This is a genomic window from Flavobacterium luteolum, assembly GCF_027111275.1.
Classification (GTDB): Bacteria; Bacteroidota; Bacteroidia; order Flavobacteriales; family Flavobacteriaceae; genus Flavobacterium; species Flavobacterium luteolum.
Genome location: NZ_CP114286.1, coordinates 4,425,926 through 4,887,298 on the forward strand (window position 1 = coordinate 4,425,926; position 461,373 = coordinate 4,887,298).

Genomic DNA, 461,373 nt, shown 5'->3' on the forward strand with positions numbered 1-461,373 from the left:
TTGTCGTCTCGTATTGCTTCAGAAACTTTATGAATGTATTCTGGGTTTAAAAATCCAATTCCAGCTTTATAATTAAAATCAGTTTTATCCTCAGCAAGTTCAAAACCCACTACACCATCAATTTCATGAGTTTCGTTCCATTGTTTATTAAATAAAGCTTGTCCTTGCCAGTTCCATTTGGTAGAATTTCTCTGATTGATAACACGACGTCCCCAAGCTGGACGCGAAATTCCATCTAACATAAAAGTACCGTTAGGCTGGCCGCTTTCATTTGCTGCTGAAAAATAGCGATCCTGTTCTTTATCGGTATAATCCATTCCAAAAAGAGTCGAAAATCGAATATTTTTATTGAGTTTATAAGACAAATTCAAACTCCCTAAAAGACCAAAAGTCTGTGCTTCGTTTTTATTTTGCTCAATTGCCGCCAAAGGATTTCCTCTTGTTGTACCGCTTACGCCCAAATTGGCATAAGAACCATCAGCATTATACAAGGCAAGGGTTGGAAGGTAGGCGAAACTATAAAAGATATTCGGCGCATCTTTTTGGACATAACTAGGATTCAGCATCAAGTTAATGTCCCATTTGCCAGAATTGTAACCCAAATTGATTCCCGCGTTTAACTGTTTGGTTTCATTGCCAATCTGCGGTTCATCGATTTTGGTGTAACTTACATTAGTTCTATACGAAAATTTAGAAGTAGAGCCCGAAACATTAAAATTATACTTATTGTATATTCCTGCACGATTTAATATATTAAACCAATCGGTATTGATACCATTATAAGAAACAGGAACATAACCTGGAGTAGTGTTTTTCATGAACTCATTTCGCAGTTCTGTATATTGTTCTCCGTTTAAATATTTAATCTGATTTATGGCAGAAGAAACTCCAAGCTGATTGGAGAAACCAAATTGTGTTTTTCCTTTTTTCCCCTTTTTGGTTGTAATCAAAATTACGCCATTCGCTCCGTCAGCACCATAAATACCAACCGCTGCAGCATCTTTTAAAACAGAAATAGTTTCAATATTCTCTGGAGCAATTTTCATTAACGGATTCGCCAGATTTTCGGCATAATCGCCATTTCCATTAAAGTTGGCGCTGTCAATTGCATATTCTTCGCTCATAACCACACCATCTACAATAATAAGAGGCTGAGACGAAGTTCCAGTAATGGCACCGCTTAAAGAAGACAAAGTACCTTGTCCGCGAATATTGATTTTAACCGGACCACCAATGCCAGAAGTATTTTCAACCATAACTCCAGCAATCTGACCTGTAATCATTTTGTCAAAACTTTCAGAAGCCTGTTCAACCGCAATATCTTTTGCCTGTAAAGTCGAAATACTTCCAACAATTTCCTCCTTCAATTTAGTAGTGCCATAAGAAGAAGTAATCACAACAGGATTCAGCTCATCGGTAGTTTCCTGAAGATAAAAAACAAACGTTTTTTTGTCTTCTGCTTTTTGCGACTGAGTTTCCATTCCTAAAAATCCAGCTTCAAGAACCAGATTTTCGATATTGCTTCCTTTTAACTGATAGACAAACTTTCCGTTAAAATCGGTTATAGCGCCCATTCCAGTTCCTTTTATGCGAATAGAAGCGCCTGGAAGAGGCTGTCTGTCTTTTGCATTGTAAACCGTTCCGCTAATCATTCGCTGCGTTTCCTGAACAGTATTATTTGGAGCGTCAGAAATTGAACTCGTTAAAAGAACTTGTTTTTTCTGAATGTAAAATGAAATATTTTTGTCTTTTAATAACTGCGTTAAAGCCGTTTCTAAACTGACATCATTTACATCTAAATCACCAAGCTGATCGGCATCAATTTTTCTAGCATTATAAATGATCCTGAAATCGGTTTGCTCTTCAATAGATTTGATAATTAGGCTTATAGGTTTGTTTTTTGCATGTAATGTTATGAGTTTATTCTGAGAAAATCCTTTAAATCCAGATATGAGGAGGGCTAAGAAAAACAGAATTTTTCTTAAAGCGGGCTGTATCGTAAATGTCATGTTTATTTATTTATCGCGGATTGGTGATGGTAATCGTTTTTTGTTTAATGGAATAATTAAAAGGCGTGTCGCGTTTTAGCAGATCTAAAATGTTTTCGACACTAGATTCGCTAGTATTTATTGTACCAGTAAAATTCTGTCTGGCCAAATCAGAATTTTCATTGATAATTTCAACGTCGTAGGTACGCTGAATAATTTTAGCGATTGTAGAAAATGGGGTGTCTTTAAATGCCAGTTCTCCTTTTGTCCAGGCTGAGTAAAGGGAAACATCAACATTTTTGAGGGTAATTTTTTTAGCATTATTTTGCCAAGTTGCCATTTGATTTGGCTCAAGCAAAATAACATTCGAAGGATCTGCGGTTTCAGACATCTGGATGCTTCCTTCTATTAAAGTGCTGTTAACAGTAGGGTTTTCGGGATAAGCGCTCACATTAAACTTTGTCCCAAGAACCTTAATATCAACCTGATTGGCGTTTACAACAAACGGATGTTCTTTGTCTTTGGCTACTTCAAAAAATGCTTCACCGGTTAAGTATACATTTCTGTTTCCGTTTAAGCCAAATTGTTCCGGATAACGCAAAGAACTGCCGGCATTTAAACTCACAATAGTACCATCTGAAAGTTTAAGTTTAAAGCGTTTTCCGTACGGAACCGAAAGCGTATTGTAAATCACTTTCTGATCCTGAACTTTACCAAAATAAATAATTTCAGTCGGAAATTTTTTGGCAATCAAATCACCTTTGTCATTTAACAATGCAGTTTCTTTTTTTCCAGATATATATTCCAGACGGCCGTCGCCCAATTCCAGAACAATTTCTTTTGGAGTTTCAGATTTGCTGTTAAATAAGTAAAAAGTTGTTCCTAACCCCAAGAACACTAAAAATATCGCAGCATATTGTAAATACTGTCTAATGCTATTTTTTGGTTTCATCTGGATTACTGGAACCGTTTCAATAGATAAATCAGAAGAAAGAGTGGTCAATGCCCAAATCTTCTTCGCTTTTATAAATTGTTTTTTGTTTTCTTCTGATGCTTCGATCCAATCAAAAAGTGCCTGAACTTCTTGTTCTGAAGCTTCATTAGAAAGGTATTTATGTATTATTTCCGATGTCATATTTGCGTTTTAAAACTTCTCGCCATTATAAGTACACCTCAGAATTAAAATACCCTACCTTTTATTCTTAATTATTATAAATAAGGATAAAAATTAAGAACAAATAATCAGATAATCGGGTTTTTAAAATCTTCAAAGCCTTTGTCATATGGGCTTCGACAGCTTTTAAAGAAACTCCCATTTCTTCGGCGATTTCTGCATTTTTTTTATTCTCGAAACGTTTTTTTATAAAAACTTCTCGCGTTTTTGGTGGCAGATCGCTGATAGATTCCTGAATTATACGTTCTAACTCGGTTAATTCTAAAGTGTCGAACTGAATGGAGTTTAAAACCTCAATATCCAATTCTCGCTCTTTGTGGTTTAAGAGGTCATTTTTGAATTTATCCTTCACTTTATTGTGGCGAATTAAATTCAAACATTTTGATTTGGCATAGGTAAACAAGAAAGCCTGAATTCCGTTAACAGATTCCACATTTTCTCTATTTTGCCACAAGTGTAGTAAGGCTTCCTGAGCCAGATTTTCGGCTTCGTCCTGATCGTAAATGAACTGAAGGCTGAAAGACTGGATTCTTCTAAAATATTTATCGTAAAAAAACTTAAATGCAGTTTCGTCGCCTTCCTTAAAGGAATGGAAAAGATCTAATTCGAAACGGGCATTATCATTCATTAAACGAAATTTACTTTGAAAAAAGCAATATTAAGTAAATTTAAAAAACAACTCAATTTTGCTCAGAAAGCGGCAAATATAAAAGTTTATTTATATTAATTCTAAATAAAATAAAATTATTGAGTGTTTGAAGAAAATTTATTCAGAATAAGTTTATTTACGTGTTTATAGCTAACCGCAAAGAGCGCAAAGGTTTACGCAAAGTTCGCAAAGTTTTTTACCAAAGCTTTGCGAACTTTGCGTTTTAATAAAGCTTTGTATAGAATCAATCTTTGTGCTCTTTGCGGTTAAATAAGCGGTTTCAAAAAATATCAAAGATTGCTATATAATAATTGCAGTGTATGAAAATCGGATGAACCATCAAAGTGTTTGTGAAGCACTTCCTGAAAAATTGGTTCTGTATTTTGAACGCTCGCAAATAATGTCATACAGGATTGAAGATTTTCTAAGTCGATGCTTTCAAAAATATCAGAAACATTTTCTTCCTTTTTGACTAGTTCAGAAGTGATTTCTATAAGATGTTTTCCTAGAATTGGATGCTCTAGAAAAGCAATTGCTTCATCGGCATTTTTGATTTCGTAAAATTTGGAAGTATCATTAGAACCCATTCCTTTTATCTGCGGAAATATAAACCACATCCAAGGAGATTCTTTTTTACCATTTTTAATTTCGTCCAGAGCTGTCAAATACAATTTATTCTGAGCATCTAAAAAACGAAGCAGTCCATTATTGTTGTAGGCCATTACTTACTGATATTTATTTGGGGTATCAGGCCATAAATCTAGTCAAAATATGTTTACTTGTATAGAGGGAGATTCTTTTTTTAATGCCATTTTTTAACATTTTAAACAGAATAATTTAGAAAAGCGATTCGGTGTAAAATTGGATAGATTTATTTTGCATTAACAGATAAAATCGTATTAATAAATGATTTTATTGTTATAAAATGAAGTTTTAGTTGGTAATTCTGTTATGATTTTCCTATTTTTATGAACAAGCGGTTTCTAAAACTGCTGTATTCTTTAAAATTAGAATTGATATTTACTTCTTTATAATATCAATATTTTTCAACGGGGCAGTCTCGCCCATAAAAAATAACATGCTTATGAAAATAGGATTAATCGGATTCGGAAAAACTGGAAAATCAGTAGCTTCAATATTATTAGAAAATAAAAAATTCTGCTTAGAATGGGTTTTAAGACAAAGTACAGTTTTGGAACACAGATCGGTACCAGAATTCTTTGGAGTGCAGTCAGAAGAACCCGGCTTAATCTATTCTAGTTCCAAAACTTCTATCGAGGAATTATTAGATAAACATCCTGTCGACGTTATTATTGATTTTTCATCACATCAGGGAATTTACACGTACGGAGAAGCGGCAGCCAAAAAAAATATAAAAATCATTTCGGCAATCTCACATTATAAAGATAAAGAACTAGATTTTTTAAAGAAACTGGCTAAGAAAACTACAGTATTTTGGTCGCCTAATATTACTTTAGGAGTAAACTATTTATTATTTGCCGCTAAATTTTTAAAGAAAATTGCACCTTGGGTTGATATCGAAGTAAACGAAGAGCATTTTAAAACCAAACAGGGAACATCTGGAACAGCAGTAAAAATTGCCGAAGCACTAGACGTTGACAAAGAAAATATTAATTCGGTTAGGGCAGGAGGAATCGTTGGAAAACACGAAGTTATTTTTGGTTTTCCTTTTCAAACCGTGCGTTTAATTCACGAATCGATTTCGAGAGAAGCTTTCGGGAACGGAGTTATTTTTGTGGCCGAAAATCTAAAAGAGAAAGAAAAAGGATTATATAATTTTGAAGATATTCTGACGCCTTATTTTACGGTTTAATTTTTTTTTGCCGCTAAGACACAAAGGCACTAAGTTTTTTTAATCTCGCAATCCCGATAGCTATCGGGAGCAGAGGCGCAAAGTTTTTTATTGAAAATAGTTGAATTGCTATTTGTCTTCCTGAGCGAAGTCGAAGGATAAGCGCAATGTATATTTTAATCTCGCAATCCCGATAGCTATCGGGAGCAAAGACGCAAAGTTTTAAACCTAAAAAACTTAAAAAAAGAAAAACTTTGCGCCTTAGTGTCTTAGCGGCAAAAAAACTTATTTCCTAAAAGTCAAAGCCTTCATATATTCTAAATTCATTTTAGCAATAGAAAGCACCGAAATCCCCTGCGGGCATTCGATTTCGCAGGCTCTTGTATCAGAACACGCTCCAAAACCCTCTTCATCCATTTGTTTTACCATCGAAACCGCACGTGTTTGTGCTTCTAATTTTCCTTGTGGCAAAAGGGCTAAATGCGTTATTTTAGCACCAACAAACAAAGCGGCGCTCGCATTTTTGCACGAAGCCACACATGCTCCGCATCCTATACAGGCCGCAGCATCAAAGGCAGCTTCTGCAGTTTCGTATGAAATCGGAATACTGTTTGCTTCTGGCGCCTGCCCCGTAGCCGCGCCAATAAAACCTCCCGAAGCGATAATGGAATCAAATGCTTTTCGGTCAATTTTTAAATCACGTAGAACAGGAAAAGCTTTAGCACGAAAAGGTTCAATATAAATAGTGTCTCCATCCTTAAAACTTCTCATATGAAGCTGACAGGTTGTAGTATTTTTTAAAGGACCATGAGCGCGTCCGTTTATCATTACACCACATTGCCCACAGATTCCTTCACGACAGTCGTGATCAAACTCGATTACGCGTTCTCCATTTTGAATTAGAGATTCGTTTAAAAGATCCAGCATTTCTAGAAACGACATGTGTTCTGATACTCCATCAATTTCATAATCTGTCATTTCTCCTTTGGTTGAAGAATTAAACTGGCGCCATATTTTTAGATAAAGTTTCATATATAATTGTTAATTATGAATTGTTAATTATGAATGAGTATTGTGAATTAATAATTTACAATTAACAATTCACAATTAATATTCACCATTTATTTATAGCTTCTCACTGCAAGTTCCACCGATTCAAAGGTTAAAGGTTCTTTGTGAAGTTCTGGTTCGTTATTTAAACCTTTCCATTCCCAGGCAGAAACGTAGCAGAATTCATCGTCGTTGCGGACAGCTTCTCCGTCGGCGGTTTGATATTCTTCTCTAAAATGAGCACCGCAGGATTCTTCACGTTGTAAAGCATCGTAACACATTAATTCGGCTAATTCTATATAATCGGCAATTCGGCCGGCTTTTTCAAGTTCGCTGTTTAACGTATTATCACCAGTGATTCTGAGATCTTTTTCAAACGAAGCTTTCAGTTCACGAATTTCGATTAAGGCTTCTTCTAATTTTTGTCTGCTTCGCGAAAGACCGCATTTTTCATACAAAAGTCGTCCAATTTTTTTATGGAAATAATCTGCAGAAAGCGTTCCGTTCGTATGTAAAAAGCGATCCAGCTGTCTTCTCACTACTTTCTCCGCTTCTTCAAATGCAGGATGCGAAATATCAGATTTTGGTAAATTCAATTCGCCAGCGAGATAGTTTGGAATTGTATAAGGAGCAATAAAATAACCGTCGACACAGGCTTGAAGTAGTGAATTTGCTCCTAATCGATTGGCACCATGATCGGCAAAATTGGCTTCGCCTAAGGCAAACAAACCAGGAATAGTAGTCATAAGTTCATAATCAACCCAAAGTCCGCCCATGGTAAAATGCGCTGATGGCGAAATCAGCATTGGTTCCTTATAAGCGTTTATGCCTGTAATCTTTTCGTACATCGCAAAAAGATTGCTGTATTTGGCTTCGATTTTATCTTTTCCCTGTGCTTTTATAGCATCCGAGAAATCGAGATAAATCGCATTTTTCATAGGCCCAACACCATGACCGGCATCAATTCTTTCTTTTGCTGCTCTTGACGAAATATCTCTTGGTGCTAGATTTCCAAAGGAAGGATAACGGCGTTCTAAGTAATAATCGCGTTCTTCTTCGGGAATGGCGTTTGCAGTTCGTTCATCTGCGGCTTTTTTAGGAACCCAGATGCGTCCGTCATTTCGAAGCGATTCCGACATTAAAGTCAGTTTTGACTGGTTTTCACCATGTTGCGGGAGCGAAGTAGGGTGAAACTGAATCCAGCTTACGCCTGCCATATAAGCGCCTTTTTTGTGCGCGCGCCAAATTGCAGAGCTATTGCAGCCCATAGCCAAAGTAGACAGATAATATACTTTTCCATAACCGCCAGAAGCCAAAACGACAGCATCGGCGGCATGACGCTCTAAAATTCCAGTTTCGAGATTTCGTGCAATTATGCCTTTGGCTTTGCCATCGATAACAACGAGTTCAAGCATTTCGTGACGGGTATACAAAGTCACTTTTCCTAAAGACGCCTGACGTTCTAAGGCTTGATAAGCGCCCAATAAAAGCTGTTGTCCGGTTTGGCCTCTCGCATAAAAAGTTCGAGAAACCTGAACGCCTCCAAAAGATCTATTGTTTAAATATCCTGCATATTCCCTTGCAAAAGGAACACCTTGTGCAACTGCGTGATCTATAAGATGTGCAGAACATTCGGCTAAACGATAAACATTGGCTTCACGAGATCTAAAATCGCCACCTTTTATAGTGTCATAAAACATTCTGTAGGTGCTGTCTCCATCATTTTTGTAGTTTTTGGCAGCGTTTACTCCGCCTTGAGCGGCAACAGAATGTGCGCGTCGTGGAGAATCCTGAAAGCAGAAGGATTTTATATTATAACCTTGTTCAGCAAGAGAAGCCGCGCATGAAGCACCTGCAAGACCTGTTCCGACAACGATTATATTTAGTTTTTTTCGATTTGCGGGATTGACCAATTTGGCTTTAGACTTGTAAAGACTCCATTTATCAGCAAGAGGACCTTCGGGTATTTTTGATTCCATCATTTTTAGTGGTTTAAAATGAATTGATACAAAAGCTTTAATAGAAAACTAAATTTAGTATAAAATATTGATATTTAGCTGTTTTTGTATGAATATATTTAAACAAAAATGAACTTTAAGTATACAAATAGCTGTATTTTAAATTCAAACCCGACAGGTTTTTAAAACCTGTCGGATTTAATTGATAGAGACAAAAAAATCTGCTGAATCTGCTAATCTGCGGGAGTAATTTTGCTCGCAGATTTAGCAGATTCAGCAGATTTATAAAATTGAATTGAAATATTTTTGAAAAATTATTTCTCGATTATCATAGTAACTCCTTGACCACCTGCGGCACAGATAGAAATTAAGCCTCTTCCAGAATCTTTTTCGTTAAGTAGTTTTGCCATTACGCCAATAATTCTTCCACCAGTTGCAGCAAAAGGATGAGCGGCCGCCAAACTGCTGCCTTTTACATTCAGTTTATTTCGATCTATCGCGCCTAATGGTTTCTTTAATCCGATTTCGGCACTTAGTTCTGGGCTTTCCCAGATTTTTAAAGTTGCTAAAGTCTGAGCAGCAAAAGCTTCGTGAATTTCGTAATAGTCAAAATCTTGCAAGTTTAATTCTGCTTTTTCCAACATTCTTGAAGCTGCAAATAAAGGTGCTAACAGAAGATTCTGCTGATTTTTAACGTATTCAATAGCAGCAATTTCTGCGAAAGTAATATACGCCAAAATAGGAAGTCCTTGTTCTTTTGCCCATTCTTCGCTAGCCAGAAGAATACAAGAAGCTCCGTCTGTTAAAGGTGTTGAATTTCCTGCGGTTAAAGTACCATTTACTTTATCAAACGCTGGTTTTAATTTCGCTAGTTTTTCAATTGTACTATCTCTTCTTAGATTATTATCTTTTTCTAATCCGTTAAAAGGAATAATCATATCATCAAAGAAACCTTCATCATAGGCTTTTGCCATATTTAAATGACTTCTTAAAGCAAACTCATCTTGATCCTCACGCGAAATTTTATAATATTTTGCTGTAATCTCAGTATGTCCGCCCATAGAGAGTCCAGTTTGAGATTCCTCATTTTTAGGAACTAAAGGAGAGAAATCTTTAGGACGAAGCTTTAGAAATGTTTTGATTTTTCCGCCCAACGATTTTGCTTGTCTGGCTTCTAATAATACTTTTCTAAGTTTTTCGCTTACAGCAATCGGCATATCACTGATTGAATCTACACCTCCAGCAATTCCAGAATCAATTTGTCCAAGTGCAATTTTATTGGCAATATAAATAGCGCTTTCAATTCCGGTATCGCAAGCCTGCTGTAAATCGCATGCAGGTGTTGCAGGATCTAGACTGGTTTGCATGACGCATTCTCGAATCAAATTGTTGTCATAAGTATGTTTAATTACTGCGCCTCCAGCAACTTCGCCTAATAATTTTCCTTTTAGATCGTATTTATCAATAAGACCATTGAGTGCTGCGATCATCATATCTTTATTTCCCACATTAGAATAGGCCGTATTAGCTCTCGCAAAAGGAATTCTGTTGTAGCCTACAATGGCGACTTTTCTTATTGTATTTGATTTCATATCAGGAAGTTATTTGTTTTTGGTTTTGAAATTTCGAAATATAAAGATAGAAATAGATTTTGGTTTCCTGCTTAATGCAGATTAAGATTATCGGCAAATAGGAGAGAAATGAATGTCTCAGATTTTATTTTAACTGATTTAGTATAATTAATTGCATTTATTTAGAATGAATTAAAATAATTTGGAAATGTTAAGATTAGCATATACTTTTGTCGCTCAATTTAAAATCAAAACCAAATGAAAATAATTATGAATGCCAAAGTTTATCTTTTTGTGCTGTTTTTGAGCTCATTAAATATGATGGCGCAACAGCTTGGAACTGTAAACGGAAAAGTTTCTTTGAGTGGCAATAAACCTGCAGAAAACATTGCTGTAGCTTTAAAAGGAACAAAATATTCAGATATTACAACTGTTTCAGGACATTATGAGATTAAAAATGTAAAACCAGGAACATACACTATTGTATTAAATGGAGTAGGAATTCAGCCTGTTGAGGATAAAATCGTAGTTAATTCAAAACAAGTAACAACTAAGAATTTTTCTCTTTCAGAAAGTCAGCAAGATCTTGAAGAAGTGGTAATTAAAAAGAATAAGTACAAACAAGATAAACCTTCATTATCATTACGTCTTCAAACTCCAGTTTTAGAAATTCCTCAAAACATACAAATTGTAAGCGGTCAAACCTTAAAAGATCAGCAAATTACAAGTATGAGCGATGGTGTAATCCGAAATGTGAGTGGTGCTGTACGTTTGGAGCATTGGGGAGATTTGTACACCAATATTACCATGAGAGGTTCTCAAATCCAGGCTTTTAGAAACGGTTTTAATGTGGTTTCTTCTTTCTGGGGACCATTAACTGAAGATATGAGTTTTGTTGATCATATCGAGTTTGTAAAAGGTCCAGCGGGTTTTATGCTTTCAAGCGGTGATCCAAGCGGATTGTATAATGTTGTGACTAAAAAGCCAACGGGAGTAACAAAAGGAGAGGTGAGTGTGCTTGGCGGAAGCTACGATTTTTATAGAGTGAGTGTCGATCTTGATGGAAAATTAGATAAAAAAGGAAAATTATTATATAGATTCAACGGAGCAGCGCAGCAAAAAGGATCGCATCGTCCGTTTGAACACAATAATCGTTATGTAATTGCTCCAGTAATTTCGTATCAGATTGATGATAAAACAAAAATTACAGCCGAATATAACTTTCAATACGCAAATATGACTGAAGTAGGTTCTTACTATGTTTTCGGGCCTAAATCTGATGGATATGCAACTTTGCCTCGTAATTTTACAATGACACAGCCAGGATTGCCGGATACTAATATTCAAGATCATAGCGGTTATCTTCAGTTCGAACATAAGTTTGACGAAAATTGGAAGCTTACAGCTCAAACGTCTTATTTTAAGTATATTCAGCAAGGATACAGCTCTTGGCCAAGTTTAGTTGGACCAGCTGAAATAGATACGGATGGAGACAAAATTCCAGATGTTTTTCTTGATAAAGGAGATATCATTAGAAATGTTGGTATTTGGGATGCGGAAAGTAATATGTATTTAGGGCAGATCTTTTTGAATGGAAAATTCAGTACAGGAAATGTTTCTCATAAAGTATTGGGTGGAGTAGATTTAGGAAGTAAAGATTATATAGCAGATTGGGGACAATCTCATGATTTGGATACTTATGCAAATCCGTTTAATGTTTACAATCCAAATTATGGTACGCCTTCAAATGGTTTACCGCAATTTGATCACGATACTCCTTTAAGCCAAAGAGCTGGTGGGCTTTACGGTTCGAAGTATGCGGCTGGATATGTGCAAGACGAACTTGGTTTTTTAGAAAATAGATTGAGATTGACTCTTGCTGCAAGATATACTTGGATTAGTCAAACGAGTAGTTATGATGAGCCACAAGAAGATAGCCATATTACACCTCGTGCGGGTTTAAGTTATTCTATTACTGATGATTTTGCGGTTTACGGGTTATACGATCAAGCTTTTACGCCTCAATCGGGTGTAGTAAGAAGTGGTGATGTAAAACCGCTTACAGGAAACAATGTTGAATTTGGACTTAAAAAAGATTGGTTTGATGGTTCTTGGAATACAAGTTTATCGGTTTATAATATCTTAAAGAAAAATGAGCTAACGGGAGATCCTAATAATCAGCCAAATGAACAATATAAAATAGTTTTGGGTGAAAAAAGAGCGCGCGGTGTTGAATTCGATTTAAGAGGAAAAATATTTGACGGACTAAATCTTATTGCAAATTATGCGTTTACAGAATCAATTGTAACTAAAATTGATCCAGCTGTTTCTGAAGCTAATAAAATTAATGTAGGAGATGTTGTGCCTGGTTATGCTAAACATACGGCTAATGCATGGTTAAATTATACGCTTCAAAATGGTAAACTGAAAGGTTTTGGTGCTTCGATTGGAGGAACTTTCCTTGATGGACGCCAGACTGATACTTGGAGTCCAGGGGTTGTAAAACTTCCAACTTACTTTAAACTAGACGGTGGATTGTCTTATGAAACGGGTAAAATTAAAGTTACGGCAAACGTATTCAATATTTTAGACAGATATCTTTACAGCGGTTCGTATTACGAGTGGTTAAGTGCTTACTACTGGCAAACTGAAGCGCCAAGAAATTTTAGAGTTGGTGTCACTTATAAATTTTAAAGGTGCTAAGGTTCTGAGGGACTAAGATTCTAAGGTTTCAAGGTTCAAAGCAACAAAGTATTTTGAGATATATAGTTCTTTTGAATTGCCTCCAGTCTTAACTGGAGGTAACAGATAAAGATTTAAAAAAAGGCTTTAGCCAAACTATTGAGGTTTGGCTAAAGCCTTTAATATTTGTTCTATATTTTCATCCAGCTAAAGCTGGACGCTATTCAATTTCTAAAAAAAATCCTTCTAATCTGTGGAATCTGTGGCTTTAAAAAAGGTTTTGCGTCTTAGCTCCCTATAACTATCGGGATTGCGAGATTAATTATTATGCCTTGCGTATCAAAGGAATCAATTTTGTACCAATCAATTCAATCGCATTCATTAATTGTTTATGCGTTAATCCAGCATTATCCATTTGGAAAGTAAATCGATCTACACCTCCAAGTGCTTCACTATGACGAAGAATTTTTTCTGCAGCTCTTTCGGGACCTCCAACAATTAAAACACCCAAATCATCAATTAAACCGTCAAATTTGCCTTTTGTTACTGGTGGCCAGCCTCTTTCATATCCTAATTTGGTCCATAATTCGGCATAACCAGGATAATATTCTTCAATTGCTTTTTCAGTTGTGGTGCCAACATATCCAGGTGAATGCAAACCGACTTTTAATTCATTTGGTTTATATCAAGCAGCTTTTCCAGCTTCTCTATACAAATCGACTAAAGGTTTAAAACGATGTGTTTGTCCGCCAATAACAGCAACCATTAACGGAAGTCCAAGTGATCCAGCTCTTATAAAAGATTCAGGAGTTCCGCCAACGCCAAGCCAAATGGGTAATTTTTCTTGTATTGCTCTCGGATAAACAGGCAAATTATTTATGGCAGGGCGAAATTTCCCTTCCCAGTTTACAAACTCGTTGTCACGAATCTGCAAAAGCAAGTCCAGTTTTTCGCTGAAAAGCTTATCATAATCATTCAGATTAAATCCAAAAAGGGGATAAGCTTCAATAGAAGAACCGCGACCCACTACAATTTCGGCTCTTCCTTTCGAAATTAAATCTAAAGTCGCAAAACTTTGATAAACTCTCACAGGATCTGCAGCGCTTAAAACCGAAACAGCACTTGCCAGTCGGATATTTTTTGTTCTTGCCGCTGCAGCACTCAAAATAACAACCGTAGCAGAATCTAAAAACTCTTTTTTATGATGTTCTCCAATTCCGAAAACATCTAGACCAGCCTGATCTGCAAATTCAATTCGCTGTAAAAGCTGTTCCATAGCATCAACACTGCTCAGAGTATTGTTATCACCGTACATTGCCGAAGCAAAACTGTCTATTCCTATTTCCATATTTTTAAATTTCAATATTTAAATTCCAAATTCTACAATCTTAAATCTAAATTCTACAATTTTTTTAATGTGAGAAACCAAAGGATATACTGATAATGATAATTATGATTACAATTAATGTAATGCCAACGTATAAATAATCTTTTTCCAATAAAAATGAAAATAACGAAAGCAGCACACGTAAAACAGGTGTCATGAACAAGAAAATAATTCCTGTAAATATTAATGATTCTCCGTTTCCTTGAATTGCTCCGTTGTAAATTGCAGCGATTACTTCAAATATATTTCGGTCGTTTTCTTTAAAAACAGAATAATCCTCAATCTGATTTCCGTTATGAAGCAAATAAACAATTCCGCCAATAAAAGCTACCGATAACGAAATCCAAACTCCGTAACGAAGTAAGTTTCCTATAATTGTCTGAAAATCTTTTTCTCCAAATTTTTCTTCCTGTACCATATTAGATTTTTCCATTTAGTCCGTTATAAATCATATTTATTGCCAAAACAAAAATCAAGCAGGCAAAAAATATTCTCAATTTCTTCGGATTTGTTCGTACCAATATTTTGGCTCCAGCCATAGCTCCAAACAAAACTCCAATTACAACCGGCATACAGATTCCAGGTTCAATATATCCTTTCTGAATATAAATTACAGAACTCGCCATTGCCGTAACACCCATCATAAAATTACTGGTTGTGGTAGAAACTTTAAAAGGAACACGCATAATATTGTCCATTGCAATTACTTTAAAAGCACCAGAACCAATTCCGAGCAATCCAGACATCATTCCGGCAACACCCATCATACTAAAACCGCCAATTACATTTTTGGTTCCGTATTTTACAACTTCGCCGTCGTGAGTAGGATAAGTTCCGTCCAATTTTAGCTTTTTAGCCAGCGGACTAGATTCTAAAACAATATGTTCTTCTTTTTTTCGAAGCGAATTAATAGCAGAGAAAATCAGCGTTAAACCAAACAAAACGGCTATAAAAGAAGTAGGGGCAATAGTCGAAAGCAAAGCACCGCAAACCGCTCCAATTGTAGTGGCGATTTCGAGGAAAATTCCCATTCGCATATTAGTAATTCCTTCTTTTACATAAGCTGCGGCAGAACCCGAAGAAGTAGCGATAACAGAGACTAAAGCAGCTCCAATGGCATAATGAATATCGACACCGAGAATAATGGTGAGAAGCGGAATGATGATAATTCCTCCGCCCAAGCCTGATAATGAACCGATAAAACCAGCTAAAAAAGCTCCTAGAATCATTATAAGCGTAAAGGTAAGTATTGTCATTTAAGATATGTTTTTGTATTTGCTAATTTACGAATACATATTTGTTCGAAACAGCTTTATGACCTTAAATATACCTTAAAAATATTTTTAGTGTTCAGTGTTCAGTTTTTTAGTTTTCAGTCTTAGTCTCAGTTAGTTTTAGAGTCGAGAAGCTTTAGCAAAGTTTCAAACTTTGACAAGGACACCTGTTCTTATCGCAAAGACTGCAACTAAAACTGAATACTGCGACTGAAAACTGAACACTAAAAAAAGGTATATTTGAAATGATAATGATTACAAAAAAAAGCAGTCTTGAAGAATAAAATCCTCACTTATTCCTTAACGTATCATAAGAGTTTGTTTTCTAATGCAGATCAGAAAGAATATTTCTATATACAGACAAGTGAGCATCCTTATATTAGCGAACCTTATCGTGCAGAAAGTTATGCAATTGAGTTTCTGAGAAAAGGAAGCATAATCATGCAGACTGGACTCGAGAGGAAAGTAATTCATGCTCCAGCCCTTATTACTTTGGGACCATCTGTCATTAGGAGTTTTTCTAAAAATGATGACGAAATTTTAATTGATATTATATTTTTTAAGCCGCATTTTTTTCTCGAAAATCAGACAAATGTGTTTTTTCTTGCCCAATATGATTTCTTTGAAAACAATCATAGTCATTTGTCACAACTTGCCAAAACAGATGAAAATAAATTTGAACGCATTTTTAATTTAATTAAAGAAGCATCAGAAAACAGATCTAAGAATCAAGCTTCTATTTTGAGAAGTTATCTGTATATTTTAATTTATGAAATTGATGCTATTCAGGAAGAAAAGAGCATTACAGAAACGCACAATCCTTTATTTGAACAGTTTAAAGAACTGCTATTTAAGGATTTTTTGAATTTTAGAACGGTACAACATTATGCTGATAAACTAAATGTAAGCCGAAAGTATTTGTCTGAAGTCATTAAAAAACACAGCGGTAAGACTGCGAGTGACTGGATTAGTGAAATGGTGATTCTGGAAGCCAAAGTTTTATTGCAGCATAAAAAAATGTCCATCAATCAGATAAGCGATTTGCTCCATTTTACTGATCAATCTGCTTTTGGAAGATTCTTTAAAAACTACGAGAGAATTTCGCCTTTAGAATATCGGAAAAAACAAAACGATTAAAATAGGGTTACCGACATTTTGCACAATTTTGAAGCCGTATCGCTCTTTTTTTAGACCTACAATCAATACAACTTTGCTCTTTTATTAAAAAGGAAAAGAAATGAGTAAAATTGCAAAATTTGTTGTCATCATTAACGATAACGTCTCTTGGATGGAAGACAAAGCCGTTCAGTTTTATACCAATTTATTTAGGGAAAAAGATTTGGGAGAAAAATATGCAGAGCAGCATCTTTCTCAAAAAGAATTGTTTAAAATTCAGAATGATTTTTCGATCGAAATTCTGATGGCATATCTTGGTGAAACACCACAATCGTATTTAAAATTGGATTCGTCAAGAATATTAAACGAAAATCTAGGAGCGTCAAAAGCAATTAATCTAAGTGAGATTATTTATTTTGATGAAGAAGATTTAAAAGCGCTTATTAAACGTGCCGAAGAAATTGCTTATCAGCGAAAACATGATCTAATCTGGGTGAAAGCTTTTGCCATAGACAATGCTTTAATCGATATATTACGATTATTGAATTACGAAGAATTTGATTTGGAAGAAAGTAGGGAAGATCGATTTCCAAAACGAATTTATTTCCGAAAAAAGATGTGAATTGATTTTTTTGGTTGATAGTTGATAGTTTTGGTTGTTAGGAAAAATTTTTAACCCATCAACTATCAACCAAAAACCATCAACCTAAAAAACTATATTCTATTGTCAACAGCATAAGATGTTTTTCCAATATTAGCCAATAGTAAAGCTGCCGCACAACTTGTCCAAACAGAATAATCAAGAGGCGCTTTTACAGAAACGGAAACCGACATGGCAAAAGCAAAAAAGAACATTAAAATGGTAGTTCCTAAAGCGGCAAGTCTGGTTTTGAAACCAAATAATAGTAGAAGACTCAGTAAAACTTCAAAGAAAGTGGCAACTCCTGCAAGAACTTCTGCTGTGGCTCTGTTGGCAAAAGAATTTAGGGTTTGTGTGTAGATAACAAAGTTTTCCCAATTTCCCCAGGCGACTGCGTTAGATCCTGGTGCGCCCCAAACTCCAAATCGGTCTGCTACGGCCGAAAGCATTGTGATTCCTAAAACTATTCTTAAAATTAAACCTGCTTCTAATATTGTGATGTTTTTCATTCTATAATTAATTTTTGATTTGAAGATGTTCCAGGTTCTTCTTAACCAAAGTTTTGTTTCCAACTACTTTAAAACCAAGCTTTAAATACAGTTTTTTAGCACTCGGATTGTCCTCTTCAACCAGTAGACCTAAAACCTCTTTATTTTTATGAACGTATTTATCAATCAAAAATTGCAATAATTGAGAACCAATTCCTTTTCCCTGATATTTCGGATTCACGCCTAAAGAATCAATATAATACTCTCCAGCACGGGTTTCCAATTCTGGATCAAAGTCAGGATTGTGGTGTTTGCGAACATATTCGATTATAGGCGCGCGCAATTCTTCAATGTCTGCACCATTATAAATATTTACTGCACCAATAATTTCGTTATTCTCTTCTGCTACAAAACAGTTTTGATAAGAATACTGATTGTTTTCACTTTCGACAAAATGCTGCAGAAAATCTTTCGCTACAGCGTAATCTTCCTTTGCAATAAATTTATAGATAATGTCTTCCATTGCTAATAATAATATAGGAGCAATATATTTTGAGTCTGATTTTTCGGCTTTTCGTATATTCATAGTGTAGTATTTTTAGCAAATTTAAGGCTTTATTTAAATACATAGAAACATAGCTTTTCTTTGTGTTGAAAGGCGTTTCACATGTTTAAATGCACATAGCTTTGTGTGTTCAACTTTGACAAAGTTTTAAACCAAGGATGTAGGGAACTTTACTATCACATAAAGTAACCACAATCATTGTCATTTCGACGAAGGAGAAATCTTCGCAAGAAGCTCCGTAACGAAAGGCCAATCTTTGTCGAGTTTCTTGTGGAGATTTCTCCTTCGTCGAAATGACAAAAATGCGTAAACTAACTTTATAATTTATCTTTTGTAAAATCTGCGTGAAACAAAAAACACAATATGCTTAATATATACAAATATACGCTCAATATATACCAATTTTGAAATTTCAACTCGGCTTATCTTTGTAGTATAGTTTTAATTTAAATATTAAAAAGAAATGAAAGCAATAGGATTTAAAACATCATTACCCATAGAAAACCCAGAAAGTTTTATCGAATTTGAAGCCGTAAAACCAATTCCTGGACCACACGATTTATTAGTTAAAATTGATGCGATTTCAGTAAATCCAGTCGATTTTAAGATTCGCCAGAATAGTGCAAACGATACCGTTCTTGAAACTCCCAAAATTATTGGCTGGGATGCTGTCGGAATCGTTCAGGCGGTTGGACAAGATGTTACTTTGTTTGAAGTTGGAGATCCTGTATATTATGCAGGAGATATTACCAAACAAGGAAGCAATGCCGAATATCAGATTATCGACGAAAGAATTGTGGGCAGAAAACCTAAATCACTAAGTGTGGAGGAAGCAGCTGTAATTCCGTTAACCGCTTTAACCGCTTGGGAAATTTTATTTGACAGAATCAGAATTACAGCAGATAAAGACAAAGGAAAAACGATTCTGATTATTGGTGGAGCAGGAGGAGTGGGGTCGATTGCCATTCAATTGGCTAAGAAAATCGCTGGCTTAACTGTTATTGCAACAGCGTCGCGTTCTGAAACGATTGATTGGTGCAAACAGCAGGGCGCTGACTTTGTAGTAGATCACAAAGACCTTGTTTCATCTGTTCGTGAAGCTGGTTTTGAGTATTTTGACTTTATTTTAGATTTTGTAGATACCAATGCGTATTGGGACATAATGACTGAATTGATAAAACCTCAAGGACATATTGCTTCAATTACGGGTAGCAGCGATCCTGTTGCATTAAACAAACTAAAAAGCAAAAGTGTTTCTTTTTCGTGGGAGTTGATGTACACGCGTTCGATGTATCAAACGGAAGATATGGTAGAACAGCATAATATTTTGAATATCGTAGCCGATTTATTAGATGACGGCATCTTAAAAACAACTTTAAAGACAACCTTAAACGGACTTTCGGTTGAAAATCTAAAAAAAGCGCACGAACTTTTGGAGTCTGGGCGAACAATTGGAAAGATTGCTATTAAGTTTTAAAAATGCAAAATCGGCTTTGTGATAGCTTAGAGAGGTTATTTGGAATTGATTTAAATAATATTGTTTTTAAATAGGAAATTTTTGTATTTTAGTCGGCTTACAAACCCAATTTGGATAAATTATTAACCTAAAGACAAAATTATTTATGATTTCAAAAAACACTGACCTTGGATTATTGTTATTGCGTTTAAGTACTGGTGGATTAATGCTTTTTCACGGTGTTTCTAAACTGATTCACGGAATTTCGTTCCTTGTAGATAACATGGGCGCATTTGGCTATGCCGTTTACATTGGCGAAGTTTTAGCTCCAATTGCTATTTTATTAGGATTCAGAACTAGAATTGCGGCGGTTCTTTTGGCAATAACTTGTGTGGTTGCAGTTGCAACGGCTCACGCTCAGGACATTTTCACCATTAGCGATCATGGAGGTTATGCGTTAGAATTGTTAATGCTTTATCTTTTTGGTGCCCTTGCATTGTTCTTTACAGGAGCTGGTAAATTTGCCGTTTCTAAAAACAATCAGTGGGACTAAATTTTAAAAAATATACTTGATGTTAAAAAGAGCCCTGAATTTTTTGATTTAGGGCTTTTTTTATTGATAGTGTTTTTATTATGCTATTTTTGCGCCTAAATTACCCAAATAATTAACAAAATAGCAATGAAGTTCTTATTCTCATTTACCCTTTTTATTTTTTCTTTCGTAATTAATGCACAATCTTTAAATGGTATTGTAAATGATTCTGATGGAAAAGCATCATCAGAAGTCTTAATTCGAAACCTAAATTCAAAAACACATGCGCATACCGATGTAAACGGAAAATTTACCTTAGAAGGTGTGCAAGTAAACGATAGTTTAGTCATTACTAAAAAAGGATTCTCTACTCAAAAAATAAAACTAGCTTCTTTAGATTTTCTGACTATTTCTTTAGAAGAAAAGCCATTTTTGCTTGAAGAAGTTAAGATTGGCAATAATCTAAAATACCTAAATACTATTTCTAAAATTGATTTTGAAATTCAGCCTATTTCAAATTCTCAGGATTTACTGCGTAAAGTTCCAGGACTTTTCATCGGTCAGCATGCGGGCGGAGGAAAAGCCGAACAAATCTTTTTAAGAGGTTTTGACTGCGATCACGGAACCGATATCAATATTACCGTAGACGGAATGCCTGTAAATATGGTTTCGCACGCACACGGACAAGGTTACTCCGATCTGCATTTTGTGATTCCTGAAACAGTTGATAATATTGATTTTGACAAAGGAGCTTATTTTGTCGATAAAGGCGATTTTACAACTGCTGGATATGTTGGTTTTAATACCAAAAATGCTTTGCAGAATAGTTCTATTTCTTTTGAAGGTGGACAGTTTGATACTTTTCGTACGGTTGCCATGTTCAATTTGTTGAATAAAGAAAACCAGTCGGCTTATTTTGCGGGAGAATACATGATGACCGATGGTTATTTTGATGCTCCGCAGAACTTTAACCGAATTAATTTATTTGGAAAATACAATGCTAAAATGGAAAATGGAGATCGTCTGGCTATCTCGGTTTCGCATTTTAAAAGCCAGTGGGATGCTAGCGGACAGATTCCGGATCGTGCTGTAAACGACGGAACAATTTCGCATTTCGGAGCAATCGATTCAAATGAAGGTGGAAATACAGATAGAACCAATTTCAATTTGCAGTACGATGCAAAAATTGACGAAAATACACATATCAAAAGCAGTGCATATTTAAGCAAATATGATTTTGAGCTGTATTCTAATTTCACTTTTTTCTTAAACGATCCTGTAAACGGCGATCAGATCAAACAGAAAGAGAATAGAACCATTGTAGGTTTTCAGTCTGAATATGATCAGAAATTAAGCGAAAAATGGCGTTTTAAACTGGGCGCTGGACTTCGAAATGATAATAATAAAGATGTTGAATTATCGCATACATTAGACAGAAAAACAGTTTTAGACTATTTGAGTTTAGGAACTGTAAATCAGACCAATTTATTTACGTATTCAAGTCTTGATTTTACATCGGGAAAATGGCTGGTAAACGGAGGTTTGCGTTTAGATTATTTCAAATTTGGTTACGAAGATCAATTGGCGGCAACGTACACGAATCAGACACAGACAAAAGCAATTGTGAGTCCGAAACTGAACTTTTTGTATACTCAAAATGATAAATTAAACTATTTCTTGAAATTAGGAAAAGGATTTCATAGCAATGATACGCGTGTAGTAGTGGCGCAAAAAGGGGAAAAAATTCTTCCAGAAACCTACGGAGCAGATTTAGGAATCAACTGGAAACCATTTCCGCGTATGATTATTAATTCGGCAATTTGGTATTTGTATTTAGCGCAGGAATTTGTTTATGTTGGAGACGAAGCTGTAGTTGAACCAAGCGGCAAAACAGAAAGAAAAGGTTTCGATTTTGGTTTCAGATATCAATTGACCAATTGGTTGTTCTGGAATACCGATTATACGTACACGCACGCAAGAGCAATAGATGAGCCTAAAGGAAACGATTATCTGCCATTGGCTCCAAAAAATACTTTAATGAACGGAATTTCGGTTAAAGATTTAAAAGGTTTCTCAGGAAGTTTAAGAACTCGTTTCTTAGGAGACAGACCAGCAAACGAAGACAATTCGGTTGTGGCAAAAGGCTATTGCATTACCGATTTCTCTGTGAATTATCAGATTAAGAAAATTTCAATTGGCGTAAACATCGACAATATTTTCAACACCAAATGGAAAGAAACACAATTCTTAACCGAATCAAGACTGGCAAATGAAACGGATCCTGTAGAAGAAATTCATTTTACAGCAGGAACGCCGTTTAATGCAAGATTGATTTTGAAATATGCTTGGTAGAAATTGATCAATGTGCCAATTAGAAAATGTGCCAATTAGATAATTACTCTCATTATCTAATTGGCACATTTTCTAATTATCTAATTCTATTATCGTCTAAAATGACATTTTCACCGAGTAGATTCTTCATTCTACCGATCACAATTTTAATTGATATACTCCCGATATACTTTTGATCAAAATTAAAACCTTAAAAATCAAAATTATGTCATTATTTACGCCACTTCTTTGGATTTTGTTAATCGCTCCGCTTATTGTTATTGCGTATTTCAAATCGGAAAAAACAAACTTAAAGTATTTACTATTTTTCATTTTATATTTCCTTGCCGATGTGTTTTTACAGGCTTCAGGGAAACAATTAATAGATCTTGATTTGAAATTCAATTGGTCGGGAAAAGTTCTGAGTTTAATATTAGGATTGATTATAATCTTTTCGGTTTCAAAAGAAGAAAGAATCAAAATCGGATTTACTTCTAAAACCAATTCGCCAGCAAGCTTGAAATTTGGACTATTGGTTTTCTTCGGGTTTACTTTGTTTGATATTATTTTTAAGCTCATTTTATTTCCAAAAGGAAATGCTTTTAATCTAGAAACTTTTCTTTTTCAAGCTACCATGCCTGGTTTAACGGAGGAAATCCTTTTTAGAGGAATCTCTTTATGGCTTTTAGATAAAGCTTTTGCGCCAACTTGGAATTATCGAGGCATTAAATTTGGCTGGGCGTTTGTTATTGTAACGGTTTTGTTTGGTGTTTCTCACGGAGCAGTTTTAGACCAAGATTTGCATTTGAAATTTGATATTATTACAATGGTCTACTTAACATTAATTTCTTCTTTGAGCGTTGGTATTTTAAGACAGTTTTCAGGAAATCTTATTTATTCTATCCTGGGTCATAACACGATTAATTTGATCAATGCTGTGATTAGAATTTTATAAAAAAGGAATTCAATATCTAATTAATTTTAAACACATAGAAACATAGAGTTTTTTATTTCGAAAAAGAAGAGAGAAAGAAACTGGTTTCTCACACATAGATGTAAACCTTTGCAAGTATCTTCAAAACGACTATGTGTATTAAAACAAAGTGAAACGTCTTTAAGCGCAAAGAAAATCTATGCTTCTATGTGCTAAATATATTTTCGCACTCAATGGAAAAAAAATAAATTATATTTGAAACTGCTTTACAAATCTATAACATGCCAAATAGCACATCAACTTCGGGATATTTTTTAGATAAAATTACTTCGCTGAATTTTGATCACTTTTTTACCAGAAGAAATCGAATTCTACTGCACGTTTTTATGTGGTTAGGTTTTTCTATTTTGCTTTTTTTGAGCTATGTAATTGGTTATAAATTAGTTTATTTTGATGCTGTTTTGCTAACAATAAGAATGGCATTAGTAAATATGATTGTATTTTATATGCTGTTTTATTTACTATTGCCAAAGATATTTTCAGGCAGCAAAACTCGAATTATAATATTGCTGCTATTGGTTTTTCCAGTTTCAATATTTGTCTGGATGGCGTCAACGTATTTTATTTCACTGATTTATTATGCTTTAGGTCTTGAAATTACTTTTGGAGAACTGAAAGGTGTCATTAAAATGAGCGCCAATCAAACTTTTCTGGAAGCGGTTTCTCCAAAAAGAATGCTTTCGCAAACCATAATTATTATCTCATTGCTTTCGCCTTTTTGCTTTGCTAAAATATTGGTCGAAATCACAAAATTGTACAACAAGAAATTTCAAATTGAAAGAGAAAAAACAGCTTTAGAAATTCAGAATATTCAAATTGAAAAAGACTTTCTAAAAGCGCAGTTAAACCCGCATTTTTTATTTAATACCTTAAATAATCTTTACGGACTAACGGTTAGAAAAGACAATCTGGCTCCAGAATTAATCCTGAATCTTTCTGATATTATGAGCTATACGCTCTATGAATCGAATACCGAAATTGTCCGTTTGGAAAAAGAATTGGATTTTATCAAAAATTATATCGCTTTAGAAAAAATGCGTTATGCCGATGATACCAATATTCACGTTACTATTGACGGACAAACTGCAGGACTTTTTGTTGCACCACTTCTAACATTTACCTTCATAGAAAATGCTTTTAAATATGGTTTAAAAAGCAAAAATGCTTTTATAAAACTTGACATTAAGATTGAAAACCATACTTTTTGGTTCAGCTTAGAGAACGATTCGGAAGCAACGGAAAACGATTCTGATTTTGGCGGAATAGGAGTAGAGAATGCCCGTAAACGTTTAGAATTGCTATATCCCAATCAATATAAATTAGAAATTGAAAGAGTGCAAAATTCGTTTAAAGTTGATTTAAAAATAGTTTTAATAAAATAATGGAAAAACTAAAATGCATTGTTGTTGACGACGAGCCAATTGCAAGAGATATTATCGAATCTTTTATTGCTGAAATTCCGTTTTTGGAACTAAAAGAGTCGTTTGCAGAAGCTTCTAAAGCATTATTATTTCTGCAGGAAAATGAAGTTGATATTGTTTTCAGCGACATCGAAATGCCTAAATTTAATGGTTTAGAATTGGCGCAGTCGCTTACGAATGCGCCAGTTATTATTTTCATCACAGCACATCGCAATTTTGCTCTAGAAGGATTTGAAACCGGAGCAGCCGATTATCTCTTAAAACCCGTTCGTTTTGACCGTTTCCTGAAAGCGGTAAATCGTGCCAAAGAATATCTTTCCTTAAAGAAAACAACTTCGGTTCATCAAATCAATCCCGATCGTATTTTTATCAAATCGGAAGGAAAGCTGATTAAGATTCTTTTGAGTGAAATTTTTTATGTAGAAGCGCAGGGCGATTATCTGAAATTTGTCATTAACGGCGGATCTTATACAACTCTAGGAACTTTGAAGTCAATGGAGGAAGTTTTGAAACTACCAATGTTCTTTCGTGTACAGCGTTCTTTTATATTAAATTTAGAATCTGTGAGAAGTCTTAATGGAAATGTTGTAGAATTGATTGATGGGAAAACTATTTCTGCTGCTTTGAATAAAAAAGAGGAATTGTATCAACTGTTAGGCATTAAATAATGTGCTAATGAGTCAATTAGATAATTAGATAATGAGAGTAATTGACTAATTATCTAATTGACACATTTTCTAATTATCTATTCGCATTGATATAATCTGTTGGCGACATATTAAAATGCTTCTGGAAATTACGTCCAAAACTCGTTTGCGATTTATAGCCTACCATTTCTGCGATTTCGTACATTTTGTAATTTTCGTTTAAGAGTAACTCTGCGGCTCTTTTTAATCGTACGATATTGATTAATTCGTTTGGACTCAAGTTTGTGATGTCTTTAATTTTTCGGTATAAAGTCGAACGGCTCATATTCATAATTTCGGCAAGCGATTCTACACTCAAATCCTGATCGGTGATGTTTTTAAGAATTTCATCGTCGAGTTTTTTCAAGAACTTTTCGTCGGTTTTGTTGTGAGCAATGCTTTTAATGTGAGAAAGGGGAGAACTCGCATAATAATTCATAATCTGTCTGCGGTTTTCAATCAAGTTATTGGCTTGAACTTTCAGATAATCCATAGAAAAAGGTTTTGCTACATAAGCATCGGCACCAACTTCAAGTCCGTCGATTTGAGATTTTAGCGAATTTTTTGCAGTCAATAAAATAACCGGAATATGACTCGTTTCCAGATTTGTTTTAATCTTTTTGCACATTGTAAATCCGTCCATAACAGGCATCGTCACATCTGAAATAACAAGTTGAATGTTTTCGTTATGAATGATTTTCAGTGCTTCCTCGCCATTTTCTGCTTTTAGAATCGTGTATGTTCCGGCCAATTCGGTCGTAATAAAGCTCAAAAGATCTTCATTATCTTCTACAACCAAGACCTGCGCTTTTTCGTTTTTAATTTCAACAGCTTCTTTTGGCGTTTCATTTTCTGTCTGTTCTTTTTCAGCATCGGCATAAAGCATAAATTCTTCTTCCTGATGTAACGGAACAACCAGTTCGAAAATATTGTAATTAGCATCTTCAATCAATTCTAAACTTCCGTTATGCAATTGTGCCAAAGAATGCGCTAACGAAAGTCCGATTCCAGTTCCTGAAGCCGTACTGCTATCATCAACTCTAAAAAACGGTTCGAAAATCTTATCTTTTAAATGAATCGGAATGATGTTTCCGTCATTTTTTACAATCAGATGCAGTTTCTTTTCATCTCTAAATAAGGAAATGGAAACTTTTTTATTCGAATATTTAATCGCATTGTTGATCAAATTGCTGAGAATCTTTTTAAAAGCTTCTTTATCTACAAAAGCATGAATGTCTTTTTCGCCCAATTCCAATTGAAATTCCAGTTCGCGTTCTTCAATTAATTGGCTGAATCTCAAATGGAAATTTCGAACCATCGAAGAAATATTCGCTTCGACGAAAGTCAATTTCAAACCGCCAATTTCCGATTTTCTAAAATCAAGCAATTCATTTACCAGTTTTAATAAGCGCGAAGTATTTTTCTTCATAATCGAAAGATGCTGAGGCACTTCTTCTGATTCGTATTTCATGCCCAAAAGCTTTTCTAGCGGACCTTTAATCAAAGTCAGAGGCGTTCTGATTTCGTGCGCTACATTGGTAAAAAAGTCAATTTTTGCCTGATAGATTTCTTTTTCTTTTTCGTCGTTTAGATGCTTTATTTTGCGGTTATTCTTAATCTGAGTTAGATTTTGAGAATATCTGATAATGTAATAAAGTCCGGCGCAGAATAATAGAAAATACAAGACATAGGCGTAATTGCTTGCATAAAACGGAGGAAGAATGGTAATTTTGAGTTTTACTTCTTTACTCCAAACTCCAAAACTATTCAAGGATTTTACTTTAAAAACATAATCGCCAGGTGCCAGTTCGGTAAAGAAGACTTTGTTGTTTCTTCCTAAATAAACCCAATCATTATTAACGTTTTCGAGCTGAAACCAATATTCGGTCAATTCTGGCGCAGTATAGTTTAAAGAAGCAAATTCCAGATTGAAAGTTGACTGATTGTTGTTGAGCTCCAATTCGTCCAAAAATGAAATAGATTGCGAAATAGGCGAGTCGGGGCTGTTAACCTCGATGTCTTTATTATTAATTTGAAGATTAGTAATGTAAATAAAAGGCGTGTATTTGTTTTTACTAAAGTGCTTCGGATTAAAACTGATCATTCCGTTTAGGTTTCCAAAATACATATCGCCATTTGCATCTTTAAAAGCCGAATTGTAATTGAATTGATCGCTAAGTAATCCGTTTGCGGTGGTGAAAATCTTGATGGTTTTATGATCTGGACCAAATTTCACCAAACCTTTAGAAGTTGTCAGCCAGAGATTTTTAGAATCGTCTTCCAAAATAGAATAGAAAACATTGCTCGGCATTCCATTTTTTGTTGTGAATTTGGTAAAAGTGTGATTCTTTCTGTTTACGAGATTCAACCCGTTTTCGGTGGCGATCCACAGATTTTTAAAGCTGTCTTCAAAAATTGCGTTGATGGTATTGTTGCTAATTCCTTTCGGATTTTTATAATCATACGTAAAAACCTCTTTTTTCTTGGTTTTCGGATTATAAAATAACAATCCGTCACGATAACTTCCCGCCCAAAGATTGCCATCGCTGTCTTCTTTCATATTCGTATAATGATACGTTTCTGGAAAGAACTTTAGTATTTCAAAATTATCAGCCTGTTCGTTATAGCGATAAAGTCCTGATGTTGTTACGACAATCAGGTCATTATTTTTCATTTCATAAAAGGAAAAAATAAAATTGCTATGAAGTCCGCTTCGTCCATCATTTGCGCTGTAATGTTTTAAAACTGCACCAGAATTTCTATCCAAAACATCCAAACCATGCTCAAAAGTTCCCACCCAGATTTTGTCTTTTCGAGGCATTAGAGCATGAATATTATAATAAGAAACATTATAAGAAGTAAACTTTTGCGTTTTCGGATTAAAACGATTCACGCCGGCATCTTCGGTTCCAATCCATAAATCGCCATGATCGTCCTTATGAATTTCTCTAACAGCGCTTCCGCTAATGGAGTTCTGATTGTTCTGCGGAAAGTACTTTTTAAACTGCGTGTATTGTTTTTGATGGTAATTGACACCGCCAAAATACGTTCCAATCCAGATTCCGTTTTCTTTGTCAATTGTGATCGAATAAGCTGCATTGTCTGAAATCGCATACGGATCGTTGTAATTTTTCTTCAGATTTACAGCCGTTTTGGTTTTCAGATTATACACATAAACACCAGATTCGCTCGCAATCCAGAGTTCGTCGTTTCCTTTTTTTCTGAATTGACGCACGAAAACCGGTTCTTTAATTCCAAATTTAAGTTCGCTTGTTGTTTTATCTTTTCTATTATATAGGAGTACGCCGTGATCTTGTGTGCCGATTACAATATTTTCTGAATCGACTGCATAAATGACCGTAATTCTAAAATTAGCTTTATTCGCTGCCGGATTTAATGGGATATTTTCAAAAGAAAGATTTTCGTCAGAATAATGATAGATTTTATTTAGAGAAGAGGCCCAAATTTCTCCTTTGTAATCCTTCGTAATTGAGGTCGTAATAAAATATTTGTTCGGATTAAAAGTCGTCGTTTCTTTCTTTTTTGGTGCATACTTATACAATATGTTGCCCGAAACAAACCAAATGTTGTCTTTTTGGTCGTGATTGATATCGTTGATACGATCATTTATGGCTTCGTTCAAAATCGTAAAACGATCCAGTTTTTTATCATAATGATACAAACCTTTGTCCGTTCCAACCCAAATCGTGCCGTTGTGTTCATGTAGCGATTGTATATAATTGCTTCCTAAACTATGTATAGGGTCTCCGTTGCTTCTGTAGGTTTTAAAACGATAGCCGTCAAAACGATTTAGACCATCTTTGGTTCCAAACCACATAAAACCATCATTATCTTGAATGGAGGTTAAAACGGTATTGTTAGAAAGTCCTTCTTCAACCTGAAAATGTTTAAAATAATAATCTTGCGCATTCGAAAAATTTATCGAAAAAAAGCTGAAACATAAAAAAAGAAAGAATTTACGCATAGGTCTATTTATAAGGCTTAAATCAATATTTCTGCATATCGTCTCAATATTCTACAAAATGTTGCATCTGAATGAAAACGGACTGTTTTTAATACAATTTGAATCATTTGAGAGAGATATTGACACAAATGAAGCATTTTATTTTGAATAAAAAGCGCCTAATTTGAATTTTCAAATAAACGATATTGATAAAATTTTAAGGTTAAAAATATACTATCAATAAAATTAAGTTTGAAAAATCTAACCATTAATAATTTTGAAACAAAATGAACAATTTATTACAACCAAAGAATATTAGTTCTTTTTTTGCCCGTATTCCAGACGGATAAAAAAGAGCAATATTTCATTAAACCAAACCACAAAAAGAAATAAAACTATCTAAAATGCAAAAATCAATGAAAACAAAGTTCACTCACTTTTTAACGAAGAGATATTACCTCTTGGTTTTCTTTAGTTTATTACTGCAGTCCGCTTTTGCCCAGCAGATTACTGTTACGGGAAAAGTTACCACCGCAACTGGCGAATCGGTTCCTTTTGCGAATGTTTTAATAAAAGGATCCCAAAATGGTGCCGTTACAGACTTTGACGGGAGCTATAAAATTACAGCCAGTGGAAATCAGACACTAGTTTTTAGTTCGCAAGGCTACAAAACAATCGAAATTGCAATCAACAACAAAACTTCTGTAAATGTTACTATGGAAGAAGATGCCATGAAATTGGACGAGATAGTTGTTGTAGGTTATGGATCGCAACAGAAAAAAGACCTTACAGGAGCTGTTGCATTAGTTAAACCAGACGAAATTCAGAAAAGACAAGTTACAACAGTTGCAGACGGACTTCAAGGCTTGGTTACGGGAGTTAAAGTTCGAGGTGGCGGACGCCCTGGGCAAGAAGCCAATGTTGAAATTCGTGGTCTTAAAAATCTTCAAAACACCAATCCATTATACGTAATTGATGGTTTGGTAACTTCTGCTAACAGAGATTTTAATCCAAACGATATCGAATCGATTCAGGTTTTAAAAGATGCTTCTGCAGCAGCAATCTACGGTTCTAGAGCGGCAAATGGTGTCATTATAATTACGACTAAAAAAGGTAAAAAAGGACCGCTTCAAGTTGAAGTTTCTGCAAAAAGCAGTTTTCAAATCATGCCTCGCTATGATTTGATGGGAACTGAGGAGTTTGCCAAATACAATAATATGGCGTATGACAATGCTGGACTTCCGAGACAAAATTTGAATATGGCTGTAAATACAGATTGGCAAGATGCCACTTTTCAAACGGGAATGATTCAGGATTACAATGCTAGCTTTTCTGGCGGAAATGAGAATTCAAGCTTTTTTATGTCTGGAAATTATTTTGGAAATGAAGGAACAGTTATCGGAACAGATTTTGACAGAATTTCATTCCGTGTAAACTCAAGCGGTACAAAAGGAATTTTCAGCATTGGAGAAAATTTAGCGATTAGCAATGCTAAAACAGACGAAATGTCTGGAAATCCAATTATTGATGTGTACAGAATGACGCCAACAATTCCGCTTTACGATCCATCTAACCCTGGAGGATATGGCTACGGAAAACAAGGTGTTGCTGATACTTTTGGTACAAACCCTTTGGCATTGGCTGATTTTTCTAATGTAACGAATCAAAATTTTAGAATTAGAGGAAACATTTGGTCAGAATTAAAGTTTGTGCCTTGGCTGAAATACCGTTTTAATTTTGGATATGAAACGAGCTTCGATTCTTATAAATACATGAGAAAAAAAGGAAGCTGGACATTAAATCAGCCTCAAGATCCTTCTCAAACGGATCAAAATAAAGGAAGATCAGAAACTTTATTATTTGAAAACACACTGACTTTCAAAAAAGAATTTGGCAAACATGATATTACACTTTTAGTAGGTCAGACCTATCAAAAAGATAATTATGACCAGATTTACGGAACAAAAAGAAATCTTCCGATGAATTCTGGAACTGGAGAATATTATGAAGTTTTAAATCAAGGAGATTCGCCAGTTGTTGGAGGTTTTATTAATGAAGCAGCTTTAACGTCGTATTTAGGAAGGTTAGAATACAATTATGATAATCGCTATTTATTTAATGCCGTAATCAGACGTGACGGTTCTTCTAGATTCAGCGATGGCAATAAATGGGGCAATTTCCCTTCTATTTCTGCGGGATGGAGAATAAGCAATGAATCTTTCTTTAAATCAGAATTCATTAAAGATTTAAAATTAAGAGCAAGTTATGGAGAATTAGGTTCTGGAAATATCAGAGAATATGAATCTAAAAGCTTCATTAATAATTTCGGACAGGTTGTTTTAGGAAAAGACCAGACTTTGTATCCTTCTGCAACTCAGGTGAAATTATCAAACTCACAATTACGCTGGGAAAAACTAAAACAAACCAATATTGGATTAGATTTAGGAGTTTTAAATAATGATTTGCGTTTAACAGCAGATTATTTCATCGCTCGTACAGAAGATGTATTATTTGGTTTCCCAATCTTATTGACTACAGGAAACGATGGCGGAAACCCAATTTCTAATGCGGCAACGGTAGAAAATAAAGGCTTTGAGTTGGAATTGTCTTACAGCAAAAAAATCAATGAGTTTTCTTTTAATGCATCTGTAAACTTCACGAAAGTAAATAACAAGCTGCTTTCTTTAGGAAATGGACAAAACGAAAACATTATTGGAAACACAATGACTAGAAGCGGTAGCCCGGTAGGAATGTGGTATGTTTTGGAAACTGACGGATTATTCCAAAATCAGCAGGAAATTGACAACTACAAAAATGCTAACGGAAAAGTAATTATGCCAAATGCAGTTCCTGGAGATATTCGTTTTAAAGACAATAATGGAGACGGGCAAATTACAAACGAAGATAAAGCAATTGTGGGAAGTCCGTGGCCAGAATTTGAAATGGGTTTGAATGCTGGAGCTGAATATAAAAACTTTGATTTTTCTATGAACTGGATCGCTTCAAACGGTGCTACAGTTTACAACGGATTTAGAAGTGTGGTCGATCGTTTTGATGATAATAGTAATTACAGAAAAGGTATTCAGCCTTGGACGCCAGAAAATCCAAATACCGATTTTCCTAGAGTTACAAAAGGTTCAACTTTAAATTCAAGAGGAGATAGTGACCGTTTCTTAGAAAGTGGCAACTTCATTAGACTAAAATACATTGGTTTTGGATATAATTTGCCAAGCACTGTTTTAGAAAAATCAGGAATTACAAGAGCAAGATTGACTTTATCTGCACAAAACATTCTAACCATCACAAAATACAAAGGTTTAGATCCTGAGTTTAGTAATACGGGCGATAACAGAATTTTTGAAAGAGGTGTTGATAACGGTTCTTTCCCGAATCTTAAGACGTATTCTTTTGGTGTTGAATTTAGCTTTTAATTAAAAAAAACAGCGTAATGAAAAAAATAATCATATTAACAGCAGCTTTTTTAGGTCTTGTTTTTACCGCTTGTGAAAACGAATTAGACTTAAACAGCCCAAATGATATTACAGTAGACCAATATTGGAAAACTGAAAGTGATGCACAAGCCGGTGTAAACTCTATTTATGCCATGTTTTATAAAGACGGTTTGTGGGCAAGATGGATTTATTTCCGTCTGGATTTAACTTCTGACGAAGGTTATAGCGTGAGTCCGTGGACAGAATTGGCAGATTGGACTAGATTCAATTATATCAATTATAATTTTTGGGAAGGAAATGCCGTAACGTGGAGAGATACTTACAAAGCTATTTTTAGATGTAATCAGGTTTTGGCTAATGTTCCGAATATCACTTTTCAGAATGAAGATGATAAAAAGAAAATTATCGCGCAGGCAAAATTCTTTAGAGCATTGCACTACTATTATGCAGGTGTAATTTGGGAAGATGTGCCGTTGGTTTTAGATCCGTCCACGCCAGCAGATTTGCCAAAACAAGTAAAGGTAGACGAAATATGGGCTCAAGTAGAAAAAGATTTGAATGAAGCTTTTGAAGATTTGCCAAGAGATTGGTCAGCTGATCAATTAGGAAGACCAGATAAAGGTGCCGCAAAAGCCTTTCTTGCCAAAGTATATATGCAACAGCACAAGTGGAATGAAGCAAAAGGAGCTCTTGAATTTTTAATTTCGGGAGCAGGAGCGAAGTACAGTTTGGTATCTAACTACAGAGATAATTTTACGGATACAAATGAGAATAATGCCGAATCTGTTTTTGAAATCCAATTTGGAGACCAAAGAAAAGGAGGAACTGATGAAGCGCAAAATGCAGCTGTTTCTAGCAACCGTTCTCAGTTCTTTGCACCAAGAGGAATTGGATGGTCTGACGGACAAGCGCGTATCTGGTTAGTAGATGCTTTTAAGCAAGAAAACAATAAAGACGGAAAATTGGACGAAAGGTTAAGATGGACTTTATTCTACCCTCAGTTATTAGCCGATTTTGGAGACAAAACATACGGAAGAAACTGGGAATGGAACAATAATGAAGCTTGGTTTAGAAAAGGAAGCCGTGATTATTACAGAAATAATGAGGATTATTATAGCCAGGTAAACTATAGATTGGTTCGTTATGCTGATATTTTATTGCGTTACGCGGAAGTCTTAAACGAATTAGGAAATACTGCTCAAGCGTATCAGTATGTTGATTTAGTAAGAGCTCGTGCAAATATGAATGCATTGGCAACAGCACATCCAGAAATTGGAAACGATCACGACAAATTCCTAGAACGTTTGAAAATGGAAAGAGTTTTGGAATTGTGTGGCGAAAGCGTTCGTTGGGAAGATTTAAAACGTTGGGGAGATTTAAATTCTCAAGCTTCTGTTGATAAAATTGCGCTTCGTGATTCAGATTTTAAAAACTTCACAGTTGGTAAAAATCACAGAATGCCAATTCCGCAAAGTGATGTAGATAATAATCCAAATCTAGAGCAGAACTCTGGATATTAACAATATGCATTGGATGAAATTGAACAGAATTTATTTTAACACATAGAGACATAGTCTTTAGGAATCTATTAAAGGCGTTTCACTTAGAATAATAGACATAGCACTATGTGTTAAAGCTTGCTTTTTCTATAATCTTAAGCAGAATAATAAAAATCTATGCTTCTATGTGTTAAAAATAATCTCACCCAATGAATTAAAACTGATTTTTTGAGGGGATCAGATGTAAAAGTCTGGTTCCCTTATCATAAAGAACGATTGTTCAAAAAAATAAAATTGAAATGAAGAAAGTAAAATTGTGTCTGACATTTATGTTAGCAGGACTCGTATTGCTTAGCTGCAACAATAAAAAAAATAATCCTGAAGAAAAGGAAAGCGAAGTCGCCTCAATAGAAAAAAGAGAAATCTGGACAAAAGATCAGGCCAATAAATGGTACGCAGAACAGCCTTGGTTGGTTGGCGCAAATTATTCTCCTAGCACAGCTATAAATCAGTTAGAGATGTGGCAGGAAGATACTTTTGACCCAAAACGAATTGATCAGGAATTGGGCTGGGCCGAAGGTCTTGGTATGAATGTAATGCGCGTATATCTGCATGATTTATTGCATCAGCAAGATGCGGAAGGACTTTATAAGCGCATGGATCAGTTTTTAGAAATCGCTGATAAACATCACATAAAAACCCTTTTTGTTTTGTTTGATTCTTGTTGGGATCCGTTTCCAGCTTTAGGAAAACAGCGTGCTCCAAAGCCGCATACGCATAATTCAGGTTGGATGCAGGCTCCGGGACAAAAGGCGCTTCAGGATAAAACGCAATATCCACGCTTAGAGAAATATGTAAAAGAAACGGTTTCTCATTTTAAAGATGACAAACGTATTTTAGGCTGGGATGTTTGGAACGAACCAGATAACATGACGGGACCATCTTATGAAAAAGTAGAAATTAAAAACAAAGTCGATTTGATTTTACCGCTTTTAAAAGATGTTTTTGTGTGGGCGAGAGAAAGCAATCCTTCTCAGCCATTGACTTCTGGCGTTTGGGTAGGAGATTGGAGCAACGAAGCGAAGATGAAACCAATGCACAAAATGCAGATCGAGCAGTCTGATATTGTTTCTTTTCATAATTACAACACACCTCAGGATTTTGAAAAAGTAATCAAACAATTACAGCGTTACGGAAAACCATTAATCTGTACAGAATATATGGCTAGACCAAACGGAAGCACTTTTGAAGGGTTTCTTCCAATTGCTAGAAAATACAACGTAGGAATGATCAATTGGGGATTTGTAGACGGAAAAACACAAACGAAATACGCCTGGGACAGTTGGACAAAAACATACACCGCAGAGCCAAAATTATGGTTTCACGATGTATTACACACAGATGGAACGCCATACATTCAGGCGGAAACCGATTTGATTAAAAAGATGACTGCTGAGGCGAATAAGAAGAATTAGATAATGTGTCAATTTGATAATTAGATAATTCTTGAAATGTGTTAATTGACTAATTTTCTAATTACCACATTTTCTCATTTTCTAATTATCAAATTGACTAATTATCACATTAAAAAATAACTTATGAAAACAACAAAGAACTTATTTTTTCTAATGATGATTCTGGTTGGATTTTCCACGAAAGCGCAACAACCAGATCCTCCTGGACAGGTAAAAGGAAATGAAAAATCAAAAAACGAAGCCTATCTTTTTGCGCATATGACGCATAACGATTACGGCAGATTATATTATTCTGTTAGTTTGGATGGACTTCATTGGGAAAATCTGAACAATGGAAAACGCGTTTTTGAAGATTACAAAGGACATCCCGATATCTGCAAAGGCCCAGACGGGAAATATTACATTGCAGGAAATACAGGAGACGATGCCAAAAGCATTAATATTTGGGTTTCGGATGATTTAATCACTTGGAAAAAACATTCTGATTATACGCCCGATTTAAAAAGTACGCCAGATTATTCAAACGCTTTGCAGAGAATTGGTGCTCCAAAATTGTATTACGATAACGATTCTCAAAAGTTCATCATGACTTGGCATACGCCACATTTGGAAGGAACCAAAGAAGATGGAGAACGTTATTGGGCAAGCCAGCGTACCTTGTATGTTTTGTCTAAAGATTTAAAAACTTTCGAAGGAACGCCAAAACGTTTATTCGATTGGGATATGGGAACGATTGATGTTTTTATTCGTAAAGTTGGTGATTCTTATTACGCCGTGATTAAAGACGAAACGTATCCAACTTTGTATTGGACAACCGGAAAAACCATCCGAATTGCCAAATCAAAAAATCTTTTAGGACCTTATTCTTTGCCTCAGCCATCTATCAGTCCAAACTTTAGAGAAGCGCCAATGTTAATTCCTTCTCCAGATGACAAAATATGGTACATGTATTACGAGCAATATCCAGGTGTTTCCTACGGATTATCGATTGCAGATAACCTAAACGGACCTTGGTTTCAAGCCTCAGGCTACACTTTTTTCTCAGATTGGGACAAATACAGTCTCCCAGAAAAAGTACGCCACGGCTGCATGATTACAATCTCTAAAAAAGAATACGACAGTTTGGTGAAGAAATTCGGGAAATAATGGTGAATTGTAAATTGTTAATGGTGAATTATTTTCAAACTTCATTTTTGCAACTCCATATAATTCACAATTCACAATTTACCATTCACAATTAAAAAAATGGTTAGTTAAGTTAGTTTAGTTCAGCAATTATCGGGCTTATGTGGAGATGAGCCCGGTAATTCATTTTGATTTAGAAGAAATATTACGGTAAATATCTTCACCATATAAGTTACATAAGTTCATATTAAGTCTTGCCTTAAGTAAAAGTAAAAACTTATATGCTCTTGGCATTTTTTTTTAGCGAGTTAAACTAAAATGAACTTACATGACTTATATGGTTTAAAAAACTTACAAGTATAAAAATATAAAGCATGAAAAGAAAAAGTATCCTTTTTTTAGCCTTGTTATCCATGTTTGCAGTAAATGCGCAATGGAAACCACAAGGTGATAAAATCAAGACCAAATGGGCAGAGCAGGTTGATCCGAAGAAAACTTTACCCGAATATCCCCGTCCGATTATGGAGCGCGGCCAATGGAAAAATCTGAATGGTTTGTGGAATTATAGCATTCAAGAGTTTGGAAAAGCCGCGCCTTCAAAATATGACGGGCAGATTCTGGTTCCGTTTGCAGCCGAATCGAGTTTGTCTGGCGTGATGAAAGAAGTTGGTGCTAAAAATGAACTTTGGTACGAAACTCAATTTTCGATTGAATCGGGCTGGAATGGAAAAAACATCCTTTTGCATTTCGGAGCTGTCGATTGGAAAACAGAAGTTTTTGTGAATGATGTAAAAGTGGGTTCGCATACGGGAGGTTATACGCCGTTTTCGTTTGACATTACGCCTTTCATCCAAAAAGGGAAAAATCAAAAGCTAGTTGTAAAAGTTTGGGATCCTTCCAACGATGGGCCTCAACCAAGAGGAAAACAAGTTAAAAATCCAGAAGGAATTTGGTACACGCCTGTTACCGGAATCTGGCAAACGGTTTGGATTGAGCCTGTTAATGCTAAAAACATTGCAGCATTAAAAACAACGCCAAATATTGATCAAAATACGATTAGTATAAAAGCTGAGGTAAATGGAGCAGAAAAAGGCGATTTAGTAGAAATTTCTGTTTTCGATAACGGAAAAGAAATCGCTAAAGAAAAAGCGGTTGTGGGAGAAAGCAATGATATTGTTTTGAATAATCCGAAACTGTGGTCGCCTGAAAGTCCGTTTTTATATCAGACTAAAATTCGCTTAATCAGCAAAAACAAAGTGATTGATGAGGTGAAAAGTTATTTTGCGATGCGAAAAATTTCGTCTAAACGCGATGAAAATGGAATCGTGAGAATGCAGTTAAATAACAAAGATTATTTTCAATTCGGACCTCTTGACCAAGGCTGGTGGCCAGATGGCTTGTACACCGCGCCAACTGACGAAGCTTTGAAATATGATATTATTAAAACCAAAGAACTAGGATTTAATATGATTCGTAAACACGTAAAAGTCGAGCCGGAGCGCTGGTATACGCATTGCGATCAGTTGGGAATTTTGGTTTGGCAAGATATGCCAAGTGGAGACGATCAGTCAGTTTGGCAAAATAGAAAGTATTTTGAAGGAACAGAATTACAGCGTTCGGCAAAATCAGAAGAAATCTACAGAAAAGAGTGGCGCGAAATTATGGATCATCTGTATTCCTACCCAAGTATTGTGGTTTGGGTTCCGTTTAACGAAGCTTGGGGACAATTTAAAACTGTTGAAATTACAGAATGGACAAAAAATCATGATGCAACACGTCTGATTAATTCTGCGAGTGGAGGAAATCACTTTCAAACGGGAGATATATTAGATTTACACAATTATCCTGGTCCAGATATGTATTTGTACGATGCGAGAAGAGTTACAGTCTTGGGAGAGTATGGCGGAATCGGTCTTCCGTTAGAAGGACATCTTTGGAAAGCAAATGACAACTGGGGTTATATCAAATTTAAAAATGAGGCAGAAGTTACCGCCGAATACAAAAAGTACGCGGAAATGCTTCGAAAATACGTTAAAACGGGATTCTCGGCTGCAGTCTATACTCAAACAACCGATGTTGAAGGCGAAGTAAACGGTTTTATGACCTACGATAGAAAAGTGGATAAAATGGATTTTAAAGCTGTGAACAAAATTAATACGGAGGTTATCAATGCTTTGAATTAGAGTTAAATTTATTTCTCCCGCAGATTTGGCAGATTGCGCTGATAAAAAAGATCTGTAAAATCTGCGAGAGAAAATTCAAAGACTAACAAAAAACTAAAAATGAAAAAATATCTAATCCTTTTCCTGTTCACAACGATAAGTTTTGCGCAGCAAAAAACATTCACTAATCCAATCCTTCCATCGGGAGCAGATCCTTACAGCACATATTACAAGGGTTATTATTACTACACCAACACACTTGGAAACAAATTGGTTTTGTGGAAAACAAAAGACCTTTCGGATATTAAAAATGCAGAAAGCAAAGTGATTTGGACACCGCCCAAAAACACCAATTATTCAGCAGAACTCTGGGCGCCGGAGTTTCATATTATCAACGGAAAGTGGTATTGCTATTTCGCGGCAGATAATGGCGATAACAACAATCACAGAATGTATGTTTTAGAAAATAAATCTTCAGATCCGTTTAAAGGGAAGTTTGAATTTAAAGGCAAAATCGCTGCGAAAACCGATAAATGGGCAATTGACGGAAATGTTTTTGAATATAAAAAACAGCTATACATGATTTGGGCAGGCTGGGAAGGAGACAAAAACGGTCAGCAGAACATTTACATTGCCAAAATGAAAAATCCGCTTGAGATTGATGGCGATCGCGTTATGATTTCTGCACCAACAAACGATTGGGAGACACACGGCGCATTGCATGATGAGGTGAATCCGCCACAGGTAAATGTGAACGAAGGGCCACAGTTTTTAGAAAGAAACGGAAAAATCTTCATTGTGTTTTCGGCAAGTGGATGCTGGACCGATTTCTATGCTTTAGGCTTGTTAACCTTTAACGGTACAGATAATTTGCTAGATGCAAATGCATGGAAGAAATCTCCTGAGCCTATTTTCAAGCAATCTTCAACCAACAAGGTTTATGCGCCAGGACATAATTCATTCTTTAAATCTCCTGATGGAAAAGAAGATTGGATTTTGTACCACGCCAATTCAAACCCAGGAGAAGGATGCGGTAACAAAAGATCGCCAAGAATGCAAAAAATAGAATGGGACGCCAACGGTTTTCCAGTTTTGGGCGAACCGGTTAGTGAAGGAACGCCATTGGCTATTCCGTCAAATTAAAATCATTTCAAAAAAGATAAAAATGAAAAATATTCAAATTGCTGCAGTTTTGTTGCTTGCACTTTTCCAATTTAACTGTAAAGACAATAAAAAAGAAAATACGACTTCAAAAGAAAGCTTAGAAACCAAATCAGATTCGATAAAAACGGTTTTAGAGACTAAAAACTTCGATACCATAATCGATGGTAAAAAAGTCGGTTTGTATTGGATCGAAAACAAAGATATAAAAGCTGCTTTTACTAACTATGGCGGGCGATTAGTAGGTTTGTGGGTTAAGGATAAAAAGGGAAAGCCAACCGATGTCGTAGTCGGAATGAATAGCGTAAAAGGCTTCAAAAACTCAACAGAACCTTACTTTGGTGCTACAATTGGAAGGGTTGGCAACAGAGTTGCATTAGGCAAATTTACGCTCGAAGGAAAGCACTATCAGATTCCGCTTAATAATGGAAAAAATGCGCTGCACGGTGGTATAAAAGGGTTTCAAGACGTTGTTTGGAATGCTGAAAAGACAAATGAGAATACGCTGGTTTTTACGTATGCTTCGCCAGATGGAGAACAAGGTTTTCCTGGAAATCTAAATGTAAAAGTAACTTATTCTATTACAGATGATCATGCGGTAAAAATGGAATATGAAGCTACAACCGATAAAACTACGATTGTCAATTTAACCAATCATGCCTTTTTCAATTTGAATGGAGAAGGAAGCGGAACAACTTTAAATCATGAATTACAGATTTACGGAGATAAATTTACACCCGTTGATGAAGGTTTGATTCCGACTGGAGAATTGAAATCGGTAAAAAATACACCATTCGATTTTACATCAAAACATAAAATTGGCGAAAGAATAGAAGCCAAAGACGAACAGCTGAAATTCGGAAAAGGTTATGACCATAATTATGTGCTTAATGGGACTAAAAAAGACGGATTTATACATGCGGTAACGATTAAAGGTGATGTTTCAGGTATTACTTTAGATATTTACACAGAAGAGCCTGGACTACAATTTTATAGTGGAAACTTCATGCAAAGCAAAAATACCTTTAAATCAGGTGCTAAAGATGATTTTAGGACTGCTTTCGCCTTAGAAACACAACACTTCCCAGATGCGCCAAATAAGCCAAAATTCCCTCAAATAACTTTAAAAGCAGGAGAGAAGTACCATACAGTTTCTTTGTATCAATTTTCGGCAAAATAGTAATGAGTTTTGAGTTGGAAATTAAGAGTTGAAAAACGTTATGTGAAAGACTTTTTTGTGAAAAGTAAAAAGGGCTTTTTTGAAGCGAAATGACGGATTTTTAACAAAATTTGCGTCATAGAGGTTTTCTATAGTGTTATTTTAACTAATTGATTTTTAGCTTTTAAATTGATTTAATTAAATAAAAAGTTTAACAATGAAAATAAAAAAGTATTTTACGCTTTTAAGTATGTTTTGTGTCTTTATTTGTTGTTCTCAAGACAAAGAAACGGTTAAAAAAACGACTTCAAAAGAGCAACCAATCTTGTTGGCAGATCCAACTATTTTTTATGAAAATGGAGTTTATTATTTGTACGGAACAACCACGGGAGATTTTCCTAATGGAGAAGGTTTTCAAGTGTACACTTCTTCCGATTTGAAAAAATGGAAAGGTCCTGTTGGAGCGCAAAATGGACTGGCATTAAAAAAAGGAGATGCTTATGGAACGAAAGGTTTTTGGGCGCCGCAAGTTTTTAAAAGCAACAATAAGTTTTATATGATTTATACTGCCGATGAGAATATAGCCATTGCAAGCAGCGATAGTCCGCTTGGACCATTTAAAAACGATTCTAAGGCTTCAATGTTTAATTCGGGCAAACAGATTGATCCTTTCTTTTTTGTTGATCAGGACGGCAAAAAATACCTTTATCACGTGCGTTTGACTAATGGAAACCGAATTTTTGTGGCTGAATTGAATGATGATTTCTCTGGAATAAAAGAAGAAACGCTGAAAGAATGTATTTCTGGTGTTCTTCCGTGGGAAAACACACAGAATGTTTCGTGGCCAGTTACAGAAGGTCCGACAGTTTTAAAACACAATAATCTGTATTATATGATTTATTCTGCAAACGATTTTAGAAATCCCGATTATGCAGTGGGTTATGCGACAGCTACAAGTCCAATGGGACCTTGGGAAAAAGCAGCTGAAAGTCCGATGATTAGCAGAAAAGATGTTGGCATAAATGGAGTAGGTCACGGTGATGTTTTCTATGATAAAAACGGAAAAATGAAATATGTACTGCATACGCATTATAGCAATAGCGGTGTTTCTCCAAGAAAAGCGGCAATAATCGATATTGGTTTTGAAGGAAATAAAATCAAAGCAGATGCGAAAAGTTTTGTTTTGCTAACGGAATAAAACTTGTGATTTTAGAGTTGATAACGTGGGCTGACTTGTTTTTGAGTCAGCCCTTTTTTTAACATTTTAACCTGCTTTTAACATAGATGCAACTTTAATATTGTCTATTTCAGTTCAGATTCGTACATTGTTGAAAATTATAAATCATGACTAAAAAAATAGAAGACTTAATTCCGCATCGTGCTCCCTTTCTTTTTGTTGATGAAATTATCTCTTATACAGCAGACACAATCATTGGTTTAAAGACATTTACAGATAAAGATGCCTGGCTTCAGGGCAGTTTTCCAGATTTTAATTTTGTTCCTGGAACTATTTTGATCGAAGCTATGGCGCAATGTGGTGGTGCAGGAATAAAGCTTTTAGGAATCGCAGATGGAGTTTTTGGCTTAGTTAGCTTAGATAAAGTGGAGTTTTTTGGAGGTGTTGAATTCAATAAACTCGTTAAATTTGTGGTAAAAAACATTCGTACAAGCGAAAAAATCATAAAACAATCTGGAGAAGCTTTTGATGAAGATAAATTGATTATGAAAGGTGAATGGATGTGTGTGAAGCTTCAGTGAGAGAATAGATAATAGAGGAGAGAAGCAAGAAGCAAGAAGCAAGAAGCAAGAGGAAAGATAAAAGAGTAAAGAAGTAAGATTATAGAAAAACGCCTTAAGATTGGATTCTTAAGGCGTTTTTTTTACATTTTTGTTATGATGAATTCGCTTCGGCGATTGACTTGATGTTGCGCTTCTGTACATGGAACTCCGTTAGAACAATTATTGATTAGCTGAGTTTCTCCATAACCAATTGCGCTTTCTATTCGTTCGGGAGCAACTCCTTGAGAAATGAGATAATCTCTTGTGGCTTTTGCTCTTCGATCAGAGAGTTCGAGATTGTACTGGTCGTTGGCGCGGGAGTCGGTATGCGATTCGATTTTGATTACAATGGTGTTGTACTGATGCATTAAGAGAACTACTTTATTTAATTCTATAGCAGCATCATAACGTATATCTGATTTGTCTAAATCAAAGAAAATAATTCCAATTTTTATTTTCAGAACTCCATTTTCTCGTGCAATCAAAGCAGGATCCAAACCTACCAGAGCTTCTGTTTTTCCAGAGCTGTTTGCGGTAACAATTGCCTTGTTATTTGCGTTATAATTTTCTTTTGTAACCTCAATTGTATAAGGAGTATTGCAATTTACGTTATTGTTAAAATCATATTTTCCGTCGAGCTGAGAAACGGTTTCTGCCACTTTTATCCCATTTGCGTTTTTCAGCGTTACCATAGCACCTGCAATTCTGTTGTTTGAAATAGCATCATAAACATAACCGCTTATGGCTTGATTGCATGATCTTTCAAAAGAGTAAATATCATCATCACCTTTTCCTGTTTTTCTGTTAGAGCAGACAAAACCTTTGTTAGTTGCTTCGTTAACGATATATCCAAAATCATCTCTATTGCTGTTTAAAGGTGCACCGAGATTGGCTGGTGTGTCAAAAACGCCATCGTTTAATCGGCTTTCGAATACGTCTAAGCCTCCTAAACCTAAAAATCCGTCAGAAGAAAAATACAACGCTTGATCAGTAATGTATGGGAACATTTCACGTCCTGTCGTATTTATTTTTTCGCCTAAATTTTTGGGTTCCGAGAATTGATTATTGCCCAAAATATCAACCACAAAAATATCGGTAGAACCAATTGTCCCTGGCATATCTGAAACGAAATACAGCTTTTTACCATCTTTGCTTACAGAAGGATGTCCAACTGAATAATTATCGCTGTTAAAAGGGAGTTCTTTAATATCTTTCCAAGAAACTGTACCATTACTGTTCTCTGTTGCTGTAGCAGAAAAGATTTTCAGGTTGTTAATGCCTTTGCTGTCACGTTTCAGTTTTCCGTTATAATTATTTCGCGTAAAATAAATGGTCTTTTCATCTGGAGAAAAAGCGATGCAGGCTTCGTGATATTTTGTACTGATATCTTTGCCGAAACGTTCTTTAAAAGTAACATTCGATTGCGTTTCGCTTATTTTTCCCAATTGCATATTTAAATAGGGTTGATCATTCCAGCCGTATTTGTCTGTTTTCCAATATGAAGAATCGATTGTTGTAGAGTAGACCAAATCGCCTTTGTAGAACATTGGACCAAAATCAGAATAAGCAGAATTAATTTCTAAGTTTTCAAGCAAAAAAGAGGGTTTTATATTTTCAATATCTTCGAGTGTGACATTCTTAAGCGAAAAATTCTTAGCTCGTGTCGCATCGATTGATTTTTCTTTTTCTGCAAAAGCCTTCATCCATTTTTTTGCCAGTTCATAATTTTGAATTCCTTGCAGCGACTGTGCGTAACGAAATAAATATTCGGCTGAAACTTCATTAGGGTATTCATTAATCAGTTTTCCATACCATTTTGAAGCACTAGACATTTTTGTATTGAAATAATAAGCGTCTCCAAGTCGCTGAAGCGTTTCTTTGGAAGCATCTCCATTATTAATGGAAAGTTCATACGATTTTGCAGCTTCAACATAATACATCTTATCAAAAAGAGCATCGGCAGTTTTGTTTTTGGTTTGCGAATAAATTAGCTGTATAACCAATAATGCGAGTATAGTAATTGTTCTTTTCATAGACTATCCGTATTAAAAGAATCTTGGTGATTTTAGTCCTTTTTTGCGTGAAACCAGTTCAAAACGAAGCATAATTTCGTGCGTACCGCTGTTGTAATTCTGCAATGCGGTTGTAGTGTAATCGTAAGCGTAACCTGCCATAATCATTGGCGTAATCTGTATTCCAACCAAACCGCTCACAGAATCAGATGTACGATAAGAAACACCCAGCGTTAGAGCATTGTTAAACATAAAATTGGCTGATATATCGCCAATAATTGGTGCGCCAGCCACATATTTTACCAAAACAGCTGGTTTGAATTTGGTATGTGCCGAAAGATCAAAAACATAACCTCCAATAAGATACAAGTGAATTCTCTCATTGACTAGATCGTCACTGATATCATCATAAGTATAACGTTCGCGGGTCATAAAATTCGGAATCGAAAGTCCGATATAATCTCTCTCTCCATGCCAATACAATCCAGCTCCAATAACAGGCAGGAATTTGTTTGTAATGTTTTCACGAAATTGTACATCGGGATCTTTGTAACTTCCTTTAGACCAATCGATATTGATGACACGTCCGCCTCCTTTTACTCCAAAAGAAAGTTTATGATTTTCTCCAGATTTAATGGTATAAGAGAAATTGGCATCTAGATATTGCTCATCTGTTGGCCCAATTTCTTCGTTTACGATTGAAATTCCAAGACCCACATTTTTCCCGACAGGAGTATCTAATGAAAAACTTTGTGTGTCTGGAGCACCTTCAATACCAACCCATTGAGTTCTGTAAATTCCTGTTATAGCTAAATGTCCCAGCGAACCGGCATAAGCCGAGTTTACGGTGAGTGTGTTGTACATATACTGCGTGTATTGCGGGTCTTGCTGTGCAAAGGCTCCATATACCGAGAATAGAGTTACTATCGCGAAAACCTTTTTTATATTTTTAATCATAGCCAATTTTATTTTGGTTAATCCTATTCTTAAATTTTCTTTTTTCTGGATGGTTTTATTTGAGGTAAACCCATCCAGAGGTTTTTTTAGATCCGTCTCCTAAATCAAGGATATAGAAATAGGTTCCTTCAGGAAGCGTTTTGGCAGAACCTTCCGCTTTTCCGTCCCAGGTATTTTTATAGCCTTTTTGGTAGTAAACCAGATTACCCCAGCGGTTAAAGATTTCCAGCTGATTATTTGGATATCTTTCAATACAGTCAATGTAGAAGAAATCGTTTTGGCCGTCATCATTTGGTGAAAACTCATTATAAATTTTCAGACAGTTTGGCGAAACGGTAGCGCTATCCTGATTGTTTGCCGAATTGGTGTCTATCTGATCTAATTTAACCAAATGGGCATTATTCAAATAATCATTAAAATCAATAACCTTAACTGTTAGGGTTAATGTTTGGGTAGTTCCTTTATTAATCGTTGGAATACTCCATATTCCTGTTTTAGAATCATAGGTTCCAGAAGTTGTCGCTGAGTTTACTAATGAATATCCTTTAGGCAATGCATCTTGAACTTCTACGTTTGTTGCAGTTAAATTGCCTAAATTCTCTGCTGTTATGGTAAAGACTACTTGGCTATCCATTGGAACATCTGTTTTATCTACTTCTTTATTGATGGCTATATCAGTAGAAGGGATGTTGATAGACTCAGAATCTTCATCATCTTCACTCTGGTCTCCGTTATCATTGTTTGGAGTTGAGTCTGGATCAAATTGATTGCTGGCAGTTACTTGAGCAATGTTAACATAATCCACACTTTCCAGTCCAAACGGATTGGCTACAGTTGCTTCGTAGGTTAGTGTAATACCTCCCACAGGAACAGTTAGATTCACCCATTTTATAATATCCTTGCTGAAGATGCCTCCATTATTGATATTTGAGATGTTCTTGAGTCCAAGCGGTATTAAGTCTTCAACAGCGACACCAGTAGCAACGCTCGGGCCTTCATTGTTAAGCTGTAAAGTGAATGTGACAACTTCGTTTACATTTGCATTTTGGTTGCTAGCTGTTTTTTCTAGACTTAAATCGGCAACTGCAATTTTGATCTGTAAGCTGTCATAATCGTCTTCTGTTGTGACTCCGTTATTTGGAGTCGAATCTGGATCGGGCAGATTACTGGCAATAACCTCGGTGATATTTGTATATTCGCCTGGTATTCCTGACGGCTTATTTACGGTTGTATAAATATCTAGTGACTGATCTGTTCCAGTAGGAATATTTCCGACATTCCAAATACCTGTAATGTAGTTGTATAAACCACTTGTAGGACTGCTAGTCTGATAGGTAAATCCAGGAGGCAGCAAGTCTTTAACTCTTACACCAGAAGCATCCGCTGGCCCATCATTGGTAACAGTGACGGTAAAAATAACTGTTGAACCAACATCATGAACTGCATCCTGGTTAAGTGCTGTTTTTTTAATCGATAAATCTGCCATTACAATTACTGGTGTGACAGAAATACTGTCATAATCATCTTCAGTCGTAATTCCGTTTCCTGGTGTACTGTCCGGATCATGCTGATCTGCAGTCATGATTTCTGCAGTATTTAAGTACTCATCAGGAGTGCCAGTCGGATTTTTTACAAAAACGTTTAAAACCAAAGTATGGCTATTTCCTGGCAGTATAATTCCAGGAGACCATTCACCAGTTGCAGTATTGTAAGCTCCCGACGTCGAATTATAGAAAATATAATCGTATCCAGAAGGTAATACGTCTTTTATGGTAACACCTGTAGAAATACTAGGCCCCGAGTTGGTTACAGTAATTGAGAATGAGATCTGCGATCCTACTGCCGGATTGAGAATGTTGTTAATTACTTTTTTCTCTATCGAAAGATCGGCTACTGCTGGAACTGGCGTTAATAATACAGAACTCATATCGTCTTCACCGCTGACATTGTTATTTGGAGTAGAATCAGGATCCAATTCGTTAGAAGCATAAACTTCTGCAATGTTTTGGTAAACACCTGTAGTTTTTACTCTAGCTCCAATTAATAATGATTCAGAGCTTCCCGTTGGAATAGTTCCAATATCCCATATTCCAGTACTATTGTAATATTGCCCGGCTGTAGAGCTGTATACTATATATTCGTAACCGCTTGGCAGCATATCTATTACTTTGACACCTGTTGCATTTTGTGGTCCACTGTTTTTTACTGTTATTTCAAAAGTAACAGTAGCACCAAATATAGGATTAAGATTACCGCCAAGTACGGCTTTTGTTAATGATAAATCGGCCGTAGGAACAACGGGAGTTGTTGCAACTTCTGCATAATCATCTTCTGTTGTGATTCCATTATTCGGAGTCGAATCTGGATCAGGAAGACTGCTGGCAGTGACTTCTGTCGTATTTAAATAATTACCTGTCGCGTTTACAGTAGCAGTTAATTGAAGTGTTTGTGCGTCTCCGCTCGCTAATGAACCAATAATCCATTTTCCATTTGTATTGGTATAGGTTCCTTTTGTTGCTGTGAAATTACTAAAAGTATAACCAGAAGGAAGTAAATCGGTTACTTCTACGCCTGTTGCATTCTGCGGCCCTTGATTGGTTATGACTATTTCAAAAGTTACAGGTGTTCCAATTAATGGAGTGGTATTGTTAACTGTTTTAGTTAAAGATAAATCGGCTGCTTGTCCTAAAGGAGAAGTAGTTGCTGTACCATAATCATTTTCGGTTGGAACGCCGTTGCCAGGAGTTGAATTAGGATCTGGTAGGTTACTAGCAGTTACTTCGGCAATGTTCACATAATTTCCTGTTGGATTTACAATAGCAGTTATACGTAATACATGCGAATCTCCGTTTAAGAATGTGCCAATTGTCCATTTTCCAGTTGTGGAATTGTAAGTTCCTTTTGTAGCACTGTAATTGGCAAAAGTATATCCAGAAGGCAATAAATCGGTAACTTCAACTCCAGTCGTATTCTGAGGGCCATTATTAGTTGCAATTACTTCAAATATTACTGATGACCCTACTAATGGTACCGTATTATTAACTGTTTTAGTTAAAGATAAGTCTGCCGCTTGTGGGTTTGGAGTAACAGTCGCTGTTGCGTAATCGTCTTCTGTGGTAACTCCATTATTTGGCGTTGAGTCTAAATCAGGAGCATCTGCAGCAGTTATTTCTGCAATATTGAGATAATTCCCAGAAGTATTTACGGTAGCTGTAATTTGAAGTGTTTCTGATTTTCCGCTTATTAAGTTACCAACATTCCAAATTCCTGTTGTAGGGTTGTAAGTTCCTGTAGATATATTGTAAGAATTGTAAGTGTATCCTGAAGGAAGTAGATCAGTTACTTCTACGCCTGTATTATTACGTGGACCGTCATTTTTTACAACGACTTCAAAAACTACCTGAGAACCTACAAGCGGTGAAATAGCATTGACTGTTTTCGTTAATGATAAATCAGAAAATAGTCCTGATCTATCAGGAGTAACGATAGCTGTTGCATAATCATCTTCTGTCGTAACACCATTATTTGGAGTAGAATCTGGATCAGGAAGTGCCGCTGCTGTTATTTCTGCAATATTCTGGTAATCGCCTATTTCTTTAACAAGCGCTATTACTTGAAGCGTTTCTGATTGACCCATTGCTAAATTACCAACATTCCACAATCCGTTAGTCGTACTGTATATTCCTGTTGAATTACTGAAACTGACAAGCGAGTACCCAGAAGGCAGTAAATCAGTTATTTGCACTCCATTGTTATCTTGTGGTCCATTATTGGTCACTACAATTTCAAAAGTTACAAGTGAATCTACTTCGGGAATAGTGTTATTTACTGTTTTGGTCAAAGACAAGTCAGAAGATTGAGATGTCGGGGTAGTTGTCACGGTCGCATAATCGTCTTCTGTAGTAACTCCATTATTTGGCGTTGAGTCTGGATCCTCAAAATCAGCAGCAGTTACTTCTGCAATATTGGTATAATTTCCAGTTTCATTTACAATGGCTGTAATGTGTAGAGTTTCAGATTTTCCATTTATAATATTACCAATGTTCCATAAACCTGTTAAAGGTGTATAGGTTCCTGTAGAAATAGTATATCCAGTTAGTGTATATCCGGAAGGAAGCAAATCTTTAACTTGAACACCTTTATTATCATCTTTTCCGCTGTTGGTGATTATAACTTCAAAAGTTACTTGAGAACCGACTAATGGTGTAGCATTGTTGACTGTTTTAGTCAATGATAAATCAGAAACTGGGGGTGGTGGCGGTACTTCATCTTCTATTTGCACTAACACAGTTGCATAGTCGTCCTCAGATATTATTCCGTTATTTGGGGTTGAATCAGGGTCAGGGAGACCAGCTGAGGTTACTTCTGCTTTATTCGCAAAATTTCCAACCGTATTTGCTACTGCGTTGATTTGCAAAGTTTCAGATTGGTTTTTTGGTAAGTTTCCTATATTCCATAAGCCTGTAACAGGATCATAAGTTCCTCTTGAAACGGTATATCTGGTAAAGGTAAACGCTGCTGGTAGTAAATCAGTCACCTGAACACTTGTATTATCCTGTGGCCCGCCATTAGTAATAATTATTTCAAATGTAATTTCTGTATTAACAACAGGAGATGAATCACTAACCGATTTTGTTAAAGAAAGATCAGAAGAAAGAGCTGTTGGAGTAGTTGTGGCTGTTGCATAATCATCTTCCGTTGCAACTCCATTATTTGGTGTTGAATCTGGATCGGGCTGATTGCTTGCTGTGATTTCAGCAGTATTGGTATAATTTCCTGTCGCATTTACCAGCGCTGTGATTTGTAAGGTATGAGTAGCACCAGTTGCTATGTTTCCAATTGTCCATAAACCTGTTGCCGAATCGTAATTTCCGGCTGTTGCACTATAAGAAGCATAAGTATATCCAGAAGGCAATAAATCGGTAACAGCAACACCATCTGCGGTTTGAGGTCCAGCATTGCTTATCTGAAGACTGAATATCACCTGAGAACCTACAAGTGGAGCAGTATTACTAACAGTTTTGGTTAAAGATAAATCGGCTGATGTTGGCACGGGAACCGTTGTAGATGTTGCGTAATCATCTTCTGTTGCAACTCCATTATTTGGTGTGGAGTCTGGATCGGGCTGATTGCTTGCTGTAATTTCGGCAGTATTGGTATAGTTTCCTGAAGCGTTAACCGAAGCCGTTATTTGCAAAGTATAAGAATCTGAAATAGGCATGTTTCCAACGGTCCATAGACCTGTTGTCGGATTATAACTTCCTGTTGTCGCGCTATACGATACGTACGTGTATCCAGAAGGCAGTAAATCGGTAACAGTAACTCCATTAGCTTCCTGTGGTCCAGAATTAGTTACCTGAATGCTGAAAATTACTTGCGAACCAACAAGCGGAGCAGCATTATTTACGGTTTTAGTTAAAGATAAATCTGCCGATGTAGGAACAGGTGTTGTTGTAACTTCTGCATAATCATCTTCTGTAGTAACTCCATTGTTTGGAGTAGAGTCTGGATCTGGAAGATTTGCAGCGGTTATTTCAGCTTTGTTTGTATAATCGCCGCTCGGATTTACTCTTGCCACAATCTGAAGTGTTTCTGCATCACCCGTTACCAAATTGCCAACATTCCATATTCCTGTAGCGGTGTCATAAGTTCCTGTAGAAACGGTAAATCCAGTAAAAGTATATCCAGACGGAAGCATATCTGTTACTTGTATGCCAAGATTATCTTGTGGGCCATTATTGGTCACAACCACTTCAAAAGTGACTAATGAACCCACTAATGGTGTAGTATTATTAACCGTTTTAGCCAAAGATAAATCTGAAGACTGCTGAATAGGAGTGGTTGTAGCGGTTCCATAATCATCTTCTGTTGGCACTCCGTTATTTGGAGTAGAGTCTGGATCAGGAGTATCACTATTGGTAACTTCTGCAATATTAGTATAATCTCCCGTTGCGTTGACTATTGCATTTATCTGTAAGGTTTCGGACTCACTGTTTTTTAGTATATCCAGAGTCCATAAACCAGTTGTGCTGTCATAAGTTCCGCTTGTTGCATTAAAAGTAGCAAAAGTATATCCAGAAGGTAATAAATCGGTTACCTGAACTTGAGCAGCATCTTGCGGACCACTATTAGTGGTGATAATAGTAAACGTTACAACAGAGCCTACCAAAGGAGTAGCATTGCTCACCGTTTTTGTCAATGATAAATCGGCAGCTGGAGGTATAGGAGTCAGGACAACATTATCTTCATCATCTTCGCTTTGATCTCCATCGTCATTGTTAGGTGTACTATCAGGATCAGGAAGATTACTGGCAGTAACTTGTGTGATATTTTTGTAATCTCCTGTTGGTAGTACTTTGGCATCTAGAATAAGAGCTTCTGTAACACCAACATCAACTGTTCCAACGTTCCAGATTCCGGTAGTACTGTTATATGTTCCAGCAGACGAACTATAATTTACGTATTGAAAACCAGTAGGCAATAAATCGGTTACTTGTACTCCGGTTGCATTATTTGGACCATCATTGGTAATCTTAAGTTCAAAAGAAACTTGGCTCCCAACCACAGGACTTGTATTGCCTGTGACTACGTTTTTGGTTAAAGACAAGTCAGCAGAAGGGCCTATGAAAGTGATTTCTGCATCATCCTGATCATCTTCAGAAGCAACGTTATTATTTGGAGTACTGTCAGGATCTGGTAAATCGCTCGCTGTTATCTCTGCAATATTGAGATAATTTCCTAAAGGATTAACAAAAGCATTAAAAGTAAGATTGACATTGGAGTTTGCTGGCAATACTAGATTTCTCCATTCTAGTGTCGCCGTTGCAACTTGGTAGGTTCCACCAGCAGATACTGATCCAGGGATAAGCGTATATCCTACTGGAATAACATCTTTTACACCAACGCCAGTAGCATTTCCGGGACCTTTGTTTACTACGTTAATTGTAAAGCTAACCTCATCTCCAGCCGCGGCAGAAGTTGGAGTTACGGATTTAGTAAGCTCTAAATCGGCTTGTTTTAAGGTAATATTGGCACTAGCCATATCATCTTCCGGTAATCCATTTCCAGGAGTACTGTCTGGATCAAACTGATGAGCTGTTTCTATTTCAGCAGTATTAATATAGTCATTTGGTGATGAAACGACGTTTACTTTGGCTGTAATTTGTAAGGTAAGAGAGTTTCCGTTGTTTAGATTACCCACATTCCAAATCCCTGTTGCATTATTATATTTTCCGCCTCCATTATCGCTTACATAAGTGTATCCAGGAGGCAGATGGTCTGATACTGTAATTCCAGTTGCATTATTTGGCCCACTATTAGTTGCTCTAATTGTAAATATAACATTGTCGTTTATGCTTACCGTTGCAGGTGAAACTGTTTTTTGTAATGACAAATCAGCTACATCAAGTACTACTGTCGCACTGTCCTGATCGTCTTCTGAAGGATTCTGGTTGTTAGGCGTACTGTCAGGATCAAATTGATCTGATTTTACAACTTCTGCATTATTTACATAAGAACCGCCATCTAGAATTGTGGCTTTGAAAGATAAACTTAAGATACTGCCACTTGGAATTGTTATACCACTCCAAGTAATCGTATTATCACCAACATTATATATTCCGCCCGAAGTAACCGTTCCGGCAACAAGTGCAAAGCCGAACGGAATGTAATCACGTATGGAAACATTAGTTGCAGTAGCAGATCCGCCCAATGCATTGTTATTAAAAACATTAATATTGAAAGTAACAACATCGCCAATGCTTCCTGTTGTTGGTGTTACTGTTTTGGTCAATTCAAGATCGGCAATTGACAAAATAGTTAGGTTCATAGTGTCTGACGAAACAGCACAAATACCATTGCTTACAGTCCATTGCAGTGTATATATTCCAGGAACAGTTCCTGTTACTGCTGTAGTAGGAGATGTAGGAGATGTAAAACCAACAATACTTGGTCCTGAAACTTGAGTCCACTGACCAGTGCCAACAGTAGGTGCAGTGGCATTCATATTTACAGGTGAAAATTGAGGAATGGTCTGGTCTGGACCTGCGTTAGCAGTTGATGGCAAACCATAAATTGTAATAAGAACTGTATCCCTAGAAGTACAGCCGGCTGTTGAAATCGTCCACTCAAATTCATAAGTTCCAGCAACTAATCCTAACATCAAGGTGTTTGGATTGTTTGGAGATGCTATTGTGGCAGTTGGTCCAGAGAGTTGAGTCCATAATCCATCACCACTAGTTGGCGTATTAGCGGCCATAGTGACTGAGGTAGCATTACATAATTCCTGATCAGGACCAGCATTTGCTACAGTTGGGGGATTGTCGTTAAAAGTAATACTTACAGTATCTGAAGAAGGCTGACATGTTGAAGGACTTGTAAATGGCCCATTTGTTACAGTCCATCTTAAAATATAAGTTCCTAGAACCGTTATATTTGATAAAGTTGTTATTGGATTGTTAGGCTCATCAATTACCGCTGTTGACCCTGAAGGGACACTATCAAATGTCCATGTTCCGATACCTATTGTTGGTGCTACTGCTGCAGTTTTATAAGAAGTTTGACAGGCTACATTGTCATCTGGCCCCGCATCTGCATCACTTGGTGGTTCGTTCATTACAATTCTGACAACATCAGATAATGGTCGGCAAGAAGTACTTTCAAAAACCCATTGAAGAATATAGAGTCCAGGAACGGTTAAATTTGTAATTGTTGAGGTAGGTGATGTAGGAGTCGTAATTACAGCAACACTTCCATTAGGTTGTGATAAGAATCGCCATTCAGAAGTTGTTACATCAGCAGGAGCTACGTTTCCAGCCATAGTAGCTGTAGCGCTAACATCTGTAATACATAAAGTTTGGTCAGGTCCAGCATTTGGGGCAACACTTGCTCCGCTATAAATGGTAATATTGACAGAATCAGATGAACCAGGACAGGTTGAATTATCTGGAAATGTTGTTGATGTAGTGGTGTAAGTAAATTCGTAAGTATTTCCGGGAACTACTGTTGCATTTGCAATATAGCTGTCTGCCGGACTTTGAGTAATGGTAACACCAACAGGATTACCACTTGTAAGTGTCCATGTTCCAGTTGAATTTTCATTTCCTTTAAGTTGTACACTTGTTACATCACAGTAGGTTTGATCTGTTCCTGCATTAGCAGTTGGACTTACAACAACTATCATATCATCAAAAGTAGCAGGACATAAAAAAACGCTCTTTCCTGATATTGTCCATCTAAAAGTATAGGTTCCTGCTACAAGACCGTTAATAACAGTATTTGGATCAGCTGGGTTAACAATATTAGGCGCATTTGGTGAGCCAGTTAGTACTGACCATTGTCCAGCTTCATAAAAAGCATCGTAAGTACTTCCGGCCATTGTTACGCTTGTACTGGAACAAATATTTTGGTCAGGTCCTGCGACTGCTTGAGTAGGCGGTATTCCAATAGTTAAGCTTACATCATCAAATGCTTCACCACAGACTTCTGCATCAACAGTCCATCTAAAAATATAAAAACCACTATTAGTAAAGGTAAAAACAGCATTGGGATCATGAATGTCGCTGATGGTGTAACCCCCAACACCTGAAATTCTAGTCCAGGTTCCTATCGCACCGCTGCTTCCTACAGCCGCCATAGTTAACGTTGTACCGCAAATATCTTGATCTGGTCCCGCATCTGCTGTTGGTGGTGTATCGGCAATTGTAACCGAAACACTACTAGTATTTGCATCACAAAGTCTAGTAATTGTCTCAATTGACCATGTAAAAATATAAGTGCCATTTCCAGGAACGGTTACTAAACTATTAGGATCACTTGTATCTGCAATAACAACTCCTGTAGCAGGAGTTACGGACCAAAGCCCTATTTCGAAAATACCAGGTGTATTTCCACTAAGATTAAATGATGTTGTCCCTGAAGGATAGCAAGAGTCAGGACCTGCATCAGAAGTAGAGGCGGCACTTGAGTTATTTGTTATGATAGTAATATCATCTTGTACTGATGATGAACAAGAAGGACCAGGATGAAGATAAGATACAGTCCATCTTAATACATACTGAGAAGTATTGGCTGTAAATCCAAGTGCTATTGCATTTGGATCGTTTACATTTGAAAATGTTATCGTGCTTGGGCCGGAGACTTGGCTCCATACTCCAATTTCATCTGGGTCAACCGGTGAGGCAGCTAGTGTCACTTGAGAATTTGTACAGACTACACGATCTGGACCTGCATTGGGAGTACTCAATGTGGTGTCAGATACATAAATTGTAACTGTTGCGACAGAGAAACCACAGGTAGCACCTCCGCCTTTTGTTATATATTGAAAAACGTAGCTTCCTGGTACAAGCCCGCTTACTTGGGTATCGACAGCAAATTTATCGGCAATTACAGCATCATTAGGACCACTAAGCTGATTCCAAACATGTAAACCTTCGCCTCCAGTTGCTACACCAGATAGTAATGTACTGGTATCTCCGCAGGGCAAACTTACATCAGAGCCTGCGTTTGAAGGTGTAGGTTCTCCTGAAACTAAAATGTTTAAAGTATCAAAACCATAATCACAACCAACTGGGAGCGAACCATCTTGACTTCTTATAAATTCAACATTATATTCTCCAGATACTGTAAGTGTTAAGGTTAATGAATTTTCAACAGTTTGTAATGCCGTCGGAAAAGGAGCCAATGGAGAAGCGGCAGGGCCACTTATTATTCTGTACTGATTGATACCAGTGCCAGTTACGGTAAGTGGAATCGTAAAAACGGTCGCATTACATGCGCCAACTATATCATTCCCATTATTGGCAACAATAGTTCTTGTTGCACCATTATATTGAACATTATAATCTTTAGTAAAGACGCAGCCAGTATTATTGTTTGTTAACGTATATCTAAATTTATAAGGATCGCCAGCATCTGAAATGCCTGTTACTAATGTTGTCGGATTTGTTGGAGATACAATTGTGGCAGAACCCCCGCTAATTTTCGTCCATTGTACCGTTTCTCCTGCGTATAATGGCGTTTGAGCAACCAATGTAACTTGATTAATAGTGTTGTCGCAAAAGAAAATATTTTCATCTCCGCCTGGTAGAGTAGTAACATCTTGTGTTGCAGGCGGAACAGTTATAGTTACAGTGTCATTTCCAGAAGCGCAAGACCCAGTAACAGTCCATCTAAAAGTATAAGTACCTTCTACAAGATTAGAAATCTGTGTATTATTCGAATTAGGACTTCCAATAGTTGGTGTATTTGGACCGCTTACAAATGTCCATTGACCGTTTTGCCCATTAAGACCGCAACCTCCGTAAGTTCCATTAAGATTTGTAGATTGAGTAGTAGTGTAACAATTACTTAAAGTTTGGTCTGGACCAGCAGAAACGGGCGTAACACCACCATAGTTTGTTACTGTAATCTGCGAAGTAGTTCTGCAGCGTTGACCTGGAGCATATTCTGGCCCTTCAATAACCCATTGAAGTGTTGTTACGCCACAGCTTGTTGCAGGTAAACTTATTGTTGAGGTTGGCAAATTGGGAAAGTTAATTACAACTCCTGCATTATTAGCGCCCACAATTTCCCAATAACCTGTTTCTCCTGTATTTTGCGGAGCATTTGCGGTAATAGATAAATTTCCAGAGCTATTAGGACAACTTGCTATGTTTCCTCCTGCGTTTGCAATAGTAATGGGCTGTACATTAACCACTTTATCTTGATATGCCAATATTCCGTCACTGCAAGTGGCGCTATATCTAAAAATATAGGTATTGCCTCCTGTATATCCTGTTACTGTTGTGCTGGAAGCATTGGGTGAATTAATAACAACCGTTGGACCTGAAATTTGTGTCCATAAAACAGAGCCAATTATCGGAGAAGGATTATTTCCCTCTAGTACCAAAGCATCAGTTTCGCAAATTGTAATATTTAGCACTCCAGCATTTACAGTACAGTTTTGCGCGTTTGTTTGAAAAATGGAAAGAAAAATTAATAAAATGGCAAAAGCCAGTTTTTTTGATAAAGTGCAGATTCTCCAAGAAAAATAAAATTGTGCCATAAGCAATCAGGAATGAAAAGGCAGCACAGCAAATTTATAACTACCTTAAATTAATAAATTGATTTTGAGCATTAATCGTAGTTAAGATTTAGAATATATTTTGGGGTTACTTCAAATTTAAAGAAAGATAGTTATGATTTTTTTTTTTGTATGTTGCAGATTATAAAATGAAACATAAAAAACAGGTTTTGAAACAATAAACTGCTTTATAATAGCGTCAATAAGCGTTTACTGTAATAGTGAACTTAGTCTTATTTTTACAAAAAAAGTTTAAGCAGTGTGAAATATTTTAATCCAATTTAGTTTTCAAACTGTCAAAAAAGACTTTGGAAAGAGATGCAGAATGTGAATTCTGATATAAATAAGAAAGGGCTGCCTTTTTAAGACAGCCCTTCGTTTTAATCTTTTTCTGAAAATTAAAAAGCTTCGCCAATTCTAAAATAAACTCCCCAATCTCCTTTACCAACTGCACCGTCTAGACCAACATTGAATTTTGATTTTTTGAATGGATTGTATCGATATCCAACACCACCGCCAGGATACATTTTCCAATCAAAGCTTGGAGTATCAGAACCATAAATAGTGGCAATACCGAAAAAGCCGACCAATCCCATTTTCTGTCCAAAGTTATATCGGTATTCACCCTGAATATCCATTAATCCTGCACCTCTATATTTTCCTTCAGAATAACCGCGAATATCTGTTCCACCGATGGTGCTCTGCTGTTCAAAAGCGACATTCCCAAGTCCGAATTTGCCAAAAGCACGAACTGCAATGACATCTTTATTATCTCTAGTAGGAATATATCTATTGGCTTGAAAGGATATTCTATTAGATGCTAGATCATTATCTAAAAAATCGGGATAAGTAGACCAGTCCAATTTAATTTTGTATCCTGTTGTAGGGTAATAAACGGCATCCCTAGTATCATATAATAAGTTTACAACTAAAGCATTGCTATGTGAAACCGACGATGGAGAAATATTATCTTCATATACTGTGTTGTAATGGGAATAGGTATACGATAGACCTCCATAAAATTTACCAACAATTTTTCTTTGTCCACCGATGCCTAAAATAGTTGTTTTGGTTCCATAATCATAAAAATCTGGCTGATCTACATCATCAACATAAAATTGAGAATTCTGATTTCCTGTAAAAAAGAAAAGTTTGAAACGCCATTTGTCTTCTTTCAAATACCATCTATTAAAGAAAGCCAAAACATAAGATTTATTAGTGGTATAAATGGCCGACATTCCAGACAATGATTTAGGAGAAATAGTATCGGCATGATTAACTTTATACATCGCCATTGGAATAACACCAAACATAAAATCAAGATTTCTGTTATAACTCAAATATGGCATTACCCTTAATTCAATTTTCTTTTCTTTAGATTTTTCGGTAACAGAATCTTTAATTTTTTGACCGAAACAAGAAGATATAAAAGCTGTAAAAAAGAATAGGAGTAGAAGATGCCTCATTGTATAAATTTGTTTGGTGAAACTTATATTGGCGTATAATTACTTAAAATTACGCTTTTCCGATACTTGTAAATTTAAACAAAAAATGTAAGTGTTTGAAATAAAAACAATTAAGTTTTATTCTATCGGTTAAATATTGCAAGTAATCTTTGTAAAGCATTTTTTGAATGAAGCTCTTCACTGTTGTTTAAAGTATCGGCTAACGCCTTTGATGCTCTTTCCAGCATACGATTTTCAAAATAAGAAATAGCAGTTCTCCTGTCAGAAAATAGATTGTTCGTTAAGCAATCTGCCAATTCAAAAGCATCAAGCATAGCTAGATTGGCGCCTTTTCCTGCAAAAGGAGGCATTCTGTGCGCTGCATCGCCAATAATAGTTAGGTTTTCTTGTGTTTTCCAAGATTGATTAAAAGGAAAATAATACTGCGGACGCGGAATAAAATACAACTCTTTACTCATAAATAGCTCGTGCCATTCAGAACTCCAATCTTGATAAATGTCTTTAAACCATTCAAAAATCTCCAGATTGTCATTAAAATCCAAATCATTTTCGACGATCCAGTTTTCAGGAATTTTGCTGCTGAGTAAAAACATCAGCGAGCCATCTCCTTTTGTGCCGTACATAATGGTTTGTTCATTTCCCATGGCAAGAACTTTTCCGCCTTTCGAAAACTCAAAAAGTTTTGAAGCATTTTCTTTGGCGTTATAAATAGTGCCTTCAATCATAGTAATTCCCGAATAAATGGGCTTTTCTGTACTTATATAAGGACGCACTTTAGAATTTGCACCATCTGCGGCGATAACCAGATCGGCATAAACAGCTGTTCCGTTTTTGAAATACAATCTCCAGCCTTCATTTTCTTTTTCCATAGAAATAAATTGACTGTCCCAAACAATGGTTTCAGGCAGGAGAGAATTCAATAAAATATTGCGAAGAACTGAACGGTCTATTTCTGGACGCGGTTTTGAAATGTCTTGAAGCGAATCTTGATTGTTTTCTGAATTTGTTTGAGAAACGTTTTTCTGAATAGCATGTTCGTCAAATTTTAATTCGAAATTCTGATTCACAATTCGAGCTTTGCTGGCGTTAGGGCGAATGTTTTTATAAAATTCGTCCAATAAATCGGCATGTTTCATGGCTATCAAACCCGAATCTTCATGCAAATCTAAAGGAGAACCTTGAACACGTACTTCTGAGTTGAGGTCTCTTTCATAAACTTTTACATTAATATTCTGCAATTGTAAAAGACGAGCTAATACTAAACCGCCCATTCCTCCGCCAATAATAGCGACTTTCTTATTTTTAAGTAACATAGTTTTGTATTTAAAATCTATGTTGCAAAATTATTGTGATGAAAGAGCCGATAATAGTATAAATCGGTCGTTTTTGTTTTGAAAAAGTTCTTTGGGAAGTGAGCCCGATATTTTTTTGATTTCTTTGATGAAATGTGTCTGGTCAGAAAAATTCTCTTCAGGAAACAATTTCCCTTTTGCAATATGCTCCAATGAAGCGCGAAAACGAAGAATCGAACAATATCCTTTTAATGAAATTCCGAAATACTGATTGAAATACCTGTTAATCTGACGACTGCTCCAGCTAGATTGTTCAGATAATTCTTTTACAGTCATTGCTCCATGAGTTTCATAAATAAGGTGGAATAGCTTTTGTTTTCGGGGATCAACTTCCTTTATTAATAAGGAATTGATTTTTACGGCCGCTTTCTCGCAGAACAATTCAAAATTTTCCAGATCACTTTCTTCGAAATCCCAAAAGCCAGATTCGAGTATTTTTCCTGAATTTAAAAGATCAGCAATGCTTTCATGAAAAACATATTCAGCAGCAAGAAGTTTAAAACTAATCACAAACGTCAAACTGTTAGCTGGAATTATTCCTTTTTCATACTGTTGTGTTCCTAAACCCAGAAGTCTAATTTGAAAAGGATTTTCAGCTGTTTTTATAAGTGATAAATCAATTCGTCCGTCGGGAAGGCCAATTGTTTCTAGTGTTTCATCCGATTTATTTTCCATACACCAAAAACTATCCACAAAATCTGAAAGGTTTTTGTTGGGTTTAATGTATTGATAGGATAAATCTTGGTGCATTTTATCAAATTTTAAAGTGAAATTAAACAAAATGTACTTTATTTCTATTAAAAGTATCCCTTATAGAAAGCTTACAAGAGACTTTCTAATTCAACAAAAAGTGTGATAAAAAACTTAACATTGGGTAAGTTGTTGTTTTTTAGTATATTAGATGTTTTTTTTTCTTGCAATGAAAAACTTAACATTGGCGAATGTCTTTTTCAATCTATCTTTGTTTATTATTTTTTGATGTTAATTTAATGATTTAATAACATTAAAAATTAGTTTAATTAAAAATAAATTTAATCAATTTCTTAAAATTAACAGAATAATGGCAAAAGAAATACTTGTTGATGAAATCAATCAGGAGGCAGAAGCTGTTTCGGTTATTTCAAATGACGAAATCGAACAAAAAGAGACTCCAGTTCTAGAATCTGCTGAAACTCCAGAAGCAAAACCAAAACCTAAAAGAGCTCCAAAAAAAGTAGCAGAAAAAGAGGATAATGCAGTAGAGGAAACAGTGCAAGAATCAACACAAATAGAAGAAATTTCATCTGAGGCTGAAGAAGAAACATCTGAAGAAAAGGAAAATCAGCAAAAATCTAAAAAGAGTAAAAAAATGAAAGAAAAAGAAAAGGAAAAAGAGAAAAAAGAGAAAAAGAAAAAAGCTGTTGCTAAGAAAAAAGAAAAAGCAAAAGACAAAAAGAAAGAGAAAGCTAAAAAAGCAAAATTAAAAGCTAAAGCTAAAAAGAAAGCAAAAGCTAAAAAAGCTAAGGAAAAAGCAAAAGCAAAAAAGATCGCTAAAAACAAAGCAAAAAGATCTAAAGCGAAAAAGAATAAAAAGAAATAATAATTGTGAATTGTGAATGGTTAATTGTAAATTTTTCCAAAGCAATTGTAACAATAGAATTATAGAGCCACAGATTACAGGATTAGCACTGATTTAAAATCATTTTAATCTTGTAATCTGTGGCTTTTTTATTCAAAAGTTTTTTCATCTCACATCTCACATTTCAAATCTCACCATCATTCAGTTTTTGCTTTTTTTTCTGCATGGCAAGTTTATCTATTTTCTGGAGAAATTCGGGGTCAAATTCGGAGTAAGCTCTTAATCGGTATTTCTCATCTCTAATTTTCATTACCAGACGTATTTTCTGAACCATCAGCCAGATCGGTTCGTATCTTTTATGTCCAAGTAAATATTGAATTTTAAGAATCGACATTTTTCTATGCGAAAGCGTCATCAATTCAATGCAGATCATCCAATAACGAATAGGAAGATTAGAATTTTCCATTACAGTTCCAGAGCGAAGACTAGTACGGCTGCCACATTTTCTACATTGAAATTTTAAATCATTTTGTCTGAAAGAATGTACGTCGTGCCCGCATTTCCTGCACAAAAGCCCGTTTTCTAAACGCTTGTTTTTGAGCTCTTCAATACAGGTTGCTTCGTCAGAATATTTTTCGAAATAAGCGCGTAATTCCATTTATTCAGTTCCTTGTTAACATTTCGAAATATAGATTATTTTAAAAGAACCGAATAACAATTTATATAAAAATAGAAAGGTTTTTTGTGATTTCTTGAATAGGGAGATTTCTAGAAAAAGATTGTTTCTATTTTAGAAGAGCCTCAGAGAGACGAAATATGTATAGAAAGAAATAGCGTAAAGGAATAAAGTTCCAGAGGAGTGGCAGATTTTATAATAGGTCTAAAAAATAAAAAGGAATATTCAAGAGCTGAATATTCCTTTTTATCAGGGGCAAAATTGTGTTATAATTTAGCTGCGATCTCTTTTTTATACTTATTAAGGATAGATTTTGTCATACCTAAATTAGCTTTAGTTGAGTCTACCGCTAAGTAAATAAAGTATTCCTGATTGTCAGAAACATCAATAATGTGAATTTGAGAACTTAAGGTGATCATGATATTATCAATAACCTGACCCTTTAATCCTAGAGCTTTAATAGCATTCATTTTTGCTTTAACTACTTCAAGGTTGTATGCAGATGCCAATTCTGGATCAAAATCTGCGACAACAGACTGAGAATAATAGGACATACCGCTCGCGATTTCAGCTACCGAAACGGCAATAAAACCTGGGACGTTCTTTTTTAGGTCTTCCCCAAATTGCGTTAAAAAATCAGACATAATGTTAGAATTTTAAATGTTGTAAATAAGATTGAATTGTTTTGGATAAAGGCAAAATTAGGGATACAATATTATTTAATTATCCGTAATATGTACCTTTTTTTATACAATAATTAAAAAATAACATAAGTCTTCTAAAACTAGTTTTTTGTTATTTTAAACTGAATTTGTTTTTTGTTTTGAAAATGAAATATTTAAACTGAAAATGCTTCTGAAAAAGCACTGTTGTGCCATTTCAAAAGCATTTTTATTTAAGCAAAAATTAATTTTTTACTTGATTTCTGTTATAAATTCTTCTTGAGCAGTTCTTACTTTTTTAAGATTTACCAACCAGTCATTTGCATCATCTCTATAACCAAGAGGTAAAATTAAAACGCTTTTTAGACCAAGTTCGCCTAAACCTAAAAGTTTATCTACTTCAGCAGGAATAAATCCTTCCATTGGAGTTGAATCTACTTGCTGTTCGGCAGCAGCAGCGATTGCAATACCAAACGAAATATAAGCTTGTTTTGCAGCATGGTTAGCATGCCATTCTTGTCCAAGAGGCTCGTACATTCCCCAAAGTCTTTGTTTGTACTCGTCCATTGCATCAGCAGGAATTCCTCTTTCAGCAATTGTTTTGTCAAATACAGTAGAGATTTTCTCTAAATTATAACCATCCCAAGCAGCCCAAACCAAAACGTGAGAAGCATCAGTAACTTGGCTTTGGTCGAAACTTACCGCTCTAAGTTTTTCTTTAACTTCTTGGTTTGTAATAACAAAAATTTTATAAGGCTGTAAACCAGAAGAAGAAGGAGCTAGCTTTGCAGCTTCAAGAATATAATCTACTTTTTCTTGCGGAACCGCTTGTCCGTTCATTTTTTTTGTAGCGTAACGCCACTTTAGTGCATCTATTAAGGCCATTTTTTTTAAATTGATTAAAATTGTATTCAAATGTAAAAAAACTTAAGTGTATTTTTGTCATCAGATTACCAAAAGTAACTGTAACATCGAGGTAACTTACTAACAGAATATGATAAAAGAACCAATACACGATAAAAAATCGTGCAATCAGCATATTATGGCAGTGCATGACGCCATGTATATTTTAAACGGAAGATGGAAAATTTCTATTATAGCATCTTTATGCTTCAATACATTGAGGTTTACCGACTTATTAAGAGAAGTGGAAGGCATTTCTGGAAAAATGCTTAGCAGGGAATTAAAAAATCTAGAAGAAAATCAGTTGGTTACAAGAACTGTTCTCAATACACAGCCTGTTACGGTTGAGTATGAGTTAACAGAATACGGACATACTTTAAAAGAAGTGATAGATTCTCTAGCAAAATGGGGACACAACCACAGAAAGAAAATTACAGGAAAAGATTAGTCTTTGTCTTTTAGTTCAATTGCTTTTTGAAAAAAGCTTTGACGCGTCAAATTATCTTCTGCTTCTTCAATTGCTCGAAGAAGGTTATTTTGAGGATTGGTAATTTCGTTTAAAGCTTTTGCCATAATCGCCCAAACCGGTTGCATTTTAGAAACCAATTCTTTTCCTTTTACAGTTAAGATAATCAATCTTTTGCGTTCGTCTTGTTTGTCTTTTTTAGAACTGATAAGTTTTTCTTTTTCTAATTCCTTTAATAAACTGATGGTTGAAGGATGGCTATAACCAATTTCGCTGGCAATTTCGACCACACTCAGCATTTCTTTTACATGCAGAGTGTAGATTACGGGGAACCATTTCGGTTCAAAATCAATATTAAAATAAGAATAAATCTGTGCTCCGTCTTTACGTAATTGTTCGCTAAGGCGCTGTAAGCGAGTTGATATGGCCAAAATGCCAATTTCGTCAATTATATTCATTGCTATGGATTTAAGTTTAAATGACAAAAAACGTTGTCGGGTTTCATTAACGGAAAATCTACAGGAAGTGCTTCTTTTTGTATGGTAATAAAATTGTTCTTTTCGTAAAAGCGTAAAGCCGCCTGCAAAATAGAAACCGTTCCTAAGTATAAGTCTTGAATTCCATTTTCTTTACTGTATTTAATCAACTCTTCTAGTAAATGCTGTGCAATATTGAACTCTTTTCCTCGAAATTCTTTCTTTACAAACATTTTTCTGATAGCTCCGCCTTCTTTACTAAATTTTACGAGAGCAATAGTTCCAACAAGTTTTTCGTCTATAAACGCACCCAGAAAAATCCCGCCTGGCTTATAGTAAAAGTTTGCAATATCCTGTAAATCGGGTTGATCTTCTAAAGTAATAGGAACATTAAATTCCTTTTGCTGAATGTTTAAAATCAAATCTACGATCTGGTTTTCGTACTCATTTTGTATGGGCTGAATCTGCATGGTATTTCAAAAATTAAATAACAGTACAAAACTACGTAGTTGACTACATATATGCAAGAAAAAAACTGCCGAACTCAGCAGTTTTAAGTGTTTTTTATGATTTATTACAATTTTTTATTTCTGATTTTATTCTTTAATTAATACAATAACAGCTTTATATCCTGTTCCAACATTCCATTCGCTTGATGAAATAACCTGGCCTTTATCATCATAAACCTTGAATTCGGCTGTATTTGGAGAAGCAAAACCTTCGTTTAAAGCTTCAATATCAATTTTATTAATTCCTTTTTCCAAGTTTATTTTGACGCTTTTAAAATCTCCGTTCAAAAAGACTTCAGGCTCAATAACTTTATCGTTCAAATATACTTTTACTTTATCGCCATCTACAAAAGCGGCATCACGATACATAATAGTTGAAGTAACCGCAGTTGTGTTGAAATTGCCTAAGAATTGATTTCTTCTATAAAATATCCCTTCAACATTAGCTTCTGGCTTATATAGGTTTGTGTTTTTAAATAATTCATCTGGATTAACCTGTAATGGTGCAGGCTTCTCTATAGGCGCTGGCGGATTTTCTTTCGGAGCAGCTTCTGCTGGCGGAATAACTTCTTTTACTGGAGATTTTTTTGCCGGAATCGATTTGAATTTATTATCAAGTTCTTGAGCAAAACTATGCAGTGAAAAGGAAGCAAAGGCAATTATAAAAAATACTTTTTTCATGTTTTTATACTATTAATCTTGTGTGGTATTGATTAAAAAAATTAGATGCATCATAATCTTTTATATATAAACATTTTATGAAACCAAATATTGCATCGTTAAGATTTTTTTGTCGAAAAATTAACTTCTTTGCGAGTAAAAATCTAATATTTTCTGCCGAAACTGACTTATCTTTATGTTCTCTTGAAGTTTTGAAGATTCTATCTTTTAAAAGATTCTCTTCAAACAATAAAATCAAATATCATGGAATGGAAAAATGTTTTGACTGATTTATTTAAAACGGATTATCCGATAATACAAGCGCCAATGTTAGGCGTTACAACTCCAGAAATGGTTGCGGCTGCAAGTAATGCTGGAGTTTTGGGATCATTGGCATTAGGCGATCTTCCCGCAGAAAAATGCATCGAATTAATTAGGGCTACAAAGAAATTAACCAATAAACCTTTTGCCGTGAATATTTTTGTTCACGCAATAGATCCAATTACACCAAAATTGGAAGCCGATTATGCTAAAACGAAAAATCATCTGGAAAAGTTTGCTGAGAAAACGGGGATTAAAGCCGATTTTCCACCTATAAACGAAATCAAACTCACTGATTATCACGATCAGATTGAAGCTATCTTATTGGAAAACTGCAATATCGTAAGTTTTACTTTTGGAAATTTGGATAACGAAAGTATTTTGACTTTAAAAGAAAATAAAGTGCTTTTAATTGGAACCTGTACTTCGGTTCAAGAGGCTATTGTATTGGAAAATAGTGGCATTGATATTATTTGTGTACAAGGTATTGAAGCAGGAGGCCATCGCGGAAGTTTTCTAGAAGAAACCATTCCGCAGATTGGAGGATTATCGTTGCTTTCTCAGGTAGCCGAAACTGTAAATACGCCCGTTATTTATGCTGGCGGAATTTATAACGCAAAAACGTTGCTAGCATCTAAAACTTTGGGCGCAGATGGTTTCCAGATTGGAAGTTTGCTTTTAGGATCTGCTGAAAGTGCCTTGCAGGATTTTGAAAAGCACCGTCTTAGAAATTTAAAAGAAAATGAAATTGTATTAACCAAAAGTTTTACAGGAAGATACGCGCGCGGAATTCGAAATGCTTTTATAAAAGAAATTGAAAATTCTGAGTTTGTGCTACCGTATCCGTATCAAAATAAACTGACTGCGGAGTTGAGAAAAACAGCAAAACTGGAACAAAAGACTGATTTTGTTAGTATTTGGACCGGACAGTCAATTGGCAGTTATAGTGAAGTTTCAACTGAAATTATTATCCGAAACTTAATAGAAGAAACAGAAAATTTTGTCTGAAATTTCAGTTTAGAAATGATTCAAAAACGTACTATTTGTCATTTCGACGAAGGAGAAATCTTCACGAGAAACTCGACAAAGATTTGTGATTTTTTTTAAATTATTTAAAGAATGAAAAATAATTAATTGGAGTTCTTTTTTGTATCTATTTGTAAGGTAAGTTATTGAATAGTAATATTTTGTATATTAGTTGTTCAATTAAATAAGCCCAAATATGAATAGGTTAAGTTTTATCTTTTTCCTTTTTGCATTCAGTGCTTTTGCTCAGGGAAATAAAATCGATTCGGTTATTAAGAAACAGATTGAAGAGTACAATTCTTCATTTGCCAGTGCTTTTATAAAAGGAAGTAGGGGCGATTTGGTAAAAGCTTACACCGATCAAACCATATTTATGCCAGAGCATAGTAGACAGCGAGTGGGAAGAAAAGCGATTGAAGACTTTTACAAACAATGGCTTACTCAGGCAAAAATTGTTTCTTACGAAAGAAAAAATCTGGAATTACAAGATTTTGGAAACTATATTCTGGAAATTGGAACTTTTGATGAAACCTTAAATCTAACCGAACAAAATCCATTCTCATATATTGGAAAATATGCGGTTTTATGGAAAAAACCTTCGCAAAGAAGTCTTCCTTTAACAATTGCTGCTGAAATATGGGGCTCATCAAGCAATTTTGATGATAGAAATATTCCTAATATTGATGATTCTTCTGTTCCAGAAACAGAAGTTTATAGCGTCTCAGACAAATTAGCATCAGAGATTAAAGAGCGAAATAAAACCATTAAAGAGTTCGTTCAAAATAGGCAAGGAGCAGAACATGCTAAAATGTTTATGCCAGATGCCATGTACCTAACATATTATACTCCGATTCTTTCTGGTGAAAAGGAAATAACAGACTATTTTATAGAACATGAAAAACCCGGAACATTAAGTATAGATAAGATTTCGATTCTGACTTCTGGAATCATCTATGCTAGAACAGCAATTATAGAATTTGGTTTTTATAGTGTGGATTGGCATGATGGTGAAAATCACGGAAACGTAAAAGGAAAAAGCATGAACGTTTGGAAAAAAGATAATGACGGAACATTACTGCTTTTTCGCCAAATCGTAAATCATGATTAACTTTTAAGTTTATTCAGAATAATGTTTATTTTATCTGTTTGTTGTTAATTGCTGATAATTTTCTATAATTTTGCCTCCATCTTTATCATTTTTACACACGATGGGTCGATTACTTTGCATATTTTTTATTCTCACCAATTTTTATATTTATCCACAATCTTCAACAAAAGAATGGATTGATAGTTTAAATACTATTGATAATCATGAGAAAAAAGTGGATTTAGCTCTCAAAATTGCTTCCAAGCTCCAGGATTCGGATTGGGAACGAGCCGTAAAATATATTGAATTGGCTGAAGCCGAGGCAAAAAAAAAAGAGAAAACTGATTTAACATTAGCGAAAGTTTATGCACAAGCAGCTCAAATCTACGATGCAAAAGATGTTATAGATATTACTTTGCAATATTATCTAAAAGCGTATGAAATTTACAAAAGCAATAATGTTGTAGACGAAATTGCTCGAGTAGAAAATAATCTTGCCATTGTTTATGCTAAAAGTAATAATGAAGAAAAAGCGCTTAAATATTTCCTGAAAGTATATCGTTATCAAAAATCTAAGAATGAGTCTGATAAGCTGGTAAAAATCTTAAACAACATTGGTACGACTTATCTGGGCAAAAGTGTAGATTCTTCACTCTATTATTATCATAAAGCCGATGCGATTGCAAGAACATTAAACAATAATACTTTAAAAGTTTATGTTTATACCAATTTGGCACGAGCTTATGGTTTAAAAAAAGATCATAAAAATGCCGATTTTTATTTTCAAAAAGCTTTTTCACTAATTGATACTCCAATCGACAATTCCTTAAAAGCATTTGCCTATGAGTCGCTTTCTGCTTACAATCTGGAGGAAAAAAAGCTAGATGAAGCAATTTTATATGCAAAGAAAGCTTTAGAATTGGATAAAGACAAAGCCTTTGGTTTTGCAAGCATGCGACTCAATAAGATGCTTTATGAAGCTTATTTGAGCAAACAGGATTATAAAAATGCGGTATATTATTTTCAGCAATACAATAAAATCAGCGACAGCATTAATATTGAGCAGAAAGCGGTAAATCTGGAAAGAATAAGACTCGAACAAGATTATAAAGTGCGAAGCCAGATTAGAACTTTAGTCGAGGAGAAAACTAGGTTTAAATATTATGTTGTCGGGTTAATATTGATTATCGGAATTTTGATTTTGATTCTTTTGCTGATTCGTTATCGAAACCGAAATATTACCAATCAGCTGGAAAAGGAAAAGCTAAAAGCAAAAGAGCAGGAATTGAAACAAAGCCTTGAGGCCAAGAATATGGTTTTGGTTGGCAAAGCAATGTCAGAAATACATAGAACAGACAATATCAATGAAATCCTGACGGATCTTAAAAAAATCAAACTTAAAACACCAAATAAAGAATTACAGCAGGCAATTGATATTGTGTTAAAGCGTCTTGAAAAAGATTTGAATACCGATATCTGGCAAGAATTTGAAATTAGTTTTGAGCAGGTTCATAAATCATTCTTCGATAAATTGACCATTGATTATCCTTTACTTACTCCAAAAGAGCGCCGCCTTTGCGCTTTGTTATATTTAGATTTAACAACAAAAGAAATTTCTCAAATTACAGGACAATCGTTCAAGTCTATAGAAAATGCCCGAACCAGATTGCGTAAAAAGTTCGATTTGACCAACGAAAAAGTAAATCTTTCCACTTATCTCAACTCTTTTAAAATAGAAAACATGTAAATTAAACTTTAATATAACGTTTTGATTTTGTTAAGTTTAAAATGAAATGAGTGTTTTTTTGGTGATACATTTTTGCCTGCGAGTGTTTTTGCATTAGTCCTTTTTTTTTGAGCTTTACAGTTGCGTTCTACTTTTACCAAACGATTGTAATAAATACGTTTGATGAATACCACAAAAAAAGAAGAACCGAAGAAAAGCCTTGAAGAGCTTTTGGAAGAAACAAAAACAAAAAAGAGTGCGCTCTTAAAAATTCTACAAAAAATAACGAAAGCAAGTTCTAAGAATCAACCGCCGAATTGATTCTAAGGACTTGCTTTTGTGGTTTTCTGCGAACCCTTGTACCTATTAACTCGCAGCCTTAATACTAATTTTAAATTTAAAAAAATGAACCAAATTTACTTTAAACCCAGGTATTTGTTTCTAGTGTTAGGTTTCTTGATCTGTTCCGTCGGGATGGCTCAGTCACCTTTGCCAAAAAACAAAACATCGAATGCGCAGACGGCCATACAATCGCCAAATGCCGTTCAGAAAAAGGATCAGGTTTCTCAGAAAACAACTGACCAAAGTCCTAATCAAGAAAATGATTCTAATATACTTTTAGCTCAAAAAAGTATAAATGGAACCCCACTTTCGAAAGAAGAAACAGAAGCTGTTAATAAGCGTGTACAAACAAGCCAGAAACTTTTTGATAAAAGCTTAAGCAGTTCAACAGCTAAAAATGTTCAAACGGCTGACAGTACAAAAGTGAGATCTTTTGCAAAATCGTCTAATTTAACAGTTAGAAATGTATTTGAAGTTAAAAAAGCAGATTTTGAATTGTCTAATGCAGACAAAATGCAGCTGAAATCGGTTTCAGATAAACATGGCAGAAGTTTGGCCACCTATCAGCAGATGCATAATGCTGTTCCTGTTGAAGGTGCAATTTATAAAGTTAGAGATAATAAGAACAAAATTGAGGCATTTGGAAATATCAGTAAAAAATTGCCTGCAAACAGCAGTTATAAAGTAAATGCATCGGCGGCTTTACAAAATGCTCTAAATACTGTAAATGCTAAAGAATATGTTTGGCAGAGCAAAAAACTATCAGCTTTAGTTCATAAAAAAATCAGTAAAAAACCAGAGGGTGAATTGGTTTATGTAGGGCCAAATTTCTCTTCTCAATTAACAGAATATCACTTGGCTTGGAAATACGATATTTTCGCAACAAATCCGCAGTCAAGCCAGACTATTTATGTAGACGCCAATACGGGGAAAGTCATTTTAAAAATTGATTTAAGTAGAGACCTTCGTTCGACTTCTTCACCTTATGCAGACGGAAGAGCAGCTATCGGTAAAGGAAAAGCAAGATTTGCAGGAGATGTTACTTTTGGAACTACTCATTATGCAGACGGTTACAGATTGGAAACTTTAGAAGGAAAATACAAAGTGCCAATTTATACTTTAAACATGAATCACGCAGAGCACGCATCTGATGAAGTGCTTACAGAATATATCGATGAAGATAACAACTGGAATGATTTGTACAATAAGGACCACGATGAAGCGGCAATTGATATTCATTGGGGATTACAAAAGACTTTAAATTATTACGAAGAAAAATTTAATCGTAATAGTGTAGATGATAAAGGAATGACCATTTTTGGTCTTGCGCACTTAGGAACTAATGTTCAGAATGCTTCTTGGACAGGAGGTTGGGCTCAGTTTGGAGATGGAGACAAGCAGCCTTTTGTAAGTTTAGGAATTACTGGACATGAAATGACTCATGCCGTAACACAATTCTCTGCAGGATTAATTTATTTGGGAGAATCTGGAGCAATGAACGAATCTTTCAGTGATATTTTTGGAATTTCTATTGAGCTTTATGCTGGTAAAGATACTAAAAACGATATCTGGATGCTGGGTGACGAATTGTACTCTCACGGAAGTTTGAGAAGTATGGCTAACCCAAAAGCAGCTGGTCAGCCAGATACTTATGGAGGAGAATTTTGGGCAAACCCTGCAAATAGCAGTTATGATAATGGCGGTGTACATCAGAACAGTGGAATTACCAATTATTGGTATTATCTTTTGGTTGAAGGTGGAGAAGGAGTGAATGACTTAAACAACAGTTACAGCGTAAAAGCTATTGGTTTAGAGAAAGCAGAGAAAATTGCTTATACTACGCTTACAGAATACTTATCACCATCTTCCAACTTTATGGCAATGCGTCAGGCGAGTTTGATGGCAACAGAAGATTTGTACGGATTAGGTTCTGAAGAATACAAACAAGTAACTAATGCTTGGTACGCTATTGGTGTTGGACCTGCTTACGGAGAAAAGCAGATACTTTTAGTTTCTTATGAAAACCCTTCTGTTCCATGTGGTCCATTAAAAGGAGAAGAGTCTTTTTATGTGAAAGTTAAAAATACAGGAAGCACTGTAATTAAGAGCGATGAGAATTTAAACTTCAAATTGAGAGCTATGGCAAGTGCTCTTGGAAGTTTAATTACGTTTTATACCTATGATGGAAAAGTTGCTTTTGGCAGAGCCTTAAATCCAGGTGAAGAAGCAATTGTGGAATTAAAAAGTAAAATTCCATATCAGACAGGAGGAGCAATAAACTACATAGAAGTAAAAGTAGATTTAGATCCTATAACCGAATTTGGAGCAAAAGAAGGTTACACTTTTATATCACAGATAGTTGTTCCGACAGCTCAAAAAGATTATGATCTTAAAGCAAAAGTATTAAGCATGCCGTATTATACAGGTGATGCACTTTCTTCAAATTATCAATCTTCAATTACGATCTTTAATTTAGGGTGCGCGGCTATTCCGGCAGGAACAGTAATTAAAGTAGGTTATGCTGATACTACACCAGGAAGTACGACAATTTGGAAAGATGTTACGTTGGCGGCAGATTTCAAAGGAAACTCAGAAATGACAATTGCTTTTGATAATACTATCGATTTATCTGGACTTGGTCTCCATACTTTTGAAGGATATGTAACATTTGCTCAAGACCCAGATACGGCTAATAATAGTATTTTAAATGCGGCTTACAGCGGTATTGTAACACAGCTTCCTTATGTTGAAGGTTTTGAAAGAACTCCTGGCGGATGGAATACAAGATCATTGAACGCAAGCAGTCAAACGTTTGTATTTCAAAATTATCCTGGATCTTTTAGAAACATAAAATCACAATACAACTGGTCAACAGTAGATTTTAGAAGAAATGACAGAATGGCTCTTAATTCTGATTTTGTATTAGAATCTCCAATATTTGACTTTACTAATGTAGTATCTCCCTATATTGAATTTGATTTATATTATTTATTTCATGCAGGATATGACGGTTTAATCGTAGAGTATTCGGAAGATAAAGGTAAAAACTGGAAGAAAGTCGAAAATGTAAATTATCCGTATACCGAACATTATGATGATACAGAAGGAGGCTGGTTTACAGCGGTTAATACGAATCTTAGAAAAGATCCTTATCAAATGCGACTGAATGATCTTGCTGGGAAAAAAGTAGCTATTCGTTTCCGTATCAGAACAGATGACTATAATGACGGTTTTTTAGGAGGATTTGTAGATAATATTCGTGTAAGCGATGCACCATACGATTTAGCACTGCTATCATCAAAACTAGAGGCTGGGAAATGTACTGTAGATAATAATAATGTTACAATAGTAAGTAAAATAAGCAACAACTTCGCAACAACTAGCCAGCGCGTAAATATTACAACTAAAATTTTAGACGCCGCAAAAAATGAAGTTTTCTCAAAAACAGAATTGACTACTTTGAATTTTACCAAATTTAGAGATACTATTAGTTTTTCTACATCAAATATTAGTTTAAAAACTGTTGGAACACATACAGTTTCTGTTTCAGTTTTTCCAGAAGATATGACTATGGATGTTAAACAAGGCAATAATGCTTTGACGTTTACTTATGATAATTGGAACAATGAAGACTTAAAAGTTTCTGTTCTTCCTTATAAAATGGATTTTGAAGATGCTAGTAAATACAAAGGCTGGAGAACATCTGAAAATAATGGTTCTGCAGGATGGAATCACGGAGTTCTTACAGATTTAGGTTCTCCAGGCTGGTTTATTGCAGATCATACTAAGTTTATGGCGAGCAATGATGATAAATGTAATTGCGATGCAGGAAACGATATGCTGGTTTCGCCTGTATTTGATTTAACAAATTACAAAACAGCACATTTAACTTTTGACGGTTTTGGTGATGGTCAGCACCTTTCAGATGGATATGTAAAAGTAAGTACTGATGGTGGTGAAACTTGGAAAGAAGTATTCCACATGCCTTATTATGGAGCTTGGTGGGAATATGGTGTAGATTTGACTGAATATGCAGGAAAATCTTGTGTAATGGTAGCATTCGTCCATAATGATAACGGATTTTTTGCAAATGGTTTTGCAGTAGATAACATCGAAATTAAAGAAACAAAATCGAATGTAAGATTGTCTAATCTAAGTGTTGCAGAAAATGTAAACGAAGATTCGGCTTCTCACGAATTTGTGGTAAGTGCTAGAAACTCTGCTTACCAGCCGATAAATAAAGTAACAGTTGAGTACCAAATTTCTCAAAACGGAACTGCTGTTGGAGCGCCAGTTTCTTTAGAGAGAAATGATGAAGTATTAGTTGGTCAGACAATTACCTATAAAATTGATGGTTTGCCAAAATTGGCTGCAGGAAATTATGAAATTGCTGTAAAAGCATTTACGGCAGATGAACCAAAAGATCAGGCACAGGTAATAAAAGGCGTTTTTCAAGTTGTTGCAAACGCACCAGAATTAAATCTTGAAGATTTTTCAAATATGCCAGAAGGTTCTTTGTTTGGAGCTAAAGGATTTGTTTCAAGTTTAAGTGATGATAACTATCCATGGAGAGTCGTAACTACTCCAGATAATGCGAACTTGACCGTTCCTAAAAAAGACCATACAGGAGATTCTTCAACAAAAATGCTTTACAGTCAATTGGAGAATTTATCTTATTACGGAGAATTAATTTCGCCAATGTATAAATTGTCTCAAAGCGCTTCTGCAGTTGAATTTTATTATGCAATGCAGAGTAATGTTAACGACATCTTATTGGTAGATATTAAAGCTGCAGGAGGAGAATGGACAGAATTATGGAGAAACAATAGAAAAGGAAGTTTTGTTGATACAGATTGGAAAAGAGCGGCATTAAACATTAGTAAATACAAAGGCAAATCGGTCATGTTCCGCTTCAGACATGCAAAAGCAGATGGATATTCTTATATGGTTTTAGACGATTTAAAAATCTTTAATGATGCCGTTACAGACGTGGCTATGGAGATTTTATCGCCAAAAGATGTTTGCGGAAGTCAAGAATATAAAGTAAAACTGTCAAATGAAGGACAGATTGCGATTAAAGAAAACTCAATTCAGTTAAATTTAGAATATTTAAACACTTCAGAAGCTATTTCTGAAACTGTACAAGCAGGAATTCCTGTTGGAGGAAGCATTGAATATACCTTCAAAAAACAGCCAAAATTAGATGATAGTGCAGATTCTCACGTATTTAATTTTACAGCTAAATTAGAAGGTGATATTATTGATCAAAATAATATTATTGAAAATTATACTTATCAGGGAGTTTCAGGTGATTTTAAATTGTTCGACAATGCATCAATTCATGGTTATGCCGGTAAAAGCATTTACATTAATGCTGAATCTAAATTATTAATGAATGAATTAGAAGCAGTTTCATACAAGTGGAATACAGGAGAAGCTACAAATGCTATCGAAGTAACTAAACCTGGTGATTACATTGTTACAGCAGTTCTTGACAACGGATGTACATTAACAGAAAAAGTAACGGTAACATTCGACAATTTCGAATCTGATCTTCCAAGTGGTGACGTTTGTGGACCAGAAGTAGTTTTAAATCCGGGGAATTATGCTGCTTACGAATGGTTTGATGGTTCAACAGATCCAACTTTCACTGCAACAGAAAGCGGTGAATATTATGTAACAGTTTACAACGAACACGGATTAGGTAAAATTTTTACAACGACAATCAATGTTCTTGAGAATACAGTTCCAGAAATTCAGGCATTAGAAGGAAACAAAATAACAGCTTCTGCTGATGCGGCAGGTTATCAGTGGTATTTGAACGGAAGACCTTTGCCAAATGCAACCGAAAAAATGGTTTCTACAATTTGGGAAGGAAGCTATAGTCTTCAAGTAACAAATGCACACGGTTGTACAAATATGTCGGCTCCAATTGATTCTAAAGGTCTTCTTATTGGAAAACTGACCAATTCTTTCAGAGTGTTCCCAAATCCTGCGGCAGACAATGTAAACATCTTCTTGGCTGAAAAAGCAGAAGGTCAAGCAGAAATGAAAATTTATTCTATGGAAGGCAATGCAGTTTGGAGTAAAACCTATTCTGCTGTTCCGTCAAGCGTAAATGTAAGTCAGCTTACAACTGGAGTTTATATTCTAGATTGTACGGTACAAGGTAAAAAGTACACGGCTAAGATTATTAAAAAGTAACAAATTACAGATAGAAACGGCAGTTCTCGCGTAGAACTGCCCTTCTAAAAAACAAAAACATACGATGAAAAAATCAAAGCTGATAATTTGTGCACTAATGATGTGTGCAGGTGCAATGGCTCAAACCGAAAAGGTTAAACTGGGCGTAAAAGCAGGATTAAATGTTGCGAGCCTTACATTTGATGAAAATGAATTGAACTCATCTGCAAAAACAGGATTTACTGCCGGTTTAATGGCTGAAATTCCTTTGGCAAAAAACTTTTCAGTACAGCCAGAATTACTGTATAGTCAGCAGGGAATGAAATTATCTTATTCAGATCCAGAGGTTCAAAACTCGCATTATAAAAGCACTCTTGCCTTAAACTATTTAAACATTCCTGTAATGTTGAAGTATTATGTTGTAAAAGGTTTAAGTATTCAAGCAGGACCACAAGTTGGAATTTTACTAAAAGCAAACAACAAATATCAGGACAACTTTTTGGGTTATGAGAATAGCGAAAAAATGAATTTGTCAGACTATTCAAATGGAGTAGATGCTTCTGTAAATTTCGGATTAGGGTATCAGTTTAAAGACAGGTTTTATGCAGATGCAAGATATAATTTGTCTTATACCAATGTGTTTAAAGACGTAACAGCAAACACAAATTATATTATAAACAGCGATATGAAGAATAAAGTTTTTCAAATAACAATCGGTTATTTTTTTAATTAGAGTTAGTAACCTTTATCACTGTTAAAAACCACTCTTTTTTAAGAGTGGTTTTTTGTTTTTTGCAAAAAATCAAATTCTAACTTGCAGACACCATACCTGAGTTATATCTTTACCCCAGATTTTGGTCTGCTTTTTCAAACCGAAAAAGCAGTTAAAAGGGAATCAGGTGCAAATCCTGAACAGACCCGCTACTGTAAGTTCTACACAAAGTCTTTAAACATTACCCATGCCATTGTTCCGTTTTGAGGGATGAGAAGGCCGTTTAAAGATAGAATAAGTCAGGAGACCTGCCACGATCACATAGTTTAAAACTTTCGTGGTATGAAGTTGATGACAAGAGAATAACCTGCTATTGCATAGCGGGATTACTACTGTTATATAATTACGGCATCACGCAAAGTTTATTTAATTAAATCGTGATGTATAATTTTAGAAAAACGCTTCTTGCAACTTTTTTTTTATTGATTCCTTTTTTGCTTCATTCCCAAGCAGTGACTGATAGTTCGCGGGTTTTAAAAGAAGTGGTTTTAAAAGGAAAACCCTATCAGGAAGTCATTCCCGTGCAAAGTCTTTCGGGTGTTCTGCTAGAAAATCTTTCCAGTCACAATGTTGCCGATGCACTTCGTTATTTTGCGGGAACTCAAATTAAAGATTATGGCGGAGTCGGCGGACTCAAGACAGTTGATGTTCGAAATATCGGAACACATCATGTTGGTGTTTTTTATGACGGAATTCAGCTGGGAAATGCACAAAACGGAGTAACCGATCTAGGAAAGTATTCGCTTGATGATATGGAATCGCTTACGATGTACAATGGACAGAAAAGCGAAATTTTCCAGTCAGCAAAAGACTTTGCGGCTGCTTCTACGATTTATTTGCGAACCAAACGCCCTGTTTTTATTGGCAATAAAAAAACAAATCTGCTGGTTCGTTACAAAACAATGTCCATCAATTATCATGATCCTTCTTTTAGATGGGAACAAAAGCTGAGCGATAAAGTGAGTTTAAGCGTAAGTTCTGAATACATCAAATCAAACGGACAGTATAAATTTAGATACAAAAGAAAAAACCAAGACGGAAGCACGGCTTATGATACCACAGCTACACGATGGAACAGCGATGTAGAAGCATTCCGATTTGAATCTGGTTTGTATGGAAAAATTAATAATGGAACTTGGGATGCTAAAGTATATTATTATGATTCTGAACGCGGTGCACCGGGAGCAATTGTAGAAAATAAGTTTAAAGACGGTTTTAGACAATTTGATAAGAACTTTTTCGGACAGTCTTCTTTAACGAAAGACGTTTCAGAAAAATATAAATTCCAGCTCAAAGGAAAATTCGCTTACGATTATACCCATTATATAGCACGAGATACTACCAATGTTTTAGGTGAAACCGTAACCGAAGGAGCACAATCTGATGATAGTTATTATCAGCAGGAAGCTTATTTCTCTGCAGTCAATATGTACAGCATTTTGCCCACTTGGGATGTTTCGCTGTCAACCGATTTTCAATACAATAAACTAAATGCGACAAGAAGAGGAATCCAAACACAATTCTCTTTTCCGCAGCGATATACAGCGCTTGTTTCTCTTGCAACTTCGTATCGATATGAAGGTTTTAAAGTTTTAGGAAATGTATTAGGAACTCGTGTCATTGAGGAAGTAGAATACAATGCCAAAGCACCCAATAAAACCGAATTTACACCTGCATTATTTCTTGGTTATACTCCGTTTAAAAAATACGATTTCAATTTAAGAGCTTTCGCTAAACGTATTTTCAGAATGCCAACTTTCAACGATTTGTATTATACCATGATTGGTTCTAGCACTTTGAGGCCAGAATATATGAATCAGTACGATGTTGGTTTTACATATAATTTCCCCGTAAGGGAAAGTTTTTTCGATAAATTTTCTTTTCAGGCAGATGCTTATTATACCAATACAAAAGACAAAATTGTTGCCGCTCCAACCGGAAATTTATTTCGTTGGATGATGACCAATATCGGTCAGGTTAAAGGAAAAGGAATCGAAACAGTTCTTAATATGGGAACTCATTTTAATAAGTTAAAACTAGATGCTAATCTAACGTACACATATTCTCAAAGTCAAGATTTTACAAAAATTGTTGGTTTAGAAATGTCTTCTTACGGAGATCAGATTCCGTACACACCTTGGCACAGCGGATCTGGAATTTTAAACGCCAATTACGAATCTTGGAACTTCAATTACAGCTTTATTTATGTCGGAAAACGCTACAACGGAAATGTCAATAATATTAAAGTGAATGAAGTACAGCCGTGGTACACACATGATTTGGCGGTTCAGAAATCTTTCACATTCAGCACCTACAAATTAAACGGAACAATTGAAGTCAACAACGCTTTCAATCAGCAATATGAAGTGATTTACAATTATCCGATGCCAGGGCGAACATTCAAATTTATAATCAGTTTTGAGTTATGAAAAAGAGCTTTTTTAAAATAGTATTTGGTTTAAGCATAGCTGTTTTGCTGGTTTCCTGCCGTGAAGACGAAACTGTATTTCTTTCTTCTGACACCGCTGTTGCCGCGCCAAGAAGCGACGGAAAGATTGAAGGTTTTTATCTTCTAAACGAAGGCAATATGGGAATGAATCGTGCGAGTCTGGATGTTTTTAATTACAGAACTGGAAATTATACTACGGATGTATATTCAGAACGAAATCCGAGTGTGGTAAAGGAATTGGGAGATGTTGGAAACGATATTAAAATCTATGGAAATAAGGTTTATGCAGTTATAAATTGCTCTAACAAAGTTGAGGTTTTAGAAAAATGGACCGCAAAACGCATCAAAAAAATAGACATTCCGAATTGCCGTTATGTGGCTTTTTATAAAGACAAAGCCTATGTGAGTTCTTATTCGGGACCAGTTGCGATTAATCCGAATGCAGAAATCGGTTTTGTGGCCGAAATTGACACCACTTCATTAGAAATAAAAAGAAAAGTAACCGTTGGTTATCAGCCAGAACAAATGGTTATTCATAACGGAAAATTATATGTGGCCAATTCTGGCGGTTACAGAGTTCCAAATTACGATAGAACCGTTTCAGTTATTGATCTGGTGACTTTCACAGAAATCAAAAAAATAGACGTAGGCATTAATTTGTACAGCATGCAGATTGATAGCCGCGGTGATATTTACGTGAGTTCACGAGGCGATTATTACAATACGCCATCTAATCTTTTTGTGATTGATACACAAACAGACGAAAAGAAAATGCAGCTCGATATTCCTGTTTCTGGAACTTGTCTGGTAGATGATTTACTGTATTACTACAGCGTTTCTTGGAGTTACTTATCAGGCAGTAATAAAGTGAGTTACGGAATTTTAGATACTAAAACTAAAAAAGTAGTTACGAATCAGATTATCACGGACGGTACCGATAAAAAAATCATGATTCCGTACGGACTTCAAGTCAATCCAGAGACCAAAGAAATCTACATTACCGATGCGCAAAACTATGTAGTAACGGGCTATATCTACTGTTTTACGCCAGATGGAAAACTAAAATGGAAAACAACCGCAGGAAATATTCCTGCCCATATTGCTTTTATAACTAAAAAATAACCCTTAAAAATGATGAATAAAAATCTTTTTAAAATCGCTTTGTTTTCAATTCTCTTTTTGGGATTTGCAGCTTGTGATAAAGACAATGATAATGAAGAAAATCTGCTTCCCGCAGAAGTGCTGAAGGAAAACTACACGATTGATCGTTTTAAAGTTCTGAATATAGCAACAGATCTTCCAAGTACGGCAAAACTGACTTGGAGCATTAAAGATTCGATTATCTCTGAAAACACAGATTTAGATTTTATAAGTCCGTTTCAAAAAAACTATCCACTGACTTTAAAAGTTGAAATAAACGGAGAAACCAAGATTTATAACGCATCCATAAATGTTATAAAAGAAACAGGAACATACAGTAAATATATTTCTCATGTATTTGATTTTCGTCCTGCAGTTGGACAATTCACAAACGAAATTCCGCAATATACCGCAGGAAATACAGAAGCCAGCATAATTTCTGCAGCGAAAAAAGCAATTGTGGGTTCCAACACCACAATGATTTCGTTGGGCGGTTTTGGTGGTTATGTGGTTTTTGGTTTCGATCACACTATTCCGAACATGGGCGGACGAGATTTTAAAGTTTTAGGAAATGCTTTTTGGGGAAATGAAGCCAACGAAGCGCGTGCAGGATCTTGTGAACCCGGAATTATTATGGTGGCTTATGACAAGAATAAAAATGGAAAACCTGACGATGACGAATGGTTTGAAATAGCTGGAAGCGAATACTTTAAAAACACGACTACAAAAAATTACTCGATTACTTATTTCAAACCAGATCCAAACAAATTGCCAGTTGTAGGAAACGAATTTTGGCAGGTTAATACCGAATATATCAAATGGCAGGATAATGCTGGAAATTCAGGTTATAAATCGCAAAATGTGTTTCATGACCAAAGTTATTACCCGCTCTGGATTGCAGATGCGTCTTATACTTTAAAAGGAACTCGAATAGCCGATAATTTCTACGATCAAAGTGGCGAAGGCTCGTATTGGGTAGGCAAATCTTTTGAATTTGGTTATGCCGATAATGCACCAAATAATGATGAAGCTTCGAATATTGATATTTCTTGGGCAGTCGATAAAAACGGAAAATACGTAAAACTTCCTGGAATAGATTTCATAAAAATATACACCGCAATCAATCAGGAAGCGGGCTGGCTTGGAGAAGTTTCTACAGAAGTTTCAGGCGCTTACGATTTACATCTTAACTAATACAACACTTTAAAATCAATACAATTATGAAGAAAAACTACTTTATAGTAATAATGCTATTTTTTACATTTCTAACCCACGCGCAAATAAAAGTGCAAGGCGTTCCTAGAAATGACATTAAACTAAAAACAGCGACGCAAAAACAACTAGCAGCAAAAAGTTCTAATGCAACCACTTTTGATGATATTCAGTTTTGGGTTGGTAGCGGTGCCAATAAAGCAGCATTTGCCGTGCAATGGAACGATGGAAAAAATGCAGACGCTTTAATCTGGGGATTTAAATGGGATGGAAATGCAACTGGCGAAGATATGATGAAAGCCATTGCCAAAGCTGATCCTCGTTTTTACATTCTTTTATTGCAGGGAACTCAATTTGGAACTGCAATTGGAGGATTCGGCTTCGATTTAGATGGAGCCAACACAATTGGATTGTACAAAAGCGGAAACCTAACCTATCCTTATTATCCTGTAAGTGGTATTGTAAATACAACTGTTTATGATTTTGACGAATACACAACAATTGATGCTTCAGATCATTGGCAATCGGGCTGGACAACTAAAGGATATTGGTCCTATTGGGTAAGAGATGATGTTAACAATGGTTTTGATTATTCTGGATTAGGCGCATCGAGCCGAGTTTTACAAGATGGCTCTTGGGACGTCTGGAATTTTAATGTTTCGTTTGCAGAAGAACCTATCGCAGCATTTACGCCTGTAACGCCTTATTCAAATGCCATAGATTTTACAAAAGGATATTTCATGGTAAATGAAGAATGGTTTGGCCACACTAATGGATCTGTAAATTTTGTTACCAATGATGGGAAAATTAATTATAGAGTGTATAGTGATGTAAATGAAAATAAAGCTTTTGGCGCTACAACGCAATACGGAACTATTTATGGAGATAAATTTTATTTTGTTTCTAAACAAGCTAAAGATGGAGGCGATACACAATATACTCCAGGCGGAAGGCTCGTAGTTGCTGATGCTTTAACGATGAAAACCCTTGCCGAATTTGATAATGTAGGTGGAGGAGATGGACGTTCTTTTGTTGGAGTTGATGAAAAAACGGGATATATAGGCGCTTCAAATGGAGTTTTTACTTTTGATATTGCCAATATGAAAGTGGGAACTCTCATTGCAGGAACAGGAGGCGGAAGTCAGTATGCGGGGCAGATTGGAAATATGATTCGTACTTCTCAATATGTATTTGCAGTAAAACAAAATGGTGGAATTTTGGTCATTGATCCTAAAACAAATAGCGTTGTAAAAACAATTGCTGGTGCGTTTCATTCGGTTACGCAATCTAAAGACGGTAGCATCTGGGGAATTCAAAATAAGAAAATAATTAATATTGATCCGTTGACTTTTGTAACTATTGAATATGCTATTCCAACCACTCAATATTTAGGTTCTTGGGGAGCATGGAATGCTGGTAGTTTTACGTACAGCAATAAGGAGAATGCTTTGTATTGGATGAATTCTGTCAACGCATTTACATCGGGAGTTCAAATTGTAAAATTTGATGTAGCAACCAAAAAATTCAATGAAAGTTTTGCTACACTTCCGGGACAAACGGGAAGCTTTAAACAAATTCCTTATGGAGCAGCGTTAAGAATTGATCCTGTTTCAGATCAGATTATTGTAAACACAACCGAAAGCGGTTTTGGGGCACATTACCAAAAAAACTGGATTCATACTTTTGACAATACAGGAAAATTGATCGATACAAAAACGTTAAACGATTATTATTGGTTTCCTGCTATGACGGTATTTCCAGATAATGCAGCGCCAGTTGTAAATGCAATTCTGCCTTCAGAAATTTCAACGGGAAGCCCAACAATTATTGATTTAAAAACAGTAGTTTCAGATGAAGATAATCTGTCTGCAGCGATTGTAAAAACGATAAAATCAAACAGTAATGAAACGATTGTCTCGGCAGAAATTAATGCAAACGAAGAACTGATCATAACCCCGAAAATAGGAGGAACTTCGACAATTGTAATCAGTTTTAATTCTAATGGTAAAATAATCGAAAAATCGATTCTGGTTGATACAGCGGTTTTAGGCAGAGACGAATTCACGAAAGTGCAATTATCTATTTATCCAAATCCAGTTTCAGATTATTTGAATATCAGCACTGAAGACGAAATTACCGATGTTGTGATTTATGATGTTAATGGAAGAACGATCAATACTAGATTAAATAACAATCAAATTGACGTAAGTAATTTTGCCAAAGGATTTTACATTATCAATATTGCAACCGACAAAGCGAAATATACTCAGAAATTTATTAAAAGATAAAATTTAAAATTGTAATAATTTGAGGCTGTCACAAAAGTGACAGCCTTTTTTTTAAATGCTTCGTAGGAGCATCGAGTTGTTGGCAACATATCGGTAACAATCATTATATTTACAATACAAAATTTCGAACATTATGAAAGCATTGGTAATTGGAGCGACAGGCGCGACAGGAAAAGAACTGGTTAATCTGCTATTGGAAAATAATGATTATGAATCAGTTTCAATTTTTGTGAGACGTTCAACAGGAAAATCACATCCAAAATTGACCGAGCATGTTGTTGATTTTTCGAATATAAATTCATTTCAAAGCGCCATTACCGGAGACGTGCTTTTCTCTTGTTTAGGAACTACCTTAAAAGATGCGGGTTCAAAAGAAAAACAATGGAAAATCGACTACGATATTCCTGCCGAATTCGCAGCTGCCGCAAAACAAAACGGAGTTAATTCTTTGGTTTTGGTTTCTTCTTATGGAGCATCAGCAAAAAGTAACGTATATTATTCTATGATGAAAGGAAAATTAGAAGACCATCTTCAAGAGCTTCATTTCCCGCAATATATTATTTTCAGACCTGGGCCTTTAATTCGAGAAAATACAGATCGTTTAGGCGAAAAAATTTCAGTCAAAGTCATAAAATTCTTTAATGCAATTGGACTTTTCAAAAATCTGAAACCAATTACAACCGCATTTTTAGCCAAAAAACTAGTAAAAGCACCGAAAGTACTTCCGTCAGGAACAACAGTCCTTGAATTAAATCGAATTCTGCAGCTTTAACTTGTAATCTTTTTATAGCATCGAGAATGAATTCGGTATCTTTTTAAACAAGAATTTTTGCTAATTAGAGGTTTTAGACGAATTTGCCTTACCTTTATACCTTTACCACGCCAAAGAAATGAACAAAGATTACCCAATTCCAGAAAACGAACTACAACGTTTAGCTGCCCTTAAACGTTATAATATACTTGACACGCTTCCAGACAATGCTTTTGACGATGCTACAAAGCTTGTTTCTTATATCTGTGGCGTACCAATTGCCCATATTTCTTTTATCGATGAAGACAGACAATGGTTTAAATCGGAGATTGGAATTGGAGTTTCTGAAGTGCCAAGAGAAATAACTTTCTGCAATTACACTATTTTAGATACAGAAATTGTAGAAATCAATGATACCCATGTCAATGAAAGATTTAAAGACGATCCCAATGTTACTGGAGGTTTCAATGTGAGATTTTATGCTGGTGTACCGCTTACAACGCCAGATGGCTATAATATAGGAACATTATGCGCTATTGATCACGAAGTTAAAGAATTGAATGAAAATCAGCGTAATGCACTTTCTATTATAGCGAAACACGTAATCGCACAGCTGGAATTAGGCACAAAAAACAGTCAATTATATACACAGAGAAAAATTGCCGAGCGTGCCGTTTTGGCGAGAGATAGTTTTTTGGCCAATATGAGCCACGAAATTAGAACTCCGTTAAACGCTATTATCGGATTCACAGATTTGCTTGCGCAAACCGAACTCGACGATACACAGCGCGATTATATTGGAAGTGTACAGATTGCAGGCGAAAATTTGCTTCTGATTGTAAATGATATTCTAGATCTTTCAAAAATTGAATCTGGAAATTTACCTATCGAATCTGAACCATTTAATCTGAAGAAAACACTTAAACATGTTTATAGTTTACTCAAAGTAAAAGCACAGAAAGACGTTGAGTTTAATCTTTTTCTTGATGCCGAATTGCCAGATTTGGTTGTTGGCGATCAAGGAAGATTAAATCAGATCTTGGTAAACCTTATAGGTAATGCGCTTAAGTTTACAAATGAAGGAGAAGTAACCGTTTCGGTAAAGAAAATAGAGGAAACGGAAGATGGCTATTCGTTTAAGTTTTCTATAAAAGATACCGGAATCGGAATCCCAAAAGATAAACTCGAAACTATTTTTGAACGTTTTACGCAAGGCGAAGAAAGTACGACACGAACATTTGGCGGTACCGGACTCGGACTGAATATTGTAAAACAATTAGTAGAACTTCAGAAAGGAGAAGTTCACGTAAAAAGTACTCTAAATCGCGGTTCGGAGTTTTTCTTTACCCTTTCATACAAAAAATCAAACTTTGAGGAAACAACGGTAAAAACAGTTTCTAAAAACGATTTAGGAAATCTTAAAATATTGCTTTGCGAAGACAATGTTCTAAACCAAAAGCTTGCAAAAAGCGTAATTAATAATTTTGGTTTCGATTTGGATATTGCACAAAATGGTGAAGAGGGTATTGAGCTTTTGTCTCAAAATGAATATGATTTGGTTTTAATGGATTTGCAGATGCCTGTAAAAGATGGCTACCAAACCACAGAATACATCAGGAATGAAATGAATTCCAGCATACCAATTATTGCCATGACAGCACATTCTTTGGTAGGAGAGCAGGAGCGATGCTACAAAGTGGGAATGAATGCTTATGTACCAAAGCCTTTTAAACAGTCGATACTTTTAAAAGCCATAAAAACGGTAATGACACCAGACAGTGATGCACATCATAAAAGAATTATCGATATGTCTTTTTTGGATGAAATGTCTGGGGGCGATCCCGAATTTAGGGAAGATATGATAGGTCTTTTTATTGAAAAAATTCCAAGTCAATCGGCACAGTTAGAAGAAGCTTTTAAAAACACCGATTACGACAGCGTAAAAAAACTGGCTCATAATATGAAATCAAGCATGGATATTTTTATGCTGCAAGATTTAAGCAATTGTTTGTCGATTATCGAAGAAGAAGCGTCATCTGGCGAGTTTACTTCCGAAACATTAGATAAAGTGAATATTTTTCACTGTGGAATCGAAGAAGTCGTTAAAATTTTGAAAGAGCTATGATATAAAAGAAATATGCAGTAGCTTTATAATAAAGATGTTATAATTTTGAATATCCCCCAGATAAAAAAATAATAAAAATGAGAATTATTGTAGCCGAAGATAATGATATCCTACGCAAATCGTTATCTTTTTTCTTAGTGTCTAAAGGATTTAGTGTTGACCAGTTTTCTGACGGAAAAGAGGCGCTTGAAGCGATCGAAAAGGAAAACTATGATTTAATATTGACAGATATAAATATGCCGGGTGTGAGCGGAATGGAAATTACGCAACACGTTCGAGAGAACCTTAAATCTGATATTCCCGTAATTATATTGACTTCTTCGGGTGTCGAGCAAACCGAGCTTGATTCTTTTGATATTGGAGCAAACGAATTTATTGCTAAACCAGTAAGTCCGGCAGTACTTTTAGTGAGAATTAATAAATTACTAAAAAACCGAATCTGATGAAGTTTATTTATTATTCTATTTTCCTGCTTTTTATTTCCTCAGCTGCAATTGCGCAAGAAATCAATGTAGACGAAGCTTTGGCCAATGTAAAGCGCGAAGTCGAAAAAGAAAATTTTGATAAAGCCTTATCTATTATTGAGCCTCTGCGTGCCAAATATCCTGAAAATGAAGATATTCAGACTTACGCAGGACGTATTTACAGCTGGAAAAAAGAATATAAAACTGCCATAAAAATTTTGTCTCCAATGGCAGACAGAAATAATCCTAATCCTGAAGCTTTGCAAGCACTTATAAATGTTTATTTCTGGACAGAAGATTATGAAAAATGTATTTTGTATTGTGATAAATATTTGGCTATTGATCCAAAATCTATCGATGTTTTAAAGATTAAAGCCACTTGTCTGGAAAAATTAAACCGCGATCAGGAAGCTTTAGATTTAATCGAAAAAGCATCTTATATTGATAATAGTACCCAAGCTTTTAGTGGAATACGCACACTTATTGGACGTAAAGCAAAAAATACAGTTTCGGCTTCCTATTTAAATATCTCGACTTCAGATCCTGGACAGCAGCCATTTCATTATGGGTATGTTGAGTATTCGCATAAATTCAGCAAATCGGCAATCGTAGGAAGAGCCAATATTGGAAATATTGGCAATGAAACCCAAATGTTATTTGAAACCGATTTCTATCAGACTTTTTCAAACAAAAGCTACCTGTATGCAAATGCTGGCGTATCAACAGGAGAAACAATATTTCCTGTAGCCAAAGCAGGTTTAGAATATTATTTTAAGCCACAGAAAAAGTTCGATTTTTCGCTTGGAGGACGATTCATGCATTTTGATACAGACGATATTACGTTGCTAACAGGGCAAGTTGCGTATAATGCTGGAGTTTACAGTTTTGCGTACAGACCTTATTACGATATTTCAAACGAATTGTTTTCCCATGTTTTGAGCGTTCAGCGAGTAAATGAAGAAAAAGAACGCCTTATAAGATTAGAATTGCAGTATGGAAATGTTCCTTATCTCTATTTATACAATAATTTTACGCAGCCTCTAAAAGCGTATCGTGTTGGAATTCAGTATCAGCATCGTTTTGGCGATTCGTTTTTTGTACGTCCAATTTTTCTTTACGAATATGAAGAATATATTCCAGGAGAATATAGAAACAAGTTTAATGTGCAGTTAATTGTAACGAAACGTTTTTAATATGATAGAAATCTGGAATCTATATAAAAACAGTCAATGGGAAGTGCCTTTTCTTACCTTTTCTATTTATCTGTTCGTTGCGGCCTCACTTTTTCTGTATCTTGTTATTGTGGCCAGCAGAAACAGTAAAATTAAAAAGGAACGCCTTACTAAAGAATACAGTTTTATAATAGACAAAGTAATGGCGGCTGTTATTTTTGAGGATACTCTCTTTGCTGAAGTAAAAAAAGACAAAAATTTTCTAGTGCTTTTTGATACTGCTTTTTTCAGAGAAGTTTTAACCGAATCGATTATAAACCTCCATAAAAATTACGAAGGCATTTATGCTCAGAAGCTAGAAGAGTTTTATAAAGATTCTGGATTGATAAAAGATTCATACAAAAAGCTCAAAAGCTTGAAATGGGAAGTGAAATGTAAAGGAATTACAGAGCTGGCAGAGTTTAATATCAAAGAAGCATTTGATCAGATTATTGTTTATTCTAAAGCTAGAAAGAAAACATTAAAAATTGTTGCACTCAATGCGGCGATAAAACTAGAAGGAACAGAAAGCGTAAAATATTTGGTAGAACATTCAGATCCTATAGACGATTGGATGCAACTGAATATTATTGGAGCTTTTAAAAAACATGATATTGGCGATACAGAAGGAATCGAACATTTATTAGAATCGCAAAATACAACGGTAATTACGCTTGGTTTAAAACTTATAAAAGAACTTAAACTAACACAGAAGCTTCCTTATGTGGCTCAGTTGGCAGAACATACTTCAAGCAATGTAATTAAATACAAGGCGCAGAATCTTTTGCAGACATTAACGCTATAATTGAACAAGAAATGACTTTTTTTAATTCTGAAATAATGTGGTTTTTGGAGATTTATATACTCCTTATTCTCGGTTACGCCATGCTTATTATGTCTTCTTATCTAATCTTGGCTTATCTTTCTACAAAAGAGCTAAGGAATTATCTTAAGAGAAATAGTTTTGTCGATTATGATGTTTTATTGACCAGCGAATTTGCTCCACAACTTTCACTAATTGCTCCGGCTTACAATGAAGGTCTTACGATTGAAGAGAATGTAAAATCGCTGCTTTCGCTGAATTACAATAATTATCAGGTTATTGTCGTCAATGATGGAAGCAAGGACAATTCGATGGAAATACTGATCAAAACATACGATCTTGTGTTAAACGATTTGGAATTTCATCCGAAAATTGAAACCAAAAAAATCAGAGGAATCTATACTTCAAGAAATGCGGCTTTCAAAAAACTGATTGTCGTTGATAAAGAAAATGGAGGTAAAGCAGATGCTTTAAACGTCGGACTTAATATTGCGCAAAATCCGTACGTGGTTTGTATTGATGTCGATTGTATCTTAGATAAAGACTCACTTTTAAAACTGGCAAAGCCATTTTTAGAATCGTACGGAAAACGTATTATTGCAACGGGAGGTGTAGTTAGAATTGCCAACCAATGTGTTATTAAAAACGGACGTTTGGTCGAAGTAAATGTTCCAGATGTAATGCTATCGAGAATTCAGGTTTTAGAATATCTTAGAGCTTTTCTATTAGGAAGAATGGCCTGGGGAAAACTAGATGGATTACTGCTTATTAGCGGTGCTTTTGGAGCTTTTGATAAAGAAATAGCCATACTTTCTGGCGGTTACAGTACCAAAACGGTGGGAGAAGATATGGAACTCATTGTAAGAATGCGCCGTTATATGATGGATAATAAACTGCCTTATTCAGTAAGTTATATTCCAGATCCGCTTTGTTGGACAGAAGCGCCAGAAGATTTCAAAATATTCAAAAAACAACGCTCTCGTTGGATGCGAGGAACTATAGAAACGTTAAGTTTTCATCGCGGAATGTTCTTAAATCCGAAATACAAACTACTCGGAATGTTAAGTGTGCCCTATTGGACTTTGTTTGAATTTCTGGCTCCTGCCATAGAATTTATTGGTTTGGTCATCACTGCAGTGTTTATAATATTTGGTATTTTAAATTGGCATTTTTTCTTTTTACTGCTGCTTTTTGTGTATACCTTTGCAGTGTTCTTTTCGGTGATTGCTTTATACAGCGAAGAAAAAACCTATCATAAATATCCAAAACAAGTTGATTTTTTTAAGTTGCTAATGGCCGCTTTTATAGAACCGTTTTACTTTCATCCGCTTACGGTTTATGCCGCTTTAATTGGATATAAAGAAAAAATTATGGGAACCAAAGGTTGGGGCGAAATGACCAGAAAAGGATTTACCAAGAAATAACGAAGATGACAAAGAAAATCTTAATAGTAGATGATCATTTGGTAGTGCGAAATGGAGTTGCCATGATTTTGGAGCGACAATTTGAAGATGTTGCCATTTCGAATGCCGAAAATTTCTTTGAAGCGATTACACTTTTAAAAAATCTTCCTTTTGACTTGGTAGTTTTAGATATTAATATTCCAGGTGGAAAAAATACCGATATGATAACCGACATTAGAGCCATTCAGCCCGATGTAAAAATATTGGTTTTCTCTGCTCACGAAGAAGAACAATACGCTTTAAAATACCTTTCTTCTGGCGCCAACGGTTATGTCGACAAATTGTGCAGCGAAGAAAAAATCATGTTTGCCATTACTTCAATTTTTGAATCTGGAACTTATATTTCGTCTGAATTAGTTAGCAAATTGGTCAATATTCAGACTAGCAAAAAGACATTAAATCCGTTGGAAGGTTTGTCTAAAAGAGAACTTCAAATAACAGATCTGTTGGTTCAGGGAAATGGCAATTTAGAAATTTCAAACAAACTCAATATTCACATGTCAACTGTGAGTACCTACAAAGCAAGGGTTTTTGAGAAATTAAAGGTCAATAATTTGGTAGAGCTTATCAACTTTTATAAAACGTTTAAGAGTTAGTTATACTCAACCATAATCTCGATCGTAGTTCCTTTATCTAGGTCGCTGATAATGTTAATATTTCCTTCAATAAGAATAAGAAGCTCAATAATCATGTGGAGTCCTAGATGATAATTTTTTGAAATCGGATTTTTATAAAAATTGTGATAATAATCAATAAGTTCTTTACTCATTCCTTTTCCATTATCGATTATTTTTAAGTTTAAAATGTTATTATGAGTAGTGCATAATAGCGCAATTCTTCCGTTTTTGGTATTTTTTATGGCATTATCAATTAAATTATGAATAATGATCGAAAGTGCTTTTTTGTTTGTTTTCACAAATAAAGCCTTAGGCACATTATTGATAATGATATTGTTTTCGGCTTCTGCAATCTTTTCAAAAATCTGAATACTTTCTTCGATAAGTTCATATAAAGAATAACATTCATCTTCTAATTTTTTTCCTTCAATAAAAATAGAAGAATATTTGATAAGATTTTCAACATACTCATACAGTTGGGAAGTTGATGTCTGTAAAGTGCCTAATTGCTGTTTGAGTTTTTGGTCTTCTTGTATGGTACTGTTTTCAAAAAGATGTTTTATAGAAGAAGACAAGAATTTTAGCGGACTTTTGATATCATGGCTCATACTTTTAACCAACATTTCATGCTGTTTAATTTCTTGTTTTAAGTTGTTTTCTGCTTTTTCTAGCTTTTTAACGGTAGAAGCTAATTTTTTTGTTTTTTTAGCAATTACTTCTTCCAGCTGTCTTCTTTTCATTCTTTGGTAATACAATCGTATATGCCAAAGTGAAATTACAAAACCAGCACTAAGGAAACAGCAAAGAACAGTAAACCAGATGGTCTGATAAAATTTTGCTGGCACAACAAGAATCACAGTTTTGTAAGCATAATTGGCATCAAAACCAGATAAACTCCTAAAGGTAAGCGTATAATTTCCAGGAGGCAGCGTTGTAAAAGAGATTGATTTATCGGCTTTCAATCGTTCCCAGCGATCACTGCCAATTTTGTCCATTTTTGCTTCGATGGTCAGGTTTTTAGGATTGCCGTAATAAGGATACGAAACCAGAAAACTGACCCTTTGAAAATTATTTTTTAAGATGATAGTATCTTTTGGTGAAAGTATTCTCTGGTCTAAAACTACCCGGTCAATAAAAAGATCTTTGGTAGGCAATAAAGGAGAAACTTTGTCGGGATTAAAAAACACGATACCATTCATGGATGGAAAAACAATATCATTATTTTTTAGAAAATTTCCGCATGGCTGACAACCGCCGTTAAACTCGTTAATCAAGAAACCATCCGATTTATTGTATTGATGGTAGTATATTACTGCATTTTTATTTTTAGAATATTGTATCAGTGCTTTCCTAGAAACCTGAAAAAGTCCTTTGTTGGTTGATATCCAGAAAAAGCCATTCTTATCCTCAATGATGCAGTGCGCACTATTAAGTGAGTATTCTTCGTCTGTTGGGAAAGAATGTAAAACATGATCGGAATAGAGATAAAAACCTTTTTCGTATGTGGTAAGCCAGATTTTCTGCTGGCTATCTATAAGAACACTTCTAATGTTTAATTTTTCAGTATTTTTTTCAAAATGTATTTTTTTTGTTTTTAGATTGTATTGAAACAAGCCTTGATCTCCAGCCAAATAAAGAACATCTTTTTGTTGGAGAATATAGTTGATGTTCTTTTTGAAAACAACTTTTAAAGTTGCCGTTCCGTTTTTTATAGCATATAATTTGGGTTTATGAAATTCATCTATACCCATAGAAACCCAGATAGTATTGCTGTTATCCTTGAATATTGTTTTCGGATTTTGATTAAAACGATAACTGAGATATTTTTTGTATCCCGAATTTTTTAGATAACAAAGCACATTTAAACCTCGGCTGATCCATATATTTCTTTCATAATCAAGAGCAATATTCAGACGCTCTTCCAAAAAAACACTTTTAGGAAAAGAAATACTGTCAATAACTTTTTTACTGCTAATGATAAGTCCTTCAGAAGTAATGACTGTACTGTCACTAAAAGCTTGTGCGGCATAATACACTTCGGCTCTTCCTGTATTTTTGGTTATCGATTTAAAAGCAGGAAAAGAAATGATGCACAATCCATTTGTACTGCTTCCCAAATACAATTTCTTATTTTTCTGATCGAAATAAACCGCAATAATATTGCTGGTTTCAAAATCTTTGTATTCTACAATTAATTGTGCTGTTAACTCACCATTTTGATTTTTTAGCTGATATATTTTATTTTTTAAGCAAAGAAAAATTTGCCCAGTAGTAATATTCCAAAATAGCTTACGATTGTTTATTGATGCTGATATATTTAACTTTCCAGACGATGTGCCTTTTTGTGAGAAGCAATGATAATTACCATTTTCTGTAAGGTAAAAGAGAGAATTATTGAGAGCAAAGAAATTAAAAACATTATCGTTTTTAAAAGGAGTTTTAGAAATGCTTTTCATTTTTGAATCGCATAATTCAATCCTTTCATTATCTATAAAAAATGTATTTCCAGTAGATAATTTGATATAGTATGGTTCATGCTTATTGATAGTGTAGTTTGAAGGAAGACCATCGTGAAAAAAGAAACGTTTGCCGTTTCGGATTAAACTAGAATTGGGAGCATTTTTTTTGAGTATGTGGATTTTGGCATTTCTGATAAAGGCAAGCTCTTGTTTACTCTCATTATAACTTGTAAGACTGTCTTTTTCGATACTACCAAAAATATCTGTAAAACGAGTATGTTGTAAAGAAGTGTTGGACGAATTGAAAGCAAGAAAATTATTTCCGTCATAACGAACAATGCCATTTTCAGTTGTCATCCATATAAAATTGTGTTTGCCTTGAACTATTGCTTTTATGCTATTCTGCTGCAGTTCGTTATTATCCGCAGTGTACCATCTGGCCGTGTAGTTTTGTTGGCAGACCATTTTGGTTGTAAGGAGCAATAGCAAAAAACAACAATAACGAAAGGTAACAAAAAACGTTATTTTGGACATCTGACTAGTTTTATACGATACAAAGTTAAAGAAACATAAAGCACAAATTGTTCTTTGTAGTTTTAAATCTACAACGTTGTAGATTTATTGAGACAGACAAGATAAGCTTTCTAATAGTCTATAAGACTATATTTGCTTTATAAGGTTAAAGGCAAAGTTTAGAAGTATGAAAATAGGAGTAATTGGTTTATGTAGTTTTACAATGGATTTTGTAAATAAAGCAGTTGACGCTGGACATCAGGTACTATTAAGTTCTACACGCGAAAATCGCCAGTTTCAAGATTTGGAAAAGAAAATGGGAAAGAATGTAAAATTGGTAAGCAAATACGAAGCTGCAAAAGCCAATATATTGATACTTTTTATTCCGCGTGAAGATGTTGCGCTATTTTTAGCAGACTTGCCAGAAATGGAAGAAAAGGTACTGATATATGCAAGCAATCCTATTTTTAGTCTAGAATGCTTGAAGCCAAATGTGAAATCATCGGGCGAAATCATTGCATCGCTTTTGCCAGAATCTCATGTTATAAAGGTCCTTAATATAGTTAACCCAGAAGTGCTGACGATGGTAAACCAAGAGCAAAATGGCAATGAAATATTTTACACTGGATTGAATAAACAGGCAAAAAATAAAGTCAAAACATTTTTTAAAAGCCTAAATCTTGCTGGAATCGATTTTGAAGAACTATACCAACTTCCAATGTATTCTTGTTTCATGAATTAGAAAATATATTACGCGAAACCAGCTTTGAATAATTAGAATTGTTCAACCCCCCGAAATGTTCCCAGAAAAGCTAACTTTCTGGGACATTTCTTTTTGGGATTTTTTTAATTTTTTAATCTAAATCTGTTTTCAAGACAGCTCCAGTACTTGCATTAGTTACTAATGCTCTGTATTGTGAAAGCCATTTTGAATTTAATGGTTTTTTTAATGGTTTGAAAGCAGCTCTTCTTGCTGCGATTTCTTCATCGCTTAAATTAACCGATAAAATATATTGATCTACATCGATATGAATTTCGTCACCATCTTTTACCAAACCAATCATACCGCCCTCAGCAGCTTCAGGAGAAACGTGGCCGATTGATGCGCCTCTTGTGGCACCGCTAAATCTTCCATCTGTAATTAAGGCAACAGAACTTCCAAGTCCCATTCCCATAATTAAACTCGTAGGAGAAAGCATTTCCTGCATACCAGGTCCGCCTTTTGGCCCTTCGTAACGAATAACCACTACATTTCCGGCTTTCACTTTTCCCATCATAATTCCTGCAATCGCTTCGGCTTGACCATCAAAACAAACTGCGCTACCAGTAAACACGCGATCTCCAGTTAATCCCGCAGTTTTAATAACTGCACCTTGTTCAGCAAGATTTCCGTATAAAATGGCCAATCCGCCAACTCTGCTGTACGGATTATCGATAGTATGAATAATAGTGGTGTCTTTAATTTCGGCATTAGCAATTTTTTCTAATAAAGTTTCACCACTAATCGTAAGATTATCAATTAAAACGCCTGAACCTCTTTTGTTTATTTCCTTCATAACTGCATTTACACCACCAGCTCTGTTAATGTCTTCCATATGAACCGTGCTTAAACTCGGTGAAATCTTAGCAATATGCGCCACATTTCCAGAAATGGTATTAATGTCTTTTAACTTAAAATCAACATTAGCTTCGTTCGCAATTGCAAGCATATGAAGAACAGTATTTGTACTTCCGCCCATTGCCATGTCTACAGCAAAGGCGTTGCGAACGGCATTTTCGTTCAAAATATTTTTTAATTTGAATTTTTCAATAGCCTGCTGGTCTTTTGCAATATCACAGATTCTTCTTGCTGCTTGGCGATACAATTGTTCACGTTCTGGAGTTTGAGCCAAAATTGTTCCGTTTCCAGGAAGCGCAATTCCCATTGCTTCCATCAAAGTGTTCATAGAATTTGCAGTAAACATTCCAGAACAGCTTCCGCCGCTTGGACAAGCGTTGCATTCAATATCGTATAATTCTTCGTCAGAGATTTTTCCTGCTTCGTGTTTTCCAACTGCTTCAAAAGCTGTTGCTAAGTCAATTGCCGTTCCGTTTTTAGTATATCCTTTAGACATTGGGCCTCCGCTTACAAAAATGGTTGGAACATCTACACGTAAAGCGCCCATGATCATTCCTGGAACAATTTTATCGCAGTTTGGAATCGCAATCATTGCATCCAGTTTATGAGCATTCATTACACTTTCTATAGAGTTGGCGATAATTTCACGACTAGGAAGCGAGTACAGCATTCCGTCATGTCCCATTGCAATTCCGTCATCAATTCCGATTGTGTTAAACTCAAACGGAACACAGCCATTGGCGCGAATTTCTTCTTTGATAATTTCAGAGACTTTGTTTAGGAAAAAATGTCCTGGAATGATTTCGATAAACGAATTTGCCACTCCAATAAATGGTTTGCTAAAATCTTCATTTTTCAAGCCCGTAGCTCGCAATAAGGATCTGTGAGGAGTTCGCTGAACGCCTTTTTTTACTTCATCACTTCTCATGATAGAAAATGTTTTTTAATGTTGTTTTTTGCTTTTTTTGATAGTTAACAGATTATAATTAAATCTGTGATTTTATTCTGCTTAATGTTTCTGGCGAAATATTAAGGTATGCAGCAAGATTGGCATTAGACAATCTCTGAATAAGTTCGGGGTTGTTTTTGAGAAGATTTCTATAGCGCTCAGCTGCATTTTGTGTCAATAAGCTGCTGAGTTTAGAAGTAATTACCGTAAGACCATATTCGAGAATATAGATGTACATTTTATCCCATTGCGGAATGGTGTTTCGGAGATGAAAAAAATCTTCATAAGAAATAGCCAAAAGCTCTGAAGCTTCAACCGCTTCAATGTATTCGGTGCTTGGTTCTCTAGATATAAAACTGACAATCGAAGTTAGAAATGTACCTTCAAAAGCCATAAAACGTGTAGTTATATTATGATCTTCTGTGCTGTAATACAATCGCAGACAGCCTTTTTTTATAAAAAATATTTTATTGGCAACGGTTCCGCTTTTAAGCAACTGCTCATTCTTCTTTACTTGTATTAATTTAAAGCAGGATAAAATGGTGTTAAGTTCATCATTTTCCAATTGTAATCTGCTCTGAATTAAAGCCTCAAGTTCACTCATCATTTCTCAAAAATTAATCATTATCAAAAGTAAAGTTAATCAAGGAAAAAAACATTGACGAATGTCAAAATCGGTTTAAAAATGAATATAAATAACTTTGCGCTTTAGCGACTTTGCGAGCAATTTTTCAAAGGAAGGAAAAAGATACTTAAAATATAATCTCGCAAAGTCGCTAAGGCGCAAAGTTTTTAAGTTTTAATCTGCTCAAATTTGCAGAATCTGCGTGAAACAAAAACAAATCTGTAATTTTTATAGCGATGAGATATTCCTAACGGAATATAATTTTTAAAAAAAGCTGCGCAAAGGCTCAGACTTGCACAGCTTTTTACAAAAACTCAAAACTAATTATTCATATTTTAAATATTTCAGCACATCGACTTTTGTTGCCTGATACGCTTTTGCTAAAACAATGCATAGCGTTAAAAACAATAAAAGCAAAAAGGAAAGTAGAAACGGCAGCATCGGAATTTCGATCCTAAAGGCAAAATTATTCAGCCATTTCTGCAATAAAACATAGGCAGGAAATACAGCAATAAGAAAACCTATTGCACAATAAACTACATATTGTTTAGACAGCTCTTTCAATAAGATATTGGTCTCTGCACCCAAAGTTTTTCGAATCGCAATTTCTTTCATTCTTCTTTGAATGGAATAAGATGCGAGAGCAAAAAGTCCGAAAAGGGCAATAAGAATCACAATAACATTGAGCAGAGAAAATAAATTTTTCTGCTTTACATAAGACTCGTAAGTTCGAGCATATTCTTTATTGGCAAAATCATATTGAAACGGATATTCGGTATCGACTTTTGTTTTCCAGAATTTTTCAATTGCAGCAATACTGCTTTGAATCTGATCTGCTTTTAATTTTACATAGATTCGATTCATTTCATTGGCCATATCTAAAGATTTTATATGATAAAAAGTAATCGGCGGAACATCGACTTCTGGACTTAAAAGATTAAAATCTTTTACGACGCCAATAATCCTCATTTTTTGATTCCCAATTTTGATCTCTTTACCAATAGGATCTTTTATCTGCATTAAACTCAATGATTTTTCATTAACTAAAACAGAGTTTATAGTGTCTGAAGCTATATTTGGACTAAGATTTCTGCCTTTTATTACTTTTATATTAAGAAGATTTAGCATGTCATAATCAAGTCCGATTGCTTTTTGTTTGAAAAGCACATCTCGATACCAAATTGGCCATTGTGAATTGTCTGCTCCATCAAAAGAAAGAAGACCAGTTGAAACTTTTTCAACGCCTTTAATTTTTGAAAGTTCCTGTTTTATAGTGTTATATCTTTCAAAAATATTCTTTCCAACATTTTCTCCCTGATAATAAGAAGAAGGAAGATTTAACGAAATTGCCATAACCTGATCGCCTTTAAAACCAAGATCTTTGTTGTTTAGATATTTAATTTGCTGATAGACAACAACAGAACCAATAATAAAAAAGGAAGCAATGGCAAATTGAAAAATCAGCATTCCATTTCTAATCCACACGCCGCTTTTGCTTCGAGCATAATTGCCTCTTAAAACTTTTAAAGTCTCAAAATTAGCAACATATAAAGCTGGAAATATTCCTGCAAATACAATGGTTATGAAAAAAACTAGTATCAACTGAAGATAAAATTGACTTTCGATTATTCTTAAATTTTTCTCCAAAAAAGAATTGTAATAAGGAAGCGCAATTTCTACAATCATTAATGCTAATAAAACTGAAAAAGCAGTCATCAAAACGGTTTCAAAAATGAATTGCCAAACAATCTGTTTTTTGGAAGCGCCCAATACTTTACGAACTCCAACTTCTTTAGCTCTTTTAATCGAATTTGCTGTTGCCAAATTGATGTAATTGACAATAGACAGAATAAGAATTAGAACCGATAAGCAAGCCATAATTACCAGAAACTGATAATTTCCTCTTCCTTCAGGATATCCATCAGTAACAGAATGCAATCTAGCAGATGAAAGCGATTCCATCAAAACCTTGAAACTTCCCATTTTCTTGACCATTTCGGCAGGTGTAAAACCGGCTTGTTTGGCAGTTCTTACAATAACCTCGTTATAAAATACTTTATCAAGCATTTTTCTGGTCGATTCTACTTTTGATGGATCTTTTAGTTTTACCAATACTTTTAGAACAAAAAGGCCTGGGTTTTTGTCAGGATCAGCCAAGTCTTTCATGTGATTTATCACTATGTTTGGTGCGATCGATGAATTTCCTGGAATGCGATAAACAGCTGAAATTGTAAACGTAGCATCCAAACATTTGATTTGTTTGCCTATTGGGTTTTTATTTCCAAAAAAACGTTCTGCTAGTTTCTCTGAAATGGCAATACTGTTTTCGTCTTTTATAGCCGATTTGGCATTTCCATAAATAAATTCAAACGGAAAAAGAGAAAAGAAATCTTTTTCGGCATTTACGATTTTATCTACAAATTCTTTTTGGCCATTGTAAACCACTTTGTCTTTTTGATACCATTCATCTGCATAAACAACAGCTTCTACGTTGGGATCATTTTCTAAATGAGGTTTTAAACGTACAGGATTATTTGCAGTTACAGGCATATCGCTTAATTGCGCTAAAACCTGATAAACTTTATCTTTTTCTGGATTCCAAGCATTGTAGCTGTGTTCGTCATTCCAATATAGAAGCGCAAAAATTAAACCTGAAATTCCTATTGATAATCCGAGAATATTGAGAGTAGTAAAAAGCTTACTGTGTTTGATTTGATAGATAAATATATTGATCCAGTTTTTTAGCATTTTATTGGTGTTTTTTGGTTTTGGAGTTTAGTTTACTCGTATTTTAAATATTTTAAAACGTCTACTTTGGTCACTTGATAAGCTTTTGCTAAAACAATGGTCAGTGTTAAAAACAACAGTGATACAAAAGCAACTATGAATGGCAAAAACGGAATATCGATTCGAGAAGCAAAGTTTTCTAGCCATTTCTGCATCAATAAATAAGCAGGAACAATTCCGATAAGAAAACCAATTACGCAGAAAATTACATACTGTTTTGACAATTCTTTTAGCAGTATATTGGTTTCGGCACCAAGCGTTTTTCTGATGGCGATTTCGCGCAATCTTCTTTCCATAGAAAAAGAAGCCAAAGCAAATAATCCGAAAACGGCAATTAATATTACGACCACATTCAGTAAAGCAAATAAGTTTCTTTGATCTTGATATTTTTTATAAGTTCGAGCAAAGTTTTTATCTACAAAACCATATTCAAACGGATATTCCTGATCGACCTTAGATTTCCAGAATTTTTCAATTGAAGCAATCGTTTCTGGCATTCCGTCAGGTGATATTTTAACCGTAATAAACTGCAAATAATTTTCCATCCAGGAAACAGATTTAATGTGAAAGAAAATCATAGGCGCCACGCTATATTCCATTCCGATATAATGAAAATCTTTAACGATGCCAACAACTTTATATTTTTGACCGCCGAAAGTAATTTCTTTGTTTATGGGATCTTTTACCATAAGAGTTTTTGCAGCAGTTTCATTCAATAATGCACTTGTAATACTATCTGTTGCCAGTTTACTGCTTAAATCTCTTCCTTTAACTATTTTAATTCCTAGTAGATCTAATTGGCCAAAGTCAAGTCCCAATTGCTGAGTAATAACTTCTTTATTAGATTTATAATGAAGTCCTTGCCAAGAATTGAGATTGCTTCCAATGGAAAAAACTCCAGTAGAAACAGCTTCAACACCTTTAATTTTTGAAAGTTCCTGTTTAATAGTTTTATATCTTTCATACTGAATCTTATCTTTTACAGGTCTAAAAGCAATGTCCATAACTTGCGCACCATTAAAACCTACATCTTTGGCAATCATGTAATTTACCTGTTTATGAACAATAAAAGATCCTATGATAAAAAGAGTAGCAATAGAGAATTGTAAAACAAGCATTCCGTTACGAATCCAGACACCGTTTTTACTTCTCGAAAAATTGCCTTTTAAGACTTTCAGTGTTTCAAAATTTGCAATGTAAACAGCAGGAAAAACGCCCGAAACGATAATTACAAAGAAGAAAATTAAAATAAGTTGGAAGTAAAATTGATTTCCAATTAGCATTAAGTCTTTGTTTAAAAAAGCATTATAGAAAGGAAGCGAAAGCTCTACAATTACCATTGCCAGTAAAACCGAAAACAAAGTAATAAGCGTGGTTTCAAAAACAAACTGCATAACAATTTGCGATTTCGTAGCACCCACTATCTTGCGAACTCCAACTTCTTTGGCTCGCTTTACCGCATTTGCAGTAGCCATATTAATGTAGTTTACAACCGAAAGTATTAAAATTAAGATGGATAAACCCATTACAATTTTTAGAAATTGCAAATTGGCATTCTGTTCTGGAAATGCATAATTTCCCTGACGAAGCCTTGCTTTTGAAAGAGGAAGAAGCCTTGATTTTATAGGATCTCCATATTGTTTTATAAACTGTTCAATAGATAACCCCTCAGCTTTTGCCTGTTTTTTGTAGTTGTCTTCAAGAAATATTTTGTCTAAATTTTGAATAACTGCTGTAGTGTCGATTGGCTTTTTGAGCTTTAACATTAATCCGTAACTAAAACCCCAGTTATCTTTGTTTTGTTCTAATTCCTCTTCTACAACAGGAGTAATTACCGAAGGCATTACTGACGATTTTTCAGGCATTTTATATACACCGCGAACAACAAAAATGCGGTCGGCATATTTGACCTGTTTCCCCATTGGGTTTTCGTTTTTAAAAATACGCGAAGCAGTCTCTTTAGAAAGCACCATGCTGTTGCGGTCACTAAAAGCTGTCTTAGCATCACCCTGAATAAATTCAAAAGGGAAGAAAGAAAAGAAACTCCTTTCGGCTGAAAAGATTTTGTCCACCAATTCGATTTTTCCGTTATACTGAATAGTTTCTGTGGTATAGTTTACTCTGAAATAACAGTATTTGTCCAAATATGAAGTAGTTGCATTAAGCATTCTACCTGGAATTGGAGAATTTGTTGTCCAGATATTTCCACCTCCAAAATCATTCATTGCAATGAAAATTTTATCTTTCTCAGGATTCCATTGATCGTAAGAATGTTCGTCGTTCCAGTATAGAATTGCAAAGATTAAACCTGCAATTCCTATGCTCAAGCCCAATATATTAAGGGCTGTAAAGAATTTGTTGTTCTTTATATGATAAACAAATATGTTTGTCCAATTCTTCAACATGACTTTAGCAGTTAGAATTAACTAAAACATCAACATTTCTATGATTTACTTTTTCAGAAAGGATTTCGCCATCTTTCATTAAAATTGTTCTTTGCGAGAAAGAAGCATCGTAATCTGAGTGTGTTACCATTAAGATTGTCGATCCGCTGGCATGAAGATCGGTCAACAATTCCATTACTTCATTTCCGTTTCTGCTGTCTAGATTTCCTGTTGGCTCATCGGCCAAAATAATTTTAGGATCATTGATTAAAGCTCTTGCTACGGCTACACGCTGCTGTTGTCCGCCTGAAAGCTGTTGCGGAAAATGCTTCAATCGGTGTGCGATTCCCAAAATTTTTGCCATTTCGTTTACTCGCGATTTTCTTTCGGCAGAAGGAACATTGTTATAAATTAAAGGCAGTTCGATGTTATCAAAAACCGATAATTCGTCAATTAAATTGAAGTTCTGGAAGATGAATCCGATGTTTTCTTTTCTAGCTTGCGATTTTTGCTTTTCCTTCAAACCCACCATTTCCTGATCCAAAAGCTGGTAACTTCCGCTTGAAGCGCTGTCTAGAAGTCCAATGATGTTCAATAAAGTCGATTTTCCGCTTCCAGACGGTCCCATAATAGAGACAAAATCGCCTTGATTAATGGTCAGTGAAATTTCACTTAATGCTTTGGTTTCTAATTCCTCAGTTCTAAATACTTTTGAAAGTTTTGTAATGGTAATCATAATTTGACTGTTTTAATTTTTGATTGATTTTCTTTTAAAATTTTTATGCCCTTTGGAAATGACAGAAACAAGTCTGAAAATTAAGATAAATTATTTTTAATTTATCGCTATTTATTTTGTTATTTGTACTTCCGAAAGAGGTTAATTATTAATGATTTACAAGTTCTAATGTGATTTTCGTGCCAGTAAATTAAACCTTGTAAATACCTTGTTTTTAAGGGATTATTTTTCTGAATAAATTTAAACTGTCCATAAGTGGACACCTTTCGTCCAAAACTGAACAATAATGAAAAAGACCAACGCATCTATTTTAATCATCGATGATCAGGAAGACATTCTTTTTGCATCAAAAGTCTATCTGAAAAAGTATTTTGAAAACATTTATACGCTCAATAATCCAAAAAACATTGTCGAATTATTGGCAAAAAATGCCATTGATGTTGTATTGTTAGACATGAATTATAGATTAGGTTTTGAAGATGGAAGAGAAGGTTTGTATTTATTGAAAGAAATAAAAACGCTTTCGCCTAAAACGGTGGTAATTCTAATGACCGCTTTCGGGAAAGTAGAAACAGCTGTTGAAGGCTTAAAATCGGGTGCTTTTGATTATATTCTGAAACCTTGGGAAAATAAAAAGCTTTTAGAATCGGTAAAACAAGCAGTTGATAAAGCCCGAAAAGAACAGAAAAAGACTAAAGACGTTGAGATAAAAGAGGAATTTTTTGTTGGTAGTTCTGAGATTATAAAAAAGGCTTATTCTTTGGCAGATAAAGTTGCAAAAACTGATGCTAACGTTTTGATTTTGGGCGAAAACGGAACTGGGAAATTTGTTCTCGCGCATCATATTCATACACAATCCGAAAGAAAAAATCAGCCGTTTATTGCAGTTGATTTGGGTTCTTTGAATTCAAATATTTTCGAAAGTGAATTGTTTGGTTATGCCAAAGGCGCTTTTACCGACGCCAAAACCGATACAGCGGGACGTTTTGAAATGGCACAAAACGGAACCATTTTTTTGGATGAAATAGGAAATGTACCGCTTTATTTACAATCAAAACTATTGCAAGTTATTCAAACTAAAACGGTGACAAGATTAGGAGAAACTAAAGCAAGACCTTTAAACGTTAGAATTATTACAGCAACAAATTTGAACTTAAAACTAGAAGTTGCTGACAAAAACTTCCGTGAAGACTTGTATTATCGTATTAATACGATGGAAATTATTTTGCCACCGTTGAGAGAACGTCACGAAGATAAGATTCCGCTTGCCGAATATCTTTTGGATAAAATGATTGAGAAATATGGTCGTGACGAAATTACTTTTGATAAAAAAGTCTTAGAACAGATTGAAAAACATGCTTGGAACGGAAATATCCGTGAAATGGAGAATAAGATTGAACGTGCTGTTATTCTTTGCGAAAACAACACCATAACGGTGTCTGATCTGGATTTACAAACGATTACGCCTTATGAAGAAAACTCAGATGATATTCAGCTTTCTTCGGTTGAAAAAGCAACGGTTGAAAAAGCACTGCTTAAAAACAACAATAATATTAGTAAAACTGCCGAAGAATTGGGACTTTCAAGAGGCGCGCTGTACAGACGTTTGGAGAAATTTAATATCAATATCGACTAATTATGCTAAGGACTTTACAAACTTATAAACTCCTTTTTCTGCGATTAATTTTTATCGTGATCGGAATCGAATTGTCGCTGTATTTCTTTAGAATTGGCTTGCTTTTTACGGGAGTTTTTGGTCTCTGCATGGTTTTTCTGCTAGGAAGGGAAATGTATTTTTATGTTAGAAATATGGTTCTGATTTATAATAAAACCATTTCTTCGATATTGCAGGATGATTTTAGTTCCGATTTCTCAAAACATAAATTCAATAGTACGTATAACGAACTTTTTACCTTGTATGAAACTTTAAAAAGTAAACAAAACGAGCAAGTTACAAGAGATATTATTTACCGTTCGATTTTAAATAATATAGAATCGGGTGTAATTATTTTGCAGAAACAAGAAAGCGATTGGAGTATTTTTTTGATGAACGATTATTTTTCGAGTCACTTTAATGTTCCGAAAGTTTCAAAATGGAAATATCTTAAAAATCAGTTGCCATCTTTGTGTGAAATTATCGAAGAAGATGATTTTCATGAAATTAAAACTTCAATCGAACTTAGTATAAACGAACAAAGTAAACAGACGTTTGTTTTGCAGGCTTCACGAACCGAAATTTTCGGTCAGGATTATTTTATTGTTCTATTAGATTCCATTCAGAATGTAGTAGAAAAGAAAGAAAAAGATGCATGGATTAATTTGATGAAAGTGATTTCGCATGAATTGCTAAATTCTATAACACCAATTCGTTCGATTTGCCAAAATCTGGAAGATTTAGTAGAACAAGATTCACTTTCGACAGAAGACTTAGAAGATATCAAACATAGCGTTCATACAATGCTGAGACGAAGTGATCATTTGCAAAAATTTGTAGAAGGTTACAGAAAATTGGCAATGCTTCCTTCGCCTAAAAAAGAAAAAGTATCATTGCAGCAAGTAGTTGAAAATTGTATTCAGATTATGAATCCGTTGTTTAGGAAAAATAGTATTGAAGTTACCAATTCCGTTACTCAAAATTATCTAATAAATATAGATTCGCAGCAGATAGAACAAGTAGTGATTAATTTATTGACAAATTCGATTAACGCTTTAGAAAACAGTAGTCTGAAACAAATTTCGATTTCGGCGGAGGCCAAAAACAATCGCATTTTTATAAAAGTTTCGGACTCCGGAAAAGGAATCGAAAAAGAAATTGAGGACAAAATATTCCTTCCGTTTTTCACCACCCGAACAGAAGGAGCGGGAATTGGACTTACTTTATCTAAAAATATTATTGAAGCACACGGGGGTTATATTTCGCATAAAACCGAAAATGGAAAAACGATTTTCGAGATTTCTTTGATTGAGGATTGATAGATATACTCTAAAGTTAGTTTGCGCATTTTTGTCATTTCGACGAAGGAGACCCGAGCGATAGCGAACAGGCGAAGCAAATCTTCGTTAGAAGCTCGACAAAGATTGGAATTTCGGTACGGAGTTACTTATGGAGATTTGCTTCGCCTGTTCGCTATCGCTCGGGTCTCCTTCGTCGAAATGACAATGATTGTGGTTACTTTGTGTAATGTTCATAGAGATTTAGAAACTCTAGTAAGCTATGTTTGTGTTAAAACTAATAAGAGTATTAGTCTTTTCTAATAAACAGTTTTAATCTTTCGCTTTTAAAATTGACTTCAGAAATAATGGTAGCAGAAAAAATCAAAGTTCCGCCTAAAAGTAAACGCCATGATAAGTTTTCTCCCAAAATAAAAAAAGCTCCAATTGCGCCAAAAACAGGCTCAAACAAATAAATAACCGCTACACGTTCTGCCGATAAATAGCGTTGTGAAATGTTTGAAACCGTATACATAAAAGCGGTAGAAAACAAAGCGCAATAAATTACGCCCATCCAAAACGTATTATTTTGAGGCAACCATTCTGATGTAATGTCTGTTATCGCTATAAAAAAAGTGAAAAGCGCACAAAACGCAAACATTGGCACAATAGAATACAAAAGGTTTTTGGTGGCCGAATGTTTTTCAACAGCTATTAAATAAACTGCAAAAGCAAAGGCTCCCGCAATGGTAAATAAATCCCCGAAGTTTATGGTAAATTTATCTTGAATGGCAATAATAAATAATCCAGTTAAAGCCGTCAAAGCGGCAATCCAGATTTTTAGTGAAGCGTTGGTTTTATAAATTGCTAGTTTTAATAGCGGAATAATAATAACTGTTAATCCCGCAATAAAAGAGCATTGAGAAGCATCTGTATATTTAAGCCCAACAGTTTGGAGCTGAATGCCTAAAAACATGGGTACAGCAAGCAAAAAGCCTGTTTTAATAGCTTCTCGATTAATATCTTTGACATATTTCCAAAAAATAATACTCAATACCACAACAGCCAGCAGGAAACGATAAAATAAAAATACGTTTAGCGAATAATGACCAATTGCCATTTTGGTAACGGAATAGGATACTCCCCAAAATGCAGTGCCAAGAATTAATAAAAACAATAAGAGCTGTCTTCTTTCCATTTTAAATCAATACTTTTTTCATCATTAAATCGGTTTGCTCGTCGTTGCCTAATCTAAAAATATGGGTGTCAAATTGTACGAAACCATTTTTAGTGTAGAAACTTACTGCTCTAAAATTCTTTTCCCAAACGCCAAGCCACATGTACGTAGCTTTTATTTCTTGGGCAATTTCTTCTGCTTGAGCGTATAGTGCCTGCGCGACTTTTTTGCCATGAAATTCCTTTGCCACATAAATACGTTCTATTTCTAAGGCATTTAAATCTTCTTTTTCGGTTTGTGCATCAGCTGTATTCAATTTTAAGTAACCAATTATTTTTTCATCTAAAACGGCTAAATAGAAATACGATGAAGAATTGCTCAATTCGGTCGTAAGTTTTGCTGTAGCGAAGCTTTCGTCCAGATATTTTTTCATGTTTTCTTCGCTGTTTACATCGGCAAAAGTTTCAGAAAAAGTTTGTCTTCCAATTGATTGCAATTTTAAAGCGTCTTCAGTTGTGGCTTTGGTTATTTTTAGCGTATTCATTTTTTATTTCTCTAATGCATTAAATGCTGTTTTTTGTTTTTGATAAATGCGTAAATTGCATCAATGGATTTACAGCAGATTAAATATTTTTTGGCTCTTTCGCGAGAACTTCATTTCTGGAACACCGCCGGAAAGATGAATATCACACAATCAGCACTTAGCCGTCAGATTCAGTCTCTTGAGAATCAGCTTGGCGTGCAGCTGTTTGAGCGTAATAAACGCAATGTAAAACTTACTGCTGCTGGCCAATTCTTAAAAGAAAAATGGGAGGTTGAATTGAGTAAATTGGAATTCATTCATCAATCTGCCCGCCAGATTCAGCTAGGCGAGAGCGGTACGATTACCATTTCTCATCCCGATTCTATTTCGGCTTCTCTTATGCCCGAAATTTTGTCGCGTATTTCAGAAGCTTTCCCAAAACTAAAAATCAAACTGGTTCAAGTGCTGTACGAGAATCAGCAGGATTTTCTGCGAAATTATAAAATAGATCTGGCGATTACCAGAGATATTAATAATTCAAAAGATATTCAATCTCAAAAAATATATACCGATCACTTAGCAGTTGTTGTTCCAGAAGATCATCCATATCAAACGCCAGAGGATTTTACTAAAGAAACCCTTGCTTCTCAAAAGTTTATTTTGCCAACCAATGACGAAGGCAGCAGTTATAGCGATCTTATTCAGAGATTATTCAATTCTTTGGATAACGCGCCAGAAGCTTATCTTCAGTCTGAATTTGGTTCTTCTATAATCGCTTTGGTTCGAAAAGGACTCGGAATCGCGATTTTACCCGATTCGTATGTCTTTCATGAAATTCCAGGAATCCGATTTATCAAATTACCGCTAGAAACCGATCTTTATGTCAATTGGAGAACCGAAGATCATAATCCTGTGTTGGCCAATGTTTTGAAATTGATTATTCCGTAAATCGTTAAGCTCTAAGCATTCCGATATGCGGAATTCCGTCTTCATCATAGACTTCTCCTTGTTCTACAAATCCCAAAGACTGATAGAATTTGGATAAATGGTATTGCGCACTAATTCGGATCGGACCTTTTCCGAATTTATCTTCACAGCCTGCAATCGAAGCTTCCATTAGTTTTACTCCTAAACCTAATCCGCGATGCGATTTTGCAATTACAACTCTTCCAATTGAAACTTCATCATACGATACTCCTTTTGGAAGTAAGCGCGTTACACCTGCCAATTCGTTATCGACATAATACAATAAATGAAAACCTTTCTGGTCTTTATTGTCTAAATCGAGATAAGGACAATTTTGTTCGACTACAAAAACATCGCTTCTTAACCGAAGCATATGTACATTTCGTGATTGGTTAATTCGTCAAAAGATTTAATGGAATGGCTGAATGTCATTTTTTATTTTAGGCTTTAATTTTTGACAAAGTTAAAGTAGAGAATAATGATTAAAAATGCTATTTTTTTATCATGTGATGCTGGAATTGCATTAGTGTATGAAGTCGAAAACTTTGACAAAGTTCAAGCAACAGTTTGTCATTCCTGTAAATGTTAGATAATTCGGTAACAAAATTTAACTTTAATAAATTTTGTTACGATGAGAAATAATAGTCAGGATTCGACATTAGAGCGGAACTATTTAGAGAAATATCGTTTTCTAATAAAAGAATATGAACAGGTAAAAAGCAAAACTCATCCGCTTTATAAAAAAGCAATGGATTTTTATACAGCCAATGACACCTGCAGAAAAAGTTTTTTAAAGTATTACAATCGCTATAAGCAGAGCGGAAAGCCAATAGATTTACTGCCCCAAAAGCGGGGTTCAAGATATAAAACCAGACGCCCTTTGCCTTTTATAGAACAAAAAGTAATCGAATTAAGAGAAAAAGGAAACAGCAGATATGAAATTGTTAGTATATTGAGTCCCAAATTAGGAAAGCATACGCCTTCCTATTCAGGAGTTTATAATATTTTAAAACGTCATAAAATAAACAGATTAACTCCGAAGATTAAAAAGAATCATCAGAAAATAATCAAGGAAAGAATGGGACAGCTGGGTCATATTGATTGCCATTATTTAAGCAAAAGCATAATTCGCGGAGAAAACAAAAAGCTTTATTTAGTCTGTGTAATTGATGATTACAGCCGGATTGCCTGGGCAGAATTAGTTTCAGATATTACCAGTTTAACCGTAATGTTTGCTTCATTAAAATGTTTAAATATCTTAAGCAGCCATTATGAAATAAAATTTGAAGAGATATTATCTGATAATGGAGCTGAATTTGGACCTAAAACAAGCAAGGTAAAAAACAATCATCCTTTTGAAAGAATGCTAATGGAATTAGGCATAGTGCACAGATATACAAAGCCATATAGACCACAGACAAATGGTAAAGTCGAAAGGTTTTGGAGAACTCTGGAAGAGGATTTATTGAGAGACACAGATTTTGATTCTCAAGAAGAACTAAAAGAGGAATTGCTCCAATATTTATATTATTACAATCATGAAAGACCACATCAGGGAATTGATGGAAAAAAGCCAATCGAAATGATAAATCCGTTACCGAAATAAGTAACTTTTACAATTCCGACGAAGGAGGAATCTCCGTAAGTAGCTCCGTTCAGAATAGTTGCCAATCTTTGTAGAGTTTCTTGTGGAGATTCCTCCTTCGTCGGAATGACAAGATTACGTGAAAATTCTATGTGTTAGAAACTAGTTTCTTTCAATTGCCTTTTTTGAGAAAGGGAAATCTATGTTTCTATGTGTTTAAAAACAAAAAAACTTTGTCAAAGTTCGAAACTTTGACAAAGTTGAGTATAATCGTAAAATATATTTTTAGTGAGAAACTGCCTTTAAACCAACAATAGAACCAACTAAAGTAGCCAAGAAAAACAATCTCCAGAAAGCTGCAGGTTCTTTAAAAACAAAGATACCCACTAGAACCGTTCCAACAGCTCCAATTCCTGTCCAAACAGCGTAAGCGGTTCCCAGCGGAAGGGTTTCTGTAGCTTTCATTAATAACAGCATACTTACAGTTAATGAAATAAAGAAACCAATATACCAATAGTACATTTCAGTTCCAGTAGTTGCTTTTGCTTTTCCAAGGCATGATGCGAAGGCTACTTCAAATAGACCCGCGATGATTAAAATAATCCAGTTCATATAGTTAAAATTTTGTGATGCAAAGTTCTTTTATGGAAATCAGAAAAAAATTAACAAATGATAAAAAATGAAGTTATTTTATTTCTGCACGTATTCTGCTTAAACTGACTTGTGTAATTCCTAAATAGGAAGCAATATGTCCTAGTTGAACTCTTTGCAAGAGTTCGGGATGATCTTTCATTAATTCCAAATATCGTTCAGACGCATTTTTGAACTGTTTAGAAATCAAACGTTCTTCTGTTTTTATCAATTCCTTTTCTGCAAATTTTCGTCCCCAATTGGCTATATGAACATCTTCATTAAAGAGTTTTCTTAGATTTTCCGTTTTGAGTTCGTACAATTCACAGTCTTCCAAAAGTTCGATGGTTTCATAACCAGGCTGATCTTCCACATAACTTTTCATCGAAATAATGGTTTCGCCTTCTTTTCCAAACCAAAACGTAACTTCATTATCTCTTTCTACATAAGCTCTTACCAATCCTTTCTTTATAAAATAAATATTAGATTCTACTTTATTGGCTTTTAGCAAAATATGCCCTTTAGCAAAAGCAATTTCAGTGACATTGTTTTGCAAAGCAAGCTTAGATTGCTCAGGAAGTTCGTGTATGTAATCGAGAATTTTGGAAATATCCATTTTTTGTTTTTTGGAATAAAGATAATAGTTGTTAAATGTAACCGAAAAATTTCGATAAAAAAACAATAGCTTTCCTGTTGAAGGGCATAAAAATTAACGCAAAGTTCGCAAAGACATTTTTATTTTGAGACTAATCCTAATCGATATTTTAAGTTCGCAAAGCTATGTCTGCACAAGGCTTTGCGAACTTTTTCATTATAATGATTCTACAAAAACTTTGCGCACTTCGCGTAAAATCTTTTGCGGACTTTGCGGTAAAATATATGGCTTTTATCTATGTGTTAAAAATAATTTATTCCTACGGGGCATGTTTTAATAAAAAAATCCCGTTTCAAAATAGAAACGGGACTTAAAAACAACCTCTGCGATGAGCTATTATAAACAGAAGCCATTTTTGACCAACATATAAACTAATTTATTCCTCCGCCTAAAGCTTTGTAAAGCAATACTTGTGAGTTTGCATTTCGAAGCTGGATATCAACAAAATCCAATTCGGCCTGCAATTTATTTTTTTGCGCATTGATGATTTCCAAATAATTGGCATAACCGCTCAAATACAAGTCGTTTGAGACATTTACGGCAATTTCTAGGTGATCAATTTCATTTAATTTATATTTTAAAACATCTTCGTAAGCTTCATTTCGGTGTAGTAAAGCACTTAATTCGTTGAACGCTGTCGTCACTGCATTTTGATAGTGAAGGAATGAGATTTCCTGCCTTCTGTTCGAAACATAAAATTCCTGTTTAATTTGTCCTTTATTGAAAACAGGAGCAGTTAATCCGCCCAATAATTGCCAAGCAAAAGAACCTGCATCAAAAAGAGTGTTGAATGAGAATGAGTTGAAACCTGCATAACCGCCCAGATTTACCGTTGGGAAAAAGGCAGCGCGAGCCGATTTTGCATCAGCATTGCTGGCAAGTAATTCAAAGTAAGCTTCAGACACATCTGGTCTTTTATGAATGATAGAATCTACGCTTATTCTTTGGTTTAAAACTTCTAAATGTCCAGCCAAAAAGTCGCTGCTTCGGTCAATTTTTCCGCCATATTCCCCCAAAAGAGTCAATAAAGCTTTCTCTGTCTGATCAATGCTTAAATGCAGTTCTGAAGCTTCTGCATGAATGTTATTATTTTGCGCATTAAATTGCTGTACAGCCAATTCTGTAGCTTTTCCGACAGATCTTTGAGCCGATACAATATCAAGAGCCCTTTCCTGTGTTTTTAAGTTGTTATCGTAAATCGACTTTTGTTTGTCTAATGCAATAAGCTTGAAATACAAGTCGGCAACATCGCTTAAAAGACGTGTTTGCAACAATCGCATTCCTTGCTGAGAAGCAAAAAATCGCTGTTGTGCTGCTTTTTTACGATTGCTCAGTTTTCCCCAGATATCAGCTTCCCACGAAACTTTTGCTCCCAGAAAAAAGTTAGGAGTAACATCTTCGTTGATTCTCTGTTTGTCTGTAATATTCTGAGAAAAGTTAGTATCAAAGTTACCAACTCCATCAATCGTATATTTTCCGTAATGCGTTCCAGAAGCATCAGCCACAAAATCTAAAGAGGGAAGAAGCGCCAGTTTTGCCACTTTTAAATGCGAATTAGCAATCAGGATTCTTTCCTGCATGATTAAATAATCTGGATTCTTAGCAATGGCTTTCTTTAATAAAGCTTCTAATTTTGGATCTTTAAAAAAGGTTTCTGTTTTTAATGGAATAAAAGTCTCGTTTGATGCTTCTTTTCTTTGTGCATCAAAATTTTCTGGAAGCTTTGCCGCGTCTAGTTTAGTACTGACTTTTGGTGCAGAACAAGCGGTCAAAAGTAGAATTCCGGTTATTACAACGGCACTTTTGGTTGTCCTTAAAAACTGCACATCAGCATTTTTATATTGATTTAATATCTCTTTCATTGTTTAATTTTTATTCATTCGTTTTTCCAATTTTGCAAACAGTATGTAAAGTCCAGGAATGATTAAAAGACCAAACACAGTTCCGATTAACATTCCTCCCGCAGCTGCTGTACCGATGGAACGGTTACCAATTGCACCCGCACCAGAAGCGATACACAACGGAATTAATCCTGAAATGAAAGCAAAAGAGGTCATCAAAATAGGACGGAAACGAAGTCTTGCTCCTTCAATTGCGGCTTCGACAATATCTCGTCCGAGCTTATTTTGTGCCATCGCAAACTCTACAATCAGAATGGCGTTCTTGGCGAGAAGACCTATCAGCATGACGAGTGCAACTTGAGCATAGATGTTATTATCCAGTCCCACCATTACAAGTGCGATGTAAGAACCGAAAACTCCTACGGGAAGACTTAATAATACTGGGAACGGAAGCAATAAACTTTCGTATTGTGCAGCCAATAATAAGTATACAAAAAGTATACAAAGTGCAAAAATGTAGATCGTTTGGTTTCCTGATAAAATCTCTTCACGTGTCATACCAGACCATTCCAACTCGAAACGGCTTGGGAGTTTTTCGGCAGCAATTTTTTCAACAGCGGCAATGGCGTCTCCAGAGCTGTAACCTTCGGCAGGTTCACCGTTAATCATAGCCGACATGTACATATTATAACGTGTCAGAACTTCTGGTCCATAAACTCTTTCTAATTTGATGAAAGTAGAAAACGGAACCATTTCGCCTGCTTCATTCTTCAAATACATATCCAAAATACTTTCTGGATTTTGACGGAATTGTGGACTTGCCTGAACCATAACTTTATACATTTGAGAAAAACGGATAAAATTGGTGGCATAAAATGAACCCAACATGGTTTGCAAAGTCGACATGGCATTGTCTACCGAAATTCCTTTTTTGGCTGCCAAATCGTAATCAATATGAATTAAATACTGAGGGAAAGTGGCATCAAAACTCGAGAAAGAGTTCTGAATTTCTGGCGAAGCATTTAGTTCTTTGATGAATTCTTTGGTTACTTTATCGGTATTGGTAATACTTCCGCCAGATTTATCCAGCAAACGAAGCTCAAAACCACTCGTGTTACCAAAACCAGGAACAGTTGGCGGTGCAAAAATCTCGATTTGCGCGTCGGTAATGTTTTTGGTTTTTTCTGTAAGTTCCGCCATAAATTCAGTTACCGAAATATCGCGCTCGCTCCAATCTTTTAAGTTGATCATTCCCATTCCATACGAAGCACCTGCAATTTCAGTAACGATACTGTATCCAGCAAGAGTCGTTACGTTGTCTACACCTTTAATTCCTTGAGCAATTTTAGTTACTTCGTCCAAAGCTTTTTCAGTACGTTCTACTGTTGCTCCTTGTGGTGTTGTAACACTTACGTAAACCATTCCCTGATCTTCAGTTGGAATAAATCCTGACGCTAAAAACTTCGTTGTTCCCCATGTTAATATGCAGAACAATACCAATAATCCAATAGTTACAGTGCTGCGATCAGCAAATTTTACTAATACTTTGATGTATTTTGAAGTAATATTATCAAACCAATGGTTGAATCTATGGAAGAAACGGTCTAAAAGCGATTTTTTCTCTTTGTTAGGATCGTGCGCTTTTAGCATAATAGCACAAAGGGCAGGAGTAAGGGTAAGCGCGTTAATACCAGAAATTACGATACTTATCGCCATTGTCAATGAGAACTGCCTGTAGAAAACTCCAACAGGACCACTCAAGAATGCAACGGGAATAAATACGGCAGCCATTACAATCGTAATTGCAATAACGGCACCTGTAATTTCTTTCATGGCGCTAATGGTAGCTTCCATTGGCGACATATGCTCTTCGGAGATTTTTACGTGAACAGCCTCGACGACGACAATCGCATTATCGACCACAATTCCGATAGAAAGTACTAAAGCGAAAAGCGTTAATAAGTTGATCGAGAATCCCATCATCGACATAAAAGTAAACGAACCAATAAGCGCGACAGGAACTGCCAATACTGGAATTAAAGTCGATCTCCAATCTTGAAGGAAAAGGAAAACGACGAACGCTACTAAAAGAAAGGCTTCAACCAAAGTTCTTAATACTTCGTGAATCGAAGCGTCAAGGAAACGAGAAACGTCGTAAGCAATGTTGAATTCCATTCCAGGAGGAAAAGAAGAACCTTTCAGTTCGGCCATTTTTTCTTTTACACTTGCAATTACCTCAGAAGCGTTAGAACCTGGACGTTGTTTTAGCATGATTGATGCCGAAGGTTTTCCATCGGTTTTAGAAACCATTCCGTAACTCATCGCACCAAATTCAATTTTCGAAATGTCTTTCAATCTTAAGATAGTTCCGTCAGTATTAGCTCTCAACGGAATTTCTTCGTATTGTTTTGGTTCAAAGAACTTTCCTCCGTATTTAATTACATACTGCAGCTGATTGTTCATTTGCCCTGAACCTTCACCCACTTTACCAGGCGCGGCAGAAATGTTTTGTTTTTGAAGTGAAGCAATAACTTCATTTGCCGAAATATTATACGAAAGCATCTTTTCTGGATCTAACCAGACACGCATCGAATATTCTTTCTGACCCATGATTTCGGCACGTCCAACACCATCAATACGCTTTAATTCCTGAAGAATATTAATATCGGTAAAGTTGAAGATAAACTGCTCGTCTTGAGTTTTGTCGGTACTTGTAATGTTTAAGTACATCAACATACTGTTTACCTCTTTTTCGGTTGTAACTCCGGCGCGGATAACCTCTTCTGGAAGTTCGTCCAAAATCGTGGTAACCCTATTCTGCACGTTTACGGCAGCCAGATCGGGATCGGTTCCTACTTCAAAGAAAACCTGAATTAAGGTTAAACCATCGTTGGAAGTTACGGTTGACATATACGTCATTCCAGGCACACCATTGATGGCTCTTTCTAACGGAAGGGCGACAGCATTGGCCGAAACCTCTGCGTTTGCTCCTGTATATTTTGCTGTAACGGTTACAGACGGTGGTACAATGTCCGGGAATTGGGTAATAGGAAGCTGAAACAAAGCCAGCAATCCCAGAAGGACTATCATAACCGAGATGATTAATGACAATATTTTCCTCCTGATAAATAACTCTATCATTTTAAATGTTTTAGATAAATAATTAAATAACTGTTTTACAGATCGATAATCTACATTTGTTTAATGTTGATTTTATCGCCGTCTCTTAATGATTGTGTGCCTTCTTGTACAATTAGGTCATCGCTTTTTAGACCATCATTTAAGATATACACATCATCTAGAGTCGTTTCAATTGTAACATTCGTCATTTTAACTACTCCATCTTTGTTCACGCGGAAAACGTATTGTTTGTCTTGAATAGAAAAAACAGCTTTCTGCGGAATTAAAATTGCATTGGTTTTTGGCTCCGAAATTATTAGTTTACCAGAAGTTCCGTGCTTGATAAACCCTTGCGGATTGTGAAATTTTGCTTTGTATTGAATAGAACCAGTTTCTCTGTCGATCTCTCCGTCAGCGGTTCTTAATTCTCCTTTTTGTCCGTAAACCATTCCGTTTGGCAATACCAATTTGATATCGCCTTGTGTGTTTAAGGTTTTGTCTTCCATCATTTGGAAATACGTATTCTCTGGAATTGAGAAATAGGCATAGACATCGTCCAATTGAGAAACAGTTGTCAGTAACGAACCGTTTTCTACCAAGCTTCCTTCTTTGAACGGAATACGGTCAATTGTTCCGTCAAATGGCGCGCGGATTGTGGTAAAGCTAATCTGTTGGTTGATTGCTTTTCTTTCTGCAGCTGCGTGCGCTAATTTCGCGGAAGCGGCATCATTTTTTGCTTTCGATAATTCTAATTCTTTATCTGCAATTACTTTTTTATTGAAAAGGGTTTGCGCCTGTTCTAGTTCTACAGTTGCAATTCGTAAATCGGCTTTTGCACTTTTGTAAACGGCTTCGGCTTTTAGCAATTGAATCTGAAGTTCAACATCACTTATTTTAAAAAGGATTTGCCCTTTTTTTACTTTTTGTCCTTCGCTAACGTAAACTTTGTCTAACAGACCTGGAATACGAACGTGAATTTCTACATTGTTTTTAGCATGTACATCGGCAACAAATTTGCTCGAAACTATGGTGTCTTTTAGAGTTACCTTATAAACGGGAACCGTTTTTATGTTGTTTGAATCTTTTTTTGCTTTATCACCGCACGAGACTAAAACGAATAAAGCCAAGGTGCATAAAAGAAATGGATTTTTATAAATGCTCATCATTAGGTTTAAATTTTTGAATAAATAGATGTGCTCCCTTGATATTAAAATATCGGGAGTCTGAATTTGGATTTTGAAAATAATAAGGTTTACGGATGCTTTTATTTGAAAAAGTACCGTTTTAGGGAAATGTTTTTATAGCAATAACAGCTCAATCACATACGTAAATGAGGTATTTTTCCAGAACACTAGAATATAAAAACGACGAAATTTTGTAGCCTAGAAAAGTTGGTACAAATGAAGATGAGGATGTCTTTCAATATGGTATATTGAAGCTATACCATAGATTAAGCTTTCTTTATAAAGCTTGAAGTTGACTAAATTGCTGAGATACGGAGCTTTGATTGTACTTTGTTCTAAAGTAGTCGCTCTGCATTTCATTTTCTTTTTGAGCTTGTAATGAACTTCTAGATTTTTAGAAGAAGAAAAGTCGGAAGAAAAAATCTGCGTGTCGTCTGCCGCAACACTATCTAAAGTAATACAGTTGCTGAAAGTATAAATCGGCGAATACGTTTCGGTGCCTCTGAAAAAACAAAGCAGCGAAAGTAAAAGGATATATATGAACTTAGTGGGTTTCATACAACTACAGCAGGAATTACAATTTTGTTTCTTAGAAAGTGGGTTAATTATTCTCTAAAGTGCGCCAAATATAGTAATTTGAAAAATAAGGTTTCTTAAAATTTTTCTAAAAACCATGAGATTTAAAAATTTGATAATAATTGGAGTTGGTTTTTAGGGTTTTGATATTTATTGAGATTTGTATTAAAAAGTTATTGTTTCTGTGCTACTTTTATAGAACTAATTAAAAAACAATTAAATATGTCAAATCAATTTGAACCAATAATAGAAAAGGCTTACAATGCTTTTAACGAAAGAAATATAGCTAATTGTTTATCTACAATGCAAGATGATGTACAATGGTCAAAAGCTTGGGAAGGTGGCTATATTAGTGGTCATGATGAAATTCGAGAATATTGGACAAGACAATGGACAGAAATTAATCCGAAAGTTTTGCCAGTTGGTTTTGATGAAAGAGAAAATGGAAGTTTAGAAGTAAAAGTTCGCCAAACTGTAAAGGATCTTCAAGGCAATTTAATGTTTGACGGATTGGTAAAACATGTTTATACTTTTCAAGACGGCTTGATTAAAACGATGGATATTGAGTTAGTTGAGAATTAATCAGAATATATAAGAAACGGTAAACTTGTGCCTAGCGGGAGTGGAATCGATAAAGGAAGCTAATATGAATGATTTTATTTTGTTAGGTATTTTAGTAATTTTTTTAATTATTTGCCTTTTAGTAGCTAAAAAAGAATGGAAAGAATCGAGTGATTCGTATAGAATTCAAAAAGGCTTTGTTACAAAGGCAATAATTGGTATAGGTCTACTAATTTTAATAATGGTTTATAAGATTATTAAAGATAATGGATTATGTGCTCCTAATGTGAAATTTAAGATTATGAATTGAAAAAAAATGCTAGCAAGCGCATCCTCCAGCTCTGCAAAGAGTTCCAGATTTGAATTGAAAAGTTGTGTAAATGTCTCTAGACTGCATCCAAAAGTTTAGGCTAATTAATAATTAAATATGATAATAATGAGCTCGATATTGTATCGGGCTCATTGCTTTTAAAAACCATAAAAACTAAAATCACTCCAAAATACTTGAAGAATCCTTAATCTTAAAATCGGCATATTGCCAAGCATTATCAAAAGCGGTTTTAGTTTTTAAAGCCTCTTTTTCTTTTTTCTGAAGGTTTAAAGCATTATAAAGCCCGATTAAGGCGAAGCCGTTTTTTGGGAGCGTTTGTAAATCTTGTTTGTATACTTTTTCAGCTTCGGTATATTTTCCAGCTTTAAGCAAAACAGCTCCTAAATAATGTCTTACAGAGAAGAACCAGTCTGGTGGTTCGTTGTAATTTAATTGATCTTCGATTGCTATTGCTTTATTTAAAAGAGAAATTGCTTTATCCAAATTATTCTTTTGGGCCTCAACACCCGCTGAAAGTACATTGGCAGCAATTTGAACAAGATCATACGTGGTGTTGATATTCCAAATGGTGACCTCTTTTAAGGTTTTATCTTTGGCTAATTGGTTCAGAGAAGTAAGCTGTTTTTCGGCATTGGCAATATCATTTTTCCCGAGATATGCCATTCCTCTGGCATAATGCCAAATCGCATTTGGATATACAAGGTCTTTTTCAGGTTGTGGAATCTCCATTATTTGATCCCACATCGAGAATTTTACGGCGATATAATACGGAATACTATAATAATGCTGTAAAGTTCCCCAACCAGCTTCACGCATGATTTTAGGAGACATATGCTGCTGTAATATTTGTGCCGATTCCCAAGCCAATTTTGAATTTCCTTCTAAAGCTGCTGTAGCCACCAAAAAATGATAATTGTGCGGATAATAGGCAAGAGGATAAGCACCTTGTGCATTACAAGCGGTTGAATATAAACTATCAATTCTAACCGCTTCAATGTTTGAAAGAGTCCCTTCGTGATAATCTCCCGTACGAATATAAATATGAGAAGGCATGTGAACCAAATGCCCCGATCCTGGAACTAATGTTTCCAGTAATTTGGCACTTTTAAGTCCGTTTTCTGGATGTGAAGAAGCTTCTACCGCATGCACTAAAAAATGATGCGCTCCGGGATGCTTCGGATTTTTTTTAATCAATTCATTTAAAACGCTTAGTATTTCTGGAGTCCATTTTTTAGGTATTCCGGTGTCTTTTTCATACAGATCCCACGGATGGAGATTCATTTGGGATTCCGCGTAAAGCGCGCCAATATCTGGATCTGAAGCAAACTGAGTATATACTTTTTTCATCGCTTCGGCATAAGCAATGTCAAGCGGTTTCCTGTCTGCAGGAGGATTTTTAGCATAACGCGTTAATAATGCATCAATCATAGCGATTTCTTTTGTAGAACATTTGGCAGAAAGCTTTTTAGCTTTTTGAGCCGCATCATAAGCACGCTGAAAATTGTCTTCTTCCATTCCGGCATTGTAATTCGGACCTAAAACATACGCAAAGCCCCAGTACGCCATCGCACAATTTGGATCTAAACGAGAAGCTTCGTAAAATGATCTGGCAGCTTCGGCATGATTGAATCCGTAAGCCAACATCATTCCTTGATTGAAATATTCCTGCGCTTCGGGATTATTGGTTGTAATTTTAAAATTTATACCATCAAGTCCTCTAAATTTTGGTGCTTTTTTGTTTTGGGTGTACCAATCTTTATCGTTCGTTTTCGGAATATAACATCCTTGCGAAGCGCTAACTTTAACTGATTTGGGTTCGGTGTTTTTTTCTTTACAGGAAATAAAAAGAAGAAAAATAGCAATTAGAAAGTAATTATATTTCATCGCAAAATGATTTGAAATTATATAATCAGTGTAAAAGCTCGAGAAGAATAAAAAAGATGCTTATAGTATAATGGTTTGATACGGAGAGTATTAAGCAAAATTAAATAAAAAAGAAATAAGTTTTTTGTAAATATTTGTTTTTCAGTGTTGTGCGATAAATTTTGAATTTATTTGAGCATATATTTCTCCCGCAGATTTAGATTTTTTTTAATTATAATATCTGCCAAATCTGCAAGATCTGCGAGAGAAAAAGAATCAAAAAAATAAGGTCTACACTTTTCAGCATAGACCTTAAATTATATGGGAATAAATAATTTATTAGTTTGTTCCAGCAGCAACTTTATCAACCAAAAACAATAATTCACCAGAAACTGGTTTAATCAATTGCATTGGATATAATGTTGGATTGTATTCGCCAGTTGTCACTTCCTTCAAAGCGTTGATTTTCTTTTCTCCAAAAGCTACCACCACAATTTTTTCTGCTTTATTGATTAGTGGAGCAGTAAGCGTGATTCGATACATTTTTTGAGGAGCTAAATAATAGGCATCAACCCATTTAGTTTGTTCTTCTAGAACCGCTTCACCTGGGAAAAGAGAAGCCGTGTGTCCGTCATCTCCCATTCCTAAGAGAATCAAGTCAAATTTACCTTCTTCGCCTAAAACTGTTCTGATAGACTTTTCGTATTCACCAGCATAATCTTCTGGTGTAACACCGTCTTTGTACATTTCAAAAATGTTCTCTTGCGGAATAGGAACGTGGCTCAATAAAGTGGAGTAAGACATTTTTGCATTGCTCAAATCATCATTTAACGGAACCCATCTTTCATCACCCCAAAAAATATAAACTTTGCTCCAGTCTATTTTGTTTTTGTAAGCATCAGAAGCTAATAATTTATAAATCCCTGCAGGAGAAGAACCTCCTGTAAGAACAGCTGTAAATTTGCCCTTTGCAGCAATTGCTTTCTGAGCTGATTCTACAAAAAGATCTGCTGCTGTAGTATTAATTTCTTCTGTATTATTGTGTATCTGTATCATTTAAAACTTCTTCTTTTGTTTGTGTATTCGGAATCCATTTGTGGCCTTGGCGCGCTAACAATTCATCAGCTTCTTCAGGTCCCCAGCTTCCTGCTTTGTAATTTGGGAAATTCTTTGGAGGCGTTGTTTTCCAAACTTGCTGAATCGTTTCAATTGCGTCCCAAGCTTCTTCCACCTGATCCCAACGCATAAATAGGGTAGGATCTCCCAATAATGCATCTGCAATTAAGGTCTCATAAGCTTCTGGTGACATTGTAGAACAAGAAAAATAATCAAAAACCATCTCTGCAGGTCTTAAAGACATCGATAAGCCCGGCTTTTTGGTCATAAACTGCAGTTTAATGTCCATTGAAGGTTGGATGTTGATAATCAATCGGTTTGGTGTCATGCCTTCTTTTCCATATGAAAATGAAGAATGTGGCACTGGTTTAAACTGAATAATGATCGAAGACTGTTTTTCTTCCATTCTTTTTCCTGAACGCAAGTAGAACGGAATTCCCTGCCATCTCCAGTTGTCCAGATAGATTTTCATTGCTACATAAGTTTCTGTATTAGAATCTGGCGCAATGCCTTTATCTTGACGGTAACCCGGAACAGGAACTCCTTTTATTTCTCCAGCATCATACTGGCCTCTTACGATATAATGATCAACTTCTTCTGGTTTAATACGTCGAATTGACTTTAAAACATCTGCTTTTCGATTACGAATGTCATCAGCATTTAAAGAAGCAGGCGCTTCCATAGCTGTCATACATAAAATCTGAAACAAGTGATTCTGAATCATGTCTTTCAATGCACCAACACCTTCGTAGAATCCGCCGCGTTCTTCAACGCCAACTTCTTCTGCAACGGTAATTTGCACGAAATCAATGAAATTACGGCTCCATAAAGGCTCAAACATTGAGTTTCCAAAACGGAAAGCCAAAATATTCTGAACCGTTTCTTTTCCTAAATAGTGGTCAATTCTGTAAATCTGCTCTTCTTTGAAAGTCTGCGAAAGCATTTCATTCAACTCGATTGCAGAAGCTTTATCGTAACCAAATGGTTTTTCGATAATAATACGATCTTGTTTCGGATTTGCAGCAAGTCCGATTTTCTTGATGTTGCTTGAAATCGTTGAAATGAAAGAAGGCGTAATCGAAAGATAGAAAAGACGATTAGAACGTTCGCCAAAAGCAAGGTCAAAATTGTTTATTTTTTCATTTAATCCAATGTACGATTCTTCTTTATCGATATCAAGACTGTGGTAAGAGATGTGCGAAAGAAATTTTTCTGTTTCTGGATCATCAACTCCTTTTCTTCTTGAGAATAGATTTAGATTTTCTGCTACATAAGCGCGAAAATCTTCATTGGTTTTTTCAGCTCTTCCAAGAGCAATAATCTGAAACTTTTCAGACATACGTCCGTCAAGATACAGATTTTGAAAAGCGGGGAATAGCTTTCTCTTTGCTAGATCTCCAGTTCCACCAAAAATAACAATGATTGTTGGATTCTTTAGTTTATTTTTAGTCATTGTGTGGTTTAGTTGTGTTGTTTTTTAGTTGTCTTATTCAGCCCATTGGGTATGGAAAACACCTTCTTTGTCGATACGTTCGTAAGTATGTGCTCCAAAGAAATCACGTTGTGCCTGAATTAGGTTTGTTGGCAGATTTGCAGATCTGTAAGCATCAAAATACGATAGCGAATTCATTAATCCTGAAACAGGTAAACCTTTTTGAACCGCAAATTGAATTACTGCACGCATTCCTGCTTGATTTTCGGTTAGTTTTGAAGCAATTCCGTTATCTAAAAGTAAGTTTGGCAAGTCTGATTTTGCTACATATGCTTTTCTAAAATCCTCTAAAATGGTAGCACGAATAATACATCCGCCACGCCAGATTTTAGCAACCGTTTCAAGGTTTAATCCGTAGTTGTATTCTTTAGAAGCCGTGTGTAGCTGCGCTAAACCTTGAGCATAAGTTACTACGATAGAAAAGAACAAAGCCGATTTTAAAGACGCAATTGCTTCGCTTTGAGAAACATTTGTTTCATCAGCGTTCCAAACTAATTTTGTAGCCGCTTCAATTCTTTCTGGTTTAGTTTTAGACATATCGCGCATGTTAACTGCAGCGTCGATTGTTGGAACTGGAACTTGTAAGTCCATCGCATTTTGCGAAGTCCATTTTCCTGTTCCTTTAGATCTTGCCCAATCCGAAATTTTATTGATTAAAAGACCTCCGTCTGTATCTTCTTGTTTTAGAATTTTTCCAGTAATTTCAATCAGATATGATCTTAAATCATCAGTCTGGTTCCATTCTTCAAAAGTCTTCTGAATTGTTGCGTCATCAAGATTATAACCTCTTTTCATTAAGTCATAAATCTCAGAGATTAATTGCATAATTCCGTATTCAATTCCGTTATGAACCATTTTTACATAGTTTCCAGCAGAACCATTTCCTAAATATTCTACGCAAGGTTCGCCATCTACTTTTGCTGCAATTGCTTCAAAAATAGGACGTAATCTTTCATACGCTTTCTGATCTCCTCCTGGCATCATAGCAGGACCGAAACGAGCACCTTTTTCACCGCCCGAAATTCCCATTCCGAAGAAGTGGATTCCTTTTTCAGATAATTCAATAAATCTTCTGTCAGTATCTGTAAAATAAGTGTTTCCACCGTCAATAATAATGTCTCCTTTATCTAAGTGAGGCAATAAGCTGGCGATAGCGCTGTCAACTGGTTTTCCAGCAGGAACCAATAACATAATCGCTCTTGGCTGCTGAATAAGCTCTACAAAATGTTTTACATCTGTCGTCGCTTCAATAGTGTGGTCGGCATCGGCTTCTTGTTGAAGAGAATTGACTTTTTCGGTGTCTAAGTCTAAACCTGCAGCCGCAAAGTTATGGCTGGCGATATTTAAAAGTAGGTTACGACCCATTACGCCGAGTCCTACAATTCCAAAATCAAATTTGCTCATAGTTTTCAATTAACTAAATTATTAGAAGAATGTTTTTGCAGCAAAAAGTAAGAGAAAGTATGATAATTCTTTTTCAATCAATGTTTTGCCAAAAAACAATGTTTATTTTAATCTTACATTTCAAAATGTAGAGCGCTAAGTTAGAGAAAAATGCTGAAAAATAAGGGGTAAAATAGTTCAGTTTTGGTCTTTATTGTGATACTTTTTATGTGTAAAAAATACGCTTATTAAGGCTGTTTTTCAACTAAATCGTTGTAATACTGAGAATGCCATTTGCGAATACTTTTATTAGAAGCGACTTCATGCTCGTAAGAAAAAAGATGTAAAAAAATATAAAAATGGTTATTGAAAATATAGGAATTGAGGTAATTTTGGAAACCCAATCATTGGATCCAAGATTTAATTCATTAAAGTATTATATCCTTTTTATGCCAAGAAACATAAAGTTTGTTTTTACAGCCGTCTTTTTAACCCTTACTTCGGGTGTCTTTTTTAAAGCAAATGCACAATCAGTACTAGAAAATGAAATTTCTATTCAAGCAGATAAGAAACCATTAGGCAGTGTTTTGGACTTAATGGAAGAGAAAGGAAATTTCAGATTTGCTTATTATGGCAAACTGGCTGTAAAAGATAGTGTCGTTAGCATTCATACCGATAATAATACTATAAAAGGAGTTCTGGATCAATTGTTGGGTTCCAAATATGAATTTAAAGAATCGCCAGGATTTGTTATTGTTCGTTATGCGCCTTTAGAATTGGCTCTTGTATTGGAGAAAAATACCGTTATGAGTGACGGACAGCAAATTGTAATTGGTTATATTGTAGATACAAAAACCAATAATCGTATTGAAAATGTGAGTGTATTAGAGAAGAATGCACTAGTGTCTACCTTAACCAATAAAGATGGTTTTTTTGAACTTCGATTAAAAAATGCACCTCAAGCTATAGAACTTACAGCCGTTAAGGAGAATTATAAAACGGTAACGATGGTATTTCTGTCTGAAATTAAAATTCAGATGGGAGACAAAAAAAATAAAACAGATTATATTGATGGAGATTTCTCTGCAATTGAAAGATCAGGAATTGGCCGTTTTTTTATTTCTTCTAAACAAAAAATACAAGCGCTCAATCTAGGAGGGTTTATTTCTAAAGTTCCCGTACAGGCTTCTTTAATCCCGAGTATCAGCACTCGAGGAATGCTGAATACGCAGATTGTCAATAATTTTTCGCTAAATATATTAGGAGGTTATAATGCTGGAGTTCGCGGGCTAGAAATGGCGGGACTTTACAACATCAATCGTATGAATGTTGATGCGCTTCAAATAGCCGGAATATTTAATACCGTTGGAGGATCTGTAAATGGAGTTCAGTTAGCCGGAATCTATAATAATGTTTTTGGCAATTTAAGAGGATTGCAAGTAAGTGGTATTCATAATAGTGTAAAAGGTTCGCAAGTCGGTTTACAAATGGGCGGTATCTATAACAATGTATATAAAGATTCTAAAGGACTTCAAATTGCAGGAATTGGCAATACAGTAAAGGGTTCGCAAAACGGATTACAGCTTTCAGGAATTTACAATATTGGAAAAGATACCGTGCGAGGTGCTCAAATTACAGGTCTTTTTAATTATGCTAAAGAATTAAACGGAGTCCAATTTGGATTAGTCAATATTACTGATTCACCGTCTGGTTATAGTTTTGGTCTGTTAAACTTTAAAAAAGGCGGTTATAAAAAAATCAGCATAACGAGCAATGAAATTTCAGATATAAATCTTGCTGTAAAAACAGGAGATCATAAAATGTATACTATTTTAATGGCGGGAAGAAGCGATAGAACCGATGAAGAAAAACTATTCTCTTTCGGAATTGGACTGGGAAAGAACATTCCGTTAGGGAAACGCTTCACTTTTAATCCCGAATTTAGCACGCAGTATCTATATTTAGGAAATTGGGACATTTATAATTCCTTATCTAAATTTGATTCTTCCTTTTCTTTTCAATTGTGTAAAGGCGTAGCGATATCTGCAGGACCTTCTTTAAATTTTTATTGGTCTGAGAAACAAGATAAAAACGGCAACGTAAACACTTCTACATTCGTTCAGGATCGTACCAAACGTTATACTATAATCAACAATAATAGCAAAGATATTCTGGGATGGATAGGATGGAGTTTTGGATTGACACTGTTTTAAAAAATGATAAAAAAGCCTGTAAATATTAATTTTACAGTTTAGAGTCACCGGGAATCGAATCCGAGTATACATTTAAGCAACTAAAATCAATTGAAAGCTTAAGGATAAATCATCAAAAACATATAAGCAAACAAATTGACCAAAAGCACAACACCGTAAACGATATTCGATTTTCCTTTGCTAAGAGAAAGCATTACCGTAAAAACAGACAGTGCCAAAAGGACAATAGATTTAATGTCAAGTCCTAAAACAATAGGAATTCCCAATAAGATACAAACGAGCGCAACAGTTGGAATAGTCAAACCAATACTGGCAAGTGCAGAACCTAAAGCTAGGTTTAGACTCGTTTGCAATCTGTTCTTTTTGGCTGCAATTATAGCTGCGATTGCTTCTGGCAGTAAAATGATGATGGCGATTATAACCCCAACCAAAGATTTTGGAAGATTGTGACTTATAATAATAGTTTCAATAGTAGGCGAGAGGGTTTTGGCTAGTAAAACCACAATTCCTAAGCTCACTAATAAAAAAAATAGGCTAGTGTAAAATGTTTTATTATTAATTTCAATTGGATGTGTTTTAGATTCGTCTTCGTTTGTAGTATTGGTTAGAAAATATTGGCGATATCCTTTGGTTTGTGCAAACAAAAAAGAACCGTAAATAATAAGACAGGCAATCGAAGCAAAAATGAGTTGAGGGGTTGAATAATAAGAACCGTGGACACTTTCTGTAAATGTTGGAAACACTAAAGTAAATACAATAATCGAAATAAGCGAAACCAAACCAATGGTTACCGAAGAAGGAGAGAAATTCTGTTCGTAATGTTTGATGCTTCCAATAAGAAGACACAAACCTATAATTCCATTTAAGATAAGCATTGTGGCGGCATAAACCGTATCTCTAGCCAAAGAAGCGGCTTCTGAACCTTCAGAAAGCATTAAAGAAACAATAATAGAAACTTCAATTACGGTGATCGAAATAGCCAAAATAATCGTACCATAAGGTTCTCCAACACGTTCGGCAATAATTTCTGAATGATGTACAGCCGACATCACACTTAAAATAAGCAGAATACTTGCTACTATTTGAAAAATAGTACTGTTTTCTATCAGTCCGCTAAATAGGAGCGCCCATGATAGAATCGGAATTATGATGGTCCACTGTAATAATTGTTTCATTTTTTATAGTTTTTAGAATATAGGCCAACAGAATAGGCGTTTGCCTTTTTTGTAAGATAGAACTTTTATAGCTAAAAATGATAAAAAAAGGCAGTTTTAAGCACTTTTTAAGTTTATTTGAGCGTTTTTTGAATCAAAAAGCACATTTTTGACCAAATAAAATTACAGCTTTATTTAAGAATTTTGAATGATTTCTTTTGTTGCGATTTTCCTAAGCTGTTTAAACTTTGTCAAAGTTTCGAACTTTGACAAAGTTGGCTTCGTGCTAAGACTATGTGTTTAAAATAATGTTAGCGTCTCTTTATTTTTTCTCTCGCAGATTCAGCTGATAAAGCAGATTTTTTTTATTTGTATAATCTGCGAAATCTGCGGGAGAATATTTTAAGAATTTCGAATAATCTCCTTTCGATGCGATTTTCCCCATTTGATCATTTCTTCGATTACAGGACCAAAAGATTTGCAATAAGGCGTCGATTCGTATTTGACCTGAATTTCGGCATCGCGATCTTCGGTTCTTTTGATCAGCATATTGATCTCCATTTCTTTGAGTTCTCTAGAAAGCATGCGTGTCGTAATTCCCGGAATACTGCGTTCAATTTCCCTGAAACGATGATTCCCGTTGCAGATCGAATTGATGATTGGTAAACGCCATTTTCCGCCCAAAACATGCAACGTGTCCTGAAGCGCTTGTACTTCTTCTTTCTGATTTCTTTCCATAACAAAATAGCATTAGTTTAGAAAAATAACTGATTACAAAGTTATACCATAAATCTAAAATAATGAAAAAAAATAGTTTAATATGAAACGAAATTTAAGCTTGAATAATGCTCAAAATAGTTTTCGGAATTTCAGCGAAAGCTTCAAAAGAATACGGTTTAATTAAGTAGGCTTTTACACCCATATCATCGCATTTTTCTTTGTAAGAAGGATTAATGCTTGTGGAATAAACAAAACACGGAATTTTTTTTAATTCATCATTGCTAAGGATTTCTTGCAAAGCTTCAATACCGTCAATAATAGGCATATTGATATCGGTAAGAATAACATCTGGATTTTCGTTCGAACCGTTTTTTAGGTAATTAAGTAGTTCCTCGCCATTGGCAACCAGACTGACTTTGCTAAAATTTGGATTATTGGTAAAAGTTTCTGTAATAACATCTGCATCATCCATGTCATCTTCAGCAATTACGATATGTAAATTATATTTTTCCGGCATTTTATAAGATTGGGAAGTAAAGGTTAAATGTTGTGCCTTTGTTCAATGTGCTTTCAACGGTAATATTTCCAGAATGGTTTTCCATAATCTTTTTACAGATCGCGAGGCCAATACCGTTTCCTGAGTATTCATTTCTGGCATGCAGGCGCTGAAAAATGACAAATATTTTAAGCAAATGGCTTTCTTCCATTCCAATGCCATTGTCTTTTATCTGAACCTTTACAAATTTAGCATTTTGATTTGGTATTTCAGTATCTAAATTTTCTTCCTGCGAAATTTCTATTAAAGGAGCGATATCTGTTTTGCTATATTTAATGGCGTTTGAAATAAGGTTAGAGAAAAGCTGTCTCATCTGCACGCGAGAAGCTTTAATAATGGGAACTTTTCCTATTTTGATAAAGGCTTTTTTATCAGAAATTATAATTTCAAAATCCTCAATAACTTCCAAAATTATGGTTCTTAAATCTATTTCTGTTCGTTCTTCCTGTGCGGTATGCGAAGAATACTGCACTAAATCATCTACAAGCGAATTTAATCTTAATGCCGATAATTTCATGACATTAACAGCTTTTGTATCGGCTTCTTTAAAATAGCTTCCGTCAATTCTGCTGGTGTTCATGACAATTTTTCGCAACGGTTCTTTTAAATCGTGTGATATTACATGAATAAATTCTTCCAGATTACGATTGATTTTATTCAGTTCGTTTATTTTTTCTTCTAATTCTTTCTGATGGCGAATTAAAGCTTCCTCATGCTTTTTCTTTTCGGTCAAATCGGTAATTACAACTCCAATAGCTTCTACAGAGGGTTCCAGATCAGTTAAAGCGATATAAGCTGGAAAAGTCTTTTCATTTTCCGATTTTAGAAGTATTTCATGTTTAGTAATTCCATATCTCAGTGCCTCTATAAGAGAAACAAACTGCGTTTGGTTTGTAAAATATTCATAAATGTACGTTCCTGTTATTTTTTCTGAAGGAAGACCGACTAATTTTGAAAATTGCTCATTGCAGTAGAGTATCAATCCATTTCTTGAAATACTCAGCGCGCCCTGACCGAATTTCTCTATAAGAAGACGATACGTATAATCGGCAGTTTCTAGAGAATATAGTTCGGGAACTCCATTACTGGTTACCACAAGTGCATCTACATCTCCTTGTTTTATGGCATTAACAATACTGTTTGACTCATAAAGTTCTTCTTTCAATGACTCAATTTCGGCTAATAGAGCGGCAATATTTTTTTTATCTTCCTTCAATTTATTTGCTTATATTAAGTATGTATAATACTTTTTCTTTATCTGATAAATCTCCTAAAATGATTCTTTTAGGTTCTGGATGTGTTTTGATCAAGGTAGGAATGGCTACAATTTGATGAATCACAGCCAGTTCTTTATCACGGCTGATATCAACAATTTCTAATTCATAATTGTTGGTGAGATAGGTATCGCAAATTTTGCGTATATTTTCGATTGCATGTCCTGATTTAACAGACATACCTGAAACAAAAAGCATAAACTTATGTTTGGTTGTACTAGTGCCATCAGATGAATCTTCCATGATTAAGAGTTTATAGGTTTGATGTTCAGCCCTACAAGCACTCTTTCTTCATTAGAGAGGTCACCTATAATTTTACGAATAGGCTCGGGAAATTTACGCACCAAAGTAGGTACGGCCAAAATCTGATCGCCTTCTGCCAATTGCGGATTCTTCAGCAAATCGATAATCTCGATGCTGTATTTTCCTTTTAAATGCTCCTCGGCATACTTCTTTATGTTTTCGAGTGCCTTGATCGATTTTGGCGTTTGCCCTGCTATATAAAGCAATAATTGCCATTCGGCTACTTCTTTTTTCATTTGATTTATTTTTTCTTAGAAGACAGTTTTTCCTGCAATTCTTCTGTTGCTTTAAGGATGCTTAGTTCTTCTTCAGCCGATTCAAATTCTGTTCTCAATGCTTCAATATTCGCCTCAAGGACTTTGCGTTTACGCGCAATCTCCCTGTCTTTTCGGCTGATTTCGTTTTGAAGCTTAATGTCTGAGATGGTTTTTTTGAATTGATAAGACTTTCGCGCCGCTCCCGTCAAAATTCCCTGCGGACCTAATTCAACATCTAGCAATTCGATTCCGTTACTCGTTATAACAAATTCTCTTACTTGGTTAGAATGTCCCATTCCGCGTGCTTTGATGATAAAAATACCGCGGTTTCTTTCGCCAACGCCTTCCATATCGCGAACCGTAATCCAGGTATCCACCAATGACGAAACCGATTCTTCTGCCAGATCAGGTCTAACGGTGTCGGTTTGTTTGTTTAATGACGTAAACATGGCCGTAATATTATTGGCTTTAAGCATATCAATTAATCGTACTAGCATAGAGCGCACTTCGTGTTCGCTTCCTACCGAAATAAGATTACTGATCGGGTCAATAATAATGGTAGTAGGCTCAAACTCTTTGATTAGTTTTCTAAGCGTAAGCAAATGTAGTTCTAAACCGTTTAATGACGGACGGGAAGAATGTATTTGCAAAATGCCTTTTTTGATGTGTTTCTCCAAATCAATTCCGATTGATTTCATGTTGCGCACCAATTGATGCGGTGATTCCTCAAAAGCGAAATAAATCGTTTTTTCGTTCTTTTCGCATTGTTCATTGGCAAAATAACAGGCAACGGTCGTTTTAGCCGTTCCTGCCGTTCCCGAAACCAAAATATTACTTCCTCTGTAGAAACCGCCGCCATGAAACATTTCATTTAGTCCAGGAACACCTGTAGAAATAATGTCTGAGGAAACTTCGTTGTCCAATTTCAGAGAAGTAATAGGAAGAACTGAGATTCCGTCTTCGTCAATTAAGAACGGATACTCATTTGTTCCATGTGTTGAACCTCTGTATTTTACAATTCGAAGCCTTCTGGTCGAAACCTGCTCAATTACACGATGATCGAGAACAATTACGCAGTCCGAAACGTATTCTTCCAGACCTTGACGGGTTAGCGTAGCCTCGCCGCGTTCTCCTGTAATAACGGCCGTTACGCCTTTGGTTTTAAGCCAATGGAATAATCTTCGTAATTCTGCCCGTAAAATGGCCTGATTGTCCAGACCAGCAAACAGCGATTCGATGGTGTCCAATACAACACGAGTGGCTTTTATAGAATCGATAGCATGTCCTAAACGAATAAATAAGCCGTCAAGATCGTATTCGCCCGCTTCCTCAATTTCTGATCTTTCAACGCGAACATGATCTACAACAAGCTTTTTATCTTTTTTAAGCTGTTCAAGGTCGAAGCCTAATGATTTAACATTTAGAGTCAAGTCGTCTGAAGGTTCTTCAAAAGACATGAAAACTCCTGGTTCGTTATGCTCTGTAATTCCTTTTATAAGAAACTGCATAGACAATAAAGTCTTACCGCATCCCGCACCACCGCAGATTAAAGTTGGTCGTCCTTGCGGAAATCCTCCTTCTGTAATCTCATCTAATCCGTCGACTCCAGTAGGAGTTTTTGGAAATATAAAACTATGTGATTTTGTTTTTTCTTGCACGATAATAAATTTCTGTATTACTCAAATATACCTTTTTCTGCAGAATTTTCAATGAATTCTGATTAAGATTTAACAGCCGTTTAATGAAGTTTTAAAAATAAATTAAGAAAATTGATTTAAAAAACTAAAGAAATCGAAGAATTTTAACCAAAAAAGTAAAGAATACGAATTCAGTATTTAACATAAAAATGAGACTTTTTACTAAAACTTATTTTTCAATACTATTTTAATGTTAAAATGTACTTCTGGTATACTCTGTGATACTGGTTACAAAGTGATACCATTTTGAATTTACCTTTGTCTCATTAATTTTAAACACATATAAAATGGACAATTTAAAAAATAAAGTGGCAGTAATAACAGGTGGAAATAGTGGGATAGGATATGCTACAGCGCAATTATTAAAAGATCAGGGGGCAGAAGTAATTATTACAGGAAGAAGAAAAGAGGCGATAGAAACGGCAGCTTTAGAACTAGGCGTTACAGCCATTACAGCAGACCAATCGAATATTTCGGATATAGAAAAACTGGCAGAAAAGGTAAAAGCCGATTTCGGTTCGGTTGATATTTTGTTTATCAATGCAGGAATCGCGGGTTTAGGAACAATTGAACAAACTACAGAAGAATTGTACGACAATATTATGGATGTGAATCTAAAAGGCGCTTTTTTCACTTTAAGCAAATTTATCCCGATTTTGAAAGATGGCGCTTCGGTGGTATTTCTTTCTTCGAATACTGCGAGTATGCCAGGTCCCGGATCTTCGGTTTATTCGGCGAGTAAAACCGCTTTGAATTCGTTTATGAGATCGGCGGCTTTAGAATTAGCGCCAAGAAAGATTCGTGTCAATTCGGTTAGCCCAGGACCAACTCAAACCGAAGTCATGAACAAAGTAGGTCTAGACGAAGCCACCGTAAAAAGCATCATGGATGTCGTAGTAGAAAAAGTCCCGCTAAAACAAATGGGAAGGGCAGAAGATGTGGCTCAGATGGTTTCGTATTTGAGTAGCGAAGCTGCTGTGTTTATGACTGGAGCGGATGTTATTATGGATGGTGGGATGAGTTTGGGGTGATTTTGAAAAAAGTAAATGCACAAAAAGTAAACTTTTGTGCATTTATGGTAATCGCTAAATTAAGAGAATAATTACATCAATTTCTTTTAAAAAGATGATCAAACAATTGTTTTTCAATTAAATATTGTGATTTATCATCTTGTTTTAATAAAATATAATGAGCTACATCGTACATCATATCTTCATAAATAGTTTTTTTATTTCCACTGTTGATAATCATAAATCTATCATTTTCCGCTCCTTTAGCAGGTTCTCTGAATACATATGCACCGTCAAGATGTGAAGAAACATTTTCGAGTAAGAAAGTTGTTTCTGAATTATAAATTTTGTATTCTAAATTATCTCCAATTTTACTTGTTTTAAATAATAGTATCATATTTATTTTATTTCATAATGTTTAACTAATTCTGTAACTATGTTCTCTAGTTTTTTATCCATGTATTCATTTTTTAAGATTTCAAAAAAATAATTAAGCTTTGAATAATATGTATAATAAAGTAGTTCTTCTAATTCTTTACGGTAGTCATTGGTTAACGAACAATTATTAATCTCGATATGGGTGTTGTAGAACAGAGTAATCAAATTACTGATATTTTGAAACATTGCATGAAATGAATTCTCTAATTTGAACTCTTTAGTACTTTTTTTTTCATGTTCTCTTTTCTGTCTAAAATACTCTATTAAATACAAGTTTATTCCTTGGATTCCTGTAAAATTGTATTTCTTGCCATTAATGTTTGGAAGGTCATTGATATTTGAAATTAATGTGTTATCATGGAAAGAAATATTAAATGAGTTAATTTCTTCTATGATTAAATTAATTCTCTCCTTATAGTTTGAAAAAATGAAATCATTTTTTTCATCATCTTTTTGTTGTTCAAATTGATCTGTTATTATTTTGTTAGCATCGATTTGTGCTTTTAGCGCCATATAAACTAGTATAGACCCAAAAAAGCTTAAGAAGGGGGCAGTGGTACCTCCAATAGTATCTCCAATACTTCCAGTATCTTTAAATGATACAAATGAAATATTAGAACAAGTTAAAACTAAGAGGGACAGTCATTAAAATTACGCCAAAAAGTATTATTGCTTTAAACTCATTTTTAGATAGCTTAAAAATTGTTTTTGTATTATTAGACATAAAGTTTTGAGATTAGTTTTAATGTTTTAAATAAATAGAAACCAAATGTTATTTAGTATCTACTTTTTTTAATAAATAATCTGTTTTATTTTTCATTTCATAATTAATGTACTTTTCTAATTTATCTCTGTCGCTTTTTAATTCACTATAAGTTGTTAATATTATTTGCGCTTCATTTGATGGAATTTTTTCCATTTCTTCTACACAGTTTATTAATGAATCATTATCTAAATTTTGCTGTTTTGGTTCATCCAAAATTAGGATATTTGGAAACTTTATTTTGGTATTTGTTTTAAACTCTAGTGAAGTTTGTAAAAGAGATAGATAATAACTTAATATTATACGTATATTATCACTGGAGCTAGATATATTATAAATGTCATAATTATCTAGATAAGGAGAATAATTATCGTTTTCATCAATTTTAATATCATTAATTAAATTTTGATTAGACTTAAAAATCCCTAAAGCTTTTAAATTAGTATGAATGTTGTCTTTGATACTTTTTAGTATTTTATAATCATTACTTGTTTGGGTGTATTTATTGATTTTTTCTTTTATTCTTTCAAGTTGTTTATTTAACTTATTTAATTCTTCTCTTGTTGGATTTAAATTCTCCCATCTTTCAGTAATTCTTTTATATCGTTCAAACTCTTTAAAAATTGAATCTACTTCTAATATTTTCTCCCTTAAAATTGCAAATTCTTTTCCTGCATATGTTTGAGTTTGTTGATCTAATTGTTTCTCGTAAAGTAATATTTTATCTTTTTGTCTATTTCTTAGTTCGTCTAATTTTTTTAGATCTAGATTTCTTTGCGCTATTACTTTCTTAAAAGTATTTTCTTCGTCTTCCAGAAAAGATAGATTCTCTTCTGGAGAAGATATTTTTTTTCTTGTATCTGAATGGCACAAATGACATTCGTCTTCTAGATTACGATTTAGAGGATTTTCACAAACAGGACAAGTAGTAATGTTTAATTCAATTGATAATTCTTGAATTTTTTTCAATTGCTTGTTTTTATATTTGTTTTTTTGGATTCTTTCTAGATAATTCTGATAACCATCAATTTCTGAAGATATTTTTTCTATCCGATTATTCAAAGTTCTGAGTTCATAGTCAAGTCTTTTTAGGTTTTCTCTTAATTTAGAGTTACTGTCTTCATAACTTTTGTTTTGACTTGTGATTGAATTAATGGTCTTAGTTTCAGTATTGTATTTATTATGCAAGTATTTTATGTAATCGTAAATACTTGTTTTACCTATTGGGCTAGAATTAACAATAAGAATTCCATCAATTTTGTTTGCATTTGCAATAATTGATAAATTTTCTTCTTTTTTTTCTAGTTCGTCAGATAATTTTTTGATTTCTGCATCAAGTTGTTTCTTCTTTATCTCTATAAGATGTAGATTAAATTTGTCTAAACCCATAATGTACTCGAAAACAACTTTTTTTATATCGCGAATATTATATCTGGTAACTTGTCTAGCTTGTATTTGAGACCAACCAGCTCTTTGTTCTACGAAGAAAAGCGGGAGAATATTTTCGAAATATAGTTTGGAGAACTTTTGATCGTAAGTTGGTAATTCGACAATATTTAATTCTAAAAAATCAAAAAGAAATTTCTGAAACCCTTTTTCAGAAAATACACCTTCCCCATTAACTATATACCTTTTATGATCGTTACTTTTATTAAAATCCTTCGCTTTTGCTTCTTTAACCGCTACTATATCAGTATTTCCTCCTTTTATATATCTAAAAATTGAATACTCTTTTATTCCATTTGATATTTCTAATATCAAATAAGACTTTGTTACGGTTTTTCCTTCTATTGATTTGTAAAATTCAGGTTTAAATGGATTTTGATCAGATTTAAAAATTCCTAATCCTTTTTCCGATCCAAGGCCATATATTATACCAGTAACGATGCTGGTTTTCCCCACTGAATTAGGTCCGTAAATAATATTAAGCCCTGGATGAAAAGGAACGTCAGCACCATATTTTTCATTCTCGGTTTCGACGGTATAAATTAATCTGTTAATAATCAATTTCGGCATTTTGCTTCCAATATGAGTTAGGTATAATCTCAGTTATTATTTTTATAGTTTTATTAGTGTCCATTCTTTTTCCAAATAATGATAAGAAATTAACTTCTGAAGGAAATATACTTTCTAATAAATTAAAATTTTTAATTCCCTGTTCACTTAATTTGATTCGAGTATTTTTATTGTCTTTATCAACTTTGTAATCGATTAAGTCTCTTATAAATAAATACATTAACATGTCGTTAAATCTTAAATCCCAAGGAACACTTTTATATTGAACAATATTAAAATCAATTTCAATTTGATTTGTTTTTTCAATAGTATTGAGTTTATTTAAAACGTTTTTTTTCCCTGCATAATATTCTAAAATAAACTTTGTTTGAAAATGTTCATTTCTAAGTAAGAAATCCACACATGAAATTATTTCTTTACTTAAGCCATTATCTGTATTAAGTTTTCCTAAGATAATAATTAATCTCATTGCTCTGAATTGAATTCTGTCTTCGGGTTGGACGTAATTTGGTCTATCTAAATTTATACTAGGTTCAAGCCCTTTTTGTGTAATTGAATTTATTAAATGTTTAACTATTTCCATTTTTTCGCCAATCTAAAGGGCATTGTGCTGCCAATTCAAAAACAACTCCATTTAATAACTTTTGTTTGTCTCCTTTTAATTCAAAATCATTACAAAAAGTTAGCATTTCTTTTTCTGCCTCATCAAAAAAGTCATAAAAAAAATTTTCAGCAGTATAAGTGTTGTCGATTTTGAATTTTCGAGTTAATCTATCAGCTTTTAAACGTAAATCAGATTCCCATAAAAGAAGATTATTTCTTAATTCGGTATTTAAATCTTGCAGACTTTCTAGATAGACTTTATAATTAGCTCTTGTTTTGTGGTATTCAATTCTAATAGTGTCATCTTTAGATATTATTGAATTTAATTTTTCATCTAAATTTGTTTTTAAAGCAATATCTTCTGAAGGTTCATTAGGAGAATCAGTAATTCTGATTGTGTCTAAATATTTTAAAGAATCTTTTTTATTCAAAAGCATATTGATTTTAATTTTTAAAGATTCAAGTTCCTTTTCTTTATCCAATATTAAATCAAAGGTAGGTTTGTCATAAACCTTTTTATATAGTTCTTCATCAAATGCAAAGAAAGTTTCTACTTGTTTATCAGGCGTCCAAAACTCTACAGGGAATTTAAAAAGTTTAATAGCCTTAGCTTGTATATCATGATCTATGTTACTAAGATTTCTTAATGGAGATAATAGGATAAAAGCTGTCGCAGTTTGATTGGAAGCTTCAAGCTGAAGTTGTTTATTAAATATTTCTGACCAGTTTAATTGGGATGTTGTATAATATTTACATTCTATGAAAATTTCTCTTTCTTTCTCATTTTCATCAAAGAAAAGTACACTAATATCAAAACCATTTTGTGTACCAGAATCTTGCCTTCTTACTTGAATTACTAAAAAGCCCATTTTGGTAAATAAAGTTCTGAAATAAGGCTCCACCAATTTTTCGAAATCCGCACCTGAAATTGCCATATTTTATTATTAAGAATCTATAGTTTATTGATTTTAAAAAGACATCAGAATATCATCGTGTAATATTAAAACGATTTTCTATTATTTAATTACGGTTTACCGTAATTATGTATTTTTTTAACAAGAGTAATAATAATTAGTACTCTAAACAATAAGTATTTCTACGGTATTTTCTCCTAATCATAAAAACAAAACCCTCAATCTTAAAAAGACCAAGGGTTTTAATTTTTTCAAAAAAAAAGAACCTTTTTACTCCAAATCCAGATAAGGATCTAAAATTTCGGCTAATTCATTGAGCCAATAGAAGCTTTCTCCAAGTTTGGCAGCGTTTAACTGAATGTTTTCTTGATCGTTTAGAACGCCCAATGCGAGGGTTAGATTTACCTGTCTTATGGCTCTCGCCATATCGAGTGGGTCAATTCTGTCGTTGAAGAAATTCATTAGACCGATTTCGGCTTCTTTTGAAAGGGTTTTGGTACTCATAACTTTACTTTAAGGAAATATAAAACCCACGTGGCTTAGGTGTCCTACGCTGTAAAGTGAGCGTTGCGGTTGTTTCCAATACCGCCACCATACCACATGGGCAAACTTTTTTTCTGAGATCATAACTTTACTTTTAGGACTGCAAATATATCAAAAAAGAAGTTGGTTTAATACTGCAAAAAGTAATACAATTCTTAAATAATATTTTCCCAAAAAATTTCCTTTTGAAAATGAGTGTTCTAGCCCTGATAGTAGCGGCATCCTTTTGTGGCGGGGTTCGCCACAAAAGATATAGCGGATAGCAGGAAATAGCTCCTAATCAATATCAATGCTTCATTTTTGCTCAATTTATGGGTTCAGATTAAAATTTTGGTTCTAGAAAAGAAAGGTCATTTTGACACTTATTTGGTTTCAAATTATAATGTGAAACAAAGTAAGCGGCTGATTTGTAGTTTTATTTATGCGGTGAATTTAATTTTATAGGAAAGAATTTTATACGACGATCGCGAAAATAAATTTTCAATGAATAATCTAACTTTTAAATTTATGAGAAATGCTTTTCTAATATTTGGAGTTTGTTTGAGTGCAATTTTGTTCTCCTGCAAAAAAGATAAAAATACGGAGCAGTCAAGTTCTGAAACTGGAAAGTCTGAAACTGCCGACTCGACATTAATTGCCGATCGTGGTTGGCCTCGCGAAGCCGAAAATAACGGGACAAAACTGGTTTATTATCAGCCTCAGGTAGACGATTGGAAAGATTTTAAAGAAATTACTGCTCGAGTGGCTTTTTCGCTGACTCCAAAAGATGGAAAACAGGTTTTAGGTGTGGCTTCTTTGAAAGCGGAAACTTTGGTAGATAAAGATAACCGAAGCGCTTTTATTAAAAATATTCAAATAACCGATATACGTTTTCCTGCTTTGGACAAAAAGAAAGTGCCAGAAATGGAAAAGCTGTTTAAAGAAACGTTGCCTCAGAGCGGAGATCCTATTTCGGTAGATCGTATTTTGGCAGATTTAAGTCATACTAAAAGTCCGCCAAAGGGAATTGCGGCTAAAAATGATCCTCCTGCGATTTTTTACAGTACAAATCCGTCGATTTTGCTTATCGTGCAAGGCGAACCGGTTTTGGTGCCTGTAGAAAAAACGGATATTCAATATGTGGTAAATACCAATTGGGATTTGTTTTTTGATAAAACCACAAAGGATTACTATTTATTGGTAGAGAATATTTGGCTGACTTCGAAAAATGTGGCGGGCAAATGGACTAAAACAACCAAACTGCCTGTGGGTTTAAGTAATCTGCCTTCGGGTCAGAATTTTGATGATGTTAAGAAAATGATTCCGCCACCTTCTTCTGGCGGAACTCCAGAGGTTTTCTACAGCAATAAACCTGCAGAGTTGATTGCGATAAACGGAAGTCCGAAATTCGTTAAAATTCCAGGAACTAAATTGTTATATATTGACAATACCGAGAATGATATTTTTGCTGATGAAAACAAAGGTCAGTATTATGTATTATTGTCTGGAAGATGGTTTAAATCTAAAGATCTAACTGGACCGTGGAGCTATGCCAGTAATAGTCTTCCTGCTGATTTTGCTAAAATTCCGAAAGATTCTCCGCGTGCCAATGTATTGTCATCTGTGCCTGGAACGCAGGAAGCGAATGATGCTGTAATGTTATCGCAAGTTCCGACAACGGCTATTTTAAAGAAATCGGATGCTGAAGCGAAAGTAAAAGTATCGTATGATGGTGGAACGCCTCAGTTTAAACCTATCGATGGAACTAAAATGCAATATGCAAGCAATACGCAAGAGAAAATTATAAAAGTGGGCGATTTGTATTATTTGTGCTTTCAGGCGGTTTGGTTTATGTCGACCAGTCCAAACGGACCTTGGAAAACCTGCGATTCTGTTCCGCAAGAAATTTATACGATTCCGCCAAGTTCACCAGTCTATAATGTTACGTATGTAACGCAAGCTACAACCGATACAACAGTTGAAAGTAGTGCAACAGCTGGTTATTTAGGCGCTTTTATTATTGGAGCAACATTTGGCGCTATTTTGACTTATGGCACAGGATGGTATTATCCGCCTTATATGTATTACGGCGGACTGTATCCGATTTATCGTCCGTGGCCTTATGCGTACGGAGGAGGAGCGGTCTACAATCCATGGACAGGCGGTTACGCCGCGGGAAGACGCGTTTACGGGCCTTATGGCGCAGCTGGAACTTCGGCTTGGTATAATCCTGCAACAGGAAGATACGGGCGTTCTGCAAGCGTACAAGGATGGTATGGCGGGCGCACGGCTGCAAGTACTTATAATCCGTGGACGGGTAATTATGCTAGAACCAATCAAGGACATAATGCGTATGCACAATGGGGACATTCGGCTGCGACAAACGGGAATCAGTGGGCGCAGACGGGACATATTACAACCCGACGCGGAACTGCAATTGGTTATGAAACTTCGGGCGGAGATAAAGGTGTAATTACACACAGAAGAGGCGGAGGAACAACAATTCATACTAATAATAATCTCTATGCTGGTCACGACGGACATGTTTATAAAAGAGATGCCAACGGAAACTGGAGTCATTATAATAACGGAAATGGTGGCTGGACGCAAGCAGGAACTTTGGGTTCATCTAAAAAAGCGGGTGAAGGGATTCAGAATAGAGCGAATCAAGGACTTGGAGCAAATGGAGCAGGAGAAAGGATTCAGCGCGATAGACCTAATGATGGACTTGGCGCAAATGGTGCTGGCGAAAGAATTCAGCGTGATAATTTGCCAAAAGCGGGTCAAAACCTAGGAGACGAAACTCGTATGGGAGACGGAATTCAGAGAGATAATTTTCCTAAAGCAAATCAAACACTCGGACAGCCAAATAAACCGCTTGGAGAACCTGGACGTCCTGATATAACAAACGATCTTGATCGTTCGGCCATGTCAAGAGATCGAGGTGAAATGCAAACCAGAAATTTCCAAAACATCCAGAGAGGCGGAAGCGGTTTTAATGGAGGTGGCTTCGGCGGCGGAGGTTTTAGAGGTGGCGGCGGCTTTAGAGGAAGAAGATAAAATATAGAGTAAAGGTTAAATTAATTCAGAAAGATCAGGATGGTGATAAAACACTAATCCTGATTTTTTTTTTTGCTGTTTATTTTACCGCAAAGAACGCTAAGATTTTACGCAAAGCTCACTAAGTTTTTAATCTCGCAAAGACACAGATTCGCAAAGTTTTATTTGTAAAGATTTGTAAATTTTTATTTTAGCCACAGATTTCACAGATTATTAGGATTGAAAATCCTTTCCATCCTAATAATCTGTGGCAAGAAATAAAGAGAAAGCTTAGCGAATTTTTATTCTAGCCACAGATTTCACAGATTGACACAGATTAGAAAAATCTTTTTAATCCTAATGATCTGTGGCAAAAAAAAAGACAAAGCTTTGCGTTCTTTGCGTTTTTATAAAATTCCTATAAGCAAAAAAACTTTGCTCCCGATAGCTATCGGGATTGCGGTTAAACCTCAAACATTTCACATCTCACAAATCACAACTCACGGCTTGTCCATTTCACCCTGAAGTTTGTCCGTTTCACCTATTTTCTGATTTCGTAAGAAGGGTTATCGAAATACTTTTGACAAAGAAATTAACGAAAACAAATAATTTAAATCAGAAGTTATGGAAACGAAAAAACAAAAAACATGGGTTATAATCGCAATTATTGTTTTAGGAATCATTGCCTTTTTAGTTCCGAATCAGATTGCAGCACAGGGAGTAAAACGCATTGATTTGCAAAAACATGATCTAAGTACTCCAGGAAAAGAAATGGTTCAGGCACGAATTGATTTTGAAGGACATTCAGCTTTCGGGAAACATTCTCATCCTGGCGAAGAAGTGATTTATGTAGTTGAAGGTTCGCTGGAATATCAGATCGAAGGTGAAAAGCCAGTGACACTAAGAGCGGGCGAAGTGCTTTTTATTCCGGCAGGCGTAGTGCACTCAGCTAAAAATAATACAAATGCTAAAGCATCAGAACTTGCGACTTATATTGTAGAAAAGGGGAAACCGATACTTGTAATGAAAAACTAAAAATTTTAAACGCAATCCCGATAGCTATCGGGAGCAAAGGTTTTTTACTCTTGGTTTCTGCTGAAATGTGCAAAGTTCGCAAAGCTTTGTATTGAAAGTTTAGCTATAGATTTTAATCATTTTAATTCTTTATCCCGATAGCTATCGGGAGTGGCAAAACAACTAAGCGCAAAGCTTTGTAAAAAACTTTGCGAACATTGCGTAAACCTTAGCGCTCTTTGCGGTTAAATAAACACCTGTCCATTTCACCCTCAACTTTGTCCACTTCACCTTTTTTTACCTTTTAAAACAAGCATTGTCAAAATACCTTTGACGAAGAAATTAACTGATAATCAACTAATCAAATAATAAAAATTATGAAAACACTATCAAATATTCTAATCGCTATTCTTTTTATGAATGCAGCTTTCACCCAAGCACAAACTTCAAAACAAAAAACAATTGAAGTAAGCAGTTCACTTGGAACATTAAAACAAATCAACGCTGGATTATTAAACATAGGATATACCGAAGCAGGTTCGTCAAACGGAACTCCAGTAATCTTGCTTCACGGCTGGCCTTATGATATTCACAGTTACAACGAAGTCGTTCCGCTTTTGGTGGCAAAAGGTTATCACGTTTTCACACCGTATTTACGTGGATTTGGGACAACAACCTTTCTTTCCAAAGATACTTTCAGAAACGGTCAGCAAGCGGCTTTAGCAAGTGATATTATCGCTTTTATGAATGCACTGAAAATTGACAAAGCCGTAATTGGCGGTTTCGATTGGGGAGCTAGAACAGCAGTTGTAGTATCGGCACTTTGGCCAGAACGCGTAAAAGGTCTGGTTTCGGTAAGTGGCTATTTGGTGGTGAACTTAGAAGCAAACTTAAAACCGCTTCCTCCAACAGCCGAATTAGGATGGTGGTACCAATATTATTTCGCAACCGAAAGAGGAAGACAAGGTTACACTCAGAACACTTACGATTTTAATAAACTAATCTGGAAAATCGCTTCTCCGTTATGGAACTTCGATAAAGCAACTTACGATCAAACTGCTCAGTCTTTTGATAATCCAGATCACGTAGCGATTGTGATTCACAATTACAGATGGAGACAATCTCTAGAAGCAGGTGAAGCAAAATACGATAATTTGGAAAAACGTTTGGCGACAAAACCTGAAATTAAAGTCCCAACTATTACAATTGGAAGTGATTTTGACGGCGCTTTCGCGGATGGAAAAGCCTATGCAAACAAATTCACCGGAAAATACGAACACAGAATTCTAAAAGGAATCGGACACAACGTTCCGCAAGAAGATCCGAAGGCTTTTGCTCAAGCAATAATCGACGTATCTAAATAATGGTGAATCATTCTTTCACATTTTACTTTTTACATTTCACAAAAAACAAAAAACATTTCACATTTTACAAATAACATTTTACACAAAAAAATCATGAGCACAAAAATTTTATACACAGGAAAAACACACACAACAGGCGGTAGAGAAGGAGCTTCTCAAAGTTCAGACGAACAATTGAATATCAAATTAAGCGCGCCGGGATCTTCACGTCCAGGAACAAATCCAGAGCAGTTGTTTGCTGCGGGATGGTCAGCTTGTTTTATTGGAGCTTTAGGAATTGCGGCTTCTAAACTTGGCGTTAGACTTCCAGCAGAAACCGCTGTAGACGCTGAAGTAGATTTATGCGTAACAGAAGGAGAATATTCGCTTCAAGCAAGATTAAATATTAGTCTTCCAGGAATTGATATTTCAACAGCAGAAGCTTTGGCGGCGCAAGCGCATCAGACTTGTCCATATTCTAAAGCAACGAGAGGAAATATAAACGTTGAGATTAATATTCTTTAATAGTTTTAAGTTATGAGTTATGAGTTGATTCGAAAACTCTACTCTTAACAAACCTGACAGGTTTTTAAAACCTGTCAGGTTTAATAAATGTAATTATGAAAAAGATAAAAATTTTAAGTGGCTTTGTTATGCTGTGTTTTTTAATTGGAAACAGCGTTTTTAGTCAAAACAATTCAAAAGGTTTTGCACTTTTAGAATTATATACTTCAGAAGGCTGTTCGAGCTGTCCGCCAGCAGATGAATTGTTGGGAAAAATTCAGAATGAATATCGTGATAAAAACGTTTATGTATTGGCGTATCATGTTGATTATTGGGACAAACAAGGTTGGAAGGATATTTTCAGCAATGCCGATTTCACTAAAAGACAATATGATTATGCGCAATTTCTAGGAAAAGAACCAATCTACACGCCTCAAGTAATCATTAACGGAAAAACAGATTATATCGGTTCTCAGGAAACGAGTTTGCGAAACGGAATTAAATCGGCACTTTCTAAACAAGCTCTAGCAAGTTTAAATTTAGAAGCAAATCAAAATGAAAATTCAATTTCTGTAAATTATAGTGTTGAAGGCACTTCAAAAAATAGTCGTCTATTGCTTGCAGTTGTTCAGAAAGAAGCCAAAAGTAATGTAAAAAGAGGCGAGAATGCGCATCGGGTTTTATCGCATTATCAAATTGTTCGGAATCTTCAATCTATAGATTTAAATAAAAACAAAAAAGGAACGGCATCTGTTCATCTTCCTAAAAATTACAATGCACAGGATTTTGAAATCATTGGCTTTGTTCAAGATATGAATTCAGGTGCTATTTTGGGAGTTAAACGGGTTTGATTTTTTTGTTTCACGGGGATTTCTTTGCTTTCAGTTTGCCACACAGTTTGTCATCCCGAGGAACGAGGGATCTCCACGAGTAGTTCTACAAAGATTGTCGATTTTGTTTGCGGAGTTTCTTACGGAGATCCCTCGTTCCTCGGGATGACAAAAAATGAGAATAGAAAGCTTTGCGAGATTAAAATTTATCTGCTTACATCTCCTAAAATCATTAAAAATCTGCGTGAAATCTTTTTCAAATAAACTTATCTTTGATCATAACAAACCAATTACAATATGGAAAAAACAAAACGTTTTCAGGTTTCGCTCAAAGTCATTTGGGGAAGTTCGATTGCATTGGCAGTTATGGCTTCGATACCTAAATTATTTGATGCCGATTCTACACCTGGAGACCTTATTATAAATTCTTCGATTACGCTGTTGTTTTCCCTTTTTATATGGTATTACAACATCTACAGTTTACCAAAATTTTCTGCTAATCATGCCAATAAAAGTCTTTTTAACTGGAAACTTTTATTGAGTGTTATTCTAGGGATTGTTTTAATGGTGATTCTGGTAATTGCGCATCAGGAACTGTTTCAGGTTTCAAAAATGGATGCGCCAATTATGTTTGAACTTCGCGGAGTTTTGATCAACTTGATTGTGTATATGTTTTTGCATTTGCTTTTTCAAAATTATCAAACACAACAGATGGGAGTTGAATTGGAACGCACAAAAGCAGTAAATCTCGGCGCTCAATACGAATTACTGAAACAGCAGGTAAATCCGCATTTTTTGTTTAATAGTTTGAATACGCTAAAATCGATGGTGGATATCCAAGATCCGCAGAGTTCTGATTTTATCTTGAAATTATCCGATTTTTATCGATTTACGTTAGAAAGCCGAAAAATGGATTTGATTCCGTTGAGCGAAGAACTTCAAATTTTAGATTCGTATGTATATCTGCTAAAAGCGCGTTTCGAAGACGGATTTGTCTTAGAAAGCGAAATTGATCCAAAACAGTACGATTCGGCAATTCCGCCTTTTACTTTGCAGTTATTAATCGAAAACTGCATCAAACACAATGTCGTTTCTTTAGACAAACCTTTAAAAATAAGACTTTATACAGAAAACGAGTTTTTGGTAGTTGAAAATAAAATTCAACTCAAAAGAGGCGCCGTGTCTACAGGTGTTGGTTTAGATAATATCAACCAGCGTTTTATGCACCTGATTCGTAAAGAAATCGAAATTGACAAAGACGAAACTACCTTTAAAGTAAAAATACCACTTAATTATGACTATCATAATAATTGAAGATGAAGTAAAAACAGCCAAAGCACTTGGCCAATTAATTCTGAGCATCAGACCCGATGTTCAGATTTTGTCATATATACAAAGCATTGACGGCGCAGTAGATTATCTTTTAGAAAACGATCAGCCCGATCTTATTTTTATGGATATTCAGCTGGCAGACGGTCAGTGTTTTGAGATTTTTAAGAATGTTGAGGTTTTGTCGCCTGTAATTTTCTGTACTGCTTTTGATGATTATGCCATTGAAGCTTTCAAATCAAACGGAATTGATTATGTTTTGAAGCCTTTTTCGAGAGATAGCATTTCGCAAGCTTTAAAGAAAGCAGGAGAACTGAAAAATTTCTTTCAAAGAAACAAAAAAGCCATGCCCGATTTTGATTATTTGTTGACTAGAACTGGTGAAAATAAAGGAAAAAGTAGTTTTTTAGTTTTCAAAAACAATAAATATCAAACCGTTTTAACGGAGAATATTGCGTTTTTCTTTATCAAAAACGAAACGCCAATGATTATGACTTTAGATAAAAATGAATATCCGTTAACGCAGTCGTTAGATGAAATTCACAAGCTTTTATCGCCAATTCAGTTCTTTAGGGTTAACAGACAATATTTGGTTAATTTTTCGGCCATTCGCGAAGCAGAACATTATTTTTCGCGTAAAATAATCGTAAAATTAAGTGTTCCGACAGAAGAAAAATTATTAGTTGGAAAAGAAAAAGCAACGGCATTTTTAAGCTGGTTAGAAAACCGATAAAACCAATTAATTTATCTGAGAAAAGATAAATTAATTGGCTTGATTTTATAATCCTGGAAACATAAAACAGCTTATGAAAAACAAGGCTGAAAGTATAAAGCAGAGAATTAGAATGATCTTTTTCATCTTAGTTTGTATTAGAGTAAGAAATAATAAAAATGCCTAATATCAATTATTAGGCATTTTTATTTTAATGTATTTTTGTTTTAATTGATTGCTGATGGTGTATAAGTTGCTGTATACAGTTTTCTGTACATAACATATGTTACGCTTACCATTACAAAAGCAATAATAGCATCTGTTGCGGCGCCGAAACCTAAAACGGCAATTTTTGAAAAGAAAGCAAAGATGATATCGAAAAATACGCCTGCGAAAACCCATTCTTTCAATCGTAATAATTTGTTCGGAATTAAAAGTGTAATAACACCAGCTACTTTAAAAACGCCAAGGATGTAAATGAAATGTGCTGGATAACCTAGTTGTTGTGTGATTCCCCAAACTAATGGATTGTTTGTTAATTCGAAGAAACCGCTTGCGCCAAACCATAAAGAAGTTAATACTGCGCCTGTCCAATAGATAATTTTTGTTGTTTTTGAGTTCATGATTTTGATATTTAAAGTTATTTAACGGTACAAATGTGCGTTGAAAGCCTTTAAAACGAAATCGGAAACTTGTTGAAACGGACAAACTTTAGGGTGAACTGGACAGGGAGTGAGTTGGTGTTTTTTTACCGCAAAGTACGCTAAGATTCTTTTATATATAAATGCTGGAGGTTTTAAGTTCGCAAAGGTTTGTGTGCAAATATTGTGGTTTTTAATCTGGCAAAGTCGCAGAGTCGCAAAGGTTTATTTCACGCAGATTTTAAATGATTTAAGCAGATAAGCGTAGATTTTTTTAAGGTTTAAAAATCATTTTAATCTTATTAATCTGTGGCTTTAAAAATATAATTCTTTATAGCTTCGCGCCAGATAGCTTTCGTGATTGCGAGCAATTTTCATCAGCTTTATCTATACAGCTTTGCGATCTTTGCGTTTTTACAAATTCCAACGAGTAAAAAACCTTGCGTGCTTCGTGGTTAAATCACACCTGCATTTTATCTTTTTTAAAGTAAGAAACAAAAAAGGAAAGGCTATTTTTTCAGGAATGATATTTTACGGTTGGGTCGTGAAAATTGATTATTCAGTTATATAAAAAAGGTTTAAAGCATATAATTGAGCAATTTTGCAGAAAGCTTAATTCTATTTTTTTATGATTTCACCTCTTACTATAATCGCCGCGACAAATTTTTCTGATATTGCAAATAACGCCGTTGCCTACGCAGCTGGACTAGCAAAAGCTACTGGCGCAAAATTGGTTTTATTTAATTCGTTTTCTTTAAGTGTACACAGTGCCAACTCACATATCACTGCAGATGCAATGCAGAAGCAGATTGACAGAGCTATTTCTAAGCTTGAGAATGCAGCCAAAGAAATAGCTGATTCGCATCAAATTGAAACCGCTTCAATTTGTACTTATTCGTTTTTGGAAGATGAACTTCCGATAATTATCAAAGAAACAAATGCAGATGTTGTAGTAATGGGAATGGCAGAACGTTCTTTTGAGCAGGAATTATTGGGGAATTCAACTACAACAGCGATTAAAAGTTTGCTTATTCCCGTTTTAGCTGTTCCAGAAAATGCACGTTTCTTAGATATCAAAAAGGTATTGTACGCTTGTGATAGCTTAAGCTTTTCGGCTATTAAAAAGTTTAGCTGGATCAAAAATGCTCTTGGAGATTTTGGCGCGGAAATTGAGTTCTTTAGCGTAGACGATAAATTAGATGATTTGAAAGAAGAACAGCACAGAATTTTGATGAATTCGAATATCGAAAAAGAATTTGAAGATGTAAAATACATGTATAAAACGGTAAGGTCGAATGCCGTTATTAACGAAATTAGAAAAGAAATTAAAAATTATGAGGCCGATTTGCTGATTATGGTGCCTCAAAAGTATGGTTTCTGGGATTCTTTAGTCCACAGAAGCAAAACTAGGATTCTGGCAGCGGGTCTTGATATCCCATTATTGGCGTTTCCGAATTATTAAAGATTGATTTGATTTAAAAATAATGATATAAAAATTACAAGGTTTTTTTGAGGAAATTTTATCAAAATAAATTTTAACAGATTTTTTTTGATTTTAGGGATTCTATAATTTTGAGGGTTGATTGCCGAATTTCAAAAGTATATTTTAACATTTAAGGCAGTTTTGTTAATTATTCTTAATTGTCTGCTTGTTTCAGATATTTTTAAATTAATTTTGTGGCACTCTAAAAACTTAATGCAGATAGGTTTTTTTATCAGTATGGCAACAGCTAAAAATGGGGAATTATCTGCAAACTGAAATCGCATTGTATGATTTTAAAAATAAAATAAATTAAAGGTTCTGTACCGAGTACGACCGAGAGAACGCTTTGTATAGGTTTTTAATTTATTTTAATTGGATTTTGTATAATGTTTTTAGTTTGTTAAGATTTTTTTAAAACATTATTTCTCAGATAAAGTTATTGCCATCAGATTTAATTAGCTTTTAAGGAATACTGGTGCAGTTTCCTGCGATGGCTCAAAAAGATTTTATTCCTAAATATGAGCTGTCAAAAAGAAGAAAAAGGTATAAGCATTGGGTTCTAAGAGTACAAAGCTTAAAAAAAAACAAAAAACAATGAGCGCAGTAATTACAGCTATAGGTGGTTACGTACCATCATCAATTCTGACCAACAAGAAAATTTCAGAAACAGTTGATACATCGGAGGAATGGATCATCAAAAGAACTGGAATTAGAGAACGTAGAATCGCAGACGACGATACAGCAACATCTGATCTTGCCGCAGCGGCGATTGAAAATCTTATCGAAAATTATAATGTAGATCGCGAGGAAATAGAAGCTTTATTAGTAGCTACAGCAACTCCAGATCACATTTTGGCGCCAACAGCAAGTATTGTTTGCGATAAAAGCGGACTTACAAATGCTTTTGGAATTGACATGAATGCAGCTTGCAGCGGATTTTTATATGCACTAGAAATGGGAGCAAACATGATCGAAAGCGGTCGCTACAAAAAGTTAATCATCGTTGGAGCAGACAAAATGAGCTCTATCGTAGATTATGAAGATCGTAATACTTGTATTCTTTTCGGAGATGGAGCAGGAGCTGTTTTATTAGAAAAAACAGAATCTGATGCAGGTTTAATGAAAACGATTCTTAAAACAGACGGAAGCGGTGTTTCTTCTTTGGCTGTACCAGCTGGAGGTTCTAGAAATCCAACTTCTATGCAGAGTCTTTTGCACAGAACACACTATTTAAAACAAGACGGAGCTTTTGTATTTAAAAGAGCGGTGGCTGCAATGAGCCAGGTTTCGCAAGATGCTTTGGCAAAAAATGAGCTAGAAGCAGACCAAATTGACTGGGTAGTTCCACACCAAGCTAATTTGAGAATTATTACAGCTGTAGGCGAAAGTTTAGGAATTGATTTTGAAAAAGTAAAAGTAAATATTGATCGTTACGGAAATACAACATCTGCAACAGTTCCGTTGTGTTTGTGGGATTTCAAAGACGATTTTAAAGAAGGACAGAATGTATTGATAACTACTTTTGGAGCAGGATTTTCATGGGGAGCAACTTGCTTGAAATGGGGTGTAATGCGTGAAAGAAAATCAGTTGAAACTATTACAGCCATCAATAAGGCAGAAGGTGTTTTAGTAGAACACTAATTAAATAGGATTTTTCAATTTTTACAAGTTGGGTGAATTAATGGGGAGAAAGAACCAAAATAAAAAATCGAGCAAGAATTTTTTCTATAAATACTACAGGGTTATAGTAATTCCAGCCGTTTTTTTGGTCTATCTTTCGTCTTATTATTTCTTGAATCCGTATAGAAATTTTGAAGAGGAAGGTTTGCTCGACTTAGATCAGACCTTCGATATCTTCATTATTTTATTGTATTGCGCCATACTTACAGAACTTACTTTGTTTGTTGGCCGAAAATTAAACTATTACATAAGTTGGGAACAAAATCCAGCTTTTAGGGCTATTGCCCAATTTATCTGCTTAATTGCAGGAAATATACTTTTAAATTACTTTTTTTCATGCCTTTGGGATTATTTATATCCATGTACAGCTTTAGAAGTAAATGATTTGGTTATCATTTGGCAGTCTAAAATTATGGCCGCCATTATTTCGCTTTTCATAAGTGCCATTCATACCGGAATATTTCTGCTGAACAGATGGCGTTTAAATGCTATAGAAACCGCTGAATTAAAAGTTAAAGCATCAGAATTGCAAGAAGCAGTAACGCGCTCGAAATTAGAATCTTTAAAAATGCAGTTAGATCCGCATTTTGTGTTCAATAATTTCAGCACATTGACAGAGCTGATTTATGAAGATCAGAAAGAAGCGGCTTCGTTTTTAGAAAATATAACGAGAGTATATCGTTATATGATTTCGAACTCTAATAAAGATACTATTACCGTAAAAGAAGAAATAGAATTTCTTAATGCTTATTTTTATTTACTAAAGAAAAGACTCGGGGATAAAATCGATTTAATAATTGAGGTTGATTCTCTTTCTTTAGCACTTCATTTACCGCCTTTGACCTTGCAGTTGTTGGTAGAAAATGCAGTAAAACACAATATGGCAACATTGACTAATCCGCTTACAATTACTGTTTTTTCTGATTCTGGAGATATTATTGTTCGTAATAACTTGCAGCGAACTGCTGGAAAAAGTCTGGTTTCAACAGGAATTGGAAATAAAAACATCGAATTCCGCTATAAAATTTTATCCGAAAGAATGCCGATTTTTAATGAATCAAGCAGCTATTATGAGGTACGTCTGCCATTAATTTAAAAGTTATGAAAATTTTAATTGTAGAAGATGAAAGTATTAACGCCAGCCGTTTAAAAAGACTGCTCGAAGAACTGGAACCTAATTGTGAAATTTTAGGAATCATTGACACTGTTGTGGATACAGTCGAATGGTTAAAATCGAACCCTTGTCCAGATTTGATCACAATGGATATTCGTCTAGCCGACGGATTAAGTTTTGCTATTTTTGATGAAATCAATATCACTTGTCCAGTAATTTTTACCACAGCTTATGACGAATATGCAATTCGTGCTTTTAAGGTAAACAGCATCGATTATTTGATGAAACCTATCGAAAAGAACGAATTGGAATTTGCATTAACCAAATTCAAATCTTTAAATAAAAACGAATCCAACGTAACCAATATCGCTGGAATTTTAAAAGAACTGATTGAAAAGCCAGTTTTCAGAATGCGCTTTTTAGTAACCTATCGCGATGGCTACAAAAGCGTAGACGTTTCAGATATCGACTTTATATATTCTGAATTTAAAACCAGCAATTTATTTCTTAAATCTGGTGTCATTATCTCTATTCCGCAAACTATGGAAGAACTCGAGCAGGAATTAGATCCGAATATCTTTTTCCGTGCCAACCGTCAGTTTTTCATTCGTGCCGAAAGCATTAAATCTATTGCGAACTACTTCAACGCAAAACTTAAAATTCAACTAAAACTAGATCCCGAACGAGAGGTAATCATTAGTCGTGAGAAGACTCCTTTCTTTAAACAGTGGATGGATAGGTAGTTTTTTAGGTGCTAAGGTTCTGAGATGCTGAGATTCTAAGGTTTTCTGTTTTGCCATGAATTCACGAATTTTTTTTGCTACAAATTCCACGAATTTCCGCTAATTTTTTCCTGTGTTTATGATGTTTTGCTCTCATTTTTGTCATTTCGACGAAGGAGAAATCTCCACAAGTAGCTCCGCAATCTATAGCCAATCTTTGTAGAGTTTCTCGTGGAGATTTATTTCATCCGTTCGCTATCGCTCGGGTCTCCTTCGTCGAAATGACAAACGTTGCGTTTTACCAACTTGGCGATAAAAATTCGAGAAATTATCTGCAGTATTTCACACAAGAATTTAATTGGAGAAAATTCGTGAATTCGTGGCATAAAAACTTCGCGCCCTAGCACCTTCGTGGCATAAACCCAAGTCAACGTTTCAGTATCAAAATATGTCGTTTGGGTAAATTTCTTCCTTAAAAAAGCGGTTTTACGCTGTTATTTTGCTGCCAAATTTGAGGTAATTCATTTAAAAATGAAAAGTAAAATGACAAAACAGTTTTTTAAAAATAATAAAGCAATTGGCAGGATTGCAATTTTATTGATAATGATCTCCCTTTCTTCATGCGGAAAAAGCGGAGATGCACAAATGGCTCCTCCAAAGCCAGAAGTAGACTTTCTTCAGACCAATTCGGTTACAGGAGAAGTAGAAAAGAAATATCCAGGTACAGTCGAAGGTACTGTAAACGTAGATATAAAAGCTCAGGTTTCAGGATACCTTGAAGCTATTTATGTGAAAGAAGGAGACTATGTAACCAAAGGACAATCTCTTTTTAAAATTAAAGGCGATGTTTATGCTGAACAAGTAAATAATAGTCGTGCAGCTTACAAAAGCGCTTTAGCAAATCAGGCGAATGCGAAATTGGAAGTAGAGAAAATCAAACCTTTGGTTGAAGGAAAAGTTTTCTCAGACATGCAGTTAAAAACAGCTCAAGCCAATTACGAAGCCGCAACAGCACAAGTAGCACAAGCAAAAGCCGCTTTAGGATCATCTCAGTTAAATGCCGATTTCTCTTTGATTAAAGCTCCTGTGAGCGGCTATATTAGCCGTATTCCAAACCGTATCGGAAATTTGGTTACGCCAAATGATGCTGTTCCGTTAACGACACTTTCAGAGATTAACAGCGTATTTGTTTATTTCTCTTTAACCGAAGCAGATTACTTGGCTTTTTCGAAAGATGCAAAAAACAATCAGACCGTAAGTTTAATTATGGCCGATGACAGCGAGTATGATCAAAAAGGAAAACTAGAAGTTGCCAGCGGAAACATCGATCGTGCAACAGGAACAATTGCCTTAAAAGCGATATTTCCAAACCCTAAAAAAGAATTGCGTTCTGGAGGTTCGGCAAGAATTGTCTTGAACAAAAGTTTATCATCTGTGATTACAGTTCCAATGGCGAGCGTAAAAGACATTCAAGATAAATTTTTTGTATTTATTCTGAAAGAAGGTAACAAAATAGCCATGGTTCCAATTGAAATCGCGGGAAGCGCTGGAGCAGATTATTTTGTAAAATCTGGTTTGAAAGCTGGAGATAAAGTGGCACTCAATAATATTGATGTCCTTTATGATGGGATGGAAGTCGTTCCAAAAATCGCTGCTAAAAACACAAGCAGTAAATAATTTTTCATTCAATAAAATAACATTTCCATGTTAAAGAAAATAATAGACAGGCCAGTATTGGCCACAGTTATCTCTATTGTACTGGTTATACTGGGGATTATAGGTCTTACCAGATTATCGGTAACACGATTCCCAGATATTTCGCCACCAACTGTTATGGTAAGCGGTTCGTATCCGGGAGGAAATAGTGAAACCGTTATTCGTTCAGTAGTTACGCCTTTAGAAGAGCAGATTAACGGAGTTGAAAATATGCAGTACATTAAATCTACTGCAAGTAATGACGGATCTTTTTCGATCAGCGTCATTTTTAAACAAGGTGTAGATCCAGATCAGGCTGCGGTAAACGTTCAAAATAGAGTTCAGCAAGCCACTCCAAAACTGCCTCAGGAAGTTATCCGAATGGGATTAACGACTTCGAAACAGCAAAATAGTATGATTGTTATTTTCAATTTGTATACAGATGATAATAGCAAATACGACGAGCTGTTCCTGCAGAATTACGCCAATATCAATTTAGTGCCTCAAATGAAACGTGTTCCGGGAGTAGGACAGGTTCAGATTTTCGGGCAGAAAGATTATTCGATGCGAATCTGGCTAGATCCTCGTAAAATGGCGAATGCAGGTTTGGTTCCGTCAGATGTTACTCAGGCCATTGCAGAACAAAGTTTAGAATCGGCTCCAGGAAAATTGGGAGAAGAATCTTCAGCAGCTTTAGAATACGTAATTCGTTACAAAGGAAAAAAGAACAAGCCAGAACAATATGAAAATATTGTGGTTAAGAATGTCGGAAGCAATGTTTTAAGGCTAAAAGATGTAGCAAGAGTAGAATTTGGCTCGATTTCGTACAGCGGTGATAATAAATCGAATAGTAAAAATGCCGTTACAATGGCCATTTTACAAACTTCGGGTTCTAACGCCAATGACATCGAAATCGGAATCAACAAAGAAGTAGAACGATTATCTAAATCTTTTCCTCCGGGTATTAAATACGTCAACGTAATGAGTACCAAAGAAAGATTGGATGAAGCAACAGGACAGGTAAAATCGACCTTGTTAGAAGCCTTTATTCTAGTATTTATCGTAGTGTTTATTTTCCTTCAGGATTTTCGCTCGACGATTATTCCAGCAATTGCAGTTCCGGTTGCGATTGTGGGAACGTTTTTCTTCCTGCTGGTTTTCGGATTTACGATTAACATCTTAACGCTTTTTGCTTTAGTTCTAGCGATTGGAATTGTGGTCGATGATGCGATTGTAGTTGTCGAAGCGGTGCATAGTAAAATGGAAGAAGACGAAGGAATTTCAGCCAAAGAAGCAACACACAGTGCAATGGCAGAAATTACGGGAGCGGTAATTTCGATTACTCTGGTTATGTCAGCGGTATTTATTCCGATTGGATTTATGACAGGATCTTCAGGGATTTTCTACAAACAATTTGCTTATACATTGGCGATTGCTATTATCATTTCGGCTGTAAATGCCTTGACGCTTACGCCAGCATTATGTGCGCTTTTGCTAAAAAATCACGGACATAAGCATGGAGATAATAATGAACATAAAACAAGTTTTAAAGATCGTTTTTTCGTTGGATTCAATACAAGTTTCAACAATTTAACGGGAAGATATATCAAAGGTGTTCGTTTCTTAATTGGAAGAAAATGGCTTGCGGCAGGAGTGGTTACAGGAATTACTGCCATTGCGGTATATACCATGATGTCTACGCCAAAAAGTTTTGTGCCTCTTGAAGATGATGGTTTCATGGTATACAGTTTATCAATGCCGCCAGGAACGGCATTGGATCGTACGACGGCTGTAATTCAGAAATTAGAAAAAGAGTTGGCTCCAATAGAAGCGATTGACGTTAATACGAGTATTACAGGATTTAATATTTTGAGTAATAGTGCCAGTCCTGCTTATGGATTAGGTTTTATTAAACTGAAACCAAAGAAAGACAGGGGAGCAGTTAAGGATATTGAAGAAATCATGAATATCGTAAGCGGAAAACTGGCAAAAATTAAAGAAGGTCAGATTATGGTTTTTAGAATGCCTCCGGTAGAAGGTTTTGGGGTAACGAGCGGTGCTGAGATTGTGTTGCAGGATAGAATGGCGAGAAGTCCAGAAACTTTAAAAGCCATGTCTGATAAAGTAATCGCAGAGATTATGAAACAGCCTGGAGTGCAATATGCCTATACGACTTTTAGAGCCGATTATCCGCAGTTGGAATTGGAAGTTGACGAAGACAAAGCGCGTCAAATGGGCGTAAATATCAAAGAGCTTTTAGGAAATATTCAAACGTATTTCGCAGGAGATCAGTCAGCTGACTTTTCGAGATTTGGTAAGTTTTACCGTGTGAATGTAAAAGCCGACGGTATTTTTAGAATGGATGAAGATGCGTTTAATGAAATTTTCGTTAGAAATGCTGATATGCAGATGGTTCCAGTAAAATCAATTGTGAAGTTCCACAAAGTGTACGGACCAGAGTCGGTAAACCGTTACAACCTTTATAATTCGGTAAACATTACAGCGATGGCATTACCTGGTTACAGTAACGGACAAATTATGGAAAATCTGGAAAAGGTTTTAGACAAATTACCATCTGACTATACTTACGAATGGACTGGTTTAAGTCTTGAGGAAAAAGCAGGAGGAAGCCAGACAGTTGCCATTTTTGGGTTGTGTCTATTGTTTGTATTCTTCCTGCTTGCTGCTCAATACGAAAGTTATTTATTGCCACTTGCGGTATTGCTTTCTATTCCGACAGGAATTTTAGGAGCTTTTGCTGGAATTAAAGCGGTTGGTTTAGACAACAATATTTACGTGCAGGTCGGATTAATCATGCTTGTCGGACTTTTGGCTAAAAATGCCATTTTGATTGTCGAATTTGCTTTGCAGAGACGTTTGGCAGGATTAACGATAGTTGAAGCCGCAATTGAAGGTTCAAGATCAAGGTTGCGACCAATTATCATGACTTCGCTAGCGTTTATTGTAGGTATGATTCCGCTGATGTTTGCTTCGGGAGGAACTGCAGTTGGTAACCGATCTATCAGTGTGAGTGCGGCTGTCGGAATGTTTAGCGGTGTTGTACTGGGCGTTTTCGTGATTCCGTTGCTTTTCATTGTATTTCAATATTTACAGGAAAAAGTATCAAGAAAAAAGATCGCGACTCAAGTTCAAACGATAAAAGAATAATAATGAAAACACTATATAAAATCGGAATTGTTTTATTTACCGGAGCGATTATGACGTCGTGTGTGGTAGGAAAAAAATATTCCCGTACAGATTTAAATGCTCCAGACCAATTCCGCGAGGAAATCGCGGTAACTGGAGATACGGTTTTGCTTCCGTGGAAAAACTATTACAAAGATCCTCTTCTAGTCGCTTTGATTGAAAAGGCTTTGGTTAAAAATAATGAAGTTATCATTGCCATGAAAAGCATGGATCAGCTTGACCTTAACTATAAACAAGCCAAATTGTCTCTAATGCCAACGCTTGATTTTGATGCAGGTGCAAGCCGCGCTTATCCATCAAAAAACTCATTAAACGGATCTTTGAGCCAGCAGTTTATTGGTAAAGATTATATGGATGATTATAGTGCGAATCTTCGTCTTTCTTGGGAAGTAGATATTTGGGGAAAAGCAGCGATGCAGAAAAGAGATGCAAAAGCAGCTTATTTTGCTCAAAAAGAAAATCTTTCGGCATTAAAAACCCGAATTATTGTTCAGGTAGCGCAATCTTACTATAATTTGTTAGGTTTAGACGAACAATTGAAAATTGCTGAGAAAAACATCGAGTTGAGCACCAATACTTTGAACATGATGCAATTACAGTATAAATCAGGTTCAATTAGTTCTTTGGCGGTAAATCAGACAGATGCTCAGAAGAAAACAGCTGAATTATTGGTGCCTTTAGCGAAAGCGAATATTGCGGTTCAAGAAAATGCTTTGCAGATTTTGTGCGGAGAATATCCAGATAAGATTGAAAGAGCAGGAAACATTGATGCAGCCGAAGTTGCCGTTGTTTTTCCAGCAGGAATTCCTGCTTCGCTTTTAAGCAGAAGACCGGACGTAAAAGCCAGTGAATATGCCGTAATGTCTGCCAATGCTAAAACAGGATTGGCAAAAGCAACTATGTATCCGACTTTAAGTTTGAATCCGTCAATTGGTGTTAATTCGTTTGAATTTGAAAACTGGTTTAATTTTCCAGGTTCTGTTACCAAAACGATTGCAGCCAACTTAGCGCAGCCAATTTTTAGAAAAAAAGCATTACGAACGGCTTACGAAGTGGCTGTTATTGAACAAGAAAAAGCGGTTGTACAATTCAAACAATCTTTTATAACCGCAGTTGGAGAAGTAAGCGATGCTATGTCTAGGTTGAAATATGCTGATGAAAGAATTGTTTTAGCGAAAGATAAAGCAGAGTCGTTAGACAAAGCAACTTCGGATGCTTCTTTGCTTTACAAAAGCGGAATGGCGAATTACCTTGAAGTAATCGCTGCCCAGAACAGTTCACTTCAAAACGAATTGGATCTGGTAACAATAAAACTCGAAAAGCTGAATGCAGCAATTAACCTGTACCGTGCTTTAGGAGGCGGAGTAGAGTAACACTTAATTTTTGATGATTCACCATTTCTTTAAGCAATTATAGAGGTGGTGAATTTCTTTTTGAATTGAATTTACTGATTTATGGACAAAATTACTTTTACCCGATCAGAACTTTATGGTTTGGTTTGGAAATTTCCGATTCCACAGATTGCAAAACATTATGAAGTTTCCAGTATGGGAATTAAAAATGCGTGCGAAAAAATGAAGATTCCGCTACCAAAAAGCAGACATTGGGTTGGGCCAGAATATAAGAGAAAAATCATCCCACAGTTACCGTTAGATTTTGACGGAAGTAATGAGATTGCTATTTTTAAAAAGACTTACGAAATGCAACTTAGAGTTCCTTCTAAATCTACACCTTTACTTGATTTGACTCAAAGCATAAAAAATGACTCTCAAGCTCCTTTAACTATTGATGTAAAGCTCGATAAGTCAATTGATATTATCACTTCGACTAAAGAGTATTGGGAAAGTAAAATTTTAAATGATGACGTTCTAGCCGATAAATTGGAGATTTTAGATTTGAGCGTTTCTATCGAAAACCTGAATCGTGCCTTGCTGTTTATGAATGCTTTTATAAAACTGGTTCGATACCGTGGGCACGAATTTAGAAAAGGTCTCGACGGATTGGATACTGTGGTTTTTAAAAACGGAATTGAAATAAAAGTAGATTTAAGAGAAGCACAAAAAAGACTAATCAAAAATGGTTTAAGAGAAACTTGGGGTTACTTTTTCACAGGCGATTTTATTTTTAGAATTTCAAGAGGATCAAATAAAAAAGAATGGCGTGATGGAAAAATTAAGATTGAAAATAATCTTGCATTGATTATGGCTAAATTGGAGTTAATGGCTGCAGAAGATTAGATTTTTTATCTAAAATCCTTTGTTGTAGTAAATGTTTAAAATTTAGGAATATCACGTCTCGTATTAATTTCATCAGTAAGTGTACGAATTTCTGAAGTGCTTTTTTCGCCCAATACATTTGTCAATTCCCAATAATCAATTTTTCCAATTAAGTGATAATCAATAAGCGTTTTCCTTACTTTTTGAAAGTCGTCAGAATTGATTAATTCAAAATTATATCTTTTTGATGTGCCGGATTCAAAATATATAATTACAAAGTTATTAGTGCCATTTGAAAGTGCTGGCCCCAAATTTCCACTTGAAATATGAGCCAATCTCCCAACATAATCATCATTAGAGATTTTAATTTTTAGTATTTTTTCAATTGGATAAATTTCGTTACCCACAGTAATTGATTCCTTTTCAAATGATAAGTAGCCGTCAAGTATTCCTTTAAGGGGCTCAGTTTTATTTAAGTTATAGAATTTTAAAATTACACCAAACATAAAGGTGCCAACGGTAAGCCAAATAAAAATTTCATCAATAAAGTTAGGCTCTAGGTTAAGAACTTCTTGTTTAAAAAGCATAACTCCACAACAAAAAAATAGTATTGAATATGTAATAATTTCTGGACTCCAATAAAATTTATTTGACTTTATATAGATTGAAAATTTTGGCATACGTTCTTACGTCTATTGTAAGCATTATTTATTCGTTTAATAAAAAAATCTTCATATTGTAGCTTTTAAGTGTGATGTTCGGATTCGTAAGGACAGCTTTTTTTAACCCTTTGTCAATTTCACCAGCAATAATACAGCCTTTTAATATTTTGTCAGTAAATCTTTCAGAAAGCAAGCCTAAGTACATAGATATTTGTCCAAAAACTTTATAATCAGCTAATCCTGATTTCAACTCAATGACTAGAAGAGAAGATTTATCTAAGCTTTCTAATAAAACATCAATTCTTTTGCCTTCGATATAATATTCGATACCCTCATTATCACTTCCATATATTTCATAATTGGGAAATAGTTCCTGAATTTGATAAATGATAGAGTTTTTCAGATCTTTTTCATAGCTAAAATTTTGAATTTTATCATTAATTAGTATCAGTTCTTTATCTTCAATGTTTTCTTCAACAATATTTGTTGTCTGAAATTCAGGATTCAATAAAAATCTATATAACGATTTAATAGCTGCTCTGTTAGTGCCCTTTCCATAATTACCAAATTCAGAATATTTTCCAGTAGTTTCATAAAGTTTAACGTACTTTTCAAGTTGCTCTGGATTTTTTATTTCGTATAAATCAATTTCTAAATTCTCATTGTCTTTATAATGTCTATTTATTTTTATTATTGCAGTCTTATAATTATATGCTGTCTGTTGGCTTTTTCTTTCTATTTCTATTAGCCAATTTTCAAAAGTTTCTTTCAATGTTTTTAGTTTTAAATATTAATGTCAAATTGCGTGTGACAATTTATAGGACAAATGGAATCTGATCTATAAAATAAAAATAAAGCTTATAAGTCTGACAGTATTCAATTTTTTATAATTATTCAAATATAAAATAATTTCCTATAAAAAATTAAAAGCGACTCATTACTCCAAACAAAAAAAGCCATCCCATTCAGGACAGCTTTTTCAAATAGTTGTGTTGCGGTTTAAAACAAACCGGCTTAGTTTTTAAATTAATTAATTTTAACCAAATGAGCTTCAATAGCAGCTCTTTGAGGTTCATATTGAGCAGGAAGTTTTAAGTTCTGACCTAATTCTTCTAAGCTTTCGTCTACAGTAAACCCAGGATTATCAGTTGCAATTTCGAACAAAACGCCTCCTGGTTCTCTAAAATATAGAGAATGGAAATACTGTCTGTCAATTTGTGGTGTAATAGACAATCCGTAATCTTCGATTTTTTCTCTGAATTTCATCAAAATTTCATCATTTGGAACACGGAATGCTACGTGATGAACAGTTCCGTTTGCATTTAAACCACGTTTTTCCTCTGGTAATTCTACCAAGTCAACAATGGCAGCGTTTTCTACAGCATCTGTTGCGTAACGGTAACGATTTACTTCCTGATCGATTAATTTGTAACCGAATATGTCTGTTAAGATTGCAGCGGTTGCTTTGATATTATTTAAAGTCAAAGTAATGTTATGAAAACCTTTTGTAGCTACATCTGCTTTTACTTCGTCAGTTTCCCAAGCTTTTCGGTTATCGTCTGTTTTAGATTCGATTAACTCTAATTTTAGTCCGTCTGGATCTAGGAAAGTCAGATATTTTTCTCCGAACTTTTCAGCAGGTTTGTTGTAAATTACATTGTATTTTTCAAAACGTTTTTGCCAGAAATCTAAGCTTCCTTTTGGAACAGAATAACCAATTTCAGTTGCCATTCCAGAACCTTTTCTTCCTTGTTGGATTCCTTCTCCCCAAGGGAAAAAAGTTAAAATTGTTCCAGCGCTTCCTACTTCGTCACCAAAGTAAAAATGGTACGTTCCAGGATCGTCAAAGTTTACTGTTTTTTTGATGAATCTTAATCCTAAAACTTTTGAATAAAAGTCAAAATTGCGTTTAGCGTCACCTGCGATTGCAGTAATATGGTGTAAGCCTAATATTTTATTTTCCATGGTATTTGTTATATTAAATTGTTGTTTGATTTTCTTTTACAAATTTACGTCCGTTATGCTTCTGCATCGATTAACCTAGATTAAGAAATGAAATATGGTACGTTTTTAAATTTTTTAAAGAATAACCAAATCCTATTCCATTTGATTAAACGCTTTGTTTTCAAGGTTTTTATGAAAAAATCAATTTGATATTACACGATATATCGTGATTTTAAGAATGGGGAATGTATATTTAGAGAATCAATAAAAAAAGAAAATTTTTAAGATTGATATTTTTCACGCTCCCGATAGCAATCGTAAAAAGATTTGAGCAGATTAAAATTAATTATTAGTTTAGAAAGAAAACTTTGTGACTCTGCGTCTTTGCGAGATTCCTTTTTATTATTCTTAAAAAAAAACTTTGTGTCTTAGCGTCTTCGTGGCAAAAAAAATCCATTGAATCCTTTTTCCCGATAGCTATTGGGAGTGGCAGTTTTTTAAAATTATAGTTTTATGAAGATTGATTTTCGAAGTTTTGTTTCAATATTTTTAGTTTTATGCCCTTTTCCAGTAGTGTCTTCAACTAATAAAATTGAACCAGTTGGGAATGTTCTTTTTTCTCCCAGTGAAGTTTCGATTTCTACGCCTCCTTCCAGTAAAACAATATACTGGCGGTCTGGCGCATTGTGAAAATCGTAATCGTAAGACGGACTTACTTCTCTAAAAACAATAGATTTAACAGGTTCATCATCAGATAAAAAGCCGATATCGCCATTGTTTTTCAACGGAACTTGAAAATCTTCAAAATGACTTTCTCCGTTTGAATCGCTGTAAACACGAGTTATGTTAATCATTATTTTTTATTAAAAATCAATGCATTAGCGCAATCTACTTCATCTTTACTGATAGTATGTCCCATATTAGGGTAGATTTTTTTAGTAACATCGGCACCCATTTTGGTCATAAGTGCTTCGGTATCATTAACTCTTTCTACAGGAACGTGAAAATCAGGATCACTTGTTCCGATAAAAACTGGCGTATTTTCAAAGTTTCCAGAGTAATGATTTTCATATACTTTGTCTCCAATAAGTCCACCTGTAAAAGCTACAATTCCGCCATATTTTGCTGCATTTCTGGTTGTAAATTCCAAAGCAAGACAAGCTCCTTGAGAAAAGCCTAAGAAATAAATATTCTCTTTCTCAATTCCGTTTTGCTGAATAGCCACCACAACCTGATGAATTGCTTCTAAAGATTTTGAAAATGAAGGTTCATTTTCGTTTAGCGGCGCTAAAAACGAATACGGATACCAAGTTCTGTTTTCTGCCTCAGGCGCAACCAAAGCAAAATCTTCAACCTTAAGATGTTTTGCGATAGAAAGGATATCATGAGCGCTCGCACCGCGTCCGTGAATCATAATCAAAGCTTTTTTCGCTTCATTTAAAGGAACGCCGTCTGTTAATATTTCTGTATTCATAGTATTTTAATCTTTACTTTTTAGTCTAGAGATTAGAGTGTTTCGTCTTTATTCTTTCATCTTTTTTACTTCTTCCAAATATCCGCATATTCCTCTGGATGTCTTTTGAATTGCGCATGAACATAAGGACAAAGCGGTAAAACCTTCAAATTATTGGCGCGAACGTATGACACCATTTCTTCTAAAAGTTTCTTTGCATAACCTTTTCCTTCAGCTTCTGGTTCGACTCCAGTATGATAAACCGTTAGTAAATCAGGTTTGATGCTTACTGTCATTTCTCCTAATTTTTTACCATCTAAATAAAGATTAAAAGCGCCATGTTTTTTTTCGTCTAATTCTAATTTTATTGTTTCCATATTATTGGGTTGTATTTTTATTTTATACCTAATATCAGCTATTTCTTTTTTAGGAAAAAGAGATAAAACCATTCTTTAAAGATACTATTTTATTAGTAAACTGCAATTCAAAAAGGCTTGTTTACTGGCTGTCTCGATGATATAAATAGCAAATAATCATTGCAATTCCTGGCAGAATTAAAGTTCCTAATCCGAAAAACTTTCCTGCAACAGCTCCAAGAAAACAGCCTACAAGAAATCCGATTATAGTAATCAGCTGTTTTTTAAAATTTGCGAGGATTTCGACATCTTTAAATCCGTTTTTTAATAGATTTCCTAGATCAAGAGAAGCTTGAGTTACATTTCCTGTCATCATAGTTGTCGGACCGTAGGTTTCTTTTGCGTAAAGCTTTCCAAAAGCATTCTGAAGTCCCATTGCAAAAACGGTTGACATAGCGACCGTATACATGGTCCATTGTTCGAAGTTTTGCAAATAGCCAAAAGCGTAAGAAGCAATGCCGCTTAAAAGCAGTATTATGCCTTCCCAAAGTAAAATGGAATAACGATTAGTAGCTTTTAATGCAATTCTTCCACCAATAATTACTGCCATAATAAAAATGGGAAAAGTAAGCAGTTTTATCCATGCATGAAGATCTGAGCCTTTGATAGTCTGGTAAGCAAATACGATAAAGTTACCTGTAACGTGCGCCGAAAATATCGAGTCGGCAGCGACAAAAGTTACGGTATCGCAATACCCTGCTATGATCGTGAGAAGCAGGGTTACGTACCAAATATTGTTTTGTTTTATTTCCATAATTTCTTTTTAGTTTAAATGAGCGCGAAGCATCCACGCCATTTTTTCATGATTTTCTACAAGACCAGTTATAAAATCGCTTGTTCCTGCATCTTGTAGCTCGTTAGCAATTAGATTGATGTTTTCTCGCAGATATATAATAATGCTTTCGTGATCTAAAAGTAATTCTTTAATAAAACCATTACTGTCGTTTTTCTCTTGTAATTCTTCGGTAAGATGTGTTAAAGCTAAGAAATCTTTTAAAGTTGCAGGTGTATAATGACCTAGAGAACGGATTCTTTCTGCAACAGTATCCACGATTTCGTCAATTGCATCATATTGCTGTTCAAAGAAAATATGTTTGTTATAGAAATCAGGACCTTCGACATTCCAGTGTGCTCTTTTTGTTTTGGTATAAAGTATAAATTCGTCTGCAAGAACTTTAGTTAAAATTTCGACGATTTTTGAGATGTTCTCTTGTTTGATTCCGATGTTTGCTTTCATTTTTAAATTAGGTTTTGTTAAGTTATGAATTATGAGTTATGAGTTATGAGTTATGAGTTATGAGTTTTGAGTTATGAAGGAATCTAAATAAACACATAGGAACATAGTTTTTCTAACACATAGTTCTTTGTGAGAACTTTGTCAAAGTTTTGAACTTTGACAAAGTTGACAAAGCTATGTGTATTAATGCAAGTGAAACGCCTTTTACTCGCTTCAAAAGCTATGTTTCTATGTGTTTAAATTAATTGTTTAATAATGTTATTAAATAATAATCAAGTGAATATGTTCCTGCACCAAGAGCAAGAAGGAGTAATAAAGATAAAGTGTACATATAAGGCACATCGCGTACTTCTAGCGAATCATTTTTGTGAACCACAAAATAACCAATTGCCGTTACGCCAATTGTAGGCAAGACAGCGAGCCGTGTTCCAAGTCCGAGAATAATGAAAAACGGAATTACAGTATCTGAAAATGTCGCTACTAAACCGTTTAGTTTTTCAGGTAAATGCAACGGATTCGGGACATGTTCTTTTTGTCCGTTTTCGACTCTGAATTTCTTCATTCCGTGTACTCTGAATAATTCAATGGCAAGCAGCACTCTAAACACTAAAAGCGCCATATTGTTGAATGATGTTCCTAAATCGGAATAAAGGATTTGTTTTATAAAATCAATCATTTTTTTTAGTTTAAAAAGCAAAACAAGAACAGCCTAAAGCGCCCCAGAATGCATTATAATTGTTAACTGGAACATTGCTCAATCTGGCAGCATCGTGATTGTGTAAATGAACGTCGCAACTTCCTGAACAACTGTGAATCTGCGAAGTGAGTTTTGGTTTTGCATCTGCTTTTGCATTTTTTTCAATAGCACTTTGCAGACCGCTTCTCACAGGATATCCGTTATAGATATTCGTTGGTGACCAGTCTGGTAGAATCGGAATATGAGGCGGGGAGAAAGAAGAAAAATCTCCATTGGCATACACAATTTTTCCGTCTACAATGGTTAAATCAGCTTCGATTTTTTTAATGTCTTCGTCGTCAATGGTAAAATAATCTCGGTCTAAAACCACTAAATCAGCAAACATTCCCACTTTAATATCTCCTTTTTTAGTTTGTTCCTGCGAAAACCAAGCGCTTCCTCTAGTGTATAATTCTAAAGCTGTTTGTCTGTTCAATCTGGTTTCATTGTACAATTGCAATCCACCGACAGTTTTTCCAACGGTCATCCAATACATAGAAACCCACGGATTGTAACTGCTCACACGTGTAGCGTCTGAACCCGCACCAACAGGAACTTCCATTTCGATCATCTTTTTAATTGGCGGCGTGTTTTCGGCAGCTTTTGCTCCGTAACGATCGGTGAAATATTCGCCTTGATAAGCCATTCTGCTTTGTACCGCGATTCCGCCTCCTAAAGCTTTTACACGTTCGATGTTTCTCTCGTCGATAGTTTCTGCGTGGTCAAATATCCAAGGAAGTCCGTTGAAAGGAACATCTTGATTTATTTTTTCAAAAACATTCAAAAATCTGGTAATGCTTTCATTGTAAGTTGCGTGAAGTCTAAATGGCCAACGATTTTCGACTAAAAGGCGCACCACTTTTTCTAAATCGGCTTCCATATTTTCAGGAAGATCGGGTCTTGGCTGCAGAAAATCTTCAAAATCGGCAGCTGAAAAAACTAACATTTCGCCAGCGCCATTGTGACGATACATATCATTTCCCTGATATAATTTTACGGTATCAATCCAATCGGAGAAATCTTCAAATTCGTGTTTTGGTTTTTGTGTGAAAAGATTATACGCAATTCTTACCGTTAATTGGTTCTTTTCATTCAATTCATTGACCACTTTATAATCGTCTGGAAAATTCTGAAATCCGCCACCAGCATCAATGACACTCGTAATTCCGAAACGATTCAATTCTTTCATAAAATGACGCGTTGAATTAATCTGATGTTCATACGAAAGCGTTGGACCTTTAGCCAAAGTCGAATACAAAATCATTGCATTTGGTGTAGCAATTATAAGTCCTGTTGGTTCTCCGTTCGAATCACGTTCTATTTGCCCGCCCGGAGGAGCAGGAGTATTTTTGTTATAGCCAACAGCTCTCAGTGCCGCTCTGTTCATAATGGCTCTATCATATAAATGCAGAATAAAAACAGGTGTATCTGGCGCAATGGCATTGATTTCTTCTAAAGTTGGCATTCTTCGTTCAGCAAACTGAAATTCTGACCAGCCGCCTACGACACGAACCCATTGCGGATTTGGCGTGCGATCAACTTGCTCTTTTAGCATTCGAAGTGCGTCGGCTAAAGAAGGAACTCCATCCCACCGCAATTCCAAATTATAGTTCAATCCACCGCGAATAAGATGAATGTGAGAATCATTGATTCCAGGAACAACTCTTTTATTCTGAAGATCGATTATTTTGGTTTCTTCAGAAGCAAAACTCATAATATCGCTATCATTTCCAACAGCAATAAATTTTCCGTCTTTAATCGCAACTGCTGTAACATTTGGAGTTTCTGTGTTGAAACTATGAATTTTGCCATTGAATAAAATTAAATCTGCTTTCATAATTCGATTATTTAGAGTTTAATTTTTCAATTGCCTGTTTAATTCCTTCGCCAGCAACGGTATAAAATGATGGGCCTGCAAGTAAAATGATTTTTGTTAAAGGCTTATAATCCGTTAACTTTTTCTCTTTTAAATAAGATTGCGTTCTATACGCTTCGAAAGAACCTAAAACTACATTTTCGGCAACTAAAGCGGTTGGAGAATCGATTCCAGCGTCTTTAATATCACTTGCAAAAGAATAATTGGAAACACCTAAACGTAAGGCTTCGCGCATGGCAGTGCTTCCAACGCTAATCATTAAATCGGGTGTAAATTTATTGCGGTCTCCCAATCCGATTAATAATAATTGTTTGGATGCTAAAGTACCTTTTGGAGGCGTAATTAGTAAAGTTTCTAGAGCATGTCCTTGAAATTTACCGCTTTTGCGTAATTCGGTAATAATGCCTTTTAACGCATCGTCTAGATGCACCATTCCGTTTAAGTTTGCAGGAAGGGCAGGAGGGTTAAAAATATCACCTTCTGTATATTCAAAAACGCAGGCAACTTGTAAGTCAGCTTCTGCTGCAGATGGTCCTTGAACCAATCCGTTTACTGCAATTCCTTCTACTTTTCCCCAAGTTACAGTAGAACCAATTGAAGCGGTTTGTGCAAATGCATTGTTACTAAGTGAGCCTGCAAATGTTATAATTAGAAGCATTAGATAGCAATATCTAAAGCTATATTTTGAAGTGTTTGTTTTCATTATTTATGGATTTAGTTTGTGAGAAATTGATAATTAACAATTGATAATTGACAATTAAAATTTGAATGTTAATCTGGCATTAAAGAAAACACCGTCTTTAGAATTTGGAATCACGTCATTGATAAAAGCGCCAGTTTTGAAATACTGAATACCGCTGACAACCGAAATATATTTGTTGATTCCGTATGTAAAATTGGCGAGATAAGCAGTTCCAATATACTTTTCATCAGAATCGCTTCCGCGAAGGTTTAAGATACCGCTTGGTCTGTAAACTCCGTCTTGTGTTGAATATCTCCAATTTAAAACCACATCGACCTGCATCTTTAAATTCAAAAGCAAATCAAACGTTGCATACGGATGAATATCGATAAGGTTTACCGGCCCAACTTGCGGACTAAAACCAAAATAACCTCCTTTTGGATATAAAGGATTGAACGTTTGGAGATTTCCGTTTCCTTGATTTTTATCTCCTGAGATATAATCGTTTCGAAGATTGATGGTTGGTTTAAATTTTACATTTTCAAACATGTATCCAATATCAATAGATCCTGTCCAAGCGTTGATATTTCCAGATCCGAATGTTCCAAATTGATAAGCTGCTTCGAGATTGTAAATAAAACCACCGCCATATTTCCATAATCTGGAACCTATTGTATGGCGTCTTTCGGGAGCAATTCCTTCTTCAAAAACAGAGGCATCTCTTCTGAACCCGAGATAATACAGATCGAGATTTCCTGCTTTTGGAAATATTATTTTAGAATAAGCTCCCCAAAGGTTAAGCTGTTTAGACATTTTGTTGTCAAAAACGCCAGTATAAACAGTATCTGCCATCATCGCAAAAGCATCAATTGATACTCTTGAGGAAGTATACATTAGTTTTCCTCCTGTGAAATAGAGCCTTGCGTTTGGACCTTCTCGAACAGAAATCAATCTTCCAGAGCCATAATCTAATTCTTGTCTTCCAGCGCTAATCGTTATTTTTTTGTCTTTTTGCTGCCAGACATTCACATCCAAAAATAAATTTTGAACATTCAGCTGATCTTCGTCAATTCCGCGTGCTCCGTTTGTTCGGCCATCTTCTAAGGCACTTCTTAATTGAGCAAATATTCTAAAGGTTTTTCCTAAATGAATATCGGCATGAAGATCGTAGCGTTGGAGCAGGAAATTGTTATGTCCGACATTAAATCTTCCCCAATCTTCATTATTAAAATCAACATATTCATATCGAGCTTCACCGCCAATTGACATATAAATGTCTTTCTGCTGATTTAAGGGAATGAATTTTAATCGTTCATAAAAGTTCCGATTTGAATCTTTTAAAAACTCATAATTTTCATCATAACGCAAGAGTTTAAAATTTTGTGCTGATGTCCTATTTCCCATTAAAAGAAAAGAAACAATAACAAGCAAAAGGATTTTTGGCAATATGGATTTTGATGATTCCAAGATAATGAAGCGTAAGAGATTGATACTAAATTTGGTTTTCCTAATTAGTGTTTTAGCATCGTGTGTGCATACTGAATGCCTAAACCGTAAGAACCGCCATATTTTTTCATTAAAGAAGTTACAGGGCCATAAGTCGCTTCGCGAGCCCAATCTCTCTGAAGTTCTAATAAATATTGGATAGAAGTAATTGGAATCACGCCAGCTTGTACCATTCTCTGAACCGCACGTTCGTGAGCTTCGTTGCTTACATCACCACAAGCATCTGTAATGACATACACTTCATAACCTTCTTCAATAGCAGACAAAGCTGGGCCAACGATACAAACGCCTGTCCATAAACCTGCAAGAACTATCTTTTTCTTTTTTAATGCTGTAATAGCTTTATAAGCGTTTTCATCTTCCCAAGTATTCATAGTGGTTCTGTCAATATATCCAGAAGTTGCAATTGGATAAAATTCTTCAACTTCAGGAAAAACGGGACCAGAAAAACTTTCTTCTGCCACTGTAGTTACAACTGTTGCCACATTAAAGATTTTTGATGCTCCAGCAACGATTGCTACATTGGTACGCAATTCGTGTACAGGAAGATTGCTTGTAGCAAAAGCCATCTGGCCTTCAAAATCGATTAATACTAAAGCGTGATTGTCTGGAGTTAATAAGTTAACTGATGGTTTCATGATGTGTATTATTTTAGATTTATAATTAGTTAAACTTGTTGGGATATTTAGCTATTAGCGATATTTCGCAATTGAGTTATATTAATGCGTAGAAAGCTTTTTGATCATTTCGGCAGAAACAGAATCTGCATAAATCCCGAAAGCACTGGTTAAAACACCTTTTATATTGTAGACGTCAGAGATTATACCGTACACAATATCTTCATCGCCAGGATCTGTGTCGCCTTCAAAACGAAATACATATTCGATTTTGAAATCTTCTGGAGACATACTAAGCGTATTGTTATTGTATCGAATACAATCTGAATCGAGATTAAAGTTTTCTGTAAAACCTTGTACAATCAGCCATTGTAAAGCTTCTGTAACGGTTTCGAAATAGGGTTGTTGTAGAGAACTCATGGTTTGGAGAGTTTAAACTGTCTGCAAAACTTCTTTGCAGACAGTTATGTTTTTTGGAGTTATTTTATGAAAGCTAGAATATCGTTGTTGATTGTTTCTGCTTCTGTAGTTGGCATTCCGTGAGGAAATCCTGGGTAAGAAATCAATTTTCCGTTTTTCAACAATGCGGCCGATTTTGGTGCTTGGTGATACGGAACGATCTGATCATCTTCTCCGTGTAAAACAAGAACTGGAATATCTAAACTTTTTAGATCTTCTCTAAAATCGGTTTCAGAGAAAGCTTTAATTCCTTCGTAATGAGCCAAAACAGAACCCATCATTCCTTGACGCCACCAATTTTGCTTAATTCCTTCTTGAACGGTTTGTCCTTCACGATTCCATCCGTAAAAAGGAATTGGAAAATCATAAAAATATTGTGATCTCGTAAAACCTGTTCCTTTTCTAATTTCGTCAAAAATAGATAAAGGCACACCTTCTGGATTCGATTCGCTCTGAACCATAATTGGTGGTACAGCGCTAATAATTACTGCTTTTGAGATACGTCCTTTTCCGTATTTTGCTGCGTAACGAATCACTTCACCGCCTCCTGTTGAGTGACCAACGTGAATCGCATCTTTTAAATCTAAAGCTTCAACTAATTGAGCAATGTCTGATGCGTAAGTTTCCATATTATTTCCTTCAGAAGTTTGGCTAGAACGTCCGTGTCCGCGGCGATCGTGTGCAATAACTCTGTATCCTTTTTGAAGAAAAAACATCATTTGTGCGTCCCAATCATCGCTTGATAAAGGCCATCCGTGGTGAAAAACAATTGGCTGTCCTTTTCCCCAATCTTTGTAATAAATTTCTGCTCCGTCTTTTACTGTAAATGTGCTCATGGTTTTTGATTTTAAGATTAATATTTGTTTATATTTTTAATTTAAATTGATTTATAAGTTTAAAATTTAAACCTATAAGTGGTATTGTGTTTTGTTTTGTTATGATTACACTGCAAATGTATTACAGAGTGAAAGGTCTATAGGTTAATCTAGATTAAGAAGTGAAAAAAATATGTTTCGAACGTGATAGAACTTGTATATAGAAGGTTATTTCGGCAATTTTCATATTTCGCATTTTTATATTTTAGAAATGATGCCAAACAGTAGCCAATTAACGTGCCTTAGTTGTAGTGCCTTTATTTTAAGGGATTTAATAAAAATGGAATGTTTTCTTATTTGCGATATTTCGTTATTTTTTGAATAATTCGTTTTTTGCAAATAAGATCGATTGTATTGTTATCCGATAAAAAATGAATAATTAGTTAAAATAAATACAAAATAGTATGTACTTTTGCCAGCAACTATTGAACAAGCAATTGAAAAGGGTAATCATCATAGCACTTTCTATTTTAATTCTGTCGCCATCTTTTGGCAGCTTGTTCGTTTATGCTTCTTTTAAAATCAACCAAAAGGAAATTGCAAAAACCATTTGCGTTCAGCGTAAACAAGCTTTTAACAGCTGTAATGGACGTTGCGAACTTCAAAAAAGCATTAAAAAATACTCAGATAACGAACGAAAAATGCAGGATAGCCTAAAAGATAAGTTAGAGCTTGTGTACGTTCAACACAGCGCTGAAATCAATTTTAGCGTAGTTCCAGTTATCGAATCAAAAGATAATTCTTCAATTTTATTTGATAAGAAACCAATCGGGGCTTCTAATCTTACTTTTCATCCTCCGCTCTATACAGCGTAGAGGTCACTTTAGTTTTAAATCCCAAATATTTTAAACTCCAAATTCCAAATTCTAACTTTTGGATTGGCTCTGTATAATCTGTTTTTCTTTTTTGAAACTAATTTTGATCTTCTTTTGTAATTGAAAGGGAAAAACGCTTCCATTTTCATTTACACTTGCCAATCCTTTGGCTCATTCACAGCATTTTGACTCTTTTTTTGGTATTCAAAAATTTATGGCATGATGCTAAATTTTAAACGTTTTTTATAACATCATCAAATGAAATCTTTTAATTTTTGGATCATCGCATTATTGTTTGCGGTTAGTTCCTGTACAATTGATAAAACAGATTACGAAGCTGAAACCGGTTCTGAAGTTCCTGGAAATTACGAATTTAAAGAAGCAACTTCGTTTACAAGCGGTAACTATAAAATCACTATAGATGCCTTAAATGGAACATTCTACAAAGGATATAATGAGCTTCACTTAAAAATTGTCAATACTCAGAACAATCAAGAACTGACTTCTTCTGCTGTAACTTTTCTGCCAATATTAAGTAACGCTGACGGAAGTAAAAGTTCATGTCCGCATGAGTATAATATAGCGTACGATGCTGCTAACAAATATTACAGCGGATATTCTGTTTTTACTGGCGAAAGCTCTACTACTGCTAGCTGGAAATTGTACATCAGTTTTACGGCTGATAATCAAAAACAGGAGATCAATAAAGATGTGACAGTTGAAAAACAAACCAATAAGAATCTTAACATGACGGCTTTTGCAGGAAATGACGGAGAACAATATGTAATCGCGCTCGTTTCACCTCAAAAACCGACAGTTTCAGAAAATCCGCTTGTGGCTGGGGTTTACAAATACAACAAACCAACAACGCCTGCGGGAGCTTTTCCAGATCCAACTCAATTTTCTTATTCAGAAGTTGCTGGATATACCTTAAAGTTAGATCCGAGAATGCCTGAACCTTCTATGGGAAATCATTCTTCGCCAAATAACAAGGATTTGGTTCAGGAAAATGATGGTTTGTATCATGGTGTTGTTAATTATACGATGACAGGAAACTGGACTTTGAATTTAATTATGATGAATCAAAACGGATTAATCGTAAAAGGAACTGTAGTTCCAACGGATCACACGCCAGGAGTAGAAGGCGTGAAAAGCGAACTATATATTGATACTTTATTCTAATAACATGAAATATATTATAATGCTGCTTTTTTTGGGATTGTCGGTAACAGCACAAAATCAGCATGCACATCACGACAGCATCAAAAACTTAGAAGAAGTAACCGTAAAAAATGCCACAAAAAAGAAAATTGAAACCGAGATGAAAATGGCAGTTTCTGTTGATGAATTTCTATCATCATCGGATAATATCAGTTTTATAAAACGTGGAGCTTATGCTTGGGAACCTTTATTGAACAATATGAGCACCGAACGTTCTACGGTTACTATTGACGGAATGCACGTTTTTGGCGCTTGTACTGATAAAATGGACCCGATTACGTCTTATGTAGAGAGCAATAATCTAGCGGCAATTGATATTAAATCGGGGCAGGAGGGAAGCCTGCACGGGTCAACCATTGCAGGAAGCATCGATTTAAAACGAAAAAGCACGCCGTTTGGTCTTCAAAAGAAATGGAATGGAGCGTATCAAACTGGATTTGAGTTTAATAATAAGCAGTTTTTCAATTTAGGAAATATCTCTTATTCGGGAACTAAATTTGTGGCAGACGGAAGCATTTCGTACCGAACAGCCGATAATTATTCTGATGGAAATAACAATGAAGTAAAGCATTCACAATACAATAAATTCAACACTTCATTGGGATTAGCTTATAAAACCAGCGACTTATCGTCATTACGATTGGATGCTATTTTTGATGTGGCAAAAGATGTAGGTTATCCTGCTTTGCCAATGGATTTATGGCTTTCGCGCGCATTGATTACTTCGGCTTCTTATAAGCAATTGTTTGAAGAAGGTTTGGTTAGGGTAGTGGACACAAAAGTATATTTTAATGCCATTGAACATTATATGGATGATACAACTCGACCAGAAAATTTAGTTCATATGGATATGCCGGGCTGGAGCACGACTTACGGATTGGTTTCTAAAGCCAATTTGAAAAAGAATAATTATTCGTCTGAAATTCAGTTGAATGCTTATGATAATTTGTCTATTGCGGAAATGCGTATGTACCCGCAGGACAGAAGTGAGAGAACAATGTTTGCTTATAGCTGGCCTTGGGTAACGACTCGTTTTGCTGGACTTTCTATGAATAATTCTTGGGAACTTTCGGAGAAAAGCACGGTAAATCTAGGAGGTTCTTTGGGAGTAAATTACAATTATTCTAAGTATATAGAGTTCAACTGGATTTTTCATCCTGGAGCGCCTCAGGAAAAAACGAGATTTCTGCCAAGTTTAAATGCTAGTTACCAATTAAATGTTGATCAATTTAATTTTTCTGTTGGAACGGGTTATGGCCATAGAGCGCCTTCTGTTTCTGAATGTTACGGATATTACATTTATAATAGTTTTGACCTTTATGATTACATCGGAGATCCAAATCTGAAAAATGAAATTTCGTATGAAGGAAATGCAAGCGCAGGTTTTACAAACGAAAGATTAAGCATTCAGGGAAAAATAAACTATTTCTACATTGACAATTATATTATTGGTAAAATCTTGAGTTTAGGAAGTCCAATGAATTACCAATCGGTTGGGGTAAAAGGATATACTTCGTTAGATTATGCAACACTTTTGAATATTTCTGCGAATGTGAGTTATGATATTTTGGAGCATCTTCACTGGAAAGGAACGCTGACTTACGCCCGCGGAATGGACAATAAAGGAGGAAATCTGCCTTTTATACGTCCATTAAGTTATGTGACTTCATTGCATTATATGTATAAAAATTTCGGAATCCAGACTTCTGTAAATGGCGATTTTGAGCAGATTAACTACAGTCCGGAATATGGTGAAGATTTAACGGCGGCTTATGCAATTTGGAATATTTCTGCCAATTATTCTTTCACAATCAATAAAGTAAGAAGCACAGTGCAGATTGGAGCAGAGAATTTACTAAACGAATACTACAGCACATATGCCGACTGGGGAAATATCCCGAGAATGGGACGCAATATTTTCACGTCTTTAAAATTGAATTTCTAGTAAATAAAAATGAAAAAGGTTTTTAGTATCACAATGACAATTCTGTTCCTGCTGGTTTCTTTCCAGCAGGCGCTTATCATTGTACACTTTAAACTGAATCAAAATGCTATAGAAAAAGAGTTTTGTGTTAATAAAGCCAAGCCAGAATTGCAATGTCACGGTAAATGCCATTTAAAGAAAGAGCTTCAGGAAACGGAAAAAAATACAGATTTAGAATTGAGAAGTATCAGCAAAAAGATTGATATTGCTTTAATTTCCAATATTGAATTTGCTGTTTCTGTTCCAAAAGTTATACATTCTAAAAAAGTTACTCTTTATAAAGAAAGCGATCAGACAGAACCTTGTCTCGAAATTTTTGTACCGCCGCCTATTTTGTAATTGCCCCTTGTCAATTTAAAAATAGAATACCTTACAAAAATTTAAATTCATAAAATGGAAACTTTAAAAAAATACCTTTTATTATCAGCAGCTGCTTTGGCATTTGCATCTTGTTCAAACGATGATAGCACTCCTGCAGCAAACAATCTAACGCTGGAATTCAATAATACTTTCAAAGACAAGACAATTGTTTTAGGAGATGCGACTTCGGCTTCTGCAACTACAAATACTTCTGCTGCAGGACAAATTCATCATTTTTCCGAAGTAAAATATGTGATCAGTAACATTCGTCTTATAAAAGATGACGGAAGTGAAGTGCCTTACAATGTAAATGATTTAGATAAAGGTGCAACGGTTATTGATCAGGCAAAGGCAGCTTCTTTGAGTTATGTTTTGAGTAATGTGCCATCTGCAACATACAAGCAAATTAAATTTGGTTTAGGAATCAAGACAGAACAAAATACTTTAGACCAAACAAGATTTCCTAAATTTTATGCAGCTGCTGGAGCTAATGACACTCAGATGATGTGGGAATGGGGAACTGGATACCGTTTTACAAAAGTAGAAGGTTTTTATGATACGGATAATAAAGTAATGTCTATTCATACCGGAAGTACTGTTGCTGGAACAGAAGGTGCTTACACGCAAGGTGTTAATGCTTATAGAGATGTTACATTAAGCCTTACAACAAATGCAGTGGTTGGAAGTAAAGCTCCAAAAATCAAAATTAAAGCTGATTTTGATAAATTATTGAGTGGAAAAATCAATACAATTACATTATCAACAGGAACAGGTATGAGTGACAATGCTACTCCAAATGTGCATACTGCAGCTCAAATGGTAAAATTTGTGGACAATCTGGGAGGAAACGGAACAAACGATATTTCAGGAATGTTTTCTGTAACTAGTGTAGAAAACTAAATTATATTTCAGAGCCGTCTGAATTAAAAAGACGGCTCTATTTAAAATTCATTAAAATGAAAAAAAAAGTCAGCTTTATTATAATTGTAATCTTTTTCACTTCTTGTAGCAGTAGTGATTCTGATGAAACTTATTTTGATAATCCTGAGCTTTCATTACATATTCCCACAGATTTTCCAGAGGTAAACAGTTATGTGAGTTTGAACAAGCCTACAAAATATGGAGCTGAATTGGGCGAAAAGCTTTTTTCTGATAAAAGATTTAGCGCGGACAATACAATTTCATGTTCAAGCTGTCATATTCAAGCAAATGCTTTTGCAGATCATAATGCACGAGCAATTGGTATTGAAGGAAGAGTCGGACTTAGAAATGCACCACCGCTTCAGAATTTAATGTTTTTAAAGTTCTTTAATTGGGATGGGAGCAGACTCCAGTTAGAAACACAGCCATTAGTGCCAATTATTACGCACGAAGAAATGGATTCTTCGATTCTAGAAGTGATCGGAAAAATTAAAGACGATGCTTTTTATAAAAACTTATTTAAAAAAGCTTTTGGAGACCAAGAAATTACAGCTGATAGAATTTATCAAAGCATCGCTCAATTTGAATATACTTTAATCTCGGCTAATAGTAAATACGATAAAGTAAAACGAAAAGAAGGTCAGACGTTTACTGAGAGTGAAGCGGCGGGTTATGCGACGTTTCAGCAAAAATGTGCCAGCTGTCATAGTACAGAATTGTTTACAGACCAAAGTTTTAGAAATATTGGATTTCCGCTAAATACAGATTCTAATGAGGCGGGAAGAGGAAGAGTTACTGGAATTTCATCTGATTTTATGAGTTTTAGAGTTCCGAGTTTGCGTAATGTTGAATATACGGCGCCTTACGGAAGTTTTGGACAGTTCGCGACTTTAAAATCTGTTTTGGATTATTTTGACAATGGTGTTTTGGAAGCAGAGAATCTAGATCCTATTTTTAAAAATAATGGTAACAGAATTCCGCTTACAGAATTGGAAAAAGAAAACCTTATTGCGTTCATGAAAACTTTGAGCGACAAAGATTTTATAGGGAAGTAATCTCGAAAGACTTGATTTTACTGGTATTTGGCATTTCTTTTATAAAAAAGAAGAAATGTTTATAATATGTTGATAAATAATACGTTGCGAATAGTGTTAAAATCTGATTTCGATAGATTAAATGTTTTAAATTTAGTAACTGAATGATAGTTAATTATTTAAAGTATTTGAATATGGAAAGAGCTATAAAATTACAGGTTCGCAAAGAGCTTGACGGGAAGCAGCAGGTTAATATAATTAAGCTGAAAGGCAGTTTAATCACCAAAGGCTACACAGAAATTATCCATATTAGCGATAAGGACGATGAATTTTACATTAATTCGTTTGCAACCAAAACAGAAGCAAGCAACGAGGTAAAAGAATTTATTTTAGATTTTATAAACAAAGAAAATTTAAGCAATACAATTAGTGTTCTAGCATAATTTGATAGAATTGTACAATTGTAGTGCTTAATATCGCAGATTTAAACTGCACTTGTAAAAGTTGTATTTTGATCCAGATAAATAGGCTTATCTTGTTTAGCATCATCTGGTTTCTCGTCCCAATCTCCCCAATCTCCTACATAAGTTTTACGGAATATTAATTCGTTATTATCACCATTACAAACCAAAGTTCGGTCTGTACAGGTTTCATTGTTTGGACTGAAATTTATTTGTAAATCTTTCATGACGTAATTATTATAATTGTTTGTAAATGAGATTATAAAAGTAGAAATAACCAATCATAATTAATTATAAAATAATATTAAATTATTGTTTAATTTGCATGTATAGGTTTGAAAATTAACTCCATAAAAACAGCTGTCTCAAAAAGACAGCTGTTTTTTTGTAAGCTTCAGAGAAGCGAAATATTTATAGTCAAAAATGTTTTTTGCAATAAAAATAGCTCCGGAGGAGCGACATATTTTTTTTCATAATCGGAATACATGTCGCTCCTCTGGAGCTATTCTTTATTTGTCTTATTGGATTCTATAAATATTTTACCCCGCTGGGGTTTGCTGATAGAATAATTTTATCAATATCCTGTTAACTCAAAATGATTGTGCTTTTGAGACAGCCTTTTTTATATTTAAATTTTTCTGTTTTCCTCTCTATTAAGACACCTTCCTCGAGGTTCATCGCCTTCAAGAAGTATAATTTCAGAATGTAAAAACTGAGCGGCATCTGCAGAACCTTGCACTTTTGCCGCACTACGTTCTAGCATTTCAGCTTCAAATTCGTTTAGTACACATGCTCTCAATCCTCTTTCTCTCCATTTCGATTTAGCGTTACAGCCTTTCGAAATTTTTCTAGCCAGTTTTAAAGCATCAAGTAAGGCTTGATTGGCACCTTGTCCCTTAAACGGACTCATCGGATGCGCCGCATCGCCAATTAAGGTAATATTCGGATTCTTTTCTAATAATGTTGCACTTAATAATTCACGATCATAAACAGGATATCCAGAAATTAAATTTTCCTGTGTTGCTTCTAGAATTTGAGGAATAGGAGTGTGCCATTGCGTTCTTCTGCGAGCTTCTTCTTTTAATGCTTTTGGGCCTTTTGCGCTTAATTCTTTGGCTTCTTCTTCTGACATAGGAAAACTAAGTTGCCACATTACAGAATCTACAGTATATGGCATTATGTAAATACGTTCGTTTCCGTTGGCCGTCTGAAATATTGTTGCGCCATCTAATAACTCGCTTGAAAGTCCTTCGAGAGCACTTAAAGGACAAATTCCTAAGATTACAATACAATCCAAATAACGAAGTGGTGTAGTTTGGTTTCCAATTGTTAGTTTTCTAACAGCACTTCTAATACCATCTGCACCTACGACAAGGTCAGCTTTTGCAGTTTTTATTTCTCCGTTTACCTGAAAATTAAGTTCGACACCGTTTTCAGATTCATTAAAATCTACTAATTGATGTCCCCATTGAACATTGTTATTTCCTCCAAGCTGTTCCAAAAGCGCCAATCGAAGCGATTGTCTAGCGATATGTATGTTGGTGCGTTTTGTAGGTGTTTTGATGGCAGTTTCCAGCCATTTTCTAGTTCCCCATTCACCCAATATTTTGCCTTCAGTATTGTGTACAATATGTTTTGTTGAAATTACGCCATCCAAAGAAGTAATTCCTAAACCTTTCATAGCCTTACTGGCTTGCTGTAAAGTAAGTCCATAGCCTTGAGATCTCGCATTGAAGTCACTGTCTCTTTCATAAATTGTAAAAGGAATTCCGCGATGTAAACATGCTACGGCCAAAGCGACACCGCCTATACCTGCACCAATAATGGCAATATGTGGTTTTGTAAGATCAGGTTCAAGATAATTTTCAGATTGAATTAATCCAGATCCTGAGCAATTTTGGCACAAATGCAAGTGAGCTTTAGGACGAATGGGCGCTACACCGCTTTGTGTACTCTCAAATGCAGCCAATTCCGTTTTATAAAGACGTTGTGCTTTTTTAGTGAGTCCGCGATTTATTTTACCTTGTCCCTGGCATTCATGGCATATAGTCCACATAATCTTTTCTGTAATTGTAATAGGGCAAAGTTAGTGTTTTTAGAAGGATTTTTTTTTAGGCAACGTGCAGACCATTTGCAAAATATTCAATTTCTCTAGTTGTTTTTTGAACTACCTTTTCATTAGAAATTTCCAGTTTTTCCGTCCAATTGCCAAATTGATCATAGGTATATTGAAAACTATTATCTCGCGATTGAATTACATTGTCATGAACATCATATTCAAAAAAATTACAAGTTCCCATTGTTCTTCCAGGATACGATATTTTGTCTTCAATTAATAAATCTTTATCATTATAAAAATAGTAGTGATTTTCAAAAGAGTCTTCATCGTTAAAAGAAATACATTGAAACAATCTGTTTTTCTCATCATAAAAAAACATTTTTTTACTTTTAACAGCTTCATTACGATACATGATTTTTTCTATCAAAGTATCATCATCATAACTATATTTTTCCAAAGAATCCATTTGATTATCGATATAATACGTTTTAGTATAATATCCTTTTTTTGAGAAAGACAAATAATCAATTACAATTTCAAAGTCTCTGTAATTCGCTTTTTTACTAGTTATTCTTTCATAATTATCATATTGAATATCATAGTCTTTATCAGAATGATAAATCGATCCATCTTTTTGAATTTCTATTTTCAGATTTTGCTGTGTTTTTCTTCCATCACTGCTAATTTTAGTATACTTATTAGCAAGTCCCATTGCATCATCATATTCAAATAATTCTACAGAATTAGCTGAGTGATGCTTGTTGGAGAGCATTTTGTCTTCTATGAAACTTTTATATTTGGTTTCATAGCTATCTCCAACACTCCATTTTGTAATAATTTCCTTCTGCTCATTAAATTCAAGAGACATTGATTCTATTCCCAATACAGGTTCAAATTCGTCAGTATTACTGTTTATTAAATAAGCAGTCTGTTTCATGAATTTGATATTTCCCTTTAGACTTTTTAGCATATTTGCTTCAGAAGAGCCGTAAAACCATTGTGCCTTTTGATAGTTTTTTTCGAGATATGGAAACATAGAATAAATTGGTTAAGATAGTAGTTAGTATTTTTTTAATTTAAATACTCTTTTTGATTAAGAGTAAAAATAAAAATTTTCTTGAGAAATTGACATTTCAATTCAAACAATAAAAGTTTTATTTTATAATTTTTAAAAATGATTATATAAGTCAAACCATTGTATTTGAGGTAATTTTAATAATCATTTAAAAACGAAGAATTATGGAAAAGAATAATCAAACCCAGAAAAATCCGAATCCTAAACAACAGGGCGGAGGAGATCATCGAAATGACACGAGAAAACATCAATATAAAGAACATGACGAAGTTTTGACAAATGATGGAAATTATGATGGTGACACCAAAAAGTTTAAAGGTCAAGAACCAGAATTCGATGATAAATTGAATAATGAAGAAAAAAATAATACAAAGACGTCTCAAGTTTGTTTGAGGCGTTTTTTTTTAATACCAAATTCAATTATTGTCTTTAAACGACTTTTTTTAAGAGATAAAAGAGAAGAAGTAAAAAATATGAGTTGATTTTTATAGATTTGTAAAAATCTATTACAATCCCTAAGAATAATTGGGAAGCAATAATATAATACAAGGCATGAAATCGGTTACTTCAGTTTTTTTACTTTTAATGTTTGTCTGTTCAAGTTCTTACTCACAACTGAGCTCTGATAAAATATTCGAGAGTTTTAAACAAGGGGAACGCACCAATTGTTCATCTATAGCTTTTATCAAAGCGTCTTTAAACATTTATGGTCTAGACAACTTGTTTGTGAGCGAAAAGTTAAACGACGATTTGTATAAAATCACACTAAAAAATAACGCAACATTTAATCTGAATAGCAGTGAAATAAATAAAGCCAAAGAATCTGCAGGTTTTGTTTATATTAAAGACAATTGCGATAGCGAAAAAATTACCGATTATGCAGAACTGACTTACGCAGTAATGGCAAAATACAAACAGATTATAGATAAAGAATCTACTTTTGACAAAGCGCTGGAAGATTTAGAAGATGGAACAGTGTATACTCCAACAATTTACAAATACCTTGGATTTGCATTAGGCAAACAGATTCAAAAATTAAAAAAAGAATCAGGAACAGACTATTGCGGTGTTGTGGCTTGGTCAAAAGTGCATGCTGTTTTTGTGTGCGGAGAATTTATGGATTATTATGGCAATAAAAAGAGCTTGTGGATTAAATATCCGAGCCGTTTTAGAATAATTAAGTCGTAAAACAGTAAAATAACTTTTGGAAAAATGTGCTGAAATAGCCAAAATTCGTGCTTTGGCTGTACTATTTTCCCTATCGCAACGTCACAAATATAATTTTATTGTGAAAAAGAAATTATAAAAGTTGCATTTTAACATAATTTATATATTTTTGTTTTCATTCAAGAACCAAATCTATTAGAAAATGAAGAGTAAGATTATTTTATTATGTGTCCTTTTCTTCTTGACAACTGCTGCTGTTTCCGCACAGGCAAAAAATGCACCAAGAAGTATTATTAGTACAACAGCCTTAATTCGTAAATACCATGATCAAAAAGAGTTAAGTGGTATGCAAAAAGGAGAACTTTTAGAATTGTACATCGAACGTATTAAAGTTTTAGTAAAAACGCTTCCTTACATCGCTTTGGTTACTAAGCCGGGTGTAACAATGGCAGATTTAGGGATTCCTGATACTGGTGAAAACAAAAAAATCTTAGACGGACAGGCAGAAGGTACAACTGTTTTCTTAGATACTACAGTAGATTTCCAAAGAAAAATGATGCCTTATTCTGATAAAGGAAATCTTATCGCTGCAATCTTGTTTTATGAAACTACATTGAAATCATTGCACGAGTTTAACGAATTATAATATTTCAATACCAAAAATATAGAAAGCTCCAAGGTCTTATGATCTTGGAGCTTTTTTTTGCATTTAACTTTACAAAAAATGCAATTAAAAGTAATTTTTAAGTTTCAGATTAGTACAATTCTTATAAAACCATAAAAAACTACATTTTATATAACTATTTTATTTTTAGGTTTTTAAGGTGTTTTGTTGACGGGAGTTAACATTTTTTTTGCAAAAAGTTTAATTAAAATTTGGGAACTAAAATTTTTAACATACTTTTGTTCTATCAAATTAGTAGAGTTTAAAATTTAGTTAGAAATACAGAGATTAAAACCTTATCATTTCATTTTCAGAAATATAAAAGCATAAGACGTTTACACCTTATGCATCACTACGGTTAAAATTCCTCTTTTTAAATTCATTATAGATTTTTAATGACACTATCCTGAACAAGGGTAAAAATTGTATAGGCCAAATAAAATAATAATCTAAAAAAAGTAAAAATGAAAAAACGAATGTGCTGCAGATAAAAAAAGAAACCATTTCTGTTGCAGCAGAAATGGTTGGAGTTTAAAGAAATTGTCATCTCTAAAAGGAAAGCAGGAATAGTAAAAATCTGTTCACAGCTCGCCTTATTATTAAACTAAAACAAAGTAATGAAAATAAAATTAAAAAGATATGCTTGGTTATGTATTTTGTTGATTACCATAGGAGTTAAAGCTCAAGATACTAAGCCTTTGATTCAGTCTAAACTGGAAGGAACAGTAGTCGATGCCGTTACAAAAGAGCCAATTATTGGGGCTTCGGTTACTATTAAAGGAACTACACATGGTGTTATCACAGATACAGATGGAAAATTTTTCTTCCAAACAGGACAAAAATTCCCTTATACGCTTTTAATTAGTTATTTAGGATATAAAAAAGAAGAAGTTGTAGTTAACAAAAACGCGATTGTTATTGATCTTACCGAAGAACAAAATGCATTGTCTGAAGTAGTAGTTACGGCACTTGGAATTTCAAAAGAAAAGAAATCTTTAGGATACACGACTCAAGCCGTTAAAGGAAAAGAATTGGCAACTACAAAAGAAACCAACTTTTTGAATGCTCTTTCGGGTAAAGTGGCGGGTGTTCGTATTACCAATTCACAAGGAGATATGGGATCTTCACGTATTATTATTCGTGGAGAAACTTCTATCGCAGGAAATAACCAGCCGCTTTTTGTGGTAGACGGAGTTCCTGTAGATAATTCACAATTGAATTTTGGTGGAGCTACACGTGATTTTAGAAATGCAATTGCCGATTTGAATCCGCAGGACATTGAAACTTTGACAGTTTTGAAAGGACCAAATGCTGCTGCTCTTTACGGATCGCGTGCTGCGCATGGTGTAGTGCTTATTACAACAAAATCCGGAAAAGGTCAAAAATCAGGATATGGAGTTACTTTTAATACTGGTATAACCGTTTCTCAAGTCGCTACGTTACCTTCTTTCCAGAATAGTTTCGGACAAGGTTCTAATGGAAGATTTAGCTACGTAGACGGAAAAGGAGGAGGAGTTAATGATGGTGTTGATGAAAGCTGGGGACCAAGATTGGATGGCCGTCTTATTCCGCAGTTTTATTCTAAAGGTGAAGCAGTTCCTTTTGTGGCACACCCAAATAATGTGAAGGACTTCTTTAACACCGGACTTACGTATGACAATAGTGTTTCTATTGCAAAATCTAATGAAAAATCGGATTTCCGTTTAGGTGTAAACAACCAAAAACAGCTTGGAACTGTACCGAACAGTGAAATAAACAAAACAAACTTTACAATTAATACCAATTATCAGATTTCTGAAAATGTAAAAGTTGGGGTTAATGCGAATTATATTGTAACGAATTCTCCACAATTGCCAGGTGGTCCATCTGGTGGACGTGCGGCAGGTGTAATGCTTCAGTTTCTTTGGTTCGGACGTCAAGTTGACATCAATGAATTGGATAAAGACTGGAACACTAACTGGAATAACAGTTACTATAGCAACCCATATTGGAATGCGTATTACAATACAACAAGCCAACAGCGTAACCGTATAATTGGAGATATTCACTTAGATGCGAAATTGGCTGAAGGACTTAACTTTAGATTCCGTACAGGTGTTGATTATTACAACGATCGCAGAAAATATACTATCAAGTATGGTACAAACGGAACTCCTTTCGGATCGTATGCAGAAGATGCTTACACTGTAAATGAACAAAATACTGAGGGTATATTTCAATATACAAAACAGCTTAATGATGATTTTACTGTAGATGCACTTGCTGGATTCAACATTCGTAATCATAGCGATGCCAACAACTATCAGAAAGCGCCACGTTTAGCGGTTCCAGATTTGTATACTTTGACAAACTCGAGAGATCCGTTAACGTCATCAAATTCATTATCTAGATTGAGAGTTTACAGTGCTTACGCTTCTGCTCAGTTTGGTTTTAGAAATTATGCTTTCTTGAACGTTACGGCACGTAATGATTGGTCTTCTACGTTACCAAGCAGCAACCGTTCTTATTTCTATCCTTCTTTTAACGGAAGTGTAGTTTTAACCGATGCATTAAACATCAAGAGCAGTACGCTTGATTTCTTAAAAGTGAGAGGTGGATGGTCTGAAGTAGGTAACGATGCAGATCCGTACCAATTGGCTACGGTTTACAATTTCCAAACTGCTTTTGACGGAAACCCAATTCAGACTTCTTCTCAAAAGAAATTAAATGAAAACTTAAAACCAGAAACAACTCGTTCTACAGAGGTAGGTCTTGAAGCTTCTTTCTGGAAAAACAGACTTCATTTTGATGTAGCGTATTATAATACGAATAGTTTTGACCAGATTTTAGAAATAAAAACGACAGCGGCGAGTGGTTATACTTCACAGTTAATCAATGCAGGTAAAATTAACAATCAAGGTATAGAAGTGCAGTTGGACGGAAATCCAGTTCAAACAGAAAACTTCAAATGGAATGTGGCTTTAAATTATTCTAAAAATAAAAGTAAAGTAGAAATTCTAGATTACGCGGGAGATATTAAAAACTACACAATTGGTTCTTCTGGAGGTGTTGATGTTTTGGCATCTGTTGGACAAGCTTATGGAGCACTTTACGGAACAGCCTATGAGCGTAATGCAAGCGGTAATATTGTGGTAGGAGCAAACGGTCTTCCAAAAGCAGATCCGACAAAAAAAGTTTTAGGACATTATACGCCAGATTATTTAGCAGGTCTTACAAATACTTTGACATACAAGAATCTTGAACTTTCGTTCCTTGTTGATGCTAGTGTTGGTGGAGAACTTTTCTCTGGAACAAATAGAACAGGAAACTATACAGGAGTTTTAGCACAGACTCTTCCAGGGCGTGGTGCTGAAAACGGCGGATTAAGCTATTACTATCCAGGAAACAATACGGCTAACCCGAAAACTCTCGTAGCTGGCGGAGCTGCTCCAAGCGGAGTAACGGTTTATGATGATGGAATGATTTTCGAAGGTGTATTTGCAGACGGAACTCCAAACAATAAATTGATTAGCGCGCAGGAATATTACAAAGCGTCTTACAACATTAGCGAAGCATATGTCTATAGCTCAACTTTTGTAAAAATGAGAGAGATAAAACTTACTTATAATGTTGACAAAAAGCTAGTTAAAAAACTGGGATTAGAAGGAGCAAGTATTACTGCTGCTGGTCGTAACTTATTCTTTATTTACAAAGATGCACCAAATATTGACCCAGAAACGGCTTTCAATACAGGAAATGCACAAGGATTAGAAAGCTTAGCGTTGCCAACAACGAGAAACTTCAGTCTTAACCTTAATGTTAAATTTTAAAAACTCGGAATCATGCTAAAAAAACTATCATATACAATACTGTTTGCATTGGCACTGAGCTCTTGCAGTGATACTTTAGACGATATAAATAAAAACCCAAATGCAACTGAAACTCCGTTAGCGCCTTATTTGCTAACAGGAACCTTAAAACAAGGAGCAGATTTATATTGGGGAGATGCCAATAACTTTAACTCGACTTTGTTATTTGCACAGCATTGGGCAAAAATCCAATATACAGAACCAGATCGATACGATGTTTCGAATGCTTCTTTCACCACATTGTGGGATAAAGGATATTCGACTCTAATTACAGATTTGAACACCATTTTAAAATTTCCAGATGCGCAAGCTAATTCTAATTATAAAGGGATTGCTTTAACGCTTCGTTCATGGACATTTTTATTGCTGACAGATGCTTACGGAAGCATTCCGTACAAAGAAGCGGGGCAAAATGTAACGCCAGCGTACAATACTCAAAAAGAAGTGTACACAGGATTGCTTGAAGATTTAAAACAAGCTCAATCGCTATTAAATCCTGCAAACGGAAGTGTTATTGGAGACTTGGCTTATAAAGGAGATATCTTGAAATGGAAAAAACTGGTTAACTCACTTCGTTTGCGTATTGCTTTGAGAATTTCTGACAGAGAACCTGCTTTGGCCAAACAAGTTGCAATAGATGCTACAAGTGATGCGGCAGGTTTAATAAGCAGTAATACCGAAACATTCCAGTTTGTTTATACCAGTTCGCCACAGCAAAACCCTGCTTCAGCTTGGTTTGAAACGAGAGACGATTTCCGTATTTCGAAAACTATGGTCGACCAATTATACGCATTATCAGATCCGCGTTTGCCAGTTTTTGCGCAATTGCCATCAGACGCAAGCGTAGGTAAATATGTTGGAGGAGCAAACGGATTATCAAATAGTGATGCAAATAGCCAAGGTTTTGCTAAAACATCAAAACCGGGAACTTATTTCCTTACTTCGGCTTCGCCAGCAGTAATTGCTTCTTACTCTGAAACTCTGTTTAATCTTGCAGAAGCTGCTGCACGCGGTTATATTTCTGGAGACGCAGAACAATATTATAATAATGCTATTACAGCTTCTTTAAATCAGTTTGGAGTTAACAATGCGACAACTATTTCAACTTATCTGAATCAGGCAAGTGTAAAATACGATGCTTCAAATTATGCTAAATCAATTGGTACGCAAAAATGGATTGCTTTCTTCGGACAAGGTCTTGATGCTTTTACAGAATGGAGAAGATTGGATTATCCAGTGTTAACAGCTGGTCCAGCTACTGTTTTGGACGGAAAAATTCCTTCGCGTCTTTTCTATCCTGGTACAGAACAGTCACTAAACGGAGCTAGCTATCAAGCAGCTGTTACAGAACAAGGAAAAGATTTATTGACAACCAAATTATGGTTTGATGTGAAATAAACAATGTGTTGTTTTTTTGAGTCAAAAAGCCCTGCATCTTAATTGATACTGGGCTTTTTTATTTAGATTACAATTTTTTTTATAATTTTTCATACCAATTTAAAATATAATCGGCGACACCTTCCCAGCCGGGTTCTCCACAAATAAAATGACTTTTGCCATCAAATATTTTAAGATCAACACGACCTGCATTTTCTTTATATCTGCTGGCAATTGACTCTGTTAAACTTGGTGGAAAAATATGATCGCTGCCACCGCCAATAAACAGAATTGGCTCATACGGTTTTTTGAAATTGATATTAGAGAAAGAATTTAAAACCAATTCTCGACTTACTTTATAACTTTCGGGTACCGCAAATTTTTCAAAAGCATTCTTCTTTTCTGCTGCAGGTATAGTATTAAAAAAAGCGTAATCGTACCAATCACGGCTTCCCATAAAATATTTTTTAGAAGAAAAGAAACCAAAAGCAGGCAATACAGTTTTTAAGGTTTGAAATGGCGGAAAAACATTTTTTGGAGGTGCTCCGTCAATGCTTACACCTGCAGCTGCTTTTCCTAATTCTACCAATTTTAACGTAGCCATTCCTGCCATTGAATGCCCAATTACCAAAGGTTTTTCGGGTAAAGTATCTATTAATCTACTGATATTATTCACAATATCTATAAATCCAGTTTTAACCAGATCTGGGTGAACTTTTGCTCTTAAGTCGGCAGGATTTCCATCGTGCCCAGGATTGGTAGGGGCATAAACAGTATATCCTTTTTGTTCATAGTACTTTTTCCATTCGGTCCAAGTTTTGTCGTTGACAAAATTTCCGTGTATCAGTACAATTGTTTTTGATTTTGACATGATTCTTTTTATTTGATTAATGTTAGAATTTCTTTTAAAATTTCTTGTCTTGAATCTTATAAAAGTTAACTTTTTTTTCAAAAAAACAATTTATATGCCATGCTTTAAAGTGTTTGATAATAGGAGCTTATCGTTATTTTGTTGATATAAAAGCACTATATATCGCTAAACAAATTTATATTAGTGAGATTTCGCTATAAAATCAATTCACGCTTGTTTTTCAGATTATCTTCTTTTTTCATTGATTGGGAATTCTTTTGAAAACTCAATTTTAAGAATCGTTCCGTTATTGTTTTCCATAGAAAAAGTAGCATCCAAGTCATCACTTAAGCCTTTTATCAGACTTAATCCAAACGAATTGATTTTTTTATCGCTGATATTCGTATCAAAACCAACTCCGTTATCTGCAATAGTCAAGAGATATTTGTTTTCAGATGTGGCTTGCAATGTCACGTAAATCATTCCGGTTCTGTTGTCTGGAAAAGCATATTTTATAGAATTGGTAATTGATTCGTTTAAAATAAGTCCAAGCGGAACAGCTTGTGCAACGTCTAATTCAAGTGGATCAATTTTGAGTTCAAAACGAATGCGCTGTCCAAGCGAAAAAGATTCTTTTAAATACTCCACCAATTCTTTGATATAATTGGGCATATTAATTGTCGAAATATTCTCTGAATTGTACAATTTCTGATGAATCAAAGACATGGAATGAATACGATGCTGGCTGTTTTTAATAGCAGATAATGCCATATCATTCTCCAAATAAGCAGATTGCGAATTCAAAAGACTGATTACAGTTTGAAGATTGTTTTTTACACGATGATGAATTTCTTTCAAAAGCCATTCTTTCTCGTCGAGCAAATGCCTTAGATTGATATTCTTTTGATTGATTTCTTTTTCTTTCTGTTCTAATTCGGCATTGGTTCTCTGTTTTAAACGGTAGCGATTGTACAATAACACAATTGAAAGAACCAATAAAACCAAGCTCCAGATCGATACAGTGTTTAATAATTTTGATTTTTTTAATGCCGTTTGCTGTAGATCTGTTTCTTTGTCTAATAATTTGATTTTCTGTTCTTTATTTTCAGTTTCATACTGTATCCTAAGTTCTTCAATCTGTTTGTTTTTAGCATAATCCAAAAGAGAATCACTCATTTTTTTATATAATTTATGATGTGCCAAAGCCGATTTAAAATCGCCATTCAAGGAATCTAATTTATATAAAGACATTTGTAGCGCTTCAGAATTGTAGTTTTGACTATACTTTTTTGAAACAGCCGCAATCTTATCGATATACAATTTTGTTTTCTGCAGGTTATTTCGGTTTGAGTAAAACAAAGCAATAGACGAGTAGGTATTGCAGATATCTCGATACGTTTGTGGTGAATCTAAGCCATCGGCAGCTTCTCCTGCTTTTATAAAATATTTTTCTGCGGTGCCGTAATTTTTAATTCGCCAATAGCAATTAGCGTAACCATAATTCATAAGCATATTGTCAAACTTATTGGGTGGCGGATATTTGCTCGTTACCGAATTCATGTATTCAACAGCCTCTTTGTTTTTCCCTTTCATCGACAAAGCTACGGTTGCTGTCATAAAACTTTTGTACCAACTACCGCTATTATAAGCATTTTGTCCGTATTTAATGCTTTTTTCAGCAGCCTTCATTGCATCGTCAATATGACCCATATTTAAATAAATTAATCCCAATCGCATATAAAAAATATCGGCAAAGGTGTAATCATTGGTAGATTCCATGCTTTCGACACTTTTTAGGGCATAATACAGCGCATTCTTCATATTAAACTGCACGCCTTCGATATAAGCAATTGTGGTTTCGCTAAATTGCTGCTGCCTAAAACCGATTTTGCGCATATCGGCAATATTTTGATAAAGGATTTTCTTGGCATCATTTATTTTTCCGTGCCAAAAATAAATGGTGCATATTCGTGCTTTTGTTGCAAGTCTTTTTTCTTCAAAGCCTAAAGTTTTATATAAAGCTTCCGCTTCTATTAAGATTTTTTCTTTTTCGGGATCTAAATCGTGCTGATTGGTAGCCTGATTAAATAATGCATCTGCCAGTGCGGCTTTGTCATTTTGTTTTCGGCACTCATTTACTACTTGAGAAAAGCATTTTTTGCTTTCCGGATAGTTGTTAATTTGAAAATAAAACTTTCCTAATAACATCAAACTCTGATGGAGCCATTTTTGAATTTTTAACTGATTACTGATTTTAACTGCTTCAGATATATAAAGATTAGCGTTTTTTATGTCGTCTGGTTTTGTAAAAGGTTTGAATAAGTAAAAAGTTCCCAATTGCAGAGCCAGTTTTATTTTATCGACGTTTTTTGACTTGTGGTAAAGCTTCTTGGCAGCTTCTATATTTCCTTTTTCAATTAAATCATTTCCAATTAGATAAGAACCATCATTATAACCTTCATCATAAGCTAAAGAGACAGGCAGTTTATAAGCTTTACAAGTTAAAACCACAGCACTGTCTGCATCTATTGATCCTTGATTGGAATTGTATAAATAGGAGGAACAGGTATGTATTAAAAGACGCTTCTTTTTTAAATTATAACCAGCTGTTGCGGGATGATTTTGTGCTTCGAAATTAATTGTAATAAAGAACAGCAAACAAAAAAAGTACAGTGGCTTCATCGTTTTATTAGAATTAAATTTTAGTAAGTGTTTAATTAACAAATATAAAGAGAAACAATTGTGTTTGGGTTGAAAAATAACACGAAAATTATGGTAAAATATGATTTTTATTTAGCTAAATTTGGAAACGCTTAATTTTAATTGTGATAATTAACTATTTTTGTATCAATTAATTAAGTGTAATATAGGACAAAATTTACTCACTTATGAAAAAGTCTGCCGATAACGGATTTGAAGCTGCAACTTCAGCATTAAAAAAGCGAATTTTAATTGTTGAAGATCAGTTTATTGAGGCACACGATTTACAGCTAATTCTTGAAAAAGCAAACTATGAAGTTACAGGAATTGCACGATCGGTAGAGCAGGCTTTGGAACAGATTGAGATTGAAAAACCAGATTTGGTATTTTTGGATATCATGCTCAAAGGCAAGCGAGATGGTATAGAACTAGCACATATTCTTAAAGAAAAACATATAGGTTTTATATTTCTTTCGGCAAATTCCAGTAAAAGTATTTTAGACGAGGCAAAAACTACCCAACCCTACGGATTTATTGTAAAACCATTTCGAGACCAAGATGTTCTTACGACTCTCGAAATCGCTTTTTATCGTCAGCAATATAGTTTAGAAAGCCAGTTGAGGCAACAGTTTCAGCTTCAGAAATTAATTTCAGAAATTATAAATTCAGATGTAAAGAAAGAAGAGGCTTTGTTGGCTTTTGCAAAAGCGGTTCAGACTTTTATTCCTTTTGATTATTTAGAAACGGGTTTTGTAACGACAACACATTATGATAATCTCGGAATTGTTCGCAGAAATATAGATCAGTATCAGATTATTAACCTGCAGAAACTTTCTCAAATAACAGAATTATCTGAAAAAGAAATAAACGAAACTTATAAAAAGTCAAAAACAGATAAAGAGCCTATAATTTATAGTGAAGAAGCCCTGATAAATAACTTTCAGGAAGCTCCAATAAAGGCTTTGATTGCTCATAATTTTGGGATAAAATCGTATTTGGTTTTTCCGCTTTCAATTGCTGCGATTCAGAATTATCATTTTACTTTTTACAGCCGCAATCTGAATGTTTATTCTCAGGAGCATTTACGAATTTTAAGTTCGCTTGAACCCATTTTTAGTCAATTTGTAGCTAAAATTTATTCGAAAGAAGATTTAAACTTGTCCTCTAAAAAAGCTGAAATCAAAAATGCTAAAGTTGTTACCGAAGAGGGTTTTGAAGGCATTATTGGCAATAGTTCGCAAATGAATTCTGTTTTTAATTATATCCGAAAAGTGGCGCCTTCTGACACTTCGGTTCTCGTTCTTGGCGAAAGCGGGACAGGAAAAGAAAAAATTGCGCAAAGTATTCACGCCTTATCTCCAAGAAAAGATAAGCCATTGGTTATTATTAATTGTGGAGCTATTCCCGAAAATCTTGCTGAATCATTGCTTTTTGGACATGAAAAAGGGGCTTTTACAGGCGCATTGGATAAACGTATCGGTAAATTTGAATTGGCAGACGGAGGAACGATTTTCTTAGACGAAGTAGGAGAGATGTCTCTAGAACTTCAGGTAAAGCTGCTTCGTGTTTTGCAAGAAAGAGAAATTGAACGCGTAGGCGGTACTTCTTCTATGAAAATTGATGTTAGGATTATTGCAGCGACCAATAAAAACCTTGAAGAAGAAGTAGCAGCAGGAAGGTTTAGAATGGATTTGTATTATCGTCTGCACGTTTTCCCGATTATGGTTCCGCCATTAAAAAAGAGAAAAGAAGATATTCCTGATTTAGCCAATCATTTTATTGCGGTTTACAGTGATAAAATGGGCAGAAAAGCACCAATTCTCTCCGATGCGGCTTTGCAGCAGATTATGAATTACAACTGGCCAGGAAATATTAGAGAACTTGAACACGTTATGCAACGAGCAATTTTACTGACTGACGGAAATACAATTAAAGAAATTGAGCTTTCTATGTCATCAAAAATGCATCCTGAACCAGTATCAGAGTCATTTTCTATAAAAACGATATTAGAAAACGAAAGGGACTATATTCTCTATATTCTCAAAAAATGCAACGGAAAAATTTCGGGATCTGGCGGTGCAGCCGAAATTCTTGATATTCATCCGTCGACGTTGAATTCTAAAATTAAAAAGCTGGAAATAAAGAAAGGGATTATTTAGTAGAAATGTTGATTCTGTTTTTAGTCACATTTACAAATATAGCCTGTGGTTTCAACCACGGGAACACAAAAAAAATTCGCGATCAATTAAGTAATTTTCATTAACCAATTTGCGATAAATTCAGCGATATTTTCCCAGTTTTCCTGAATGATACTTAGATGATTTGAATTTTGAAATTCTTTGTAGCAAGTTATGGAATGTAGGTTTTTGTATTTTTTAAAATTGGAATAATTCAAAGAAGCGGGGGTAAAAACATCTTCGGAACCCGATATAAACAAAAGTGGATTGTGTTTCTTATTAAAATCTATTTTTCCTGTTTTGGTAAAAATATCACGCATAATTAATTTCGATTCTGGAATTAATAGCGCTTCATAGCTTTCTTTTTGTTCTTCAAAAGTCATTTCACCAGTAAAATAGTATTGCCAATCCTTAAAAGACATTAAATAGGTTTTCCTTTTTGAACCGAAAAAAACCGAAGTTTTCCAGATTGTTTTATAAAAAGGTAAATTAAAATAAAGCACATTGGCGGGCGGAATAGAATTAATGCAGATTCCTGCAGAACATAACTCTTTCTGAATTAGTATTTGAGTTAAGAGACCTCCATAAGAATGACCTATTATAATAGGTTTTTCAGGGAGTTTGTCCATAATTTCGATATAATAATCCACTAGATTACTTAAACGAATTTGCGCAATTTTTGACTCGCGATGTGTTTGTCTTAAAACGGCAGGCAGTTCGTTTTTGTGCGGCCAGGGCGGTGCGACAGTTTTATATCCTTTACTTTCAAAAAAAACAATCCATTCTTTCCAGCAAGTATGGCTTACAAAAGCTCCAGTGATAAACATAATTGTTTTTTTATTAGATAAATACATCATATCGAAGCTATTAGATTAATTTCTAGAAAACCAATAAACCTTTAAAAACAAAAGAGATGCCTTTTTTGTAAAGTATTGATTATAAAAGAATTGCTGACTCAGATTATTTCTGAGTTATTATATATCGTTAAAATCAAGTTTTGATTATTGAAATATCATCAGTTTATAGCTAAAAAAAGCTTGCAAGTGCTTTATTTTTAAGCTTCTGCGTTTTGGTTTAATCTTTGTCTTCGTCTTTAAAAAATAATATAGGTTTCAATCTTTTAAATTATAATTATGGAAAAAATTTATAATACAGAAACAAGTTTCGCAGAAATTGGTGACCGTACAATTGCTTATCGTTCTTACGGAAAAGGAAAAGCAATAATTTTTGTAAACCGTTTTAGAGGAACGCTGGATACTTGGGATCCGTTATTTATTGCTGAGTTGGCAAAAAAGTTCAACGTTATTGTATTTGATTATTCTGGAATTGGTTCTTCTACAGGATATCTTACTCCAGATATTACAGTTGTAGCCAAAGATGTTAAAGATCTAGCAGATTTCTTAAAGCTCGATTCGGTTATTGTTTTAGGATGGTCTTATGGAGGATTGGTAGCGCAAACGGCAACTTTACTATATCCTAATTTGGTGACGCATGCTATTTTAGTAGGAACAAATCCGCCAGGGAAAAATGAGATTCCGATCGAACAGGCATTTTTTGATGCTGCATTAAAACCATTAAATGATTTTGACGATGAAATTGTTTTATTTTTTGAACCAAAATCAGAATCTAGCCGATTGGCAGCAAAGGCTTCGCATGATCGAATTCATAAAAGAATTGAAGTAGAAAAAATTCCTTCGACAATGGATGTTTTTCAATTGTATTTTGGTGGTGGAGATACTTTTAGAGAAGATCCACTTAATTTTAGAGAACAGCTTAAAAAGATAAAAACACCAATTTTGATTATTTCTGGAGATCATGATATCAGTTTTGCGGTAGACAATTGGTATCCGATTATCAATCAAATGACAAACGCACAAATGATTGTTTATTCTGGAACAGGACATGGACCTCAGCATCAATATCCTGAATTGACAGCACAGTATATTATCAATTTTGTAGAATACATATAGTTTTAAGTTCATCAGCAGAACTTAATTATATGCAAAAGGAATAGTGTCAGCAGCTATTCCTTTTTTTATGTAAAAAAATTTCAGAATCTATTTTGAGGATTAATTGCAAATGATATTTCGCTAAAAGCTGTTTTTTAGCGAAATATAGCAAAGAAAATACTCAATTTATATATTTATCGTGCTGTTTATTTTAGGGAGAAATAATTGAAGCGAAGCACCTTTAAACGCGTCTAAAGCTTTTTGATGATCCATTACAATAAAACCAAAAGTATCATAATGAACGCCTAAAATTTTATTGACACCAACAAGTTTTGAAGCTTCAATAGCTTCTTCGATTCCCATTGTGAGTCCGTCGCCAATAGGAAAAACAGCAAAGTCAAGTTTTGTAAACTTAGGAATAAGCTGCATGTCTAAGGTTAGAGCGGTATCACCGCTGTAATAGAAATTGCCATCGGCAGTTGTAAGCACAAAACCACAGGCAATTCCGCCATAAGAACCATCCATAAAACTGCTTGGATGCTGTGCTACGACACATTTTACAGTTCCGAAATCAAAATCAAATTTACCGCCTGGATTTATGGGATGCGCATTTTCGATTCCGTTTTTCAATAGCCAATTATAGATTTCGAAATTCCCGAGCACTTTTGCTCCCGTATTTTTAGCAATTCGTTCCACATCTAGAATATGGTCATAATGCGCATGAGAAATAAAAATATAATCTGCTTTTATGGCATCAACATCAACCTCTTTGGCTAATTCGTTTGGTGTAATAAAAGGATCAAAAAGAAGGTGTTTTCCGTTGGCATAAACAGAAAAACACGAATGTCCGTAGTAAGTAATTTTCATGGTAAATAGTTTTAAATCAGTTAATAATGAAGAATATTTTTCCAATAAATGTGCCAATGGGAAAGAGTGTTATAAAAGCAAAAATCATTAAGAAATGCATAAATGCTCCAGCGGAGCAAAATATTTATAGAAGAATCCATTTAGCAGTCACAAAAAAGCTCCAGCGGAGCGACATATAAAATACTTCTTATTTCTTGTTTTGATAAAAAACGAAAGGCTATGATTTTCCATAAATTAAAATAGCACTTGTAAAATAAAATCTTTATCTTTAACTAGTTGGTATATCGGTTTATATGTGTTTTTTGCTGTTATACTTTTTGTAGCTGTTTAGGTTAAGAACCCCATATTTTCGTACACAGTAATTCTAAATACATTCAAACAATTTCAGAATTTATCTGAATAATAAGTTTTTATCTCATTTCTATTTTATCCTGTTGTTTTTAATTAAACAGCAAAGAAGTCGCTAGTTAAAAGTAATTTCAATTCATAAGAATATTATATAGATGCACGTAAGACTACATTTTCTAAAACCTATTATTTTGTTTTGCTTTTTGTTTGTTTTGAAAACAAAAGCTCAGACTACTTCTCTTGAAGAATGTTTTTCTATAGCAAAGCAAAATAATATTACCATCAAACAGGCAAAATCTGCATTAAAAACAGGCGAATATAATCTTCAGGCCGAAAAGAAAGGCTATCTGCCAAAAGTAGATCTCTTATCAAGTTATTCCTATTTAAGCAGTCCGCTAACGATAAACTTGCAAACCGTTAGAGACGGAGTTGTTGAAGGTTCGTCTAAACAAAGTGTCAACACGGCAAACGAAATCTATCATGAAATTACAGGAGGCAATTTATCTCAGGCTGCACAAGATCGTATTTATAATGCTTCAAAAACGGTCATTGGCGGTATTTATCCCGATTACAATCCGAGTTTAAGCAAGCAGTCTTATTTTGTTGCTGGAGTGGGAGTTCGTCAGCCTATTTTTCTTGGAAATAAAATAAATTCAAGCATAGATCTGGCTCAATCAGTTGCAAATTCAGCGGGAATTGGAGTAGAGATTGCGGGCAAAGAAGTCGATTTTTTAATTGCAATTCAGTATTTAAGAATATTGTACCTCAACTCTTTAATTAAAAAACAAGAACAAATTGTAAATGCTTTAGATAAAAATAGAAACTACGCCGAAGAATTGGTCAAAAATAAAATTCTGCCTCCGTACCAACAAAACTGGACCAATGTGGTTTTAATTCAGGCGCAGAGCCAGTACAATAATATCAAGATGGAAAAACAAAATGCCCATCTCGAATTGAATAAACTAATGGGAGTTGACCTTGACACCACAATTGTGATTTCAGATACTTTAAGATATGCGGAAATCAATCTAGAAAAACCTATGAAAGATTATTGGCTTACTAACCCGGTTTACAGAATTGCAAACAACAAAATCTCTTATGCAGAAACTGCAGAAAAAATCAGTAAATCTATGGCTTTACCTAATGTTTTTGCGATAGGTAATTACAATTTGTATCAGAAAGATTTGCCAGTTTCTATTCCCGATTGGTTCGTAGGTTTAGAATTGCAATGGACTTTGTATAACGGGCAGACCAATAAAAAGACTTTAGCAGCCAAACAGCTTATTGAAGAAGCCAAGTTAGGAGAGGAGAATTCCAGTCTAATGCTTCAAGTGCAGTCGAGAGTGGCAAAGAATAAAATGAGTTCGCTGCAAAATGATGTTATGGCTATGGATGCGGCGAGAAAAGAAGCCAATACGACCAGCAGCTTAATTACCAAAAGAATGAACAATCAGCTTTCATCGCCAAAAGACGTTAATGATGCTTTGCTGGTGGAAACAGAAATAGAAAAAGGGTATTATACCGCTGTTTTAGGATACTACTTAGCATTAGCTGAATATTTTAATAGTTTAGGAAATCCAAGTCAAATAACGCAATTTATTAAATAGATGAAAGATATATTTAAAAACTACTGGGCGCTGATCATTCCAATCTTTGTAGTAATAGCAGGACTGATTTTTTTCTTAAAAGACAATAACAAAGAGGACAACAATTTCATAGGAATGGTTGATGCAACAAGTGTTGACGTAGCGGCCGAATTTCCAGGTAGATTGGATTCGTTGCTTGTAAAACAAGGTGATACCGTAAAAACGGGACAATTGCTGGCTGTACTTCGTTCTAACGAAATAAACGCCATAAAAGCTCAGGCATTATCGGCCATTGATGCCGCAAAAGGACAGCAGGAACTGCTTACACAAGGAGCAAGACCAGAATTGATAGAAGCGACTTCTAAACTATATCAAATTAGTCAGGAGCAATATAAATTGTTTAGCACAACTTACGATCGTATGGAACGTCTGTATAATGAAGATGTGATATCGGGACAGGAAAAAGATGTTTTCTATTTTAAATTTCAAGCCGCAAAAAAGGAAATGGAAACCGCTCAGTTAAATCTTCAGATGCTAAAAAACGGAACTCGACCAGAATTACTAAAAACGGCAAATGCTATTGTAAAACAAGCAGAACAAGCGTATGAACTGACCAAAGCACTTGGCGATAATACAAGAGTTTATGCTCCTGCAGATGGCGTAATTTCTAACTTGGTTACGCATCAGGGCGAAATTATTTCTATAGGATATCCGATTATGACGATTGAAAAGAAAAACTCCACTATAATTAAATTTAATATCCGACAAGACAAATCAAATCTGCTTAAAGTTGGAAGCAAGACAGCGGTTAAAGTTCCCGGTTGCGAACCAGAAACGTTTGATGCCGTTGTGCATTCTATTGCGCCAACATTAGAATTTGCCAATTGGGTTCCGTCCAAAGATAAAGGAGAATTTGAACTGAGAACTTTTACGATAGAAGTAAAACCCGAAAACCTTGGGCAAATTAAAGGACTTCGTTCTGGTATGACCGCTTCTTTAATTCTTCCTCAATGATTTTGATGCTGAACATAATTATTAGAGAATGGAAGCGCATTCTAAGTCTAAAGGTATTTTATTTGGTAATGCTTGTAGTTCCTGTCGCTTTGTTTTTCTTCTATGCTCTTATTTACCAAAAGCAGGATGCCAAAAATTTAGCATTTGCAATTTGGGACGAAGATCAAAGCGCGATAAGCCGAGAGCTGATTTTTTTATTAGAACAAAAAGAAACGCTTCAAATTACCAGAAGAGTAAGCAGTGAAGCTGAAGTTAAAAAATTGATTCAAGAAGGGAAAATATTGGGTGCCGTACATTTTCCTGCCAATCTTCAAAAGAATATTTATAGCCGTCATCCGAGCAATGTGACTTTGTACACCAATGCCGCCGCGCTTGTTCCTGCTAAGTTAGTTTATAAGGCTGTCGCCGAAGTTGTAATTACAGGAAGTACAGGCGTAATTTTACAAAAATTGGTAAAAACCGGAATGAAAGCTGATCAGGCAATGGCAATTGCAAATCCAATAAGTCTTAAAACCTATCAGCTTTATAACCCAACTTACAATTATCAAGAATATTTGGTTCCTGGATTAATAACAGTCGGAATGCAGATGATTTTGATTATTAGTTCTATGCTGGCTTTAAATTATGAATGGGTTACAGGAACGATGCAAGAACTTTACGATTCATCAAAAGGTTCTGTTGTTGCTGTAATTGTCGGAAAAACAATAGCGCATCTTAGCATCAGCTGGATTAATTTTCTCATTATTACAGGAATTATTTTTACTTTTTTCGATATTGGGGTTCCCGCAGCCACAGGGAAGTTTTTTGTACTATACACCATGCTTTCTTTGGCATGTATTGGTATCGGAATGTTTATATCGGCTTTGTTTAAAGACGTTATGCTTTCGGGAGATGTTGCTCTTTTTTATACTTCACCCGCTTTTGTGTTCAGCGGATTTACTTTTCCGAGATGGGCAATGCCTTGGTACGATCAATATTATGCGCTTATTATGCCTTATACCGCATTTTTAGATGGATTTTTTGAGGTGTATTATATGAATTTACCCTTGAGATATGCTCAAGGAGAAATGGCCAAACTCTTATTGTTTTGTCTGGTAATGTATCCGACAGCGATGTTGTTGTTTAAACGTCAATTTAATTCGATTAAAGATGAAAAAGAAACCGCAACAATCGCTGATTAGTCTTTTCCTAAGGGAAGCTTCGCAAGTGGTAAAGGATCATAGTTTGCTGCTTACGCTTCTTATTGCTCCTCTGCTTTATGCCTTTTTTTACGGAAGTATTTATATCAATAAAGAAGAATTTGATGTAAAATTGGCCGTTGTTGATGATGACGGCTCGAGATTATCGCGTTTGCTGCAGCAAAATATAGACGATTCTCCAATAGTAGAACTCATTCATTTTTCGAATTTGGAACAGGCAAAAGAACAGATGTATCAAGGGAATTGCCAAGGATATTTTTATATTCCAGAAGGAACAGAAGCCAATTTATTGAGTTTAAAACAAAGCAATGTGGTATTGGCAATCAATGCAGCGAGATTTCTTCCTTCGAGTGATTTGTTATTAAATGTACAGCAGATATGTCTGACCGTTGGAGCAGGAGTGAGACTTCAATATTATCAGAAAAAAGAAGGCATGAGCACTACTATTGCTATGGAAAATGTGATGCCTGTAAATTTAGATTATCGCCCTTTGTTTAACGAAAGATCAAGTTATGGCGCATTTTTATTGCCCGGATTGCTGGCCTTGATTTTACAGCAGACCTTATTGATTGGCTTATGCGAAAGTGTGGCAGGTGAGCGTCAGCGTTCTCGTTTAGGCGAATGGCTAGGTTCTGGTATTTCTAATGGTATTTGGGGAAAAGGATTGTTTTATCTCATACTTTTTTCTTCGTATGGTTTTTTCTTTTTAAATGTAAATTATAAACTGCTTAATTTACCTATGAGAGGAAACGGTTTTGAATTAAGCTTATTATTACTTTTGTTCATAGTAACTTTAATTCCGATGGCTCAGTTTATCGGTTCGCTTTTCAAATCGCAATTGCTTTGTCTGCAGATGATGGCTTTCTCCACTTATCCGATTTTCTTGATTACTGGATACAGCTGGCCTTTTGAATCGCTTCCGTTAGCATTGCAGTGGCTGTCTAATCTTTTGCCTACAACGCCTTTTATTGTTTTGTATACCTCTATTGTGCAGTCTGGGGCAAGTTTATGGGATAATCCGTCTGTTTTGTTGCATCTTATTCTGCTTTTTGCTTTTTACAGTACGATCTGTTTTATTCGTTTAAAATATCTGAAAAAGAGTTATGAGTTATGAGTTATGAGTTATGAGTTGTGAGTTGTGAATTGTGAATTGTGAATTGCGAATGATTCGTAAATCTAATTAATCTGCGAGAGGAAAAATAAACTAGCTTTTAAAGCCTATTTAAATCTTCAGAAAAACAAATAAAAAAAGCTGGAATAAATCGCATTTTACGATTTGCTCCAGCTTTTGAATTGAGTTAGTTACTTAAATTTTTATAACACGACTAACGGAGAAATTACACCAAGCATAATTTTGCCAGTATTGTTATTAGATTGTCCCAAGCTTGCTTTCGAATAATCACTATAATCGTACCATCGAGCTACATAAGTGGCAAAAAATTTCAAGTTAAAGTTTTTAATCGGATAAAACTCTACTGTTGGAATAACGCCCCAAGCGGTACGAATTCGGTTTGAACTCACATTTGGATCAGGGATTTCTTTCCATGAAGCCTTGCTTACCATTCCGATCACTGTAAGTTTCCACTGTTCATTTAGAGAATATACAGTTCTAAGCCAATGTTCAATATAATATACATTTTCTGCTGCATGATCTAAAACAGTGTCTGGAATAATATTGCTCACAACTCCTGTTCGATCTAGATCTTCGCTGCTCCATTTGAAATCATATTGAAAAAGCCATTTTTTGGTTCTAAACTGATTCCCTAATGCTGTATAATACATATTTACAGGTTTTCCATTTTTTGTGGCTTCCTGAAAAATACTGAAACTGTAAATGGTTTTAAATTTTCCATCTAAAAAGCTTCCGTTCCAGTTTCCGACGTATGCAGCAGGAAATTTTGCCTCTTCAACATCGGGTACATTTTGATACAGTTCAGAGAAAGTTTTTGTTCTCGAATTTAAAATCTGACCAGAAAAAACGTGATTGGCATTTAATTTCCAGTTTACCTGAACCCCAGTTAAAAAGTTATCTGAATTATCTACGATATCATTGTATTGATAGATATCAATCGGATTCATATCAAACTCATAACCACCCCAGTTTGCTGTCATTTTCCCGATAGCAATACTGGTTCTGTTGGATATATTATACCCAATAAAAGCTAAATCTGTAGAGCTGCTGATGTTATCTGTAGATTGCGGTTCGGTTTCTTTAGTATATCGGTCTCTAAACCTAAAAAATACCTTATCCTTATAGACTTTCCCTTTTACTTCCAATCTAAACTGGTTTACTTCAAATTTACTGCCAGTATATTTTCCGTCGTCGACATAGGTATTAAAGCCTAATTGAGTATTAAAAATTAAATCAACATTATTGAGCAAATCAACTTTGGTTGCTTTTATCAATGGTGTTTTGTGATTTAAGATGGTATCAGTCTGTTTTTCTTGCTGTGCATAAGCGCCAGCCACCAGAAAAACGCCCAAAATTATTGAAGTTAAGATACGCATAGTTTACAATTTCAATTGGTTTAATACTCAAAGAAGTATTCTTGGAGTTTTTTACTGTCAGTAGTTTGTGTAAGTCCCAGCATTAATAGAATCCTCGCTTTTTGCGGAATTAAATCATCTGCGACTATAGTACCAAGCTTTTGATCATCGGTTTCATCAAATAAAGTCACCCTTCCTGACGGAACTCTTGAGGCTCTCGCCACAACGATTCCTTTTTTAATTGCTGCTACTGCAGCATCTGAGTTTACTTTATTAAGATTTCCGTTGCCAAGACCGCCCGTTACAATTCCTTTTACTCCAGAAGCCACATAAGCATTTAATGCAGTTGCAGGAGCATCAGCATATAATTCTACAACAGCAACTTCAGGTAAAGAAGTTAAACCTGTAATATCAAACGGGGTATTTTTATTGGCTTTTCGAACTGGGGTTTCATAAAGTGTAACTTTTCCATCATAAACTTGTCCGATTGGGCCACTATTTGGCGCCGTAAAGGCATTTAAGTGCGTTGTACTAGTTTTTACAGCATTTCTTCCAGTCAAAATGTACTCATTAAATACTAGTAAAACACCGCTGTGTTCGGCTTGTTTTGAAGCCGCTAGAGTCACCGCATCATATAAGTTTTTTGGACCGTCTGCGCTTATGGCTGTTGCCGGACGCATAGAGCCAGTAATAACTACAGGCTTGTCATATCTTACGGTTAACGATAAAAAATAAGCTGTTTCTTCCTGTGTGTCGGTTCCGTGAGTGATTACAATACCATCAGCTTCATTATTTTTATAAATTTCGTTTATTCTTTTATTAAGCTTAATCCAGATATCTACGGTCATGTCTTGACTTCCTACGTTTGAAATCTGTTCTCCCGTAATTTCTGCAACTTTTTCAATTCCCGGAACGGCCGCGATCAAATCTTTTATCGGCAATTCTCCCGCTTTATAAGCAGAACGGTCTGCCGAAGCTCCTTTTCCTGCAATTGTTCCTCCGGTTGCTAGTATCTTGATTCTAGGTAATTTTTGAGCATAAATACCTGTTACTAATAAAACCGATAATAATAATGTAGATAAATTTTTCATAGATCAGATGTGTTTAATTTAACTTTTATTATTTTGTTGAGTTCTCCCAGCTGGTTACATATTCAATTAAAATTTTACGGATGTTTTTTCCAAGAATTAAGTAGCTATCTGTTGGAAGATTGGCAAGAGAAACTCTAATACTCCATTCGGGTCCCGCAAAACCGCCGCCATTTAAAAGTACAATAGCTGTTTTTTCTGCTAAACGGAATAAAATATCAACAGGTTCAAAGTTCTTTTTCAGCCAATTAGCAAAATCATCTCCATAAAAGTGTTTTGCAGCCACCATAATATCAATTTGAGAATAATATCCCGCACGCATCGGGTCTTCTAGAATAGGAACCTCTAATCCTTCCCATAACAGACTTAAACGTCTATTGATAATAGATTGTGTAAGCGTTTTATAAACATCTTGAGTATCTAATAAACAAAATGCAGAGAAAAGCATCATTTGAAATTGCTGAGGCAAGGATAGTCCTGCTGTGTGGTTTAAAGCTACTTGACGGCTATCGGCAACAAGTCTGTCAATAAACTTGATTTTTTCTGGCTGTAATGTCAGAGAAGAATAACGATCGTGCAGTTCTTTTTTGTGAGCAGGACTTAAATTGGCAATTTTTTTATCGAAAATATTGTCCTGATGAATGGCAATTGTTCCTAGTCTCCAGCCTGTACAGCCAAAATATTTTGAGAATGAATATACTGTGATGGTATTTTGCGGAATAATAGCCATTAATGATCTAAAATTATTTACAAATGTGCCATAAACATCATCTGTAATCACCATCAAACCTGGATTATGATTTTTTACAATATCAGCAATATAATTGAGTGTATCGGTACTCATTGCAGAGGATGGCGGATTGCTCGGATTTACCACAAAAGCCACTTTAACGGCTGGATCTTTAAGCTTATCTAACTCAGAATTTGGATATTGCCACGTATGAAAACCGTTTTCTCCAACGCCGCTTGCTTCTACATAAACGACATCAAATTTGTATCGATCTAATTCTGGAATTTCAATATAAGGGGTAAAAGTAGGAGTAAGCAAGGCTATTTTATCACCACGTTCGGTAAGGTGATTTTGCATAAGCGAATCAAAAATATAACACATTGCGGCAGTTCCGCCTTCAACAGCAAAAATATCATATTTGCCTTTGTCATTTCCTGCGCCACACATTTCTTGCACCAAATAGTCATGAACAATAATTTCTATCTGACTTAACATACGATCAGGGACAGGATAGTTAAATCCGATTACAGCTTCTATCCATTCACGAATCCAAGCATCACCATCAAACTCATGTTTGTCTACACCATAATGATATGTTTTCCCTAAAAGGGATGCAGCAGGACTATCTTTATGTTTAGCCAAAAATGCTTCAAAACGTGAAGCCACACCACTTTTATTTTGTACAATTCCTGCTAGAATGCCTTGTTCTTCCATAACATTACGACATTCTTCTAATGCAAATTGTCCGAATAGGAAAAAAGCCTCTCTCGGAACTGTAGCAATCCAGTTTGGGTTTCCTCTTCCCGCATTAAGCGTTATCGCTGTCGATTTAAGCGCGCTTTCTTCTGCCAGATGAATTAATTCGTTTTTAATTTCAAATGGACTGAGGGTCTGAAGTGTTTTTTCTACCTCTCTTGATGTTTTTATTTTTGAAATATCAATTGCCATAACTAAAATGTTTAGAGATTATATAAAAAATTCGACTAACTCATGATTAAAATAATGACGACGCCCCATATAATGAGCAGCGTGTTCCCGACGGCATAGGTCACAGTATAACCCAATGCAGGGGTTTTGCTTTTTACAGCATCTTGTAAAGCTCCCAAGGCCGCGGTAGTAGTTCTTGCTCCAGCAGCACATCCTAAAGTTATAATAGGATGGAATTTGAAAATATATCTTCCGATAAAAAGTGCTAGGATTAACGGAATAGCGGTTGCCGCTGCACCTGCAATGAAAAGTCCCCAGCCAGCTTCTTGAAAACCTACAATAAAACTCGGTCCCGCTGTAATACCCACAACTGCTATAAAAATATTTAGACCAACATTATTCATAATCCACAAAGCAGGTTCCGGAATTCGTCCAAAAGTAGGATGCTGACCTCTTAGCCACCCGAAGAAAAGCCCAGATATTAAGGCACCTCCACTAGTACTAAGGCTTATTGGAACTCCGCCAACTTTAATAGTCAGTGCGCCAAGCAATCCTCCCAATACAATTCCTAAACCTACAAAAGCCATATCTGTAGTATTTGTAGGGCGGTCAGGATATCCAATATGTGTTGCTACTTGATCTACATCTCGTTTAATGCCAATAAGTTCGATCATATCTCCTTTTTGAAGAACAGTATTGGGTAATATAGGCATCTGAATCCCTGATCGTTTTAGAGATCTTACCACAACACCATGCATATATTTTAAATGACGTAAATCGGCAATAGTTTTGTTTATGACTTCTTTTTTTACAATTAATATGCTTAATACTTCTACAGGAAAATTAAGAAGTTCGATATCCAGAACTTCTTTTTCATTCACCGCAACATAGTTCATCATGTATTCTCTTCTTCCACCTAAAGCAACAACATCATTTTCTTTAATTACAAATTCTGGAGTAGCATCTATAATTTCTTTTCCTCTTCGAATTCGCTGTATAAATAAACGTCTGTTATTTCTTTCCAGCTCGTTTTCAACTTCTGCAACTGTTTTGTTGTTCGCATAAGAGTGACCAGAAATTTGGTAAGCATTATATATTACACGATCATAAGCAGAGGCAATACTTGGATCATCTCCTATGGCGTCTCCTCCAAGCTGAATCTCAAGTTCTTTTGCTTTTTCTACTAAATTACCACCAAGTAATTTTGGACCGATAGAAGCCAATAGCCAAGCAGAACCTGCTGTTCCGAAAATATAGGTTACAGCGTAAGCAACGGGAATTTTATTAATTAAAGCCGTTTTCTGATCGGCCGGAATATTTAACTGATTGATCGTGTCTGATGCAACACCAATTACAGCAGATATGGTTTGAGAACCCGCAAGCATACCAGAGGTTAATCCCATATCGTAGCCCATAATTTTGCCTATTAGATAGGGACATATTAAACATAGGATACATACTATAGCTGCGTAAAACATTTGAGGCAGCCCATCTTTTTTTAAACCTCCAAAAAATTGAGGTCCAACGCTATATCCTACAGCAAAAAGAAACATGAGAAAAAAGACCGATTTTACATTGGGAGAAATCACAATGTCTAATTGTCCGACTAAGACTCCCACAAGCAAAACACTGGTAACAGTTCCTAGAGAAAAGCTTCCTATTTTAAATTTTCCGATAAAATAGCCTAATGATAGTGTGAGAAAAACTGCCAGTTCGGGATAATCTTTTAATGTAGTAATAATCCAATCCATAATTATTTGTTTTTTAGTTTAGATATATCAATAATTGATTATGAAAATCGATAGGAGCAGGAAGAAGATAAAGGGAGGGCTTGTAAAACAGATTTTTTTTACGTCGTTCAAATATAGGTCACAAACTGAGAATAATTGTACAAATTGAAAGACGGAGATGTTCCATTTTATAATTTGCAACAAGATAAAATGAAACTTTTCGTTGCAAATTTTTGATTTTTTTACACTGTAAATCAGTGATTTGTGTTTTTTTGGGGCAAAATAGTGCAAACAAAAGCATCAATGATAAAAAGGTTTGTTGCCAAGACTAACTGTGGTTTTTATTTTTCGAACGTAATAAATGGACATCGTAATCAAAAAATTAAAGGAGAAAGAAGTTAGAGTGTTTCTCAAGAAAAAGACATGGTTTTCTTTTTCTTCTCAGTTATGCGTATATTTGAGAGAATAAAAAATAGAAGCCATTATGAAGAAAATAGGATTTTTATCATTTGGGCATTGGTCGAATCATCCATCATACAAAACTCGTACAGCAGCAGATACCTTGTTGCAATCTATCGATTTGGCAGTTGCGGCTGAAGAAATAGGAATAGATGGAGCTTATTTTCGTGTGCATCATTTTGCACAGCAGTTAGCTTCACCTTTTCCTCTGCTTTCGGCGGTTGGTGCTAAGACGAACAAAATAGAGATTGGAACAGGTGTAATCGATATGAGGTATGAAAACCCGATGTATATGGTTGAAGATGCTGGAGCTGCCGATTTGATATCAGAAGGACGTTTACAACTAGGAATAAGCAGAGGGTCGCCAGAACAAGTTATTGATGGTTGGCGTTACTTTGGCTACGAACCTGATGCAGGTGAAACCGATGCCGATATGGGACGTAAGAAAGCTTTAGAATTTTTGGATAAATTGAGTGGAGAAGGATTTGCAGAACCTAATCCATACCCGATGTTTCCGAATCCGCCAGGATTGTTGCGTATCGAACCACATTCTGAAGGATTGAGAGAACGAATCTGGTGGGGAGCTGCTTCAAATGCAACAGCAATCTGGGCAGCCGAAAACGGAATGCATCTTCAAAGTTCTACGCTTAAATATGACGAAAATGGCAAGCCATTTCATGTTCAACAGGCAGAACAGATAAGATTATACAAAGAAGCTTGGAAAAAAGCAGGACATCAGCGTGAAGCAAGAGTTTCTGTTAGTCGTTCGATTTTTGCGTTAGTCAACGATCAGGATAAATATTATTTTGGTGGGCAAGCAAAGGGCAATGATAGTTTCGGGTATATTGAGCAAGATAAAAGAGCAATCTTTGGTAAAAGCTATACGGCCGAACCTGATAAATTGATCGAAGAATTAGCCCAAGACGAAGCGATTCAAGAAGCAGATACATTGTTGTTGACGATTCCAAACACTTTAGGTGTTGATTATAACATACATATTTTATCGTCCATTTTAGAACACGTTGCGCCTGCTTTGGGCTGGCGATAATTGTATAAAAATATACACAGAAAAGCCTCAAATAGTACTATTTGAGGCTTTTTTTATTTATGAGCTTTCCTAGCGGAATATTGAATATCGAACGTAGCGAGTTTTAATTCTCATTTTGGAATGTCCATCTTATCATTTTGATAGGTATTTGTTTCATGATTAAAAATAAATTTGTTTCAAATTGCTGATAATTAAAGCGTTGTTTTGTTTTTTGATGTTTTGGCATGTGCTTTGTTTTTGCTGATGAAAATGAGAACCAAAAAACAATAACATGAAAACAGATAAAACTAGAAGCAAGAAAATTACAAAAGAATATGTATCCAATAAATCAATGAAAAATAAAGACCAGTTTATTAATGTGATGGTTTTTAGCATTGTCTTTTTTATCGCTGTTTTTTTGATAGCTCAAATGGTGTAAACTGAGCATATGAATTTTACACTTTTGACTATTATTAATAAACGAAATATACAGCAGCAATGAAAATTATAAGTCCCATAATCAATCCAAATATAAACCTGACAAAAAAGAGCTTTTTCTCTATTTTACCTCCAAATAATAAAGCAGTTTCATCTGATCAAGAGGCTGAATCTCCAATTGATTTTATAATTGAAAAAGCCAGATCAATCCATACTTTTTGGATCAAGCAAATTTGCGAGGTTACTTTATCATCTGCCATAGCTCGTGGAACAGGTATTTCAGGTCGTTCACCAGAATTTCTAGAAAAGAAAATGAATACAGGAGAAGCCGTCATTGCATTTGCTTCAGATGGAAGATGGGCGGGTTTTTCTTTTATTTCTTCCTATGAAAATGGTCAATATGTTTCAAACTCTGGTCTTATTGTAGCGCCCGAATTTCGCCATACCGGTCTTGCCAGAAAAATTAAAGACAAAATATTCGAACTTAGCCGCGAAAAGTATCCCACGGCCAAGATATTCAGTTTAACTTCTGGTCTTGCAGTAATGAAAATGAACCACGAATTAGGATTTCAACCCGTTACTTTTTCAGAATTAACATCAGATAACATGTTTTGGGAAAACTGCAAATCCTGCGTTAACTGTTCCATTTTAATGAGCAAAGAGAGAAAAAACTGTTTATGTACTGCTATGCTTTATGATCCTGAAGAAAAAGAATAGAGTGCAGGATAATAACATCTATCTAAATTAATTCCGATTAGCATCAATATGATAGTAATGCAAAAAAAGCATTAACAAATAAAAAAATAGCATTTCTAAGCATAAGGTTTTTGTTTAGTTTTATCTTCTGAAAGAGCATTCGTTACTTTCTTACTTTACAAATTACCAAAATAATGATTACAACCAAACGACTTATAATAAAGCCTTACAGACAGGAAGATTCAGAATGCTTTTTAAATGCTTTAAATGATAACAGCGATCATTTATACGATTACTTCGCTAATATGATCAAGGTTAATGACAACTTGGAATCAACAAAAAAGTATTTCGAACAGAAAGATTTGGATTGGAAAGAGAATAAAAGTTATGCCTGTGGAATATTTAAAAAAGAAACCAAGGAACTTATAGGACATATATCGGTAAGAGAAATCGATTGGAAAATACCTAAAGGTGAATTGGCCTACTTTATATTTAAACAGCATAACGGTAATAATTTCGGAGCAGAAGCTTTACATGCATTTAAAAATTGGTGTTTTACTGAAAAGAAGTTTAATAGACTTTTTATGAAAATTGCTGAGGAAAATATAGCAAGTATTAAAGTTGCCGAACGTTCTGGGTTTATATACGAAGGACTTTTAAAGAAAGACTACAGAAAGCGTGAACAAAATTTAATCGATATGAATATATACGGATATACAGAAGATTTGAAACTCGAAAGAACTAATTCTCAGAATGCAGATTTTTCAAAATTAATTGTAGAATTGGATGCCAATTTAGCAAGTAGAAATGGAGAGATGCAGGAATACTTTAATCAATTTAATAAACTAGACAGTATCAAGCATGTTATTATTGCGTATGTCAATGGCACTGCAGCGGGTTGCGGAGCCATAAAGCAATTTGACAGTGAATCTGTTGAGGTAAAACGTATGTTTGTTTCTGAAGAATTTAGAGGAAGAGGCATAGCACATAAAATTTTGAATGAACTTGAAAACTGGGCAAAAGAATTAGGTTATGCAGCGACCGTTTTGGAAACCAGTAATGTGCAGGTCGAAGCAGTTAAACTATATACTAAAAGCGGTTACGCAGTTACTGAAAATTATGGACAATATGCTGGCATCGAAAGCAGTATTTGTTTTAGAAAAGAATTAGAGCTTTAACTCTAAGTAAAAACAACTTCGATGTTGTTATTAGCAAATAATAAAAAGCATCGAAGTTGTATATTTAATTTTTCCGGCCCAAATTGTTTTAAAGTCTATATATTATAGAGCATCCCAAGATGCGCTGGGATAATAAATAGAACTTGTAACTGGAGCTGTCCAATAATCTTGACTTCCGCCACGGAAAGTGTGTAGACTTACAGCATTTACATTTCGCTTAGAATCGTTCGTTACCCAGCGAATTTTTTCGTTCAATATCTCTGTTCCATTTACGTAATATTTAACGTATCCATCTGTATTAGAACCCGTATTCAACTTCACAGATATTTGACAGTTATACGTCACACCTTCTTGGATATAATATTTTTTTCCAAAATCATTGCCATATTGTCCTGGTTGATCTCTGTAATACACATAAGGCTGAAGATAAGCGCCACTTCCTTTTGTACTGTTAGATCCACTAGGGCAGTACCACATAAATCTGGCACTTCCGCCATTTCCGTCCCATGCTGCGTCGCCACCTGTGTTTTGGTCACCAATTAAGATTCCATATCCACATTTTCCACCTCGGCTCCAATAAAATCCGTTGTTAAATTTCATTTGAAACCAAACAGTATAAACACCCGTAGACCAAACGCCGTACGATGTGCATAAACCGCCAGGACAAGATAATGTATTAGTTTGCAATGTAATGGTTCTTGCTCCAGCTGTTCCTTTAGCTGTTGTGCTGCCTTCAAGCGGTGCATTAGCAGAGATGGTATCTTTGTTAGCAAGCTGCTGTGCTTCTTTTTTAGCAATTTGTTTTCCATTTAAATCTTCTTGTTCCTTTTCACAGGAATTAAGCACCAATGCTGTAATAAATAATACGCTGGTTAATTTTAAGAATTTCTTCATTTTTTTAGTTTTAAGGTTAGTAAACGATTAATAGTTAGTAATAATAGATAGTAGATTACGGTATTTGGGAACCGAAAGTGTAAAATTGAAGAATATAAATTTTAAGAAGGAGTAATAAAGTACGTTTTTACGTACACAGAAATCCGAGCTATATTTTTTGTATATTTTTAAAGATTGATACAACTCTCTTTTCTTCAAAAATGCTCCATTGGAGTATAATATTTACAGCAAGTGACTGGGATATAATTTTTTATAAATGAAAAGATTCTTTTTATTAAATTTATGTAGTCAATATCTCATAGCAGAAAAAAATGTTTTTTCAAGAAATATCTTTTTTTGCGTACTATATGAGTTATAAGGATTTTAAATATGAAAAATGACGATGAATAGATTTTGTCTATTTTGGAAGTAGTATTTACAATCCACAGCCCTAATTTTCTCTTTCATTAGTTTGTAATTTAGTAAAAAATAAAATTTTTCAACTATGGATAATCAATCAAATGACATCAGCAAATGCCCTTTTCATAACGGGAGCATGGACAAGCAAGCAGCTTCAGGAACGAAGAATCGTGACTGGTGGCCTCAACAGTTAAAATTAAATATCCTAAGACAAAATTCAGTATTGTCAAATCCGCTGAATACGGATTTTAATTACGCAGAAGCGTTTAAAAGCCTAGATCTTGAAGCTGTAAAGAAAGATTTACATGCTCTTATGACTGATTCACAAGATTGGTGGCCTGCCGATTTTGGTCACTATGGCGGACTTTTCATTAGAATGGCTTGGCATAGCGCTGGAACCTACAGAGTGCATGATGGTAGAGGAGGAGCTGGTGCTGGACAACAGCGATTTGCACCTCTTAATAGCTGGCCTGATAATGTGAGCCTTGATAAAGCAAGAAGACTGCTTTGGCCAATAAAACAAAAGTATGGACAAAAAATTTCATGGGCCGATTTGCTAATCTTAACAGGAAATGTTGCTTTGGAGTCAATGGGTTTTAAAACATTTGGTTTTGCAGGAGGACGTGCCGATGTATGGGAAGCAGATGAATCTGTGTACTGGGGATCTGAAACTACTTGGCTTGGTGGCGATGAACGTTACAAAGATGGTTCAGAAGGTGTTCCGAAGGATCATGGTGTGGTTTCATCAGATGATGATGCAGATGGAAAGATTCACAGTAGAAATCTTGAAAAACCTCTTGCCGCAGTGCAGATGGGACTTATATATGTAAATCCAGAAGGGCCAGACGGAAATCCTGATCCAATCGCAGCAGCCAAAGATATACGAGATACTTTTGGGCGTATGGCAATGAATGATGAAGAAACGGTAGCGTTAATCGCTGGCGGACATACTTTTGGTAAAACTCACGGAGCCGCTTCATCTGATCACGTAGGTAAAGAACCAGAAGCTGCTGGCTTAGAATTGCAAGGTCTAGGATGGAAAAACAGTTATGGTTCAGGAAAAGGTCCAGATGCAATTACGAGCGGACTTGAAGTGACTTGGACAAAAACGCCAACCCAATGGAGCAACAACTTTTTTGAAAACTTATTTGGTTTTGAATGGGAACTTTCTAAAAGTCCAGCAGGTGCACATCAATGGGTTGCAAAAAATGCTGAAGCAATTATTCCAGATGCTTTTGATCCTAATAAAAAGCACTTGCCAACAATGCTTACAACCGATTTATCGCTAAGACTAGACCCAGCTTACGAGAAAATCTCACGCCGATTTTTTGAAAATCCTGATGAATTTGCAGATGCTTTCGCTCGTGCATGGTTTAAACTGACACATCGTGATATGGGGCCGAGAGCTCTTTATCTTGGATCTGAAGTACCTGCAGAAGAATTGCTATGGCAAGATCCTATTCCAGAAGTAAATCATACATTAATTGACGATCAAGATGTAGCTCAGCTGAAAGAAAAAATATTAAATTCAGGTTTAAGTATTTCTCAGTTAGTTTCGACAGCTTGGGCTTCTGCATCTACATTTAGAGGATCAGATAAACGAGGCGGTGCAAACGGTGGACGCATAAGACTTGCACCACAAAAAGACTGGGAAGTAAATAATCCTGCTGCATTAAAAGTGGTTTTAGATAAATTAGAAGCTATTCAAAAAGAATTTAATAATGTAAATGGTAATAAAAAAGTTTCATTAGCCGATTTAATTGTTTTGGCTGGTTCTGCTGCTGTTGAAAAAGCGGCTAAAGATGCTGGAGCTTCAGCTTCTGTTCCTTTTTCTCCAGGACGTATGGATGCTTCTGCCGAGCAAACAGATGTTGAATCTTTTGGCTATCTTGAACCGAAAGCGGATGGTTTTAGAAATTATAGAAAAACAAAATCATCTGTTCTAACAGAAGAACTTCTTATAGATAAAGCAAATTTATTGAATCTTACAGCACCAGAATTAACAGTGCTTTTAGGAGGACTTCGCGTTTTAGATATTAACGCGGATGGAAGTAAAAACGGTGTTTTTACCACTCGACCAGGTCGTTTGACAAATGATTTCTTCGTAAATCTGCTAGATATGAACACGCAATGGCAATCGGTTTCTAATGATCAGGAACTTTATGCAGGAAACGATAGAAGAACCGGACAGCCTAAATGGATTGGAACACGTGCCGATCTTGTTTTTGGTTCAAATTCAGAATTAAGAGCAATTGCAGAAGTGTATGCAGCTTCTGATGCGCATGAAAAATTTGTGAAAGATTTTATTGCAGTATGGACTAAAGTAATGAATTTGGATCGATTCGACTTAAAGGCTTAATACAGTAGAAGCAATAAGTTAATAATAGGAACTGCCCCTGATAGCTAAAGACTATTTCGGGGCAGTTTTTTTATGAGATGAATTTTTGCAAATAAGAATTACATTATTGTTTTATAAGTTTAATGGTTTTTGTATTTGTTCCATTGCATATTTCGGCAAGATATATTCCTGCACTAAAGTTATTTTTTAGTATTATAGCCGACGTGTAATTTGATTTGACAGTGTCTATTTTTCTTCCCAATATATCGAACACATTAATATAAATAGCCTGCGTTTCATCTCCTCCAATGATGTTTATCTGAAATTCAGTTTTTGTTGGATTTGGCGATGCATTAACTATAAAATCATCTATTTGATGTTCTGAAATTTTTGGTGCAGTATTTTTTAAAGACAAAGTAGCCTCGCATGAGCCTAGATGACAACCATGTGCTAAATGTGCTGACACAGCGTTGGCAGAAATGCAAAGACTTTTATTGTTCGTATGGCATATTAGTACTTTTTTTGCATCACAGCTAATATCGATTACTTTTATTTGTTTTGTTATGGTAATATAGCAGCCTTTCGCATCAGTAATGGTTACGCTGTAATCGTGAACTCCCGGTGTTGACGGATTAATAGAAATAGCATCTGTTATAGCTCCGTTACTCCACAAATAAGTAAAAGGTGCTGTTCCATTTGTAGGCGTTGCGTTCAATGTTAAAGAAGAAGGGCCATATCCTAAGTAAATAGTATTAGCGTCTCCTCCCGGATTTACAGCATATACATCTGGAATGAGAGCCGCAATCGGATTATTGATGGTTATTGTTGAGGTGTTAGTACTGTTATTTCCTGCGTTATCAGTAACCGTCCATGTTATAACGGATGTTCCTACGTTAAAATTTCCACTTGCATCTAATCCATTTCCGTTTCTTGTAGTTGCACCTGTAATTGTATAAGTAACGGTATCAATTGCACAATTATCGGTAGCAGTTGCTAAAGGGATATTGTAATTTCCGCTTGATTCATAACAAAGAACAACAGAAGCAACTGAGTTTACAGTTGGTTTTTGTGCATCCGTAACTGTCACCGTTTGCGAGGTTGTGGCGGTATTGCCATTTTCATCGGTAGCCGTCCATATTACAGTTGTTGTACCATTTGGAAATAATGCTGGTGCGTTATTGGTAATACCTGTTACAGCGCAATTATCAGTAACTATTGGTTGAGTTAATATAAATGTTGCTCCACACTGATTTTCGTCATTTGAGATCGTTATGGGAGCAGGTATTGCAAAAACAGGCTTTTCTGTATCATTAATCGTAATAGTGAAAGAAGTCGAACTATTATTGCATCCATCGGTTGCTGTCCACGTAACAGTTGTAATTCCTTTATTAAAAACTTTATTGGCTAATGTAGTATTACCAGTAGCAGAGGTTGCTCCAGTAAGCAAATAGCTGTAAGCAACGTTACTGCAGTTGTTTAAAGCGGTGATGTCAAATTCATTGGCTTGTGTTGTATAGGTAGGTAAACCGGTATTAGTGTTAGTGATAATATTTGACATTTCAGGCAGATACAGTACTGGTTTAACTTGACCGTTGAATGAAAAGTCATCAATACCCACTAAAGAAGTTCCAGAGATTCTGTTTGATCCGTACCAGTATAAACGAAATGTAATTGGGGTTTTGATATTGGTCAAAGGGCTTAGGTCATAAGTAAGCAAAGTTGCAGCAGTTCCAGTGAAGGTTTGAGGTGCCGTAATATCACTTGTAAAACCGTCTATGCTGGATCTTAAAACAAATGTGCTAGGATCAGAAGCGTTTCCTTTTCTAGCCGTAAATTGAAGATTAGAAAAATCTATTTTGTAGCCATTTTTAGGTTGAAGTTTGAACTCAAAATACTGATCTGGATTAAATGAAGTAGCAGGATCTGAAGTATTTGTTTTGCTGGTCCAGCCATTTAGTAAAACACGACCACTAATTACGCCTGCTGTATTGAGGCCACCGCTAGTGCCATAATAAAAATTTGGTGCCGCATTTCCGTCACTGATTATATTAGGATGTGTGGTGTTTCCTGCCGTAATAGGCGCGATAAATTCAACATTATTTCCAGTGAATGTGTTTCCCCAGATTTGTACAGGCGCACTAGTATTATTCAGCTCAAAAATTTTGATGTCATCATGATAAATAATACGTGTCATTACATTAGGAGGATCAGATGTAATAGACTGTCCTGGACGATACAAACCCCATTTCAAATATCCCGAAGGGTTAGCTTCAGGAACATCCTGATTGAAAGTTTTAAAATTGCTCACCTGCCATGCCAATGTATAATCAGTTTGTCCAGGTAACCTATAATAAACCTTATAATAACCAGTATTATCAGTTGTCATTTTTGCATCAATCCTAAAATCAATCCATTGATTTATATAGGGACGAAAATCATCTATGATAGACGGTTCAATATTGTCGTTAGGTATACGGAAGGTAATGCTATTGCGTTTTGCGCTTAAGTACCATGCAGGATTTTCTCCGCCACTTTGTTTGCCTTGAAAAATAATATCGCCATTTTGAGCCATTCCCGCAGTATAAGATTCCCAATCTTTTAGTAATAGACTCACTTCAAAACGGCGTTCATCTCCCGGATAATATTTCCCGTCTGTAGGCATTTGAGCTGTGGCTGCCTCGCTTCGCCAATGGTTATCAGAAAAATATCCCGAATCTCCAATAGTTACGCGATGAGCTATAGCATAATTGCCAGTACGGCCGGGACTTACCAAGTATTCCGCATCACTAGCAGTGGCATGTGTTGTAGTTAAGTTTGAAATTCCAGAGTTTGCTGTACCACTTTCATAGTCAACAGTAACAAGGGTACCAGTAATTGTTGCAGGTGGTGTGGGTGGTGTTGCAATTAAAGAGTTAGAATAAACGATATCATCCATATACATTACAGGTGCTGATGATCCTGCTCCCACATTCAGCAAATTCATACTGTTAATATTAGTGCCTTGCGGAAGAAAACCAGTTCCAGGGTCAGCATTGGTAAGTACTTTAGTATTATCGATCCAGATGTCAAAAGTTCCTGCGGCAAGGTTATGAGTAGTTAAGTTAGACGCACTTCCAGTTGTATAGGAAGTTTCAGCATTGCTATTGTTCATAAAAAATTTTAGAACATAAACCTGACTTTTATTTATTGTAACCTGCGAAAGTCCTGCTGTTGTATAGTTTGGACTTGTCGTAGACGAAAGCCAATCAAGGCTTATTGCGGTGGGAGTAGGAGACAGTCTTAAGGCGGCAAATGTTTGCGGTAAACTTATCCCGCTACCGTTGGTAAAATTGCTGCCATTGCCAAAATAGATTAAGAATCTGCCATTAGTTCCTGATGTAATGTTGATCTTGCATTCAAATGCTGCAATGGCTGTAGCTGTAAAAGAACCCAAACCAAATTTTGCGCCCGATACGGTTGTACCACTATTCATTTTAAGTTCGGCTCCCGAACCTCCTGCCAAATTAGAAGAAGTGAGTTCAACAAAACCTTCAGTAGTAGACGAAGCTCTTACACTAGCAGTACCTCCGCCAGCCGTTGGTGAAGGCAAATAAGTTGAACTATAAGAAGTAGACGCGTATGGCATCGAGGCGGTAATGCCAAAGTTGTATTCCCAATTGGAATTTTGTGCCTTAATTTCTAATAAAGAAAATACACAAAGTAAAACAAGTAAACTTTTTTTCATAATTAATTGGTTTTGGTTGAGTTAGTAAATAAGCTTTTCTTTGGGTCGCATTTAATAGCCAAAGAGATTTGTGGTTTTGGATGACTAAGTTAAATGCGGGAATAAAAAAGATATTTCAAATTCGGATATAAATGTTTTGAATTTGTGTAAATATTCATTTTTATCAGATTTGATAGATGATGTTTCATAGATATGAAGGCTCCAATAGAATTTTAATCTCCTTGGGTTTATATCAGAAACTCACTATCTGAGCGCTATTAAGAATATTTACCACATTGCATATTTTGATTTTATGGATGTTTTTTGAAGTTGTAACCAGCTACAATTAATAAGAATGTAAAAAGTTTGATTTTTATAAAATCAAGTGTTTACCGATTTAAGAAGACCATTTTTAGAAAAGGTATTTTTTATTTCTGATTAGTCAATTGAATTTTAAGCGATAAAATAAAACTGGTGCATCGATTTTCAATAAACCAATGCACCAGCTACAGAAATTATTCGTTTGAAGGCTTTCCAATTGTAGCCAAAATTCCGCCATCAACATAAACAACATGACCATTTACAAAATCACTAGCTTTTGAGCTTAAAAATATTGCTGCGCCTTGTAAATCTTCAGGATCTCCCCAGCGTCCAGCAGGAGTTCTTCCCATGATGAACTCGTTAAAAGGATGACCGTTTACACGAATTGGTGCGGTCTGACTTGTAGCAAAATAACCAGGACCAATTCCGTTAGTTTGAATGTTGAATTTAGCCCACTCTGTCGCCATGTTTTTGGTCAGCATTTTCAAACCTCCTTTTGCCGATGCGTACGCACTTACAGAATCTCTTCCCAGTTCGCTCATCATAGAACACATATTAATGATTTTTCCGCCACCGCGGTTAATCATTCCTTTTACAACATTCTTAGAAACAATAAAAGGACCCGTTAAATCTACTTTTATAACCGCTTCAAAATCGGCAACTTCCATTTCGATAATTGGAGTTCTTTTGATAATTCCAGCGTTATTGATTAGAATATCGATAGGGCCAACTTCAGCTTCAATTTTGCTGATTGCTGCTATTACTGCATTTTCGTCGGTAACATCAAATAAATAGCCATAAGCATCAATTCCTTCTGCTTTATATTCTGCAATTGCGCTGTCTACAGCCTCTTGCGAAGAATGATCATTTACTACAATTTTTGCACCTGCATGTCCAAGACCTTTAGCCATTGCCATTCCTAATCCGTGAACTCCTCCTGTAATTAGCGCTGTTTTCCCTGTTAAATCAAATAAGTTAATTGACATTTTTTTGTTTTTTGGTTAATAGTATTCTTAATTATTTTTTTGTTTTTGATGCTTCTTTCACATTTACAATCAAAGGATTTTGAAGTTCCTGATTGAAACGATCCAAGTAATCCTGCCATTGCTTAGAATTGGTTATTTGCCCCGCTTTGTCCCAAGCGGCACCAGAATAATACACAATAGGTTCGTTATTTTTTACCGAAGTTAGGGCTAGTAGCTGTTCTTTATCTACCCACATTTTTTGGGCAGGAGTGCTCAATATGGTTCCTACAGCTGTAGTTCCTTCTTTTTCAAAAGTGGGTTCCCAATAACTCATAATTCCCTGTTGTTCATTTAAGCCAATTATGCCTTGCTTATCACGTCTTATAATCCCAACCACAACAGGTAAAGGGGTTTTATTGTCGAAAATGAAATTATTTTCAATTTTATTAAGCTGTGAACCAGCATCTATAGAAATGGTTTTTGTAGCCTTCACTTTAATTCCGCCAGCATTCCAGATGTCATAAATCAATTGAAAAGTCGTGCGAAGCGGACCATTATCCAATATTTTCCATTGGTGATAATTTCCAGAATAGCGGATAGTATCTTTTACAAAAGGAGCCATGTTTCCTGCGCCCAAAGTATAGCCAACATGATAGTAATCAAGTCCGTCGCCGTGATCGATATGATAATCATTGCTTTTATAACGGTCATTTAGAACCAGTTTAGAAGTATTTTTTACCCAAACATCAAAACCGTAAGCATCGCCTTCTGTTTTTTCTAGAGCTTTTCCGTAAGCTCGAAAAGCGATTTTATCATTTTCCCAAGCAAAATCATCCAATCTTTCAGGGACAAATCGAGCAAAAGTTTTAGAAGAGAATTTTTCTGGTTTTCCCTTTTGAATGAAAAGCTGCAGCGAACTTTTTGCTTTAAGATCTATTTGAACCAATACATTCTGAATCGCAGATTGTCCTTTGTGTTCTAATTGAAACGGAATTTGCTTTTTTGTTTTAGGATCAATGATTAAAAAATCGGCAGTATCAATCTGCGGATAGGAGAGAAGAATGTCTTTCCATTTTATGGCTGTCACCGTTTCTTTTCTGTCTAGAGCAGAATGGTTTGTAATGGTTATGCTAGTCTTGTTTTGAGCAATTAATGCAGAAGGTAAAGCACAAAACAGTAAGATAAAGTGTGAAAATTTCATGAGATTTGTTTTGAATATTTTTTGTATGAATAGGTTCAGTTAAGGCATAGATTGAGCTGTCCGACTTGTGATTTTTTTCTGTCGGATAGTTTTTTTGATTTTTTAAAAGTTGATTTTAAACCTTGTTGAGGTTTTTAAAAGCTATGATGAACTAAGGAAATTTTGCATTTATAGAGCTAGTTATGTTGTTGTAAGTTATTCTTTTGTGTTTTCTAATCGGGCTAAATATTCGCTTGGCATACAACCGTAATGCTGTTTAAAAGCGGTTGAGAAATAAGATGGCGAATTAAAACCGCACATGTAAGTTATTTGAGCAATTGTATATCGCTTGCTTTGCATTAATTCTACAGCTTTTTTGAAACGGATTCGTTTAATAAAATCCATTGCCGATTCGCCTGTGATTGCTTTTAATTTGATATAAAGATTCGAACGGCTCATTCCGATTTCACGGCTGAAATGATCTACAGTAAATTCAGAATCTGCCAAATGATCTTCGACAATTCTAATGGCTTCTTTTAAAAATTCTTCATCTAAAGTATTGAATGCAATATTCTCTGGAACCATTTCTTTTCCAGCCGAATAGTACTCTTTTAATCGTTTACGAGAACGCAATAAATTGGTGATTTTTGCAGCCAATAATGGCGTCGAAAATGGTTTTGTAATATAATCATCGGCACCCATTTCAAGGCCTTTTATCTGTTGACTGGTTTCATTTCGTGCCGTTAAAAGCATCAGTGGAATATGCGACGTATTAATGTTCTGTTTAACACGTTTACAAAAATGCAAACCATCTAGCTCAGGCATCATTACATCGCTGATAATTAAATCAAAAGGATTAATTTCTAATAAATCTAATGCCATCTGACCGTTGTATGCAACCGTTACATCGTAGGCTTTGCTAAAATAATCCTGCAGATAATCTAGAATTTCTTTGTTATCATCTACAATCAGTAATTTAATAGGCTGATTGCTGTCTATTGCTTCATTTTCTTCTTCTATTTCATTTTCATTATCCAATTCATTATCGGTAACAATAGACAAATCATACAGAGATTCTTCTATCTGCTGATCGTTTTTGTAAATCTGATCCAAAATCGGAATACCAACTGTAAAAGTGCTTCCTTGTTCTTCGGCACTTTCGGCGCTAATTTCGCCATGATGCAATTCGACCAAACGTTTTGTAAAAGCCAAACCAACACCAGAGCCCAAATTCATTTCGCGGTTGTTTACTTGATAAAAACGATCAAAGACTTTAGATAAATTCTCCGTGCTAATTCCGACTCCCGTGTCAGCGACTTTTATTTGTACCGTATCGTTTTTCTTCAATAATTCAACATGAATACTTTGTCCTTCTTTGGTGTATTTAAAAGCATTAGACAAGAGATTGAACAAAATTTTCTCCATCGCATCTTTATCAAAAAGAAATACAAGTTGTGTTTCGGCTGAATGAAAAGTGTAATGAATGTTGTTTTTTTCTGAAAGCGGTTTAAACGACTCAAAAATTTCCTGTGAAAAACGAACAATATCACTTTTGCCCACTTTTAACGGACGCGTTCCCATTTCTGTTTTTCTAAACTCAAACAGCTGATCGACCAAATTGTAAAGACGTTTTGCATTAATGAACATTAATTCATGTTTCTTTTTGGTGATTTTGTCTGCAAACGGCATTTTTAATAATTCTTCTAAAGGCGCTAGAATCAACGTCAAAGGAGTTCTGAGTTCATGTGATACATTAGTAAAGAAATCCATTTTGATTTGGTTGATATAACTCACTCTTTCCTTCTCAATTCTTTCCAGTTTTAGCTGCTGTTCGGCTTGAATTCTTTCCTTAATGATTTTAAAACCGATATAAACTGCTGTACCAATAATAGCAAGTAACAACAAAGAAAACCATATCGTTTTGTACCAAGGCGGAAGTATTACAATTTGCAAACTTCTAACAGCGCTCATTTCACCATTTGGACCAACAGCTTTTATCTGAAAATTATATTTTCCTGCAGATAAATTGCTGTAGCTTACCTTCAATTCGTCTGTTCTTTGCCAGTCTTTATCAACTCCTTCCAATTTGTAGAAATAATAAGTTCTGTTGGAAGAAATGTAATTGAACGTATTAAAAAAGATACTGAACTGTTTGTATTCTGGTCCAATTTCCAATTCTTTAACCTGATCAATATGCTGTTCCAAAATATCAGTTTCGTCGCCAACAGCAACGGTTTTATTGAGAACTTCTAGAGCTGTAAAACTCAACTTTAAAGGCAGCGGACTTTGTTTTACCATAGACGGGTAGAAGTACGAAATTCCTTTTATACCGCCAAAAAGCAGCATTCCGTCCTTAGCCTTGCAGAAAGCATAATCGTTAAATTGTTTGTTTTGTAAACCATCACTTTCGTCAAAAGTCTGTACAGAACCTTTGTCTGGATTAAACTTAATTAATCCCGTGTTGGTAGAAATCCATAAGTTGTCTTCGTCTGGAATTATGCCGTAAATCGTTTCTTTGAAGAAGTCTTTTCTTGCTTTAAAACTAATAAACGATTCCTGCGTTTCATCGTACAATCGCAAACCTTCTCGCGTTCCAATCCAGATTCGGTGTTTTGGATCTTCGGTAATGCAGTTTACAATATCATCGCTTAATTTTCCGTGGCCAATAGTGCCAAATAATTGCGTTTCTGGATAAAAAAGCGTTACGCCGTTGGTGGTGCCAATCCAAATTCGTTTTTTACTATCTTCAAAAAGAAAAGTGATATCGTCAGAAGTGGGTCTTTTTCCTGCTTTATCCAAATGGATATGTGTAAATGTTTTGGTTTCGGGGTGAAACTGATCCAATCCAGATCGTGTTCCGACCCAAATTCTGTCTTTAGAATCTTTCAGTAAACTATAAACCAAATCTCCTGATATACTGTTCGGATTGTTTTCGTCGTGGCGAAAACGCTGCACTAAACCTGTATTCGGATTCAAAATATTCAATCCGCCGTTATGCGTTCCCACCAAAACATTTCCGTTATTGTCAAATTCAATGGCTTTAATATTGTTCGAACTTAAACTATTTGGATTGTTTTCGCTATTGGAATAATAACTTATGGTATTGACAGTTTTGTTCCAGTAATTCAGCCCTTTATCGTTGCTGCCAATCCAGAAATTGCCTTTAGCATCTTGTTTGATAACGCCAATAACTTCATCATTTAAAGATGGTTTTCCTGAGTTTTGGCTTAAAAGATTAAACTTAATATCGTTTTTATGATAATAGTTCAAACCTCCATAATAGGTTCCCAACAAGATTCCGTTTTGTTTATCTCTAAAAATACAGCGAACCGAATTCTGGCTGATTGTATAAGGCTGTGAAATTTGGTGCGAATAATTGCTAAAAGATTTGTTTTTAAGGTTATAAATACTCAAACCTTTAAACGTTCCAAACCATAAATTTCCTTCGGTATCTTTGTTAATGCATCTAATGTTATTATCGGCAATACTATTGTTTCCAGCATTATGAAGAAGCGAAGTAAGAGTTCTATTCTCTGCATTGTATTCAATTACACCTTCGCCTTCTGTAGCGATCCATAATTTTTTTTCTTCGATAAAAACATCATTGATATAAGGTTTTTTTGAAGTCAGATTTATTTTTGAAAGCTGATGAGATTGTGAATTCAGTTGGAAAAGCCCCACATCTGCTCCCAATAAAATCTGTTTTTGCCAAACGCCTATGTAAGCGATTTTTTTGATTTCATGCGAAGACGCATTAAACTTTATCGGAACAAAATTCTTTTCATTTGGAGAAAGCACAAAAACATCTCCTGCAATAGAAGAAGCCCAAATTCTATGCTGATTGTCTTCGGTAATGGCAGAAATGTACCATTCGCCAATATTTCGCGGAAGCGGATAATTGATAAAACTATCCGTATTGTAATTGTAAACACTAATGCCTTGATTGCCGCCAACCCATAATTGTCCTTTATGATCGGTAAACAAACTTCGAATGTAATACGATTGCAGACTGTTTTTAACGTCTTTTATTGGGCGATAAACTTTAAAACCTTTACTATCATAACGATTTAATCCGTCTTGTGTTCCAATCCAGATAAAACCCAAAGTATCCTGCTGAATGGCAAAAACAGAACTTTGCGACAAGCCTTTATCAACCGAAATGGTTCGGAAATAGCGGTCTTGCACTTGGGCATAACTTTTCGCACTGAAAAGAGTTATGTAGAAAAACGTAAAAAGGACAATCGTTTTCTTCATAAAGGTTTGAATTATAATTTGTTATTTGTTTTTACTGAATGTTTAAATTTAAACAAAAAGAAAACACTTTTATTCTTAATTTTTGTCATATTTAGCCACATCTGGCAATTCATCTATCGCTTCTTGTCGGACTACTTTAGCATGATCAATTTCAAGCAATAAAGAACTTCCATCGATGTTTGGCATGTATTTTTTTCCTTCAAATTGAATTGGCAGATTTCCGTAACTAAACATTGATTTTACTGCGTTTCCTGAAACTTGCAATGCCGCAGGTTTTTCTCCGTTTAATTGCGCTTTTATATTCCAGTCTCCAACTTGTAAAGCTGTAAATCCATCTTTGTTGGATAGTGTTTTAATGACTTCTGTTTTGCCATCTTTAATTTGGATGATGGTTAAGAATCTAAATTTTTGTTTTGGCTGAGAAGTGATTCCCGCGTGCCATTGATCTTTAAAATCTTTAATTTGTCCTTCATCATTGGTCACTTTATTCCAGTTTACAGCAGCTTTGAAAAACTGATTGTGTACCGCCATTTTTAATGGACTTTCAGCATAAACATTCGCCGTAACACTTCCTAAATCGGTTTTAACTGCAAATTGTTGTTGATTTGAGTTTTCTGAATTCTGACCTTCAATTGCGTAATAAGGGCAATGAAACTGAGTTGTCCATTTTACTGGAGTTTTGGCTTCCAATTCATCATATAAAACAATATATCCGCCTTCTAATTGCAGCATATGTCTTCTGTACAATGTTACGCCAGATTCTCCGTAACCGTTTTCTTTGCTCGGAACTACTTTGATTTGTTCAAATCTATTCAACCAAAATTCACTTTTAATTTCGCCATACGCATTGCTGGCATCTCCTAAAGCATACTGAATGCGTTTTCCTGAGATTGCTCTCGGAATCCACCCGTAACCTTCTTCACCAATTTTTTGATTTAAACTGTCTGCTAAAATGGTATTATAAGCTTTTGTTGATCGATAATCTAAAAGATTGTGTTTATCGCTGAAATTGCTGTAATAACCTGTTCCTCCAAAAATTACTTTTCCTTTATAATTAATGGTAAAGGCATTTTGCGAAGCATGCCCATGTCCAGAAGAACCAAACGGACTGCTCAATAAATAACTGCTTAGCGTTTTATCGGCATTAGCTAAATCTTCGTGCATCGCGACAACACCGACATCTCCAAATTTGCGTGTTTTTGGTAAAACAGAAGGCGAGGAAGCAGGTAAATTTCGGTTTGGTTTATAATTTAAAAGTCGAAAAAGAAGATAATCGTCTGTACCATGATAATACGAAGCATAATCTCTTTTTATACCGTCAACATACCAATTTAAGTAAGGATTGTCAATTTTATAAGTAAGCGCGTCTGCAAACCAAGCTTCGCCTTTTGTAATGTAGGGAATATTCTCCCACATATCGCCAATCGCAGTGCTTGCCGATTTATTAGGATGTGTATAATGCATATAGTAAGGCAGATTCTGCATCCAAGGCAGTTTGAAATAATCAACTCCGCTAAAATCGCCAAACATTTGAGAAAGGTAAATAATAGACTTAAAGTTGACCCTAAAATAGCCGTTTCCTTCGTGCCAGCCACCATCTGTTGTGCCTAAAACCGGGAAACGCGCCGACCAAACTTCATACAAATACGTAAGCCATTCTTTTGCTTCAGGCACATCGTTTATAGTCGCAACAGTTGCAATTGCAAGGTTTCGCATGGTAATCTGCCAAACGTGATTATCGCTTACATGCAATTCAAAACGATTAGGCAAATGATCGTAAACTCTTTTGGCTCTAAGTTTAATGATGTTTTTAAAAAGTTCTTTTTCCTGCGGAGATAAGAATTCATAACCTACATCATAAAACCATCCTAAAGCTTCGAGTACGGCACCGCCTGTAAAGTCATCGCCTGTTGCTAGTCCGTTAGGATTCATGTTGGCAATGTTTATCGCTCTGCGTTTGGCATCTAAGATAAAACGCTCGTCTTTAGTAAGCTGATAGGCAATGCATAAATTGCGAACAGGAGTTCCAACAGCATCTCCAAAACCATGATACATTCGCTCAATAATGATTTTTTTCTCTAAAGGATTTTTGCCAGTTGTATCAATGACGCGTTGTGGTTTCTCAGTTGGAAGAGGAGCCAGCATCAATTTTTCCGCGAAAGCGATAAACTTTTTCGCCTCGGGATTATTCAAGTTATTGCGATAAAAGTCGTCGCCAATAGTACGCATATCCCACAAAACCGGATGTGCTCCTTCATTTCGTTTTAAAACTTCGGTTACTGGCGGAGAAACTTTTTCGTTTGCATATTTGGCATCAATTACAAAATCATAAGTTGGTGACCATGTCCATTGATTGCTGCTTTTTAGGGCATAAGCATATTTCCAATACCATTTTCCAGCTTTTAACGCTTGATGCAGAGGATAAACGGCCCAACGCTGTTCGGCGCTAGCAGTTACATTTTTGGTAAAGTTTTTATCGCTGGCAAGCATCACTTTATATCGTACGTTGCCAATATTTGGATCTTCTTTAACTTCACTGCCGCTTTCCATTGGTTTCACCATTTCTTTTCCGTTAGTTCCAGGCCAAAGCAGGGCGGGAGCGTTTGTTGGAACCGTTACACCGTTTACAGGACATGGCCATTCGCGTACTCTTGCGTGCAGTTTTTCGGCGGTTAACTTTATGACAGCCTGCTGTTTCTGACTGAAAACAGAGAAGGCTGCCAAAAGTAACACTACTGTATATATTTTTTTATTGATCATTTGTTTGGTGTTGAATGATTTATAATCCAGATTGAAACGAATCGCCGTTCTTTTTGCACCATTCTTTTAAATAACGGCGCATGTTAAGCAGTTCTTTTTTATACGTTTTGTTTACGGCTAGATTTGTTATTTCGCCTGGATCTGTGGTTAGATTGAATAGTTGTTCTTTTAAATCACCTTTGTTGTAAACAATGTATTTGTAATTTTGTGTAATTACGGCACGTCCGCTAATTCCTAAAAGTTCTTCGTTATCCGCAAAATCGGTTTCAATAACCAAAGTATCGCGAAGTTTTAGAGCTGGATTTGCTATTTTTTTACTTAAATCAATTCCTTTTAAATCAGAAGGTTTTGAAACTCCTGTAAAACCGCAGATGGTTGGAATAATGTCTGTTCCGTTGCAAACCAACATTTCGTCTGTGCTTGGTTTCCATTCTCCAATTTTTGAAATAATAAACGGAATTTTAGCCGATTCTTCATATAAAATCTGTTTCTGATTCCAGCTGTGTCCTGCGTAACCGTCGCCATGATCGGCAGTAAAGACAATGATTGTATTTTTTTCGATTCCGTATTTTTTGAGTGAAGTCAGAACCATTTCGATATAACTATCTACTTTTTCAATCAGTCTATTATACGCCCAACGATATTGACGCCATTGATCGGCTGTCCAGTTTACTGATGGATAAGTTCTAAAACTTACTTTTTGCTGTTCGCGTACTATTTTGGGTTCGTATTCTGGAATTTTCCAATTGGCAGGAAGTGGCGGACATTGCTCTGGAGATGGAGCATTTTCTAAAACATCCATTTTAAGATCTTCTCCGCGTGCCCATTCGCAAATGTCATGGGGATTTAAAAAAGAGGCTACAAGTAAAAAAGGCGTGTTTTTGTTTTCTTTAATAAATCGTGCACAGAAAGAAGGCGTCGCAGCATCGTTGTAATCTTGAAAATTGGTGTTTTCTATATATTCAAAACCATGCTGACTTTTTTTGGAAGTAGGAACGGGAAGATGCCATTTTCCAACATAACCTGTTTTATATCCTCCGTTTTGGAAAATTTTTCCCATCATCAATAAATCATCTGGCCATTGTCCGTCTTTTTCTGGCGCATTTCCAATAAAACCAGTTTCATAAGGCATTTTACCGCTCATAATGGCAGAACGTGATGGCGAACACAAGGGTTGTGCGCAATAGGCTTTAGTAAAACGAACTCCATTTTGAGCCAGTTTATCCATCGCAGGCGTGTGCAGGTTTGTATTTCCTGCGTTGCTCATCGCATCAGCAGTTTGCTGATCGGTCATAATGATTAAAATGTTCGGACGGTCAGCATTTTGTGCATGATTTAGTAATGGAATATTTAAAATTCCTAAGAGGCACAGAACGAATATGTTTTTTTGAAATTTCATCTCTATTTTACTAGTGGATTCTTTTATTTTAATGCTTTAAATCTAAAAACGAAAATACCAATCCTTGTTTATTTATAGTTTTGAATTTGTTCAAAATGCTATTAGATTTAGCTAAAAACAACGGTTTTTCGTTTAAAATCAGCTTTCTTTAATAACAGTTAATGCAGAACCGAAGATCTGCACTAACATTAAACATGAATGGTTTCTAAAATAGTAAGCACTTAGTATTTGGGATTTTGACGTGTGATACTTTTATTGACATCAGTCTCATTTTGTGGAAAAGGATATAATTCGTGTTTTCCAGTAACAAAATTGGTGATGGAAGGGTAGAAGTACGTAGCACGTATTTGTTTTACTGCTGCACTTGTTTCTGCCAGTTTATCTGCTAGAATTCCCCATCTGATTAAGTCGGCTCTGCGCATTCCTTCAAAAGAAAGCTCCCATGCTCTTTCTTGCTGTAAAGCTTTAAAGAATGCCACTTTATCAAGTCCGCTTGGCAAGTTTATTTCGGCAGTTGTTGGTTTAGACAATAATCTCGCTGTTGCTGTTGCTCCAGAACCTTTTCCGTCTGTGCTGGTAATGGTTACTGTTGGCACAGAAGTATAACCATCTCCAGAACGAAGCATAGCAATAGTATTTACACCTCCGCTGGCAAGGTTAACGACTGCTGCAGCAGCATCTGTACCGCCGCCACCTGTTATTTGAATAACCACATTTGCTGCATTCGTATATCCAGTTCCTTTTGTTTTTAAATCAATTGCAATTCGGCTTCCTTGAATATCAGCGCCAAAAGCTCTTTTTCGAACTTGGTTTATAGCTTCGTAAGCAAGTGCATTTGGACCTTCGTTTAATTCATTTTCTACTTCTGCACGCATTAATAGCAAGTCAGAATAGCGCATAATTACCCAATTAATGTGCGTGTAGACTCTTTCTGCGGTTGCATTAGTCATAAATTCTCTGTTCCATTTTGAAACGGTCCATCTTTCGTCCTGATTGGTAGTCAAAAGCGGAATTTTATTCCCCAAATTATTAATCTGATAAGTGGCAATTGAGAAATCTCTTCTTTGATCTGCGGCGTTATAACTGTTGTAAAAAGGTTTCGGAACTAAACATCTAGCAATATTAGACGGATATACGCCGCTTGCCGTTGTTGGACCATTAAAATTACCAATCCAAGAAGCATTTCCAATATTTCCTGATGGATTATAGAAGGCAACTTGAAAAATATTTTCGGTTGGTTCTAAAACATGCTGACATTGGTTTTTAAATACTTTAGCATAAGATGGGTTCAATTTGTATGGATTTTGTGCCATTACATCATTGATTTCTGTTTGGGCAATTTTATAATAGTCTTTATAGTTTGCAGGACGTTTTATAACGCCGTCTGCGCCTAAAGAATATCCTCCAGCAAATAAAGCCACTCTGGCAAGCATAGATTTTGCACCCCATTTATTGATGCGTTCGTCCGTTGGCATCTGGTCTGGCAGAAGCAAAGCAGCTTCCTGCATGTCTTTTATAATCTGATTGTATATTTCCTGACGATCTACTAAGGCACCGCTAAGTTTATCTCCCGATTGTGAACTTTTTGTTTTAAATGGCACATCTCCCCATAAACGCACCAATTCTGAATAGTAAAATCCGCGAAGGAATTTAGCTTCGCCAAGAAAACGGTTTAATTGCTGTTTTTGAGTTTCTGTTCCGTTAGTATACAATTCCATTTGCGGAATCCTTTCGATCACCACATTTGCTCTGTCAATTCCTTCGTACAATTTACTCCAAGCCAGATAAAAAGTATTGGTTTGCGAAATACCTTGATAATGTGCAATTGTTCGCCAGTCATCGGCACCAATTCCCGACATTTGTTCAATATCGGTATCAGCGTCAAAAATTAGTGAAATGTTCCATCCGTAACTGTCCATTGACGACATTGATTCGTAAACTCCTAGTGTTGCCATGTTGGCTTCGTTTACATCAGAAAAAAAGTTGGCTGTGGTAAAGTAAGAGTATGGAGTAACGTCTAAATCTTTGTCACAGGAATTAAGAGGCAATAGGAGACAGGCTACACCTGCGATAACCATTGCTTTGCGTGAAAATATATTGTGTTTCATCTTTTTAAACTTTAAATTATAATGAAATATTTAATCCTGTAACAAAGGATTTACTTCTAGGATAAGCACTAAAATCGACTCCTCTGGTAATGGCATTGTTAAGAACATTTACCTCAGGATCATAACCAGAATATTTAGTAAATACATATAAGTTATACGCCGTAAAATAGATTCTTAGGTTTGAGATTTTAGATTTCTTAAGCCAGTCTTTTGGCAATGTATAGCCTAAACTGATGTTGTTAATTCTTAAGAAAGAACCATCTTCGATAATATCGCTATACAAACGTCCAGTAGTATTACCATTAAAAGCAGGATACTTTTTGCCCACGTTTAAAGCTGTTAATTCATCTGGATCGGTAACGCGTTGTCCAGCATTATTAATCGTAGTCCATCGATCAGCGTAGATGGCAAAAGTGTTTAAATTGTCTAGGTTAAGCCTTGAATTGTTTAAAACGTTGGCATTGTAAATATCATTGCCTACTGTAAAATCAAGGAAAACACTCAAATCAATTCCTTTGTAGCTAAAAGTATTGTTTAGACCACCAGTATATTTCGGATTTGCATTTCCAATAATCGTTCTGTCCAAATCGTTTATTACGCCATCAGGTTTTCCATCAGGACCGCTTATGTCTTTAAATTTGATAAATCCTGGCTGTACCACAATATTATCGCTTGGAACGCCCGATTTTAAAGTATATACTTTTGTGGTTGCGTTATAATCAAAATCACTAACCTGATACAAACCATCATTTACATAACCGTACATGGTTCCAACTGGCTGTCCGACTTTCAGAATATAATCGTTTTTATCTGTATAACTGTTTGTAATTAATGAAGTTTCGCCTTCGCTTAAAGCCAACACTTTTGTTTTATTAAAAGCAATATTAAAAGTAGTGTTCCAGATAAAATTATCGTTTTTAACATTTATTGTATTCAGTGTAAACTCTAAACCGCGATTAGAAGTTGCTCCAATATTTTGAAACTGTTTTTTGAAACCAGAACTAGCCGGTACACGAGTGTTGTAAAGCAGATCTTTTGATTTATTCTCATACAATTCAGTCGTTAACGAGATTCTTTGTTTAAAAAATCCTAAATCAAGACCAATATTAGTCGATTTTGTCGCTTCCCATTTTAAGAACGGATTAGGAAGGTTGTTCTGAAAAGCGGTAATATTAGTCTGGTTGTTTAACGGATAAGAACCAGAATTAAAAATTCCTAAAGCAGCATAATTAGCAATTCTGTTATTTCCTGCTTCACCATAGCTTAAACGAAGCTTAAGATCTGAAAACACAGGAAGTTTCTGCATGAAATTCTCTTCAATAACTCTCCAAGCAACTGATGCAGAAGGGAAGTAGCCCCATTGGTTTTCGGTTCCAAATTTTGAAGATCCATCTGCTCTTAAACTAGCCGCGAATAAGTACTTGTTTTTGAAGGCATAATTGGCTTTTCCGAAGAAAGAAAGCAATTTATCATCTTCTGCAAAAGTTGTCGGTATTCCGGCAATGGTTCCAAGCTGTAATTTATCCCAGCTTAAATTTACATTAGGAAAAGCAGATGCAGTTGCAGTAACACCTTCTGTATAATTGTAGATGTATTCTTGTCCAAGAGTAGCGTCAAATTTATGGTTTTTGTTGAAAGTATTGCTGTACGTTAAAACGTTGTTATAGTTTAAACGAGTTCCAATATTATGCGTTACGCCTCCATTTGCACCACCAGCTCTAATAGCCTGAATACCTCTCGAGTCGTTAAAAAACTTGCTTTTATTGCTGTTGTCTGTATAACTTACCAATCCGCGGTAAATCAAGTTTGGTGTAATATTATATTGCAGCTGTAAGCTCATGTTAATCGATCTGTTGATGGCTTCTCTTTTCTGGCTGTCAATTGTAATAAGCGGACTTTGGAATGTTGGTGAATCTTGATTGTCTAACGGATCAACTACTAAAGTTTTTAGATCTTCGTCAGATCCATTTTTCCCGATAGTTGGTCTGTATTGCAATAAATTCTGCAGCATGCTCAATCTCGCATTTCCGCCATCAGAAGTAGAAAGTCCAGTAATTTTTTGATTCGAATAGTTTACAATTGCATTTACAGAGAATTTTTTGCTGATGTTATTGATTACGTTCAATTTCACGATGTTCTTGACAGAACCCGTTCCAAGCATAATTCCTTCATCATCATTTACAGAGTAAAAAGCATTGTATTTAGTGTCATTTTCGCCTCCGCTAATGCTAATTTTATGATACTGATTTACAACAGCATTTCCAAAAACTTCATCTTGCCAGTTAATTCCTTTTCTGTTTTTGTATAAACCTTCTAGTTCATCATAAGTTCCATAAGCGCCTACAAACTTCTGCATTCTAGCATCATCTGTAGCAGATTCGTATATTAACTTGGTATAATCATACGGATTCATTACCTTAAGTTCTTTGGCAATCGTTTTTATTCCGCCATAAGTATCATAGCTTATCGTAAGTTTTCCGCCTTTAGCTTTTTTGGTTGTTACCAATACAACGCCGTTTGCACCTTGCGCACCATAAATAGAGGTCGACGCGGCATCTTTTAAAACATCGATAGATTCGATATCCATTGGATCTAAAAATCCTAATCCGCCCGTTTGTGCTACTCCATCAACAACATACAAAGGCTCGTTGCTTTGGGTAATAGAAGTTCCGCCTCTAATTTTTAATGAAGGTTCAGATCCTGGAGTTCCGTCAGACATAGTTACCTGCATACCGGCAATTCGACCTTGCAATGCCTGTGCTACGTTCTGTACAGGAACTTTGGCCAATTCCTGACCTTTTACAGAAGAAATAGCTCCAGTAAGATCTTTTCTGGTTTTAGTTCCATATCCAACAACAACTACCTCGTCAAGATTGTTGGTGTCATCAATCAGTTTGGTATTGATTTGCGTTCTGTTTTTAACTTGTTCTTCTTTCGTCTTGGTACCAATAAAAGAAAACACAAGCGTGGCATTTGGTTTTACCTTAATTTGATAATCACCGTCCATTGATGTTAGGGTAGCATTCTTAGTTCCTTTTTCTGTAACAGTTGCTCCTGGCATTGGCAGATTTTGAGCATCGGTTACTTTACCTGTCACGGTTACTTTGTCCTGCCCGTACATCATCTTACATGTGGTTAGCAGTAAGCATAAAAATATAATCCTTTTCATAATTTTTTCTTTAAAAGAGGAATAAGTACTGAGTATAATTCCTGTTGATGTTATTTCAGTTGGTTTTAGGTTTTGTTATAAAATCACCACAATATTTTTTGGAGAGCTGTTGTGGAGAAAATCATAACAATTAAATAACTTGAAAAAAGGGCAACGGAATTTTAGGTTTAGGAAAGAGATTTAAATTTTGTAAAGGCCTGGTCATTTTTTTTGGATTAGTCATGTTTTTTTGATTTTTAATTGAAACAAATATAGAAATCGGGTTTTCATGACAGTTTTGAATGCGTCCAAAATACTATTGAATTTGATTAATACAATGTTTAAAGTCCTTTAAAATCAGGGTTTAATTTGAGTTTAGTGGTTTTTTGCTGAATTAATTTTTGATGCAAAGCTAGCAATTACGAGCAATCTCTAAATCGTTTGCGTAAAATTTATAAGTTAAGCTAAATGAAGTAAAATGTTACGTAAAATTATCTTTACAAATTCAAATTCGAGTTGAAGATTTGTTTGAACTAAAGAGTTTCAGATTAACCTTATTAATTGAAAAAATTAAAATAACAAAGAATAGAAAAAATGTTTCTTTATGCAGATTTGAGGATTATATAAAACGGAAATATTTCATCTTATTGCGAGTTTTTTCAAAAGAACAATTATAATTTCTATAAATATTTCATTCTGCTGGAAACATAACCCATGGTTTCAACCACGGGAGATACGGATTGTTTTTTGATGGTGTTCCCGTGGTTTCAACCACGGGCTATATTTTAATAATTATCAAAAAAAAACGCCTAAAATTTACTTTTAGGCGCTTTTAAGAAGTGCAATTGCAATATTTAGTTTAGTCGAGTTTTAATCTCGCTTTTTTTGCCATCAATTACAATGTTTAAACTAATGATTCCTTTATCAAAATCATTGTCTTTGTTGGGCTGAATTTTGATGTCTGGAGCTTTGTCTGCAAAAGGATAAACAACACTTACAAATGATTCTGTTTTTGCATCATTTTTAGCTTTTTCAAAAACAAATGCTGGTCTGGAAATTTCTTTTGCATAAGCATAGGAAACTTTTCCTGTTTCTTCATTTAATGCAGTTTTATCAGCATTTAAAGATTGGATTAAAAGGTTATTTCCGTCTTCATAGGCCGTATATACCTTGTTATTTACTTTATCAAAAACAGGTTTGCTATCTTCTTTTAACTGAAAGTGAACGCCCAATTTACCAGTTGCTTTTCCGATTGCTTTATCGATTATTAAAAAGTATTTATTATCAATAAACAAAATACTGCGCTGATGATTCAAGTCGCTATAACTTGGATTGGTATACGTTAAAATATCTAGGTTTTTGGCCGTTTGCCACTTGTTTTGTTCTGCTTTGGTAATCACCATATTCTGATCGTCTAGTGTCAAAGTGCTATGGACTTTGGTCTGACGAAACCAATTTCTTTTTTTAGTAACTTCTTCATCACCGCTGTAAATGTAGCAGCCTGCGTCTGGTGTAAAATTTCGTCCTTTTATCCAAAGTTCAAAAGTTCCGTTATCTGGCTGCGCATGAAATTCTGCTGGAGGTCCTGCTTTTACAATCATGACGGTAGCTTGATCGTTCCACCCGTTTCTAAAAGTATAGAATCCGCCGTTTGGTAAGGCATTTGAAAGATAATCTGGTTGTTTCCCTTCAGCGCCGTCAGTTGCAAAATATTTGATTTGTGCATTTTCTGGAAACACTTTAGACCAAATCTTAAACTGTTTTAATCGGCTTTCTTTTTCAACCAGCCAAGAATCGCCAAACATCGGATTGTTGTAGTTAGGAAACATCATGCTTGCCGAAGCTAAAATCATTTTTTCGATAGTTTTCGAATAAGTATCTGGAAATTCTTTTTCTACGCCAGCGATTTTAGCCGAATTGTAAGCTTTTAGAAAAATATCGATGCACGCAACATGATAAATAGGAGAGAGTTCCCATTGTATGCCGTCTGGAAGCACTTGCAGTTTTATTTCGCGGTTTAGGATTTCGATACCGCTTTTGCGCCATGCTTCGGCTTGCTTCAATTCAGGAAAAAATGCTCCAGCTCCCAAAATTCGCTGTGCTTCAAACAATAAATGATTGCCTTCTTTGCTATAATGTTCCGGAATGTATGCGGCTTGTTTGTTATAAGAATTTAAAAATTCCATTAAAAAAGCAGGAGTAAAGTTCGGAGAGTTTACAAATAGATTGAATGTAGGTGGAAGACTTTGCACACGATCTGACACCTCCAATGGACGCCATGCAAAAGAATCATTTTCTTTAGAACTTCCTAAGTAATTCTTTTTCCCCCAATCGCGAAACTGAGAAATCCATTCTTTGGCATATTTTTCATCTCCAGAACTGCGATACGCCATTCCCATTGGCAGCCACCATGTAACGCGGTGCAATTGCCAGCGGACTTCATTGTCTTTTACAGGCCAATATTCCCAGTTGATATCTTTTCCGTAATCATAAAACCCGTATCCTTTTTGAGGCTGAAATTTATGTTCCAGAGCATTGTCTGCTTTTTCCTGATTTGCCTTACCAATTTCTTTTCCGCGAAATCTATTTTCGTCTCCCGCATTAAAATCAGGATGTTTAACGGTTTTTCTATTTCGATAATACGTTAGCAGTTCTTGCGCTGCTTCATCGTATTTGGCTGCGTTAAAAAGACTGTTTACCTTTTCTAAGCTTTTGTAGTTTAGATTGATAATGTCAAAGCTTTCTTTTTTTATTGGTTTTTCTTGCGCATTGCCCAAGAACCAAGACAGGAAGAGAAAGCACAAGATGGCTGTTTTCTTTAAATTCTTCATTTAGGTTTTTAATTAAGTGAGTTAGATAATTTGTTGTTATAATTAAAAAGCTATCCAGTTGATATTATCATATCAAAGATAGCTTTGTATAGTTTTATTTTACTTCTTGGATTTAGATTTCAATTTTTTTAATTGCAGCATATCTCTTCAATGCTTCCAAATAATAATAATCGGCGTAATCCAGTGGTGTATCAATTTCCGAATTGTACAGAAAAGCACCCACGCTGTGTTTTAATAAAAAGAAATGATTTTCTCCAGGTTTAGCCAAATAAGCATCAGATGATAAAGATTTTAGTATTTCTTCGGCATAGTCAACGTATTTTTTTCCGTCCTTAACTTGAGTACTTAAATCTAAAAGGGCAGAAGCAATAACAGCAGCGGCCGAAGCATCTCGTGGCGCCAGCTCCGCCGTGTCTAAAGCATTATGCACATCAAAATCCCAAACAGGCACTTTGTCTTTTGGCATTGTAGGATGGTTCATAATGAATTTGGCAATGTTTTCTGCCTGCTGTAAAAACTTAGGATTTTTGCTGTTTGCATAGCACATCGTGTAACCATACAATCCCCAAGCTTGTCCACGTGCCCATGAAGATTCGTCTGTAACGCCTTGATGTGTTCTTTTGCGTAAAACTTTACCTGTATTCGGATCATAATCTACTAAATGATATGAACTGTAATCTTTTCTAAAATGATTTTTCATAGTAGTTAAAGCATGTGTATTGGCGGCTTTAGCATATTCCGGTTTATCAAACTGATTGGCGCTCCAATATAAATACTCTAAATTCATCATATTGTCTATAATTACTGGATAATGCAACCACGGAAAATCCCAAGAACGGATAGTTCCCACTACAGGACTAAAACGTGCATAAAGATTTGCAGCACCGTCTGCCAAAACAGGAAGATAAATTTTGTCTCCCGTAATTCTGTAAGCATTTCCGTAAGAGCAATACAGCATAAAACCTACGTCGTGCGTGTTTTTGATATTTCTGATAGAATCTAAAGCAAGAGTAAATTTCTTAGCCTCTTCTGCCATTGTTTTATCGCCTGTAAGTTCATAACCATACCAAAGACTTCCTGGAAAGAAACCCGTTGTCCAGTCGGTTATTCCTGCAAGACGAACGGTTCCGTCTGGATTAACAGATCGCGGATTTTTTCCGGGTTTATAAGTTTGTGCGGCTTTGTTTAACTGAAAATGAATTACTTCGGTCGTTTTTGTAAACCAAAGTGGCGATGGATCTTCTAGAACAGGTTTTGCAGAAGAACTTAATGCGGTAAATGCAAGTGCCAGAAATAGGTTAAAGGTTTTTCTCATAGTGTAATCGGTTTATTGATATTCGGTTTGGGTGAATATCTTTAAAGCGAAATTAAAAGAGACTACGAAAATCGTGTTTCAGTTTTTACTATAAATGTTTTGATTTTGTCTAAAAGTGTATTTGTTAAAAATTAAAAAATAAACATTTTTTGTTGGCTTTTGGGCTCTCAAAAAGGATTTTTATGCTTATCTTGTAGAATCCAAAACCAATTCTTATGACTTTAAAGAGACTTTTTTTTATCCTTTTTGTACTTGTTTTATCTTCCTGCAGCAATAAAAAAGAACAGGAACTTATTGTGCGTGAAAATGCGCTTTTAGAAAGAGAAAAACAATTTCGAGATAAAGAAGCAGATTATGATAAGCTCTTAAAAATGAGAGACAGTTTATTGTCTATTTTTAAAGTAAAAGACACACTTCCTCAAATAAAAGAATGGCCAGAAAATCTTAAAGTGGCATGGAATAGCAAAATGATCTGCAGAGAATCGAACTGCAGTAATTATGTTATTGGCGATCAGCGCAGCGAGGTTTGGGAGTTTGTGTCAGATTCTACAGGAATGTACACGAATGTTTTAAGTAATAACGAAATTAAACGTGTTTTTGCTGGACAATATTTAGAAAGTAAAATCGTCCTTGATTCGGCAAAAGAAGCTTCTTCAAAAAACAAAATAAAAGTCAGCGTAGTGCTAGATGATATTAAGAAAAACATCATAAAAGGCACGCAGACTATAACTGGTCAGGATAATTGTATCGCAAAATTCTCAGTTGAACTTACTCCATCTACTAAAAAGTAATTTATGCTACTGAGTATACATCATATAACCTTTCCCATCGAAGATCCTCTTTTAAAGTATCTTATCGAAATTATCATTATTTTATGCATTCCGCTTTTATTGAATAAAATAAAGGTGCCACATTTGCTGGGTCTTATTATTGCCGGTGCCCTTATTGGCCCTAATGGATTTGGAGTGCTTTCTAGAGACAGCAGTGTTGTGGTTACAGGAACTACAGGTCTTTTGTATATCATGTTTCTAGCAGGTCTGGAAATTGATATGGCCGATTTTAAAAAGAACAAATGGAAGAGTATTATCTTTTCGATTTTCACTTTTGCCGTTCCGTTTGCTTTAGGGCTTTTAGGCGGTTATTATTTACTTCATTTTTCACTGCTTACCTCAATTTTGTTTGCCAGTCTTTTTTCGTCACATACCTTAATTGTGTATCCAATGGTAAGTGGTTTGGGAATTGCTAAAAACCTCGCTGTAAATATTACAGTTGGTGGAACGATGATTACCGATGTACTTTCGCTTTTAGTTTTAGCGGCTATCGTCGGAATGTCGCAGGGAGAAGTGGGAACAGCTTTTTGGGTCAAATTATCCGTTTCAATGGTTGTCTTTGCTTTAATTGTACTGCTCATTTTTCCAATAATTGCCAGATGGTTTTTTAAAACTGTAGATGACAAAATCTCACAATATCTCTTTGTATTGGTTATGATTTATCTGGCAGCGCTTTTGGCTGAATTGGCAGGAATCGAATCGATCATTGGAGCTTTTTTTGCTGGATTGGCTTTAAATAAATTAATTCCGCATACATCATCTTTAATGAACAGGGTTGAGTTTGTCGGAAATGCTATTTTTATTCCTTTCTTCCTAATCAGTGTGGGAATGCTGATTGATTTTAATGCATTCATACAAAGTTGGGAAACTTTATGGGTAGCATCAATTATGTTGGTGGCATCAATAGGAGGTAAATATGTTGCAGCCATTCTGACGAAAAAAACATTTAAGCTTACTAATGATGAAGGACAGCTAATTTTTGGACTGAGTTCGGCATCTGCGGCAGCGACATTAGCTTCTGTTATGGTTGGTTACAATATAATTATTGGCGAAAATGATGCGGGCGAACCCATAAGACTTTTAAACGAACATGTGCTTAACGGCAGTATTCTTCTTATTCTGGTTTCCTGCACCATATCATCGTTTGTTTCTATGGCAAGTGCACAACGCATTGCACAAGCAGAAAAAGATAATACGGTATCGGGCGATAGTAAAGAGAAGGAAAATATACTGCTTGCTGTGAATCATGAAGCTACGGTAGAAAAAATGGTGAATCTTGGCTTGATGGTAAAAACGGCATCAAACAAACAGCTTTACGCCGTAAATGTGATTAATGAAGATGCTAATGAGTCTTCTGAAAAAAATGCGGAAAGAATATTAGAAAGCGCGATAAAAGCCGCTTCGGCTGCCGATGTAGAACTGCATCCAATTACACGTCATGATAATGATACAGCTGGCGGAATAAGCAATGTTATAAAGGAAAAAGATATTACGGATCTTATTGTAGGTCTAGAAGGCGGAAAAGGTTTTTCGGCTTCATTTGTATACAATTTGTATAATGGTTATCTGCGAAATAAAAACATCAATTTAATGGTATATCATGCGGTTCAGCCAGCAGCGACTATCAAAAGATATTTGGTTTTTATTCCAGCAGATGCTGAATTGGACGCAGGATTTTTTCATTCGATGTTGAGAATCTGGAATATTGGCCGTAATTCTGGAGCCAAAATGAGTTTCTACGGAAAGGAAAAAACATTAAATATCTTAAAACGAATCGCCAAAAAAGCCTCTATAGAAGCAACATTTGATGTTTTTGAAAATTGGGAAGATGCTCAACAAACCGCTCTGGCTATTGAAGAAAATGAAGGATTAATTATTATGATGGGAGATAAGGGAATGCACTCGTATTTTTCGCGAATGCGAGATATTCCAGATCTTTTAAATCTGAAATTCAGTAACAACAACTACATGCTAATTTATCCTTTTTCTAAAACTACCTCAAACAATACCGAAAAAAGATCAGTAAGCAGTCATGATGATTTTGCTGAAATCGGAAAAGCGATTCGAAATATTTTTAAATAGTTCATCTTCTTTTTAAGTATAAAAAAAGTTATTAAGCAATACTGATAACAAAACTGAGCTTTTATTGGAAATAACCATGAAATCAGGTATTGTTTTCTGTAGATAGCGTCAGTAAATTTGTGCCTAATCAAATAGTTTCCAATGAAAGTTAACAGTTTAGGCAGTTTTTTATCAATGAAATTAACATTTTTAAAAAATAGAAGAGCAATTTTGGTAAAACCCCTTTTATATGCAATGATGCTGCTTCCATTTATAGCATTCAGCCAAAAAGAGATAGTTCCTGGAAGTAAAGATATCAATACCAAATACATTAAACCCGAAAAATCGCTTTATACCGTTTATTATGTAAAAGGTACAGAATGGAAAAACATGGGAGCATTGACCTACGATATTGTTTTAGCCAACAATCAATTAACTTTAAACAATACTTTCACTCCCAAAGATAACGGAAAACCTACCACGCGTATTAGTACAGCAGATGCTCTCACGTTGAAAGCGATTAGTTATTCTGATGAAACGAAGAATGCAAAACTAAACCTTAATTTTGGAGAAACGATTACAGGTAATTTTTATTCGAAGAAAACCAAAAAAGATAAAAAGCTAAAATTGAAGCCTAAAGAAGAATTTTTTGACTTCAACTGGACGGATCATTTAATCGGAACATTACCATTAGATGTAGGCTATAAAGGCCGTTTCCCTCAATTTTATTATAATGATGAGTCAAATGTGCTGGTTGAATATTACACGATCAAAGAGGTTAAAAGTTACGTCTACAATTCTCCGAGAACTGGTAAACACGATACGTGGATTGTTTCAGTTCTGGAAGAAAGCACCAATGCTTACTATAATTATATTATAGACAAAAAAGACCACCGTCTTTGGCAGCGAGAAATGTCTATGGCAAACGGAATGTGGGAGATCACAGTTAACGAAGAATTAGATTATCAGCCTATCAAAAGCAAATTTAATAAAGAAGAAGTTGCCCGACAGATTTCTAATGGTAATGGTGTTATAATTGGTACCGCTTACGCAAGATCCGATTCTGGTAAAAAATTAGGAGGTTTGGTTAATACAGCAAAGAAACAATATGCTCCAAAAGGAACGGAAATTACGCTTTTTCCAAGTTCTGCTTATTATGATGAATGGTTGGAAGTGAACAAGAAAATTCGAAAACAGAAAAAAATGCCAGAAGTTCCTTTAGATAGTGATTTTGGTTATTCGGTTAAAAAGGCCAAAGTATATGACGATCAGGGACATTTTGAGTTTGCAGATCTAATGCCGGGAACTTATGTGGTTATGGTGAGCTTTGATTTTACAAATTCTTATAATTATTCATACGTATCAGGATATACCAATTATTATAATTATTTCGGCTATCAAGGTTCTACAACCAATTATGGGACAGCTAGCCAATCTTATAATGATAAAGCTAACATTGAGAAGCGTGTGACCATTGATAAGGATGGGGAAAAGAAAGAAGTGAATTTAAAAGAAATATAATAAAAAATGAGAAAGCCGTATCAACAGGAAGTTTGATACGGCTTTACTTTTATCAGTTTTCTTTATTAAACTTAGACATATACATGTACCAGTTCCATTCCCAAGAATTTCCATTATCTTCAGAAAATGCCTGACTCCAAACAGGGTTATTTTTATCTCTTGCATCCCAGCGAAAAATCACAAGAATATCTTTTCCATTAAAAATGTCTTTAGTCACAAAATGGCCAACATTGTTTTTAAAAGAACCTAAAACTGGCGGGTCTAATCTTCCTTCATTAGAATCGGCCCAGTAAATGCTCCACAATCTGTTTTTCGGGTTAAATAATCTAACGGTCATTCCTTCAAATGGCTGTCCGTCAAACGTGGCAAGGAAATTATCAATATTACCGATTCCGTTTAAAACCTTATACATTTCTTGTGTAGATTCAAATTCGGTCCATTCTGTACAATTAGACAATCTCGAATTGAGTTTTTTATTATGGAGTTTCCATTTTCCCTCAAAAAAATCAAAATCATTTTTAGATGAAGTGGGAGAGGCCGTAATTATTAATTCTCCATTTGCATCAAAATTTATTTTCGGAATTTCTAAATTTTCAGTTTGCATCATTTTTAGTTCTTTGATTATTAGTTTGTTGATTTAAAAGTAATAATTTATGATGAATTGTTACCAATTGCCGAATTGAAAAATCTAAAGAAGCCGGAATGCTTTTAATTGCTTGCAGTTTGGCTTCGTAGTCACTTTTATTTTCATAATTGGATATCATTACTAAGAGATTTTTATCTTGAAAAACAGGCAGTCTTGGAAAATCGTTCTCTTTCATTTCGCTTACCCAAAATGAAATATCAGTGATATTTATGGTTTTCAGAAATGATATATACTCAGTATGAAACAGTTCAATAACTTTTTCAATAGTATTATTGCAGATATAGAAATCGATGACCGTACAGCTTTTGTTTGTTTTAAGATTTACGCTTTTATGTAAAGGTTTTAATAAATAAACATTGTCAGAGTTTATCATCATTTCGTTTGCTTTTTTGCCATTTTCTTTCCATGAGGTGCTTTCACAATAAAAATCATTTAAAAATTTGATTCTTGCATTCATGTCTTTAAAACCACGAAACCAAACAAATCTGTCATTGGAGTTGTCTATTTTAAATTCTCCCAATGTAAAACCACCTAATTTATGCATAGGCTCAATAAACTTCTGATGAAAAAAATCACTGAATGTATCTGTTGAATTAGGTTTTAGCAAGTAATTACGAATTTCTAATACTTGAATATCTTCTAAGTCTTATGCATCGGTTATGGCACCAACAATATCCGGAAAATCGAATGATGGAAGTATATATGGCGGTTTAATGCAAAATTTTGTAAGCACAACAAGAGAAGGCGGTTTGTATTTTGAAACCAATTTTAGCATTAATAAAATGAGATTGTATCCATCTGTATCGATCACTACGGGAGAAGGGCAGGGATTCTTTGATCCAGTGGCTAATTCTGGTTTCAAATACGGAGGAAGAATTGATTTTATGCCTTTGGGAGATTTTATTAAAAACAATGCCTTTATATCTCAAGACATTTATCATGAGCCAAAACCAAAATTTGCGATTGGAGTTGCAGACAGTTATAATGTAAAAACGAGTAATTCTATTAGTGCAGGAAATGGTACAGTTTCAGGGATTTACGATGAAACTGGTAAAGCAGCTTTTGCAAATTATAATAAATTCGTGGTGGATTTAATATTTAAGTATAATGGTTTTGCTTTTGTGGGAGAATACATTGATGGATCTATTCATGGAAAAGATTTATTCACAGACACTGCAGGCGAGGTTAGGCTTACACCAGAAAATGCTTCTGCAAAATATAGTGTGGGAAGCGCAATCAACGTTCAATCGTCGTATGTAACACACGATGGTTGGGCATTTGAAGGACGTTATTCATACGTTAAGCCTGAGTTTGATGTAGCAACATCTATAATTCAGACGCAACATTGGTATACCGCGGCATTTAATAAATATATGATGAATAATGCTTTGAAGTTTGGAATTAATGCGACCTATATTGACCAAAACGGAGCCGGTCAGAACAAAACAACATGGATCAATAACCTTGCGGTACAAATTTCATTTTAAATTAACAGTTATGAAAGCACTAAAAATACTAGCGATTGCCTTATTGTTGGCGGGATGCGATTCAAATATTGATTTTTCTGGTCCGTCACCAGAACCGCCTTCACCAGACGAAGGAAAAGATCTCCTTATAACTGAAATTGCAACATTTATTAATACAGATGCAACCGCAGGCGGAGTTAGAAATCACTATGTTGAATTGTATAACGGTACAGGAAATACGATAGATTTGTCAAAATATGCTATTGGATATCAGGCTACAACAGATGAAAGCACGTTGACAGATTGGAGCTTTACCAGCAGTGCAAATTATTTATTATTGACAGGATCGTTAGAAAAAGGGAAATGTTATGTTATTGCTTCGCCGCAGGCAAATACAACTGCCGTAAAACGTGATACCGAATGGGGGACTACAAGCAGTGCAAATGCAGATGCAAGCAAACCTTTGCAGTTAAGCGGAAATAGCGGTATTGCTCTTTTAAAAAAGGATGCAGCGGGAAAATATACTCTAAACGGAGAATCTTATAGTCTTATTGATGCTTTTGGTAGTCCAAATGTAGCGCGTGTAACTTCGGGCGGAAGCAACAGTAGCCGTAATAATTTTATGTGGACAATTGCAGGAGAAACTAAAGACACAAGTAACAGAACGTTTTGGAGAAAAGGAACCGTAAAAGATCCTAATCCTGATTGGGCTACTACGAAAGGAACTTCTGCCAGCAATTCAGAATGGACTATTTCTGGAGATAGAACATGGGATTACACTAATCTAGGACTTCGTTGAAATTAATATTTTTAGGATGCATGCCACTTAAAAATCATAAAAAACCGCTATTAGCGGTTTTTTTTATTTCTATTGTCTTTAAAAGAATGGCAAAAACAAATTAAAGAGGATTTAGGCATTTGATTCAAATAATATTTAAAAAAGTGGCTTTGCACGATTCCATTTTTAACTTATCTTCGCTGTTTATACATTTCCAAAAACATTTAACTCCTTTAAATCCTAATTTGTGAAAGAAAAACATGAAGCTATAGAAGAAAACCAGCTTAAACGTGGGTTGACTAACCGTCACATTCAATTAATTGCCTTAGGCGGATCAATAGGAACAGGGCTTTTCCTTGGTATTGGTCCAGCAGCTGTATTAGCAGGACCATCTGTTATTTTAGGATATGCTATTGCCGGAATCATTGCCTTTTTTATTATGAGACAGCTTGGAGAAATGGTTGTCGAAGAACCAGTATCTGGAAGTTTTAGCTATTTTGCCTATAAATATTGCGGTTCTTTTGCTGGTTTTGCATCTGGTTGGAATTATTGGATTTTATATATTTTAGTCAGTATGGCCGAACTTACAGCCATTGGCGTTTATGTGCAGTTTTGGTGGCCAGAAGTTCCGCTTTGGGCATCGAGTTTGTTTTTCTTTCTAGTTATCAATGCTTTAAATTTTGCTTCGGTAAAAGTTTACGGAGAAACAGAATTCTGGTTTTCAATCATAAAAGTGGTTGCCATTATTGCAATGATTCTTTTTGGGACTTACTTATTGATAAGTGGAACAGGAGCAGAGCATGCTACAATTCATAATTTATATAACGATGGAGGCTTTTTTCCAAAAGGTTTCTTCGAAAAAACGGCAAATGGCAGTTTTCAAGGATTATTATCAGCGATGGCTTTAATTATGTTCTCTTTTGGAGGTTTAGAACTAATTGGAATTACCGCCGCCGAGGCCGAGAATCCAGAGAAAAACATTCCAAAAGCAACCAATCAGGTTATTTATAGAATTCTTATATTTTATGTGGGTGCTTTGGTCATTTTATTTGCTTTGTCTCCTTGGCGACAAATTACCACAGACAGCAGTCCGTTTGTAATGGTTTTTCAGAATTTAAACGGAATGGAATTTGAGCTGTTTGGCAACAAAATATATTTTACGCGATTAATTGCCAATGTATTGAATTTAATTGTATTAACTGCTGCTTTATCTGTCTACAATAGTAGTGTATACAGCAACTCACGAATGTTATTTGGTTTGGCAGATCAAGGCAGTGCTCCTAAGTTTTTAAAGAAGCTAAACAAACAATCGGTACCTGTTAACGCCATTTTAATTTCTTCATGCTTTGCAGCGATCTGTATTTTAATCAACAAAGTAATTCCAGAAGAGGCATTTAGCATTTTAATGTCTCTAGTAGTGTCTTGCTTGGTTATTAACTGGGTTATGATTTCGTATACACATCTTCAATTTAGACGCACGAAAGAAAAGGAAAACACAAAAACTAAGTTTGCATCCATATTTTATCCAGTAAGCAATTACATCTGTTTTGTATTTTTATTAGGTATCTTATGTATCATGTGGATGACCAATATGAAATTATCAGTAGAATTAATTCCTATTTGGCTGGGTATTCTTTTTGTATTTTACAAAGTTTTTAAAACAAAGAATACGTAGTTTTAATCGTATTTTTATTCTAGGCATTGAAAATCAGCATTGACATGATTTTCAATGCTTTTTTTTTTTCACTAGCCATGATAAAACAGTTTAGTTTTATTCTGCTTACTGCAATTTGTTTTTCTAGTTTAGAAAAATAACCCTATTTGATAAAACTAAAATAAATTGTACCTTTTACATAGCTTTAAATTAAATAGATTAAAATATAAATTATGATAAAGTCTATAAATCCTTATAACCAGGAAACGGTATACGAATCTGCTGAATTAGAGAGTCAAGATATTAAGAATGCAATTGATAAGGCAGATCTGCAATATAAATTATGGAAAGAAGTTCCGTTTTCTGAACGTTCGATATTGATGAAAAATGCTGGTCAGGAACTCAGAAAAAACGCTCGCGAATATGCACAGATTATAACTCAGGAAATGGGAAAACCAATTACTCAGTCAATAGCAGAAATAGAAAAATGCGCTGCTTTGTGCGATTTTTACGCGACGCATGCTTCTGAAATGCTTGCAGATAAAATAATTGAAACAGAAGCGCATAAGAGTTACGTGAGCTATGAACCAATTGGAGTTGTTTTGGCTATTATGCCTTGGAATTATCCATTCTGGCAAGTTATGCGTTTTGCTGTGCCTGCGCTGATGGCGGGAAATGTCGGAATATTGAAACATGCCAGCAATGTAATGAAGTGCGCTATGAGTATTGAAAAAATATTCGAAAAAGCAGGTTTCCCTAAAGGTTGTTTTACTAATCTGCCAATTGGTAGCAAAAAGGTAGAAGAAATCATTAGAAATCCAAAAGTGAAAGCGGTCACACTTACCGGAAGTGAAGCAGCGGGCAGGGCTGTAGCGGCCGTTGCTGGAAGCGAAATTAAAAAAACAGTGCTAGAACTTGGAGGAAGCAATGCATTGGTTGTTTTTGCAGACTGTAATCTGGAGCAAACAGTAAAAACTTGTGTACAGGCACGTTTTCAGAATGCGGGACAGAGCTGTATTGCAGGAAAGCGTTTATTGGTAGAATCATCTATTGCCGAAGAATTTACAAAAGCCTTTCTTGAAGGTGTTAGAGGTCTTCGTCACGGAGATCCTTTAAGTGAAGAAACCACAATTGGAACTATGGCTCGTGTTGATCTTGCCGAAGAACTCGAAAAACAGCTTGAGCAGACACTAGAAAAAGGCGCGGTAGTTTTGCTGGGAGGTAAAAGAAATAAAGCTTATTTTGAACCTACTGTTATAGGCAATGTTACTGCAGATATGTCTATTTTTAAAGAAGAAATTTTTGGTCCCGTAATCGGAATTACGACTTTTAAAAATGAAGAAGAAGCTGTCGAACTTTCAAATAGCAGTCCGTTTGGACTTGGAGTTACAATTTTTACGGAAGACTTTGAAAAAGCCGTCCGATTAGTGCCAAAATTTGATGAAGGAGCAGTATTTGTAAACGAACTCGTAAAGAGCGACCAAAGATTGCCTTTTGGAGGAACTAAAAATTCTGGATACGGACGTGAACTTTCGCAAGATGGTATTCAGGAATTTGTAAACAAGAAAACGGTTTACATAAATAAATATAAAAATTAAAATCCACGCTAGGTGCAATTATTTTTAACACATAGAAACATGGTTTTTTAAAGATTAAAAAAAGGCGTTTCACTAATTTTAATGCACATAGTTTGTCTATGTGTTGAAACTTGTTTCTTTTGCTCTCTTTTTTAGACACAAAAATCTATGTTTCTATGTGTTAAAATATATTTTTTAAAGGGTTAGAATAATTAATTTCTTTGCATAATAACTATGAATAATACATTTTCTGCTAGCAACCAAATTAAGGTGGTATCTACTTTCTCTGAACTTGTACAGACCAATTTTAAAGGAGAAATGAATGCGCTTTGCTGGCAAAGAAATTTGGATGGCGATTTTAGCGAGATTGTTGCCAAGTTGTGTTTAAGAGAAAATATAACCGAAGTTTCTCCCGCAGATTTAATTGCGCTTCAACTTTCAGAAAAGGGAAATGTAGCAAGAGAAATAATCTTAAACGATTTACAATTATTAGCCGATTTCGGAGCTTCGCCTTCTCTCAATTTACTGAAATGTTATGAACGTGATGATGAATTTGATTTCATATCTACCGATGTGTATTCGTTTCACGTAGACCGTTCGCCTATTGCAACAGATACTTTTTTATGCACCTATCACGGAGCGGCAAGCGATATTGTTTCTAATACGCAGGCAGAACAAAAAATCTTAATTCCAGAAATTCGAGCAAAGCTAAAAGAGCTTCATGATGGACCAGAGATTGAGTTCGAAGACTTTTTAAAGGAAAATTATTTTGATTTACATTATCAGCTGCACGAAGATGCAGAACCTATTAATCTAGGCTTAGGACATCTTTGGCGTTTGGCTGTAGATCATCCTAAACAAGAAGTATTGCCCTGTGTTCATAGAGCACCAGTAGAAAATGATGGAGAATATCGGTTGTTGCTGATTTGTTAGGAAAATTGTTGTGTATTAATCCCGATCGCTCATAAATTATTTCGTTGTCTGTTTTGTATTAGTGGAAATTGATGTAAAGGATATAGCTATACATCGGACAACCCTTTTTTAAATTCGGCTAACATTTCTTCTCTGGTTTGTTTTTTTGCAAAACCGCTTTTTTCTCCCTTATCTAATTTAGCTCTTACAAATTTGCTGTAAAACTCTTCTGTATTAGCCTGATTTTTCAACGACTCGTCATTAGGAGTGGTTAATGTTATACTTTTCCGTGTCATAATAATACAAGTTTTAGGTCAGTGTAAGTTTACGTCAAAAAATTTAAATCGAAAAATATAATTTAGATGCGTATATTTGATACATGAATAAACAAACTCCTTTTTCGGTATGCGGAGAATTATTGTCGGCTCCAATGCACATTTGCGGTTTTTTCGATTCGAGAGAACAGCAATATGAAGTAATCATTCCTTATATTTTGGAGGGTTTGGAGGCCAATGACAAAGTAATCAACATTCTTGAAGGAAACCGTCATGGTGAACATTGCCGTTGTCTAGCTGATAATGGAATCTCTATCTCTGAAAAACTGTCTAGCGGTCAATTGGAAGTGATGGCTTCTGAAAATTCTTATATCAAAGATGGCGAGTTCGCTGCAGATAAAATGTACAAAATGCTCGAACAGACTTTACTGTCGGCTTCAAGAGCAGGTTATGATAGTGTCAGAGCTTGCGGAGATATGGTTTGGGCGCTCAAGAACCTGCCAGGAACCGATGAACTTTTAGAATATGAAGCCAGACTGAATCTGTTGACTCCACAACATTCAGTTTCATTAATTTGTATGTACGATATAAGTAGTTTCAGCTCAAATACACTTACAGATATATTGCTTACACATCCTTATGTAATCAAAGACGGAAAAATCAGCAAAAACCCGCATTATGTAGAACCTTTAGAATTGCTTTCTAGTCTTTCTTCTCGATCTAATGCGCTTAAATCCTAAATCATATTTTCCTTTTCCGTTAGGCTAATTTATCGGTGAGTTAAAAACTATGTCAAATATTTAGATGATGGCAGTTTTAAGTCTAAATAAGACCTAAATCCTACAAAAATATTCTTAAACATAACAGAATGTAGAATTTTTGTTATATTTATGCAAACAAACTGATTATGAGTATGTAGAAGTTTGGTTGTTAAAGAAAAAGCTAAATTTAGGGCTGATAAAAAAAAGTTAAAAACATTCTTTATTTTAAAGTGGCACAATTCGTGCCTGCAAAAAAATCATAAATAATCTGAACGCTTAATCGGTGTTCTAAAAAAATTAAAATAAATGAAAAGATTTAAATGTATGTATGTTTTTGTTGTAGTGTTATTATCAACATTTACATATGGTCAGGAAAGTTTAAAAATGTTTGTAAAAGAAAGTAAAGTGCCATGTACGGGTGTTGGCCCAATGGAATGTCTACAGGTAAAGTATGACAACGACAAAGAATGGCAGCTTTTTTATAATCATATTGAAGGTTTTAATTTTGAAAAAGGAAACCGATATGAAATACTGGTTACGAAAACTAAAAGACCAGAACCTATTCCGGCCGATGCTTCTGCATACGAGTATAAACTGAAAAGTATAATTTCTAAAACTCCTGTAACTAAGGAAAAAGGAATTTATAATACCAAAATGATTTTAACCCAGTTAAACGGGAAAAAGATAAACAGCGGAAAAGCATTTATCACCATTAACGATGAAACGGGCACAATAAGCGGTAAAAACGGATGTAATAATTTCAACGTAAAATACACGAAGCTTTCTTCAAAAAATCAAATTAAGACCAATTCTCCAATGGGAACTTTAATGGCTTGTGATAGTGAAACCATGAAATTGGAACAAGATTTTAGCGCTGTGATCACAAATAAAAAGTTCAAAATTGTAAAGAAAAACAATACAGTACAGTTTAAAAATTCTAAGAACAAAGTGGTTATGGAATTTTCTATACCAACTCAAGACCAACTGTGGAGTTTTATTGCAAAAAACAATTGGAAACTAATAGCACTAGAAAATGTTGGACAAGATTACGGAAAAGCTTCTATTAAGTTTAACCCAGCAGAAAAGAAAGTGAGCGGAAATTCAGGTTGCAACAACTTCTCTGGAACTTATGAAACTAACGGTGATACTATTTCTTTTGATAAAGTAGCGTCTACAAGAATGGCATGTATTGATGAAGAAGCAAATAAAACAGAACAAAAAATGTTGTCGTATTTAAATAATAAAGATTTACGTTTTGATGTAGCAGAACAAACTCTTAATTTTTATCTTAACGATAGATTGGTCATGATGTTTGGCATTACGAAATAAATACAGCTTTATAAATTATCATCTTAAAATAGATGATAATCTATAAAGAATAAATAAAAAACCAGTGAAGTTAATTCACTGGTTTTTTTATTAACTTTCAGAAATGTTCAAGTGAAATATTGTTTTGATTTTTTTTAGAAATTACATCTAGGAAATTTAAATTTTGTTTATTCTGCGTCATAAACTTCCACTTTTGAGTTTGGTATTTCAATTTCTGAAGTTGGGGATTTTAAATATACTTTGCCAGAATAGACAGGTTTTTTGATGCTGCTTTTTATAATTTCTTTATTGAATTTAATATACAATTCTACATTTTCATTTTTATCGAAAAATGTTTTAAAGCGCTCCATTAATTGATTGTTGAAATTACGTTTCTCAAGTGGGTCTCTTATAGTGTCATTCTCATATGCTGTTTTACCGTCGAGTAAATCAACCCAAATACGAACTTCAAATTGTCTTGAGAATTGATCTTCTACAAAAATCACAAAACTTATAGGAACTGCTTTACCGACAACAGTATCGTTAAGAAATTCAATACCAGTATTGGTGTTGCTGATAACTTCGTTATTCATAAAAAAGATATCGTAATTGTATATTTTAAAGTCTGATCTATTGGTGCTAATTTTATAGTGATATCTTTTAAGACGATTCTTGAAATATGTATTGCTTATTTTATTATTGGCTATTTCTTCCTGAACAAATGATGGCATATCTTTTTGATAGTTTTTTATGACTTCCTTTCTATCTAAATTTTTACTGAAATCACCCCATTCAATGTCAAAGGTTTCATGTCCTTGATATGTTCCAATTTCTTTATTACCAATCCCGCCAATCCATAAAGTGACTAAACCTTCTGGAGCAAAGGCGACGGTTAGTGTATTATATTCATTTTTATATTCTACACCATCCATACCAATTGTAGTTCCATAATCTTTTTTAAAGATATCGTACATTTTTTTTTGAGGCAATTCAAAATCACCTGAAAAAAACTTATTTTCAGCATACGAAAACCAAGCGATTTGCATGCGTTCTGGAATTTTCTTTTTATCATCACCAACTACCATAGTACCGCTGCTGCTAGCTCCCCAACTATCGTTTAGATATTGTCCGCTTGGTATCCATGCGGCGGTGTGATCAGATAGAATAAAATTTCCAGAAATAACCTCAACAGGACAAGTTTCATCGGCACTTGTTTCAGCCAACCATTCAAATTTTTCTATTTTTATAAGCATTTCTTTTTTCTTTTCCTTATTAAATATTAGCATGCCTCTTTCCTTGCATATATCATATCCAGCTTTTAGTAATACTGCTAATAGAAGTATTACTATTAAAATGTAAAATTTGTTTAAACTGTTTATTTTCATGTTTTTAGATTAATGTGACCCCATGCCTTTGACAAATTCATTTGTATAACAGATTAATAATAATAGCATCATACTTAATATTATAAGAAGTATAAATAAAATTTTTGCAAATATTTTTTTTAATCCATACACATATACATAGGAAGAAAACAAAATTGTAAAAACAGGAATTGTTGTTATTAACTTTGCGCCATTCGAATCATTTGAGTAAAAAAAACTACATAAGAAAGAAATTAGCAAGATTAGAAATAATGATATTATTTTGTTTTTATTTTGATCTGACATTTTATTTAAATCTCGTTTATATTTATCCATCAATCTTTTTTCTATATGGTTTTCCATCTTCATACCTGCCTTCTTTTCCCATACTATCACAAGTTGATCTATGAAGGTATTTGTTGCGTATAAAATGCAATTTTTCATTTTTAAACGTTACTGCTTTACTATGTGCTCCGTCATTTGTAATCGCATAATTTAATAGCAAATTCTTTGCTTCTTCGAGGTCATCTGGTACTTTGTAAGTCTCCTTTTTACCTTTTTGCATTAATGAGTTATCAAACATCATTTTATAATTTTCCGCGAGTTTAACCATTATAGAAAGTGAGATAAATTGGTAGGATAGAGGTATTGTTCGAGTAGCCACATGTGTAGTATATGATAATCCATCGCTTGAAGTTGTTGTGCTTACAATTTGTTCTCTATCATACCATCCTTCTTTTATTAAAGTTTCTTTTATGTTTTTAAATCCTTTTTCCAAATGTAGTTTTCTTACTTCTTTTTCGATTTTGGCGTAACCTCCACCAATGTCACTATGAACACCAGGCATAGAAAGCTCATAGCCAATTCCAGCATTAATCGAACTTTTAATATTGGTAAGAGAAAAATTTTCACGATATTCATCAGATGCGGTAATATGTACCACTTTTTTAATATTTCCTTCTAATTTTAATTTTAGTTCTTCTACATCATCAAAATTATGTGAGGCAGCTGAGCCATATCTTTCAAAGTTGCCTTCTACTTCATAAGAGGAAACAGTATCAAATAATCCAACAAACTGTATGGTAAGTTTGCTAGATTCTAAACTATACATATCCTGTAGTTTTCGTCTTTGCGATATAAAATTTCTGGCTGCGGCTGCACCACGGCTGAAACCAAAAACTGTTAGATCTATTTCATTTACAAATTGGTTCTCTTGTATAAATTTATCTGCTTTGAGTTTATCAATTTTTTTCTTTATCTCAATAAAAGCTTTATTAACTTTAAGAGGAATTCCAGATTTATCACCGCTTCCAAAAGCATATCCCATTACATCATCTTTATCATTATTTCTTGTACCTTCTCCTTCGATGTAAACTTTTACTTTATTTTCACTGTTTTTTGCAGTGTTTATGTTGTGTAAAATAGCAATATTAGAAAAATAGTTATCATAACTGCTTTCATTCCCATCATTATCCTTAAAAGATTTAGCTGCTATTTCTTCGTCAGGAGTTAATATTATTCCTTTTTTCTTTTTTTCATAAGCTAATCTGGCTTCAGTATTTTTCATATTATTTAAAGTACCATCAAAAAACACATTAACTGTTACTTTTACACCTACTTTTTCCTTAGGTTTCTTTTGCTTATCAGGAACAGTAACTTTTGCAACACTATTATTTTTAGGAGGTTCAATTGTTTTCTTGAGATTATTTATAATCTTAAGCTGTATGGTGTCTTGTATGGTGTCAATTTTGCCTATATGCTTAACTTGGGCGTAAAATTCATGTTCGTTTTCGTCTCTATAATCTTTATCGTTCAGTATTTTTTGATATACTTTTATGTTGTTAAAGTATAGTTCTGCTTTTCCATATTTGTCAACAGGAGATGTGGTATAGGTTCCCATATTTCGAGAACTATTAGTATGTCCGTCTGTTCCTTCGTCCTCCCAAATGGTCACTTGAAGTCTGTCTCCAGCCGGAATATTTAACGTATGAACGAACAAACGGACATTGTCAGCATAACCAATCGCTTTACCGTTTAGATCGCGATAGTATTGATCTTGCCATTTAAGCTCTTCAATGCTTGGTGTTCCTGCAACTGGGGTTACATTAAGTTCTACAGTATCTTTTGCTCCGTGAATATCGGTAAAAGTAACTGCAATTGTGTAATTGATTCCTATGCTTGCCTGATTAAAAGTAACTCTACCATCGTTGCCTAAATCTAAAAACGGTTTTCCGTTTTTTAAAAGCGTCCAATGTTGTTTTACAATTTTAGAACCATCTACTTCTTTATGGTTATCCTCTTTTTCATTTACATAAAATTGCATTCCTTTTTTTTCTTGATCTTTAGCCGTTTTTGTATACATTAACGAATAAATACTTTTGCCAATTATAGGTCTTGAGTCTCCTTTGATATAAAATTTCATAACTATTATTTTTTTGCTTCAGATATTCCGTTTAATTCGTTTTGAAATTCCCCCATATTAAACATCGGATTTATTAGATTATGAACATCAGGATTTGCGTTGATGAAATTTTGCTCACTAGGCTCAGCTATTTGCCCGTGATTTTTTACTTCAATACAATCAGGTCCACCAATGGGACAGGTTCCTTTACTGTCTTCTAGTAATACCTTACCATTATTAGACAAGATTATTTTTTTATAAAAGCCACTCCATTTGGTAATTGTAGCTTGACATGGTAAATAATCTCCACTTCCGTTAGGCTGCATTTTGCATTTGCCGAAAGTATTTTTTTCTAAAGTTTGACCTATCTCTTTATCTGTCGCTATAAGTTTTGCACTGCCATCTTTATCGTTTGCATAATGTTTATTTTGCGTTTTTACTTTTAATTTATCAAGTTTGGGATCTACACTAAACTTACATTTTAGCGTTGCACCGTTTACAACAATATGTTTTTCGCTCATAATCTTCTCTTATTTTAATTAATGGAGTTTAAATAGATCCTTAAAAAAGCTTTCTTTTTTGATCGTTTCACCTACAAAAAAGTCATGATTTTGCTCAGATGCTGTAATTTTTTTGTCATCGAGATTGTAGATTTTGACTGTCGCTTTTTTAGTAAGATCACCAGTGATACCACATTCCAGGCTTGCGCCCTCGATGTTATATGTATTTGGATTCAAATGGTAAATGGAATGATAGTTGCCAGAAAAAGTATTTTTTTCAAGAGCGCTTTCTTTTGATGTACTTAATAATGTGCCTTTTTTCTCAATTACGACCATATTTATATCATTTAGATACTCATCGATTTTTTGAGTTACCTTGAATGGTATAAAATCATTTTTTGGCGCAATGGCAAAATCTGCCTCTGTTATGAAAGATAAATCTGAAGTGTAAGTAGTATGGATTCCACTAAAGAAAACGTTTAAAAACCAATCATCTGATAAATTGTGGAGTAGGTTTTCTTCTTCATTTAATATAGAATCGATCGTATCTAAATATTTATGTATAGCTAGACCTTCATTTTTTTCTAAGATACTTTTTCTTTTGGCAATCCATCGTTCTCGTATAGCACTAAAATTATGAATATCGATCCATTTGCCTTCTGGATTAACCACAATTAGTAAAGGATACAAAACAGTTGAAACTTCTTCGGCTATAATATCTGTAAGGGCTTCAATTTGAACATTATTTAAATATACTTTAGATATTCTATCAATTTCAAATAGAGAGTATCCATTTTTATCTTTTGTAATGCGTTCTACATTTACTTTGTATTTTATAGTTTGTATATGTTTATTGTTTTCAATTGTTTGAAGCACCATATAGCTATTTTTACCTCTTACATTATAGAAAGGTATTTTGAAACCATTATCGAAAATTACTTTGGTTGGCTTTACATTCTCTTTTTCATTATCTGATTCCTGTTTTGTTGGTTTTAAAAGAAGGAATTCTAAATGATTTGGAAAATCAACGTTTATTACATCACAATCTTCAATGCAATTAAAATTATGATCTTCGAGTGTTATTCCAAGTTTATCTGCTACTGAAATTGGAGCATCTCCTTTTTGTATCTTGTAAGTAAAGTGTTTAAGTGCTCCGCGCTTATCTAAAATTTCACCAATAATCATAAAGTATATTTAGAATGTATTTAATGCATAAATATACATATTTTTCTTACATTTTTAAAAAGTAAAAATTTAGAGACAACAATTTAACATAATACTGAAAGGTAATGATTCGTGCTATTACTAATCTTTTTATTTGTAAGTAGTTAGTTATGTGCGGAATAAATGTCTCTTGATTGCTTTCTAATAAAATAATATTCGAAAATAAAAAACATGTTTAACAGCACTTTTATTTTTAAATAACACACATAGTTTTCCAGAAATTTTATAAAATATGGTTTCATTTTATAATATGAAACATAATTGAGCTGGCATTTTAGCGGAGAATCATTTTTGTAAGATAACTTTGGGTATAAATAAGCCATTGATGCAGACTCTAGTTTCAATTAAGCTAACTGGCTTGAAAATAGTAACTCCCATTATTACAAACTAAAATTTTAAATTATGAAAAAGTATCATTTATTAGGTTTCTTTTTTTTCCTTTCACTGGCAATGTCAGCGCAAAGCAGTCAGTCATTTTTGCTTAATCTGTACGGAGGATATACTTTTTCCGACAGAGTAGATTTTGATTCTTCTTACGCCAAGGTAGAAGATGGTTTTGAGTACGGAATAGGTTTGGAATATTTTATAATGGATAATGCTTCGATCGAATTAAAGTATAACAGGCTAGATACGCACATGCCTTTGTATACAAGTGTTCTTTTGCCAAATAATGGTAACCCTATTTCTCCTGGAACTCAACTTAATGCTGGAGACGATAAAGGTGCGATCAATTACATATTGGCAGATTACACGTATTATTTTGGCTCAAGCTCTCAAAAAGCGCTTCCATTTCTTGGTGCTGGTTTAGGAGTTTCAATTCTTGAAACGCCAAGAAGCGGCAACGGAACTTATTTTGCTTGGGAGATTAAAGCTGGTGTGAAAGTAAAAACAGATTCGCCATTGTCTATTAATCTTCATGCATACTTGCAGTCTATGTCGGCAGCTGTTGGATATGATTACTATTGGGACTACTATTGGGGACCAGTGGCAGTTACTGATTATGCATCAACATTTCAGTTCGGACTTGGTGCTTCGTTAAGCTATGATTTTAGTAAATAATCACTAGTGAATTAAAGTCTTAGAAGTTTTTTAAGGCTGTAAACACAAATGTGGTATATATTGCTAGATAATAAAATAAAAAAAAAACTCTAAATCAATGATTTAGAGTTTTTTTTGTGACCTCGACAGGACAAATTACAACATCTTTTTTGGATGATTTGAAGAGATTGGCTTACTACAAGTAATGTCTGTCTTCCATTGGCTTTGTAAATTTGGTTTAGATGTCCTGTTGGGGATTGATTAAAAAAAATGTAAAAACTCTATTGGTTCATGCCAGTAAACCAAGATGCAATTCTATAAATATTATTCTAACTTCAGTTAGAATTGTCTTTCTTTGGCTCTATGAATTACGTGCTTGTTGTTCCAACGGAGTTAAAAATTGGTTTTTTCTTTAGAGCTATCTTCAGGAAAAGTAAAAGTAGAAAAAGCTGGATTTAGAATTATTTATGTTAAAATGTAAAATTAAATAATTTAAATCATTGATTATCAATATAAAAGTTTTAGATTTGTAAGAGGTTTAATACTATTATTGTGTTTTTGAACTTTAGTAACCAGAAATTTTTATATAATAGTATGATTGAGCGAGTAAATTAACTACTAAAATTTTGAATCTTTAGAGATCTTAAAATTATTTTGTTTGATTTTTTTAATGCAGGCTGTTAACCAGTTCTCATTGTAAAAGAAATGATATGAGAACTAGATTTCCTTATTTTATCTGATCAATAAAATGAGTGTATTATTAATTGAATTTCTGCCCTCAAATTTTTTGCCTACCCCATCATAAATCAATTCATGATAAACTCATTCGGTTTGTCATCAATTTTTTGTTGCGCCTTTTTTAAGTCATTAAGTGCTTAATAAAGTTTAAAATTCTTTATCAGCCAAACAATTGAAGCCTTTTGATAAAGTGTTGATTCACTTTATATTTTCCAAGCCGGATATTACACTCCTAAAATTTTATCATTTCCCTTTGGTCTAGTCTGTAAGATTCCAATAAAGCTATTGGAACTGATTTGACTAATCAGTCATTTATTCTATTGATTTTGTTGCAGAACGTCAGTTCTTATGACTAATTCGTCATGCCTTAATGTTAAATTTAAAAATTTGAAAGATGAGGAAAAAACTACTTTTTTACATATTTCTATTTGGATATTGCGGCAGTTATGCACAGCAAGATGCGCAGTTTACGCAATATATGTACAACACAATAAACATAAATCCTGCCTATGCCGGTTCTCGTGGCGTTTTGAGTGTTTTTGCTTTGCATCGCGACCAATGGGTAGGGCTAGATGGTGCACCAAAAACAAATACAATTTCTGTAAATACTCCGATAAACAATAGCAATATTGGACTCGGTGCTTCTTTAGTCAATGACAAAATTGGACCTACAAATGAGAATGAGTTTTCGGTAGATTTGTCCTATACTGTTCCCACATCAGAAACCTGGAAACTTTCTTTCGGAATAAAAGGTTCGGTTGATGTCTTTAATCTTGATGCAAGTAAACTAAATCCTGAAAATCAAGGTGATCCTCAATTTCAAAACTTAGACAGCGATGTATCTCCAAATGTAGGAGCTGGAATTTATTGGCATTCAGATCGAGCTTATATTGGATTGTCTGTTCCCAACTTTATTCAGACCAACAGATATGACGACAATGATGTAGCAATTTATAAAGACAAAATCAATTACTACTTGATAGGCGGTTATGTTTTTAATTTTTCACAAGAAATAAAATTTAAACCAGCACTGTTGACTAAAATGGTCGAAGGAGCACCACTTCAGGTTGATGTATCGGCTAATTTTTTATTCTTCGAAAAATTGACACTCGGAGTTGCCTATCGTTGGGACGCTGCCGTGAGTGCGATGGCTGGATTTCAAATCACAGATGGATTATATGTTGGCTATGGATACGATCAAGAAACCACCCAATTAAGGAACTATAATTCTGGTTCGCATGAAATATTTCTGCGCTATGAATTCTTCATAAACAATGGCAAAATCACAACTCCTCGTTTCTTCTAAAAAAAAGTATCATGAAAAACTATACACTACTTTTCCTTACAGCTGTAAGTACTTTTTCTTTTGGCAGTTATGCGCAGCAAGCTAAAGTAAATTCTGGAGATAAAAAATATGATAATTACGCTTACGTCGATGCAATAAAAACATACGAAAAAGTAGCCAATAAAGGTTACAAATCTGAGGATATGTTTAAAAAGCTAGGCAACTCCTATTATTTTAATTCTGATTTTGCAGGAGCTTCAAAATGGTACGGCGAGTTGTTTGCAATGAATACCGCTGTTGAACCCGAGTATTATTACAGATATGCACAATCACTAAAATCAATAGGCGAGGTTGACAAAGCAAATAAGCTTATGGATGATTTTTATCTGAAATCAAAAAATGACAACAGAGGAAAACTTTATAAAGACGATGTAAATTATTTGGATGTAATAAAAGCAAATTCGGGAAGATATAAAATTGAAGATGCTGGGGTCAACAGCAAATATTCAGATTACGGATCATTTGTTTACAACAACAAACTTTATTTTGCTTCTGCCAGAGATACAGGAAATTTTACACAGCGAAAACATAAATGGACCGGTGAATATTTTACGAATATCTACAATGCAGATCTTGACCCTGAAACCGGAAAATCGACAAAAGTAAATAAGTTTAAATCTGCAATAAATACCAAATTCCACGAAGCTTCTCCGGTTTTTACGCGTGACGGTAAAACTGTTTATTTCACTAGAAATAATTACCTCAACGGAAAAAAAGGAAAAGATGAGAACAAAACTACCTTTATAAAAATCTATAAAGCCACGTTAGATAAGGATAATAAATGGTCAAATATTACCGAACTTCCTTTTAATAGCAATACATACAGTGTAGCGCACCCTGCCTTGAGTCCAGATGAAAAAACACTTTATTTTGCTTCTGATATGCCAGGCACAATCGGACAATCCGATTTGTATAAAGTAAGCATAAATTCAAATGGTGGCTATGGTACTCCAGAAAATCTTGGCAATACAATCAATACAGAAGGAAAAGAAACGTTCCCGTATGTAACAAGTGAAAATGAGATTTATTTTTCATCAGACGGTCATCCCGGTTTGGGAGGTTTGGATGTCTTTGTGGCCAATATTGATTCTAATGGCAAAATAAGCAATATTCAAAATTTAGGTTCAGATGTCAATTCTCCCAAAGATGATTTCGCCTACATCATTGATCCTGCGACCCGAAAAGGATATTTTAGTTCAAATAAAGACGGGGGTCATGGCTCTGATGACATCTATAGTTTCTTAGAAACTAGAAGACTTAATTGTATTCAGGAACTTTATGGAGTCATAACCGATGTTCAAACAGGAGCAGTTTTGCCAGAAACTAAGGTTACTTTGTATGACGATCAAATGGCTGTTAAAAATACTACCATTTCAGACGATTCAGGAAATTATTCTTTTTCTGTAGAATGCGGTAAATCGTATCAAGTCCGAGCTGAAAAAGCAGAATATGAAACTAAAGAAGTAGCCATAACTATTCCCAAAAATAACGGAAAAACCAGCTTGCCAATCGCTTTAGATAGAAGTATTTGCCGAGTAACTGTTGGCGATGATCTAGGGGTTTGCTTTGGTATAAAAATGATCTACTTTGATTTGGATAAATCCAATATCAGAACAGAAGCGGCCATAGATTTAGAAAAAATACTGGCGGTATTAAATGAGTATCCTAATATGAAACTTGATATTCGTTCGCATACCGATAGCAGAGCATCGCATCAATACAACGAAGCTTTATCTGACCGAAGAGCAAAATCAACAATTAATTGGTTGATAAAAAATGGCGTAAAAGCCGATCGCTTGACTGGAAAAGGATACGGAGAGACACAACTTGTCAATAAATGTTCAGATGGGGTTCAATGTACCGAAGAAGAACATCAAGCCAATAGACGAAGCGAATTTATAATTACTGCTTTGTAAAGTCGGCTACAACTTATCTGAAAGAAAAAAATATAGCACACTAAAATTTATCGATAATGAAAAATACAGTTAAAATCTTATTAGTATTTATTACAGTGTTTTTAATAACAAGTGTATCTGCTCAAACGAATTACAGTTTTTCAATTGCTGATATTTTAAGCTCAATGCCAAATGGAAAAAGAATGCCTGATGGGACTATTGTAAAAGCACAGATGATAACTACAGGCAGCGCCACACATTCTACAGGAGCCGCGGGTTCAGGAACTGCGGGACCAGATATTGGAGGACTGTTCACAGGAATTACCCTTCCTGCTTATGTGGGAGATAAAACACCGACAAATTTCACTAAAATTCAAATGGCGAATACCCAAAATGCCGATAATGGATTGGGAAACAACTGCACGAACAGTATTGGTTTCAGGATTTATTTCAGCAGGCCAATTTCCAGCATCAATTTTCTTGCTTTAGATATCGATGGGGTTCATGGCACACCGAACGGAAATGCAGAGTGGGTGGCTTTTTTTGGATATAATGGCAATACATATGTCCCTTATTCCATCAGCGGTCCGACGACACAACTTACAAATCAAAATATAAATACTTCTGCAGCAGGACACAGCTGGAGGACTTTAATTAATAATTCTATTGGCGCTACTGCTTCGGCCGCTTTGCCAAACGCAATGACCATAAGACGCCAGACAACAAATGGAGGCTCGGGAACGCCAGATGATTTAAATCATCAGGTGTTATTTACGCCACCTTCGTCCGCAACCAAAGTGACAGATTTTTTTCTAATGACAGGTATTTGGAGCGTTACAGGCCAGGCCAACGTTCAAGCTTCCGGTTTAAGTCCAATCGTAATAACAATTAGTTCTGATTTTGGTGATGCGCCAGACAGTTATAAAACCTTGTTGGCATCAGGCGGTCCTTCGCACGGGGTTGTTGGTACTCTTTCGTTAGGAGATTCAAATCTTGCTGAGGCGGATGGTCAGCCTTCTGTGTTGGCTAATAGTTCTATTGATGATGATGGTGTTCCGACCATTCCGCCATTGACCAATAATGGACAATTAATCAACACTTATACAGTTGCTGCCAATTTTCACAATAATACAGGGCTTGCAGCAAATTATGTGGCATGGATTGACTGGAACAATGATGGTGTTTTTCAGCAAGGAGAAGGTACTACCGCAACAACTCCCGCGGGAACATTGTCAGGAAGCGTAAACCTTACATGGAATAATGTTACATTGACCAATACATCCGGACATGCAAAAACATATCTTAGGGTGCGAGTAACCACAGAAGCTATAACGACTGCTGATTCCGGAGGTGCTTTTATGGATGGGGAAGTTGAAGATTATGCCATTGGGCTTCCGGCTGCAACGCCTGATTTTGCCTGTTTTAATGTTGGTTCACCTTCTGGTCTGATTAATGTACTCTCCAATGACACTACAGGAGAAGTTATTGTCCCCCTTACAACAGGATTAGTGAATCCCGGCACTGCAACAAATATTGTTGTAGATGGTTTTGGCGATATAATACAAATGACTATTCCAGGAGATGGAATATGGAAAATCAATACATCTGGACAAGTAACTTTTGAACCAGAATCAAGCAGTGTAATAAGTCCAACACCAATTGCTTACAATGGAAGGGATGCAGATGGGAACATATCCAACAATGCGTTAATTACTTTAACGGCGGCTAGTGTTCCAGTAGATACAACCGTATCATCCCAGGGGTGTTTTCCAACTACACTTACAGCAACCGCAAGTGTTCCTGCTGGCCAGTCTGTTGTTTGGTATGATGCAGCTGCGGGAGGAAATATTGCAGCTTCTCCAACTCTTAGTGCTGTTGGGACCATTACTTATTATGCACAAGGAAATAATGGTACGTGTGTCACAGCAGTGCGGACTCCTGTAACTTTGACCATAACTGCACCACCAAATGCCGGAAATTTATCAGGAACGCAAAATATCTGCCAAGGAACAACGACCACTTTTAGTTCAGATGGTGATGCGGGGGGGACATGGTCCAGTCTAGACCCTACAATTGCTTCTGTAGACAGCAGTGGAATAATTACGGGATTATTAGCTGGCACTACAACTATAAGCTATACAATAACAGGAACGGGAGGATGCACAAATGTATCTGCAACAAGAACCGTTACTGTTGAAGATGCGGCAGAATCGGGTACTATCTCAGGAAATCAGGATATTTGTATTAGTGGTACTTCTGCATTAACTTCGAGCGGTACTCCAGGAGGTGTTTGGGAAAGCGAGGATATAACGATTGCAACAGTTGATATAAATGGCGTGGTGACCGGTGTTGCACGTGGTACAACGAATATAAAATATACAATAATACAAACGGGAAGTTGTCCGGTTATACCTTCTGTTTATTCAGTAAATATTATTCAAGCAAATCCGGGGACTTTATCAGGAAAACAGAATTTATGTCCTGGAGATACAACCCTTTTTACTACTGATGGCGACCCGGGCGGACTTTGGAGTACAGATAATCCTGGTATTGCCACTGTAGATGCAAATGGGGTAATTACTGGTAATGGACCGGGAACTGCAACAATTACCTATACTATAACTGGCTTGAGTGGCTGTCCATCAGCCGCAACAACAAGAATGATTACTGTAGATGTCAATACCTCTGCTGTCGCATCTGATATTACGGGTGCAGATAGTGCAGTCTGTCCTGGCGGTAGTGCTACGCTAACGGTAAGTACATTGACTATTGGTATTCCTACCTTTACATGGTATGCTGGTCAAACTAGTACGACAGCAATTAATACTGGTACAACGTATACTGTTTCTCCAACCTCAACTACAACGTATTATGTAAGTGTAAAAGGTAATGATGTCTGTGAGAATGAGATCAATAATAGAAAACCAATTGTTGTAACAGTAAATTCTTTAGGGCTTGATTCTGATATAGTAAGTACAGATGCAACAATATGTGCCGGTTCTTCTGCAGCACTAGCGGTTTCATCAGCTACCGTGACCACGCCAGTTTTTAAATGGTATGCCGATCAAACAAGTGCTACAGTTCTCTACACTGGCGATACTTATACTGTTTCTCCAGCCGTAACTACAACGTATTACGTGAGTGTAAGCGGGGACGGAGTTTGTGAAAATGCAGTAAATACAAGAAAAGCAGTTGTAGTGACAGTAAATTCATTGGCTACATCATCTGATATAGCAACCGATAATCAAGAAATTTGTGGAGGCTCTACTGCTTCTTTGACCGCTTCTTCACGTGTCGCTTCACCGGTCTTCAGATGGTATGCTGATCAAACTACTTCAACAGTATTGAGTACTGGAGCCACATATAATCCTTCACCCGTGTCTACTACTACGTATTATGTAAGTGTTGCTGGTACTGGAGTTTGCGAGAATGCCATCAATACAAGAAAAGCTGTAACAGTTACAGTTAACGGCTTAGCAACAGCTACAGATATAGTAGCTACAGATGTCACAGCTTGTCCAAATGATGCAGTTGTTTTGACAGCTTCATCGACTACAGTGACTACTCCAGTATTCAGATGGTATGTTGACCAGACGGCAACAACTATACTTCATAATGGAGCAACTTTCAGTCCTTCGCCAGGTTCAACTACGACTTATTATGTGAGTGTGAGCGGGGATGCAGTATGTGAAAACGCAATCAATACCAGAAAAGCGGTGACAGTGACAATCAATCCATTAGCGACGGACGCAGATATAATTGTGGCTGATCAGACTATTTGTTCGGGTGAGATTGCAGTTTTAACCGCATCATCATCTCTTATTAATCCTGAGTTCATTTGGTATGCGGATCAAACATCTGTTACGCCACTTTCAATAGGAGAAATCTATGGTCCTTCTCCGTCAACCACCACTACATATTATGTAAGTGTGAGCGGTGACGGGGTGTGCGAGAATGCCGTCAATATCAGAAAAGCGGTAGTGGTGACGGTTAATCCTTTGGGACTTGATTCTGATATTACAGCCTCCGATGCTGTGATCTGTGCGGGAGCATCCGCCACGCTGACTGCCTCCTCATCAACTGTTGCCACTCCGGTGTTCAGATGGTACGCCGACCAGACGACCACTACGGTGCTCAGCACTGGAGCTACCTATAACGTTAGTCCGTCAACAAGCACTACGTATTATGTGAGTGTGAGCGGTGACGGGGTGTGCGAAAACGCCATCAATACCAGAAAGGCGGTAGCGGTGACTGTTAATCCTTTGGGACTTGATTCCGATATTACAGCCTCCGATGCTGTGATCTGTGCGGGAGCATCCGCCACGCTGACTGCCTCCTCATCAACTGTTGCCACTCCGGTGTTCAGATGGTACGCCGACCAGACGACCACTACGGTGCTCAGCACTGGAGCTACCTATAACGTTAGTCCGTCAACAACCACTACGTACTATGTGAGCGTGAGCGGGGATGCCGTGTGCGAGAATGCCGTCAATACCAGAAAAGCGGTAGTGGTGACGGTTAATCCTTTGGGGCTTGATTCCGATATTACAGCCTCCGACGCTGTGATCTGTGCGGGAGCATCCGTTGCGCTGACTGCCTCCTCATCAACTGTTGCCACTCCGGTCTTCAGATGGTATGCCGATCAGACCACAACTACTGCGCTCAGCACGGGAGATACTTATACTGTAAATCCTGCATCAACCACTACGTACTATGTGAGCGTGAGCGGGGATGGTGTGTGCGAGAATGCCGTCAATACCAGAAAAGCGGTAGTGGTGACGGTTAATCCTTTGGGGCTTGATTCTGATATTACAGCCTCCGATGCTGTGATCTGTGCGGGAGCATCCGCCACGCTGACGGCTTCATCCACTACGGTTACCACTCCGGTCTTCAGATGGTATGCCGATCAGACCACAACTACTGCGCTCAGCACGGGAGATACTTATACTGTAAATCCTGCATCAACCACTACGTACTATGTGAGCGTGAGCGGGGATGGTGTGTGCGAGAATGCCGTCAATACCAGAAAAGCGGTAGTGGTGACGGTTAATCCTTTGGGACTTGATTCTGATATTACAGCCTCCGATGCTGTGATCTGTGCGGGAGCATCCGCCACGCTGACAGCTTCATCTGCTACAGTTACCACTCCGGTGTTCAGATGGTACGCCGACCAGACGACCACTACGGTGCTCAGCACTGGAGCTACCTATAACGTTAGTCCGTCAACAAGCACTACGTATTATGTGAGTGTGAGCGGTGACGAGGTGTGCGAAAACGCAATCAATACCAGAAAGGCGGTGGTGGTGACTGTTAATCCTTTGGGACTTGATTCCGATATTACAGCCTCCGACGCTGTGATCTGTGCGGGAGCCTCCGCCACGCTGACTGCCTCCTCATCAACTGTTGCCACTCCGGTGTTCAGATGGTACGCCGACCAGACGACCACTACGTTGCTCAGCACTGGAGCTACCTATAACGTTAGTCCGTCAACAAGCACTACGTATTATGTGAGTGTGAGCGGTGACGGGGTGTGCGAAAACGCCATCAATACCAGAAAAGCAGTAACAGTCACAGTAAACCCTTTGGGGCTTGATTCTGATATTACAGCCTCCGATGCTGTGATCTGTGCGGGAGCATCCGCCACGCTGACTGCCTCCTCATCAACTGTTGCCACTCCGGTGTTCAGATGGTACGCCGACCAGACGACCACTACGGTGCTCAGCACTGGAGCTACCTATAACGTTAGTCCGTCAACAAGCACTACGTATTATGTGAGTGTGAGCGGTGACGGGGTGTGCGAAAACGCAATCAATACCAGAAAGGCGGTGGTGGTGACGGTTAATCCTTTGGGACTTGATTCCGATATTACAGCCTCCGATGCTGTGATCTGTGCGGGAGCATCCGCTGCGCTGACAGCTTCATCCACTACGGTTACCACTCCGGTCTTCAGATGGTATGCCGATCAGACCAGCACAACGGTTTTAAGCACGGGAGCCACCTATAACGTTAGTCCGTCAACCACCACTACATATTATGTAAGTGTGAGCGGTGACGGGGTGTGCGAAAACGCAATCAATACCAGAAAGGCGGTAGCGGTGACGGTTAATCCTTTGGGACTTGATTCTGATATTACAGCCTCCGATGCTGTGATCTGTGCGGGAGCATCCGCTGCGCTGACAGCTTCATCTGCTACGGTTACCACTCCGGTCTTCAGATGGTACGCCGACCAGACCACAACTACTGCGCTCAGCACGGGAGATACTTATACTGTAAATCCTGCAACAACCACTACGTATTATGTGAGCGTGAGCGGTGATGCTGTATGCGAGAATGCCGTCAATACCAGAAAGGCGGTAGTGGTGACGGTAAATCCTTTGGGACTTGATTCAGATATTACAGCCTCCGACGCTGTGATCTGTGCGGGAGCATCGGCCACGCTGACAGCTTCATCTGCTACGGTTACCACTCCGGTCTTCAGATGGTACGCCGACCAGACCAGCACAACGGTACTGAGCACTGGAGCTACCTATAACGTTAGTCCGGCAACAACCACTACGTATTATGTGAGCGTGAGCGGGGATGGTGTGTGCGAGAATGCCGTCAATACCAGAAAGGCGGTAGTGGTGACGGTTAATCCTTTGGCTTTGGCTTCTGATATTTCGGTAAGCACAGCAAATGCTTCGTTATGTACAGGAGGCAGTGCTTCAATTACAGCTACTAGTGCTATCAGTAATCCTATTTTCAAATGGTATCAAGATGTTAATTTGTCTGTTTTGCTTTATACAGGAACTACTTTTGTGACCCCAGCTATTACAGCCAATACCTCTTATTATGTTACTGTTCAAAATAATGCTATTTGCGAAAATAGTATTGGCAATGCTTTAAAAGTAGAGCTAGCAATTATTTTGTGTTCAGATATTGCTTTGACGAAAACTGTAAGCAATATGTCGCCTTTCGTTGGCGATCAGGTTGATTTTACCATAACGGTAAGTAATCTTGGGCCAAATGACGCCACAGGTGTACGTGCAAATGATGTATTGCCGTCTGGTTATACTTTTATTAGTGCAAACAACGGTGGAGTGTTATCTGGTAATACAATTACATGGCCAACTTTTAATATTTCAGTTAATAATTCTGTTTCATTGGTTTACAAGGTCCGAGTCAATACTTCGACTGGGACTGCGGATGAATACAAAAATGTAGCGCAAATAAATGCTTCGGATAATTTTGATCCGAATTCAACTCCAAACAACAACGATCCATCAGAAAATGATCAAGATAGTGTGATTTTGACTCCAATTATACCACAGCCTTCAATTTTATTATATAAAGATGCTTCTTTCTCTGCTTCTAATGATAGCAACGGAAATGGTTTTCCAGATGTCAATGAAACAATTACATACACTTTTGCGGCGCAGAATACAGGAAATATCAGATTGGAAAATGTAAAAATTAATGATCAATTTTTAGGTATAACTAATTTATCGGTAACACCTGGCACTTTGGATCCTGGACAAACGGGCAGGGCTGAGTTAATTTATACAATCAAGGAATCAGATTTTGAGAAGGGAGTGGTTTACAATAGCGCAATTGCACAAGGAAATACACCTCCGACACCAGATAATCCAGGAGGTACAGTTGTTACAGATACATCTGAAGATCCAACTGATCCTGTTAAGCCTGGTGATGAATATTATGATCCAAATTGCCCGACATGTACTGTAGTGCCGTTGCCAAATATTCCAAAAATTGCAATTATTAAAGAAATTGCTTCATTCAGCGGAAATTTCAATAATGCAAAAGTTGGGGATGTCATTAGTTATCTTTTTACTGTGAGCAATATTGGAAATACCCGTTTAAGCAATGTGAGAGTGACTGACCCTCTTCCTGGATTATCGGCACCTACTCTTGATCCTGTAGATTCGGGCAATAAAACTGGTGATCTCAATTCAAACGGATATCTGGATACAAACGAGAAGTGGCTTTATCGAGCAGACTACGTTCTCACTTCAGGTGATTTGGCAAAAGGACAGGTCGTCAATCAGGCTTTGGCAGAAGCTACCGGACCGCCTACACCTGTAAACCCTAATGGGGAAGATGTTAATGACTTGTCTGATAAATCGTCGCCTACCAACGAGGACAATGATCCGACAGTTCTTGATATAGTGGGTTGCCAAGTAGTCGTTCATAATGCAATTTCTCCAAATGGAGACAGTATAAATGATACTTTAAAAATTGACGGAATAGAATGTTATCCAAAAAATACGGTTGAAATTTATAACCGATGGGGTGTAGTTGTTTTTCACACCGATGGATACAATAATGAGAGCAATGCATTTGAGGGCTACTCTAATGGAAGGGCGGTGATTAATCAAAGCAAAGGACTTCCAACAGGAACATATTATTATATCGTCAGATATCAAAATTCAGAGGAGAGAGAAATAACAACGGCAGGTTATCTTTATTTAAGCATGAATCAATAATAAAAAACACTTCAAACATATTTTAAATAAATGCTGTTTGGAGTGTTTTTAGATTTAAGGCTTTCTGCGATAAAAATGAAGCTTTTTTGAAATAGCGATATATGTCCTTTAACAAATGCGGCATTGCCAAACCAGTATTTTGCCATTCTTAATCAGATTGTGTCGCCAGGGCTGCCTTAGTTTTTTGTAAAAAATAGGAAGAGCCCCTAATAGCGGGGGGCCGTATTTTGCATTTCTATTAAATTTCATATTTTAAAAAAAAAAAAACTGGAAAAAATAATGCTGTAAGATTTTTTTGTTATTTTTATGTAATTGTTTGATGTTAAATATGATAGCTTAAAGGCTGGAAGAGTGCTGTAGTTTTAAATGGCATTATTATAGGCATGTTTTTTTTGATGGCTGTATAACGAAAGAAGAAGATATATAACTGATAAAATTTGATATATTATGAAAAAAAGTCTCTTTGTTTTTTCATTTGTCCTGCTATTGGCGGCATGCAACCAAACACCATCAGCAAATTCCGGTGAGAAAGCCGATATTGAGGGTGCTGTTTCGGCAGAATTCAAACCTGCCAGCATCAAGGAACAGATGGTTTACCAACGCGCAATCGAAGCTTTAGTATGGGGCATGCCTGCCGTTAATTATGATCTTATGCTTCAGGCAATGCTGGGCAGCACCAAAGGGAAACAAAATGAGATCATATTTTGGTCAAAACCCGTAGACTGGCATAATCAGACGCTAACGCCAAATCCCGACGCGATTTACTTTATGTTTTTTTTCAACACAAAGGATGCAGGGCCAATAGTTATAGATGTTCCTGCGGCAAAAAATGGCTCCTTTGCCGCCAATATTGACAATATCTGGCAGATGCCCCTTGAAGATGCAGGACCTTACGGAGCCGATAAAGGCGCTGGCGGCAAATATCTGATACTGCCGCCTGACTATAAGGAAAATATTCCTAAAGGATACATTGTGCTGAAAGCCGATACCTATGAGGGTTATGGATTATTCCGATCCAACCTGCCCAGCCACAGTGATGCCGATATAGTGAATGCCGTCAATTACGGCAAACAGCTAAAACTATATCCGCTTGCTAAAGCCAATAATCCCGGCGAAACAAAATATACAGACGTGAAGGATGTGCTTTACAATTCCGTCATCCCCTACAACAGCCGGTTTTTCATCTCTCTTAACCGCATTGTGCAAAGCCAGCCTATGCTGGTGCGCGATAAGGCGATGATTGATAAACTAAAAAGCATAGGCATTGAAAAAGGGAAACCCTATAACCCTGATGCACGAACCACCGAGATTCTGAATGCGGCGGCAAATAGTGCGCATGACTATTTGGAAGCAATGCTTGAAAAAGGCTTCCCGCCGATAAATCCTGATGCAAAATGGGCTGTTCCCGCAATGCCGGAACTCGTTAAGGCGGGATCTTCGGGATATGCGGAATCTGATATTTATCCTACAGATGCCCGTGCATTAACCTATTCAATCGGTTATGTAGGCATAAAACGCCTGGGTACAGCGCAAATATATCTTATTGCAGAAAAAGACAAGGAAGGCCGCGCGCTTGACGGCGATAAAACCTATATGCTCCACGTGCCTGCAAATGTGCCCACCAAACAATACTGGTCGGCAACAGTCTACGACCGGACAACACATTGCCTTATCAAAAATCTGCCGCGCGCAAGCAGAGCATCGAATGCGACAGAGATCCAAAAGAACACAGATGGCTCGGTCGATATTTACTTTGGCCCAAAATCCCCTGCAGGCAAGGAATCAAATTGGATCCCAACGGACCCTAAAGGAAAATTTGAAGTATTATTCAGGATTTATGGCCCGGAAAAGCCCTTTTTTGACAGGGTATGGAAACTTGGAGATATAGAAGAGGTTAAATAATCAATTGCTAAACTTATGGAAAAGAAACTCATCTGCGTGATTTTAATTATCGCATTAACGGCATGCAACCAAAAGAAAAATGTAGGTGCGGAAGCATCCAATTCTAAGGGAATCGACAGCCTAATTCCAGCCAAGGGAGCAGCTCAGCCGCCAATGGGACCCGACACCAATGTAAAAATTACTCAAGAGTATGCCGCTTTGGCGGCTAAAGAGGCCTATTTTTGGGCATGGCCGCTGGTAAATATGTACAACCGCCGAATGGCTTTCAAGGATGTAAAAGAGCTGGCCTTGTCCGGGCCTCTGCTTATGGCTCCGCTGAATCAGTTTACCATGCTTACCGATTATGTGATACCGACAGAACGTGCCATAGCCTGCCCGAACCAGGATGTGGTGTACGGTATTGGATGCCTTGCTTTGGACCAATCGCCCGTTGTGGTGCAAGTGCCTGATTTTGGCAAACGTTTCTGGGTCTACCAGATAGTTGATCTGCGCACTGAAAGTTTCGCAAAATTGGGAAAGATGTACGACAATAAGCCAGGATTTTATTTATTGGCCGGACCGGACTGGAAAGGAGAGGTGCCTAAGGGAATAATAAAAGTTTTCCGCTCGTCAACCAATACTGGACTTGTGGGGCCCCGTGTTTTTCTGGATGACACAAAAGAAGACCGAAAAGCAATTCAGGAGGTACTCAAATCAGTGGTTATGTATCCCTTGTCTGATTATGACGGCAAAATGAAAACCATCGATTGGGCCAATATCAAGAAACTTCCCGGAGGCGAAGGAGGAAAAGAAGAAGCGGTATGGGTGAACCCCCAGACATTTTTTGACGAGCTTCCTATCGTGCTGGCAGATGCAAAGCCACTGCCGGGCGAGGAGGCGAAATACAAGCAGATACTTGCTGTAGTGGAAGCCGCAAAGAAAGACCCAAAACTGAAACAGGCGATGATCGATGCAGCCGTTGAGACAGAGCGTGAAGTAATAAAACCTTTAATGGAATTCCGCAACTGGGGGATCCAATTGCCTTTTCACTGGTCAGGGGTAACGAACGGCGCATCGTGGGGCACGGATTATTTTACGCGCACTGCGGTAGCCAAATCCAATATCCTGGTCAATGCCCCAAATGAAACACGCTACTTTTATCAGGATCTGGATTCAGAAGGTGCCCGATTAAACAGCTCGAACAAATATAAAATTACTTTTGCCAAAGGGCAGCTGCCACCTGTTAATGGATTTTGGTCGCTTACATTATATAACGAGCATCACTTTTTTGAAATCAACAAGCTCAACAGATATTCATTGGGGACAAAGAACAAGACAATGGCATATAATCCGGACGGTTCGCTGACCATTTATATTCAATCAGTTCCGACTGATGCGAAAACCCAAAACAATTGGCTTCCGGCCGTTGAAAAGGGGGATTTTTCGCTTTATCTCCGCACTTACTGGCCAAAGGAGGAAGTAGTAAATGGAAACTGGACTCCGCCGGCAGTAATAAAAGTTGAATGATGTTTTGAGATTGTAGCTTTAAAAGCAGTTTGGGTTTGATAGTACATTTATGGCTTAAACGTGCCCAGGCTCTTTTTTCTACGTTTTTGTTTTAAGAACAGCATACGCCAACTACTTGCCGCAAATTTAAAACAGATGAAAAATCTGCTGTATGGGTCTTTTAAAGTTTTCACTTTACGGACTCCCATTTTTTTGACGCATCAGCAGATCTGCCTACAATCAAAATCACTAAATTTGAATAGAATATGACATAAAAACCAACAGATCTTTCACAATGGAAAAAGCGATACAACTACAGGTGAGAAAAGATTTGGATGCCCGCCAGCAGCACACCATACTTAAACTCAAAGGGAACCTGATTTCAAAAGGATATACCGAGATCATCCATATCCTGGACCAGGACGAGGAGTTCCATATCAATACATTTGAAACTCCTTTGGAGAAACGAAATGAAGCGCGGCAGTATATAGCGGCTTTTATCGATCAGGAAAATCTTCTGGAGACGATCAGCATCAAATAGTCAAAATGTCTGTATAAACCACAGCCCGCCGGCTATAAAGCAGGCGGGCTTTTTACTTTTATCAAAGATCCTGCGTTTTTTGGGCTGGGGCAATTAATTTTTTAGCCGGATAAAACATTATTAGGTTCCAGTTATTATATGTTTTAGGGAGCTTTTTCCCGCTATGCGCTTCAATCTTCTGCCCGGACCCCGGCGCAGAAGGATTTCCGCTTCTATCGGGGCTATTTTGTGCTTTATTTTAGTGAGGAATAAATCAATTTTCAGCTGTAGTCCATCAGCAGTTATGTTTAATAAAAAAATGGCGCCAATTGTCTTTAATTGGCGCCATTTGGCTTTGTGACCTCGACGGGACAAATTACAACATCATTTTTGGATGATTTGAAGAAATTGGCGTACTATAGTTAAAGCAGGATTGTCTTTCATTGTACGCCATGAATTAATTGATTGTTGTTCCATCAGAGCTAAAAATTGATTTATTTCTCTCCTAAGAGTATTGCAATCTTAATTGTTTGATAATGTGATATGTATTGCTTATTTTTAAAGTTTTATTAGACAATTTAATTAAATTTGAGTGTAACATTTAAAAAAGAAAAAACATGAGAAAAATTACGCTATCAATTTTTGCAGTATTATGTTTTGCAAGTGTATTTGCGCAGGCCAGAAAGGAATTGAATTTTGGCCTTGTAGGAATAAATTATGAAATACCTGTCCACAGGGACATAACCATTGCCCCGGGAGTCGGGACCACGCTGGATCTTGACTGGCTCAATGCCGGGGTAAAGGGAAATTATTATTTCGACCATGTATTTGGCATTACTGATGATGCCTGGGACGTATATGGCGGAGCCAACGTAGGCTATTCTTTTGATTTGAGGGATGACCATGGCAATAATGGCCATGACGGAAGCGATTTCAATGTAGGCCTGCAGATAGGCGGAAGATGGTTTTGGAACGAAAAATGGGGCGTTTATGTAGAAATAGGAGGCGGGAATGTTTCAGGATTTTCGCCCGGGATAGGACTGACCCTGAAACTTTAATGGCATAGGTTTCGGCATATATGGATTGCTCTGCTTGAACGCGATTTTAAGGTCTGGCCTTTGAACGTAGAAATCGCAAAACATATCAAAGCACGCCTTCGGACTGTTTTTAGGCGACAGGCTATTCCAATATCTGTTTCATTGCACGAGCTTTATGGACAACACTTGAAATAAGGGAAGATAAACGGCTTTGGCTTTCTCTCACCAAATCATCTATTAATAAAAAAAGCCCTATGAAGATAATCATTAAAGCATTTTTTGACGGCAGGTTTGTCAGCAAAGAGGATGCCGCAGCCAAATATTCCAAACACTTTCCCGATGCTTTGGAAGTTTCAAAAACGGTCAATGAGCTAAAACGCAGTAAGGTGAGCAATTGGGGATACATCGTCCTGATAAGTGAGCAGGGAATCTCAACAAGTCCGATCATAGTCGATGAGTTGAGCATAGAATATTAGCCAATGCTGGAAATATGGCAATTTCAGTGGACTGATGATTGAATGGGCCTGCCGCCGCTCGATCAGTTGATCGGACAGGATTTATCTGTGACTTCATAATAAAAGTTTTCAGGAGCTTTTCCCGCTATACTTTCCAATCTTTTTTGCCGAAAAACGGTACAAAAGGATTTCCTCTGCACAAGAGCGAAGCGAGCTGGCGAAGCAATCGGGGCTAAAAATCTAGAAAGACAATTCAGAACTAAACCAATAATTGACCTTAGTGGAGCAGCAAGTCATTAAGTAATTAAGTGAGGAAAAAAACTATCTGTTTTTGGAATAATTTACAAGTTTTCTGATTCATCAGAGGGATGTCCTGCAATTCAAACTTAGTAGATAAGAGTATAAGTTTAATGAATTTAAGAGGCATTTGAAAAGTTGTGTGCCACGAGTATGCCGCAACTTGGAATGATCGATTACTGGTAAAAGCGCTTTAGTTTTTGTGGCACTTTGGAGGGAACTCCACCACAGTTATTCTATAGATTTAATATTTAAATGCAATAATATTAAATTTATTTGTGCTTGGGCAATGTCATTTACATTTATTATTTAAGCCCTCTAATTTTATTATTTGATTTAAAACCATAGAGTTGTTTCAAACAAATACAAAGCCCGATCGTTAAAATTAAAATCGGGCTCCTTGTTTTTATTCTAATTTTATTTGTATTTAATATTGATGCTGATAATATCCGAGGTCATATTAGTGGTTCTGGTATAATGGCCGTAACGAATCTCCAAAGTATTCCAGTGTTTTAAACCAAATATGCCATTTGGAGGAGTAAATTTCATTCCCATTCCAAAGAAGCTGCTGTCAAACTTGGACAGATCATAATTGCTGGTGTAGAATTCATCAGCGGCTGTATGCTGGCCATAAGGCTTGAAATACTTGGTTCCGCTTTGGGTGTAATAGCGGTAAAACGGGCTTAATGAAAAGGCCTGGGTCAATTTTACCGGAATTTCAAGATCAGCGGTATGCGCTTTCAGGCTCCAGTCGTCTGTGTAATATCTGTAATAGGCACGAATAATTATATTGTCCCCGAAGAAATAACTGGCCCTGATGCCAAGCGGAATTTTAAGTCTGGTGTCAGGCATTTTCTCCTGATGAACAGAGCCGTCAGCAAAATAAACCCTGTGAAAAGGAAGGCTTAAGTAGCCATTCTGGCTTATTACATCTCCTACAAGCAATATTTGTAAATTTTTATTGATGATCTGGGAATAACTCAGTGTTCCGGCAAAAGTATTTCTATTGGCACTGCCGTAGCCCTCGCTTCCGGATGGACGAAGTTCAACAGGCTCAATGAGTTTCAGCTGATCGATAAAAGTCTGAAACCTGGCTGTAAATTCACCGTTTTTGTTTTTGGTTTTTTGAGAGAAGGCGATATTCCCTCCAAAAGACTGGTAATCAAACTCGGTTGAAGAGGAAACTCCAACAGCGTAAGTTCTTCCTTTCTCTTCATTTTCTCTCAGATAAGTCAACGAAGGGTAAAATCGGTTGTCTGATGAAGAAGCGGATGAATTGGCGCTCAGATCAATCATATCGGACGAGGCGGAGGTATAATGGTCAATTCCCGCTTCAATATCAAAAGTATGCTTGATCCCTGTCTGGCCGTACTTTACCAGTTTTACATCAATGGTATTGGCAATATCGGTAAGGTGCTCCGAACCGATTCCGCCCGTAACGGCAGAATTGTTTCCGTCCTGCTTGTAATAGCTTGATACCAGATTCACCTCTTCGAGTTTTAATTTTTTGCTTTTATAAGCCGTTGAATCAGCAGGAACGGTTTGTGCCCTCAATTGGAACAACGCCAATAAGGCATATCCTGTTATGAATATTCTTTTCATTTTTCAGCGTATGAATATTAGTTGCAGCCGCAGCCGCCGCCGCTTTTTCCTGAATTCGCCCCGGAAGCTCCCTCGCGGTAGGATTGGAAACTGAGTTCGGTTTTTTCGATTTTCCTGTTGGAGAGTACCATTTCGGAATCGTTGAGTTTTCCCTTCTGGTATTCCTTCACCGAAGTGCAGGAGGCAAGCAGCAGCACGGCAAGAGCAGTACCGCATAATGGTACGGGAATTTTTTGCTTTGGCTTTTTCATTTCAGATTAATGTTTTTGGATGTGTAAATTTTATTGTGGTCATCAATTATTATGCAGTACAGATCAGGGATCTGATCTATTAGAAACAAGCCTGCCTTGATGCCCATAACAGCAATTGGAGTGGCCATTGCATCAGCAAATTCTGCATTGGATGCGATAATGGTGACGCTTTTGATTCCGGTTATGGGAAGGCCCGTTTTTGGGTCGATGGTATGCGAGTATTTTTTGCCGTCAATGGTCACGAATTTTTCATAGTTGCCGGATGTCGCCACCGCCTTGTTGGAAATTTCCATATAAGAAAAAGCGGCATTGGGCGAGTCGGGATCGGCCACCCCGATGGTCCATTTCCTGCCGTCGGGCTGCAGGCCCCAGGCGGAAAGGTCTCCGCTGGCATTGATGATGCCGCTCTGCACATTATGTTTTATAAGGATTTGTTTTGCCATTTCTGCGGCATATCCTTTTCCGATACCTCCAAAACCGATCCTCATTCCTTTTTCTTTTAAGAATACGGTTGTATTTTCCCTGTCAAGGATGATATTTCGGTAATCAATAAGGTGTACCATTTTGAGAGCCGTCTGGGCATCAGGAAGGCTGGTCATGGTTCTGTCAAAATTCCAAAGGCTCTTGTCGATGCTTCCGTAGGAAATATCAAATGCGCCTTGTGTGATTCTCGAAATCCCGATAGACCTTTCGATAAGGCTGAAGACTTCCAGATCTACTTTTACGGCCCCTATTCCAGCATTATCATTGATCAGATTGGTCTGGCTGTCTTCTTTAAATGTGGTCAGAAGCCTTTCGATGCGTCTGATTTCCTCAATGGCCAGATCGATATTCTCATTTCCTGTTTTTTCATTCACGGCAACAACTGTTATGGTAAAGCTGTTGCCCATCAGTTTTAGGGATTTCGAATATTTCTGCTTGTTTGCTATGTTATTTTCGGCTCTCACAGATCGCTTTTATTTCGGCAGTCCACTGTTCAGGCGATGCATCGGGTTTTCCGTGCCAGGTTTTGATCACCCTGCCATGTGCATCAAGAAGAAGCGTCAGGGGAAAGCTTCCTTCCTTGTTGTATATTTCGGCCAGATCCTCGTTGCGTTTTACCTGATCAGCTGTTCCTATATTTTTCTTTTTTCTTGGAAAATCAGCATTGACCAGCACCAGGTTTTCATTTGCCATATCGGTGAATCCCTGGCTTTCGAGATAATCCCTGCGAAGCACAATGCATGGACCGCACCAGTCTGAGCCCGAGAAGTTCAGAAGGATCAGTTTATGGTCTTTTTCCGCAGTTTTTTTCGCATTATTGAAATCTGGTTCCCAGTTTATGGAAAACGCCATTGCCATTGTAAGGAATAAAGTAATCAGCTTCATCTTTTTCTTTTTTTGATATATACGAAATAACGAAAGGTATGGTTTGTTATTTTTGCGGTTCGCTTAAGATTAGATTAATGTTTTAAGCGGTTATAAGCCCTGTTTTCTTGCTTCAGGCAGTCTGGACTCCAAAAATATATCCGACCAGGGCTGAGGCTGCCATAGCAAAGGTGCCCCAGATGCAGATCCGAAGGACTGCTTTGGGGATATTTGAGCCTCCGGCCTTGGCGGCCAATATTCCTGAAAAAGCCAAAAAGACAATCGAAAAACCGTATTGATAAAAAATCATGTCTTTAAGGGGAGCAAAAATTGCCACCAGCAGCGGAAGAAAACCTCCAATGATAAAAGATACTGCCGATGCAAAGGCGGCAGTCAGGGGATTGGCCTGCGTGATTTCGTTGATCCCCAATTCATCCCTTGCGTGGGCTTCTAGGGCGTCATGAGCCATTAGTTCAGAAGCCACCTGCCTGGCCAATTTTTCATTGAGCCCTCTTTTTATATAAATCTCTGCCAATTCTTCCAGTTCCTCCTGGGGCATATCCCTTAGGGCCATTTTTTCCCTTTCCAGATCAGCGGATTCAACATCAGACTGCGAGCTAACTGATACATATTCGCCTGCTGCCATGGACAGGGCGCCTGCCACCAGGCCTGCCACTGCAGCGAGAAGAATAGGTTCTCGGGTTACACTTGCTGCTGCAACACCGATCGTAAGGCTCGTGGTTGAAAGGATCCCGTCATTTGCCCCAAGGACTGCGGCCCTTAGCCAGCCGCTTCTGTTGATGTAATGAATTTCAGATTCCATAATTTTTATTTAGCAGTTTTACCCAGTCGCGGTCTTCAGATTTTTTTTGAGTACCGCCAAAATTGGTTTTCATCATTTCCCTGATCTGGAATTGAGTTTTATTTCTGGTGCTGTTTTTCCATTCGTTGAAGTCATAGATATGAATCTGCTGCGCATGGGGGTTTACCACAAAAGAGATCCCGGAGATTGAATTTTTGAAATTTTTGATTTCATTCAGGATATTGCGGCTGGGTACAACAATGAGGATGCTTTCCCAGTCAAGGAAATCTTTGGGGATATCTTCTCTGTCCCTGAGTCCCATGGCATCAAATAAAGCAGTTATTTTCTGATTGTTCAAACTGTTGATTTTATTATCTATTTCCATAAGGACTCTCTGCATACGGTCTTTATCAGCAATACTCATTTAAGGCGGCTTGAAATTCATAATAAAATTAGCTTAAATCCTCTTTGGATATGGCGATAAGGCCATTAGAATGATTCTAAATTTAACAGGAAATCGTATTCTTATTCCATATCGTCGCATGTCAGCCTGCAATCAAAGCAAGACTGCAAAGGACCTGAAAGCTTTGCACACAGGGTTGTTAATAACCAAATAAACATGCGGGCTGGTTTGAGAACTGTATTGTCTTTAATTGAATATGACAAGGGAGTGACGCGGCAAGGTCCCGGATTTTTATATGCAGTGCAAGAGAAAAAAGGCTACAATGTATTGATTTTTGCAAAAATTATGATATCTTTAACGCAAGAAATGGTAATTATGAAAATGCATACTTAATTTATGCAGCATCATTTCATTTTATATTCATATGCAATCAACCACTACTAAATTACAGCTTACAGTATATGAGACTATTTTTTATTGCGATGATTTTCTCTTTAAGCTCCTTTTCTTCTTTCCATATTTTAGAGCGGGAAGATGCGCTGGATGAGCTTGAACTGGCAAGGCTCACTGATCATGTCAGTGACATAAAAGCCTTCATTTCCTCAAATCCTAAGTACAACAGCAGAATTGCTTTTCTGGTGGATATGAAGATCAAGTCGGGGAAAAACCGTTTTTTTGTTTACGATCTTGAGCATGGCCAGATTATCGACCAGGGACTGGTGGCCCATGGAAAAGGCTCGGAGACCGGCATTAAAGGAGACATTCTACAGTTCAGCAATATGCCTGAATCCAACTGCACCTCTCTTGGAAGATATTCTGTGGAGAGATCTTATAAAGGCATTTTTGGAAAAGCTTACCGTCTTGCGGGACTGGACCCGACCAACAGCAATGCCATGAAGCGTGCCATTGTGCTGCATTGCTATAAAGAGGTTCCCTCCGAAGAGCAGGGGTATTATATCATCAACAGCCATGGATGCCCTATGGTAAACGAAGCTTTTTTTAAAAGGCTTGAAAAAATCATCGAAAGCTCTCCTACAAAAATTATGCTTTCGGTCTATTATTGATATTGGTCAGCCGCAGCAGCATATTTTTTTTACACCAAATTCTAAAGGGAGTCATGCAGGAGGCCTTCCTATTGCATTATGGACATAATAGCTCTTTACTCAAAAGATAAGAGGCTAATTCAAAAAGGAGACCAGCTTTCGGCCAATCTCCTTTTCAAAAAATGAAAATGAAAACTACTAATTCCAGCCGCCTCCGAGCGCTCTGTAAACATTAACAAATGCGTTCATCTGCTGTTTTTTGGTTTCAATAAGTTCGAATTTGGATTCCAAAGCATCTTTCTGGGTCAATAAAACCTCCATATAATCTGCTCGTGCAGAACTAAACAAATTGTTAGATATCTGAATAGATTCATTTAAGGCCTCAACTTGTTTTGACTTTAAGTCATAGCTTTTTGCCGTATTCTGGATTTTAGACAATTGGTTGGCCACTTCAACATAAGCATTAACCAATGTCCTTTCATAATTGTAAACAGCCTGAATCTGTTTGGCTCCCGCGGTAAGATATTCTGCTTTAATAGCATTTCTGTTAATCAAAGGTGCTACTAAATCACCTGCAATGGAGTACAATAAAGATTCTGGAGAAGTCAGTAAATATTTGGTATTAAAAGCCTCATATCCAATTCCTGCTGAAATGCCTAGCGAAGGATAAAATTTAGCTTTAGCGGCTTTAATATCCAGTTTCGCGGCGATTAATTCCATTTCTGCCTTTTTGATATCTGGACGATTTTCTAAAAGCTGAGAAGGCACTCCCGCATGAACATCAGCTGGAGTTATCGTGCTGAAAGTACTGCTGTTTCTGGCAATTTTTTGAGGAAAACGTCCTAATAAAAAATTGATTTTATTTTCAGTTTCTGTAATCTGCTGCTGAATATCAAACTGAAGGCTTTGGGTGCTTAAAATCTGCGCTTCGAATCTTCGTACAGCCAATTCGTTTACCCTTGCGGCTTCTTTCTGTATTTTCACCACTTTTAAAGCATTCGTTTGGATATCAATGTTTTGTTTGATGATTTCTAATTGATTGTCCAAAGCCAAAAGTTCATAATACGAATCTGCTATTTCGGCAATCAGATTGGTAATTACAAAATTCTTTCCTTCAATAGAACCTAAATAACGGTTTAAAGCGGCTTTTTTTGCATTATGAAGTTTGTTCCAAATATCTATTTCCCAACTTGAAGTCAGTGCAAAATGATAATTAGGAAGCGGATCAGGTGTTTCTTTGCCAGGCATAATATCTGTTGTTGCTTCGCCAGAACCTGTGCTGGTGTATCTTCCAGATTTGGTTAAATCGGCACCAGCGCTAAAACCAACAAAAGGTAAATATTCTCCTTTTCGTGCTTTTACTTCGCTTCTTGCAATTTCGATTTCTTGAAGTGTAATATTTAATTCCTGATTGTTTTTCAATGCAATATCAATCAGATTTTCTAAATTTTCATCTGTAAAATAGCTTCTCCATTTTACTTTTCCTGTATTTAGAGTATCTAAACCATTATCTGCATAGTTTTCTGGTACTGTTTTGTTTTCTGTTTTTTCTACAATAGAAGTTGTTTTACAGCCCGCTATAAAGAGTAATACGCAGGCAAGACCTGCGTATTTTATATTTCTGTTATTCTTCATTTTCCTCCGTTTGATTGTTTATTGAAAAATCATCTACATGATGTATGAAATCATCAGATAATGAACTTTCTTCTTCTCCTTTAATTAGTTTTCGGCCTTGTGCCAATGAACCAAAGATGTAGTATAGTCCAGGAACAATGATTACTCCAAATATGGTTCCGAAAAGCATTCCGCCAAGCGCAGATCCTCCAATAGTTCTGTTACCAATTGCACCTGCTCCAGAAGCAAAAATTAATGGGATCAAACCAGCAATAAAGGCAAATGATGTCATTAATATTGGTCTAAAACGCACCTTTGCACCTTCAATCGCTGCTTCGAGAATTGTGGCGCCCTGCTGATGTTTGAGGACGGCAAATTCGACAATCAATACGGCATTTTTACCGAGCAATCCGACCAGCATAATAAGCCCAATTTGTGCATAAATGTCGTTTTGCAAGCCCATCATCTGCAGAATGACAAAAGAGCCTAAAATTCCAACCGGAATAGAGAGAATTACTGATAGCGGAATAATAAAACTTTCGTACTGTGCCGCCAATACAAAGTAAACGAAAGCCAATACGACTAAAAAGATATAAAGCGATTCATTGCCTCTTCCAGCTTCATCATAAGAAAGACCTTCCCATGCAATATCGTATCCTTTAGGAAGTGTTTTAAGAGCGGTTTCCTGCACTGCTTTAATGGCATCTGCAGTAGTGTATCCTTTTGCAGGCTGACCCTGAATAGCGGCAGAATTATACATGTTGTAACGCGTGATCTCATTAGGGCCCTGCGTTTTTTTGAGTGTCATGAATGCCGAATAAGGCACCATTTCTCCGTGATCATTTTTTACAAAGAGATTCAATACATCTGATGGTAGCCTTCTGAATTTTGGATCAGATTGGACATACAATTTAAAAAACCTTCCAAATTTGATAAATCCCTGTTCGTAGGTGCTTCCGATTAAAATATTTAGGTTTTCCATTGCCTTGCCGATAGAAACGCCTTTTTGCATAGCCAGATCATTATTAATCTCTAGTTCGTATTGCGGATAATTGGCGGCAAAGAAAGTAAACAGACCAGAAAGTTCTTTACGTTTGCCCAGTTCGGCCATAAACTGCTTGTTGATTTTATCAAATTCCTGATAATTGGTGCTGGTTGTTTTGTCTAATAAACGCATAGAAAAACCTCCAGAAGAACCAAATCCAGGAATTGCTGGCGGTTCAAAAAATTCTACAACAGCACCCAGATCTTTAGATTTCTTTTCGAGTTCTTCCATGATTTCTGTTACAGAATGTTTTCTGTCTGACCATGATTTCAAGTTAATCAGACAGGTTCCAGCATTAGAACCACGACCTTCGGTCATGATTTCGTAACCTGCCAGAGAAGAAACCGATTCAACGCCTTCAACCTTTTCGCAGATTTTCTGCAATTTCTGAGCAACCTGATTGGTTCTTTCTAATGTAGCACCTGGCGGCGTTTGTATGATTCCGTAAATGGTTCCCTGATCTTCACTAGGAATAAATCCTGAAGGAAGCACTTTGTTTTCTATAAAAATGAAAGCGCAAAACGCAATCAGGATTCCAAAAGTCAATACTCTTCGGCTTACAATTGTTTTTAGAACAGCAACATAACGGCCTGTAAGCCTTTCAAACCATCTGTTGAAAGCATCAAGCGATTTTGTCAAGATATTTCCTTTTTTCTCTTTTCCATGGTTGTTTTTCAAAAGAATGGCGCAGAGAACAGGAGTAAGGGTCAAAGCTACAATAGCAGAAATGATAATCGAGCTCGACATGGTAACCGAAAACTGTCTGTAGAAAGTTCCCACCGGTCCCGACATAAACGAAACGGGAATAAAAACAGAAACCATAACGGCTGTAATAGCAATAATGGCACCTCCAATTTCGCCCAATACTAATTTAACGGCATGATAAGGCGTAATATGCGGGAATTCTTCAAACTTGGCATGGACGGCCTCGACGACGACAATAGCGTTATCGACTACAATTCCGATTGCTAATACCAATGAAAAGAGAGTAACCAAGTTGATTGACATTCCAAACAGCTGAATAACAAAGAAAGCCCCAATCAACGATACAGGAACCGCTATAATCGGAATTAAAGTAGAACGCCAATCTCCTAAAAATATAAACACAACCAAAGCAACCAAAATGAATGCATCTCTCAAAGTATGAACCACTTGATCAATAGAAGCATCTAAGAATTGCGAAACGTCATAACTGATTTTATAATCCATTCCTGGAGGAAAACTCGCTTTCATTTCTTCCAGTTTTGCTTTTACATCATTGATTACGTCACTTGCATTACTTCCGTAGTTTTGTTTTAATACAATTGCGGCAGAAGGATGGCCATCTAAATTGGAGTAAATATCGAAAAACTCACTTCCTAATTCTACTTTTGCAATGTCTTTTAAGCGAATGCTTTCACCTTCAGAATTGGCGCGTACAATTACATTTTCATATTGTTTAGGTTCGTCGTATCTCCCTTTGTAAGTTAATACGTATTCTAGAGATTGCGCTGCTATACCAGAACTTTGTCCTAATCGACCTGGACGGCCAATGATACTTTGTTCCTGAAGTGCTTGCATAACTTCTTCAACAGAAATTTTATAAGCTCTCATTCTGTCCGGATTCAGCCATACACGCATGGCGTATTTGCGGCTTCCTAAGATCTGTGTTCTCGCAACACCTTTTACACGGCTGATTTCTGGAATCATTTTGACATCGGCATAGTTATAGAGGAATTTCTCATCCATGCTTTTGCTTTTCGAGTAAAGATTGACATACATTAGCATACTTGGCTGTATAGGAGTAATAACAACTCCTTCACGCTGAACCAGTTCAGGTAATAATGGCATTACCTGATCTACCCTTGTTTTAACCCTGATTACGGCTTCATTAGGATCTGTTCCTGGTTCAAATATGATTCTAAGTGTCGCTTCTCCAGCACTCGTGGCATCTGTTGCCATATAACGAACGCCTTGCGTGCCGTTTAGTGAATTCTCTAATGTAATTAAAGTGGATTTTACCAGTACATCGGCACTTGCACCCGGATAAGCGATAAAGATGTTTACGGTCGTGGGCGCAATTTGCGGGAATTGCGATATTGGAAGCTGCTTGATTGAAAGCGTGCCTATAAAGACAATTATAATCGAAATTATAATTGCAAAAACGGGTCTATGTATAAATTTATTAAACATGTGTTCTTTTTTTAGATTCGGTTATTCTGCATAGAGTCCTAAATTTGACAGTACCGACTGAGGTTTTACAACTTCGTAGTTTATCTTTTCATTTTCTTTTACAAGACGAAGTCCCTCTAAAAGTATTTTATCATTAATTGACAAGCCTTCTTTAATTACGAATAGGTGGGGCATTTCGGCAGCAATAACAACTTCTCTGGATTTTACTGCATTGTTTTTGTCAATCACATAGACATATTTTTTATCTAAAACCTCAAATGTGGCTTTCTGAGGGATCAGCATTGCATTTTTCAAATCAATAGGCATCTGAATGCTTCCCGTTTCACCGTGTCTTAATAATCTCTTCGGATTAGGAAAAACAGCTCTGAAAGGAATGTTTCCCGTTTCATTGTCAAAATCGGCTTCAATAGTTTCTACTACACCGGTGTAGGGAAACTTTTTGTTGTTGGCCATTAGAAGATTTACTTTCATTTTGCCGTTTTTCTCTGCTTTTTCTTGATAATCCAGATATTCAGACTCAGGAACATTATAGTAAACCCACATTGAGCTGTTGTCTGCCAATTCTGTCAGCAATTCTCCTTCGTCAACTAGACTTCCCTGACGAACATGAAATTTGTCTATAATGCCGTCAAAAGGAGCTCTGATTTCTGTAAACTGAAGATGAACTTTGCTTAAGGCCAGTTCGGCATCTGCTTTTTCCAGTTTGGCTTTTGCCATTGCCAGTTCGTTTGGAGAAACCACTTTTTCATCGGCTAGTTTTTTGGCATTTTGGTATTCAATTGCGCTGAAACTTACTTCTGCTTTAGATTTTTTCATTTCTGCTTCGTAAAGTGCAGGCATGATTTTAAACAAGAGCTGTCCTTTTTTTACCATTTGTCCTTCGTCAACGTAGATTTTTTCAAGATAGCCGCGCTCTTGGGCTCTTATTTCAATATGTTGGATAGAGTGTATCTGAGATACATAATCTTTTGTAATTGTAGTATCTTTTTCAATCGGACTGGTAACCAGAAATTTGGTTTTTTCCTCTTTTTCTTCTTCTTTTTTTGAATTGCAGCCCGCAAAAACTAAGGCGCATAAAGTCATGATCATGAAAATTCTCTTCATAATTATTTCAGCATTAAAACGTAATTTATTTTTGATTTTTAAGTAAAAAGGCCTTCGGAAATAGACCATAGTAGCTCGTATCCTTCTATTTTCTAAATTAGAACACAGAGGATAGAACAATAAAGGAATCGGCTATTTTGAAATAGCGATAGCAAAAATCAAATTCTGAAAACCTGAAACAGGAGATATACTTTATTATAAAGTAAACTAAAGATTTTGCAGTCATTTACTTTCTGGGTAAAAGCAGTCGCAGAAACGGCAAAATGATTGCTGATGTGAAAAAATGAAAAGTAATTGCTTTTGACAAGCTGTTTTTGCACCGAAGAAAAGTTCTCTTCATTTTCTTCATTATCAAAAAGGCACATTTTCCTTTTAAAGGATTCAAATGAACGTCCACGATTTAAACTGGCTTCATTTTGAGCATTATTAATAACAGTGCAAAAAGAAAACTTTTTAAATAAAACAATGTTATTGTGTGCATAAGTGCTGCCATATCCATTTAAAAGAATGACAATAGAAACGAATAATTTAGTGTACCAATTCTTCATAAGAGCTACAAATTTACTGAAAGGATTCCTTAAAAGCAATGCCTGAGATCTAAAATAAACATAGAAATGCTGATTTCGGATTTTATGCTTCCTTTATTTTGCAGATTGATTTTTTTACTAGCTTCAAGAGATTAAATTTTTATCTTTTGGGTTTTATCTGCTGTATTTCTACTGGGGGAAATTATTCAAAAATCATGGATTTAAGCTGATTTCGGTAGGCTTCCAATGCAGCGCCCTTGTCTATATAGCCGCAATAGAGATCCTCCTTGAGAACCGGAAGATAGGACCTGCTGCTTTTTTCCAGCTTCTGCATTACGGTCTCCATACTGTCATTATAATAAACGATTTCCATCGGGGCGGCCATTAGGTCTTTCGCCCTGATATCGGTATCATTGAATATAAATTCCTTTATATCGCTGAAATAGACCACGCCGAGCAGTTTTTCCCCAGAAGTCACGGCAAACATTCCCTGATCGGAAGCTTTTATCACACTGCGAACCATGTGGATGTCATCCTCAGGAGCAAGCGTTTTGGGATCATTCTGCAGTATGGCGTCCATTTTAAGGGTCCAGAGGATATTGGTGTCCTTGTTGCTGGTAAAGACATTCCCTTTTTTTACCAACCCTTTTACATCCAGGGAATGCTTTTCAAAACGTTTTGAGATTGCAAAGCTTATCGAGGCGACAATCATAAGCGGGATGATCAGATCATATCCGCCTGTGATTTCTGCAATAAGAAATATGGCTGTAAGAGGGGCATGAAAGAGTCCGCTGAGTATTCCCGCCATGCCCACTATGGCAAAATTGCTTACAGGAAGGTCGGTCAGTCCGGTAAGGTTAAGGAATTTAGAAAAAAAATATCCGGCATATGAGCCCAGAAAAAGCGATGGCGCAAAATTTCCTCCGTTGCCTCCGCTGCCAAGGGTAATGCCTGATGCGAAAGCCTTGAGCATCATTGATGCCCCCACAAAAGCCAGAAGCACCCATTGATTGGAGCTGAAGTCCTTGAAGAGGGTATTTTCCAGAAGTTCGCCCGGATTGCGGTCGGCCAGAGATTTGATGCTTTCGTATCCTTCACCAAACAGGACTGGAAATGCAAAAATGAGAAGTCCGAGGACCAGAGCGCCGAAAAGCGCTTTTTTATATGCACCGAGCCTTAGGTTTGCAAAATAGTGCTCGGTTTTGAGAAAATTCCTTGAATAATAGACCGAAAGAAAAGCTGTAAACAGGCCCAGAAGGATATACAGTGGGATGTTGTGGTAATCAAAAGTCTGCTTTTGGCGGAAGCTGAGCAGTATATTTTCGTTAAGCAGGATTGCAGAAACCAGGGCGCCGGTTGCGGCGGCGATCATAATCGGTGTAAAGGCTGCTATGGTCACATCCACCAGAAGCACTTCAACGGCAAACAGCACCCCTGCTATGGGCGCATTAAAAGCAGCGGCGATTCCGGCCGCGACTCCGCAGCCCAGAAGGAGCGTCCTGTCTTTGTAGCTTAATCGGAACTGCTGGGCAAAATTGGAACCGAAAGCGGCTCCTGTAACCACAATTGGGCTTTCAAGCCCGGCCGAGCCTCCAAGCCCCACTGTGAGGGAACTTGTGAGAATCTGCGCATAAAGCTGTTTTTTGGGAACAATACTGGCTTTGCGGGCTACCAGATACAGGATTTGGGAAGTGCCTTTTTCAATGGTCCCTCCAAGGAGCCTTCTGGTGGCCATCACCGTGAGCAGGATCCCTATAACGGGAAGCACTGAGTTGATAAAGCTCAGCTTTAGTATGCTGTTGGCATATGCAGCGGCCTGATAAACCGAATGGGCAAATGATTTTAGGAGTATGACGGCCAAGGCGGAAGTGATCCCGACAAGGACGCTGGCCAGAAATATAAACTGTTTGGGAGACATTTTTTTTCTTCCTACAATAAGAAGGGCCTCAATCTGTAAAAGCTTTTTTTTAAACATGAAAGTGAAAACTGTGTACGCGCGCCCGTGCATTGATTTTAAATGCGGCAATAAGCGCTGCGGGATTATAGGGGCAATTTTTTCAAAGATACGCCACAGCTTTGTTTCAGCATCAGATTTTAACAAACAATTTATTAATAGCACTGCTTTTAGCTTCCATGAGGTATCCAGAGCCGATAATTCCTTATCCTTTACAGAGTTCTGTTTTTCCTTTCTCTATGCGGTTGGGAGCGCCGAATTTAAAGGAATGCTGATTTTCTAAGTTCAAAAAAGGCTATTGGGGGAAAATGCATAATATCAGCTTCTTCCGCCTTATTTCATGGGGATCCAGCTTTCGATCTAAAGTCCCAATATACATGCCGCAACACTGTACCTGCATCCGGTCTTCTCCAGATGGTCTGCAGGGCAATTTCACAATTGTTTTGGATGATATGCATATTTTTTTTAAATTCAAAATACAGAAATTTTATCAAGAAGCAGATTATGGAGAAATTTTCAGGATTTTTCACCCTCCATGAGGATGAAGACGACAAGGGTAAGACCCTTGAGAGTGTCAAGAAAAATATTGATTTCAAAGGCGCCAATCTTTGGATACTGGCCTGTGCGATCATTATTGCCTCTGTGGGGCTTAATGTGAACTCTACAGCGGTGATCATAGGTGCGATGCTGATTTCCCCGCTGATGGGACCGATAGTGGGGGCGGGTTTTGCCCTGGGAATCTATGATTTTTCCCTGCTAAAAAAATCGTTGCGCAACCTGCTTAATGCCACTCTGGTAAGCCTTCTTTTCTCGACGGTCTATTTTTACCTGAGCCCCTTCAAGGAAGTGCAGTCCGAACTGCTTGCACGCACATCTCCCAATATATATGATATACTTATTGCCTTCTTTGGGGGGCTGGTGGGCGTGATTGCCGTCACCAGGACCGAAAAGGGAAATCCCATTCCCGGGGTCGCCATCGCCACGGCCCTCATGCCGCCGCTCTGTACGGCAGGCTACGGCATTGCCACTATGCAGTGGCCTTTTTTCCTAGGCGCTTTCTACCTGTACTGCATAAATTGCGTGTTTATCGGCATATCCACTTTCCTGATTGTAAAATATCTTAAATATCCTGCCAAAGAGGCTGTGGACAAGGGACAGCAGAGAAAAGTCAGAATTTTCATTTCCGTACTCATTACCGTTATGATTATCCCGAGCGCCTATCTTGCCTATACGCTGTATGAGAAGCAGCAGTTCATCAAAAGTGCAGACCTTTTCGCCGATCAGGAGTTCACAGCTAAAGGCTACACGATGGTTTATAAAAAGAGTTCCTATGCTCCAAAGGGGAAAGTGCTGGAGCTGGCTTTCCTTTCCAAGAGATTTACAGATTCCGAAATGGGCCTTCTGAGAAAAAAAATGGGTGAGAACCAGTTTTTGAAGGGTGCCCAACTGATTATCAGGCAAGACAGCACCGACCGTTTCAGTGCGCTGAAGGGCGATATCCTGAGCCAGATCAAAAGCAGTGAGAATGAGCTCAATGCAAAGGATGTGAAGATCATGCAGCTCCAGAAGCAGCTCTCGCGCTATGAGTTCGATAATGCCTCATTTCTGAAGGAAATCCGAATATTGTTTCCCGAAGTAAGTTCCCTGGCCATTGTGCGCCAGCAGGCCGCATTAAAAAACGATTCGCTTGCCGAGGTGACTGCTGTGGCATATGACGCGGCAAAACCAATCAGACAGGCCGATAAGGAGAAGTTCAGGACCTGGCTCAATGAAAGGCTGGGCGTCAAAAACGTGGTGCTCTACCGCCGCGAGAAGTAGCCTTATGGCGCATAGATCAAGGTATGATTGCCTGTGCACGCGTAAAGGATGGCGTAAAAAAGGGCCTTATTTTTGCAAATAAAACCCTTTTTCGAATAAAGCAAAAAAAAGCATTTCAAGCTGCACGGGCCCAAAATAGCCGCTGCATTGAAAATTTGTTATGATTTTTCGGATCTTCTGCCATAGAGATATAAAATGGCATAGCCCAGCGCGCCGGCCAGAAGGGAAGCTGTAAGAACGGCAAATTTTGCCTGCAGCTGTAATTCAGGCTGCTTAAAGGACAAAAGGGCAATAAAGATAGACATGGTAAAGCCGATGCCGCCCAGAATGCCTAGTCCAAGTACATGAGGCCATGATGTCTGGTCGGGCAGTTCTGAAATTTTGAGCTTAACGGCTAACCAGGACATTAAAAAAATCCCGGCGGGCTTGCCGAGAAATAATCCCAGTATGATACCCATCCCGATGCTTCCTGCAAGCCCTTCGATCATTCCGCTCTCAAAAGTGATGCACGTATTGGCAATGGCAAACAGTGGCATTATGAAAAAGTTTACCGGAATGGTAAGGCTGTGCTCAAGTTTTTCCAACGGGGATTCGGTGTCATCCTCATTGGTGGGCAGGGCGAGCGCCGTCAGTACCCCTGCAATGGTGGCGTGGATGCCTGAATGATGCACCAGATACCACATTGCTGCCCCGGGAATGATATAGCAGAATATGTTTTTTACCCCGCATCTGTTAAAAATGATCAGAAGCGACATGATGCCTGCTGCATAGGCAAGGTAGATAAGATGGATTTCGCTGGAATAGAATATTGCGATTACCAGTATGGCGATCAGATCGTCAACGATGGCAAGTGCGGCCAGAAAAATTTTAAGCCCGTTTGGGACTCTGCTGCCCAAAAGGGAAATAATGCCGAGTGCGAAGGCAATATCGGTGGCCATGGGAATTCCCCAGCCTGCGGCCGTCTGCGGATTTGAGGCATTCAGCGAGGCGTAGAGCAGGGCCGGCACAGCAACACCGCCGATAGCTGCAAGCACCGGCAGGGACGCCTGTCTGAAGGAAGAGAGTTCCCCTTCGATGATTTCCCTTTTGATTTCCAGGCCGACCAAAAGGAAAAATACAGCCATAAGACCGTCATTAATCCAGGTAATAAGGGGATATTCCAGATCTATGGCTCCAAAATCCCTGCCAAGTTTCATCTGCAGCAGACCATTAAACGATTCTGCCCACCCGATGTTGGCTATAGTGAGCGATATAGCTACGCAAAGCAGCAGGATGACGCCTCCGGCTGAGGAGGAGGAGAAAAATCGTTTGAAAATATTTAGGTTTATTAGTTTTGTCATATCTGCAAATTTAGCCGGTAAGGGCAGAAAAAACAAATCGGGATTGATTTTTAGAAGAATCCAAAGAGTTTTTCGTTAAGGAAAATGCGGGCAGCAGTCTTATTTTTCCTGTTCTTTTTCATTACTGCTTCTGCTGCGGCCGATCCAGAAAAGCGGGGCAGATGTGCTGGCGGCAAGTCCGGTGCTTTTTTTAAGGATTGTTCCGTCTGCCGGCGCGGTTATTATTTTTACGTTCCTGCCGAAAACATCGGTTATATAGCCTATTTCCTCACCTTTGATAATGCTGCTGCCGGCCTTTGCGCTGCTGTAGAACAAGCCTTCTGCAGGTGAGGCTACAAGCAGCTGGTCATTAAAGAATCTTTTTGGAAGCACTGCCTGCGGAGCCAGTTTATGCTGATACATTTTGAGCTGGGCCAGCATATTATACACAGCATTCATGGCCGGGCCTATTTCAGATCTGGCGGCGGCGGCCTGCTTTGCCGCCGTTATGCTCAGGGCTGGAATGCCAAGGCGCACTGCCTGTCTGGAGATCTGCTTGGAAGGCTGCCCGCAAGGCTGAAGATAAGGCCTGGCAACTACGGTTCCCAAACCGCTGATTTCGCACAGGCGCGAGCACAAGAGGGCCTGCTGGGGAAGTTCACTGTTATGATAGTAGCTGGCATATGATATAAGGTCTTCATTGCTGCCCGCTGATCTGATATCCAGAAGAATATCAGTAGCATCAAAAATATGGGTGGTTATAAAATCGGCTGCAAGCCCATTGACGATGCTTTTTTGGGCTTCTGGAAAATACTGATCCAGATTTAAATCCGTATTCAGGCCGTTATTTTGGCAGGAAGAAAAAAAGGAATCTAGATTCATTATCGGAATTATGATCAGGCTCCCGGCCAGTTTTTCAGGGTTTATCTCGCGGCGCAGTTTTAAAAGTGATTGTACTGCCGATTGTTCTGAGGGCCGCGCTCCTGACACGATGGCAAAGGTCGGTCCCTTAAATCTTCCGCATATCAATGTTGCCGGGAGCCCGGCTTTGATGCTGTCAGAAGTGCCGATGCGGAATATGGTGTCAATTTTTTTGCCCTGATGCTGTTCAAGGTAGAATTTCAGCGATTTTTTTTGAGACGCCGCCGTCTGGCATATAAGCAAGGATATGAAAAGCAAGAATAAATGTTTCATGGAATTTTGAGAGCGGATACGGGTATCCTGATTAATAAATGATTAAAACCAATTAGGCCTGCAGAGATAAAACACGATTAGTTTTGCAATAGGAAACGACTTGAAATGATATCCAGCAGATGTTTAGGAAAAACATTGAATGGTAAACAATTCACGGGATCTAGCGGCCTATGGGGCTAAAAATGGTGAAGATGCAGCGAGTCTTAAAAGATTAAGGAAATTTAGCGAAGTGAAAAGCCGGACCCAAAGGCCGAAAATACGGTACGCTGTTTAAGGGATTTCTAGAAAAGGTGAAATAGGTGAAGCAGGCTGCTGCTGTCCAGCCGGCAGGCTATTTTGTTCTTGAAAAGCGAGCTGTCTATGGCGCAGTTCGCCAAAACAGCATCAAAGCGGAATTTTTCATTTTTCAAAACACAAACGGACGGCTTGAGTTTGGTTTTCCGTTCATTGGATGAACTATTTATTCTCACTTTTTTTTTAGCGCCCGGTGCACTGAAAACTGAAGCTGTTCCATCTGAGCCTGCAAGGATTTCCATGGACGGATCAGAGAATACAGCCGATGAAAGCTTTTCAGGCTCACTGCCGTGGAGAAGACGCAGGGCGGTAAGCAGGAAGATCAGTATGTTCTTGCAGGGCGGCATTAGGGGAGATGAGATGATTTTATTTCTTTTTGATATCCGAAACGGCAAATATAGCTCTTATTATGCTTATGAGATAATTATTGGGCATCAAATCGCCTTTAAATGGGATTTCATTTTCTGAAATTGAATGCTGACCAGAGGTTCTCTAAGGGGTATTTTTAACCACTATACATTAAGGTGGCGACCCGCGCACCGGAGCAGGCTCCTGCATTAAATCTGCCTGCGGCGGGATCATTTAACCGCCCGGGGCAGAGTATAGTATTGCCGCGGATATTAAAATCATTTTTCAAATAATCCGTCCTTTTCCCATTGCTTGACTATATCTATAGTTTCCTGGGGCATTCTGGGGCCTCCCTTGGGCATCAGCACGCTATTGCCGTTTTCAAGGGAAATGCGGATGATGAGGCTTCGTTTTAAAACGGCCTCTTTGACCTGGGCATATGTGGCAAGGGATATGGGCGCACCGTTTGTGGGAACCGCCGCATGGCAGACAATGCAGTTATTGTCAATAATTGATCTCACATCCTTGTCATAGGTTGCTGATCCGGCAGGGGCGGTGGTGTCCGTCGGAGCTGCGGAATCATCATTGGAGCAGCCTGCAAGGATTATGGCAGCTGATAAAACGGCACATGCTTTTTGTAGTTTCATAACGTTTTTTTTTTTTGGTTTGCAGAGCAGAGATGATTTTCATCTCAAGGAATGCTTTTCACCTATATACGCCAAAAACTCTTTTACAGATTGCAGGAAGACCTCTTTTTGTCCATTGAAATCCGAATCATGGCTTTTGCCGGCGATATCTCCAAAAACATGGGCAGTATGAAAAGATGATGCGGGATGCTGTTTTAGGCATGGCTGATGCTGTGGAAAGGATTCAGATTATTTAAAACAATTCTAAACTAAAGTTTTCTTTTTACTTGTTAAAACCATCCTAAAAAAGTTTCCGTATATGACCTTAAATCTAACCGCTATAAAAATCACGTATGAAAATCAACAAGCACATCAAAAAAGGTCTTTGGATCGCAATGGGAACAACGGTCCTGTTTTCAGCAATTCTTCTTTTCCATATCATTACTGCCAAGCCTGCGGTTTATGACACTCCAAACCTGCAGGTAAGCCGCATTGATTTCAAGCAGGCTATCGATTCTGCACAGGCCAGACAGATCTGCGCTGACCTGAGATCCATCAAAGGGCTGACCTCGGATTCCATCATTATCAAGAGAAACGTGGTGGTTTACTTCCATAATAACCGGATCACCAATTCAAAAAAGGTCTATGCGCAGCTGATGGCCAAAAGGCATTATGATGCGCAGCCCTATATACTGCCTGAAAATCTGGCATCCAAAGAAGTCTGTCCTATGGACCAGAACAGTCTGGGCTACAAGCTGTCCCAGAAGATCAATCATTTTTTTAATTAACCTTTAATATTATTGTTATGAAAAATTATTCTAAAATCGCCTTAATCGCGTTATTCCTTTCAACGGCTGTTTTTACATCCTGCAGCAATGATGATGAGACTCCGGCTCCTGTAAAAGCATCCATATATGAGCGGTTGGGAGGCACTAAAATGGTTGCCGATCCTGATAATTCAGGACAGATGATCGAGCAGGGACGCCTTAGCTTCCGCAAAGTGGTCAATTCAACAATCGGACTGATAGTTGCCGATATCCAGTCCAATGCATCAGGAAACCTGCAGGCGCATTTTGCGCCCCTTCTGGCCGAAACCGGAACGACCCAGGCTACAAATATTGCAAAATTATCCGATAACCTGACTGATTTCTTTTCCTTCAACACCGGAGGGACAAATGCAGTTAATACGTATTCGGGCCTGAGCATGGCAGCGGCGCACAACCCTGCGACAAACCCTAGAATGGGAACAAAATCCAGCAGTGCCGACTATACGAAATTCGAAGGTTATGTGGGAGCGGCCGCCAATGCGAACGGCGTTGCTTCAAACACCGAACTTTATACGGATATTGTGGCAGTTTTGGAATCATTGAGAACGCCCATCGTCCAAAAATAATTCATCTTCCCAAAAAACGCCGCCTTTTTCTGCGGGCGGCGTTTTCTTTTTAAGACATTGTCTTATTCCAAAACAAGCATGTCTGCCTAAAGGAATCCCTTTGCAGTTGCAAATTTGCTGCATGGCATCTTTGACCATATATCTCATACAAGGACCATACTGACTGGAGGCGCTTGTCCGCATGGCAGCACATACGGGTGCGGACTGATTTTCCAGAGCAGAACTCCTTTTTTTTCGAATCTTTAATCAAAGCCATCCCATGGAAAATTTTAAGCTTTCCCAAAACACCACTTTCTACGCCTTAGGATTAAGCTATAAAAAAGCAGATGCCCTGATCAGGGGGAAATTCAGCCTGGATGCTGAAGGCCAGTCTGACCTGCTGGCGCAGGCCAAAACCGAGGGCATAGAGTCGTTGATTGTAATTTCCACCTGCAACAGGACTGAAATCTATGGATGGGCTTCTCATCCGTATGAACTGATAAAACTGCTTTGCGGCCATACGAAAGGCAGCGTGGAGGAATTTCAGCAATTTGGCTACATCTATAAAAACAGCCAGGCCGTCAGCCACATGTTCCGGGTAGGGACAGGTTTGGAGAGCCAGATCCTGGGCGATTTTGAAATCATCAGCCAGATCAGAACCGCTTTTAGCCGCAGCAGAGAGAAAGGTTTGGCCGACACATTTCTGGACCGCCTGGTAAACACCGTAATCCAGGCGAGCAAAAAAGTCAAGACAGAGACTAAAATTTCCTGCGGCGCCGCGTCGGTTTCTTTTGCATCGGTACAGTATATAATCCAGAATGCAGCTGATGTAGGGAACAAAAATATTCTGCTGCTGGGGACAGGAAAAATAGGCAGAAATACCTGCGTAAATTTATTAAAGCATACCAAAAACAGTCATATAACCCTTATAAACAGAACAAGACACAAAGCCGAATTGCTGGCGCGAAGACTCAATGTCATCGTAAAGGGTTACGGCGATCTGAAAGAAGAACTGCAAAGGGCGGATGTGCTGGTTGTGGCTACGGGAGCGCAAAGCCCCACTATTGATAAAACACTTCTTGGCCTGCATAAGCCCTTATTGATCCTGGACCTTTCCATTCCGCGAAATGTGGATGCCGATGTCAAAGAAATACCCGGCGTGACTTTAATGCATCTGGATGATCTCTCCCAGATTGCCGATGAGACGCTGGAGAGAAGAAAACAGCATATTCCTGCCGCAGAAGCCATTATTGAGGATCTGAAATCAGAGCTGTATGCCTGGGTGAACGGCCGAAAATGCGCACCGACCATCCATGCATTGAAAGCAAAACTGAATGAGATTGTATCGACTGAGTTTGCTTTCCAAAAGAAGAAAGCAATCCATTTTGACGAGGTTCAGATGGATCTGGTCAGTTCCAGGATTATCCAAAAATTGATAGGCCATTTTGCGAGCCACTTGAAAGAGGAGAATACGCCAGTGGACCAGAGCATAGAATTTATTGAAAAAGTATTCCAGATAGGGCGGTTTATGCCCGATAGATCTTCTTGGCCTACAGAAGAAAAATACATAATCAATCTGTCATAAAAATAAACTGGAATTCAAGCGCCAGACAGACCAGGCAGAGCCAGGCATCTAGGGCATATCTATAAATGATGCGCTTGAGGTGTTTTTTTGAAGCGGAATTCTTATGCTGATTTTACATAATTCCCATCTTTAAGGTGGAAATTATGTAAAATCTGTTTCCGTATTTGTTTCAGGGCGCCAGAATTCCTAAATTGGAAAATTATTGAACCAAGAGCCGAATAATTCGATTTTCAGGGATTTTCTGAGGGCTGTGGCGCAGCCGGCTTGAGGGATCCTTGTATGATGGTTTTATTCGGCAGCGAAAAACCGACAGATCATGGATGAAGACCCGAAAATAATCATATGCCTAGCCGATGACGATGAGGACGACCGCATGCTGCTCCATGAAGCGCTTCTGGAGCTCGATCGGCCTTTCAGGATATTTGAGCTCTGCAGCGCACAGCAGCTCATCGAGCATTTTTCCAAACCGGAGCAGGAGCCTGCCGATTTCATATTCCTTGACCTTTATATGCCGGGCATGGACGGCTTTGAGTGCATCGAAAGGCTCAGAGGCATGGGCCCGGCTCCCGGAAATGCAAGGATCATCGTCTATTCCATCGACAGTGCAGCCAAAACAATGCAAAGGGCTTTTGCCCTGGGAGCGGATTTTTATGCCGTGAAGCCCAGCACGTATGAAGATCTTAAGAATCTGGCGGCAATAGTCATGGGAGCATCGTGGGAGGATTTATCAGCTCAAGAGCGGATATTCCATATCAGGTAGGAGGCGGAAACAGCCCAGAGACGGCTTATCATGCAGTTCCACACGGCAATAGTTTTAGGTTTGTTTTTTAGGTTTGTTTTTTTTTTGGAGCTTTTTCCCGCTATGCGCTTCAATCTTCTGCGCCGAACCCCGGCGCAGAAGGATTTCCGCTACTATCGGGGCTATTTTGTGCTTTATTTTAGTGAGGAATAAATCAATTTTCAGCTGTTGTCCATCAGCAATTATGTTTAAAAAAAATGGCGCCAATTGTCTTCAATTGACGCCATTTGGCTTTGTGACGGGGACAGGACAAATTACAACATCATTTTTGGATGATTTGAAGAAATTGGCTTACTATATGTAGGGGCTGTCTTCCATTGGCTTTGTATTTTTGGTTTAGATGTCCTGTTGGGGATTGATGCAAAAAAACATAAAAATTCGATTGAATTATCGCATTAAACTATTATACAATTCTACAACTATTATCGAGGATTTGAAAAGATTATTATGCTTAAGGCAAAATTGTCTTTCTTTGGATCTGTGAATTACTATATGCGATTTAGGTTTTGTGTCACAAATGTAATCCCTTTCAATAAGAACAAGCTTTTTTATTCTGCGGCGGCACAAGCTTTTTACAATGCAGAAAAACCGGAATATGTTGGAAACTGGCAGACAGTTTTTCAGTTTCAGATTATATTTTAGTAAAGTTTTAAAAATTTAAATTGCAAATTTTCTGTATAAATTGGAATATCTAATTTAACTCATTAACTGTCGTTCGATTGAGGTTAAAAATTGATTTATTTCTATCCTGTATTAGCTTAAGATTTACTATTAAATTACAGGCTAAGATAAAGGCACTTTTATGCAGCAGAAAAATATAATTGAATTTTTACAGCCATCATTAGGTGCCGAATTTATAACTTCTTTGGATGTCGCAATTTAATTTAAGATTTATGAAAATTATTGCTGTAGATTCTATTTAACTTATGAAATATGGCTTCCATTCCCAAATCAGCTTCTTCGCATTGGACATTCGCAAATATTATAAATGCTTTGTCAATATCTTTACAGATGAAAACTTTTGTTAAAAATGTTCCTGGATTTCCATTATGAAACGAGTAGCGCAAATTGCTTTCATCCTCAATCATCCACTCCCAGCCAAATGCGAATTCTGGCAACCCATAATGCATATAGTTAAACTGTTCAGCACTTAATTTATCTGATTTCCCTAAAAGCCCTTTAAGCTGCATTTGTATAAATTTAGCATAATCAGGTAAGCTGACATTTATATTTCCAGCAGATGATAGCCAATTTAATTTAAAATTATCCGCAGGCATTTCAGGTTCCAAATCTTCGTTGTGTCCCCAAGTCTGATTTTGATCTTTATAGTTAGGCTGCCCAAAATCAAATTCTATATTTAATTCTTTTCCGAGTTCCTTCACTAAGGTTTCATAATTTTTTCCCGTCGCCTTTTCAAGCATTAATCCCGCTGCAACATAGCTTGGATTTGCCCAATAAATTATTTGCGGTTCTTTCACCGGCTCCTGTTGGAGGATCCAGGAGATTAGTTTATACCTCTGCTCTTGGTTTGTTCCAAATACTTCCTTTTTGGTTGGCATTTCATTTCCGTATGACCATTTCATTATTTTTGCGCGAAAAGTTATTAAATCCCACAGAGTCAAGCCATAATAAGCTGGATTGCTTTTTGCTTTTAGTTCAGGAAACAATTCGAAAAATCTAGTGTCCCATTTAATTTTTCCCTCATTGACTAAAACCGCAGCAATATAGCTTGTTATCGTTTTTGTGTTTGAACCGATCCTAAATCTGTCAGATAATTCAGCGTGCAATTCTGAATTTATTTTCTTTACGCCCAAAGCTTTTATTTCTATAATTTTTTCCGAAGAAATCACAGCATAATTAAGTTCAGGGATATTATGGATTTTTCGAATGCTATCTGCAAATTTTTCGATGTTTTGGCTATATGAATAATTTAAAAAAAATGTTGCGGTGACATAAAAAAGTATGTTTCTCATTTTATTTAGGCTTCTGCAATGGTTTGAAATTGTCGGTTAATTAGATTATGCGAATATAATGTAACATTTTGTGACATCTAGTCTTTTAATCTGACTTTTTCTTTCTTTATTTCTATAATGTTTTCTAATTATTATTTTGGGAATAAAGCAATTTTTTTGCTTCAGTCGGGGAACATGGCTCTGTCGCATTTGGGAATAATTTTACCTTTAGAATTTTAAACGCGCCGAAAAATAAATGCTAAAGGGCATAGCTATCCAAAGGCTGTTATTCTGCAGGCAGCCTATTTCAAGCTTGGGTTTGCTTTAAGTTATTGAGATGCTGGAGAAACAATGAAAATAAGGGGCGTGATTGTGACCATGCTAGGATGGAAAGCTGGGCTTTTAAGTTCTACATCTTTCACTGAAGCTATTTTTAGCAGCTCTTCCCGCTATTCGTTCCAATCTTTTGCGTTGAACCCCAGCACAAAAGGATTTCACTGCTATCGGGGCTAGGGCTGCTGAGGAGCCCGGCTCTTTAGACGAATAAAAATAAAGAAAGTCTAAAAAAATTGGCGCCAATTGTCTTCAATTGGCGTCATTTGGCTTTGTGACGGGGACAGGACAAATTACAACATCATTTTTGGATGATTTGAAGCAATTGGCTTTCTATATGTAGTGGTCTGTCTTCCATTGGCTTTGTAAATTTGGTTTAGATATCCTGTTGGGGATTGATTCAAAAATTATAAAAACTCAATTGATTCATCGCATTAAACTAATATATAAATTTACAAAATTTATGGAGGATTTTAAAAGAATGTTTTAAGTTAAGGCAGGATTGTCTTTCTTTGGCTCTATGAATTACTTTATGCTATTTAGCTTTTATGACACAAAAGAAATCCCTTTCAGTTTTCATATGGCTTTAATCTAATCAGAAAGAAATTGGGTTCTGTCGCATCTATGACTAAGTTTTATCTTTGGTTTTTCAAAACTAATAAAAAATGAATACTAAAGGTCATTGTTATCCAAAATATGTAATCCTTCAGGCAGTGTATTTTAAATTAAGATTTACACTTAGCTATCGTGACGTTGAGGAAGATTAGGGGGGTGATTGTGGATCATGCAACGATTCAGCGTTGGGTATATAAGTTTGCACCTTCACTTGAGGCAGAGATGAAGAAGAGAAAAGGCAGAGTGGGGACGAGTTGGAGATTAGATGAGACTTATATCAAAGTAAAAGGTATTTGGTGTTATTTATATAGAGCAGTAGATAGGTCTGGTAATACAGTTGATTTCTTATTAACTAAGAGAAGGCAGAGGATGAGTGCCCAGTCATTTCTAATTAAAGCAATTAGTAATAACTGTAGTCCAAGAGTAATAAACATCGATAAAAGCGGTTCTAATACTGCCGCGATCAAAGTCTATAACAAACGTTCGTTCTCAAAGATTAAAATCCGGCAGTGTAAATATCTCAACAATATTGTAGAGCAGGACCATCGTTTTATAAAATGGCGTATCCAAAATGGACTAGGTTTTAAAAGTTTTGAATCGGCCAAACGAACATTGAGCGGAATTGAAGTTGTACATATGCTAAGAAAGAATCAGATGGTTAGGCCAGGATTATCTATGTTTAAATCATTCTGTAAACTGGTGAGCTAATTTTTAAATTACTTAAATTCTTATATTTGATTCTCGCAGATGCGACAGAGCCAATCATTCTGTAAATTGGCGGGCTAACTTTTAAATTACTTCAATTTTTATATTTGATTCTGACAGATGCGACAGAACCAATTAAAATTACCTAAAAAACTATTTAGAGCTGCATAGTTATTATTGCCTTTAAGGCTAAATGTTATATCATTATCTATTCTATGCTGAGCTGTAGCATAATTTGTAATGGATCCGAATAAAAGAATCAGTAAAATTCTAATTTGAGCATAAAGTTCCATAATTTCCCTGTGTACATGGACAACCGATTGGTTGTAAAAGTTCTGAATCGATCAAACCAATATTAAGCGTAATTGAAGTTTAAAATAATTTTGGAAAGAATCAGATGGTTGGACGAAGGATATTTTTTTAATCATCCTGTAACTTGCCTAGCTAACTTTTAAACTAATTAAATTTATATATTTTATTCTGACAGTTAAAACATAATCAGAAAAGATAGCCTTAGAGTTGTGGGATAAAAAGTCTTCTTGCAGATATTTTAACCCTGTTTTTGTGATTTCCCCCCTTAGTTATTGTATTATACACCTTATTGTTTCTTATGGAAGCTCTTATGTTTGCAAAAGAAGATCCTCTGATTTTTCAGACCATGTAATAAAAACAAAACAGGCATCGTTCCCAAGCCAGCGCTTTACGACATCTGAATATTTATAAATACTAATCATGAGAAAAACTATCATTATTTTTTTTTACTTTTTTTTACTTTTTTCTCCATTTACAAAAGCATGGTGTACTACTATAAAGGACACTATTACGGTGTCATTAGACGGCTCTGCTGATTTCATTTCGATTCAGGAAGCAATTACAGCTTGCGGAGCTTTTCCTTCAAATCCCAAAACTATTTTTATTAAAAAGGGTATTTATAAAGAAAAAATTATAATCGATTCTTTTAATAGTAATATCTCTCTTATTGGAGAAAATAAAGACCAAACAATAGTTTCATTTAATAACTATAACGGCCAGCCTGACATTGGCACTTTTACAAGTTATACTTTAAAAGTACTTGCTGATAATATTAGTATTCAGAATATTACAATAGAAAATACTGCAGGACCTGTGGGACAAGCTGTTGCCCTGCATGTGGAAGGAGATTATTTTAAAGCTTCCAATTGTAAAATTTTAGGCAATCAGGATACTTTATATGTTTCAGGAGAAAATAGCCGTCATTATTTTAATAATTGTTACATAGAAGGTACTACCGATTATATTTTTGGTTCGGCCACAGCTATTTTTGATAATTGTACTTTATACAGTAAAGCTAATTCGTATATCACTGCAGCTAATACTTCCAAAAACAGTAAATATGGTTTTGTTTTTTTGAATTGCAAGCTTTTGTCAGCGCCAAATGTTCGTAAAGTTTATCTGGGACGTCCCTGGCGAGAATATGCCAATGTAATTTTTTCCAGTTGCTTTATGGATGCCCATATTAATCCGGAAGGATGGCACAATTGGGGAAAACCTGAAAGTGAAAAAACGGCTTATTATGCTGAGTTTAAAAATTATGGTCCCGGAGCTTTGACAACTAAGCGTGTCAAATGGTCGCATCTGCTTTCTGTTGAACAAAATCGTAAGCTCACTTTTGATGTCATTTTCAAGGTTGAAAATCAATGGCTGCTCAACTCGGCAACTCCTTAATCCTTTAATATTCTTATTTACTATCATATTTTCTCAACCATGAACCATAAAATTTTTCAAAAACTATTTTTAACGGTCTTTTTTCTGGGTATTCTAAGTGTATCGGCAAAAAGCTATGATCTTAAGGCATTAGGAGCAGATAATTCGGGTAAAAAATCCTGTACAGCGCTCATTCATAAAACCATTGATCTGGCTTCAAAAGACGGAGGAGGAACTTTGTATTTTCCAGCTGGTAATTATCTAACAGGAGCTATCACTTTAAAAAGCAATATTACGATCTATTTAGAAGCTGGTGCCATTTTAAAATTTTCATCCAATTTTAATGATTATCTGCCTTTTCAAAAAGTACGTTACGAAGGCGTTTTTATGAAAACATTTGCTCCGTTGTTTAATGCTCAAAATGCTGAAAATATTACTATTAAAGGAGAAGGAACTATAGATGGAAATGGCTTTGCTTGGTGGGATGAAGCTAAACGAATCAATGCAGAGTTAAAATTGAACGGTACGCTCAAACAACCAACCGAATTACAAAAACTTTGGGTAGAGCAAAACAAAGAATTAAAAGTGGAACCGTATTATGAAAATACCTTAAAAACGCAATTTTTCAGACCTCCTTTTATCCAGTTTTTTGAATGTAATAAAATTAATATCGAAGGAATTCGCATTTTAAATTCGCCATTTTGGACTATTAATCCAGTAGGTTGTAATGATGTGCGAATACACGGAGTGACTATCATGAATCCGGATAAGGAACCACATGGTCCCAATACTGACGGTATCAATCCTTCTTCTTGTTCCAATGTTAGAATATCTGATTGTTTTATAAGTGTAGGAGATGATTGTATTACCATAAAATCAGGAAGAGACTTCCACGGACGTGAATACGGAAAAGCCTGTGAAAACATAACGATTACCAATTGTGTGATGCTGGCCGGCCATGGAGGTGTTGTAATTGGAAGTGAAATGTCTGGCGGCGTAAAAAATGTAGTAATTACAAACTGTGTTTTTGATGGAACAGATGCAGGAATCCGAATGAAAGCTTCCAGAGGTCGTGGAGGAGTTGTGGAAAACATTATGGTCTCCAATATCGTAATGCGAAATATAGGCCGTAATGCCTTTACGTTTGATCTTTTTTATGATAGATTATCCAAAGTAGAACCCGTTTCAGAACGTACACCAATTTTTAGAAATATAGCCATCAGCAATGTAACAGGAAGAAATATTAATAAAGTAGGAGTGATTTGTGGTATCGAAGAAATGCCTGTTGATGAACTTACTTTTACAAATATTAATATGGAAGCCAAAGAAGGTTTTACAGGAAATCTGGCAACTAATCTCACCTTTTCAAATGTAGATATCGCTGCCGAAAAAGGTCCATCGTTCGAATTTACAAATTGTGATAAGCTCTTGTTTAATGATGTAAAATCTAAAAAAACTATTGCAGACCAGCCAATACTTAAATTAGAAAACTGTAAAACGGTATTGATCAACAACTGTTTTCAGAAAGTTCCTGCTTCGGTCTTTGTTGAAGCCGTTAATTCGGATGTCATTCAGGGTACTAATTTCTTATCTCTTGTAAAAACACCTTTCCTTAAAAAAGACAAATAAAATGAAAAACATTGTACTGCTTTTTTTCTTCATAATTTCTATAAATACAGCTTTTAGCCAGGACATTATTCCGCTTTGGGAAAAGGGTAAAATGCCTAATTCTAAAGGGATGAAATTAAATAGGATAGAAGACCGTGAACGCATAACTCAGGTTGATAATCCGTCGATATATGCTTTTTTTACTTCGAAAGAAGAAAACACCGGAGCAGCAGTTTTAATTTTTCCTCCCGGTGGTTACAAAAAACTGACTTATAATATTGCGGGATTTCAATTGGCTAAATGGTTCAATACTTTTGGTGTAAATGCTTTTGTGGTTATGTATCGGCTTCCAACTTCTCCTGATTTGGTAAATCCGGCTTTCGGACCAATTATGGATGGACAGAGAGCTATTAAAATGATTCGAAGCCGAGTTTCTCAATGGGAAATTGATCCTGCAAAAATTGGAGTAATGGGAGCTTCTGCAGGCGGCGGTTTAACAGCCAATCTTGCCACAATTACTACTGATTATGCTAAAATTAATGATGAATTGGATTCGGTAAGCATACAGCCGAATTTCCAAATTCTTGTTTCGGGAGCGATCAGTATGAAGCAGAATGCCCATAAAGGAAGTTATGAAGCTTTGTTAGGAACAAATCCAGAACCGAAAAATGAAGAACTTTTTTCAGGTGAATTAAATGTTTCCGCTGCTACACCACCTGCATTTGTTACTTGTGCAGCGGATGATCATGTCGTAAATCCGCTCAATAGCATTCAATATTATCAAGCACTTTTAAAAGCCAATGTAAAAGCAGCTTTACATATTTTTCCGCAAGGAGATCATAACATCGCGCTTCGTAATAATCCGGGTTCAACACAATTATGGACGGCTTTATGCGAAGCCTGGTTAAACGAAATGGGCTTCCTTTCCAAACCGCAGAAATAAAACTAACTCTCCGTAAGCAATTGGCTTACAAAACCAAATTAATAACTTTCCAAGACTTAAATTATGAAAAATTTCTTTTACCAATGGGCTGTTTTTATAGCCTTTATGATAATAGTACCCAACAGCTTATCAGCCCAAACTAAAGATAAAATTACTGTAGCCATAGATGGAAGCGGTGATTATGTTAAAATTCAGGATGCTGTTAATGCAGTACTATCTGATAAAGCAGCACGCACTATCATTTTTATAAAAAACGGTTTATACAATACCGAAAAAATCATTGTTCCTGTTGACAAAAAGAGAATCACTTTTATAGGAGAAAACCGCGAAAAAACGATTCTAAGTTATCATATTTTCGACTGTACTGGCGGTTTAAACAATAAATGTCCAGCCGAAGATGCTGCGAAATGGGAAGGGCAGAATATTAGAACTTCAGCTTCAGTAACGATTCAGGGAGATGAGTTTAGAGCGGAGAATGTAACCTTTCAAAATACTGCTGGTCCTGTTGGACAGGCTTTAGCTGTTTTTATTACCTCAGATAAAAATACTTTTATCAATTGTAATTTTTTAGGCTATCAAGACACTATGCTTCTTGGGAAAGATGGAACGCGAAGCTATTTCAACAACTGTATGATTTTAGGCAGAACTGACTATATCTACGGTGGCGGAATAGGTTATTTTGACAGTTGTGAAATTAGAAGTTACGGCGGTGGCTGGATAACTGCTCCAAGTACGCCAAAAGATCAAAAATATGGTTTTGTGTTCAACAAATGCAAGTTGACTTTTATTGGCAACAGTCCTCGTGTTAATGATGACAAACAACCTTTCAGCCTTGGGCGACCTTGGCATAATTATCCTAAAGTAGCCTGGCTGAATTGTGAAATGTCCAAAGAATTAAATCCGCTGGGATGGCCAACAACCTGGCGTATGGATTATGCTTCAACCAGTTCCGATTTGCATTTGTATGAATACAACAATAAAGGCGCAGGTGCTGATATGAGCGGACGAGCAAAATGGGAAGGTTTAAAATCAATTTCTGCAGCTGAAGCCAAATTGTATTCAGTAGAAAATGTATTAAACGGATCTGATAATTGGAAGCCTTTGGCAAAATAAAAGCTTATGAAAATTCTTTTAAATAAATCGGTTTTATCGTTCTTCTTATTTTTCTCTTTTTTGTTCAATTCTTCTGCTCAGAAAAAATTAGTCTTATGGTACGATAAGCCTTCAAAAGCATGGACAGATGCTGTTCCTCTTGGCAACGGTAGATTGGGCGCCATGGTTTACGGTGTGCCTCAATCGGATACCATTCAGATTAATGAAGATACTTTTTGGTCGGGAAGTCCTTATCAGAATATCAATTCAAATGCTAAAAAAAGCCTGAAGCAGATTCAGAATTATCTTCAGGATGAAAATTTTATTGAAGCGCAGAAACTGGCTTTGTCTGATATCATTGCAGATCGCAAAACAACTTCACATGGACAAGTGTATCAATCCATTGGGAATTTAGTTTTATCTGTTCCAAATCATGAAAAGTATACTAATTTTTACAGAGATCTGGATTTAAAAACGGCAATTGCAACGACTAAATATACTGTAAACGGTGTAAACTTTCAGCGTGAGGTTTTTACTTCTTTTACAGATCAGCTTATTATTATTCGACTTTCTGCAGATAAAAAAGGTGCAGTTAATTTTAATGCTTCGTTTGCAGGGCCTCTTAAAACCAATATGGTAAAAGTGACAGCTTTAGTACCTGCCAATCAGAATCAATTGCTTGTGGTTGATGGTCAATGTACCCGTGAGAAAGAAGAAAATATAACGAACTTATTGCATTTTAATACACAGATAAAAGTAGAGGCAAAAGGCGGAACTCAATCAAAAGAAGGAGAATCCATTAGGGTAAACGATGCCGATGAAGCTTTTATCTATATATCGGTTGCAACCAATTTTAAAAACTATAAAGATATTACTGCCGATGCTGAGAAACGAGCGAAAGATTATCTGAAAGCTTTTTCTAAATCGTATCAAAAAGCGAAAGAAGATCATATTGCCTTTTATCAAAAGCAATTTAACAGAGTTCAGTTGGATTTAGGTAGTTCTCCACAAATAAATAAACCTACAGACCAACGTATTGCTGAATTTTCAAAAACAGAAGATCCTGATTTGGTAGCATCCTATTTTCAATTTGGACGTTACCTGCTTATTGCTTCTTCTCAGCCAGGCAGTCAGCCCGCTAATTTGCAGGGAATTTGGAATCCTAATGCAGGGCAGTATCCAGCTTGGGACAGTAAATATACAACCAATATAAATGTTGAAATGAACTACTGGCCTGCAGAAGTAACTAATCTTTCAGAATGCCATGAACCTTTTATCAAGTTGATTAAAGAAGTCAGCGAAACAGGAAAACAATCGGCTTCAGAAATGTATGGTGCCCGCGGATGGACCTTGCATCATAATACCGATTTATGGCGTTCTACTGGTGCTGTTGATGCGACGGCAGGAATCTGGCCTACTTGTAATGCTTGGTTTGCTTCACATTTATGGGAAAAATTTCTTTTCTCGGGAGATCAGTCGTATTTAAAAGAAGTGTATCCAATACTCAAAAGTGCTTCCGAATTTTATCAGGATTTTTTAATTAAAGATAAGAAAACAGGATATCTGGTAGTTTCTCCTTCTATTTCTCCGGAGCATACTCCCGGTTTGCAATCGTATGAATATACAAAACAAGATGGAAGTATAGGTACAGAACGTTGTATTATTTTTGCTGGCGTTACGATGGACAATCAAATGGTGTTCGATTTACTGTCCAATACGATTGATGCAGCCGAAATCCTGAAAGTCGATGAGCAATGGGTTACAGAATTGAAAAAAATCCGTCAGCAACTACCTCCAATGCATATTGGAAAATACACACAATTGCAGGAGTGGCTGGAAGATTGGGATCGTAAAAATGATACCCATCGACATGTATCACATTTATGGGGAGTGTTTCCGGGACGAGAAGTTTCGCCTTTTAAAACGCCTGAACTTTTTGAAGCTTCCAGAAACTCGCTTATTGGAAAAGGAGATGCAAGCCGAGGCTGGTCTATGGGATGGAAAGTATGTTTGTGGGCTAGATATTTAGATGGAAATCATGCTTATAAATTGATTACGAATCAGCTCAATTTGAAACCTGCCAATGCAACAATTAAAGATCCCGATGGAGGTACTTATACGAACATGTTTGATGCGCATCCTCCATTTCAAATTGACGGAAATTTTGGCTGTACTGCTGGTATTGCCGAAATGTTTCTACAAAGCCATGACGGTGCTCTTAGTTTATTGCCAGCTTTACCTGATGTATGGCAGAATGGGACTATTAAAGGATTAAAAGCTCGAGGAGGTTTTGAAATCGAGAATATGCAATGGAAAGGAGGCAAATTAGTTTCTGTAACAGTTAAATCGAATCTGGGAGGAAATCTCCGTTTACGAAGTTATACCCAATTAAAAGGTTCAGGTTTAAGCAAAGCAAAAGAAAGCAATTCAAATACTTTTTACAAATACCAGCCAGTCGAAAAACCAGTGGTTTCTTCCAGTGCCGAATTTAAGGGAACAGCAGTTGCAAAAACATTCGAATTTGATGTTAAAACAGAAAAAGGTAAAAGCTATACTTTTCAGTATGCCAAATAATTTTTGATTGTTTTAATAATAAAAAGCAGCTGTGATAAGATAAAATCACGGCTCTTTTTTTATGGAGAAACATTGGATATTTTTTAGGAATTATAACAGCCAAAAAAAGATGTTTTTTCTGATGTTATTTTTGAAAGTATTGAAAATAAAGGGATTCTGTGAAATGCCCCCTATCATATTGTGTTTAGACCTCCTTCAAATTAGGATTAAAATCTAGTTTTGTTTTAATAATAAATCATAAAAACAGATCCGTTTTTTCGGAATGTTTTTTTTTAAATACTGCTTATTTAAGCATTGTTTAATATGGTCTTCTTTTGGCTTCAAAACCACGCCTTAGATGAGATCATTTTTAGAATAAATATTCACTATTTAACTATACTAACTAACCAATTTAAACCATTATCGTATGAAGAAGAATTTGTCAAAGAATCACTTTGGCATGGTAAAAAAAGTTAGGAATAAAGCCGCTTTGCTTTCCGCAGTAGTTTTGCTCTTTGATTTTTCTGCCAATGCCAATACGAACCCAAATTCAAGCACAGTAACCCGTTTCGATTTTTCCCGAAGCAGTAAGAACTATAACCATTTTCCCTTTGATCTGTTTCCATCTTTGCAAAATGAAATAACCGTAAAAGGGAAAGTAGTAGATGAAAAAGGACTAGGAATTCCAGGTGTGTCAATTGTATTAAAAGGCACAAAAAAAGCAACAATGACTGATATTGACGGAAGTTTTGTTTTTGAAAAAGTGCCTTCAGAGGGCACACTGACTTTCTCTTTTATTGGCATGGAAACCCAGCATATTGCTGTTGGAGGAAGAAGTAGTTTTAATGTTACAATGAAAGATTCTTCAACGAACCTTGATGAGGTCGTAGTAATTGGATATGGAACTGCGAAACGTAAAGATTTAACAGGTTCGGTTGCTTCTGTAAATATGAAGGATTTGAAAGATATTCCTGCAACCTCTGCGTTACAGGCTATCGCCGGACGTTTGGCAGGGGTAAATGTTACCATAACAGAAGGTTCTCCTGATGCACAGATTAACGTAAGAGTACGTGGAGGAAGTTCTATTACTCAGGATAATTCACCGCTTTATATTGTGGACGGTTTTCAGGTTAATACAATTAATGATATTCCACCTGGTGATATTGAGACGATTGATGTCTTGAAAGATGCTTCATCCACAGCAATTTATGGTTCTCAGGGAGCAAATGGGGTAGTGCTTATTACGACCAAATCAGGAAAAAAAGGAAAAACTGAAATTACTGTTAATGCTTATACAGGTTTAAAAAAGACTTATAAACTTACCGATGTTTTATCTCCATATGAATATGTATATTTTCAAAAGGAACTTGATCCGGGATCCAGTGTAACAGGCACCAGCTTTTATTCTGCTTATGGTTTATGGGAAGACAGGGATATTTACAAATCCAAAAAAGGATTAGACTGGCAGGAGCAACTTTACGGCAACACAGGTGTTCAGACCCATACTGATATGGGGTTGACAGGTGGAGATTCAAAATTGCAGTACAAAGTAAATTACACACATGATCAGGAAGATTTTATCATGGTCAACTCAGCTTACAAAAGAGATTATGTGAGTTTTAAACTGAACAAAGAACTGAGTTCTAAATTCCGTTTTGATTTCAACTCTCGTTTTTCCAATACCATAATTACGGGACCAAGTGTTTCTAATGGAGGAAAACTGAAAGACGGTATTAAATATGCTCCTGTAAGAAGTTTGACTTATCTGGATCCTGCATTAGCTTTAGGCGGTACAGACAATATCACTTCAGCGGAAGCTTTGAGTAGTTTAAATGATCCTATTTACAATATTACCAACGAGTACAAAGAGCAGAACAATCTTAACCTGACGATGAACGGAGGTTTGACGTGGAAACCTATGAAAGGACTTTCTATAGTTACACAAGGTAGTTATGCAGTAAATAGAAATTATACAGATAATATCTGGCTTCGAAATACAGGAGAGGCAAGTGCAAACGGAGGTCAGCCGGTAGCCAAACGTCAGGATGTAAAAGGAGCAGACTGGTCGATTCAAAATACCTTAAGCTATGACAGATCATTTAATAAATCAGTGCACAAGTTCAACTTTTTGCTTGGACAGGAAGCTAGAAGTTCTCAGGTAAATGAAACTTTAGTTCAGTCTAAATTTTTTCCTTCCGATTTTGGCGCCAGTGATGTTTTGGCAATGTGGAATTATGGTACACCTCTTCCAACTTATACCACGATTGGAGAACCAACCCGAACTTCTTCTTATTTCGGACGTGTTAATTATACGTTCCGTGATAAATACATTTTTAGTTTTACTTCTCGTTTCGATGGTAAAAACGTTTTTGCTCCCGATAACCGTTGGGGATATTTCCCGGGAGCAGCATTCGCCTGGCGTATGTCTGATGAGAAATTCATGGAAAAGACCAAAAGTTGGTTATCCGATGCTAAATTTCGTTTAAGCTACGGAGAAGTTGGAAATGCCCGTGTAGGATCTTACTGGCGCCAGGATTATAGTTTTGAAACTACAGCCAATCGTCTTATTTATGTAAATGAAGTAGGGCAAAGTTCATTAAAACCTTCCAATACTTTAAAGAACGAAAACCTTACCTGGGAAACAACTGTTTCTACGAATTTAGGATTGGATCTTGGATTTTTTAATCAAAGATTAACCATAAATATTGATGCTTATAAAATTGATACCAACGATTTGATATTAGCGGTAGCTTTACCTTCTAACTCAGGTTATGTTTCACAGTACCAAAATATAGGAAGTACTTCTAATAAAGGAATCGAATTTACAGTAAACGGAAATATCGTTGAAACTTCTCAGTTTAGATTATCGGCCAACTTTAATATTGCCTTTAATAAAAATGTTGTAAAAAGCTTAGATGGTTCTAATGAAATGATTGCAGCATCGAACTGGGCACCTAATGTTGGACGTGACGATTATAGAGTTCGTGTAGGACAACCAGTTGGTTTGATGTATGGTTATGTATCTGACGGAATGTACACATTCGATGATTTTAATTTCGATACTGTACAGAAAAAATGGATTCTAAAAGATGGTGTTGCCGATGCCTCAAAAGTAATTACCACCTCAGGAAATTATTTTGGACCTGGACACATGAAACTGAAAAAACTAAGCGGTACAGGAAACGTAATTAATCCGGATGAAGACCGAAAAGTTATTGGACGCGCACAGCCAAAACATACTGGAGGTTTTGCTCTTAGCGGTGCCTTTAAAGGCTTAGATTTTTCAGCGTTGTTTAACTGGTCTTATGGAAATGATATTTATAATGCTAATAAAATAGATAATTCGACTTTTAGTGGTTCTAAACGTTACAACAACGCCAATGCATTGATGAGTCTGGAAAATCGTTTTACGACTATTGATCCGGTTACCGGAAATAATATCATGTTTGGTAACGATGCAAATCCGCAGCTGTTGCAGGAAATAAACCAAGGTGCAAGTATCTGGCACCCTTTGTCCAACTCTACCATTATTACAGACTGGGCTATTGAGGACGGTTCGTTTCTTCGCTTAGGAAATCTTACTATTGGTTATACACTTCCTGAAAGTATTGCCAAAGGAAAATTTATTCAAAAAGTAAGATGTTATGTGTCGGGTAATAACCTAAAAGTTTGGACCCGTTATTCAGGACAGGATCCGGAGGTAAGCACTAACAATTCTCCTTTAACACCCGGACTTGACTGGTCAGCTTATCCAAAAGCAAGAACCATATTGTTTGGTGCCAATTTAACTTTCTAATCGTTTATTATCATGAAAAAATATATTTATACTGCATTTGTGCTCCTTGCTCTTGGAACAGTTTCCTGCAATGAGGACTTTTTAGAAACTACTTCGCCTTCTAAATTAAGTTCGCAAACAGTTTTCAATACAACTTCTATGGCTAAAGCAGCCGTTATGGGAGTTTATGGAAAAATAACAGATACTTACATTTACGGGCAAAAACTGTCTGTAAACTGGCAGGGAGTTAGTGATATTGAAACCAATTCCGGATTCTCGACAACGGGATATAACTCTACAAGTTCTGATTCCGGCGCCGGTAATTTTTATGACGATCCCTATAATACTACTACCAAATGGGAGAGCTTGTTTCAGTTTGCCGAATTGGCTTCATCTGCTGTAGATGGTATTCGCAATTCTCCTGTTTTTGAATCTAAAGCAAATGAGATGAAGCCTCTTTTAGGAGAAGCTTTAACTCTTAAAGCCTTAGCTTATTTTGAACTGGTTAGATTTTGGGGTGATATCCCTTATAAAGGCGAACCATCAAAATCAGATCTTTCTAATGTCTATATCGGAAAAACAGACAGAGATGTAGTTTACGCAGAATTGGTAAAAGATTTAACCGAAGCTGTAGGATACCTGCCATATCTTAAAATGGCTCCGGAATATACTACTGCAGAACGTATTTCTAAGGCTTTCGCTAAAGGATTATTAGCGAGAGTGGCACTGTTTGCAGGAGGGTGGTCATTGCATGACGGTAATCTTTTCTCCGATGAAAATGTAGAACATCATCCAACCATGCAGGCTGAAAACGGATATTACGTAGGACGTGTTAAAAACTGGCGCGATTACTATCAAATTGCCGCGCAGCAAACGGCAGAAATTTTAGGCAGTTCAGAACATCAGCATAGTTTAGATCCTAATTATGAGAATATATGGAAAACAGTTTGTAATCTAGGGCAGAATGCTTCAAATGAAAACTTATTCGAGGTTGCTTTTGGTCTTGGAAATAACGGAGATATTGGTTCATTAATGGGGTATGAAGTAGCTTCTAATACCAAATATGGTTCAAGAGGTTTTGGAGGAAGTTATGTGAGTTCACAAGCTTATTATTTTTATTCTTTTGATCCAGATGATTTACGCAGGGATACTACTTTGTCCTGGACCAGTTATGGAAGCGAAAACAAAGAGACAATGAAAACAGATGCTCTTAGTGTTAGTTTTGCAAAATGGCGTCTTGACTGGATGAATCCTTCTTATTTGTCTTTGCATAAAACAGCGAATTCCCGTATTGCCACTGGGGTAAATTGGATCATAATGCGTTATTCCGATATTTATTTGATGTTTGCCGAAGCAGAAAGCCAGTTGTCTAATCCAGATAATGTTAATGCTGTGGCAAAAATGTCTCCGCGTCAGGCATTAGAAACTGTGAGAGCCCGTGCTTTTGGAAGTAATTCATCAAAAGTAAAACAATATGATGCTAATTTCTTCAATGCTATTGTGAATGAGCGTGCATGGGAATTTGGCTGTGAAGCTATTCGTAAACATGATTTGGTAAGATGGGGACTTTTATACGATAAAATTGAAACCATGAAAAAAACATTGTGTTTAATGCTGGACAATCAACAGGCGGTTACCATTTTTGACAAAACGTATCAGGCATCTGACTTTCCGCAGACAATTTATTACAAGTTCAAGAATGCAGAATATATCGATAAGAGTTCGATTAATTATTACAGAAATTTAGGAGCCAGCCCGGGACCGGAGTATTTATCTGCTTCATGGTTTACCAAAAATGCGCAGAAACCAACCAGTGGAACAAATAAAAATTATATTGACTGGCCGGTACGTATTTTATTAGCTGGTACAGGTATTAATAAATCGTACGATTATTCCAGTTTCTTAGGTTCTATGGCTAATGGAGGTGAAATACAATCCAATTTAGTGCAATACGCCATGGGAAATAAAAGCTGTAATTACAGACATTATTTCTGTATATATTATGAAGATTTATTTGAATCTAAAGGTAATCTGACCAACTCTTATGGATACTAAACCTAAACTTGTAAAATTGGAAGAAATGAAAAAAAATATAATATTCGGACTGTTTTCTTTGCTTGCTTTAGTATTTGTAAGCTGCGAAAAAGATTATAATGACTGGGAAGTAGAAGAAGGACATGAACGTCTTTTTAAAGCTTTGATTTTTGAGGTTTCTAAAGTAGAATCAACACAGGTAGAATTAAAATTCACAAAATCAATAGATGCCACTAAATACATTTTTGAATTTAGTAAAGATAGTTTACAATTCAATCAGATTGTAAAAACAGTCGAATTGAAAAGTGCTGATTTGGTTCCTTTTGCAACTTCAACGAATCAGACCAAAGTAGAGTATCGTGAACTATTTAGTGAGCTGGATGGTGATTCCGGTTATTCGGTTCGTATGAAAAGTGTAAGTGAAGCAACCGGACTTGAATCTAAGCTAAGTCAGATCTTTTTTAGAACCCCTGCCGAGCAATTATTTAAAAGTTATACTCCGGCAGCAAATAGTTTAACTGTTGACTGGACTATTTCTCCAAGAGTGACTAAAGTAGCTTTATTCGATCAGGCGGGAGTAAATATTAGAGAAATTCCATTAACAGATCAGCAGAAAACAACAGGAACTTTAGTTATAGATAATTTAGCCATTGGAACTAGTTATATAGTAAAAATTTTGAATGAGTCAAATGTGAGAGGTTCGCTAAATGTTAGAACTACCGGTATATTTGATAGTACTATTTATAATGTCCTACCCGCTGATAACGCAACTACAATTGCTGCAGCGATTAGTGGCCTCGTAGCTACGGGTTCTAAAAACTTTACTATTGTTTTCGATAAAAACACCACTTATAATATTGGAGGAGATATTACTATTCCGACTGGCGTTAATGATATTGCTTTTGTGGGAGTTGCTGATTCTAACGGTGTACTGCCAAAATTGCTTAATGCCCGTTTTAGAGTACAAACCCAGATTAATGATTTAATTATTCAATATTTGAACACCACTTCTGCAGCAGCATTTTTTATTGATTTGGGAACTAAAAATGTACACAACATTAATATTGATGGCTGTGAAATAGATAATATTAACTCTATAGTACGTTTAAGTGGTACTTCTGTAGTCAATGATGTAAATGTTACCAATAGCAAGATTTCCAGAACAGGAGGTTATGGTGTTTTCAACGTAGCCGCAGGACAGGTTATTAATTCGATAACAGCTCAAAATTGTACCTTAACCGAAATCAGTACTCGTTTTGCTGATGTTCGTGTGGCAACAAAAATTAATTTTTCAAACATCACTTGTGTCAATATCACCACAGCAATGGGACATTTATGGCTATTTGATAATGCAAAACCGGTACAGCTTACGATTCAGAATATGATAATTGGAGGTGCAAATGGAGGCGCTAAAATCAATAGTACCAATGGTACTTATGCAAGTATTCCAATTTCGTACGCAGGTAGTTATATAACCAAAGATTTAATTGTCGATGCCAGACCATTTACAGGTATTACAGCAGTTCCGTTAGATATTTATGGTTTATTTGTAAATCCTGCTGTTGGCGATTTTCATATAAAAGAAGGTACAGGTTTCGCTGGTACAGGTGTAGCAGGTGATAAAAGATGGTTTTAATTTATAAATATTAATAGTTACAAGGGGAGTTATGACAATCATATTCCCTAAGTTATTACTATACTAACATTGTATTTTTATTATGTATAAAAAACTAACAGGCACTGTAATAGGGATATTTTGTATCTACAGTATATTATCCTTTATGCCTTCTCAAAAACGATATAAAAATTTAGATCCTTCTAAAGAGAAATTAAGAAACCAAGAGCCTTTAGAAGAACCTTTTGCTTTTCCGGGGGCGGAAGGCGGAGGTTCTAAAGCAACAGGCGGAAGAGGCGGAAAAGTAATCAAAGTCACTTCTTTAGAAGATACTGATACACCGGGAACTTTGCGAAATGCCATCAATCAGAAAGGGGCAAGAATTATAGTTTTTGATATCAGCGGAACGATTTATTTAAAGTCAGCTTTGCATATTAAGAACAATGATATTACCATTGCAGGTCAGACGGCACCCGGTGATGGTATTTGTGTGGCACACTACGATGTAAGTGTCAGTGCTGATAATGTTATCATGCGATACCTTCGTTTCCGAATGGGAGATCTAAACAAAATCGAAGCCGATGCACTTGGCGGACGTTTTCAAAAGAATGTTATTATCGATCATTGTTCTGTAAGCTGGTCAACGGACGAATGTGTTTCTTTCTATCAAAATGAAAATTTTACGCTGCAGTGGTGTATAATTTCAGAAGCTTTAAAAAACTCTTTTCATGCCAAAGGATCTCACGGATATGGAGGAATTTGGGGCGGTAAAAATGCCACGTTCCATCATAATTTAGTAGCCAGTAATGACAGTCGTAATCCTCGTTTGGGCGAATATGCCAATCATGCTTTTGCGCTTACCGATTTAGTTGATTTACGTAATAACGTCATTTACAATTGGGGAGGCAATAGTTGTTATGGTGGCGAAGCTATGAATGTCAATATTGTAAACTGTTATTACAAACCAGGGCCAGCAACTGTAAAAAAAGATCGTATTATTTCTATTGATAAAAATACGAAAGGGAATATTTCTCCCAATCCTGTATATAATATTTGGGGAAAATATTACATTAATGGAAATGTAATCGAAGGTTCTCCACAAACTACAAAAGACAATTGGACTTATGGCGTTTTCAATCAGTTTTCTCCCGGCTACGGTGCAGTTTCTGATGCTGATAAAAAGGCAATCAAACAAAATACACCTCACAAAGCCTTGCCTGTTACAACGCACACGGCTCAAAAGGCTTATGATCTAGTACTGCAATATGCAGGAGCATCTTTGATTCGCGATGCCGTTGATATTCGCATTATTAATGATGTCAAAAGTGGTAATGTAACGATTAAAGATGGAGGAAATGGCAGTAAAAATGGTATGATAGACACTCAGAATGCTGTAGGCGGATGGCCTAATTTAGCTTCTGGCATTACTTTAAAAGATACTGATAATGACGGAATGCCTGATGAATGGGAAAAAAGTAATGGTCTTCATCCTGTAAAGAATGATGCAAATGGGCATAATCTCAGTAAAATCTACGACAATATCGAGGTCTATCTGAATAGCATAATAGCTAAACAGACCGAAGAGCAGTTAAAATTATAATCCTTTTTAGAATTATTCAATTCGTTTTTGTTTTTAGTTAGCTCCGCCTGCAGAAAATAGTTTTGATTTTTGCAGGTAAGCCGACTATTGCAGACGTGTTTTATCTTTAGTACAAAATGAAAATAGCAAAATATCAAAGAATAGCCTCATTCCTTTGTTTCATGCTGGCAACTGTCCAACTAAATGCTCAGAAGCTAGTGTTGCAATATGATAAACCAGCATCCAATTGGAACGAAGCGCTTCCTATTGGAAATGGCCGTTTAGGTGCCATGATTTTTGGAAATCCGCAAAAAGAAGAATTACAGCTGAATGAAGAAACGATTTGGGCAGGAGAACCAGGGAATAATGTTCCTAAAAATACCTACACTAGTATTGAAGCTATCCGAAAGTTGATTTTTGATAAAAAGTACAAAGAAGCTCAGGATTTAGCCAATGAAACCTTCCCAAGAAAAGCACCTAAAGATTTAAATTATGGAATGCCCTACCAAACGGCGGGCAGTTTATGGCTGGATTTTCCTGAGCACGAAAAATTTTCCGATTACAAGCGAGATTTAGATATTGAAAAAGCGGTCACTTCGGTTAGTTATAAAGTAAACGGCGTATCGTATAAAAGAGAAATTCTGGCTTCTTTTTCGGATGATGTTGTTATAGTAAAATTAACCGCAGACAAGAAAAAGAGCATTAGTTTTTCTATAACTTCTACAAGTCCGCAATTATTGCATTCCGTTAGAACGACAGAAAACAGATTAATTTTCGAAGGTACTTCTGGTAGCGTTGATAATAAAGTTGGGAAAATAAATTACGTTGGTCAGGTTGGATGTACTTTAAAAGGAGGAACTTTAACTGTAAAAGCAGACAAACTTTTTATTGATAAAGCAGATGAGGTTGTAATCCGGATTGCACTGGCTACTAACTTTAAAAATTATAAGGATCTCTCAGAAAATCCGTTTCAGAAATCAGAAGCTGTTTTAGAAAAAGCATCTCAGAAAAACTATGCGACAGCTTATCAAAATCATGTTTCGGCTTATCAGAAATATTTTAATAGAGTTTCGTTGAATCTTGGGGATTCGCCCCAGTCAAAAAAAACAACTGATGTAAGGATTAAAGAATTCAATGCAAGTTATGATCCGCAGCTGGTGGCGCTTTATTTCCAGTTTGGAAGATATCTGCTTATTTCCAGTTCGCAGCCGGGGAACCAGCCAGCGAATCTTCAGGGAATTTGGAACCATAAATTAAGCCCGCCTTGGGATAGCAAATACACGGTAAATATTAATACCGAGATGAATTACTGGCCGGCTGAAACAACCAATCTGAGCGAGATGCATCAGCCGCTTTTCAGTATGCTGAAAGACTTAGCGGCAACGGGACAGGAAAGCGCAAAAGAAATGTATCACGCAAGAGGCTGGAACCTTCATCATAACACCGATTTATGGCGCATAACAGGAATTGTAGATGGCGGATTTTACGGAATGTGGCCAATGGGAGGCGCATGGTTAACCCAGCATTTATGGCAGCATTATCTTTATACAGGCGATACAGCATTTCTAAAAGAGTATTACCCGGTTATGAAAGGGGCAGCGCAGTTTTACCTTGACGTGCTTCAGGAAGAACCAGAGAAAAAATGGTTAGTGGTATCACCATCCATTTCTCCTGAAAATACCTATCAAGGCGGTATCGGGGTTTCTGCGGGAACTACAATGGATAATCAGCTGGTTTTTGATGTCTTCAACAATATAATCAATGCTTCTAAAGTGCTGGAAACGGATAAGAATTTTGCTGATTCGGTTGCAGTGGCTTTAAAACGATTGCCGCCGATGCAGATAGGGCAACATTCGCAATTGCAGGAATGGCTGCACGATTGGGATAAGCCAAATGATAAACACCGACATATTTCGCATTTGTACGGATTATTTCCTTCTGGTCAGTTATCTCCTTTAAGAACGCCCGAATTGGTTGAAGCGGCAAAAAACACTTTAATATCAAGAGGAGATGTTTCTACCGGCTGGTCGATGGGGTGGAAAGTAAACTGGTGGGCCCGCTTATTAGACGGCAATAAAGCCTTTAAACTAATTAAAGATCAGCTTCGTCCGGCACCAATGGAAAGCAAAGGAGAATCAGGAGGCACTTATCCAAATCTTTTTGATGCACATCCGCCATTTCAAATCGATGGTAATTTTGGCTGTACTGCCGGCATATCTGAAATGCTCTTGCAAAGTTATGATGGCGTGGTTCATTTACTGCCTGCTTTGCCAGATGAATGGACAAAAGGAAATGTATCGGGTTTGAAAGTACAGGGAGGTTTTGAAATTAAAGAAATGAAATGGGATAAAGGCAGCATTATTTCAGTAACCATCAAATCAAATTTAGGAGGAAATCTTCGTTTGAGAAGTTATTCAAAACTAAAAGGTAAAGGTTTGATAACTGCTGAAGGAGAAAATCCCAATTCCTTTTTTAAAATACCAGAAGTGCAAAGTCCAATCATTTCAGCCAAAGCGAAATTAATTGGATTAAAAAGTCCAAAAGTTTTTGAATATGATATCACAACAGAAAAAGCAGGGAGTTATACTTTTTATGCTGAGGAATAATTTGAAAGAGAGGCGTATTTTATATCAGAATGCTTTGGTTTTTGTCAGTAAGTACTAAAAAGTTTGATTTTTGTCAAATACCCCCTGACATTTTGCGTATTGACCTCTCTATGTTCTGCGCTGAAAAGTAGTTTTGTGATTATAAATTTTTAAATCATTCTCTTCAAAAATATGGATTGAATGAGTAATGCTTGATTAATAAACGTTGTTATGTTTAAAGTAAAAAAAGAAAAAATAAAAATTCAGATGTTGAGACAGTTGCGTATTATGGCTCTTTTGTGCAGTTCCGTAATCGCATTTGGGCAGAATCAAAAAAAGCCGTTTTCAGTACAGCTAGCCGAATCTGTAATGTATAATAATCCAGATGCATGGATGACCGATTTTCAGCAAAAGCCTTCATGGGGTTATGTGCAAGGTTTAGCTGCTCTTTCATTACAAGAAGTCAGTAAAGAAAAAAACGAATCAAAATATTTCGACTATGTCAAAAATACTTATGCTAATGTATTGATTAACAAGCAAGGAATTATTGACGGCTATCGTTTAGAGTCTTTTAAACTTGACGATGTTAATTCGGGTAAGATATTATTTTCTTTATATGAAAAAACAAAAGACGAACGCTATCGCATAGCAATTGAAGCACTTCATGAACAATTAAAAAAACAGCCAAGAATAGAAGAAGGAGTCTTTTGGCATAAGAAAATTTATACCAATCAGGTTTGGTTAGACGGTTTGTATATGGGACTTCCGTTTTATGCACAGTATGCTGTAACATTTGGCGACGCTCAGGCTTTCGATGATATTACGAAGTAATTGTTAACTGTACAAAAGCATTTAAAAGATTCCAAAACAGGATTGTATTATCACGGATGGGATGTCAGTAAAACCGTTTACTGGGCCGATCCTAAAACCGGACTATCCCAAAACTTTTGGGGACGTGGTGTAGGATGGCTATATATGGCATTGATAGATGTATTGGAATATCTTCCAGCCAATCATAAAGATCGTAAAGCATTAGAAATCATGTTTCAGGATCTGAGCGATTCTCTGTTAAAAGTTCAGGATCCAGATACAGGAGTATGGTTTCAGGTGCTTAATTATCCAAAACGAGAAGGTAATTATCGAGAAGCGACAGCCTCAGCAATGTTTGTTTATGGCTTAGCCAAAGGAATTCAATTAGAAGTTTTAAATAAAAAATACCTTAAACACCTGAAAAAAGCCTATTCAGGTTTTAGGAAAGAGTTCATTAAAATAGATGCCAATAAGCAAATAGAAATTACTTCGTGTTGCGCGGGAGCTGGTTTAGGTCCTGCAGACAATCTTGTTCGAAACGGGACTTATGATTATTATATTCATGAAGCGGTTAGATCTAATGACGGTAAAGCGATTGGTCCTTTTATAATGGCTTGTTTAATGCTGGAAAAGCATCCTCAATGGGCGGTTCTTTAATCTTAAATCGAAATTAAATATATTCAGATGAAAATAAAATATGTAGCACTTGCTTGCTTAGTGCTGACAAAAATGGGCAGTGTTTATGCACAAAAAAATACAGAAACGCTTTCTAAGGTTTGGGTATCTGACTTAGGAAACGGAAATTATAAAAATCCAATTATCTATGCCGATTATTCTGATCCCGATGTCTGCCGTGTGGGGAAAGATTATTTTATGACTGCTTCGTCTTTTAATTGTATTCCGGGACTTCCCATTCTGCATTCGAATGATTTAGTCAATTGGAAGTTAGTAAATTATGCGTTGCCAAAACAGCCTCCTGTAGAAACCTACGATAAAATACAGCACGGTAATGGGGTCTGGGCGCCTTGCATTCGTTTTCATAATGAGGAATATTATATTTTTTATCCTGATCCCGATTTCGGAATTTATATGACGAAAACTAAAAATCCGTACGGTAAATGGTCAGAACCTGTTTTGATTAAAGCAGCGAAAGGTATTATAGATCCCGCTCCTTTTTGGGATGAAGATGGGAAGGCTTATCTGGGTTATGCATTAGCAGGAAGCCGTGCCGGAACCAAAAGTGTTTTAATGCTTTGTACCATAGATCCTGTAAGCTGTATGGCTAATGATGATGAGATGCTTTTGTTTGATGGTCATAAAAACCATACAACGGTTGAAGGACCTAAATTCTATAAACGAAATGGCTATTATTATGTTTTTGCTCCTGCAGGCGGTGTCGCAACAGGCTGGCAGTTAATCCTGAGGTCTAAATCTATTTATGGGCCTTATGAAGAAAAGGTTGTGTTGGAACAAGGAAAAACAGTTGTAAATGGTCCACATCAGGGCGCTTGGGTTGATACAGTAACAGGAGAAGACTGGTTTATACATTTTCAGGATCAGGGTGCTTATGGCCGTGTCGTACATTTAAATCCGATGAGTTGGAAAAATGACTGGCCGGTTATGGGAGTTGATAATGATAAAAATGGTATTGGAGAGCCTGTGCTGACTTTTAAAAAACCAAATGTAAATGGGCAATATCCCTTAGCAACTCCTCCGGATTCTGACGAATTTAATGAGCCTATGCAAGGTTTACAGTGGCAATGGCATGCTAATAAACAGTTGGTCTGGGGTTATCCTTCGGCTGGTATGGGTTATTTCCGTTTGAATTGTATTCCAAAGCCAGCAGATTTTAAAAGTTTATGGCAGGTGCCTAATATTCTGGCGCAAAAATTTCCTGCTGAAGAGTTTATGGCAACTTCTAAAATAACATTTACCCCCAATTTTGATAATGAACAATTTGGATTGGTTGTGATGGGAAGAAGTTATAGCAGTTTATCCGTTAAACAAATTAATGGTCAATTAAAATTAATGCAGTTATCTGCGGCTAAAGCCGATAAAGGAGCTGTAGAAATTGCAACTGAAATTGCAACACTTTCTAATAATACTTTTTATTTCAGAGTGACGGTTCAAAAAGGAGGAAAGTGCCAGTTTTATTACAGTTTAGATGATAAAAAGTATATAAAAGCCGGTTCTGAATTTATTGCTTCTGAAGGAACTTGGATAGGTTCAAAAGTTGGTTTTGTGGCTTTGAGAGAAGGAACAATAAATAATGCCGGCTATGCAGATATAGACTGGTTTAGAATATCTAAAATTGAAAAATAAGGTTTTAAGTTTAAGTTTAATTTTTTTTCGATCTGGTGGTTATGGTTTAAGTCATTAAGTATTTTTGTGGTTAATTGTAATTAGTTACTTTTACTGGCACTAGGATAAAAGAAGTCTTCGGACTTCTTTTTTTATTTCTAAAGAATTCTGTTTTCTAAAAAAGTTTTTTAACCACAACCCGAGCGATAGCGAACAGGCGAAGCAATTACACAAATTTTTACAAATTAATTTCTACAGTTATTGGGCAGACTTTTTAGTTCATTAAAAAAACTTAAACTTTAAATAATATTACTTAGCGTCTCTGCGTCTTTGCGAGCAAATTCCAAATTGGTTTACTAAATAATCTCGCAAAGTGGTTAAATCGCAAAGTTTTAATATAGATTTTTAGTCGATCTAACTTTTATGTTTTTGTCGGTATTCTGTTGGAGTATCTCCGTATTTGTTTTTAAAGGATTTAGTAAAATACTTCATATCTGAAAAACCTGTCATATCAGCTATCTCTTTAATCAATAACTGACTGTCAGACAATAATTGTGCGGCACGTTTTATTCTGATATCACGAATAAATTCAACAGGAGAATAACCTGTTAAACTCTTTATTTTATAGTATAATGTAGTTCGATTCAAGCCCACTGTACTACCGAGAATTTCAACGGAAAATTCATTATTATCAATATTTTCTTCGATACAATCCATAATTTTTCGCATTATTTCTTCATCCTTATCGCTTACTAAATGCGGTTTTGGTTCATAGTTTTCTTTCGGATGTGTTTCTTCTTTATAAGTATTCTTATCGTAATTTTCAAAAATGCTTTGCAGACGTTTACGTTGTTCCAGTAAATTTATAATACGGGCTTTCAGATAACTTACACTAAAAGGTTTAGTGATATAATCATCCGCACCATAATTCATTCCCTCCAACTGACTTTCGATTGTTGTTTTTGCCGTTAATAACACAACAGGAACGTGACTGGTTTCTATGTTATTTCTAATTTTCTTTAATAAATCTACTCCGCTGAGTTTTGGCATCATAATATCACTAATTACAAAATCAGGCGTATTTTCGATTATTTTTTGATAGCCTTCTTCACCGTCTTCCGCTTCAATTACTTCATAATCTTCTTCCAGTATATTTTTAATGAAGGTGCGTAAATTCAAATCATCTTCAACCACCAATACTCTGACTTTTTCAGTTGTCTGCTGTATGGAATTTTTGTCTATTGCAATTTCAGTTACAGCTGCGGGCTCTTCATTAATAATTTCTACATCTTCATTAAAATGGTCATGGCCCGTTTTAAAGCTCAGGGAGAAAGTGCTTCCCTCATTGGCTGTACTGCTAAAAGTAATTTCGGCATGATGCTGCTCTACCAGTTCTTTAACCATAGAAAGTCCGATTCCGGTACTTGGATTATTGACGTTAGTGTTATAAGACGAAAACCGATTGAAAATACGACTTTGAAAATCCTCTTTTATCCCCAAGCCCGAGTCGATAACCTGTAGCTGAAGCTCATTGGATATTCGTACTATTTTTAGAGTTATAGATTTTCCGTCGGGAGTATATTTAAAAGCATTAGACAACAAATTCATTAAAATCTTTTCCAAGGCATTTTTATCAGCCCACAAACGAAAATCGTCTCCTTCGACTTCAAACAGATAAGTTATATTTCGTTCTTGTGCTGTTTCCAGGAAATTATTAAATATATCATTGGCAAACACAGCTAGGTTGATTTCTGAGATCTGAAGTTTTTGATCCTGTATTTTTCTAAAATCCAGTATTTGATTTACCAAACGCTGCAGTCTATTGGTATTTTGAGACACATAAGTTAATTGTTTCTTTACTACTTCAGAAGTTCCGGAATCATTAATAAGATAATCAACAGGACCAGTAATCAACGTAAGAGGAGTTCGTAGTTCATGTGAGATATCAATGAAAAATTTATTTTTCATTTCAAACATATCCTTTTCCATTTGTGTATTGGTTTTCAGTCGATACATGGTTAATACTACATAATTAATTCCCAGAATAATACCCAGGACTAACATACAGTAGATAATGTAGGCAATCCAGGTATTCCATATTGCCGGTAAAACGGTGATGTTTATTTGTCGTTCATTAGCGACCCAGTTTCCTTGGCTGTTGGTCGATTTTACCTTGAAAATGTAATTTCCTTTTGGAACGTTGGTATAAAAGGCAGCATGCTGATCATTGGTATAATTCCAATTTTCGTCAAAACCTTCCAGTTTATAAGCATATTTAATGTTTTCGGGATTAATATAATCCAGTGCAGCAAATTCTATATTAAAAAAGTTCTGATTATGTTTTAACTCTATTACCGGATTACTGTCTATAGAATATGATAAATTAAAAGGAGCATTATTATTCTGATTGTAAACCTGAAAATCAGTTAATGCCAAAGTAGGTATGTTGTTGTTCGATTTTATGCTATTTGGAAAAAAATGTAATAATCCTTCCGCATAACCAAACAGCAATTCGCCGCTTTGTAATTTAATTCTTGTTGCCTCTGTAAAATTATTAAAGGTTAAAATAGGTTTCACTTCAGAATATACTTCAAAGAGTTCTGCCCGCGGATTAAAACGTGTTAAAATATAGTCGGTTGTGATCCATAAATTTTGATCATTATCTTCTAACAAAGACAAAATATTATTTGAAGGAAGACCTTCTTTTTGTGTATAATGTTTAAAATCTTTCGGATATCCTTTTGCATCTCTTGTAAGTACTTTACTGATTCCGCCATCGGCTGTTGCTATAAAAGCCTCGCCACTTTTAGGCATACAGAAATCAATGACATCATTACTTTTTAAACAGGTCGTTTCCTGCTGCGTTTTTTCATAAACTTTTATAGAGGAAATTAGTTCAGGAAATCTTTTTTTTCCATCTAATACCAACAATCCGGTAGTAGAACCAATATATAATATTCCTTGTTTATCCTGTTTAATGCATCGTATGTGTAAATGCTTTTCAAGAAGAGTATTTTTTAATCGCCCGTTTTGATTGATAAAATCTAAAGTATTTCCTTTTTTCCGAATTAAGTTTAATCCGGTTAAAGTCCCAACCCATAAACGTTTACACTGATCTTCAAAAATGGTATAAATGTTATCATTGCTTAAACTGTTCGGGTTGTTTTCTATGTTTTTAAAGTGTTGTACCTGATAGCTGTAGTCTTGCGTTTTAGGACTAAACTTATAGAGTCCATCTCCTCGTGTTCCGATCCATATTACAGATTCTTTGTCCTGAATAATACTGTAAATTGGTTTTTTCCAGACAGACTGAGGAACTAATTGACCATCTGGTGATATGCATCCAAGTTTTTTAAAGTTTTTGTCAAAAAGAATAAGTTGGTTTTGTTTATTGGCAACCCAAATGTTTTCGTTTTTATCCTGAAATACGGCACGTACATCTTTGATACCTAATTTTATTTGAGGATTTTCAATTTTTAAAGCCTTAAAATTATTCTGGCTGAAAGTAACTTTTATAATTCCGGATGTCTGTGTATTATACCATAAATTACCCTGTCTGTCAAAATAGGCAATATGAAATTTATTACTGAAATTTCCTTTCGGGAAATAAGCTGTAGTTTCAAACGGAATTAAACGATTGGCAGAAGGATCATATTTTGAAAAACTGCCATTATTAGGCTGAACCCAGATTTCTCCTTTCGCATTGGTTAGTGCTGCAGCTTTTACTGAAAACTGAGTTAAGCCAGTTTCATCAGCGCCTGCCGGAAAATAGGTTATTTTTTTATTTTTTATATTAACAGCATAGATACCGGCTTCATCATTATTGGTAAACCATAACAGATCTTGTGTCAGTCTTATAACATTTATTTTCTTTTGTTCGAGATTGGCTATATCAGAACTTTTAAATTTAGATGTTTGTCCGGTAAAAATGTTTATTAAACAAAAATCGGCTTGCTCTGTTATCGCTGCAACTGTAGTGTTATCTATTTTTTTTAAAATAATGATTTCACCTTTTAAGCCTAATTGATGTGTTCTGTAATTTTGCGTACCTTTTGTGTATTGCAGTAAATTGCTGTCGGCTCCTCCAAACCAGATTTCATCTTCAAGTTCCAGTGCAGTGTAAAATGCTTTTGTTTGTTCATTTGTGTCTAAAAGCGATTTTGGACTAGCTTGCAACTTATTCGCTTTTAACTGCATAATGCCTCGATCAGTTAAAATCCAGCTGTTTTTAGAACGGTCTTCAAAAACAGTTATGACTTTATTACTGTTTAACTTACCATTATCTTTACTGAAGATTTCATAGGAGTAACTATTGCTGGTAATGGCGATACAACCGTTATTTTTTGTAATAAGCCACACTAAGCCCGATTTTTGAGGAAGTATCTGGGTAATTTCTATATTGTTTTTTACCACCTCCGGTATTAATTCTGCTCCCCAAAATTCATTTACAGCAGGATCAAAACAATAGACTTTGTTTTTGTTGGACAAAGTACGCATCCAGATTTTGCCGGATGCATCTTCTGTAATCCAGTCGATACGATTGTTTTTCATCAAAACTTTATCCGTAGCTTCTGTTTTATAATTTTTAAAGCGATATCCGTTGTATTTGCTTAAGCCGTTAGTGGTAGCAAACCATATAAATCCTTTTTTATCCTGAATGATATAATTAATGATATTATGAGGAAGTCCATCCTCAACCAAATAGTGGCTAAAATTGTAGTTCTGTTGTGCATAACAGGCAAGCTTGCTGAGAAATAAAAAAAGTAAGGCGCATTGGTATTTTTTTTTGTTTAAATGCATCAAAGTTATATATTGGTAAGGTTTGAAGTTAGGCCACTAAAATAACAAATAGTTTGCCACAAAACTTTCTTTACTCTGATTTTAAAGTTTATCTGCAAGAAATTTTTATCTGTTCCAAAAATGTTTACTGTCAAAATTTTACTAGTGTATATTAGAAGTAAATCAATTTTTAAATTCAGACGAACAACAATATTTAATATTAAAAGATTACGATAATACAAAAGAGAAAAAAAACTATATCCTTAAAGGGATTTCGAGCCATCGTTCAGTTTCGATTAAATATCTAACAGCGCCACTTGAAGACTGTTTATTTCAAACAGACTAAAAATTTCCTGTGAAAAAATCGGACCACAAATATTAGGTTGTAAAAGCTTGAAAAATCTACACATTAGGGCATAAAAAAAGAAACAACTATTTACTAGTTGTCTCCCCAAGTGACCTTACTGAACAATTTACAAACCATTTTATGAATGATTTAAAGAAATTGGCTTACTTTCAAGTGAATTTGTAAGATAATTATTTTGAATTTTCATTTGTAAGCGGTTTGTATGTATCGTAAGGCTTAAACGTTAAAAAATGTTAAAACATATGTATATTTAAATTTATTAAGATGTAATAGCTTTTTACAAAATTCTTGAAAATAAAATTTGGGACTATGTAAAGAGAACGGGTTAGTTTTTTGTAAAATTATATAATAATTTGGAGATTATTCAAATCAAAATTTGGTCGGATATTAGAGTTTTTAAACCGCTTCAACCTAATTAGAAGATAATTATTTATGCATTTTATTGCAATGAGGAGAGCAGGATTCGAACTTTAAGCTTGAAACCGCTATATATGCCACTTTTATGTATGTCTTGAACCAAAGTGCACCGATTCTGCACCAAATTCAAATTTTCACTTTTCAATATTAAATCCATTCACAAAATTAAAATACTAACGAATTAACAGTCAGTAGTATTATTCTTTTTTTGTCATGCAAATATATCAAAAATACTGGATTCTAAACTTATTTAACCAAGCTTTTAAAAATTGCCATTAACATTGATCTAAATTTTATAAAGTAAAAAGCATTTCGCATTCATATCAAAATTTCTGGTGATTGATTTCAGCAGGCTATAATCTTGATTTTTAGTGACAACAAATGTATTAACTCCAGCCTTATATATTTTGGTGCTTAAGAGTTTGTTCACTTTATTGTAAATGACTTGTCAAATACAACCAAACAATTTTTTTGGCTTACAAGAAACCCATTTTTTTTGCCTTTCTTATTAAATCGGCATCACTTCCTTTACCCATTAATAATTGACTTTTTATATTGGCTTTCCTCTTTTCTATAGCGCTCATCGACAATGGTATATGGTCTGTAAGCTTTATAGTTTTGACCCCTTGAGATAAAAGAATTAAAATTTGAGTGTCATGCTCATCCCACTTGATGTTCTCTTTTAATAATTCTTTATGTGACTTCATTATTTCACTACTGTAAAATATTTCTCCAGAAATGATTTTTTTGCACAATAACGGAAATAGTTCAAAATTAATTTCGCTTTTTGAAACAAATCCTTCAGGTTTTATTCTTTTTATGATTTTATCCACTAAAAAAGCTTCCGTACGCATTGTTAGGATTAATATTTTGCACTCTAGATGAGTTTTTCGAATTAATGTCGACAAATCTAATCCATTAGAAATATTATATTTATTGTAAGGGGGCAGGTTTACGTCAACTATTGCAAAATCTATTTTCACATTTTGCATAGAGAGAAGCGTGATCTTTTTATATGCATCTTCACAATTATAGCATTTTATAAAATGTGGTTTGGATATTTCAAAAAAATCCTCCGATAGTAGATTAATATAACTATCCACTGTCATTGGATGATCGTCTACAATTAAAATATTAAGTGGCACTGTACGTTTTTATTTGCAAAAGTAAAAAAAAATACGGATTATCCGTAATATAGAAGTGATTAGGATTTGTTTTTTTGTAAAAAACAAATCCTATAAAATGAAAAACAAATTAAGACTAGCTGGAATTTTGATACTTATGTTATCAATTTATTCATGTTCTAGTGATGATGAAGTTCAAAGTATAAACAATAATGCTGCAAAACTATCTAGAGAAGCAAAAAAAGAGTTAAATGCAAAAATAAATGATTCCATTGATTTAAGTCCAGATAACCGCGTAATGGAAATGGAAGGCGATCCAAGTAATCCGAAACCTAAAAATTAGGTTATAATAAATTTATTTTAAGGCTATGTAATTTTTAAAAATTACGTGGCCTTTTTTAATTTGATGACTTACATTTGAAACGAATTAAATTTTAATAATGGTAGGCAGCGGCAATTTATTTTTATTAAGTATGCTATTAACTCTTTTTTTTTCTTGCAGTAGGGAAAAGTTGAAGGAATCTATGCAAGATAAGATTGTTTTTAGCAAAGATGTTTTTAATAAAATACCGAATGAAAAAAAAGAATTTTTTTTGGATTCTTTAGAGGATAGATTAAAGTTTGAGAAAAACGATACTATCACAAGGAACTTGTATTTGCAGATTAGTGAAGAATATTTTTATCTCAATAATTTTAAAAAATCTTTAAAAACAAGCAAGCAATGTTTGGAACTGTCTAAAAATGGAAGTGATAGTTTAAGAATGGCAAAATCACTTTATTATATAGGGGATTGTTATGAAGATTCAAAAAAAGATAGTGCTTATTATTACTATTTATTGGCAGAGAAAATTTATTTAAAAATTGGCGATTATGATGATGTAGGTAGAATGCACTTTAATAAGGCTTATGTTTTATTTTACGATAGTAATTATGTTGAGTGCGAAGTAGAAGTTTCAAAAGCTTTGAAGTTTTTAGAAGGATCAAATAAAATTAGGTTGATATATTCCTGCAATACTTTGATGGGGAATTGTTTAGAGAAGCTTTTTAATTATGATGACGCTTTAAAATATCATAAATTGGCTTTGAAAAATCTGGATCAGATGAAAAACAGGAGATTAGATGTAGATGAAATTAATAATTACAGTGTATCTTCTGTTATCAACATCTGTAATTTATATGATTTAAAAGGAGATTTTTCATTATCAATAAAAGAACTAAATGCTGTTCTAACATGGAAAAAACGGTCAACTTGACCACGCTTTTTCAATATAAAGTGACCACCGATTTCGGGTCAAACTGACCACCCCTTTTCAATTTAAACTGACCACCTTGTTTCGGTTCAAATTGACCACCAAACACTACTTCTTTTCATGTTGTTAAACCATGGATCTGTATAAAAACTACAGACTATGGCAAATAACAAACTAGACATGAACAAAATCAGAAAAGTCATTAAGTTGCACTGCAACGGCAAAAGCAAGCTGTTTATAAGCCGATATTTATCTCTATCCAGAAATACTGTAAAAAAATACATCTCTTTATTTGAAGTGCTTGGATTAAGCCTGGAAACCGTAAACAATAAAACTGACACTGAATTGGACGAACTGTTTTCTCAGGGTCCGACAGAAGTTGTTTCCTCAAGAATAGAAGATCTGTATGCTTATTTTCCTCAGATGGAACGGGAATTAAAAAAAGTGGGGATCACCATACAGACCATGTGGGAAAGGTATATTGAAACCTATCCCGATGGTCTTCGAGTAACGCAGTTCAGGAACCGCTTCAGAGACTGGAGCAACAAGGTAAACCCTGTGATGCATATGAATCATAAGGCTGGCGATAAAATGTATGTGGATTATGCTGGAAAGACACTCTCATTTATAGACAAAAGTACGTCTGAGGTTCAGGAAGTACAGTTTTTTGTTGCCATACTCGGTGCCAGCCAGTATACTTACGCAGAAGCGTCAATGAGCCAGCAGAAGGAAGATTTTGTAGCTTCGGTAGAAAATGCAATGCGTTTTTTTCAAGGAACGCCTGCCGCAATTGTACCTGACAACTTAAAATCTGCCGTAGTCAGAACCAGCCGCTTCGAACCCACCATTAATGAAACTCTTGCAGATTTAGCTGAACATTATGAAACCACTATTCTGCCCGCACGAGCCTACAGGCCCAGAGACAAATCTTTAGTTGAAGGAGCAGTCAAGATACTTTACAGAAGAATTTATGCAAATCTGAAAGACTCTAAATACTTCAGCATAGAAGAACTGAACCAGGAAATATGGAATCTGCTCGATGCACATAACAACAAGAAACTTACTGGAAGACCATACTCTCGTTTTGAACTCTTTATGGAAGATGAAAGACATGAACTGCAGCCTCTTCCTCTGGAACGCTTTGAGATTAAATACCAGTCTCTGGCAACAGTAATGCAGAACGGGCACGTCCAGTTAAGCCAGGATAAAAACTACTACAGCGTGCCCTATCAATATTTAAAGAAAAAAGTAAAGCTGCTCTACACAAGCTCTACTGTTGAAATATACTTCAAATACAACCGTATAGCCACACACATCAGAAATCCAAAGCCCTACATCTATACCACAAATCCAGAACATATGGCAAGCACACATCAGTTTGTAGCACAGTGGAATGCCTTAAGGTTTATTGAATGGGCCAACAGCATTGATCCGGCAGTAGGAGAATATATTATGCAGATAATAGAAAGCAGGAACCACCCCGAGCAGGCCTATAAAAGCTGTCTAGGTATATTATCTTTTGAGAAGAAAGTAGGTGCAGAAAGATTAGCAAATGCCTGCAAACGTGCTCTGGACTTTAAGATTTATAATTTTAAAACCATACAGAACATCTTAGAAAACAGTCTGGATAAGATACCTATGGAACACGAAAAGGAAGAAGATCAGGATCTTCCCGACCACGGCAATATCAGAGGAAAAAATTATTATAACTAAAATCAATTTACAATGAATGAATCTACTGTAGCAAAAATGAAACAGATGAAGCTTCATGGAATGCATAACGCCTTCATGACAGCTATCGAGAGCGGTAAAACCGATCATTATACCATTGACCAGTTTATGTCAATGATAATAGATGCCGAATGGGATGAACGCCACAACAGGCGTATTGAACGCAGTATTGCCAATGCACGCTTCCATTACAAATCAAATATTGAAAGCATCAATTTTGACCAGTCCCGGAACATTGACAGAAATCTTATACTCCGGCTTGCAGAATGCAGTTTTGTAGAAAAGAATGAAAATATACTAATCACAGGAAGCACAGGGGTTGGTAAAAGTTTTTTAGGAACAGCACTTGGTTATCAGGCCTGTATCGAAGGGTATAAAGTAAGTTATTTTAATACTGCAAAATTATTTGCAAAGCTGAAAATGGCCAAGGCAGATGGTACATACCTAAGAGAACTGATGAAAATACAAAGGCAGGATGTTATCATACTAGATGACTTTGGACTCCAGGCATTGGACAGCCAGAACAGAATCACACTTTTAGAGATCATCGAGGACAGGCACAACAATGGTTCTATTATAGTAACCTCGCAGATCCCCGTTCAGGGATGGTATGACATAATCGGCGAGAAAACCATAGCAGATGCAATCCTTGACAGATTAATACACCAGGCCCACAGGGTTGAGCTGCATGGGGAATCAATGAGAAAGAAAAAAAGCATAATCAAGGAATAATTATTTATCTATATTTGAAACAATAATTAACACACGAAAAAAAGTAGTTTTTTAGGTGCTCACTTTGCACCGAAATTAGATGGTCACTTTAAACCGAAACGAAGTGGTCACTTTAAATTGGAAAACAGTGGTCAATATCACTGAGTTTTACACTCTAATAACTTTACCAACAACTGAAGAATAGTTTGGTGGCCATGAACCTACTGTTGCAATTACGACATCATTTGTTTTCAATAAATAGTCCTCATAATTAATGGCTAGTTCATGAGGTATTCTATGACAAGATTTAAAATCTATAGAATTTTCGGTAGTATCACTAACCCTAACAATTATTTGTCCAGTTTCTTGATACCATTGTGATTTAAAAGCATATCCTTTTTTATGTTTTACAAAATCGCCGAGTTTTTTCACTTTAAAACCTTCAGGAATCATTCCTAATTCACTTTCTATAAATTGTCCATCCTGAAATGGGCTAAAATCTACAAACCAATTCTTATACAATGCTATTGCCATTTCCTCAAGTGTTTTGTTTATGGCAAGGTTGTTTTCGATTTTGTCATCTAAAGCTGATAGTATTGAGGCTATACTTTTTTGTTCTTGGAGAGACGGAAGATTTATTTCGATTTTTTTTAAAAGTTCAGTTGTCAAACTTGGAATTGCAGAACCGACATCCATTGAAGCAAAATCAAGTACTTTTAAATTATAAAATAAGTATTTTGGGAAGCTAACCTTCTCATTTATTTTTGACCAAAAAATTGTATCAACTGACCAAAAAGGTTCATTTAAGTAAAATATATTATTTAAAGAACCTTTTCTTGGAATTAATATTGTTTCTCTATTATATAAGTATTGATTTCCATAGCGCATAATACCACCAGTTCCATAAATTGGTATGTTTCCATCCTGAATTTTTTTATGATCTTTACCATACTTTATTTCTAAAGCATCTGAGAGTTTATATGTTTTCCAGTTGTGTGACATTATATATTATTATAAGTAAATCTTTTGATGAATGAATTATGTTTTCTAAATAAAGAAACATCTATTTCTAATGTTTTTTTATTGGAATTTTCTAATATCATTTTTAGTTCGGTTTTTCTTCTCTTTAATTTATTTTCTTCAATAGAAGATCCTATTGAAGGTGGCTGATTAACATAATGATCTAATGTTGAGAAATCTAAAGTTTTTATTCCCAAAAAGTATTCAAATGACCCAATTAAATCTTTGAATTTTCCTATTGGTAATGCTAATAAAAACATAATTGCTAGTAATTCTTTCTCCTCAATTTCATCTTTATAATCAAAGTCTTCGTGAGTTTTTACTATTCTATAAATATTTAGAAAACGTTTTATAGCTCTTGGGTTGTTGCCAATTATTTCTGTTAAGCTTTTAATTTGTTCAATTTCTTCATCGGTTATGTCTAAAGCTCTAATTTGTTCTTCATTTATAATTTCTTCTTTTATAGGTGTAATTGGAATATTTAAAGGTTTAGTGATTTTTTGTTCTTCTTTTTCATCCAATCCAATTTTATCTACATCTATAGAATCTAGATCTATAGAATCTACAGTAGTGTTATTTTCTAGTTCATCTTTTTTAATTACAGCTCCTAAATTATGTTTTGTTTTTGCTAATTTTTCAATCATATTTTTGATACTATTGTCTTCAGCTTCTTTTAAATGAAAAGGAACTTGGAATATTTTTTCTAAATAATTGGATGGAGAAATAGCTTCTTCGTTTTCACTACTTTGATTAAAGAGATTTTTATATTTTTTTTGCAAAGCAGTCTTAACCCATCTAGGATCAACACCAACTACCACCACAAAAAGAGGGAAAGCCATTAATAAGTTCACTGCTTCTAAAACTTCAACCACTCGTTCCTCGGGGCAACGGTCTAAATCATCAATATAGAGGATGATACGTTCAAGCGGCTTCTCAAACATTGATTTAAATTCATCACTTTCTTTATTCTTCGAAGCTTCTATATTATGGTCAATGAGCAAATCACTTAGCACTTCAAAATCTTTTCTTATAACAGATACAATTCCTAAATGTTTTTTATAGTCCTCACTATTCGCTCTTTTTTCTATAAATGTGTATAATGCTTCTGTTGACAAAGCATTTTCTAGTTTAAATTTTATTTTATTTTTTATCTCTTTAACACTACTAATTTGTTGCTCTATACTTTTTATCTCCTCTTTACTATTTGTAATCTCAAAACTTAAAGCTTTTTCTCTTTGTTTAAATTTAAATAATGCATCAGCTTTTTCAGTTTCATAATTTTCTTTTATTTTCCAAAAAGAGGCTATTAGAGGTTGAAGTTTATTGTACGTATCAACAGCTCTTTTCCAAAAATTTCCAACTAAAATAATAAAACTTAAAGTTTTTGCCGTAAAGGAAAAGTCTTGCCAACTAGCTAGTAATGAGGTTGTAAAAGTGAAAATGGGTGTTAGATAAATTATTAATAATATTCCAATCAACCATATAGTATTGACTAACCATTTGTCCCTTTTAAAGAAAACTTTTATAAATGTATATTTAGATTGTACTTGATTGCATAATTCATCAGGAGAAATCCAATATTTTTCTGGAACGATATTAGCTAAATCTTTAGTAGATTTAATAAATGTTGGGTTTTCGTTTAAAGATTGTTCAATAGTACTTTTAACTTTAAATTTTTCGTTTACATTTTTTAATACCTTTTCAAGTGTATTTTGTTTTATAGTGGATATTTTCTTTTTTAATTCTCTTTTAGAATTAATTTGTTGTCTATAAAGCCCAAAAAGTTGAGTATTAATAATCTTATTTTGCTTTTCTAAAAAAGAAATTTCATCTTTAGCTATATTTAGATTTTGTGCTAGTTTTTTTTCTATTTCTTTTTTGAAATTCTTTGCTTTATTATCACCACTTATATATTCTTGTAATCCTTCAAAAATGCGAGTTACAATACTTGCCCAAAGATTTGCATCCATATAGGACCAAGCATTGAAATGCACATGCGCAATACCCTCGCAAAAGGCATTTTGAGGATTTGTTAAGGATAATTTTTGAATATCTTCTTTCAGCTTATGCATAAAAAAACTTTTTCCAGACCCCCATTTTCCTAATAAAGCTATTGCTAAAGGTGGAATAAAACTTTTAGCAACCATAACTCGTGCAAAAGCTTCAACATCTTTTTTAATATCTAGATGATCTTCACCTGTTTCAGAATCACATAGCAGACCAGGTATAGATGTTATGTTATGATTAATATCTGGATTGCTTATTGAAGAAGAAAGATTTATTGAATTAGCGTTTATTATCTTTTCTATTTCATTGTAATCCAAACTAGAAAGAATATTTTCTAAATCTATTAGATTTGGTGTTGTAATGGTATCTCTATAAAAACTTAAACCTTTAATATCAATTTTCTTATTTTTTATTATCCAGTTAACTTTAATATTAATTCCATTATTTAAATTATCGATTACTAAACCTAAACCTTTGAATCTTAAATAATTTTTGCCATCTTTAGTTGCGTAAGTTGATTTAAGGATAACAAAATCACCTTCTTTAATATTATTAATTATTTCTGAATATTGTCCGTCTTCATAACCATTTTCCCAAATATTATTTTGATAAAATCTGTTTGATTGATCTCCTGAATTCCCCCAATTTGAACCAACCAGATAAAAATCAAATCCAGAATTATTAATGAATTTTTTAATTATTAAATTTTCATCAACCTTTATAGAATCACCAATTTTATTTTGATTTGTTTCATCAATTTCAATATATGAATTTTTAACATTAATTTCTTGGTAAAATTCTTCTCCTTTTTTGTCATTTGGAATAGAAATTATAAATTGAGAATTATTAATACTGTTTTTTGTCTCTTCTAAAACTTTGATAGTTATTTTATAACTATCACTATAACTTAAATTTCCAATGCCTGTAGCCATAAGTGGAAGCCAAATCTTTTTGCCAGATAATGTTTGAATGTGGAATCTGATAGCTTGTTTAAGATTCTCATTTAAATTATTTATAGGATTACCAATTCCAACTGTAACTACGAATAGAATAGGTTTGCCATTAAGCTGAAATAAATCAAATCCCTTTCCTAAATTAAGTTGTTTTAAAATTGATTGATCATAACCATATGCTCTAAGAACCATTTGGTTTAATTCACCAATTGCTCCTTCAGAATTTATAGAAACTATCGCAACATCTGCATCTTTTGGAGAAGCACCTAATTTTACTTGTATATTTTCATTGAAAAAAAAGAAAAACATAATTATAATTTATTGAAATTAGATAAAATCCTTTGTTGTAATTCATTTCCTTTAGCAAATTGTTCTTCCAATTGTTTTTTTAGGAATTTCATTTTATCATCAAACAAAATACCGTCGTCTTCAACTTCTTCAGTACCCACATAAATACCAGGTGTGAGTTTATAATCTTGTTTTCTGACTTCTTCGATGGTTGCATTATAAGAATATCCATCACTGTTTTCATAAATGCTATTAATATTACGCCATGCATGATAGGTTTCTGCAACTTTATCAATATCAGCATCAGTAAAAACACGTAATTTTCTACTTTCCATAGTTCCCATTTTACTGGTATCTATAAATAGAATTTCATTGTTGCGTTCTCTATGAACACCATCTTTTCCGTCACGATTTTTGCTCAAAATAAATATACATGCAGGGATTCCTGTAGTTAAAAACAGTTTATCAGGTAAACGTACAATACAGTCTATCATACTATTATTTATCATAAATTCACGTACATTTTTTTCACCTTTGTTGTTTGATGTCATAGCTCCATTCGCCATTACAACAGATGCCGTTCCGGTAGCGCTCAAGTGGCTCCAAAAAGTTTGCATCCACATATAATTTGCACTTCCGTCTGTAGTAAATTCTTCTTTTGGTCCAAATAAGCGAGGGTCATTTTCTGGGAGGTCTTCGGGATGCCACTGGCTTACATTAAAAGGTGGGTTTACAATAATAAAATCTGCTTTTAGATCAGGGAATTTGTCATTAAGTAAAGAATCACCTAAACGAACATCAAAAGATAGATCACGTAAAGCAAGATTCATTTTGCATAAACGTAATGTACCATCATAGCGTTCTTGCCCATAGATCGAGATATTTTTTTTATCGCCACCATGAGATTCAAGAAATTTGAGAGACTGGACAAACATGCCTCCGGAACCACAAGCTGCATCAAATATTTTTCCTTGATAAGGCTCAATCATTTCTACCATCAAACGAACGATACTGCCAGGGGTAAAGAATTGTCCAGCACCAGATCCTTCCGCAATAGCAAATTTCCCAATGTAGTATTCATATACACGTCCCAAAATATCGCTTTCAGGATTTTCCTTTTGAGAAAGTTTTGGATTAGAAAGTAAATTAATAAGTCCACCAACTTGTCGTGGAGATAATTGACTTTTCACAAAAAGACGTGGTAGTATGCCTTTTAAATCGGGTCTAAATTCTGCTAATGTTGAATCTAAAATATCAAAAGCATCATCAATAATTACTTTAATATTGTCTTGCTCAGCATTATCTTTTAAGTATTCCCAAGAAGCTTCTTTTGGAATAATATAAATATTTCTTGAAATATACTCATCAGTATCTTCCAATACATAATTAATTTCGTCTTGATTTTGGGTATAGTAACCTGAAGTTTTATCTTGAACTAAATGCAGTAATTCTTCTTTTCTAATTTCATAACGTTCGGAAATATGCTTTAGAAAGATTAGAGGTAAAATATAGTCTTTATATTGATTTTCAGCAACAGCACCCCTTAATTCATTTGCAGCTTTCCATAGTTCTTGCTCAAAATTGATATCTGCTTTTATAGTATTTTTTGACATTCTAGATTTTAATATTATTACAAATTGTAATCTGCTAAGATATCGAAAAAATGATTTTTATTTATAAGCAAAACCGTAATTCTATTTTAATTATTTAGAGTTTTAATAAAAAAACAAATGAGAAAGATTTAGAATGAAGGTAATACCCCTTATATGGAGCAAGAAAGCGGGAAAGAAAATCCTTTATTAAAATAGGGCGGGGGTGTTTTTGACGAATATTTTTCTTCAAAAGTTTCATCTTTTTTCATAATCAAACAGTTTTTAAAAAAAGGTGAATCTTAGCGGATAGTTTGTTTCGTTAAGATAATTCCAATAGTGCCGATTTTTAGATTTGTTAGAGTTGTTTGTTTTTTATAGTTAAATTGATTCTATAAAAAATGAATGTTATTTCAAGCTAATACTGTTATAAAAGTATAATGAATAATTGATTAGATGTATTATTTTTAATTAGGTGTGTAAGTAATGTACTAAACAAAGTTATATTTTAATTTTGTGTCTTGTTTTTTTACATTTTTGAAAATTTGGCGTCTTTTGAGAAAATATAGCCTTAAGAAATATATTTAAAATAATAAATGATTAAAAAGGCAAGATTTAGAGATGTTATAATTTTACTTATAATGACTGTCATTTCTGGTTTTTAGTATGTGTTTTTGATATAAAATAACATTAAAAAATCGAATGGATTGAAGTAGTGTAAAATTGGTACGATGAAGAAAGGAAGATTTTTATTATTGTCTAATATTGCTTAAACGAGTTCTCTCGTATTGGTCCTTTGTCAAGGTGTTTTAAGAATATGGACTAAATATGGACTAATTGTATAAAATAAAAATCCCTAAACATTGAGAATCAATACTTTAGGGATTTTTTAAGTGACGGGGACAGGACAAATTACAACATCATTTTTGGATGATTTGAAGAAATTGGCTTTCTATATGTAGTGGTCTGTCTTTCATTGGCTTTGCAAATTTGGTTTAGATGTCCCGTTGGGGATTGATGCAAAAATTATAAAAAACTCAATTGATTCATGGCATAACACTAATATAAATTTACAAATATTATAGAGCATTTGAAAAGATTGTTATAGTTAAGGCAGGATTGTCTTTCTTTGGCTCTATGAATTGCTTTATGCGATTTAGGTTTCGTGGTACTAAGGTAATCCCTTTCATTGGAGTTGTTCGCGCTATGCGCTACACATGAGCGGTAGAGAATTGGTGAAGTAATCTTTTTGAGCCGAATCCCGGTTTTATTGTATAATTTTTTTAGGAGCTTTATCCCGCTATCCGCTTCAATCTTTTGCGCCGAACCCCGGCGCAGAAGGATTTTTACTGCTATCGGGGCTAGGATTTTTCTTCATATTCTTTAAAAAAGCTGATCCGCCTTTTGCTAAATCTTCCTTATCAGGAGATGTGGATACGGTCTTGGCTTTTCCTTTTACCATAGTTTCGGCAACAAAAACAACCTGTCCTTTTTTGTTGGCAAAATAATCTGAATGCAGCACGCGGAAATGGCCTTTTCTGAAATGAGGCATTTTGGAGAGCGTTGATTTCTCGGTATCACGTATTTTATCGGATAGGCCGATGGTAAAGTTCTCCGCCTTATTGTGCTGGGTTTTCTCCAGCAGATCATGGGGAACGCCGTCTTTCACGCAGTCCGGGAAACATTTCATATAGGCGATGGTATTGATGGCAAGGCGGAACATTTTTGAGGCTTCCAGTGCAACCTGATCATTCCTTTTGAGGGTTTCCGTGTAGAATCTGTCGGCCATGCGCCCGCCGTTCTGCCCTTGTGAAAAATACAGCTCCACGCTTCCGTCTTCTTCTACGCTTAAAGAAAAGGCGTAGCCCTCCGCCTCGTAGGGCAGGTGCAGGGCAAATTGGTAGGTTACATGGCGGGTCTTCTCTTTGGAGTACAGACGTAGCACCTCATGGTCGCGTCCATTCTCATAAAGGAACTGTTTGACGCCCTGCATGTCCGAGAGCGCGGTCTCCTGCAGAAAGTTCCGAAGCTGGCGGTCCAGAAAAAAAAGGTGCATGAGCTCTCCTGCCGCATCCTTTCTCCAGAGCTCGAGCCCTGACACCATAAGTCCTCTCATCTCTGGGAATTCAAAAGATGTATCGGGAGCGGCCAGCATATTGCGGCGCAGTATGGAGAATATCTGGTCGTTTGAAAAGTATGGCGTGAATTTTTTCTGGGTGGCGTAAAGCTCCTGCCAGAAGAATTTAAGTGGTCTGCTGTAATATATCTTTCGGGCCATGGGATATTTTAAATTACTGTAAATGTAGCATTTAAAATCGTTCATATATTCTGCAATATAAAAAAAGCCCCGCAAAAAATTATGATTTTATGCGATATGAAAGATTCAAAAGTATTTCAGCCGTTTACTTTGTCCATATGGTAGCGGGAGAGCCATTTTTCCATCCGCTGGAGCAACTGGATTTACTGCGGGTCACCCGTGGGGTCTGAAAGCCCTGTTATGGTCCTTGAGTAATGGAATTTTTTGTCCTCAAAGAGGCAGGTGAACTTAGGGAGTTCATTATGGGAAACGATAGGGTTTGATGAGCTTATTTATCAGTCTTCATTATCGAAGTACGATACTGCGACATCATGTTTTCCAGTTATCATAGGTTCTCCGCCTGTTACTCCTCGGCGGGTTGTACAAGTTAGATATAGATCTTCAGTTTCTAAAATAGCGAACACTGGCTCATTGTTGGAAGGACTGTTTTGTCCAACCATTTCAGTTAATGTTCTTCCATTATGCTCGAAAGTTATGCTATAGATTTTTTTGTTTCTGTTAACGTTAAATCCTTGAGATTCTATAAAACGAATTATGGAATTTTCTAGAAAGTTTTCCGCTTTATCTGAATCAATGATTGGAATGAAAAATTTCATATATATCTATTTATGAGTGAGACGTATTATAGCGTGATGATTTTTACATTTTAAAAGATATGATTTTGCTGAATGCACCATCTGTAAAATCATCACTTCTAATTATAACTTTAGCTTCAATTATTTCAGCTTTGTTTCCAAATACAATAATCGATTGATCGAAAATATCCTCACAAGCAGAATTTTGTTTTAGATTGATAGCAAACTTATTTTTTAATTGATTGAGCTGAACAATAAATTCGGTTTGATTCTCTTTTGCATTAATATTAAGGTTGCCTAAAACAAAAGTGTCAGAATAGTTAATCGGCGAAAGATAGTTTTTTGGTTTTTGGGAATTTTCCACTTTTTTTATTTTCCGCAAAAAATGTTCTTCTAATATAATTGTGTATTGATCTGATTTTTTAATGAATATTTCAACATCCAAATCGATTGATCTGTTTGATTTATTGATCAATTTTAAATCAATATAATTTACATCCCATCTATCCATTTCCGCGCTTGAAGGTTTCCCGGCATTTGGAATGATATCGATGTCTTCTTTGCGATTTATATATTTCTTCTTACTCTGGATTATATCATCTAATTCTTTTCTTCCTATTTTGTTTGTCGAAGTTCCGACTTTGATAAATCCGTCTCCATATTTAAATTCGGTTTTGTCATTAATTGGATTTTTCATTTCTTTTTTAAACAAATATGGCCGGTTACAGTTAGCATATAGCCTAAAAAAGGAAATGGTTTTGCCCTTGAAAGTGAGATGATGGTATTCGAAATTTATTGCAGGTTCAATGTTTTCATTTATAAACTGACGATATTGCGCTTCATCAGTTGGATTTTCAACTCCAAAAATAGTTTTTGTTTTGTCCTGATTTTCTTTTATACCAATTATGATATACTTTTCATCATCTGACAAGTGATTTGCAAATGCGGAAAAGTCTTTGAGAATTTCATTCCTTTTAGCATCTTTCCCTAAAATATATTCTGTTTTTTTGAAATCTACTTTGTGGCTTTCGCTTTCATATTTAATTATTTCGATAACTTTTTGCACAATCTTACTTTTTTAAATTAAAAACTTTCTGATCCTGTATCAGATTTGTCGTTTAAGACGCGAGATTTTATGTCTATGTCTAATAGTAAAATGGTTTTATTGGCAGATATTTATTTTTTCGTATTCTTCAGCTTTAATTACTACAGTTTTTATTTTCAATTTTTCAAATGTCTTTTCAGCTTTGTATTTGCATCTATGGTCATTGGTTATAAAAAAGTCGCAGTGCGAAGCGTAAAAAGTATGTAGTGCGTCATCGAACATATTATTAAAATTACTGTCTGTTTTATAGCCTTGCAGGTCATACTTATAAAACGTTTCAATAATTTTTGAATAGGCTTTATTCTCGCTGGTTTTTGATTTTGGCTCGTACAATTCGGAGATTTCAAATATATCCAAATGCTTCGGCAAACCTTCGAAATTTGATTTTATGGATTTAAGCATTTGCGGATTATTTCTATGTTTAGTTAGGCCTTGTACTAGATATGCTTTAAAAGACTTATACAAGCTGTAATCAGATTTTAATCTGCTTTGAAAATCAAAAATGTCTTCCATCAATGACAGTTGATTGTTTTCAATTCTTGATTTTGGATACATGATCCCAAACATTGGGTCAGCTGAATATGCTTTTTTAAATTCAGGCGGAAGTGGAATTAATTTATATATTTCTGCAAGATTAGGTGCATTGGGTATTTCGTCAAATGAAAGCACTTCAAGAAATGAAGCTGGTTCGAATTGCCATTCATTTTTTTTATCTTCAAAGAATTCATCTATTTTTCTGAAATGCCAAGTTGCTTCGTTTCTTCCCCAATACTGGCATATACAAAGATCTCTGGTTAGCTTTTTTATGTAATTTAAATGTCCATCAATAAAATCTGGATTTTTTTGATAACCTCTGAATAAATCGTTTAAATGAGCATTTGAATAGGGAACAATGATTTTTTTTTCAAGAATCAAGTTTTCGATCTCTGTATAAATAGTCCTTTCATCAGGTTCTAATTTTTCTTTTTTTTCAATTCTATCAAAAATATTTAAATCAATATATACATTCATTGCTTTGAGTTTAATAAAGAATTAAAATGGGAAAAGCCCCGAAGGGCTTTTCTTGTGGAGAGTAAGGGACTCGAACCCTTGAAACCCAAAGGTTTTACCGAGTATCAATCGGCTACATTACCACTCTGTCAACTCCGGAAAAAATTAATTTTATTTTTTTTCGGAAATGATAAGCTTTACAATATTACTTACAATTTTTTTTATTTCCTATTTTTAAAATGCTGATTTTCCGTGCTCTTTTGTAAAGTTGCTCCAAACTTATTCAAACCTGCAAACAAATAGAACAATAAAGCTGGAAATTTGTATTTTTTTAAAGATAAAGTTCAGGTCTTTTTACGTATTGCATCCTCAGGAACTCTTAGTATCTTGCTGCTTTATATCAAATAGTATGGCGCAAAAAATTGGAAGAAATGATCTTTGTCCCTGTGGATCCGGGAAAAAAAATAAAAGATGCCACAATATTGACAGACTGGCGGATATTCCCGCCTCTCAAAATAGGCCATTACAAATGGAAACCTATGTAAAGGAATATGACTCACATGCAGTTATGAACGAGATTATAGGTTTGCAGCTTATGGCTGAAAATCACGGAAAAAATATACGTATTGAAGAAATAGCAGTGCTGGCGGTCAAAAGCCTAGGCAACGGCAAACCGGGAGACAAAGCAGCACTTGGAAAAATATTGCAGAGGGAATATACGGCCCACTCAATGGAAGATCCTGCTGAGAACCTTTTTACCGAAAATGTCGTATTTTTCCATGGGAACCATATAGCATTTCCAGGGATTGCAGCACATGCTGCTGACATCTTCCTTAGTTTCAGCCAGGTCATTTTTAACTCAGGAACTGTGTTCCCCCAGGAATTCACCGATGTGGTCTATCAGGGAATCAGTCTACTACTGGAGCTGGGAGACAAGCTAGCACATAAGGCAGGCCTAAGGGGAAACATGGAAGCTATTAGATCAGGAGGCAGAATGGAGGTTTGTGGTCTTCAGACCGATTTTTCTATTTCTGAGCAGGAACTGGAGGAACTTTGCCGTAAGATCCATGTTAATCCCAAAATTATAAATCAGTTTATTTTGGACGGTGATGCCTCTTTGGACGCAGATGACTCGTCAATGATGCCGCTGCTTTTTTATCCCATAACCCATCATAACGGACGCTATTATTTTACCCTCATATCAAATCAGCTTAATGCCATAAATGAATTTATACTTAGAACAGCCTTAAAGTTTGGATGTCAGGAACTTTTTTTAAAGTCATATCGCCAAGAGCTTTGGAGGCATATCCGCGCTGCGTGTGCAGAGATGCAATGGAGAGAAACAGACATAAAATTGGACGTTTTCCCTGATGCCAATTCTCCTAAAGAAGCAATTTACTCATTTGATTACAACAGGCTAGGATATGTGACTCTCGATACTCCACTGAGCATTCCAGACGCCTTGGTAAATATTGGATCTGAAATGCATCCGCCAAAAATGGATGATAGACTGAGCAAGGCAGCAAATTTGATTTTAGATGATCAAAGCAGACAGGACTGCCAAATGCTTTCCCTACAGCTTACAGATTCCTGCGGGCGCACCAGAATGGGAAGATTTATGAAGCCGCGGGATAGGGAATACAGGCTGACGTTCAATGTTCATGATTTTCTAAATCTTTCGAAAGGCGAAGACTGGGAAAAGCAAAGTTTATGGAAGTTTGCAAAAGCATTGGCTAAATTTCAGAGCAAAACACAAACTATGGTGGGTGCGGTAGAATTGTACAGCCTCTATAAGCATAAAAGCTCAGGATTTTATTTTTCGGATGATAGAATGCCGGACTTTCTTGCTGTGCCTCCTGGCGAGGGAAGCGATCTTATAAGGGAATCCAAAATGAAACAGAATTATCATGCGTCTTCTTTCTTGAATAATGGAATGCTGGGATTTTTACCTGTGGTATCTTGCGGGGATTTTGCTCCGATTTACAAGCCAATCAGTCATATAGGGTATTTTATTGAGTCATTGGAAAGTTTCCGTTCCCCTATCTGGATGACCAGCTATCAGGTTAAGGATTATGCTATGGCAGGTATTGTGCGACTTTATACCCACGCCTTGTCATTCTGGCTGGACCAGATGAAGCCGGGACTTGAATCCGTTTTAGATCCGCTTTTGGAGCTGCCCATTGAAATAAAGCTAGAACTTGACCCGGTCTTATTCAGTTCAATGACCTCCAAAGAGCTTTCGGAAGTTCCAAAACAGGAGTACGGGGCATCCTTCGCAGATAATGTGCTTACCTTCAGCATTCCGGGATCGTCGATGCTCTCCTTTACAGGCGCGGATAATGAAGGCGAGCGGGAACTCATGCGTCATACATTAAAAAGTTTCCGTCTTTTGGGAGCTGCGCTTGAAGATTCCACAATAGAGGAAATTCTTAATAAGTTTGTGCCTTTGGGCCAGGCTAAGATGATGCTTTTTTTTGATACCCAGGAGAATCTTATGATTGATAGGAGATGGCTCATGATGCCACTGCTTTTATCTGATGCGGAAATGGAAATGCTTTTGGACCAGCTTCCTGTTTGGATATCAGAGCGTATGGAAATACCGGAGCGAATTGCCTCCCGTGAGGATAAAAAACAGCTCTTCAACGTAGGCACTATAGTTCTTATTGAAAAACTGAAGGAAGAAATTTCAAGGTATGAAAATTCGGCACTGCTTAAGCTGCTGCTGAACCTTCATGAGTCTATCGTGCAAAAGAGGGAGTATGAAAAAACAATAATCCCTGCCCAGCTAATCTGCTTTGGAAATAAGCAGGGCAAGCTGGATGCAATACGTGAGGATGGACGGATGCTGGTGCGAACGTCGGTATCGCTTCGCAATCTAATAGAGTTCGTTGCTGCACAGCCTGTAAAAGGACTATTCATTCCTTCTCTGGACGACGTGGACAGACTCCTTGCGCTCATGAACGAGATAACCTCTTTTGGTATGATGAGCGATGCTATTCATTTTAATATGGATGATCCTGAGGTAGGCATCCTGCCTTCAGGCAGAATTGGATTTGTTTCAAATCTTTTTTCTGAAAAGATGGAGCCTTTCAGTTTGGCGAATGCCAAAGCTGACATCGACAGCAAATTGGAAGATTTTGAAGGGCGGTTTTCTATTTACCAGCCTGCAGATGCAGGTGAAATACCAGTAGAAGTTCAGGAATATATAAATAGACATGATGCAGCGTTCCTAGCAGATTGGGAGGTAAGCTGGAGCAGCCTGAATAAAATTACATATTATGCATCAAACTTTTGCATCGAAAAGGAATCTTCCGTAATCACTATGCGTGAATCGGATTTTATTGAACGACTTGTAAATGATGCGGCTATTCCTTATGCTGAGGCACTGGCAGGAATCGAAAAACTTGTGCTATCTCCTCGCGATTCCTTTTTAAAAGCTACTGACGGCTATTCCAGTAATGAGGTGTTTCCCTGGAAGTACAACAGGGAATTCAGCCTGACCAGAAGGCCTTTTGTAAGGCATTTTAATGACGCCGGTGACACTATGCTGTCATGGGGTTTTAGAAGCGCTGCCGCTGCAAGGTACCAGTTTGACTTTCTATTGCGAGGCGCGAGGCTGACGAATGGAGGAGAGCAAATTACAAAGCTTATTAGTGAATATGCCGATCAAAGAGGGACTGAATTCAGAAATGTTATACATGACTGGGCGGCACAGCAGGAAGGTTTTGAGGTTATTGAGTACGAAGTTACTATAAAACCGGGGGGGACGCTTAATGCCCAGAAATCTTATGGAGATGTGGATGTTTTTGCGTTTCACAGACCTTCGGGAACAGTTTTCAGTCTGGAATGCAAGAATACAAGTCAGGCTAAAAACATTCATGAGATGAAAACCGAAATGGACCGTTATCTTGGAAGAGACGGCAAAAAAGGGATGGTACACAAACATTTGGAACGTCACGAGTGGCTTAATGCAAACTTGGGGCAGGTTCAGAAACTTGTAAAGTTTGAGGGCGAACTCATTGTAAAGTCATTTATGATCTCTTCCCAAGTAGTACCTACTCCTTATATCCGCGCAGGAGAACTTCCAATGCCAATTGTGGCATTTCCCGATTTAAAGCGGGAAGGTGTTAGCCTTTTGTTTTGATATGCGATGAGGGGGATGAAGAATAAGAATTTATTTTGGGTAAAGCTTTCACTTGATAACGTGATTTAGATAAGACTGAGACAGTGCAAGTAGAATAGTTTAATGTTTTTGATTGTTTACTTTATAATATATGAGTTTTAGATTATTAGGCATCAGGCCACTTGATGGCTGCGAAGATATTTTTTTAAAAAATTTGGAACCTTTTAGAGTTTATCCGCTCTATAATGATTATGAATTTGTTTTTGAAAACAGCAAAGACATTGACAGCTCTGTAACAGCGATTAAGCATCTTTCAGGGTCGGTACCAGACCATTTTTATGATGTAGGGCCTCTTCAGATAAGCATTTCTGCGGTTGTTGGAAAAAACGGCAGTGGAAAAAGCAGCCTCATGGAGCTTTTTTTCTGGTCAATAAACAATTTTGCAACTAATTTCCTTTTCAATTCCCACGACGCAGGAACTCCTGATAAAAGTATCACTGCAAATTTGATATATGTAGAAGGTGTTCATACGGAGTTTTACTTTTCTGTTCCCAATTATGAATTCAATGCAAAAGACAGCCAAAGTTTAAAAGATGGCGAAAATTTGGGGACTGCTTTAGATTATTATAAGGTTCGTACCGGTGGTATGAAGGGTGAGGAGGGGAATTTTGAAGCTTTCAAAATGATAAATGGCTCTTTTGTATTGTGTGATAAAAATTCTTTTGGGCTGCGGGACTTATTTTATAATGAAGTTGTAAATTATTCTCATTATGCATATAACAGTAAGGAAGTAGGGCGCTGGCTCGATAGACTTTTCCATAAAAATGATTCCTATCAGACACCTTTGGTATTGAATCCAATGCGTACTGATGGAAATTTTGATATTAATACTGAAAACGATCTGCTTCGCCAGCGTCTTCTTACCAACCTGCTTCGCCCGTCGGTTCAGGGAGCAGCTGATTTCCGCAAGTTTGGAGATAATCTTGAAGCGCATCATCTTTCTTTAAAGCTGAAACCTGAAAAGACATATTTCGAATATGGATATGACAAAAGAAAAGATAGGCCTTATAAAATTGAACTTCAAATTTTTGATATCCTTGGGCTGACTGACAAGGTGCCAGAGTTTCTTCTCCGTATCTACAGCGGAGGTACAAAAATAGAGCTTAACAAAGAAAGGCCTTACTTTAATGAGGTACGCAGTTATATACTCTATAAAATAATCAGCATATCGGAGAAATATACAGAGTACAAACACTATTTTAACTTTTTCAGGCAGGTTCATGGACTTTGCAAAACAGAGAAAGACGGAACCATCTCTAGCCCTTCTAAAAGTAAGTTAAGGCTGGCAGGAGAATTCCCTTATAAATTGCTGGAAGACCTAATCGGGGACAATAGCCACATCACTTTTAAATTAAAGCAGAGCCTAAATTACCTTTTAATTGATTCAATAAATTATCCAATAGAAAAAGCAATTAATATTGAAGATCTTTCAAAGAAGATTTCAGAGGCAGGATCCGAAAAAAGGCTAATTGAATTAGTTACGCCGCCTATATTTAAAATTGATATTATACTTCGTTCAACTAAAGGGAAACAGACAAAGGATATCATACTGGAGCGATTGAGCTCAGGAGAAAAGCAGCTTATCTATTCTGTTAGTTCGATACTGTACCATCTATTCAACCTTGATTCGGTTTCAGATAATAAAGTCCAGTACAAACATATTAATCTGGTACTTGAAGAAATAGAATTATATTTTCATCCAGAATACCAGAAACAATATATCGATTTTTTAAGAAAAAGTATTGGAAGGCTTGGATTGGAAATGATCAAGGCCATAAATATTATTTTAGTGACCCATTCTCCTTTTATTCTTTCTGATATTCCTAAAAACAATATTCTCTATATTGATGTAGATGATGATAGTGGTTTCTCTACAAGGCTTGATCCCTTTAAAAAGAAATCCTTCGGGGCTAATATATCGGATCTTTTAGCAGACAGCTTTTTTATAAAGGATGGCTTGGTTGGTAATTTTGCCAAGGAAAAAATTAATCTGGTTCTAAGCTGGCTTCAAAAGGAGGCCCGACAGTCAGTAAAAACCGAGTTTTTATTTGAAGAGACACAAATAGAATTTCCTCAATTCGAGTCCAGAGTAAAAGAGCAGGAGTATTATACAAAAATTATTGAGCTTATTGATGAGCCATTGGTGAAGCAGAAACTCAAATCAATGTATCTTGAATTTGTAAAAGACGATAGGAAGGCCAATAAACTCGAAATAGAGAGACTTAAAAGAGTTATAGTTGAATTAGAACAGAAACACAATGCTTAGTATCAATTTTGGAAAAGTCCATGAGCATTGCGAACTTTACTCTCATGGTGGAACAGTGGGCGGAACTGAGCTTAAAGGCATGTTCCACTGGGTTGGAAAAAGGATTGAAAAGTATCTTTCCGATGATATTTTGAATTCTGATCCACAGGCTGACCGTGCCGATCTTCTAACATTACGAGATTTGCTAACACCGCAAGAAATCATGAATATTCTGAACTGCTTGCCGCAGGATATGCTTGACAAAAGCAGTGAGTATGGTCCATATAACCAAACTGTAATTTCCTATACCAATGCCAAAGGTACTCGCCGCACAGCGGATATACTGCCATTGCTGTTCAATTACAAGGCATTTCGCGAACATAAAGATACAATTTACAATGGCTTTACACTGGCCAGTCAGCTTGGAATTTCATGTTGTCCTTACTGCAATCGGAATTATACCACCACCCATCAGACCTATTTTATTCAGAAGAACGGGAATTCGGTTCAAAAAAGAGTCTATCCCGAATTTGATCATTTTTATGCACAGGCGGATCATCCGGTTTTAGGAGTTTCATTTTACAACCTTATACCAAGCTGCACAATATGCAATACCCATTACAAGAATAACAGGGATTCATCGGCGCTGTTTCATCCATATACCCTTAATGATCCCGAAGCGTTTAAGTTTCATGGCTTTCCAAAAGATGTTGCCTCTTTGTATGGTGCAGGAAACGAAATTTCCCTTAGTTTTAGATATAACTGTGATCCTGCCACAGAAACGAGACTTCGCAGTTCTCATGAGTTTTTTGGCATCAAGGATATTTATGACAAGTGCCATGGCGATTTGGTCAAGGATATAATTTATAAGAAGCTGGCTTTCGGCGAGCGCTACATGCATGAATTATCCAGGACCTATGGAATTGGTTTTGAGGATTCCTATCGAATCGTCTTTGAAACCCATTTTGAGAATGAAAACGTTAATATGAGGCCTTTTGCAAAACTTAAAAAAGATATATTCGAAAATAAGGATCTGTAGGATTTTTGCGTTTTCATGAAATTATTGCCTGTAAATTGTACAGTTATGCAGATTGATATGTTCCGTTGGATTTAAAATTTAAAAAAAAAAAAACATTATTTACAAGGAAATAATGTTTTTTTAATTGATTTCTTTTTGAGAGTTCTTAATTCGTGACGGCTGTTTATCCAGACGAGTTGTCGTTAAATATTTTTCAGTTGCTTAAACTCTTCTAGGAATTTATAAAATAAGTCTTTGTAATTTTCAGGTTGTGAAAATGAAAAACCGAATTTTTCTTTTTGATTGAAAAACTGCAGAGTCAAAGAGGCAATGCCCCACATGTGGCTTAATTCGTTAAGATTGTAATTTTCAAGAACCGTTTTCATTCTGTCGTCTTTATCTGGATGGGTCGGGCTTTGAATTGCCTTGCCAAAATACAGTAATGAAGCTGTCGCAATAATTGAACCCAAAACCACCATGGATTCAGTGTTGTTTCCATTGATGCTTTTTTTCAAAATGTTTGTGGCTGTTTGGTCGGCATCTTTCTCTCTTTCTTTGATTGCTGGATAATTAGCAGGAATATATGGCAAGAAATTGTCAAGATGTCTATGGCTCACGTGAGCCAATTCATGGGCTAATATAAAACTGATTGCGTTTAAAAATATGCCATTGGTCTTCTCAATGTATTCTTTTGTTTCAGGAGTTATATTTGTCGGACTGGGAAGAGCAGAAGGCCATGGTTTATATTCTTTTATCAGTGATAGTCCATAAAGGAACAATTCTCTTGCACTTTTTTGCGGTTCGGCTGAAAAATCTGCAGCTCCATTGTATGTGTTTGAATGTGTGGGAGTAATGATTGCATAGTCATAAATAACCCACATGGCATATGATATGCTCCATAAATAACCTAAAAAAACTTCATGCAGTTCAATGGTCTTAGTTCCAAAACTGTCCTTAATAACACGAGGTGTTTGTGCAATTAATTTCATTTTATAATTGATGGGATCGTACGCCTCATAGAGTATTGGCCTGTCGTTTATGTGGTATACAATACCTCTGTTTAAACCGTGGTTGGCCACCAAAAAATTTACAAATGCAAAATACTCAGTTGAGTGATTTTCCATCCAGCCGATAATATCGCTTTCAAGAATATTTATTGGTAGAAACCCTTTTGGAATATATGTCATGATTATATTTTTTAGAAGTTGATTTTATGTTTTGCACTTTCGAAGTCGGCTAGGGGTCGCAGCCAACTAATTTATAACAGCCATTTAATGACGCTAATCCATCTTTTTTTCGCTGTTTTTTTGCATTACAAAGCTTTTCGTAGCGAATATAGGAATAATTTCCACATCTTTTTTGTCGTGCAGAAGTAACTGTGACTAAATATCTGGTTGCTTCTATAATACTGAGACAATTGAAAAACAGAGGGATCTATGAGGGCCAGGATGTACTGACCCAGAAGGAGTATGACCATATCATCAGGAATGAAATAATGGGTAATTCCGAGAAGCTAATAATCATGCTCAGTAGAATGGAATGGAAAAGCAGGAAAGCGCAGGGGGTACAAGGAGAAGCATTACAACTTAAAATTTATATCAATAAAAATAATATGAATCTAATATTTAGGACTGCAGGAGCGGAAGACTTGTCTGAAATCATCAGCCTTCTGGCTGATGATGAACTCGGGCAGAGCAAGGAGGATTTCAGGCTTCCAATTCCCGAAGCGTACATAGGCGAAACAGAAAATTTATTTAAATAGCAAAATAGATTATTATTTTAGCACATTCAAAAGCTTAATTTTTTTCAAATTAGTAAAATGGCAGATTCAATTTTTGACAGCTTTCCGTCCGGACATATTCTAATAGAAAATAGGACCTTTAATGAAATTTTAATAGAACATGATTTCGAAAGAGAGAAAGACATTACATTTAATAATTGCACATTCAAAGAGTTTGCTAGTTTTGAAAACTTTAAAAGTCGAGGATTTAGCTTTAACGACTGTCACTTCGATAAAGGTTTATACATTGGCAAGTCTATTTTTTATTCAATAAGTTTTTACAAGTGTAATGCAAATCATATAGATATTGTTGCAAATGAATCATCCAATATATTCTTGCGAGAATTAAACGGAAATAGGATTGAAATCAATGGCGATTACGAAGAGATTAGTTTTATAAAAAGTACCGCAGAAGAAATGCTGCTAAACAATGTGAACAGCATTTATTCACATAGGGGATCTTCAATTAATTTTAGGGATCTAAATGTTTTTAAGAAAACCAGGATAGAATGCTCTGCAAACTTTTCGATGATATCTTTTAAAGGCGGCACTTATGATTCCGTTTTTTTTGAGGGCGAGTTTAAAAAGAAAGTGCTTTTCAGTGGTAAATTTCAAATAAAAAATCTGTATTTAGATACTTGCGTATTCAGTAATAGAATAGATTTTGAAAAAGGCATATTTGAACATGTGAGTTTTTATAGGAGTTTGTTTAAAGGCCTGGTTCTAATAAATGATGTAGATTATTTAAGTAATATACCTAGAAAGTTAGAGATACAGGATCTTACACTGCATTCCTGCACTTTTGATAAGGACATAACGATCAATATCAGAAAAATTAAGAGGTTTGATACATCGAACTGCAATTATCTGGAGGTACTCAATGTAAATAATTTTACGGAGGATAAGTCAAATTTAGTGATGATTGGAATGTCAGGAGTAAATAAAGGGACAATAATATTTGAAAAATCTTTTGCTGATTTTACTTTCTTCGGCATTAATCTTGCCAACATTTTCTTAAAGGATTTAGATATTTCTTCATTTTATTTGTCTGAATTTCAAAACACTGGATCTCTTTCTTTTTTGAATATAAAATCGGGACAACATTTTGTAATTCAGGATTCCATATCGGGAAATTTAAATTTTCTAAATTCAGACATAAATGTTTTCGGTGAGATTATCATAGCGAACAGCAATATTGACGGCGCAAGCTTTAACCGCTTTCCAAAAAAAATATTGGCAGCAAGCAAGTTTCCAATAACCGGTTATGGAATTACAGACAAGTCTTCAAAAAACCATAATTTAAAGAATGTATATAACCAGCTAAAAAAGAATGCGAGACTTAAAGGAGATATTGACAGCGCAAATAAATTTGAGTCCCTGGAACACAGGAAATTGCTTTTAAGTAAAAAGCTCAGTTTTGACAGTTTTCTTCTGTTTTTCAATTTAATTTCAAACAATAATGGCAGAAGCTGGTTTCAGGGAATAATTTTTACATTAGCAATTGGATTACTATTTTTTATATTGTATTTAAATACCTTAGGCATTCGTTTTACAACGGGTGGCTGTTATCAAGATTATGTTTTATTTATTACTTCATTTCCTAAACTCCAAGTTGAAAGCTATTATAATGAGAGCTGGATTACGCAATTAGTTATCTGGTTTGGAAGGATTTTTATCAGTTACGGAATTTATCAAACGATTGCTTCATTTAGAAAGTATGGAAAGGCTTAAGTAAACGTGGACGTTTCGTAATATTTAACAAACAAAAATTCATAAAAATAAATATTTTTTATTATTTTTTAGTTTACAATAGTTTTTTATTATATTTGTTTAGGTGATTATCAAAATATTTAATACAACTGTTATGAATCAGAAAGAATTTTTTGTAGAAGGGCACAAGTTCGTTTTAAGTTATCTGAATAAGGAACTGCTAGACCAGATGTTAAAAGGTAGGGCTAGGGCATTTGACATCTATTACCAGCCAGAGGGGGTTGAAACCGAAACTCAGACAGAAGAGCTTTTGGAAAGATTTGAAGATGATTTTTTAAAAGAGATATATGCAATTATAAACCAGAATCCGGAATGGTATGAGCGCTTCGAGATATTCCGTAGCTTTGATGGAGGATGGGGCGGCGGATATAACGATTTTGGCAGAGCAGCCACGATTCATGCTAACCGCTGTCTGGTGATGTATGCAAAACAATAATCCTCTGTTACTTGCTAATTTCCATATAGGTTTCATTTTGGAAACTCGTTTTCGGTTCCTTGAAGAAAGGTGTGTTTGGTAAACCAGCCCAATTTCTTAACATCCTGTCTGATCATTTCTTCATGCTGCGGTGTGTACTTTTCCAATTTATCGATGTAGGCAAATAGGAACCTGTGGCTGCTGTTGGCCGAAATTAGGATCATTGACTTGCTTTTGTAGCCTGAAAAGAGATTGCAGCTTTCTATTGCGAGATTGTTTAGGTCATTTATCATCTCAAAATCCATCTGATCGGTATAAAAAGTAAGCAGAACTCCAACACCGTCATAATCGCCAAATCGCCTTCCAAAAAAAAGCCCTGTGGAATCTTTATAGCGATTATAGAATTCGAAATAACTGTTGGCAATGGAGCGTCTAGTCAACCTATCAAATGACAGCAACGCTTTGGCAAGACCCAGTCTCATCGTAGTTATATTCTGCAACAGTTCATCTTTTAGTATTTCATTCTGGACAAACCCGTCTATGAAATAACTGGCTCTGTCTGCTTTTGCTTTATTTTTTACTTCCTGCTTGGTTGCGAAGGAATCCCAGTCTCCATCTATTTGAAGAAAAATCCCGTTTGCATCCTCATTGAGAGCCTGCGGAAAGTTTCTCGTATTTTTGAAAAAGTGCGATAAGAGATCTTTTTCGGTGCCTGAAATCAGGATGTAGTTTTGTGTCAGCTGCTCATGGAGCTTAAAGAATTCCTTCTGAGTTTCAACAGGAAAATCATATTCGTCGCCAGGCATGATTATAGTTGTCTTACCCTTAAAAAGTCTCTCTCTTTTTTCAAGATAATCTATAAAATCGGGAATTGTATCCAGCTGACCAATAATTGTTTCAAATGAATCTCTATCAAAAAGAGTCACATAATCATCATTTTTTGTGGTCTGGTTAAAGGGATAAAACTTTACGCCATCCCCAAGATTTATCACAATTCTGAAGACTTTATTTATCTGCTCTCTAGGAAAGGTTTCTATTTTCTTATCGGGGTGTTTTATTTGCACTTCGGTTGCACTGAATAATGTGCGGCATGCACCATGGATTTGCTTGACTGCCTTTTCAATTGTATTGTTGAAATACCTGAAATGGTTTCCCTTAAATTCGTAGTTTTTAACCGAGATGACAATCAGTACGGAATTGAATATAATCATTAGATCGCAGATTTCCTTTTTGTCACCATTCTCATATTTGGGACCTGGGTAGCACCAGTATTTAAGAAACGATTTGTATGCCAAATTGTTTACAAAGTCTTCACCTATCTGCCCTTTATCATCCATAGTGCACGTATTTTAGATTAGGTATGAAAATACTTAAAAATCTTGAATACTTTAAAATTTTAAAAGGATTTTTGATATTGAAGACCAATCTTATGAATATCTTCTAATACAAATTCCTATTCTTTTGCATTGTCGTTGATTTGTACTTGTTATTGTATCGTAGCAGCTGGTTATATCATTTTCAAAATCTATGATTTTTGCTCTAAATCGTTCAAGAGTGTCCATAACTAGAGGCAAATGTGTCCAGACTTTAGATCACTACAATAATTCATCCAGAATTTTTTCCGATCTGCTTCGATATTTGTAGTCGCTTAAAATATCATCGAATGACTTAAGCAGCTGCTTTCTGTAAAATTTACTCTTCTGATCGTTTTGTTTCAGCGCATTGAACGCTCCGACGATGAATCTGGCCAGTTCATCATTGTGATAAACCCTATAATCTTCAACATTCAGCTTGTTATTTGCTATAACAAAATTAAAAACTTCAATTGCTTCGATTATATTCTTAGAACATTGATTTTTTAAATATTCAATAAAGTCGCCTGTGATTTTATAATAGGGCATTTTGATGATGCTTTCTAAAAAGCTTCGAATTTCATTGATATCTATGTCTTCAATAGGCAGATGATCAAACTCTAAATTGTTTTCAAGGTCATCTTGAGCAAATTTTATAATTTTTCCTAACAGAAGTTTTGATTTTTCAGGAGCTGAATTATTAAAATTGAAATGTTTCAGAATATCCCTTAGACCTGAATTTCTGGACGACGGACTATTTTCTAATAATTCGATTAAAAGTGGTTCTGCTTCCTGTGTATTTCGTAGATAGGAAAAATAGAGAATTGAAAATAACATTTTGCTATCGTCTTTTCCTAATTTATCGCATCTAATAAGTTTTTCAAAGACTGGAATTAACGAAACAAAATTATCTTTTACCATGTATTGCATTCCCCATATGCCCGAGGCAATGATATATATATCGTCTTCACTAAGCAGGTATTTAATAAATAAGGAATATGATCTCTTTAAATGCAGACTGTTCAAATGGGCAAATTCATGGATTACTAAAGCTTTAGCGTCTCTAGGTCCATCTTTTAAGATTTTTTCAGCAGTTTCAAATATGATATCCTCATAAAGAGGTGTTTTACAGTTCATCATTGCTTTAATCGCCATGCCATAGTCGGAATTTAAGCCTCTGTGAAAAAGCCCTTTTATGGTTGTCTGAATTTCTAGATCCTTGTAAACTCTCTGGTTTTTCCATTGCAATGCATTCTCTTTCAAATAAAAGATTATAAAAGTGTCGTAGATTTCACTTTCCAACAAATATCTAGCTATGTTTATCAAATTGTAATCATATTTCTTTTCCATTGTTGAAAGAACACTTTTAAAAAGTTCGAAAACTGTCAAAGGATCATACCTGCCTTCACATAGTCCCGCTAGGCCGGCCAAAGGATATGATCTTTCTATAATGGGATTTAGTATGGCATGTCGGACAATCTCTTCAAATTTTTTATTTGCGAATTTTTTTGCGTAATCTCGAAACGCATGTGAATGCTCATAAATTCCACCTTTTAGATGATCTGATCCTGAAAAAGGAATGTTACTGTTGTATTTTAAAAAAGATTTGAGCCACTGTCTAATTGACATTCTTTCATATGCATCATCATCAAGAGGCCTATGGACGAAGCCTGCTATTCCTGTTGTTGAACGAAATTTTGTATAATTCCAATGTTTGACCTTACGATGAAGCTCATTCTGTAATTTTAGCAGAGCAGCATCTGCATCAATGGTCTTCTGAGGTATTACTGATAGAATTACAAATTGTGTCAAACCCCATCTGCTGACGAGCTTCGGTTTCTCTCCAAAGGACCAAATTCCAACTTCACCCTTAATTCTGATCAATGGTATTTTTATTAAGATTTCCTGCTTTTGTTTTGTATTCATTTCGGCAAAGGCTGTTTCAAAAACTGCAAGAAACTCCGTTCCAAAATCACTTGAAGCAAGATAAAAGTTTTCTTGAACAACATGAAAGAATAGATCGAAAACAATGTCTTTGTATGCTGTTTCATTATTCTTCAAAGCAAATACAAGCAGGCGCAGAATTACAGCTGATGCAGATTTTTTATTCGCATTGACAAAATGCATAAATTTATCATTTTTTTCTTTTGCCATTAATCGAAGGCAGTGGGCTGCCTGCCAGTACAAGTATTCTTTTCCATATATAAAATAATCGTCTTGAAGTTCTACCTCGGTAAACAGCTGGTCGCTATCTATGTTTTCGTAGATGTACTCATTTTTATCCAAATCTTTTTTGATGATATCGATCAAATAATTGAATACGGTCGTTGGAATACTATTTGAAAGCTCGTTTAAAAGCTCTTTTCCCTGATCTTTAGTCCTGCTTTGCTGATCGAGAAAACCATCATCCAGATATCTCTGTTTGAATTTTTCAAAACAGAACTGCGGATCATTCTTTGCCATATTTTTTAGGACCATAAAATATCCAAAAGAATCACTAATGTGGAAGTCTGAGCACTGTTCTAAAAGTGTATAAGCCTGTCTATTTGACCAATCAGAAATACGCATTAATATCTCTTTTTTTAAATAATCTTGTTTGTATTTGAGAACAAATTCCCATGCCTTTTGTTCATTCTGTTCTATAAACCTGTTAAAAAACCAAGAGATTATCATTTGAATGTATTTCAGCATCTCCTCCGGGATATTGTTTTTTCCGCATGACAGTTGATCATCCAAAACGGTAAAAACCATTTTTTTTTCAATAGCCAAATACAGCCATTTCACTGCTGTTGCATGTTCAAAAAACACAAGAAGGAAATTTGGATCTATTTTTGTTGTATTAACTACGAAGTCAAGCTCATCAATTGTTGGATTCTCCTGCGTCAGCACAGTTATAAACACCATCTGTTTGATATGAAAGAGTATAGTCTGATCATTAAGAATTTGATTTATAGTTCTTGCATAGTTGATTTTGTCAATCTCTCTTAAATACGAAAGGATCATTTTGACAGCCGATCTTATAAAAATAGACTGTTCCTGCTCTAGTATGTAGTCGATTAGATTCCAGTTGTTTTCGACAAACTGTTTGGCAAATATAAAATCGTAAAACGTCTGATGGAAAAACTGTATCTGTTTGTCTTCCTTCTTCAATAGACGCTGGCTTTCTAAATACTTTAGTTCCTGATAATTTTCCTCAAAGTTATGTTCGCTAACTGTTATGGACTGCTGTTCAAACATTTTGCTTGAAATCTGGTACAAAAGGATTTTAACGGCTGAACTTTTTACAGGAGCATAACTTTCAATGGATAGGATTTTTTGCTCGAATAATTCTGAGTATAGGCCCTGAAGACTGCTAATTGAATTATAATTCGGAGCAAGTTTTTTTGCAATTCTTGAAAAAATATTCAAATGGTTTGGAGTGCGCAATAATTGGAAAAGTTTATTATTTAGCTGTTTACTGGTTATATTAATTTTTTCCAGCTGATGCAAAACCTGGCTTTCATCAAGAATTTCTACATTGATAGTTTTGAGGTTCTTATAGATTCGCAGTGAGGAGTCATGATTAAGATCAAAGATCCTAACTGATATGACAAGCCTTATCTTCGGATCATGTTTAAAATTTTGAATTAGCGTATTGAATACCTGCAGAAAGTTGCGATCGGCAGACATTGATTGGGACAATGCATCTATTTGGTCTATAATTATTACAGTTTTATTGTAATTTGCCTTACATTGATTTACAAAATCGATTATGGGAATCGAAAGTCCCACTTTTTCTTTTAGATCAGTTAAATTTGCAGCATGTAGCTTATCGGCTTTCAGGCCTAAAACCGGTATTTCTTGAGCAGTTAGGGCATCGTATAAATCTTTGAGAATAACGGTTTTTCCCATTCCCGCATTTCCTGCCAGCAGACAAATATTCAATTCTTTTTCCTGAATGTTTTTATCTGCAGGCGAATTCACCCAGTCTAACAATTGTGCAGTCTCTTTTCTTTCAATGTGGCTGTCAAAAATTTCTTCAAACTCATTGAGTTCCATCTGTAGGCTTGAAGAACCGCTTATTAATTCGCTGCGTAAAACAGGCTCATCAAGTATTTGATTAATATAATTGGATACTTTTTTTTCAAGCTCCTGAACTGCTCTATTATCTACAACAGATTTTACTTCAAAAAAAAGGGGAATAAATTTTAAGCATTCAGGCTCAGATAGAAGTATGTCGAGATCAGCAGGAATTAACGTTTCCACTGTAATCAATTTAATTATTCTGCGCACCTCTTCCAAGGTGTCAGGAAGCAATAATGATTGTAAAGTTGGCTGCTTTAAGTTTTTTACAACCCATTTCTCAAAATTATTTTCGTTATCAACAAGATGCTGTAAACCATCAATGAAATCACGGCAGTCTGAATCCAAGCCATTGGATACTACAATGTAATAAGTAAATTCAGAAGGATTAGGAATCAGTCTGTTATCCAAAAGACTATTGAGGATAAATTTGGTTATTTCCTCTCCAAAAGCTGATTTTTTGAGAGGCTCTTTATATTTTTTGCACTGTATAATTCCTGTTGACACTCCATTTGTAAAAAATGCGCAGTCTCTTCCTTTATCTCGAACACCCGACATCAAACTCACAGAATCATATAATTGAAACTTATTTTTGCCAATCAATGTATAGCTAATACTATAAAGTAATTCTTCAAACCTTCGGCTGTCTGCAATTTCATTGTAAGGAAAAGATTTATTTGCCAATGCCAATGGTTTATTGATATATGCTTCGGTAATTATTGGTGGATTTGAATATAGAATATCTAACATTAAGAATAAATAGATGTGTGATAAGATGTAAAGTTAACAAATTGCAGAACAGTTTTAAATTGCACTATGCTTATTTTGATCCTTTTTATTAGTGATAATATAGTAATTTTATTAATGGTAAATAAAAAAGAAAAATGACACCTTTATTTGATAAAAAGTCATTCCAATCACTTTAGGTGAAATTGAACCAATTGATATGTTAAGAAAGAATAAATTAAATTAATTAATACTGGGATAACTATGTTCATATTCTCTTTGTAGGTTAGTATGGCAAAATTTTATTCTCAGGTTAATTCTGTTTTGATTTGAATAGATACTATAGAACCAACAAATATATAATTATATGAAGTCAGCCTATTTATACGTTCGTGTAAGTACGGACGAACAAAAAAGAAAAGGTTACTCCTTGCCAGAACAGGAGGACAGATTATTAAAGTATTGTAAATATTACGATATCGAAGTCAAAGGAATTTACCGAGAAGATTACTCAGCCAAGAATTTCAATAGGCCAGAATGGAACCGATTGTTTTCAGAAATCAAAAAGAAATCTTCAGGAGAAGACAAAAATATACTATTTATCAAATGGGATCGATTTAGCCGCAATGTTGAATATGCCTACGAAATGATTGGAAAGCTCCGGAAATACAAAACAACAGCAAAGGCTATTGATCAGCCAATTGATTTTTCTGTGCCGGAAAGCACAGTAATGCTGGCTGTATATTTGGCTGTTCCGGAAGCAGAAAATGCGAGAAGGGCTCAAAACACTTCAAATGGCATTCGTCGGGCAAAGCTGATGGGCAGACATCCTAGTAAGGCACCGTTAGGATTTATCAATTTGACAATGATGGATGGTAGGAAAGGTATTGCTCCTAAAGAGCCCGAAGCCGAAATTATAAAATGGGCTTTTTATCAAGTTGCGAGGAACGATCATAAAATATCCAAAATCATTAAAATAGTCAATGAGAAAGGATTAGTATGCTCAAGATCGCACTTTTTTAGGATTTTACATAATCCTGTTTATTGCGGGCTTATACCGGTAACACTTGACTCTGGTAATGAGGGAGTGGTAAAAGCATTACATGAGCCATTGATATCTGAGTCATTGTTTAATCAGGTTCAGTCTGTTATCAATACAAGAAGAAGAATTACTGCCAAGAAAGATGATTTACAATCATTATTTTTTCTTAGAAGTTTTTTAATATGCCCTGTTTGTAATCGAAAACTTAGCGGAAGTGTTTCAAAAGGCAGATCAAAAAACTATCCATATTATCATTGTCATAATGGATGTAGAACAAGAATAAATGCATTATTCCTTAATGACCGTTATTATAACAAGCTTCGACAATTAATGCTCTCAAAGAATGCAGTTGAATTATTTAAAAAAGTTTTGGAAGACCAGAATATAAAAACACAGAAAGCAAGTTATTTATGCACTCAAAAGGTATTGGAGAGGAAAATAAATGAGGAGGAGCTGACCCTTTCTCGAGGCAGAAAATTATTTATAGCTGGAATATTAAAAATTGATGACTACAACCAATTAAGAAAAGAGAATCAAGTCAGCACTAAAAATCTTAAAAAGGAAGTGCATGATATTGCCGTTAAATTAAAAGGGATTGATAGAAAAAATCAAATAGAAGAAAAAGCATTAGTTGAAATCTTTCAAAGATTTTCTGAATTTGAGGCTTCAGATAAAAGACATCTTGTAAATCTTATTCCACCGACGGAAATTAATTTTAAAACAGGAGATCTATCTTTAGGCTTAAATCAAGCATTTTTAAAAATATTATCAAAAAAAAGAAACCGAAAAAACAATAGAAAAAATGAATTTCATTGAGAAGAATGTTTCAGTAGAGAAAGCCGTTATTATTCTTTCCAAAAACGGTATTCAGATAGATGAGAAGGAAGCTAAAATTATTTTAGAATTACTGTATTTAGTATCAAAAAATTACGATAAACCAAAAGAGAAAAAAATCCTATATCCTTAACGGGATTTCGAACCATCGTTCAGCTTCGATTAAATCTCTGATAGCGCCACTTTAAGACTGTTTATTTCAAACAGACTAAGAATTTCTTGTGAAAAAATCGAACCACAAATATTAGGCTGTGAAGGCTTGAAAAATCTACACATTAGGGCATAAAAAAAGAGACAACTATTTGCTAGTTGTCTCCTTAAGTGACCTCGACTGGATTCAAACCAGTAACCTTCTGAGCCGTAATCAGATGCGCTATTCAGTTGCGCCACGAGGCCTTTTTGTTATCAATTAGCTATTTTTTTGTAGCTTTGTTGATTGCTTATTGCGGGTGCAAAGATAGACATAAATGTGAGATAAACAAGAGAAAAATAACAGAAAATTAAAAAAAAATGAAGATTGAAAATTATATACGTGATATTCAGGGATTTCCAAAAGAAGGAATTTTGTTTAAAGATATAACTCCTTTACTAATTAACCCAGAAGCGCGAACAAATTGCTTAAAAATCTTGGTTGATTCATTAGAAAATCAAAAAATAGACAAAGTTGTTGGTGCTGAATCGCGTGGTTTTTTCTTCGGAATGCTGCTTGCGCAGGAATTAAACGCTGGATTTGTTCCAGTAAGGAAACCAAAAAAGCTTCCGTTTGATACGATTTCTGCGTCCTACGAGTTGGAATATGGAACAGATAGCTTAGAAATGCATACCGATGCTATTAAAAAAGGAGATCGCGTTTTAATTCATGATGATGTTCTAGCTACTGGCGGAACCGCAAAAGCAGTTTGTGAATTGGTGGAGAAATTAGGAGGCGAAATCGTGCAATGCAATTTCTTGATGGAATTGACTTTTTTGAACGGAAGAGAAAAAATTGCAGCGTATCCCGTTTTTGCCGCATTAACGTATTAGTCTAAACAAAAACAATTTTATGCTTAATGGCATAAAGCACTAGTCCGATTCGGGTTTTTATTTCCAATTTATCAAAAAGCGATTCTCTGTAGCCGTCGATGGTTTTTGGGCTTAAGCACATTTCTGATGCAATTTCTTTGTATGTCATTTCGGTGCAGGCATGTTTAATAAAAACAATTTCTTTTTCTTTTAAAGAGATTCTTTTATTATCGCTGTTGACTTTGTTGATTAGCATTCCAGAAACAAGTTCGGTGAAATAAAAACCCTTTTCGACAACGCATTCAATCGCTTCTTTAAAAATCTCGGGCGAAGTATCTTTTAGCAGATAGCCTTTTGCTCCGTTTGTAATCATTTTTATGATAATTTCTTCATCATCATTTACAGACAAAGCAATTACTTTAAGATCGGGTCTGTTGTCTTTGAGCCATTTCATGGTGCTTAAACCGTCCAGAACAGGCATATTGACATCGAGCAGAATAAGATCAATTTCGGTAGAATTATTTTCTTCAATGTAGTCTATAAAAACTTTTCCGTTTTCAAAACGTTCTATCACTTCATAATCGCCAAAACTCTTAATCAGCAATTCAAGCGACTGCGAAAAGAGCAAATGGTCGTCTACAATTATTATTTTTCTTTTAGCGTTAGTCTTCATGGTCTTGGGTTAAAGGATATTCGATAGTTACACTGGTTCCGGTGCTGTCTGAATCAAGGATTAATGCGGCACCAATAAGTTTTGCCCTTAATTTCATATTATTCAATCCGATTCCTGAATTTGACTTCTTAAGATCGTAACCAATTCCGAAATCTTTTAATTTTAAAGTGAAATGAGAATCGGTAGTTTCGATATGAACATCAAACAAATCGCTTCTGGAGTGTTTTAAGCTGTTATGAAGCGCTTCTTGGAAAATTCTATAGATAATGAGTTCATGTTCCTTATTTATGGCTGGAACTGGCCCGATTTGATTAAAATTGAATTTAATCTTTTTAAGTTTCTTGATCCTTTCTAAATCCTGCTGAATGGCTTCGAGAAAGTTGTTTTGAAGAAGATTGTCTTTGTTTATAATTCGCGAAAGAATTCTTAATTCGTCTAAGGATTTTGCTAAAACAGCTTTTAGATCCTTAAGTTCGTTTATTTGTACATTTTTACTACTAATGCAGATGTTAAGCTGCATAATAGCCACCGAAATAATCTGGCCAATATTGTCGTGCAATTCTTTACTGATTTCAGATAATGTCTGGTCTTTTATTTCGATTCTCGTTTTAACCAATTCGGATTGGAAATACAAATCGGCTTCCATTTTTTCTACTAAAAATTTATTTTTCTTCTTTAGAAAATAAAAGAAAATAATAAGCAGAACACCAACTAAGGTAAAGAGAACTATACTCAGGGAAATGACTAATAATTGTATTTCTTTTCGCTCCATATAAATCCAATTATAAAACAACTATGTGTCAGAAAATTTAAAATAAACAAAACCAAACTAAAAATAGAATCGTCTTGTTTGATTAGAAACAAGTTAATAGCCAGCATAAAAGGTGTAAAAGGAACATGAAAAACGAGTATACCGAGAATATACCAGAAAAATACCGATTTTTTAAAATTCAATATTTTTTCTGAATTAAAAATCTCAATCAGATAAAGGCAGGATAATATTAAAACTAACAATACACCAATTGCAAAACTATAGGTAAAGGAACGGTTTATGTCTTCTTTGAAATATAAAATATTCAAGAAAAAAGACATCATAAACAAAATTAAAAATAGAACAGCCGAATTTCTGTGGTCTTTTTTTGTAAGAAGGGCTCTTAGCAGCAGGATATAGGCAGAGAGGCTGGCAAACATATAGGAATTGTAGACATAAAAATTGAGCAAACCCGTCCATGAGGTAAAATAATAGCCCACAATTTCAATTACAATAGAAAACCAGATCAAAATTACTAAAAATTTAGCTTTATTACCAGGAAGTTTTGGCAACGCAAATAAACCAATCGTTCCTGACAATAAAGCCATATAGATGATATAAGATCTTAAGAATTCGAACATAATTTTTTTAGTATAATAAGCTTGGAGGTCTTCCGATGTTTCCGTAATTCATTGGCTCAAGGCTCTGGATATCAGAAGACATTTCTTGCATTAAAGCAAAACTTTGCATTTGTGTGCTTTTGTTTTGTGTTTTTTTTCCTGTAGGAACCAAAAATAAAGTGGTCAATCCTGCTTTTTCTCCATGTGCCTCGTCGTCTGGATATACCCCAAAATAAAAACGGATGCCGTCTACATCATAACCGTCTTTCGCTCCATTAGTTTTGATATAATGAATATAATTTTCCAGTTCTTCTAGAGAATACCAGATAGCATTCGCATCTTCTTTTTCTGCTTTTTTTGCTGTTAGCGAAGCTTTTTTATTGTTGTAATTCACATTTAATTGTCTAGCAAATTCTTTTGTGATCAACTGACTTGGTTTTGCGGGTTGATTTTTCATAGTTTATTATTGATTAATTGGTTAAATGTTTAGTTAACAGCTTTTTGAGTTGTTATGCAAGACAAAATTATTTGAAACGAAAAATTCCGGCAAGGGGAAATATACCCTTTTTTGATTAGGTAAAAATATTTAAAAAATTGGGTTAAAGTACTGTTACATAATAATTTGTAAAAATAGAATTTTACATCGTCAGTTTTAAGGTAAAAAACAGGCAATCATAAATGTAACCTATTAAATAATCAATTAAATTTTTAAATTATGTCACAACCAACACCTCTAGGTTATCCTCATGCAGGAGCCGGAACAGTAGAAATTCTTTTAGAAAAAGAAGACGGAGCAGATTATGCAGTGCTTTTTTCGCCAGATCCTAATAATATGTTATTACGAGATGCCGGTCTGCCAATGCAGTTTTACTATTATCCAAAAGCACCACGTCTAGCTAAACACCCAGATGGAAGATTTAAATTTGCGATGCAGGTTTTTAAATCAGAAGGAGATTCTTCAACCGTAATTGGAGCCGAAGGATTAGAAGAAGAAGCAGGGGCATACACTACTTTAACCAGTACAATAGATTTGCCTGAAGCATTATTGAAAAAAGCAATCGATAAATTAAAAACAAAATTACATACCAGCTACAATAATCAGAGACAATCAAAACTGTTTGGATTATTTTCTTTCCTAAAAGGTGTCGATCGCGATTTTAATGAAACCAATGTTAGACCTATTCAGTTAACAGAGAATACGATAACGATGCACGTCGTGGGCGAAAAATCCCCAAACAATCCTTTTGGTGGAGCAAATCCTTGGACATTCAATATTCAGGGCGAAGGAGCAGGAACTACATTTGGATTAGGAGATAACGCACTTTCTGTGCTTATGGGGCGTAACAGCGCTTCGTTAGTAAAAAATGCATTAGAATCTGGTTCTAATAATCTGGTAGTCGAAAACAAAATTAAATACAAAGGCTACATGCCAACAACCACTATCAGAACAGAAGTTAAGGCGCAAAAAGTGCATAGTTATTTTTCGGCAAAAGCAGATGTAAGTGTAGGATTTGTTAATGTGGACTGGGAAAGTGAATATGAGAAAATCGTGACCGAAGGCGGTATCGTAAGCGAAATTATTACTGATAACCAGTTTTCTAATGAAGAAAGAAAAAAAGTAGAGGAGGCGCTTTTTACCAAACAAAGAGATTTTGCATTTCAACTGCTGCAGAAACAGATTTTTGATGTCGCAGATAAGCAATTTACACCTGCGTCAGCTCCAGAAAAGTCAGGAGGGCTTTTCAGAATACTGTTTGGCGGTGCAAGTGTAGGAGTAAGCTTAAAACATGGAAGTCAAGTTAGAAAAACTGATTTTGCAGACGAAATCAAATTTTCTGCGGTCGAAGTTTTAGATTCAAAAATCAGTGGAAACTTAACACCTTTAACTTTAAAATCTGGCGCTGAAGCAAAAGCAGATTTGAAAAACTACATTACCGAAATTCAATTGGATGAAGATTTCTCAAAAGTACAAGTGATCGCATCTTTAAACGGAGGTTTAGTTAAATTGGATAAAGACAGTGATATTGTGAATGATAATCCGGTGAGTCAAGTTTCTATTGAAGTGGGATATCCAGATTCTAAAGGCAAAATAATCTGGAAAAGTTCAGGCAGAATGATTGCGCCAGAAGGAACTCCGTATGTGAAAAATGTCAGCAGATCTGGTAAAGAAATCGATGCAATTTTCCCTGCAACCTGGAACGATAAATCCAAAGAAAAAAATGCTTTTGTATTTGATTTTGTAAAAAACAACGGCTCTTCTAAAGTTAAAGTAAAACAAGAAGTAATGTACGAGAAAGACAAGAGAATCAAGTTAAAAGACACAACGAGAGAATATGAATTTGAAGGAACTAAAATATTCGTTCCGCTTCCGATTCAGAACATGATCAATTATACGCTTTCTACAGAAGCGCTTTATGATTGCGACACTCTCGAAGTAACTTTGAAAGCAGATAAAATGTCTTCTAAGAAGTACAAATTTACAGTTGATAATTTTGAAGATGCCATTCCTTACAGAGCGTGGTATGAGGCAGATTATACGGTGAAACCGACAGAGTATAAAGTAAAATATACTTGCAACGGTAAAATTGGCAAGAAGTCTAAAAAAGTTTCTGTTTCAACAGATTACATCAAACTTGATTATCAGGAAGGCGATGTTCTGTTTGAAATTCCAACAGGAACAGACGCTCAAAATGCCGATATCGAGAAAATCAGAGCTCCATTTATGGAATAATTTTTTTGAGACATTTTGCAAAAGGGACGTAATGTCCCTTTTGTTTCTTAACTCATCACTTAAACCTAAACGTCATGCCAGATTTAAATACATTTAAGCTTAGCGGAACCAAATTGGTTCCTGTAAACCGATTCAATCTCGAGCCTGCCAAACCCAGTACGGCATTTGCAACTGCGACACTTTTAAATAATGCTGAATTTAAGGTAATCGAGCATCCTATTATTCATTCTATAGATATTAAATCCATTCTAGTTTTGCCACTTATTGAAAATTATTGTCCTTTGATAGAGGGAGATAAGGTTATTACAGAGAATGATTCCTTTAAGGATTATTTTAAAAATGAAATTACCTTATTTTTTCCTCAAGTAGAAGTAGAACCTAACAACGGAACGCTGTTTTATTATGAAGAAGTGCCGGGCAAATCTGCCGATGAAGGCGGATTTATGGGAAGAGTTACATTGAAATACAGTATTAAAAATAGACCATTGCAAGCCAACGAGAAAAGTATCGATTTAAATTTTAGACAGGCCGTTTTGAATTTAAAAGTAAAAAATGATATTGTTAGAGTTAACGGAACTGTAAATACTGCCACTCAGGAAATTCAGTTTGATTTAATTGATGAAGCTGTAAAAATTGCCTTTTCGAATTTAGTTTCAAAAATAAGCGATTTAATGTGCGATGTTGATTTGTTTTTTGACTTTAAAGGATATTCTAAGGTAAAACGTAATTTTTTGTTTGCGAAAGATATAGCGGTTTTAAGAAACCCAATTATCACTAAAAATGATGTAACAGCCAAAACAACTTTACAGCCAAAAGCAACGCTTATATCAAGTCCGTTAATGGTAAAAACTACGAGAACGGGAACGGTAGCGCCAAAAATGGTAATTTCTGGAATTAGAAGAGATAATGATATACAAGCCGAGGTTCAAGAAGAATATGTAAAAAGCACTTTTCTGCTTAAAATCAATAAAACGGTAAATTATCCGCGTGTACCCAATGCTCAGACAAGTTTATACTGGAATAACGAAGGCCCGTTTTTTAATAATCCTTTTAATTTAAATGAAGATTTTTCGGAGTTTAAACAGATATTCGTCTCAGGATATAACTTTAGCCAATTATCGATTTATAAATCAATGGTACAGCCTAATACATTTTTATTGATTTCTAAAATTTACAGCCTCTCCAAAGATTTAGATAATATGAGGCCTTGTGTGACGACTATTTTTCATGCATACGAAGAAGGCACTGATACATCTGAAGAAATTTCGAAGATCTCTTTTCAATTTGCTGTTCGTCCGAATCTTTCCAATTATGATCTTGCGAAGCTGAAAATTGCTTTATTGCAGAACAATTTTATTGATGGTGATGCAGCCGATTATTTTGATAAGGTTCAGTTTCTATTTCCTAACGATGTTGGAGCTGAGTTTGAGGTAAATGGAAACTACTTTCTTCAGCAAGCATTGATTACGGCAGATGGAAAACATTATATTTTTGATCTCTCAACCGAAAATTTGTCGGAAGCCAGCATTTTAATCAATGCGTTAAACAATACAATTTCGCAATATGCTAACATCAATTTTAAATACAAAGAAATAAAAGATACAAGCGTAATCGAACTAAATCTTGAAGAAACTATCGGAGAAATTGTCGAAAGTTTGATTGATAATCCGACGAAGAAAATTCAAATCAACAATCAGTCTATTTCAAACTGCAAGCTCAATTCTATTTTGCTGCTTTACAATCAAAATGCAACATATCTGAACAGTGTTTTCTTTAAAAATTATCCGCAGCTGATAAGTAACGATACTAAATTTCTTGATTTTACGGCATTGAACCCAAGTTCTTCGGGCGAATTGAAAAATGTATTTTTTGATTTTGAAAATATCGAAAATATTAGTTCTGAGTTTAGCCAGATTGTTTCGCAATCAACATCTTATAATAGGTATGTTCAAGTTCAGATTAAAAGCCAGACAGCTGCAACGACAAGGATAACGGTTGAATTAACAGTTCAGGAAACGGGAAGTAAATTTGCAATCGAGCGCTTAAAATCTGAATTCTCGACGCCTATATTGTTCAATTTTATTATGAAAAACACATTGAACAATACGACACTGATTTCATATAAAGTTAATTATTTTGACAAAAATGATAATCTCACAGGTTCTAAAAACGATGTTTTTGATTTTTCCAAAACATCAATTCTCACCATAAATAAAAAATAATGAGAACCATAAAAGCAGGCACAAAATCTCCCGAAGTTTATTATTTAAACGAGCTTTTGTCCAAATTAAAGTACGGTGTAATTGTTTCCGATTATTTCGGGACAGAAACAGATAAAGCAATCAAGGATTTTCAGTTAAAAAACAGTCTTGTCGTTGATGGAGTAGTGGGACTAAAAACTTGGTCGGCACTTTTAGAGAAAAATAGCAATGGCTTTTCGGCAAACAGTAAATTATTGTCAGAACAGGATTTAATCGATTTTTCAAATCAGTTTAATTTAGAACTCGCGGTTGTAAAAGCGGTAAACGAAGTCGAAAGCAATGGAAAAGGTTTTTTGATCGATGGTCGTCCGAAGATTTTATTTGAAGGGCATATTTTCTGGCGAGAACTGGAAAAAAGAGGTGTCAATCCAAGAATTTATGTCAATGCAAATACACAGGATATTTTATTTGAAAATTATACTAAAAAGTACTACGTTGGCGGAACAGCCGAATATGTGCGTTTAGAAAAGGCAAAAAATCTTGGTACAGATAAAAAAATCGCAGACGCAGCAAATAGTTCGGCTTCTTGGGGACTTTTTCAGATTATGGGTTTTAATGCAGTTTCCATCGGTTACAGTAGTGTTGATGAATATGTAGAAAAAATGAATAAGAATGAAGGTGAACATTTAAAAGCTTTCGGTCTATTTCTCGAAAAGAATAATTTGATTGGATTGCTGCGAAACAAAAACTGGGGTTCATTTGCTTTAAAATACAACGGACCAGCTTACAAAACCAATAAACACGATGAAAAGTTGATGAGAGCGTATCAGAAATATTCTAAATGAGTTTGTTTCAGGTTTGAAGTTTCAGGTTTCAAGTTGATAAACTTTGGGTGTAGATTTACCGCAAAGAACGCAAAGGTTTACGCAAAGAACACAAAGTTTAGCGAACCTTGCGTAAACCTTTGCGTTCTTTGCGGTTAAAAACCTGAAACCTGAAACCTGAAACCTGAAACTTCAAACTTGAAACAAAAAAACAAACCCGACAAGATCTTAGACCTGTCGGGTTTTTTATTTTAGAACTAGAAAGAATCTATCTCAAACTAGCACCAAGCTCAGTTTCAAAAGTCTGCTGTAATTTAGACATGATTTTGTCAATCTGAGTATCGGTCAAAGTTTTAGTATTGTCTTGAATAGTAAAACTCAATGCGTACGATTTTTTCCCTTCTGGTAATTTATCACCTTGGTAAACATCAAATAAGTTAACGTCTTTTAAAAGCGTTTTCTCTGTTTGTTTTGCCAAGTTAAAGATACTTTCGTAAGTCGTGCTTTGATCAATTAATAAAGCCAAATCTCTACGTACTTCTGGATATTTAGGAATTTCAGTGTATTTAATTTTTCCAGTAATGATTTTTAAAACCAAATCCCAGTTAAAATCAGCGTAATAAACATCTTGTTTAATACCGAAATGCTTTAAAATTGGCTTTTTAATAACGCCCATTTCAACCAAAACATCATTGTTATATGTGATTGCCGTTCCTTCAGAATAAATATCAGATTGAACTGGTGCATTCGAAATTTTTTCAATTCCTAAACGAGATAAAATAGCTTTTACATATCCTTTCAACAAGAAGAAATCTGTTGTTTTTTGCGGACTTGTCCAGCTTTCTTTGTTTCGGTTTCCAGAAACTAATAAAGAAAGGTGTTTATGCTCTTCATATCCGTTTAAATACTTGTGATATGTTTTTCCGAATTCAAATAATTTTAAATCCGAATTTTTTCTATTGATATTATAAGAAACAGCTTCTAATCCAGAAAACAATAAAGATTGGCGAAGTGTCGCTAAATCACTACTCAACGGATTCAGCATCGATACATTATGTTCTTCTTTTAATGAAGTCGATAACTTTGCATACGCTGCAGTTGTCAATGAGTTAGCCATCATTTCGTGGAAACCTTGCGAATTCAACTGAGAAGCAATTACGTTTTGTACTTTGTAATCTTCTGTTCTTGGTGAATTTGCTACAGTAGCATTAAATTTCTTAGAAAAATTAATGTTGTTATAACCGTAAACTCTCAAGATTTCTTCGATTACGTCAATTTCGCGCTGAACGTCTACACGATATGCAGGAATCGTTAAACCTAAACCAGTATCAGAAACGCTGTTTACTTTAATATCTAAAGAAACCAAGATTTTTTTAATCGTATCTTTTGGAATTTCTTGTCCGATAATTTTAGAAACATGGCTGAAATTCAATAAAACAGAAAAATCCTCTACTTTTTTAGGATAAACTTCCACAACATCAGAAGTGATTTTTCCACCAGCAACTTCCTGAATTAAAAGCGCTGCACGTTTTAAAGCATATTCTGTAATTGTTGGATCAATTCCTCTTTCAAATCTAAAAGAAGCATCAGTGCTTAATTGATGTCTTTTGGCTGTTTTACGAATGCTTACTGGATCAAAATAAGCACTTTCTAAGAAAATAGAAGTAGTTCCTTCAGAAACTCCAGATTTTTTACCTCCAAAAACTCCAGCAATACAAAGCGGGCCTTTTTCGTCGCAAATCATTAAATCTTCTTTGTGAAGTGTTCTTTCAACATCGTCAAGAGTTACAAATTTAGTTCCTTCAGCAGCTGTTTTTACAATAATTTTCCCGTTGATTTTGGCAGCGTCAAAAGCATGTAAAGGCTGCCCTAATTCATGAAGAACATAATTAGTAACGTCAACAATATTATTTTTTGGAGTTAATCCGATAGCTTTTAAACGGTCTTGTAGCCAGCTTGGAGATTCATGTACAGAAATTCCAGAAATAGTTACACCACAATATCTTGGAGCTAAATGAGTATCTTCAACATTTACATCAATTTTAAGCGTACGCATGTCAACTCTAAAATTGCTTACAGAAGGTGTAATCAATTCTATGTTTACGCCACGCTGCAACATTCCCGCTCTTAAATCGCGCGCAGTTCCAAAATGACTCATAGCATCGGCACGGTTAGGTGTCAATCCAATTTCGAAAACTTCATCATTTGCAATTTGAAAAACTTCAGAAGCAGGAGTTCCAGGAACTAAATCCTCAGCCAAAACCATAATTCCGTCATGGCTTGTACCTAAACCTAATTCGTCTTCAGCACAGATCATTCCGTGACTTTCCTGTCCGCGAATTTTTCCCTTTTTAATGGTAAATTCGGCACCTTCTTTATCGTATAAAACGGTTCCAATTGTTGCAACTGGCACTTTTTGTCCTGCAGCTACATTTGCAGCACCGCATACAATTTGTACAGGAGCTTCTAAGCCAATATTAACGGTAGTAACTTTCAATCTATCAGCATCAGGATGTTTTTCGCATGTTAGAACGTGTCCAACAACAACGCCTGCTAAACCTCCTTTTATTGACTCGTATTTTTCGACAACTTCAACCTCTAAACCTAAATCTGTTAGTAATTCAGAAGTCTGCTCAGATGTCCAATCTGTTTTAATAAATTGTTTTAACCAGTTGTAAGATATTTTCATTGTAGTTCTTTAATTCTTTGTATGAGGTTACAAATATAAGGATTGCGCATTGGAGTAGGAAAAAATTGAGTAGTTTTTTCTAGTTGTTTTTAATTGACCGAAAAATGCTGCTTACTAATTATTTAGCAATTTATGGATTGAAATTTTGATAAATGATTATTATAAAAGAGCAAAAAAATCGAATGTGTAATTTTTGTGCTACAAGATGAATGAATAATGCTATTCTGTTTCTTTTTATGAAACTAAATTTGGAGTAAATCAAAAAAAGAATATTATGAGTACCGCAGTAAAAAGACCTGAATTTAAGGCAAAATACGATAACTATATTGGCGGAAAATTTGTAGCGCCAATTACAGGAGAATACTTTGATGTAGTTTCTCCTATTGATGGAAAAGTATTTACAAAAGCAGCACATTCTGGAAAACAAGATCTCGAATTGGCTGTAGATACTGCCTATGAAGCATTTAAAACTTGGGGAAAAACTTCTGTAACCGAAAGGAGTATTTTACTAAATAAGATTGCACAAAAAATTGAAGGCAATTTAGAATATATCGCTGCAGTTGAAACAGTAGACAACGGAAAACCAATTCGTGAAACACTTGCAGCCGATATTCCGTTAGCAATTGATCACTTTAGATATTTTGCTGGAGTTATTCGTGCAGAAGAAAGTTCGATAGCAGAATTGGATTCGCAGACGGTTTCTATTGCGTTAAGTGAACCTTTAGGGGTTGTGGCGCAGATTATTCCGTGGAATTTTCCAATTTTAATGGCAGTCTGGAAAATTGCTCCAGCTCTTGCAGCAGGAAATACAATTGTCTTGAAACCAGCAGAAAGTACGCCAATATCTATTATGGTTTTAATGGAATTAATTGGAGATATTCTTCCTCCTGGAGTTCTGAATATAGTAAACGGATTTGGTGCCGAATTAGGTCGTCCGTTAGTAACTAATAAAAAAGTATCAAAAGCAGCATTTACAGGTTCTACCACTACAGGACGTTTGGTAATGCAGTATGCAACAGAAAATATTATTCCGGTTACATTAGAATTGGGCGGAAAATCTCCAAATATTTTCTTCCCATCAGTAGCAGATCATGATGATGATTTCTTTGACAAAGCCGTAGAAGGTGCCATATTATTTGCTTTAAATCAAGGTGAAATCTGTACTTGTCCTTCTAGATTATTAATTCATGAAGATATTTACGACAAGTTTATCAAAAAAGTAATTGAGAGAACAGAAGCCATTATAGCTGGGAATCCCTTAGATAAATCAACTATGATTGGTGCACAGACTTCAATTGTTCAGAAAGAAAAAATCATGTCTTATATCAAATTAGGAAAAGAAGAAGGCGCGGAATTATTGATTGGAGGTGATGAAAATAAATTGGGTGGCGATTTAGAAGGCGGTTATTACATCAAACCGACTTTATTTAAAGGTCACAACAAAATGAGAATTTTTCAAGAAGAAATTTTCGGGCCAGTTTTGGCGGTTACGACTTTTAAAACTACTGAAGAGGCGATCGAAATTGCAAATGATACCATGTATGGTTTAGGAGCTGGAGTTTGGACACGTGATGCACATGAAATCTATCAGGTTCCAAGAGCGATTCAGTCTGGTCGTGTTTGGATTAATCAATACCATTCTTATCCTGCAGGAGCTCCGTTTGGAGGCTACAAACAATCTGGAATAGGCCGTGAAAATCATAAAATGATGTTGAGCCAGTATCGCCAAACCAAAAACATGCTGATTTCTTACGATAAAAAGAAATTAGGTTTCTTCTAAGAGAATATAAACTTGAGAATAGAAAGCTAAAAAGTTTTCTATTCTCTTAAAACCATAGAATTATGCTTCCAAAAACAATGAAAGCTGCGGTCGTTAGAGAATTTGGTTCTCTTCTACAAATTGAAGAAGTTGAAGTAAAACGCCCAGGTAGAAATGAAATTCTTGTAAAAGTAATTGCAAGTGGAGTGTGCCACACCGATTTACATGCTGTAGATGGGGATTGGCCAGTTAAACCTAAAATGCCTTTAATTCCAGGACATGAAGCTGTCGGATATGTTGTTGCAGTAGGACCAGAAGTTAAAAATGTAAAAGAGGGAGACGCTGTTGGCGTGCCTTGGCTTTACAGTGCCTGCGGAGGCTGCGACCACTGTATTACAGGTTGGGAAACTTTATGCGAAAGTCAGCAGAATGGCGGTTACAGTGTAGATGGCGGATTTGCAGAGTATGTAATTGCAGATGCCAGATATGTTGGAATTTTGCCTTCAAATGTGAATTTTATTGAAATGGCTCCGATTTTATGTGCTGGTGTTACGGTTTACAAAGGATTAAAAGAAACTGAGGTGAAACCTGGCGAATGGGTTGCAATTTCTGGAATTGGAGGTTTAGGGCACGTTGCTGTGCAATATGCAAAAGCTATGGGGATGAATGTGGCTGCAATTGATATTGGAGATGATAAATTGGAACTGGCAAAAAAATTAGGCGCCGATTTGGTGGTGAATGCTAAAAATCAAAATCCTGGAGAATTCTTAAAGAAAGAGGTCGGTGGAATGCATGGGGCATTGGTTACCGCAGTTTCTCCAATTGCTTTCAAACAAGGGCTTGAAACATTGAGAAGAAAAGGTACAATGGCATTAAACGGACTTCCTCCAGGCAATTTTGATTTGTCTATTTTCGATACCGTTTTAAATAGAATCACCATTAGAGGTTCTATTGTAGGAACTCGAAAAGATATGAAGGAAGCAATTGAATTTGCTGTTGACGGCAAAGTCAAAGCAACTGTCACAACTTCAAAACTAGAAGATGTAAACACCGTTTTTGATAAAATGAAAAAAGGTGAAATAGAAGGAAGAATTGTGCTAGATATAGCACAGTCCTAAATAGTTGGTTATGTTAAAGCAGTAAAATCTTAATTGAATTTACTGCTTTTTTTAATTTTTATAGCGATGATTAAACGAATTGATGCCACAGAAAAAGCAGTCGAACTGATTAATGTTCTAAAAGAAAAACACGGTGATTTAATGTTTTATCAGGCTGGAGGATGTTGCGAAGGTACACAGCCGCAGTGTTTTGAAAAAGGAGGTTATTATCAGCGAACTGGAGATGTTTGTATTGGTAAAGTTGAAGATGTTGAATTTTGGGTAGACAAAGATTTATTTGAATACTGGAAACATGCTCACTTTACTCTTACTGTTATTGACGCATTTGGAGTAGGAGGTTTTTCTTTAGAAACTCCATTAAAAAAGACTTTTCAAATAGAATATAGGATTTTTACTCCCGAAGAAGAGAAGGATTTAGAACCGATCACAAGAATTGAATGAGTTTTTTTGTTTCAGGTTTCAAGTTTCAAGTTTCAAGTTTCAAGTTTCAGGTTTCAAGTTTCAGGTTGAAAAACTTAGAACCTTAGCACCTTAGCACCTTTAATTAATATACAGTAACTGATACTGCTTTGGTGTTATTCCTTCGTATTTTTTGAATAATCTAATAAAGTAGTTGGCATCTTCGAAACCAGCCAAATAACAGACCTCGTTGATTTGTAAGCTTGGATTCTTCAATAAGTTTTTAGCACATTTTATTTTTTCATTCAAAATATACTCTATTGGACTCATTCCAAGTTCGCGTTTAAAGAAGCGGTAGAAAGAAGTTGTACTCATACAAGCTTTTTCGCTCAATACTTTTAAGCTCATATTCTCTTTTAGGTTTTGTTTGATATATTCGGTAACCTCTGTAATTGGATTATTGTTTTCAAGAAATTTTCCCTCATTAAGAGATTTTACTGTCTGCGTCTGAATAATTCTTATTAGCAGTTCTTTTAAAGTTAAATCGGCAAAAATATCTTTAGTGATCGATGTGCTCATGCATTCTTTGATGAGCTTATTAATCGTTGCAGCCATTTCTACATTGTTGTAAAAGAAATAATTCTGATAGTTTAACTGCCAGTACATGTTATTTCCTTCTTTCGGATATTGTTCGTTTAAGAAGTTTAAGATTTCTATAATCTTAGATTGATCAATAGCCAATGCCAGACATTGAGTCGGATTGCTTTTGGATGCTTCTGGAAAGTCAATTTTCATTTCTACATTTGAAGGCACAATTACAGTTTCCCCAGGCAGATATTCAAATTCAGGATCATCAAAAAGATGCATGACTTTCTTGCCGCGAAGCATGCTGGTCACTACTAAGTCGTTAAATTTTAACGGAACCATTTTAGTCGATTCGTAGGTTTCAAACAAATTTAATTCACAATGATTCAGATTGTAAATAGTTCTGTTTTCGACAAGAGTTTTTAATGATTTTTCTTGCGATAATTGGAGCGGATTGACTAAAAATCGTTGGTTGTTCATTAAATTTATTTTTTGGTGAAGACTTTAAATTTAATGAAAATAAGAATATAAACGGCAGATTTAACGTTTTGTTAAATCAGTTCTTCAACGTGTTTTTTGATGTTTTCAGAAATTTTTCTTGTTGGAAGATCATTCTCGTCATTTCCAAACGGATCTTCAATTTCTTCGGCGATAAGCTCTAAACTTGCCAATACATAAAAGATAAAAACCACCACAGGCGCAACGAGATAGCCTAAGCTAACAGAATAGCCAAATGGAAGTGTCATGGTATAAAAGAAGATGAATTTCTTTATAAAAGCACTGTAAGAGTAGGGAATAGGAGTGTTTTTAATACGCTCACAAGCTCCGCAGATATCCGTAAAAGCTACTAATTCTTCATTTATGGTAATAAGCTGATCGCCAGATATTTTTCCCGCATCATACAAATCGTTAATTTTATGATACATTATTCTTTTTAACTGATTTGGTTTGTGTTTGTGATGGTCAATTTCCAAATCAACATCTTCAAAAAGTTGTTTGCTGGTTTCTTCGTCTTTTAAATGGATGTTCAGAATTTCAGCATACATCGGAATATATTTTCTAAAAAACTTTCTGTCATTCTCGTCTTTTAAAATTGCCGAAAGTTTTATAGCTAGATTACGGCTGTTATTTACAAGTCCGCCCCAAAGTTTACGGCCTTCCCACCATCTATCATAAGCCGTATTGGTTCTAAAAACGAGCAAAAGTGAAATCACGAATCCAAGCATTCCATGCATCATCGGAATGTTATAAATATAATCGTTTTTGGTTACCTTAAAATACTGAAGTTCGAGATAACATACAATAGTGGCATATATTCCAATTGCAATCATAATCGTAAACAATTTTCGGACCGTATCCGATTTATGAAAATGGAAAATAAAAGTGAACCAGTCTTTGGTATTGTATGTAATCATTGAAGTATGTTTTGAAACAAATTTAAATTAAAAATATATTCTGCTGTGTGTAAAATAGAAAAATATTCGGCACCAAGAATTATGAATGATTTGAGATCATACAAACAGAATGTTTTCTCGAAAAAGGTTTTGTAATACTTCGCAATCATTAAAAAAAATCTGCCAAATCTGCTAAATCTGCGAGAGAAAAATAGCTCGCAGATTTAGCAGATTCGGCAGATATAATTGGATTTTTAAAAGGAAATTAGAAATTAATATTTCCAGCTAATTCTTTTAAGGCAATTTCAGATAATTTTGCTTCGTATTGTGCGTTGCTGTAACGCACTTTTGCATTGACATAATTTAACTGAGCAGTTCTAAAATCGAGTGTTGTAATGGTCCCGATTTTAAATTTGTCTAATGTGATTTCCAAATTCTGTCTGGCAATAGCTTCATTGTTTTCTTCTAAACCAATCAATTCCAAATTGGTTAAATACGTTTGAAAAGCAGTGCTTAATTGCGTATTTAAAATCGTGTTTTGCTGTTCTATGGCAATTTGCGAATTTTCGATTTGTAATTTGGCTACTTTCTCATTACGATGCTGATTAAAACCATCAAAAATGTTCATAGAAGCATTAAAACCATAATTTAAACCTTTTGAAGACGTTTCGCTGGTAAAACCTAAACTGGATTGACTTTCAGAGAAATTATATCCCGAAGTTAATCTTAAAGTAGGATAACGGTCTGCTTTTATCTGTTTCAGCTGCAATTCGGCAATACGTTTATTGATTACCTGCGCTTCTAAACCTGGATTTTGTTTTTGAGCCAAATCCATTAAATCTGCCAAAACTAATTTATTGTCTACTTTTACTTCATCTGTAACCTTGAAATCAATTTTTGGATCGCGCGCTAAATATTGGTTCAATAAAATTTTGCCATTAGCATAAGATTCCTTTTGTCTTAACAAAGCCACTTGATCTGAATTTAAATCTACTTGAGCGTTTAAAACCTCCAATTTTGAAGCCTTTCCGATACTGAAACGGTTTTTAGCCAAAGTCAGACGCTGGTTCGAAATTACGATTGTAGTATCTAATGCGGCCAATTGCTGCTGTTGTAATACTAAATCATAATAAGCAGAATTTACCTGAGCAATTTTCAGTAAAATAGTTCTTTTAAGTTCTGCATCGCCCAATTTTTGTAGTTCTTTTAGCTGGTCTAGTTTAGCAAACATTTTCATTCCATCAAAAACAGTCCAGCCTAAACTAACACCGTAATTTAAACTGTTATTTTTGGCATTATTCAATGTCGTTGACGTACCATCTTGACGTACTTGTGTTGAATTCGTAAGATTGTTATTGTCTGTAATACTTGCCGTTGCAGTTGGCAACATTCCTGCATTTCCAATGGTAACGTTTGTTTCGTTTATTTTGGAATTGTTTTTGGCAATTTTAATCTCAAAATTATTTTCCAAAGCTATGGTCATAGCTTGTTCAATAGTAAGAACTTCCTGTGCCTTTGTCTGAATTGCACAAAAAAGCAGGATAAGTACTGTACAATATATTTTTTTGATATTCATATTCGTTTTCTTTAACCAAAAAGTATATTTCTGGTTTTTATTTAATGCTTTCTCTTTCGTATTCGTCAATATGGTCAAATTCTGGATAATGCTTTCTTGCTCTTGACCACATAAAATAAATTGCAGGAATTACAAAAAGCGTTAAAGCCAAAGAAAAGATAGTTCCTCCCACAATTACAACTCCCATACCAATTCTACTAGTCGATGCTGCTCCAAGAGAAAGTGCAATTGGAAGTGCTCCTAAAGCAATGGCTAAACTCGTCATTAAAATTGGACGTAAACGCGCTTCTGAAGCTTCTAAAATAGCTTCTAATTTTGGTTTTCCTTGTTCTCGCAACTGATTGGCAAATTCTACGATCAAAATACCGTTTTTGGTCACCAGACCAATTAGCATTACCGTACCAATCTGACTGAAAATATTCCAAGTCTGATTGAATAACCATAGTGAGAATAAAGCTCCTGCCACCGCCATTGGAACTGTTAAAATGATGATAAACGGATCGATGAAACTTTCAAATTGTGCTGCTAGAATCAAGAAGATTAACAATAAAGCCAATCCGAAAGCGAAAGAAGTATTAGAACTACTTTCTACGAAATCTCGTGATTCTCCAGCTAAATCTGTAGTGAAACTTTCATCTAAAACTTTAGCTTTAATTCGGTCCATTTCTTCAATACCGTCGCCCATACTTTTTCCTGGCGCTAAACCAGCAGAAACCGTTGCAGACATATATCTGTTATTATGATACAATTGAGGTGGATTACTTTGCTCGTAAACGTTTACTACGTTATCCATCTGGATCAATTCGCCTTTTTTGTTTTTCACAAACATTGAGGTCAAATCCAGAGGTTTCGATCTGTCTTTTTGGTCAAATTGTCCAATTACCTGATATTGTTTTCCGTTTTTAATAAAATAACCAAAACGCTGTCCGCTCAAAGAAAGCTGTAAAGTCTGCGCAATATCAAGAATTGAAATTCCTAAACTTTCTGCTTTTGCACGGTCAATGGTAACGTTGATTTCTGGTTTATTAAATTTCAAGTTTACATCTGTTGTCGAAAACACATCACTTTTCCCGACTTCATTCATAAACACAGGAATTTTTTCTCTTAACTTATCAAAGTTTGGAGCCTGAATAATGTATTGAATCGGCAAACCTCCACGTCTGTTTACTGCAATTGTTGGTTGTTGGGTTACAGAAGTTTTAGCATTCGGATATTGTTTTGTCCATTTAGTTAACTCTTCAGCGATTTCTTTTTGAGATTTCTTTCTTTCGTCAACATCTTTTAAAGTAAGCCTTACCAATCCGCTATTTACAGAGTTTGAACTAAATCCTGGCGAAGTAATAACCAAACTAACTTTTTTCTCTGGAATAGAGTCATCAATCAGTCTCGAAATCTCCTGCATAAATTTATCTGTATAGTCATAAGAAGAACCTTCTGGAGTAGTCATACGCATGGTTACAGAGCTTCGGTCGTCATAAGGAGCAGTTTCTTTTGGAAGAATATTGAAGAATAAATAAATTAATCCAAAACAAGCAATTAAGATAGGGAAGCTAATCCATTTTCTGTCCATGAATTTCGTTAAAGCTTCGGCATAACTACTGTTCATTTTTTCGAAAAATGGCTCGGTTTTAATATAGAATTTCGATTTTTTCTGTTCGCCACCTTTCATTAAATAAGCATTTAACATTGGTGTTAAAGTCAAGGATACAAAGGCAGAAATTAATACCGCGGCTCCAATTACGACCCCAAATTCTCTAAAGAGTCGTCCAACGAAACCTTCAAGGAAAATAACGGGTAAAAATACCGCTGCCAAGGTTACCGAAATAGAAATTACAGCATAGAAAATTTCATTAGAACCTTTAATTGCTGCTTCAATTGGCGACATTCCTTCTTCAACTTTTTTAAAGATGTTTTCAGTTACTACGATTCCGTCATCCACAACAAGACCTGTTGCTAATACAATGGCTAATAAGGTTAAAACGTTGATAGAAAATCCGAAAAGCCACATAATGAAGAAAGTAGCAATCAAAGAAACAGGAATATCAATCAAAGGTCTGAATGCAATAGCCCAGTCTCTAAAAAACAGATAAATAATAATGATAACCAGTATAATTGAAATTCCTAAAGTTTCAGCCACCTCAAGTACTGATTTCTTTACGAAAATGGTATTATCTAAAGCAATATTAAGTTTGATATCTTTTGGAAGATCTTTCTTTAAAGCTTCGTATTTTTTATAAAACTCAGCAGAAATATCCAAATAATTTGCTCCCGGCATTGGAACGATTGCAAGACCAATTAACGGAAGTCCAGATTGGCTTAATTTTGTTTCTAAGTTTTCTGGCCCTAATTCTGCTCCTCCAATATCACTTAATCGAACAATTTTGTCTCCGTCTGTACGAATAATGATATTATTGAATTCTTCAGGTTTAGAAAGATTACCAACCGTTTTTACCGTTAATTCAGTATTGTTTCCTGTAAGTTTTCCAGAAGGCAATTCGACATTTTGTGAATTTAATGCCGTACGAACATCTGAAACCGTACAGCCGTAAGCAGAAAGTTTTGCAGGATCAATCCACAAACGCATTGCATAACGTTTTTGTCCCCAGATTTGCACAGCACTAACGCCAGGAATTGTTTCTAATCTTTGCGAAATAACGTTCTCTGCATAATCGCTCAATTCTAAAGAGCTTCTGGTGTCACTTTGAACAGTCATTGAAATAATCGCCTCACTATCTGCATCGGCTTTAGATACAACCGGTGGAGCATCAATATCTTGTGGTAAACTTCTAATGGCTTGCGAAACTTTGTCACGAACATCATTTGCCGCTTCTTCTAAATCTTTGTCAAGATTAAATTCTATTGTAATGTTACTGCTTCCTTGGTTACTAGATGAAGTAATGTTTCTGATTCCGTCAATTGCATTTACCGCTTTTTCAAGTGGTTCTGTAATCTGCGATTCAATAATGTCGGAATTGGCGCCCGTATAATTGGTACGAATGGATACCTGCGCAGGGTCAATAGAAGGAAATTCTCTGACTCCTAAAAAAGTATAACCAATAAAACCGAATAAAATAATTAATAAATTCAGTACTATGGTTAAAACAGGTCTTTTTATACTTGTAGTTGATAAACTCATGTGTGATTTTAGATTTTAGATTGTCGATTTTAGATTTCAGATTTATCGCTAAATCTTGACTACCATCTTTAAATCTATATTCAAGTCTTATGACTTTTGGCTTTAGAACTATTTTATTTGAACTTTAATTGGAGCTTCATCTTTTAAAGACATGACACCACTTGTAATTAAAGTGTCTCCTGGTTTTAATCCTGATAAAATTAAAATAGAAGAATCTGTTCTTGTTGTTGCATCAACCATTACTTCTTTTGCTTGTCCGTTATTAGCAATAAAAACTTTTTTACCGTCTTGAATTGGAATAATAGCTTGAGAAGGAACTACAATAGCATCTTTAATAATATTTAAAGGCAATTTGATATCTGCGAAAGTTCCAGGGAAAAGTTTTCCATCAGCATTATCAGCAAGGGCACGAACCTGAAGTGTACGTGTTGCAACAGCAACTTCTGGTTCGATAGCATAAATTTTTCCATTATAAGTTTTGTCTGAACCAGAAACCTTAAAATCGATTATTGATCCTGATTTTACTTCTGCAGCATATTTTTCTGGTATAGAAAAAGTGATTTTTAATTTACTAGTATTGACCAGTTTTGCTACTAAAACCGTTGGTGTAATGTAAGTTCCAGGAGAAATATTACGCAAACCAATTTTTCCTGAAAAAGGAGCTCTAACAGAAGTTTTAGAAATTTGCGCTCTAATTAATTGGCTTTGAGCCTGAGCAGAAGCAAGGTCGGCTTTTGCAACATCTGCTTCTTCTTGGCTAATTGCCTCTTTTTGAAGCAGTAATTTTGCTCTTCTCGCATTCTCGGCAGCCAAACCTTCTCTTGTTAAAGCTTGTCTTAATTGTGCTTTTAACTCAATATCATTTACTTTCAAAAGTACTTGTCCTTTTGTCACATTAGAACCTTCATTAAAAAATATTCCTTCTACAATACCTGAAACCTCGCTATGAATTTCAATTTGCTCATTTGCTTCAATAGACCCTGATAATGCTAGATTATTGTCAAAAGTGGTTGTTTTTATTACGATTCCATTAACAGTTGTTGGAGATTTTTTATCATTGAATTTTTTAGAGTCGTCGTTTTTGCCCTTGTTAGAAATAATTCTGTAGGTAATGAAGCCTCCAATTGTAATAATTAAAAGGGTGTAAATGAGGTGTTTTACTTTCATAAAATTGAGGTGAATATAGATTTTTTGGTTTCTGTTTTTAGTATGGTTACAAATTTAACTTTTTGCTATGAAATCGGAAGCTGTTGGCTTTTATTTAACATTTGTATGTACAAAGGTTTGCGTTTAGACTATCGGCAGGCAAAAAGGTTTAATTAAAGATTAATTTTTTTTAAAACTTCGTCAAAACGACTAACTCTAGAATTGTATAAAGGCAGGCTATCTCTGCTTTGAAAGAAATTTTAAGCAATTTGTCTGATTTTTTTTGCACTTTATCGATTTTATTTGTAACATTGATATGTTAAACAAAATGAGAAGATTTTTTACGAAAGCTAACGGTTGCGTTTGGTTTTTGTGTTAAAATACGTATGCAGAAGTTGTTTTTTTTGGTTTTTGATTCTATATAATGAATAATTATATTAACAAGTGTTTATTGTTTGTTGTTGAATATTATAAAAAAAATAATTTATGAAGAAAAAATTACTTCTAAGCTTATGGTTTACATTTTTACTTCTTTCAATTGGTTATCTGTTTTGGCAGAACGAGTTCCAGTACAGTCTTCCAACGCCAATCCCTAAGAATTATCATGCTGTTACAATGGGGTCAAAAATAGAACTCGGTCCTTGTTGTGCATTTGATAATAAACCCATTTTTATACATTTTTTTAATCCCGAATGCCCTTGTTCGCGGTTCAACGTACCACATGTTAGCGATTTAATCAAAAAATATGGAGATAAAGTCAATTTTAAAATCGTAGTGTTAAACAAACAGAAAAATTTTACAATTGATGAAATACAGCAGAAGTTTGATGCTAAAATTCCGGTTTATTTTGATGAAGGAATCGCTAAGAAATGTGGTGTTTTTTCTACTCCTCAGGCAGTTTTACTAGATCAGTCGCACGACTTGTATTACAGAGGGAATTACAATAAAACAAGATATTGTACAGATACTAAAAGCAATTATGCCCAAATGGCTATTGATTCTCTTTTAAGTAAAAAGTACAATCCTTCTTTTAATGCTCTAGCCCTTAGAGCTTACGGATGTTCATTACCAAAATGTACTAAATAACTATTTCCAAAAACCTAAATCTTAACCCTATGAAAGCAAAAGCTAGCTTAAACGAACAAGATTATCTGCACAGTTTTATGTCTACTATGACACAAAAGTCAGATACAATTATTAATTATGTACTTGCAGTATATTTTCTTTTGGGTATCGGACTGTCTTTTAAATACGATACTTTTGAAATTGGCGTTGGCGTTGGAACATTGAATCTTTTGCTGTACTACTCGGCAAAATTTTTCTTGAAAAACTCTAAATTTTACCAATATGTTCTATCTGTTGTTCTGGCTATTTTTATGGCTCAGTACATTTACCAGATGCATGGTATGTTCGAAATGCATTTTACGGTATTTATTGCCAGTACTATTTTGATTATCTATCAGAATTGGAAGCTTCAAATTCCGCTTACTTTACTGGTTGTCTTGCATCACGCTGGATTGGCTTATTTGCAAAATTATATTTACAATGATGCCAACGGACTTCAGGTTTATTTTTCGCAGGTAAATTTTGATCTCGAAACCTTAATTATTCATACCGTTTTAGCGGCTGTAGTATTTTTTATGAACGGCTATTGGGCTTATTATTTTAAAGAACATAGCGAAAATCATATTTCAAAAATTTCAGATGAATATGAATTAGAGAACATGAAACTGGCTTCTGCAAAATACAGTTCTATGTCGGCTACAAAAGATTACAATGATTTTATTCATAGAACTACTTTAGATTTGAAACTGCCTGTAAATTCAGTTTTAAAACTAATTGATGTTTCAAAAGGACATACAGATAATGATAAACTGCTTAGTTATCTTGAAATGATGAGAGAAAGCGCTAAGAAAATTGATGATTTGGTGAATGACATTCATGTAAAATCGACAACAAACAGAAACTAGTTTTTAAAACTAGAATTAAAACCAAGTCCCAAAAAAAACAATATTAATATTTTTTAAACCAGTTGTATGTTTAAGCATGATTTACCAACTGCAGTGCCTACGCTGCATAATCTTAAAAGAATAATTGAAGATTTTTTGAATGAAAGCATAACATTAGATTCGATTGAAAAAATGGGGATTCAATCTGATTTTGAAATAGAAGTAAAGGAGATTTTCAAAAATTACCGAATGAGTTCACATGTTTACGATCTTGATTTTCAATATAAAAAGCTAATTCAGATTATGAATGATATTCGACAGCTTAATCTTGCTGTTAATAATGAAATTCCAGAATGGCTTGAAAATGAATTAGAAACAGTTTTTCGTAAAATCAGAAATATTCTTCTTGTCTTGGAAATCGAGTCAAATTAAGGTTTAAGGATTCATTTTATACTTATTGAATTGTAAATTAATTTAAATGTAAAAGTTATGGATACTAGATTACACCGTCCAACACCTTCGGATAGAGAAGTGGACTGGAATAAGAATAAAGTATTGCTAAGTAAAACTGATAAAAAAGGAACCATTTTATATGCCAATGAAGACTTTATAGATGTTTCTGGTTATGATGAATTTGAGCTTGTCGGCCAGCCTCACAATATAGTTCGCCATCCGGATATGCCCAAGGTTATTTTTAAATTTTTATGGGACAGTATTAAATCCAGTGAAAATATTCATGTTATAATAAAAAACATGGCTAAAACTGGACGTTATTACTGGGTTGTAACCGATTTTAAAATAATCGCTGATACAGATGGTGAAATAGTAGGTTTCTTTGGCACGAGAAAGTCGGTTCCAAATGAGATTATTGTCAAATTTATTGAGCCTTTGTACAAGAAACTTTTACAGATTGAAGAAACCAGCGGTATGCATGCTTCTGAAGAATATTTGGTAGGTTTTCTGGAAGAAAGAAAGAAAACGTATATGGAATATATTGATCATCTGATTGCAACGGGTAAAGACGATAAAAACAAAATTAGCAAAGGTTTATTCAGTGGCCTTTTTGAAAAAAAGAATGATGTGAAAAAGAAATAATCAACGATATACTTCATTGTGTCTGGCAAAATATTCAACCCCTTTAAATTTGTCCCCCAACAAAACTAAATCACCTGAATGATAAATAGGACGCAATGGAGTTTTTTTTTTTTAAGTTTCTAAGGTGCTAAGCTTCTAAGATGCTAAGTTTTAAAGCCCAAAGATTTTAAGTTTAAAATCTTTGGGCTTTTTTGGTATTCGAAAAAAGAGGCTAGGATATAACCTTAGAACCTTAGAACCTTAGAACCTTAGTATCTTAGTATCTTAGAAGCTTAACTAATATAATTCCAAATATTCTTTTTCTTAGTCAGCTCTATGAAGATGTTTCTTAAAATGGCATGTTCGGGTTTTTGAAGAGCTGAATCTTCTTTTAAGATTTTCATGGCGTAATTTCTGGCTAGAGATAAAATCTCTCTGTCTTTTACAATATCTGCAATTTGCAGGTTTAAAACACCGCTTTGCTGTGTTCCCATTAAGTCGCCTGGACCGCGAAGTTTTAAGTCTACTTCGGCAATTTCGAAACCATCGTTGGTTTGTACCATAGTCTCCATTCTCGTTTTGCTGTCAGAGCTTAATTTATGTCCTGTCATCAAGATGCAATAACTTTGCTCGGCGCCACGGCCTACACGTCCGCGCAGCTGATGCAATTGCGAAAGTCCGAATCTTTCGGCACTTTCTATAATCATTACGCTGGCGTTTGGTACGTTTACACCAACTTCAATTACGGTTGTCGCAACCATAATATTAGTTTTTCCTTCAGAGAAACGCTTCATTTCAGAATCTTTATCGGCTGGTTTCATTTTTCCGTGAAGAATTGAAATTGAATATTGAGGTAACGGAAAATCACGAGAAATACTTTCGTAACCGTCCATTAGATCTTTATAATCCATTTTTTCCGATTCCTGAATCAGCGGATAAACAATGTAAATCTGTCTGCCTTTTGCAATTTCATCACGAAGAAATTTCCAAACTTTCAAACGATTTGTATCATAACGATGTACAGTCTGAATTGGTTTTCTGCCTGGTGGTAATTCATCAATAACCGAAATGTCCAAATCACCATATAAACTCATAGCCAAAGTTCTCGGAATAGGAGTGGCGGTCATCACTAAAACGTGTGGCGGAATATCGTTTTTCTTCCACAATTTAGATCTTTGCTCCACACCAAAACGATGCTGCTCGTCAATTACAGCCAAGCCTAAATTCTGAAATTGCACTTTATCTTCCAGTAAAGCATGAGTTCCAATTAGAATTTTAAGTTCGCCGCTTTCTAATTCTTCATGAATAATTTTTCTTTCAGAAGTTTTGGTAGAACCCGTTAATATTCGAATATTGATATTTAATATTTTAGCAAATTCAGATAATCCAAGAAAATGCTGATTGGCTAAGATTTCTGTTGGCGCCATCAAACAAGCCTGAAAACCATTGTCGATAGCCAAAAGCATGCTCATAAAAGCTACGATTGTTTTTCCAGAACCTACGTCTCCTTGAAGCAGACGATTCATTTGAGCGTTGCTTCCCATGTCGGTTCTGATTTCTTTAATTACTCTTTTTTGAGCATTTGTTAAATCGAAAGGAAGATGGTTTTTATAAAATTCATTAAAAAGTTCGCCCACTTTATCAAATGGATGTCCTTTTATTTTATGTTTTCGAATGAGATTCTTTGTAATTAACTGCAACTGAATAAAGAACAGTTCTTCAAACTTCAGTCTGAATTGTGCTTTCGCTAAAATATCAGCGCTTTTCGGAAAATGAATATTGAATAATGCAGCGCGTTTCGGAATCAGCTTTAATTCTTCGATTAAAAATGGCGGAAAAGTTTCGGTAAACAACGCTTGTGTTTCCAAAAAAAGCTGTTCCATTAATTTATTAATGGTTCGGTTTGAAATGCCTTTATTAGCTAAAGCTTCTGTCGAAGGATAAACCGGTTGCATTGCCGAGCGTAAACTTCTTTCGTGTTCGCTTAGCAATTCTATTTCCGGATGCGCCATACTAAACTGGCTTCCATACAGCGAACATTTTCCAAAAATCACTAATGGTTCATTGAGTTTTAAACTTTCGCGAATCCATTTATGACCTTGAAACCAGTTTAAGTCAATTTGCCCAGTATCATCAACAAAAGAAGCTACAAGACGTTTTTTGTTTTTGGCAAATTCAACTGTTTTAATGTTGATTATTTTGCCGATAATCTGAACTTCAGAACCAGTATTCTGTAATTCATTAATCTTATAATAACGCGTTCTGTCAATATATCGATTCGGAAAAAGATTGACTAAATCTCCATATTTATGAATGCCCAATTCCTTGCGAAGCAGCTGTCCACGGCTTGGACCAACACCTTTTAAGTATTCAATCGGAGTTTCAAAAAGATTATTAGACATTCGAAGATTAGATTTTATAGAGCCAAGAATAAAAGAGTCGAGAACCAAGAAGAAAGACAAAGTATATTCTATTTTCTTTCTTCTTGATTTTTTATTTCTTTAAAAAGCGAAGATAGATTTTAATTAGGAATTTTGAAAATGAATTATTGTTTTCAAGTGTTTGAATATTAATTTATCATTAATTTCTTAAGTTTAGACGCAACCATTTTAAGAAAGTAAAATCTTAATAATAATTAACCATTAAAAACTATAAAAATGAAGAAAATTGGACTTTTAATCGTATTGTTTATTTCGCTTGTTTCTTGTTCTAATGATGACAATGAAAATAAACCAACCGAAAGCTATCACGGAAAATGGATCCTTACAGCGATGGGCAACAGTAATCCCGCAGTAAATTCGGTAGATATTTTAGAATGGGAGGAATCGTATACTTTTAATTCTAATAATACATTCTCTAAAACAAGAAAGAAAGATGGTAAAATTACAACCATTTCAGGAACTTATTCTGTAGTAAAAACGACAGATCAAATTCAGTTTGAACTAAATTATACTGCAGAGAGCGATATAGTAGCATCTTGTACTTCCAAGACAAAAGAAAATTTATATATCATTAATAGTTTCGGAAATTTGTATGGAACGTGGAGTGTATGCGATGGTCCAAGACTAGTATATGAGAAAAAGAAATAATTTTTGAATGCTTACTAATTCAGATAATTTGGAGGCTCCGTTTATGACGGAGCTTTTTTTATCTTTGCATAAAAATTAGAAAAAATGAAAACACATTTAGCGCTTTTACGTGGGATCAATGTTTCTGGGCATAATATGATGAAAATGGAAGCTTTGAAAGCAATGCTGGAAAATCTTGGTTTTCAAAACGTAAGAACGTATTTGCAATCCGGAAATGTTTTTGTAGATAGCGAAGAAGAAGCTTCAAAAGTTGGGTTTATGATCAAACAGGAAATATTTAAGGTATTTGGTCATGAAGTTCCAGTTGTTATGATTACCAAAGAAAATTTAGAGTCGTGTTTTGTTAATAATGCATTCTTGAAAGAAAAAGATGCTGACCTGAAAAAACTATATGTTGCTTTTGTTTCAACAACTCTAAAAAAAGAAAACATAAACGATTTAAAGATAAGTCAGTTTAAGCCAGACGAAGCGAGTATTGACGAAAACAGAATTTTCATTAAATATGCTGTTGGTGCTGGAAAAACTCGTTTTGACCAAAAATATATCGAGAAAAAATTGAATGTAACAGCAACAATTCGAAACTGGAATACGGTTACGAACTTGCTTAAAATGTATGAAGAATAATGAAAAGGTATTTCGTATTAGTTTTTGTTCTAACAATGGCTTTAAATACTGCTGTTTTTGCTCAAAGCGCAAAAACAGCTCCCGAAGACTTCAATGCTTTTTTCAGTAAATTCAATGCTGATCCGAAATTTCAAGTGAGCAGAGTGATTTTTCCTCTAAAATACAGGGCAAATAATGACGATCTTGAATTGGTGGATTATACGCAGACAAAAGAGAATTACAAAGTGCTTACTTTGAATAGAAAAGCAGACGAAAAATTTTTAAAAAGAACTTTATCGATAAAGAAAAGCAAAGTCACTCTTGAAGAGCGTGGACTAGATAATGGAATTTATATTGATTATATCTATGAATTAAAAGATGGTAAGTGGTTCTTGAAAACTTGGGTTGATCAATCAACTTAATTTCGAATCCATTTTTGCATAGCTGGAAAAGTCATTTTTTGTTCTTTTTCGGCTTTATGAATTTAAATAAAAATTTCATTTTACTTTTTAATTAAATCACAATACCAGAATCCAAAATCGAAGGCAGTTTCATCATTAGTATCGCAGGCTGTATTGGATGAATCTTTTTTTTGTGGCTTCTCATATTTTCTATACACAATTTCGCCAATTTCAAAATCAATAGGTTTAGAAAAAATAGGTCCATCGAAAGTAAAAGTATGAAATTCGCCATTTTCACCACAGACATCAACATTTTCAGGTAAATCATTTATAAAATCCTGATCGATTATTCTGCCAACAAAACTTTTATCCAGATACTTTTCGTTTACACAAACCACAATTGTTTTAAATCCAAGCGAAATGAACTCTTGAATTAAATCAAGAGTTGGGATTTTCCAAATCGGAAAAACGCCTGTTAATCCGATTTTTGCTAATTGATTTTCACGATATTGGCGTAAATCTTCCAGAAAAATATCTCCAAAAATAGAATGTGTTATGCCTTTTTGCTTTAGTTCGGTTAACGTTTCGGTCATCACTTTTTCATATACTTCCATTGTCGGCATTTCGGGTACTTCCAGAATTTTTAATGGAATTCCGATATTTTCTGCCTGTTCTTGCAATAATTCAACCCGGATCCCGTGCATTGAAATTCGCTGAAATTGTTGGTTTACACTTGTCAGTAAACATTCGATTTGAAACTCACTATTTTGTAATGTTTTATATAGGGCAAGAGCAGAATCTTTTCCGCTGCTCCAGTTAAATAAGGCTTTTTGAGGTGTAGACACGATTTGACTGTTTTATATGGTAAACTTACAAAATTCGTTCTATTTGTAAAGGAAACCTTTGTAACTTTGGGATTTTGCCTTTAAAATCCGTTTCAATGAAATACATTTTTTTATTATTCACCAGTCTTCTTTTTGCGCAGCAAACTCAATATGTTGACTTTAAATCGGTTTCTGGACAATTGACATTAAGTCCGAAAGATAAACTAGTTTCAGGAACTGTCGATTTTCAATTTGAGATTTTAAAAGATTGTGACACTATTGCCCTTGATGCTAAAAACATGGGTTTTTCGAATGTAAGAATTAATGATAAGGAGATTATTTTTATCAATACCGACAAGCAGTTAAAATTGATTTATCCTTTTAAACAAGGACAGAATCATTTGACTTTTAATTATACAGCAAAGCCAAAACAGGCATTGTATTTTGTTGATATGGATAATGACGAAATACAAATCTGGACACAAGGACAGGGGAGATATACAAGTAATTGGTTTCCGAGTTTTGATGATGTAAACGAAAAATTGATTTTCAATTTAGGGATTTCATATGATAAAGATTATCAAGTAGTTTCTAATGGAGTTTTAAAAGAAAAGCCAACAAACGGAAATCTGAATCACTGGCAGTTTGAAATGGAAAAACCAATGAGTTCGTATTTATTAATGCTGGCTATTGGGAAATTTGATAAAAAAGAATTTAAATCCAAAAGCAGAGTTTCTTTAGAATATTATTATGAACCCAAAGATGCAGATCGTTTTGAGTCAACTTACCGATATTCTAAACATATTTTTGATTTCCTTGAAAAAGAAATTGGTGTAAAATATCCTTGGAAAATCAACAGACAAATTCCAGTAAGAGACTTTTTGTATGCTGGAATGGAAAACACCACTTCAACTCTTTTTGCAACGCGTTATGTGGTAGATTCAATAGGTTTTTGTGACCGAAATTATACCAATGTCGATGCGCACGAATTAGCACATCATTGGTTTGGAGATCTTATTACTGCCGAAAGCAGTACACATCATTGGCTTCAAGAAGGATTTGCAACCTATTTTGCTTTGTTGGCAGAGAAAGATATTTATGGAGAAGATTATTTTTATTCGAAACTATATGATACGGCACAGCAGATTAAATTTGCTTCTCGTACAGACACGATTCCCGTTTTAAATGCAAAAGCGAGTTCTCTTACCTTTTACGAAAAAGGTGCTTGGGCATTATTTGTTTTGCATGAATCTATTGGAGATAAAGCCTTCAAAAAAGCAATTAGAAATTACTTGAAAAAATACGCATATCAAACCGTAAATACACAGAATTTCTTCGACGAAATAAAAAAAGTTTCCGATTTTGATCTGGATAATTTTCAGAAAACTTGGTTGGAATCAACAGCTTTTGATACGCCAACTGCAAATGCATTGTTGAGCAAAAACAAAACAATTCAAAAGCGATTGGAAATCGATAAATTAAAAAAAACGCCTTTAGCCGAAAAAGCAGCTATTTTAAAAAGCACTTTAGAATCGGATGTGTATCAATCTGTGAAAGAAGCTGTTGTTGATCAATTAGAAAATGAGAAATACGAAGATAAAAAAGCTCTTTTGCTTTTGGCAATGCAGACTAATAACATCAAAGTACGCCAAAATCTAGCTGGTTCTTTGACTAAAATTCCAGAAGATTTTAGAGAAAATTATGAAACTCTTTTGAATGACAAATCGTATCAGACGCAGGAAATAGCGCTTTATTGGTTGTGGAGAAATTTTCCCGAGCATAGAACAGAATATTTGGATAGATCAAAAAACTGGATAGGCTTCAACGATTATAATCTTAGAACTTTGTGGCTTTCTCTTGCTTTGTCAACACCAAACTATATTAATGAAAAAGATGTTTTGGTAAAGGAACTGATTGCATTTTCATCAACAAAATACGAAGCTACAACCAGGCAAAATGCATTAGAAAAACTGATTGCCTTTAAAATTATTAACGATCAGGTTTTGAGTAATTTAGTTGGCGCAACTACGCATCATATGTGGCAGTTTTCGAAATTTGGCAGAGATACGATAAGACTTCTGTTAAAAAATCCTGAAATGCGTGCTTCTTTTAATAGAATTTTACCTAATTTGACACCCGATGAGCAATTCCAATTGAATCGTTTATTGAAAGAGTAAATTAGAGTGGAAAGTAGGAAGAAGCAAGAAGCAAGATTAACAGAAAAGGATTTTAAAAATAATCTTGGTTCTTGCTTCTTTTCTCTATACCCTCTAAAAAAAATATCCCAAAATAAAACCTACATTACAATTTATGAGAGCATTGGTTATTTCAGGAGGTGGCAGTAAAGGCGCTTTTGCCGGTGGTGTTGCCCAGTATTTAATAGAAGAGAAAAAACATGAATACGATTTGTTTATAGGAACTTCTACTGGAAGTTTATTGATTCCGCATTTAGCTCTCGGTCATATTAAAAAAATTCATTCTGTATATACCAATGTTACGATGTCAAGTATTTTTAATATTTGTCCGTTTGTAGTAAAAAATAAGGATGGCGTTGATATTGTAACCATAAATCACTTTAATGTATTACGTCAGTTTTTTAAAGGGAAACGTACTTTTGGAGAAAGTAAAGGACTGAGAAAATATATCCAGAATAATTTTTCTCTTTCAGATTTTAATAAACTCAAAAAGCTTAAAACCGACGTTATTGTTACGGTGACCAATTTTACTAAAAATGAATCTGAATATAAATCGGTAAAAGACTGTACTTACGAAGAATTTTGCGAATGGTCTTGGATATCGAGTAATTATGTTCCTTTTATGAGTTTGGTTGAAAAAAACAACTGTGAATACGGTGATGGCGGATTTTCAAGCTTAGTTCCAATTCGTGAAGCAATTAACAGAGGAGCAACAGAAATTGATGTAATTGTTCTTGAAACAGAGGTTAATACAACTAAAACTGTAATCGGTAAAAATCCGTTTTCTTTAATGATTGATTTGTTCCGAATTGCTTTAGATCAGGTAGAAAAACACGACATTGCTATAGGAAAACTTATGGCAAATAATAAGGATGTCAAACTTAATCTATATTATACTCCCATAAAATTAACCGATAATGCCTTGATTTTTAATAAAGAGGTAATGAAAGAATGGTGGCAGCAAGGTTACGAGTATGCTCAGAATAAGTCAGAAGCAATGAGTGATAATAAAATATTGATTTAAGAAGTAGCATGAGAAGCATATTTTCTTTTTTATTAGTTTTAGTAGTACTTGTTTTTTCTTCAAGCTGTCAGAAAGACAAACAAGATGCAAATTTTAAATTGCCCAAAAATGAAGAAATAAATGCAATAATTAAGACTCTTATCAATAGTGACAGTGTAGAGATTGCTAGATATTTAGGAAATAATGAAAAGATTTCTTTTTGCGAAGATTTACAGAAGCTGAAAATTGACCACGTTGAGAAAGGCAAATTGCCAAAAAGTGCAGAAGAAGACTCCGAATTGATAGAATTACTCATAGGATCACCAGATATACCAGAGGAGAAATTCTTATTTTCAAAATCAGATTCATTATATATACAATTTCAAAATAAAAATTTTAATACTTTCAAATTATCGCAAAATGATTTTAATGAGGTAGTTATTAGATCAATAGAAGAAATAAAGAAGGACTGGAAAAAAGAAAAATATTTTAGCTATTATCATGCTACGATCCCAATAATTTCAGCAGATGGAAAAAAAGCTTATGTCAAGTATACCTTAAATTGTTCAGGATTATGTGGTGCTGGTTACCGAGTTTTCTTTGAAAAAATCAAAGGAAAATGGATTGTAGTAAAATATCACCAAGAGTGGGTAAGTTAAAAAGAAATGTGAGATTGAGCAGTTAATATATGCTCAATCTCAAATATAATATTTTTAATACCAAAGTTCTGCAACTTCAGATTTGATAAAACTTAAAGCGGCGTTACTTGGCGATTGCTTTTCTAATAAATCATTTAAGATTACTTCGCGAAGTTTATCGGCATTATCCACTTTATCGCTCATAGCAGTTTTGCGAATCATTTGGATTGTTGCATTTTTAGCAGTTGTAATGATAGTCCAACACTCTTCAGACATATATATTTGCTGAGTTAAATTATGTTCGAATTCCTGCTCAATTAGGTCAATTAAGTAATTTTCGTAATCATTTTTGTTTTGCGAAATAGGAGCAATTCTAATTAACAATTTTGTCAAATTAATACGTTCTAAAAATAAAGTCATACGCTCGTATGCTTGTAGACGTACAGGAAGAGATTCTTTATGAGCTTGTTTGTTTAGTAAAAAAGCACGTTTTCTATCGTTGTTTTTAATGTGTAGCTCAAAGAAACGATAAGCTACAACTCCTGTAACTAAGGCTGGTAAAGTATAACTAGCAAGTTCTATTATTTTGTTGAAATCCATTGAAATAATTTTTAAGCAAAAATATACTTTTTGGTTAAAAATCAACTTTAAATTTGTGGTAATAAACAAAAAGGAAGCCGTATTTTTGCAGCTTGTTTTTTATTGCGACCAAAATATGTTCTTAATGGATTCATACATAATACTTTTTCTTTGTTTAGCAGCTTTTGCCGCTGGTTTTATTGATGCAATTGTTGGCGGCGGCGGATTAATCCAGACGCCGATGGGATTAATTTTATTACCAAATCTTCCAGTTTCGACTGTTATTGGAACATTAAAGATTCCTGCTTTCAGCGGAACAGCTTTTGCTGCTTTTCAATATTTAAAGAAAGTTGTTATTCAGTGGAAACTCTTGATTATTATGATGTGTCTGGCGGTTCCGTCGGCTTTTTTGGGATCTACAATTTTGACTTTGGTCAGCAATGATTTTATGAAACCGCTTTTATTGGTGGTTTTATCTTTACTGTTCGTATATACTTACGCCAAGAAAAATTTCGGACAACATGTTGCCAAAGACCATTCTGCGGCGACGCAGATAATGTATGCTGTTGTAATTAGTATAATTGTTGGGTTTTACGATGGATTTATTGGTCCAGGAACAGGAAGTTTTTTTGTTGTGGCTTTCATTGCGCTTTTAGGCTTTGATTTTCTTCACGCTTCCGCGAATGCTAAAATGGTAAATTTGGCAACGAACTTTGGTTCGATTTGTCTGTTTATGATTAAAGGAAAAATTATCTGGACAATTGCCATTCCGATGGCTGTCAGCAACGGACTTGGTGGATGGCTTGGAGCAAAATTAGCCATAAACAAAGGCAATGGATTTATTAGGATTTTCTTTTTGATTGTGGTTGTGGGCACTTTGATCCGATTTGCTTATGATGTGTTTTTTAAGTAAGGTTCTGAGTTGCTAAGATTCTAAGGTTCTAAGTTTTCCTTTTTTGATATTATAGTTAAAATTATCTTTCGCAACTATAAAATGATTATTTTTGTATCATATTTTGAGAATTTAATTTGCATGAAATGATAGAAATAGTTGAGAATTATGAAAAATACATTAATTCATTGGCTGAATTAATTGATAAGTCTTATTATAAGACGGAGTTTTTTATTCAAAAACTGGGTTTAAAACATGCGACCTATTATAGAAAATTAAAGGCGAATAGTTTTACACATCAAGAAGTGAAGTTAATTACTTCTTTACTATTTCCTGAAGAAATTTTAATGCAAGAATTGCAAAAAAGTCAAGAAGATATTAAGGCAGGAAGAACAGTTGACTTTGAAGATTTCAAACAAAAGTTAAGAGCTAAGTATACTATCTAATTCTAGAGGGTTTCTTTTATTATCCCAGAATAAAACAATGTAAATGATTTGTTTTTCTATTTGATAAAATAAAAACACCTGATTTGATATAGGAAACTTTCTATAAGTTGTTTTTTTATATTTAGAGCCAATAAAATTATTTTGAACAATTATCTCTATAGTCGAGATGGTTTGATTTGAAAATTTAGTCGCTTTGAGATTACTATATCTACTTATAATTTGTAAAAATGTCTTTTCGGCGTTTTCTGTTAATTTAACTTTCATTTGCTTTTTTATAAGTTTACAAATATAAATTATTTTAAAGAATTTTCTTTCAATTTAACCTGATCTAATTGTTTGAGTTTAGCCCCGATTGAGGCGGTATCCTCGTAGCGGAGCGGAGAGATATAGCCGAAAGCGGGAAACTATGTTTAATAAAATGCCAATTGCTTGGCTTCAAAAAAAACTTAGAACCTTAGCGTCTCAGTATCTTAGGAACTTTCTCTTTAAATTCTTATTTTTGCCTAAAAGGAGATAAATTACATGCAGAAATATATTGACCAGCTCAACGAAGCGCAGAGAGCGCCTGTTTTACAAAAAGACGGGCCAATGATTATTATTGCTGGTGCAGGTTCGGGAAAGACCCGTGTTTTAACGATTAGAATTGCTTATTTGATGCATCAGGGAATTGATGCATTTAATATTTTGTCGCTGACTTTTACTAATAAAGCGGCAAGAGAAATGAAGCACAGGATTTCGGATATTGTGGGAGCATCTGAAGCGAAGAATCTTTGGATGGGAACTTTTCACTCGATATTTGCTCGTATTCTTCGTGCAGAATCGGAGCTTTTGGGATATCCTTCTAATTTTACGATTTACGATTCTCAGGATTCGGCGCGTTTAATTTCTTCGATTATTAAAGAAATGCAGCTGGATCGTGATGTTTATAAACCAAAACAGGTTTTAGGACGTATATCTAGTTATAAGAACAGCTTGATTACGGTAAAAGCCTATTTTAACAATCCTGAATTGCAGGAGGCTGATGCAATGGCGAAAAAGCCTAGGTTGGGAGAAATCTACCAGCAGTATGTGGAGCGCTGTTTCAAAGCGGGCGCAATGGATTTTGATGATTTATTGTTGAAAACCAATGAATTGTTAACTCGTTTTCCAGAGGTTTTGGCGAAATATCAAAACCGTTTTCGCTATATTCTGGTTGATGAGTACCAAGATACGAACCATTCTCAATATTTGATTGTTAGGGCTTTGTCTGATAAATTTCAGAATATTTGTGTGGTTGGAGATGATGCGCAGAGTATTTATGCTTTTCGTGGAGCGAATATCAATAACATCCTGAATTTCCAAAAAGATTATGAAGGGGTGGTAATGTACCGTTTAGAGCAGAATTACCGTTCGACACGTAACATTGTGGAAGCCGCAAATACGGTTATGGAGCATAATAAAACCAAACTGGATAAAGTGGTTTGGACGGCTAATGATTTTGGTCCGAAAATAAAAGTGCACCGCAGTTTGACTGATGCCGAAGAAGGTCGTTTTGTAGCAAGTACTATATTTGAACAGAAAATGCAAAATCAGCTTCATAATGGCTCTTTTGCGATTTTATATAGAACCAATGCGCAGTCGCGTGCGATGGAGGATGCATTGAGAAAACGTGATATTCCATATAGAATTTATGGTGGATTGTCATTCTATCAGCGTAAAGAAATTAAAGATGTTTTATGTTATTTGCGTTTGGTTCTGAATCCAAAAGATGAGGAAGCTTTGATTCGTGTAATTAACTATCCAGCTCGTGGAATTGGAGATACGACGGTTGAAAAATTAACTATTGCAGCAAATCATTACAAACGTTCGATTTGGGAAGTAATGGTTAATATTGATAAAATCGATTTGAAACTGAATGCCGGTACAAAAAATAAATTGAAAGATTTTGTAACGATGATTCAGAGTTTTCAGGTTATCGATCAAAATCAGGATGCTTTTTATTTGACAGATCACGTTGCAAAAAAGACTGGATTAGTTCAAGAATTGAAAAAAGATGCTACTCCTGAAGGGATGGCAAAAATTCAGAATATCGAAGAGCTTTTAAACGGTATTAAAGATTTTACTGAAGGACAGAGAGAAATTGACGGAGCAAGAGGTGCGCTTTCTGAGTTTATGGAAGATGTAGCTTTAGCAACCGATTTGGATAAAGATACCAATGACGAAGATCGTGTAGCTTTGATGACTATTCACTTAGCAAAAGGATTGGAGTTTCCGCACGTATTTATTGTGGGAATGGAAGAGGATTTATTTCCAAGTGCTATGAGTATGAGTACTAGAAGTGAGTTAGAAGAAGAACGTCGATTATTTTATGTAGCTTTAACTCGTGCAGAACATCAGGCTTATTTGACTTATGCTCAATCGCGTTATCGTTGGGGAAAACTAACAGATAGTGAACCATCTCGTTTTATTGAAGAAATTGACGGTCAATTTTTAGAATATTTAACGCCAGCTGAAACTAATTATCGTTATAAATCTCCAATCGATGGTGATATTTTTGGTGATGTAGATAAATCAAAATTAAGATTAGCAAAACCAGTAGGAGGAACTCCTCCAAAACATATTACAGAAAATAGTCCTAAACCAGATTTAAATATTAGAAAACTAAAACCAGTTTCTGGAAATGTGCCAAGCAATGGAAACTCAAATTTATTTGACAGTAAACTTACTGTTGGAAATGTAGTTATGCATGAGCGTTTTGGAAAAGGTGAAGTGATTAATCTTGAAGGCGTTGGAGCAGACCGAAAAGCAGAAATTAAATTTGAAGTGGGCGGAATTAAGAAATTGTTGTTAAGATTTGCTAAATTAGATGTAGTAGGATAAAAAATATTGTTTTAAGTTTCAGGTTTCACATTATAAGAAGCAACCTGAAACTTGAAACTTAAAACAAAATAAACTAAAAAATCATGGCAGAATTTATAAAAATATACCCAGATAAACCTAGTGAAGCTGCAATTGCAAAAGTTGTGAAAGTGCTTCAGAATGGAGGTTTGGTAATTTATCCGACAGATACTGTTTATGGTTTGGGTTGCGATATTACCAATTCTAGAGCTTTAGAAAAAATTGCTAAGATCAAGGGAGTAAAATTAGAGAAAGCAAATTTCTCCTTTATCTGTCATGATTTGAGTAATTTATCAGATTATGTGCGTCAGATAGATACATCAACGTTTAAGATATTAAAAAGAGCGCTACCTGGACCTTATACTTTCATTTTGCCAGGAAACAATAATTTGCCAAAAGAGTTTAAAAAGAAAACTACTGTTGGTATTCGTGTTCCTGATAATAATATTATTTTAGAAATTGTTCGCCAGTTAGGAAATCCTGTTGTTTCGACTTCCATACGCGATGAAGATGATGTAATCGAATATACTACAGATCCAGAATTGATTTTCGAAAAATGGCAGCATCTTGTTGATATGGTAATTGATGGCGGTTACGGAGATAATGTCGGATCAACAATTATAGATCTTTCTGAACATGAGCCAGTTATAGTCAGAGAAGGTAAAGGGGATATTGGTATTTTGTAAAAAAATACACTAAAAGTATAAAAGTATGAAAATTATGAGTAACTTTATTATGTTAAAATTTAGTTAGTTACTTAAAGATAATGCTATTCTTAATTATATTTAATTGGTTATTAAAAAAAAATTAAGAATACATAAAAGCAGGTCGATTGACCTGCTTTTTCTGTTTTTATAGTATGCTAAACAAGAATTATTTAGCTTGTTTTTTCATTTCTTTTTCAATCATATCATAGAATTGATCGATTTTTGGCATAACTACGATACGGGTTCTTCTGTTACGAGCTTTGTTCTCAGGAGAATCGTTAGCAACTAATGGTACGTAAGAACTTCTACCTGCAGCAATTAATTTAGCTGGGTTAACACCAAGATCGTTTGTCAATACGCGAACGATAGAAGTAGAACGCTTAACACTTAAATCCCAGTTGTCTAAGATAATTCCGTTGCTTTTGTAAGGAACGTCATCTGTGTGTCCTTCAACCATACACTCAAAATCAGGTTTATCGTTTACAACTTTAGCAACTTTAGCTAAAACAGATTTAGCTTTGTCACTTACGTCATAGCTACCACTTTTGAATAATAATTTATCAGCGATAGAGATAAATACAACTCCTTTTTCAACATTGATTTCGATGTCTGGATCGTTGATTCCAACAGCTCCTTTTAAGCTTGTAACTAATGCTAAAGTAACACTGTCTTTTTTAGTTAAAGCATCTTGAAGTCTAGAGATTTTCAAATCTTTTTCTTTTAAACTTTCAAGAGATTTTTCAAGGTTTTCAGCACCTTTAGTAGTTAAGATAGTTAAATCTTTAGAACTATTGATTAAATCTTGATTATGTTGTTTGTAGCTTTCCGCTGTAGCAGCTAATCCAGCTTTTTCTTCTAAGCACGTATTTAATTTTACAGTACATGAGTTTAACAAATCTTGAGTCTCTTTGTTTTTAGCTTCCAACTCAGCATATTTCTTTTTAGAAACACATGATGTTAGGGCCATTAATACTGATAGTGCGATAACTATTTTTCTCATAAATTTAATTTTAATTAGACTTGATTACAAATTTAGTTTTTAATATTTTGAATACTGTTAAAGATTTCTTTAAATAAGGTCAATTTCTTGATATAATAAAGGAAAACGATGCTTTTTACCGAATAGTACTGCTGTATTTGAAAATCTTTTCGTTTTCTGAGATATTTTAAAGATAAGCAATAAAATGAAAAATGTGCCTTTAAAATAGCAATAGTGTGCTTAATTTTACCCTGTGTAAGAAAACGGATACCTGCAATACCATCCAAAACCATACGAAAAAAAATCACCCAGAATAATCCTCTTTTCGGTAGATTTTTAACCATCATTAATAATGAATTTCTAAAATTCAAATAGGTTTTCTTTGGATTTCCTTGTTGCAATGTTGCACCTCCAACATGGTAAACTACAGATTGAGAATTATACTTTATAATATGTCCTTCATTTGCGGCTCTCCAGCATAGATCAATTTCTTCCTGATGTGCAAAGAAGCTTTCGTCAAAACCTCCTAATTCATGATAAATATTCTTTCGTATAAAGAAACAAGCGCCCGAAGCCCAGAACAATTCTATGTTGTCATCATATTGTCCATTATCTTTTTCGATGGTTTCAAATATTCTTCCTCTACAGAAAGGGAATCCGTATTTGTCAATAAAACCACCTGCTGCTCCAGCATATTCAAAATATTCTTTGTTTTTAAAATCAAGAATTTTAGGCTGAATAATGGCAGTTTGTTTTTCTTTTTCGAAAGTATCAAGAATTGGTTTCAGCCAATTTTCAGTTACTTCTATATCTGAATTTACTAAAGCGTAAATTTCTGCATCAATATGTTGTAAGGCATCATTATAACCTTTTGCAAAACCATGATTGCCTGAATTTTTTACAATTTTTACGGTTGGAAAGTGTTCTGTAACAAATGCGACAGAATCATCCGTAGAATCATTGTCAGCAACATAAATTGCCGCTCCTTCTGAAAACTGAATAACAGATGGTAAAAACTGCTCAAGCAATTTTACTCCGTTCCAATTTAAAATGACAACTGCTATTTTATCCAAAAGTAATTAGTTATTTATTTGTTTTAATGGTTTTCTTTATAGTCAGGAAGGCTTCTTAAAAACTCATATCTTTCGTTTTCAAAATCCATTTGACAATAAAAATGGTTTAGTCCGTTTGTTACATTCAAAAACCGTGCCTGCATTGTCATATTATAACGAGCAATTTGATCAAAAGTTGCCTGTGAGATTTTAACCTCTGGTGCTTTACACTCTACTAATATATGTATAGAACCATCAGGGTTGAAGACAACTACATCATAACGTTTTCGTAATCCGTTGACGGTCAAAACTTTTTCTACGTTAATAAGCGATTTGGGATATTTTTTTTCATGCATCAAAAAATGAACAACGTGTTGACGAACCCATTCTTCTGGCGTAAGAATTATAAATTTTTTCCTGATTTCATCAAAAATAGACACTTTATTTTCGCTATTTTTGAATCGGAAAGTATAAGCAGGGAAATTAAGTTTAAGCATAAAGCAAAAATATAAAATAGTTTTTTGTTTCAAAGTAACTTGAAACTTTAAACTTGAAACAAGTATAAATGGACGAAGTAGTAAAAATTGTTAACGATATTAAAGCCGGAGATATTAAACCGATTTATTTTTTAATGGGTGAAGAACCTTATTATATAGATAAATTGTCTGAATACATTGAGCAGAATGTATTAGCTGAAGAAGAGAAAGGTTTTAATCAGACAGTTTTATATGGAAGAGATGTTTCTGTAGACGATATTGTTTCAACGGCCAAGCGCTATCCTATGATGGCTGAACGTCAGGTTGTTATTGTAAAAGAAGCGCAAGATTTATCGAGAACAATTGATAAAATTGAATCTTATGTAGATAATCCGATGCAAACAACCGTTTTGGTTTTTTGCTATAAATATAAAACACTAGATAAACGTAAAAAAGTCACCAAATTATTAGCACAAAAAGGTGTTGTTTACGAAAGTAAAAAATTATACGAAAATCAAGTTGGAGACTGGATTAAACGTGTTTTAGCTGGAAAAAAATATACTATCGATCCAAAAGCAAATGCTATGTTAGTGGAATTTTTGGGTACCGATTTAAGTAAAATTAATAACGAACTTGAAAAACTGCAGATTATTTTACCGCAAGGAACCATGATTACAGCAGATCATATCGAAGAAAATATCGGTTTTAGCAAGGATTATAATGTATTTGAACTTCGAAAAGCAATAGGTGAGCGCAATCAATTGAAGGCATATAAGATTGCAGAAAATTTTGCTCACAATCCTAAAGAATATCCTTTGGTTATGACGACTGGTTTGGTTTTTGGATTTTTTGTTCAGCTTTTAAAATACCACGGATTAAAAGATAAAAATCCGAAAAATGTAGCATCTGCACTTGGGGTAAATCCATATTTCTTGAAAGAGTATGATTTGGCAGTAAAAAATTATCCGATGAGAAAGGTGAGTCAGATTGTTGGGGCTTTACGAGATATTGATGTTAAGAGTAAAGGTGTGGGAGCGAATGCTTTGCCTCAGTCAGATTTGTTAAAAGAAATGCTGTATAAAATTTTTAATTAAGCCGTTAAAATTCACGATATTTGCCTTTTTAAAATCTTGCATTAAAATATTTATAAAACTATGGGAATGAATAAAAATACCATTTTAGGATGGGCTACTTTAATAATGGTGCTTATGGGATTGTTACTTATAGGTCTTGGAATCTTTAGGTACAGTGATGTTTCAGGCTGGGGATTTGCTGCTGTTGGAGTTGGTTTTTTTGCAAATGCTTGGGTGTTCAATGCTTTGAAAGGGAGAGTTTAGAATTTTGAAATTCAGAAAAATAAATAATTATAATAAAAAATAAAAAATGTCAGACGATAAGAAAGTAATTTTCTCAATGCAGAAATTGAGTAAAACCTATCAAGGAGCAGACAAACCAGTTCTTAAGAATATTTATTTGAGTTTCTTTTACGGAGCTAAAATTGGTATTTTGGGACTTAACGGTTCTGGAAAATCTTCACTTTTAAAAATTATTGCAGGAGTTGATAAAAATTATCAGGGAGATGTAGTATTTCAGCCAGGCTATACAGTTGGATACTTGGAGCAAGAGCCAATTCTTGATGATTCTAAAACAGTTATCGAAATTGTTCGTGAAGGAGCAGCTGAGACTATGGCAGTTTTAGAAGAGTACAATCAAATTAATGATTTGTTCGGTCTTGAAGAGAACTACTCAGATCCAGATAAAATGGATAAATTGATGGATCGTCAGGCAGCTTTACAAGACAAAATTGATGCTCTTGGTGCTTGGGAAATAGATACCAAATTAGAAATTGCAATGGATGCTTTGCGTACGCCAGAAGGTGATACGCCAATTAAAAACCTTTCAGGAGGTGAGCGCCGTCGTGTAGCTTTATGTCGTTTGTTATTGCAACAGCCTGATGTATTGTTACTTGATGAGCCTACCAATCACCTTGATGCTGAATCAGTTCTTTGGTTAGAGCAGCATTTAGCTCAATATGCTGGAACTGTAATTGCTGTAACACACGATAGATATTTCCTTGATAATGTTGCTGGTTGGATTCTTGAATTGGATAGAGGAGAAGGTATTCCATGGAAAGGAAATTATTCTTCTTGGTTAGATCAAAAATCAAATCGTTTAGCACAGGAAGAAAAAGTGGCTTCTAAACGTAGAAAAACTTTAGAGCGTGAGTTGGAGTGGGTTCGTCAAGGAGCAAAAGGTCGTCAGACAAAACAGAAAGCACGTTTACAGAATTACGACAAATTATTGAATGAAGATCAAAAACAACTAGACGAGAAATTAGAAATCTATATCCCGAATGGTCCTCGTTTAGGAACAAATGTTATTGAAGCTAAAAATGTTGCCAAAGCTTTTGGTGATAAATTATTATATGATAATTTGAACTTTACTTTGCCACAAGCTGGTATTGTTGGAATTATTGGACCAAACGGTGCTGGTAAATCTACAATCTTCAAAATGATTATGGGTGAGCAAGCTACTGATAGTGGAGAATTTTCTGTTGGTGACACAGTAAAAATCGCTTACGTAGATCAGTCGCACTCTAATATTGATCCGAATAAATCAATCTGGGAAAACTTTGCTGATGGTCAGGAATTGATTATGATGGGAGGAAAGCAAGTTAACTCAAGAGCTTATTTATCACGTTTCAACTTTGGTGGTGGCGAGCAAAACAAAAAAGTGTCAATGCTTTCTGGTGGAGAGCGTAACCGTTTGCACTTAGCCATGACTTTGAAAGAAGAAGGAAACGTACTTTTACTGGATGAGCCAACAAACGACCTTGACGTAAATACACTTCGAGCACTTGAAGAAGGTTTGGAGAATTTTGCTGGTTGTGCCGTAATTATTTCTCACGACAGATGGTTCTTAGATAGAATTTGTACACACATCTTAGCTTTTGAAGGAGATTCTGAAGTTTATTTCTTCGAAGGAAGTTTCTCTGATTACGAAGAAAACAAAAAGAAACGTCTTGGCGGTGATTTAACTCCGAAACGTTTGAAATACAGAAAATTGATTAGATAATTTTTCTAATAAATTTCAAATAAAAAATCCCAAATTCCAATTGATGTGAATTTGGGATTTTTCTATTTTGTATGTTTTTAAGTTAAGTTTGTCATTTCGACGAAGGAGAAATCTTCGCAAGTAACTCCGTAACGAGAATCTAATCTTTGTCGAGTTTCTCACGAAGATTTCTCCTTCGTCGAAATGACAATATTGCGTCACTGAAGTTTTGCTTTTTGGAATTTGGAATTTTTACATTGGAATTTTCTACAAAAACTTAGATTTTAATTCCGGAGTTGGAATCATGCAGCTTTCTTTTTTACCGTACCAATTGTATCTGTTTTTTGCAACATAATCATAAATCCTATCACTCATAAAAATAGGTACAATTCTAAAAATAGGAGTTAGCTTCCACAAACCGCCAAAATTTTTAGCAATTTCGATTATTGCAGAAGATTTGTAAAAATATGCTGTTCCTGGATCATACAAAATAATACTGTCCATTTTAGAAAAACTGATTCCTAAGTGTTTGCATATTGAAATTCCTTTTTCTGATTGCAATGCGACAAATCTAAAAATGTCCTTTTTATCATGTTTTATAATAAACTGTACAGCAGAACTGCAGAGATTGCAAACTCCGTCAAAAAGAACTATTTTTTTATTTTTTGGAAGGCTTTCCATTTTATAATTTGTGTTTCAAGTTTTATGTTTCAATTTTTAATTGAAAAAACAGGAATTAATACGTTTTTTTATTTTTATTTAAAATATCTATTAATTTTTTGTTTTTAATAAATTTTATAAATTAAAAACAACATCAGTAAATTAGTTTAAATCTGTTTTTAAAAGTTAGAAATCTTCTTTAGTGTAAAAATGAAAATCGTCCCTTAAATCGCTTTATTTTAATTTTGAGGTTTTTTCACCACTTTTTAAGGACTAAAAACCGCCACGGAGACCGAAAACTTATTTCTTAACTGCTTCTACCAATTCCAATTCATCCAAACTTACTTTCGAAGTAAAAATACCGTAATTTACTGTTGCTTTATTTTTTTCGATAGAATCGATACTTCCGACAGATCTTCCGTCAAGCATTCTTACTCTATCTCCAACTTTTAAAATTGGTTTTGGTTTTTCTACAACTGGTTTAAGTTTTTTCTCTTTTTTCTCTTTTCGAATTTCTTCAACTTTTACTTGTACTTCAGCAATAATTTCTTTTTGTTTTTCAACTTTTGCTTTGACTTCTTTTGGAGTAGCTTTTTTTCGTTTCGAATTTTCAATTTCAACAATTTTCAAAAACTCACCAATCAGTTCTTTTTTGTTTTTGTTATTGAAATACTTTTCGGCAATATCATCAATTTTTTGTCCAATGTAAATTATCTTTTGATTGCTATCATATAATTCTTGATAGCTTTCTAATTTCTGTTGAATTCTCGTATTGATGTTTTCCATCTTTTTACTTTCCTCACGAGCACGAGTTTCTTCTTCCTTTAAATTCAAAGAAGTTTTTTCCAACTTCGAACGCTCTTTCTGAAGTGTTGCGATGGTTTTGTCAAAACGAACTTTTCCAACTTCGATTTTCTTTTTCGCACGATTGATCAATCCAAACGGAATTCCATTTTTTTGAGCAACCTCAAAAGTAAAAGAACTTCCTGCTTGACCCAAAGCTAATTTATACATTGGTTCAAGAGATTTCTCATCAAACATCATATTCGCATTTGTGGCATAAGGCAATTCGTTTGCTAAAATTTTCAAATTAGAATAATGCGTTGTGATAATTCCGAATGCTTCACGGTGATAAAATTCTTCTAGGAAAATTTCAGCCAAAGCACCACCCAATTCAGGATCAGAACCTGTACCAAACTCGTCAATTAAAAACATGGTTTTTCTATTACATTTCTTTAAAAAGTAATTCATGTTTTTTAATCGATAACTATATGTGCTTAAGTGATTTTCAATAGATTGATTGTCGCCAATGTCAGTTAAGATTCTATCAAACAAGAAAGTTTCACTTCTTTCGTGAACCGGAATCAAAATTCCCGATTGCAGCATCAATTGTAATAATCCTACCGTTTTTAAGGAAATGGTTTTACCTCCAGCATTTGGTCCAGAAATTACAATAATTCTGTTTTCTTGTTTTAACTCAATGGTTTGCGGATGCGTAACTTCTTTTTTCTGTTTGTTGTTCAAATACAAAATCGGATGATACGCTTCTCTAAAGAATAATCTTCTTTCTTCTGTAATTGTTGGGAGGATTCCGTTAATTCGATTTGCGTATTTAGCTTTGCCTGCAACAACATCAATATCACTTAAAAAGTCCTGATATTCAATTAATAAAGGAAGATAAGGGCGAATTACATTCGATAGATTTTTTAAAATTCTTGTAATCTCTTCTTTCTCTTCATATTCTAAATTGGCTAATTCTCTAGAATATTTCAAAGTAGCTTCCGGTTCGATATAAGCGATGCTTCCAGTTTTTGAACTTCCTAAAATAGAACCTTTTACTTTACGGCGATACATTGCTAGAACTGCCAAAACTCTACGGTTTTGTACAAAACTTTCTTTGATATCGTCCAAATAACCTAAGCTATTGTACTGAGTTAAAGCCGTACCGAAACTTTGATTCACTTTTCCGCGAACCAGGTTCATGTTTTGCCTAATTCCGGCTAGAGTAGGAGATGCATTGTCTTTAATTTCTACGTATTTGTCTACAATAGAGTCAATTGCAGTTATGATGTCTTTAGTCAATTCTACTCTTGAAGCTCTTGCATTTAAGTTTGGATAATAGTCGTCGAATTTTTTCAAGAAATTCAACAAGACATTAGTAGTTGCAGAAAGATTAGCAATTTTTCTAAAACTTCCTACTTCAAGAAAACTGTCTTCGATTGCAAGAAATTTAATTTCATGCGTTATGGCGTCAAATCCGTGATTCGGAATGGCGTTATTATTTTGAAAAGAAGATACATACTCTGATGTTTGCATCAGCGCTTGCATTAATTCTTCTTTATCTCTAAATGGTTTTATTTGTAAAGCCTTTTCTTTTCCAATATCGGTATTGCAACCATCAGAAATGGTTTCAAGCACCGTTGGAAATTGTAAATCTTGTAATGTTTTTTCTGTAATAGATACCATTATATAACGTAAGTTGTAAAGATTTCAAAGTTACAAAGTTTTAAAAACTTAATAGCACTAATAGTTGGTAGTTTGAATAAAACTTTGCTTTATTTGTAATAAAATTTATAAAATGAAAATTAATTTAGCTCAAGACTGGCAGAGAGTTTTAAAAGATGAAATAGAAAAAACGTATTTTCAGGAATTGATGGAGGCGCTTGAAGTTGAATATAAAACGCATACTTGCTACCCTCCTGCAGAGTTAATTTTTTCAGCTTTCAACAATTGCAGTTTTGATGCTGTAAAGGTTGTTATTATTGGTCAAGATCCTTATCATGGAGAAGGAGAAGCCAATGGATTAAGCTTTTCTGTAAATGATAATATTAAGATACCGCCTTCATTGCGAAATATTTTTAGAGAAATAAATACTGATTTTGATTCCGTTTTTATGCCAACATCTGGTAATCTTCAAAAATGGGCTCAGCAAGGCGTTTTGCTTCTTAATGCTTCTTTGACCGTTCGTAAAGATAGTCCAAATAGTCATAAACACTTAAAATGGAATCTATTTACCGATGCTGTTATAAAAGCTATTTCTGATCAGAAGGAAAATGTTGTTTTTCTTTTGTGGGGAAGTTTTGCTCAGAAAAAAGGGGCAAAAATTGATCGGTCAAAACATTATGTTTTAGAATCAGGCCATCCCTCGCCAATGAGTGCTAATCAAGGAAAATGGTTTGGAAATAAACATTTTAGTCAAACAAATTCATTTCTTAAATCTAAAGGATTGAAAGAAATTGAATGGTAGTTTTTTTTAAGTTGCTAAGATTCTGAGTTACAAAGATTCTGAGTTGCTAAGAGGCAAAGGGAAAAACTTTGTGTCTTTGTGGCTTTGCCAGAAATACTTGTCGCTAAAAAAAATCTTTTGAATCTGCAGAATCTGCGAGAAACAAAAGATTTAATTTTTATTTTTTTACGATTTCTTCTAAAACGGCTTTATTTTCATAATTGACCACTTTCAGAATAATTTCTTGATTTTTTATTGTTTTTCCTTCAATAATATACAGTTTTCCTTTTTTGAATGGAACATTACTTTGGTCAAAATCAACATCTCCGTAAGTTAATGTATTTTTGACGTCTGCTGTATCAACCCATTTTTCGTTAAGCGTTTGAACTGCTTTATCTGAATATTGAAAAGGTTTTGTTCTAAGATTGTTTAAAACTCTGGCATTTGGAAAATAATTGCATCGGGTGTCTTTTCCGATGAAAAATCCTGATACAATAAAACATCCCATTACGAGACCAATCAAATAATATGCAAAACGATAAGCGAACTTCATGAAATAATTTTTTTGCAAAGGTACGTTAAAGTTCCTTTAGAATACAAGTAAATTAATATCGTTATCTGGTAAATCGAACCATTCGCCAATCGCTTTATTTGTTAAGATTCCGTGATATAGATATATTCCATTTTTAAGGCCTTTATTGCATCGAATTGCACTTTCAATGCCACCATCTTCGGCTATCTGATGTAAATAAGGAGTTAAAATATTACTGATTGATAATGAAGCAGTTTTAGAATATCTTGAAGGAATGTTTGGTACGCAATAGTGCAAAACATTGTTTTTTATGAATGTTGGTTTTTCATGAGTAGTTACTTCTGATGTTTCAAAACAGCCGCCTGTATCTATGCTGACATCAACAATTACAGCACCTTTTTTCATGTGTTCTACCATTGTTTCGTTCACGACAATTGGGCAACGTTCTTTACCGCGCATGGCTCCAATCGCAACATCGCAACGTCTTAAAGCTTTTAGCAAGCCTTTTTGCTGTATAGTAGAAGTGAAAATTCTTTGATTTAAATTATTTTGTAAACGACGCAGTTTTGTAATTGAGTTATCAAAAACCTTAACGTTGGCACCTAATCCAATTGCAGTTTTTGCCGCAAATTCGCCTACAGTTCCAGCACCAAGAATTACTACTTCAGTAGGAGGAACGCCTGTTATATTTCCGAATAAAAGCCCTTTTCCAAATTCGTCTGTAATCATTAATTCGGCAGCAATAAGAATTGAAGCGGTTCCTGCAATTTCGCTCAAGGATTTTACTGCGGGATAAGATCCGTCTTCGTCTTTAATATATTCGAAAGCTAAGGCAGTGATTTTCTTTTTTGCTAATGCTTCGAAGTATTCTTTCTTTTTGGTTTTAAGCTGAATAGCCGAAATGATAACCGTTTCTGGATTAATCATGTCAATTTCTGCTAAAGTTGGCGGTTCTACCTTTAATAGAAACGGACAGCCAAAAACTCTCTTAGTATCTTTTGTGATTTCTGCACCGGCATCGGCGTATTCTTTGTCTGTATAACTCGAACTTTCTCCAGCGCCAGATTCAATCATAACACGGTGACCTTCATAAGTTAAGGAATTGACGGCATCGGGCGTAAGACAGATACGACGTTCCTGATAACTTGTTTCTTTAGGAATTCCTATAAAAAGTTCTCTTTTAAAACGACCAACCTCAAGTTTTTCTTCCTGCGGTATTAATTGTTGTTTTGTAAATGGAGTTAACGTGATTGACATGGATTGTGCAAAAAATTAAGAGTACAAATTACGTAAAAAGTTTTAAAATTAGTGTAAAAATTCTGCTAATACTACAAGCCGAATGTTAAAGATTCTATTTAACATCCAAAATATCGCTTGGGTACACGTACTTTTGTTTGGTACCAATTTTTTGATAATGGCTTTACATAATCTGGGTAATTTGGATATCCAATAGGATTGTCCTTGCAATTGCATTCAGGTTTTTTTTCGTAGATTATGAACATTTTTTTATATGCTCCCACAATTTTATAATTATGTATCGATGTCTTTATACAAAACATAATACAATTTTCTGCTTCGCCAATTTCAATGTATTCACAAAATTTGCTATCAACCAATTGCTTAAATTTCTGTTTGTCAGAAGTGTTAATCTCGGAAAACAGATTATTAATGTCGTTGCTATTTTTAATGTAATATCTTATGCACTTTCCATCTGCAGGTGCATCGATGCTAAGGCTGTCATTGATAAATTTGCTATTTCGATCAATAATCCTAACAATCTCTTTGCATTTTTCGATTTTAGAAGCTTCCACTTCATCTGATAAAAAATCTGTCGTTATACCTAAAAGAAAGAGGAAAAAAAGTCCAATTAAACTAAAGATAGTGGCAAATAAAATAAGTAATTTTTTCTTCAATGATACTGTTTTAAAATAATCTTAAATCAATTTCAGTTCTCTTTTTCCGTCAGATAGTAATTCAATGTTTATAGTAGAATGTTCTTCAGGAATCAAATTTGCAATTTTTTCTGACCATTCAATAAAACACCAATTTCCAGAATATAGATAATCATCAACTCCCATATCTAGTGCTTCGGTTTCTTGTTTTATTCTGTAAAAGTCAAAATGATAGACTTTTTTTCCGCTTGGAATTTGATATTCGTTTACTAAAGAAAAAGTAGGGCTGCTAGTTGCATCAGTAACTCCAAGGCTTTTGCATATCTGTTTGATTAGGGTGGTTTTTCCGACTCCCATCTCTCCATTAAAAAGGATAATTTTATTAGGATTTGAAGCTATAATCTGCTCAGCAACTTCTTGAATTTGATCTAATGAAAAAACGATGCTCATTGTTATTTATTTTTTGCCACGAATTTCGCAAATTTTCGCGAATTATTTTTAATGCCACAGATTAAAAAGATTAAAAAGGATTTTTTAATCAGTGATAATCTTTGAAATCTGTGGCAAAAAATATTTTATTTAATTGTATTCACCGCTAAAAACTGAAACTGTAAACTTTTATTTCGGGTTAAATACCAGAAACGGAATAATCATTTCTTCTAAAGAAATTCCGCCATGCTGATACGTATTTTTGTAATAGCTCACATAATGATTGTAGTTGTTTACATACGCCAAGAAAAAATCGTTTTTGGCAAAAATAAATGAACTGCTCATGTTTATTGCCGGCAAACCAATTGTTTTTGGCTCTTTTACAACATATACATCTTTCTGTTCGTATGTTAAACTACGTCCAGTTTTATAACGTAAATTTAAACTGGTGTTTTTATCTCCCACAACTTTTGAGGGATTTTTTACATTAATTGTTCCGTGGTCTGTTGTCAAAATCAATTTGAAGCCTAAAAGTTGTGCCTGCTGAATAATTTCTAATAATGGAGAATTTTTAAACCAGCTTAATGTTAGAGAACGATACGCTTTATCGTCTGAAGCCAATTCTTTTACGACTTCCATTTCAGTTTTAGCGTGAGAAAGCATATCAACAAAGTTGTAAACTACCGTTACCAAGTCGTTTCCTTTTAATGCTTTAAAGTTTTCTGCTAACTTTTTTCCGCCAGCATAATTGGTGATTTTAAAATAATCTTCCTTAATATTTAAACCTAATCTTTTTAATTGAGCAGATAGAAATTCTGCTTCATAAAGGTTTTTTCCGCCATCTTCGACGTCGTTTTTCCAATATTCGGGAAATTGTTTTTCCATTTCTAAAGGCATTAAACCAGAGAAAATCGAATTTCTAGCATATTGTGTAGCAGTTGGAAGAATAGAATAGTAAGGAACTTCTTTTTCTAGCTTATAATAATTTGATATTACGCTTTCAAAAGATTTCCATTGGTCGTAACGAAGATTATCAATTACAACAAAAAGAATTGGTTTGTCTTTCTTTTTGATTTCTGGAACGACTAATTCTTTGAATAAAGTATTAGACTGTATAGGTTTGTCAGCCTTTGGCGCAAACCAGTCTTCGTAATTTCTTTCTATAAATTTTCCGAATTGTGAATTTGCTTCTACTTTCTGAGACTCTAGAATTTCAATCATCGCTGTGTCGTTGATGTCTTCTAGTTTCAATTCCCAAAAAAGTAATTTTTTGTACAATTCAATCCAGTCTTCGTACGAATTAACCATGGCCAATTCCATTGAAATTTTTCTGAATTCTTTTTGATAATCTAAGGTTGTTTTTTCTGTAATCAATCTCGAATCATCTAGATTTTTCTTCAAACTTAAAAGAATCTGATTCGGATTTACTGGTTTAATCAAATAATCAGCGATTTTAGAACCAATGGCTTCTTCCATAATATATTCTTCCTCGCTTTTCGTAATCATAATCATCGGAATAGCTGATTTTTTTTCTTTCATTTCAGAAAGCGTTTCCAAACCACTCATTCCCGGCATGTTTTCATCCAAAAAAACAATATCAAAGTTATCTTCTTCAAATAGGGCGATTGCATCAAGGCCGTTATTGCAAGTTGTAACTTCGTAATTCTTTTTTTCTAGAAATAATATGTGAGGCTTTAAAAGATCGATTTCATCGTCGACCCAAAGTATTTTTATCTTATCCATAAATCAATTTAATTTTACTGCAATTTAAAGTTATAGAACTTAAAAAGTATTAAAAATAGTATAAAATTACCAAAGTTGGCGCACGATTTTGATTTGTATTTTAACATTTTTAAATGTATTTTATTGATAATCATGATGATTCTGTTTATGACTTTTAAATAAAAAACACCAATCTCTTTATACTTATTTACTTATATTTGTTGACCTAAAAAAATAACTCAGTAGTGACTCAGATCAACAAACTTAAAATATTCAACGATCCTATATATGGTTTTATAACGATTCCGAACGAGTTGGTTTACGATTTAATTCAGCATCCATATTTTCAGCGCCTTCGTCGTATTTCTCAAATGGGATTGTCTTATTTGGTGTATCCCGGAGCAAATCATACCCGTTTTCATCATGCCTTAGGATGTATGCATTTGATGAAGAAAGCAATTGATACGCTTCGTTTTAAAGATGTTGTTATTTCTGACGAAGAAGAAAATGCACTTCTAATTGCAATTTTGCTTCATGATATAGGACATGGGCCATTTTCGCATGCAATGGAAAAAAGTATTGTTGAAGATGTGCATCACGAAGCTATTTCGCTACTGTTTATGAATCAGCTGAATGAAGAGTTTGATGGAAGATTAAGTTTGGCAATTCAGGTCTTTAAAGGAGAATATCATAGAAAATTTATGTTGCAATTGATTTCTAGTCAGTTGGATATGGATCGAATGGATTATTTGAAACGCGATAGTTTTTATACAGGTGTTGCAGAAGGTAACGTGAACTCTGAAAGATTGATTCAGATGATGAACGTAGAAAATGATGTTTTGGTAATTGAGGAAAAAGGAATTTATTCTGTCGAGAAATTTCTGCTTTCTAGGAGATTAATGTACTGGCAAGCTTATTTGCATAAAACAAGTTTAGTAGCCGAGTTGATTTTAATGAAGGTGCTGAAGAGAGCAAAAGAACTGACTTTAAAAGGAATTAAATTACCTTGCAGTGAACCTCTGATGTATTTCATGCAAAATAAAATTACGCTCGAAGATTTTGATGCTGAGAAATTAGATTTATTTTCACAATTAGATGATTTTGATATTATAAGCGCTCTAAAGGCTTGGCAGAAACATAGTGATTTTATACTTTCTACTTTAAGTAAAATGATCATCAATAGAGATTTGTTGAAAATTAAACTTAGTGCAGAAAAAATTCCGATGGAAGAATCACAGTCTTTAAAAGAAGAGTTTGCAGAAGCGCACCAAATTTCAGCAGTAGACGCTGGATATTTTATTTTTAGAGGTAAAATAAAAAATCAGGCCTATAGTAAGGAAGCAGAACCTATTCGTATTTTGAAAAAAGATAAAACAATTGAAGATGTTGTTGAAGCTTCTGACCAGCTGAATTTGAAATCGTTATCTAAATTGGTAACAAAATATTATATCTGTTTTCCAAAACAACTTATATAAAATTAACATTTAAAATCTATTTTTTATATTTTTGTCGCGATGAAATTTACAGCAGAACAAATAGCAGGAATTTTAGAAGGAGAAGTTGTTGGGAATCCCAATGCAGAAGTTTCTAAGCTTTCTAAAATCGAAGAAGGAGAGGAAGGATCTCTTACTTTTTTGGCTAACCCAAAGTATATCAATTATATATATACTACAAAAGCGACAGTAACAATTGTTAATGATAGCTTTATTCCGGAACAGGAAATTAATACTACGCTTATAAAGGTAGAAGATGCTTACGCAGCGTTTTCTAAGCTTTTGCATTTCTATAATCAGGTAAAATTAAATAAAAACGGTATCGAGCCTCAGTCTTTTATGTCTGAAGGAACAAAGTACGGTGAGAATTTATATTTGGGTAGTTTTAGCTATATCGGACAAAATGTAGTTTTGGGTAATAATGTAAAAATCTATCCAAATAGTTTTATTGGCGATAATGTTGTTATTGGCGATAATGTGTTCATTTTTGCTGGTGCAAAAATCTATTCTGAAACTGTAATTGGTAATAATTGTACTGTTCATTCTGGAGTTATTATAGGTGCAGATGGTTTTGGTTTTGCTCCAAATGAAAATGGAGAGTACAGTAAAGTTCCACAAATTGGAAACGTTATTATTGAAGATAATGTAGATATTGGTGCCAATACTACAATTGACAGAGCAACTCTTGGTTCTACAATTATTAGAAAAGGAGTTAAATTAGACAATCAGATTCAGATTGCCCATAATGTAGAAATAGGAAAAAACACTGTAATAGCTGCGCAAAGCGGTGTTGCAGGTTCTACAAAGATTGGCGAAAACTGTATGATTGGTGGACAAGTTGGTATTGCAGGTCACTTAATAATAGGGAATAATGTTAGGCTTCAAGCTCAATCGGGTGTCGCTAGAAACATTAAAGATGATGAAGTTTTGCAAGGAACTCCATCTCTAGGATATACAGATTTTAATAAATCGTACGTTCATTTTAAAAATCTGCCTAAAATTGTGGCCGAAGTTGAAGAATTAAAGAAACAAATAATAAACCCAAAAAATGGAAATAATGGTTAAACAGAAGACCATCAAAAATGAAATTTCGCTAACAGGAGTTGGTTTACACACTGGAAAAGAAGTTACAATGACTTTTAAACCTGCACCCGTTAATAATGGTTTCACTTTTGTAAGAGTAGATTTGCAAGGTCAACCAGTCATTGAGGCTGATGCTAATTATGTTGTTAATACTCAAAGAGGTACAAATCTTGAGAAACTTGGTGTAAAAATTCAGACACCAGAGCACGTTTTAGCTGCAGTAGTTGGATGCGATTTGGATAATATTATTATTGAATTGAATGCCTCAGAACTTCCAATTATGGACGGTTCATCAAAATATTTTGTTGAAGCTATTGAAAAAGCTGGTATCGAAGAGCAAGACGCACAACGTAATGTTTACGTAGTAAAAGAAGTAATTTCTTTTACAGACGAAGCAACAGGAAGCGAAATTCTTGTAATGCCTAGTGATGAATATCAGGTTACAACAATGGTAGATTTTGGTACAAAAGTTTTAGGTACTCAAAATGCTACCCTTAAAAGTTTAGCAGATTTTAAATCTGAAATTGCAAGTTCTAGAACTTTTAGTTTCTTACACGAATTAGAATCTTTATTAGAGCACGGACTTATTAAAGGTGGAGATTTAAACAATGCAATCGTATATGTAGACAAAGAAATTTCTGAATCTACTATGGAAAATCTAAAGAAAGCATTTGGTAAAGAAGAGATTTCTGTAAAACCAAATGGTGTTTTAGACAACTTGACTTTACATTATCCAAACGAAGCTGCAAGACACAAATTACTTGATGTAATAGGAGATTTATCTTTAATTGGAGTTCGTATTCAAGGAAAAATTATTGCTAACAAACCAGGACATTTTGTAAATACTCAATTTGCAAAGAAATTAGCAAAAATTATTAAAATAGAGCAGAGAAATCATGTTCCTACTTATGATTTACATCAAGAGCCATTGATGGATATTCATAAAATCATGTCTATGCTACCTCACAGACCGCCGTTCTTGTTGATTGACAGAATTATCGAAATGTCTGATCGTCATGTAGTAGGATTGAAAAATGTTACTATGAATGAGAATTTCTTCGTTGGTCACTTCCCAGAAGCCCCAGTTATGCCAGGTGTATTAATTGTTGAAGCAATGGCACAAACAGGAGGTATTTTAGTTTTAAGTACAGTTCCAGATCCTGAAAACTATTTGACATATTTCATGAAAATTGACAATGTTAAATTTAAACACAAAGTGTTGCCAGGTGATACTTTAATCTTTAAATGTGAGTTAATTTCTCCAATCAGAAGAGGGATTTGCCATATGCAGGCTAATGCTTATGCAAATGGTAAATTAGTAACTGAAGCAGAATTAATGGCACAAATAGCAAGAAAACAATAATAAATTATCAAATTTATTGTTTAGGTTTGTTGCTTCAAATTAGAATATTTTAATTAAAAATATAAAACATACAGATGAATCAACCATTAGCATATGTTCATCCAGGCGCGAAAATCGCTAAAAACGTTGTAATAGAGCCATTTACAACAATTCACAATAATGTTGTTATTGGTGATGGTACTTGGATTGGTTCAAACGTGACCATTATGGAAGGTGCTCGAATTGGTAAAAATTGCAATATTTTTCCAGGAGCTGTAATTTCTGCTGTGCCACAAGATTTAAAATTCGGAGGTGAGGATTCTCTTGCTATTATCGGTGATAATTGTACAATTAGAGAATGTGTAACTATAAATAGAGGTACAATTGCATCTGGTCAAACTGTTCTTGGAAATAATTGTTTAGTAATGGCTTATGCTCACATTGCGCACGATTGCGAAATTGGAAATAATGCTATTATTGTAAACGGTGTTGCCTTGGCTGGACACGTTGTTGTTGGAAATCATGCAGTTATTGGAGGTTTAGCGGCAATTCACCAATTTATTCATATTGGAGATCACGCTATGATTTCTGGTGGTTCATTGGTAAGAAAAGATGTTCCGCCATTTACAAAAGCAGCAAAAGAGCCTTTGTCTTATGTAGGAATTAATTCTGTTGGTTTAAGAAGAAGAGGATTCACTACTGAAAAAATTAGAGAAATCCAGGAAATTTATAGAATTTTATACCAAAAGAATTACAATACAACTCAAGCCTTAAGTATTATTGAGGCTGAAATGGAAGCGACTCCTGAAAGAGATGAAATTCTAGATTTTATTAGAAATTCTTCTCGAGGAATTATGAAAGGTTACTCAGGAAATTATTAAAAATTGAGTTTAATTGTTTATTTGTTTAATCGTTTAATCGAAGAAACAGTTAAACAGTTAAACGGTTAAACAAAAAAATAAAACAAATACAAATGGCATCTACATCAGATATTAGAAACGGATTGTGTATTAAATTTAATCACGATATCTATAAAATCATTGAATTTCTTCACGTAAAACCTGGAAAAGGTCCAGCTTTCGTAAGAACAAAATTGAAAAGTTTAACTTCTGGTAAAGTATTAGACAATACTTTTTCAGCAGGTCACAAAATTGACGTTATTCGTGTTGAAACGCATACATTTCAATATTTATATCCAGAAGGTGACGAGTTTCACTTTATGAATGCTGAAACGTTTGAGCAAATTTCTTTAAATAAAAACATTTTGGATGCTCCAGATTTGTTAAAAGAAGGAACAAACGTAATGGTGCAAATCAATACAGAAACAGATTTACCATTATCAGTAGATATGCCAGCATCTGTAATTCTTGAAGTTACTTATGCCGAGCCAGGTGTAAAGGGAAATACAGCAACAAACGCTACTAAAAATGCTACAGTAGAGACAGGAGCAAACATAAATGTTCCTTTGTTTATCAACGAAGGGGATAAAATTAAAATCGATACAGCTTCAGGTTCTTACATGGAGCGTGTAAAAGAGTAGTTTTTTTAATTAAGATAAATTTGACAATGAGTCAATTAGATGCTAAGTGAGTCGACATAATTTTGTATATTCACATTCTAATTGACTCATTTTCTAATTGACAGATTTTCTAATTATACTATATGAAATTTCCAAAGAGTCATTCTTTACAAGAAATTGCCAATTTGCTTAATTGCAAATTTATTGGAGACAAAGACTTTCAAGTTTTAGGCATGAACGAGATACACGTTGTAGAGCCTGGAGATATTGTTTTTGTTGACCACCCGAAATATTATGATAAAGCTTTACAATCGGCTGCTACAATTGTTTTGATAAATAAAGAAGTAGAATGTCCAGAAGGGAAAGCTCTTTTAATCTCTGATGACCCGTTTAGAGATTTTAATATTCTTACAAAACATTTTAAACCATTTCAATTTGCTAATGTTGCTATAGCATCATCTGCAGAAATTGGTGATGGTACTGTGATTCAGCCAAATACTTTTGTAGGTAACCATGTGAAAATTGGGAAAAATTGCCTAATTCATTCGAATGTTTCTATTTATGACCACACTATAATTGGTGATAACGTAATTATTCACGCGGGAACTATTTTAGGAGCTGATGCTTTTTATTATAAAAAACGTCCTGAAGGTTTTGATCAACTGATCTCTGGGGGAAGAGTGGTTATTGAAGATAATGTAGGTATTGGTGCACTTTGTACAATTGATAAAGGTGTTACTGGAGATACTACAATTGGTGCGGGAACAAAATTGGACAATCAAGTGCATGTGGGACATGATACCGTAATCGGTAAAAAATGTTTAATTGCTTCGCAGACTGGTATTGCTGGTTGCGTAATTATTGAAGATGAAGTTACCATGTGGGGACAGGTAGGAACTACAAGCGGTATTACAATTGGATCAAAAGCAGTTGTAATGGGGCAGACTGGTGTAACTAAATCAGTTGAAGGAGGAAAATCATATTTTGGTACTCCGATTGAAGAATCAAGAGAAAAATTGAAACAACTTGCCAATATCAAGAAGATTCCTGAAATTTTAAGTAAATTGAAGTAATATGTCTATTAAAGAATTTGTTCAGAAATTTTATAAGTCAGATGCATTAATTGATAGCGAAATTTTAAAAACATATCTGCATCCTGATGTTACGCTTGAATGGAACAGCAGTAAAGGTTTTATTCAGATGGATTATGATTCGATGATTGAAATGGCCAATGAGCTTAGCCGTGCCTATGTGCGCTCTAAAGTTAGAATTAGCCATATTATTAGCGAAGATGATTTAGTATCAGTGCGTTACTCTCATTTTGTAAAAACAATCGAGAATCCAAGAGAAGAAATGCTTTTAGCACATTTTGCTACCATTTGGCAGATAAAAGATGATAAACTTTATAGAGGTTATCAAATGAGTCAATTTTCTTAATATTTTTTTGACAATAAAAGAGGCAAAATACATTACAAAACCTTATTTTTGCAACACAAATTTAAAAACTACATAAAATATATATCATGAGTGTTTTAGTTAATAAAGATTCCAAAATAATTGTTCAGGGATTTACAGGAAGCGAAGGTACTTTCCATGCTTCTCAAATGATTGAGTACGGTACTAATGTTGTTGGAGGTGTTACTCCAGGAAAAGGTGGTACTAGCCATTTAGATCGTCCAGTTTTTAACACAGTAAAAGACGCTGTTGATCAAGCTGGTGCTGATACTTCTATCATTTTTGTTCCGCCAGCTTTTGCTGCTGATGCAATTATGGAAGCTGCTGATGCTGGAATTAAAGTAATTATTGCTATTACAGAAGGAATTCCTGTAGCAGATATGATTAAAGCAAATAATTATGTTAAAGAAAGAAATTCAAGATTAATTGGTCCAAACTGTCCAGGTGTAATTACTCCAGGTGAAGCTAAAGTTGGTATTATGCCAGGTTTCGTTTTCAAAAAAGGTACAGTTGGTATCGTTTCTAAATCAGGAACTTTAACTTATGAAGCTGCTGACCAAGTTGTAAAACAAGGTTTAGGAATCACTACAGCTATCGGAATTGGTGGAGATCCAATTATTGGTACTACAACTAAAGAAGCTGTTGAATTATTAATGAACGATCCAGAGACTGAAGCTATCATCATGATTGGTGAAATTGGTGGTCAGCTTGAAGCAGATGCTGCAAGATGGGTAAAAGCTGATGGTAACCGTAAACCAGTTATTGGATTTATCGCTGGAGAAACTGCTCCTGCTGGTAGAACAATGGGTCACGCAGGTGCAATTGTTGGTGGTTCTGACGATACAGCTGCTGCTAAAAAACAAATCATGAGAGACAACGGAATTCACGTTGTTGATTCGCCAGCTGAAATTGGTAAAAAAGTAAAAGAGGTATTAGGATAATTTCTAATATTCAAAATAATAAATTCCAAAAAAAAGTCTCAATATCCTGTTGAGACTTTTTTACATTTTTTAAATACTGAGGTATAAATAAAAAAAAACTTAGCATCGGAGAACCTCAGTCCCGATAGCTATCGGGATAGAAGCTTAAAAAGAAAATATGTACAAAGAATTAGAAAAATTTAAAGCAACAAACAGTTTTACTTTTACTGTAAATGATAGTTTAGAAGAAGCTTGCAATGCTCCAGAAGGGAGTGCTGGAATATTTGTGGTGTACGCTGTTGAAGGTGATGCAAAAGAGTTAATTATGGTTGGTTCTACAGGAACCGTTCAGAATGATGGAACTTTAAAAAGTAAAAATGGTGGACTTTACGACAAAATCGTAAATGGACATCAGTTTGCTAAAACAGGAAGAAAATATTCTTGGCCAGCTCAAATGAAATTAGAAAATATTGAAGCATTAGAAGTAGTTTGGTACGAAACTTTTGCTGGAGATGTAAAAGCGATTCCAACAGCTGTTGAAGGGCAAGTTTTACAAAATTTCTTAGATGAAAATGGTAAATTACCAAGATGGAACGTTGCTTTTTAAGCAGTAAAAAAATCAAAAACAAAAAAGCCTTACTGATAAAACAGCAAGGCTTTTTTGTTTTTGGATAATGAAATATAGCATCAAAATAACCTTGATTCTGTTTAGAAAATTATAATATTTAATATTTGAGAAACAAGATAATTTAGCTTAATTCTGTTAATTAAAGTTTAAATTACAGTAAATTTTAAGTTTAGTCAAAAAAGTAGGGTAAATACTGATGAATTTGAAAAAAGATGTAAATTTTGGAGAATTATTGGGTTTTAATCATTTGCTTTTCTATATTTATCACACAAAAAACAAAAAATAATGTTAAAATTTGATTCTTTTTTTATGTGAATTAAAGCTGTTGAATGTAAAATACTTGTTTGTATTTTGTTAAATTTAAGTTTTTGACCTCAATTTAAATTCTGAAAAAGATTAGAATTTTAAAGATCTATTTAACCCAATGTAATTAATAGTCATTTAAGATTTTACTTGAAATGATTTGATATTTACGCCTTAAAGTATTTTTGTATGAGCCAAATTTTGAAAAATAAAATTTTAGATGATTTTATTCTATGGAATAATGTAAAAAACGGTAATGAGAAATCATTTTCTTTACTTTTTGAAAAATACTATAAAGACTTAATCAGTTATGGCAATTCACTTTGTCCGTATGCGGAAAAGGTGCAAGATTGTATTCAAGATGTTTTTGCTGATATTTGGCTTTATCGTGATTCTCTCCAGGATAATGTTATAGTTAAGGCGTATTTACTTTCCAGCGTTAGAAAAAGGATTGCGCGTTTGCACGAAAGAGATCATGTGTTTAGAAAAACGACAACTACAGATGTTTTGGAATTTCTTTTTGATTTTTCTATAGAAAATGATTTGGTTGAGGATGAAGTCACAGCCGAACGTGTTCTCCTTTTGAATAAGTTACTAAATGATCTTCCTGGTCGTCAGAAAGAGGCTTTGTATCTGCGCTACCACCAAGGATTGAGTGTAGATCAAATAGCAGATTTACTAGATGTTAATTATCAATCTGCTAGTAATCTTCTTCATCGCGGTTTGCTGAGTCTTCGCAAGGAATGGAAGGGAAGTATTCCGCTTTTAGTCCTTATATCTTCAGGGGTTTTTTAAATATTTAAGAAAAAATCAAAAAAAAATCTTAAATAGGTGAGTATATAATAAAAAAACTGTCCTCTATGTTTTTGTAACCTTAATAGTAAGATGCAAAAACGTAACAATTATACCGAAATAGAGGACTTCTTGGCTGATGAATCTTTTCAATTATGGATTTTATCTAAAGTTGATGAGCAAGGCTGGGAGGAATGGACACTGGAAAATCTTCAGAGAGCAAAACTTGTTGAAGATGCACGACTTGTCCTATTAGCAATGAGAGCTCCAAAATCTCAGTTGTCTTCAAACGAAGTTCATGAAGCCTTGCAGGAAACTTGGCGAAAGATTGAACAAAGAGAAAAACTTTCTCAAAACACTTCAAAAATTAAAAAACTTAAAATACAGAGATATTGGATCAGCGGTGTTGCAGCAGCTGTTTTAGTTGGTATGTTTTCTGTTTGGTTTTTTAAAAATAATATAGCAACTACTGACAATGTAGTTACTTATAACGAACTTATTCTGGATAATGATGAAGGCTTAGTAGAACAAACTAACAACTCTGAAAAATCACAGATCGTCACTTTGTCTGACGGAAGTTCCGTCTTATTGCAGCCAAATAGTAAATTAAGTTACCCTAAGATCTTTACCGGAAACGAAAGAAAGGTGTATTTATCCGGCGAAGGTTTCTTTGAAATTAGTAAAAATCCTAAAAAGCCTTTTTTTGTTTACGCTAACGAAATTGTAACTCGTGTTGTTGGAACAAGCTTTAGGATTAAGGCTTATCCAGATCAGCAGAATGTTGAAGTTCTTGTTCGCACCGGTAAAGTAAAGGTAAAGTCTAATGATTTGGTTCGAAGCGCCGAAAACGAGGAGATTGTTCTTCTTCCAAATCAAGCATTGCGTTTTGCTCGTAAAGAATTGGTTTTTAATAAAATTACCAATATTACCCAAGATCCAATTTTAGTGAGCAGTGTTCGAAATATCGAACAATTAAGTTTTGAATTTACTGATATCCCTGTAGCTCAAATTCTTGAAACTATCGAACAGGCTTATCTGGTAGATATTGATTTTCCTCACGATAAACTGAAAGACTGTCGATTAACGACTTCATTGAGTGATCAGCCACTGGCCGAAAAACTAAAAATAATTTGTAAAAGTATCGGTAACGACACTAATTATGAAATGAACGGAAATCAGATTGTAATTACGACTTCTGGCTGTAACTAGAGTTCTAAATTCAATCAAAAATAAAAACAAAAAAATCCAAAATTAAACTAATTCAAAAACTAAAAAATAATTTATAACTGCCTATGTAAAAAAACTAATACATAAAAAAAAAGTGCCGAGAATGCTGTAACATTAACGACACTTAAATCTGAATAAATCACTCTCTGTAAAGGGTAATTTATGATGTTTCTTAAAATACACTCGAATAGTATTAATCAAAACAAACCAAAATTATGAAAAAACCTGTTGTCAAGCAACGATTACTTCACCAAATCATGAAAATAACGCTGTTTCAGTTTGTGTTAGCGCTTGTGTTTTCAAGTGTTACTCTCGCAAATAATGTAAATGGGCAGAAAAAATTAGATACTAAAGTCACGATTACAGTTGATAACCTAACTTTAGACAATGCTTTATCGAAAATCGAAAAATCTGCTCATGTAAAATTTTCCTACAACTCAAGACTTCCTCAGCTTGGAGAGAAAGTTAGTATAGAAGCAAATCAAGAAACTCTTGCTAGTATTTTGAGCAGAGTGCTGGTTCCTTTTAATATTACTTTTTCTGAAGTGAGTAATCAGATTGTGCTTCAAAAGAGTGCTGTTTCTTTTTCAAACGCAAATAATCACGATTCTTTGTTTGAAATTTTGACTTTCGGACCTATCATCAAAGGAAAAGTTACAGATCAAAGTGGATCACCTCTTCCTGGAGCTACTGTAATGGCAAAAGGAACAAAAACTGCTGTGTTAACTGATTTTGATGGAAATTTCTCTATTGAAATGCCTGCAAACGTGGACCGTTTAGTTATTTCTTATGTGGGTATGGAGACAAAAGAAATCGGAATTAATAATCCTACACCAACTGTGGTTTTAACTGAGACAGGTCAGAATCTTAAAGAGGTTGTTGTTACAACGGGTTACGAAAAAACTTCAAAAAGAACATTTACTGGGGCAATTAGTAAGATTTCTGGAGCTGAATTAAAAGTTGATGGTGTCGTAGATGTTAGTAGAATGATTGAAGGTAAAGCTGCCGGAGTTACGGTACAAAACGTAACAGGATCTTTTGGTGCTACTCCAAAAATTACGGTTCGTGGATCTTCTTCTATCTTTGGTGATACAAAGCCATTGTGGGTTATTGATGGTGTTGTTCAAGAAGATATTATCAATGTAACATTTGCTGATTTAGCATCTGGAAACTCAGCTACATTATTAAGTTCTGCAGTTGCAGGTTTAAATGCAAATGATATTCAAAGCATTGAAATTCTTAAAGATGCGTCTGCTACTTCGATCTATGGTTCAAGATCGTTAAATGGGGTTGTGGTTGTTACTACAAAACAAGGTCGTAGAGATTCTCCTTTAAAAATTAACTATTCTGTAGAGAATACAGTTAGAACAGTACCAAGCTATACTCAGTTTGATATCTTAAACTCTCAAGAATCTATGAGTGTTTTCCAAGAAATGAGAGCAAAAGGCTATTTAGATCAAAGTTCATCATTAACGGCTAGATTTAGTGGTGTTTATGGTATTTTGGCAAAACAGATTAATTTGTACGATAGTTCAAATGGTCAATTCGGAATTAGAAATGAACAGCCATATATTAACCAATTCTTGAAAAAGTACGAATTGGCTAATACAGATTGGTTTAAAGTTTTATTTAGACCATCAATCACTCAAAATCATTCGTTAAGCTTCTCTGGTGGAGGAAAAAATAATACTTTTTATGCTTCTCTAGGATATTATACAGATCCAGGATGGACAGTGGCAGATAATGTAAAACAATTGTCAGCCAACATTAAAGGGACATTCTACATTAACGACAAATTAAATATTACGTTATCGACTTTAGGATCGATGCGTGATCAAGAAGCTCCAGGTGCTTACGATAGCAAGAATGATCTTGTTTTTGGTAAAGTAACTAGAGATTTTGATATTAACCCATTTAATTATGTATTGAGTACAAGCAGAACGTTAAGACCTTATGATGATAATGGAAATCGTGAATATTATCAAAATAACTGGGCACCAATGAATATTCTTAACGAGTTAGAAAATAATACTTTAGACATCAAAGTAAATGATATTCGTTTTCAAGCTGATTTAGATTATAAAATCAACAAGAACTTATCTTATAATCTTACAGCATCAGCACGTTATGCTAATACTTCAAGAGAACACAAAATCTACGAAGATTCAAACGTAGTGGGGGCTTACAATGCTGGAGTTGGTGCAACTTTGAATACTCAAATTCAGAAAGATAACGTGTTTTTATATCAAAATCCAAATGATTTAACAGCGCCTAAAGTTTCGGTATTGCCAAATGGTGGATTCTTAAGAAAGTTTACTAACGACATGACTTCTTATAATGTTAGAAATAGTGTTACATACAGAAATACATTTAATGAAAAACATGAATTAGAAGCATTCGTAGGTACAGAGTTTAGATCTGTAGATAGAAATAATGACAATTTTACTGCAGCAGGTATTCAGTTCGAAAAAGGTCTTACTTCTTTTGTTGATCCAAAATTGATTGAAAAATTAATAAATGAAGGAAACTCTTATTATGAATTTGGAGCAGAAAGAGAGCGTACTGTTGGTTTCTTTGGTAAAGTAGGATATACTTACGATCGTCGTTATACGGCTTCTTTAACAGGTCGTTATGACGGGTCAAATAGACAAGGAGATGTTGGTTCTTCTAGATGGCTGCCAACTTATACTGTGAGTGGTAAGTGGAATGTTAAAGAAGAAAGTTTTATGAAAGATGTTGAGCCTATCAATACATTGGCACTTAGAGCTTCTTATGGTTTAACAGCAACAGCTGGACCAGCAACAAATTCATTGGCAATTTATAAAAGCTTTATCACAGACCGTTTTGCTGTTGGAGATAGAGAAAATGCAATTCGTATAGAAGATTTACAGAATAAAGACTTGACTTGGGAAAAACAATATGAAACAAATATTGGGGTAGATCTTGGAATGTTTAGAAATAGAGTACAGTTTACAACAGATATTTATCGTCGTAAAGCATTCGATTTGATCGATTACGTAATTACATCTGGTGTAGGTGGAGAATCTATCAAGCAAGGTAATAATGCAGACATGGAAACTAAAGGTCTTGAAGTTGGTTTTACAACTCAAAACATTGTTTCAAAAGATTTTAAATGGTCTACTACAGTAAACTTCTCTGTTTATGATCAAAAAATTACAAAATTGGCTAACAAACCAGCTGTTTTTGATTTGATTGCTACAAACGGAGGAAACACAGTAGGACACCCAAGAAATTCATTGTATTCTTACCAATTTACAGGTTTAAATAATGAAGGTCTTCCAACTTTTATTTTGCAAGATGGAGCAGAAAACAATATAACAGATGCCAATTTCCAAGATACAAATGATGTAACTAAATATTTGAAATATGAAGGATCTGTAGAACCTAACAAATCTATTGGTTTTGCTAACACATTCACATACAAAAACTGGTCACTTTATGTATTTGTTGTTGGATCTGGAGGAAACAAAGTAAGATTAAACCCTGTTTATAGCAACAAGTACACAGATCAGACAGTTTTTACAAAAGATTTTGCAAACAGATGGATTAATCCAGGAGACGAAAATTATACTAATGTTCCTGTTATTGCAGATAAATTAATGAATAGAAATTATGGTGATAGTGATTTAAAGATTGCTTACAATACTTACAATTACTCTGATGTTAGAATTGCAAGTGGTGATTTCGTACGTTTAAAAAACATCTCTTTAGGCTGGGAATTTCCAAGTGATTATAAGAGAAAATTAGGATTGTCAACTTTCACCTTGAAAGGTTCAGCAGTTAATCCTTGGCTGATTTATTCAGATAAAAAATTAAACGGTCAAGATCCTGAATTCCGTAACACAGGAGGGGTAGCTTTCCCAATTACGGCACAATATACTTTTGCAATTAATATTTCATTCTAATACTAAATTGATTATGAAAAATATAAAAATAGCACTGTCATTGTTATTACTGGTTTCTATTAGCAGTTGTGATGATTTTCTTTCAGAAGTGCCAGATAATAGAACACAGATAGATACGCCAGAAAAAATATCTGAATTATTAGTAACCGCTTATCCAAGTAGCTCATACTTTCCAATTGCAGAGGTCATGTCAGATAACGTTTTTGACACAGAATCAAAACAATCTGTAAGTGTAATTAACGAAGAGAGCTACAACTGGGAAATGCATAGCCAAATTGGAACTGATAGTGAAAATTCATTCTGGATTGGATCTTATGAGGCAATTGCTTCTGCCAATCAAGCCTTGGTTTCTATCGAAAAGCTTGGAGGAAAAGAGACTCTTAATCCATTAAAAGGAGAGGCCTTAATAACAAGAGCTTACAATCATTTTATGCTAGTCTCATTATGGGCAAATCGTTATAACCCTGCTACTGCGGCAACAGATTTAGGGGTTCCTTATATAACTAAACCGGAAACGGAATTATTGGTAAAATATAAGCGTAACACTGTGAAAGAAGTATTCGACTTTATTGAGCAGGATATTAATGAAGGAATGAAATACATCACAAACGAATATAAAGAACCTAAATATCATTTTACTCTAGAAGCTGCTAAAGCATTTGCTTGCCGTTTTTATTTAATAAAAGGAGATTGGGATAAGGTATTGGAATATTCTGAAGGACTTGGTTCTAAACCAACAAAAATTAGAAATTATACTGCTTTCAATGCAGTGCCTTATGCTCAAATGGCAATTGAATATTCAAGAGTAGAACAAGAAACTAATTTATTGGTATCTTATCCAAACTCAATTGCTAATAGATCAGCAGCATACAGATTTGCACTTCCTGGAAATAGATCTGATGAGATATTTGGTACGCAAACTAATATTTGGGCAAAACCTCATTTGATTAGACCAAATGGACAGTATTTTGGAGGTGTCAACGTATTTGTTCCGAAGCTTTATGAGTATTTCAAATACACGAATTTGACATCTCGTACAGGTGAACCTTTTACTGGTTCTGTATTATTTAGTAATGACGAAATGTATTTAAACCGTATTGAAGCATTATTGATGAAAAACAGAATTGCTGAAGTGAATACAGAATTAGCATACTTTTTAGGAACTAGAACTTCTGGATACAATGCGACAACAGATATATTAAATGAAGCGATTGTTACTGCCAAATATCCAGCTATTGCAGATGAATTTACACCATTTTATGCACTAACAGATCTTCAAAAATCTTATATCAAATTAATTACTGAAGCAAGAAGAAGAGATTTTATCCGTGAAGGTCTTAGATGGTTTGATGTCAAACGTTTTAATCTTGTGGTGACACATAATACTCTTGAATTTGGAAAAGTGGTAAAAAATAACGTCTTAGAAAAGGATGATAAAAGAAGAGCGTTGCAAATACCACTTAGAGCTTCAGATAATGGTATTGAAAAAAATCCTAGGTAAATTTTTAATTAGAAAGTATTATGAAGATATTCAAAACATATAAAACAGTAGTTATTGCGGGCGCCTTGTTGCTTGCTTCATGCGCACACGAAGATCAGCCAAAAGAAAGCCAGTTAGATTTTTCTACACCACAAAAAACAGAATTAGACAATTGGATTGGTACAAATTTCTTAAGTCCATACAATATCAATGTGTATTACGAATGGAACCAGAATATGGTAGACGAAAATAAATACTTATATCCTCCACAGGGAGCTAAAGTGCAGCCAGCAATGGAAGTTGTAAAGAAAATCTGGATTGATAGTTATAGTACTATTGGGGGAAAGGATTTTGTGAAAAAAATTGCTCCAAGAGAATTTGTTCTTGTTGGGGGTATAAACTTGAATACAAATGGTACTGTAACGCTTGGGCTTGCAGAAGCTGGTCAAAGAGTTTCTCTTTTTCAGGTTGATAATCTTAACAAAAAGAGCAGATCTAGTGTAACGCAATTTATCCATACTATTCAGCACGAATACGTACATATTTTAAACCAAACTAAACCTTTTGATGAGCAAGCTTGGGCAAAATTAACCCCTTCTGGATATACTACTACATGGTATACAGAAGCAATTGCAACCTCTAGATCTTTAGGCTTTATTACAAGCTATGCTAGATTAAACATATATGAAGATTTTGCAGAAACTGCAGCTACTATATTAACTAGTTCAAAAGCAGAGTACGATGCCATTTTAGCAAGTATTACAGATGTTAATGCGAGAAATAATATTAAAGCAAAAGAAGCTTTAGTGGTTAAATATTATAAAGATTCTTTCAATATAGACTTTTACGCATTAAGAGACGAAGCTCAAAAAAATACAGATGCTGTAATAAATAATTAAGGACAATAAATTTTTATAAAATTCAATATTATGAAAGTAAAAAATATATATAAGTGCTTAACGATCGCTTTTGCAGCTTTGCTTTTGGGATCATGTTCAAGTCCAGAAGTTGATGCAAAATTTGATCAAAATGCCACTGATCGATTAAGTGGACGTCAAAAGGAATTAAACGATTTATTGCTTTCATCAGCAGATGGTTGGAAAGCAGTTTATTATACTGATAGTACACAATTAGGAGGATGGACACATCTGTTTAAATTTTTGCCAAATATGAAAGTAGATATGGCATCAGATTTTACAGGTAAAGATGATGAAATTGATACGAAAACGTATCAAAGTCAGTATGATCTTCAGGTTGGAAGTACTGTGAGTTTAGTTTTTAGCACGCAGAATAGAATCCATCTTTTATCAGATGCCAGTAATTATCCTACTGCAGCACTTCTTGCGAAAGGATATTTAGGAGATTTTCAGTTTTATTACTATGGACAAAAAAATGGTGACATTATTTTCAGAACAAATAGAAATAGCCACTTTCTTCGTTTTGTAAAAGCTACACCAAAAGATTGGGCTGACTTGCCAGGAAACGTTCCAATTATCAAAGCTATTACGGGGGATATGAATAGTCCGTTATTTAGAATTTTAGCAATAAATGATGGTACCACAACTAAAAACTATGATTTTGATTATAACACAAGTGCGCGTTTTGGTACAGGATATCCTTTAGATCCAGCTGTTAATACAAGTTATGACCTTGCATTCTCATTCAATCCAAAGGGAGCTTATACCAAACTTCCACTAGATGTGAAAGGTCAAAAACTTACCGATTTTGTTTACGACAGCGCAACAAACACTTTTGTGGCTACAGGAAAAGATGGGGTTAAGGCTACTATCATGTATTCAAATGTACCACCTAGACTTACAGATGATTACAAAGTGACTTTGCCAGCGCCTGGAGCACCATCAACAGCTTATGGTTATATTGCTGCGAATCTAGGAAATGCGCCATCGAATACGCCATTGTGCAGATTATTGTTAAATGAAATTAACAACGCATCGGCAGCAAAAGTAAATAGAGTACAATTTAGTTTCTTTAACAATCGTACTGTCGATATCATGTACAGTTTTACAGGCGGAAAAGCAACAGTTTATCACAGAGCAACGATTACTGAAGATGCTGTTAATAAAACGATTATTTTAAAACATTCATTATGGCATAATGGAACTGCGGTTATTCCAGCAGATCCTTTATTGAAAAACTTTGATGATAAATTGATGGATCCAAAAGGTTTATATGTTACTAAAGAAAGTTTTAAAGTTGGTGCATCAAATACAATCTACACTTTTACAGGTGCGTCAAGCAGTTTTAGATTAACTACTTACGCATTTCAATAATTAGTTAAGAATAATTTTTATTTTAGAAAAGCAGCTCATTTTTTGAGCTGCTTTTACCAAACATAATTTCTGAATTAAAACTATTTAACTTTTATTAATGAATATTATGATTAAAAAAATAGTAACACCGGCGACTATTGCAATTTTCTTATGGGGCCTTATTCTTTTACTTATAAATGAATATTACTACGAATACGTTAGATATTATTTGTATATCTCAATAATCGTAATTTTTCCTATCATGATTTGGAATCTTATCAAACAATGGGAAAAGGATAAAGTAGAAGAAACAAACGAATTTAAAACTTCGATTTTCAGAATGTTATTTATGGCAGTAATCATGATTGTTATATTTTTTATAACGAAACAAAATGACATTTAAACTTTTTTAGTTTTGTTTTTTTATTTTGGGGGAAACAGCTCATTTTTATGAGCTGTTTTTTTTGTTTTAGCAGCATCTAAAATTCTTAAGCCAATTTTTGGATTACAAATTTTATTAAATGCTCAAATAATCTATATTTGTAATTCAAAAAATAAAACGAATACCTTAATATGAAATTACTAGAAGGAAAAGTTGCAATTATTACTGGTGCAAGCCGTGGAATTGGAAAAGGAATTGCTGAAGTTTTTGCTAAACACGGAGCAAACGTTGCTTTTACATACAGCTCATCTGCTGCATCTGCAGAAGCTTTAGAAGCAGAATTAAATAGTTTAGGAGTAAAAGCGAAAGGATACCAATCTAACGCAGCAGATTTTAACGAAGCTCAGACTTTTGTTGATGCTGTTTTAGCAGATTTTGGAACTGTAGATATCTTAATCAATAATGCTGGAATTACAAAAGACAACCTATTAATGCGTATGTCTGAGGCAGATTTTGACCAAGTAATTGATGTAAACTTGAAATCGGTTTTCAATATGACAAAAGCGATTCAGAAAACTTTCTTAAAACAAAGAGCAGGATCTATTATCAATATTAGTTCTGTTGTTGGAGTTTCTGGAAATGCTGGTCAGACAAACTACGCAGCTTCTAAAGCTGGTGCAATCGGATTTACAAAATCTGTAGCTCTTGAGTTAGGTTCTCGTAACATTCGTTGCAATGCAATCGCTCCAGGTTTCATCGAAACTGAAATGACTGCAAAATTATCAGAAGATGTAGTAAAAGGATGGAGAGAAGGTATTCCGTTGAAACGCGGAGGAACTCCAGAAGACGTAGCAAATGCTTGTTTATTCCTTGCTTCAGATATGAGCGGATACATTACAGGACAAGTTCTTAATGTTTGCGGAGGAATGCTAACATAAGGTACTGAGGTACTAAGTTGCAAAGGTTCAAAGGTTTTGAAATCTTTGAATTATTAATCTTCCTATTACTAAATAAATTATGACGACAAACACGATTCTTTTATTATTGCTTTCTTTAGTAATTGCTGGTGGTTTATCGTACTTTCAATATTTTTTCAAAGCCAAAAGTAAATCCAATGTGATGGTGCTTTTGGCTTTTTTACGTTTTTTAGCCATTTTCGGCTTATTGGTTTTATTGATTAATCCCATAATTTCTAAAAACTCCTTAGAGATTACCAAAACGCCTTTGGCAATTGTTGTCGATAACTCAAGTTCAATTGTAGCTTTAAAATCGGATAAGAAAGCAGTCGAATTATATCAAAAACTAGTTTCAAATCCTGCTTTAAAAGAAAAGTTCGAAATACAGTCTTATCAGTTTGATAATGATTTTAAAACTTCAGATAAATTTGATTTTAAGGGAAATCAAACCAATTTAGATGAAGCGGCAAAGAATTTAAAAAGCATTAATAAAAACCTGATTTTTCCAACCGTAATCATTACAGACGGAAATCAAACTACAGGAAACGACTATGTGTATAGATTCGATCCTGTCAATAAAGTTTATCCTTTGGTTGTGGGAGATACAACTACTTTTTTTGATTTAAAAATCAATCAGCTCAACGTAAACAAATACGCTTTTCATAAAAATAAATTTCCTGTCGAAGTTTTTCTGCAATACGCTGGCGACAAAACTGCTAATGCAGAATTTACCATTTCACAAGGAAATACTGTTGTAGCAAAAGAAAAACTTTCGTTTTCGCCATCAAAGAAAACAGCTTCTTTAAATTTATTGTTGCCCGCAGATAAAATCGGATTACAGATTTATAAAGCAAGTATCCAATCTTCAGCTAAAGAAAAAAACAGCTACAACAACATCAAAAATTTCGCAGTTGAAATTATCGATCAAAAATCAACCATTGCGATTGTTTCGGCTATAAATCATCCAGATATTGCAACCTTAAAACGTTCAATTGAAGTTAATGCACAACGTAAAGTGGTATTGGTTAAACCAAATCAGGTTAGTGACTTACAAGATATTTCTGTTTTAGTTTTGTATCAGCCAACAACAGCTTTCAAACCAATATTTGACAATAATAAATTAAAAGGAACAAATAGTTTTATTATAACAGGAAACAACACCGATTTCAATTTTTTAAATCAGCAGCAAAACAATCTGATTTTTAAAATGAGCAATCAGCGCGAAGATTTTCTTAGCGAATTCCATCCGGACTTTAATCTCTTTGCCATCGATGATATTGGTTTTGAAAATTTCCCGCCTTTACAAAATCCGTTCGGAAACATAAGTACAAACGGAAATGTATCTGTTTTACTTTCGTCAAAAATTAGAAATGTTTCTACAAATGCTCCATTGTTGGCTTTTGTCGAAAATCAAGGAAAAAGAACCGCTTTTCTTCTTGGAGAAAACAGCTGGAAATGGCGTTTGCAAAGTCATGTTGATAATCAATCATTTGAAAAATACGATGTTTTTATTGATAAAATCGTTCAATATTTAGCATCATCGGCTTCAAAAAAATCTTTGGTAGTAACACACGAAAGTTTCTATAATTCTGGAGAAGAAATTATCATCAACGCGCAATATTTCAATAAAAATTATGAGTTTGACGAAAAAGCCAGACTTACAATTAGTGTGGTAAATGTAGCAACCAAACAAACTAAAAATTATGATTTGCTAAAAGGAAGTAATTCTTTTTCTGCCAATTTAGAAGGGCTTCCAGCTGGAAAATATAACTTTACAGTAAAAGAATTGAATTCGAATACTTCGTATGCAAGTCATTTTGAAATCTTAGATTTTGATATCGAAAAACAATTTGTAAACCCAGATGTACAAAAATTACAGCAATTAGCGCAACAAACAGGAGGTAAAGCCTTCTTCGAAAATCAAGCTGATCAATTGATTAATATACTTTTAGAGAATAAAGAATACAAATCAATAGAAAAAAATATTTCAAGTAAAACTCCAATTATTGATTGGGTTTGGTTATTGATTTTTATTGTTGCTTTATTAACAGTTGAATGGTTTGTAAGAAAATATAACGGATTATTATGATAAAGTATAGTCGAATTTCTTCTAGCATTTTGTAATCTTGTGGTTGTAAATTAAATGTCATAAAATTATGAAAGTTAAATTCTTTTTTATTGTAGCAATTTTGATGATAATCTTTTGCTTTTTTTCGTTTTCAGAGACAAATAATACCAACAAAAACAATCTTTTAGAAAACAAGATTCAGCAACGTTTTCAACTGCCTCAGGGATTTGTGAGAGAAGAGGAATCTAAAACTTCATTTGATTTTTTTTTGCGAAATCTTCCATTGAAACCATTGGGTTCAAATGTTTTGTATTTTAATGGAACTATAAAGCCAAATCGAAACGTTTATGAAGCGGTTGTGGATTTACCCATTGGAAAACAGGATTTGCATCAATGTGCTGATGCTGTGATGCGTTTACGAGCGGATTATTTTTATTACCAAAAAAAGTATGATGAAATACATTTTAATTTTACCAATGGTTTTCGAGCTGATTTTAGTAAATGGGCTGCAGGTTACAGAATTGCAATTAAAGGCAACAAAACTACTTGGGTTAAAACTGCAAAACCATCTGACAGTTATGAAACTTATTGGAAATATTTAGAGACGGTTTTTATGTATGCAGGAACGGCTTCGTTAGAAAAAGAACTGAAACCAATTAATGTTTCAAACATAAAAATCGGGGATGTTTTTATAAAAGGAGGCTTCCCAGGCCATGCTGTTATTGTAGTTGATATGGCTGTGAATCCAAAAAACAATCAGAAAATTATGCTTTTAGCACAAAGTTATATGCCAGCACAGGAAATTCAAATATTGAAAAATCCAAATAATATTTCTTTGAGTCCGTGGTACGCTGTCGATTTTGGAACTTCTCTGAAAACCCCCGAATGGACTTTTAGTTCTTCACAATTAAAACGTTTTTAAATGAAACGATTCTTTTTTTTAGTCCTTATATTTCAAAATGCTTTTTCTCAAGAAATACCATTGAATGTTCAAAAATTAATTAAAGCATATCCAGATCAAATTATTGGCTATAAAGACAATAAAATTATTTTTAGTGATAAATCAAGTTTAGGTTATGATGATTTTAAGAATAAAACGAATCAAGAATTATTAGATCATCCTGATATTGAGGATCAGTTTAAGTTTGTTTATAATAAAGCAGATAAGAATTTAATTCCAAAGGAAGATGCAGGAAGAATTCGAAATGAAGCTTTTTTTAAGAAAATTTACGGAAATTCAAAATCAGAAGTAGAGTCAAAAATGACTGAAATTATTTGGTGCCCAAAATTAGTAAATCAAAAAATAAAAGTAACAACCGTAAATGGAATTGATAAAATAGTAAAAAAACTCTCTGCAGAATTAGATAATAATCCAGAATTTAAAAAATACATTAATGCTATTGGGGGTACATTTAGTTGGAGAAAAATTTCAGGAACAAACCGATTGAGTATGCATAGTTATGGAATGACAATAGATATTAATGTCAAACATTCTAATTATTGGCAATGGGATTGTAAATGTAAAAATGAAGAAGTTTCTCTTTCGTATAGAAATCAAATTCCCCTCAAGCTAGTTTCAATTTTCGAAAAATATGGTTTTATTTGGGGAGGAAATTGGAAACATTATGATACAATGCATTTTGAGTATCGACCTGAGCTTTTGTTATAAATTTTAAAATTATTTTATTGCAAAAAAAATAATAAGGACGAAAGTAGATTACGTATTAAAAATTTATGATTATGGACTTCAGGCTAAAAGTTTTCTATACCGTTGCGCTCCGCCTTAATTTTACTAAAGCGGCAACAGAATTGTATATTACGCAGCCGGCAGTTTCCAAACATATCCAAGAATTAGAAGAAACGTATAAAACCAAACTCTTCGAACGAAACGGTTCTAAAATTGCTTTAACCCCAGCTGGAAAAATCCTTTTAAAATATACTAAAAGTATTTTCGATATTTATCGCGAAATAGATTTTGAAATGAGTTCTTTCAATAAAGAACGGCAAGGATTATTGCGATTAGGAGCGAGTACTACCATTTCGCAATATATTATTTCTCCAGTTTTGGCTAGTTTTCATCAGAAACAAAAAGACATAAAAGTCAATTTACTGAATGGAAATACAGAGCAAATCGAAAACGCCTTAATCAATAAAGAAATTGAGATCGGAATTGTAGAAGGACAGTCCAAAAATCAATCTATAAAGTACATTCCGTTTTTAAAAGACGAATTGGTTTTAGTTTGCAATAGCAATAATCCATTTGTTAAACAAAATGAAATTTCGGTAAACGATTTAAAATCAATGAAATTCATAACTCGAGAGCGTGGATCGGGAACACTTGAAGTTATAGAATTTGCTTTGAAGAAAGCAGGTTTAAAATTTTCAGATTTACAAATCGAAATGCAACTTGGAAGTACGGAAAGTATAAAATCATATTTGCTGAACTCTGATTGTTTTGCTTTTATGTCTATTCATGCTGTAAATAAAGAGCTAAAAAACAAAGAGTTGATTGTTTTGGACGTAGAAAAACTGTCTGTAGAAAGATACTTTTATATTATTACTTTACAAGGAAAATCAGATTCTTTATCAGAATTATTTATTCAAAATTTGGCTACTCATTATAACTTGAAGTTATAGCCTATTGCAATTTACGATTGGTGTTTTCAATATAAACAGCGGAACTTTGCAACATAATATCAATACCCATTTATTTTGAAAACAAAAGAACAAACCACTGCACAATTATTTGAAATTAATCAATCTGTACAGCAAGTACTTTTTCTTGCCGTAATTCTATTATGTTTATTTTCGATTATTTCTCCACCAATTGCGCTTTTATTGGGCGTTTTAATTGTAAATCTTTTCGGGAATCCATTTGTAGAATTCAATCACAAAGCTATTACGTTTTTATTGCAGTTTTCGGTTGTTGGTTTAGGATTCGGAATGAACGCCACCAGTGCAGTTTCAGCGGGGAAAGAAGGATTTGTTCTAACTGTTTTTTCAATTTTTAGCACTTTACTTTTCGGATTACTTTTAGGAAGGTGGCTTAAAACAGAAAGAAAAACATCCCATTTAATCTCTTGCGGAACAGCAATCTGTGGAGGAAGTGCCATTGCTGCTATTTCACCAGTAATAAAATCAAACGAAAATCAGACTTCAATTGCCTTGGGAGTTATTTTTATATTGAATTCAATTGCCTTATTTGTTTTTCCGTTCATCGGGCATCAATTAGATTTATCTCAAAAAGATTTTGGATTATGGTGTGCCATTGCGATTCACGATACCAGTTCTGTAGTTGGTGCTGCTAATAAATATGGCGCAGAAGCACTGCAAGTTGCTACAACTGTAAAATTGGCAAGAGCTTTGTGGATTATCCCCATTTCAATCTTGACCGCTTTTCTTTTTAAAAGCAAGAATTCAAAAATCAAAATTCCTTATTTTATTGGTTTGTTTATTATAGCAATGCTGGTAAATACTTATGTTCCGTCAACAGCTGTTTTTACAGGACATCTTGTTGGTATAGCAAAAATTGGTTTAACCATAACCTTGTTTTTGATTGGAGCAACTTTAAATTTTGCTACTTTAAAAACAGTAGGAGTAAAGCCTTTGCTTCAAGGTATTTTTCTTTGGATTTTTATAGCAGTTTTAGCTTTAGTATCAATTCTGTATTTAGGATAGTCTTATTTTACATTAGAGAATTTTACAATTGGTTTGTCAATCATTTTGTAAAATTTTCCTTTGAATGAATAATGTCTCTCAATTATAAAGTTAAACTGCTTTTTAGTTTTTGCCATTTCTGTAAGTTCAGCGGGTAAATCAACTTCAAAATCATCTTCTGTTCCTTTGGCTTTTTTGTATGAGCCTGTTGTAATAATTTTAAAATCTCTAAAAAACTTTTTATTATTATCTGTAATCACAGTGTAAGAACTTGACCATTCTGAACTTGCACTATTTGTAAGTGAGTAATTGTCAACTTCCATTAAAGGTTGGTATTTTCCGTCAAATCCTGCAATTATGTAAAAATAACCGTTGTAAGGAGCACCTGCGCCACCATTTGCATGTAAAAACGATAAAGCATATTGGTCTTCTCCAATTTCAACCAATTTTGGAATTGGGCATTGCGCAAAAGCCCCAAATGCAGCAATTGCAGGCTGAAAAGATTTCATTTCCCAATAGTTGCCATTTTTTGCAAATTTTGCCAAGCCTAATAATCCGCCAGAAAAACGTCCTGTCTGGAGTCCGTCTTCATCATGTATAGAATGGTTAAATGCCAATATTTTAAATTGATTGCCTTTGGAGTCTGAATAGTCAATATTTGCTAAAAGCCTTGTTGCAACACCTTCAGTATATGGAAACAGCTGATCTCCTTCAACGCCGTTTACGTCTAGAAAAGGAGCGGATTTACAAGATTTACATTTCCAGCTTATAAAGGTGTTTTTATCAGCAAGATGATACAAGTTGCCAGGAAACAATTTTTGCGTCGTTTTTGCACTGTCAAATGGATCAGAAACCTTGAGGGTTCGTTTTGGATTCAATATAGTGTCACTGATATTTTTTAACTGTAAATCAGTTTCTTGTGCAAAGCAAAAAGAAGAAATTAGCAGGGAGAGATTTAAAACAATCTGGCGCATAAAAAGTGTATTTGTTTATGAAAACAAATGTATAAAGAAAATTATTGTTAATATGAGCTTCTGTTGTTATTAGAGCGAAAAATCTCGAAAATCTAAATTTTGTAAATCTTAATTACAGTATTTTTTGCGTATTCTTTAATTAAAACTAAATTTGCTCCCTCTAATAAAAAAAACAAATGAAGAAAATCCAAATGAGACCAAAACTAATCGCTTTCGGGGCTTTAGTTATTGGGTTTATTATGCTTTCATGGGGAAATGTTGGCCATGAGCGTATTAACAAAGCAGCTGTAATGGCTTTACCAAAACAATTACAGATCTTTTTTTACAATCACATTGATTTTATTACACAAGAAGCTTCGGTTCCAGATATCCGTAAGTATGCTTTAAATTATAAAGAAGAAGGGCCAAGGCATTATTTTGATATGGAAAACTTTGGTTCGGCTGACACTTATCCACAGACATTAGAAGAAGCAAAACAAAAATATGATGCTAAATTTTTAAGCGATAATGGAATTTTGCCTTGGTATATTGAAGATATGATGGCGAAATTGACTAAAGCTTTTAAAGAAAAAAACAGAGCTGAAATCTTATTTCTTGCAGCAGATTTAGGTCATTATATTGGTGATGCTCATATGCCATTACATACTTCTAAAAATCACGATGGGCAATTGACTGATCAAAAAGGAATTCACTCGCTATGGGAAAGCAGATTACCGGAATTATTCGTTAAAAATTACAAATTAAATGTTCCTGAAGCGCAGTATTATGCTAATGTTCACAAAGCAATTTGGGATATGATTAATGATACTCATACTTTAGCACAACCTTTATTGGATATTGATAAGAAATTAAGAGTTGCAACTCCAGAGAATAAAGTTTTTGAAATGGATGCAGAAGGTAAAATCGCAAAAACAAAATACAATACTTCTAAATTCTCTGATGAATATGCTAAAAAATTACACGAGCAATTGAACGGAATGGTTGAAAGCCAAATGAGAAAAGCAATTGCTGCAACGGCAAGTTTTTGGTATACTGCTTGGATAAATGCAGGTAAACCTGATTTAAGTGATTTAGACTCACCAGCTGTTACACAAAGAAATTATCAATTTTTGCAGGATGATTTAAAATTATACCAAAAAGGAGATTTATTTGGAATGAAAAACCAAAACGAATAGTTTCTATATTTCTTAAAGTAAATAAAAAAAGCGGCAAATTCAATGAATTTGCCGCTTTTTTTTAGTTTATGCTTAGCGAACTTTTGCGTACAATTTATCATTTTTACCTGTTAAGCCAGTATGCTGGTATTCTTTCTCTTTCAATACATAAGAAGCTGCTTGGTAATAAGAAATGGTGTGGTCAATTAAACTTTCATTTTCAGATTTTAAAGGAATTTCATCGTAATGAATTTGAAATTCTGGAGCTATACCTGGCGTAGGATTTAGTTTTAATTGAAACTGTTTTATCTGTTGTTTTGGAGATAAAATAGTTAGAACTCCATCTTTAATTAACCCTAAATCTTGATACGTTGCTATAAAAGCTCTCGGTTGATAATCAGATTTAAAAACATCACTACCGAAGAACTTACTTTGATAATCAAAATTTAGCAATCCAAACAAAGTTGGCATTACATCAATTTGCGACATCAATTTGGTATATTTTTCAGGCTTCATATCTGGCGTGTATATCAAAGCTGGAATTCTGTATTTGTCTAACGGAAGCTCAGTTTTTCCTGCGCTCGATGCGCAGTGATCGGCTACAATTACAAAAACAGTATTCTTAAACCAAGGCTGTTTTTTAGCTTGATTGAAAAACTGACGAAGTGCATAATCTGTATATTTCACACCGCCATCACGTGATTTGATATTACCAGGAATATCAATTTTATTGTTAGGATATGTAAAAGGTCTGTGATTGCTAACTGTCATGATATGATTGAAGAAAGGCTTATTTTGCTTAGCTTCAGCATTCATGATTTTTATAGCTTTATTATACATATCTTCATCACAAACTCCCCAAACGTTAGAAAATGTAATTTCGTTTTCAGCAAAGCTCGACTTGTCAATAATCTCATAACCGTTTCCGGAGTAGAAATCTTGCATATTATCAAAAAAAGCATCTCCGCCGTACATGAATTTTACGTTATAGCCTTTTTGAAGAAAAACAGATCCAGTAGAGAATTTATTTTTATTGTCTTCTCTCTTCACAACGCTTTCACCAGCTGTTGGAGGAAGGCATAAAGTTACAGCTTCAAGGCCACGAACTGTACGGTTTCCTGCTGCATATACATTGGTAAAGAGTAAACTTTTTTGTGCAAGACTATCTAAAAATGGCGTAATATTTTGTTCATTCCCATACATTTTCATGAAATCAGCACTTAAGCTTTCAATGGTGATTAAAACGACGTTTTTACGTTGCTCTAGTAAATCTTCTTTTATTTCACGTAAAGTGTTTTTTTTAGAAATAGCAGGTATTTCTTGTCTTAAAATTGCAAAAGCTTTATCGTTTGGAATAGTTTTATAGAATTTAAAATAATCCAATTTGTTGTTCTGAAATGCCAGATAGAATTTATAAATTCCATTAGATTGTAATTCATTAACAAAGATGTTTTTTGAATTTTCCGTTTTTGCCAAGCCTGGTACAGCAAATAGAGAAATAACAAATAGAACGGCGTATAAAGCAGTAATTTTTAGTTTTTCAGAAAAACTAGGAATGTCGTCGATGTAATTTCTTGATTTCTTGATGATAAAATAAGTAATAATTCCTGTTACAATAAATAAAGCAGAAAATATAGGAACTACAGGATACGATTGCATAATATTACCGATAACCTCATTTGTGTATATTAAATAATTAACAGCTATGAAGTTGTATTTGACACCGAATTCATTCCAAAAGAAAAACTCGCTTATCGCATTTTGAAGAATCAATAAAACATATAGAAAGATTACAAAGGCAAAAAGCCAGAATCTTATTTTGGTTTTATGCTTTGGAAGAAAAAGAAAAAGAGCAAATAGAATTGTTTTTACACCAACAAAAATCAAAACGATCTTAGGCAGAGCACCACCATATTCATCAAATATGCTTTTTCCGGAAGCCAAATAAATTAAAAGTGCTACAAAACCTCCAAGAATAATATATCCGTAAGGCTTGTTGTATTTTGAATTAGAAATGAAAACAAGATACATCCACAAGAAAGCTGATGCTAAAATAAACACAAAAAAGTCAGATAATAGACCTAATGAGAAGATTTTTAAACTCTCAGAGAAAGCAAATGAGCTTTGAGTTATGGGATGAAACAGCAATACTATTCTAAGTGTAAAACTTACAATAAAATACAATAAAGCAAGATTGTAAAAAGGCGAAAGTTTTTTGAAAAAATTCATCAGATTTATTTTTTTACAAAATTACTTTCGAATCATTAATGCCAGATTAAGTTCAACTTTTACCTTACTTAACATTAACTTAAAGTTTGCTTAAGATGCATATTTTCTTTATTTATTGGAGCTTAGCATTATTTCTGAGGGCTAAATTCTCTATCTTTGGGTTGAAAAAATGGAATTCAAATTTTAAAAATGATATAGTAAATGCATATTTTAATAGTGGAAGACGAAGTAGGTATCGTCCAATTTCTAAAACAAGGTTTACAAGAAGAAGGTTATCAAATTACCACAGCTGCCGATGGTTCTAAAGGCTTTGAGCTGGTTCAGGAGCAAAAGTTTGATTTGATTCTTTTAGATTGGATGTTGCCTAAAATTAACGGTCTTGATCTTTGTAAAGCTATTCGAATTAAAGACCAGACTACGCCAATCATTTTCTTGACTGCCAAAGATACTGTTCAGGAAACCATAGAAGGTTTAAAAGCTGGAGCAAACGATTATATCAAAAAGCCTTTTAGTTTTGAAGAATTGGTGGAGCGTATTAAAGTTCACTTTAGAAACAAAAAAAAGATTGAAACTTTGACACTTGGCAATATTACAATGGATTTGTCGAGGCATATTGTATTAAAAGGTGAAGAAGAAATATCACTGACTCAGCGCGAATTTGAGCTGTTGGCTTATTTAATAGAACATAAAGGAAAAGTTTGCACAAGAAATCAGATTTTGAGTGATGTTTGGGAAATCAATTTTGAATATGACACTGGCGTTATTGATGTTTTTATGAATGCAATTCGAAAAAAACTAAACCTTAAAATTGAAGAAGATTATATAAAAACGATTCGAGGCATTGGATATATCGCCAATGATTAATAAGATGACATCATTATCCTTTAAAAATAGAATTGCCTTAAATTATATTGTAGGAACAGGGCTTTTGGTTTTGGCGGTCTTTTCTGCTATCTACTTTATTGTCAAACTAACGGTTTACAACCATATCGATGAAAATCTTAATATAGAAATTCAGGATCATTTAAAAGAGCTAAGAATAGAAAAAGGTGCTGTTATTTTTATGGATGCCGAAGAGTGGGAGGAAAGAGAACACAATTCAGTCGATGTAAATCCCATTTTTGTCCAATTTTTGGATTTGAACAAAAAAATTATCGAAAAATCTCCTAATTTAAAAAATGAGAAACTTGTTTTTCATGAAAGGAAAGAGCATTTTCATCCTTTTGATACGAAATTATTAGGGAATAAAATTCGCCAGACACAGGTGCCGCTTCATGTGCAATCTAAGAAAGTGGGTTATTTGATAATTGCAATGTCGCTTTCTGATTCTTCAAAAGTTTTGGATAATCTGATGGATACTTTATTGATTACCTTTCCTATTATTCTGCTTATTTTGTTTTTCTTAGCGAGATTTTATGCGGGAAGAAGTATAAGACCAATAAATAATATTATTCAGACCTCTAAAATCATTACAAAAGACAATTTAAAAGCACGAATTCCGATCCCTAAAACAAGAGACGAATTGTTTGTACTTTCTAAAACAATAAATAGTCTTTTGAATCGAATCGAAGAGGCAATTGAACGCGAAAAACAATTCACTTCGGATGCGTCTCATGAGTTAAGAACTCCTCTTACCGTTATTAAAGGAACACTTGAAGTGTTGATACGTAAACCTAGAGATAATAAAGAGTACGAAGAAAAAATTAATTATTGTATTAATGAAGTTGACCACTTGAATTCGCTTGTTGATCAGCTGCTTTTGATGGCTCGTTTTGAGAACCAAAAACAAAATATTCATAAAGAAAATGTCTATTTGAATGCGGTAGTTTTAGATGTTTTGAAATTGAATGCAGAAAAAATTAAAACGGGAAGAATTAATGTAATATTAGAGGCTTCGGAAGAGTTTTATATTTATTCTGATAACTATTTAGTGATAACTATTCTTCGAAATATTATTTCAAATGCTGTAAAGTATTCAAAACCAGATAGTAAAGTTACGATATCATTATCAAGAGAAAACCAAAAGATTATATGTAATATTTCAGATCATGGTATCGGAATTGCAAAAAAAGATCTTGAATCAATTTTGAATCCTTTTTTCAGATCAGATTCACTGAATCATGCTGAAATTAAAGGAACTGGACTTGGATTGTTTATTGTGAAACGAATGACCGATCTGCTTAAGATTAAATTTAAAATTGAAAGTGAAATAGGAAAAGGAACGAAAGTTCTATTGGTTTTTGATGAATATGATAATTCGTTAAAGTAATTTTAAAATTCTTAAGCATAATGCTGTCTGTGGCGATTTTTAACAATAAACTATCGTTAAGTTAAAATAAAAATTGCTTTTTAATTATTTTATCTAGTATATTTGCAACCGAATCAAAGAAGTAAAAAAACAAAACAAATCATGATTTCAATTCAATTACATCATCATCATTTACATTATTGCTCTCAAGCGATGTGTTAATGGTATGCATGTAAATCATCATATTTTAAAACCCGTTTGAGTACATCAAACGGGTTTTTTAATTCAAGCTCTCTTTGTACTCAAACTATTAATCCAACAAACAACTAAAAAAATGAGTACTTTAAAAATTGCAATTCAAAAATCGGGTCGTTTAAACGAAGACAGCATTCAAATTCTAAAAGACTGCGGTATTTCAATCAATAACGGAATCGATCAATTAAAAGCTGAAGCTTCAAATTTTCCTCTTGAAGTTTTATATCTTAGAAATTCAGATATCCCTCAATACTTGATTGATGGAGTAGTAGATTTAGCCATTGTTGGCGATAATCTTTTGGTAGAGAAAGGAAAAGGAATTGAAGTGGTTCAGAAGCTTGGATTCTCAAAATGTAAAGTTTCTGTAGCAGTTCCTAAAACTTTCGAATACAATTCGGTTCAGGATTTAGCTGGACTTCGTATTGCTACTTCTTATCCAAATACAGTTAACGAATATTTCAGTAAATTTGGTTTAAGTGTTGATATTCACCAAATTTCAGGTTCTGTAGAAATCGCACCAAATATCGGACTTGCAGATGCTATTGTAGATATCGTTTCAAGCGGAAGCACTTTGTTTAAAAATAACTTGAAAGAAGTTGAAGTTATTTTGAAAAGTGAGGCAGTTTTAGCAGTTTCTCCAAAAGTTTCTCCTGAAATCCAAAAACACATCGATACTTTAAAATTCAGAATTCAGGCAGTTTTAAGAGCTAGAAATTCAAAGTATATTTTAATGAATGTTCCAAATGATAAAATTGAAGCCGTTGGAAAAATCCTTCCAGTTCTTAGAAGTTTGACAGTTCTTCCTTTGGCTCAAGAAGGCTGGAGCAGTGTACACTCTGTAATCGATAAAGATACTTTCTGGGATGTAATAGATCAATTGAAAGAAGTAGGAGCAGAAGGAATTCTAGTTTGTCCAATTGAGAAAATGGTGCTATAAAAATAGAAGTTCCAATATGAAAATTCCAAATTCCAAACTGTAGATACTGCTTTGCGAACTTAGCATTTTTCAAGACAAAGAGAATAATAAAACCTTGCGCCCTTTGCGGTAAAAAAAATAAAGGCATGAATAAAATAGATAATCCAAAACCAGAAATCTGGTCAGAAATATTAAAAAGACCAACACAAACTGTTGATGATATTGAAGTTACAGTAAAAGAAATCTTTAAAGAAGTTCAAAGAAAAGGAGATGAAGCTGTGGCAAAATATACTTCAATTTTTGACGGAATTTCGTTAGAGAACTATGACGTTTCTCAAGCAGAAATTGAAGAAGCAATTAGTCTGATTCCGATTGAATTGAAAGAAGCGATCGAACTAGCAAAAAACAATATTTATAACTTCCATAACGCTCAAAAAACAGATCGCGTTTCTGTTGAAACTATTGATGGGGTAAATTGCTGGCAGGAAAAAAGACCAATTCAGAAAATTGGTTTATACATTCCAGGTGGTACAGCACCATTGTTTTCAACTGTTTTAATGCTTGCGGTTCCAGCAGAAATTGCGGGTTGTAAAGAAATTGTATTGTGCTCTCCTCCAGATAAAAAAGGAAAAATTAATCCCGCAATTTTATATGCCGCAAATTTATGTGGTGTAACTAAAATTTTGAAAGTTGGTGGAATTCAAGCAATTGCAGGAATGACTTTCGGTACACAATCTATTCCAAAAGTGTATAAAATTTTCGGACCAGGAAATCAGTTTGTAACCGTAGCAAAACAATTGGCAACTCAGTTTGGAGTTGCAATCGATATGCCTGCCGGTCCTTCAGAATTGTTAATTGTGGCAGACGACTCTGCTGTTCCTGCTTTTGTGGCTTCAGATTTATTGTCTCAGGCTGAGCATGGAACTGACAGTCAGGTAATTTTAGTTTCGACTTCAAGAAAGCTAATTGATGAAGTCGAAAAAGAGGTTCAGTCTCAATTAGAAGTGCTTCCAAGAAAAGCCATTGCAGAAAAAGCGATTGAGAATTCGAAATTAATTTATGTTGAAAATGATCAGATTGCTTTAGATTTAATTAATGAATACGGGCCTGAGCATTTTATTATCTGTTCAGAATATGATGATTTCTATTGTAACGGAATCGTAAATGCAGGTTCTGTTTTCATCGGAAATTATACGCCAGAAAGTGCAGGAGATTACGCGTCAGGAACCAATCATACTTTGCCTACAAATGGCTATGCTAAGAATTATAGCGGCGTAAATCTGGACAGTTTTATGAAATCGATGACTTTTCAAAAGATTTCAGAAAAAGGAATTCAAAACATTGGAAAAGCAATAGAGTTAATGGCTGAAGCCGAAGGATTACATGCGCATAAAAATGCTGTGACATTAAGGTTGAAGAGTTTAGATTAAGAAAGAGGCAAGAAGCAAGAAGCAAGAAGCAAGGACAAAGAAAACAGCATGATAGAAATCTTTTGTCTTTCATCTTGATTCTTTCTTCTCAAAAAAGATAAAAAAAAATGAAATTCGATATAAATACAATTACACGTGAAAATGTAAAATCTTTAAAACCCTATTCTTCTGCAAGAGATGAGTTTGAAGATTTTGATACAGCCGAAATGATTTTTTTGGATGCCAATGAAAATCCGTTTCAAAATGGAGTAAACCGTTATCCAGATCCGCAGCAAAACTCAGTTAAAGCGATTTTGGCTAAAAACAATAATACGAAGCAAAGTCAGATTTTGCTGGGAAATGGAAGTGACGAAGTTTTAGATTTGCTTTTTAGAGCTTTCTGTGAACCGAAAAAAGACAATATTATTTCTCTGCCTCCAACATACGGAATGTATGGTGTTT

The 461,373-nt window shown here is 35.2% G+C and carries 339 protein-coding genes, 2 tRNA genes, 4 pseudogenes and 1 riboswitch (2 of these 346 only partly in view); of the genes and pseudogenes, 187 read left to right on the plus strand and 158 right to left on the minus strand.

All coding sequences use genetic code 11. From position 1 onward, the window contains the following. The 4 genes from OZP10_RS19050 to OZP10_RS19065 all read right to left on the minus strand — a co-directional run. Positions 1 to 2,009, minus strand: the 5' portion of a protein-coding gene (locus OZP10_RS19050; protein WP_281632276.1) for a SusC/RagA family TonB-linked outer membrane protein. Its footprint begins 1,348 nt before the window's first position; the window shows 2,009 of its 3,357 coding nt (coding positions 1-2,009); its start codon is at positions 2,007 to 2,009; the stop codon falls past the left edge of the window. A gap of 10 nt (positions 2,010 to 2,019) precedes the next feature. Beyond that, positions 2,020 to 3,123, minus strand: a complete 1,104-nt coding sequence (locus OZP10_RS19055; protein WP_281632277.1) for a FecR family protein — start codon at positions 3,121 to 3,123, stop codon at positions 2,020 to 2,022. A gap of 67 nt (positions 3,124 to 3,190) precedes the next feature. Next, positions 3,191 to 3,790: an RNA polymerase sigma-70 factor gene (locus OZP10_RS19060; RefSeq protein WP_281632278.1), complete on the minus strand. Its 600-nt coding sequence runs from the start codon at positions 3,788 to 3,790 to the stop codon at positions 3,191 to 3,193. A 311-nt stretch (positions 3,791 to 4,101) separates the two neighbouring features. Next, positions 4,102 to 4,533, minus strand: a complete 432-nt coding sequence (locus OZP10_RS19065) for a DUF1810 domain-containing protein (protein ID WP_281632279.1) — start codon at positions 4,531 to 4,533, stop codon at positions 4,102 to 4,104. 362 nt (positions 4,534 to 4,895) lie between these two features. On the opposite strand from OZP10_RS19065, the gene OZP10_RS19070 reads away from it, so the two are divergent. Beyond that, entirely contained in the window at positions 4,896 to 5,645 is a 750-nt protein-coding gene (locus OZP10_RS19070; protein ID WP_177209889.1) for a 4-hydroxy-tetrahydrodipicolinate reductase, read from the plus strand. Positions 5,646 to 5,909: 264 nt separating this feature from the next. Here OZP10_RS19070 and OZP10_RS19075 read toward each other — a convergent pair whose 3' ends face one another. The 3 genes from OZP10_RS19075 to OZP10_RS19085 form a co-directional block, all read right to left on the minus strand. Next, positions 5,910 to 6,656, minus strand: a complete 747-nt coding sequence (locus tag OZP10_RS19075; RefSeq protein ID WP_111376931.1) for a succinate dehydrogenase/fumarate reductase iron-sulfur subunit — start codon at positions 6,654 to 6,656, stop codon at positions 5,910 to 5,912. A gap of 89 nt (positions 6,657 to 6,745) precedes the next feature. Beyond that, entirely contained in the window at positions 6,746 to 8,656 is a 1,911-nt protein-coding gene (locus OZP10_RS19080) for a fumarate reductase/succinate dehydrogenase flavoprotein subunit (protein WP_281632280.1), read from the minus strand. 290 nt (positions 8,657 to 8,946) lie between these two features. Then, entirely contained in the window at positions 8,947 to 10,224 is a 1,278-nt protein-coding gene (locus tag OZP10_RS19085) for an acetyl-CoA C-acetyltransferase (RefSeq protein ID WP_281632281.1), read from the minus strand. A gap of 237 nt (positions 10,225 to 10,461) precedes the next feature. Between OZP10_RS19085 and OZP10_RS19090 the strand changes: the two genes are divergently transcribed. Beyond that, entirely contained in the window at positions 10,462 to 12,897 is a 2,436-nt protein-coding gene (locus OZP10_RS19090; RefSeq protein WP_281632282.1) for a TonB-dependent receptor, read from the plus strand. A 313-nt stretch (positions 12,898 to 13,210) separates the two neighbouring features. Here the strand turns inward: OZP10_RS19090 and OZP10_RS19095 are convergent. From OZP10_RS19095 to OZP10_RS19105, 3 genes and pseudogenes are all read right to left on the minus strand, one after another. Continuing rightward, a pseudogene (locus OZP10_RS19095) lies at positions 13,211 to 14,233 on the minus strand (LLM class flavin-dependent oxidoreductase). A 64-nt stretch (positions 14,234 to 14,297) separates the two neighbouring features. Beyond that, positions 14,298 to 14,705: a DUF1634 domain-containing protein gene (locus tag OZP10_RS19100; RefSeq protein ID WP_281632283.1), complete on the minus strand. Its 408-nt coding sequence runs from the start codon at positions 14,703 to 14,705 to the stop codon at positions 14,298 to 14,300. Then, complete coding sequence (locus OZP10_RS19105; protein WP_111376937.1) at positions 14,692 to 15,528, minus strand: sulfite exporter TauE/SafE family protein; 837 nt, start codon at positions 15,526 to 15,528, stop codon at positions 14,692 to 14,694. Before OZP10_RS19105 ends, OZP10_RS19100 begins: the two co-directional genes overlap by 14 nt. A gap of 291 nt (positions 15,529 to 15,819) precedes the next feature. On the opposite strand from OZP10_RS19105, the gene OZP10_RS19110 reads away from it, so the two are divergent. Continuing rightward, positions 15,820 to 16,683 carry a helix-turn-helix domain-containing protein gene (locus OZP10_RS19110; RefSeq protein ID WP_281632284.1) on the plus strand — a complete coding sequence of 288 codons (864 nt, stop codon included), beginning with the start codon at positions 15,820 to 15,822 and terminating at the stop codon, positions 16,681 to 16,683. 100 nt (positions 16,684 to 16,783) lie between these two features. Next, a complete protein-coding gene (locus OZP10_RS19115; protein WP_281632285.1) occupies positions 16,784 to 17,284 on the plus strand; it encodes a hypothetical protein in 501 nt (166 codons plus the stop codon). 92 nt (positions 17,285 to 17,376) lie between these two features. Here the strand turns inward: OZP10_RS19115 and OZP10_RS19120 are convergent, their stop codons facing one another. After that, the gene (locus OZP10_RS19120) at positions 17,377 to 17,811 is read right to left on the minus strand and encodes a DoxX family membrane protein (protein WP_198855971.1); all 435 of its coding nucleotides are present in this window, start codon (positions 17,809 to 17,811) and stop codon (positions 17,377 to 17,379) included. A gap of 7 nt (positions 17,812 to 17,818) precedes the next feature. After that, positions 17,819 to 18,376 (minus strand): GNAT family N-acetyltransferase, encoded by a 558-nt coding sequence (locus OZP10_RS19125; RefSeq protein WP_281632286.1) that lies wholly within the window; start codon positions 18,374 to 18,376, stop codon positions 17,819 to 17,821. A gap of 442 nt (positions 18,377 to 18,818) precedes the next feature. Between OZP10_RS19125 and OZP10_RS19130 the strand changes: the two genes are divergently transcribed. The 6 genes from OZP10_RS19130 (at position 18,819) to OZP10_RS19155 (ending at position 25,757) form a co-directional block, all read left to right on the plus strand. Further along, complete coding sequence (locus OZP10_RS19130) at positions 18,819 to 19,832, plus strand: zinc-binding alcohol dehydrogenase family protein (protein ID WP_281632287.1); 1,014 nt, start codon at positions 18,819 to 18,821, stop codon at positions 19,830 to 19,832. 145 nt (positions 19,833 to 19,977) lie between these two features. Continuing rightward, positions 19,978 to 20,364 carry a DoxX family protein gene (locus tag OZP10_RS19135; RefSeq protein ID WP_281632288.1) on the plus strand — a complete coding sequence of 129 codons (387 nt, stop codon included), beginning with the start codon at positions 19,978 to 19,980 and terminating at the stop codon, positions 20,362 to 20,364. Positions 20,365 to 20,490: 126 nt separating this feature from the next. Further along, on the plus strand, positions 20,491 to 22,695 hold the full coding sequence (locus OZP10_RS19140; RefSeq protein WP_281632289.1) for a TonB-dependent receptor: 2,205 nt from the start codon (positions 20,491 to 20,493) through the stop codon (positions 22,693 to 22,695). Between the two features lie 205 nt (positions 22,696 to 22,900). Beyond that, positions 22,901 to 23,629, plus strand: coding sequence for a CPBP family intramembrane glutamic endopeptidase (locus tag OZP10_RS19145; RefSeq protein WP_281632290.1), 729 nt, complete (start codon positions 22,901 to 22,903; stop codon positions 23,627 to 23,629). Positions 23,630 to 23,889: 260 nt separating this feature from the next. After that, complete coding sequence (locus OZP10_RS19150) at positions 23,890 to 25,050, plus strand: sensor histidine kinase (RefSeq protein ID WP_281632291.1); 1,161 nt, start codon at positions 23,890 to 23,892, stop codon at positions 25,048 to 25,050. Then, positions 25,050 to 25,757 (plus strand): LytR/AlgR family response regulator transcription factor, encoded by a 708-nt coding sequence (locus OZP10_RS19155; RefSeq protein ID WP_281632292.1) that lies wholly within the window; start codon positions 25,050 to 25,052, stop codon positions 25,755 to 25,757. Before OZP10_RS19150 ends, OZP10_RS19155 begins: the two co-directional genes overlap by 1 nt. 73 nt (positions 25,758 to 25,830) lie before the next feature. On the opposite strand, the gene OZP10_RS19160 is transcribed toward OZP10_RS19155, so the two are convergent. Beyond that, complete coding sequence (locus OZP10_RS19160; protein ID WP_281632293.1) at positions 25,831 to 29,760, minus strand: hybrid sensor histidine kinase/response regulator transcription factor; 3,930 nt, start codon at positions 29,758 to 29,760, stop codon at positions 25,831 to 25,833. A gap of 395 nt (positions 29,761 to 30,155) precedes the next feature. Between OZP10_RS19160 and OZP10_RS19165 the strand changes: the two genes are divergently transcribed. The 9 genes from OZP10_RS19165 to OZP10_RS19205 all read left to right on the plus strand — a co-directional run bounded on the left by OZP10_RS19165 (position 30,156) and on the right by OZP10_RS19205 (position 43,530). Then, a complete protein-coding gene (locus OZP10_RS19165) occupies positions 30,156 to 33,170 on the plus strand; it encodes a SusC/RagA family TonB-linked outer membrane protein (protein WP_281632294.1) in 3,015 nt (1,004 codons plus the stop codon). Positions 33,171 to 33,187: 17 nt separating this feature from the next. Continuing rightward, complete coding sequence (locus OZP10_RS19170) at positions 33,188 to 34,711, plus strand: RagB/SusD family nutrient uptake outer membrane protein (protein ID WP_281632295.1); 1,524 nt, start codon at positions 33,188 to 33,190, stop codon at positions 34,709 to 34,711. A 278-nt stretch (positions 34,712 to 34,989) separates the two neighbouring features. After that, positions 34,990 to 36,165: a cellulase family glycosylhydrolase gene (locus tag OZP10_RS19175; protein WP_281632296.1), complete on the plus strand. Its 1,176-nt coding sequence runs from the start codon at positions 34,990 to 34,992 to the stop codon at positions 36,163 to 36,165. A 123-nt stretch (positions 36,166 to 36,288) separates the two neighbouring features. Next, the gene (locus OZP10_RS19180) at positions 36,289 to 37,311 is read left to right on the plus strand and encodes a glycoside hydrolase family 43 protein (RefSeq protein WP_281632297.1); all 1,023 of its coding nucleotides are present in this window, start codon (positions 36,289 to 36,291) and stop codon (positions 37,309 to 37,311) included. Between the two features lie 353 nt (positions 37,312 to 37,664). After that, entirely contained in the window at positions 37,665 to 39,473 is a 1,809-nt protein-coding gene (locus OZP10_RS19185) for a glycoside hydrolase family 2 protein (RefSeq protein ID WP_281632298.1), read from the plus strand. A gap of 99 nt (positions 39,474 to 39,572) precedes the next feature. Then, positions 39,573 to 40,595: a glycoside hydrolase family 43 protein gene (locus OZP10_RS19190; protein WP_281632299.1), complete on the plus strand. Its 1,023-nt coding sequence runs from the start codon at positions 39,573 to 39,575 to the stop codon at positions 40,593 to 40,595. A 22-nt stretch (positions 40,596 to 40,617) separates the two neighbouring features. Then, entirely contained in the window at positions 40,618 to 41,793 is a 1,176-nt protein-coding gene (locus OZP10_RS19195; RefSeq protein ID WP_281632300.1) for an aldose epimerase family protein, read from the plus strand. A gap of 196 nt (positions 41,794 to 41,989) precedes the next feature. Next, the gene (locus OZP10_RS19200; protein ID WP_281632301.1) at positions 41,990 to 42,970 is read left to right on the plus strand and encodes a glycoside hydrolase family 43 protein; all 981 of its coding nucleotides are present in this window, start codon (positions 41,990 to 41,992) and stop codon (positions 42,968 to 42,970) included. A 146-nt stretch (positions 42,971 to 43,116) separates the two neighbouring features. Next, on the plus strand, positions 43,117 to 43,530 hold the full coding sequence (locus tag OZP10_RS19205) for a 3-hydroxyacyl-ACP dehydratase FabZ family protein (protein WP_281632302.1): 414 nt from the start codon (positions 43,117 to 43,119) through the stop codon (positions 43,528 to 43,530). A 122-nt stretch (positions 43,531 to 43,652) separates the two neighbouring features. Here the strand turns inward: OZP10_RS19205 and OZP10_RS19210 are convergent, their stop codons facing one another. The 6 genes from OZP10_RS19210 to OZP10_RS19235 form a co-directional block, all read right to left on the minus strand. Then, the gene (locus tag OZP10_RS19210; RefSeq protein WP_281632303.1) at positions 43,653 to 45,584 is read right to left on the minus strand and encodes an OmpA family protein; all 1,932 of its coding nucleotides are present in this window, start codon (positions 45,582 to 45,584) and stop codon (positions 43,653 to 43,655) included. A gap of 12 nt (positions 45,585 to 45,596) precedes the next feature. Continuing rightward, positions 45,597 to 46,520 carry a PorP/SprF family type IX secretion system membrane protein gene (locus OZP10_RS19215; RefSeq protein ID WP_281632304.1) on the minus strand — a complete coding sequence of 308 codons (924 nt, stop codon included), beginning with the start codon at positions 46,518 to 46,520 and terminating at the stop codon, positions 45,597 to 45,599. A gap of 55 nt (positions 46,521 to 46,575) precedes the next feature. Next, the gene (locus OZP10_RS19220) at positions 46,576 to 58,563 is read right to left on the minus strand and encodes a PKD domain-containing protein (RefSeq protein WP_281632305.1); all 11,988 of its coding nucleotides are present in this window, start codon (positions 58,561 to 58,563) and stop codon (positions 46,576 to 46,578) included. Positions 58,564 to 58,979: 416 nt separating this feature from the next. After that, positions 58,980 to 60,047: a BamA/TamA family outer membrane protein gene (locus OZP10_RS19225; RefSeq protein ID WP_281632306.1), complete on the minus strand. Its 1,068-nt coding sequence runs from the start codon at positions 60,045 to 60,047 to the stop codon at positions 58,980 to 58,982. Positions 60,048 to 60,169: 122 nt separating this feature from the next. Next, a complete protein-coding gene (locus tag OZP10_RS19230) occupies positions 60,170 to 61,360 on the minus strand; it encodes an FAD-dependent oxidoreductase (RefSeq protein WP_281632307.1) in 1,191 nt (396 codons plus the stop codon). A gap of 30 nt (positions 61,361 to 61,390) precedes the next feature. After that, positions 61,391 to 62,149, minus strand: coding sequence for a helix-turn-helix domain-containing protein (locus OZP10_RS19235; RefSeq protein WP_281632308.1), 759 nt, complete (start codon positions 62,147 to 62,149; stop codon positions 61,391 to 61,393). A gap of 310 nt (positions 62,150 to 62,459) precedes the next feature. On the opposite strand from OZP10_RS19235, the gene OZP10_RS19240 reads away from it, so the two are divergent. After that, positions 62,460 to 62,978, plus strand: coding sequence for a hypothetical protein (locus tag OZP10_RS19240; protein ID WP_281632309.1), 519 nt, complete (start codon positions 62,460 to 62,462; stop codon positions 62,976 to 62,978). 178 nt (positions 62,979 to 63,156) lie between these two features. Here OZP10_RS19240 and OZP10_RS19245 read toward each other — a convergent pair. The 3 genes and pseudogenes from OZP10_RS19245 to OZP10_RS19255 form a co-directional block, all read right to left on the minus strand. Further along, positions 63,157 to 63,615, minus strand: a pseudogene (locus OZP10_RS19245) (transposase); the annotation flags it as partial. Between the two features lie 284 nt (positions 63,616 to 63,899). Continuing rightward, entirely contained in the window at positions 63,900 to 64,277 is a 378-nt protein-coding gene (locus OZP10_RS19250; RefSeq protein ID WP_177209854.1) for a hypothetical protein, read from the minus strand. Positions 64,278 to 64,547: 270 nt separating this feature from the next. Beyond that, complete coding sequence (locus OZP10_RS19255; RefSeq protein ID WP_281632310.1) at positions 64,548 to 65,180, minus strand: nitroreductase family protein; 633 nt, start codon at positions 65,178 to 65,180, stop codon at positions 64,548 to 64,550. 109 nt (positions 65,181 to 65,289) lie between these two features. Between OZP10_RS19255 and OZP10_RS19260 the strand changes: the two genes are divergently transcribed. After that, positions 65,290 to 65,646, plus strand: a complete 357-nt coding sequence (locus OZP10_RS19260; RefSeq protein ID WP_035690806.1) for a winged helix-turn-helix transcriptional regulator — start codon at positions 65,290 to 65,292, stop codon at positions 65,644 to 65,646. Here OZP10_RS19260 and OZP10_RS19265 read toward each other — a convergent pair. From OZP10_RS19265 to OZP10_RS19275, 3 genes are all read right to left on the minus strand, one after another. Beyond that, on the minus strand, positions 65,643 to 66,122 hold the full coding sequence (locus tag OZP10_RS19265; protein WP_281632311.1) for a MarR family winged helix-turn-helix transcriptional regulator: 480 nt from the start codon (positions 66,120 to 66,122) through the stop codon (positions 65,643 to 65,645). The genes OZP10_RS19260 and OZP10_RS19265 overlap by 4 nt on opposite strands. 2 nt (positions 66,123 to 66,124) lie before the next feature. Next, on the minus strand, positions 66,125 to 66,610 hold the full coding sequence (locus OZP10_RS19270; RefSeq protein WP_281632312.1) for a GNAT family N-acetyltransferase: 486 nt from the start codon (positions 66,608 to 66,610) through the stop codon (positions 66,125 to 66,127). Between the two features lie 126 nt (positions 66,611 to 66,736). Then, entirely contained in the window at positions 66,737 to 67,330 is a 594-nt protein-coding gene (locus OZP10_RS19275) for a hypothetical protein (protein WP_281632313.1), read from the minus strand. Positions 67,331 to 67,573: 243 nt separating this feature from the next. On the opposite strand from OZP10_RS19275, the gene OZP10_RS19280 reads away from it, so the two are divergent. From OZP10_RS19280 to OZP10_RS19355, 16 genes are all read left to right on the plus strand, one after another. Continuing rightward, the gene (locus OZP10_RS19280; RefSeq protein ID WP_281632314.1) at positions 67,574 to 68,638 is read left to right on the plus strand and encodes an NAD(P)H-dependent flavin oxidoreductase; all 1,065 of its coding nucleotides are present in this window, start codon (positions 67,574 to 67,576) and stop codon (positions 68,636 to 68,638) included. A 214-nt stretch (positions 68,639 to 68,852) separates the two neighbouring features. Then, positions 68,853 to 69,764 (plus strand): YybH family protein, encoded by a 912-nt coding sequence (locus OZP10_RS19285; protein WP_281632315.1) that lies wholly within the window; start codon positions 68,853 to 68,855, stop codon positions 69,762 to 69,764. A gap of 100 nt (positions 69,765 to 69,864) precedes the next feature. After that, entirely contained in the window at positions 69,865 to 71,490 is a 1,626-nt protein-coding gene (locus OZP10_RS19290) for a tetratricopeptide repeat protein (protein ID WP_281632316.1), read from the plus strand. Positions 71,491 to 71,913: 423 nt separating this feature from the next. After that, positions 71,914 to 78,015, plus strand: coding sequence for a M4 family metallopeptidase (locus OZP10_RS19295; protein WP_281634774.1), 6,102 nt, complete (start codon positions 71,914 to 71,916; stop codon positions 78,013 to 78,015). Positions 78,016 to 78,079: 64 nt separating this feature from the next. Then, entirely contained in the window at positions 78,080 to 78,727 is a 648-nt protein-coding gene (locus OZP10_RS19300) for a porin family protein (RefSeq protein WP_281632317.1), read from the plus strand. A gap of 105 nt (positions 78,728 to 78,832) precedes the next feature. After that, positions 78,833 to 79,036, plus strand: a riboswitch (cobalamin riboswitch). 110 nt (positions 79,037 to 79,146) lie between these two features. After that, the gene (locus tag OZP10_RS19305; protein ID WP_281632318.1) at positions 79,147 to 81,195 is read left to right on the plus strand and encodes a TonB-dependent receptor; all 2,049 of its coding nucleotides are present in this window, start codon (positions 79,147 to 79,149) and stop codon (positions 81,193 to 81,195) included. Then, complete coding sequence (locus tag OZP10_RS19310) at positions 81,192 to 82,337, plus strand: beta-propeller fold lactonase family protein (RefSeq protein ID WP_281632319.1); 1,146 nt, start codon at positions 81,192 to 81,194, stop codon at positions 82,335 to 82,337. The genes OZP10_RS19305 and OZP10_RS19310 overlap by 4 nt, the downstream gene beginning before the upstream one ends. Positions 82,338 to 82,349: 12 nt before the next feature. Then, positions 82,350 to 83,549, plus strand: a complete 1,200-nt coding sequence (locus OZP10_RS19315) for a cell surface protein (protein WP_281634775.1) — start codon at positions 82,350 to 82,352, stop codon at positions 83,547 to 83,549. A gap of 26 nt (positions 83,550 to 83,575) precedes the next feature. Next, complete coding sequence (locus OZP10_RS19320) at positions 83,576 to 85,855, plus strand: T9SS type A sorting domain-containing protein (protein ID WP_281632320.1); 2,280 nt, start codon at positions 83,576 to 83,578, stop codon at positions 85,853 to 85,855. Between the two features lie 133 nt (positions 85,856 to 85,988). Beyond that, positions 85,989 to 86,627 (plus strand): NAD(P)H-binding protein, encoded by a 639-nt coding sequence (locus OZP10_RS19325; RefSeq protein ID WP_281632321.1) that lies wholly within the window; start codon positions 85,989 to 85,991, stop codon positions 86,625 to 86,627. A 118-nt stretch (positions 86,628 to 86,745) separates the two neighbouring features. Then, positions 86,746 to 88,731, plus strand: a complete 1,986-nt coding sequence (locus OZP10_RS19330; protein ID WP_281632322.1) for a GAF domain-containing hybrid sensor histidine kinase/response regulator — start codon at positions 86,746 to 86,748, stop codon at positions 88,729 to 88,731. 77 nt (positions 88,732 to 88,808) lie between these two features. Continuing rightward, the gene (locus tag OZP10_RS19335; RefSeq protein WP_281632323.1) at positions 88,809 to 89,174 is read left to right on the plus strand and encodes a response regulator transcription factor; all 366 of its coding nucleotides are present in this window, start codon (positions 88,809 to 88,811) and stop codon (positions 89,172 to 89,174) included. Then, positions 89,174 to 90,388, plus strand: a complete 1,215-nt coding sequence (locus OZP10_RS19340; protein ID WP_281632324.1) for a YaiO family outer membrane beta-barrel protein — start codon at positions 89,174 to 89,176, stop codon at positions 90,386 to 90,388. Before OZP10_RS19335 ends, OZP10_RS19340 begins: the two co-directional genes overlap by 1 nt. A 1-nt stretch (position 90,389) precedes the next feature. Beyond that, on the plus strand, positions 90,390 to 91,211 hold the full coding sequence (locus OZP10_RS19345; RefSeq protein WP_281632325.1) for a hypothetical protein: 822 nt from the start codon (positions 90,390 to 90,392) through the stop codon (positions 91,209 to 91,211). 11 nt (positions 91,212 to 91,222) lie between these two features. Next, complete coding sequence (locus OZP10_RS19350) at positions 91,223 to 92,653, plus strand: glycosyltransferase family 2 protein (RefSeq protein WP_281632326.1); 1,431 nt, start codon at positions 91,223 to 91,225, stop codon at positions 92,651 to 92,653. Between the two features lie 5 nt (positions 92,654 to 92,658). After that, the gene (locus tag OZP10_RS19355; RefSeq protein ID WP_281632327.1) at positions 92,659 to 93,288 is read left to right on the plus strand and encodes a response regulator; all 630 of its coding nucleotides are present in this window, start codon (positions 92,659 to 92,661) and stop codon (positions 93,286 to 93,288) included. Here OZP10_RS19355 and OZP10_RS19360 read toward each other — a convergent pair. Next, positions 93,285 to 96,233, minus strand: coding sequence for a sensor histidine kinase (locus OZP10_RS19360; RefSeq protein ID WP_281632328.1), 2,949 nt, complete (start codon positions 96,231 to 96,233; stop codon positions 93,285 to 93,287). The two genes, OZP10_RS19355 and OZP10_RS19360, sit on opposite strands and share 4 nt — an antisense overlap. Positions 96,234 to 96,468: 235 nt before the next feature. Here OZP10_RS19360 and OZP10_RS19365 point away from each other — a divergent pair, with 235 nt between their 5' ends. Further along, on the plus strand, positions 96,469 to 97,023 hold the full coding sequence (locus tag OZP10_RS19365; RefSeq protein WP_281632329.1) for an NAD(P)-binding domain-containing protein: 555 nt from the start codon (positions 96,469 to 96,471) through the stop codon (positions 97,021 to 97,023). Positions 97,024 to 97,135: 112 nt separating this feature from the next. Here the strand turns inward: OZP10_RS19365 and ilvD are convergent, their stop codons facing one another. The 5 genes from ilvD to OZP10_RS19390 form a co-directional block, all read right to left on the minus strand. Beyond that, a complete protein-coding gene (gene ilvD / locus OZP10_RS19370) occupies positions 97,136 to 98,827 on the minus strand; it encodes a dihydroxy-acid dehydratase (protein WP_281632330.1) in 1,692 nt (563 codons plus the stop codon). Between the two features lie 58 nt (positions 98,828 to 98,885). Beyond that, on the minus strand, positions 98,886 to 99,455 hold the full coding sequence (locus OZP10_RS19375; protein ID WP_177209832.1) for a Crp/Fnr family transcriptional regulator: 570 nt from the start codon (positions 99,453 to 99,455) through the stop codon (positions 98,886 to 98,888). 342 nt (positions 99,456 to 99,797) lie between these two features. Further along, the gene (locus tag OZP10_RS19380; RefSeq protein ID WP_281632331.1) at positions 99,798 to 102,221 is read right to left on the minus strand and encodes an ABC transporter permease; all 2,424 of its coding nucleotides are present in this window, start codon (positions 102,219 to 102,221) and stop codon (positions 99,798 to 99,800) included. A gap of 32 nt (positions 102,222 to 102,253) precedes the next feature. Beyond that, positions 102,254 to 104,665 carry an ABC transporter permease gene (locus OZP10_RS19385; RefSeq protein ID WP_281632332.1) on the minus strand — a complete coding sequence of 804 codons (2,412 nt, stop codon included), beginning with the start codon at positions 104,663 to 104,665 and terminating at the stop codon, positions 102,254 to 102,256. Between the two features lie 4 nt (positions 104,666 to 104,669). After that, a complete protein-coding gene (locus OZP10_RS19390) occupies positions 104,670 to 105,380 on the minus strand; it encodes an ABC transporter ATP-binding protein (protein WP_281632333.1) in 711 nt (236 codons plus the stop codon). A 286-nt stretch (positions 105,381 to 105,666) separates the two neighbouring features. On the opposite strand from OZP10_RS19390, the gene OZP10_RS19395 reads away from it, so the two are divergent. After that, on the plus strand, positions 105,667 to 107,016 hold the full coding sequence (locus OZP10_RS19395) for a sigma-54-dependent transcriptional regulator (RefSeq protein WP_281632334.1): 1,350 nt from the start codon (positions 105,667 to 105,669) through the stop codon (positions 107,014 to 107,016). A gap of 2 nt (positions 107,017 to 107,018) precedes the next feature. Next, positions 107,019 to 108,353 carry a sensor histidine kinase gene (locus OZP10_RS19400; RefSeq protein ID WP_281632335.1) on the plus strand — a complete coding sequence of 445 codons (1,335 nt, stop codon included), beginning with the start codon at positions 107,019 to 107,021 and terminating at the stop codon, positions 108,351 to 108,353. A gap of 268 nt (positions 108,354 to 108,621) precedes the next feature. Here the strand turns inward: OZP10_RS19400 and OZP10_RS19405 are convergent, their stop codons facing one another. Then, on the minus strand, positions 108,622 to 109,509 hold the full coding sequence (locus OZP10_RS19405; RefSeq protein ID WP_281632336.1) for a DMT family transporter: 888 nt from the start codon (positions 109,507 to 109,509) through the stop codon (positions 108,622 to 108,624). Position 109,510: 1 nt separating this feature from the next. Continuing rightward, on the minus strand, positions 109,511 to 110,032 hold the full coding sequence (locus tag OZP10_RS19410; RefSeq protein WP_281632337.1) for a GNAT family N-acetyltransferase: 522 nt from the start codon (positions 110,030 to 110,032) through the stop codon (positions 109,511 to 109,513). Between the two features lie 63 nt (positions 110,033 to 110,095). Here OZP10_RS19410 and OZP10_RS19415 point away from each other — a divergent pair, with 63 nt between their 5' ends. Continuing rightward, positions 110,096 to 110,959 carry a LysR family transcriptional regulator gene (locus tag OZP10_RS19415; protein WP_278021883.1) on the plus strand — a complete coding sequence of 288 codons (864 nt, stop codon included), beginning with the start codon at positions 110,096 to 110,098 and terminating at the stop codon, positions 110,957 to 110,959. A gap of 4 nt (positions 110,960 to 110,963) precedes the next feature. Here OZP10_RS19415 and OZP10_RS19420 read toward each other — a convergent pair whose 3' ends face one another. Continuing rightward, positions 110,964 to 111,350: a GNAT family N-acetyltransferase gene (locus OZP10_RS19420; RefSeq protein WP_349293744.1), complete on the minus strand. Its 387-nt coding sequence runs from the start codon at positions 111,348 to 111,350 to the stop codon at positions 110,964 to 110,966. A 258-nt stretch (positions 111,351 to 111,608) separates the two neighbouring features. Between OZP10_RS19420 and OZP10_RS19425 the strand changes: the two genes are divergently transcribed. After that, positions 111,609 to 112,583 carry an integrase core domain-containing protein gene (locus tag OZP10_RS19425; protein WP_281632338.1) on the plus strand — a complete coding sequence of 325 codons (975 nt, stop codon included), beginning with the start codon at positions 111,609 to 111,611 and terminating at the stop codon, positions 112,581 to 112,583. Positions 112,584 to 112,847: 264 nt separating this feature from the next. On the opposite strand, the gene OZP10_RS19430 is transcribed toward OZP10_RS19425, so the two are convergent. The 6 genes from OZP10_RS19430 to OZP10_RS19455 form a co-directional block, all read right to left on the minus strand. Continuing rightward, positions 112,848 to 113,174 (minus strand): DMT family transporter, encoded by a 327-nt coding sequence (locus OZP10_RS19430; RefSeq protein WP_026728926.1) that lies wholly within the window; start codon positions 113,172 to 113,174, stop codon positions 112,848 to 112,850. A 73-nt stretch (positions 113,175 to 113,247) separates the two neighbouring features. Further along, complete coding sequence (locus OZP10_RS19435) at positions 113,248 to 113,808, minus strand: Crp/Fnr family transcriptional regulator (RefSeq protein WP_177209820.1); 561 nt, start codon at positions 113,806 to 113,808, stop codon at positions 113,248 to 113,250. Between the two features lie 410 nt (positions 113,809 to 114,218). Next, complete coding sequence (locus OZP10_RS19440) at positions 114,219 to 115,709, minus strand: TolC family protein (RefSeq protein WP_281632339.1); 1,491 nt, start codon at positions 115,707 to 115,709, stop codon at positions 114,219 to 114,221. A gap of 3 nt (positions 115,710 to 115,712) precedes the next feature. Next, a complete protein-coding gene (locus tag OZP10_RS19445; protein ID WP_281632340.1) occupies positions 115,713 to 118,829 on the minus strand; it encodes an efflux RND transporter permease subunit in 3,117 nt (1,038 codons plus the stop codon). Between the two features lie 50 nt (positions 118,830 to 118,879). Then, entirely contained in the window at positions 118,880 to 119,974 is a 1,095-nt protein-coding gene (locus OZP10_RS19450; protein WP_281632341.1) for an efflux RND transporter periplasmic adaptor subunit, read from the minus strand. A gap of 216 nt (positions 119,975 to 120,190) precedes the next feature. Continuing rightward, a complete protein-coding gene (locus tag OZP10_RS19455; protein WP_281632342.1) occupies positions 120,191 to 120,550 on the minus strand; it encodes a hypothetical protein in 360 nt (119 codons plus the stop codon). 240 nt (positions 120,551 to 120,790) lie between these two features. On the opposite strand from OZP10_RS19455, the gene OZP10_RS19460 reads away from it, so the two are divergent. Next, the gene (locus OZP10_RS19460) at positions 120,791 to 121,150 is read left to right on the plus strand and encodes a nuclear transport factor 2 family protein (RefSeq protein WP_281632343.1); all 360 of its coding nucleotides are present in this window, start codon (positions 120,791 to 120,793) and stop codon (positions 121,148 to 121,150) included. A 469-nt stretch (positions 121,151 to 121,619) separates the two neighbouring features. Here OZP10_RS19460 and OZP10_RS19465 read toward each other — a convergent pair whose 3' ends face one another. The 4 genes from OZP10_RS19465 to gndA all read right to left on the minus strand — a co-directional run bounded on the left by OZP10_RS19465 (position 121,620) and on the right by gndA (position 127,335). Next, on the minus strand, positions 121,620 to 123,344 hold the full coding sequence (locus OZP10_RS19465; RefSeq protein WP_281632344.1) for a tetratricopeptide repeat protein: 1,725 nt from the start codon (positions 123,342 to 123,344) through the stop codon (positions 121,620 to 121,622). Between the two features lie 318 nt (positions 123,345 to 123,662). Then, positions 123,663 to 124,379 carry a 6-phosphogluconolactonase gene (gene pgl / locus OZP10_RS19470; RefSeq protein ID WP_281632345.1) on the minus strand — a complete coding sequence of 239 codons (717 nt, stop codon included), beginning with the start codon at positions 124,377 to 124,379 and terminating at the stop codon, positions 123,663 to 123,665. Continuing rightward, positions 124,360 to 125,892 carry a glucose-6-phosphate dehydrogenase gene (zwf, locus tag OZP10_RS19475; RefSeq protein ID WP_281632346.1) on the minus strand — a complete coding sequence of 511 codons (1,533 nt, stop codon included), beginning with the start codon at positions 125,890 to 125,892 and terminating at the stop codon, positions 124,360 to 124,362. The genes pgl and zwf overlap by 20 nt, the downstream gene beginning before the upstream one ends. Before the next feature lie 33 nt (positions 125,893 to 125,925). After that, the gene (gene gndA, locus OZP10_RS19480; protein ID WP_281632347.1) at positions 125,926 to 127,335 is read right to left on the minus strand and encodes an NADP-dependent phosphogluconate dehydrogenase; all 1,410 of its coding nucleotides are present in this window, start codon (positions 127,333 to 127,335) and stop codon (positions 125,926 to 125,928) included. Between the two features lie 338 nt (positions 127,336 to 127,673). Between gndA and OZP10_RS19485 the strand changes: the two genes are divergently transcribed. Further along, positions 127,674 to 129,527 (plus strand): peptidase associated/transthyretin-like domain-containing protein, encoded by a 1,854-nt coding sequence (locus OZP10_RS19485; RefSeq protein ID WP_281632348.1) that lies wholly within the window; start codon positions 127,674 to 127,676, stop codon positions 129,525 to 129,527. A gap of 98 nt (positions 129,528 to 129,625) precedes the next feature. On the opposite strand, the gene OZP10_RS19490 is transcribed toward OZP10_RS19485, so the two are convergent. The 7 genes from OZP10_RS19490 to kaiC form a co-directional block, all read right to left on the minus strand. Beyond that, a complete protein-coding gene (locus OZP10_RS19490; protein ID WP_177209807.1) occupies positions 129,626 to 130,702 on the minus strand; it encodes a calcium:cation antiporter in 1,077 nt (358 codons plus the stop codon). 381 nt (positions 130,703 to 131,083) lie between these two features. Further along, a complete protein-coding gene (locus OZP10_RS19495) occupies positions 131,084 to 131,419 on the minus strand; it encodes a winged helix-turn-helix transcriptional regulator (protein ID WP_248726574.1) in 336 nt (111 codons plus the stop codon). Positions 131,420 to 131,513: 94 nt separating this feature from the next. Further along, on the minus strand, positions 131,514 to 131,918 hold the full coding sequence (locus tag OZP10_RS19500; protein ID WP_281632349.1) for a response regulator: 405 nt from the start codon (positions 131,916 to 131,918) through the stop codon (positions 131,514 to 131,516). Position 131,919: 1 nt separating this feature from the next. Then, entirely contained in the window at positions 131,920 to 133,173 is a 1,254-nt protein-coding gene (locus OZP10_RS19505; RefSeq protein WP_281632350.1) for a sensor histidine kinase, read from the minus strand. Position 133,174: 1 nt separating this feature from the next. Then, on the minus strand, positions 133,175 to 133,474 hold the full coding sequence (locus OZP10_RS19510) for a circadian clock KaiB family protein (RefSeq protein ID WP_281632351.1): 300 nt from the start codon (positions 133,472 to 133,474) through the stop codon (positions 133,175 to 133,177). 2 nt (positions 133,475 to 133,476) lie between these two features. Beyond that, on the minus strand, positions 133,477 to 133,770 hold the full coding sequence (locus OZP10_RS19515; protein WP_095927489.1) for a circadian clock KaiB family protein: 294 nt from the start codon (positions 133,768 to 133,770) through the stop codon (positions 133,477 to 133,479). A 5-nt stretch (positions 133,771 to 133,775) separates the two neighbouring features. Then, complete coding sequence (gene kaiC / locus OZP10_RS19520) at positions 133,776 to 135,449, minus strand: circadian clock protein KaiC (protein ID WP_281632352.1); 1,674 nt, start codon at positions 135,447 to 135,449, stop codon at positions 133,776 to 133,778. Between the two features lie 326 nt (positions 135,450 to 135,775). Here kaiC and OZP10_RS19525 point away from each other — a divergent pair, with 326 nt between their 5' ends. Then, positions 135,776 to 136,519 (plus strand): SDR family oxidoreductase, encoded by a 744-nt coding sequence (locus tag OZP10_RS19525; RefSeq protein ID WP_281632353.1) that lies wholly within the window; start codon positions 135,776 to 135,778, stop codon positions 136,517 to 136,519. 76 nt (positions 136,520 to 136,595) lie between these two features. Here the strand turns inward: OZP10_RS19525 and OZP10_RS19530 are convergent, their stop codons facing one another. The 6 genes from OZP10_RS19530 to OZP10_RS19555 all read right to left on the minus strand — a co-directional run bounded on the left by OZP10_RS19530 (position 136,596) and on the right by OZP10_RS19555 (position 141,736). Then, positions 136,596 to 136,895: a hypothetical protein gene (locus OZP10_RS19530; RefSeq protein ID WP_281632354.1), complete on the minus strand. Its 300-nt coding sequence runs from the start codon at positions 136,893 to 136,895 to the stop codon at positions 136,596 to 136,598. Between the two features lie 2 nt (positions 136,896 to 136,897). Further along, entirely contained in the window at positions 136,898 to 137,449 is a 552-nt protein-coding gene (locus tag OZP10_RS19535; protein ID WP_281632355.1) for a hypothetical protein, read from the minus strand. Positions 137,450 to 137,708: 259 nt separating this feature from the next. Further along, positions 137,709 to 139,715, minus strand: a complete 2,007-nt coding sequence (locus tag OZP10_RS19540; RefSeq protein ID WP_281632356.1) for an AAA family ATPase — start codon at positions 139,713 to 139,715, stop codon at positions 137,709 to 137,711. Further along, the gene (locus OZP10_RS19545; protein ID WP_281632357.1) at positions 139,696 to 140,298 is read right to left on the minus strand and encodes a hypothetical protein; all 603 of its coding nucleotides are present in this window, start codon (positions 140,296 to 140,298) and stop codon (positions 139,696 to 139,698) included. The genes OZP10_RS19540 and OZP10_RS19545 overlap by 20 nt, the downstream gene beginning before the upstream one ends. Beyond that, the gene (locus OZP10_RS19550; RefSeq protein ID WP_281632358.1) at positions 140,285 to 141,253 is read right to left on the minus strand and encodes a restriction endonuclease; all 969 of its coding nucleotides are present in this window, start codon (positions 141,251 to 141,253) and stop codon (positions 140,285 to 140,287) included. The genes OZP10_RS19545 and OZP10_RS19550 overlap by 14 nt, the downstream gene beginning before the upstream one ends. 249 nt (positions 141,254 to 141,502) lie before the next feature. Beyond that, a complete protein-coding gene (locus OZP10_RS19555) occupies positions 141,503 to 141,736 on the minus strand; it encodes a hypothetical protein (RefSeq protein WP_281632359.1) in 234 nt (77 codons plus the stop codon). A gap of 522 nt (positions 141,737 to 142,258) precedes the next feature. On the opposite strand from OZP10_RS19555, the gene OZP10_RS19560 reads away from it, so the two are divergent. The 7 genes from OZP10_RS19560 (at position 142,259) to OZP10_RS19590 (ending at position 150,546) form a co-directional block, all read left to right on the plus strand. Beyond that, positions 142,259 to 144,814 carry a dermokine domain-containing protein gene (locus tag OZP10_RS19560; protein ID WP_281632360.1) on the plus strand — a complete coding sequence of 852 codons (2,556 nt, stop codon included), beginning with the start codon at positions 142,259 to 142,261 and terminating at the stop codon, positions 144,812 to 144,814. Positions 144,815 to 145,417: 603 nt separating this feature from the next. Next, a complete protein-coding gene (locus OZP10_RS19565) occupies positions 145,418 to 145,828 on the plus strand; it encodes a cupin domain-containing protein (protein ID WP_281632361.1) in 411 nt (136 codons plus the stop codon). A gap of 356 nt (positions 145,829 to 146,184) precedes the next feature. Next, complete coding sequence (locus OZP10_RS19570) at positions 146,185 to 147,171, plus strand: alpha/beta fold hydrolase (RefSeq protein WP_281632362.1); 987 nt, start codon at positions 146,185 to 146,187, stop codon at positions 147,169 to 147,171. Positions 147,172 to 147,264: 93 nt separating this feature from the next. After that, positions 147,265 to 147,675 (plus strand): organic hydroperoxide resistance protein, encoded by a 411-nt coding sequence (locus OZP10_RS19575; RefSeq protein ID WP_281632363.1) that lies wholly within the window; start codon positions 147,265 to 147,267, stop codon positions 147,673 to 147,675. 95 nt (positions 147,676 to 147,770) lie between these two features. After that, positions 147,771 to 148,505, plus strand: coding sequence for a DUF1223 domain-containing protein (locus OZP10_RS19580; protein ID WP_281632364.1), 735 nt, complete (start codon positions 147,771 to 147,773; stop codon positions 148,503 to 148,505). A 276-nt stretch (positions 148,506 to 148,781) separates the two neighbouring features. After that, entirely contained in the window at positions 148,782 to 149,798 is a 1,017-nt protein-coding gene (locus tag OZP10_RS19585; protein ID WP_281632365.1) for a sensor histidine kinase, read from the plus strand. Continuing rightward, positions 149,779 to 150,546: a LytR/AlgR family response regulator transcription factor gene (locus tag OZP10_RS19590; RefSeq protein ID WP_281632366.1), complete on the plus strand. Its 768-nt coding sequence runs from the start codon at positions 149,779 to 149,781 to the stop codon at positions 150,544 to 150,546. Before OZP10_RS19585 ends, OZP10_RS19590 begins: the two co-directional genes overlap by 20 nt. A gap of 206 nt (positions 150,547 to 150,752) precedes the next feature. On the opposite strand, the gene OZP10_RS19595 is transcribed toward OZP10_RS19590, so the two are convergent. Beyond that, positions 150,753 to 151,148 (minus strand): DoxX family protein, encoded by a 396-nt coding sequence (locus OZP10_RS19595; protein ID WP_281632367.1) that lies wholly within the window; start codon positions 151,146 to 151,148, stop codon positions 150,753 to 150,755. Between the two features lie 646 nt (positions 151,149 to 151,794). Here OZP10_RS19595 and OZP10_RS19600 point away from each other — a divergent pair. From OZP10_RS19600 to OZP10_RS19635, 8 genes are all read left to right on the plus strand, one after another. Beyond that, the gene (locus OZP10_RS19600) at positions 151,795 to 152,628 is read left to right on the plus strand and encodes a universal stress protein (RefSeq protein ID WP_281632368.1); all 834 of its coding nucleotides are present in this window, start codon (positions 151,795 to 151,797) and stop codon (positions 152,626 to 152,628) included. Between the two features lie 615 nt (positions 152,629 to 153,243). Next, a complete protein-coding gene (locus OZP10_RS19605; protein WP_177209785.1) occupies positions 153,244 to 154,290 on the plus strand; it encodes a beta-ketoacyl-ACP synthase III in 1,047 nt (348 codons plus the stop codon). A gap of 40 nt (positions 154,291 to 154,330) precedes the next feature. Further along, the gene (locus OZP10_RS19610) at positions 154,331 to 155,425 is read left to right on the plus strand and encodes a sensor histidine kinase (RefSeq protein ID WP_281632369.1); all 1,095 of its coding nucleotides are present in this window, start codon (positions 154,331 to 154,333) and stop codon (positions 155,423 to 155,425) included. Positions 155,426 to 155,430: 5 nt separating this feature from the next. Beyond that, entirely contained in the window at positions 155,431 to 156,186 is a 756-nt protein-coding gene (locus OZP10_RS19615; protein ID WP_281632370.1) for a LytR/AlgR family response regulator transcription factor, read from the plus strand. A 522-nt stretch (positions 156,187 to 156,708) separates the two neighbouring features. Then, positions 156,709 to 157,842 (plus strand): efflux RND transporter periplasmic adaptor subunit, encoded by a 1,134-nt coding sequence (locus OZP10_RS19620; RefSeq protein ID WP_281632371.1) that lies wholly within the window; start codon positions 156,709 to 156,711, stop codon positions 157,840 to 157,842. Positions 157,843 to 157,869: 27 nt separating this feature from the next. Continuing rightward, positions 157,870 to 161,028 carry an efflux RND transporter permease subunit gene (locus tag OZP10_RS19625; RefSeq protein ID WP_281632372.1) on the plus strand — a complete coding sequence of 1,053 codons (3,159 nt, stop codon included), beginning with the start codon at positions 157,870 to 157,872 and terminating at the stop codon, positions 161,026 to 161,028. A gap of 2 nt (positions 161,029 to 161,030) precedes the next feature. Beyond that, the gene (locus tag OZP10_RS19630; protein WP_281632373.1) at positions 161,031 to 162,440 is read left to right on the plus strand and encodes an efflux transporter outer membrane subunit; all 1,410 of its coding nucleotides are present in this window, start codon (positions 161,031 to 161,033) and stop codon (positions 162,438 to 162,440) included. Between the two features lie 81 nt (positions 162,441 to 162,521). Then, the gene (locus tag OZP10_RS19635; protein WP_281632374.1) at positions 162,522 to 163,304 is read left to right on the plus strand and encodes a hypothetical protein; all 783 of its coding nucleotides are present in this window, start codon (positions 162,522 to 162,524) and stop codon (positions 163,302 to 163,304) included. Between the two features lie 35 nt (positions 163,305 to 163,339). Here the strand turns inward: OZP10_RS19635 and OZP10_RS19640 are convergent, their stop codons facing one another. The 15 genes from OZP10_RS19640 to OZP10_RS19710 all read right to left on the minus strand — a co-directional run bounded on the left by OZP10_RS19640 (position 163,340) and on the right by OZP10_RS19710 (position 175,707). After that, complete coding sequence (locus OZP10_RS19640; protein ID WP_281632375.1) at positions 163,340 to 163,963, minus strand: hypothetical protein; 624 nt, start codon at positions 163,961 to 163,963, stop codon at positions 163,340 to 163,342. 28 nt (positions 163,964 to 163,991) lie between these two features. Further along, positions 163,992 to 164,717: a PDDEXK family nuclease gene (locus OZP10_RS19645; protein WP_281632376.1), complete on the minus strand. Its 726-nt coding sequence runs from the start codon at positions 164,715 to 164,717 to the stop codon at positions 163,992 to 163,994. Positions 164,718 to 164,971: 254 nt separating this feature from the next. After that, positions 164,972 to 165,910 (minus strand): ring-cleaving dioxygenase, encoded by a 939-nt coding sequence (locus tag OZP10_RS19650; protein WP_281632377.1) that lies wholly within the window; start codon positions 165,908 to 165,910, stop codon positions 164,972 to 164,974. 482 nt (positions 165,911 to 166,392) lie between these two features. Beyond that, positions 166,393 to 166,743, minus strand: a complete 351-nt coding sequence (locus OZP10_RS19655; protein WP_281632378.1) for a cupin domain-containing protein — start codon at positions 166,741 to 166,743, stop codon at positions 166,393 to 166,395. After that, a complete protein-coding gene (locus OZP10_RS19660; protein ID WP_281632379.1) occupies positions 166,743 to 167,363 on the minus strand; it encodes an alpha/beta hydrolase in 621 nt (206 codons plus the stop codon). The genes OZP10_RS19655 and OZP10_RS19660 overlap by 1 nt, the downstream gene beginning before the upstream one ends. A gap of 65 nt (positions 167,364 to 167,428) precedes the next feature. Continuing rightward, positions 167,429 to 167,719, minus strand: a complete 291-nt coding sequence (locus OZP10_RS19665; protein WP_281632380.1) for a GNAT family N-acetyltransferase — start codon at positions 167,717 to 167,719, stop codon at positions 167,429 to 167,431. Between the two features lie 121 nt (positions 167,720 to 167,840). Beyond that, positions 167,841 to 168,512 carry a YoaK family protein gene (locus OZP10_RS19670; RefSeq protein ID WP_281632381.1) on the minus strand — a complete coding sequence of 224 codons (672 nt, stop codon included), beginning with the start codon at positions 168,510 to 168,512 and terminating at the stop codon, positions 167,841 to 167,843. 9 nt (positions 168,513 to 168,521) lie between these two features. Next, positions 168,522 to 168,995 carry a Dps family protein gene (locus OZP10_RS19675; protein WP_281632382.1) on the minus strand — a complete coding sequence of 158 codons (474 nt, stop codon included), beginning with the start codon at positions 168,993 to 168,995 and terminating at the stop codon, positions 168,522 to 168,524. Positions 168,996 to 169,236: 241 nt separating this feature from the next. After that, complete coding sequence (locus OZP10_RS19680; RefSeq protein WP_281632383.1) at positions 169,237 to 169,671, minus strand: DoxX family protein; 435 nt, start codon at positions 169,669 to 169,671, stop codon at positions 169,237 to 169,239. Between the two features lie 10 nt (positions 169,672 to 169,681). Beyond that, complete coding sequence (locus tag OZP10_RS19685) at positions 169,682 to 171,568, minus strand: amidohydrolase (protein WP_281632384.1); 1,887 nt, start codon at positions 171,566 to 171,568, stop codon at positions 169,682 to 169,684. 7 nt (positions 171,569 to 171,575) lie between these two features. After that, complete coding sequence (locus OZP10_RS19690) at positions 171,576 to 172,310, minus strand: M17 family peptidase N-terminal domain-containing protein (protein ID WP_281632385.1); 735 nt, start codon at positions 172,308 to 172,310, stop codon at positions 171,576 to 171,578. 54 nt (positions 172,311 to 172,364) lie between these two features. After that, the gene (locus OZP10_RS19695) at positions 172,365 to 173,558 is read right to left on the minus strand and encodes an alginate export family protein (protein ID WP_281632386.1); all 1,194 of its coding nucleotides are present in this window, start codon (positions 173,556 to 173,558) and stop codon (positions 172,365 to 172,367) included. A gap of 242 nt (positions 173,559 to 173,800) precedes the next feature. Continuing rightward, on the minus strand, positions 173,801 to 174,433 hold the full coding sequence (locus OZP10_RS19700) for a hydrolase (RefSeq protein WP_281632387.1): 633 nt from the start codon (positions 174,431 to 174,433) through the stop codon (positions 173,801 to 173,803). An 81-nt stretch (positions 174,434 to 174,514) separates the two neighbouring features. Further along, entirely contained in the window at positions 174,515 to 174,832 is a 318-nt protein-coding gene (locus OZP10_RS19705; RefSeq protein ID WP_281632388.1) for a phosphoribosylpyrophosphate synthetase, read from the minus strand. 59 nt (positions 174,833 to 174,891) lie between these two features. Continuing rightward, positions 174,892 to 175,707: an alpha/beta fold hydrolase gene (locus OZP10_RS19710; protein WP_281632389.1), complete on the minus strand. Its 816-nt coding sequence runs from the start codon at positions 175,705 to 175,707 to the stop codon at positions 174,892 to 174,894. Positions 175,708 to 176,183: 476 nt separating this feature from the next. Between OZP10_RS19710 and OZP10_RS19715 the strand changes: the two genes are divergently transcribed. The 7 genes from OZP10_RS19715 (at position 176,184) to OZP10_RS19745 (ending at position 182,524) form a co-directional block, all read left to right on the plus strand. Then, positions 176,184 to 176,561: a hypothetical protein gene (locus OZP10_RS19715; protein WP_281632390.1), complete on the plus strand. Its 378-nt coding sequence runs from the start codon at positions 176,184 to 176,186 to the stop codon at positions 176,559 to 176,561. Positions 176,562 to 176,819: 258 nt separating this feature from the next. Then, positions 176,820 to 177,743 (plus strand): hypothetical protein, encoded by a 924-nt coding sequence (locus OZP10_RS19720; RefSeq protein ID WP_281632391.1) that lies wholly within the window; start codon positions 176,820 to 176,822, stop codon positions 177,741 to 177,743. A gap of 4 nt (positions 177,744 to 177,747) precedes the next feature. Continuing rightward, a complete protein-coding gene (locus tag OZP10_RS19725; RefSeq protein WP_281632392.1) occupies positions 177,748 to 179,727 on the plus strand; it encodes a TonB-dependent receptor plug domain-containing protein in 1,980 nt (659 codons plus the stop codon). 9 nt (positions 179,728 to 179,736) lie between these two features. Next, positions 179,737 to 180,105 carry a hypothetical protein gene (locus OZP10_RS19730; RefSeq protein WP_281632393.1) on the plus strand — a complete coding sequence of 123 codons (369 nt, stop codon included), beginning with the start codon at positions 179,737 to 179,739 and terminating at the stop codon, positions 180,103 to 180,105. Between the two features lie 54 nt (positions 180,106 to 180,159). After that, positions 180,160 to 181,026 (plus strand): MbnP family protein, encoded by an 867-nt coding sequence (locus OZP10_RS19735; protein WP_281632394.1) that lies wholly within the window; start codon positions 180,160 to 180,162, stop codon positions 181,024 to 181,026. A 56-nt stretch (positions 181,027 to 181,082) separates the two neighbouring features. Beyond that, positions 181,083 to 182,102, plus strand: coding sequence for a cytochrome-c peroxidase (locus OZP10_RS19740; protein WP_281632395.1), 1,020 nt, complete (start codon positions 181,083 to 181,085; stop codon positions 182,100 to 182,102). Between the two features lie 173 nt (positions 182,103 to 182,275). Continuing rightward, positions 182,276 to 182,524: a hypothetical protein gene (locus tag OZP10_RS19745; RefSeq protein ID WP_177209766.1), complete on the plus strand. Its 249-nt coding sequence runs from the start codon at positions 182,276 to 182,278 to the stop codon at positions 182,522 to 182,524. Between the two features lie 41 nt (positions 182,525 to 182,565). On the opposite strand, the gene OZP10_RS19750 is transcribed toward OZP10_RS19745, so the two are convergent. The 3 genes from OZP10_RS19750 to OZP10_RS19760 all read right to left on the minus strand — a co-directional run bounded on the left by OZP10_RS19750 (position 182,566) and on the right by OZP10_RS19760 (position 185,637). Next, positions 182,566 to 182,769 carry a hypothetical protein gene (locus OZP10_RS19750; protein WP_281632396.1) on the minus strand — a complete coding sequence of 68 codons (204 nt, stop codon included), beginning with the start codon at positions 182,767 to 182,769 and terminating at the stop codon, positions 182,566 to 182,568. 401 nt (positions 182,770 to 183,170) lie between these two features. Then, complete coding sequence (locus OZP10_RS19755) at positions 183,171 to 184,598, minus strand: FAD-dependent oxidoreductase (RefSeq protein ID WP_281632397.1); 1,428 nt, start codon at positions 184,596 to 184,598, stop codon at positions 183,171 to 183,173. A 55-nt stretch (positions 184,599 to 184,653) separates the two neighbouring features. After that, a complete protein-coding gene (locus tag OZP10_RS19760) occupies positions 184,654 to 185,637 on the minus strand; it encodes a hypothetical protein (protein ID WP_281632398.1) in 984 nt (327 codons plus the stop codon). 203 nt (positions 185,638 to 185,840) lie between these two features. Here OZP10_RS19760 and OZP10_RS19765 point away from each other — a divergent pair, with 203 nt between their 5' ends. The 5 genes from OZP10_RS19765 (at position 185,841) to OZP10_RS19785 (ending at position 192,753) form a co-directional block, all read left to right on the plus strand. Further along, positions 185,841 to 186,158, plus strand: coding sequence for a hypothetical protein (locus OZP10_RS19765; protein WP_281632399.1), 318 nt, complete (start codon positions 185,841 to 185,843; stop codon positions 186,156 to 186,158). Between the two features lie 70 nt (positions 186,159 to 186,228). Beyond that, positions 186,229 to 186,864, plus strand: a complete 636-nt coding sequence (locus OZP10_RS19770; protein WP_281632400.1) for a hypothetical protein — start codon at positions 186,229 to 186,231, stop codon at positions 186,862 to 186,864. 181 nt (positions 186,865 to 187,045) lie between these two features. Continuing rightward, positions 187,046 to 187,489 (plus strand): hypothetical protein, encoded by a 444-nt coding sequence (locus OZP10_RS19775; protein WP_111375968.1) that lies wholly within the window; start codon positions 187,046 to 187,048, stop codon positions 187,487 to 187,489. 635 nt (positions 187,490 to 188,124) lie between these two features. Continuing rightward, complete coding sequence (locus OZP10_RS19780; protein ID WP_281632401.1) at positions 188,125 to 191,316, plus strand: SusC/RagA family TonB-linked outer membrane protein; 3,192 nt, start codon at positions 188,125 to 188,127, stop codon at positions 191,314 to 191,316. Positions 191,317 to 191,328: 12 nt separating this feature from the next. Further along, the gene (locus tag OZP10_RS19785; RefSeq protein WP_281632402.1) at positions 191,329 to 192,753 is read left to right on the plus strand and encodes a SusD/RagB family nutrient-binding outer membrane lipoprotein; all 1,425 of its coding nucleotides are present in this window, start codon (positions 191,329 to 191,331) and stop codon (positions 192,751 to 192,753) included. A gap of 79 nt (positions 192,754 to 192,832) precedes the next feature. Here the strand turns inward: OZP10_RS19785 and OZP10_RS19790 are convergent, their stop codons facing one another. Together OZP10_RS19790 and OZP10_RS19795 are read right to left on the minus strand one after the other, a co-directional pair. Then, a complete protein-coding gene (locus OZP10_RS19790) occupies positions 192,833 to 193,603 on the minus strand; it encodes an alpha/beta hydrolase (RefSeq protein WP_281632403.1) in 771 nt (256 codons plus the stop codon). A 225-nt stretch (positions 193,604 to 193,828) separates the two neighbouring features. Then, the gene (locus OZP10_RS19795) at positions 193,829 to 196,264 is read right to left on the minus strand and encodes a sensor histidine kinase (RefSeq protein ID WP_281632404.1); all 2,436 of its coding nucleotides are present in this window, start codon (positions 196,262 to 196,264) and stop codon (positions 193,829 to 193,831) included. A gap of 206 nt (positions 196,265 to 196,470) precedes the next feature. Here OZP10_RS19795 and OZP10_RS19800 point away from each other — a divergent pair, with 206 nt between their 5' ends. Beyond that, positions 196,471 to 198,441 (plus strand): sigma 54-interacting response regulator, encoded by a 1,971-nt coding sequence (locus OZP10_RS19800; RefSeq protein WP_281632405.1) that lies wholly within the window; start codon positions 196,471 to 196,473, stop codon positions 198,439 to 198,441. Between the two features lie 86 nt (positions 198,442 to 198,527). On the opposite strand, the gene OZP10_RS19805 is transcribed toward OZP10_RS19800, so the two are convergent. Beyond that, the gene (locus OZP10_RS19805; RefSeq protein ID WP_281632406.1) at positions 198,528 to 199,316 is read right to left on the minus strand and encodes an alpha/beta fold hydrolase; all 789 of its coding nucleotides are present in this window, start codon (positions 199,314 to 199,316) and stop codon (positions 198,528 to 198,530) included. Between the two features lie 276 nt (positions 199,317 to 199,592). Between OZP10_RS19805 and OZP10_RS19810 the strand changes: the two genes are divergently transcribed. Beyond that, on the plus strand, positions 199,593 to 200,429 hold the full coding sequence (locus tag OZP10_RS19810) for an alpha/beta fold hydrolase (protein ID WP_281632407.1): 837 nt from the start codon (positions 199,593 to 199,595) through the stop codon (positions 200,427 to 200,429). Positions 200,430 to 200,594: 165 nt separating this feature from the next. Here OZP10_RS19810 and OZP10_RS19815 read toward each other — a convergent pair whose 3' ends face one another. Continuing rightward, positions 200,595 to 201,275 carry a metal-dependent hydrolase gene (locus tag OZP10_RS19815; RefSeq protein WP_281632408.1) on the minus strand — a complete coding sequence of 227 codons (681 nt, stop codon included), beginning with the start codon at positions 201,273 to 201,275 and terminating at the stop codon, positions 200,595 to 200,597. Between the two features lie 503 nt (positions 201,276 to 201,778). On the opposite strand from OZP10_RS19815, the gene OZP10_RS19820 reads away from it, so the two are divergent. Genes OZP10_RS19820 through OZP10_RS19835 form a run of 4 tightly spaced genes read left to right on the plus strand, consistent with a single transcriptional unit; the run spans position 201,779 to position 206,536 of the window. Next, positions 201,779 to 203,230: a TolC family protein gene (locus tag OZP10_RS19820; protein WP_281632409.1), complete on the plus strand. Its 1,452-nt coding sequence runs from the start codon at positions 201,779 to 201,781 to the stop codon at positions 203,228 to 203,230. Then, positions 203,231 to 204,223 (plus strand): HlyD family secretion protein, encoded by a 993-nt coding sequence (locus OZP10_RS19825; protein WP_281632410.1) that lies wholly within the window; start codon positions 203,231 to 203,233, stop codon positions 204,221 to 204,223. 5 nt (positions 204,224 to 204,228) lie between these two features. Then, positions 204,229 to 205,404, plus strand: coding sequence for an ABC transporter permease (locus OZP10_RS19830; protein ID WP_281632411.1), 1,176 nt, complete (start codon positions 204,229 to 204,231; stop codon positions 205,402 to 205,404). Continuing rightward, entirely contained in the window at positions 205,373 to 206,536 is a 1,164-nt protein-coding gene (locus OZP10_RS19835) for an ABC transporter permease (RefSeq protein WP_281632412.1), read from the plus strand. The genes OZP10_RS19830 and OZP10_RS19835 overlap by 32 nt, the downstream gene beginning before the upstream one ends. A 200-nt stretch (positions 206,537 to 206,736) precedes the next feature. Here OZP10_RS19835 and OZP10_RS19840 read toward each other — a convergent pair whose 3' ends face one another. The 4 genes from OZP10_RS19840 to aspT are packed head-to-tail and all read right to left on the minus strand — an operon-like array spanning position 206,737 to position 212,405. Then, the gene (locus OZP10_RS19840) at positions 206,737 to 207,930 is read right to left on the minus strand and encodes a porin (RefSeq protein ID WP_281632413.1); all 1,194 of its coding nucleotides are present in this window, start codon (positions 207,928 to 207,930) and stop codon (positions 206,737 to 206,739) included. Between the two features lie 20 nt (positions 207,931 to 207,950). Continuing rightward, positions 207,951 to 209,000: a type II asparaginase gene (locus OZP10_RS19845; protein ID WP_281632414.1), complete on the minus strand. Its 1,050-nt coding sequence runs from the start codon at positions 208,998 to 209,000 to the stop codon at positions 207,951 to 207,953. A gap of 28 nt (positions 209,001 to 209,028) precedes the next feature. Next, on the minus strand, positions 209,029 to 210,675 hold the full coding sequence (gene aspD / locus OZP10_RS19850) for an aspartate 4-decarboxylase (RefSeq protein WP_281632415.1): 1,647 nt from the start codon (positions 210,673 to 210,675) through the stop codon (positions 209,029 to 209,031). A gap of 35 nt (positions 210,676 to 210,710) precedes the next feature. Continuing rightward, positions 210,711 to 212,405, minus strand: a complete 1,695-nt coding sequence (aspT, locus tag OZP10_RS19855) for an aspartate-alanine antiporter (RefSeq protein WP_281632416.1) — start codon at positions 212,403 to 212,405, stop codon at positions 210,711 to 210,713. A gap of 463 nt (positions 212,406 to 212,868) precedes the next feature. On the opposite strand from aspT, the gene OZP10_RS19860 reads away from it, so the two are divergent. The 4 genes from OZP10_RS19860 (at position 212,869) to OZP10_RS22685 (ending at position 216,182) form a co-directional block, all read left to right on the plus strand. Then, the gene (locus OZP10_RS19860) at positions 212,869 to 213,891 is read left to right on the plus strand and encodes an LLM class flavin-dependent oxidoreductase (protein ID WP_281632417.1); all 1,023 of its coding nucleotides are present in this window, start codon (positions 212,869 to 212,871) and stop codon (positions 213,889 to 213,891) included. A 271-nt stretch (positions 213,892 to 214,162) separates the two neighbouring features. Next, positions 214,163 to 214,309: a hypothetical protein gene (locus OZP10_RS19865; RefSeq protein ID WP_281632418.1), complete on the plus strand. Its 147-nt coding sequence runs from the start codon at positions 214,163 to 214,165 to the stop codon at positions 214,307 to 214,309. Between the two features lie 59 nt (positions 214,310 to 214,368). Then, a complete protein-coding gene (locus tag OZP10_RS19870) occupies positions 214,369 to 215,025 on the plus strand; it encodes a GNAT family N-acetyltransferase (protein WP_432419403.1) in 657 nt (218 codons plus the stop codon). Between the two features lie 173 nt (positions 215,026 to 215,198). Then, complete coding sequence (locus OZP10_RS22685; protein WP_349293745.1) at positions 215,199 to 216,182, plus strand: GNAT family N-acetyltransferase; 984 nt, start codon at positions 215,199 to 215,201, stop codon at positions 216,180 to 216,182. Positions 216,183 to 216,284: 102 nt separating this feature from the next. On the opposite strand, the gene OZP10_RS19885 is transcribed toward OZP10_RS22685, so the two are convergent. Next, positions 216,285 to 217,076, minus strand: a complete 792-nt coding sequence (locus OZP10_RS19885) for a polysaccharide lyase (RefSeq protein WP_281632419.1) — start codon at positions 217,074 to 217,076, stop codon at positions 216,285 to 216,287. 484 nt (positions 217,077 to 217,560) lie between these two features. Here OZP10_RS19885 and katG point away from each other — a divergent pair, with 484 nt between their 5' ends. Further along, the gene (gene katG, locus OZP10_RS19890) at positions 217,561 to 219,834 is read left to right on the plus strand and encodes a catalase/peroxidase HPI (protein WP_281632420.1); all 2,274 of its coding nucleotides are present in this window, start codon (positions 217,561 to 217,563) and stop codon (positions 219,832 to 219,834) included. 103 nt (positions 219,835 to 219,937) lie between these two features. On the opposite strand, the gene OZP10_RS19895 is transcribed toward katG, so the two are convergent. The 11 genes from OZP10_RS19895 to OZP10_RS22700 form a co-directional block, all read right to left on the minus strand. Continuing rightward, complete coding sequence (locus OZP10_RS19895) at positions 219,938 to 223,537, minus strand: heparin lyase I family protein (RefSeq protein ID WP_281632421.1); 3,600 nt, start codon at positions 223,535 to 223,537, stop codon at positions 219,938 to 219,940. 494 nt (positions 223,538 to 224,031) lie between these two features. Further along, on the minus strand, positions 224,032 to 224,823 hold the full coding sequence (locus OZP10_RS19900) for a gluconate 5-dehydrogenase (protein ID WP_281632422.1): 792 nt from the start codon (positions 224,821 to 224,823) through the stop codon (positions 224,032 to 224,034). A gap of 31 nt (positions 224,824 to 224,854) precedes the next feature. Further along, the gene (locus OZP10_RS19905; protein ID WP_281632423.1) at positions 224,855 to 226,003 is read right to left on the minus strand and encodes a BT3233 family polysaccharide utilization protein; all 1,149 of its coding nucleotides are present in this window, start codon (positions 226,001 to 226,003) and stop codon (positions 224,855 to 224,857) included. 195 nt (positions 226,004 to 226,198) lie between these two features. Continuing rightward, positions 226,199 to 230,236: a hybrid sensor histidine kinase/response regulator transcription factor gene (locus OZP10_RS19910; protein ID WP_281632424.1), complete on the minus strand. Its 4,038-nt coding sequence runs from the start codon at positions 230,234 to 230,236 to the stop codon at positions 226,199 to 226,201. A 75-nt stretch (positions 230,237 to 230,311) separates the two neighbouring features. Continuing rightward, the gene (locus tag OZP10_RS19915; protein ID WP_281632425.1) at positions 230,312 to 232,996 is read right to left on the minus strand and encodes a DUF4962 domain-containing protein; all 2,685 of its coding nucleotides are present in this window, start codon (positions 232,994 to 232,996) and stop codon (positions 230,312 to 230,314) included. A gap of 19 nt (positions 232,997 to 233,015) precedes the next feature. Further along, positions 233,016 to 234,395: a sulfatase family protein gene (locus OZP10_RS19920; RefSeq protein ID WP_281632426.1), complete on the minus strand. Its 1,380-nt coding sequence runs from the start codon at positions 234,393 to 234,395 to the stop codon at positions 233,016 to 233,018. Positions 234,396 to 234,616: 221 nt separating this feature from the next. Further along, positions 234,617 to 236,503, minus strand: coding sequence for a RagB/SusD family nutrient uptake outer membrane protein (locus tag OZP10_RS19925; RefSeq protein WP_281632427.1), 1,887 nt, complete (start codon positions 236,501 to 236,503; stop codon positions 234,617 to 234,619). Between the two features lie 16 nt (positions 236,504 to 236,519). Continuing rightward, positions 236,520 to 239,672, minus strand: a complete 3,153-nt coding sequence (locus tag OZP10_RS19930; RefSeq protein WP_281632428.1) for a SusC/RagA family TonB-linked outer membrane protein — start codon at positions 239,670 to 239,672, stop codon at positions 236,520 to 236,522. 833 nt (positions 239,673 to 240,505) lie between these two features. Continuing rightward, positions 240,506 to 242,482: a heparin-sulfate lyase HepC gene (hepC, locus tag OZP10_RS19935; protein WP_281632429.1), complete on the minus strand. Its 1,977-nt coding sequence runs from the start codon at positions 242,480 to 242,482 to the stop codon at positions 240,506 to 240,508. A 112-nt stretch (positions 242,483 to 242,594) separates the two neighbouring features. Then, positions 242,595 to 243,797 carry a glycoside hydrolase family 88 protein gene (locus OZP10_RS19940; protein WP_281632430.1) on the minus strand — a complete coding sequence of 401 codons (1,203 nt, stop codon included), beginning with the start codon at positions 243,795 to 243,797 and terminating at the stop codon, positions 242,595 to 242,597. Between the two features lie 124 nt (positions 243,798 to 243,921). Then, positions 243,922 to 244,071, minus strand: a complete 150-nt coding sequence (locus OZP10_RS22700) for a hypothetical protein (protein WP_432419404.1) — start codon at positions 244,069 to 244,071, stop codon at positions 243,922 to 243,924. Between OZP10_RS22700 and OZP10_RS19945 the strand changes: the two genes are divergently transcribed. The 3 genes from OZP10_RS19945 to OZP10_RS19955 all read left to right on the plus strand — a co-directional run bounded on the left by OZP10_RS19945 (position 244,013) and on the right by OZP10_RS19955 (position 248,209). After that, positions 244,013 to 244,588, plus strand: coding sequence for a hypothetical protein (locus OZP10_RS19945; RefSeq protein WP_281632431.1), 576 nt, complete (start codon positions 244,013 to 244,015; stop codon positions 244,586 to 244,588). The genes OZP10_RS22700 and OZP10_RS19945 overlap by 59 nt on opposite strands. 3 nt (positions 244,589 to 244,591) lie before the next feature. Next, the gene (locus tag OZP10_RS19950; RefSeq protein WP_281632432.1) at positions 244,592 to 246,709 is read left to right on the plus strand and encodes a cation:proton antiporter; all 2,118 of its coding nucleotides are present in this window, start codon (positions 244,592 to 244,594) and stop codon (positions 246,707 to 246,709) included. Between the two features lie 141 nt (positions 246,710 to 246,850). Then, complete coding sequence (locus OZP10_RS19955; RefSeq protein ID WP_281632433.1) at positions 246,851 to 248,209, plus strand: DUF3108 domain-containing protein; 1,359 nt, start codon at positions 246,851 to 246,853, stop codon at positions 248,207 to 248,209. Between the two features lie 52 nt (positions 248,210 to 248,261). Here OZP10_RS19955 and OZP10_RS19960 read toward each other — a convergent pair whose 3' ends face one another. After that, positions 248,262 to 248,816, minus strand: coding sequence for a hypothetical protein (locus tag OZP10_RS19960; protein WP_281632434.1), 555 nt, complete (start codon positions 248,814 to 248,816; stop codon positions 248,262 to 248,264). Continuing rightward, on the minus strand, positions 248,803 to 249,399 hold the full coding sequence (locus OZP10_RS19965; protein ID WP_281632435.1) for a hypothetical protein: 597 nt from the start codon (positions 249,397 to 249,399) through the stop codon (positions 248,803 to 248,805). The genes OZP10_RS19960 and OZP10_RS19965 overlap by 14 nt, the downstream gene beginning before the upstream one ends. Positions 249,400 to 249,514: 115 nt before the next feature. Between OZP10_RS19965 and OZP10_RS19970 the strand changes: the two genes are divergently transcribed. The 5 genes from OZP10_RS19970 to OZP10_RS19990 all read left to right on the plus strand — a co-directional run bounded on the left by OZP10_RS19970 (position 249,515) and on the right by OZP10_RS19990 (position 255,263). Next, positions 249,515 to 250,342, plus strand: a complete 828-nt coding sequence (locus OZP10_RS19970; protein WP_281632436.1) for a hypothetical protein — start codon at positions 249,515 to 249,517, stop codon at positions 250,340 to 250,342. Between the two features lie 10 nt (positions 250,343 to 250,352). Next, entirely contained in the window at positions 250,353 to 251,120 is a 768-nt protein-coding gene (locus OZP10_RS19975) for a lamin tail domain-containing protein (protein ID WP_281632437.1), read from the plus strand. A 226-nt stretch (positions 251,121 to 251,346) separates the two neighbouring features. Continuing rightward, the gene (locus OZP10_RS19980) at positions 251,347 to 252,774 is read left to right on the plus strand and encodes an amino acid permease (RefSeq protein WP_281632438.1); all 1,428 of its coding nucleotides are present in this window, start codon (positions 251,347 to 251,349) and stop codon (positions 252,772 to 252,774) included. Between the two features lie 212 nt (positions 252,775 to 252,986). Further along, positions 252,987 to 254,351, plus strand: a complete 1,365-nt coding sequence (locus OZP10_RS19985) for an NAD-dependent succinate-semialdehyde dehydrogenase (protein ID WP_281632439.1) — start codon at positions 252,987 to 252,989, stop codon at positions 254,349 to 254,351. A 213-nt stretch (positions 254,352 to 254,564) separates the two neighbouring features. Further along, entirely contained in the window at positions 254,565 to 255,263 is a 699-nt protein-coding gene (locus OZP10_RS19990) for a DUF1826 domain-containing protein (protein ID WP_281632440.1), read from the plus strand. 86 nt (positions 255,264 to 255,349) lie between these two features. Here OZP10_RS19990 and OZP10_RS19995 read toward each other — a convergent pair whose 3' ends face one another. After that, a complete protein-coding gene (locus tag OZP10_RS19995) occupies positions 255,350 to 255,538 on the minus strand; it encodes a CopG family transcriptional regulator (RefSeq protein ID WP_281632441.1) in 189 nt (62 codons plus the stop codon). 83 nt (positions 255,539 to 255,621) lie between these two features. Here OZP10_RS19995 and OZP10_RS20000 point away from each other — a divergent pair, with 83 nt between their 5' ends. Beyond that, the gene (locus tag OZP10_RS20000; protein ID WP_281632442.1) at positions 255,622 to 256,257 is read left to right on the plus strand and encodes an MEDS domain-containing protein; all 636 of its coding nucleotides are present in this window, start codon (positions 255,622 to 255,624) and stop codon (positions 256,255 to 256,257) included. Positions 256,258 to 256,584: 327 nt separating this feature from the next. Beyond that, positions 256,585 to 257,607, plus strand: a complete 1,023-nt coding sequence (locus OZP10_RS20005; protein WP_281632443.1) for an META domain-containing protein — start codon at positions 256,585 to 256,587, stop codon at positions 257,605 to 257,607. Positions 257,608 to 257,774: 167 nt separating this feature from the next. On the opposite strand, the gene OZP10_RS20010 is transcribed toward OZP10_RS20005, so the two are convergent. The 4 genes from OZP10_RS20010 to OZP10_RS20025 all read right to left on the minus strand — a co-directional run bounded on the left by OZP10_RS20010 (position 257,775) and on the right by OZP10_RS20025 (position 263,036). Further along, a complete protein-coding gene (locus OZP10_RS20010) occupies positions 257,775 to 258,971 on the minus strand; it encodes a DUF2931 family protein (protein WP_281632444.1) in 1,197 nt (398 codons plus the stop codon). Positions 258,972 to 259,278: 307 nt separating this feature from the next. Further along, positions 259,279 to 261,372, minus strand: a complete 2,094-nt coding sequence (locus OZP10_RS20015; RefSeq protein WP_281632445.1) for a phospholipase effector Tle1 domain-containing protein — start codon at positions 261,370 to 261,372, stop codon at positions 259,279 to 259,281. 5 nt (positions 261,373 to 261,377) lie between these two features. Beyond that, complete coding sequence (locus tag OZP10_RS20020) at positions 261,378 to 261,872, minus strand: DUF4280 domain-containing protein (RefSeq protein WP_281632446.1); 495 nt, start codon at positions 261,870 to 261,872, stop codon at positions 261,378 to 261,380. Positions 261,873 to 261,890: 18 nt separating this feature from the next. Next, entirely contained in the window at positions 261,891 to 263,036 is a 1,146-nt protein-coding gene (locus OZP10_RS20025) for a hypothetical protein (RefSeq protein WP_281632447.1), read from the minus strand. A 441-nt stretch (positions 263,037 to 263,477) separates the two neighbouring features. Here OZP10_RS20025 and OZP10_RS20030 point away from each other — a divergent pair, with 441 nt between their 5' ends. The 9 genes from OZP10_RS20030 (at position 263,478) to OZP10_RS20070 (ending at position 281,994) form a co-directional block, all read left to right on the plus strand. After that, positions 263,478 to 264,134 (plus strand): outer membrane beta-barrel protein, encoded by a 657-nt coding sequence (locus OZP10_RS20030; protein ID WP_281632448.1) that lies wholly within the window; start codon positions 263,478 to 263,480, stop codon positions 264,132 to 264,134. A gap of 1,111 nt (positions 264,135 to 265,245) precedes the next feature. Then, positions 265,246 to 266,157, plus strand: coding sequence for a PorP/SprF family type IX secretion system membrane protein (locus OZP10_RS20035; protein WP_281632449.1), 912 nt, complete (start codon positions 265,246 to 265,248; stop codon positions 266,155 to 266,157). A gap of 11 nt (positions 266,158 to 266,168) precedes the next feature. Next, a complete protein-coding gene (locus OZP10_RS20040; RefSeq protein ID WP_281632450.1) occupies positions 266,169 to 268,112 on the plus strand; it encodes an OmpA family protein in 1,944 nt (647 codons plus the stop codon). A gap of 56 nt (positions 268,113 to 268,168) precedes the next feature. Next, a complete protein-coding gene (locus OZP10_RS20045; protein ID WP_281632451.1) occupies positions 268,169 to 276,574 on the plus strand; it encodes an Ig-like domain-containing protein in 8,406 nt (2,801 codons plus the stop codon). Positions 276,575 to 277,021: 447 nt separating this feature from the next. Continuing rightward, positions 277,022 to 278,476, plus strand: coding sequence for a DUF1254 domain-containing protein (locus OZP10_RS20050; protein WP_281632452.1), 1,455 nt, complete (start codon positions 277,022 to 277,024; stop codon positions 278,474 to 278,476). A gap of 15 nt (positions 278,477 to 278,491) precedes the next feature. Continuing rightward, positions 278,492 to 279,982 carry a DUF1254 domain-containing protein gene (locus OZP10_RS20055; RefSeq protein WP_281632453.1) on the plus strand — a complete coding sequence of 497 codons (1,491 nt, stop codon included), beginning with the start codon at positions 278,492 to 278,494 and terminating at the stop codon, positions 279,980 to 279,982. 274 nt (positions 279,983 to 280,256) lie between these two features. After that, the gene (locus OZP10_RS20060) at positions 280,257 to 280,502 is read left to right on the plus strand and encodes a hypothetical protein (protein WP_281632454.1); all 246 of its coding nucleotides are present in this window, start codon (positions 280,257 to 280,259) and stop codon (positions 280,500 to 280,502) included. A 596-nt stretch (positions 280,503 to 281,098) separates the two neighbouring features. After that, positions 281,099 to 281,539 (plus strand): porin family protein, encoded by a 441-nt coding sequence (locus tag OZP10_RS20065; protein ID WP_281632455.1) that lies wholly within the window; start codon positions 281,099 to 281,101, stop codon positions 281,537 to 281,539. 233 nt (positions 281,540 to 281,772) lie between these two features. Then, positions 281,773 to 281,994 (plus strand): hypothetical protein, encoded by a 222-nt coding sequence (locus OZP10_RS20070; RefSeq protein WP_281632456.1) that lies wholly within the window; start codon positions 281,773 to 281,775, stop codon positions 281,992 to 281,994. Positions 281,995 to 282,687: 693 nt separating this feature from the next. On the opposite strand, the gene OZP10_RS20075 is transcribed toward OZP10_RS20070, so the two are convergent. The 6 genes from OZP10_RS20075 to OZP10_RS20100 all read right to left on the minus strand — a co-directional run bounded on the left by OZP10_RS20075 (position 282,688) and on the right by OZP10_RS20100 (position 286,696). Then, entirely contained in the window at positions 282,688 to 283,872 is a 1,185-nt protein-coding gene (locus tag OZP10_RS20075; protein ID WP_281632457.1) for a DUF3570 domain-containing protein, read from the minus strand. 17 nt (positions 283,873 to 283,889) lie between these two features. After that, entirely contained in the window at positions 283,890 to 284,123 is a 234-nt protein-coding gene (locus tag OZP10_RS20080; protein ID WP_281632458.1) for a DUF4266 domain-containing protein, read from the minus strand. Continuing rightward, a complete protein-coding gene (locus OZP10_RS20085; protein ID WP_281632459.1) occupies positions 284,120 to 285,013 on the minus strand; it encodes an FAD:protein FMN transferase in 894 nt (297 codons plus the stop codon). Before OZP10_RS20085 ends, OZP10_RS20080 begins: the two co-directional genes overlap by 4 nt. Before the next feature lie 40 nt (positions 285,014 to 285,053). Beyond that, positions 285,054 to 285,491, minus strand: coding sequence for a thioredoxin family protein (locus OZP10_RS20090; RefSeq protein WP_129053232.1), 438 nt, complete (start codon positions 285,489 to 285,491; stop codon positions 285,054 to 285,056). Between the two features lie 112 nt (positions 285,492 to 285,603). Next, positions 285,604 to 286,293 (minus strand): VIT1/CCC1 transporter family protein, encoded by a 690-nt coding sequence (locus OZP10_RS20095; RefSeq protein WP_281632460.1) that lies wholly within the window; start codon positions 286,291 to 286,293, stop codon positions 285,604 to 285,606. Beyond that, positions 286,283 to 286,696, minus strand: coding sequence for a hypothetical protein (locus OZP10_RS20100; protein ID WP_281632461.1), 414 nt, complete (start codon positions 286,694 to 286,696; stop codon positions 286,283 to 286,285). Before OZP10_RS20100 ends, OZP10_RS20095 begins: the two co-directional genes overlap by 11 nt. Positions 286,697 to 287,136: 440 nt before the next feature. Between OZP10_RS20100 and OZP10_RS20105 the strand changes: the two genes are divergently transcribed. After that, positions 287,137 to 287,739, plus strand: a complete 603-nt coding sequence (locus OZP10_RS20105) for a murein L,D-transpeptidase catalytic domain-containing protein (protein WP_281632462.1) — start codon at positions 287,137 to 287,139, stop codon at positions 287,737 to 287,739. 177 nt (positions 287,740 to 287,916) lie between these two features. On the opposite strand, the gene OZP10_RS20110 is transcribed toward OZP10_RS20105, so the two are convergent. The 5 genes from OZP10_RS20110 to OZP10_RS20130 form a co-directional block, all read right to left on the minus strand. Continuing rightward, positions 287,917 to 289,353, minus strand: coding sequence for a TolC family protein (locus OZP10_RS20110; protein ID WP_281632463.1), 1,437 nt, complete (start codon positions 289,351 to 289,353; stop codon positions 287,917 to 287,919). Continuing rightward, complete coding sequence (locus OZP10_RS20115; RefSeq protein WP_281632464.1) at positions 289,343 to 292,549, minus strand: efflux RND transporter permease subunit; 3,207 nt, start codon at positions 292,547 to 292,549, stop codon at positions 289,343 to 289,345. Before OZP10_RS20115 ends, OZP10_RS20110 begins: the two co-directional genes overlap by 11 nt. Before the next feature lie 21 nt (positions 292,550 to 292,570). After that, positions 292,571 to 293,653, minus strand: a complete 1,083-nt coding sequence (locus OZP10_RS20120; RefSeq protein ID WP_129053238.1) for an efflux RND transporter periplasmic adaptor subunit — start codon at positions 293,651 to 293,653, stop codon at positions 292,571 to 292,573. A 158-nt stretch (positions 293,654 to 293,811) separates the two neighbouring features. After that, a complete protein-coding gene (locus tag OZP10_RS20125) occupies positions 293,812 to 294,201 on the minus strand; it encodes a hypothetical protein (RefSeq protein WP_281632465.1) in 390 nt (129 codons plus the stop codon). A gap of 181 nt (positions 294,202 to 294,382) precedes the next feature. Beyond that, positions 294,383 to 296,155 carry a chloride channel protein gene (locus OZP10_RS20130; protein WP_281634778.1) on the minus strand — a complete coding sequence of 591 codons (1,773 nt, stop codon included), beginning with the start codon at positions 296,153 to 296,155 and terminating at the stop codon, positions 294,383 to 294,385. A gap of 483 nt (positions 296,156 to 296,638) precedes the next feature. Between OZP10_RS20130 and OZP10_RS20135 the strand changes: the two genes are divergently transcribed. Further along, entirely contained in the window at positions 296,639 to 297,952 is a 1,314-nt protein-coding gene (locus tag OZP10_RS20135) for a DUF389 domain-containing protein (RefSeq protein ID WP_281632466.1), read from the plus strand. Positions 297,953 to 298,110: 158 nt separating this feature from the next. On the opposite strand, the gene nhaA is transcribed toward OZP10_RS20135, so the two are convergent. Together nhaA and OZP10_RS20145 are read right to left on the minus strand one after the other, a co-directional pair. Continuing rightward, positions 298,111 to 299,292: a Na+/H+ antiporter NhaA gene (nhaA, locus tag OZP10_RS20140; RefSeq protein ID WP_129053241.1), complete on the minus strand. Its 1,182-nt coding sequence runs from the start codon at positions 299,290 to 299,292 to the stop codon at positions 298,111 to 298,113. A gap of 99 nt (positions 299,293 to 299,391) precedes the next feature. Continuing rightward, positions 299,392 to 300,465 carry a succinylglutamate desuccinylase/aspartoacylase family protein gene (locus tag OZP10_RS20145; RefSeq protein WP_129053242.1) on the minus strand — a complete coding sequence of 358 codons (1,074 nt, stop codon included), beginning with the start codon at positions 300,463 to 300,465 and terminating at the stop codon, positions 299,392 to 299,394. A 360-nt stretch (positions 300,466 to 300,825) separates the two neighbouring features. Between OZP10_RS20145 and OZP10_RS20150 the strand changes: the two genes are divergently transcribed. Then, positions 300,826 to 301,227 (plus strand): hypothetical protein, encoded by a 402-nt coding sequence (locus OZP10_RS20150; RefSeq protein WP_129053243.1) that lies wholly within the window; start codon positions 300,826 to 300,828, stop codon positions 301,225 to 301,227. Positions 301,228 to 301,385: 158 nt separating this feature from the next. Here the strand turns inward: OZP10_RS20150 and OZP10_RS20155 are convergent, their stop codons facing one another. After that, positions 301,386 to 301,754: a hypothetical protein gene (locus OZP10_RS20155; RefSeq protein WP_281632467.1), complete on the minus strand. Its 369-nt coding sequence runs from the start codon at positions 301,752 to 301,754 to the stop codon at positions 301,386 to 301,388. A 332-nt stretch (positions 301,755 to 302,086) separates the two neighbouring features. Between OZP10_RS20155 and OZP10_RS20160 the strand changes: the two genes are divergently transcribed. From OZP10_RS20160 to OZP10_RS20175, 4 genes are all read left to right on the plus strand, one after another. After that, positions 302,087 to 302,521 carry a hypothetical protein gene (locus OZP10_RS20160; RefSeq protein WP_281632468.1) on the plus strand — a complete coding sequence of 145 codons (435 nt, stop codon included), beginning with the start codon at positions 302,087 to 302,089 and terminating at the stop codon, positions 302,519 to 302,521. 17 nt (positions 302,522 to 302,538) lie between these two features. Continuing rightward, positions 302,539 to 303,126 (plus strand): globin family protein, encoded by a 588-nt coding sequence (locus tag OZP10_RS20165; RefSeq protein WP_129053246.1) that lies wholly within the window; start codon positions 302,539 to 302,541, stop codon positions 303,124 to 303,126. A gap of 259 nt (positions 303,127 to 303,385) precedes the next feature. Further along, on the plus strand, positions 303,386 to 304,690 hold the full coding sequence (gene hemA / locus OZP10_RS20170) for a glutamyl-tRNA reductase (protein WP_281632469.1): 1,305 nt from the start codon (positions 303,386 to 303,388) through the stop codon (positions 304,688 to 304,690). Positions 304,691 to 305,006: 316 nt separating this feature from the next. Further along, positions 305,007 to 305,450, plus strand: coding sequence for a response regulator (locus OZP10_RS20175; RefSeq protein ID WP_281632470.1), 444 nt, complete (start codon positions 305,007 to 305,009; stop codon positions 305,448 to 305,450). Positions 305,451 to 306,373: 923 nt separating this feature from the next. On the opposite strand, the gene OZP10_RS20180 is transcribed toward OZP10_RS20175, so the two are convergent. After that, positions 306,374 to 307,462 (minus strand): serine hydrolase domain-containing protein, encoded by a 1,089-nt coding sequence (locus OZP10_RS20180; RefSeq protein ID WP_281632471.1) that lies wholly within the window; start codon positions 307,460 to 307,462, stop codon positions 306,374 to 306,376. Positions 307,463 to 308,439: 977 nt separating this feature from the next. On the opposite strand from OZP10_RS20180, the pseudogene OZP10_RS20185 reads away from it, so the two are divergent. The 13 genes and pseudogenes from OZP10_RS20185 to OZP10_RS20245 all read left to right on the plus strand — a co-directional run bounded on the left by OZP10_RS20185 (position 308,440) and on the right by OZP10_RS20245 (position 331,693). After that, positions 308,440 to 309,097, plus strand: a pseudogene (locus OZP10_RS20185) (IS6 family transposase). 729 nt (positions 309,098 to 309,826) lie between these two features. Further along, positions 309,827 to 310,798 (plus strand): pectinesterase family protein, encoded by a 972-nt coding sequence (locus tag OZP10_RS20190; RefSeq protein WP_281632472.1) that lies wholly within the window; start codon positions 309,827 to 309,829, stop codon positions 310,796 to 310,798. 39 nt (positions 310,799 to 310,837) lie between these two features. Continuing rightward, the gene (locus OZP10_RS20195; RefSeq protein WP_281632473.1) at positions 310,838 to 312,406 is read left to right on the plus strand and encodes a glycoside hydrolase family 28 protein; all 1,569 of its coding nucleotides are present in this window, start codon (positions 310,838 to 310,840) and stop codon (positions 312,404 to 312,406) included. Between the two features lies 1 nt (position 312,407). After that, complete coding sequence (locus OZP10_RS20200) at positions 312,408 to 313,328, plus strand: alpha/beta hydrolase (RefSeq protein WP_281632474.1); 921 nt, start codon at positions 312,408 to 312,410, stop codon at positions 313,326 to 313,328. 63 nt (positions 313,329 to 313,391) lie between these two features. Next, on the plus strand, positions 313,392 to 314,441 hold the full coding sequence (locus OZP10_RS20205; RefSeq protein ID WP_281632475.1) for a pectinesterase family protein: 1,050 nt from the start codon (positions 313,392 to 313,394) through the stop codon (positions 314,439 to 314,441). A 6-nt stretch (positions 314,442 to 314,447) separates the two neighbouring features. Continuing rightward, the gene (locus tag OZP10_RS20210) at positions 314,448 to 316,994 is read left to right on the plus strand and encodes a glycoside hydrolase family 95 protein (RefSeq protein ID WP_281632476.1); all 2,547 of its coding nucleotides are present in this window, start codon (positions 314,448 to 314,450) and stop codon (positions 316,992 to 316,994) included. A gap of 406 nt (positions 316,995 to 317,400) precedes the next feature. After that, positions 317,401 to 320,769, plus strand: coding sequence for a SusC/RagA family TonB-linked outer membrane protein (locus OZP10_RS20215; protein WP_281632477.1), 3,369 nt, complete (start codon positions 317,401 to 317,403; stop codon positions 320,767 to 320,769). Positions 320,770 to 320,781: 12 nt separating this feature from the next. After that, a complete protein-coding gene (locus tag OZP10_RS20220) occupies positions 320,782 to 322,803 on the plus strand; it encodes a RagB/SusD family nutrient uptake outer membrane protein (protein WP_281632478.1) in 2,022 nt (673 codons plus the stop codon). A 25-nt stretch (positions 322,804 to 322,828) separates the two neighbouring features. Then, a complete protein-coding gene (locus OZP10_RS20225) occupies positions 322,829 to 324,418 on the plus strand; it encodes a hypothetical protein (protein WP_281632479.1) in 1,590 nt (529 codons plus the stop codon). A gap of 82 nt (positions 324,419 to 324,500) precedes the next feature. Beyond that, the gene (locus OZP10_RS20230; RefSeq protein ID WP_281632480.1) at positions 324,501 to 325,997 is read left to right on the plus strand and encodes a pectate lyase family protein; all 1,497 of its coding nucleotides are present in this window, start codon (positions 324,501 to 324,503) and stop codon (positions 325,995 to 325,997) included. 116 nt (positions 325,998 to 326,113) lie between these two features. Next, complete coding sequence (locus OZP10_RS20235; RefSeq protein ID WP_281632481.1) at positions 326,114 to 328,582, plus strand: glycoside hydrolase family 95 protein; 2,469 nt, start codon at positions 326,114 to 326,116, stop codon at positions 328,580 to 328,582. 372 nt (positions 328,583 to 328,954) lie between these two features. After that, a pseudogene (locus tag OZP10_RS20240) lies at positions 328,955 to 330,028 on the plus strand (glycoside hydrolase family 88/105 protein). A gap of 27 nt (positions 330,029 to 330,055) precedes the next feature. Then, a complete protein-coding gene (locus OZP10_RS20245) occupies positions 330,056 to 331,693 on the plus strand; it encodes a glycoside hydrolase family 43 protein (protein WP_281632482.1) in 1,638 nt (545 codons plus the stop codon). 393 nt (positions 331,694 to 332,086) lie between these two features. On the opposite strand, the gene OZP10_RS20250 is transcribed toward OZP10_RS20245, so the two are convergent. Together OZP10_RS20250 and OZP10_RS20255 are read right to left on the minus strand one after the other, a co-directional pair. Next, positions 332,087 to 336,472 (minus strand): hybrid sensor histidine kinase/response regulator transcription factor, encoded by a 4,386-nt coding sequence (locus tag OZP10_RS20250; protein WP_281632483.1) that lies wholly within the window; start codon positions 336,470 to 336,472, stop codon positions 332,087 to 332,089. Between the two features lie 1,239 nt (positions 336,473 to 337,711). After that, positions 337,712 to 338,380: a response regulator gene (locus tag OZP10_RS20255; protein WP_281632484.1), complete on the minus strand. Its 669-nt coding sequence runs from the start codon at positions 338,378 to 338,380 to the stop codon at positions 337,712 to 337,714. A 97-nt stretch (positions 338,381 to 338,477) separates the two neighbouring features. Here OZP10_RS20255 and OZP10_RS20260 point away from each other — a divergent pair, with 97 nt between their 5' ends. The 4 genes from OZP10_RS20260 (at position 338,478) to istB (ending at position 342,072) form a co-directional block, all read left to right on the plus strand. Then, positions 338,478 to 338,702 carry a hypothetical protein gene (locus OZP10_RS20260; RefSeq protein WP_281632485.1) on the plus strand — a complete coding sequence of 75 codons (225 nt, stop codon included), beginning with the start codon at positions 338,478 to 338,480 and terminating at the stop codon, positions 338,700 to 338,702. Positions 338,703 to 338,799: 97 nt separating this feature from the next. Beyond that, complete coding sequence (locus OZP10_RS20265) at positions 338,800 to 339,612, plus strand: hypothetical protein (protein WP_281632486.1); 813 nt, start codon at positions 338,800 to 338,802, stop codon at positions 339,610 to 339,612. Between the two features lie 156 nt (positions 339,613 to 339,768). After that, positions 339,769 to 341,322: an IS21 family transposase gene (istA, locus tag OZP10_RS20270; protein ID WP_281632487.1), complete on the plus strand. Its 1,554-nt coding sequence runs from the start codon at positions 339,769 to 339,771 to the stop codon at positions 341,320 to 341,322. A gap of 12 nt (positions 341,323 to 341,334) precedes the next feature. Then, a complete protein-coding gene (istB, locus tag OZP10_RS20275) occupies positions 341,335 to 342,072 on the plus strand; it encodes an IS21-like element helper ATPase IstB (RefSeq protein ID WP_041515719.1) in 738 nt (245 codons plus the stop codon). Between the two features lie 147 nt (positions 342,073 to 342,219). On the opposite strand, the gene OZP10_RS20280 is transcribed toward istB, so the two are convergent. The 8 genes from OZP10_RS20280 to OZP10_RS20315 all read right to left on the minus strand — a co-directional run bounded on the left by OZP10_RS20280 (position 342,220) and on the right by OZP10_RS20315 (position 353,052). Then, positions 342,220 to 343,053, minus strand: coding sequence for a restriction endonuclease subunit S (locus OZP10_RS20280; protein WP_281632488.1), 834 nt, complete (start codon positions 343,051 to 343,053; stop codon positions 342,220 to 342,222). Continuing rightward, on the minus strand, positions 343,053 to 346,340 hold the full coding sequence (locus OZP10_RS20285; protein ID WP_281632489.1) for a P-loop NTPase fold protein: 3,288 nt from the start codon (positions 346,338 to 346,340) through the stop codon (positions 343,053 to 343,055). The genes OZP10_RS20280 and OZP10_RS20285 overlap by 1 nt, the downstream gene beginning before the upstream one ends. 2 nt (positions 346,341 to 346,342) lie before the next feature. Beyond that, complete coding sequence (locus OZP10_RS20290; RefSeq protein ID WP_281632490.1) at positions 346,343 to 347,932, minus strand: type I restriction-modification system subunit M; 1,590 nt, start codon at positions 347,930 to 347,932, stop codon at positions 346,343 to 346,345. A gap of 1,285 nt (positions 347,933 to 349,217) precedes the next feature. Next, the gene (locus OZP10_RS20295) at positions 349,218 to 350,231 is read right to left on the minus strand and encodes a hypothetical protein (RefSeq protein WP_281632491.1); all 1,014 of its coding nucleotides are present in this window, start codon (positions 350,229 to 350,231) and stop codon (positions 349,218 to 349,220) included. Positions 350,232 to 350,500: 269 nt separating this feature from the next. Then, complete coding sequence (locus tag OZP10_RS20300) at positions 350,501 to 350,821, minus strand: hypothetical protein (protein WP_281632492.1); 321 nt, start codon at positions 350,819 to 350,821, stop codon at positions 350,501 to 350,503. 43 nt (positions 350,822 to 350,864) lie between these two features. Next, the gene (locus OZP10_RS20305) at positions 350,865 to 351,866 is read right to left on the minus strand and encodes an AlbA family DNA-binding domain-containing protein (protein WP_281632493.1); all 1,002 of its coding nucleotides are present in this window, start codon (positions 351,864 to 351,866) and stop codon (positions 350,865 to 350,867) included. Positions 351,867 to 351,962: 96 nt separating this feature from the next. Next, positions 351,963 to 352,916: a hypothetical protein gene (locus OZP10_RS20310; RefSeq protein ID WP_281632494.1), complete on the minus strand. Its 954-nt coding sequence runs from the start codon at positions 352,914 to 352,916 to the stop codon at positions 351,963 to 351,965. A gap of 55 nt (positions 352,917 to 352,971) precedes the next feature. Beyond that, positions 352,972 to 353,052, minus strand: a tRNA-Ile gene (locus OZP10_RS20315). A gap of 252 nt (positions 353,053 to 353,304) precedes the next feature. Between OZP10_RS20315 and OZP10_RS20320 the strand changes: the two genes are divergently transcribed. The 3 genes from OZP10_RS20320 to OZP10_RS20330 all read left to right on the plus strand — a co-directional run bounded on the left by OZP10_RS20320 (position 353,305) and on the right by OZP10_RS20330 (position 360,362). Further along, positions 353,305 to 357,039 carry a YecA family protein gene (locus OZP10_RS20320; RefSeq protein ID WP_281632495.1) on the plus strand — a complete coding sequence of 1,245 codons (3,735 nt, stop codon included), beginning with the start codon at positions 353,305 to 353,307 and terminating at the stop codon, positions 357,037 to 357,039. Positions 357,040 to 357,169: 130 nt separating this feature from the next. Continuing rightward, positions 357,170 to 359,344: an AAA family ATPase gene (locus OZP10_RS20325; RefSeq protein ID WP_281632496.1), complete on the plus strand. Its 2,175-nt coding sequence runs from the start codon at positions 357,170 to 357,172 to the stop codon at positions 359,342 to 359,344. After that, complete coding sequence (locus tag OZP10_RS20330) at positions 359,337 to 360,362, plus strand: hypothetical protein (RefSeq protein WP_281632497.1); 1,026 nt, start codon at positions 359,337 to 359,339, stop codon at positions 360,360 to 360,362. The genes OZP10_RS20325 and OZP10_RS20330 overlap by 8 nt, the downstream gene beginning before the upstream one ends. A gap of 182 nt (positions 360,363 to 360,544) precedes the next feature. Here OZP10_RS20330 and OZP10_RS20335 read toward each other — a convergent pair whose 3' ends face one another. Further along, the gene (locus tag OZP10_RS20335; protein WP_281632498.1) at positions 360,545 to 361,528 is read right to left on the minus strand and encodes a phage exclusion protein Lit family protein; all 984 of its coding nucleotides are present in this window, start codon (positions 361,526 to 361,528) and stop codon (positions 360,545 to 360,547) included. A 230-nt stretch (positions 361,529 to 361,758) separates the two neighbouring features. On the opposite strand from OZP10_RS20335, the gene OZP10_RS20340 reads away from it, so the two are divergent. The 3 genes from OZP10_RS20340 to OZP10_RS20350 all read left to right on the plus strand — a co-directional run bounded on the left by OZP10_RS20340 (position 361,759) and on the right by OZP10_RS20350 (position 364,327). After that, positions 361,759 to 362,103 carry a hypothetical protein gene (locus OZP10_RS20340; RefSeq protein WP_281632499.1) on the plus strand — a complete coding sequence of 115 codons (345 nt, stop codon included), beginning with the start codon at positions 361,759 to 361,761 and terminating at the stop codon, positions 362,101 to 362,103. A 57-nt stretch (positions 362,104 to 362,160) separates the two neighbouring features. Beyond that, positions 362,161 to 363,852, plus strand: a complete 1,692-nt coding sequence (locus OZP10_RS20345) for a hypothetical protein (RefSeq protein ID WP_281632500.1) — start codon at positions 362,161 to 362,163, stop codon at positions 363,850 to 363,852. A gap of 133 nt (positions 363,853 to 363,985) precedes the next feature. Further along, positions 363,986 to 364,327: a hypothetical protein gene (locus tag OZP10_RS20350; protein ID WP_281632501.1), complete on the plus strand. Its 342-nt coding sequence runs from the start codon at positions 363,986 to 363,988 to the stop codon at positions 364,325 to 364,327. Positions 364,328 to 364,359: 32 nt separating this feature from the next. Here OZP10_RS20350 and OZP10_RS20355 read toward each other — a convergent pair whose 3' ends face one another. Together OZP10_RS20355 and OZP10_RS20360 are read right to left on the minus strand one after the other, a co-directional pair. Continuing rightward, positions 364,360 to 365,643, minus strand: a complete 1,284-nt coding sequence (locus OZP10_RS20355; RefSeq protein ID WP_281632502.1) for a hypothetical protein — start codon at positions 365,641 to 365,643, stop codon at positions 364,360 to 364,362. A gap of 258 nt (positions 365,644 to 365,901) precedes the next feature. Further along, positions 365,902 to 370,470, minus strand: a complete 4,569-nt coding sequence (locus OZP10_RS20360) for an AAA family ATPase (protein ID WP_281632503.1) — start codon at positions 370,468 to 370,470, stop codon at positions 365,902 to 365,904. 343 nt (positions 370,471 to 370,813) lie between these two features. Between OZP10_RS20360 and OZP10_RS20365 the strand changes: the two genes are divergently transcribed. Together OZP10_RS20365 and OZP10_RS20370 are read left to right on the plus strand one after the other, a co-directional pair. Beyond that, positions 370,814 to 372,304, plus strand: a complete 1,491-nt coding sequence (locus tag OZP10_RS20365; RefSeq protein ID WP_281632504.1) for a recombinase family protein — start codon at positions 370,814 to 370,816, stop codon at positions 372,302 to 372,304. Next, positions 372,291 to 372,455 carry a PTS sugar transporter subunit IIBC gene (locus tag OZP10_RS20370; protein WP_281632505.1) on the plus strand — a complete coding sequence of 55 codons (165 nt, stop codon included), beginning with the start codon at positions 372,291 to 372,293 and terminating at the stop codon, positions 372,453 to 372,455. The genes OZP10_RS20365 and OZP10_RS20370 overlap by 14 nt, the downstream gene beginning before the upstream one ends. 189 nt (positions 372,456 to 372,644) lie before the next feature. Here OZP10_RS20370 and OZP10_RS20375 read toward each other — a convergent pair. Continuing rightward, positions 372,645 to 372,718: transfer RNA gene (locus OZP10_RS20375), tRNA-Arg, on the minus strand. Between the two features lie 114 nt (positions 372,719 to 372,832). Here OZP10_RS20375 and OZP10_RS20380 point away from each other — a divergent pair. Beyond that, on the plus strand, positions 372,833 to 373,345 hold the full coding sequence (locus tag OZP10_RS20380; protein ID WP_281632506.1) for an adenine phosphoribosyltransferase: 513 nt from the start codon (positions 372,833 to 372,835) through the stop codon (positions 373,343 to 373,345). 1 nt (position 373,346) lies between these two features. Here the strand turns inward: OZP10_RS20380 and OZP10_RS20385 are convergent, their stop codons facing one another. The 4 genes from OZP10_RS20385 to OZP10_RS20400 are packed head-to-tail and all read right to left on the minus strand — an operon-like array spanning position 373,347 to position 375,825. Continuing rightward, positions 373,347 to 373,997: a response regulator transcription factor gene (locus OZP10_RS20385; RefSeq protein WP_281632507.1), complete on the minus strand. Its 651-nt coding sequence runs from the start codon at positions 373,995 to 373,997 to the stop codon at positions 373,347 to 373,349. Beyond that, complete coding sequence (locus tag OZP10_RS20390; RefSeq protein WP_281632508.1) at positions 373,987 to 374,769, minus strand: sensor histidine kinase; 783 nt, start codon at positions 374,767 to 374,769, stop codon at positions 373,987 to 373,989. Before OZP10_RS20390 ends, OZP10_RS20385 begins: the two co-directional genes overlap by 11 nt. After that, positions 374,742 to 375,389 (minus strand): hypothetical protein, encoded by a 648-nt coding sequence (locus tag OZP10_RS20395; protein WP_281632509.1) that lies wholly within the window; start codon positions 375,387 to 375,389, stop codon positions 374,742 to 374,744. Before OZP10_RS20395 ends, OZP10_RS20390 begins: the two co-directional genes overlap by 28 nt. Before the next feature lie 7 nt (positions 375,390 to 375,396). Continuing rightward, positions 375,397 to 375,825, minus strand: coding sequence for a hypothetical protein (locus OZP10_RS20400; RefSeq protein ID WP_281632510.1), 429 nt, complete (start codon positions 375,823 to 375,825; stop codon positions 375,397 to 375,399). Positions 375,826 to 376,083: 258 nt separating this feature from the next. Between OZP10_RS20400 and OZP10_RS20405 the strand changes: the two genes are divergently transcribed. The 3 genes from OZP10_RS20405 to OZP10_RS20415 all read left to right on the plus strand — a co-directional run bounded on the left by OZP10_RS20405 (position 376,084) and on the right by OZP10_RS20415 (position 381,145). Then, entirely contained in the window at positions 376,084 to 378,099 is a 2,016-nt protein-coding gene (locus tag OZP10_RS20405) for a hypothetical protein (protein WP_281632511.1), read from the plus strand. 74 nt (positions 378,100 to 378,173) lie between these two features. Beyond that, positions 378,174 to 380,321 (plus strand): hypothetical protein, encoded by a 2,148-nt coding sequence (locus OZP10_RS20410; protein WP_281632512.1) that lies wholly within the window; start codon positions 378,174 to 378,176, stop codon positions 380,319 to 380,321. Further along, entirely contained in the window at positions 380,321 to 381,145 is an 825-nt protein-coding gene (locus tag OZP10_RS20415; RefSeq protein ID WP_281632513.1) for an N-acetylmuramidase domain-containing protein, read from the plus strand. Before OZP10_RS20410 ends, OZP10_RS20415 begins: the two co-directional genes overlap by 1 nt. Positions 381,146 to 381,392: 247 nt before the next feature. Here the strand turns inward: OZP10_RS20415 and pheT are convergent, their stop codons facing one another. Continuing rightward, the gene (gene pheT / locus OZP10_RS20420; protein ID WP_281632514.1) at positions 381,393 to 383,813 is read right to left on the minus strand and encodes a phenylalanine--tRNA ligase subunit beta; all 2,421 of its coding nucleotides are present in this window, start codon (positions 383,811 to 383,813) and stop codon (positions 381,393 to 381,395) included. Between the two features lie 274 nt (positions 383,814 to 384,087). On the opposite strand from pheT, the gene OZP10_RS20425 reads away from it, so the two are divergent. The 3 genes from OZP10_RS20425 to OZP10_RS20435 all read left to right on the plus strand — a co-directional run bounded on the left by OZP10_RS20425 (position 384,088) and on the right by OZP10_RS20435 (position 387,131). Next, entirely contained in the window at positions 384,088 to 385,593 is a 1,506-nt protein-coding gene (locus OZP10_RS20425; RefSeq protein ID WP_281632515.1) for an aldehyde dehydrogenase family protein, read from the plus strand. A gap of 62 nt (positions 385,594 to 385,655) precedes the next feature. Then, a complete protein-coding gene (gene adhP, locus OZP10_RS20430; RefSeq protein WP_281632516.1) occupies positions 385,656 to 386,690 on the plus strand; it encodes an alcohol dehydrogenase AdhP in 1,035 nt (344 codons plus the stop codon). Positions 386,691 to 386,756: 66 nt separating this feature from the next. Further along, positions 386,757 to 387,131, plus strand: a complete 375-nt coding sequence (locus tag OZP10_RS20435) for a DUF779 domain-containing protein (protein WP_278021725.1) — start codon at positions 386,757 to 386,759, stop codon at positions 387,129 to 387,131. 99 nt (positions 387,132 to 387,230) lie between these two features. Here OZP10_RS20435 and OZP10_RS20440 read toward each other — a convergent pair whose 3' ends face one another. The 5 genes from OZP10_RS20440 to OZP10_RS20460 all read right to left on the minus strand — a co-directional run bounded on the left by OZP10_RS20440 (position 387,231) and on the right by OZP10_RS20460 (position 394,947). Beyond that, entirely contained in the window at positions 387,231 to 388,154 is a 924-nt protein-coding gene (locus OZP10_RS20440; RefSeq protein WP_281632517.1) for an AraC family transcriptional regulator, read from the minus strand. Positions 388,155 to 388,225: 71 nt separating this feature from the next. After that, positions 388,226 to 389,089 carry a bestrophin family protein gene (locus OZP10_RS20445; protein ID WP_281632518.1) on the minus strand — a complete coding sequence of 288 codons (864 nt, stop codon included), beginning with the start codon at positions 389,087 to 389,089 and terminating at the stop codon, positions 388,226 to 388,228. 244 nt (positions 389,090 to 389,333) lie between these two features. Continuing rightward, entirely contained in the window at positions 389,334 to 390,644 is a 1,311-nt protein-coding gene (locus OZP10_RS20450) for a TolC family protein (protein ID WP_281632519.1), read from the minus strand. Between the two features lie 37 nt (positions 390,645 to 390,681). Next, on the minus strand, positions 390,682 to 393,780 hold the full coding sequence (locus OZP10_RS20455; RefSeq protein ID WP_281632520.1) for an efflux RND transporter permease subunit: 3,099 nt from the start codon (positions 393,778 to 393,780) through the stop codon (positions 390,682 to 390,684). Between the two features lie 108 nt (positions 393,781 to 393,888). Continuing rightward, complete coding sequence (locus tag OZP10_RS20460) at positions 393,889 to 394,947, minus strand: efflux RND transporter periplasmic adaptor subunit (protein ID WP_281632521.1); 1,059 nt, start codon at positions 394,945 to 394,947, stop codon at positions 393,889 to 393,891. 465 nt (positions 394,948 to 395,412) lie between these two features. Between OZP10_RS20460 and OZP10_RS20465 the strand changes: the two genes are divergently transcribed. From OZP10_RS20465 to OZP10_RS20480, 4 genes are all read left to right on the plus strand, one after another. Further along, entirely contained in the window at positions 395,413 to 396,012 is a 600-nt protein-coding gene (locus tag OZP10_RS20465; protein WP_281632522.1) for a TlpA family protein disulfide reductase, read from the plus strand. A 29-nt stretch (positions 396,013 to 396,041) separates the two neighbouring features. Then, positions 396,042 to 396,896 (plus strand): histidine kinase, encoded by an 855-nt coding sequence (locus OZP10_RS20470; RefSeq protein ID WP_281632523.1) that lies wholly within the window; start codon positions 396,042 to 396,044, stop codon positions 396,894 to 396,896. A 66-nt stretch (positions 396,897 to 396,962) separates the two neighbouring features. Further along, positions 396,963 to 397,307, plus strand: coding sequence for a hypothetical protein (locus OZP10_RS20475; protein WP_281632524.1), 345 nt, complete (start codon positions 396,963 to 396,965; stop codon positions 397,305 to 397,307). A gap of 57 nt (positions 397,308 to 397,364) precedes the next feature. Beyond that, entirely contained in the window at positions 397,365 to 397,970 is a 606-nt protein-coding gene (locus OZP10_RS20480; protein WP_281632525.1) for a PAS domain-containing protein, read from the plus strand. 272 nt (positions 397,971 to 398,242) lie between these two features. On the opposite strand, the gene recG is transcribed toward OZP10_RS20480, so the two are convergent. Further along, entirely contained in the window at positions 398,243 to 400,351 is a 2,109-nt protein-coding gene (recG, locus tag OZP10_RS20485; protein ID WP_281632526.1) for an ATP-dependent DNA helicase RecG, read from the minus strand. 255 nt (positions 400,352 to 400,606) lie between these two features. Between recG and OZP10_RS20490 the strand changes: the two genes are divergently transcribed. The 3 genes from OZP10_RS20490 (at position 400,607) to OZP10_RS20500 (ending at position 402,063) form a co-directional block, all read left to right on the plus strand. Next, a complete protein-coding gene (locus tag OZP10_RS20490; RefSeq protein ID WP_281632527.1) occupies positions 400,607 to 401,038 on the plus strand; it encodes a lipocalin family protein in 432 nt (143 codons plus the stop codon). An 84-nt stretch (positions 401,039 to 401,122) separates the two neighbouring features. Continuing rightward, positions 401,123 to 401,662 (plus strand): DUF1697 domain-containing protein, encoded by a 540-nt coding sequence (locus OZP10_RS20495; RefSeq protein WP_281632528.1) that lies wholly within the window; start codon positions 401,123 to 401,125, stop codon positions 401,660 to 401,662. After that, a complete protein-coding gene (locus tag OZP10_RS20500) occupies positions 401,662 to 402,063 on the plus strand; it encodes a DUF4348 domain-containing protein (protein ID WP_281632529.1) in 402 nt (133 codons plus the stop codon). The genes OZP10_RS20495 and OZP10_RS20500 overlap by 1 nt, the downstream gene beginning before the upstream one ends. Before the next feature lie 80 nt (positions 402,064 to 402,143). On the opposite strand, the gene OZP10_RS20505 is transcribed toward OZP10_RS20500, so the two are convergent. Further along, a complete protein-coding gene (locus OZP10_RS20505) occupies positions 402,144 to 402,887 on the minus strand; it encodes a Dph6-related ATP pyrophosphatase (protein ID WP_281632530.1) in 744 nt (247 codons plus the stop codon). A gap of 95 nt (positions 402,888 to 402,982) precedes the next feature. On the opposite strand from OZP10_RS20505, the gene OZP10_RS20510 reads away from it, so the two are divergent. From OZP10_RS20510 to OZP10_RS20520, 3 genes are all read left to right on the plus strand, one after another. Further along, positions 402,983 to 405,043, plus strand: a complete 2,061-nt coding sequence (locus OZP10_RS20510; RefSeq protein WP_281632531.1) for a M1 family metallopeptidase — start codon at positions 402,983 to 402,985, stop codon at positions 405,041 to 405,043. A 133-nt stretch (positions 405,044 to 405,176) separates the two neighbouring features. After that, a complete protein-coding gene (locus OZP10_RS20515) occupies positions 405,177 to 406,085 on the plus strand; it encodes a patatin-like phospholipase family protein (RefSeq protein ID WP_281632532.1) in 909 nt (302 codons plus the stop codon). 8 nt (positions 406,086 to 406,093) lie between these two features. Then, positions 406,094 to 406,723, plus strand: a complete 630-nt coding sequence (locus OZP10_RS20520) for a hypothetical protein (protein WP_281632533.1) — start codon at positions 406,094 to 406,096, stop codon at positions 406,721 to 406,723. A gap of 54 nt (positions 406,724 to 406,777) precedes the next feature. On the opposite strand, the gene OZP10_RS20525 is transcribed toward OZP10_RS20520, so the two are convergent. Next, positions 406,778 to 407,302, minus strand: coding sequence for a DUF7935 family protein (locus tag OZP10_RS20525; protein ID WP_281632534.1), 525 nt, complete (start codon positions 407,300 to 407,302; stop codon positions 406,778 to 406,780). Between the two features lie 124 nt (positions 407,303 to 407,426). Here OZP10_RS20525 and OZP10_RS20530 point away from each other — a divergent pair, with 124 nt between their 5' ends. Together OZP10_RS20530 and OZP10_RS20535 are read left to right on the plus strand one after the other, a co-directional pair. Next, positions 407,427 to 408,194, plus strand: coding sequence for a sulfite exporter TauE/SafE family protein (locus OZP10_RS20530; protein WP_281632535.1), 768 nt, complete (start codon positions 407,427 to 407,429; stop codon positions 408,192 to 408,194). Between the two features lie 125 nt (positions 408,195 to 408,319). Beyond that, positions 408,320 to 408,619, plus strand: coding sequence for a hypothetical protein (locus tag OZP10_RS20535; protein WP_281632536.1), 300 nt, complete (start codon positions 408,320 to 408,322; stop codon positions 408,617 to 408,619). On the opposite strand, the gene OZP10_RS20540 is transcribed toward OZP10_RS20535, so the two are convergent. Continuing rightward, the gene (locus OZP10_RS20540) at positions 408,596 to 408,883 is read right to left on the minus strand and encodes a type II toxin-antitoxin system RelE/ParE family toxin (protein ID WP_281632537.1); all 288 of its coding nucleotides are present in this window, start codon (positions 408,881 to 408,883) and stop codon (positions 408,596 to 408,598) included. The two genes, OZP10_RS20535 and OZP10_RS20540, sit on opposite strands and share 24 nt — an antisense overlap. Positions 408,884 to 409,141: 258 nt before the next feature. Between OZP10_RS20540 and OZP10_RS20545 the strand changes: the two genes are divergently transcribed. After that, a complete protein-coding gene (locus OZP10_RS20545; protein ID WP_281632538.1) occupies positions 409,142 to 411,478 on the plus strand; it encodes an ATP-dependent helicase in 2,337 nt (778 codons plus the stop codon). A gap of 83 nt (positions 411,479 to 411,561) precedes the next feature. Next, positions 411,562 to 412,182, plus strand: a complete 621-nt coding sequence (locus OZP10_RS20550) for an L-threonylcarbamoyladenylate synthase (protein WP_281632539.1) — start codon at positions 411,562 to 411,564, stop codon at positions 412,180 to 412,182. A 187-nt stretch (positions 412,183 to 412,369) separates the two neighbouring features. On the opposite strand, the gene OZP10_RS20555 is transcribed toward OZP10_RS20550, so the two are convergent. Genes OZP10_RS20555 through OZP10_RS20565 form a run of 3 tightly spaced genes read right to left on the minus strand, consistent with a single transcriptional unit; the run spans position 412,370 to position 414,731 of the window. Continuing rightward, positions 412,370 to 413,203 carry an OmpA/MotB family protein gene (locus OZP10_RS20555; protein WP_281632540.1) on the minus strand — a complete coding sequence of 278 codons (834 nt, stop codon included), beginning with the start codon at positions 413,201 to 413,203 and terminating at the stop codon, positions 412,370 to 412,372. Between the two features lie 32 nt (positions 413,204 to 413,235). Further along, positions 413,236 to 414,255: a glycosyltransferase family 2 protein gene (locus tag OZP10_RS20560; protein WP_281632541.1), complete on the minus strand. Its 1,020-nt coding sequence runs from the start codon at positions 414,253 to 414,255 to the stop codon at positions 413,236 to 413,238. 23 nt (positions 414,256 to 414,278) lie between these two features. Beyond that, positions 414,279 to 414,731, minus strand: a complete 453-nt coding sequence (locus OZP10_RS20565; protein WP_281632542.1) for a type I restriction enzyme HsdR N-terminal domain-containing protein — start codon at positions 414,729 to 414,731, stop codon at positions 414,279 to 414,281. Between the two features lie 68 nt (positions 414,732 to 414,799). Between OZP10_RS20565 and holA the strand changes: the two genes are divergently transcribed. The 3 genes from holA to ettA are packed head-to-tail and all read left to right on the plus strand — an operon-like array spanning position 414,800 to position 417,785. Beyond that, positions 414,800 to 415,804 (plus strand): DNA polymerase III subunit delta, encoded by a 1,005-nt coding sequence (holA, locus tag OZP10_RS20570; RefSeq protein WP_281632543.1) that lies wholly within the window; start codon positions 414,800 to 414,802, stop codon positions 415,802 to 415,804. 60 nt (positions 415,805 to 415,864) lie between these two features. After that, positions 415,865 to 416,047, plus strand: coding sequence for a CAL67264 family membrane protein (locus OZP10_RS20575; protein WP_035643908.1), 183 nt, complete (start codon positions 415,865 to 415,867; stop codon positions 416,045 to 416,047). A 46-nt stretch (positions 416,048 to 416,093) separates the two neighbouring features. Continuing rightward, positions 416,094 to 417,785 (plus strand): energy-dependent translational throttle protein EttA, encoded by a 1,692-nt coding sequence (ettA, locus tag OZP10_RS20580; protein WP_281632544.1) that lies wholly within the window; start codon positions 416,094 to 416,096, stop codon positions 417,783 to 417,785. Positions 417,786 to 418,031: 246 nt separating this feature from the next. On the opposite strand, the gene OZP10_RS20585 is transcribed toward ettA, so the two are convergent. Continuing rightward, positions 418,032 to 418,445, minus strand: coding sequence for a thiol-disulfide oxidoreductase DCC family protein (locus tag OZP10_RS20585; protein WP_281632545.1), 414 nt, complete (start codon positions 418,443 to 418,445; stop codon positions 418,032 to 418,034). Positions 418,446 to 418,724: 279 nt separating this feature from the next. Then, the gene (locus tag OZP10_RS20590; RefSeq protein WP_281632546.1) at positions 418,725 to 420,890 is read right to left on the minus strand and encodes an endonuclease MutS2; all 2,166 of its coding nucleotides are present in this window, start codon (positions 420,888 to 420,890) and stop codon (positions 418,725 to 418,727) included. Positions 420,891 to 421,002: 112 nt separating this feature from the next. On the opposite strand from OZP10_RS20590, the gene OZP10_RS20595 reads away from it, so the two are divergent. Then, positions 421,003 to 421,671: a uracil-DNA glycosylase gene (locus OZP10_RS20595; RefSeq protein ID WP_281632547.1), complete on the plus strand. Its 669-nt coding sequence runs from the start codon at positions 421,003 to 421,005 to the stop codon at positions 421,669 to 421,671. Positions 421,672 to 421,828: 157 nt separating this feature from the next. Here OZP10_RS20595 and OZP10_RS20600 read toward each other — a convergent pair whose 3' ends face one another. From OZP10_RS20600 to porX, 5 genes are all read right to left on the minus strand, one after another. Further along, positions 421,829 to 422,203 carry a DUF4258 domain-containing protein gene (locus OZP10_RS20600; RefSeq protein ID WP_281632548.1) on the minus strand — a complete coding sequence of 125 codons (375 nt, stop codon included), beginning with the start codon at positions 422,201 to 422,203 and terminating at the stop codon, positions 421,829 to 421,831. Between the two features lie 36 nt (positions 422,204 to 422,239). Then, positions 422,240 to 423,439 carry an alanine dehydrogenase gene (locus tag OZP10_RS20605; RefSeq protein ID WP_281632549.1) on the minus strand — a complete coding sequence of 400 codons (1,200 nt, stop codon included), beginning with the start codon at positions 423,437 to 423,439 and terminating at the stop codon, positions 422,240 to 422,242. 98 nt (positions 423,440 to 423,537) lie between these two features. Beyond that, positions 423,538 to 424,095, minus strand: coding sequence for a hypothetical protein (locus tag OZP10_RS20610; RefSeq protein WP_281632550.1), 558 nt, complete (start codon positions 424,093 to 424,095; stop codon positions 423,538 to 423,540). Between the two features lie 21 nt (positions 424,096 to 424,116). Beyond that, a complete protein-coding gene (gene tsaE, locus OZP10_RS20615) occupies positions 424,117 to 424,524 on the minus strand; it encodes a tRNA (adenosine(37)-N6)-threonylcarbamoyltransferase complex ATPase subunit type 1 TsaE (protein ID WP_281632551.1) in 408 nt (135 codons plus the stop codon). A 168-nt stretch (positions 424,525 to 424,692) separates the two neighbouring features. After that, a complete protein-coding gene (gene porX, locus OZP10_RS20620; protein ID WP_119790901.1) occupies positions 424,693 to 426,246 on the minus strand; it encodes a T9SS response regulator signal transducer PorX in 1,554 nt (517 codons plus the stop codon). Between the two features lie 224 nt (positions 426,247 to 426,470). Between porX and OZP10_RS20625 the strand changes: the two genes are divergently transcribed. From OZP10_RS20625 to OZP10_RS20730, 22 genes are all read left to right on the plus strand, one after another. Next, complete coding sequence (locus OZP10_RS20625; protein ID WP_281632552.1) at positions 426,471 to 427,700, plus strand: HD domain-containing protein; 1,230 nt, start codon at positions 426,471 to 426,473, stop codon at positions 427,698 to 427,700. A gap of 39 nt (positions 427,701 to 427,739) precedes the next feature. Next, positions 427,740 to 428,783, plus strand: coding sequence for a UDP-3-O-(3-hydroxymyristoyl)glucosamine N-acyltransferase (lpxD, locus tag OZP10_RS20630; protein WP_281632553.1), 1,044 nt, complete (start codon positions 427,740 to 427,742; stop codon positions 428,781 to 428,783). Next, on the plus strand, positions 428,776 to 430,164 hold the full coding sequence (locus OZP10_RS20635; RefSeq protein ID WP_008464039.1) for a bifunctional UDP-3-O-[3-hydroxymyristoyl] N-acetylglucosamine deacetylase/3-hydroxyacyl-ACP dehydratase: 1,389 nt from the start codon (positions 428,776 to 428,778) through the stop codon (positions 430,162 to 430,164). Before lpxD ends, OZP10_RS20635 begins: the two co-directional genes overlap by 8 nt. A 74-nt stretch (positions 430,165 to 430,238) precedes the next feature. Beyond that, a complete protein-coding gene (gene lpxA, locus OZP10_RS20640) occupies positions 430,239 to 431,024 on the plus strand; it encodes an acyl-ACP--UDP-N-acetylglucosamine O-acyltransferase (protein ID WP_057118031.1) in 786 nt (261 codons plus the stop codon). A gap of 92 nt (positions 431,025 to 431,116) precedes the next feature. After that, a complete protein-coding gene (gene efp, locus OZP10_RS20645) occupies positions 431,117 to 431,683 on the plus strand; it encodes an elongation factor P (protein ID WP_095929274.1) in 567 nt (188 codons plus the stop codon). Positions 431,684 to 431,805: 122 nt separating this feature from the next. Then, positions 431,806 to 432,735, plus strand: a complete 930-nt coding sequence (locus OZP10_RS20650) for a UDP-3-O-(3-hydroxymyristoyl)glucosamine N-acyltransferase (protein ID WP_281632554.1) — start codon at positions 431,806 to 431,808, stop codon at positions 432,733 to 432,735. A gap of 1 nt (position 432,736) precedes the next feature. Next, the gene (locus OZP10_RS20655) at positions 432,737 to 433,099 is read left to right on the plus strand and encodes a nuclear transport factor 2 family protein (RefSeq protein ID WP_281632555.1); all 363 of its coding nucleotides are present in this window, start codon (positions 432,737 to 432,739) and stop codon (positions 433,097 to 433,099) included. An 86-nt stretch (positions 433,100 to 433,185) separates the two neighbouring features. Next, a complete protein-coding gene (sucD, locus tag OZP10_RS20660; RefSeq protein ID WP_057118027.1) occupies positions 433,186 to 434,058 on the plus strand; it encodes a succinate--CoA ligase subunit alpha in 873 nt (290 codons plus the stop codon). Positions 434,059 to 434,215: 157 nt separating this feature from the next. After that, entirely contained in the window at positions 434,216 to 434,644 is a 429-nt protein-coding gene (locus OZP10_RS20665; RefSeq protein ID WP_281632556.1) for a hypothetical protein, read from the plus strand. A 513-nt stretch (positions 434,645 to 435,157) separates the two neighbouring features. Further along, positions 435,158 to 435,763: an RNA polymerase sigma factor gene (locus tag OZP10_RS20670; protein ID WP_281632557.1), complete on the plus strand. Its 606-nt coding sequence runs from the start codon at positions 435,158 to 435,160 to the stop codon at positions 435,761 to 435,763. A gap of 90 nt (positions 435,764 to 435,853) precedes the next feature. Further along, positions 435,854 to 436,969: a FecR family protein gene (locus tag OZP10_RS20675; protein WP_281632558.1), complete on the plus strand. Its 1,116-nt coding sequence runs from the start codon at positions 435,854 to 435,856 to the stop codon at positions 436,967 to 436,969. A 233-nt stretch (positions 436,970 to 437,202) separates the two neighbouring features. Further along, on the plus strand, positions 437,203 to 440,913 hold the full coding sequence (locus OZP10_RS20680; RefSeq protein WP_281632559.1) for a SusC/RagA family TonB-linked outer membrane protein: 3,711 nt from the start codon (positions 437,203 to 437,205) through the stop codon (positions 440,911 to 440,913). A gap of 13 nt (positions 440,914 to 440,926) precedes the next feature. After that, positions 440,927 to 442,414, plus strand: a complete 1,488-nt coding sequence (locus OZP10_RS20685; protein ID WP_281632560.1) for a RagB/SusD family nutrient uptake outer membrane protein — start codon at positions 440,927 to 440,929, stop codon at positions 442,412 to 442,414. Between the two features lie 20 nt (positions 442,415 to 442,434). Then, positions 442,435 to 443,292, plus strand: coding sequence for a zinc-binding metallopeptidase (locus OZP10_RS20690; RefSeq protein WP_281632561.1), 858 nt, complete (start codon positions 442,435 to 442,437; stop codon positions 443,290 to 443,292). Positions 443,293 to 443,322: 30 nt separating this feature from the next. Beyond that, a complete protein-coding gene (locus OZP10_RS20695; RefSeq protein WP_281632562.1) occupies positions 443,323 to 444,684 on the plus strand; it encodes a DUF4302 domain-containing protein in 1,362 nt (453 codons plus the stop codon). 106 nt (positions 444,685 to 444,790) lie between these two features. Further along, positions 444,791 to 445,066: a hypothetical protein gene (locus tag OZP10_RS20700; RefSeq protein WP_281632563.1), complete on the plus strand. Its 276-nt coding sequence runs from the start codon at positions 444,791 to 444,793 to the stop codon at positions 445,064 to 445,066. 170 nt (positions 445,067 to 445,236) lie between these two features. Beyond that, positions 445,237 to 445,983, plus strand: coding sequence for a 3-oxoacyl-[acyl-carrier-protein] reductase (gene fabG, locus OZP10_RS20705; protein ID WP_111369193.1), 747 nt, complete (start codon positions 445,237 to 445,239; stop codon positions 445,981 to 445,983). A gap of 79 nt (positions 445,984 to 446,062) precedes the next feature. Next, on the plus strand, positions 446,063 to 448,090 hold the full coding sequence (locus tag OZP10_RS20710) for a hypothetical protein (protein ID WP_281632564.1): 2,028 nt from the start codon (positions 446,063 to 446,065) through the stop codon (positions 448,088 to 448,090). Between the two features lie 67 nt (positions 448,091 to 448,157). Further along, on the plus strand, positions 448,158 to 448,991 hold the full coding sequence (locus OZP10_RS20715) for a DUF4846 domain-containing protein (RefSeq protein WP_281632565.1): 834 nt from the start codon (positions 448,158 to 448,160) through the stop codon (positions 448,989 to 448,991). Then, a complete protein-coding gene (locus OZP10_RS20720) occupies positions 448,992 to 449,738 on the plus strand; it encodes a M15 family metallopeptidase (protein ID WP_281632566.1) in 747 nt (248 codons plus the stop codon). A gap of 71 nt (positions 449,739 to 449,809) precedes the next feature. After that, on the plus strand, positions 449,810 to 450,706 hold the full coding sequence (locus OZP10_RS20725) for a LysR family transcriptional regulator (protein WP_281632567.1): 897 nt from the start codon (positions 449,810 to 449,812) through the stop codon (positions 450,704 to 450,706). Between the two features lie 75 nt (positions 450,707 to 450,781). Continuing rightward, positions 450,782 to 451,747 (plus strand): YeiH family protein, encoded by a 966-nt coding sequence (locus tag OZP10_RS20730; protein ID WP_281632568.1) that lies wholly within the window; start codon positions 450,782 to 450,784, stop codon positions 451,745 to 451,747. 2 nt (positions 451,748 to 451,749) lie between these two features. Here the strand turns inward: OZP10_RS20730 and OZP10_RS20735 are convergent, their stop codons facing one another. Continuing rightward, positions 451,750 to 452,700 (minus strand): hypothetical protein, encoded by a 951-nt coding sequence (locus tag OZP10_RS20735; protein ID WP_281632569.1) that lies wholly within the window; start codon positions 452,698 to 452,700, stop codon positions 451,750 to 451,752. A gap of 176 nt (positions 452,701 to 452,876) precedes the next feature. Between OZP10_RS20735 and OZP10_RS20740 the strand changes: the two genes are divergently transcribed. Then, complete coding sequence (locus OZP10_RS20740) at positions 452,877 to 453,875, plus strand: zinc dependent phospholipase C family protein (protein ID WP_281632570.1); 999 nt, start codon at positions 452,877 to 452,879, stop codon at positions 453,873 to 453,875. A gap of 72 nt (positions 453,876 to 453,947) precedes the next feature. Here the strand turns inward: OZP10_RS20740 and OZP10_RS20745 are convergent, their stop codons facing one another. Next, on the minus strand, positions 453,948 to 456,083 hold the full coding sequence (locus OZP10_RS20745; RefSeq protein ID WP_281632571.1) for an LTA synthase family protein: 2,136 nt from the start codon (positions 456,081 to 456,083) through the stop codon (positions 453,948 to 453,950). 201 nt (positions 456,084 to 456,284) lie between these two features. On the opposite strand from OZP10_RS20745, the gene OZP10_RS20750 reads away from it, so the two are divergent. From OZP10_RS20750 to hisC, 5 genes are all read left to right on the plus strand, one after another. After that, a complete protein-coding gene (locus OZP10_RS20750) occupies positions 456,285 to 456,947 on the plus strand; it encodes a response regulator transcription factor (RefSeq protein WP_281632572.1) in 663 nt (220 codons plus the stop codon). Between the two features lie 4 nt (positions 456,948 to 456,951). Beyond that, entirely contained in the window at positions 456,952 to 458,352 is a 1,401-nt protein-coding gene (locus OZP10_RS20755) for a sensor histidine kinase (RefSeq protein ID WP_281632573.1), read from the plus strand. A gap of 313 nt (positions 458,353 to 458,665) precedes the next feature. Then, on the plus strand, positions 458,666 to 459,523 hold the full coding sequence (hisG, locus tag OZP10_RS20760) for an ATP phosphoribosyltransferase (protein ID WP_281632574.1): 858 nt from the start codon (positions 458,666 to 458,668) through the stop codon (positions 459,521 to 459,523). Between the two features lie 125 nt (positions 459,524 to 459,648). Then, on the plus strand, positions 459,649 to 460,932 hold the full coding sequence (gene hisD, locus OZP10_RS20765; protein ID WP_281632575.1) for a histidinol dehydrogenase: 1,284 nt from the start codon (positions 459,649 to 459,651) through the stop codon (positions 460,930 to 460,932). A gap of 107 nt (positions 460,933 to 461,039) precedes the next feature. Continuing rightward, positions 461,040 to 461,373 carry the beginning of a histidinol-phosphate transaminase gene (gene hisC, locus OZP10_RS20770; protein ID WP_281632576.1) on the plus strand. Its footprint extends 713 nt past the window's final position, so only the first 334 of its 1,047 coding nucleotides appear in the window; it begins with the start codon at positions 461,040 to 461,042; its stop codon lies beyond the right edge, outside the window.

Bases quoted from the DNA above. Each gene is read 5' to 3' on its own strand.
- OZP10_RS19055 (WP_281632277.1), bottom strand. From the start codon at position 3,123: ATGACATCGGAAATAATACATAAATACCTTTCTAATGAAGCTTCAGAA.
- OZP10_RS19060 (WP_281632278.1), bottom strand. From the start codon at position 3,790: ATGAATGATAATGCCCGTTTCGAATTAGATCTTTTCCATTCCTTTAAG.
- OZP10_RS19065 (WP_281632279.1), bottom strand. From the start codon at position 4,533: ATGGCCTACAACAATAATGGACTGCTTCGTTTTTTAGATGCTCAGAAT.
- OZP10_RS19070 (WP_177209889.1), top strand. From the start codon at position 4,896: ATGAAAATAGGATTAATCGGATTCGGAAAAACTGGAAAATCAGTAGCT.
- OZP10_RS19075 (WP_111376931.1), bottom strand. From the start codon at position 6,656: ATGAAACTTTATCTAAAAATATGGCGCCAGTTTAATTCTTCAACCAAA.
- OZP10_RS19080 (WP_281632280.1), bottom strand. From the start codon at position 8,656: ATGATGGAATCAAAAATACCCGAAGGTCCTCTTGCTGATAAATGGAGT.
- OZP10_RS19085 (WP_281632281.1), bottom strand. From the start codon at position 10,224: ATGAAATCAAATACAATAAGAAAAGTCGCCATTGTAGGCTACAACAGA.
- OZP10_RS19090 (WP_281632282.1), top strand. From the start codon at position 10,462: ATGAAAATAATTATGAATGCCAAAGTTTATCTTTTTGTGCTGTTTTTG.
- OZP10_RS19100 (WP_281632283.1), bottom strand. From the start codon at position 14,705: ATGGAAAAATCTAATATGGTACAGGAAGAAAAATTTGGAGAAAAAGAT.
- OZP10_RS19105 (WP_111376937.1), bottom strand. From the start codon at position 15,528: ATGACAATACTTACCTTTACGCTTATAATGATTCTAGGAGCTTTTTTA.
- OZP10_RS19115 (WP_281632285.1), top strand. From the start codon at position 16,784: ATGAGTAAAATTGCAAAATTTGTTGTCATCATTAACGATAACGTCTCT.
- OZP10_RS19120 (WP_198855971.1), bottom strand. From the start codon at position 17,811: ATGAAAAACATCACAATATTAGAAGCAGGTTTAATTTTAAGAATAGTT.
- OZP10_RS19125 (WP_281632286.1), bottom strand. From the start codon at position 18,376: ATGAATATACGAAAAGCCGAAAAATCAGACTCAAAATATATTGCTCCT.
- OZP10_RS19130 (WP_281632287.1), top strand. From the start codon at position 18,819: ATGAAAGCAATAGGATTTAAAACATCATTACCCATAGAAAACCCAGAA.
- OZP10_RS19135 (WP_281632288.1), top strand. From the start codon at position 19,978: ATGATTTCAAAAAACACTGACCTTGGATTATTGTTATTGCGTTTAAGT.
- OZP10_RS19140 (WP_281632289.1), top strand. From the start codon at position 20,491: ATGAAGTTCTTATTCTCATTTACCCTTTTTATTTTTTCTTTCGTAATT.
- OZP10_RS19145 (WP_281632290.1), top strand. From the start codon at position 22,901: ATGTCATTATTTACGCCACTTCTTTGGATTTTGTTAATCGCTCCGCTT.
- OZP10_RS19150 (WP_281632291.1), top strand. From the start codon at position 23,890: ATGCCAAATAGCACATCAACTTCGGGATATTTTTTAGATAAAATTACT.
- OZP10_RS19155 (WP_281632292.1), top strand. From the start codon at position 25,050: ATGGAAAAACTAAAATGCATTGTTGTTGACGACGAGCCAATTGCAAGA.
- OZP10_RS19160 (WP_281632293.1), bottom strand. From the start codon at position 29,760: ATGCGTAAATTCTTTCTTTTTTTATGTTTCAGCTTTTTTTCGATAAAT.
- OZP10_RS19165 (WP_281632294.1), top strand. From the start codon at position 30,156: ATGAAAACAAAGTTCACTCACTTTTTAACGAAGAGATATTACCTCTTG.
- OZP10_RS19170 (WP_281632295.1), top strand. From the start codon at position 33,188: ATGAAAAAAATAATCATATTAACAGCAGCTTTTTTAGGTCTTGTTTTT.
- OZP10_RS19175 (WP_281632296.1), top strand. From the start codon at position 34,990: ATGAAGAAAGTAAAATTGTGTCTGACATTTATGTTAGCAGGACTCGTA.
- OZP10_RS19180 (WP_281632297.1), top strand. From the start codon at position 36,289: ATGAAAACAACAAAGAACTTATTTTTTCTAATGATGATTCTGGTTGGA.
- OZP10_RS19185 (WP_281632298.1), top strand. From the start codon at position 37,665: ATGAAAAGAAAAAGTATCCTTTTTTTAGCCTTGTTATCCATGTTTGCA.
- OZP10_RS19190 (WP_281632299.1), top strand. From the start codon at position 39,573: ATGAAAAAATATCTAATCCTTTTCCTGTTCACAACGATAAGTTTTGCG.
- OZP10_RS19195 (WP_281632300.1), top strand. From the start codon at position 40,618: ATGAAAAATATTCAAATTGCTGCAGTTTTGTTGCTTGCACTTTTCCAA.
- OZP10_RS19200 (WP_281632301.1), top strand. From the start codon at position 41,990: ATGAAAATAAAAAAGTATTTTACGCTTTTAAGTATGTTTTGTGTCTTT.
- OZP10_RS19205 (WP_281632302.1), top strand. From the start codon at position 43,117: ATGACTAAAAAAATAGAAGACTTAATTCCGCATCGTGCTCCCTTTCTT.
- OZP10_RS19210 (WP_281632303.1), bottom strand. From the start codon at position 45,584: ATGAAAAGAACAATTACTATACTCGCATTATTGGTTATACAGCTAATT.
- OZP10_RS19215 (WP_281632304.1), bottom strand. From the start codon at position 46,520: ATGATTAAAAATATAAAAAAGGTTTTCGCGATAGTAACTCTATTCTCG.
- OZP10_RS19220 (WP_281632305.1), bottom strand. From the start codon at position 58,563: ATGGCACAATTTTATTTTTCTTGGAGAATCTGCACTTTATCAAAAAAA.
- OZP10_RS19225 (WP_281632306.1), bottom strand. From the start codon at position 60,047: ATGAGGCATCTTCTACTCCTATTCTTTTTTACAGCTTTTATATCTTCT.
- OZP10_RS19230 (WP_281632307.1), bottom strand. From the start codon at position 61,360: ATGTTACTTAAAAATAAGAAAGTCGCTATTATTGGCGGAGGAATGGGC.
- OZP10_RS19235 (WP_281632308.1), bottom strand. From the start codon at position 62,149: ATGCACCAAGATTTATCCTATCAATACATTAAACCCAACAAAAACCTT.
- OZP10_RS19240 (WP_281632309.1), top strand. From the start codon at position 62,460: ATGGCAAAAGAAATACTTGTTGATGAAATCAATCAGGAGGCAGAAGCT.
- OZP10_RS19250 (WP_177209854.1), bottom strand. From the start codon at position 64,277: ATGTCTGATTTTTTAACGCAATTTGGGGAAGACCTAAAAAAGAACGTC.
- OZP10_RS19255 (WP_281632310.1), bottom strand. From the start codon at position 65,180: ATGGCCTTAATAGATGCACTAAAGTGGCGTTACGCTACAAAAAAAATG.
- OZP10_RS19260 (WP_035690806.1), top strand. From the start codon at position 65,290: ATGATAAAAGAACCAATACACGATAAAAAATCGTGCAATCAGCATATT.
- OZP10_RS19265 (WP_281632311.1), bottom strand. From the start codon at position 66,122: ATGAATATAATTGACGAAATTGGCATTTTGGCCATATCAACTCGCTTA.
- OZP10_RS19270 (WP_281632312.1), bottom strand. From the start codon at position 66,610: ATGCAGATTCAGCCCATACAAAATGAGTACGAAAACCAGATCGTAGAT.
- OZP10_RS19275 (WP_281632313.1), bottom strand. From the start codon at position 67,330: ATGAAAAAAGTATTTTTTATAATTGCCTTTGCTTCCTTTTCACTGCAT.
- OZP10_RS19280 (WP_281632314.1), top strand. From the start codon at position 67,574: ATGGAATGGAAAAATGTTTTGACTGATTTATTTAAAACGGATTATCCG.
- OZP10_RS19285 (WP_281632315.1), top strand. From the start codon at position 68,853: ATGAATAGGTTAAGTTTTATCTTTTTCCTTTTTGCATTCAGTGCTTTT.
- OZP10_RS19290 (WP_281632316.1), top strand. From the start codon at position 69,865: ATGGGTCGATTACTTTGCATATTTTTTATTCTCACCAATTTTTATATT.
- OZP10_RS19300 (WP_281632317.1), top strand. From the start codon at position 78,080: ATGAAAAAATCAAAGCTGATAATTTGTGCACTAATGATGTGTGCAGGT.
- OZP10_RS19305 (WP_281632318.1), top strand. From the start codon at position 79,147: ATGTATAATTTTAGAAAAACGCTTCTTGCAACTTTTTTTTTATTGATT.
- OZP10_RS19310 (WP_281632319.1), top strand. From the start codon at position 81,192: ATGAAAAAGAGCTTTTTTAAAATAGTATTTGGTTTAAGCATAGCTGTT.
- OZP10_RS19315 (WP_281634775.1), top strand. From the start codon at position 82,350: ATGAATAAAAATCTTTTTAAAATCGCTTTGTTTTCAATTCTCTTTTTG.
- OZP10_RS19320 (WP_281632320.1), top strand. From the start codon at position 83,576: ATGAAGAAAAACTACTTTATAGTAATAATGCTATTTTTTACATTTCTA.
- OZP10_RS19325 (WP_281632321.1), top strand. From the start codon at position 85,989: ATGAAAGCATTGGTAATTGGAGCGACAGGCGCGACAGGAAAAGAACTG.
- OZP10_RS19330 (WP_281632322.1), top strand. From the start codon at position 86,746: ATGAACAAAGATTACCCAATTCCAGAAAACGAACTACAACGTTTAGCT.
- OZP10_RS19335 (WP_281632323.1), top strand. From the start codon at position 88,809: ATGAGAATTATTGTAGCCGAAGATAATGATATCCTACGCAAATCGTTA.
- OZP10_RS19340 (WP_281632324.1), top strand. From the start codon at position 89,174: ATGAAGTTTATTTATTATTCTATTTTCCTGCTTTTTATTTCCTCAGCT.
- OZP10_RS19345 (WP_281632325.1), top strand. From the start codon at position 90,390: ATGATAGAAATCTGGAATCTATATAAAAACAGTCAATGGGAAGTGCCT.
- OZP10_RS19350 (WP_281632326.1), top strand. From the start codon at position 91,223: ATGACTTTTTTTAATTCTGAAATAATGTGGTTTTTGGAGATTTATATA.
- OZP10_RS19355 (WP_281632327.1), top strand. From the start codon at position 92,659: ATGACAAAGAAAATCTTAATAGTAGATGATCATTTGGTAGTGCGAAAT.
- OZP10_RS19360 (WP_281632328.1), bottom strand. From the start codon at position 96,233: ATGGTCTGCCAACAAAACTACACGGCCAGATGGTACACTGCGGATAAT.
- OZP10_RS19365 (WP_281632329.1), top strand. From the start codon at position 96,469: ATGAAAATAGGAGTAATTGGTTTATGTAGTTTTACAATGGATTTTGTA.
- ilvD (WP_281632330.1), bottom strand. From the start codon at position 98,827: ATGAGAAGTGATGAAGTAAAAAAAGGCGTTCAGCGAACTCCTCACAGA.
- OZP10_RS19375 (WP_177209832.1), bottom strand. From the start codon at position 99,455: ATGATGAGTGAACTTGAGGCTTTAATTCAGAGCAGATTACAATTGGAA.
- OZP10_RS19380 (WP_281632331.1), bottom strand. From the start codon at position 102,221: ATGCTAAAAAACTGGATCAATATATTTATCTATCAAATCAAACACAGT.
- OZP10_RS19385 (WP_281632332.1), bottom strand. From the start codon at position 104,665: ATGTTGAAGAATTGGACAAACATATTTGTTTATCATATAAAGAACAAC.
- OZP10_RS19390 (WP_281632333.1), bottom strand. From the start codon at position 105,380: ATGATTACCATTACAAAACTTTCAAAAGTATTTAGAACTGAGGAATTA.
- OZP10_RS19395 (WP_281632334.1), top strand. From the start codon at position 105,667: ATGAAAAAGACCAACGCATCTATTTTAATCATCGATGATCAGGAAGAC.
- OZP10_RS19400 (WP_281632335.1), top strand. From the start codon at position 107,019: ATGCTAAGGACTTTACAAACTTATAAACTCCTTTTTCTGCGATTAATT.
- OZP10_RS19405 (WP_281632336.1), bottom strand. From the start codon at position 109,509: ATGGAAAGAAGACAGCTCTTATTGTTTTTATTAATTCTTGGCACTGCA.
- OZP10_RS19410 (WP_281632337.1), bottom strand. From the start codon at position 110,032: ATGAATACGCTAAAAATAACCAAAGCCACAACTGAAGACGCTTTAAAA.
- OZP10_RS19415 (WP_278021883.1), top strand. From the start codon at position 110,096: ATGGATTTACAGCAGATTAAATATTTTTTGGCTCTTTCGCGAGAACTT.
- OZP10_RS19420 (WP_349293744.1), bottom strand. From the start codon at position 111,350: ATGCTTCGGTTAAGAAGCGATGTTTTTGTAGTCGAACAAAATTGTCCT.
- OZP10_RS19425 (WP_281632338.1), top strand. From the start codon at position 111,609: ATGAGAAATAATAGTCAGGATTCGACATTAGAGCGGAACTATTTAGAG.
- OZP10_RS19430 (WP_026728926.1), bottom strand. From the start codon at position 113,174: ATGAACTGGATTATTTTAATCATCGCGGGTCTATTTGAAGTAGCCTTC.
- OZP10_RS19435 (WP_177209820.1), bottom strand. From the start codon at position 113,808: ATGGATATTTCCAAAATTCTCGATTACATACACGAACTTCCTGAGCAA.
- OZP10_RS19440 (WP_281632339.1), bottom strand. From the start codon at position 115,709: ATGAAAGAGATATTAAATCAATATAAAAATGCTGATGTGCAGTTTTTA.
- OZP10_RS19445 (WP_281632340.1), bottom strand. From the start codon at position 118,829: ATGATAGAGTTATTTATCAGGAGGAAAATATTGTCATTAATCATCTCG.
- OZP10_RS19450 (WP_281632341.1), bottom strand. From the start codon at position 119,974: ATGATGAGCATTTATAAAAATCCATTTCTTTTATGCACCTTGGCTTTA.
- OZP10_RS19455 (WP_281632342.1), bottom strand. From the start codon at position 120,550: ATGAAACCCACTAAGTTCATATATATCCTTTTACTTTCGCTGCTTTGT.
- OZP10_RS19460 (WP_281632343.1), top strand. From the start codon at position 120,791: ATGTCAAATCAATTTGAACCAATAATAGAAAAGGCTTACAATGCTTTT.
- OZP10_RS19465 (WP_281632344.1), bottom strand. From the start codon at position 123,344: ATGAAATATAATTACTTTCTAATTGCTATTTTTCTTCTTTTTATTTCC.
- pgl (WP_281632345.1), bottom strand. From the start codon at position 124,379: ATGATACAGATACACAATAATACAGAAGAAATTAATACTACAGCAGCA.
- zwf (WP_281632346.1), bottom strand. From the start codon at position 125,892: ATGACTAAAAATAAACTAAAGAATCCAACAATCATTGTTATTTTTGGT.
- gndA (WP_281632347.1), bottom strand. From the start codon at position 127,335: ATGAGCAAATTTGATTTTGGAATTGTAGGACTCGGCGTAATGGGTCGT.
- OZP10_RS19485 (WP_281632348.1), top strand. From the start codon at position 127,674: ATGGTTATTGAAAATATAGGAATTGAGGTAATTTTGGAAACCCAATCA.
- OZP10_RS19490 (WP_177209807.1), bottom strand. From the start codon at position 130,702: ATGAAACAATTATTACAGTGGACCATCATAATTCCGATTCTATCATGG.
- OZP10_RS19495 (WP_248726574.1), bottom strand. From the start codon at position 131,419: ATGGAAAGAAATCAGAAAGAAGAAGTACAAGCGCTTCAGGACACGTTG.
- OZP10_RS19500 (WP_281632349.1), bottom strand. From the start codon at position 131,918: ATGCCGGAAAAATATAATTTACATATCGTAATTGCTGAAGATGACATG.
- OZP10_RS19510 (WP_281632351.1), bottom strand. From the start codon at position 133,474: ATGGAAGATTCATCTGATGGCACTAGTACAACCAAACATAAGTTTATG.
- OZP10_RS19515 (WP_095927489.1), bottom strand. From the start codon at position 133,770: ATGAAAAAAGAAGTAGCCGAATGGCAATTATTGCTTTATATAGCAGGG.
- OZP10_RS19525 (WP_281632353.1), top strand. From the start codon at position 135,776: ATGGACAATTTAAAAAATAAAGTGGCAGTAATAACAGGTGGAAATAGT.
- OZP10_RS19530 (WP_281632354.1), bottom strand. From the start codon at position 136,895: ATGATACTATTATTTAAAACAAGTAAAATTGGAGATAATTTAGAATAC.
- OZP10_RS19535 (WP_281632355.1), bottom strand. From the start codon at position 137,449: ATGGCGCTAAAAGCACAAATCGATGCTAACAAAATAATAACAGATCAA.
- OZP10_RS19540 (WP_281632356.1), bottom strand. From the start codon at position 139,715: ATGCCGAAATTGATTATTAACAGATTAATTTATACCGTCGAAACCGAG.
- OZP10_RS19545 (WP_281632357.1), bottom strand. From the start codon at position 140,298: ATGGAAATAGTTAAACATTTAATAAATTCAATTACACAAAAAGGGCTT.
- OZP10_RS19550 (WP_281632358.1), bottom strand. From the start codon at position 141,253: ATGGCAATTTCAGGTGCGGATTTCGAAAAATTGGTGGAGCCTTATTTC.
- OZP10_RS19555 (WP_281632359.1), bottom strand. From the start codon at position 141,736: ATGAGTACCAAAACCCTTTCAAAAGAAGCCGAAATCGGTCTAATGAAT.
- OZP10_RS19560 (WP_281632360.1), top strand. From the start codon at position 142,259: ATGAATAATCTAACTTTTAAATTTATGAGAAATGCTTTTCTAATATTT.
- OZP10_RS19565 (WP_281632361.1), top strand. From the start codon at position 145,418: ATGGAAACGAAAAAACAAAAAACATGGGTTATAATCGCAATTATTGTT.
- OZP10_RS19570 (WP_281632362.1), top strand. From the start codon at position 146,185: ATGAAAACACTATCAAATATTCTAATCGCTATTCTTTTTATGAATGCA.
- OZP10_RS19575 (WP_281632363.1), top strand. From the start codon at position 147,265: ATGAGCACAAAAATTTTATACACAGGAAAAACACACACAACAGGCGGT.
- OZP10_RS19580 (WP_281632364.1), top strand. From the start codon at position 147,771: ATGAAAAAGATAAAAATTTTAAGTGGCTTTGTTATGCTGTGTTTTTTA.
- OZP10_RS19585 (WP_281632365.1), top strand. From the start codon at position 148,782: ATGGAAAAAACAAAACGTTTTCAGGTTTCGCTCAAAGTCATTTGGGGA.
- OZP10_RS19590 (WP_281632366.1), top strand. From the start codon at position 149,779: ATGACTATCATAATAATTGAAGATGAAGTAAAAACAGCCAAAGCACTT.
- OZP10_RS19595 (WP_281632367.1), bottom strand. From the start codon at position 151,148: ATGAACTCAAAAACAACAAAAATTATCTATTGGACAGGCGCAGTATTA.
- OZP10_RS19600 (WP_281632368.1), top strand. From the start codon at position 151,795: ATGATTTCACCTCTTACTATAATCGCCGCGACAAATTTTTCTGATATT.
- OZP10_RS19605 (WP_177209785.1), top strand. From the start codon at position 153,244: ATGAGCGCAGTAATTACAGCTATAGGTGGTTACGTACCATCATCAATT.
- OZP10_RS19610 (WP_281632369.1), top strand. From the start codon at position 154,331: ATGGGGAGAAAGAACCAAAATAAAAAATCGAGCAAGAATTTTTTCTAT.
- OZP10_RS19615 (WP_281632370.1), top strand. From the start codon at position 155,431: ATGAAAATTTTAATTGTAGAAGATGAAAGTATTAACGCCAGCCGTTTA.
- OZP10_RS19620 (WP_281632371.1), top strand. From the start codon at position 156,709: ATGACAAAACAGTTTTTTAAAAATAATAAAGCAATTGGCAGGATTGCA.
- OZP10_RS19625 (WP_281632372.1), top strand. From the start codon at position 157,870: ATGTTAAAGAAAATAATAGACAGGCCAGTATTGGCCACAGTTATCTCT.
- OZP10_RS19630 (WP_281632373.1), top strand. From the start codon at position 161,031: ATGAAAACACTATATAAAATCGGAATTGTTTTATTTACCGGAGCGATT.
- OZP10_RS19635 (WP_281632374.1), top strand. From the start codon at position 162,522: ATGGACAAAATTACTTTTACCCGATCAGAACTTTATGGTTTGGTTTGG.
- OZP10_RS19640 (WP_281632375.1), bottom strand. From the start codon at position 163,963: ATGCCAAAATTTTCAATCTATATAAAGTCAAATAAATTTTATTGGAGT.
- OZP10_RS19650 (WP_281632377.1), bottom strand. From the start codon at position 165,910: ATGGAAAATAAAATATTAGGCTTACACCATATTACTGCAATCGCAGGT.
- OZP10_RS19655 (WP_281632378.1), bottom strand. From the start codon at position 166,743: ATGATTAACATAACTCGTGTTTACAGCGATTCAAACGGAGAAAGTCAT.
- OZP10_RS19660 (WP_281632379.1), bottom strand. From the start codon at position 167,363: ATGAATACAGAAATATTAACAGACGGCGTTCCTTTAAATGAAGCGAAA.
- OZP10_RS19665 (WP_281632380.1), bottom strand. From the start codon at position 167,719: ATGGAAACAATAAAATTAGAATTAGACGAAAAAAAACATGGCGCTTTT.
- OZP10_RS19670 (WP_281632381.1), bottom strand. From the start codon at position 168,512: ATGGAAATAAAACAAAACAATATTTGGTACGTAACCCTGCTTCTCACG.
- OZP10_RS19675 (WP_281632382.1), bottom strand. From the start codon at position 168,995: ATGAAAGCAAACATCGGAATCAAACAAGAGAACATCTCAAAAATCGTC.
- OZP10_RS19680 (WP_281632383.1), bottom strand. From the start codon at position 169,671: ATGATTGATTTTATAAAACAAATCCTTTATTCCGATTTAGGAACATCA.
- OZP10_RS19685 (WP_281632384.1), bottom strand. From the start codon at position 171,568: ATGAAAGCAGATTTAATTTTATTCAATGGCAAAATTCATAGTTTCAAC.
- OZP10_RS19690 (WP_281632385.1), bottom strand. From the start codon at position 172,310: ATGAAAACAAACACTTCAAAATATAGCTTTAGATATTGCTATCTAATG.
- OZP10_RS19695 (WP_281632386.1), bottom strand. From the start codon at position 173,558: ATGTCAATTGGCGGTGAAGCTCGATATGAATATGTTGATTTTAATAAT.
- OZP10_RS19700 (WP_281632387.1), bottom strand. From the start codon at position 174,433: ATGAAACCATCAGTTAACTTATTAACTCCAGACAATCACGCTTTAGTA.
- OZP10_RS19705 (WP_281632388.1), bottom strand. From the start codon at position 174,832: ATGAGTTCTCTACAACAACCCTATTTCGAAACCGTTACAGAAGCTTTA.
- OZP10_RS19710 (WP_281632389.1), bottom strand. From the start codon at position 175,707: ATGAGCACATTTACAGTAAAAGACGGAGCAGAAATTTATTACAAAGAT.
- OZP10_RS19720 (WP_281632391.1), top strand. From the start codon at position 176,820: ATGAAATCTTTTAATTTTTGGATCATCGCATTATTGTTTGCGGTTAGT.
- OZP10_RS19725 (WP_281632392.1), top strand. From the start codon at position 177,748: ATGAAATATATTATAATGCTGCTTTTTTTGGGATTGTCGGTAACAGCA.
- OZP10_RS19730 (WP_281632393.1), top strand. From the start codon at position 179,737: ATGAAAAAGGTTTTTAGTATCACAATGACAATTCTGTTCCTGCTGGTT.
- OZP10_RS19735 (WP_281632394.1), top strand. From the start codon at position 180,160: ATGGAAACTTTAAAAAAATACCTTTTATTATCAGCAGCTGCTTTGGCA.
- OZP10_RS19740 (WP_281632395.1), top strand. From the start codon at position 181,083: ATGAAAAAAAAAGTCAGCTTTATTATAATTGTAATCTTTTTCACTTCT.
- OZP10_RS19745 (WP_177209766.1), top strand. From the start codon at position 182,276: ATGGAAAGAGCTATAAAATTACAGGTTCGCAAAGAGCTTGACGGGAAG.
- OZP10_RS19750 (WP_281632396.1), bottom strand. From the start codon at position 182,769: ATGAAAGATTTACAAATAAATTTCAGTCCAAACAATGAAACCTGTACA.
- OZP10_RS19755 (WP_281632397.1), bottom strand. From the start codon at position 184,598: ATGTGGACTATATGCCATGAATGCCAGGGACAAGGTAAAATAAATCGC.
- OZP10_RS19760 (WP_281632398.1), bottom strand. From the start codon at position 185,637: ATGTTTCCATATCTCGAAAAAAACTATCAAAAGGCACAATGGTTTTAC.
- OZP10_RS19765 (WP_281632399.1), top strand. From the start codon at position 185,841: ATGGAAAAGAATAATCAAACCCAGAAAAATCCGAATCCTAAACAACAG.
- OZP10_RS19770 (WP_281632400.1), top strand. From the start codon at position 186,229: ATGAAATCGGTTACTTCAGTTTTTTTACTTTTAATGTTTGTCTGTTCA.
- OZP10_RS19775 (WP_111375968.1), top strand. From the start codon at position 187,046: ATGAAGAGTAAGATTATTTTATTATGTGTCCTTTTCTTCTTGACAACT.
- OZP10_RS19780 (WP_281632401.1), top strand. From the start codon at position 188,125: ATGAAAATAAAATTAAAAAGATATGCTTGGTTATGTATTTTGTTGATT.
- OZP10_RS19785 (WP_281632402.1), top strand. From the start codon at position 191,329: ATGCTAAAAAAACTATCATATACAATACTGTTTGCATTGGCACTGAGC.
- OZP10_RS19790 (WP_281632403.1), bottom strand. From the start codon at position 193,603: ATGTCAAAATCAAAAACAATTGTACTGATACACGGAAATTTTGTCAAC.
- OZP10_RS19795 (WP_281632404.1), bottom strand. From the start codon at position 196,264: ATGAAGCCACTGTACTTTTTTTGTTTGCTGTTCTTTATTACAATTAAT.
- OZP10_RS19800 (WP_281632405.1), top strand. From the start codon at position 196,471: ATGAAAAAGTCTGCCGATAACGGATTTGAAGCTGCAACTTCAGCATTA.
- OZP10_RS19805 (WP_281632406.1), bottom strand. From the start codon at position 199,316: ATGATGTATTTATCTAATAAAAAAACAATTATGTTTATCACTGGAGCT.
- OZP10_RS19810 (WP_281632407.1), top strand. From the start codon at position 199,593: ATGGAAAAAATTTATAATACAGAAACAAGTTTCGCAGAAATTGGTGAC.
- OZP10_RS19815 (WP_281632408.1), bottom strand. From the start codon at position 201,275: ATGAAAATTACTTACTACGGACATTCGTGTTTTTCTGTTTATGCCAAC.
- OZP10_RS19820 (WP_281632409.1), top strand. From the start codon at position 201,779: ATGCACGTAAGACTACATTTTCTAAAACCTATTATTTTGTTTTGCTTT.
- OZP10_RS19825 (WP_281632410.1), top strand. From the start codon at position 203,231: ATGAAAGATATATTTAAAAACTACTGGGCGCTGATCATTCCAATCTTT.
- OZP10_RS19830 (WP_281632411.1), top strand. From the start codon at position 204,229: ATGCTGAACATAATTATTAGAGAATGGAAGCGCATTCTAAGTCTAAAG.
- OZP10_RS19835 (WP_281632412.1), top strand. From the start codon at position 205,373: ATGAAAAAGAAACCGCAACAATCGCTGATTAGTCTTTTCCTAAGGGAA.
- OZP10_RS19840 (WP_281632413.1), bottom strand. From the start codon at position 207,930: ATGCGTATCTTAACTTCAATAATTTTGGGCGTTTTTCTGGTGGCTGGC.
- OZP10_RS19845 (WP_281632414.1), bottom strand. From the start codon at position 209,000: ATGAAAAATTTATCTACATTATTATTATCGGTTTTATTAGTAACAGGT.
- aspD (WP_281632415.1), bottom strand. From the start codon at position 210,675: ATGGCAATTGATATTTCAAAAATAAAAACATCAAGAGAGGTAGAAAAA.
- aspT (WP_281632416.1), bottom strand. From the start codon at position 212,405: ATGGATTGGATTATTACTACATTAAAAGATTATCCCGAACTGGCAGTT.
- OZP10_RS19860 (WP_281632417.1), top strand. From the start codon at position 212,869: ATGAAGAAAATAGGATTTTTATCATTTGGGCATTGGTCGAATCATCCA.
- OZP10_RS19865 (WP_281632418.1), top strand. From the start codon at position 214,163: ATGAAAACAGATAAAACTAGAAGCAAGAAAATTACAAAAGAATATGTA.
- OZP10_RS19870 (WP_432419403.1), top strand. From the start codon at position 214,369: ATGAAAATTATAAGTCCCATAATCAATCCAAATATAAACCTGACAAAA.
- OZP10_RS22685 (WP_349293745.1), top strand. From the start codon at position 215,199: ATGATTACAACCAAACGACTTATAATAAAGCCTTACAGACAGGAAGAT.
- OZP10_RS19885 (WP_281632419.1), bottom strand. From the start codon at position 217,076: ATGAAGAAATTCTTAAAATTAACCAGCGTATTATTTATTACAGCATTG.
- katG (WP_281632420.1), top strand. From the start codon at position 217,561: ATGGATAATCAATCAAATGACATCAGCAAATGCCCTTTTCATAACGGG.
- OZP10_RS19895 (WP_281632421.1), bottom strand. From the start codon at position 223,537: ATGAAAAAAAGTTTACTTGTTTTACTTTGTGTATTTTCTTTATTAGAA.
- OZP10_RS19900 (WP_281632422.1), bottom strand. From the start codon at position 224,823: ATGTCAATTAACTTATTTGATTTAACAGGGAAAACAGCGCTAATTACA.
- OZP10_RS19905 (WP_281632423.1), bottom strand. From the start codon at position 226,003: ATGAAATTTTCACACTTTATCTTACTGTTTTGTGCTTTACCTTCTGCA.
- OZP10_RS19910 (WP_281632424.1), bottom strand. From the start codon at position 230,236: ATGAAGAAAACGATTGTCCTTTTTACGTTTTTCTACATAACTCTTTTC.
- OZP10_RS19915 (WP_281632425.1), bottom strand. From the start codon at position 232,996: ATGATCAATAAAAAAATATATACAGTAGTGTTACTTTTGGCAGCCTTC.
- OZP10_RS19920 (WP_281632426.1), bottom strand. From the start codon at position 234,395: ATGAAATTTCAAAAAAACATATTCGTTCTGTGCCTCTTAGGAATTTTA.
- OZP10_RS19925 (WP_281632427.1), bottom strand. From the start codon at position 236,503: ATGAAACACAATATATTTTCACGCAAAGCAATGGTTATCGCAGGTGTA.
- OZP10_RS19930 (WP_281632428.1), bottom strand. From the start codon at position 239,672: ATGAAAAGGATTATATTTTTATGCTTACTGCTAACCACATGTAAGATG.
- hepC (WP_281632429.1), bottom strand. From the start codon at position 242,482: ATGAAGAATTTAAAGAAAACAGCCATCTTGTGCTTTCTCTTCCTGTCT.
- OZP10_RS19940 (WP_281632430.1), bottom strand. From the start codon at position 243,797: ATGAGAAAAACCTTTAACCTATTTCTGGCACTTGCATTTACCGCATTA.
- OZP10_RS19945 (WP_281632431.1), top strand. From the start codon at position 244,013: ATGACTTTAAAGAGACTTTTTTTTATCCTTTTTGTACTTGTTTTATCT.
- OZP10_RS19950 (WP_281632432.1), top strand. From the start codon at position 244,592: ATGCTACTGAGTATACATCATATAACCTTTCCCATCGAAGATCCTCTT.
- OZP10_RS19955 (WP_281632433.1), top strand. From the start codon at position 246,851: ATGAAAGTTAACAGTTTAGGCAGTTTTTTATCAATGAAATTAACATTT.
- OZP10_RS19960 (WP_281632434.1), bottom strand. From the start codon at position 248,816: ATGATGCAAACTGAAAATTTAGAAATTCCGAAAATAAATTTTGATGCA.
- OZP10_RS19965 (WP_281632435.1), bottom strand. From the start codon at position 249,399: ATGCATAAATTAGGTGGTTTTACATTGGGAGAATTTAAAATAGACAAC.
- OZP10_RS19970 (WP_281632436.1), top strand. From the start codon at position 249,515: ATGGCACCAACAATATCCGGAAAATCGAATGATGGAAGTATATATGGC.
- OZP10_RS19975 (WP_281632437.1), top strand. From the start codon at position 250,353: ATGAAAGCACTAAAAATACTAGCGATTGCCTTATTGTTGGCGGGATGC.
- OZP10_RS19985 (WP_281632439.1), top strand. From the start codon at position 252,987: ATGATAAAGTCTATAAATCCTTATAACCAGGAAACGGTATACGAATCT.
- OZP10_RS19990 (WP_281632440.1), top strand. From the start codon at position 254,565: ATGAATAATACATTTTCTGCTAGCAACCAAATTAAGGTGGTATCTACT.
- OZP10_RS19995 (WP_281632441.1), bottom strand. From the start codon at position 255,538: ATGACACGGAAAAGTATAACATTAACCACTCCTAATGACGAGTCGTTG.
- OZP10_RS20000 (WP_281632442.1), top strand. From the start codon at position 255,622: ATGAATAAACAAACTCCTTTTTCGGTATGCGGAGAATTATTGTCGGCT.
- OZP10_RS20005 (WP_281632443.1), top strand. From the start codon at position 256,585: ATGAAAAGATTTAAATGTATGTATGTTTTTGTTGTAGTGTTATTATCA.
- OZP10_RS20010 (WP_281632444.1), bottom strand. From the start codon at position 258,971: ATGAAAATAAACAGTTTAAACAAATTTTACATTTTAATAGTAATACTT.
- OZP10_RS20015 (WP_281632445.1), bottom strand. From the start codon at position 261,372: ATGAAATTTTATATCAAAGGAGACTCAAGACCTATAATTGGCAAAAGT.
- OZP10_RS20020 (WP_281632446.1), bottom strand. From the start codon at position 261,872: ATGAGCGAAAAACATATTGTTGTAAACGGTGCAACGCTAAAATGTAAG.
- OZP10_RS20025 (WP_281632447.1), bottom strand. From the start codon at position 263,036: ATGATTATTGGTGAAATTTTAGATAAGCGCGGAGCACTTAAACACTTT.
- OZP10_RS20030 (WP_281632448.1), top strand. From the start codon at position 263,478: ATGAAAAAGTATCATTTATTAGGTTTCTTTTTTTTCCTTTCACTGGCA.
- OZP10_RS20035 (WP_281632449.1), top strand. From the start codon at position 265,246: ATGAGGAAAAAACTACTTTTTTACATATTTCTATTTGGATATTGCGGC.
- OZP10_RS20040 (WP_281632450.1), top strand. From the start codon at position 266,169: ATGAAAAACTATACACTACTTTTCCTTACAGCTGTAAGTACTTTTTCT.
- OZP10_RS20045 (WP_281632451.1), top strand. From the start codon at position 268,169: ATGAAAAATACAGTTAAAATCTTATTAGTATTTATTACAGTGTTTTTA.
- OZP10_RS20050 (WP_281632452.1), top strand. From the start codon at position 277,022: ATGAAAAAAAGTCTCTTTGTTTTTTCATTTGTCCTGCTATTGGCGGCA.
- OZP10_RS20055 (WP_281632453.1), top strand. From the start codon at position 278,492: ATGGAAAAGAAACTCATCTGCGTGATTTTAATTATCGCATTAACGGCA.
- OZP10_RS20060 (WP_281632454.1), top strand. From the start codon at position 280,257: ATGGAAAAAGCGATACAACTACAGGTGAGAAAAGATTTGGATGCCCGC.
- OZP10_RS20065 (WP_281632455.1), top strand. From the start codon at position 281,099: ATGAGAAAAATTACGCTATCAATTTTTGCAGTATTATGTTTTGCAAGT.
- OZP10_RS20070 (WP_281632456.1), top strand. From the start codon at position 281,773: ATGAAGATAATCATTAAAGCATTTTTTGACGGCAGGTTTGTCAGCAAA.
- OZP10_RS20075 (WP_281632457.1), bottom strand. From the start codon at position 283,872: ATGAAAAGAATATTCATAACAGGATATGCCTTATTGGCGTTGTTCCAA.
- OZP10_RS20080 (WP_281632458.1), bottom strand. From the start codon at position 284,123: ATGAAAAAGCCAAAGCAAAAAATTCCCGTACCATTATGCGGTACTGCT.
- OZP10_RS20085 (WP_281632459.1), bottom strand. From the start codon at position 285,013: ATGGGCAACAGCTTTACCATAACAGTTGTTGCCGTGAATGAAAAAACA.
- OZP10_RS20090 (WP_129053232.1), bottom strand. From the start codon at position 285,491: ATGAAGCTGATTACTTTATTCCTTACAATGGCAATGGCGTTTTCCATA.
- OZP10_RS20095 (WP_281632460.1), bottom strand. From the start codon at position 286,293: ATGGAATCTGAAATTCATTACATCAACAGAAGCGGCTGGCTAAGGGCC.
- OZP10_RS20100 (WP_281632461.1), bottom strand. From the start codon at position 286,696: ATGAGTATTGCTGATAAAGACCGTATGCAGAGAGTCCTTATGGAAATA.
- OZP10_RS20105 (WP_281632462.1), top strand. From the start codon at position 287,137: ATGAGACTATTTTTTATTGCGATGATTTTCTCTTTAAGCTCCTTTTCT.
- OZP10_RS20110 (WP_281632463.1), bottom strand. From the start codon at position 289,353: ATGAAGAATAACAGAAATATAAAATACGCAGGTCTTGCCTGCGTATTA.
- OZP10_RS20115 (WP_281632464.1), bottom strand. From the start codon at position 292,549: ATGTTTAATAAATTTATACATAGACCCGTTTTTGCAATTATAATTTCG.
- OZP10_RS20120 (WP_129053238.1), bottom strand. From the start codon at position 293,653: ATGAAGAGAATTTTCATGATCATGACTTTATGCGCCTTAGTTTTTGCG.
- OZP10_RS20125 (WP_281632465.1), bottom strand. From the start codon at position 294,201: ATGAAGAATTGGTACACTAAATTATTCGTTTCTATTGTCATTCTTTTA.
- OZP10_RS20130 (WP_281634778.1), bottom strand. From the start codon at position 296,155: ATGTTTAAAAAAAAGCTTTTACAGATTGAGGCCCTTCTTATTGTAGGA.
- OZP10_RS20135 (WP_281632466.1), top strand. From the start codon at position 296,639: ATGGAGAAATTTTCAGGATTTTTCACCCTCCATGAGGATGAAGACGAC.
- nhaA (WP_129053241.1), bottom strand. From the start codon at position 299,292: ATGACAAAACTAATAAACCTAAATATTTTCAAACGATTTTTCTCCTCC.
- OZP10_RS20145 (WP_129053242.1), bottom strand. From the start codon at position 300,465: ATGAAACATTTATTCTTGCTTTTCATATCCTTGCTTATATGCCAGACG.
- OZP10_RS20150 (WP_129053243.1), top strand. From the start codon at position 300,826: ATGGCGCAGTTCGCCAAAACAGCATCAAAGCGGAATTTTTCATTTTTC.
- OZP10_RS20155 (WP_281632467.1), bottom strand. From the start codon at position 301,754: ATGAAACTACAAAAAGCATGTGCCGTTTTATCAGCTGCCATAATCCTT.
- OZP10_RS20160 (WP_281632468.1), top strand. From the start codon at position 302,087: ATGAAAATCAACAAGCACATCAAAAAAGGTCTTTGGATCGCAATGGGA.
- OZP10_RS20165 (WP_129053246.1), top strand. From the start codon at position 302,539: ATGAAAAATTATTCTAAAATCGCCTTAATCGCGTTATTCCTTTCAACG.
- hemA (WP_281632469.1), top strand. From the start codon at position 303,386: ATGGAAAATTTTAAGCTTTCCCAAAACACCACTTTCTACGCCTTAGGA.
- OZP10_RS20175 (WP_281632470.1), top strand. From the start codon at position 305,007: ATGGATGAAGACCCGAAAATAATCATATGCCTAGCCGATGACGATGAG.
- OZP10_RS20180 (WP_281632471.1), bottom strand. From the start codon at position 307,462: ATGAGAAACATACTTTTTTATGTCACCGCAACATTTTTTTTAAATTAT.
- OZP10_RS20190 (WP_281632472.1), top strand. From the start codon at position 309,827: ATGAGAAAAACTATCATTATTTTTTTTTACTTTTTTTTACTTTTTTCT.
- OZP10_RS20195 (WP_281632473.1), top strand. From the start codon at position 310,838: ATGAACCATAAAATTTTTCAAAAACTATTTTTAACGGTCTTTTTTCTG.
- OZP10_RS20200 (WP_281632474.1), top strand. From the start codon at position 312,408: ATGAAAAACATTGTACTGCTTTTTTTCTTCATAATTTCTATAAATACA.
- OZP10_RS20205 (WP_281632475.1), top strand. From the start codon at position 313,392: ATGAAAAATTTCTTTTACCAATGGGCTGTTTTTATAGCCTTTATGATA.
- OZP10_RS20210 (WP_281632476.1), top strand. From the start codon at position 314,448: ATGAAAATTCTTTTAAATAAATCGGTTTTATCGTTCTTCTTATTTTTC.
- OZP10_RS20215 (WP_281632477.1), top strand. From the start codon at position 317,401: ATGAAGAAGAATTTGTCAAAGAATCACTTTGGCATGGTAAAAAAAGTT.
- OZP10_RS20220 (WP_281632478.1), top strand. From the start codon at position 320,782: ATGAAAAAATATATTTATACTGCATTTGTGCTCCTTGCTCTTGGAACA.
- OZP10_RS20225 (WP_281632479.1), top strand. From the start codon at position 322,829: ATGAAAAAAAATATAATATTCGGACTGTTTTCTTTGCTTGCTTTAGTA.
- OZP10_RS20230 (WP_281632480.1), top strand. From the start codon at position 324,501: ATGTATAAAAAACTAACAGGCACTGTAATAGGGATATTTTGTATCTAC.
- OZP10_RS20235 (WP_281632481.1), top strand. From the start codon at position 326,114: ATGAAAATAGCAAAATATCAAAGAATAGCCTCATTCCTTTGTTTCATG.
- OZP10_RS20245 (WP_281632482.1), top strand. From the start codon at position 330,056: ATGAAAATAAAATATGTAGCACTTGCTTGCTTAGTGCTGACAAAAATG.
- OZP10_RS20250 (WP_281632483.1), bottom strand. From the start codon at position 336,472: ATGCATTTAAACAAAAAAAAATACCAATGCGCCTTACTTTTTTTATTT.
- OZP10_RS20260 (WP_281632485.1), top strand. From the start codon at position 338,478: ATGAAAAACAAATTAAGACTAGCTGGAATTTTGATACTTATGTTATCA.
- OZP10_RS20265 (WP_281632486.1), top strand. From the start codon at position 338,800: ATGGTAGGCAGCGGCAATTTATTTTTATTAAGTATGCTATTAACTCTT.
- istA (WP_281632487.1), top strand. From the start codon at position 339,769: ATGGCAAATAACAAACTAGACATGAACAAAATCAGAAAAGTCATTAAG.
- istB (WP_041515719.1), top strand. From the start codon at position 341,335: ATGAATGAATCTACTGTAGCAAAAATGAAACAGATGAAGCTTCATGGA.
- OZP10_RS20280 (WP_281632488.1), bottom strand. From the start codon at position 343,053: ATGTCACACAACTGGAAAACATATAAACTCTCAGATGCTTTAGAAATA.
- OZP10_RS20285 (WP_281632489.1), bottom strand. From the start codon at position 346,340: ATGTTTTTCTTTTTTTTCAATGAAAATATACAAGTAAAATTAGGTGCT.
- OZP10_RS20290 (WP_281632490.1), bottom strand. From the start codon at position 347,932: ATGTCAAAAAATACTATAAAAGCAGATATCAATTTTGAGCAAGAACTA.
- OZP10_RS20295 (WP_281632491.1), bottom strand. From the start codon at position 350,231: ATGAACGATTTTAAATGCTACATTTACAGTAATTTAAAATATCCCATG.
- OZP10_RS20300 (WP_281632492.1), bottom strand. From the start codon at position 350,821: ATGAAATTTTTCATTCCAATCATTGATTCAGATAAAGCGGAAAACTTT.
- OZP10_RS20310 (WP_281632494.1), bottom strand. From the start codon at position 352,916: ATGAATGTATATATTGATTTAAATATTTTTGATAGAATTGAAAAAAAA.
- OZP10_RS20320 (WP_281632495.1), top strand. From the start codon at position 353,305: ATGGCGCAAAAAATTGGAAGAAATGATCTTTGTCCCTGTGGATCCGGG.
- OZP10_RS20325 (WP_281632496.1), top strand. From the start codon at position 357,170: ATGAGTTTTAGATTATTAGGCATCAGGCCACTTGATGGCTGCGAAGAT.
- OZP10_RS20330 (WP_281632497.1), top strand. From the start codon at position 359,337: ATGCTTAGTATCAATTTTGGAAAAGTCCATGAGCATTGCGAACTTTAC.
- OZP10_RS20335 (WP_281632498.1), bottom strand. From the start codon at position 361,528: ATGACATATATTCCAAAAGGGTTTCTACCAATAAATATTCTTGAAAGC.
- OZP10_RS20345 (WP_281632500.1), top strand. From the start codon at position 362,161: ATGGCAGATTCAATTTTTGACAGCTTTCCGTCCGGACATATTCTAATA.
- OZP10_RS20350 (WP_281632501.1), top strand. From the start codon at position 363,986: ATGAATCAGAAAGAATTTTTTGTAGAAGGGCACAAGTTCGTTTTAAGT.
- OZP10_RS20355 (WP_281632502.1), bottom strand. From the start codon at position 365,643: ATGGATGATAAAGGGCAGATAGGTGAAGACTTTGTAAACAATTTGGCA.
- OZP10_RS20360 (WP_281632503.1), bottom strand. From the start codon at position 370,470: ATGTTAGATATTCTATATTCAAATCCACCAATAATTACCGAAGCATAT.
- OZP10_RS20365 (WP_281632504.1), top strand. From the start codon at position 370,814: ATGAAGTCAGCCTATTTATACGTTCGTGTAAGTACGGACGAACAAAAA.
- OZP10_RS20370 (WP_281632505.1), top strand. From the start codon at position 372,291: ATGAATTTCATTGAGAAGAATGTTTCAGTAGAGAAAGCCGTTATTATT.
- OZP10_RS20380 (WP_281632506.1), top strand. From the start codon at position 372,833: ATGAAGATTGAAAATTATATACGTGATATTCAGGGATTTCCAAAAGAA.
- OZP10_RS20385 (WP_281632507.1), bottom strand. From the start codon at position 373,997: ATGAAGACTAACGCTAAAAGAAAAATAATAATTGTAGACGACCATTTG.
- OZP10_RS20390 (WP_281632508.1), bottom strand. From the start codon at position 374,769: ATGGAGCGAAAAGAAATACAATTATTAGTCATTTCCCTGAGTATAGTT.
- OZP10_RS20395 (WP_281632509.1), bottom strand. From the start codon at position 375,389: ATGTTCGAATTCTTAAGATCTTATATCATCTATATGGCTTTATTGTCA.
- OZP10_RS20400 (WP_281632510.1), bottom strand. From the start codon at position 375,825: ATGAAAAATCAACCCGCAAAACCAAGTCAGTTGATCACAAAAGAATTT.
- OZP10_RS20405 (WP_281632511.1), top strand. From the start codon at position 376,084: ATGTCACAACCAACACCTCTAGGTTATCCTCATGCAGGAGCCGGAACA.
- OZP10_RS20410 (WP_281632512.1), top strand. From the start codon at position 378,174: ATGCCAGATTTAAATACATTTAAGCTTAGCGGAACCAAATTGGTTCCT.
- OZP10_RS20415 (WP_281632513.1), top strand. From the start codon at position 380,321: ATGAGAACCATAAAAGCAGGCACAAAATCTCCCGAAGTTTATTATTTA.
- pheT (WP_281632514.1), bottom strand. From the start codon at position 383,813: ATGAAAATATCTTACAACTGGTTAAAACAATTTATTAAAACAGATTGG.
- OZP10_RS20425 (WP_281632515.1), top strand. From the start codon at position 384,088: ATGAGTACCGCAGTAAAAAGACCTGAATTTAAGGCAAAATACGATAAC.
- adhP (WP_281632516.1), top strand. From the start codon at position 385,656: ATGCTTCCAAAAACAATGAAAGCTGCGGTCGTTAGAGAATTTGGTTCT.
- OZP10_RS20435 (WP_278021725.1), top strand. From the start codon at position 386,757: ATGATTAAACGAATTGATGCCACAGAAAAAGCAGTCGAACTGATTAAT.
- OZP10_RS20440 (WP_281632517.1), bottom strand. From the start codon at position 388,154: ATGAACAACCAACGATTTTTAGTCAATCCGCTCCAATTATCGCAAGAA.
- OZP10_RS20445 (WP_281632518.1), bottom strand. From the start codon at position 389,089: ATGATTACATACAATACCAAAGACTGGTTCACTTTTATTTTCCATTTT.
- OZP10_RS20450 (WP_281632519.1), bottom strand. From the start codon at position 390,644: ATGAATATCAAAAAAATATATTGTACAGTACTTATCCTGCTTTTTTGT.
- OZP10_RS20455 (WP_281632520.1), bottom strand. From the start codon at position 393,780: ATGAGTTTATCAACTACAAGTATAAAAAGACCTGTTTTAACCATAGTA.
- OZP10_RS20460 (WP_281632521.1), bottom strand. From the start codon at position 394,947: ATGAAAGTAAAACACCTCATTTACACCCTTTTAATTATTACAATTGGA.
- OZP10_RS20465 (WP_281632522.1), top strand. From the start codon at position 395,413: ATGAAGAAAAAATTACTTCTAAGCTTATGGTTTACATTTTTACTTCTT.
- OZP10_RS20470 (WP_281632523.1), top strand. From the start codon at position 396,042: ATGAAAGCAAAAGCTAGCTTAAACGAACAAGATTATCTGCACAGTTTT.
- OZP10_RS20475 (WP_281632524.1), top strand. From the start codon at position 396,963: ATGTTTAAGCATGATTTACCAACTGCAGTGCCTACGCTGCATAATCTT.
- OZP10_RS20480 (WP_281632525.1), top strand. From the start codon at position 397,365: ATGGATACTAGATTACACCGTCCAACACCTTCGGATAGAGAAGTGGAC.
- recG (WP_281632526.1), bottom strand. From the start codon at position 400,351: ATGTCTAATAATCTTTTTGAAACTCCGATTGAATACTTAAAAGGTGTT.
- OZP10_RS20490 (WP_281632527.1), top strand. From the start codon at position 400,607: ATGAAGAAAATTGGACTTTTAATCGTATTGTTTATTTCGCTTGTTTCT.
- OZP10_RS20495 (WP_281632528.1), top strand. From the start codon at position 401,123: ATGAAAACACATTTAGCGCTTTTACGTGGGATCAATGTTTCTGGGCAT.
- OZP10_RS20500 (WP_281632529.1), top strand. From the start codon at position 401,662: ATGAAAAGGTATTTCGTATTAGTTTTTGTTCTAACAATGGCTTTAAAT.
- OZP10_RS20510 (WP_281632531.1), top strand. From the start codon at position 402,983: ATGAAATACATTTTTTTATTATTCACCAGTCTTCTTTTTGCGCAGCAA.
- OZP10_RS20515 (WP_281632532.1), top strand. From the start codon at position 405,177: ATGAGAGCATTGGTTATTTCAGGAGGTGGCAGTAAAGGCGCTTTTGCC.
- OZP10_RS20520 (WP_281632533.1), top strand. From the start codon at position 406,094: ATGAGAAGCATATTTTCTTTTTTATTAGTTTTAGTAGTACTTGTTTTT.
- OZP10_RS20525 (WP_281632534.1), bottom strand. From the start codon at position 407,302: ATGGATTTCAACAAAATAATAGAACTTGCTAGTTATACTTTACCAGCC.
- OZP10_RS20530 (WP_281632535.1), top strand. From the start codon at position 407,427: ATGGATTCATACATAATACTTTTTCTTTGTTTAGCAGCTTTTGCCGCT.
- OZP10_RS20535 (WP_281632536.1), top strand. From the start codon at position 408,320: ATGATAGAAATAGTTGAGAATTATGAAAAATACATTAATTCATTGGCT.
- OZP10_RS20540 (WP_281632537.1), bottom strand. From the start codon at position 408,883: ATGAAAGTTAAATTAACAGAAAACGCCGAAAAGACATTTTTACAAATT.
- OZP10_RS20545 (WP_281632538.1), top strand. From the start codon at position 409,142: ATGCAGAAATATATTGACCAGCTCAACGAAGCGCAGAGAGCGCCTGTT.
- OZP10_RS20550 (WP_281632539.1), top strand. From the start codon at position 411,562: ATGGCAGAATTTATAAAAATATACCCAGATAAACCTAGTGAAGCTGCA.
- OZP10_RS20555 (WP_281632540.1), bottom strand. From the start codon at position 413,203: ATGAGAAAAATAGTTATCGCACTATCAGTATTAATGGCCCTAACATCA.
- OZP10_RS20565 (WP_281632542.1), bottom strand. From the start codon at position 414,731: ATGCTTAAACTTAATTTCCCTGCTTATACTTTCCGATTCAAAAATAGC.
- holA (WP_281632543.1), top strand. From the start codon at position 414,800: ATGGACGAAGTAGTAAAAATTGTTAACGATATTAAAGCCGGAGATATT.
- OZP10_RS20575 (WP_035643908.1), top strand. From the start codon at position 415,865: ATGGGAATGAATAAAAATACCATTTTAGGATGGGCTACTTTAATAATG.
- ettA (WP_281632544.1), top strand. From the start codon at position 416,094: ATGTCAGACGATAAGAAAGTAATTTTCTCAATGCAGAAATTGAGTAAA.
- OZP10_RS20585 (WP_281632545.1), bottom strand. From the start codon at position 418,445: ATGGAAAGCCTTCCAAAAAATAAAAAAATAGTTCTTTTTGACGGAGTT.
- OZP10_RS20590 (WP_281632546.1), bottom strand. From the start codon at position 420,890: ATGGTATCTATTACAGAAAAAACATTACAAGATTTACAATTTCCAACG.
- OZP10_RS20595 (WP_281632547.1), top strand. From the start codon at position 421,003: ATGAAAATTAATTTAGCTCAAGACTGGCAGAGAGTTTTAAAAGATGAA.
- OZP10_RS20600 (WP_281632548.1), bottom strand. From the start codon at position 422,203: ATGAAGTTCGCTTATCGTTTTGCATATTATTTGATTGGTCTCGTAATG.
- OZP10_RS20605 (WP_281632549.1), bottom strand. From the start codon at position 423,439: ATGTCAATCACGTTAACTCCATTTACAAAACAACAATTAATACCGCAG.
- tsaE (WP_281632551.1), bottom strand. From the start codon at position 424,524: ATGAGCATCGTTTTTTCATTAGATCAAATTCAAGAAGTTGCTGAGCAG.
- porX (WP_119790901.1), bottom strand. From the start codon at position 426,246: ATGGATAAGATAAAAATACTTTGGGTCGACGATGAAATCGATCTTTTA.
- lpxD (WP_281632553.1), top strand. From the start codon at position 427,740: ATGAAATTTACAGCAGAACAAATAGCAGGAATTTTAGAAGGAGAAGTT.
- OZP10_RS20635 (WP_008464039.1), top strand. From the start codon at position 428,776: ATGGTTAAACAGAAGACCATCAAAAATGAAATTTCGCTAACAGGAGTT.
- lpxA (WP_057118031.1), top strand. From the start codon at position 430,239: ATGAATCAACCATTAGCATATGTTCATCCAGGCGCGAAAATCGCTAAA.
- efp (WP_095929274.1), top strand. From the start codon at position 431,117: ATGGCATCTACATCAGATATTAGAAACGGATTGTGTATTAAATTTAAT.
- OZP10_RS20650 (WP_281632554.1), top strand. From the start codon at position 431,806: ATGAAATTTCCAAAGAGTCATTCTTTACAAGAAATTGCCAATTTGCTT.
- OZP10_RS20655 (WP_281632555.1), top strand. From the start codon at position 432,737: ATGTCTATTAAAGAATTTGTTCAGAAATTTTATAAGTCAGATGCATTA.
- sucD (WP_057118027.1), top strand. From the start codon at position 433,186: ATGAGTGTTTTAGTTAATAAAGATTCCAAAATAATTGTTCAGGGATTT.
- OZP10_RS20665 (WP_281632556.1), top strand. From the start codon at position 434,216: ATGTACAAAGAATTAGAAAAATTTAAAGCAACAAACAGTTTTACTTTT.
- OZP10_RS20670 (WP_281632557.1), top strand. From the start codon at position 435,158: ATGAGCCAAATTTTGAAAAATAAAATTTTAGATGATTTTATTCTATGG.
- OZP10_RS20675 (WP_281632558.1), top strand. From the start codon at position 435,854: ATGCAAAAACGTAACAATTATACCGAAATAGAGGACTTCTTGGCTGAT.
- OZP10_RS20680 (WP_281632559.1), top strand. From the start codon at position 437,203: ATGAAAAAACCTGTTGTCAAGCAACGATTACTTCACCAAATCATGAAA.
- OZP10_RS20685 (WP_281632560.1), top strand. From the start codon at position 440,927: ATGAAAAATATAAAAATAGCACTGTCATTGTTATTACTGGTTTCTATT.
- OZP10_RS20690 (WP_281632561.1), top strand. From the start codon at position 442,435: ATGAAGATATTCAAAACATATAAAACAGTAGTTATTGCGGGCGCCTTG.
- OZP10_RS20695 (WP_281632562.1), top strand. From the start codon at position 443,323: ATGAAAGTAAAAAATATATATAAGTGCTTAACGATCGCTTTTGCAGCT.
- OZP10_RS20700 (WP_281632563.1), top strand. From the start codon at position 444,791: ATGATTAAAAAAATAGTAACACCGGCGACTATTGCAATTTTCTTATGG.
- fabG (WP_111369193.1), top strand. From the start codon at position 445,237: ATGAAATTACTAGAAGGAAAAGTTGCAATTATTACTGGTGCAAGCCGT.
- OZP10_RS20710 (WP_281632564.1), top strand. From the start codon at position 446,063: ATGACGACAAACACGATTCTTTTATTATTGCTTTCTTTAGTAATTGCT.
- OZP10_RS20715 (WP_281632565.1), top strand. From the start codon at position 448,158: ATGAAAGTTAAATTCTTTTTTATTGTAGCAATTTTGATGATAATCTTT.
- OZP10_RS20720 (WP_281632566.1), top strand. From the start codon at position 448,992: ATGAAACGATTCTTTTTTTTAGTCCTTATATTTCAAAATGCTTTTTCT.
- OZP10_RS20725 (WP_281632567.1), top strand. From the start codon at position 449,810: ATGGACTTCAGGCTAAAAGTTTTCTATACCGTTGCGCTCCGCCTTAAT.
- OZP10_RS20735 (WP_281632569.1), bottom strand. From the start codon at position 452,700: ATGCGCCAGATTGTTTTAAATCTCTCCCTGCTAATTTCTTCTTTTTGC.
- OZP10_RS20740 (WP_281632570.1), top strand. From the start codon at position 452,877: ATGAAGAAAATCCAAATGAGACCAAAACTAATCGCTTTCGGGGCTTTA.
- OZP10_RS20745 (WP_281632571.1), bottom strand. From the start codon at position 456,083: ATGAATTTTTTCAAAAAACTTTCGCCTTTTTACAATCTTGCTTTATTG.
- OZP10_RS20750 (WP_281632572.1), top strand. From the start codon at position 456,285: ATGCATATTTTAATAGTGGAAGACGAAGTAGGTATCGTCCAATTTCTA.
- OZP10_RS20755 (WP_281632573.1), top strand. From the start codon at position 456,952: ATGACATCATTATCCTTTAAAAATAGAATTGCCTTAAATTATATTGTA.
- hisG (WP_281632574.1), top strand. From the start codon at position 458,666: ATGAGTACTTTAAAAATTGCAATTCAAAAATCGGGTCGTTTAAACGAA.
- hisD (WP_281632575.1), top strand. From the start codon at position 459,649: ATGAATAAAATAGATAATCCAAAACCAGAAATCTGGTCAGAAATATTA.